At 44.6% G+C, this 461,373-nt stretch carries 396 protein-coding genes, 2 tRNA genes, 1 other RNA gene, 8 pseudogenes, 3 riboswitches and 1 other annotated feature (2 of these 411 running past the window's edge); of the genes and pseudogenes, 267 read left to right on the top strand and 140 right to left on the bottom strand.

Going from position 1 to position 461,373, the window contains the following annotated elements; translation table 11 throughout:
- From NYR53_RS26560 to NYR53_RS26540, 5 genes are all read right to left on the bottom strand, one after another.
- Positions 1–309, bottom strand: partial view of a YheC/YheD family endospore coat-associated protein gene (locus NYR53_RS26560; protein ID WP_261302110.1) — the start only. 810 nt of this gene lie to the left of the window's left edge; 309 of the gene's 1,119 nt are visible here — the first part of the coding sequence; the start codon lies at positions 307–309; its stop codon lies beyond the left edge, outside the window.
- 6 nt (positions 310–315) lie between these two features.
- Positions 316–1,443, bottom strand: coding sequence for a YheC/YheD family endospore coat-associated protein (locus NYR53_RS26555; protein ID WP_261302109.1), 1,128 nt, complete (start codon positions 1,441–1,443; stop codon positions 316–318).
- Positions 1,443–2,807 (bottom strand): YheC/YheD family endospore coat-associated protein, encoded by a 1,365-nt coding sequence (locus NYR53_RS26550; RefSeq protein ID WP_261302108.1) that lies wholly within the window; start codon positions 2,805–2,807, stop codon positions 1,443–1,445. Before NYR53_RS26550 ends, NYR53_RS26555 begins: the two co-directional genes overlap by 1 nt.
- A 97-nt stretch (positions 2,808–2,904) precedes the next feature.
- Positions 2,905–4,032 (bottom strand): YheC/YheD family endospore coat-associated protein, encoded by a 1,128-nt coding sequence (locus NYR53_RS26545; protein WP_261302107.1) that lies wholly within the window; start codon positions 4,030–4,032, stop codon positions 2,905–2,907.
- 9 nt (positions 4,033–4,041) lie between these two features.
- A complete protein-coding gene (locus NYR53_RS26540) occupies positions 4,042–5,418 on the bottom strand; it encodes a YheC/YheD family endospore coat-associated protein (RefSeq protein WP_261302106.1) in 1,377 nt (458 codons plus the stop codon).
- A gap of 172 nt (positions 5,419–5,590) precedes the next feature.
- Between NYR53_RS26540 and NYR53_RS26535 the strand changes: the two genes are divergently transcribed.
- From NYR53_RS26535 to NYR53_RS26515, 5 genes are all read left to right on the top strand, one after another.
- A complete protein-coding gene (locus NYR53_RS26535; RefSeq protein ID WP_261302105.1) occupies positions 5,591–5,926 on the top strand; it encodes a YlbF family regulator in 336 nt (111 codons plus the stop codon).
- A 180-nt stretch (positions 5,927–6,106) separates the two neighbouring features.
- Entirely contained in the window at positions 6,107–7,165 is a 1,059-nt protein-coding gene (locus tag NYR53_RS26530) for an acyltransferase (protein ID WP_261302104.1), read from the top strand.
- Positions 7,166–7,398: 233 nt separating this feature from the next.
- Positions 7,399–8,127 carry an oxygen-insensitive NADPH nitroreductase gene (gene nfsA / locus NYR53_RS26525; RefSeq protein WP_261302103.1) on the top strand — a complete coding sequence of 243 codons (729 nt, stop codon included), beginning with the start codon at positions 7,399–7,401 and terminating at the stop codon, positions 8,125–8,127.
- 93 nt (positions 8,128–8,220) lie between these two features.
- Positions 8,221–8,508 (top strand): hypothetical protein, encoded by a 288-nt coding sequence (locus NYR53_RS26520; protein ID WP_261302102.1) that lies wholly within the window; start codon positions 8,221–8,223, stop codon positions 8,506–8,508.
- Between the two features lie 180 nt (positions 8,509–8,688).
- A complete protein-coding gene (locus NYR53_RS26515; RefSeq protein WP_261302101.1) occupies positions 8,689–10,017 on the top strand; it encodes a DRTGG domain-containing protein in 1,329 nt (442 codons plus the stop codon).
- Here NYR53_RS26515 and NYR53_RS26510 read toward each other — a convergent pair.
- The 3 genes from NYR53_RS26510 to NYR53_RS26500 all read right to left on the bottom strand — a co-directional run bounded on the left by NYR53_RS26510 (position 10,014) and on the right by NYR53_RS26500 (position 11,221).
- A complete protein-coding gene (locus tag NYR53_RS26510) occupies positions 10,014–10,307 on the bottom strand; it encodes a YtpI family protein (protein ID WP_261302100.1) in 294 nt (97 codons plus the stop codon). The two genes, NYR53_RS26515 and NYR53_RS26510, sit on opposite strands and share 4 nt — an antisense overlap.
- A 93-nt stretch (positions 10,308–10,400) precedes the next feature.
- A complete protein-coding gene (locus tag NYR53_RS26505; RefSeq protein ID WP_261302099.1) occupies positions 10,401–10,802 on the bottom strand; it encodes a sporulation membrane protein YtrI in 402 nt (133 codons plus the stop codon).
- Between the two features lie 86 nt (positions 10,803–10,888).
- Complete coding sequence (locus NYR53_RS26500; protein WP_261302098.1) at positions 10,889–11,221, bottom strand: YtrH family sporulation protein; 333 nt, start codon at positions 11,219–11,221, stop codon at positions 10,889–10,891.
- A 124-nt stretch (positions 11,222–11,345) separates the two neighbouring features.
- Between NYR53_RS26500 and NYR53_RS26495 the strand changes: the two genes are divergently transcribed.
- The 8 genes from NYR53_RS26495 (at position 11,346) to NYR53_RS26460 (ending at position 21,143) form a co-directional block, all read left to right on the top strand.
- Positions 11,346–14,975: a DNA polymerase III subunit alpha gene (locus NYR53_RS26495; RefSeq protein ID WP_261302097.1), complete on the top strand. Its 3,630-nt coding sequence runs from the start codon at positions 11,346–11,348 to the stop codon at positions 14,973–14,975.
- A gap of 107 nt (positions 14,976–15,082) precedes the next feature.
- Complete coding sequence (locus NYR53_RS26490; RefSeq protein ID WP_261302096.1) at positions 15,083–15,583, top strand: phosphatidylglycerophosphatase A family protein; 501 nt, start codon at positions 15,083–15,085, stop codon at positions 15,581–15,583.
- Positions 15,584–15,757: 174 nt separating this feature from the next.
- Positions 15,758–15,946: a hypothetical protein gene (locus tag NYR53_RS26485; RefSeq protein ID WP_057307280.1), complete on the top strand. Its 189-nt coding sequence runs from the start codon at positions 15,758–15,760 to the stop codon at positions 15,944–15,946.
- A gap of 67 nt (positions 15,947–16,013) precedes the next feature.
- Entirely contained in the window at positions 16,014–16,880 is an 867-nt protein-coding gene (gene accD, locus NYR53_RS26480; protein WP_261302095.1) for an acetyl-CoA carboxylase, carboxyltransferase subunit beta, read from the top strand.
- The gene (locus tag NYR53_RS26475) at positions 16,870–17,844 is read left to right on the top strand and encodes an acetyl-CoA carboxylase carboxyltransferase subunit alpha (protein WP_261302094.1); all 975 of its coding nucleotides are present in this window, start codon (positions 16,870–16,872) and stop codon (positions 17,842–17,844) included. The genes accD and NYR53_RS26475 overlap by 11 nt, the downstream gene beginning before the upstream one ends.
- A complete protein-coding gene (gene pyk, locus NYR53_RS26470; protein ID WP_171691116.1) occupies positions 17,837–19,591 on the top strand; it encodes a pyruvate kinase in 1,755 nt (584 codons plus the stop codon). The genes NYR53_RS26475 and pyk overlap by 8 nt, the downstream gene beginning before the upstream one ends.
- Positions 19,592–20,268: 677 nt before the next feature.
- On the top strand, positions 20,269–20,733 hold the full coding sequence (locus tag NYR53_RS26465; protein WP_261302093.1) for an acyl-CoA thioesterase: 465 nt from the start codon (positions 20,269–20,271) through the stop codon (positions 20,731–20,733).
- 14 nt (positions 20,734–20,747) lie between these two features.
- On the top strand, positions 20,748–21,143 hold the full coding sequence (locus NYR53_RS26460) for an FxsA family protein (protein ID WP_261302092.1): 396 nt from the start codon (positions 20,748–20,750) through the stop codon (positions 21,141–21,143).
- A gap of 23 nt (positions 21,144–21,166) precedes the next feature.
- Here NYR53_RS26460 and ytvI (NYR53_RS26455) read toward each other — a convergent pair whose 3' ends face one another.
- Entirely contained in the window at positions 21,167–22,303 is a 1,137-nt protein-coding gene (ytvI, locus tag NYR53_RS26455) for a sporulation integral membrane protein YtvI (RefSeq protein WP_261302091.1), read from the bottom strand.
- 194 nt (positions 22,304–22,497) lie between these two features.
- On the opposite strand from ytvI (NYR53_RS26455), the gene NYR53_RS26450 reads away from it, so the two are divergent.
- Positions 22,498–24,630 (top strand): RNA degradosome polyphosphate kinase, encoded by a 2,133-nt coding sequence (locus NYR53_RS26450; RefSeq protein WP_261302090.1) that lies wholly within the window; start codon positions 22,498–22,500, stop codon positions 24,628–24,630.
- On the opposite strand, the gene NYR53_RS26445 is transcribed toward NYR53_RS26450, so the two are convergent.
- Positions 24,596–26,131 (bottom strand): Ppx/GppA family phosphatase, encoded by a 1,536-nt coding sequence (locus tag NYR53_RS26445; RefSeq protein WP_261302089.1) that lies wholly within the window; start codon positions 26,129–26,131, stop codon positions 24,596–24,598. The genes NYR53_RS26450 and NYR53_RS26445 overlap by 35 nt on opposite strands.
- A 300-nt stretch (positions 26,132–26,431) precedes the next feature.
- Here NYR53_RS26445 and citZ point away from each other — a divergent pair, with 300 nt between their 5' ends.
- The 5 genes from citZ (at position 26,432) to NYR53_RS26420 (ending at position 32,616) form a co-directional block, all read left to right on the top strand.
- Positions 26,432–27,544 carry a citrate synthase gene (gene citZ / locus NYR53_RS26440; protein ID WP_056834403.1) on the top strand — a complete coding sequence of 371 codons (1,113 nt, stop codon included), beginning with the start codon at positions 26,432–26,434 and terminating at the stop codon, positions 27,542–27,544.
- A gap of 347 nt (positions 27,545–27,891) precedes the next feature.
- On the top strand, positions 27,892–29,190 hold the full coding sequence (gene icd, locus NYR53_RS26435) for an NADP-dependent isocitrate dehydrogenase (RefSeq protein ID WP_261302088.1): 1,299 nt from the start codon (positions 27,892–27,894) through the stop codon (positions 29,188–29,190).
- Positions 29,191–29,242: 52 nt separating this feature from the next.
- Positions 29,243–30,184 (top strand): malate dehydrogenase, encoded by a 942-nt coding sequence (gene mdh / locus NYR53_RS26430; protein WP_261302087.1) that lies wholly within the window; start codon positions 29,243–29,245, stop codon positions 30,182–30,184.
- A 198-nt stretch (positions 30,185–30,382) separates the two neighbouring features.
- On the top strand, positions 30,383–31,957 hold the full coding sequence (locus NYR53_RS26425) for a DNA-binding protein (protein ID WP_261306528.1): 1,575 nt from the start codon (positions 30,383–30,385) through the stop codon (positions 31,955–31,957).
- Positions 31,958–32,181: 224 nt separating this feature from the next.
- Positions 32,182–32,616 carry a hypothetical protein gene (locus tag NYR53_RS26420; RefSeq protein WP_261302086.1) on the top strand — a complete coding sequence of 145 codons (435 nt, stop codon included), beginning with the start codon at positions 32,182–32,184 and terminating at the stop codon, positions 32,614–32,616.
- Positions 32,617–32,676: 60 nt separating this feature from the next.
- Here NYR53_RS26420 and yfbR read toward each other — a convergent pair whose 3' ends face one another.
- Together yfbR and NYR53_RS26410 are read right to left on the bottom strand one after the other, a co-directional pair.
- Complete coding sequence (gene yfbR / locus NYR53_RS26415; protein WP_261302085.1) at positions 32,677–33,261, bottom strand: 5'-deoxynucleotidase; 585 nt, start codon at positions 33,259–33,261, stop codon at positions 32,677–32,679.
- Between the two features lie 28 nt (positions 33,262–33,289).
- On the bottom strand, positions 33,290–34,426 hold the full coding sequence (locus NYR53_RS26410; RefSeq protein ID WP_261302084.1) for a polysaccharide deacetylase family protein: 1,137 nt from the start codon (positions 34,424–34,426) through the stop codon (positions 33,290–33,292).
- Between the two features lie 116 nt (positions 34,427–34,542).
- Between NYR53_RS26410 and NYR53_RS26405 the strand changes: the two genes are divergently transcribed.
- The 3 genes from NYR53_RS26405 (at position 34,543) to NYR53_RS26395 (ending at position 38,850) form a co-directional block, all read left to right on the top strand.
- Positions 34,543–36,093, top strand: coding sequence for a fumarate hydratase (locus tag NYR53_RS26405; RefSeq protein WP_261302083.1), 1,551 nt, complete (start codon positions 34,543–34,545; stop codon positions 36,091–36,093).
- 147 nt (positions 36,094–36,240) lie between these two features.
- Positions 36,241–38,037, top strand: coding sequence for a two-component system histidine kinase PnpS (pnpS, locus tag NYR53_RS26400; RefSeq protein WP_261302082.1), 1,797 nt, complete (start codon positions 36,241–36,243; stop codon positions 38,035–38,037).
- Between the two features lie 96 nt (positions 38,038–38,133).
- On the top strand, positions 38,134–38,850 hold the full coding sequence (locus NYR53_RS26395; RefSeq protein ID WP_261302081.1) for a response regulator transcription factor: 717 nt from the start codon (positions 38,134–38,136) through the stop codon (positions 38,848–38,850).
- A 34-nt stretch (positions 38,851–38,884) separates the two neighbouring features.
- Here NYR53_RS26395 and NYR53_RS26390 read toward each other — a convergent pair whose 3' ends face one another.
- Positions 38,885–39,985, bottom strand: a complete 1,101-nt coding sequence (locus tag NYR53_RS26390) for a MerR family transcriptional regulator (protein WP_261302080.1) — start codon at positions 39,983–39,985, stop codon at positions 38,885–38,887.
- A 148-nt stretch (positions 39,986–40,133) separates the two neighbouring features.
- Here NYR53_RS26390 and NYR53_RS26385 point away from each other — a divergent pair, with 148 nt between their 5' ends.
- Positions 40,134–41,216, top strand: coding sequence for a Gfo/Idh/MocA family protein (locus NYR53_RS26385; protein ID WP_261302079.1), 1,083 nt, complete (start codon positions 40,134–40,136; stop codon positions 41,214–41,216).
- A gap of 45 nt (positions 41,217–41,261) precedes the next feature.
- Here NYR53_RS26385 and NYR53_RS26380 read toward each other — a convergent pair whose 3' ends face one another.
- On the bottom strand, positions 41,262–42,158 hold the full coding sequence (locus tag NYR53_RS26380) for a helix-turn-helix domain-containing protein (protein ID WP_261302078.1): 897 nt from the start codon (positions 42,156–42,158) through the stop codon (positions 41,262–41,264).
- Between the two features lie 166 nt (positions 42,159–42,324).
- On the opposite strand from NYR53_RS26380, the gene NYR53_RS26375 reads away from it, so the two are divergent.
- On the top strand, positions 42,325–43,173 hold the full coding sequence (locus tag NYR53_RS26375) for a phytanoyl-CoA dioxygenase family protein (protein ID WP_261302077.1): 849 nt from the start codon (positions 42,325–42,327) through the stop codon (positions 43,171–43,173).
- A gap of 58 nt (positions 43,174–43,231) precedes the next feature.
- On the opposite strand, the gene NYR53_RS26370 is transcribed toward NYR53_RS26375, so the two are convergent.
- The 6 genes from NYR53_RS26370 to NYR53_RS26345 all read right to left on the bottom strand — a co-directional run bounded on the left by NYR53_RS26370 (position 43,232) and on the right by NYR53_RS26345 (position 50,574).
- Complete coding sequence (locus tag NYR53_RS26370) at positions 43,232–43,516, bottom strand: hypothetical protein (RefSeq protein WP_261302076.1); 285 nt, start codon at positions 43,514–43,516, stop codon at positions 43,232–43,234.
- 14 nt (positions 43,517–43,530) lie between these two features.
- Positions 43,531–45,009, bottom strand: a complete 1,479-nt coding sequence (locus NYR53_RS26365; RefSeq protein ID WP_261302075.1) for an alpha-N-arabinofuranosidase — start codon at positions 45,007–45,009, stop codon at positions 43,531–43,533.
- An 18-nt stretch (positions 45,010–45,027) separates the two neighbouring features.
- Positions 45,028–46,047, bottom strand: a complete 1,020-nt coding sequence (locus tag NYR53_RS26360) for a GntR family transcriptional regulator (protein WP_261302074.1) — start codon at positions 46,045–46,047, stop codon at positions 45,028–45,030.
- Positions 46,048–46,304: 257 nt separating this feature from the next.
- The gene (locus NYR53_RS26355; RefSeq protein WP_261302073.1) at positions 46,305–47,282 is read right to left on the bottom strand and encodes a sugar ABC transporter substrate-binding protein; all 978 of its coding nucleotides are present in this window, start codon (positions 47,280–47,282) and stop codon (positions 46,305–46,307) included.
- Entirely contained in the window at positions 47,269–48,915 is a 1,647-nt protein-coding gene (locus NYR53_RS26350; protein WP_261302072.1) for a response regulator, read from the bottom strand. Before NYR53_RS26350 ends, NYR53_RS26355 begins: the two co-directional genes overlap by 14 nt.
- A 6-nt stretch (positions 48,916–48,921) precedes the next feature.
- Positions 48,922–50,574, bottom strand: a complete 1,653-nt coding sequence (locus tag NYR53_RS26345) for a cache domain-containing sensor histidine kinase (protein WP_261302071.1) — start codon at positions 50,572–50,574, stop codon at positions 48,922–48,924.
- Positions 50,575–50,979: 405 nt separating this feature from the next.
- Here NYR53_RS26345 and NYR53_RS26340 point away from each other — a divergent pair, with 405 nt between their 5' ends.
- From NYR53_RS26340 to NYR53_RS26280, 13 genes are all read left to right on the top strand, one after another.
- Positions 50,980–52,014, top strand: a complete 1,035-nt coding sequence (locus tag NYR53_RS26340; protein WP_261302070.1) for an ABC transporter substrate-binding protein — start codon at positions 50,980–50,982, stop codon at positions 52,012–52,014.
- A 100-nt stretch (positions 52,015–52,114) separates the two neighbouring features.
- A complete protein-coding gene (locus NYR53_RS26335) occupies positions 52,115–53,623 on the top strand; it encodes a sugar ABC transporter ATP-binding protein (protein WP_261302069.1) in 1,509 nt (502 codons plus the stop codon).
- Positions 53,624–53,628: 5 nt separating this feature from the next.
- Complete coding sequence (locus tag NYR53_RS26330) at positions 53,629–54,654, top strand: ABC transporter permease (RefSeq protein WP_261302068.1); 1,026 nt, start codon at positions 53,629–53,631, stop codon at positions 54,652–54,654.
- A complete protein-coding gene (gene yjfF / locus NYR53_RS26325) occupies positions 54,647–55,609 on the top strand; it encodes a galactofuranose ABC transporter, permease protein YjfF (protein ID WP_261302067.1) in 963 nt (320 codons plus the stop codon). The genes NYR53_RS26330 and yjfF overlap by 8 nt, the downstream gene beginning before the upstream one ends.
- Before the next feature lie 335 nt (positions 55,610–55,944).
- A complete protein-coding gene (locus tag NYR53_RS26320; protein ID WP_261302066.1) occupies positions 55,945–56,922 on the top strand; it encodes an ABC transporter substrate-binding protein in 978 nt (325 codons plus the stop codon).
- Between the two features lie 263 nt (positions 56,923–57,185).
- Positions 57,186–58,145: an ABC transporter permease gene (locus NYR53_RS26315; protein ID WP_261302065.1), complete on the top strand. Its 960-nt coding sequence runs from the start codon at positions 57,186–57,188 to the stop codon at positions 58,143–58,145.
- A 13-nt stretch (positions 58,146–58,158) separates the two neighbouring features.
- The gene (locus NYR53_RS26310; protein WP_261302064.1) at positions 58,159–59,049 is read left to right on the top strand and encodes a carbohydrate ABC transporter permease; all 891 of its coding nucleotides are present in this window, start codon (positions 58,159–58,161) and stop codon (positions 59,047–59,049) included.
- 150 nt (positions 59,050–59,199) lie between these two features.
- Positions 59,200–60,939: a sensor histidine kinase gene (locus NYR53_RS26305; protein WP_261302063.1), complete on the top strand. Its 1,740-nt coding sequence runs from the start codon at positions 59,200–59,202 to the stop codon at positions 60,937–60,939.
- Complete coding sequence (locus NYR53_RS26300; protein WP_261302062.1) at positions 60,914–62,503, top strand: response regulator transcription factor; 1,590 nt, start codon at positions 60,914–60,916, stop codon at positions 62,501–62,503. Before NYR53_RS26305 ends, NYR53_RS26300 begins: the two co-directional genes overlap by 26 nt.
- A gap of 133 nt (positions 62,504–62,636) precedes the next feature.
- Positions 62,637–64,178 carry an ABC transporter substrate-binding protein gene (locus NYR53_RS26295; RefSeq protein WP_261302061.1) on the top strand — a complete coding sequence of 514 codons (1,542 nt, stop codon included), beginning with the start codon at positions 62,637–62,639 and terminating at the stop codon, positions 64,176–64,178.
- Between the two features lie 72 nt (positions 64,179–64,250).
- Entirely contained in the window at positions 64,251–66,767 is a 2,517-nt protein-coding gene (locus NYR53_RS26290; RefSeq protein WP_261302060.1) for a glycoside hydrolase family 3 N-terminal domain-containing protein, read from the top strand.
- A gap of 16 nt (positions 66,768–66,783) precedes the next feature.
- Complete coding sequence (locus NYR53_RS26285) at positions 66,784–69,060, top strand: glycoside hydrolase family 3 C-terminal domain-containing protein (protein ID WP_261302059.1); 2,277 nt, start codon at positions 66,784–66,786, stop codon at positions 69,058–69,060.
- Between the two features lie 388 nt (positions 69,061–69,448).
- Entirely contained in the window at positions 69,449–74,584 is a 5,136-nt protein-coding gene (locus NYR53_RS26280; protein ID WP_261302058.1) for an S-layer homology domain-containing protein, read from the top strand.
- A gap of 159 nt (positions 74,585–74,743) precedes the next feature.
- Here the strand turns inward: NYR53_RS26280 and NYR53_RS26275 are convergent, their stop codons facing one another.
- Positions 74,744–75,586 (bottom strand): AraC family transcriptional regulator, encoded by an 843-nt coding sequence (locus NYR53_RS26275; protein ID WP_261302057.1) that lies wholly within the window; start codon positions 75,584–75,586, stop codon positions 74,744–74,746.
- Positions 75,587–75,753: 167 nt separating this feature from the next.
- On the opposite strand from NYR53_RS26275, the gene NYR53_RS26270 reads away from it, so the two are divergent.
- A complete protein-coding gene (locus NYR53_RS26270; protein WP_261302056.1) occupies positions 75,754–76,527 on the top strand; it encodes a phytanoyl-CoA dioxygenase family protein in 774 nt (257 codons plus the stop codon).
- Positions 76,528–76,571: 44 nt separating this feature from the next.
- On the opposite strand, the gene NYR53_RS26265 is transcribed toward NYR53_RS26270, so the two are convergent.
- Positions 76,572–76,760 (bottom strand): uracil-DNA glycosylase, encoded by a 189-nt coding sequence (locus NYR53_RS26265; protein WP_261302055.1) that lies wholly within the window; start codon positions 76,758–76,760, stop codon positions 76,572–76,574.
- Between the two features lie 154 nt (positions 76,761–76,914).
- Between NYR53_RS26265 and NYR53_RS26260 the strand changes: the two genes are divergently transcribed.
- Both NYR53_RS26260 and NYR53_RS26255 read left to right on the top strand, forming a co-directional pair.
- Positions 76,915–78,489 carry a phytoene desaturase family protein gene (locus tag NYR53_RS26260; RefSeq protein WP_261302054.1) on the top strand — a complete coding sequence of 525 codons (1,575 nt, stop codon included), beginning with the start codon at positions 76,915–76,917 and terminating at the stop codon, positions 78,487–78,489.
- A gap of 95 nt (positions 78,490–78,584) precedes the next feature.
- On the top strand, positions 78,585–79,340 hold the full coding sequence (locus tag NYR53_RS26255; protein WP_261302053.1) for a DUF975 family protein: 756 nt from the start codon (positions 78,585–78,587) through the stop codon (positions 79,338–79,340).
- A 400-nt stretch (positions 79,341–79,740) separates the two neighbouring features.
- Here NYR53_RS26255 and NYR53_RS26250 read toward each other — a convergent pair whose 3' ends face one another.
- Positions 79,741–80,535, bottom strand: a complete 795-nt coding sequence (locus tag NYR53_RS26250) for an HAD family hydrolase (RefSeq protein ID WP_261302052.1) — start codon at positions 80,533–80,535, stop codon at positions 79,741–79,743.
- Positions 80,536–80,633: 98 nt separating this feature from the next.
- On the opposite strand from NYR53_RS26250, the pseudogene NYR53_RS26245 reads away from it, so the two are divergent.
- The 9 genes and pseudogenes from NYR53_RS26245 (at position 80,634) to NYR53_RS26205 (ending at position 88,837) form a co-directional block, all read left to right on the top strand.
- A pseudogene (locus NYR53_RS26245) lies at positions 80,634–81,039 on the top strand (DeoR/GlpR family DNA-binding transcription regulator).
- A gap of 498 nt (positions 81,040–81,537) precedes the next feature.
- Entirely contained in the window at positions 81,538–81,981 is a 444-nt protein-coding gene (locus NYR53_RS26240; RefSeq protein ID WP_261302051.1) for a DUF2798 domain-containing protein, read from the top strand.
- Between the two features lie 522 nt (positions 81,982–82,503).
- A complete protein-coding gene (locus NYR53_RS26235) occupies positions 82,504–83,523 on the top strand; it encodes a hypothetical protein (protein ID WP_261302050.1) in 1,020 nt (339 codons plus the stop codon).
- Positions 83,520–84,335, top strand: coding sequence for a DUF8832 domain-containing protein (locus tag NYR53_RS26230; protein ID WP_261302049.1), 816 nt, complete (start codon positions 83,520–83,522; stop codon positions 84,333–84,335). Before NYR53_RS26235 ends, NYR53_RS26230 begins: the two co-directional genes overlap by 4 nt.
- Before the next feature lie 276 nt (positions 84,336–84,611).
- Positions 84,612–85,277 carry a Crp/Fnr family transcriptional regulator gene (locus NYR53_RS26225; RefSeq protein ID WP_261302048.1) on the top strand — a complete coding sequence of 222 codons (666 nt, stop codon included), beginning with the start codon at positions 84,612–84,614 and terminating at the stop codon, positions 85,275–85,277.
- 26 nt (positions 85,278–85,303) lie between these two features.
- Positions 85,304–86,143, top strand: coding sequence for an ABC transporter ATP-binding protein (locus NYR53_RS26220; RefSeq protein WP_261302047.1), 840 nt, complete (start codon positions 85,304–85,306; stop codon positions 86,141–86,143).
- Positions 86,076–86,831, top strand: coding sequence for an ABC transporter permease (locus tag NYR53_RS26215; protein ID WP_063870883.1), 756 nt, complete (start codon positions 86,076–86,078; stop codon positions 86,829–86,831). Before NYR53_RS26220 ends, NYR53_RS26215 begins: the two co-directional genes overlap by 68 nt.
- Before the next feature lie 35 nt (positions 86,832–86,866).
- Positions 86,867–87,895 carry an ABC transporter substrate-binding protein gene (locus NYR53_RS26210; protein WP_261302046.1) on the top strand — a complete coding sequence of 343 codons (1,029 nt, stop codon included), beginning with the start codon at positions 86,867–86,869 and terminating at the stop codon, positions 87,893–87,895.
- A gap of 24 nt (positions 87,896–87,919) precedes the next feature.
- A complete protein-coding gene (locus NYR53_RS26205; RefSeq protein ID WP_261302045.1) occupies positions 87,920–88,837 on the top strand; it encodes an MBL fold metallo-hydrolase in 918 nt (305 codons plus the stop codon).
- Between the two features lie 133 nt (positions 88,838–88,970).
- On the opposite strand, the gene NYR53_RS26200 is transcribed toward NYR53_RS26205, so the two are convergent.
- A complete protein-coding gene (locus NYR53_RS26200; protein WP_261302044.1) occupies positions 88,971–90,653 on the bottom strand; it encodes a DUF2339 domain-containing protein in 1,683 nt (560 codons plus the stop codon).
- Between the two features lie 174 nt (positions 90,654–90,827).
- On the opposite strand from NYR53_RS26200, the gene NYR53_RS26195 reads away from it, so the two are divergent.
- The 9 genes from NYR53_RS26195 to NYR53_RS26155 all read left to right on the top strand — a co-directional run bounded on the left by NYR53_RS26195 (position 90,828) and on the right by NYR53_RS26155 (position 99,933).
- Entirely contained in the window at positions 90,828–91,928 is a 1,101-nt protein-coding gene (locus tag NYR53_RS26195) for a GerAB/ArcD/ProY family transporter (protein ID WP_261302043.1), read from the top strand.
- A gap of 25 nt (positions 91,929–91,953) precedes the next feature.
- On the top strand, positions 91,954–93,522 hold the full coding sequence (locus NYR53_RS26190) for a spore germination protein (protein WP_261302042.1): 1,569 nt from the start codon (positions 91,954–91,956) through the stop codon (positions 93,520–93,522).
- Positions 93,523–93,540: 18 nt separating this feature from the next.
- A complete protein-coding gene (locus NYR53_RS26185) occupies positions 93,541–94,740 on the top strand; it encodes a Ger(x)C family spore germination protein (protein WP_261302041.1) in 1,200 nt (399 codons plus the stop codon).
- Positions 94,737–94,979 (top strand): hypothetical protein, encoded by a 243-nt coding sequence (locus NYR53_RS26180; protein WP_261302040.1) that lies wholly within the window; start codon positions 94,737–94,739, stop codon positions 94,977–94,979. Before NYR53_RS26185 ends, NYR53_RS26180 begins: the two co-directional genes overlap by 4 nt.
- Positions 94,980–95,014: 35 nt before the next feature.
- Positions 95,015–96,100, top strand: a complete 1,086-nt coding sequence (locus NYR53_RS26175; protein ID WP_261302039.1) for a GerAB/ArcD/ProY family transporter — start codon at positions 95,015–95,017, stop codon at positions 96,098–96,100.
- A gap of 59 nt (positions 96,101–96,159) precedes the next feature.
- A complete protein-coding gene (locus tag NYR53_RS26170) occupies positions 96,160–96,438 on the top strand; it encodes a hypothetical protein (protein ID WP_261302038.1) in 279 nt (92 codons plus the stop codon).
- Positions 96,439–96,613: 175 nt separating this feature from the next.
- Complete coding sequence (locus tag NYR53_RS26165; RefSeq protein WP_261302037.1) at positions 96,614–98,371, top strand: glycoside hydrolase family 2 protein; 1,758 nt, start codon at positions 96,614–96,616, stop codon at positions 98,369–98,371.
- 171 nt (positions 98,372–98,542) lie between these two features.
- On the top strand, positions 98,543–99,097 hold the full coding sequence (locus tag NYR53_RS26160) for a PadR family transcriptional regulator (RefSeq protein ID WP_261302036.1): 555 nt from the start codon (positions 98,543–98,545) through the stop codon (positions 99,095–99,097).
- The gene (locus NYR53_RS26155) at positions 99,094–99,933 is read left to right on the top strand and encodes a CPBP family intramembrane glutamic endopeptidase (RefSeq protein WP_261302035.1); all 840 of its coding nucleotides are present in this window, start codon (positions 99,094–99,096) and stop codon (positions 99,931–99,933) included. The genes NYR53_RS26160 and NYR53_RS26155 overlap by 4 nt, the downstream gene beginning before the upstream one ends.
- Before the next feature lie 60 nt (positions 99,934–99,993).
- Here the strand turns inward: NYR53_RS26155 and NYR53_RS26150 are convergent, their stop codons facing one another.
- The 5 genes from NYR53_RS26150 to NYR53_RS26130 all read right to left on the bottom strand — a co-directional run bounded on the left by NYR53_RS26150 (position 99,994) and on the right by NYR53_RS26130 (position 107,828).
- Positions 99,994–100,869: a carbohydrate ABC transporter permease gene (locus NYR53_RS26150; protein ID WP_261302034.1), complete on the bottom strand. Its 876-nt coding sequence runs from the start codon at positions 100,867–100,869 to the stop codon at positions 99,994–99,996.
- A gap of 16 nt (positions 100,870–100,885) precedes the next feature.
- A complete protein-coding gene (locus NYR53_RS26145) occupies positions 100,886–101,815 on the bottom strand; it encodes an ABC transporter permease (protein WP_261302033.1) in 930 nt (309 codons plus the stop codon).
- 70 nt (positions 101,816–101,885) lie between these two features.
- Positions 101,886–103,538: an extracellular solute-binding protein gene (locus NYR53_RS26140; protein ID WP_261302032.1), complete on the bottom strand. Its 1,653-nt coding sequence runs from the start codon at positions 103,536–103,538 to the stop codon at positions 101,886–101,888.
- Between the two features lie 532 nt (positions 103,539–104,070).
- The gene (locus tag NYR53_RS26135) at positions 104,071–106,440 is read right to left on the bottom strand and encodes a helix-turn-helix domain-containing protein (RefSeq protein WP_261302031.1); all 2,370 of its coding nucleotides are present in this window, start codon (positions 106,438–106,440) and stop codon (positions 104,071–104,073) included.
- Positions 106,441–106,562: 122 nt separating this feature from the next.
- Positions 106,563–107,828: an MFS transporter gene (locus NYR53_RS26130; protein WP_261302030.1), complete on the bottom strand. Its 1,266-nt coding sequence runs from the start codon at positions 107,826–107,828 to the stop codon at positions 106,563–106,565.
- 156 nt (positions 107,829–107,984) lie between these two features.
- Between NYR53_RS26130 and NYR53_RS26125 the strand changes: the two genes are divergently transcribed.
- From NYR53_RS26125 to NYR53_RS26115, 3 genes are all read left to right on the top strand, one after another.
- On the top strand, positions 107,985–108,218 hold the full coding sequence (locus NYR53_RS26125; protein WP_261302029.1) for a cold-inducible protein YdjO-related protein: 234 nt from the start codon (positions 107,985–107,987) through the stop codon (positions 108,216–108,218).
- 130 nt (positions 108,219–108,348) lie between these two features.
- Entirely contained in the window at positions 108,349–108,795 is a 447-nt protein-coding gene (locus NYR53_RS26120) for a DUF2663 family protein (protein ID WP_261302028.1), read from the top strand.
- A gap of 21 nt (positions 108,796–108,816) precedes the next feature.
- A complete protein-coding gene (locus NYR53_RS26115; RefSeq protein WP_261302027.1) occupies positions 108,817–109,506 on the top strand; it encodes a carbohydrate-binding family 9-like protein in 690 nt (229 codons plus the stop codon).
- 156 nt (positions 109,507–109,662) lie between these two features.
- Here NYR53_RS26115 and NYR53_RS26110 read toward each other — a convergent pair whose 3' ends face one another.
- The gene (locus NYR53_RS26110) at positions 109,663–110,862 is read right to left on the bottom strand and encodes an ornithine--oxo-acid transaminase (RefSeq protein ID WP_261302026.1); all 1,200 of its coding nucleotides are present in this window, start codon (positions 110,860–110,862) and stop codon (positions 109,663–109,665) included.
- A gap of 497 nt (positions 110,863–111,359) precedes the next feature.
- Here NYR53_RS26110 and NYR53_RS26105 point away from each other — a divergent pair, with 497 nt between their 5' ends.
- Positions 111,360–112,778, top strand: coding sequence for an aspartate ammonia-lyase (locus NYR53_RS26105; protein ID WP_437180076.1), 1,419 nt, complete (start codon positions 111,360–111,362; stop codon positions 112,776–112,778).
- Between the two features lie 195 nt (positions 112,779–112,973).
- On the opposite strand, the gene NYR53_RS26100 is transcribed toward NYR53_RS26105, so the two are convergent.
- The 3 genes from NYR53_RS26100 to rocF form a co-directional block, all read right to left on the bottom strand.
- Positions 112,974–113,363 (bottom strand): glyoxalase superfamily protein, encoded by a 390-nt coding sequence (locus tag NYR53_RS26100; protein ID WP_261302025.1) that lies wholly within the window; start codon positions 113,361–113,363, stop codon positions 112,974–112,976.
- Positions 113,360–114,067 carry a DUF1361 domain-containing protein gene (locus tag NYR53_RS26095; protein ID WP_261302024.1) on the bottom strand — a complete coding sequence of 236 codons (708 nt, stop codon included), beginning with the start codon at positions 114,065–114,067 and terminating at the stop codon, positions 113,360–113,362. The genes NYR53_RS26100 and NYR53_RS26095 overlap by 4 nt, the downstream gene beginning before the upstream one ends.
- A gap of 280 nt (positions 114,068–114,347) precedes the next feature.
- Positions 114,348–115,265, bottom strand: a complete 918-nt coding sequence (rocF, locus tag NYR53_RS26090) for an arginase (RefSeq protein WP_261302023.1) — start codon at positions 115,263–115,265, stop codon at positions 114,348–114,350.
- 365 nt (positions 115,266–115,630) lie between these two features.
- On the opposite strand from rocF, the gene NYR53_RS26085 reads away from it, so the two are divergent.
- From NYR53_RS26085 to ileS, 6 genes are all read left to right on the top strand, one after another.
- Positions 115,631–116,320, top strand: a complete 690-nt coding sequence (locus NYR53_RS26085; protein WP_261302022.1) for a GntR family transcriptional regulator — start codon at positions 115,631–115,633, stop codon at positions 116,318–116,320.
- A gap of 123 nt (positions 116,321–116,443) precedes the next feature.
- Positions 116,444–117,187: an ABC transporter ATP-binding protein gene (locus tag NYR53_RS26080; protein WP_261302021.1), complete on the top strand. Its 744-nt coding sequence runs from the start codon at positions 116,444–116,446 to the stop codon at positions 117,185–117,187.
- Positions 117,187–118,068 carry an ABC transporter permease gene (locus NYR53_RS26075; RefSeq protein ID WP_261302020.1) on the top strand — a complete coding sequence of 294 codons (882 nt, stop codon included), beginning with the start codon at positions 117,187–117,189 and terminating at the stop codon, positions 118,066–118,068. The genes NYR53_RS26080 and NYR53_RS26075 overlap by 1 nt, the downstream gene beginning before the upstream one ends.
- Positions 118,069–118,116: 48 nt before the next feature.
- Entirely contained in the window at positions 118,117–119,247 is a 1,131-nt protein-coding gene (locus NYR53_RS26070) for an ABC transporter substrate-binding protein (protein ID WP_261302019.1), read from the top strand.
- A 78-nt stretch (positions 119,248–119,325) separates the two neighbouring features.
- Positions 119,326–120,738 carry an allantoinase gene (locus NYR53_RS26065; protein WP_261302018.1) on the top strand — a complete coding sequence of 471 codons (1,413 nt, stop codon included), beginning with the start codon at positions 119,326–119,328 and terminating at the stop codon, positions 120,736–120,738.
- A gap of 19 nt (positions 120,739–120,757) precedes the next feature.
- Positions 120,758–121,016 (top strand) — a binding site (T-box leader).
- A gap of 76 nt (positions 121,017–121,092) precedes the next feature.
- Positions 121,093–124,176, top strand: coding sequence for an isoleucine--tRNA ligase (ileS, locus tag NYR53_RS26060; protein ID WP_261302017.1), 3,084 nt, complete (start codon positions 121,093–121,095; stop codon positions 124,174–124,176).
- A 212-nt stretch (positions 124,177–124,388) separates the two neighbouring features.
- Here ileS and NYR53_RS26055 read toward each other — a convergent pair whose 3' ends face one another.
- Together NYR53_RS26055 and NYR53_RS26050 are read right to left on the bottom strand one after the other, a co-directional pair.
- Complete coding sequence (locus NYR53_RS26055) at positions 124,389–125,621, bottom strand: aminopeptidase (RefSeq protein ID WP_261302016.1); 1,233 nt, start codon at positions 125,619–125,621, stop codon at positions 124,389–124,391.
- Between the two features lie 70 nt (positions 125,622–125,691).
- Positions 125,692–126,465: a helix-turn-helix domain-containing protein gene (locus tag NYR53_RS26050; protein WP_261302015.1), complete on the bottom strand. Its 774-nt coding sequence runs from the start codon at positions 126,463–126,465 to the stop codon at positions 125,692–125,694.
- A gap of 168 nt (positions 126,466–126,633) precedes the next feature.
- On the opposite strand from NYR53_RS26050, the gene NYR53_RS26045 reads away from it, so the two are divergent.
- The 3 genes from NYR53_RS26045 (at position 126,634) to uxaC (ending at position 130,086) form a co-directional block, all read left to right on the top strand.
- Positions 126,634–127,443, top strand: a complete 810-nt coding sequence (locus tag NYR53_RS26045) for a phytanoyl-CoA dioxygenase family protein (RefSeq protein ID WP_261302014.1) — start codon at positions 126,634–126,636, stop codon at positions 127,441–127,443.
- A gap of 115 nt (positions 127,444–127,558) precedes the next feature.
- A complete protein-coding gene (locus NYR53_RS26040) occupies positions 127,559–128,491 on the top strand; it encodes a VanW family protein (RefSeq protein ID WP_261302013.1) in 933 nt (310 codons plus the stop codon).
- Positions 128,492–128,685: 194 nt separating this feature from the next.
- Entirely contained in the window at positions 128,686–130,086 is a 1,401-nt protein-coding gene (gene uxaC, locus NYR53_RS26035; protein WP_261302012.1) for a glucuronate isomerase, read from the top strand.
- 49 nt (positions 130,087–130,135) lie between these two features.
- On the opposite strand, the gene NYR53_RS26030 is transcribed toward uxaC, so the two are convergent.
- Positions 130,136–130,993 (bottom strand): helix-turn-helix transcriptional regulator, encoded by an 858-nt coding sequence (locus NYR53_RS26030; RefSeq protein WP_261302011.1) that lies wholly within the window; start codon positions 130,991–130,993, stop codon positions 130,136–130,138.
- 135 nt (positions 130,994–131,128) lie between these two features.
- Between NYR53_RS26030 and NYR53_RS26025 the strand changes: the two genes are divergently transcribed.
- The 17 genes from NYR53_RS26025 (at position 131,129) to NYR53_RS25945 (ending at position 153,066) form a co-directional block, all read left to right on the top strand.
- A complete protein-coding gene (locus NYR53_RS26025) occupies positions 131,129–132,412 on the top strand; it encodes a Gfo/Idh/MocA family protein (RefSeq protein ID WP_261302010.1) in 1,284 nt (427 codons plus the stop codon).
- Between the two features lie 23 nt (positions 132,413–132,435).
- On the top strand, positions 132,436–133,461 hold the full coding sequence (locus NYR53_RS26020; protein WP_261302009.1) for a dienelactone hydrolase family protein: 1,026 nt from the start codon (positions 132,436–132,438) through the stop codon (positions 133,459–133,461).
- A 557-nt stretch (positions 133,462–134,018) separates the two neighbouring features.
- On the top strand, positions 134,019–134,636 hold the full coding sequence (locus tag NYR53_RS26015; RefSeq protein ID WP_261302008.1) for an SLOG family protein: 618 nt from the start codon (positions 134,019–134,021) through the stop codon (positions 134,634–134,636).
- Between the two features lie 290 nt (positions 134,637–134,926).
- Positions 134,927–136,132 carry an MFS transporter gene (locus NYR53_RS26010; RefSeq protein WP_261302007.1) on the top strand — a complete coding sequence of 402 codons (1,206 nt, stop codon included), beginning with the start codon at positions 134,927–134,929 and terminating at the stop codon, positions 136,130–136,132.
- 892 nt (positions 136,133–137,024) lie between these two features.
- Positions 137,025–139,094, top strand: coding sequence for a bifunctional aldolase/short-chain dehydrogenase (locus tag NYR53_RS26005; RefSeq protein ID WP_261302006.1), 2,070 nt, complete (start codon positions 137,025–137,027; stop codon positions 139,092–139,094).
- A gap of 26 nt (positions 139,095–139,120) precedes the next feature.
- Positions 139,121–140,341, top strand: coding sequence for an L-rhamnose isomerase (gene rhaI, locus NYR53_RS26000; RefSeq protein WP_261302005.1), 1,221 nt, complete (start codon positions 139,121–139,123; stop codon positions 140,339–140,341).
- Positions 140,338–141,837, top strand: a complete 1,500-nt coding sequence (gene rhaB / locus NYR53_RS25995) for a rhamnulokinase (protein WP_437180075.1) — start codon at positions 140,338–140,340, stop codon at positions 141,835–141,837. Before rhaI ends, rhaB begins: the two co-directional genes overlap by 4 nt.
- A gap of 9 nt (positions 141,838–141,846) precedes the next feature.
- Positions 141,847–142,614: a DeoR/GlpR family DNA-binding transcription regulator gene (locus NYR53_RS25990; protein ID WP_261302004.1), complete on the top strand. Its 768-nt coding sequence runs from the start codon at positions 141,847–141,849 to the stop codon at positions 142,612–142,614.
- 112 nt (positions 142,615–142,726) lie between these two features.
- On the top strand, positions 142,727–143,470 hold the full coding sequence (locus tag NYR53_RS25985) for a (Fe-S)-binding protein (RefSeq protein WP_261302003.1): 744 nt from the start codon (positions 142,727–142,729) through the stop codon (positions 143,468–143,470).
- Positions 143,457–144,974: a LutB/LldF family L-lactate oxidation iron-sulfur protein gene (locus NYR53_RS25980; RefSeq protein ID WP_261302002.1), complete on the top strand. Its 1,518-nt coding sequence runs from the start codon at positions 143,457–143,459 to the stop codon at positions 144,972–144,974. The genes NYR53_RS25985 and NYR53_RS25980 overlap by 14 nt, the downstream gene beginning before the upstream one ends.
- The gene (locus tag NYR53_RS25975; RefSeq protein ID WP_261302001.1) at positions 144,967–145,710 is read left to right on the top strand and encodes a LutC/YkgG family protein; all 744 of its coding nucleotides are present in this window, start codon (positions 144,967–144,969) and stop codon (positions 145,708–145,710) included. Before NYR53_RS25980 ends, NYR53_RS25975 begins: the two co-directional genes overlap by 8 nt.
- Before the next feature lie 186 nt (positions 145,711–145,896).
- Positions 145,897–147,330: a PTS mannitol transporter subunit IIBC gene (locus NYR53_RS25970; protein WP_261302000.1), complete on the top strand. Its 1,434-nt coding sequence runs from the start codon at positions 145,897–145,899 to the stop codon at positions 147,328–147,330.
- A 64-nt stretch (positions 147,331–147,394) separates the two neighbouring features.
- A complete protein-coding gene (locus NYR53_RS25965; RefSeq protein ID WP_261301999.1) occupies positions 147,395–149,434 on the top strand; it encodes a BglG family transcription antiterminator in 2,040 nt (679 codons plus the stop codon).
- A 23-nt stretch (positions 149,435–149,457) separates the two neighbouring features.
- Positions 149,458–149,895: a PTS mannitol transporter subunit IIA gene (locus NYR53_RS25960; RefSeq protein WP_056836733.1), complete on the top strand. Its 438-nt coding sequence runs from the start codon at positions 149,458–149,460 to the stop codon at positions 149,893–149,895.
- Positions 149,892–151,049, top strand: a complete 1,158-nt coding sequence (locus NYR53_RS25955) for a mannitol-1-phosphate 5-dehydrogenase (RefSeq protein WP_261301998.1) — start codon at positions 149,892–149,894, stop codon at positions 151,047–151,049. The genes NYR53_RS25960 and NYR53_RS25955 overlap by 4 nt, the downstream gene beginning before the upstream one ends.
- A gap of 29 nt (positions 151,050–151,078) precedes the next feature.
- Complete coding sequence (ptsP, locus tag NYR53_RS25950; RefSeq protein ID WP_261306525.1) at positions 151,079–152,806, top strand: phosphoenolpyruvate--protein phosphotransferase; 1,728 nt, start codon at positions 151,079–151,081, stop codon at positions 152,804–152,806.
- Positions 152,803–153,066, top strand: a complete 264-nt coding sequence (locus tag NYR53_RS25945) for an HPr family phosphocarrier protein (protein ID WP_261301997.1) — start codon at positions 152,803–152,805, stop codon at positions 153,064–153,066. Before ptsP ends, NYR53_RS25945 begins: the two co-directional genes overlap by 4 nt.
- 84 nt (positions 153,067–153,150) lie before the next feature.
- Here NYR53_RS25945 and NYR53_RS25940 read toward each other — a convergent pair whose 3' ends face one another.
- Positions 153,151–154,017: an aldo/keto reductase gene (locus NYR53_RS25940; protein WP_261301996.1), complete on the bottom strand. Its 867-nt coding sequence runs from the start codon at positions 154,015–154,017 to the stop codon at positions 153,151–153,153.
- A gap of 355 nt (positions 154,018–154,372) precedes the next feature.
- On the opposite strand from NYR53_RS25940, the gene motA reads away from it, so the two are divergent.
- The 3 genes from motA to NYR53_RS25925 all read left to right on the top strand — a co-directional run bounded on the left by motA (position 154,373) and on the right by NYR53_RS25925 (position 156,965).
- Positions 154,373–155,167 (top strand): flagellar motor stator protein MotA, encoded by a 795-nt coding sequence (gene motA, locus NYR53_RS25935; RefSeq protein ID WP_261301995.1) that lies wholly within the window; start codon positions 154,373–154,375, stop codon positions 155,165–155,167.
- On the top strand, positions 155,164–155,970 hold the full coding sequence (motB, locus tag NYR53_RS25930; protein WP_261301994.1) for a flagellar motor protein MotB: 807 nt from the start codon (positions 155,164–155,166) through the stop codon (positions 155,968–155,970). The genes motA and motB overlap by 4 nt, the downstream gene beginning before the upstream one ends.
- 146 nt (positions 155,971–156,116) lie before the next feature.
- On the top strand, positions 156,117–156,965 hold the full coding sequence (locus NYR53_RS25925; RefSeq protein WP_261301993.1) for an MBL fold metallo-hydrolase: 849 nt from the start codon (positions 156,117–156,119) through the stop codon (positions 156,963–156,965).
- A gap of 68 nt (positions 156,966–157,033) precedes the next feature.
- On the opposite strand, the gene NYR53_RS25920 is transcribed toward NYR53_RS25925, so the two are convergent.
- A complete protein-coding gene (locus NYR53_RS25920) occupies positions 157,034–158,992 on the bottom strand; it encodes a methyl-accepting chemotaxis protein (protein ID WP_261301992.1) in 1,959 nt (652 codons plus the stop codon).
- Between the two features lie 309 nt (positions 158,993–159,301).
- Between NYR53_RS25920 and NYR53_RS25915 the strand changes: the two genes are divergently transcribed.
- The 5 genes from NYR53_RS25915 (at position 159,302) to phoU (ending at position 163,608) form a co-directional block, all read left to right on the top strand.
- Positions 159,302–160,207, top strand: a complete 906-nt coding sequence (locus NYR53_RS25915; RefSeq protein WP_437180074.1) for a phosphate ABC transporter substrate-binding protein — start codon at positions 159,302–159,304, stop codon at positions 160,205–160,207.
- A 160-nt stretch (positions 160,208–160,367) separates the two neighbouring features.
- Entirely contained in the window at positions 160,368–161,303 is a 936-nt protein-coding gene (gene pstC, locus NYR53_RS25910; protein WP_261301990.1) for a phosphate ABC transporter permease subunit PstC, read from the top strand.
- Positions 161,300–162,157 (top strand): phosphate ABC transporter permease PstA, encoded by an 858-nt coding sequence (gene pstA / locus NYR53_RS25905; RefSeq protein WP_261301989.1) that lies wholly within the window; start codon positions 161,300–161,302, stop codon positions 162,155–162,157. The genes pstC and pstA overlap by 4 nt, the downstream gene beginning before the upstream one ends.
- A complete protein-coding gene (gene pstB, locus NYR53_RS25900) occupies positions 162,158–162,922 on the top strand; it encodes a phosphate ABC transporter ATP-binding protein PstB (protein ID WP_036635822.1) in 765 nt (254 codons plus the stop codon).
- Between the two features lie 26 nt (positions 162,923–162,948).
- The gene (gene phoU, locus NYR53_RS25895) at positions 162,949–163,608 is read left to right on the top strand and encodes a phosphate signaling complex protein PhoU (protein ID WP_261301988.1); all 660 of its coding nucleotides are present in this window, start codon (positions 162,949–162,951) and stop codon (positions 163,606–163,608) included.
- A 176-nt stretch (positions 163,609–163,784) separates the two neighbouring features.
- Here phoU and NYR53_RS25890 read toward each other — a convergent pair whose 3' ends face one another.
- A complete protein-coding gene (locus NYR53_RS25890; RefSeq protein WP_261301987.1) occupies positions 163,785–165,362 on the bottom strand; it encodes a response regulator in 1,578 nt (525 codons plus the stop codon).
- Positions 165,363–165,553: 191 nt separating this feature from the next.
- On the opposite strand from NYR53_RS25890, the gene NYR53_RS25885 reads away from it, so the two are divergent.
- Positions 165,554–167,323 carry a GGDEF domain-containing protein gene (locus NYR53_RS25885; RefSeq protein ID WP_261301986.1) on the top strand — a complete coding sequence of 590 codons (1,770 nt, stop codon included), beginning with the start codon at positions 165,554–165,556 and terminating at the stop codon, positions 167,321–167,323.
- Here the strand turns inward: NYR53_RS25885 and NYR53_RS25880 are convergent.
- Positions 167,309–168,058: an HAD family hydrolase gene (locus NYR53_RS25880; RefSeq protein ID WP_261301985.1), complete on the bottom strand. Its 750-nt coding sequence runs from the start codon at positions 168,056–168,058 to the stop codon at positions 167,309–167,311. The genes NYR53_RS25885 and NYR53_RS25880 overlap by 15 nt on opposite strands.
- A 133-nt stretch (positions 168,059–168,191) precedes the next feature.
- Between NYR53_RS25880 and polA the strand changes: the two genes are divergently transcribed.
- The 5 genes from polA to NYR53_RS25855 all read left to right on the top strand — a co-directional run bounded on the left by polA (position 168,192) and on the right by NYR53_RS25855 (position 173,932).
- Complete coding sequence (gene polA / locus NYR53_RS25875; protein ID WP_261301984.1) at positions 168,192–170,852, top strand: DNA polymerase I; 2,661 nt, start codon at positions 168,192–168,194, stop codon at positions 170,850–170,852.
- 105 nt (positions 170,853–170,957) lie between these two features.
- Positions 170,958–171,818, top strand: a complete 861-nt coding sequence (mutM, locus tag NYR53_RS25870; protein ID WP_261301983.1) for a DNA-formamidopyrimidine glycosylase — start codon at positions 170,958–170,960, stop codon at positions 171,816–171,818.
- Positions 171,819–171,915: 97 nt separating this feature from the next.
- Positions 171,916–172,659, top strand: a complete 744-nt coding sequence (locus NYR53_RS25865; RefSeq protein ID WP_261301982.1) for an MntP/YtaF family protein — start codon at positions 171,916–171,918, stop codon at positions 172,657–172,659.
- Between the two features lie 89 nt (positions 172,660–172,748).
- Complete coding sequence (gene coaE / locus NYR53_RS25860; protein ID WP_261301981.1) at positions 172,749–173,345, top strand: dephospho-CoA kinase; 597 nt, start codon at positions 172,749–172,751, stop codon at positions 173,343–173,345.
- Positions 173,342–173,932, top strand: coding sequence for a lytic transglycosylase domain-containing protein (locus NYR53_RS25855; protein WP_261301980.1), 591 nt, complete (start codon positions 173,342–173,344; stop codon positions 173,930–173,932). Before coaE ends, NYR53_RS25855 begins: the two co-directional genes overlap by 4 nt.
- 84 nt (positions 173,933–174,016) lie before the next feature.
- Here the strand turns inward: NYR53_RS25855 and NYR53_RS25850 are convergent, their stop codons facing one another.
- Positions 174,017–174,241, bottom strand: coding sequence for an alpha/beta-type small acid-soluble spore protein (locus NYR53_RS25850; RefSeq protein ID WP_090817514.1), 225 nt, complete (start codon positions 174,239–174,241; stop codon positions 174,017–174,019).
- Between the two features lie 117 nt (positions 174,242–174,358).
- Between NYR53_RS25850 and nrdR the strand changes: the two genes are divergently transcribed.
- Positions 174,359–174,838, top strand: a complete 480-nt coding sequence (nrdR, locus tag NYR53_RS25845; RefSeq protein WP_056835442.1) for a transcriptional regulator NrdR — start codon at positions 174,359–174,361, stop codon at positions 174,836–174,838.
- A 184-nt stretch (positions 174,839–175,022) separates the two neighbouring features.
- Here the strand turns inward: nrdR and NYR53_RS25840 are convergent, their stop codons facing one another.
- Positions 175,023–175,214 (bottom strand): hypothetical protein, encoded by a 192-nt coding sequence (locus tag NYR53_RS25840; RefSeq protein ID WP_261301979.1) that lies wholly within the window; start codon positions 175,212–175,214, stop codon positions 175,023–175,025.
- A 40-nt stretch (positions 175,215–175,254) separates the two neighbouring features.
- Positions 175,255–175,350, bottom strand: a riboswitch (cyclic di-GMP riboswitch).
- Positions 175,351–175,433: 83 nt separating this feature from the next.
- On the opposite strand from NYR53_RS25840, the gene NYR53_RS25835 reads away from it, so the two are divergent.
- Entirely contained in the window at positions 175,434–175,607 is a 174-nt protein-coding gene (locus NYR53_RS25835) for a hypothetical protein (RefSeq protein ID WP_261301978.1), read from the top strand.
- Between the two features lie 51 nt (positions 175,608–175,658).
- On the opposite strand, the gene htpG is transcribed toward NYR53_RS25835, so the two are convergent.
- Complete coding sequence (htpG, locus tag NYR53_RS25830; protein ID WP_261301977.1) at positions 175,659–177,539, bottom strand: molecular chaperone HtpG; 1,881 nt, start codon at positions 177,537–177,539, stop codon at positions 175,659–175,661.
- A gap of 114 nt (positions 177,540–177,653) precedes the next feature.
- Positions 177,654–178,211, bottom strand: a complete 558-nt coding sequence (locus tag NYR53_RS25825; RefSeq protein ID WP_261301976.1) for a PadR family transcriptional regulator — start codon at positions 178,209–178,211, stop codon at positions 177,654–177,656.
- 205 nt (positions 178,212–178,416) lie between these two features.
- On the opposite strand from NYR53_RS25825, the gene NYR53_RS25820 reads away from it, so the two are divergent.
- Complete coding sequence (locus tag NYR53_RS25820; RefSeq protein ID WP_261301975.1) at positions 178,417–179,577, top strand: YhgE/Pip domain-containing protein; 1,161 nt, start codon at positions 178,417–178,419, stop codon at positions 179,575–179,577.
- Between the two features lie 88 nt (positions 179,578–179,665).
- Here the strand turns inward: NYR53_RS25820 and NYR53_RS25815 are convergent, their stop codons facing one another.
- The 5 genes from NYR53_RS25815 to NYR53_RS25795 all read right to left on the bottom strand — a co-directional run bounded on the left by NYR53_RS25815 (position 179,666) and on the right by NYR53_RS25795 (position 182,964).
- Positions 179,666–180,256: a TetR/AcrR family transcriptional regulator gene (locus tag NYR53_RS25815; protein ID WP_261301974.1), complete on the bottom strand. Its 591-nt coding sequence runs from the start codon at positions 180,254–180,256 to the stop codon at positions 179,666–179,668.
- 45 nt (positions 180,257–180,301) lie between these two features.
- Positions 180,302–181,378 carry an alpha/beta fold hydrolase gene (locus NYR53_RS25810; protein WP_261301973.1) on the bottom strand — a complete coding sequence of 359 codons (1,077 nt, stop codon included), beginning with the start codon at positions 181,376–181,378 and terminating at the stop codon, positions 180,302–180,304.
- Between the two features lie 181 nt (positions 181,379–181,559).
- On the bottom strand, positions 181,560–181,913 hold the full coding sequence (locus NYR53_RS25805) for an MmcQ/YjbR family DNA-binding protein (RefSeq protein ID WP_261301972.1): 354 nt from the start codon (positions 181,911–181,913) through the stop codon (positions 181,560–181,562).
- A 20-nt stretch (positions 181,914–181,933) separates the two neighbouring features.
- Positions 181,934–182,593, bottom strand: a complete 660-nt coding sequence (locus tag NYR53_RS25800; protein WP_261301971.1) for an NAD(P)H-binding protein — start codon at positions 182,591–182,593, stop codon at positions 181,934–181,936.
- A 38-nt stretch (positions 182,594–182,631) separates the two neighbouring features.
- Positions 182,632–182,964: a winged helix-turn-helix transcriptional regulator gene (locus tag NYR53_RS25795; protein WP_261301970.1), complete on the bottom strand. Its 333-nt coding sequence runs from the start codon at positions 182,962–182,964 to the stop codon at positions 182,632–182,634.
- A 139-nt stretch (positions 182,965–183,103) separates the two neighbouring features.
- On the opposite strand from NYR53_RS25795, the gene NYR53_RS25790 reads away from it, so the two are divergent.
- The 7 genes from NYR53_RS25790 (at position 183,104) to NYR53_RS25760 (ending at position 194,005) form a co-directional block, all read left to right on the top strand.
- Positions 183,104–184,273 (top strand): MFS transporter, encoded by a 1,170-nt coding sequence (locus NYR53_RS25790; protein WP_261301969.1) that lies wholly within the window; start codon positions 183,104–183,106, stop codon positions 184,271–184,273.
- A gap of 187 nt (positions 184,274–184,460) precedes the next feature.
- Positions 184,461–186,419, top strand: a complete 1,959-nt coding sequence (locus NYR53_RS25785; RefSeq protein ID WP_261301968.1) for a methyl-accepting chemotaxis protein — start codon at positions 184,461–184,463, stop codon at positions 186,417–186,419.
- A gap of 623 nt (positions 186,420–187,042) precedes the next feature.
- Complete coding sequence (locus NYR53_RS25780) at positions 187,043–188,005, top strand: ABC transporter permease (RefSeq protein ID WP_261301967.1); 963 nt, start codon at positions 187,043–187,045, stop codon at positions 188,003–188,005.
- 15 nt (positions 188,006–188,020) lie between these two features.
- Complete coding sequence (locus NYR53_RS25775; protein WP_261301966.1) at positions 188,021–188,908, top strand: carbohydrate ABC transporter permease; 888 nt, start codon at positions 188,021–188,023, stop codon at positions 188,906–188,908.
- An 81-nt stretch (positions 188,909–188,989) separates the two neighbouring features.
- A complete protein-coding gene (locus tag NYR53_RS25770; protein WP_261301965.1) occupies positions 188,990–190,612 on the top strand; it encodes a type 2 periplasmic-binding domain-containing protein in 1,623 nt (540 codons plus the stop codon).
- Positions 190,613–190,643: 31 nt separating this feature from the next.
- Positions 190,644–192,413 (top strand): sensor histidine kinase, encoded by a 1,770-nt coding sequence (locus tag NYR53_RS25765; protein ID WP_261301964.1) that lies wholly within the window; start codon positions 190,644–190,646, stop codon positions 192,411–192,413.
- Positions 192,407–194,005 (top strand): response regulator transcription factor, encoded by a 1,599-nt coding sequence (locus NYR53_RS25760; RefSeq protein WP_261301963.1) that lies wholly within the window; start codon positions 192,407–192,409, stop codon positions 194,003–194,005. Before NYR53_RS25765 ends, NYR53_RS25760 begins: the two co-directional genes overlap by 7 nt.
- Before the next feature lie 82 nt (positions 194,006–194,087).
- On the opposite strand, the gene NYR53_RS25755 is transcribed toward NYR53_RS25760, so the two are convergent.
- From NYR53_RS25755 to NYR53_RS25745, 3 genes are all read right to left on the bottom strand, one after another.
- On the bottom strand, positions 194,088–195,761 hold the full coding sequence (locus tag NYR53_RS25755; protein ID WP_261301962.1) for a type 2 periplasmic-binding domain-containing protein: 1,674 nt from the start codon (positions 195,759–195,761) through the stop codon (positions 194,088–194,090).
- A 107-nt stretch (positions 195,762–195,868) separates the two neighbouring features.
- Complete coding sequence (locus NYR53_RS25750) at positions 195,869–197,476, bottom strand: response regulator transcription factor (RefSeq protein WP_261301961.1); 1,608 nt, start codon at positions 197,474–197,476, stop codon at positions 195,869–195,871.
- A gap of 1 nt (position 197,477) precedes the next feature.
- Positions 197,478–199,292: a sensor histidine kinase gene (locus tag NYR53_RS25745; RefSeq protein ID WP_261301960.1), complete on the bottom strand. Its 1,815-nt coding sequence runs from the start codon at positions 199,290–199,292 to the stop codon at positions 197,478–197,480.
- Positions 199,293–199,438: 146 nt separating this feature from the next.
- On the opposite strand from NYR53_RS25745, the gene NYR53_RS25740 reads away from it, so the two are divergent.
- Positions 199,439–200,389: an ABC transporter permease gene (locus NYR53_RS25740; RefSeq protein ID WP_437180073.1), complete on the top strand. Its 951-nt coding sequence runs from the start codon at positions 199,439–199,441 to the stop codon at positions 200,387–200,389.
- An 88-nt stretch (positions 200,390–200,477) separates the two neighbouring features.
- Positions 200,478–201,350, top strand: coding sequence for a carbohydrate ABC transporter permease (locus tag NYR53_RS25735; RefSeq protein ID WP_261301959.1), 873 nt, complete (start codon positions 200,478–200,480; stop codon positions 201,348–201,350).
- A gap of 74 nt (positions 201,351–201,424) precedes the next feature.
- Here NYR53_RS25735 and NYR53_RS25730 read toward each other — a convergent pair whose 3' ends face one another.
- Together NYR53_RS25730 and NYR53_RS25725 are read right to left on the bottom strand one after the other, a co-directional pair.
- Complete coding sequence (locus NYR53_RS25730; RefSeq protein ID WP_261301958.1) at positions 201,425–201,838, bottom strand: VOC family protein; 414 nt, start codon at positions 201,836–201,838, stop codon at positions 201,425–201,427.
- A gap of 84 nt (positions 201,839–201,922) precedes the next feature.
- Positions 201,923–203,920: a YhgE/Pip domain-containing protein gene (locus tag NYR53_RS25725; protein ID WP_261301957.1), complete on the bottom strand. Its 1,998-nt coding sequence runs from the start codon at positions 203,918–203,920 to the stop codon at positions 201,923–201,925.
- A 141-nt stretch (positions 203,921–204,061) separates the two neighbouring features.
- Here NYR53_RS25725 and NYR53_RS25720 point away from each other — a divergent pair, with 141 nt between their 5' ends.
- Together NYR53_RS25720 and NYR53_RS25715 are read left to right on the top strand one after the other, a co-directional pair.
- Positions 204,062–204,940 carry a LysR family transcriptional regulator gene (locus NYR53_RS25720; protein WP_261301956.1) on the top strand — a complete coding sequence of 293 codons (879 nt, stop codon included), beginning with the start codon at positions 204,062–204,064 and terminating at the stop codon, positions 204,938–204,940.
- A gap of 164 nt (positions 204,941–205,104) precedes the next feature.
- Entirely contained in the window at positions 205,105–205,242 is a 138-nt protein-coding gene (locus NYR53_RS25715; RefSeq protein ID WP_261301955.1) for a hypothetical protein, read from the top strand.
- Here the strand turns inward: NYR53_RS25715 and NYR53_RS25710 are convergent.
- The 3 genes from NYR53_RS25710 to NYR53_RS25705 form a co-directional block, all read right to left on the bottom strand.
- A complete protein-coding gene (locus NYR53_RS25710) occupies positions 205,232–206,140 on the bottom strand; it encodes a DMT family transporter (RefSeq protein ID WP_261301954.1) in 909 nt (302 codons plus the stop codon). The two genes, NYR53_RS25715 and NYR53_RS25710, sit on opposite strands and share 11 nt — an antisense overlap.
- 502 nt (positions 206,141–206,642) lie before the next feature.
- Complete coding sequence (locus NYR53_RS34545) at positions 206,643–207,122, bottom strand: CBO0543 family protein (protein ID WP_367618582.1); 480 nt, start codon at positions 207,120–207,122, stop codon at positions 206,643–206,645.
- A gap of 973 nt (positions 207,123–208,095) precedes the next feature.
- Positions 208,096–208,168: transfer RNA gene (locus tag NYR53_RS25705), tRNA-Ala, on the bottom strand.
- A 211-nt stretch (positions 208,169–208,379) separates the two neighbouring features.
- On the opposite strand from NYR53_RS25705, the gene NYR53_RS25700 reads away from it, so the two are divergent.
- From NYR53_RS25700 to NYR53_RS25685, 4 genes are all read left to right on the top strand, one after another.
- The gene (locus NYR53_RS25700; protein WP_261301953.1) at positions 208,380–208,667 is read left to right on the top strand and encodes a cytochrome c oxidase VIIc family protein; all 288 of its coding nucleotides are present in this window, start codon (positions 208,380–208,382) and stop codon (positions 208,665–208,667) included.
- A gap of 16 nt (positions 208,668–208,683) precedes the next feature.
- Positions 208,684–209,199: a VanZ family protein gene (locus NYR53_RS25695; protein ID WP_261301952.1), complete on the top strand. Its 516-nt coding sequence runs from the start codon at positions 208,684–208,686 to the stop codon at positions 209,197–209,199.
- A 241-nt stretch (positions 209,200–209,440) separates the two neighbouring features.
- A complete protein-coding gene (locus NYR53_RS25690) occupies positions 209,441–211,267 on the top strand; it encodes an SgrR family transcriptional regulator (RefSeq protein ID WP_261301951.1) in 1,827 nt (608 codons plus the stop codon).
- A 60-nt stretch (positions 211,268–211,327) separates the two neighbouring features.
- Positions 211,328–211,729, top strand: a complete 402-nt coding sequence (locus NYR53_RS25685; protein WP_261301950.1) for a hypothetical protein — start codon at positions 211,328–211,330, stop codon at positions 211,727–211,729.
- Positions 211,730–211,740: 11 nt separating this feature from the next.
- Here NYR53_RS25685 and NYR53_RS25680 read toward each other — a convergent pair whose 3' ends face one another.
- Positions 211,741–212,001: a hypothetical protein gene (locus NYR53_RS25680; protein WP_261301949.1), complete on the bottom strand. Its 261-nt coding sequence runs from the start codon at positions 211,999–212,001 to the stop codon at positions 211,741–211,743.
- A 188-nt stretch (positions 212,002–212,189) separates the two neighbouring features.
- Here NYR53_RS25680 and NYR53_RS25675 point away from each other — a divergent pair, with 188 nt between their 5' ends.
- Positions 212,190–212,855, top strand: a complete 666-nt coding sequence (locus NYR53_RS25675) for a tetratricopeptide repeat protein (protein ID WP_261301948.1) — start codon at positions 212,190–212,192, stop codon at positions 212,853–212,855.
- Between the two features lie 13 nt (positions 212,856–212,868).
- Here the strand turns inward: NYR53_RS25675 and NYR53_RS25670 are convergent, their stop codons facing one another.
- Entirely contained in the window at positions 212,869–213,921 is a 1,053-nt protein-coding gene (locus NYR53_RS25670; protein ID WP_261301947.1) for an acyltransferase, read from the bottom strand.
- Positions 213,922–214,190: 269 nt separating this feature from the next.
- Between NYR53_RS25670 and NYR53_RS25665 the strand changes: the two genes are divergently transcribed.
- Positions 214,191–214,622 (top strand): DUF86 domain-containing protein, encoded by a 432-nt coding sequence (locus tag NYR53_RS25665; RefSeq protein ID WP_261301946.1) that lies wholly within the window; start codon positions 214,191–214,193, stop codon positions 214,620–214,622.
- A gap of 84 nt (positions 214,623–214,706) precedes the next feature.
- Positions 214,707–215,339 (top strand): helix-turn-helix transcriptional regulator, encoded by a 633-nt coding sequence (locus NYR53_RS25660; protein WP_261301945.1) that lies wholly within the window; start codon positions 214,707–214,709, stop codon positions 215,337–215,339.
- A 651-nt stretch (positions 215,340–215,990) separates the two neighbouring features.
- Here the strand turns inward: NYR53_RS25660 and NYR53_RS25655 are convergent.
- Entirely contained in the window at positions 215,991–216,623 is a 633-nt protein-coding gene (locus tag NYR53_RS25655) for a bifunctional 4-hydroxy-2-oxoglutarate aldolase/2-dehydro-3-deoxy-phosphogluconate aldolase (protein ID WP_261301944.1), read from the bottom strand.
- A gap of 175 nt (positions 216,624–216,798) precedes the next feature.
- On the opposite strand from NYR53_RS25655, the gene NYR53_RS25650 reads away from it, so the two are divergent.
- Both NYR53_RS25650 and NYR53_RS25645 read left to right on the top strand, forming a co-directional pair.
- Positions 216,799–217,245 (top strand): DUF948 domain-containing protein, encoded by a 447-nt coding sequence (locus NYR53_RS25650; protein ID WP_261301943.1) that lies wholly within the window; start codon positions 216,799–216,801, stop codon positions 217,243–217,245.
- Positions 217,246–217,259: 14 nt separating this feature from the next.
- Positions 217,260–217,631, top strand: coding sequence for a YtxH domain-containing protein (locus tag NYR53_RS25645; protein WP_261301942.1), 372 nt, complete (start codon positions 217,260–217,262; stop codon positions 217,629–217,631).
- 48 nt (positions 217,632–217,679) lie between these two features.
- Here the strand turns inward: NYR53_RS25645 and NYR53_RS25640 are convergent, their stop codons facing one another.
- Positions 217,680–218,795, bottom strand: a complete 1,116-nt coding sequence (locus tag NYR53_RS25640; RefSeq protein WP_437180072.1) for a phosphodiester glycosidase family protein — start codon at positions 218,793–218,795, stop codon at positions 217,680–217,682.
- Between the two features lie 224 nt (positions 218,796–219,019).
- Positions 219,020–219,679, bottom strand: a complete 660-nt coding sequence (locus NYR53_RS25635) for a helix-turn-helix domain-containing protein (RefSeq protein WP_261301941.1) — start codon at positions 219,677–219,679, stop codon at positions 219,020–219,022.
- Between the two features lie 173 nt (positions 219,680–219,852).
- On the opposite strand from NYR53_RS25635, the gene NYR53_RS25630 reads away from it, so the two are divergent.
- The 7 genes from NYR53_RS25630 to NYR53_RS25600 all read left to right on the top strand — a co-directional run bounded on the left by NYR53_RS25630 (position 219,853) and on the right by NYR53_RS25600 (position 226,921).
- The gene (locus NYR53_RS25630) at positions 219,853–221,889 is read left to right on the top strand and encodes a glycoside hydrolase family 15 protein (protein ID WP_261301940.1); all 2,037 of its coding nucleotides are present in this window, start codon (positions 219,853–219,855) and stop codon (positions 221,887–221,889) included.
- Positions 221,890–221,907: 18 nt separating this feature from the next.
- Positions 221,908–223,071 carry a glucose 1-dehydrogenase gene (locus NYR53_RS25625; protein ID WP_261301939.1) on the top strand — a complete coding sequence of 388 codons (1,164 nt, stop codon included), beginning with the start codon at positions 221,908–221,910 and terminating at the stop codon, positions 223,069–223,071.
- 109 nt (positions 223,072–223,180) lie between these two features.
- On the top strand, positions 223,181–223,600 hold the full coding sequence (locus NYR53_RS25620; RefSeq protein WP_261301938.1) for a disulfide oxidoreductase: 420 nt from the start codon (positions 223,181–223,183) through the stop codon (positions 223,598–223,600).
- 86 nt (positions 223,601–223,686) lie between these two features.
- A complete protein-coding gene (locus NYR53_RS25615; protein WP_261301937.1) occupies positions 223,687–224,667 on the top strand; it encodes a polysaccharide deacetylase family protein in 981 nt (326 codons plus the stop codon).
- 117 nt (positions 224,668–224,784) lie between these two features.
- The gene (gene racE / locus NYR53_RS25610; RefSeq protein WP_290428960.1) at positions 224,785–225,594 is read left to right on the top strand and encodes a glutamate racemase; all 810 of its coding nucleotides are present in this window, start codon (positions 224,785–224,787) and stop codon (positions 225,592–225,594) included.
- 139 nt (positions 225,595–225,733) lie between these two features.
- Positions 225,734–226,609, top strand: coding sequence for a M14 family metallopeptidase (locus tag NYR53_RS25605; RefSeq protein ID WP_261301936.1), 876 nt, complete (start codon positions 225,734–225,736; stop codon positions 226,607–226,609).
- A gap of 102 nt (positions 226,610–226,711) precedes the next feature.
- Positions 226,712–226,921 (top strand): hypothetical protein, encoded by a 210-nt coding sequence (locus tag NYR53_RS25600; protein ID WP_029199363.1) that lies wholly within the window; start codon positions 226,712–226,714, stop codon positions 226,919–226,921.
- A gap of 41 nt (positions 226,922–226,962) precedes the next feature.
- On the opposite strand, the gene NYR53_RS25595 is transcribed toward NYR53_RS25600, so the two are convergent.
- The 4 genes from NYR53_RS25595 to NYR53_RS25580 all read right to left on the bottom strand — a co-directional run bounded on the left by NYR53_RS25595 (position 226,963) and on the right by NYR53_RS25580 (position 231,097).
- Positions 226,963–227,163, bottom strand: coding sequence for a hypothetical protein (locus tag NYR53_RS25595; protein ID WP_047686271.1), 201 nt, complete (start codon positions 227,161–227,163; stop codon positions 226,963–226,965).
- A 299-nt stretch (positions 227,164–227,462) separates the two neighbouring features.
- Positions 227,463–227,642 (bottom strand): hypothetical protein, encoded by a 180-nt coding sequence (locus NYR53_RS25590; protein WP_261301935.1) that lies wholly within the window; start codon positions 227,640–227,642, stop codon positions 227,463–227,465.
- A 126-nt stretch (positions 227,643–227,768) separates the two neighbouring features.
- Complete coding sequence (locus NYR53_RS25585) at positions 227,769–228,620, bottom strand: bifunctional 5,10-methylenetetrahydrofolate dehydrogenase/5,10-methenyltetrahydrofolate cyclohydrolase (RefSeq protein WP_261301934.1); 852 nt, start codon at positions 228,618–228,620, stop codon at positions 227,769–227,771.
- Between the two features lie 62 nt (positions 228,621–228,682).
- Positions 228,683–228,762, bottom strand: a riboswitch (ZMP/ZTP riboswitch).
- 85 nt (positions 228,763–228,847) lie between these two features.
- Positions 228,848–231,097: an FAD-dependent oxidoreductase gene (locus tag NYR53_RS25580; RefSeq protein WP_261301933.1), complete on the bottom strand. Its 2,250-nt coding sequence runs from the start codon at positions 231,095–231,097 to the stop codon at positions 228,848–228,850.
- 123 nt (positions 231,098–231,220) lie between these two features.
- Between NYR53_RS25580 and NYR53_RS25575 the strand changes: the two genes are divergently transcribed.
- Positions 231,221–232,003 carry an AraC family transcriptional regulator gene (locus tag NYR53_RS25575; protein ID WP_261301932.1) on the top strand — a complete coding sequence of 261 codons (783 nt, stop codon included), beginning with the start codon at positions 231,221–231,223 and terminating at the stop codon, positions 232,001–232,003.
- A 58-nt stretch (positions 232,004–232,061) separates the two neighbouring features.
- On the opposite strand, the gene ytvI (NYR53_RS25570) is transcribed toward NYR53_RS25575, so the two are convergent.
- From ytvI (NYR53_RS25570) to NYR53_RS25560, 3 genes are read right to left on the bottom strand one after another with little or no spacing between them, the layout of a single operon-like run.
- Complete coding sequence (ytvI, locus tag NYR53_RS25570) at positions 232,062–233,174, bottom strand: sporulation integral membrane protein YtvI (protein ID WP_261301931.1); 1,113 nt, start codon at positions 233,172–233,174, stop codon at positions 232,062–232,064.
- Positions 233,175–233,193: 19 nt separating this feature from the next.
- Positions 233,194–233,940 carry a type I methionyl aminopeptidase gene (gene map, locus NYR53_RS25565; protein ID WP_261301930.1) on the bottom strand — a complete coding sequence of 249 codons (747 nt, stop codon included), beginning with the start codon at positions 233,938–233,940 and terminating at the stop codon, positions 233,194–233,196.
- A 38-nt stretch (positions 233,941–233,978) separates the two neighbouring features.
- The gene (locus tag NYR53_RS25560; RefSeq protein WP_029199371.1) at positions 233,979–234,338 is read right to left on the bottom strand and encodes a winged helix-turn-helix transcriptional regulator; all 360 of its coding nucleotides are present in this window, start codon (positions 234,336–234,338) and stop codon (positions 233,979–233,981) included.
- 218 nt (positions 234,339–234,556) lie between these two features.
- Between NYR53_RS25560 and NYR53_RS25555 the strand changes: the two genes are divergently transcribed.
- Together NYR53_RS25555 and NYR53_RS25550 are read left to right on the top strand one after the other, a co-directional pair.
- The gene (locus tag NYR53_RS25555; protein ID WP_029199372.1) at positions 234,557–234,859 is read left to right on the top strand and encodes a heme biosynthesis protein HemY; all 303 of its coding nucleotides are present in this window, start codon (positions 234,557–234,559) and stop codon (positions 234,857–234,859) included.
- The gene (locus NYR53_RS25550; protein WP_029199373.1) at positions 234,859–235,080 is read left to right on the top strand and encodes a YuzB family protein; all 222 of its coding nucleotides are present in this window, start codon (positions 234,859–234,861) and stop codon (positions 235,078–235,080) included. The genes NYR53_RS25555 and NYR53_RS25550 overlap by 1 nt, the downstream gene beginning before the upstream one ends.
- A 54-nt stretch (positions 235,081–235,134) precedes the next feature.
- On the opposite strand, the gene NYR53_RS25545 is transcribed toward NYR53_RS25550, so the two are convergent.
- Positions 235,135–235,629, bottom strand: coding sequence for a glutathione peroxidase (locus tag NYR53_RS25545; RefSeq protein ID WP_261301929.1), 495 nt, complete (start codon positions 235,627–235,629; stop codon positions 235,135–235,137).
- Between the two features lie 191 nt (positions 235,630–235,820).
- On the opposite strand from NYR53_RS25545, the gene NYR53_RS25540 reads away from it, so the two are divergent.
- Positions 235,821–237,311, top strand: coding sequence for an esterase-like activity of phytase family protein (locus NYR53_RS25540; RefSeq protein ID WP_261301928.1), 1,491 nt, complete (start codon positions 235,821–235,823; stop codon positions 237,309–237,311).
- Positions 237,312–237,364: 53 nt separating this feature from the next.
- On the opposite strand, the gene NYR53_RS25535 is transcribed toward NYR53_RS25540, so the two are convergent.
- Positions 237,365–238,249, bottom strand: coding sequence for a TIGR01777 family oxidoreductase (locus tag NYR53_RS25535; protein WP_261301927.1), 885 nt, complete (start codon positions 238,247–238,249; stop codon positions 237,365–237,367).
- A 112-nt stretch (positions 238,250–238,361) separates the two neighbouring features.
- On the opposite strand from NYR53_RS25535, the gene NYR53_RS25530 reads away from it, so the two are divergent.
- From NYR53_RS25530 to paiA, 8 genes are all read left to right on the top strand, one after another.
- Positions 238,362–239,372 carry a UCP032817 domain-containing protein gene (locus NYR53_RS25530; RefSeq protein ID WP_261301926.1) on the top strand — a complete coding sequence of 337 codons (1,011 nt, stop codon included), beginning with the start codon at positions 238,362–238,364 and terminating at the stop codon, positions 239,370–239,372.
- Positions 239,373–240,467: 1,095 nt separating this feature from the next.
- Entirely contained in the window at positions 240,468–241,691 is a 1,224-nt protein-coding gene (locus NYR53_RS25525; RefSeq protein WP_261301925.1) for an MDR family MFS transporter, read from the top strand.
- A gap of 109 nt (positions 241,692–241,800) precedes the next feature.
- A riboswitch (cyclic di-GMP riboswitch) is annotated at positions 241,801–241,894 on the top strand.
- Between the two features lie 104 nt (positions 241,895–241,998).
- A complete protein-coding gene (locus tag NYR53_RS25520) occupies positions 241,999–242,304 on the top strand; it encodes a hypothetical protein (protein ID WP_056827641.1) in 306 nt (101 codons plus the stop codon).
- Between the two features lie 136 nt (positions 242,305–242,440).
- Positions 242,441–243,355, top strand: coding sequence for an exopolyphosphatase (locus tag NYR53_RS25515; protein ID WP_261301924.1), 915 nt, complete (start codon positions 242,441–242,443; stop codon positions 243,353–243,355).
- A gap of 76 nt (positions 243,356–243,431) precedes the next feature.
- Positions 243,432–243,827, top strand: coding sequence for an SMU1112c/YaeR family gloxylase I-like metalloprotein (gene gloA2 / locus NYR53_RS25510; protein ID WP_047686242.1), 396 nt, complete (start codon positions 243,432–243,434; stop codon positions 243,825–243,827).
- Positions 243,817–243,945: a hypothetical protein gene (locus tag NYR53_RS25505; RefSeq protein ID WP_261301923.1), complete on the top strand. Its 129-nt coding sequence runs from the start codon at positions 243,817–243,819 to the stop codon at positions 243,943–243,945. The genes gloA2 and NYR53_RS25505 overlap by 11 nt, the downstream gene beginning before the upstream one ends.
- 181 nt (positions 243,946–244,126) lie before the next feature.
- Complete coding sequence (locus NYR53_RS25500; RefSeq protein ID WP_261301922.1) at positions 244,127–244,579, top strand: MarR family winged helix-turn-helix transcriptional regulator; 453 nt, start codon at positions 244,127–244,129, stop codon at positions 244,577–244,579.
- Between the two features lie 24 nt (positions 244,580–244,603).
- Positions 244,604–245,122, top strand: coding sequence for a spermidine/spermine N(1)-acetyltransferase (paiA, locus tag NYR53_RS25495; protein WP_261301921.1), 519 nt, complete (start codon positions 244,604–244,606; stop codon positions 245,120–245,122).
- Between the two features lie 128 nt (positions 245,123–245,250).
- Here the strand turns inward: paiA and NYR53_RS25490 are convergent, their stop codons facing one another.
- Positions 245,251–246,390 carry a THUMP domain-containing class I SAM-dependent RNA methyltransferase gene (locus NYR53_RS25490; RefSeq protein WP_261301920.1) on the bottom strand — a complete coding sequence of 380 codons (1,140 nt, stop codon included), beginning with the start codon at positions 246,388–246,390 and terminating at the stop codon, positions 245,251–245,253.
- Positions 246,391–246,525: 135 nt separating this feature from the next.
- On the opposite strand from NYR53_RS25490, the gene NYR53_RS25485 reads away from it, so the two are divergent.
- On the top strand, positions 246,526–247,161 hold the full coding sequence (locus NYR53_RS25485) for an O-methyltransferase (protein ID WP_261301919.1): 636 nt from the start codon (positions 246,526–246,528) through the stop codon (positions 247,159–247,161).
- Between the two features lie 965 nt (positions 247,162–248,126).
- Here the strand turns inward: NYR53_RS25485 and NYR53_RS25480 are convergent.
- Positions 248,127–248,900: a metallophosphoesterase family protein gene (locus NYR53_RS25480; protein ID WP_261301918.1), complete on the bottom strand. Its 774-nt coding sequence runs from the start codon at positions 248,898–248,900 to the stop codon at positions 248,127–248,129.
- A 154-nt stretch (positions 248,901–249,054) separates the two neighbouring features.
- Here NYR53_RS25480 and NYR53_RS25475 point away from each other — a divergent pair, with 154 nt between their 5' ends.
- The 6 genes from NYR53_RS25475 to NYR53_RS25450 all read left to right on the top strand — a co-directional run bounded on the left by NYR53_RS25475 (position 249,055) and on the right by NYR53_RS25450 (position 255,192).
- Positions 249,055–250,332 carry a CapA family protein gene (locus NYR53_RS25475; RefSeq protein ID WP_261301917.1) on the top strand — a complete coding sequence of 426 codons (1,278 nt, stop codon included), beginning with the start codon at positions 249,055–249,057 and terminating at the stop codon, positions 250,330–250,332.
- 18 nt (positions 250,333–250,350) lie between these two features.
- Positions 250,351–250,977: a fumarylacetoacetate hydrolase family protein gene (locus NYR53_RS25470; RefSeq protein WP_261301916.1), complete on the top strand. Its 627-nt coding sequence runs from the start codon at positions 250,351–250,353 to the stop codon at positions 250,975–250,977.
- A 304-nt stretch (positions 250,978–251,281) separates the two neighbouring features.
- Positions 251,282–251,860 (top strand): TetR/AcrR family transcriptional regulator, encoded by a 579-nt coding sequence (locus tag NYR53_RS25465; protein ID WP_261301915.1) that lies wholly within the window; start codon positions 251,282–251,284, stop codon positions 251,858–251,860.
- A 302-nt stretch (positions 251,861–252,162) separates the two neighbouring features.
- Positions 252,163–252,861, top strand: coding sequence for an SDR family oxidoreductase (locus tag NYR53_RS25460; RefSeq protein WP_261301914.1), 699 nt, complete (start codon positions 252,163–252,165; stop codon positions 252,859–252,861).
- Positions 252,862–252,963: 102 nt separating this feature from the next.
- The gene (locus NYR53_RS25455; RefSeq protein ID WP_261301913.1) at positions 252,964–254,046 is read left to right on the top strand and encodes an alkene reductase; all 1,083 of its coding nucleotides are present in this window, start codon (positions 252,964–252,966) and stop codon (positions 254,044–254,046) included.
- 147 nt (positions 254,047–254,193) lie between these two features.
- Positions 254,194–255,192, top strand: a complete 999-nt coding sequence (locus NYR53_RS25450; RefSeq protein WP_261301912.1) for an NADP-dependent oxidoreductase — start codon at positions 254,194–254,196, stop codon at positions 255,190–255,192.
- A gap of 306 nt (positions 255,193–255,498) precedes the next feature.
- Here the strand turns inward: NYR53_RS25450 and NYR53_RS25445 are convergent, their stop codons facing one another.
- On the bottom strand, positions 255,499–256,686 hold the full coding sequence (locus NYR53_RS25445) for an HD domain-containing phosphohydrolase (RefSeq protein ID WP_261301911.1): 1,188 nt from the start codon (positions 256,684–256,686) through the stop codon (positions 255,499–255,501).
- Between the two features lie 193 nt (positions 256,687–256,879).
- On the opposite strand from NYR53_RS25445, the gene NYR53_RS25440 reads away from it, so the two are divergent.
- Entirely contained in the window at positions 256,880–257,707 is an 828-nt protein-coding gene (locus NYR53_RS25440) for a DUF92 domain-containing protein (protein ID WP_261301910.1), read from the top strand.
- Positions 257,708–257,758: 51 nt separating this feature from the next.
- On the opposite strand, the gene NYR53_RS25435 is transcribed toward NYR53_RS25440, so the two are convergent.
- The 5 genes from NYR53_RS25435 to NYR53_RS25415 all read right to left on the bottom strand — a co-directional run bounded on the left by NYR53_RS25435 (position 257,759) and on the right by NYR53_RS25415 (position 261,831).
- The gene (locus tag NYR53_RS25435) at positions 257,759–258,076 is read right to left on the bottom strand and encodes a LapA family protein (RefSeq protein ID WP_261301909.1); all 318 of its coding nucleotides are present in this window, start codon (positions 258,074–258,076) and stop codon (positions 257,759–257,761) included.
- A gap of 65 nt (positions 258,077–258,141) precedes the next feature.
- Positions 258,142–259,932, bottom strand: a complete 1,791-nt coding sequence (pepF, locus tag NYR53_RS25430) for an oligoendopeptidase F (RefSeq protein WP_261306521.1) — start codon at positions 259,930–259,932, stop codon at positions 258,142–258,144.
- Positions 259,933–260,180: 248 nt separating this feature from the next.
- On the bottom strand, positions 260,181–260,363 hold the full coding sequence (locus NYR53_RS25425) for a hypothetical protein (protein WP_261301908.1): 183 nt from the start codon (positions 260,361–260,363) through the stop codon (positions 260,181–260,183).
- A gap of 88 nt (positions 260,364–260,451) precedes the next feature.
- Entirely contained in the window at positions 260,452–261,291 is an 840-nt protein-coding gene (locus NYR53_RS25420; RefSeq protein WP_261301907.1) for a TerC family protein, read from the bottom strand.
- Positions 261,292–261,564: 273 nt separating this feature from the next.
- Positions 261,565–261,831: a hypothetical protein gene (locus NYR53_RS25415; RefSeq protein ID WP_261301906.1), complete on the bottom strand. Its 267-nt coding sequence runs from the start codon at positions 261,829–261,831 to the stop codon at positions 261,565–261,567.
- A 177-nt stretch (positions 261,832–262,008) separates the two neighbouring features.
- On the opposite strand from NYR53_RS25415, the gene NYR53_RS25410 reads away from it, so the two are divergent.
- Positions 262,009–262,725, top strand: a complete 717-nt coding sequence (locus tag NYR53_RS25410; RefSeq protein WP_261301905.1) for a methyltransferase domain-containing protein — start codon at positions 262,009–262,011, stop codon at positions 262,723–262,725.
- A gap of 127 nt (positions 262,726–262,852) precedes the next feature.
- On the top strand, positions 262,853–263,050 hold the full coding sequence (locus tag NYR53_RS25405) for a cold shock domain-containing protein (protein WP_028556542.1): 198 nt from the start codon (positions 262,853–262,855) through the stop codon (positions 263,048–263,050).
- A 176-nt stretch (positions 263,051–263,226) separates the two neighbouring features.
- On the opposite strand, the pseudogene NYR53_RS25400 reads toward NYR53_RS25405, so the two are convergent.
- The 12 genes and pseudogenes from NYR53_RS25400 to NYR53_RS25345 form a co-directional block, all read right to left on the bottom strand.
- Positions 263,227–264,533: pseudogene (locus NYR53_RS25400) on the bottom strand (GntP family permease).
- A 98-nt stretch (positions 264,534–264,631) separates the two neighbouring features.
- Entirely contained in the window at positions 264,632–265,345 is a 714-nt protein-coding gene (locus NYR53_RS25395) for a GntR family transcriptional regulator (RefSeq protein ID WP_437180199.1), read from the bottom strand.
- 11 nt (positions 265,346–265,356) lie between these two features.
- Positions 265,357–266,373 (bottom strand): sugar kinase, encoded by a 1,017-nt coding sequence (locus NYR53_RS25390; protein WP_261301903.1) that lies wholly within the window; start codon positions 266,371–266,373, stop codon positions 265,357–265,359.
- Positions 266,366–267,121 (bottom strand): 2-dehydro-3-deoxy-phosphogluconate aldolase, encoded by a 756-nt coding sequence (dagF, locus tag NYR53_RS25385; protein WP_261301902.1) that lies wholly within the window; start codon positions 267,119–267,121, stop codon positions 266,366–266,368. Before dagF ends, NYR53_RS25390 begins: the two co-directional genes overlap by 8 nt.
- Before the next feature lies 1 nt (position 267,122).
- Positions 267,123–268,226, bottom strand: coding sequence for a DgaE family pyridoxal phosphate-dependent ammonia lyase (locus NYR53_RS25380; RefSeq protein ID WP_261301901.1), 1,104 nt, complete (start codon positions 268,224–268,226; stop codon positions 267,123–267,125).
- Complete coding sequence (locus NYR53_RS25375) at positions 268,204–269,304, bottom strand: amidohydrolase/deacetylase family metallohydrolase (protein WP_261301900.1); 1,101 nt, start codon at positions 269,302–269,304, stop codon at positions 268,204–268,206. The genes NYR53_RS25380 and NYR53_RS25375 overlap by 23 nt, the downstream gene beginning before the upstream one ends.
- Positions 269,305–269,556: 252 nt before the next feature.
- Complete coding sequence (locus tag NYR53_RS25370; protein ID WP_261301899.1) at positions 269,557–270,204, bottom strand: nitroreductase family protein; 648 nt, start codon at positions 270,202–270,204, stop codon at positions 269,557–269,559.
- A gap of 86 nt (positions 270,205–270,290) precedes the next feature.
- The gene (locus tag NYR53_RS25365) at positions 270,291–271,394 is read right to left on the bottom strand and encodes an efflux RND transporter periplasmic adaptor subunit (RefSeq protein WP_261301898.1); all 1,104 of its coding nucleotides are present in this window, start codon (positions 271,392–271,394) and stop codon (positions 270,291–270,293) included.
- A 13-nt stretch (positions 271,395–271,407) separates the two neighbouring features.
- Entirely contained in the window at positions 271,408–272,757 is a 1,350-nt protein-coding gene (locus NYR53_RS25360; protein WP_261301897.1) for an ABC transporter permease, read from the bottom strand.
- A complete protein-coding gene (locus NYR53_RS25355; RefSeq protein WP_261301896.1) occupies positions 272,754–273,443 on the bottom strand; it encodes an ABC transporter ATP-binding protein in 690 nt (229 codons plus the stop codon). Before NYR53_RS25355 ends, NYR53_RS25360 begins: the two co-directional genes overlap by 4 nt.
- Positions 273,444–273,468: 25 nt before the next feature.
- The gene (locus NYR53_RS25350) at positions 273,469–274,653 is read right to left on the bottom strand and encodes an MFS transporter (RefSeq protein WP_261301895.1); all 1,185 of its coding nucleotides are present in this window, start codon (positions 274,651–274,653) and stop codon (positions 273,469–273,471) included.
- A gap of 22 nt (positions 274,654–274,675) precedes the next feature.
- Complete coding sequence (locus tag NYR53_RS25345) at positions 274,676–276,010, bottom strand: multi antimicrobial extrusion protein MatE (RefSeq protein ID WP_261301894.1); 1,335 nt, start codon at positions 276,008–276,010, stop codon at positions 274,676–274,678.
- 226 nt (positions 276,011–276,236) lie between these two features.
- On the opposite strand from NYR53_RS25345, the gene NYR53_RS25340 reads away from it, so the two are divergent.
- The 5 genes from NYR53_RS25340 to serS all read left to right on the top strand — a co-directional run bounded on the left by NYR53_RS25340 (position 276,237) and on the right by serS (position 280,863).
- Complete coding sequence (locus tag NYR53_RS25340) at positions 276,237–276,551, top strand: hypothetical protein (RefSeq protein ID WP_261301893.1); 315 nt, start codon at positions 276,237–276,239, stop codon at positions 276,549–276,551.
- Between the two features lie 28 nt (positions 276,552–276,579).
- Complete coding sequence (locus NYR53_RS25335) at positions 276,580–277,212, top strand: hypothetical protein (RefSeq protein WP_261301892.1); 633 nt, start codon at positions 276,580–276,582, stop codon at positions 277,210–277,212.
- Between the two features lie 31 nt (positions 277,213–277,243).
- Positions 277,244–278,269 carry a tetraprenyl-beta-curcumene synthase family protein gene (locus tag NYR53_RS25330; RefSeq protein WP_261306520.1) on the top strand — a complete coding sequence of 342 codons (1,026 nt, stop codon included), beginning with the start codon at positions 277,244–277,246 and terminating at the stop codon, positions 278,267–278,269.
- Between the two features lie 34 nt (positions 278,270–278,303).
- Positions 278,304–279,272 (top strand): 6-phosphofructokinase, encoded by a 969-nt coding sequence (gene pfkA / locus NYR53_RS25325; protein ID WP_261301891.1) that lies wholly within the window; start codon positions 278,304–278,306, stop codon positions 279,270–279,272.
- Positions 279,273–279,579: 307 nt separating this feature from the next.
- A complete protein-coding gene (gene serS, locus NYR53_RS25320; protein ID WP_261306519.1) occupies positions 279,580–280,863 on the top strand; it encodes a serine--tRNA ligase in 1,284 nt (427 codons plus the stop codon).
- 56 nt (positions 280,864–280,919) lie between these two features.
- Here serS and NYR53_RS25315 read toward each other — a convergent pair whose 3' ends face one another.
- Both NYR53_RS25315 and NYR53_RS25310 read right to left on the bottom strand, forming a co-directional pair.
- Positions 280,920–281,873: a D-2-hydroxyacid dehydrogenase gene (locus tag NYR53_RS25315; protein ID WP_261301890.1), complete on the bottom strand. Its 954-nt coding sequence runs from the start codon at positions 281,871–281,873 to the stop codon at positions 280,920–280,922.
- 175 nt (positions 281,874–282,048) lie between these two features.
- The gene (locus tag NYR53_RS25310; RefSeq protein WP_261301889.1) at positions 282,049–283,230 is read right to left on the bottom strand and encodes a putative glycoside hydrolase; all 1,182 of its coding nucleotides are present in this window, start codon (positions 283,228–283,230) and stop codon (positions 282,049–282,051) included.
- 105 nt (positions 283,231–283,335) lie between these two features.
- Between NYR53_RS25310 and NYR53_RS25305 the strand changes: the two genes are divergently transcribed.
- Positions 283,336–284,493: an MFS transporter gene (locus NYR53_RS25305; protein ID WP_261301888.1), complete on the top strand. Its 1,158-nt coding sequence runs from the start codon at positions 283,336–283,338 to the stop codon at positions 284,491–284,493.
- 44 nt (positions 284,494–284,537) lie between these two features.
- Here NYR53_RS25305 and NYR53_RS25300 read toward each other — a convergent pair whose 3' ends face one another.
- The 5 genes from NYR53_RS25300 to NYR53_RS25280 all read right to left on the bottom strand — a co-directional run bounded on the left by NYR53_RS25300 (position 284,538) and on the right by NYR53_RS25280 (position 287,513).
- Complete coding sequence (locus NYR53_RS25300; RefSeq protein WP_261301887.1) at positions 284,538–284,774, bottom strand: Sec-independent protein translocase subunit TatA/TatB; 237 nt, start codon at positions 284,772–284,774, stop codon at positions 284,538–284,540.
- Positions 284,775–284,904: 130 nt separating this feature from the next.
- Positions 284,905–285,063 (bottom strand): hypothetical protein, encoded by a 159-nt coding sequence (locus tag NYR53_RS25295; RefSeq protein WP_376773748.1) that lies wholly within the window; start codon positions 285,061–285,063, stop codon positions 284,905–284,907.
- Between the two features lie 166 nt (positions 285,064–285,229).
- Positions 285,230–286,051: a YitT family protein gene (locus tag NYR53_RS25290; protein ID WP_261301886.1), complete on the bottom strand. Its 822-nt coding sequence runs from the start codon at positions 286,049–286,051 to the stop codon at positions 285,230–285,232.
- A gap of 182 nt (positions 286,052–286,233) precedes the next feature.
- Positions 286,234–286,926 (bottom strand): DUF4247 domain-containing protein, encoded by a 693-nt coding sequence (locus tag NYR53_RS25285; protein ID WP_261301885.1) that lies wholly within the window; start codon positions 286,924–286,926, stop codon positions 286,234–286,236.
- A 50-nt stretch (positions 286,927–286,976) separates the two neighbouring features.
- On the bottom strand, positions 286,977–287,513 hold the full coding sequence (locus NYR53_RS25280; RefSeq protein ID WP_261301884.1) for a DUF4178 domain-containing protein: 537 nt from the start codon (positions 287,511–287,513) through the stop codon (positions 286,977–286,979).
- Between the two features lie 280 nt (positions 287,514–287,793).
- On the opposite strand from NYR53_RS25280, the gene cshA reads away from it, so the two are divergent.
- The 3 genes from cshA (at position 287,794) to ssrS (ending at position 290,841) form a co-directional block, all read left to right on the top strand.
- Complete coding sequence (gene cshA / locus NYR53_RS25275; protein WP_290428959.1) at positions 287,794–289,398, top strand: degradosome RNA helicase CshA; 1,605 nt, start codon at positions 287,794–287,796, stop codon at positions 289,396–289,398.
- 365 nt (positions 289,399–289,763) lie between these two features.
- Positions 289,764–290,609: a YesL family protein gene (locus tag NYR53_RS25270; RefSeq protein ID WP_261301883.1), complete on the top strand. Its 846-nt coding sequence runs from the start codon at positions 289,764–289,766 to the stop codon at positions 290,607–290,609.
- Between the two features lie 50 nt (positions 290,610–290,659).
- Positions 290,660–290,841, top strand: a non-coding RNA gene (gene ssrS, locus NYR53_RS25265) — 6S RNA.
- A gap of 58 nt (positions 290,842–290,899) precedes the next feature.
- On the opposite strand, the gene xylB is transcribed toward ssrS, so the two are convergent.
- Both xylB and NYR53_RS25255 read right to left on the bottom strand, forming a co-directional pair.
- Positions 290,900–292,417 carry a xylulokinase gene (gene xylB / locus NYR53_RS25260; RefSeq protein ID WP_437180198.1) on the bottom strand — a complete coding sequence of 506 codons (1,518 nt, stop codon included), beginning with the start codon at positions 292,415–292,417 and terminating at the stop codon, positions 290,900–290,902.
- Positions 292,418–292,559: 142 nt separating this feature from the next.
- Positions 292,560–293,054: a GNAT family N-acetyltransferase gene (locus NYR53_RS25255; protein WP_261301881.1), complete on the bottom strand. Its 495-nt coding sequence runs from the start codon at positions 293,052–293,054 to the stop codon at positions 292,560–292,562.
- 158 nt (positions 293,055–293,212) lie between these two features.
- On the opposite strand from NYR53_RS25255, the gene NYR53_RS25250 reads away from it, so the two are divergent.
- On the top strand, positions 293,213–294,559 hold the full coding sequence (locus tag NYR53_RS25250; RefSeq protein WP_261301880.1) for an Nramp family divalent metal transporter: 1,347 nt from the start codon (positions 293,213–293,215) through the stop codon (positions 294,557–294,559).
- Between the two features lie 150 nt (positions 294,560–294,709).
- Positions 294,710–295,099: a DUF1499 domain-containing protein gene (locus tag NYR53_RS25245; protein ID WP_029193446.1), complete on the top strand. Its 390-nt coding sequence runs from the start codon at positions 294,710–294,712 to the stop codon at positions 295,097–295,099.
- Between the two features lie 49 nt (positions 295,100–295,148).
- Here NYR53_RS25245 and tpx read toward each other — a convergent pair whose 3' ends face one another.
- Complete coding sequence (gene tpx / locus NYR53_RS25240; protein WP_047686140.1) at positions 295,149–295,667, bottom strand: thiol peroxidase; 519 nt, start codon at positions 295,665–295,667, stop codon at positions 295,149–295,151.
- 162 nt (positions 295,668–295,829) lie between these two features.
- On the opposite strand from tpx, the gene gltC reads away from it, so the two are divergent.
- The gene (gltC, locus tag NYR53_RS25235; RefSeq protein ID WP_056827711.1) at positions 295,830–296,714 is read left to right on the top strand and encodes a glutamate biosynthesis transcriptional regulator GltC; all 885 of its coding nucleotides are present in this window, start codon (positions 295,830–295,832) and stop codon (positions 296,712–296,714) included.
- A gap of 54 nt (positions 296,715–296,768) precedes the next feature.
- Here the strand turns inward: gltC and NYR53_RS25230 are convergent, their stop codons facing one another.
- Both NYR53_RS25230 and NYR53_RS25225 read right to left on the bottom strand, forming a co-directional pair.
- On the bottom strand, positions 296,769–297,458 hold the full coding sequence (locus NYR53_RS25230; protein ID WP_261301879.1) for a zinc metallopeptidase: 690 nt from the start codon (positions 297,456–297,458) through the stop codon (positions 296,769–296,771).
- 22 nt (positions 297,459–297,480) lie between these two features.
- Positions 297,481–297,921, bottom strand: a complete 441-nt coding sequence (locus NYR53_RS25225) for a MerR family transcriptional regulator (RefSeq protein ID WP_029193450.1) — start codon at positions 297,919–297,921, stop codon at positions 297,481–297,483.
- 305 nt (positions 297,922–298,226) lie between these two features.
- On the opposite strand from NYR53_RS25225, the gene NYR53_RS25220 reads away from it, so the two are divergent.
- From NYR53_RS25220 to NYR53_RS25210, 3 genes are read left to right on the top strand one after another with little or no spacing between them, the layout of a single operon-like run.
- A complete protein-coding gene (locus tag NYR53_RS25220) occupies positions 298,227–299,612 on the top strand; it encodes an ammonium transporter (protein ID WP_261301878.1) in 1,386 nt (461 codons plus the stop codon).
- 39 nt (positions 299,613–299,651) lie between these two features.
- Complete coding sequence (locus tag NYR53_RS25215; protein ID WP_261301877.1) at positions 299,652–300,734, top strand: DUF294 nucleotidyltransferase-like domain-containing protein; 1,083 nt, start codon at positions 299,652–299,654, stop codon at positions 300,732–300,734.
- 47 nt (positions 300,735–300,781) lie between these two features.
- A complete protein-coding gene (locus NYR53_RS25210; protein ID WP_261301876.1) occupies positions 300,782–301,516 on the top strand; it encodes an exonuclease domain-containing protein in 735 nt (244 codons plus the stop codon).
- Here NYR53_RS25210 and NYR53_RS25205 read toward each other — a convergent pair.
- Positions 301,510–301,938, bottom strand: coding sequence for a M67 family metallopeptidase (locus NYR53_RS25205; RefSeq protein ID WP_261301875.1), 429 nt, complete (start codon positions 301,936–301,938; stop codon positions 301,510–301,512). The genes NYR53_RS25210 and NYR53_RS25205 overlap by 7 nt on opposite strands.
- Before the next feature lie 49 nt (positions 301,939–301,987).
- Positions 301,988–303,286 carry an MFS transporter gene (locus NYR53_RS25200; protein WP_261301874.1) on the bottom strand — a complete coding sequence of 433 codons (1,299 nt, stop codon included), beginning with the start codon at positions 303,284–303,286 and terminating at the stop codon, positions 301,988–301,990.
- A 136-nt stretch (positions 303,287–303,422) separates the two neighbouring features.
- On the opposite strand from NYR53_RS25200, the gene NYR53_RS25195 reads away from it, so the two are divergent.
- A complete protein-coding gene (locus NYR53_RS25195) occupies positions 303,423–303,956 on the top strand; it encodes a TlpA family protein disulfide reductase (RefSeq protein WP_261301873.1) in 534 nt (177 codons plus the stop codon).
- Positions 303,957–304,010: 54 nt separating this feature from the next.
- Here the strand turns inward: NYR53_RS25195 and cimA are convergent, their stop codons facing one another.
- Positions 304,011–305,630: a citramalate synthase gene (cimA, locus tag NYR53_RS25190; RefSeq protein WP_261301872.1), complete on the bottom strand. Its 1,620-nt coding sequence runs from the start codon at positions 305,628–305,630 to the stop codon at positions 304,011–304,013.
- Between the two features lie 214 nt (positions 305,631–305,844).
- Between cimA and NYR53_RS25185 the strand changes: the two genes are divergently transcribed.
- From NYR53_RS25185 to NYR53_RS25155, 7 genes are all read left to right on the top strand, one after another.
- Entirely contained in the window at positions 305,845–307,146 is a 1,302-nt protein-coding gene (locus tag NYR53_RS25185; RefSeq protein WP_261301871.1) for a DNA polymerase IV, read from the top strand.
- Between the two features lie 6 nt (positions 307,147–307,152).
- Entirely contained in the window at positions 307,153–307,650 is a 498-nt protein-coding gene (mobB, locus tag NYR53_RS25180; protein ID WP_261301870.1) for a molybdopterin-guanine dinucleotide biosynthesis protein B, read from the top strand.
- A 74-nt stretch (positions 307,651–307,724) separates the two neighbouring features.
- On the top strand, positions 307,725–307,958 hold the full coding sequence (locus tag NYR53_RS25175) for a ferredoxin (RefSeq protein ID WP_047686106.1): 234 nt from the start codon (positions 307,725–307,727) through the stop codon (positions 307,956–307,958).
- Positions 307,959–308,128: 170 nt separating this feature from the next.
- Entirely contained in the window at positions 308,129–309,976 is a 1,848-nt protein-coding gene (locus tag NYR53_RS25170) for an adenylate/guanylate cyclase domain-containing protein (protein WP_261301869.1), read from the top strand.
- 27 nt (positions 309,977–310,003) lie between these two features.
- Positions 310,004–311,791, top strand: a complete 1,788-nt coding sequence (locus NYR53_RS25165; RefSeq protein ID WP_261301868.1) for a FecR domain-containing protein — start codon at positions 310,004–310,006, stop codon at positions 311,789–311,791.
- 40 nt (positions 311,792–311,831) lie between these two features.
- On the top strand, positions 311,832–313,454 hold the full coding sequence (locus NYR53_RS25160; RefSeq protein WP_261301867.1) for an NHL domain-containing protein: 1,623 nt from the start codon (positions 311,832–311,834) through the stop codon (positions 313,452–313,454).
- Positions 313,455–313,585: 131 nt separating this feature from the next.
- Entirely contained in the window at positions 313,586–315,130 is a 1,545-nt protein-coding gene (locus NYR53_RS25155) for a L,D-transpeptidase family protein (protein ID WP_261301866.1), read from the top strand.
- 145 nt (positions 315,131–315,275) lie between these two features.
- Here NYR53_RS25155 and NYR53_RS25150 read toward each other — a convergent pair whose 3' ends face one another.
- On the bottom strand, positions 315,276–315,410 hold the full coding sequence (locus NYR53_RS25150; protein ID WP_261301865.1) for a hypothetical protein: 135 nt from the start codon (positions 315,408–315,410) through the stop codon (positions 315,276–315,278).
- Positions 315,411–315,780: 370 nt separating this feature from the next.
- Here NYR53_RS25150 and NYR53_RS25145 point away from each other — a divergent pair, with 370 nt between their 5' ends.
- The 11 genes from NYR53_RS25145 (at position 315,781) to NYR53_RS25095 (ending at position 326,641) form a co-directional block, all read left to right on the top strand.
- Complete coding sequence (locus NYR53_RS25145) at positions 315,781–317,136, top strand: ABC transporter substrate-binding protein (RefSeq protein ID WP_261301864.1); 1,356 nt, start codon at positions 315,781–315,783, stop codon at positions 317,134–317,136.
- Positions 317,137–317,222: 86 nt separating this feature from the next.
- Positions 317,223–318,128, top strand: coding sequence for a carbohydrate ABC transporter permease (locus NYR53_RS25140; protein WP_261301863.1), 906 nt, complete (start codon positions 317,223–317,225; stop codon positions 318,126–318,128).
- A gap of 42 nt (positions 318,129–318,170) precedes the next feature.
- Positions 318,171–319,010, top strand: a complete 840-nt coding sequence (locus NYR53_RS25135) for a carbohydrate ABC transporter permease (protein WP_261301862.1) — start codon at positions 318,171–318,173, stop codon at positions 319,008–319,010.
- A 142-nt stretch (positions 319,011–319,152) separates the two neighbouring features.
- Positions 319,153–320,595 (top strand): PTS transporter subunit EIIC, encoded by a 1,443-nt coding sequence (locus NYR53_RS25130; RefSeq protein ID WP_261301861.1) that lies wholly within the window; start codon positions 319,153–319,155, stop codon positions 320,593–320,595.
- A gap of 85 nt (positions 320,596–320,680) precedes the next feature.
- A complete protein-coding gene (locus NYR53_RS25125) occupies positions 320,681–321,514 on the top strand; it encodes a PRD domain-containing protein (RefSeq protein WP_261301860.1) in 834 nt (277 codons plus the stop codon).
- 155 nt (positions 321,515–321,669) lie between these two features.
- The gene (locus NYR53_RS25120; protein ID WP_261301859.1) at positions 321,670–322,770 is read left to right on the top strand and encodes a quinone-dependent dihydroorotate dehydrogenase; all 1,101 of its coding nucleotides are present in this window, start codon (positions 321,670–321,672) and stop codon (positions 322,768–322,770) included.
- 26 nt (positions 322,771–322,796) lie between these two features.
- Entirely contained in the window at positions 322,797–323,594 is a 798-nt protein-coding gene (yjbM, locus tag NYR53_RS25115) for a GTP diphosphokinase (protein WP_261306517.1), read from the top strand.
- A gap of 3 nt (positions 323,595–323,597) precedes the next feature.
- Positions 323,598–324,026, top strand: a complete 429-nt coding sequence (locus NYR53_RS25110; RefSeq protein WP_261301858.1) for a DUF309 domain-containing protein — start codon at positions 323,598–323,600, stop codon at positions 324,024–324,026.
- Positions 324,019–325,014: an ABC transporter ATP-binding protein gene (locus NYR53_RS25105; RefSeq protein ID WP_261301857.1), complete on the top strand. Its 996-nt coding sequence runs from the start codon at positions 324,019–324,021 to the stop codon at positions 325,012–325,014. The genes NYR53_RS25110 and NYR53_RS25105 overlap by 8 nt, the downstream gene beginning before the upstream one ends.
- Before the next feature lie 4 nt (positions 325,015–325,018).
- A complete protein-coding gene (locus NYR53_RS25100) occupies positions 325,019–325,834 on the top strand; it encodes an ABC transporter permease (RefSeq protein ID WP_261301856.1) in 816 nt (271 codons plus the stop codon).
- A gap of 18 nt (positions 325,835–325,852) precedes the next feature.
- On the top strand, positions 325,853–326,641 hold the full coding sequence (locus NYR53_RS25095; protein WP_261301855.1) for an ABC transporter permease: 789 nt from the start codon (positions 325,853–325,855) through the stop codon (positions 326,639–326,641).
- 57 nt (positions 326,642–326,698) lie between these two features.
- Here NYR53_RS25095 and NYR53_RS25090 read toward each other — a convergent pair whose 3' ends face one another.
- Entirely contained in the window at positions 326,699–327,208 is a 510-nt protein-coding gene (locus NYR53_RS25090; RefSeq protein WP_261301854.1) for a thioredoxin family protein, read from the bottom strand.
- A gap of 252 nt (positions 327,209–327,460) precedes the next feature.
- Here NYR53_RS25090 and NYR53_RS25085 point away from each other — a divergent pair, with 252 nt between their 5' ends.
- Together NYR53_RS25085 and NYR53_RS25080 are read left to right on the top strand one after the other, a co-directional pair.
- Positions 327,461–328,963 carry an RsmB/NOP family class I SAM-dependent RNA methyltransferase gene (locus NYR53_RS25085; RefSeq protein ID WP_261301853.1) on the top strand — a complete coding sequence of 501 codons (1,503 nt, stop codon included), beginning with the start codon at positions 327,461–327,463 and terminating at the stop codon, positions 328,961–328,963.
- Between the two features lie 6 nt (positions 328,964–328,969).
- The gene (locus NYR53_RS25080; protein ID WP_261301852.1) at positions 328,970–329,710 is read left to right on the top strand and encodes a pseudouridine synthase; all 741 of its coding nucleotides are present in this window, start codon (positions 328,970–328,972) and stop codon (positions 329,708–329,710) included.
- Positions 329,711–330,081: 371 nt separating this feature from the next.
- On the opposite strand, the gene NYR53_RS25075 is transcribed toward NYR53_RS25080, so the two are convergent.
- Positions 330,082–330,678: a hypothetical protein gene (locus tag NYR53_RS25075; RefSeq protein ID WP_261301851.1), complete on the bottom strand. Its 597-nt coding sequence runs from the start codon at positions 330,676–330,678 to the stop codon at positions 330,082–330,084.
- A 166-nt stretch (positions 330,679–330,844) separates the two neighbouring features.
- Positions 330,845–331,291: a flavodoxin gene (locus NYR53_RS25070; RefSeq protein WP_261301850.1), complete on the bottom strand. Its 447-nt coding sequence runs from the start codon at positions 331,289–331,291 to the stop codon at positions 330,845–330,847.
- A gap of 504 nt (positions 331,292–331,795) precedes the next feature.
- Between NYR53_RS25070 and NYR53_RS25065 the strand changes: the two genes are divergently transcribed.
- The 6 genes from NYR53_RS25065 (at position 331,796) to NYR53_RS25040 (ending at position 345,252) form a co-directional block, all read left to right on the top strand.
- The gene (locus NYR53_RS25065) at positions 331,796–332,839 is read left to right on the top strand and encodes an S-layer homology domain-containing protein (protein WP_261301849.1); all 1,044 of its coding nucleotides are present in this window, start codon (positions 331,796–331,798) and stop codon (positions 332,837–332,839) included.
- A 361-nt stretch (positions 332,840–333,200) separates the two neighbouring features.
- A complete protein-coding gene (locus NYR53_RS25060) occupies positions 333,201–339,815 on the top strand; it encodes a PKD domain-containing protein (RefSeq protein ID WP_261301848.1) in 6,615 nt (2,204 codons plus the stop codon).
- A gap of 115 nt (positions 339,816–339,930) precedes the next feature.
- Positions 339,931–340,728, top strand: coding sequence for a Cof-type HAD-IIB family hydrolase (locus NYR53_RS25055; protein WP_261301847.1), 798 nt, complete (start codon positions 339,931–339,933; stop codon positions 340,726–340,728).
- 116 nt (positions 340,729–340,844) lie between these two features.
- Positions 340,845–342,575 carry a hypothetical protein gene (locus NYR53_RS25050; protein WP_261301846.1) on the top strand — a complete coding sequence of 577 codons (1,731 nt, stop codon included), beginning with the start codon at positions 340,845–340,847 and terminating at the stop codon, positions 342,573–342,575.
- A 7-nt stretch (positions 342,576–342,582) separates the two neighbouring features.
- Entirely contained in the window at positions 342,583–344,016 is a 1,434-nt protein-coding gene (locus NYR53_RS25045) for a glycosyltransferase (protein WP_261301845.1), read from the top strand.
- Positions 344,017–344,172: 156 nt separating this feature from the next.
- Complete coding sequence (locus NYR53_RS25040) at positions 344,173–345,252, top strand: hypothetical protein (protein ID WP_261301844.1); 1,080 nt, start codon at positions 344,173–344,175, stop codon at positions 345,250–345,252.
- A gap of 66 nt (positions 345,253–345,318) precedes the next feature.
- Here the strand turns inward: NYR53_RS25040 and NYR53_RS25035 are convergent, their stop codons facing one another.
- Entirely contained in the window at positions 345,319–345,948 is a 630-nt protein-coding gene (locus tag NYR53_RS25035) for a nitroreductase family protein (protein WP_261301843.1), read from the bottom strand.
- 181 nt (positions 345,949–346,129) lie between these two features.
- Here NYR53_RS25035 and NYR53_RS25030 point away from each other — a divergent pair, with 181 nt between their 5' ends.
- The 6 genes from NYR53_RS25030 to NYR53_RS25005 all read left to right on the top strand — a co-directional run bounded on the left by NYR53_RS25030 (position 346,130) and on the right by NYR53_RS25005 (position 350,525).
- Positions 346,130–346,432, top strand: a complete 303-nt coding sequence (locus NYR53_RS25030) for a hypothetical protein (RefSeq protein ID WP_261301842.1) — start codon at positions 346,130–346,132, stop codon at positions 346,430–346,432.
- Between the two features lie 69 nt (positions 346,433–346,501).
- Entirely contained in the window at positions 346,502–346,975 is a 474-nt protein-coding gene (gene queD, locus NYR53_RS25025) for a 6-carboxytetrahydropterin synthase QueD (protein ID WP_261301841.1), read from the top strand.
- Positions 346,975–347,655: a 7-carboxy-7-deazaguanine synthase QueE gene (locus NYR53_RS25020; protein WP_261301840.1), complete on the top strand. Its 681-nt coding sequence runs from the start codon at positions 346,975–346,977 to the stop codon at positions 347,653–347,655. Before queD ends, NYR53_RS25020 begins: the two co-directional genes overlap by 1 nt.
- A 56-nt stretch (positions 347,656–347,711) precedes the next feature.
- Complete coding sequence (queC, locus tag NYR53_RS25015) at positions 347,712–348,422, top strand: 7-cyano-7-deazaguanine synthase QueC (protein ID WP_261301839.1); 711 nt, start codon at positions 347,712–347,714, stop codon at positions 348,420–348,422.
- A 28-nt stretch (positions 348,423–348,450) separates the two neighbouring features.
- Positions 348,451–349,137 (top strand): response regulator transcription factor, encoded by a 687-nt coding sequence (locus NYR53_RS25010; protein ID WP_290428958.1) that lies wholly within the window; start codon positions 348,451–348,453, stop codon positions 349,135–349,137.
- On the top strand, positions 349,125–350,525 hold the full coding sequence (locus NYR53_RS25005) for a sensor histidine kinase (RefSeq protein WP_261301838.1): 1,401 nt from the start codon (positions 349,125–349,127) through the stop codon (positions 350,523–350,525). The genes NYR53_RS25010 and NYR53_RS25005 overlap by 13 nt, the downstream gene beginning before the upstream one ends.
- 459 nt (positions 350,526–350,984) lie before the next feature.
- Here NYR53_RS25005 and NYR53_RS25000 read toward each other — a convergent pair whose 3' ends face one another.
- Positions 350,985–352,016, bottom strand: coding sequence for a YheC/YheD family endospore coat-associated protein (locus NYR53_RS25000; RefSeq protein WP_261301837.1), 1,032 nt, complete (start codon positions 352,014–352,016; stop codon positions 350,985–350,987).
- 203 nt (positions 352,017–352,219) lie between these two features.
- On the opposite strand from NYR53_RS25000, the gene NYR53_RS24995 reads away from it, so the two are divergent.
- The 4 genes from NYR53_RS24995 (at position 352,220) to NYR53_RS24980 (ending at position 359,190) form a co-directional block, all read left to right on the top strand.
- Positions 352,220–352,804: a collagen-like protein gene (locus NYR53_RS24995; protein ID WP_261301836.1), complete on the top strand. Its 585-nt coding sequence runs from the start codon at positions 352,220–352,222 to the stop codon at positions 352,802–352,804.
- A gap of 221 nt (positions 352,805–353,025) precedes the next feature.
- Positions 353,026–356,130, top strand: a complete 3,105-nt coding sequence (locus tag NYR53_RS24990) for an efflux RND transporter permease subunit (RefSeq protein WP_261301835.1) — start codon at positions 353,026–353,028, stop codon at positions 356,128–356,130.
- Between the two features lie 12 nt (positions 356,131–356,142).
- Complete coding sequence (locus NYR53_RS24985) at positions 356,143–357,441, top strand: efflux RND transporter periplasmic adaptor subunit (protein ID WP_261301834.1); 1,299 nt, start codon at positions 356,143–356,145, stop codon at positions 357,439–357,441.
- 36 nt (positions 357,442–357,477) lie between these two features.
- A complete protein-coding gene (locus NYR53_RS24980) occupies positions 357,478–359,190 on the top strand; it encodes a hypothetical protein (protein WP_261301833.1) in 1,713 nt (570 codons plus the stop codon).
- Positions 359,191–359,294: 104 nt separating this feature from the next.
- Here the strand turns inward: NYR53_RS24980 and NYR53_RS24975 are convergent, their stop codons facing one another.
- Positions 359,295–360,194 carry an AraC family transcriptional regulator gene (locus NYR53_RS24975; RefSeq protein ID WP_261301832.1) on the bottom strand — a complete coding sequence of 300 codons (900 nt, stop codon included), beginning with the start codon at positions 360,192–360,194 and terminating at the stop codon, positions 359,295–359,297.
- Positions 360,195–360,353: 159 nt separating this feature from the next.
- Between NYR53_RS24975 and NYR53_RS24970 the strand changes: the two genes are divergently transcribed.
- Positions 360,354–361,196 (top strand): sugar phosphate isomerase/epimerase family protein, encoded by an 843-nt coding sequence (locus NYR53_RS24970; protein WP_261301831.1) that lies wholly within the window; start codon positions 360,354–360,356, stop codon positions 361,194–361,196.
- Between the two features lie 5 nt (positions 361,197–361,201).
- Positions 361,202–362,221, top strand: coding sequence for a Gfo/Idh/MocA family protein (locus NYR53_RS24965; protein ID WP_261301830.1), 1,020 nt, complete (start codon positions 361,202–361,204; stop codon positions 362,219–362,221).
- Between the two features lie 60 nt (positions 362,222–362,281).
- On the opposite strand, the gene NYR53_RS24960 is transcribed toward NYR53_RS24965, so the two are convergent.
- Complete coding sequence (locus NYR53_RS24960) at positions 362,282–362,404, bottom strand: hypothetical protein (RefSeq protein WP_261301829.1); 123 nt, start codon at positions 362,402–362,404, stop codon at positions 362,282–362,284.
- Positions 362,405–362,565: 161 nt separating this feature from the next.
- Between NYR53_RS24960 and NYR53_RS24955 the strand changes: the two genes are divergently transcribed.
- On the top strand, positions 362,566–363,933 hold the full coding sequence (locus tag NYR53_RS24955) for an MATE family efflux transporter (RefSeq protein ID WP_261301828.1): 1,368 nt from the start codon (positions 362,566–362,568) through the stop codon (positions 363,931–363,933).
- Between the two features lie 182 nt (positions 363,934–364,115).
- Here the strand turns inward: NYR53_RS24955 and NYR53_RS24950 are convergent, their stop codons facing one another.
- The gene (locus NYR53_RS24950; RefSeq protein ID WP_261301827.1) at positions 364,116–364,880 is read right to left on the bottom strand and encodes a MerR family transcriptional regulator; all 765 of its coding nucleotides are present in this window, start codon (positions 364,878–364,880) and stop codon (positions 364,116–364,118) included.
- A gap of 251 nt (positions 364,881–365,131) precedes the next feature.
- Here NYR53_RS24950 and NYR53_RS24945 point away from each other — a divergent pair.
- Positions 365,132–365,476 (top strand): annotated as a pseudogene (locus NYR53_RS24945) (helix-turn-helix domain-containing protein); the annotation flags it as partial.
- A 2-nt stretch (positions 365,477–365,478) separates the two neighbouring features.
- Here the strand turns inward: NYR53_RS24945 and NYR53_RS24940 are convergent.
- Positions 365,479–365,932: pseudogene (locus NYR53_RS24940) on the bottom strand (amino acid permease); the annotation flags it as partial.
- A gap of 165 nt (positions 365,933–366,097) precedes the next feature.
- Here NYR53_RS24940 and NYR53_RS24935 point away from each other — a divergent pair.
- The 5 genes from NYR53_RS24935 (at position 366,098) to NYR53_RS24915 (ending at position 370,050) form a co-directional block, all read left to right on the top strand.
- The gene (locus NYR53_RS24935; RefSeq protein ID WP_261301826.1) at positions 366,098–367,204 is read left to right on the top strand and encodes a threonine aldolase family protein; all 1,107 of its coding nucleotides are present in this window, start codon (positions 366,098–366,100) and stop codon (positions 367,202–367,204) included.
- A 98-nt stretch (positions 367,205–367,302) separates the two neighbouring features.
- Positions 367,303–368,184 (top strand): ATP-dependent DNA ligase, encoded by an 882-nt coding sequence (locus NYR53_RS24930; RefSeq protein WP_261301825.1) that lies wholly within the window; start codon positions 367,303–367,305, stop codon positions 368,182–368,184.
- Between the two features lie 93 nt (positions 368,185–368,277).
- A complete protein-coding gene (locus NYR53_RS24925; RefSeq protein WP_261301824.1) occupies positions 368,278–368,967 on the top strand; it encodes a metal-dependent hydrolase in 690 nt (229 codons plus the stop codon).
- A gap of 28 nt (positions 368,968–368,995) precedes the next feature.
- Positions 368,996–369,304 carry a Dabb family protein gene (locus tag NYR53_RS24920; protein ID WP_261301823.1) on the top strand — a complete coding sequence of 103 codons (309 nt, stop codon included), beginning with the start codon at positions 368,996–368,998 and terminating at the stop codon, positions 369,302–369,304.
- A gap of 23 nt (positions 369,305–369,327) precedes the next feature.
- The gene (locus NYR53_RS24915; protein WP_261301822.1) at positions 369,328–370,050 is read left to right on the top strand and encodes a metallophosphoesterase family protein; all 723 of its coding nucleotides are present in this window, start codon (positions 369,328–369,330) and stop codon (positions 370,048–370,050) included.
- A gap of 7 nt (positions 370,051–370,057) precedes the next feature.
- Here NYR53_RS24915 and NYR53_RS24910 read toward each other — a convergent pair whose 3' ends face one another.
- Positions 370,058–370,417, bottom strand: a complete 360-nt coding sequence (locus NYR53_RS24910; protein WP_261301821.1) for a helix-turn-helix domain-containing protein — start codon at positions 370,415–370,417, stop codon at positions 370,058–370,060.
- A gap of 230 nt (positions 370,418–370,647) precedes the next feature.
- Here NYR53_RS24910 and NYR53_RS24905 point away from each other — a divergent pair, with 230 nt between their 5' ends.
- Positions 370,648–370,863 carry a helix-turn-helix domain-containing protein gene (locus NYR53_RS24905; RefSeq protein ID WP_261301820.1) on the top strand — a complete coding sequence of 72 codons (216 nt, stop codon included), beginning with the start codon at positions 370,648–370,650 and terminating at the stop codon, positions 370,861–370,863.
- 104 nt (positions 370,864–370,967) lie between these two features.
- Here NYR53_RS24905 and NYR53_RS24900 read toward each other — a convergent pair.
- Positions 370,968–375,383: pseudogene (locus NYR53_RS24900) on the bottom strand (DUF6359 domain-containing protein); the annotation flags it as partial.
- Between the two features lie 383 nt (positions 375,384–375,766).
- Here NYR53_RS24900 and NYR53_RS24895 point away from each other — a divergent pair.
- A complete protein-coding gene (locus tag NYR53_RS24895; RefSeq protein ID WP_261301819.1) occupies positions 375,767–376,159 on the top strand; it encodes a hypothetical protein in 393 nt (130 codons plus the stop codon).
- A gap of 343 nt (positions 376,160–376,502) precedes the next feature.
- Positions 376,503–378,428 carry a stalk domain-containing protein gene (locus tag NYR53_RS24890; RefSeq protein ID WP_261301818.1) on the top strand — a complete coding sequence of 642 codons (1,926 nt, stop codon included), beginning with the start codon at positions 376,503–376,505 and terminating at the stop codon, positions 378,426–378,428.
- A gap of 190 nt (positions 378,429–378,618) precedes the next feature.
- On the opposite strand, the gene NYR53_RS24885 is transcribed toward NYR53_RS24890, so the two are convergent.
- The gene (locus tag NYR53_RS24885; RefSeq protein ID WP_261301817.1) at positions 378,619–379,296 is read right to left on the bottom strand and encodes a response regulator transcription factor; all 678 of its coding nucleotides are present in this window, start codon (positions 379,294–379,296) and stop codon (positions 378,619–378,621) included.
- Positions 379,293–381,407, bottom strand: coding sequence for a GAF domain-containing sensor histidine kinase (locus tag NYR53_RS24880; RefSeq protein WP_261301816.1), 2,115 nt, complete (start codon positions 381,405–381,407; stop codon positions 379,293–379,295). Before NYR53_RS24880 ends, NYR53_RS24885 begins: the two co-directional genes overlap by 4 nt.
- Positions 381,408–381,620: 213 nt before the next feature.
- Here NYR53_RS24880 and NYR53_RS24875 point away from each other — a divergent pair, with 213 nt between their 5' ends.
- The 3 genes from NYR53_RS24875 (at position 381,621) to NYR53_RS24865 (ending at position 386,585) form a co-directional block, all read left to right on the top strand.
- Entirely contained in the window at positions 381,621–382,316 is a 696-nt protein-coding gene (locus tag NYR53_RS24875; protein ID WP_261301815.1) for a hypothetical protein, read from the top strand.
- Positions 382,317–382,509: 193 nt separating this feature from the next.
- Positions 382,510–383,973: a putative glycoside hydrolase gene (locus NYR53_RS24870; RefSeq protein ID WP_261301814.1), complete on the top strand. Its 1,464-nt coding sequence runs from the start codon at positions 382,510–382,512 to the stop codon at positions 383,971–383,973.
- A 392-nt stretch (positions 383,974–384,365) separates the two neighbouring features.
- The gene (locus tag NYR53_RS24865) at positions 384,366–386,585 is read left to right on the top strand and encodes an S-layer homology domain-containing protein (protein ID WP_261301813.1); all 2,220 of its coding nucleotides are present in this window, start codon (positions 384,366–384,368) and stop codon (positions 386,583–386,585) included.
- Between the two features lie 538 nt (positions 386,586–387,123).
- On the opposite strand, the gene NYR53_RS24860 is transcribed toward NYR53_RS24865, so the two are convergent.
- Entirely contained in the window at positions 387,124–387,963 is an 840-nt protein-coding gene (locus NYR53_RS24860) for a helix-turn-helix transcriptional regulator (protein WP_261306514.1), read from the bottom strand.
- A gap of 156 nt (positions 387,964–388,119) precedes the next feature.
- Here NYR53_RS24860 and NYR53_RS24855 point away from each other — a divergent pair, with 156 nt between their 5' ends.
- The 4 genes and pseudogenes from NYR53_RS24855 (at position 388,120) to NYR53_RS24840 (ending at position 392,857) form a co-directional block, all read left to right on the top strand.
- Complete coding sequence (locus tag NYR53_RS24855) at positions 388,120–389,496, top strand: MFS transporter (RefSeq protein ID WP_261306513.1); 1,377 nt, start codon at positions 388,120–388,122, stop codon at positions 389,494–389,496.
- 404 nt (positions 389,497–389,900) lie between these two features.
- Positions 389,901–390,368: pseudogene (locus NYR53_RS24850) on the top strand (dienelactone hydrolase family protein); the annotation flags it as partial.
- 54 nt (positions 390,369–390,422) lie between these two features.
- Positions 390,423–390,866 (top strand): annotated as a pseudogene (locus tag NYR53_RS24845) (stalk domain-containing protein); the annotation flags it as partial.
- Positions 390,867–391,354: 488 nt separating this feature from the next.
- Positions 391,355–392,857 carry an alpha/beta hydrolase family protein gene (locus NYR53_RS24840; RefSeq protein ID WP_261301812.1) on the top strand — a complete coding sequence of 501 codons (1,503 nt, stop codon included), beginning with the start codon at positions 391,355–391,357 and terminating at the stop codon, positions 392,855–392,857.
- Positions 392,858–392,993: 136 nt separating this feature from the next.
- On the opposite strand, the gene NYR53_RS24835 is transcribed toward NYR53_RS24840, so the two are convergent.
- Complete coding sequence (locus NYR53_RS24835; RefSeq protein WP_261301811.1) at positions 392,994–393,653, bottom strand: class I SAM-dependent methyltransferase; 660 nt, start codon at positions 393,651–393,653, stop codon at positions 392,994–392,996.
- Between the two features lie 450 nt (positions 393,654–394,103).
- On the opposite strand from NYR53_RS24835, the gene NYR53_RS24830 reads away from it, so the two are divergent.
- From NYR53_RS24830 to NYR53_RS24810, 5 genes are all read left to right on the top strand, one after another.
- A complete protein-coding gene (locus NYR53_RS24830) occupies positions 394,104–396,872 on the top strand; it encodes a peptidase G2 autoproteolytic cleavage domain-containing protein (protein ID WP_261301810.1) in 2,769 nt (922 codons plus the stop codon).
- Positions 396,873–397,137: 265 nt separating this feature from the next.
- Positions 397,138–397,548 carry a hypothetical protein gene (locus NYR53_RS24825; RefSeq protein ID WP_261301809.1) on the top strand — a complete coding sequence of 137 codons (411 nt, stop codon included), beginning with the start codon at positions 397,138–397,140 and terminating at the stop codon, positions 397,546–397,548.
- A 123-nt stretch (positions 397,549–397,671) separates the two neighbouring features.
- On the top strand, positions 397,672–397,929 hold the full coding sequence (locus tag NYR53_RS24820) for a nuclear transport factor 2 family protein (protein ID WP_261301808.1): 258 nt from the start codon (positions 397,672–397,674) through the stop codon (positions 397,927–397,929).
- Between the two features lie 637 nt (positions 397,930–398,566).
- Positions 398,567–400,984 (top strand): RNA polymerase recycling motor HelD, encoded by a 2,418-nt coding sequence (helD, locus tag NYR53_RS24815; RefSeq protein ID WP_261301807.1) that lies wholly within the window; start codon positions 398,567–398,569, stop codon positions 400,982–400,984.
- Positions 400,985–401,083: 99 nt separating this feature from the next.
- Positions 401,084–402,553, top strand: coding sequence for an MDR family MFS transporter (locus tag NYR53_RS24810; RefSeq protein ID WP_261301806.1), 1,470 nt, complete (start codon positions 401,084–401,086; stop codon positions 402,551–402,553).
- 125 nt (positions 402,554–402,678) lie between these two features.
- Here the strand turns inward: NYR53_RS24810 and NYR53_RS24805 are convergent, their stop codons facing one another.
- The 3 genes from NYR53_RS24805 to NYR53_RS24795 all read right to left on the bottom strand — a co-directional run bounded on the left by NYR53_RS24805 (position 402,679) and on the right by NYR53_RS24795 (position 404,680).
- Positions 402,679–402,888 (bottom strand): arylamine N-acetyltransferase, encoded by a 210-nt coding sequence (locus NYR53_RS24805; RefSeq protein WP_261301805.1) that lies wholly within the window; start codon positions 402,886–402,888, stop codon positions 402,679–402,681.
- A gap of 181 nt (positions 402,889–403,069) precedes the next feature.
- The gene (locus NYR53_RS24800; protein ID WP_261301804.1) at positions 403,070–403,702 is read right to left on the bottom strand and encodes a nitroreductase family protein; all 633 of its coding nucleotides are present in this window, start codon (positions 403,700–403,702) and stop codon (positions 403,070–403,072) included.
- 33 nt (positions 403,703–403,735) lie between these two features.
- The gene (locus tag NYR53_RS24795; protein ID WP_437180071.1) at positions 403,736–404,680 is read right to left on the bottom strand and encodes a DMT family transporter; all 945 of its coding nucleotides are present in this window, start codon (positions 404,678–404,680) and stop codon (positions 403,736–403,738) included.
- 184 nt (positions 404,681–404,864) lie between these two features.
- Here NYR53_RS24795 and NYR53_RS24790 point away from each other — a divergent pair, with 184 nt between their 5' ends.
- On the top strand, positions 404,865–406,208 hold the full coding sequence (locus NYR53_RS24790) for an aminotransferase-like domain-containing protein (RefSeq protein WP_261301803.1): 1,344 nt from the start codon (positions 404,865–404,867) through the stop codon (positions 406,206–406,208).
- 251 nt (positions 406,209–406,459) lie between these two features.
- On the opposite strand, the gene NYR53_RS24785 is transcribed toward NYR53_RS24790, so the two are convergent.
- From NYR53_RS24785 to NYR53_RS24775, 3 genes are read right to left on the bottom strand one after another with little or no spacing between them, the layout of a single operon-like run.
- Positions 406,460–406,726, bottom strand: a complete 267-nt coding sequence (locus NYR53_RS24785) for a hypothetical protein (protein ID WP_261301802.1) — start codon at positions 406,724–406,726, stop codon at positions 406,460–406,462.
- Positions 406,710–406,973, bottom strand: coding sequence for a DUF5132 domain-containing protein (locus NYR53_RS24780; protein WP_261301801.1), 264 nt, complete (start codon positions 406,971–406,973; stop codon positions 406,710–406,712). Before NYR53_RS24780 ends, NYR53_RS24785 begins: the two co-directional genes overlap by 17 nt.
- 53 nt (positions 406,974–407,026) lie before the next feature.
- A complete protein-coding gene (locus NYR53_RS24775; RefSeq protein WP_261301800.1) occupies positions 407,027–411,709 on the bottom strand; it encodes a cation-translocating P-type ATPase in 4,683 nt (1,560 codons plus the stop codon).
- Between the two features lie 174 nt (positions 411,710–411,883).
- Between NYR53_RS24775 and NYR53_RS24770 the strand changes: the two genes are divergently transcribed.
- The 4 genes from NYR53_RS24770 to NYR53_RS24755 all read left to right on the top strand — a co-directional run bounded on the left by NYR53_RS24770 (position 411,884) and on the right by NYR53_RS24755 (position 414,430).
- Complete coding sequence (locus NYR53_RS24770; protein WP_261301799.1) at positions 411,884–412,102, top strand: hypothetical protein; 219 nt, start codon at positions 411,884–411,886, stop codon at positions 412,100–412,102.
- Positions 412,103–412,192: 90 nt separating this feature from the next.
- Positions 412,193–412,549 carry a glycine zipper domain-containing protein gene (locus NYR53_RS24765; protein WP_261301798.1) on the top strand — a complete coding sequence of 119 codons (357 nt, stop codon included), beginning with the start codon at positions 412,193–412,195 and terminating at the stop codon, positions 412,547–412,549.
- A 164-nt stretch (positions 412,550–412,713) separates the two neighbouring features.
- Positions 412,714–413,337, top strand: a complete 624-nt coding sequence (gene cdaS, locus NYR53_RS24760; protein WP_261301797.1) for a sporulation-specific diadenylate cyclase CdaS — start codon at positions 412,714–412,716, stop codon at positions 413,335–413,337.
- A gap of 250 nt (positions 413,338–413,587) precedes the next feature.
- Complete coding sequence (locus NYR53_RS24755; RefSeq protein ID WP_261301796.1) at positions 413,588–414,430, top strand: fused MFS/spermidine synthase; 843 nt, start codon at positions 413,588–413,590, stop codon at positions 414,428–414,430.
- Positions 414,431–414,475: 45 nt separating this feature from the next.
- Here NYR53_RS24755 and NYR53_RS24750 read toward each other — a convergent pair whose 3' ends face one another.
- Positions 414,476–415,354, bottom strand: a complete 879-nt coding sequence (locus NYR53_RS24750) for a helix-turn-helix domain-containing protein (RefSeq protein WP_261301795.1) — start codon at positions 415,352–415,354, stop codon at positions 414,476–414,478.
- Between the two features lie 234 nt (positions 415,355–415,588).
- Between NYR53_RS24750 and NYR53_RS24745 the strand changes: the two genes are divergently transcribed.
- From NYR53_RS24745 to NYR53_RS24720, 6 genes are all read left to right on the top strand, one after another.
- Positions 415,589–417,997 (top strand): glycoside hydrolase family 2 TIM barrel-domain containing protein, encoded by a 2,409-nt coding sequence (locus NYR53_RS24745; protein WP_261301794.1) that lies wholly within the window; start codon positions 415,589–415,591, stop codon positions 417,995–417,997.
- Between the two features lie 69 nt (positions 417,998–418,066).
- Positions 418,067–419,176, top strand: a complete 1,110-nt coding sequence (locus NYR53_RS24740; RefSeq protein ID WP_261306511.1) for a glycoside hydrolase family 88 protein — start codon at positions 418,067–418,069, stop codon at positions 419,174–419,176.
- A 113-nt stretch (positions 419,177–419,289) separates the two neighbouring features.
- Positions 419,290–420,408 (top strand): alginate lyase family protein, encoded by a 1,119-nt coding sequence (locus NYR53_RS24735; protein ID WP_261301793.1) that lies wholly within the window; start codon positions 419,290–419,292, stop codon positions 420,406–420,408.
- A 320-nt stretch (positions 420,409–420,728) separates the two neighbouring features.
- The gene (locus NYR53_RS24730; protein ID WP_261301792.1) at positions 420,729–423,017 is read left to right on the top strand and encodes a chondroitinase-B domain-containing protein; all 2,289 of its coding nucleotides are present in this window, start codon (positions 420,729–420,731) and stop codon (positions 423,015–423,017) included.
- 196 nt (positions 423,018–423,213) lie between these two features.
- Positions 423,214–423,465, top strand: coding sequence for a transporter suffix domain-containing protein (locus NYR53_RS24725; RefSeq protein ID WP_261301791.1), 252 nt, complete (start codon positions 423,214–423,216; stop codon positions 423,463–423,465).
- A gap of 91 nt (positions 423,466–423,556) precedes the next feature.
- Positions 423,557–423,844 carry a DUF6509 family protein gene (locus NYR53_RS24720; protein WP_437180197.1) on the top strand — a complete coding sequence of 96 codons (288 nt, stop codon included), beginning with the start codon at positions 423,557–423,559 and terminating at the stop codon, positions 423,842–423,844.
- 177 nt (positions 423,845–424,021) lie between these two features.
- Here NYR53_RS24720 and NYR53_RS24715 read toward each other — a convergent pair whose 3' ends face one another.
- Positions 424,022–424,963 carry an aldo/keto reductase family protein gene (locus tag NYR53_RS24715; protein ID WP_261301790.1) on the bottom strand — a complete coding sequence of 314 codons (942 nt, stop codon included), beginning with the start codon at positions 424,961–424,963 and terminating at the stop codon, positions 424,022–424,024.
- Positions 424,964–425,195: 232 nt separating this feature from the next.
- Between NYR53_RS24715 and NYR53_RS24710 the strand changes: the two genes are divergently transcribed.
- Positions 425,196–425,549 (top strand): DUF1304 domain-containing protein, encoded by a 354-nt coding sequence (locus NYR53_RS24710; protein ID WP_261301789.1) that lies wholly within the window; start codon positions 425,196–425,198, stop codon positions 425,547–425,549.
- Positions 425,550–426,094: 545 nt separating this feature from the next.
- Here the strand turns inward: NYR53_RS24710 and NYR53_RS24705 are convergent.
- Entirely contained in the window at positions 426,095–427,231 is a 1,137-nt protein-coding gene (locus tag NYR53_RS24705; protein ID WP_261301788.1) for a GGDEF domain-containing protein, read from the bottom strand.
- A 172-nt stretch (positions 427,232–427,403) separates the two neighbouring features.
- Between NYR53_RS24705 and NYR53_RS24700 the strand changes: the two genes are divergently transcribed.
- The 5 genes from NYR53_RS24700 to NYR53_RS24680 are packed head-to-tail and all read left to right on the top strand — an operon-like array spanning position 427,404 to position 433,874.
- Positions 427,404–428,573, top strand: coding sequence for a glycosyltransferase family 4 protein (locus tag NYR53_RS24700; RefSeq protein ID WP_261301787.1), 1,170 nt, complete (start codon positions 427,404–427,406; stop codon positions 428,571–428,573).
- Between the two features lie 19 nt (positions 428,574–428,592).
- Entirely contained in the window at positions 428,593–429,861 is a 1,269-nt protein-coding gene (locus tag NYR53_RS24695) for a metallophosphoesterase family protein (RefSeq protein WP_261301786.1), read from the top strand.
- A 5-nt stretch (positions 429,862–429,866) separates the two neighbouring features.
- Positions 429,867–433,094 carry an AAA family ATPase gene (locus NYR53_RS24690; protein ID WP_261301785.1) on the top strand — a complete coding sequence of 1,076 codons (3,228 nt, stop codon included), beginning with the start codon at positions 429,867–429,869 and terminating at the stop codon, positions 433,092–433,094.
- Positions 433,095–433,120: 26 nt separating this feature from the next.
- Positions 433,121–433,399, top strand: coding sequence for a hypothetical protein (locus NYR53_RS24685; RefSeq protein WP_261301784.1), 279 nt, complete (start codon positions 433,121–433,123; stop codon positions 433,397–433,399).
- A gap of 37 nt (positions 433,400–433,436) precedes the next feature.
- Positions 433,437–433,874 carry a hypothetical protein gene (locus tag NYR53_RS24680; protein ID WP_261301783.1) on the top strand — a complete coding sequence of 146 codons (438 nt, stop codon included), beginning with the start codon at positions 433,437–433,439 and terminating at the stop codon, positions 433,872–433,874.
- Here the strand turns inward: NYR53_RS24680 and NYR53_RS24675 are convergent.
- Complete coding sequence (locus NYR53_RS24675; RefSeq protein ID WP_261301782.1) at positions 433,806–434,846, bottom strand: YkvI family membrane protein; 1,041 nt, start codon at positions 434,844–434,846, stop codon at positions 433,806–433,808. The genes NYR53_RS24680 and NYR53_RS24675 overlap by 69 nt on opposite strands.
- 141 nt (positions 434,847–434,987) lie before the next feature.
- Between NYR53_RS24675 and NYR53_RS24670 the strand changes: the two genes are divergently transcribed.
- A complete protein-coding gene (locus NYR53_RS24670) occupies positions 434,988–435,593 on the top strand; it encodes a DedA family protein (RefSeq protein ID WP_261301781.1) in 606 nt (201 codons plus the stop codon).
- A gap of 81 nt (positions 435,594–435,674) precedes the next feature.
- On the opposite strand, the gene NYR53_RS24665 is transcribed toward NYR53_RS24670, so the two are convergent.
- Complete coding sequence (locus tag NYR53_RS24665; protein WP_261301780.1) at positions 435,675–436,397, bottom strand: hypothetical protein; 723 nt, start codon at positions 436,395–436,397, stop codon at positions 435,675–435,677.
- Between the two features lie 263 nt (positions 436,398–436,660).
- Here NYR53_RS24665 and NYR53_RS24660 point away from each other — a divergent pair, with 263 nt between their 5' ends.
- Together NYR53_RS24660 and NYR53_RS24655 are read left to right on the top strand one after the other, a co-directional pair.
- Positions 436,661–437,230 carry a xanthine phosphoribosyltransferase gene (locus NYR53_RS24660; RefSeq protein WP_261301779.1) on the top strand — a complete coding sequence of 190 codons (570 nt, stop codon included), beginning with the start codon at positions 436,661–436,663 and terminating at the stop codon, positions 437,228–437,230.
- 80 nt (positions 437,231–437,310) lie between these two features.
- Positions 437,311–437,637: a hypothetical protein gene (locus NYR53_RS24655; RefSeq protein WP_029193924.1), complete on the top strand. Its 327-nt coding sequence runs from the start codon at positions 437,311–437,313 to the stop codon at positions 437,635–437,637.
- A 99-nt stretch (positions 437,638–437,736) separates the two neighbouring features.
- On the opposite strand, the gene NYR53_RS24650 is transcribed toward NYR53_RS24655, so the two are convergent.
- Positions 437,737–438,054: a hypothetical protein gene (locus NYR53_RS24650; protein WP_261301778.1), complete on the bottom strand. Its 318-nt coding sequence runs from the start codon at positions 438,052–438,054 to the stop codon at positions 437,737–437,739.
- Positions 438,055–438,211: 157 nt separating this feature from the next.
- Here NYR53_RS24650 and NYR53_RS24645 point away from each other — a divergent pair, with 157 nt between their 5' ends.
- Together NYR53_RS24645 and NYR53_RS24640 are read left to right on the top strand one after the other, a co-directional pair.
- Positions 438,212–438,472: a hypothetical protein gene (locus NYR53_RS24645; protein WP_261301777.1), complete on the top strand. Its 261-nt coding sequence runs from the start codon at positions 438,212–438,214 to the stop codon at positions 438,470–438,472.
- A complete protein-coding gene (locus NYR53_RS24640) occupies positions 438,462–439,232 on the top strand; it encodes an adenosylcobinamide amidohydrolase (RefSeq protein ID WP_261301776.1) in 771 nt (256 codons plus the stop codon). The genes NYR53_RS24645 and NYR53_RS24640 overlap by 11 nt, the downstream gene beginning before the upstream one ends.
- Positions 439,233–439,260: 28 nt before the next feature.
- Here NYR53_RS24640 and NYR53_RS24635 read toward each other — a convergent pair whose 3' ends face one another.
- Complete coding sequence (locus tag NYR53_RS24635) at positions 439,261–439,440, bottom strand: hypothetical protein (RefSeq protein WP_261301775.1); 180 nt, start codon at positions 439,438–439,440, stop codon at positions 439,261–439,263.
- Positions 439,441–439,588: 148 nt separating this feature from the next.
- Between NYR53_RS24635 and NYR53_RS24630 the strand changes: the two genes are divergently transcribed.
- Together NYR53_RS24630 and NYR53_RS24625 are read left to right on the top strand one after the other, a co-directional pair.
- Positions 439,589–439,672 (top strand) — tRNA-Leu (locus tag NYR53_RS24630).
- 138 nt (positions 439,673–439,810) lie between these two features.
- A complete protein-coding gene (locus NYR53_RS24625; RefSeq protein ID WP_261301774.1) occupies positions 439,811–440,464 on the top strand; it encodes a Bax inhibitor-1/YccA family protein in 654 nt (217 codons plus the stop codon).
- A gap of 80 nt (positions 440,465–440,544) precedes the next feature.
- Here the strand turns inward: NYR53_RS24625 and NYR53_RS24620 are convergent, their stop codons facing one another.
- The gene (locus NYR53_RS24620; protein WP_261301773.1) at positions 440,545–440,787 is read right to left on the bottom strand and encodes a hypothetical protein; all 243 of its coding nucleotides are present in this window, start codon (positions 440,785–440,787) and stop codon (positions 440,545–440,547) included.
- A 157-nt stretch (positions 440,788–440,944) separates the two neighbouring features.
- Here NYR53_RS24620 and NYR53_RS24615 point away from each other — a divergent pair, with 157 nt between their 5' ends.
- The 3 genes from NYR53_RS24615 (at position 440,945) to NYR53_RS24605 (ending at position 442,278) form a co-directional block, all read left to right on the top strand.
- A complete protein-coding gene (locus tag NYR53_RS24615) occupies positions 440,945–441,226 on the top strand; it encodes a hypothetical protein (RefSeq protein ID WP_261301772.1) in 282 nt (93 codons plus the stop codon).
- Positions 441,227–441,305: 79 nt separating this feature from the next.
- Positions 441,306–441,497: a YqzE family protein gene (locus tag NYR53_RS24610; RefSeq protein ID WP_057306874.1), complete on the top strand. Its 192-nt coding sequence runs from the start codon at positions 441,306–441,308 to the stop codon at positions 441,495–441,497.
- Positions 441,498–441,627: 130 nt separating this feature from the next.
- A complete protein-coding gene (locus tag NYR53_RS24605; protein WP_261301771.1) occupies positions 441,628–442,278 on the top strand; it encodes an SGNH/GDSL hydrolase family protein in 651 nt (216 codons plus the stop codon).
- A gap of 45 nt (positions 442,279–442,323) precedes the next feature.
- Here the strand turns inward: NYR53_RS24605 and NYR53_RS24600 are convergent, their stop codons facing one another.
- The 3 genes from NYR53_RS24600 to NYR53_RS24590 all read right to left on the bottom strand — a co-directional run bounded on the left by NYR53_RS24600 (position 442,324) and on the right by NYR53_RS24590 (position 446,202).
- Positions 442,324–443,274 (bottom strand): hypothetical protein, encoded by a 951-nt coding sequence (locus NYR53_RS24600; protein WP_261301770.1) that lies wholly within the window; start codon positions 443,272–443,274, stop codon positions 442,324–442,326.
- Positions 443,275–443,398: 124 nt separating this feature from the next.
- Positions 443,399–444,415 (bottom strand): YqhG family protein, encoded by a 1,017-nt coding sequence (locus tag NYR53_RS24595; protein WP_261301769.1) that lies wholly within the window; start codon positions 444,413–444,415, stop codon positions 443,399–443,401.
- Positions 444,412–446,202: a DEAD/DEAH box helicase gene (locus NYR53_RS24590; RefSeq protein ID WP_261301768.1), complete on the bottom strand. Its 1,791-nt coding sequence runs from the start codon at positions 446,200–446,202 to the stop codon at positions 444,412–444,414. The genes NYR53_RS24595 and NYR53_RS24590 overlap by 4 nt, the downstream gene beginning before the upstream one ends.
- A 444-nt stretch (positions 446,203–446,646) precedes the next feature.
- Here NYR53_RS24590 and NYR53_RS24585 point away from each other — a divergent pair, with 444 nt between their 5' ends.
- Complete coding sequence (locus NYR53_RS24585; RefSeq protein WP_261301767.1) at positions 446,647–447,486, top strand: lipoate--protein ligase family protein; 840 nt, start codon at positions 446,647–446,649, stop codon at positions 447,484–447,486.
- Between the two features lie 57 nt (positions 447,487–447,543).
- Here NYR53_RS24585 and dat read toward each other — a convergent pair whose 3' ends face one another.
- Positions 447,544–448,374 carry a D-amino-acid transaminase gene (gene dat, locus NYR53_RS24580; RefSeq protein ID WP_261301766.1) on the bottom strand — a complete coding sequence of 277 codons (831 nt, stop codon included), beginning with the start codon at positions 448,372–448,374 and terminating at the stop codon, positions 447,544–447,546.
- 424 nt (positions 448,375–448,798) lie between these two features.
- Between dat and NYR53_RS24575 the strand changes: the two genes are divergently transcribed.
- The 9 genes and pseudogenes from NYR53_RS24575 to NYR53_RS24535 all read left to right on the top strand — a co-directional run.
- A complete protein-coding gene (locus tag NYR53_RS24575) occupies positions 448,799–451,429 on the top strand; it encodes an adenosylcobalamin-dependent ribonucleoside-diphosphate reductase (RefSeq protein WP_261301765.1) in 2,631 nt (876 codons plus the stop codon).
- Between the two features lie 309 nt (positions 451,430–451,738).
- A pseudogene (locus tag NYR53_RS24570) lies at positions 451,739–452,065 on the top strand (transposase); the annotation flags it as partial.
- A 204-nt stretch (positions 452,066–452,269) separates the two neighbouring features.
- A complete protein-coding gene (locus NYR53_RS24565) occupies positions 452,270–452,782 on the top strand; it encodes an SDR family oxidoreductase (protein ID WP_261301764.1) in 513 nt (170 codons plus the stop codon).
- On the top strand, positions 452,751–453,128 hold the full coding sequence (locus tag NYR53_RS24560) for a Rossmann-fold NAD(P)-binding domain-containing protein (RefSeq protein ID WP_261301763.1): 378 nt from the start codon (positions 452,751–452,753) through the stop codon (positions 453,126–453,128). The genes NYR53_RS24565 and NYR53_RS24560 overlap by 32 nt, the downstream gene beginning before the upstream one ends.
- Positions 453,129–453,404: 276 nt before the next feature.
- Positions 453,405–453,989 (top strand): hypothetical protein, encoded by a 585-nt coding sequence (locus NYR53_RS24555; protein WP_261301762.1) that lies wholly within the window; start codon positions 453,405–453,407, stop codon positions 453,987–453,989.
- A gap of 16 nt (positions 453,990–454,005) precedes the next feature.
- On the top strand, positions 454,006–454,251 hold the full coding sequence (locus NYR53_RS24550) for a hypothetical protein (RefSeq protein ID WP_261301761.1): 246 nt from the start codon (positions 454,006–454,008) through the stop codon (positions 454,249–454,251).
- 195 nt (positions 454,252–454,446) lie between these two features.
- Entirely contained in the window at positions 454,447–455,064 is a 618-nt protein-coding gene (locus tag NYR53_RS24545; protein WP_261301760.1) for a TetR/AcrR family transcriptional regulator, read from the top strand.
- 29 nt (positions 455,065–455,093) lie between these two features.
- On the top strand, positions 455,094–457,625 hold the full coding sequence (locus tag NYR53_RS24540) for a PEP/pyruvate-binding domain-containing protein (protein WP_261301759.1): 2,532 nt from the start codon (positions 455,094–455,096) through the stop codon (positions 457,623–457,625).
- Positions 457,626–457,826: 201 nt separating this feature from the next.
- On the top strand, positions 457,827–461,373 hold the beginning of the coding sequence (locus NYR53_RS24535) for an S-layer homology domain-containing protein (RefSeq protein WP_261301758.1). It continues 4,241 nt past the right edge of the window; only the first 3,547 of its 7,788 coding nucleotides appear in the window; its start codon is at positions 457,827–457,829; its stop codon lies off the right edge, out of view.

Genomic DNA, 461,373 nt, shown 5'->3' with positions numbered 1-461,373 from the left:
TAAAAAGGTAAGCTCGGCATGTTGATTCCGAAATGCTTTGAGTATCTGATAATTTGCCGCCGCTTTATACCGGCAACGATCATAAATAACAGGGGGCAAAGAAGTTCGCTTGCGAATCCATTTACCCAGACCCGAATCATACGTCAGCGTACGAACGGCATTGTCTCCTTCGACGTCATCCGGGGTAAATACCTCAACTTGAACACCAAGTTTCTTTCCTTCCCTACTTAGGCGTTGAAAGTAAGAAAGCTCTTCGAGCCGAGATTTACTTAAATAGATAGCGAGTACGCCCAGTCGTTTCGAAGACAAGCATAATCACCTTCTTCTCTCATTATTGATTAGGTATAGGCTGTAACGGATAATACGTTCAAGTGATTTTTGACGAATTTTGGGTTCGTCGAATTTCATTGGTTTAGAATTAGCTTCGAAAAACCAGATGTGTCCTGCGGTATCGACACCAATATCCATAGACATTTCACCAAGTTGATTACCGGATGACTTCTCAATTTGCGCAGCGAGTGTAACAGCGGCTTTACGAACTCGCTTCAAAATATTTGTCGCTTCCGTGGCGCCAAACGCACTCGTAAGCAATTTGCGTGGCTCGTCGATGGATCCGCCGCGAGGCACATGTGTCGTGATGCTAGCTCTACCCGCTACACGAGCTCCAATACCCGATACACTCCAGACACCTTTGGACGTCTTCTGAACTAAAGCGCGTAAATCGTAGGCGCGGTCTTTGTATCTTGTTAAAGCGATACCTTGCTGCACGATATAGTCATGAGTACCCCGGTGTTTATTCCATTCATTCCACAGTTCATCCGTGGAATTATGGTAACTATAAGTCATCTTCTTATCTTCTTGGCGGCTTAGCCTATAATTACGGCGGCCATTTGCAGTCGTTAATCGATCTATGCGCATAATGCCTCTCCCAGCTTTACCTTTTACTGGTTTTAAGTAGAGAACGGCATGTTTACGCAATAGTTGAGTCAGATCATTTGCTGAGTTCAATTGCAACGTATCGGGTATATAAGGTTTGCTTTCTTTGGCACTATTTAACCAACCAAACAAGGTCCATTTATTGAAGAAGGAAGGATTGAATAACTGAACGCTGGTGCTGCGATTGCATGATTGAATGGTTTGCTGGACCTCAGGCTTCATTTCCATCTTGCGATAGGGAATACGATTGTATACGACTTGTGGAGCGGGAACGAGTTCCCTGCTCCATTTTTTTGTTTCTTCATTAAAACGATAACCATATATTTCGGGGCTGGATAAGTTGAAATCCTTCGCAGTCACGATGTATACATCAACACCAAGTCGTTCGCCAGTTTGTATTAAATCCTTGAAATTGTCCAGATTGCCGCGAAAGACACGATTACTATCCTTTACTGTGAGAATGGCAAGAGTAGGCTTTTGTCGTATCTCATGAAGGAAGAAGCCCATTAATTTTCCCTCCTAGAGCGGAAGCGACTCAAAAAGAGGCAGTGCTCATATATATTTTGTAAGGTGGCAGTGTCTCCTTCTTTCAACGAGGGGTGTTTGAAGATGGATCTTCCCGGCTTAGCATTAGCTTCGAACATCCAAATTTTCTCGCTCTGATCAATACCGATATCGAAACCAAGCTCACCAAGCAAATGGTTATAGTTTTTCTCGATGCCCTCGGCAAGCTTTATGGCTGTCTCCTTGGCATTCGTAAGTATCTGTTCTGCACGAGTCCCATAAATTTGACGAAGCACCTGTTCGGGTGTCATCAATTGACCGCCATTGCGGATATGGGTCGTGACGCTGCCTTTCCCAGATTTCTTCGCGCCAATCGCTGCTACGACCCAATTGTTATTACCGTTCTTCGTTAAATGGAAGCGGAAATCAATAGGGCAGCTGTCAATTTCAATGAGACGAATCCCTTGCTGTGCGACATAATTCGTGAGACGGCCACGTCCAGTTCCAAGCATTTGCATTAAACCCTCGAATTTTCCGTAGCGGATGAGAACATTTTCACGGCCCTTGCGGTACCGAACAAAGTAACCTCGCTTAGGATTATACGTTACGCGGAAAATACCGATACCTAGGCTCCCTGCCGTGGGCTTCAAGTAAATGAATTTATGTTTATCAAGCATTTCCTTGATTTGATCAGCAGACGGATTGATTCGGGATTCTGGGACGAAGCGGAAAGCATCATCGCCATCTAACATCTTGTAAACGTCCCATTTATCAAAAAAGCTCCAGTTAAAGAGGGGAACCCCTCTACGTACAAATCGCTCCTTAAAGCCCTCAATACCTGCGGATTTCTCTGCTTTACGGCTGGACAGACGATTATAAACGACATCAGGCAAAGGGAATGTTTTGCGAATCCAGCCACCATCTTCTTTCGGGATAATTCCAGTAACGGTTTCTTGGATCCAGTTCACACTACTTGGGCTAAAAGCAAAAATAAAGGACTTATTAGAGCCTGTATTCATAATTTGGCGAATGAATCCAGTTTTTGTTCCGAATGGAGATGTACCGCTCACGACATTGGTTAAGATACCAATGACTGGGCCGATGCGAAGTTCTTTATTATTGTTATTGGCGACTAATACACTCCCTGTTCGAGGAATGCGTAAAGAGGCCATCAGGGAAAGCGGTATATACATATGCTGACCACTCTTCTTGATCAGACGAATCGGTAGGGTTGAGCTTTTGCTGCCGACCTTTACAGTAATCGATTTATTGCCGGTTAACCGTAAAGCTTTGACGAGTTCACTTGTTAAGTAGACCGATTTATCTGTTCGTTGTACGGCGTGGAGCATACACGTTGTCAAACTCATTAGGTTACCCTCCTAAACTTGTTGCCCTACGGGGCTTTCCGTGTCAAAGCAGGCAGACATAACCTTCTGCCTGCTCGGGCACTTCACAAAAGACAAGCTAGCTCAGCTTTTTGTGAAGTAAAAATTCAGCATAATGAATGGGGTTTGCGATAGATCTTGTGCGTGCTTTTTCGTTATGCGTTCGCGCAAAAATCGATCTTCCCGGCTTCGAATTCACTTCAAGAATCCACACGCGACCATAGGTATCAATCCCAAGATCAATGCCGAGCTCAGCCAGTCGCCCGTGATGAGCTTCCAGGAAAGGGGGGATCCGGCTTGAAAGCATGGCGAGTGTGGCAATAAGCTCATTTGCCTTGGAATCACCAAACTCCTTGGTAAGGAACGAGGACACATCTTCAGCAGTACCTCCGCCATGTAGATTTGATGTGATACTTCCAGGTTTGCCAATACGTACGGCCATGCCGGTACTTTCCCATAACCCACGGCCGTTTTTTTGCACTAGGGAGCGTACATCGTAAGCCGTTCCCTCAGTTGAATGGAGAGTTAGGAATTCTTGTATTAAATAGGGTCGCATACCAATCAGGCTGCGAAGCCAAAACCAGCACGAATCAAAGTTTATGAAATCACGCTCTATGGGTTGATTGTGAGCATCGCGCCCTTTTATATGATAAGAGCTGATACCGCCTGCTGATCTTATCTTGTGAATGTGCAATGCCCCTCTGCCTTGACTGCCGCCCTGTGGTTTGAGAAAGACGTCGCTCCTTGTACGAAACCACTTCCTCAGCTCGGTGCCGTTTGTCAGCAAGCACGTTTCAGGCAAATAGAGGTGCAGCGTGTTATCTTTTTGTAGGATTTGATCCACTTCCCACTTCCCGCTCAAGCCATAACCGAGAAAGCGAATATGGGGCGTCTCACGCAGCTTGCTCACATGGTAACGGTATTGTTGATAGCTCTCTTTGTTGTTAAAGAAACACCGATCATAGATGATCGAGGGAAGAGGAAAGAGCTTCTTCACCCATTCTTGTCTTTCACTTACATAGGTGTACCCCCGCACCAGCTCTTGCTTCCAATCGATTCGATTCGGCGAGAAAACGAACACGTCAAGACCCTTGGTGGCACCATGATAAGTAAGATGCTCATAAAAGTCTGAACTTCCAAAGGGCAGCTCTCGATTCAATTCCGTAACCATTATCCCTAACAAGGGACGATGTGATCTTTGCTGCATGCTTTCACCTCAGAACTTCGCTAAATAACGCGCATATTGCACAATTTGTTTCACAGATGGCCTAATTTTTCGTTCATTGTTAAGCGGAGTATTGTCATCCTTAGATGGTTTGGAGTTCACCTCGAGCAACCAAACCTTTCCTATTTTATCTACAGCAAGATCGATCCCTAGCTCTCCAAAATGATTAGGTATATTCGCTTCAATCCCTTTGGCAATTTCCAGAGAAGCCTTGCGCAAACGTCCTATGACAGAGACACGAAATGCGGATGAAAAAGGTGTCTTTGCCAGTGCTTCGGCTACGGTAGTTAGACTTCCACCTCGTGCCAGATTAGAGACAAAATGCTGCGTTCCTGCAATACGGGCAACAATCGAGGTTATAGCCCATTCACCCTGTGCCCCTCTCTGCACAAGTGCACGGAAATCAACAGGATTGCCGTCGGCAGTGATGAGATCAAGTCCTTGTTGTAACTGATACCGTTGTGTCTTAAGCTTGCCGGATAAAGATTGAAAAACAGCGGTTAACGAGGGGAAGGATTGTTTGCGAACCCCAGCGAGATTCGTGTAATGACAGGTGTAACCTTCTCCCGACTCTTTACGAATGCGAATAATACCTTTACCTAGACTTCCGGTAATCGGCTTGAGGAAGAGGACAGTATGGCGGGCAGCCATGGTTTTTAGCATCTGATAGTTTTTGAAGAGGTAGGATTCAGGTAAATAGCCATGGAGGCTGTTATTTTTGCGCAAGGCTTCGAAAACTTCCGTTTTATCCAAATATTTCTCATTGAAGATGTCAGTGGCAAAGCGTGTTTTGACATCATTCATAAATTGTTGGACATTCGTCTTATTTTCGAATTTGCGCGAGGTGAGTCGGTTATAGATGACATTGGGGATCGGAAACGTTTTTTTGCTCCAGGAACCATTGGAATACGAATACGCAGATAGCGTTTGGGCATTGGCATGCATTTCATCAGGTGGAAAAAAGCACACAATCGCCCCGAAAAGGTTACAGGCGTCCGTCATTTCTTTACAAAAAGCGGTGATAGCACCGAATGGACGATCAGTTGAGCCAGCATAAACCCGGCTAATCATGACGCCAATCAAAGGTCCAATCGACAAGGTGCTTGTGTTTTGCCTATAATGGAGATTGAGTTGGGCCCCATGAAGAAGACCGATTTTGGAAGCGAGAGCAGGGTTTACACGTAAACTGTTCGACGTTGAGGCTGTGACAATTTTGACATCCTGCTTGGCAGAGCCAAATCGCATAGTAATCGTTTGGTTGGACGGAACTTTCCATTTTTTTGCAATGGCTTCACTTAGAACAACGGTCCGATCATCCAAATAGATGCTGGTGCCTTGAATGGATATTCCAACTTTCGTCCGGGTCAATAGCGAACACTCCTTCCAGCATCAAAAATGGCATTGTTTGCTTAAGCAAAGTAAACTACTCCATCATATGAGGACATATTTCCCTTGGTGCCTAGGCATCTGTCTGAAAGTGCCCTTTTATTCGTTGAGAAAGTACATAGGCCGTACAACTGACAAATGAGGAGGAATTAAAATGAATGTGCATGATAAGGCTTACGAATTGGCAAAAGCAATTAAAGAAAGCAGCGAATACAAGGATATGAAGGAGTACCGTTCCATCATTGACGGCGATGCATCCAGTAAAATCTTGTTGGAAGACTTCCGCAATCGTCAAAATGAGCTGCAGCAGAAAATGGCTGGGGGCGACATGCCGCCGCAAGAGGAAATGGAACAGTTGCAGCAACGGTATGAGGAGCTCACCCGCAATCCGCGTATTAATCAATTATTCGACGCGGAGCGCCGATTGTCGATCGTACTTGAAGATGTGCAGCGGATTATTGCTGAGCCGTTAAAAGCAATGTTGGAATAATAAGAGTGTATCCCTCGCAGAAGTCTAGCCGTCTAGAATTCTACTCCTGGGATACACTCTTTTTTTAGCAGACTATCGAAGAAGAGAGATACCTGTTTACAAGGCTTGCTGTTGCGAAATATCTCGAAACTGTCTATAGTAAAAAGGGGATTTATTAAGAAAAGAGGACTTGAAACCGTTATGGCAAAAGCAAAAATCACGGAGCTCGATATCGTTAGAGCCTTCGCCATCCTTGCAGTCGTTCTGATTCATGTTACAGCGGACTGGACAGTGGATCCGGCATTGAAGGGGAGCAGTACAGAGTTAGTTATTTTATTTTTGAACAAAATAAGTTATTTCGCCGTTCCGCTGTTTATTTTTTTGAGTGGCATTGTATTGTTCTACATTTATACGGATAATTGGAGCGGGAAACAGGCTGGCATTTTCTATTGGAAACGTGTCCGCCAAGTGTTAGTTCCTTATATTGTTTGGTCCTTTTTCTACTATATATATAATCCTTGGCTTTGGACGCCGGGGCACCCCATTAAGTTTGATCTACGTGTTTTTCTGGAACAGTTAAAATGGGCAGATTCCGGCTATCACTTGTATTTCATGATTATTATCGTACAGTTCTACTTGCTGTTTCCGCTGCTAGTTTGGGCTGTTCGCAATGCGCCATGGTTTCGCCGAACGCTGGCACTTTGGGGTTTAGCGATTCAAGCAGGCGTTTACATTTACACCCACTGGTTCGGTACGATTAGTCATAAACCAGAGCTTTGCATAACGTACTTCGGGTATTTCCTCGTGGGCGGTGCAATTGGTATGAACTATGGTGCCTTTCGTTCTTGGATGGATCGGAACAAGGGTTGGGTGCTGCCGGCTGCAATCCTCAGTGGTTTGGCCTATGTAATGCTTTACCTACTCAGTCTAAAAGGATATAAGTTTGAAAATACGTGGTTCGAAATCTTATGGCTGCTCTATAGCATTGGCATTGGAGTAAGCTTTATCTGGATCGCGAAATGGCTTCTCCAAAAATCTACCAGAGTGGCACGATTCTTCGTCTCGCTAGGTTCGGTATCATTTGGTGTCTACTTGATGCATCCAGCGTTGTTATCTCTATGGAAATATAAAGTTCATATACCTGGCTCGATTTTGCTTTTTAACGTGTATAATGGCATCGTTTTTGTGTTGATTGTTGCGATACCTTGGGTGCTCACGCTGTTATATAGAAAAGTAAGAAAATGGTTAGCGATAGGATAGAGATGAGGACCCAATTGATTGGGTCTTTTTTTTTGATAACTTTCAGGCACGGTTGGTAAACATTAGGGGTTAAGTGTTTGAAAATTCCCCCCGGGTATCGGATAATTACAGTGACGGATTGTTGGACAGTCTGGATCAACGAAGTCGAGGTTACTCAGCTCGTGACAGTTTGTCGACCATATCGGTGGAGACTTTCTAAATATATTCTACATATAGAAAGAGGTTGTTGAACGATGAACGAAATTATTTCTTTACTGCAAAATCATCGCTCCATTCGTAAGTTTACGAATGAACCAGTTAGTTCTGAACAGCTGGATGCTATTCTGGCAGCCGCTCAAGCGGCATCTTCATCCAGCAATATGCAAGCGTACAGCGTTATCCATGTTACGGATGACGGGCTGAAGAACCAGCTTGCCGCGCTAGCCGGCAATCAAGCTTACGTCAGCGAGTGTCCGCTGTTCCTAGTATGGTGCGCGGATTTGCACCGCTACGCGCAGGCCGTCCACCGTCACGGGGACACTCCGGTTACTGGCAACGCTGAGAATTTCATCGTTGCCACGGTAGATGCTGCATTAGCTGCGCAAAATGCAGCCATCGCCGCCGAGTCGCTCGGACTCGGCGTGGTGTATATTGGCGGGCTGCGCAATAAGCCCGCCGAGGTGTCCCAGCTGCTGGGCTTGCCGCTGCTGGTGTACCCGGTCTTCGGCATGTGCATCGGCATGCCGGATCAAGAGCCGCTGCAGCGCCCGCGGCTCCCGCGAGAAGCCGTATACCATGAGAATCGGTATACGGATAACGAAGGCGCGGTCGACGTGTACGACGAGAGCATCCGCGACTATATGAAGGTTCGTACCGATGGCAAAGTCGATACGACCTGGTCCAAGGAAATGGCCGCCAAAGCGCAGCGGCCGCGAGAACACATGAAATCATTCCTAAGCACCCAGGGATTCGAGATGGAGTAAGCTTTAATCTTTCGCTTTGAACATATAAAAAGAACTTGTCTCATACAATGAAAATAGGATGAGATAGGTTCTTTTTTATCTAAAGCGAAAGGAGTGATCATTTTGAAAGGCTTTAAAAATGTCGTCTATATGAGCTTAGCGCTAGGCATGCTATTTTACTCCATTCCCCAATTAGAGTTTAAAGATGTAGGATCGCTGCCTATGGTGTTTAGCAGTATCTGGGTCGTGATGGCCCTGCTTGTGACTGCCGCTCATTTGCATCAATTACTTGGAGTAGATGAAGAGAAACGCAAAGAGATGAACCGCATCAATCGGATGAAAAAATGGCAGTTGGAGCAGCTGGTTCAAGGCCGCCGGAAACTTCTTCAGTTCCGTAAATAGCGAAGAAGAGAATTCCATTTTGACAACGAACGTATGTTTGTTATAATACAAATAAAGCATCCAATCCAATAGGGTTGGATTTTTTATTTAAGAAAAAGCTGATCTCATTGTTCTTGCGCTTTGGAACGATTATACTAGTAATACAGAGTAGTACAGGAACAAGCGAATGAGGTGTAACAGTTGGATACACAATCCGTGGATACGTTAACGAAACATGAACAAATTTTGCGCTATATTGAAAGCTTGAAGCTTGGCAGCCGGATCTCCGTTCGCAAAATTGCTAAGAACATGGAAGTCAGTGAAGGTACGGCTTACCGAGCAATTAAGGAGGCCGAGAATCAAGGTCTGGTCTCGACCAAAGAGCGAATCGGAACCGTAAGAGTCGAGAAAAAACTGCGGCAGAACATTGATAAGCTCACTTTTGCGGAAGTCGTTAACATGGTCGATGGGCAAGTGCTCGGCGGCTCACGTGGACTCCATAAGACGCTGCACAAGTTCGTTATTGGCGCGATGGAACAGGATGCCATGATGCGTTACATTGAGGCAGGCAGCCTACTTATCGTTGGTAACCGCAACGGTGCCCATATTTGTGCTTTGGAACAAGGTGCAGGCGTACTCATTACGGGGGGATTTAACACCAGTACAGAGGTGAAAGTCCTTGCAGATGAACTGGAGCTACCCATTATTTCGAGCAGCTACGATACATTTACGGTTGCCTCTATGATTAATAGAGCCATATACGATCGGTTGATCAAGAAAAAGATTATGCTTGTGGAGGACATTCTTGCGTCAGGTGCTTCCCTATATGCCCTCAAGGCTAATAGTACACTGAAGGACTGGCAGCGCATGTCAGAGGATACAGGGTACAGCCGTTTTCCTGTCGTAGACGAGTGGAACCGAATTATCGGTGTTGTGACCTCGAAGGATATGGTGGGGGCTAATTCACTGCAAACGGTAGATAAGCTAATGACGCGCAGCCCGCTAACTGTAACGCCCCAAACATCGGTAGCATCAGCGGCCCACATGATGGTGTGGGAAGGCATTGAACTGCTGCCCGTCGTGGATGCAAACCGTAAAATACTCGGCGTGCTTAATCGCAGTGATGTGCTGAAAGCCATGCAGTATATTCAGAAGCAGCCGCAGAATGGTGAAACGTTCGAGGATTTAATCTGGTCCGGACTGGAAGAAGTCAGGGATGAGAAGGGGACACTTCAGTTTCATGGCGTTATCACGCCACAGATGACGAATCATTTGGGGACGGTATCGGAAGGTGTTCTTACAACACTAATGACCCAAGCGGCCTATCGCATCGTGCAGGAGCATAAGAAAGGGGATCTCGTCATGGATAATATGTCGACCTACTTCTTAAAACCGCTGCAAATTGACTCTAAAATAGAAATACGACCCACCATCATTGAGGTGAGCCGTAAGTTTGGCAAAATTGATGTAGAAATCTATCATGCTGGGACTTTGGTTTCCAAAGCGATGCTAACCGCTCAAGTCATTTAACGCAGCATGCGATCGAAATGCCCGTGATTGCGAATGCCGGCGAATAAGTTGAACAGACCTAGCAAGACCAGCACAGTGCCGAAGATGCGGCGAAAGCTGGATTCACTAAAGAAGAAGATCTGGGTGATGGCAATCAGAACGAGCATCAAACCCATGCAAATATTCATGCGTGCCGAGTAGAGACCGCGTTTGGCGGGTTCCTTTTCACGGCGCGCTCGAAAGCTGAAATACACGGATAAGGCAAGCAGCAGGCAAATAAGAGAGAATAAAGTGATTTGAATCGCGAACATGTCGTACATCCGTCCTTTTAAGCAAGTTTACTGTTAACTTTAGCGATTTTAGAAGAAGATTGCAATCACACTCGCTTAAATCTTGCCAAGTCCTCATGTTCGTTTTTCCTGGGCTGTAATCCATACCGTCAATTCAGTCTGAATTAACACGATTGATTTCACTTCAACGATATATTTTTTATCGTGCAGAATGTAGGTCTTTTGGGTGATCAATTTCTCATAGAGAGGCTGAGCATCTTTTACGTAAGTAGCTTTTTGACCGATGACTAGCTTAAGCTCGCTTTTAATATCGCTCTCAATTTCTTTCTGAATATCTTCACTAATGAGTTCCTCCTGATTTTTTGGAACTAAATGTACATTGACGACATTAATTAAGGATTGCTTATTTTTTGTCTTGTTTAAGTTTTCGATATCGGTTCGCAGATCACGATTTTCTTGCAAATATTTATGCATCTCCACATACAGCTGCGTGTAGTTATACTGATGAATGCTCATATAGATTGCGCTCCCAATGATGGCTCCCGAAAGCATCAGTCCTAAGCTCGAAAGCAGACGTTGATATCGGGCAAAAGGAGGGATCCTCAAGGCTGATTGCCCCCTTTGCAAATCATTTGAATGAGTGAAGTGCCCATCTGCGCGCCAATAAAGGCAACAATTATTAGGACGATTTGCTTAATAGCGGGATTCAAATGCCCTATAGCTACATGGCTTTCAATATAGCGTATCGGATCAATCGTGCCGCCAACAGCAGCTACCATGGCCCAGATTTTAATGTTTTCTGCAACGGTCATCATTTTTTCCGTAGGTGATTGAAGCGTGAGCACGGCGGCTATTCCACTTAACATGCTGCCTCCAAATACGACCCCGAATGCAATACAGAAATAAACGATAATATTTGCCCAAAAGACATACATGTCCTAATCGCTTCCTTTCCAGCTAAGTTAAAGAGGACAAACTCTCTATACTTAATGTATGGGAATGCCTATTACCAATATGATAAAATATAAGGAATAAAATGAAAGAAGGGAGGACATGCTGATGAGTTCGTTCGTACACTTGCATGTTCATAGTGAATACAGTTTATTAGACGGTGCGGCACGTATGGAGGAGCTTGTTTCCCGAGCGGCTGATCTTGGCATGACCTCTTTGGCATTGACGGATCACGGTGTCATGTACGGGGCCATTGCCTTCTATAAAGCTTGCAAACAGCGAGGCATTAAGCCAATTATTGGTTGTGAGGTTTATTTCACAGCGGGATCTATTCGCGATAAAGGGACTAGGCAGGAACAGCCGATCTATCATCTCATCCTGCTTGCCAAAAATTTTCAAGGCTATCAAAATTTAATGAAGCTCTGTTCAATCGGACATTTACAGGGCTTTCACTATAAGCCGCGTATCGATTTGGAACATTTAGCCAAGCATTCTGAGGGTCTTATTTGTTTGAGCTCTTGTTTAGGCAGCGAGGTTTCTCAGCATTTGCTTCACAATCGTCACGATGAGGCTAAACAAGCGGCTGAGCGCTATCGTGATATTTTCGGCGATGATTTCTTTCTGGAAATTCAAGATCATGGGATGATTGAGCAGAAAAAAGTGATGGTCTCAATGATCGAGCTGAGCAAAGAAACTGGAATCCCGTTAATTGCGACGAATGATGTGCACTACGTGACAGAACCGGATCATGTGATGCAGGACATTCTCATCTGTATTGGAACAGGCAAGACGGTGGAGGACAACGATCGGCTTAAGATGGGGACGAGTCAGATGTATTTGAAAAGCGAAGAGGAGATGAGACGTTTATTCGTCCATGTCCCCGAAGCGCTTACGAATACGAGCGTTGTAGCTTCACGTTGTGAACTCGAACTTGTGTTCGGCAAATCAATTTTGCCAAGCTTTCGTCCGATTCCAGAGCACCTCACTGCTGGAGAATATTTACGAGAGCTCTGTGTACAGGGGCTTGAGCAGCGTTATTCTGCTAAATCGGAGTGGCATACAACGGATTCACCGCTGAAGAAACAAGCAGAAGAACGTCTAGCTTATGAGCTCAGTGTCATTGAGAAAATGGGTTTTTCCGATTACTTCTTGATCGTATGGGATTTTATTCGTTTTGCGCACGAAAAGAATATCATGACCGGACCGGGCAGGGGATCTTCTGCTGGAAGTCTAGTAGCTTATGTACTGCGAATTACGAATGTGGATCCACTAAAATATAAGCTCTTGTTTGAACGTTTTCTTAACCCAGAGCGGATTACGATGCCGGATATAGATATCGATTTTAGCGATGAACGCCGGGATGAAGTCATTGACTACGTAGTTGCCAAATACGGGCACGAGCATGTCGCGCAAATTATTACCTTCGGAACGATGGCGGCTAAAGCCGCGGTTAGGGACGTAGGACGTGTATTAAATGTGCCCTATGGCGATGTTGACCGCGCTGCCAAGGCGATTCCGAATCAACTAGGTATGACCTTATCGGAAGCACTGCAGGTTAGCTCTGATTTAAAGGGGCTTGTCGCAAGACAGCCAAAGACAGCAGAATTGCTTGACATGGCGATGCGTGTAGAAGGAATGCCGCGACATGCTTCAACGCATGCTGCAGGGGTTGTCATTTCCAGAGAACCGTTAACTCAATATGTCCCTCTCCAGGAAGGCACAGCTCAGACAGCTCTTACTCAGTATACGATGGAGCATTTGGAGGCCATTGGTCTGTTGAAAATGGATTTTCTCGGCTTGCGGACGCTGTCTATTATTGAACGAACGGTTGATTGGATTGCACAGATGGAAAATGTGCACCTCAACTTTGATACGCTGGACATGGATGAGGATGCCGTGACCTACGGTATGCTTAGCAAGGGAGAAACGACGGGCGTCTTCCAACTGGAGTCTTCTGGTGTGCGCAAAGTGTTGAAGGATTTGAAGCCCTCTGTTTTTGAAGATATTATTTCCGTTGTGGCCTTGTACCGTCCAGGTCCGATGGAGTTTATACCTAAGTACATTTATGGGAAGCACGGGCAGGTGGAGGTCATTTATCCGCACCCCACGTTAGAACCTATCCTTCGGGATACGTACGGCATTATCGTCTACCAAGAGCAAATTATGCAAATTGCCTCATTAATGGCAGGTTTCAGCTTAGGTGAAGCAGATTTGTTAAGACGAGCAGTGTCCAAGAAGAAGCGGGAAGTGCTGGATGAAGAACGGGCACATTTCGTTTCGGGCAGCTTGCGTCAAGGTTTTAACGCCGATGAGGCTAATCATGTGTATGATATGATCGTACGCTTTGCTGACTATGGTTTCCCGCGTGCGCATGCAACAGCATATGGCGTCCTGGCCTTCCAAACGGCTTATTTAAAAGCGCACTATCCGATTTATTTTATGGCCTCGATGTTGACGGCTGTCATGGGAAACCATCGAAAGGTAGCCGAATATGTGGATGAATGCCGGCGGGTGAAATTGGCTGTGCTGCCACCAGATGTCAATGGCAGCGGAACGGTGTTTACACCGGACCCAGCAGCCGGGGCGATCCGTTTCGGACTTGCTGCTATCAAAAATGTAGGCACTCAAGCAATTGATGCTATTCTTCATGAGCGGAAAAAATTACAATTTGAAAGCTTGCTTGATTTCTGCCGACGTGTTGATTTGCGCGTATGTAATAAGCGAGTGATTGAATCACTCATTCAAGGAGGAGCCTTCGATACGCTTGGCGGGCATCGCGCTCAATTGATGGCTATTCTCGATGAAACCATCGCCTCCGCTACCAAATGGCGCAAGGAACGGGATGATCTGCAGCTTCACCTCTTCGGCTTCGTTGAAGAACCAAACTGGGAGGTGGAAGTTCCTAACATACCTCCAATGCCGCAGAGCAAACAATTGGAGCTCGAGAAGGAGCTTCTAGGCATGTATATCTCTGGACATCCGCTTGATGCCTATGGTGAGCAGCTGGGTGAGATGGAAGCAGCGATGCTTCATCAGCTAGCCGAGCTGCCAGATAACAGCGAGGTTCTTGTAGCGGGAATGATCCTCTCGAATAAGACGATCGTCACGAAGAAAGGGCAGCCGATGGCGTTCATGGAGCTGGAGGATCGCATCGATAAGGTCGAGGTGGTGCTGTTCCCCGAGACCTGGAAGAATGCGGCTCCGCTCGTGCAGAAGGGCAGGCTCGTCCTTGTCCGGGCGAAGCTGCAGCTTCAGGACGAGGACCCGCCCAAGCTGCTCGCGGAGCAGCTTGTCGCGCTGGACGACCCTGCAGGCGTCCAGCGGCTTCGCCGGCAGCCAGGGGCGCACAGGCGATCAGCTGACGCAGTCAGCGATCGGCCCGCGCGCGCGGCTGCCAACTCAGGCGGCGCACGCAGCGCCGCCGCTGTTACCCAGGCGGCCCCTGCGGCGGGCCGCCAGGAGTCCCGCGCTGCGGCGCAGCCGGCGCGCACGAACGCTGCGGAGCCGAAGGCGCAGCGGGTGTTCGTCAAGATCTCGGCTGACTGTGAGCAGCCGGATAAGCTTTTGCAGCTGAAGGCGCTGCTGAAGCTGCATAAGGGCCAGCTCGCGGTTGCGCTTTTCTACGAAAGCAGCAACAAACTCTTGGCCCTAAGCGACCAATATTTGGTCGATCCTTCGAAGGATTTGTTCCGTATGATTGAGACCATCATGGGTAAAGATTCGGTCAGAGTGAAATAAAGACGGCATCCTCCGCATATGAATAGGAACCCGGCATTTCAGGGGCTTAATACATAGCTGAGAGACTTTGAGCTACACTCAAAGATCCCTATATTAGGAGGAGACTTATGACCGAACAACATATGGTCCAGTTGCTGCAAAGACGTGGTGTAACGGTAGAGCAAATCTCTGAAATTGTGTTCAAGCTGCAAAAGCCTTATAATGATCAACTATCGCAAGAAGATTGTATCGAGAGTGTGCTGGCTGTTCTCGCCAAACGGGAAGTACAGTATACGCTATATACAGGCATTGCTCTTGATGAATTGGCAGAGAAAAAGCTGTTGCCCGAGCCTTTGCAATCGATTCTTGAAGCGGATGAACCCCTGTTCGGTGTTGATGAAACTCTGGCCCTAGGCATTGTTCATGTATATGGGATGATTGGCTTAACTAGCTTTGGCTATTTAGATAAGGAAAAAATGGGTATTATCCGTACATTAAATGATGATAAAAGTTCTGTGCATGTTTTTCTGGATGATTTGATCTGTGGTTTGGCAGCTGCCGCTTCTGCCAGAATCGCTCATCAGAATGAGCATGCGCCTGATTATAGCAGTAAATTACGTCTGGACTAGCTCAAATAGTTCAGACTTCACTTTTTTTCATGAACGTGCTCTGTTGCGGGAAAAAGAGAAATTATGATATCATTATTCCATTGTGTGCGCCTATGCTTATGTAGGATGTTAATTATCATCGTTGCTAACTTGCCCTAATCCATGTAGTTGCACGTCATAGGAGGTTTTTTTTTCATGTGGACGGTGATATACATAGCTCCTACCGCGAAGATTGCAGAGCGGATTAAACAGAGGCTGACGGAAGAAGGATTTCTCGTACAAGTTCGGGGTATCTCTTTATCCAAAAATCAATTCGAAATCGTCGTACCCGCAGGCGAAGTAGAGGAAGTACAGGAAGTGCTCAATTCTATTTTACATAGATAATGAAAAGTAGAAGTAAGTAACGTGGCTTGTCAGAAGTTCAAGATAATAGCCAAGTAGAGGTGGAAATGTGCTAAAGGATTTATTTCAAAAGCGTAAGTATGCAACGATTCCTTCCGAGAAAACAAAACGGGATATTCCCGAAGGTTTAATGAATAAATGCCCGAAATGCGGTACGATCCAAACAAGCAAAGAGCTTGAGAAAAATTTAAAAGTCTGTACAGCTTGTGGCTATCATTATCGTTTAAGCGCGTTAGAACGTCTCCAGATAACACTCGATGAAGGTCAGATTTTGGAATACGACGCAGATATGATCTCTGAGGATCCTTTGGAGTTCCCTGATTACGTAGAGAAATTGGATAAAGCGAAGAGCACAACGAAATTACAAGATGCAATTATGACCGGGGAAGGTACGATTGGCGGCTATCCGGTTATTGTTGCGGCTATGAGTTTTGACTTCATGGGTGGATCACTAGGCTCCGTTGTTGGTGAGAAAATAACAAGAGCGATCGAAGCTGCAACTCATAAGAAAGTGCCAATTATCATTTATTCCACATCAGGTGGAGCTCGTATGCAAGAAAGCATTCTCAGCTTGATGCAAATGGCGAAGACAAGCGCGGCTTTGTCCAAGCTGAACGAGGAAGGCGGATTGTTTATTTCTATTATTACAGATCCGACTTTCGGCGGTGTATCTGCGAGTTTTGCGATGTTAGGCGATATTATTATTGCTGAACCGGCTGCCCCATTTGGATTTACAGGCCGTCGTGTTATTGAACAAACGATTAAGCAGAAGCTGCCGGACAATTTCCAGACATCTGAATTCAATCTCGAGCATGGTCAGCTCGACAAGGTCGTGAGCCGTAAGGATATACGTCCAACGTTAATCAAGCTGTTAGACATGCACGGAGTGAAGGGGGAGGCGACTTATGGCGGGTGAAATGCCGTTTGAACAGCCGCTGGCGGAACTAAAGAAGAAGATTGCGGAACTGCGCACATTTGGCGCGGAGAAGAAAATTGACTTTTCAGAGGAAATTCGCCGTTTGGAAGAAAGATATGTTGAACTTGAGAATGAGCTTTATGCGAATATGTCTTCTGCAGAGAAAATGCAGTTGGCTCGTCATCCGCAAAGGCCAACAACCATTGATTATATTGGAACCATTTTTACGGATTTCATAGAGTTTCATGGAGATCGCCTATATGGGGATGACCTTGCGATTGTAGGTGGATTAGCCAAGCTGAACGGCATTCCGGTTACGGTTGTCGGTCATCAAAAAGGGAAAGACACGAAGGACAATATTGCTCGTAACTTCGGTTGTCCGCATCCGGAAGGGTTCCGTAAAGCGCTGCGAATGATGCGTCAAGCGAACAAGTTCAAACGTCCTATTGTGACATTTATTGATACCAAAGGGGCATTCCCTGGGAATGCTGCAGAAGAGCGCGGCCAAGGAGAAGCGATTGCCAGAAATTTACTGGAAATGGCCTCTTTTCGTGTGCCGATCATCTGTATTGTTATTGGCGAAGGTGGCAGTGGTGGCGCACTAGCGTTAGGTGTAGGTAACAAGGTATTAATGTTGGAGAATGCTATCTATTCGGTTATTAGTCCCGAAGGCGCGGCTTCCATCTTATATAAAGATGCTTCCAAAGCTTTACACGCGGCAGAAGCAATGAAAATTACTGCGGATCATATCTTGGATCTTAAGGTGATCGACGGTATTATTCCAGAACCCAAAGGTGGCGCACACCGGGATTTAGCCGCACAAGCAGAATTGATCAAAACAGCTATCTGGGAACAGCTTCAGCATTTGCTAAGTATGGACGAACAGGAGCTGCTCGAGGACCGCTACCGCAAATTTAGAGAGATCGGCCGGTTCACATTCACTCAGGAGGGAAACCATGCGTAAAACGAAAATTGTCTGTACCATCGGACCTGCAAGCGAATCACAAGAGAATTTGAAAAAGCTTCTAGAAGCGGGAATGAATGTTGCCCGTCTTAACTTCTCCCACGGAGATTTTGAGGAGCACGGCGCACGTATCCGCAACCTTCGCGCTGCATCCGCTGAGACAGGCAAAGTAGCAGCTATTTTGCTTGATACCAAAGGACCGGAAATTCGTACGGGAAAATTGAAAGAAGAACCGATTGAGCTTGTTCAGGACAAGCACATCATTTTGACAACAGAAGAAATCTTGGGCGATGCAGATCGGATCTCAGTTACCTATTCGAATCTGCCGCGTGACGTTGCTGTTGGATCTACGATTCTAATCGATGATGGTCTAATTGGTCTTTCAGTTGTTGATATTCGTGGAACAGAAATCGAATGCCGCATTGTCAATGGTGGAACGATTAAAAGTAAAAAAGGCGTTAACGTGCCAGGTGTGAAAATCAGTCTTCCAGGAATCACGGAGAAGGATGCGAATGATATCGTCTTCGGTATCGAGCAAGGCGTAGATTTCATCGCGGCATCTTTCGTACGTAAAGCAAGTGACGTTATGGAAATTCGTGAATTGTTGGAAAGACACAATGCTTCACACATCCAAATCATTAGTAAAATCGAAAACCAAGAGGGCGTTGACAACTTAGACGAAATCCTTGAAGTATCCGATGGATTGATGGTTGCTCGTGGGGATCTTGGCGTTGAAATTCCAGCTGAAGATGTTCCGGTTGTCCAAAAACAGATGATCAAAAAATGTAACATCGTAGGTAAGCCGGTTATTACGGCGACGATGATGCTCGACTCCATGCAGCGTAACCCGCGCCCAACGCGTGCAGAAGCAAGTGACGTAGCTAATGCGGTGTTCGACGGAACAGATGCTGTGATGTTGTCCGGTGAAACAGCAGCAGGTAAATATCCAGTCGAGTCCGTACAAACGATGGCTCGGATCGCTGAGCGTGCGGAAGCAGCTTTGGAATATAAAGAAATTTTCCTTCGTCAAGCGCAAGCGCAGCAAGTTACTGTAACCGAAGCAATTTCACAAGCGGTAGCAAACTCAGCTTTGGAGTTGGGTGCGAAGGCGATTTTAACAGCTACGGAAAGTGGATATACAGCTAGGATGGTATCCAAATACCGTCCGAAATCACCAATCATCGCAGTTACGCCTAGCGAGCAAGTCATTCGCCGCTTATCCCTCGTTTGGGGTGTTATTCCGGTGATGGGCGTGCAAGCGAAAACGACGGACGAGCTGTTCAACCTTGCGGTAGAGAGCAGCATCAAAACAGGTATCGTGTCTCTTGGAGATATCGTTGTCATTACGGCAGGTGTACCTGTTGGACGCTCCGGAACAACGAACTTGATCAAAGTTCATCACGTGGGTGAGATGATTGCCAAAGGTACGGGGATCGGCATGCAAACAGCAACGGGGATCGTTGTAACGGCTCGTACACCAGAAGAAGCGAATGCGAAAATGGTAGACGGTGCTGTACTTGTAACGGTATCAACGGACAAAGAATATATGCCAGCTGTACAAAGAGCTTCCGCGTTAATTACCGAAGTTGGCGGAATCACGTCCCATGCGGCAGTTGTTGCTTTAAGCCTTGGTATTCCGGTTATTGTAGGCGTTGAGAACGCAGTGGAATTAATCAAAGACGGCACAGAAGTATCGATCTATCCAGAAGTTGGCGTTATCTACTCTGGTCAAGCGAGCGTTCTGTAAGTATAACTAAGAGTGAAGCGAGATTAGTCTCGGCTTCACTCTTTTTTATTTTCTAACTACGGTAGCTTACGCATTAATACCTAACATTCGAACTCTAGTCCGCCTCAAACGGAACGAGAGTACCTTATTTACTGTAAATTCTCATTTTCAGACGATGAACGGAACGTACTGACGCTATTTACTCGAAATGAAGGGGAAAAGACTCAATTTTACTGAAATAGCGTCACGTAGTTCCGCTTCATCCCTTTAATAGGCTGAATTCAGCGAAATAAGGTATCTGGGTTCCCCTAAGCGTCAGGAATATTGCTAATGTACCGAACAAATCATCGCTAAGAGATCAAAAAGAAAGAATGCGGGACCTAGCATCCGCGCTAACCAACTGCATAGACCCCATCTGATAAGACTTGGGTATTCCTTCCAAGCTGAGTACACATTCAAAGCTACGTATCACTCCCCAGCATTCCGAAGCACTTTTCAGCACTCCGAAGCACTTTTCAGCACTCCGCAGCACTTTCCAGCACTCCGCAGCACTTTTCAGCACTCCGCAGCACTTTCCAGCACCCCGAATCACTCCCAGCACCCCGAATCACTCCCCCAGCACTCCCCACATTACCCATCCCTAGTCCTAGCTGTGCTATAATTGTCCTAAGACTTAGTTACTGGAGGCGTACATCATCATGACTCAGGAGCGCTGGCATCAGCATCAGTTTCGTGTGAGATATGAAGAAACGGATCAAATGGGGGTTGTGTACCATGCCAACTATTTGACGTGGTTCGAGATTGGGCGGACTGAATTTATCAGGGAGCTTGGTTACCCATACCGGCGAATTGAGGAGAAGGGACTATTGCTGCCGCTTGTTGAAGCGGAGATTAAGTTCAAGAAGCCTGCTCGTTACGATGATTTGGTATGTGTGAACACGCGAGTGATTGACATGAGCAGCGTTCGGCTCCATTTTGCCTATGAAATCCGTAAAGTTTCGGAGGAAATGACGGCTCTAACCGCAGATTCTGCTGCACAACCTTCTGAGGAATTACTTGTTATGGGACAAACACATCACGTTTGGGTGAATCCTTCTTGGAAGCCGATACGTATAGAAAAGGAAGCGCCAGAATTATGGCAGCTGTTAGCTAAGTATTCTTAAAAGGGGCTGAGTTTATGTTTCGCATTATACTTGCCATACTTATTCTAGTACCTGCTATAGAAATTACGATTCTCATTGCACTGGGGCATTTTATAGGCGGCTGGTCAACATTCGCGCTTATTATAATAAGCGGCTTTTTAGGTGCCTATTTCGCCAAGCGGGAAGGACGCAAAGTGTTGGAATATGCCAAGTTTGAGTGGTCTCAAGGCCAATTGCCTACACAGCATTTGTTAGATGGAATCTGTATTTTCATTGGAGGCATTTTATTAATTTTGCCTGGATTCATCACGGATATTTTCGGATTTCTACTTGTTTTGCCTTACACGAGACCGATCTTCAAAGTGATGCTGCTTGCATTGATTCGAAAGCAAATCGGCAAAGGCGGAATCAATATCATAAAACGTAGATAAAGAACAAAGGCTCGGTCACCCGCTTATGTGGGAGGAACCGAGCCTTTTTGTATGTAAGTTGCTATATCATGAAAGATTTTTGCACGATAGAACGCGGCAACCAGAATGAGAGTCACAGGACCAACAATGAGCCCGAGGAGTCCGAATAGTTTCAATCCAACGAACATGGCGATTAGCGTAGCCAGAGGGTCTAATCCGACTGAGGAGGCGAGCACTTTAGGTTCCATAATCTGTCTGGCAATTACGATGACGCCGTATAGTACGCTTAGGCCAATTCCAAGAAAATAATCTCCTTGCGCAAAGAAAACATACAAAATCCAAGGTACCATGACCGCACCTGTCCCCAAATAAGGCATCAGGTCTGCTAAGCCTGTTAATAAACCGATGGTTATGGCATAGTTGACACGCAATACCAGCAAGCCAATGATAACCACAAGAGCGGTTAGTGAAACAAGAATCAGTTGGGCGCGTATGTAGCCGAACAGTGCTTTTTGCAAATCGTTCCGGATCAATTGAGTGGTTTTCACAATCATGTCGGAGAAGATCCCTTTATACCGTTTGATAAGCTGATACCAATCTTTACTAATGAAAAAGGTGGCCAGCATAACAATGATGGTGATGGTTGCGATATTCGGCAAAGAAGTTAGAAGTCTTTTCAAAGTATCAAATACATAGCCTATGATGAACTTACTAACGTCTGCAATGGAGCCTGCTGTTGAAGATAAATTGTTGTTGACCGTTTCTTGGTATTTCGGGTTATTTTCAAAAAACTGATTTATACGTTCAATCCAATCTTGAAAAGCAATGGAATTAATGAAAACATTGAATTGTTCGACCCACAGGTTAATCTGAATCTGCAAGGTATCCGCAAGTGAACCTAATTCAACGACTATATTCGCAACAAGCAAGGTTATGGCCGTAACCATGGCACCCAGAAATAACAACATGGATAAGGTCACGGCGAGCCAGCGCGGAAATTTCAGCTTAAATTGGAAGAAGTTTACGAGAGGATTTAGCATAAGAGCTAGAATCCAGCCGAAAATAAATGGGTAAATCAGTGGGATTATATAAAAGAAAGCGAGTCCGATTAAAACAATAATTAGTGCCACCCAAATGCCCCTGAAAATCTGGTGAACTAAACGTGGATTCAGGATCCCCATGGTTTTTTCTCTCCTTGTTTCAAGTCATTTCATTGTAACATGATCTTGGATAAATACGGAAATAACATTACCTTTACAAAATCTTCATATATTAAAACAGGGGATTTTGCATTGTCGGTGTAAAGCACGCATAGTACAATGAAGTTATCATTGGCACATATTAGAAAACATAAGAAAACATAAGTGGAGGCTTTATGAGTATTGCGCGCGAACCAGATTTAAAGGAAGTTAAGGAGCTCAAAGAAGTCAAGGAAGTCAAAGAAATTTCAACCAAGTACTTGAACCGGGACTTAAGCTGGATCGAGTTCAATTGGCGTGTTCTGGAGGAAGCTCAAGATGCGAGCACTCCCTTGCTTGAGCGTGTGAAATTTCTATCAATCGTATCCAGTAATCTCGATGAGTTCATGAGTGTTCGTGTCGCAGGACTGAAGGATCAGATCAAAGCTGGTTATACCAAGAAAGACTTCACAGGCTACACGCCTGCCGGCCTTATTAAACGAATTATGAAGCGCACAGCCAAAATGGTCACCGAACAGTACAAAACGTATCGTGAAGTAACGAGACTGCTAACCAAAGAAGGCATTGTATTTACGGAATATGAAGATTTGAATACGACACAGAAAAAAGCCATGGATGCTTATTATCATGATATTATTTTTCCCGTATTAACGCCGATGGCCGTGGATCAAAGTCGTCCATTTCCACTTGTTCATAATCAATCCGTCTATTTAGCCGTCTTGCTTGTGCGGGAAGGGGATGATCCGGATGAAGAGCCTTATTTTGCCATCATTCAAGTTCCGAGCAATTTATCCCGTTATATTTCCGTGCCAACACGGCCAAATAGTAAAAAAACAGAATTTATTCTTCTTGAAGAATTGATCGAGCATCATATAGAATCGCTTTTCAGTGGATACATACCGATTTCCGTACATGGGTTCAGGGTGACTCGGAACGCCGATTTAACGCTCAATGAAGAAGGGGCGGAAGATCTGCTTGAGGAGATCGAGAAGGAGCTTAGACGCAGACGCTGGGGCGCTCCTGTTCGACTTGAAGTACAAGAGGGCATTCATCCATATGCGCTTGCACAACTTCAGGATGAATTCGAGATTGAAGAACAAATTTTTGAAATCGACGGTCCGCTGGACATCACTTATTTCATGAAGCTTGCCGGTACGCTGAGTGGCTATGAAAATCTTCGCTATCCGCGTGTAGCTGCTAAATACCCGATAGAATTTGAGGATACGAACGACTTCTTCGAGGTACTTAAACAAAAGGATGTCTTGGTACATCATCCCTATGAAACGTTCGACGCTGTAACCGACTTCATCATCCATGCCGCCTATGATCCGAAAGTGCTCGCAATCAAAATGACACTGTATAGAGCGAGCGGAAACTCGCCGATTATTCAAGCGTTAGCCAGAGCCGCAGAGTCTGGGAAACAGGTCACAGTAGTTGTTGAGTTGAAAGCTAGATTTGACGAAGAACGCAATATTGCCTGGGCAAGAATGCTTGAAAAGTCAGGCTGTCATGTGGTTTATGGGCTTGTTGGGCTCAAGACGCATGCCAAGATCACACTCGTTGTTAGACAGGAAGAGCAGACGCTCCGCCGATACGTGCATGTGGGAACGGGGAACTATAACGATAGCACAGCCCGCCTTTACACAGACGTAGGGCTATTCACTTCAAACAGTGTAATTGGAGAGGATGCCTCTGCACTTTTCAATGAAATTACTGGCTACTCCGCGCCTCATGATTGGCAATCTTTCGCTGTGGCTCCTACGGATTTGAAGGATAAGCTATTCGAGCTTATTGAACGTGAAGCGGCGCACGCAAGAGCGGGCAGACCAGCCCGAATTATTGCGAAAATGAATTCATTATCCAATCAAGAGATGGTAGATGCCTTGTATGCGGCGTCGCAAGCAGGCGTCAAGATTGAATTGATTATTCGCGGCGTATGCTGCTTGCGTCCTGGGGTCCCTGGGATTAGCGAGAATATTACGGTTCGGAGTATCGTGGATCGTTTCTTAGAGCATTCCCGCATTTATTATTTCGAAAATGGCGGACTCGTTGATGTATATTTATCTTCGGCTGACTGGATGACACGTAATTTGACGCGTCGTATTGAGCTAATGTGTCCGGTTCTTGATCAGGAAATGAAGAAAATGATGATTCAAATACTGAATGTCACTCTGCATGATAATGTCAAAGCAAGAGAACTGATGCCCAATGGCATGTACAGTCGCATAAAAAATGAACTGACCCCTTATCGGAGCCAGTTCGAGGCGATGAAAATTACTTCTTGGAAAAAACTCCGGCTTGAGTCTTAAGCTTCAGTCCCCAGATTTTTTCGAAATCCTTGCTGATAGCTGCGAGTTCCTTTAGCTCCATAATAGGGTTGTGGATACATAACAGCTTGAGAGTTAAGGTCGAATCGGTTTTCGTTGATTGCAGTTCTTGAACAGGCTGTGTCTCACTTTGATCCAAAGCCATTGCTAATTTAAGCAGCGTGCCTAACTTAACAATTAATGCCGCGTCGGATTCCAGCAAAAGGTCCTTGTAAGCAAGGACTTGTTGTTGGGTCCGGCTTTTTGTTTTGTAAGTAGCAATGAAAGAACAAATCACAATTTCTCGATGACTGAGACCGTCGATATGAGCCCCTGTCATCATGTATTGCGTATGTTTGAGGTATTGATAATAATGAACACTCGCTCCAACACGATGCAAGAGGGCAGCTGTATGCAAATATTTTTGGCTTCGATCTTCCGATTCAGGCGGTACCGTAATCGTATGATAAAGCTGCATAGCGAATTTATCTACGTGAGAAACATGCTTTACAGCGGCGTTCGGATGGAGCAACAGCAAATTATGGATACTTGCTTCAAGAACATCTTCCTTAATGGGGTGCTCAGGATCGAACGTTTCATAGAAAAGGCCATCACGAAGTCCTGATCCGCTGATCATGCATACTGATGAACCAGCTGCTTCGAATATGGTGTCCATAATGATCAGTCCTGGAACTATAATATCTGCACGCTCTTTGGAGAGACCATCAATTTTTTTTCGTTTTTCCAATGGCATAGAGGATAACAATAGAAGGAAATCACGCAGCTCCCCAGATTTCAGCGTGTAATTATGGGCAAGCTGAAGCGAGTATTTGTTGCGTTTTTGGCTTATTTTCCCAAGGGTTCGAATCGTTCCGCCTAGACCAATCATAGGCAGATTGGGAGAACCGGCAATCCAAGGATGAGCTAAGATCGCATCTTCTACCATCCGACGAATATCGCCCAATTCCTGCTCGGTCAGATTCCCATTTTTCATAAATTGGCGTGTTGTGTTCACCGCACCGAAAGGGAAGGAAACGCTGTGCAGCAATTTCCGGTTTCGAAACAATGTGACTTCCGTGCTCCCTCCGCCGATATCAATGATCAAGCCGTCCCGAATATCTATGGAATTGATAACGCCTAAGTAACCATAACGAGCTTCCTCGGTACCACTGAGAACTTCAATGTGAAGTCCGCTCTGTTCTTGGAGAATTCGCACAATTTCAGCCGAATTGGCCGCGTTGCGAATGGCTGCCGTTGCAACGGCCCTTATCGTCTGAACCTCATGAACTTTGCATAGCAGAGCGTAGTGAGATAGAATGGGGACAATAGAAATAATGTCTTTGCTATGTAAAATGCCATCGGATCCGATGCGTTCGCTGAGTCGAGCCGAATCCTTATGCTCACTGACCACACGGTATGCCCCGTTGGCATTAATTTCGTAGATAACAAGTCGAATCGAATTGGATCCGATATCAATGATGCCGATACTTGTGCCGCTGCTCATGTATTTGCTCCTTTTCAGAGAAAAATCACTGTTACTTTGCCTACATTGTATCAATATGGGCACGACTCGACAAACTTTTCCTGCAAGGGTGCATAATTCGGTGAAATTAACAAAAACTTGTATCGTGTGTTTGGGAGAGATAGCTCCAAAAGACAGTACGATTTCCGCCAAAAAGATTTCTTATGATAGTGATAATGAAGTTTTATGTCTGCTTTTGTTCACTTATTAAACAAAATACTTTATTATTAAGTTAGGAAAAAAGCAATTTTTTGCTAATAGAGTAGCTAAGGAGAGATTCCCATGTCTGCAACCAAAGGTTTAGAAGGAATTGTAGCCACGACCTCGTCGATCAGCTCCATTGTAGATGGTGTGCTAACGTATCGCGGGATTGATATTGATGACCTCGCAGAAAATGCGACATTTGAAGAAGTTATTTATTTGCTATGGTTCGGTAAATTACCGACGCAAACTGAGCTTGAGAAACTGCAAAGCGACCTGAACGCTTACAGCAAGGTGCCTGATGCGGTTATCAACCAGATTAAAGCATTCCCGAAAGATGTTAATTCCATGGCTGCGCTTCGTACGGCAGTATCGGCTCTTGCTCTGTATGATGAAGAAGCGAACGATTTGAGCCCTGAATCCAATGTGCGTAAAGCGATCAAGCTGCAAGCACAAATTCCAGGCATCATCGCAGCTTTCGCTCGTATCCGTGAAGGTAAAGAACCTTTAGCTTCCCCAGGATATGCTTCTGTTGCTGCTAACTTCTTGTACCAACTAACAGGTAACGAACCGGATAAAATCGCGATTGAAGCTTTGGACAAAGCACTAGTTTTACACGCTGACCATGAGCTAAATGCTTCTACATTCGCTGCACGCGTTACTGTTGCAACTTTGACAGACATCTACTCCGGTATTACTTCAGCGATCGGCACGCTCAAAGGACCTCTTCACGGTGGTGCGAACGAAGCTGTTATGGCGATGCTCGAAGAAATCGGTACAGTTGAGAACGTAGTTCCTTACATCAACGATAAATTAGAGCGTAAAGACAAAATCATGGGCTTTGGACACCGTGTTTACAAAAACGGAGATCCACGTGCGAAGCACTTGCAAAAAATGTCCTACGAGCTTGGTAAATTAACAGGCAATCTGAAATGGTACGAAATGTCCATTAAAGCAGACGAATTGGTTACCAGCCTCAAAGGTTTGAAACCAAACGTTGATTTCTACTCCGCTTCCGTTTATACAACGTTGGAAATCCCACGCGACCTGTTCACGCCGATCTTCGCGATCAGCCGTACATCCGGTTGGGCTGCCCACATCTTGGAGCAGTACGAAAACAACCGTCTGATCCGCCCTCGCGCTGAGTACACGGGTCCAGTTAACCAAAAATACATTCCAATTAGCGCACGCTAATTGTCACTTTAACTCCATGTGCGGGAAGTTCGGTACCCGTCCTCGGCTTACCCCGGGGGAGTACCGCGACTCCCGTCACTTTTTGTGTGTCTACCCTCACTACTACGGTGACGAGTTAAATTTCTTAGGAGGTTTCTCGCAGCAGTTATGTAGCTAAGTGGAGTGCTTGGCAGTGCCTGGAGAAACGTAGTGCCCGCCTTTAGAACCGTGTCCATTCCATAAAATTAATTCAAATTGGACAGGGTGATAACAGCGGTCGGAAGGCATTGCCAAAAGCACGCAACGTAATGCGCCACAGAAACTTTTTCGATAAACTAATCTATATAAATTTTAGGAGGAACTATATCATGCCACAATTCGAATCCTACGAACTACCAAAAGAAGGTCAAAAAATCACAATCGAGAATGGTGTTCTGCAAGTACCTAACAACCCAATCATCCCTTACATCGAAGGTGACGGTACAGGCCCTGATATCTGGGCTGCTTCCGTACGCGTTCTGGATGCTGCAGTTGAGAAAGCATACAAAGGCGAGAAAAAAATCGCTTGGTACGAAGTTTTTGCCGGCGAGAAAGCTTTTAACAAATACAACAACTGGCTGCCTAACGATACATTAACAGCTATGCGCGAATACATCGTGTCCATCAAAGGACCTCTTACAACGCCAATCGGCGGCGGTATTCGTTCGCTGAACGTTGCACTTCGTCAAGAATTAGATCTTTACGTATGTTCCCGTCCAGTTCGTTACTTCAATGGCGTTCCTTCACCGGTTAAACGTCCTGAGCTGGTTGACATGGTTATTTTCCGTGAAAATACAGAAGATATCTATGCTGGTATTGAGTGGGAAGCTGGTTCCGACAAAGTTAAGAAAGTGATTAAATTCCTTCAAGACGAAATGGGCGTTAACAAAATTCGCTTCCCAGAAACTTCAGGAATCGGCGTTAAGCCAGTATCTTCCGAAGGTACGGAGCGTTTGGTCCGCGCTGCTATCGAGTACGCGATCAAACATGGCCGTAAGACACTAACTTTGGTACACAAAGGTAACATCATGAAGTTCACAGAAGGCGCGTTCAAAAACTGGGGTTATGAGCTTGCTGAGCGTGAATATGCGGACAAAACATTTACATGGGCACAATATGATCGTATCAAAGAAGCAGAAGGCGCTGAAGCAGCCAACAAAGCTCAAAAAGACGCTGAAGCAGCTGGCAAAATCATCGTAAAAGATGCAATTGCTGATATCGCTTTGCAACAAGTATTGACACGTCCAACGGATTTCGACGTAATCGCAACATTGAACTTGAACGGTGACTACCTGTCTGATGCACTTGCTGCACAAGTTGGCGGTATCGGTATCGCTCCTGGAGCAAACATCAACTACATTACGGGTCACGCGATCTTCGAAGCTACACATGGTACAGCTCCTAAATATGCTGGTCTTGACGTAGTTAACCCAGGTTCTGTAATCCTATCCGGCGTTATGTTGCTTGAGCACCTTGGATGGTTGGAAGCGGCTCAGCTGATCTACAAAGGCTTGGAAACTTCCATCAACAACAAAACCGTAACTTATGACTTTGCTCGTTTGATGGAAGGCGCGAAAGAAATCAAATGTTCCGAGTTCGCGAACGAAATCATCAAAAACATGGCTTAATTCTTTTGAGAAAATGTTGATCTACTAAAAACTATTAGGAGGTACATCTCAAATGGCAATTCGTCGTAATAAAATTACCGTTGTCGGGGCAGGTTTCACAGGGGCTACAACAGCTCTTATGTTAGCTCAAAAAGAACTTGGTGACGTTGTTCTTCTCGACATCCCACAACTGGAAAACCCTACAAAAGGGAAAGCGCTCGACATGCTCGAAGCAGGTCCGGTTCAAGGTTATGACGCTCAAATCACAGGTACATCGAACTATGCGGATGCTGCTGGTTCCGATATCGTTATCATTACAGCAGGTATCGCTCGTAAACCAGGTATGAGCCGCGACGATTTGGTAAACACGAATGCAGGCATCGTGAAATCCGTCTGTGAGAACGTGAGAGAAGTAGCTCCTGATTCCATCGTTATCATCTTAAGTAACCCTGTTGACGCAATGACTTACGTAGCATACCAAGCCCTTGGGTTCCCAAAAAACCGCGTAATCGGTCAATCCGGTGTGCTTGATACAGCTCGTTATCTGACGTTTATCTCCCAAGAGTTGAACGTATCCGTTGAGGATGTGAAAGGGGTTGTTATCGGCGGACACGGCGATGACATGGTTCCACTTGTTCGTTACACATACGCTGGCGGCGTGCCAATCGAGAAGCTGATCCCAGCTGACCGTATTGAAGCGATCGTTCAACGTACACGTACTGGCGGCGGCGAAATCGTTAACCTACTAGGTAATGGTAGTGCATACTACGCACCAGCGGCTTCCCTTGTGCAAATGACAGAAGCAATCCTTAAAGATAAAAAACGTATCATTCCAACCATCGCTCTGCTTGAAGGCGAATATGGCTATGATAACTTGTTCATGGGCGTTCTAACTGTACTTGGTGCTAACGGTATCGAGAAAATTCTCGACATCGAGCTGACTGAGGAAGAGAAAACAGCTTTGGACAAAACAGCTACCTCTGTACGCAACGTAATCAAAGTTGTAACAGGTTAATAAGTTTTACGAAGAAGGATCAACTACCTATGCGAATAGGTGGTTGGTTCTTTTTTTGTCCATCCTATTGTCGCGATGCACAATTTTTTGTTAATTTTGTAAATTGATTTCAAACTACTATTCCCAGCTAATTGCCTATGCTACGATGTGTATAGGCCAATAGAATTGGTTAAAAAATCCATAGGATGGTGGGATTTGATGTTGAAGGAAAGCTTGCTAAGAACAAGAAAATGGAGAAAACTCTGTTTAACCGCAGCATTATCCGTATCATTGTTAGGCATTGTTCCACAAGCTTTTGCCGAAGGTCCGAATGACCCCGCGCCATCGATAACGCCAACAGCGGCGAATGGCAAAAAGGTGCTGTTTGACAATACGCACGGTCAAACGGCTGGTGCAGCTGATTGGGTGATTGACGGCGGATTCTCTGATTTCGCTAACGCATTAGGAAATGCAGGCTATTATGTAAAAGAATTGCGTAAGAGTACGGCAATTACACTCTCCGATTTATCAGCGTATGATGTGTTCGTTATTGGTGAGGCTAACATTCCATACAAGACATCGGAGCAAAGCGCCATGCTGCAGTATGTGCAAGGCGGCGGTAGTATCTTCTTCATTGGTGATCACTACAATGCAGATCGTAATAAAAATCGTTGGGACGCCTCGGAAGTGTTCAATGGCTTCCGCCGCGGGGCGTGGACGAATCCAGCATCGGGTATGAGTACAGAAGAAGCAGCTTCAGCAGCGATGCAGGGTGTTGCAAGCTCTGATTGGTTGTCGGACAATTTCGGTGTGAAGTTCCGCTATAATGCCTTAGGTGATATTACAGCGAATAATATCGTGAGCCCATCGCAGGCTTTTAACATTACGAGTGGGGTCTCCACGGTCGCTATGCATGCAGGCTCGACTTTAGCGGTCACAGACCCGAACAAAGCTAAAGGTATTGTTTACCTGCCAGCGACGACCACCAAATGGGCTAGTGCTGTGGATCAAGGGGTTTACAATGGCGGAAGTGTAGCAGAAGGTCCTTTTGTCGCAGTTTCCAAAGTGAGTGCAGGCAAAGCCGGATTCATTGGCGATTCCTCACCAGTCGAAGATGCGACGCCAAAGTATAAGAGGGAAGAGACAGGCGGTACGAAAACGACGTACGCGGGATTCCAAGAGCAGAATGATTCTACTCTTTTAGTAAATATGGTGAACTGGTTGGCAACCAAAGAAAGTTATACAAGTTTAACGCAAGTGCCAGGACTTACATTGGATTCAGCAACTGCGCTCTACTCATGGGAACAGCCGGCTAATACAACAGAGCCGCAGGCTGAGCCTTGGGCAGCGCCAGCAGCTGGTTATAAGTGGTGGGATCCTTCCACCTTTAAGGTAGGATCTTACGGATATAGTACTGCTACGAATACGACTGATCCGTTTGCTTTTGTCCATCAAGCGCAATTGCCTAATCAGGCCGTTTTTCAAGTAAAGATTATTCTAAATGGCTTAACTGCAAATTCAACAACAACTGGCTATAATATTGGCATTTATAATGGTTCAGGTACCCAGGTTGCTAAGGTTCAAAATAGTAATGGCACATGGCCTACCAGCTATGGTTACAGCACGAGCTTCTCATTAACAGCTGATGCAAGCGGGCATGCGGAGAAGATTGTGAGTATTCAAATTAATCCTAGCATCTCCGGTTCTGCTAATATGCGATTGAGACAGAACACGACAAACAAATTTACAGAGGCCGTTACGATCGCTAACGTTCCAGCTGAGCCACTGCCTTAAAACATTAAGTTGACAGGCAATCTGTTTGATCAATTGGAAGTAAAAACAACCCTGCGGGCTCATTATTATGATGAGCTCGTGGGGTTGTTTTGCATATAAATGGACACAGTTATGTGTAGAAATAGTGAATTAGCTGGATTCATGGGGATCGCTTTCTTGTCGTGACTGTTCCAGTTCGGTTATACTTAATAAAACCAATACATAAAATTGCGGAGGTTGTCCAAATGTATCCAGTTATGATTTTTTTACATGTCGTTAGTGCATTATTGCTTGGCGCGTATGTCATGTTCCCATTCTTAGTGGGACGAGCTGCAACTTTGTCTGGAGCTGCTCAAGAGAGTTTTGTCGGTGTGATAGCTAAAATCAATCGCATCGGTCAATTTTCACTCATTGTAACCTTCCTTACTGGTGGCGCGATGATCAGTCAAGTTGATCCGAAGCCGTCCGTGTTATGGATGATCTCTTCGATTGTTCTCCTTTTGATTGTAGGAGCAATCACAGGGATGATCGGTGGAAGAATCAAAAAGCTGATTGCAAATAGCAAATCAGGTAAAAGCACAGCTTCTGATGCTGCCAAAGTTAAAACATTCAGCTGGATCGCAGCCATCGCTGTAATCGTAGCTGTACTGATTATGACAAATCCGCAGCTGCTGTCGTAATTGTAGGAACTCGAAAGAGCATGCTCATCATGGATGATGGCATGCTCTTTTTTATCACGTCTATTCATCTAAAGTGATTTCATCCAATGTTTTCTCAAACGATGCACTCATATGCTCGAGGAAATAATCAACTTCAGGCATGTTCATTTTCTGTAAACTTTCCAGAACCTGCTGCTTCGCGACGACGAATTCACGGTTGCCAGTGGAGAGTTCGGTTAAGCATTTGATATATGCTTCGAGCAAGTCGGCGGCTTTCACCCAGCGGTAGAGCTCAGGGTCAGGATCTTGAATTAAGTTGCGGTAGATCCCGCTGATTTCAGGTGGAATCGTTTGAATAAGGCGTTCAACTGCGACATCTTCGATCTCACGGAAGTTCCGCAGTATTTGCTCATTGTTATGTTTCACAGGTTGGGGAATATCCCCCGTTAGTACTTCCGAAGCGTCGTGGAACAATGCAATGGATACCACGCGATCTGTTGGGACGTTGCGTCCATATACTTCATTGGCTATGGTGCATAACATATGGGCAATCGTCGAGACATAGAAGGAATGCTCAGCTACATTTTCTCTACGCATGTTCCACATAAGACTCCAGCGATCAATATATTTAAGCCGATATAAATAAGCGAAAAAGTGATGATTCATCGGGTTAACTCCTCTATGTTCTAATCTGTTATTTGACGCTCGGCGCCACCCTCACAGCCACCTTGCCGGTGGCCGGGGTGTAGACGAGCGGTTGCCCGATCAGCGCGCCAAGATCATCCAGCGCGATCGTGACCAGCCCGTGCTCGCGCAGCACGGGCTGCCGCAGCGCGACGCGCGCGTTCCCGCGCGTCGCCTTAGCCGCATTCACCTGCAGGGTGAATGCCTCTTGCCCCAGGTGGAGGCGAAGCGCTCCGCCTTCCACGACAGCGCTGCCGCCGAGCTGCGCTGCGGCAGCTGCCGCGTCCACGCGCAGCGGGGCGCTGCCCGGCTGCGCCAAGACCCGGCGCTGGATCGAGCGGTGCAGCAGCTCCGGCGAGATGCCGGGGCTGCCCGCGTTGATCCGCGGGATCAACAGGCGATCGGCGCTTCGCGTCGCCATCTCTGGCGAAATCGTGAAGGCGTAGCGGATGCCCGCCTTCGCAATCTGCTCTGTCGCCGCCGGCGACGTGATGCCGAATGGGTACGCCATCGTGTCGAGCGGCGCATCCGTTAAACCTGCGAGCTTGCCGATGCAAGCTTGAGTGTCTTTGTAAATACGCTGATTATAAGCATCATCGTTCTCCGCATCCAATCTTCCTACCAATGCTGCTTCATTACTTGGAAGCTTGTGGTGAAGATTGTTGGTATGGCAGCCAATATCGATGAAGTTCGTGGCTTGCGTCATTTCACTGATTTGCTCCTTCGACATGGAAGGGATGTAGGAACCCAACGGATTCGCTAAGTCATTGGTAATCACGAAGTTCACAGCGGGAATTCGCAAGCTTTTCAAAATCGGATAGGCCGCTGTATAGAAGCTTTGATAGCCATCATCAAACGTAACAAGCACGGCATTGGATGGAACGGTAGCGCCCTCCATGAATTGTTTAAACTCTTCTAAGGAAATGAAATGATAGCCTTTGCTAAGTAGCGATTGAAGCTGATTTTGAAAAAGTGAGCTTGTAATGGTGCTTGAGCTGGTGTCCTTCTCATGAACATGATGATACATAAGAACGGCCACTTGGTCCTGGTAGTAAATATCCCCGGAGCGCTTAGCCTGCAGCGGCGTAAGCAAAAGGGTGAGCCCAATCAGGCTAACTAGAATCGTAATAGCGATTCTTTTGTACATGTCAGCGAATCTCCTTGTTTTCCTCACAAGAACCGTCGAACTCTTCATGGGAGGTATGTTATAATAGTTTGTAATTATTATTATGTGTGTATTTGAGAGAGGAGCCAGACCTAGTCATGCAGCATTTTTATCAAAGCGTCTACGATTTGATTGTCGAAACTTCCACAAACCTTCCCGGTGATGTGCGCCGTGCGGTACAAGCCGCTCAGGAAAATGAGGACAAAGGCACGCGTTCTGCGTTATCTCTATCTCGCATTGCGGATAACATCCATATGGCGGAATGCAATGTATCCCCAATTTGTCAGGATACAGGTATGCCAACGTTTATTATACACTGTCCGGTTGGGGCAAACCAAATTATCATGAAGAAGCAAATCTTAGAAGCGGTTGCTAATGCAACCAAAGCTAGTAAGCTTCGCACAAACTCCGTAGACTCCCTTACAGGTGCCAACAGCGGAGATAATCTTGGGCCTGGTACGCCGGTTGTTCATTTCGAACAATGGGAACGTGACGATATCGAAGTGAAGTTGATTCTAAAAGGCGGCGGCTGTGAGAACAAAAATATTCAATACAGCTTGCCTGCTGATCTTGAAGGTGTAGGTAAAGCGGGACGTGATCTTGATGGCATTCGCAAATGTGTGATGCATGCGGTATACCAAGCGCAAGGTCAAGGATGCAGTGCCGGTTTCATCGGTGTAGGCATTGGAGGCGACCGTACAAGCGGGTACGAGCTAGCTAAGCATCAATTATTCCGTCATGTTGACGATGTGAATCCAAATCCGGAGCTGCGCAAGGTGGAAGAGTACGTCATGGAGCATGCCAATACGCTTGGCATTGGAACAATGGGCTTCGGCGGTCAAGTGACACTGCTTGGCTGTAAAGTTGGCGTAATGAACCGATTGCCAGCAAGCTTCTTCGTTTCCGTTGCTTACAACTGTTGGGCATTCCGTCGTCAAGGCGTGGTCTTGAATGCGGAAACTGGCGAAATCAATGGCTGGTCCTATCCAAGAGGGACTGAGGTTTCTTTCCAAGAGGCTTTCGAAGCTAGCAGCGAAGAAGCTAAGAATACGCCAAAAGAAGAGCGTCGTGAGATCGTATTGACAACGCCAATATCAGAAGAGCAAATCCGCAGTCTCAAAGTCGGTGATGTCGTTGTCATTAACGGAACAATGCACACAGGACGCGATGCGCTGCATAAATATTTGATGGATCATGATGCACCGGTTGATCTGAATGGGGCTGCGATTTATCATTGCGGACCGGTGATGAGTAAGGATGAAGCTGGCGAATGGCACGTTAAAGCGGCGGGACCGACGACGAGCATTCGCGAGGAGCCTTACCAAGGCGATATTATCAAGAAATTCGGGATTCGTGCTGTCATCGGTAAAGGCGGAATGGGACCGAAAACGCTAGCTGCATTGAAAGAGCACGGCGGCGTCTATTTGAACGCTATTGGTGGTGCTGCGCAATACTACGCACAATGCTTCAAAAAGGTTGAAGGCGTTGACTACATGGAATTCGGAATTCCGGAAGCAATGTGGCACCTAGAAACAGAAGGATTCGCTGCTATTGTAACGATGGATTCACACGGTAACAGCCTGCATGCTGATGTAGAGAAGAATTCACTTGAGAAGTTGGCAGCTTTGAAAGAGCCTGTTTTCAAATAATGTTCTAAACGGTGCACTTAACCTTTATCTTTACAAAAAAAATACTGGATTAGGCACGGAGGAAAGGGTTACTATGTAGAGTAGCCCTTTTCTTTTTGTGTTTTACCCATAAAATGGGACAGACTAACCATCGGAGGCTAGTAGCAGATGACCAAATTCCGTGCCAAACTAACTTTTATTTTGATTTTATTGATTGGTTGTTCGATGATGATTGCGGGCATTTTCATGGCTAAGGTGCTTGAGAATTCGCACATAAAGTCTTTACAAGAGAATATGGAACGCGAGCTCCAAGTCATTACGGCAACTGGTGATTGGAACCGAAAAGGTACCGATGCGGAGTTGATATTTTACTATTCTGAACAAGCCAAACACCTTAAAGAAGCAACGAATGAGAGAGTGACGTTTGTTCGAGCGGATGGAAAAGTACTTGGGGACTCCGATCAAAGACCCGAACAGATGGACAATCACTTGAATCGACCTGAGATTGCATCGGCAGCAGCGAATGGAGTCGGCTACATTACGCGTTACAGCGATACGTTGAAGGAAAACATGCTCTATGCCGCTATTCCAGTGAAGAATGAAGCGCAGGAGATAACAGGGTTTTTACGAATTTCCATGAGTTTGGAACAGGTAGGGAAGTCGATCCGCAGCTTATGGTATTTCCTGATTTCTGGATTGATCCTTTTGTTCTTGATTGCAGGTATCGTTAGTTACCGGATTGCGAAAGGGATTACTCACCCCATTGAGAAGATGACGAAAGTAGCTCAGCAAATTACGAATATGAACTACCAATCTCGCGTTCCGGCTTACAATAATGATGAGGTTGGACAGCTGGGGCAGGCGATTAATCGCATGTCCGAAAGTTTGCAGCAGCAAATGGCACGCATTCAGGAAAATGAACGTAGGCTTCAAGGCGTTATGGAAAATATGATGAGCGGAATTATGATGATTGACCGTGAAGAGCGGATTATGCTTTTAAATCCTTCTGCTGAATACATTTTAGGTTTCTCCTCACAGGAGCTGCTAGGGAAGAAATATAATGAAGCCAAGCAGCAATATGAGTTTACAAAGTTGATACAAGAATGCATAGAGACACAAGATCCGATTCGCGATGAAATGGTTTTCTATTATCCGGAAGAGCGAATTCTCGATATTCATTTGAGTCCAATTGCCCATGAAGATGAGGAATGGTCGGGTGTTCTTATCGTTATTCACGATATTACGGCGGTTCGCAGACTTGAGCGGATGCGCAGTGAATTCGTCGCGAATGTATCGCATGAATTAAAGACGCCAATTGCCGCGGTTAAAGGCTTTGCCGAAACGCTGCTGGCTGGTGCACTTAACGATAAAGAAACGGCAGTGTCGTTTTTACAAATCATTTTTGATGAGAGTGAGCGGTTGAATCGGTTGATTGGGGATATTCTGGAGTTATCCAAAATTGAATCGAAGCGGATTCCAATGAATTTTTCGCCGATCTACTTGCCTGAATTCCTAGAGAGATCGTTAAGTGTGTTACGAAAAGAAGCGGAGAAGAAGCATATTGAACTAAGTATGCAGGTCGATGACGATATTTATATCGAGGCCGATGAAGATCGGTTACGACAAATTATCATCAATCTGCTTTCCAATGGTATTGCTTACACCCATGATGGCGGCAAGGTTAAAGTACGTGTAGAGCCGCTTGATATGAATGCTGACGGAGATTATGAACGGCTGCGGTTAATTGTTTCGGATACGGGAATGGGCATCCCTAAGAAGGATTTACCTCGAATTTTCGAGAGATTCTATCGTGTAGACAAAGCGCGCTCCAGAAGCTCAGGCGGAACGGGATTAGGATTATCGATCGTGAAGCATTTAGTTGAGCTGCATAAAGGAACGATTCGGGTCGATAGTGAGGTTGGCGTCGGAACGAGGTTCACGATTGAATTGCCGGTTATACACTAATTTACATGGCGATGATGAAACATTTACATTGTTTTTACAAACTTGTGGTAAAATGAGGTTGTGCAATGTAAATAAACTGTAAACGCGGGGGATCCCATGGCACAAAAAATACTAGTTATTGAAGACGAGCCAACTTTAGCTCGATTGCTATCGTACAACCTATCTCAGGACGGGTACGATACGAAGGTTATCGATCATGGTGGCGATGGGCTTCAAGAGGCGTTGCAGCAGACTTATGACTTAATTATTCTCGATATTATGCTGCCTGGGCTGAATGGGTTCGAGGTACTGGCGAAGCTAAGGCAGAAAGGAAACAGCACACCTGTTATTATTTTAACGGCACGTAATGCCGAGGATGAAGTGGTGCAAGGTCTTAAGCACGGTGCCGATGATTATATAACGAAGCCCTTTGGGGTAGCGGAATTGCTTGCCCGTGTCTCTGCCGTTCTGCGAAGAACGCAATCGGAGGACGTGGCAGCGGACAAACTTAAGAGCAATGAGAAAGTGATTCAGGCGGGTGAATTGTTCATTTATCCGGAGAAATATGAAGTCGTTCTGAATGGGGATTCCATTCCGTTAAGGCCAAAGGAGTTTGAGGTCCTGCTTTATCTCGTGCAGCGCCCAGGCGTTGTCGTAACAAGAGACGATCTTATGAATATTGTTTGGGGCTTCGATTATATTGGCGGCCAGAGAACGGTAGATGTTCATGTGAGCTCGCTTCGTAAGAAGCTGGAAATGAATCAACAGTCGGTACAAATCGATTCAATCCGTGGCGTTGGATATAAGCTTGTAGCGAGTATGGTCAAAAAATAATGAGCCTTGGGTGCTGGTTAACAGCGGCCCAGGCTCATTTTTGTGCGTAAACAACGTAAATGCTGTTCCCCAATGGTTCTGATTTGACTTGGCTTGTATGAGAAAGCAGCCACTCTGTGATATGGGTATGCGTCATGTAGAGATCGACCTGTTCATGCATCATTGGCAGCTTAGTAGCCTTAGACGAGATAAGATTGGCCAGAAATGCATCTGCTTCATTTCGCTCTTGCATCATATAATCGGCTATGCACATGACTCCGCCTGGCTTCAATACCCTCAGCATTTCACCCCAGGCGAGCTCCCTTTGCGCTTCTGTCAGATGATGAAGAGCAAACGAACTGACCACATATTCAAATGTGCCATCCATGAACGGAATGGCTAGTACATTGCCGAGCTTGAGTTCGATGTCAGCATATTTGGCCGCACAAAGCTTGAGCATTTGCTTGGATTGGTCGATTGCGGACATGGTGAGACCGATTTGCTGCAGCTTGCCTGCCAAGTTGCCGGTGCCAGTTCCAACATCAAGGCCCTTAAGGCCATAAGCAGGGGAGATAAGTTGAGCGATTTTGTCTAAAGCTGCCTCATAGCTTGTATATATGGGAGGGCTGCTCATATCGTTGTCGTTCAGCGAGCCGTTTTCTGTGATATCTACAAACGAGGAATCAGTCTGCAGCAGCTCATCAAACTGTAGGGCCTTTCGATCGAAATCCCAATGATCGCGCCAGCTTCCCCTTAGGTCACGCAGCTCCTTGCTTTGCTGGGCTAGCTCGTAAAGCAGTTCAGTCGGCAGTTTGCTGCTTCCTTGAGCAGCTTGGATCATCTGATCCATTGTTCCGATGATTTGTTTCATTTCTGTCCACTGTTGAAACAGCATCGAACGCTGCATCTGCAGGGCGCTAAGCACTTCCTCTTGTTGATTTAAATCGGTTTGGGCTAAGGTTTGACGAATATCTTCCAGTGTCATTCCGACTTCCCGTAGAGAAATAATGGTTTGTAATCTCCATGCATCTTGTTCCGTATAGGTTCGATAGCCATTCTCTTTCTGCTTTGCAGGCGTTAACAGACCTTTCTGCTCATAGAAGCGAATAGCTCTGGCCGTGATGCCAAGTTTGCGGGAAATTTCGTTAATAAGCATGTATGTTCCTCCATCATGGCACAATTGCATACAATTTTCGCCAGATCAGAAATTTTATTTTTGTAGGTTTTTGTTATACTCTTATATAGTACTAGCTATGAGCAATTGTGAGAAGCCTATCGGTTATACATATCTAAGGAGGTTCATTATGTCTAAAACGTATCGTATAGCAATTATTGGTTGTGGCGGTATTGCCAATGGCAAGCACATGCCAAGTTTGAACAAATTAAAGAATGTAGAAATGGTGGCTTTCTGTGACATCGTTTCCGAAAAAGCGCAGGAAGCTGCTGCAAAGTACGGCAAAGAAGAGGCTCGTGTATATGAAGATTACCGCGAGGTTCTGAAAGACAGCACCATTGACATCGTTCATGTCTGTACGCCAAATGATTCGCATGCGGAAATCACGATTGCTGCATTAGAAGCAGGCAAGCACGTTATGTCTGAGAAACCGATGGCCAAAACAGCCGCAGATGCACGCCGTATGGTGGAAGCAGCTAAGCGCACAGGTAAAAAGCTGACAGTTGGTTACAACAATCGCTTCCGTGGCGATAGCCAACATTTGCACCAGTTATGCTCGGAAGGCGAGCTTGGTGAGATTTATTTCGCTAAGGCTCATGCGATTCGTCGCCGCGCGGTACCTACTTGGGGCGTTTTCCTTGATGAAGAGAAGCAAGGCGGAGGCCCGCTGATCGATATCGGTACGCATGCGCTGGATTTAACGATGTGGATGATGAACAACTATGAGCCGAAGGTCGTACTCGGAACTTCTTATCATAAATTATCCCAACGAGAAAATGCAGCTAATGCTTGGGGTCCTTGGGATCCTTCCAAGTTCACAGTTGAGGATTCCGCATTTGGTATGATTACAATGAAAAATGGAGCAACCATTATTCTTGAATCAAGCTGGGCGCTGAATACACTTGAAGTGGATGAAGCGAAATGTACACTTAGCGGAACTGAGGGCGGCGCTGATATGAAAGGCGGGCTTCGCATTAATGGTGAGAAGCACAGCCGTTTATATACGACCGAAGTTGAATTGAATGCTGGCGGCGTTGCTTTCTACGATGGCGAGACAGAAAGTGCGCCGGATTTAGAAATGCGCTTATGGATTCAAGCGATCGAGAATGATACAGATCCGGTTGTAACTCCTGAGCAAGCGTGTGTCGTATCCGAGATCTTAGAAGCTATATATGAATCAGCAAAAACAGGGAAAGCCGTTTATTTCGACTAGTTTCGACTATTTCCTGGGAAATGAAGAATCCCCTTCTTCGATAAGTTATCGGAGGTTGGGGATTTTTTGTGCTAAAATGCTTTTGCTAGCTTTCCGATGTTCACCAGGGGTAGAGCCCGTTCTTTTCTTGAACATTTTGGAGAAATGGTGTAAATCAGCAAAACCACAATAGAGCGCTATAGATTCGAGACTAAGATCTGTGTTTGTAAGCAGTTCCTTAGCGTGATTAACCCGCATGTTGATTAAATACTGGTGAGGTGAGATACCGTATCGCTGTTTGAACATAAAGCTGAATCTGGAAACCGATAAGTTGGCTCGATTCGCCATGTCCTCTAATGATATAGGTTCGCTTAGATGATTGGAAAAGTAAGAAGTGATCCAGTTGAACGAATGTACAGGTGTCTGTGTCGCCTGATAGTAAGTCTCTAGTAGCGTGATGATAATTTCCGTAACGAGATGTTGGGTTTTTAGCTGTATGAGCGGGTCCTGCTGTTGGGCATACTCAATAACCTGAAAAAGTGTTTCTTTCAATTTAGATGGGTTGGAGGGATGGACATGCACCGGCATTTGAATCCCATATAGATCTTTGATTGTTGGCTGCATCAAGTTTATATAGGCTGATAAATCTATCTGGCCGGGCCTAGTAGGGAAGCTGTGTTCACGTTCGGAATTATAGCATAAATCAAAATGAATATAAGGCGTAACAGTAGTAGTCAGCCCTTCGAGTGTTAGCAAGCTTCCCGGTTGTACGAGGCAGAATTGACCCGCTTGAAATATATACTTTTTATGATCTACCCAAAAACAGCAGGTACCCTCTTGAATATAAACGAGTAGGTAATCAAGCAACCTCCGCTCTGGATATGTCCATGGCTTACGAACAGCAAACTCACTTTGTCTGACAAAAGGAACAATCGAATGTTCTTTCAATAATTCGTTGAGCATGCAGAATCCCTTCTAATACCATAATTCTTTCTTATGTCTTATTGTAGTCCTTCTTTGAACATACAATCCAGTTGTTTTTGACAATAATAAAACCTTGTTTGACAAAGACCTTGAACCATTAGCCTCCTATAATAAAGCTATAATTATACAAAGAGGTGAGCAGAAGATGAGCATTCCGGAAACAAATCATAGCAATGAGTTACCCACTATGGAAGACAACTATGAATTATCTGAGCAGCAGAAAGTAAGCTATCAGAAAAAAGGACATATTGCTCTTAAACAGGTAGCAAGCAAGTCAGAAATCGCTTCCTATGAGCCTGTTATTAGTCACTTGGTGAAAGAGTTGAATAAGCATGACAAACCGCTCGAGCAGCGAGATACGTATGGTAAGGCCTTTATCCAAATCTCAAATCTGTGGGAGAAAAGTGAAGCGATAAGGCGATTCGTATTAGCTAGACGGTTTGCCAAAATCGCGGCTGATTTAATGGGGGTGGACGGGGTACGGATTTATCATGATCAAGCTCTATTTAAAGAACCTCACGGAGGTCATACCCCATGGCATCAAGATCAAATCTATTGGCCGCTCGATACAGATAAGACGATTACCATGTGGATGCCGTTAGTTCCTATTTCTCAAGAGGTGGGATCTATGACATTTGCATCAGAGTCCCATCTTATGGGCTATATTAATAAAATTGTTATATCCGACGAATCCCACCGAACGCTTGCCGGATACATTGAGGGCAAAGGCTTCGAAACGATGTCTCACGGCGCCATGGAGGCAGGCGATGCAACATTCCACTCCGGGTGGACGCTGCACAGCGCGCCTGGAAACCCAACGGACACCATGCGTAAAGTGATGACTGTGATTTATTATGCCGACGGAACACGAGTAGCCGAGCCGGATAGTAGAGCGCGTGAGAACGATTTGAAAGCATGGTTTCCTGGTATTCGACCAGGTGATTTGGCGGCAACTGCGTTAAATCCATTGGTTTACCGTCGTGGCGCAAATTAAAAAAAGCTCGCTCCCCCTCATATTTTGAAAAGGGAAGCGAGCTTTGTTGTGTAAAGAGTTACCATCTGCTCCCTTGCGGAGCCGGGCAACGGGCAGCTGTTAGTTTGGCCTTGATGGCCATGAGACAACCGCAAAAGCGGCATGTTGTACCGAATTGATAGTCTTTGCAGCCATCACATATCGCGATCCGCCGATCATACTCTTCTTCCGTAGTCAGCTTAAGATTACGTACTTTGAGTGTTTCGCCGAAAAGCTTGGCGATCTCTTCAGGCGTCACATGTACCGTTGCGGAACAACCTTTGCATGCAGGCATAGCTTCCATATTGTTAATCTGGCTTTCCATATCGGATACGCCCCTTATGAAAGACGAAGCGTGACAACGGATTTGGCAGGAAGTGTAACGATGAGCTGATCATTTTCAAACCTGTAGGCGGTGAAATCCGTTAGTTTTACCGTTTCAGGTTTATCGAAAGTATTATGGGATTGAATGCTGTCTGAGGTTAGAATACGACCCGCGACTGATCCTACCGTACGTCCACGAATGTCACAGTTGACTTCAAGTTGGTCCGAATGGTGCAAATTACATAACGAAATATGTAATTGGTTAGCTGTATCTAAGGAGGCGGATACGCTGAGTTGATCGATTTTTTTACCATCCATCTCATAAGATGGGCTTTCTGCATGAGTGCTAATGAGGCTAGCGCCTTGATGAACCTTGTACATATCAAAGACATGATAAGTAGGTGTAAGAAGCATGTCGGCGCCTTCAGTTAAAATGACGGATTGCAAGACATTTACGACCTGAGCAATGTTGGCCATACGAACACGATCACTATGCTTATGGAAAATGTTCAAATTAATTCCGGCGACGAGCGCATCACGCATCGTATTCTGTTGATATAAGAAGCCGGGATTCGTTCCAGGCTCTACATTGAACCATGTTCCCCACTCATCGACAATGAGGGCAACTCGTTTCTCAGGATCATATTTGGTCATAATGGTATCATGGCGTGTAATGAGTTCGTCCATAAATAAGGTTTTCTCAAGGGTTTGGAACCATTCTAGTTCTGTAAAGTCTGTAGCAGAGCCTTTATCCTTCCAATTCCCAGTAGGAACGGTATAGTAATGAAGACTTAAACCATCCATATGCTTGGCGGCTTCTCTCATCAATACTTCCGTCCAGTTGTAGTCGGCACTGTTTGCACCGCAAGCGATTTTGAAAATACGGTTATCCCCATAATTCCGCACGTAACACGCATATCTGCGATAAAGATCAGCGTAGTATTCTGGACGCATGTCACCGCCGCAGCCCCAGTTTTCATTCCCTACGCCAAAATAGGTAAGCTTCCACGGTTTTTCACGCCCATTTTCCTGACGCCAGTTCGCCATGGGTGACTCACCATCGAAGGTCATGTACTCAACCCATTCGGACATTTCGGCTACGGTACCGCTTCCAACATTTCCGCTTATGTAAGGCTCCGCTTCGATCAGCTCGCACAAACGCAAGAATTCGTGTGTCCCGAAATGGTTGTTTTCCAAGACACCGCCCCAGTGCGTATTAATCATCCGCTTACGTTTCTCAGCTGGACCCACACCATCTTTCCAGTGATATTCATCGGCAAAGCACCCGCCCGGCCAACGCAAAACAGGAATTTGAAGTTTTTTCAAAGCTTCGATCACATCGTTACGCATACCTTCCGTGTTCGGAATCGGGGAATCCAGACCAACCCAGATCCCCTCGTAAATACAGCGTCCCAGATGTTCGGAGAAATGACCATAAATATTACGATCGATCGTGCCTTTCGGTGAATCCGCGTTTATTATGAGCTTTGCCATAGAAGGTACCTACTCCCTTTATTGTTTGATATTGGCAACCGACTCGCGACTAACGTAAGCAGCCGAAAGTACGATTTGTTCCCTAGAATCAGTCTGATTGGAAATGTTCCGATGAATCGCTGAAAGCAGCTCCTCAACTAAATGCTTAGCATCCAAACTAAAAGTCGTAAGTCGTGGAGAAATTTGAGCAGCGAGTGGAATATCATCGCATCCGATAACGGAAACATCCGCTGGGACCTGATAACCATTTTCGCGCAAGCCTTGAATAAATCCAGCAGCCATCCAATCGTTGACGGCAAAAATGGCATCTGTTAGACCGACTGAAAGCAAAGTGTCGGCTGCTCGCCGCCCGCCTTCCCAATTCATTTTCTCGGTAATGACCTGTACGTGGACACCTTGCTGCCCGCAATACTCTAGAAAGCCTTGCTTTCTTAAGCGCGAAGAGTCGTATTTATCAGGTCCTCCAAGTAGTGTGAAAGTACGATGTCCATTGTCGTAAAGCGTTTTGGCGGCTTTGCTGCCGATGCGATAGTCATCAAAGTAAATTTGGATGATATCATCGCGATGCGCGTAACGTTGAATGGAAAATAGCTGGTTGGATGCTGCTTTGAGCTCATCTAATGTCTCGTCATCGATCTGACCAATGATGACAAGTGGACTTGGAATAGAAGACTCAATAGGGTGCTCAGGGTTAACCATCGAGATCTTAATGGCTTGTTTGGCAGCCAAGTTGGTGATCTCAACAAGGAAATTGGTATAGAAGGGGTCATTTCCTTTGATATCCCGAGAGCACAACACATACAACGTGTCTAAGAGGACAGAAGGGACAATATAAGTGCCTTTGCCTCGCAGTTGGACCAACAGGCCTTCATTAACGAGAATTTTCATCGCAGCACGTACGCTGACTCGGCTAGCATCGAAGTTTTCGGCCAGATCACGTTCAGAAGGAATCTTAACGAGTTGATCGGTTTGTAAGGATTGAATCTGATGGCGCAGCTGTTCAAGCAGTTTTTCTTTGACAAGCGGGGATTTTTCCATGCAAGATGAACCACCATTCAATACCAGAATTGAAACTATTTAATACCAATAAGATACCACGTAGTGCGAAGGGAGTCCATCATTATTTTGGTTGGTGTGTGTGGCGTCATAATTATTGAGAAAATTTTCAGAATTGGTGACGTAGGTCCATGTCTTATGGCACGGGCTTTTTTTATAAAGCCGCGTAAACAAAACCCACAGAACAGCCCGATGTCTCAAGAACAGGCTGCTCTATGGGTTTTTAAGCATAGCAGCATCTAATATTCAACGTCCATATTACTTTGTTTTATTTCTTGAAAACCAGTGTCGATCCATGTGGATGAAGGAGCATTTCTTGAAGCTGTGAGTAATTGTTCGATAATTTTATCTCCCCATAAATGTTCATTTTCAGAGATCACGGAGCTGATTTGACCGTTTAATAAAGCTTCTTTGACATCAGGCGTCATACCGAATGTTATCGCGTAACGTTTTAACCCTTGGGATTTCCAAACAAGGATTGCATTTGAACTGGAAACGATGTCCATAGGGACTAGTGCATCAAAATGTGGATGCTCATTGATCATGACTTCCAGGTCGGAAATTGCTTTTTCATTATCACCGTCATGATATCTCATTTCAAGAACTTGTATTTCCGTTTTTTGCTTTAAATATTGGAGTAATCCATCAAGTCGGAGGCTGATCTGAGGAGATTTGGACAAACTCCCTTCGATCATGATCATGCCCCTGCCTTTAAGGTTTCTATCTATAATTTGCCCCATGAGAGTACCTTCTTTAAGCGGATCACTTCCGATAAAGGAGTATCGCTTACTGCCTGGTACATCCGATTCGAAACAAATGACGGGTATACCAGCTTGTGCTGCTTTATTAATGATGGGTGTCAGCGCAACAGGATCGATGGGGTCGATGGCAATTCCATTAACCTTTTGTGCAATCATGGTTTCCATCATTCTCATTTGCTGTTCCAGATTAATTTCATCAGGTGCTTTGACAATTAATTGAATGGAATAAGGTTTGCTAGCTTTTTCTATGGAATCGGTAATCATCTCATAGAAAGGGTGTGTCATCGGATAAATGATACCAAAAATGAGTGGATCGGAATGTTTTGTGTTGGACATAGTTGATTTTGGCGTGCTTGATGTAGAAAAAGATTCCTGTGTGGATGGCGTTGATCCCTTACATCCAGTTAAAATTAGCAGCATAATACAGCCGATCGTCAGCCATTTAATCATCCTCATGAAGAGAATCCCCCTTCAGGATATCAAGTACTTCATCAGCAGTCCCATTTTTTCTAAATTCTTTTGGTGTCATCCTTGTTAATCGTTTGAATAAATTCGAAAAATAATGGGGGTCATTATAGCCAACTAAAAAAGCGATTTCATAAGATTTTGCTGACGTACTTTTAAGCAGATCCATCGCTTTTCGAATACGTATTTGTGTTAAATATTCAATAAAGGTTTGACCTGTTTCCTGACTGAATACTCGGCTCAAGTAGTTTGGACTCAAATTTACATACTCGGCCGCATCTTGTAAAGAGAAGTTATCTTTTTCAAAATTCAATTGTATGTATTCTTTGACTTTTGTAATCATATCGCTATATTTATCGTAGATACGAGAACGCCACGTCCAAAACTGTTCAATTAAATGGATTAAATAAGAACAGGCTTCTTCCCAAGTACGTATATTACCTATCATTTGCTGGAATTGTTGAAGCGACTTTTCAGGCTCAGCAAGGTGGCGATACATGTCTTTATTTGAACGGAAAGCTTCGATGGTCACATCATTTAAAATGTAGAATCCGATTGACGATGAATGCCAATTTATATCGACTAACGCTGCGGCATAATCTGCAACAAATGAACCTAATTTGTTATGTGACCCTATTTTCAAAAAATCCATAAAAGCACCACGATCTAAAAAAAGGGTTGGATCTAAGGTCTCTGTCTTCATCTCGCTAAGCATATTCCGATTTTGACGGGATAACCTTCTCCAATGAACATCTTCCATAGCATCAAGAAAGGATAGATGTACATTTTGAAGACGATCCTGCACACTTCCAATACCAATAGAAATAGGAAACGAATGGGCTTCTTCAGAGATTGCATTTTGCAAATCCTGAAATAGCTGTAATTCGTGCTTTAAATTCTCTAAGGTATCGCCCTTAATAATCCATACGCTTTCAGAGCGGCTGCGCTGAAACATCAACTGTTTATAGTTCTCCTTTAGTTTCATGCATTTGTCCAAAAGTAAGCGCTCATTGCCATGCATAGCATTCATCTCTTCAAGCTTGTTTGCTTCTGTTTCACGTAAATCTAGCACGGTAACTACATAATAATGAGCTATAATGTTCAATTGAATAGAGGCACTGTGATGCATCACTTCTGAAGTGGTCATGAAACCACTGCATAGATCATTCAATAGCTTGTCTTGTGAAATTGTACTATTTTCATGTTCTTTCTCTTTGAGTAGTTGGAGCTGCGTTTTTATTTCTCGTTCTTTGTCAATTTCAGCACTGACTTTATGGAGCACCTTCAGGAGTTCAGTAGGACTAATTGGTTTTAAGCAGTATTCTTGCACGCCAATTTGCAAAGCCATTCTTGCATATTCAAACTCGGCATGGCCACTTAAAATGATAATCTTCATTTCTGGAAACTGTTTGCTCATAATACTGCTTAGCTCAAGGCCGTTCATGAAAGGCATCAAAATGTCCGTGATTAAGATGTCGGGTTGTACTCGCTCTATGATGGGAAGAGCAACCTCGCCATCGGATGCATCTCCACAGTAAATAAACCCTTCCTTTTCCCAATCCACACAATCACGAATGATTTCTCTAATTAATATTTCATCGTCTACAAGTAATATTTTTTTCACTCAAATTCAACCCCAATCACACGGTATTCGAATCGTAACAATGGTTCCTTCACCTTCGATACTGTCTACCTGTACGCCATAAGCTTCTCCGTAATATAAGCGAATTCGTCTATGAACATTGTGCAATCCGAACCCTCCGGATACTTCATTTCCAGTTTCTTTGGGCGTATGAGGTTCCATTAAATCTTTCCGCAGCTGCCCAAGCCGATCTTCAGAAATGCCTTTTCCATTATCTTCTATCACGATAAGGAAATTATCCTCATCTCCAATCCTGGCCGTGATTCGAATCAATCCTTTTCCACGTTTGTTTTTTAGTCCATGATAAAGGGCATTTTCAACAATCGGTTGTAAAGTCATTTTAAGTATAAGTAAAGAATGTAGGCTTGAATCTATGGCAATTTCATAGTCGAGAATATCCCGATAGCGCATCTGCTGAATGGTCAAATAGCTTTGAAGATGTTCGATTTCTTTTTCCAGGGTGATCCAATCTCTTCCTTTACTTAAGCTAATACGAAACAGTTTAGATAAAGCCATGACCATTTGGACAACTTGATCCTTTTTTTCTGATTGCGCCAGCCAAAGAATGGAATCCAACGTATTGTATAAAAAATGCGGGTTAATTTGTGCCTGTAAGGCCCTGAGCTCTGATTTTTTGATTTCTTGCTGTTCTTTAATGCTCTGGTCAAGCAACATGCGAATTTTCCCGATCATAATATTGAAACTGTTTCCCAAATCCGAAATTTCATCCGTACCGGCAAGTACGACTTTAGCTTCAAGAAAGCCAGATGCAGCGAGCTGCATTTTGTTTTTTAATATTCGAACAGGTCGAGTCAGGCGTGTAGAGACGAAGAAATGCAATGTTATAGCAAAAATGATGCTAAGCATAACGCTAATGATGATGAGTTGGCGAATGGAATTGGCTTCCTCAACAATTTCTTGCAGCGGTACTACCCCTACGATATTCCAGCCTGTGGACGTTGATGGGGAAGTTACAATAAATTCTGGTTTACCTTCTGAAGAGTCCACATATTCATTATTTTTGTTTTCGATTATAGAAGAAATGTTTTTATTATGTAACCACTTTGAATAATTGGCTGCTTTGGATGGTAAGAAAATGGCATTACCAATGTTATCTGCGACATAGAAAAATCCGCTTTTTCCAATTGTAACGTTGTCATAAAACCTTTTCACGATACTGTCATCGACATCGATAATAATGAATCCTATTACTTCATGGGTAACCCGCTGTTTAACTGTGGATACGATTGAAATAATATGATGATTTTTATATTGAAAACCGTCCAGAGGATCTAATGAAGAGGGATCATCAGGCGGGATGTTCAAGACAGCCTCAGGATTTTGAATCAGATACTCAAAATGCGGATTACGTAATGCATTTCTATTTAGTTGAAATACTCCCTTCCTTTCGCTAATCCCTCGGCCATATAGATTAATCATGGTAATGTTTAGCACACTATCGTATTGGTAAGTTTCTCTATAGGAAGACATAGTTTGCAAAATTTCTCTTGCATCTAAATTCGAATCCGTTTGTGAAAATAAAAAATGCAGAACATTGGGGTTTTTTTCCAATTCAAGGAGCTTTTTCGTATCTGTAAATACATTGTCAATATCCGTCGCTAATTGCGCAGCAAGCATCATGGTTGCCGATTTGCTGTTATTAAATACCGTATTGTACGATTTATTATAGGAAATGAGGCCAACGACAATTAACGGAAGACAAGTGAGTATAACAAACATGGTTAGAAGTTTGGCTCGAAGGCTAGACGTTATTTTCCGATATATGCCCATATTAGGATAACCTTTCATTGGTTCCAATTTGTCGAATTCTTATTATAAATTATGAATCAATCATTTTGAAAACGCAATCATCGAACAAAAAACTACACTTTTGGAATAGAAAATTTAAGTTTTAAATCGGGTTGATCAAAAAATGAATAATAATTTATAAGAAGTGTCAATGAAACTCCGTATACCCTTTCACGATTCGTACCCTATACTTTAGTTACACCGAAGCAAACAGGTGAAATAAGGGAGGAAAAATAAATGAAAAAGTCTCTAGGGGTAGTATTAGTAGCTTCATTAATGATGATGTTCACAGCAGCTTGTGGTAATTCAGGAGAAAGCAAGACAGCAAGCAGCACATCTGCAGCTGCGACTGTAAGCCCAAGTACAGCAGCGGTGGCTACTGCTAAAGCGGACAAGAAGATCACAATGGGTTTTGCGCAAGTAGGTGCTGAAAGTGGATGGCGTTCAGCTAATACCAAATCAGTTCAAGATTCCGCGAAGGAAGCTGGCATTGAATTGAAATTCTCCGATGCGCAACAAAAACAAGAAAATCAAATCAAAGCTATTCGTACATACATCCAACAAAAAGTAGATATCATCTCATTCTCACCAGTGGTAGAGTCCGGTTGGGACACAGTATTAAAAGAAGCGAAAGATGCTGGCATTCCAGTTATCTTAACGGATAGAGCAGTAGATTCCAAAGATACTTCCCTTTACAGAACGTTCATTGGTTCGGATTTCGTAGAAGAAGGCCGGAGCGCAGGGAAATGGTTAGTTGACAAATATAAGGATACGAAAGAAGCAGTTAATATCGTAGAGCTTCAAGGAACAACAGGTTCTGCTCCTGCGAATGATCGTAAAGCTGGATTTGGCGAAATTATTAAATCAAATCCTAATCTTAAAATCATTGCTTCACAAACAGGTGATTTTACGCGTGCCAAAGGTAAAGAGGTTATGCAAGCATTTTTGAAAGCAAATAAGAACATTAATGTTCTCTATGCACATAACGATGATATGGCACTCGGGGCTATCCAAGCTATTGAAGAAGCAGGACTTAAACCAGGTAAAGATATCATTATTATCTCAGTTGATGGCGTGAAAGACGGCTTTGTTGCGGCAAGCGAAGGGAAAATTAATTTCATCGTCGAGTGTAACCCACTACTTGGTGGACAATTGATGCAAGCTGCTAAAGATGTACTTAGCGGGAAAGAGCTGCCGAAACGAATTGTTACGAAAGAAGGCGTATTTACTTCAGAAGATGCTAAACGTGAATTGCCGAACCGTCAGTACTAAGAGATTGTCTACATCATTGTTATTATAAATAAAAAGGGCAGAGCTGCTCCATCTTGCTAGTATGGAGTGGCTCTTGTTCATATAGGAGAGGAGTGGCTTTATGAAACAGGGTGGTCCGGTATTGCAGATGACCGGAATTCATAAGCAGTTTCCGGGTGTTAAGGCGTTAACTAACGTTAATTTTAGATTGTTTCCAGGAGAAGTTCATGCATTAATGGGTGAAAATGGGGCAGGTAAATCCACACTAATTAAAGTACTTACAGGTGTTCACTCCATCGATCAGGGTGTCGTTGAGATGGATAAAAAGCCAATTAAAATTCTTAGCCCGCTTGATGCGCAAAATGCAGGTATTAGTACGGTATATCAAGAGGTTAACCTTTGTTCGAACTTGTCTGTAGCTGAAAATATCTATATTGGGCGTGAACCACGTCGTTTCGGTCGGATTTTATGGAAAAAAATGAATGAAGATGCTGGACATTTATTGAAAAAGAGAATGAATCTTGAAATTGACGTTACACAGCCATTGCATATGTATTCGGTAGCTGTTCAACAACTTATAGCTATCGCAAGAGCCTTGAGTATTTCAGCAAAAGTGTTAATTCTAGATGAACCAACCTCCAGTTTGGATAGGGGCGAGGTTGTACAACTATTTTCTGTCATGACCAGATTGAAAAATGAAGGACTTGCGATTCTTTTTGTCACTCATTTCTTGGATCAGGTTTATGACATTTCAGATCGAATAACCATACTCCGAAATGGAGAGTTTATTGGGGAATATTTAGCTAAAGATCTTCCTCGTATAGAGCTGGTTTCTAAGATGATCGGTAAAGACCTTGAGCTACTTGAAGAGTTGCCTAAAGGTGATGTAGCGGCTCAAGTGAATAGTGAAGTTTTAATTCAAGCATCTGGTTTAGGGAAAAAAGGCTCTATCGAACCTGTTGATCTCGCTATTCATAAAGGGGAGATTGTAGGCTTGGCCGGATTACTCGGCTCTGGAAGAACCGAATTAGCTAGATTATTCTTCGCAGCGGATAAGGCGGATTCTGGTGAAATCACTAAGGCGGGTTCCCATGAGGTGATTCATTCGCCAAGGCAGGCCATTGATCAAGGGATCGCCTTTTGCTCCGAAAATCGCAAACTGGAAGGTATTATTGATGATTTAACTGTGCGGGAAAATATCATACTAGCGCTTCAAGCGTCTCAGGGCTGGTTCAAAACCATCTCAAGAAAACGTCAAGATGAAATGGCGGATGAATACATTCGAGCATTGAATATTAATCCTCCTAATCCAGAACATCTCATCAAAAATTTAAGCGGCGGGAACCAACAAAAGGTATTGCTTGCTCGTTGGTTGCTCACTGATCCTGATTTATTGATATTAGACGAACCTACAAGGGGAATTGATATCGGAGCTAAAGCTGAGATTCAGAAATTAGTTCTATCCTTAGCTCAAAAAGGGATGTCGGTCCTATTCATATCTTCTGAATTAGAGGAAGTATTACGCGTCAGTCATAAAATTGTTGTACTTCGTGATCGGCACAAGGTGAAGGAAATGGTTGGCGATGAGATTAGCCAGAAGAATGTCATGAAGGCAATTGCGGGAGGTTGATGAACATGGTTAAGCATCATTTGTTTTGGCCACTAACTTTTTTATGTGCACTATTAGTATTTAACTTCATATACGCCCCTGATTTCTTTGCGATAAAAATGCGAGATGGACACCTCTACGGAAGTCTTATTGATATTCTAAACTTTGGATCTCCGTTAATGATTGTATCCATTGGCATGACGCTAGTCATTGCGGCTACGAAAGGCGTCGATCTTTCCGTAGGTTCAGTAGTAGCAATTTCAGGAGCCATCGCATGTCTCATGATTAGCAATGGAGATGGCAGCTTAGTTAATGTCATTATTTCGGTTGGTACCGCATTACTGATTTCGATTGTACTAGGTGTTTGGAATGGATTCTTAGTTGCTAATATTGGGATGCAACCGATTATCGCCACGCTCATCTTAATGGTTTCTGGGCGCGGGGTGTCTCAATTAATAACGAGTGGGCAAATTATTACCATATCCAACCCCCATTTTAAGTACATTGGAGCAGGATCTTTATTGACACTCCCGTTTTCCATATTTATCGTTGCCATCGTATTTCTAATTGCCTACGTATTGACTAGAAAAACAGCACTCGGTTTATTTATTGAATCCGTTGGTTGCAAACCAACTGCAAGTAAGCTTGCTGGTGTTAGATCGAAGACGGTTATGTTTTTCGTCTACATGTTTTGTAGCTTATGTGCGGCAATCGCAGGTCTCATATTAAGTTCTAACGTATCAAGTGCAGACGGAAATAACGCTGGTTTGTGGTATGAATTAGATGCGATTCTAGCTGTAGTCATTGGCGGAACAGCGCTTACAGGAGGACGCTTTTACTTAGCAGGTACATTAGTTGGAGCTTTGATCATTCAAACGCTTACCACGACGATTTATATGATTGGTGTACCGCCAGAGATAACTCTAGTTGTAAAAGCATTCGTAGTTCTAGTTGTATGCTTAATTCAATCGGAATCCTTCCGTAAATCGATTGCCTTCCGTTGGAAAACGCGCCATTATCCTGCTGAGAGGGAGGTCAAGCAACATGTTTAAGAAACAGCATATCCCTATACTAGTAACCATTGGATTATTTGTGCTAATGTTTGCTATTGGTTCCTTCCGATATACAGGATTCTTTTCCTTACAAGTGTTGATGAATTTGCTCATTGATAATGCCTTTTTATTAATAACAGCTGTAGGGATGACATTTGTTATTCTATCTGGAGGAATTGATTTATCGGTCGGTTCTGTCATTGCATTAACCACTATGATCTCTGCAAGTTTAGTCCAAGCGGGTTGGCCGCCTGGCTTGGTGATACCCATGGTTTTGTTAATTGGAGCTTTATTTGGTTGGGGAATGGGAGCGATTATTCATTATTTCAAAATCGAGCCCTTCATTGTAACATTATCAGGGATGTTTCTCGCTAGGGGATTGTGCTACATCATTAGCATTAATACAATTACCATTGATAATGGCTTCTATACGAGCATCGCCCAAACGAAGATAAGCTTGCCTGGAGGTAATTTTGTTTCCATAAGTGTCATCATCGCTTTATTGGTTGTATTTTTAGGCTTTTATATTGCACATTACACGCGTTTTGGAAGAAATACCTATGCATTAGGTGGGAGTGAGCAATCTTCTTTATTAATGGGATTACCTGTTGGACGTACCAAAATGTTGATCTATGCATTTAGTGGATTCTGCTCAGCACTTGCGGGTGTGGTCTTTACGTTCTACATGCTTTCAGGTTATGGCTTGCATGCAATGGGAATGGAGTTGGATGCCATAGCAGCAGTGGTTATCGGTGGCACACTTCTCACAGGAGGCGTAGGTTACATTGTAGGAACTTTCTTTGGTGTCATGATTCAAGGAGTTATCCAAACCATCATTAGCTTCGAAGGGACTTTAAGTTCTTGGTGGACAAAGATTGTCATTGGTATTCTTTTGTTTATGTTTATTATCTTACAACGTTTGCTAAGTCAACGAAGTTGGGCGCAGCGTAGGTAGAGAGTCTAGGGAAGGGCATTAATTGACAATTTTTTGTCGAATAATGCCTTTTTTTGTTCGTTTTAACTCGATGTTTATTTAAACAAACATAATTTTAAAATTATGGTGCGTATACTCTTTCAACTACAAAATAGAAGCTAATGTTTTACAATTGATGGTAAACGGCTTTAAACTTAGTGAAGGTGCTGAAACCCTAATTACAAGCAATCTGGTAAGATGATCTTGAGCAATAACAGGGTATAATTTTTAAGGGGGAACATGAATTTATGCATTCCAGTAGACCGAAAACGACGTTCTTAGCGCTTACGAAATTTATCATGACAATGAGCATTCTATTGCTGTTCTTTGGCTGTGAGCAAGTTCAAGTGAAAAAGACTAATAATAATGTTGAGGAAGAAAGTCATATTAGGTCCATTGCGACTCCCATAAGTAAGGAACCCGTCTTAGGATTTTCACAACTAGGTTCAGAAAGTGAGTGGCGTATTGCCAATACGTCCTCAATTAAAAATTCCGCAAATGAATCAGATGTCAAACTCATATTTCAAAATGCAGAGCAATCGCAAGAAAAGCAAATAGAAGCTATTCGAGAGTTTGCAAAAGAGAAAGTCGATGTTATCGCAATCGCTCCTGTTGTGGAAACGGGTTGGGAGCCTATTTTAAGGGAGGTTAAACAAGCAGGAATTCCAGTAATTATTATTGATCGTTATGTTGACGTCAAAGATTCCTCTCTCTATGTGACGCATATTGGTTCTGATTTTTATGAAGAGGGCCGTAAAGCAGGAAAGTACCTAGTAGATAAATTCCCGAAAACAAGTAAGTCAATAGGCATTGTGGAATTGAAAGGTACCGAAGGATCAACGCCTTCCATTGCTCGCGGGAAGGGATTACGTGATGTAATTGTTACACGTAATGATTTCCAATTTCTTGAGAGCGAGAATGCTGACTTCACTTTTACAAAAGGAAAACAAGTGATGAAGAAGTTTCTGCAAGAAAAAGGCAGAGACATTCGGGTTTTATATTCACATAACGATGATATGACATTAGGGGCATTGGAAGCTATAGAAGAATACGGGTTAATTCCAGGGGAAGATATTGTGGTGATTACGGTAGATGGGACTCGGAAGGCACTCGGGAAGATGAATGAGGGAAAAATCAATTTAGTGGTTGAATGTAATCCGTTATTAGGTCCTAATCTCATTCAAGCTGTGAAGGAAGTCGTGAAAGGGAGCACACTGCCTAAACGAATTGTTACGCCAGAAAATGTTTTTACACAGGTTACGGCAGAGAAGGAGATTGCTTCTCGTAGTTATTAATGTAAAAATGGGATTTCATTCCAATTAATATAAGAGAATTTGAAAAGCAAACACCCCGTAGCTTATTTAATAAGTTACGGGGTATTTTGCGTAACCTGGATTGGAGTAATCTACCCTCACTTGATCAAAAAGAGGGTTGCTTTTTTCTTTTAAAAAAGTCAGCAAAGCGATAACGGAAAAGTCAGCAAACTGTTAGTGGCGATTTTAGTATTGTTTTATGATAAGAGCATAGAGACACAGAAAGAAGGAAAGAGGGGATTCCCATGACAGAGGCAGCAGTCACAATCGATGAACGAATCGAAACGACAAAGAAAAAAAAGAGAGTTTTTAAAAAGTTTATCCCGCTTACACTGATGACGGTTCCCGGATTGCTGTACCTTGTACTCAATAACTACCTCCCGATGTTCGGAATCGTTATTGCTTTTAAGAATATCAATTTTTCCAAAGGGATCTTGGGCAGTGACTGGATCGGCTTCAAAAACTTCGAGTATTTGTTCAATACCTCAGACGCTTACGTAATTACGAGAAATACGATTCTCTATAATGTGGTTTTTATTATTCTGGGGACATTGCTTTCAATTGGAATCGCGATCCTCTTAAATGAAATCAAGAATCGTTTCTTGTCTAGGCTGTACCAGAGTATTATTTTGCTCCCATTTCTCATTTCTATGGTCATCGTCAGCTACTTGGCTTATGCAGGTCTAAGCTTGGAAACCGGATTTCTCAATAAAACGGTACTTCCTTTATTGGGTATGCAGGAGATTAACTGGTATCAGGAATCGAAATATTGGCCGTTCATTCTAACGCTGATCCATCTATGGAAAGGCATTGGATACAGCAGCATTGTTTATTTTGCTGCCATTATTGGCATTGATGAAGAATATTATGAAGCCGCGAGGCTGGATGGAGCCAGCAAATGGCAGCAGATCCGCAATGTTACGATCCCTCTGCTGACGCCTACGATAACGATGTTGATGTTGCTCAGCATCGGAAGAATATTTTATTCCGACTTCGGTCTGTTCTATCAGGTCACGATGAATTCGGGAGCCATTTACTCGACAACCAATGTAATCGATACGTATGTGTACCGTGGATTGTTGGGCTTAGGCGATATTGGCATGTCGGCAGCGGCAGGTCTGTATCAATCGGTAGTCGGATTTATGCTCGTTATTCTATCCAACTATTTAGTTGGTAAATTCAACAAAGATAACGCATTGTTTTAGTGAGGAGACGTCCATGAAAAAAGAAAATACATCGCTGCAATGGTTCGGACATATCGTATTGATCTTACTTTCCTTGGCTTGTGTGGTTCCTTTTATGCTCTTGTTTCTTTCATCTATAACCGATGAAAATGAGATTATTCGATACGGGTATTCCTTTTTTCCAACTGAGTTCAGTTTGCTTGCTTACCATTATATTTTAGCAGAAGGATCAGACATTTTTAGAGCATATGGCATAACCGTACTAGTAACTGTGTTAGGGACGACAGTGAGCCTTGTCATCACGTCTCTACTGGCTTATCCGATTTCTCGCAAAGATTATCCGCTTCGGAATGTGTTAGCTTTTGTTGTATTCTTCACTCTGTTGTTTAATGGGGGACTGGTGCCGTCCTATTTGATTTACTCGCAGATGCTGGATATCAAGAATACGATCTGGGCGCTAATTATTCCGGGACTTTTAATGAATGGCTTCAATGTCATGCTGATGCGGACTTACTTTCAAACCTCGATTCCAATGGCCATTATTGAATCAGCCAATATCGACGGGGCAGGAGAGCTCAAAACGTTCTCATCGATTGTGCTTCCCCTTTCTATACCCATTCTTGCAACGGTGGGACTTTTCCAAACGATTATGTATTGGAATGATTGGATGAACGGAATGATCTATATTACAGACCCGAAATTTTACAGCATTCAAAATTTATTGAACCGTATTTTACAGGATGCCCAGTTTTTGGCGAGTGGTCAATTCGATAACTCTAGCGCAAATACAGCATCGCAGTCACTTCCCACCACTACCGTGAAAATGGCTATTGCGGTAATCGGTGTTATCCCGATTCTGATCGCATACCCGTTCTTTCAAAAATATTTTATTAAAGGAATTACGATCGGAGCCGTGAAAGGGTAGCTCTTGCCCCAAAAATAACATGTACAAGTCCATTTGATCAGCTCGAGCTGTCAATGGGCTTTCTTTCCTTTTAATAATGCTCTAAATAAATGATACAGTATAGATATAAATTAAAGGGGAAGAGGCAGATGCTCCATGAATTCGATACGGATGAAATTAATGTTGGGGGTATCTATTTTAACCGTACCTTTGATAACGATTCTTATTTACTATAGTGTTTATTCCACGAAGGTCGTTCGAAATCAGGTAGCGGATTCCTACAAAAACATGATGATTTTATATATGAGTCAAGTGGATAATACGTTGGAGGATATCGACAAGTATATAAATAATACGGTGGTGGCCGATTCTGATTTTGTGTCCTATCAATTATCAAATTCGGAGTATGATTTTAATTTCAGTAAAATAATGATGTTTAATAAATTATCGAATGATATTGGCATGTATAAATCCGTCAATTCCTTTTTCCTGTATGCGCCGAAGAAAAACGATATGTTACAAGTCAATAGAGTTAGAGGCTCCCTTGAGGAAGAAGAGGCGATCATTAACACCATTAGGCAAACGATTGATTCTAATATAGAACCTAATCGATTTTATACAAAAACCTGGGATGTTCAGAAGATCAATGATTCTTATTATATGATCTATGTATTGAAATCCGGGGATGTTTATTTTGGCGCCTGGATTAATGCGGACAAGCTGATGATTCCGTTCAAAACGATTGATTTTGGTGCTAACGGCGGTGCGTTATTCGCAACTCAAAACGGACTGCCTATGACGAATATAGACCTTATCAACCGGAATCAAGTTCAGCTGAATGCGGGTATGGAAAATTATTATTTATCAGGCAATCATCGTGACTTCTTGGTTGTCGGCGAACCCTCAGCCAAAGGTAATTTCAATCTGGTCGCACTCGTGCCTGACGAGAGGATCCTTGAAAAGCTGCCCTATTTACAAAAAATTGTTGAACTTATCGCCTTGGCATGCCTCATTTCACTGCCTTTAGGATTGTATTTCTTACGAAGAACGATCATGTTACCACTATACCGACTTATATCTGCTATGAAAAGAATTCGGAGCGGTCAACTGGAAGCCCGGATTGACACTTTTCCAACATCCGATGAATTTATCATTGTGAATGAGACATTTAACAATATGATGTCGCAAATCCAGGAACTACGTATTAACGTTTATGAGGAGCAGTTAAGCAAGCAAAATGAAGAGCTTCAGCGTTTGCAATTGCAGATCAACCCTCATTTTTTCATGAATTCATTGAATGTGTTATATAACTTGGCGAAAGTGAAAAATTTTGAATTAATTAAGGGAATGTCCTTATCCTTGATGCAATATTTCAGATACATGTTCAGAAGTAATCTTAGCTTCGTTAAACTGAAAGAGGAGCTTGAACATACACGGAATTATTATCGCATTCAGGAGCTTCGCTTTCCGGGAAGCCTGACTTGCGAAATCCATGCACCGGAATTTTTAATTGATACGTATGTGCCGCCACTTGTCATTCAAACATTTGTTGAAAATACGGTGAAGCATGCGGTTACACTGGATGAACCTATTCATATATCGATAAACGTTGATGTCATTGAGCTGGAAGGTATTCCTTGTATTACCATTGTGATTCAAGATACAGGCAAGGGCTATTCGGAGGAAGTGCTATCTATTCTACAAAGAGGTGAAAGTCTGGTCACAGAACAAGGAGAGCATGTCGGAATATGGAACGTTCAGCGGAGGCTGCGGCTTCTTTATACCCGATCTGTACGAATTTCTTTTTCCAATGGTTCTCCTCGCGGAGCGGTCATTGAAATTACCCTACCTATCCACTCAAAAATAGTAACCGGAGGTGCGGACAATGTACCGTCTATTAATGGTAGATGATGAAATGCATGTAATTGAAGGTATAAAATCAGACTTGGATTTGGCACAAAATGAAATCTCTGAACTTTATACCGCATACAACATGAGGCAGGCCCAAGAAATCTTTGCTAAAAACCGCATCGATATCATGCTTTGTGACATTGAAATGCCGCAAGGCAGCGGCTTGGAGCTGCTTACATGGGTAAGAGAGCATCATCCGGAAACAGAGACGATCTTCTTAACCGCTCATGCGGATTTCAAATATGCGAAGCAGGCTATTCAATTGGGGAGTTTGGAGTTTTTGATCAAGCCGGCGTTTGTTAATGAATTGGAAGAGGCGCTTTCTAAAGCCAAGATGAAGATCTCCAAACATAGCGAGCTTCGTCATGTGAATGAGCTGTGGATGCAAAATCATCCCTTGATTGTAGAACGGTTTTGGATGGATTTGCTTGATCAAACGATTCCTTCTCATGAAACGGTAATCAAAGAAGTTGCAGAAAATCGGAATCTTATTTATTCCGAATCGATGACTTTTTTACCTCTGCTCATCAGTGTTCAACGCTGGCATAAGGATTTAAGTCTGCGCGAAGAGAAGATACTGGAGTATGCGCTTAAAAATTCGTCGCAAGAGATGATTGTTCAGCAAGTGACGGATGGACAGGTGATTCCTATAGACAGAGGGAAAATACTTGTCATTCTTTATTTGAACACGTATAACGAGGGGATTTTGGAAAAATTGGTCCGCAGCTGCGAAGATTACATTGCATCTTGCAATCGATATTTTTACTGTGATTTATGCTGCTATATCGGTACCGACGGTTTCATGCACGATGTTCGGCCCATTGTTCAAGATTTGATGGCGTTAGATAAGAATAATGTCGCTTTTAATAACAAAGTGTTCGCGTTAGCTGGGAAATCTGCCTCATCTGTACAAATCAAATTACCCGATATGACCGTGTGGTCAGCCATGTTAAAAAAGGGAACGAAAGAAAAAGTGATCGCGGTAGTGACGGAATATCTGGAGAATTTGGTACGAGCAGAAGGCTTGGATGCGAATGTACTGAATCAATTTTATGAAGATTTTCTGCAGATGACGTATTTCGTACTTAATCTAAAAGGCATTCAAGCTCATCAATTATTTTGTGATGAACTATCTTTGGTACTGTCCAGAAACGCCACGCGTTCGGTAACTGACCTGTTAACCTGGATTCGGCATACGACCCAGAAAGCGATGGATCAAGCGGAGGCAGTGGAAGAAGCAACTTCGGTTATTGAGAGACTCAAACAGTATATAGCCGTGCATTTGGATCAATCGGAGTTATCCCGTGAAGAACTGGCCGAGCATGTCTATTTGCATCCCGACTACTTGTCCCGTTTTTTTAAGAAAGAGACAGGGGTATCGATCTCTGATTATTTACTGCAAGAAAGAGTGAACCTGGCCAAGGAGCTGTTGTGTAAGAGCGATATGCCAATCGGCAGTATTGCCTTAGCCGTGGGTTACTCGAATTTTTCTCATTTTTCAAAAATGTTTAAAAAGGTCACGAACTTGAATCCAAACGATTATCGTCAGCAGAATGGATTTTAACCATGGTTTACTCATCGGGCAAAAAGTCAGGAAAGCGGTAACAAATAAGTCAGCAAACTGTTAGCGGGCTCTCAATCCTTAGACTATCATTAGAACTAGAAACGCCATTAAACTTCAAAAGAGGGGTTAGAGCATGAGAAAACGGACTAAAATGTTGACGATGTTATTGGCCATGATCATGGTTACAATGCTTTTCCTTACAGCATGCGGAAAGGATACGAGCAATCAAAGTGCCGCTTCCACCAGCGCGACATCTTCTCCGAACGCGGCTTCGTCAGGCAATGTTGACACGAAAACATCAGCTGAGCTTACGATGGCGTTCCCTATTTTCGGCGCGATACCGAAAGATATGAATCTCATCCAGGATGAGGTAAACAAAATCACTAAAGCGAAGATAAACGCGACTGTCAAACTTCTTCCTATCAGCATTGGGAATTGGAATCAGCAAACGAATCTGATGATGAGCAGTAACGATAAGCTCGATGTGATGACAATATTGGGGGGGTATGCTTCCCAAGTGGCCAAAGGGCAATTGAATGCCTTAGACGATCTAATTAAGAAATATGGAAAAGGAATTTCCGAAGTGCTGGAACCCGCGTATCTGAACGCTCCGAAAATTAATGGCAAGATTTATGGCGTTGCCAGCATTCGGGATTTGGCGAGAAGCTACGGATTTGTGATGAGAAAGGACATTGTTGATAAATACAATATCGACATTAGCAAGATCAAAACATTAGACGATGTCGAGCCTCTTCTGAAAATTGTGAAAGAAAAAGAGCCGAATTTGACTCCGATTGCTCCTGGCGGCAACGGCTCAACGTTCTTGCAAGTGTATCAACCGGAGGATTCCTTAGTAGATGGCTTTGGCGTTCTGCCTGGGTACGACAATAATATGAAAGTTGTCAATTTTCAAGAAACGCCGGAATACACTGCACTCATCAAAAAGTTCAGAAGCTGGTACACGGCCGGTTATGTGTTAAAGGATGCGGCAACTAGCCAAACATCAACGTCTGATTTGGTTAAATCCGGTAAATTATTTGGATATATGGCTACGATGAAACCCGGTTTTGAAGCCCAGGAATCCAGATTAACGACGTATTCGATGGTGACGGCCCAGCTGCTCGAACCGATTGCGACGACAGGAACGATTACCGGCATTATGTGGGGAATTCCGCGGAATTCAACGAACCCAGAGCGCGCAATGATGCTGTTAAATCTGCTGTACACAGATAAAGATCTGATTAATTTGCTTGACTGGGGTATTGAAGGTAAGCATTATGTGAAAGTTTCTGACAATATGATCGACTTTCCGCAAGGTGTTGACGCGAAAACCAGCGGTTATTACATGGGGTTAGGATGGATGTTCGGCAACCAATTCCTCTCCTATGTGTTTAAAGGAGATGATCCGGATATTTGGAAAAAGACAGCTGAGTTCAATAAGAATGCCAAGAAATCGAAGGCACTTGGTTTCAACTTTAATGCTGAGCCTGTGAAGACGGAAATTACAGCCGTAACTAACGTAAACAACCAATATCAAAAAGGTGTTGAAACAGGGACGCTTGACCCGGATAAAGCGCTTCCAGATTATATTGCAAAACTCAAATCCGCAGGTATTGATAAAATTGTCGCGGAAAAGCAAAAACAGTTGGATGAATGGGCGAAAACGAGTAAATAAGCTGGATATGACCCCAATCAACTTCGCACTTGTTGGTTGGGGTTTGATATAAACATTCGGGAGGATAACGAAATGATTGGTATATGGAACTGCAAGGTGACAAGGAGTCAATCGCAAACGAAAATTGTTTTTCATGTGGAAGAGAATGATGGCATATCATTATCCGTGAGTATGGAGCCTTTTCCATTGCCTGTTGAAATTGTTGATATTCAAACCGAGGGGAATCGGCTTAAAGCGATAGGGCGTATTACCTATTCGCCAGAACCTATCACGATTGATCTTGAATTTTCAGAGAATGCTTTTACGGGCAGGATAAGACTGCCTTTTGCCTCAGAGGAAACGGCAATTCACGGGGAAAGGGGGAGGGGATCATCGCTTACGGAAGATTTGATCTCCAAAGTTGCGCCTTTCCGTAAGACTGGCGTGACGCTCAGATCGGACGAAGAAATTCGCGAAGAAGTCGAACGTTTCATCAGCCGAATGACCATTCAGGATAAAATCGGACAAATGAGCCAGTGCGGTGCTTCTAACTTCTCTTTCGGCGGCGATGTGGAATCGGCACCTCCAGAGCAATTGGTAGCGGAAGGAATGGCAGGATCCATCCTAGGCGCTTTTGACAGCAACAGGGTGTTCGAACTGCAAAAAATTGCCGTGGAACAATCACCGCACAAGATCCCGCTGTTATTTAACGCGGATATTATTCACGGGCATCAGACCGTATTTCCGGTTCCGCTCGGGTGGTCCTGCAGCTGGGATCTAGATGCGATCAAGAAGGCATGTGCTATTGCAGCCAAGGAAGCGACCGCTTCCGGCATCAACTATAATCACGGCCCGATGGTGGATGTGACCCGGGATGCCCGCTGGGGACGCGTGGTGGAAGGCGCGGGTGAAGATCCTTATTTAGGCTCGCTCATCGCCAAGGCTCAAGTTGAAGGATTTCAAGGCGACAGCTTGTTCAACGAAGAGACGTTGATCGCCTGTTTAAAGCATTTTATCGCATATGGGGCTGCCGAAGGCGGTAGAGATTACAATACGGTTGATATTACTGAAGGTACTTTACGCAACGTATATTTGCCTCCTTTTCAAGCAGGTCTTGAGGCGGGAGCTGGTTCGGTGATGAATTCGTTCAACATTTACCAAGGAGTTCCGGTGGCTGGCAGTTCTTATTTGCTGAAAGATATATTGAGGGATGAGCTGGGCTTTGAAGGGATACTAATTTCCGATTATGGCGCGATCGACGAAATCCGAATTCATGGCTGCGCCAAGGATGAGGCGGCGGCTGCCAAAATGGCAATTGACGCTACGATGGACATTGAGATGGTGACGCGATTGTACTTCGATCAGCTTCCTCGGCTTATCGAAGAAGGGATCGTAAAGGAAGAACAATTGGATGCGGCGGTTCGTCGTATTTTAACCTATAAATACAAAATTGGTATCATGGATGATCCTTACCGCTATATAAGACCGGAAAAAGAAATCGAATATCATTTCCATGCAGATCATTTGGAAGAGAGTCGCAAGCTAGCCCAGAAATCCATTGTGCTATTGAAAAATAACGGTGTGCTTCCGCTCACAGGGAAGAAGAAAATTGCCGTCATCGGACCGTTTGCGGCCAGTAAGGATTTGCTTGGCCCGTGGCAATTCTCGAGGTATGGCAATGATACCGTAACTCTCCTTCAAGGACTTAAGGAGAAAGGAATCGGTTCGGGGAATTTGCTGTACGCTGAAGGGTGCAAGGTAAATAGCAGCATTGATGGCGGTATTGATCAAGCAGTTGCTTTGGCACAGCAAGCTGATGTAGTTATTCTCGCACTGGGCGAGAACAGCGATATGTCCGGGGAAGCGGCATCCCGCGCGGATATTGAGCTTCCGGATGTTCAGCAGCAGCTGGCAGAAGCTATTATGAACCTGGGTAAACCTACGATCCTGGTACTCACCAACGGTAGACCGCTTGTCTTGGATTGGTTTGACCGTCATGTAGATGCTATTGTCGAAACCTGGTTCCTGGGTTCGCAAGCGGGCAACGCCATCGCTGACGTATTGATCGGTGATTACAACCCGTCAGGAAAACTGACAATGAGCTTCCCGTATAAGGTGGGCCAGGTACCACTATATTACAATCATTTCAACACAGGAAGACCTCTCACCGAGGAGAATCAAGCTCAAAAATTCATTTCTAAATATTTAGATACGCCAAATGAGCCCCTATATCCTTTCGGATATGGACTTAGCTATACAACCTTCGCTTACTCAGATATCCAACTGGATAAAGTTCAGTTATCTCGGACTGACAAGCTGAACTTAAGTTTAACAGTGACCAACACTGGAGATCACGCCGGCGAAGAAATCGTTCAGCTGTACATCCAGGATCTGTATGGAAGCACTGTGAGGCCTGTGAAAGAGTTGAAGCGTTTTGAAAAAATTGATTTGAAGCCGGGAGAGAGCCGGGAAGTCCAGTTTGCTATTACGGAAGAGGATTTGAAATTCTACACGTCAAACCGCCGATATGAAGCCGAAGCAGGTGACTTCAAGGTCTACGTTGGTCCGAGTTCTCAAGTAGTGAAGGAAGCTAAATTTGAGCTTATATAGGTGAAGGAGATTAAGAATGAGTAGAAATATAAAACAGTTACTAGCACAAATGACGTTGGAGGAAAAAGCTAGCTTATGTTCGGGGCTGAATTTCTGGCGGACAAAGCCGATAGAACGGCTCGGAATCCCCTCGATCATGATGACCGACGGACCGCATGGTTTGCGGAAACAGCAAGGCGGCAGCGGTGATCATCTTGGAATTGGTGACAGTGTTCCCTCGACCTGCTTCCCGTCGGGTGCCGGTCTTGCCGCATCTTGGGATCGTGATTTGATTGAGAAAGTCGGAATTGCGCTCGGTGAAGAATGTCAGGCCGAGGATGTCGCTATCATTCTAGGCCCAGCGCTGAATATCAAGCGTTCTCCGCTCTGTGGAAGGAATTTTGAATACTTTTCGGAAGATCCGTATCTGTCCGCGGAAATGGCTGCAAGTCACATCCGCGGCGTCCAAAGCCAAGGGATTGGCACATCAGCCAAACATTATGCGGTCAACAACCAGGAGCATCGCCGCATGACCGTTGATGCGGTTGTAGATGAGCGAACCCTTCGGGAAATTTACCTGGCTGGCTTCGAAGGAGCAGTGAAGCAATCTCAACCGTGGACGGTCATGTCTGCGTATAACAAGGTCAATGGCGAGTATGCTTCAGAGCATCCGTATTTACTAAACGATATCCTGCGGGAAGAATGGGGCTTTGAAGGCTTTGTCGTTTCGGATTGGGGAGCGGTAAATGAGCGCGTAGCCAGTCTTGCAGCGGGATTGGAGCTTGAAATGCCTGGCAATGGAGGCTTCGGGGATAACAAAATCGTAGAAGCCGTCAAGAAGGGACAATTGTCGGAAGAGCAATTGGATCTGGCAGTAGAGCGGTATTTGACCGTTATATTCAAGGCGGTTGACAGCAAAAAGGAGAACGCTAGCTTCAATCCAGCGGACCACCATCGTTTGGCCAGGACCGTTGCTGCTGAATGCATGGTGCTTCTGAAAAACGAGGAAGGTATTCTTCCGCTTCGCAAACAAGGAGGTATCGCCGTTATCGGAGAGCTTGCCAAGAAGCCAAGATATCAAGGCGGAGGCAGCTCGCATATCGTTCCGACCAAGCTCGATATTCCTTACGATGAAATGGCGGCAATCGCTTCGGATAAGGCAGAAATCAATTATTCGCAAGGTTATGAGCTGGCGAAGGACGAGTTGGATGACAAGCTGCTTGAGGAAGCGGTTCGAGCAGCGAAGAACGCAGATGTTGCGGTAGTATTCGCTGGCCTGCCGGATCGATACGAGTCAGAAGGCTATGACCGCGAGCATATGCGGCTTCCTGACAATCATAACCGGCTAATCGAAGCCGTTGCAGAAGTCCAACCGAACATTGTTGTAGTACTCAGCAATGGCTCTCCGGTGGAATTACCATGGATCGGAAAAGTGAAAGGCATATTGGAAGGATATCTGGGTGGTCAGGCTTCAGGAGGCGCAATTGCGGATTTATTGTTCGGCGAAGCTAACCCGAGCGGCAAATTGGCGGAAACGTTCCCTATAGAGCTTAGGCACAATCCCTCACACCTTAATTTCCCAGGGGAAGGGGACCAAGTCGAGTACCGTGAAGGGCTGTTCGTCGGTTATCGTCATTACGAAGCACGAGGAGTCAAGCCTCTGTTCGCTTTCGGACACGGGCTTAGCTATACAACGTTCGAATATACGGATATTACCGTGAACAAGAACTCGATTGTTGACAACGAAACGGTGCGGGTAAGTGTAACTGTCAAAAACACGGGTGATCAGACTGGCAAAGAAATCGTTCAGCTGTATGTTCGTGATTCACAGAGCAGCGTCACGCGCCCTGAAAAAGAGCTGAAGGAGTTCCAGAAGCTGAAGCTTGAACCAAGGGAAGAGAAGATGGTTACGTTTGAGTTAGACAAGAGAGCGTTTGCTTACTACAATGTCTCTCTTCGGGATTGGCACGTTGAAACCGGCGAGTTTGAAATTCTTGTTGGCAGTTCCTCAACTCAAATTGCGTTGAAAGCCATTGTTCATGTGACTTCCACCGTGTCAGTTAAGAAAAAGTTTACCCGAAATTCGACGATGGGTGACCTTATGAGCGATCCCGTTGGGGCGCAAATCATGCATGCCATGAGGCCGAATGCCGGGAATCAATTACCTTCCACTGATGATGAACATCAGGCGATGATGAATGCCGTCATGATGGGCATGCCGCTGCGGGCCATGGTTGCTTTTAGCCAGGGAGCTTTTACGGAGGATACGATGGACGGCATTCTTCAGCAGTTGAATGGATCTAATGATTCCTAAACTAAAGAGAGAAGTGTTTAAGTCAATGAAATTGAACAACAAAGTAGTTATTTATTACGGGAGCGGCTTCCGGTGTCGGCAAGGCGATGCGGAGCTGTATGTACCATTTTTTAATTACAAAAAGTTCATAATAAGGGGCTTTTAAATGTCAAATTTAATTATAATTATCAATAGTGTCAGAATTATTAAAAACCGCGAAGGCTTGATGCTACGCGGTTTTTTTCTGTTTTCGGACGATTCTTTCATTATTCTTTTAGTTGGCTTTAGTAAACTTATAAAAGTGATGATTTGAAAATTATTAAACTCTAAGGGCGATTTTTACGGTTCTCGGCAAGGTTTGGCACCAGAAAGTTAATTTTGATTTATTATTGTTGGGAGCGGGATGTAAATGAATCGAAAAGTAAAGCAGACTTATCGTAAATTATTAAGTTTCATACTGGGAACGCTGATTTTTTTGTCAGGCGTACCCTATATGGGCGCGCCAATGGTTGCCCAAGCGGCCGCTGAACAATGGGTCGATGTAGGATCCGCCGGTATTTCGCCGTATTCTGGAACTAATACAATGATGACCATCGATAGCAGTGGCACGCCCTATGTTGTGTATAGGGACGGGGGGAGAGGCGGTAATGCAACCGTCAAGAAATATAACGGAAGCGCTTGGGTGAATGTTGGCTCCGCCGGTTTTGGTGCTGCAGCTAAAATAAGTATAGCCATCGACAGCAGCGACACGCCCTATGTTGTGTTTATGGATACGAGTAACAGTAGTAAAGCAACCGTTATGAAATATAACGGAAGCTCGTGGGTAAATGTAGGCTCCGCCGTTTTTTCGGAAGGTGCTGCAGATTATCCAAGTATAGCCATCGACATCAGCGGTACGCCCTATGTTGTGTATAGGGATGGGGGTAACAGTAATAAAGCAACCGTCATGAAATATAACGGAAGCTCGTGGGAGAATGTAGGCTCCGCCGGTTTTTCGTCAGGTGATGCAAGGTATACAAGTATAGCTATCGACAGCACCGGCACGCCCTATGTTGTGTATCAGGATGTGGCTAATAGCTATAAAGCAACCGTAATGAAATATAACGGAAGCTCGTGGGAGAACGTAGGCTCCGCCGGTTTTTCGAAAGGTTATGCCTATTATACAATGATAGCCATCGACAGCAGCGGCACACGCTATGTTGTGTTTAAGGATGATTTTAACAGCGAAAAAGCATCCGTCATGAAATATAGCGGAAACTCGTGGGTGAATGTAGGCTCCGCCGGTTTTTCGGCAGGTCCTGCAGACCAAACAAGTATAGCCATAGACAGCAGCGGCACGCTCTATGTTGCGTATGCGGATTGGGGTAACAACAAAGGTAAAGCAACCGTCATGAAATTTAACGGAAGCTCGTGGGTAAATGTAGGCTCTGCCGGTTTTTCGGCAGATATTGCAATTTCTACAAGTATAGTCATCGACAGCAGCGGCACGCCATATGTTGCGTATTCGGATTTGGTTAATAGCTATAAAGCAACCGTCAAGAAGCTTACAATGACATACACGTTGACGTATGAAGGCAACATCGCTACTTCCGGCAGCGCGCCGACGGACAGCATCACTTATCAGTCGGGAGATACGGCTGCGGTTCAGGGTAACACGGGAGACTTAGTGAAGACGGGCTACACGTTCGCGGGATGGAATACGAAGGCGGACGGAACCGGAACGGATTACGTAGCAGGTGCCCCGATCAGCATTGGATCAGCCGACGTGACACTGTACGCGAAATGGACAATGAGGAATGCGGCCACGCCAAACATTATCACACAGCCGACAGATCAGACGGTGATTGAAGGAGCCAGCAGCCCGGCCTTGAGCATAGCAGCGACGGTGAGCGATAGCGGAACGCTGAGCTACCAGTGGTACAGCAACACGGCCAGCAGCAATAGCGGCGGCACAATGATCAGCGGTGCAACAAGCGCATTGTACGCAGCGCCGACGACAACGGCGGGAACGACGTACTATTATGTCGTGGTGACGAATACCGACAGCGTCGCAGGGGGAAGCCAAACGGCGACGGCGACAAGCAGCGTAGCCACGGTAACGGTGAACGCTCTGATAAACGCGGCAATGCCGAGCATAGGCACGCAGCCGACAGGAGCAACGGTGAACGAAGGAGGCAGCAGCCCAGCCTTGAGTGTAGCGGCGACGGTGAGTGACAGCGGAACGCTGAGCTACCAGTGGTACAGCAACACGGCAAGCAGCAATAGCGGTGGAGCTGCGATCAGCGGAGCAACGAGCGCATCGTATTCAGCGCCGACGACAACGGCGGGAACGACGTATTATTATGTCGTGGTGACGAACACCAACAGCGGCGCGACGGGCAGCCAAACGGCGACAGCGACAAGCAGTGCGGTGTCGGTAACGGTGAACGCGCTGATCAACGCGGCCATGCCGAGTATCGGCACGCAGCCGATGGGAGCAACGGTGAACGAAGGAGGCAGCAACCCAGCCTTGAGTGTAGCAGCAACGGTGAGCGATGGGGGGACGCTGAGCTACCAGTGGTACAGCAACACGGCCAGCAGTAATAGCGGTGGAGCATTGATCAGCGGCGCAACGAGCGCATCGTATGCAGCGCCGACGACAACGGCGGGAACGACATACTACTATGTCGTGGTGACGAACACGAACAGCGGCGCAACGGGTAGCCAAACGGCGACGGCGACAAGCAGCGTAGCCACGGTAACGGTGAACGCGCTGAGAAACGCGGCCATGCCGAGCATCGGCACGCAGCCGGCGGGAGCAACGGTGAACGAAGGAGGCAGCAGCCCAGCCTTGAGCGTAGCAGCTACGGTGAGCGATGGGGGGACGCTGAGCTACCAGTGGTACAGCAACACGGCGAATAGCACGACTGGCGGCACCGCAATTGGCGGCGCAACGAGCGCATCGTATGCAGCGCCGACGTTAGCGGCAGGAACGACATACTACTATGTCGTGGTGACGAACACGAACAGCGGCGCAACGGGTAGCCAAACGGCGACGGCGACAAGCAGCGTAGCCACGGTAACGGTGAACGCGCTGACGAATGCGGCAATGCCGAGCTTCGGCACACAGCCGACGGGAGCAACGGTGAACGAAGGCGACAGCAGCCCGAGTTTGAGCGTAGCGGCGACGGTGAGTGACAGCGGAACGCTGAGCTACCAGTGGTACAGCAACACGGCCAGCAGCAATAGCGGCGGAGCAGCGATCAGCGGAGCAACGAGCGCATCGTATGCAGCGCCGACGTTAGCGGCGGGAACGACATACTACTATGTCGTGGTGACGAACACGAACAGCGGCGCGACGGGCAGCCAAACGACGACGGCGACAAGCAGCGTAGCCAAGTTGACCGTCACAGCGGCAAACTCTTCAGCACCTCTAGCACCTACGGGGCTTACAGCAATAGCTGGGAATGGGCAAGTTGCGTTAACTTGGAACGGTGTATCTGAAACAGTCACCTACAGTGTCTATAAGGGAACAGCTTCCGGCTCCTATGACTTAACCTCCATAGCGACAGTGAGTGGCGCGACATACAGCTACACGGGGCTGACGAACGGCACGACCTATTACTTCGCGGTAAAGGCGAGCAACGCAAGAGGAAACAGCGGCTACTCCAACGAAGTCATCGCAACACCTCAAGCCGCAATACCGAGCGCATCCAGTAATGCGAATCTGAGCAGCATGGCAGTATCAGGACTAACGTTGAGTCCATCGTTTGATACGAGGACATTTTCCTACACAGCGAGCGTGGCGAATGGTGTAACGTTGGCGACAGTGACGCCAACAATATCGGATAGCAACGCGACAGTGAAGGTGAACCGAACGGCAGTGACGAGCGGACTATCTTCGGGGGCTATCAGCCTAAACGTGGGTATCAATCCGATCACCGTGGTAGTGACAGCTCAAGATGGAAAGACCACGCAGACGTACACTGTGAACGTGATTAGAGCCGCAGTGATAACAGCTAGTTCTACAACACCGATTCAGGTGACGACTGTACCTGTATCCATTACCGTCCCTTCTGGTGTAACGAATGCCAAAATTTCGGCCACATCGGTAACGGTAGGATCGAACAAAGAAGCGACGCTCCCTTTAGTGGAAGTGCAAGCGGCTACCACTCTGGGCAATGTGAGTGTAACGATTCCAGACGGAACGAAAATTATGGCTCCCGCCAATTGGGACGGCACGATCAATCTGCCGCAAGTGTTAAGCAATAGCAGCGTAAGGATCAATAGCGGCGTCGTGAGTGCCGTTATTGAAGTCGGATCGACGGATGTATCGTTAACGTTCGACAAAGCGGTGCGTTTGCTCATCCCGAACCAAGGGGGCAAAAGGGCGGGCTTCGTACGAAACGGCGTGTTTACCGAGATTACAGAGCCGTTATCCGCAGACACCCAAGCAGCGGCAGACAAAATTGCCGAAGGCGGAGACGCCAAAATTACGGTTGGCAGCGACCTTGTCATTTGGACGAAGCACTTTACCAAATTTGCTAGCTACACGAAAGTCGACTCTCCGAGCGAAACCGGATCCAGCGGGGTTTACGGCGGCGGTGCGACCAACTCCGCAACGATTGCGGCTGTCAGCGGGGGGACGACAACGCTGAACGGAGTCACAATCGAAGTTCCGGCCGGATCGATGGCTAGCAACATTCAAGTTACGGTAGATAAAGTGAGCGACGCCTCGATTCTGCCCGTAAACAGCGCCTCGCAATTGGTAAGTGAGGTGTACGAGATCAAGAAAGACAAGGATGGCGACTTTAGCAAGCCGGTCGTTATTACACTACCTTTCGACAAGACGAAGGTGGACTTTGCCAAGTTGACGGCAGGCGTATATTGGCTGAACGAACAAACCCATAAATGGGTGCCACTCGACAGCCAAATAGTCGACGAAGCGAACGTGACGGCATCCGGATCGGTGAGCCATTTTACGAAATTTGCCGTTCTGGTATCGGAAATAGCGAAGACCGTACAGCCGCAAACGAACGAAACGGACTTTGCCGATATCAAGGGGCATTGGTCCGAAGCGAACGTGCGGGAACTGGTGAAGCTCAGCGCGATTAACGGCTATACAGACAAATCGTTTAAGCCGAATGCGAACATCACGAGAGCGGAATTCGTGACCGTCATCGTCAAAGCGTTCCATCTTGGGGCGCAAGATGGCAAAACCTTTGCCGATACGGAAACTCATTGGGCCAAGAGCGCGATTGCGACTGCCGCAGCGGCAGGTATTGTTGCCGGATATAGCGACAACAGTTTTGGGCCGGACGATCTCATTACCCGCGAGCAAATGGCGGCAATCGTTGTTCGTGCCGCCAAGCTGGCTGCGACAGACAAGAGCATCAACTTCCCGGACAGCGCCGATATATCCGACTGGGCACGTTCGGCTCTTGCAACGGCGATAGCCAAAGGCTTGATCAATGGTTATGAAGACGGCACAGTGAAACCGAAAGTGAACACTACCCGCGCCGAAGCGGTCACGGTCATTCTCAGAGCTTTAACAGCGAAACCGTAATAGTTCTGATGCGGGGCTGCTGTCGTTGAGCGCCAAACTGATCGGCGGCAACAAAAATTTCAGATAAACGAATGGAAAAGGGACTATCCGCAGGCATGAATGATTGCCGGAGGATAGTCCCTTTTTTGCTATAAATCAACAGTTGTGCATGAAAATGCATCACAAACGATTCTTCTCCTGCTGTCGGAACTTGCCTGGTGGCAGCTTCTTTTCTTCCATAAAGGTACGAGAAAAATAATGGACAGAAGAAAAGCCGGTCACTTCGGCAATTTCTTTAATGGAAAGCTCGCTTGTCAGAAGCAGGTGGGCTGCTTGGCGTATGCGTTCACTTCGAATGAAGTCTGTAAAAGTCTCATGTATGCCCTCTGAGAACAAGCGTGATAGATGACGTTCGGAGACGTTGAGGTAGCCAGCGATATGTCCAAGTTGAAGAGGCTGGGATAAGTTATCGCGGATATAAAGCTTGGCACGCTGCAGCAGAATATGTGTATTTTTACGGTGAAAATAAGGTTTCGTCATATCTTTTCCGAATAATGCCAGAAAGGAAACTAGCAGCGCGTAGGCAAGCGAGGGAATCGCAGCAGGCGGCAGGCTCCCCTTCCCTTCTTGAATCAAGAGTGACTTCCACAAATGGGCAGTTGGGTGATTGTCGGCTTCATGAATGCAAACCTCGGCATGTTCAGCTAGATCGCTGAAGGCTTCACGCATCGTATCGTCGCTCAGTGTTTCATCTAATTCGAATGCAACATAAACAATAAATAAGCCATTTTTCGTACGAATTTGATGATTAATCCCCGGTCTCGAACAAAAGTGTGTACCTGCTCTGAGTGAATAGACAACACCTTTTTCCGTATACTCACCCTCACCACCCAAGATATAACAAACCTCAAAGAAAGAATGCTTATGGGGCTGATTATCAAACAGGCAAGGGTTAATTCCCCAATATTGAATTTTGAAGCAAGCGGCTGGTCCATGAATGACGTTCAGGACATCATTAAGCATGGAATCAGTTTCTTTACATAGATACATAGGCTTCATCCTTTATATTGAAATGTCCTTATTCTGCAAAAAGGTGTCCGCTGGAGAAAAAGACAAAATGCCATTCGTTTTCCTATAATTATAAATAAGAAAGCGATTAAATATCAACGAGATAAATGGAGGAATGGCCTGTGATCGAACAAAAAGAGGTAGAATTTTATAAAGAAAATGGGTATTTACTCGTTAAGGGAGTTTTCAATCAACAGGAAGTTGAAGAAATGAGACAAGGCGTAGAGGGGATCATTAGCCGTGCTGCACAATCAAAGGCTGATCATAATTCACAATGGCAGGGGGACTTTCTTCCAGCAGCGGAGCTGAAAAAGCTTGTCTTAAAAGGCTTTCATGATGTGCATTATCACGATGCCGCATTTATGCGAGCTGTGATTCATCCGAATATGGCTGCTGTGCTGACGCAGATTATTGGTCCTAACGTGCAGCTGCACCATTCCAAAATGCTCGTTAAACCGCCAGAAAATGGCGCTGCTTTCCCGATGCATCAAGATTACCCTTATTTTCCGCACGAAAAACACACCATGCTAGCTGCAAGTGTGCATCTGGATCATGCCGATGAGGAGAACGGCTGCCTGCGTGTCATCCCAGGATCGCATCGCACCGGCTCCTTGCCGCATGTTGGCTCCCATTATTTGAATCATAAGGAATATCCGATTAAAGAGGGGACGCCTTGCGTGGCTGAAGCGGGCGATGTTCTGTTCTTCAATTACTTGACCATTCACGGATCAGAGTCGAATAAGAGCTCTAGAACAAGAAGGAATGTATTGTTCCAATACCGCGATGCCAGTGATTTTCCGACCGAAAATACGCATTTTGACTGGGGAATGGGCCTGATGGTTAGCGGGAAAAATCCGAATTTCACGAAGGTGAAACCTGATTTTAAAATTATCTAATAGAAGGAAGCCGGAGGCGCCCTAGGGTGGCTCTTTTTTTCTCATTACTTCTGTTTGGAATCTGCTTTCGGTTCAAAATTCATACAGGGCTTGCCTGAAGAAGAAAGTACACGAAGACTGGGCAATTTCTGTGTTTTGAAGCCGTATGCTTTGCAGCCTCTAGGGAAATTGGCATCCCAAGTCATGTAGAAATGTTGGCATTTCATGCAGTTGATACGTTGTAATTCCGTCATATCTGTCCCTCTTATTTTAAGATAAAACTATTATAACCTATTAAAATGACGAATTTAAATAGGATTGGATCTGTCGACAAGAAGAGGCAAACCTCTCACAGCCATTAGGTTAGTATTAACCATGATGGAAGTCATTGTGAGGAGGGAATGGGAGTTGAAAACGTTTGATGTCATCCTAATCGGGAGTGGCCACAATGCATTAATTACGGCTGCCTATTTAACACGCGCTGGGAGGAGCGTACTCGTTCTGGAGAAAAATGATCGTCCAGGCGGTTTCCTGCGTACGGAAGAGCTTACTTTACCGGGCTTTAAGCATGATGTCTATGCTGCGGCACACCCTCTTCTATTGACAGGCCCTGCCTATGCGGATCTTGGTGAAGCTCTTGTGGCTCGCGGATTACGTTACTTAAACACGGACCTGCCAACTGGAGTCTCCATGGAGGATGGGCAAACGGCTGTATTCTCACGATCATTTGAGTCGTTAATTGCAGAGGCAGAACGTCTTGCTCCTGGAGATGGAGCTGCTTTAGCGGCCATGTTCGAGGCATTTAATCCTTATGCAGGGGATGTTTTTGCTCTATTCAATTTGGATCTATCACGCTCCAAAGCCTCAGCTATCATCGAGAAACTTTTACATAATAAGGGAAGTAAAGGATACTCCGAATTTGCGGCATCCATCTTCTCGACCGCGCGTAATACTGTAAGTTCCTTTCAATCACCTGTACTCCGGGCTATGCTGGCGCCGTGGGTATCTCATCTTGGGCGTACGCCTGATGAAGTTGGCAGCGGGATTTGGGTACCTCTCACAGCAATGGCATTAATGGGTGGGGGAATGCCGATTCCCGAAGGTGGAAGTGAAAAACTTGCTCAAGCACTTGCCAAGCTCATTCAGGATCAAGGTGGTATCATTCTCACGGAACAGGAAGCGGAACGAATTGTAGTGAAAAATGGACGTGCAGTTGGTGTGCGGACTTCGAAGGGGGAGGAATTTCGGGCGAAGCAAGCCGTCGTTGCCTCAACAAGTCCAGATCGGCTATACCTCTCACTTTTGGCTGAGGCTGAGATTAGTCCTCCGCTGCGCGAACAAGCGAGGCGGTTCCGCTATGGCAGGGGCTGTGTGCAGATCCATCTCGCTCTGAGTGAACCGCCGCAATGGCCAGATGCTCGATTTGCCAGGATCGGTCAGCCGCATTTAACGGATGGGCTCGATGGATTCACGCAGGCCATAGCACAGGGTATGGCGGATTTGCTTCCAGCCAAGCCGACTTTTACTGTCGATTGTTCCACCAATCTGGATCCATTACGAGCGCCTGAAGGAAAGGCAATCATGCGTATTCAGGTGCTCGAGGTACCTTGCCGTCCTCGCGGCGATGCCGCTGCTCTTATCGATGTTGGGGATGGCAGTTGGACACCGGAGCTAACAGAGCGTTTCACTGAGCGAGTACTTTCGATTGTAGGCAAGCATATCCCTAATATTCCTAGTGCCATTATTGGCCATGCCGTTGTTACGCCAGACACGATTGCCAGATTCAATCCTAATTCTGGTCCAGGTGATCCGTATGGCGGGGCCCATGATTTGGCGCAAAGCTACCTGTTTCGTCCCCTACCAGGGCAGCCGAGTCATCAAACTGAAATTCCGAACGTATATATGTTGGGTGCGGCAACTTGGCCAGGACACGGGATCAATGGAGGCTCGGGGTATATCGTCGCCCAAAAGCTGCTGAAATAAAGAGGAATGGCGGAATGTCCTGGGGCTATTCCGCTTTTCTGGTTTCTGCGGTACGATAGGTGGTGGTAAATATAGTAAGTATAGGGGGAAATAACGTGTATTGGACGCGTAGGGATTTAAAAAACAGAGCCAAAAACGTTCTGCGGACATCGTATTGGAAAGCATTTCTGGTTAGTTTGGTATTGGCTGTAGTTAGTGGCGGGGTATCAAGCTGCTCATTTAATTCGGGTGGAAGTACTTCGATGAGTCTTCCTGGGCTTAGTGGCGGGATGGGCGATGTCTCCGATGGAGCGGGTCTTGCTATTATCCTTATCTTTGCTTTCTTGGCAGTCGTGATTGGACTAGTGGCGTTAGCTTTTAATATCTTCGTTGTGTCTCCGCTAACAGTGAGCGTACAGCAATATTTTAAACAGGCTGCACAAGATGATGTAAACATGAACTATCTCGTTTATTCGTTTACAAAAGGCAATTACTTAGCAATTGTTAAAGGTATGTTTTGGAGCGGCTTACTTAATTTTTTATGGTTTTTGCTGCTCTTTATTCCAGGTATCGTGAAGTCGTATGCATACAGCATGACGCCTTATATTTTAGCGGATAATCCAGGGATTGGGATGAAGAGAGCTGTTGATCTAAGCAATCAAATGACACGCGGGCAAAAGTGGAAAATGTTTGTGTTGGATCTTTCCTTTATAGGTTGGTTTCTTCTAGGAACGATAGCACTGGGAATAGGTGTTTTATTCGTACTGCCTTACTATAACTCAACCAAAGCGGAGCTTTACTTGGTTCTTCGTAGGCAGGCGTTGCATGATGGGTTAAGCAGCAGTGCAGAGTTGAATTTGCCTTATGTTTAGCTTGTGAGGGAAATTGCAAGAAGGAGCCTGTCGAAGAATGATCGATAGGCTCTTTTTTATGTCACAAAAATGTTTTGGGTCCTGGGGTATCGAATGTTCCCCTGTTTATCATCTTTAGCTACAAATTGTAAATAGTGCAACAATTTCTGCCCAGATCCCGCCTTACATTCAAGAAGTATATGCCTGGGACCGAAATCAGGGTTCCAAAGAGCTGCTGAGCGATAATCGTATTCGTAATAAATCCATTGGAGCAAATACAATGGATTTCATGCTATTCGTGAAAACATCATTCCATTGGACATTATGCAATGGTATTCTCCTCCTAGCCTTCTATTGAGGCAGCACGACCTTATTCATTTAACCAAACGTCTGTTTATTTGTTTGCATTCCTTCGTTAGCACTACGCCGGTTTCAAAATACCCAGCAATTCAGGTAATGTAGCGATCTCATAACTTGGGCGATTGTCAATCGGCGCTGTTCGGTTATGATGATTGATCCAAACGTTCCGCATGCCAACGCCTAACGCACCTTTAATATCTGTATCTAAATTATCGCCAACCATGATGGTTTCTTCCACGGTGGTACCAAGGAGACTCAGAGCATGCTCAAAAATAGTCGGATCAGGTTTCCCTTTGCCGAAGGAGCCGGATATAAGAATATGATCAAAGTAAGCTGCTAAGCCAGGAATACTGTCTACTTTTTCTTGCTGCAAGTCAGGAGCGCCGTTCGTCATTAGCAGCAGCTGATAATTGTGATGCAGAGCATTCAAGACCTCGAAAGTAGTCTCATACACCAAGGGACGCTCTCTTCGCTCACGAGCAAATCGCTCGGCAAGCACTTTGCCTAATTGGGGATCATCGATTCCCAATGTACGTAAGCCTTGCATCCACGATTCCTTCTGATAGATGGGGGCGAACTGTTCCAGCTCCAGAAAGGATGGATGCCCTTTCGAATCGAAGCGTCCCCAGAGTGCTTCCAAGTGAGTAACCTCAATCATTTTGGCAAATTCATAACAGGCCATGGTACGAAAAAGGTGTTCAGATGACTCGCGAACTGCAATTTCAAGTGCTGCAGGATCCACATTGACGGACTCGGAAGCTGCGCGGCATGTTTCTTGAAATGCTTCATGTATACTTTGTTCATCCCACAATAACGTATTGTCTAAATCAAAAATAATCGCTTTGATAGGTTTCATTATCCATAATCCTCCCCTATGTCCTATACATAATTTGCTTCATAAATAAAAGGAAGTCAACCGTAATCTTCATTAATGACGGAACAACGACTCTGCATATGATTGATTATTTGCTGAATAAAAAGAACCTTACCGTTCTAACCACTTCAATTCCTGCCTTGTACTTATTGATTGACTATAAAAACAAAGAGTTGTACTCGGGCGACATCTATTTGCTTGGAGGCAAGGTGAATTCCATGCATTCTCGGGTTACCGGTTCACTGGCTGAGAAGATGGTGGAAAACTTTTATGCGGATAAAGCTTTCCTCTCTGTTGACGGTTGAGAAAGGCATAACAGGCTTCGATGAAGAGAAAGGTCAATTGACTAGGCAATTCATTAAAAATGCCAAGCAAAGTATTGTTCTGTCCGATCAATCGAAGTTTGGTCTCGTGCAATTTTATAAAATTGCTGACTTAATAGAGATTGATATTATTATGAGTGACGCCGCTGCGCCAAAAGAATAGGAAGATTATTTAGTCAAAAAAGATGTGACTTGGATCGCAGCTCAATAAAGTTAATAAGAAGAACCTGGCAGTTTGGAGGCCGCTGAAAAAGTAAAGTTTATAGAGAAAAAATTTAGGACGTATAAATATGACTCCCGGAATACGAAACGAGCACTAGAAGCGATTCTAGAGGCTCGTTTTTTTCTGTTTTATTGGTATTAAAAAAGTGGGCTATTTCAATGGCATCGCGGTTTGCCGGGTTCTTTTTTTCAGCATCGGTTTGAAGACCGCGCCATTTGGCGTGTAAATTGTTGCAGTATTTACAACATGGTTCATCGCTGGAGCCTATTTGACTAACCAAGAATATACTCATACATATACATCTTTTCAACATCGAGGAGACCATTTAAAATTAATAACAAAAAACGAAAACTGTCACTTGATTTTTGTTTATTCAGGAGTTATAGTAGGTTCATAATAAAGAAAAAATAAATCTAACTATCAAAGGAGTTTTTTAGAATGAGAATCAATCCTAAATATCGTCAACTTACTTTTGTATCCTTGATGTCATTGATTATGACGTTCATCATGTCTGGAATTATGACTTACGTACTTGAAGGAGGCTATATTCCACATTTTGTTAATGACTGGATGAAAGATTGGGGAGTCGCTTTTGTGATCGCATTCGGACTAAACCTTTTCTTACCTGCCCAAATCCGTAAATTTGCGAATAGATTCAGAAAAGCTCAAATTGTCTATATTTTTGTAATAACGCTCATTATGACATTTATCCTCTCCTTTGCTTTAACGGCTTTTGCCATGAATGGTATCGTTCCATATTTCGTGAGTCATTGGACGGGCGCGTGGCGCATAGCTCTCATCATCGTTTTCGTATTAAACTTCTTTTTACCAAAGTTCGTGGGCAAACTTGTCAGTAAACTAATGGTTCAACAACCTGCATGACAGTAAACAAAATGAAATAGTGAGAAGCAAAAAGCACTTTGGATCAGGAAAATTCCTGGTTCATTGTGCTTTTTTGTATTTGCGCGTCCGACCGAATACAGCGTCCGAGACGATGAAATTCATCGCTAAAGAGTGGGGATCGCGTGGAATCAGCGCCATAGCGATGGAAAACATGATTAAAGTCCGAGATTCAGCACGAAGATCCAACTACGCCACTTGGAAAGAGCAGAAGGTTATAATTTGTAATCAAAAAGAAATATGTTTTTCATCTTGGCTTAATGAAACAAGCTTATAATAAAACTCGACCCCCTTTAAAATATATATACCTTAAGACCCACGGCCCGTTGCTGTGGGTCTCTTTTTGTACCTGGCAGGGCTTCGACTAGCGGGAGAGAGTCCTGAGTGGTGATTCATAATGTGAGAGATCGCTGGGAAAGTAGTTGGTAGTTGTATGTCATATCCTATTATCCTGTCTATATTATATAATACGGGTATAAAGACAAATTTGAGGAGATGGTGAGTTTGTCCATGCAGGTGCCAATGGCACAATCGAAGAAGAATATCGGAAATTTCAAGCATACGATCACCATGTTGATGGGGTTATGGCTTATCGTTGGTTTGTTTATCGACGGATTTGCTCATAACCACGGTGCAGTTGAAACTTTTTTTACGCCTTGGCATGCCATTTTGTATTCGGGATATCTGGCCTGTGCCGTGTGGATTTTTAATTTGACTTATCAGAACAAATCTAGAGCCAGTCACGCATCTTGGGTGCAGGCGATCCCGAGCGGTTACAAGCTTGGTGTGGCAGGTGTGATTATCTTTTTCATAGGCGGTCTTGGTGATATGTACTGGCATACGGTGTTTGGTATTGAGAAAAATATCGCTGCGCTGCTGAGCCCAACCCATTTGATTTTATTGACGGGTGCACTTATGATCCTGACCAGTCCATATCGTGCGATTAGCCACGCTGAAGATGAGGGTTCACCGACGTTCCGCCAATTGCTGCCTGCTTTGACCTCGATTGCATTAACCTTTGCTGTCATGGCCTTCTTTCTCATGTATGCTTGGTCATTTCGTCAAAATCTATGGATGGCAAGGGAAGAAGATGCGGTCGCAAGAGCAGTTGTGGATTTCCTGATTACAACGATGCTGTTAGTCTTACCTGTCATGCTGGTTTTAAGGAGATGGAAGCTCCCATTCGGTACCGTCACTTATTTCTTTGTTTTCCAGGCGGTGCTCATGGCGGTACTTGATGGCTTTTCTAATTACGGATCTATTGTGATTTTACTGATTAGCGGGTTTGCTGCTGATTTGATGCTTAGGTCCATTAAACAGAGGGAAGCAAGCGATTGGCGATATAAGGTTGTTTTCTTTCTTATTCCTGTTTTAATTTGGGGCTTATATTTTGCTGATTTGAGCATTTTTCATACATTGGATTGGGCGCCGGAGCTTTGGGGAGGAACGATGTTCATCTGTGGGCTTTGTTCACTGGGGTTAAGTATTCTCGCGGCTCCAATTGTGCATAGAAAAAACCGATGAAAGCAACCGTAACTGTCCTTATCGGTATGACACTCTTTCTAACTGCTTGCGGTACGCAAAGCGTAAAACATGACATGATGGGGATGCCGATGACGCCAACATCTCCTTCAACACATATCCACGGTCAGGATGCGATTGCTCATTTTTCAGTGGCGTCAAAACAATATTTGCCTAATGAAGATGCATCTGTGACGATTCTCATCCAAAATAAATGGAATAAACCGATTGATCAATTCGACATCATGCATGAAAAGCTGCTGCATTTGATCGTTGTCAGTAAGGATCTTTCCTATTTTGACCATCTTCATCCCGAATACGTAGGTGGAGGTCGCTTTGAAATCAAGACAAAGTTCCCGGCAGGTGGCCATTATCAGCTGATCGCCGATTTTACGCCGCAAGGCATGGGCGAGACGATTCAAACCCACTGGTTAACGATTAACGGGCAGCAAAAGAAAGAAGAAAAGCTTCTACCTGATACGAATCTTACGAAAAGGGTCGGCGATAAAGAAGTAACGCTTTCCTTCGACCATTTGATGGCTGGTATGGATTTAAAAATGAACTTTGCCATTAAAAGCGCTGAAACGAAAGAGCCTGTAACTGATTTGCAGCCTTATCTAGGCAGTCTAGGTCATGTTGTGGCTATAAGTTCAGATGCTAAGGAATTCGTCCATGTGCATCCGAATGATTCAAAAACTTTTGGACCCGATGCAGCTTTCACCATCCACTTCCCCAAAAGTGGTATCTACAAAATCTGGGGTCAATTTCAGCATCGTAATGAAGTGTTCATCGTTCCCTTTATCATAAAAGTATAATTTGTAATCAAAAAGAAATATGTTATTCATCTGGGCTTAATGAAACAAGCTTATAATAAAACTCGACCCCCTTTTAAAATATATATACCTTAAGACCCACGGCCCGTTGCTGTGGGTCTCTTTTTGCGTTTTGACGTGCATAGCCTAAGAATTTTTTGTATTTGTCGGGAATCCGACATTTTATCACGTTGTCATGTGGTAATATATTAATAACACATCGGAATACTCGACATTAAAATGTAGCATCCAAGGAACTTGGCAAAGGGGGTTTCACATTTGGATCAATTGAATGAACTGGCGGATCTTCAGGAAAAGGACCCTACCAAGGAAGTCATGATTGAAGCATTTCGTAAACATGGGGCTATCCATACCTATAGGAAAAATGAGTTTGTTTTTCAAGAGAATGATCAACCAAGTGGGGCTTATTATGTCGACTCGGGATTAATTAAGATTTCCCAATCTTCTGAAGAGGGGCAAGGGATTACCTTATTTCTACGCTATGAGGGGGACATATTCGGGAATGCGGAAATTTTGACGAACATTCCTCGGAAACGTTATGCCAAGTGTTTAGTAGAAAGCCAAATCATTACGCTTGACGGGCGGAAATTTCTTGAATTGTCTAAGGAAAATGCCGAGTTTTCCTATTCTGTTGCCGTTCTCGGAGCTCGCAGACTTCTACAAACACAGAAGATGGTGGAAACGCTCATATCCCGCCCTGTCGCTTGGAGATTAGCCTGGTTCCTCATGCAGTTGGGCAAACCGACGGATGTAAAGCTTGAGGTTCAGGTGCCGCTCAGTCATGAAGAAATCTCTTATGTCATTGGCTGCAGCAGACAAACCGTCACAGAAACACTCAATAAATGGCGCGATAAGGGACTCATCGACTACGCCAAAAAGAAGATCGTTATTTTTCATCCGAACCGATTTTTCACAGACATATGACGGAGATTGGCCTGGAGGGGATTCAAATGATTACGATAAACAATGTGAATAAATCCTTTTCGCAGCGGAAAGGCACTACCTACACGGCGTTGGATCACATTTCGCTCACGATTAAGAAAGGGGAATTCGTCTCTGTGGTTGGCCCTTCAGGCTGTGGGAAATCAACGCTTTTGAATTTGATTGCAGGGTTTGAAAAGGTGAGCAGCGGCACCATTACCGTGGGTGGGCAAAAGGTTACGGCCCCGGGGGCTGATCGAATCGTTGTTTTCCAAGAGCACGGCCTGTTTCCATGGCTTACAGTTCTCGATAATGTCGCTTTTGGTTTGAAGCAAAAGGGGTTATCGAAGAAAGAACGCTATACACTCGCTTTAGAGCAAATTAAAGCCGTTCATTTGAGCAAGTTTGTCGATCGTTATCCTCACGAGCTATCCGGAGGGATGAAACAAAGAGTAGCTATTGCCAGGGCGCTCGTTATGGATCCCGACATCCTGTTGATGGATGAACCTTTTGCGGCCTTGGATGAACAAACGCGATTTATTTTACTGAAGGATTTGGAAGAAATTTGGCTGAAAACAGGTAAAACGATTTTGTTCATTACACATAACATTCGCGAAGCCGTCATTTTGTCAGATCGGGTTATCGTGATGGCGACGCAGCCAGGCAGGGTTAAGAAGGAATTTGCCGTACAAGCAGCGAGACCACATCAAAGCGGCGATCCGCTCATCCATGCCTTGGAAAATAAAATTATGGAAGCTCTGACGGATGAGCTCGAGAAGGTAGTCAGAGAGGAGCTTGGCCATGAATACAGCCTTAAGAAGAACCCTATTTCTAATTCTTCTGCTGATCATATGGGAGTTGGGATTTAGAGTTTTTCAGTGGGGGTGGAAGTTTCCTTCTCCTCTCCAAACTTTTCAAGCTTTCTATGATGGCTTTACGCAGGGGCATCTCCTTAACGCGATTGCAGCTAGTCTTCGTCGCTTACTCATTTCATTCGCTATTTCAATTGGGCTAGGGACGATTTTGGGCTATTTATTTGCACGTTATCGGTATTTTGACGAAACCTTTGGTTTTGTGGTTGTTGCCCTGCAGACGGTTCCGAGCATAGCGTGGCTTCCTTTTGCGATTATTTGGTTTGGGCTTAATGATACTTCCGTCATTTTCATTACAACGATAGGTGCGACTTGGACGATGTCCATGGCGAGCAGGACGGGGATTTTGAACATTTCACCGATTCATCTGAGAGCTGCGCAAATGCTTGGAACAGGCAGCGGTTACCGATTGTTCTTCCAAGTGCAGCTGCCGGCGGCATTTCCCCATTGGATCACGGGGATCCGTGTGGCTTGGGCTTTTGCTTGGCGGGCTCTTGTAGCTGGGGAGCTTATTGCCAAGGGAGTCGGTCTCGGGCAAATGCTGCAGGATGGGCGCGGCCTTGGGGATACGGCATCCATTCTGTGTGTGGTTATCATTATTGCCGTTATTGGCACGATTTCAGATCATTTCTGTTTTAAACAGCTAGAGGATAAAATCGTGCTTCGCTTTCAGCTTAAGAAATAATCGGCGTTTCATCGAACAAATAAGGGGGAATTATTTTGAAAAAATTAGGTTGGGTCATGAGCTTGGTATTAACCGTATCACTGTTATTGTCAGCTTGCGGACAGAGTAAAGAAGCAGCCTCAAGTGCTGCCAGCACGACGGTGAAAATTGGTATTTTGAAAAATGTGACACACGCTCCGGGATTTGTAGCGCTGCAAAATAATTACTTCCAGCAAGGCTTTGGCCAAAATGCCAAGATTGAAGTCACGGCTTTTGACAACGGAGCGGACTTCGCAACGGCAATTGCGACTGATCAGATTGATCTTGGTTATGTAGGTCCTGGACCGGTCATCAATCAATATTTGAAAAGTAAAAATATCAAGGTGATCGCTGGAGCGAATAACGGTGGAGCTGTATTGGTGGCGCGTAAGGATGCCGGCATCCAATCGGTTAAGGATCTCGTTGGTAAAACCGTAGCTGTTGCGGCCAAAGGTGGCACGCCTGATCTATCTCTTCGCCTGCTGCTGAAACAAGAAGGACTCAAAGTATCCACTGATACTTCCGGTGTGCAAATCGTTACACGTGCTCCAGCGGATACCTTGGTTGCGATACGCCAGAAAGAAGTGGACGCTACCTTAATTGCAGAACCTTGGGGGACTCAAATCATTCAAGAAGGTTCAGGAACGATTCTCGTAGATTGGAATAAAATTCCGCCAAAAGACGGGAATTATCCCTTAACGATTCTCGTAGCGAGCGATAAATTTCTCAAAGAGCACCGTGATTTGGCCAAGAAAGCCGTGAAAGCAAACAGGCAAGGTATTGAATTCATTCAGCAAAGTCCAAGCAAGGCCTATGGTCTGATTAGCGATGAATTGAAGCAGTTAACTGGCAAAGGGATGGATCCGGCGCTCATTAAAGCGGCCATCGATCATTTGAAACTGACAGAAGATATCACCTTAGATGATATTAACGAGCAGGCCAAAGCCTCATTTGATGCTGGATATTTAAAAGTGAAAGCGGAAGAACTGGACTTCAGCAAATTTCTCGATGTAACGCTTTTGAATGAAGTGAAAAAAGAAAAATAGTAGATTACTTAGGAGGTCATTCATGTGCACATACAACCGCAGGAAAACCTATTGCCGGATTTTCATGAGCATATCAAAGTAGTGATACTAGGCACAGGTACACCGAGGGCCTTTTATGGGAGAGCCAAAGCAGGTGTCGCCATTCTCGCAGGGGATAAAACCTTTCTATTCGATTGCGGTGGCGCGACCGTTGACCAGCTGATTAAGGCGGGGATCATGCCGCAGCGGATTTCGGATGTCTTTTTCACCCATCATCATAGTGATCATAATTCCGGATTTTTCGATGTATTCATTACGAGCTGGCGTACACATGTGATCGCGGATCGGGTATTTGAGGGGAGAAAAGGTCCCATGAACGTGTACGGGCCAACGACGACGAAAGCGATTATTAGTAAAATGAGAGAGTCTTTCGATTTCGACGTGAATCTTCGGGTGAATTATAATTTCTCAGCCGGGGCAGGGGCGGACATTCAGTATTTTGAAAGCAACGATGGTGTTGTATATGACCAGGGTGGTGTTAAAATTACTGCTTTCGAAGTGGATCATAAACCTGTTTATCCAGCTAATGCTTATAAATTTGAATTTAATGGAAAATCGGTTGTCATTTCGGGGGATACGATCCCTGTTGAAAATATGGTTAAACATAGTCAAGGTGTCGATTTACTTGTGCATGAATCTTACAATAAAACGTGGCTGGATGCGCTTATTGCCAAATTCCCGGAGCAGACGATTGGCTTATCCAATCCTGCGAAGTATCATTCAACTACGCTGGAAGTTGCTGAGATCGCCCGAGCAGCTAAGGTTGCCCATCTGGTGCTCACCCACCATATACCTGCGCCTGCAGCTAATGAAGAGGCCGAGGCTGATTACACGGAAGGCATGCGGGACATCTACTCGGGTCGAATCACTATGGCCAGAGATTTAATGGTATTTGATCTTTGATAGTCATATGGAAAAGCCGCCTCGAGTATTGGCTCAGGGCGGCTTTTTCGATATAAATCATTGATATGTTTTTGGTTTTGGATAAAGAGAAGCTTTTGCAGGATGAATGACCGCGCTTATTTTGGCGTGATATTTATTCCTTCCGCTTATAGAACAATCTAGAAATACCAACGCCAATAGCTCCAAGTCCGATAAACAGAATAGCGCGAACGGCAGTAGATACATCAGGTAAATCGATGAAAATAATTTTGAGTAAGGTAATGAATAAGAAGATGATGCCAACTAGATTTGCTTTAGGCTTTTGGACAATGAGTCCAAACATAATGAGTAGAATGGCGTAAACAACCCAGACTGCTGAAAGTATCAAATGCTGGTAATCGTAAGAGAGCGCTCGTGTCAGTGAATTAGTGAGTTGTGTGAGATAAACAAGTAAGAATATTAACTCCATCCATAATAGGAGGAGACTGATTTCAGTTCGTGCGCGGCCTTCATCCAGCGTTGCACGGAAGAAGGCATATAATCCGCCAATCGTTGCCACGAGTACAAGCCACGCAAAGGATTCGGCGGATAGTAGATCACGTAACGGATGAGTTAGGACGAACAACATCCCAATGAAATAAGTGATAGTCCCGCTAATTTGCTGCAGTTTGCTTTTGAATTTAGCTCCTAAACATAGCGCAATTGCACCCTCTATAAGAACGGCGGAGCCGGCTTGATCTGCGTGCAGCACATAGATGAGCCAAAGGAAAACGCTGAACGTTGCAATGGATAGATGAACGAAAAAGGCTCTCTTTTGACGATACAGCCAGAAAGAAGTACCGCTATAGAGAAGTGACCATATCGCTAGCATCCATTCGTAGAAGATACGATCTTTTGAACCGCCATATAGGCCGTACGTCCACGACGCGAGTAGGCCGAAGCTTAGGAATAAAGCAGTTCGCTGTCCAATCAGGCTGTCTTTGGAACGGAGAACAGATATCGCAAAAAGAAGCAAATGCTGCAAAATAACGACGGTAAGGATCGCAGGTCGACTGCCCAATTCATGAACAAACAGCGTTGAAAAGAGTAAGGGAAGATGTAGAACTCCAAACGCAGTAAAATAAGCGCCGCGAAAGGAATAACGTAATGATAACAGGATCATGAGCATTGAAAATAACCCTTCATAGCCTGCAAATACCCAAATATTCGGTTTGGCGGAGTTGACTAGGAAAGGCACTAGATAACCGGCGATCAGGGTAATGATCATGAGTGTCTGTGAGCGGTGACGGACCGCCGTAAATACGCTTATAGCAATAGAAAAGACGTATAGAATGAACGCAAGTATGGACGGAATTAAGGCGAATAGCATATGCGCTGCGAAAAGAGATAGAATGAGGACCCCGCTGGACCCGCCGAGCAGCACTTGCCCCAGAGCCATTCGTTTGCGCCGAATTTGGACTTCTCCTTGCCAATACATGAAACCAGCGACGACGACACCCATGATGCAGCGAATAGGTTCGGTGATAATCCCCGCATTAACGGCTGCTGTAAAGCCCCATAGGACGCCTAACAGGAAGACGACGATGAAAATCCGCGGCAGCCAGACGCGAGCGATCAAATGCTCCCAATCTCTTGGGGGCGCCGGTTGCTTGATGGGTATTGTCACCTCATGCTGACGAGGCTCCTGCGCAGATTGCGGTTTTTGATCAAATGTTGGTTTCGTCGTATGTACTTGCTGAACTTGTGACTTAGTCGTTCTTTCAAGCAGGGTACTCAGTTGTTCTTCGAGTTCTTTGACCTTCAATTCCAATGCCTCAACGCGTAACTCTAAATTCATAAAAGCCCCCTTTTTTTATTGGGAAAGTCTAGTAAATGTTTCCCGACACCTATTTTGTTAACTATACTTTAAACCTAATCACGATGTGAAACAATTAGATAAGCCATATTTTGTTAATGAATTACGGAAATTTGGGAATAGTATGCATTAAATGGAATCACTAGGTGAGTGAATATGTTGAAAGACGTTAAAATATCCGTGCGCCAATTCGCTGTACTTGTGATGATATACACGATTGGGACTACAATCTTGGTTATTCCATCGGGACTTGCTGCTGATGCTAAACAAGATGCCTGGCTCGCCGCTATTATTGGGGTTGGCTTAAATTTGTTAATCGTATGCCTATACAACAAGGTTGGCGGTTATTTTCCAAACATGACCTTAACTGAATATAATGAAAAACTGTTTGGAAAATGGCTAGGGAAGATACTGTCACTATCCTTTATTTTCTTTTCTTTTGTCGGATCAGCCACAGTCTTGTTTTATATGGGGAATTTTGTGAACACACAAGTCATGCCCGAGACGCCGATTCAATTCGTTAATCTTATATTTGCCATAGTTGTTGCCATGGGAGTGCGTCTTGGACTGGAAACCATAATCCGAGCGGCAGAGATTTTTTTTCCATGGATCATTATGCTATTTATTATTTTGGTCGCTTGTCTTTTACCAGAGATTCAACTTGAAAAGCTGCAGCCTATTTTCTCAGTTGGAAGTAAACCTCTGATCAAAGCAGCTATATCCGTTGTTGGTACATCTGCACTTCCTTTTATCGTGCTGCTCATGGTGTTTCCGGCACATGTCAATCAGTACCAGAAAGCAAAAAAAGCTTTCCTGCTTGCTACCTTAATTGGCGGAGCTGGTTTCGTAATTATTACTTTTTTGTGTATATCGGTATTGGGAACTAAAATGACTGAAAGACATATGTTTCCAAGTTATGCTTTAGCCAAACAGATCAATATTGGTAATTTTTTGGAACGTGTTGAGATTCTTATAGCGGGGATATGGTTTCTAACGGTTTACTTCAAGACAACTTTTTATTTTTATGGTTTCGTTACAGGACTAGCTCAAATTTTGAATATTGAAGATTATCGCCCGCTCGTTTTACCGTTGGGGATGATTTTGGTTGTTTTTTCGCTTATTGTATATCCCAATGTTGCTTATATGGCGGAATTTGATACCAAAATTTATATCCCCTACGCTTTAACCATTGGGTTGCTGTATCCGATCCTCATAGTAGGGGTTGCTGCGATCCGGAAGTTAATGACAAAGAACTAAGATCACTTGAATAGGTGGTGATAACATGAATTTCATCAAAAAAATTCTTCTGAATAACTATACGCTCCCTACTGACACTAGGTCTAATCAGAATGGTTTATCGCTCTCAAAGGAATCACTTGAAGAGTCACTTGAAATTAACTTCGACAAAGTCAAGAAAGCATTTGGAAATAGTAACGATATCGTAACGCAGACCCTACTTCTGAATGGAGCAGATCCGATTCAAATTGGTGTCATTTATATTAACGGACTGATTAGTCCAACCTCCATTCAAACTCTGCTCACCGAAAATTTAAAAGTTGATTCAAGTGAGTTCCCGCTTAATGCTTTAAGAAATGCGATGAGCACACTCGGTCAAGTTAATGAAATTCACAATTTTGAATCCTTGCATCAGTCTATTTTATCGGGGTCAACGGTTATTTTGCTGGATGGCTGTGTACAGGGGTTGGCGGCGAATACGCAAGGCGGGGAGCATCGTTCCGTTGAAGAACCGACCACTCAATCTGTCGTTCGGGGACCCAGGGAAGGGTTTACTGAGCAAATAAGCACCAATGCCGCACTCATCAGACGTAAAATAAAAGACCCCAACCTATGGATGGAATCCATGACAATCGGGCGAGTAAGCAAAACGGAAGTCGCCATCATGTATATGAATGGCATAGTGAACGACAATTTAGTGACGGAAGCAAAAATGCGGCTCGGACGTATCGATATTGATGCAATATTTGAAAGTGGTAGTGTCGAAGAATTGATCCAAGACGAAACATACACCCCTTTCCCTACCTTGTACAATACAGAACGACCTGATGTAATCGCCGCAGGTTTAATGGAAGGGCGAATTGCTATTCTTGTTGATGGCACTCCCTTTGTACTTATGGCACCTGCTTTATTCACTCAATTTTATCAATCGGCTGAAGATTATTACCAACGCGCGGATTTTGCAACACTGCTTCGGTTTCTAAGGTATGCATGTTTTTTCATCTCATTGTTGGCTCCGTCTCTCTATATTGCCATAACCACCTTTCACCAAGAACTGCTGCCCTCCCCTCTTCTGATCAGTTTAGCCGCACAAAGAGAAGGAATCCCTTTCCCAGCTTTTATCGAAGCTGTCGTCATGGAAATAACTTTCGAAATCCTTCGAGAAGCTGGTGTGAGGTTGCCAAAGACTGTTGGACAAGCTGTTTCCATTGTAGGGGCATTAGTCATTGGTCAAGCCGCAGTAGAGGCAGGATTGGTGTCCCCTGCGATGGTTATTATAGTGGCCATAACTGCCATTTCCAATTTTGTTATTCCTTCATTCAATATGGGGATTACAATTCGGATTTTGAGATTTCTTTTAATGCTTATCGCGGCTTCATTTGGCTTGTATGGAGTTACTGTGGGACTTATCGCTATCGTTCTTCATTTGTGTAGTTTAAGGTCCTTTGGAATTCCTTACATGTCTCCAATGGCACCCTTTATCTTAGCTGATCAGAAGGATACAATTTTCCGTTTGCCGCAATGGGCATTACATACAAGGCCACGGCTTATTAGTCAAAAAAACAACATTCGAGAGAACAATGATCCTTCGAATAAGCCTGAAACACGACCCTAGATAAAGGAGTCATCGGTAATGCGAAGATATGTCATGTTATTTGTTGCCTTTTTGTTCATGATTGTATTACTCACGGGATGTTGGAGTCGGCGTGAGCTTAATGATCTCGCCATATCGGTTGGTATGGGTTTTGATAAAAAAGATGATCAAGTGCAGGTGACGATTCAAATTGTTAACCCCGGTGAAGTGGCTTCAAAAAGGGGCGGTACTGGAATAACTACACCCGTAAGCACCTTTAAAGCTACATCACAAACCATTTTTGAAGCTTTAAGAAAAATTGCCACACAAAGTCCAAGAAAGGTGTATTCTTCCCACCTTCGGATTCTTGTGATCAGCGAAGAATTGGCTAGAGAAGGGATTACGCCGATTCTGGATGGTATTTCAAGAAATCATGAAATGCGAACTGATTTCTATATCGTCGTAGCTAGAGGAACAACAGCAGAGAATGTATTAAATATTCTTACGCCAATCGAGAAAATCCCCTCAAATAAATTGTTTACCACGTTAGAGATGTCCGAAAAGGTTTGGGCGCCTACGGTAAAAGTAAGATTAGATTCTTTAATTTCCGATCTGCAAACAGAGGGAAAAGATCCTGTACTAACAGGCATACAAATTAAGGGCGATCCGAATGAAGGTAAGCTAAGGAACAATGTGAGCCAAACAGACCCTAATGCCATTTTACGATATTCGGGTGTGGCCATTTTTAAGAATGACAAACTTGTCGGTTGGCTTAATGAGAAAGAAAGCAAAGGCTACAATTATATTTTAGACCACGTTAAAAGCACGATCGGACATCTCAATTGTCCAGCTGGCGGCATTTTAGCCGTAGAAATAGTGCGATCTAAAACGAAAATGAGAGGAAGAGTGGATAACGGCAACCCGCAAATCATTTTAGATGTTTTTCTTGAGGAGGATGTGGGGGAAGTCCAATGCAAGATCGATCTTATCGATCCTCAAAGCATAGATAAACTGGAGAAAACAGCGCAAAAAGAGGTGGAATCTATTATCGAATCCGCTATTCAAAAAGCAAAAAAATATGATGCGGATATTTTCGGTTTTGGTGAAGCGATTTATCGCGCCGACCCTAAATATTGGAATAAAAACAAAGACAACTGGAAGGAGCAATTCTTAGACTTACCTGTACATGTGAATGCGCAAGTGAAGATCCGTCGTCTAGGGACCGTAAGCGATTCTCTGGTACAAAAAACAAAGGAATGATCAAAATGTGGACTATTGCTGCGATACTTTTGGCCGCTGCAGCTATCGCGATACTGGAGATTCCATCTCTTATGAAGAAAAGGCAGTATAAAGAATTCGTTATTGTTTGTTGTTTATTAATGCTCGGTACATTTCTGAGCATTGCTCAAAGTTTGCATATGAAGCTGCCTAACCCTTTAGATTTCATCACTTTTGTTTTTCAACCTTTTAGCAAGTTCATACTCGCTCTTTTGCAATGAAATTGGATAGAACGAGAGGAGGCACATAGCAACGAATGGAAACTGGCATTATTGGTATCCGACAATTTACTATTCTCGTCACGCTATTTACGGTAGGAAGTTCTATATTAATAAGCCCTGCCAGTCTAACGGCGGAAGCAAAGCAAAATGGATGGATAGCCGCCATTCTGGTCGTTTGTCTTGGTTTACTGACGGTCTATCTATATCATGCATTAGTAAGGCAATTTCCTAACCAAACATTGGTAGAGATGTGCGAGACCATATTCGGAATTTGGATAGGTAAAATAGTTTCCTTACTTTATTTCGGCTACTTCTTCCTCCTTGCTGCGCTTGTATTACGGAACATCGGCGACTTTATAGCAACTCAGGTTCTTCTAGATACACCGCTTCAGTTTATTATCATGATCTTTCTCGCAGTTGTCATTATGGCAAATTGGCTTGGTCTGGAAACTATCGCGCGTGCCGGGGAGATTTTTTTCCCTTGGGTTATGATTTTCTTTTTTGCCATGGTCTTTTTTTTGCTGCCGCAGGCTCGACTCATTCAACTCAAACCTTACCTTGGCGAAGGCTTTATGCCTATTATCAGGGCGAGCTTACCCTTTATCGGAACCCCATTTATGGAACTTATCGTATTATTGATGGTTATTCCTTTTGTAAATTGCGCGAAAGAAGTAAATAAAGCGTTTCTTGTAGGAACGGCAATAGCGGGATTATTATTGATTATCATCTCCCTGATATCGATTCTTGTACTTGGTGCAGGTATGACCTCAAGTCAAATGTATCCAAGCTATAACTTAGCGAAAATGATCAGTATTGGACGATTTCTAGAAAGATTAGAAGTCATTATGGCGGGAATCTGGTTTATCACAATCTTCTTCAAGCTTACGATTTGTTTCTATGCTTCGGCCCACAGTTTCGCTCAAATTATGAGGATGAAAGAAACCCGTCCCCTGCTCCTCCCTTTAGGGATGATTTTGATTGTTTTATCCATTGTTTCATACCCAAACACAAGCTATTTTCTTAATTTTGTTTCTAAAATATGGTTTCTCTATGCCTTCACATTTGGATTTATTATCCCTGTATGTATGATTGGTGCAGCCGTCATTCGAAAGAGAGTATAATTTAAACACAGATAACTATGCTACAATAGTCATAAACAACCATTAGGAGATGACACCACATGACAGAGCAGTTAAACGAGAAAGAGCTATTACAATTCATCGTAGACAAAACGAAGGCTGATCCTAAGCAAATTCAGTTGGTATTGAAGTATGAGAAGGATTTTATTGTTAAGGCAGAAGAAAATACCAAAGGGGAAGTTGATATTGACAGTGATGAGTTGATCGATCATATTCTGGGCAGACCTGATGTGAAATTGACCGAACTGGCGGTAGATACCGTTTTGGAAGCTGAGATGGACTATTTAATGAAAAAGGGATTTGCCGGATACATCGATTAATTATAAGGTAAAAAGGAAATGGACACCTCTGAGAAGAGGTGTTCTTTTATTTAACTTAAAAGTTAATTAAAAGACGTATATTGACAATATTAGTGCCTGGTATGATAATGATTTAAGAGTTATTTATGTTATTTAGTTAACTTTTGAATTAATTATATGGAGGCAATGATGACTGATGACCAACCAACCACGAGCTGAGTACCCTAGACCTCAATTTGTAAGAGACAGCTGGATCAACCTGAATGGCGAATGGGAATTTGAATTTGATGATGATCGTGTGGGCAGTAAAGAGAAGTGGCATTTGGGGAATAGAAAGTTATCCAAAACCATTCAAGTGCCCTTCGCATTTCAAAGTAAATTGAGCGGCATTGGGAGCAATGAATTTCACGATGTTGTCTGGTACCGCCGAGATCTAACTTTACCCGAAGCTTTCCAGAATAAACGGATTCTGCTTCACTTTGGAGCGGTGGATTACGAAGCATCGGTTTGGGTGAATGGGGTGCTGGTTGCTAGGCACGAAGGTGGGCATACCCCTTTCCATGCGGACATCACGGATGCGCTTCAAGCTGGAACGAACAAGCTGGTTGTCAAAGCAGTCGATTATAGCAAAGATGTTACGCTGCCGAGAGGAAAGCAGTACTGGCATACGGATTCCGCAAGTATTTTCTATACAAGAACGACAGGCATTTGGCAAACCGTGTGGATGGAAGCCGTATCTGCCGACGGCTACTTGGACAAAGTGAAAATTACCCCGGATATCGATGAGAAACAAGTGGAATTCCAATTCTTTATTCAGGGTTCTAACTCAAATGCCAAGTTGCAGTTGAAAGTAGAGATTTCATTCAAAGGAGAACTCGTTTCGGAAGATACCTATGGGATGAGAAATAGCTCTGGGGCGAGAAAAATTCGTCTGAATGATTTCAACGATCATGGACTCGGCGCATGGTGGACACCGGAAAATCCGAATTTATATGACGTCACCTTCACGCTGCTGGTTGATAATCAAACTGTAGATGTGGTAACTAGTTATTTCGGCATGCGTAAGGTATCCATTGAAGACGGTAAACTATGCTTGAACAACCGCCCTTATTTTTTGAAAATGGTTCTGGATCAGGGATACTTTCCAGATGGCAATTTGACGCCTCCTAGTGATGAAGCGATCAAGCAAGATGTTGAGTTAACGAAGGCAATGGGCTTTAACGGCGCGCGGAAACATCAAAAGCTGGAGGATCCAAGATTCCTCTACTGGTGTGATAAACTCGGATTGGTCGTCTGGAGTGAGGCGGCTAATGCATACGAATATACGGAGAAGTATGTTAGTCGATTCACGAATGAATGGATAGCTTCTATCGAACGCGATTATAACCATCCTTCCATTATTGCCTGGGTTCCCCTGAATGAGAGTTGGGGAGTGCCTAATATTCAAATCGATAATTTGCAGCAGCAGCACGCTCTAACCATGTATCATTTGACCAAGTCGCTTGATCCGATGCGTCCGGTTGTGTCTAACGATGGGTGGGAGTTAGTGAAAACGGATCTATTCACCATTCATGACTATGAGTGGCGTGAAGATGTGCTGGAAGAGCGCTACAGTTCTAGCGATAAAGCTGTTCATGCGATGCCAGCGAATCGCCGCTTATTTGTTGAGGGCTTCCCTTACGAAGGTCAGCCGATTCTGGTTACCGAATTTGGCGGTATTGCTTACAAGAAAAGCGAATGGGAAGGCTGGGGATATTCCGGGGCGGATAACGACGAGGATTATGAGAAAAAGCTGCGTGCCGTCATACGTCCTCTGCTAAACTCCGGCGTTGTACAGGGTTACTGTTACACGCAGTTAACGGACGTTGAGCAGGAAATTAATGGTTTGCTTACGTATGATCGAAAGCCGAAAATCCCAGTTGAAGTCATAAAAGCTATTAATGATCGTAAGTAATTGACATATATGGATTAATAGATATGGGAATCCTTCGGGGTTCCCTTGTTTGCTGTGAGATGGTGTATGTAGGGAAGCTATATTCATGTTGACAGAAGAAAATAAAGGGAATAATATTTACTTTGGATATGTCTAGTAGACATATCCGCAAGAATGAAATGGGGGTACATCATGCAGGACAAAATTATTCTTGGTTTGCTGCTGGACGGGGATAAGTCGTCCTATGATCTTAAGAAAAGCATGGAGGCAAGCACCGGATTTTTCTATAATTCCAGCCAAGGAAGCATACAGCCAGCCTTAAAGAAACTCGTTCAGAATGGGCATGTTCATTTAACGGAAGTGCGTCAAGGGGGGAGGAATAAGAAGGTTTACTCGATTACAGTAGAAGGAGAAAAGGAATTCCTGCGTTGGGCCGGTGAGCCTATTGCATTAGACAAACCAAGGGATCCGGCACTCGTCAAAATGTTCTTCTTCAACTACGTCGAAGATTCCAGAAAACTAGAGCTCATCGAAACGTACTTGAGTGAGATTGAAACGGTTCGGTCCACTTTGAAGATGTTTCAGCAAATGAATCGGGAACAAATCGGGAAAAACCAAGAGCTGCTCAACAACCCGAAAGTGAGAAGCCGGCTGGATACATTGGAATTCGGAAGTGATTATTATGATTTCTTGAAGGTGTGGTACGAGAAATATGTACAGAAAATAAAAGAGGAGCTGGGACCTTGAAAATAAAGGATAACAAGACGCTCAGGAACGTGATTATTTTCTCGCTTGTTGCGTTAAGCTGCGGCTGGATCGGACGGCTGGTTGATTTGCAGGCAGGAACGGATGAGAATGGCAGTCTGGGACAGTTGATTTGGATCGTTTCTCCCCTCCTGACGATGGTCATTATGCGCAGTTGGATGGGAGATGGGTGGAAAGATTTCGGCATCAACCCCCGAGTCAAAGGAAATGTGTTTCTCTATCTATTCAGCCTGCTATTCTTTCCCTTCATGACAATGTTGATTGTTGGTATCAGTTCAAGCTTAGGGTGGATGGATTTGTCCCCAATGTCTCCTCACTATTTAACGGCAGTCGGTATAGCTCTTATACCCAGCCTCATCAAAAACATGTTTGAGGAATTTGCATGGCGAGGCTATTTGGCTCCAAAGCTTTATACGCTTGGTTATCCTCGTTTTATTGTTCATATTGCCGTGGGGGTTATTTGGGGCGTGTGGCATTTTCCTTATTTATTTCTGTTCGTGGATACCACGGAAAGCATGATCACCTACATCCCTCGGATGATGCTTGGTGTAATCGTCATGGCGGTTCTGTATGGTGAGATTCTGCTGATGACTCGAAGCGTTTGGCCAGCCGTGTTCATGCACGCTACAGGAAATGCCTTCATTGATACGTTGATCCTGAATAAGTTCGTTCTCGTTCATTCGGAATTTAGTTATTTAGCTATGCCAAGTCCGGAAGGAATCATCGCCATTGTCTTTACGGTGCTTGCTGGTGTATGGATGTATCAAAGAAGAAAAAGAAGAATGCTTCGGCAAGGATCTTCTGGATTTCCAGTATAACCGTCTTAGTTAAAACGCAATCGCCGTCACCTCGATTAAGAGGCGAACGGCGATTTGTTTTTACCCTTTGACAGCGCCAATCATGACGCCTTTGACGAAGTACTTTTGCACGAATGGGTACAAGACCAGAATAGGCACCGAAGCTACCATAATGGTCGCATACTTGATCGTTTCCCCTATTTGAAATTGCTCGGCCGCATTAGCGCCAGATGACATGGAATCGGTATTATTCGCAATTAATATTTCTCGCAAAGTGAGCTGAAGCGGGTAGAGGTCACGATCCTTTAAGAAGATAGAGGCATAGAACCACCCATTCCATTTCTCGACGGCATAGTACAGAATCATCACGGCGATGACAGGCATGGAGAGCGGGATGATGATGCGAAAAAGAATCACAAAATGATTGGCGCCGTCCATTTTCGCCGATTCCTCTAAGCTTTCAGGAACAGCCATGAACGCTGTGCGCATGATAATCAAATTAAATGTGTTGATGGTAAAAGGTAAAATGGTCGACCATAAGGAGTCAATTAAACCGACACCTTTTACAACGAGATAGAGCGGTATAAGACCACCTTGGAAAAACATCGTTAATACAACAATGAAAATGAATACTCGATTCCACATGACATTTTTACGAGAAAGAACATAAGCGCCTAAAGAGGTTACGATTAGGTTCGTTATAACACCGAATACGAGGATAAACAACGTGTTTTGGTAGCCTTTTAGAATAGCAGGATTATGAAAAACGCTTTTGTAAGCTTCAATACTGAAGCCCAGTGGCCTAAATAGAAATCCTTTGTGCGTGATTAATTGGCCAGCGTCGCTGATTGAAGCGAAGGTGACATAGAGGAGCGGATACAAGGTAACGACAACAAGTATTAGCAAAAGGACATGAATCAACGTAACGAATACTCTGTCCGAATAACTCGCTTTCAAATCAGCACCTCCTTTATCACCATAAACTGTTTTCACTTATCTTTTTACTTAGTTTGTTAGCTGCAATGAGTAAGGCTAGATTAATTACAGAATTGAATAAACCAACCGCAGAACTGTAACTCCAGCCAAATTCGATAAGCCCTTTGCGATAAACGAAAGAAGAGATAACATCCGCCGTATCGTACGTGCTGGGATTATAGAGCAATATTATTTTCTCGAACCCTACGTTCAATAAATTCCCCATGCGTAGAATGAACATGATTGCTATCGTCGGAAGAATGCCCGGCAAGGTGATATGCCAAATTTGCTTCCACCTGCTCGCGCCATCCATTTTGGCCGCTTCATACTGTTCTTGATCAATACTCATTAGGGCGGCTAAATAAATAATCGATTCCCAACCTATTTTTTGCCAAATTTCAGATAAAATATAGATCGTTCGGAACAATTCAGGCTTCTGCAGCATGGCGGTGTCATTGGCACCAAAATAGGTGAAAAAGGTATTGATCAAACCGCCGTTGTTGGTGAAATCTTTGACCATCCCAGCAATGACGATGAGTGAAATAAAATACGGCATGTAAGTGACTGTTTGAACGAAGCGTTGAAAACGTTTATTGGCAAGCTCGTTAATCATAATCGCCAGAGCGATGGGAGCAGGGAATTCAAAGCATAAGGAGTACAGGGAAATGACTACGGTATTTTTGAGTATTCGCCAGAAATAATAGCTGCTGAAGAAATCTTTGAAGTGCTGGAATCCGACCCACTCACTACCGAGAATACCTTTATTAGGGGTATATTCTTTAAAGGCAATTAGGGCGCCATACATGGGGGCATAATGGAAGACCAAGTAGTAAGCGAGAACGGGAACCATCATCAGATATAAATATTTATTCAGTAGAAAATCGCGCTTGAAGCGTTTTGGGAAGGTGGCTTCCGCTGCATTACGCATGATATCTCTCCTTTCGCCACGGGGGTCTAGAAAAGTGGGGAGAGCTGCTGCCCTCCCCCTGATCTGTCATCTACCTCTTATTATAACGATCTAAGGATGCCTTTTTAATTTCGAGAGCACGGCTAAGCTTAACGGATTTGAATTTTTCCATGTATTTATCAAAGCTATCAACTGGCTCTGTTCCTAAAATAATTTTGAGCGTCATTTCATCAACTAATGTGTTGATGTCAGTCATGATTTTGGCAAGCTCTGTGCTTTCTTCTGGTGTAGCGGTAATTGGTGGTAGTTTGTGTTTATCAACATCTGTTTTTTGCCAAGTGGAAACCGCATCACGTTGTGTCTGCAAAGCAAGATATTGCTCAATATATCGTTTATCCTGTACGAAAGGTCCATTGTAGTTACCGCGGATATAGAGTGAAAGAGCTTGCGCTGGAGCCAATTTATCCGGATTTTTCATGAGCAAATCCGTATATTTGGGGTAGCCGTTCTCTAGTTTATAAGAAGTACCTTCAGTTCCGAAATTGAAGAACATATGACCTTCATCGGAGTAGCCGTAGTCAAGAAGCTTCGCTGCGGTTTCAATATTTTTGGAAGATGCGGTAATGGCCACCATACCTCCGGGCGCATTAGCCGGATCCTTCTGGCCATACATCGCGATGTCGCCTTTTTTGAGAACAGGGTATGGAGCCCCGATGAGAACGCCTTTAGGATCTTTGGCTGTAACTAGCGGTTGCCATTTACCGATGCCTCCACCGGCATTTTGCACGGTCACACCTGTTGCACCAGAGGCCATGTTGGCGTCTAAGGCTTTGCCGTCTGCTGTTGCGAAGTTTTTATCAATCAGACCTTCTTCGTACCATTTGTGGAAGGTAGCTAGGAAATCTTTGTAGCCTTTTTCAGCTGGACCAAACTTAATTGTGCCATTGTCGATGAAGAAATCACGCGTCACACCGAAGGCGCCGGCAAAAGCGCCGTTTCCTAACTCGTTGAAAGGTCTGGGAACACTTACGACGGAGAAGGCAGCTGTAGCGCCCTTTTTCTCCTTAAAGGCTTTGAGTGTTGTGTACCACTCATCGATGGTTTGCGGAACAGGCAGTCCAAGATCATCCAGCCAATCTTTCCGGACGATAGGACCCTGGAATACACGCAGGTAATCATCCCCGCGGATAAAAGGGAAGGAATAATAGCTGCCATTATCGGTTTTTACTTGTTTATCAACTTCCGGATGCTCTTTGAGGTACTTCTTCAAATTTGGAGCAAATTTATCTATCGTATCATTCAATTTAAGAATGTATCCGTCTTTGATCGCTTTTTCGGGACCACCTGGGAATGCTCCTTGCCAATCAAACTCAATCATATCCGGCAGCTCTCCAGAGGCTAACATCACGTTCAGCGCTTGCTGACCTTGATTCGTAGGAGGCGCAAGGAATTTCAAAGGAACGCCGGTCTTTTTCTGCCAATCTTGGAAGAAGGGCACATCGGCATGGGCTGCTTTTACACCAGTTAGGTTACCGGGAAGTTCGCCCCAGTAGGTCAACGTTTTGTCCACTTTGAGCGGATAAGTAACAGCAGCACCGCTCGGAGCCGTGGTGCCCCCAGTGGTTGCTTTGGGACTAGTGCTGTTAACGGCAGTCGGTGTGTTGGATGAGCATGCAACGACTAAGCTCCCCATTAAAGTTGTTGTGACCAGCACAGTAAACATTTTTTTTCTGTTCTCTTTCATAGCTTGACCTCCTAAGAGTTTTTCGCCAGAAAAACTGGCATCGAAAGCGTTACTGAGTTTTTCGCCAGAAAAACTGGCAGAGTAAGCGTTAAAGCTTTTTGGAGAAAATAGGCAGTGTAAGCACTGCCTGCTTAGAAAACTGGTATCGAAGCGATACTGAGTTTCCGTGAAAAATTGTTTAAGAATTTGTGTGCGCTGAGGGACCGTTTGTCTAACCTAACTATATGATAACGCTTCCATTTTAACTATCTGCAAAATATCCAATTGGTTCTCGAATTCTGTTCGTAGACTCAACAAAATGTCCAATTGCTTCATCAAATTAGCCAATATTCACTTGTTGCACGGTATAAAGTCGCTGCAGGATACACGGGATTCATGGGGTTGAGGGACTTTCAAGAGTAAGCAGTCTAGTTTGCATCAAGGCTGATTGCTTCCTTTGTTGCACCTACCAGTTGTGAGGAGGTAGGAGGCATTCTGCTTAAAAATAGGGCAGCCCCGCGGCTCCCCCCATCAATGTGCGTTATCACATCTTTTATCTTTCAATCAGATCTTTGTATTTCCCCGGCGTGATGCCCTCTACCTTTTTGAAAACACGAATAAAAGCATTAATATCATTGAAGCCCACACCGTAAGCCGCATCGCCGACCGATTGTTCTTGCCGCCCAAGCAGCTGCTTGGATTTCTCAATTCTGACTTTATTAATGCGATCGAGCAGCCCTTCTCCCACATAATCTTTGAATAGCTTAGATAGGTAGGTGGCTTTGCGATTAAAGTGGCTGCCTATCATCGTGACATTCAAATTGGCGTCTGTGTAATTATCTTCGATGTAAGCCGTCACTTCATTTACCAATTGCTCCAGCGCTTTCTGACGTGTAAGTGAAATCGTATGCGTCCGTTTGGCGGACGTGTAGGCACAAACTTGCTCGAGCATATCACCCAGCTGGAGCTGCATGTCTTGAACAGTTTTACTGGACAGAAGGCGGTCGAGAAGTTTTGGGTTGCGTATAAAGAAGCTTTCCTGGATATCCCCGGTTTCGCTGATGCTTTTCATCATGGTGGTTACCAGGTTGAGCATGAGGCACTTCGTTAAGGAGACCGAAATCCCAGGATGATCAAAGTTTTTATTCATAATCTCGGTCAGAATCATCTGTGCTTCTTCAAGCTCCCCTAGCTTCACGGCATACATGAATTGCTGCTCAATCTGCGTCGGATAATAATAGCCGGTAGTAGACTCGCCAGTGACATTTGCTTGCAAATCGTCATACGATAAAATTTCTGGTCCACCCATAACAAGCTTAAAGGCCATGGAATCTAGAGCTTCTAAGAAAGCTTGCGGTACGTTAGCGATACGATCATGGATACTGCTTACTGAAATTGTAAGGTTAATGTCGTAGGTGGAAGAGAGGAAAGTTTGCGCTTTGCCTGCGATTCTAAGTAACTCCAGCTTGGAGCTTTTTCCATCTTCCGTAGTTAAATTGACTAAACAGGCGAGACTATCATCAATCTCGGCTGCATAGCCGCGGTGCCGTTCCGATATGAGCTCCTCCACGACATTCATAATAATAAATTGAAGAAGCTTCCATTTATCCCCTTCAGGCGTATGGTTAATTCGTTCAAAGAAGGGTGCACTCTTATCGACAACAAATAGCATGACAGCAAAATCTTGCCGGTCTAACTTCATTTCAAAAGTCGTTAAGGCCTCATCGATAGGAAGCTGGCTGTCCAGTTTTCCTTTTAGCAGCTTTTCGATAAAGTGGGAGCGGACAATGTGCCGCTGCTGCTCCATTTTACTCTTGAAGTTGGCAATTTCGATCAACGTACTGTCCACGGCTTCTTGTAAGAAATGAAATTCATTATATCGTTTGGTGGATTGTAAGGTCTGTTTTTTGGAAAATGCATGAACCAAGCGACGGACAGGATTGTAATTTCTTCTTAGAAACACATAAGTCAGAATACCTCCGCCAAGCAAACTGATCCCCATGCTCATATAAGTCAGGTTACGGATGTGAGCGGCTTTTTTCCAATATACGGTGCTTGGCATCATAGAAACATATTTTAGTTTGGAACCTGGTGACTGAATGTTGAAAACTTCATATTTTTCGCCAGTAGCGTCGGTGTAATAAAAGTTGGACGAGCTCTCTAATTGATTGAAAGGAAAATCAGCAGGAAGCGAATTTGTGGAGTTGGAAGCCAGAATTTGATTTTCATTATTTAGGATGAGTACGTGACCTTTGTTGAAAATTTCCATATTTTGAATAGCGCCAATAATGCGAGATTGATCGACCATAATGACATTGGTAGCCAGTGGTTTATTATGCTCTTCAGGGTATGTGCTGATGTAGGCTACCGTTTTACGCAGGGTGTTATCATCACCAATTCGGTACATGGGAATAAAGCCTTTGAAATTGCTTCGAGTCACGATAGCTTGCCAAGAAGAGAACGAGAAAGCATCGCTCATATGTAAAGTTTCATAGACAAAGTCTTTTGTTCTAACAGTGGTAGGGAGAATAGCGGATTGATCATTATTCAAATAAATATAGAAAGAATCGATCAGCGGGTAGGAGGTTTTGTACATAGAAAGAATACGTGCGATTTGATAAGCATCATATCTATATTCTTTGGGAAATGCTTCATATTTATTCGAATAGAGCAGCTCTTGGACGCTTACATTCCACGTAATCTCGAAGTTCAGCTGTTCCATGGTTTTAAACTGATTGTCCATAATTTCCCGAACTTGTTTTAAAAGAGAATCATTGGCCTGCTGAATTTCTTCCTTCAGTGTTTTACTGGATTCCATATACAATAATAAGCCAATTGCCACGGGTAAAAGTAGAATGACGATATAGGAAATCAACCACGTTAGGACGATACTTTGTCCATTAAAGAAGATTTTATTCCTCATAGCAAATCCATCCCCTCACAATTGATCATCGATAAGGAGCACTAGGATCTCAAAATGAATGCGCTCTCATGTATTGTATTTCCTTTCCATCGTTCAAGTCAACGATAGAAAGAACCAATTTTTTAGGATGATTCATCAACGGGTTTAAACCGATTTTTCCCGAAAAAAAAGTAGAATAAATAGGAGATTACTGTGTAGACTACAGCTGTGATGCAGAAAGCATACGCGTACCCGTAGTAAGAGCCATAGCGGAAAACAAGGCCCGTACTTATTGGTGAAGCAAGGAACCAACCGAGATGAAAAACAGCTTCCCCTGAACTGGACGCTAATCCCCGGAGCGATCGGTTGACGTAGCTCATTTTGATCGAATTATAAAATGGATTAGCGGCGTTCATTAAGGCTTGCCGGAACAAGTACCCACCCGATGATAAGTAAAAGTTAGCAGAAAAAGCGGTTAGGAGGAGAAATGGAATGGAACATAGCTGCAGGTATACGACAGATTTAACTTCTCCGAATCTCTTTACAATCATGGGTCCAATGAGAAAAGCAATCGCTGTTGCGGCTTGACCTAAAGCTACAACGATACCAATGGCGGATTTCGAAGCGTCAAAACGATCTTCAAAATACACATTCAAATAGGGGACAATCATGCCCCCACCCATGGATGATAACAAGCCTAATAAACAAAAAATACCAATAACCTGTAAGGATGGTTTATGTACGCTCCACACTTGCTTCCACTTTAGTGATTCGCTACGGGGTTGTATTTCTTGCTCACTTTTCTCAAAAAAAGCGATAGGTATAAAGCCAAGTGCTGCGATACCGACTCCAATCAATAGGGTAAATCGCAAGCTACGAATTTCGTCTAAACCAATCATGAATTGAAATAAGTCACTAAGAACGCCACCCAGTGCAATACCAACTACATTCGCTAACATGACAAGAGCCATGTTAAAGCTGAACAGGTGAACGCGCTGCTGAGGGGTAGAGTTGTTGGCCATAAAAGGTAGAATAGTTGCGGAAACAACAGCAAGGGCCATACCGCCCAAGAAGGACGAAACGAGCATACCCTCTTTGACTTCAATAAGAGAGCGAGCCGTCAGTGCTACGATGGTAAAAATGAGACCAAATGTAATGACGCGCTTAGGTCCGAAACGATCATTCATTAGACCGGCGGGAATTAGAATAATGGCCGCTGCCAGTGACGCCATGCCAACCATGCTGCCAACCGTCGTTTGGTCATAGCCAAGACTTCTGACATAAAGGTTATAGACGAGCCCAAACATACCTAAACCTAAGTTCCATACAAAATTAAACCAAAAGAAGAGCAAAATATTTCGGCTATAGCCATGAAATTGTGACTTCCATTCACGTAATAAGTTTATCATTAATGATTCCTGCCTTTGTATTCTGTGTCTAAATTGTAACCGCCTCATCCATTCTACCACTGGTAAATAATTTTGAACACGGGAAAGACTTGATATTCGATCTGATCTGTATAATAATAAGTAGTCTAATCTACGAAGCAGGGAGCACATATTGAAATGTCTACACCAACGAGTACCGTGACCGAAGATCACAAGCCAGAAGTCGAACAGATTGAAATTTGGAAATGTAAAGAGACAGATTGTAAAGCATGGGTTCGCAAAGAATTCGTTACGGAAGCTTTACCAACTTGTCCATTATGTAAAAATCCGATGGTGCGCAGCTATAAGCATGTGCCTGTGACAGCTAAAAAAGGAAATAAAAAGTTTTTAGTTGGGAAAAAACGATTCTAGTAAATTTCAAAAGACAAATCATAGACCAAAAGCATCTTCAGCCAAGCTTGAAGAGAGATGCTGATGGTCTTTTTTTTATGGAAAGAATAGCCGTGTCCAAGCATAAGATGGTAGAGAGGGGGAGTGCTTCATGCAATGGCCTGAACTTAATCTAAGTGACGATGCGACCAAGATCCTACACAAACTTCGGGATAGAAAACAAGAATGGGACAAGCTCAAAAATACACAACCTTTATTCGCCATTCTAACAGGTGGTTTGATTCTTTATTTTATTATCTCTTTCTATAGAAAAGTAATAGTAGTTTCAGGCGGCAATGCATTAGCCATCCTCGATTTGCTTATTTCTAATAAGCTTCTATCAGGTTCGCTTCTGGTTTGTATATCATTGTTCCTATTTACACAAAATCGTGTGTCTAGGATTGAAAAAGCGAAGACAAAATACGAGAATTTAAGAATAGAAGTCATCGAGAAGTTTGACGCTTCCTGGTTAAAGGACGTGAAGTCGGAATCTCGGGATCAAATTTCTAGCTTTCTAGATAACGAATATGATATTAATATTGTATATAAGAGTAAGTAGGGAGCGAGGATGACAGATCGGATGAGATATGAATGTCGCTATGTAGAGGCAGAGAACGGAATTGTGAATTGGGAAGAAATAATAGGCAATGATTTAAGGGAAGTTGTCACGGGTGAGATGCCTCGGCTCAAGACTAGCTTTCGCGCATGTTGGACAGCTGATGCTCTGCATATAAGATTCGAATGTGAGGATGATCACGTCGTGGCAACGATGGAGCGGCGAGATGATCCTATTTATTTGGAAGATGTGGTTGAGGTGTTTCTCGATAAAAGCGGTACCGGAGCGGTTTATTACGAGTTCGAAGTGAGTCCACGAAACGTCGTATTCGATGCTTTGATCCATTATAAGGGTGGGAATAAAGAGGTAGATGTTGCATGGGATGCTAAGGGAATGAATACCCATGTCTCGGATAGGGACGATGGGTGGAGGATTTATGAGCTGCGGATTCCTTTTGTTGATTTGGATTGGGAGTCGGGGCAGGGGCGAGAGAGAGAGCAAGAGCAAGTGCAAGAGGATGAGCAAAAGCAAGAGCAGATGCAAAAGCGTGGGGAAGACCGGACACCTCAGCATGGCGCTGAGTGGCGTTGGAATTTATATCGGATTGATGATGACCTAGAAGGGAATAGACATTATTGGGCGTGGTCACCAACAGGTAAAGTTGATTTCCATATGCCGCATCGATTTGGGACGCTTATTTTTGTAAAAGAATAGATAGAGTAGAATAGTCGGGTGCTGTAACGATGTTGTTTATCGCTAAAGTGGTGGAGGCGCGCAGAAGTGGCTTGATAACGATGAAAAACTTCTAAAACAAATTAAAACAAAGCCCTCCAGCTTCAACAAAAGCTAGAGGGCTATTATACTTAAGTGCTAAGCTTCACTCAGCACGTCATTTACTTGCTGCCAAGCCCAATCGAGCTCTTCCTTTGTAATGGTAAGAGGCGGAGCCAAGCGTATTATGTGCTCGTGTGTCTCCTTACACAGTAGACCATTCGCTTTCAGCTCTTCACAGAACGGACGAGCTGAAACCTTAAGGTCAATACCGATGAACAGCCCACGGCCGCGAATCTCCGTAATCTGCGGAGATTGAATTTCCTGAAGCCGCTTCAGGAAATAAGCGCCAAGCTCATCCGAGCGCTCTGCGAGCCGCTCGTTCAGGGTGACCTCCAGCGCCGCGATCGCGACGGCGCAGCCGAGCGGATTACCCCCGAACGTCGAGCCGTGGGAGCCCGGCTCGAAAACATCAAGAACCTCTCGATCACCGGCGACCGCCGAGATCGGGAACACGCCGCCGCCGAGGGCTTTGCCCATGATGTACAGGTTCGGCGTAACGCCTTCCCAGTCGCAGGCGAAGCGGCGACCCGTACGGCCGAATCCCGTCTGGATTTCGTCCGCGACGAACAACACGTTATTCGCCTGACATAGCTCATAACATTCCCGCAGGTAACCGGGCTGCGGAATCACAATGCCAGCCTCGCCTTGAATAGGCTCGAACAGGAAGCCCGCCGTATTCGGCCCGATGGCCTCACGCAGCGCCGCCGCATCCCCGTAGGGTATAATGCGAAACCCTGGCGTAAAAGGCCCGAAACCACGCTTATATTCCGGCGACGATGAGAAGGAAGTGATCGTCACCGTCCGACCGTGGAAATTTCCTTCGCAGACGATAATTTCCGCTTGATCGGCGGGGATTCCTTTCACTTCGTAGCCCCAACGACGAATAGCCTTTACAGCGGTTTCGACCGCTTCAGCCCCGGTATTCATCGGTAAAATCATCGGCTTACCCGTGTAATTCGCTAATTTTTCATAAAACGAACCTAATGTCTCGCTATGGAAAGCTCTAGACGTCAGTGTAACTTTCTCGGCTTGCTCATGAAGCGCTCTCAGAATGTGAGGATGACGATGACCTTGATTTAAGGCGGAGTAAGCGCTAAGCATATCCATGTAGCGGTGGCCTTCCGGATCCTCGACCCATACGCCTTCCGCTCTCGATATCACGATAGGCAGCGGATGATAATTGCGAGCCCCGTATTTTTCCGTTTTTTCAATAATCATCGAACTCGACGTATCCATAAGTATTCCTCCCTGACGTGCAGCTTGTAAGCCAATCTCGCCGGCATTAACTGTATCTTTCTAATTGTCTCACAGAGCGAGCTTGTTTAATCCATTGTATTCGTCAACTCATGGTAAATCCCCTTTGCGTTTGTGCTGCTCCAAGCATATATAAATACATAGCTTTAGACAGTGATACAAGTCTTAACAAAGTAGGTCAGTTCAATCATTATGTGCAAATCCGTGTGAATTGTTGCAAGGATATGAAGACTTGAATTGTCAAAATAGGAAATATTATTAGAAGCGGTCAAATTTGATCGGTGGTCAAAAAAAATATTACAGAACGTGTCAGATATTGCAGGATTCTTGAAAGCAGTCGCGAATTCTTCAGATGAGCGCTTATGTGGCCATGCACAGCGTTCAATTGATCTAGAGGCAGAGAGTTAGAAGAATTTTCGGAACACCTACTTCGCAACGTCGAGCAGTATACTTTGTAGAAAAAAGGAATGGTGTCTACGATGACTCATCGCATTGAAAAAGACTTTATAGGTGAAAAACAAGTTCCATCCCAGGCTTATTACGGCATTCAAACCATGCGTGCATTAGAGAATTTCCCAATTACGGGAGTGAAAATTCACGCAGAGCTCATTACAGCTTTGGCAGAAGTAAAAAGAGCAGCTGCATTAGCGAATATGGAAACACATATGCTGCCCAAAAAAATCGGCGAACAATTAGTCAAAGCAGCCGAAGAAGTGAGACAAGGTCAGTTGCTTGAGGAATTTATTGTTGATTCTATTCAAGGCGGAGCGGGAACCTCCATCAATATGAACATGAACGAAGTGCTTGCTAATCGGACGTTGGAGCTGCTGGGCGAGGAAAAGGGCAATTATTTCCATTGTAATCCGAACAATCATGTCAACATGTCGCAATCCACAAACGACGTTATCCCTACCGCCATCAAAATTGCCGCGTACCGTTTATCTGAGCAATTGATCGAGACTATGACTTCACTCCAAAGTGCTTTTGCCCGTAAAGAAACGGAATTTGATGATGTTATTAAAATGGGGCGTACACATCTCCAAGACGCTGTTCCTATTCGTATGGGCCAAGAATTCGGCGCTTATGCGCGTGTTATCCAGCGTGATATCAATCGTATCCGTCATGCTTCGAAGGGGCTTTTGACCGTTAATATGGGGGCTACTGCTGTAGGAACTGGGCTTAATGCGAAGCCTGAGTATGTGGAACGCGTAATGTTTCATCTAAAAGGGCAGGTGGGAATCCCTATTGAACTAGCCGAACATTTGGTCGACGGCACTCAAAACATGGATGCCTACACGGAGCTATCCGCATCCTTGAAAGTATGCGCCGTTAACCTTTCGAAAATATGCAATGATATCCGATTAATGGCTTCAGGCCCTCGCGTAGGCTTAGGGGAGCTGAAATTACCGCCGAGACAGCCGGGATCTTCCATTATGCCAGGTAAAGTAAACCCCGTTATGCCAGAGGTTGTGAATCAAGTGGCGTTCCAAGTCATTGGCAACGATCATACGATTTGCCTAGCCTGCGAAGCAGGACAATTCGAACTTAACGTCATGGGACCCGTACTTGCGTTCAACCTTCTACAATCGCTGAAAATACTGCGGAACGCGGCTGACGTGTTCGAGCGCTTTGCGATTGAGGGCTTGGAAGCCGACCGCGAGCGCTGTGCTTCTTATGTCGAGCAAAGTTTTGGCATCGTCACAGCTTTGAACCCGCATCTCGGCTACGAAGTCGCCGCGCAATTAGTGAAAGAAGCTGTGCGCACTGGCATGACGCTCAAAGAACTCATCCTAGAGCGCGGGCTGCTTACACCTGAGGAGATTGAAGAAATCCTCAATCCAATTCAGATGACCACGCCGGGCATAGCTGGTGAAAGATTGCTGCAGCCTGCCGACTAGCGCTGGGTGAAGAAGACTTTGTAGACTACGACAGTTGACTATACCCATATAGATCGAACGCCCCCGACTCATCGGTAGATGAGTCGGGGGCGTTTTTTAGGATTTGAAAAGAATCGTCTAGACAATTTCTGCGGGGCTGGATGAAATTAGCTGCACTTTTTATATCAATCTTCCTGTAATACTGCCTGCGACGTCTTAATCCACATGGTCGTTCAACGATTCATAAAAGGTAAGCTTATTCCCGAACGGATCCGTGACACAGACTTCTCTGGTATGCCATGGGCTGGTCTCTATGCCGGGGCGAGAATAGGTATATTTTTTATTTTTCAAATTCGTATGGAATGCTACGATGTCCACGATTTCTATTCGAACAGCTGCACCCGGGCTGCAATCCCCATAATGCTCAGAAAGATGCAATTTACATTCGACTAAACGGACCTCCATGTAAAGCGGCATATCACTTTCAAATCGATGCTCCCACTCTAACGAAAAACCCAAGTAATCTAGGTAGAATTCCTTTGCCTTCATCTCGTCGAACATTCTAAAAATGGGCGTGACACCTTTAACGGTTGTTATTGCAATCATCTCCTTGATTTTTGGTCTGAGTAAGGACTTGAATGTCTTGAGCCGTTTATGCTATTTACGAGTACATAAAAGGTTACGTACACCGTCATGATAACAAATCCGACTAATAAGCAGAAGACAAAGGCTTCTTGATGCAGAGTTTCTCGCAAGATTTCCAAAATTCCGCTATTCAGCAAAGCGTCCCAACTGTTTAAGCGATATTCTCTTCCTAAAAGTATGCCGTACCCGCATAGTAACGCAGTTAATGTGATGATCAGCCATGAAACAAAGGGATTGAAACGCTCTTTCCATATCTTTTGAATCATGTACATGGAGCTGCATCCTAGCAATAGACCGTTCCATGCAAATAAGAAGATGACGAAAAAATCATACCAGTATGTAAAGGAGAGCGTTCCTTTTTGTACATAAGAGTCCTTCAAAATCGTTAAATGAATGAGATCCGTTATGACATACGGAGAGTTAGGCAGGAATAACAACCAAGCTAATCCGACGAAGATTAATATGATTTTTTTCAAGATCATAGATCTACGAGTGTGTATAAAATGAGCTAATACAGCAAGGATGTACGGAATCCAAGCGAGGAATAAGTTCCAAACTAGAAATTCAAAGTAGGTTTGGTTTTTGAACAAAAAGTAGATCCCTACTGTGGAAAGTGAGAGCAAAATCAGAAAGAGATGCAAGTACCAGTGATTTAAGGTTTTCATTGTAGGCTCCGCACTTGGTCTATGTATTTGGCAGTGAGTGATGCCGCCCCACCCAAGATGATGTCTTTATCTTACATTTATTTCCTGCCTGTAACAAGCAAATAACCCGTTATCCTCGCAGCTAAGCGGAGAGTAACGGGTTTTGTTCACACTAAGAATTTTGGGTTTGGGGGAGCAAAGCTTACCTTTTTTTAGTCGTGCTTGCAGATTGAGCGCGCTTTCCGCGCTTACTTCTTTCGACATGGCACGCCGCACCAAATCATCTAGCAATGGTTTCTACCTATAGAATCTGCTTGCCAAACAAAGAGCTAATTAAGCCGACGGCTAAGTGGGATGTTTTGTTATTGTCGTCGAGAAGAGGATTCACCTCAACGAATTCGGCTGAGGTTACAATGCCTGCTTCATGCAGCATTTCTACGGCCAGATGAGCTTCGCGGTAATGAAGTCCACCTTTTACAATCGTGCCTGTTCCAGGTGCTTCAATCGGATCCAGAGAATCGACGTCAAAACTAACATGTACGCCGTCTGTTTTGCTGCTTATATAGTCAATAGCATCTTGCATAATGGAAGCCATCCCTTTGCGATCAATGTCATACATGGTATAGCATTTGATCCCCAAAGAGCGAATAAGTTTCTTCTCGCCTTCATCGAGAGAACGTGCTGCAATAAGGACGATATTCTCCGCTTTTACTTTGTCATGATTGCCCATAATGCTGGTTAATAAGGGATGCCCCATTCCTAGACTGACGGCTAACGACATCCCATGAATATTACCGGATGGGCTTGTATCGGCTGAATTTAAGTCGGAATGTGCATCGATCCAGATGACGCCTAAGTTCTGATAATGGCTGGATAACCCGGCTAATGTCCCGATAGCTATGCTATGATCACCGCCAATGACGAGAGGAAAGCGCCCTTGCTCCACAACCTGAGAGACTTGCTTAGCAAGAAGTGTATTTACTAGGGTAACCTCCGCCAAATACTTGAGGTTAGTTTGATCAACTTCAGCTGCTAAGGGAGTCGCTGTGTCGTCAGGCAGACGGATATCAGCAACATGATCGATCGTGATATCCATTTGCTGCAGACCTCGAATTAATCCTGCTTGTAAAATAGCTTTCGGTCCTTTGCTCGCTCCGCGTCGACCTGCTCCAAGATCAAATGGCACAGTAATCGCTGCAACTGTCGGTTTGGTTCTCATTCGATCAGCTCCTCTTGTTCGGGCTTCAGATAAATCTTCGCTCGTAATTAGATTATCATAACCTTACTTATAATTGGAGATTTTTCATTTAGTTCCTGTGGCATTTGCTCCCGTAATCAACAGCTTAACTCATTTACCATCAAAATCAAAATGATGTCATTAAACATAACATGTTATAAAGAAATAATGAAAAAAGCGAGTGGGGATCGTTATTGTTTATCGTTTAAAACAAAGAATACGTGATATATTGGTTGTTATTCTAAAAGATGGGGCTTTTAGTGTTATGTATATTGACATGAAATCCTATTTTCATTACGATCAGGGTGAAGTAAACAATTCATCAGGGGATTGGAGAACAGGTCCTTATGCTGCAAGCCAATGAATTAGACATGTATACCGCGATTAAGGATGCCATTATCGAACAAAAGCTTCGTCCCAACATGCAGTTAGTGGAAGAAGTGCTGGCAGAGTCTTTTGGAGTAAGCCGCACACCTGTACGCAATGTACTGCGCCGACTCGCAAGTGAGAAGTTGGTAACCGTCATTCCTTACAAAGGAACTTTTGTTGCTTGCCCATCTACACATGAGGCTAAAGAAGTGTTCGAAATGCGCAGAGTGATTGAAGCGGCGGCGATCCGCAAAGTGTGCGGTACGTTGACAGATGCTCATTTTCAGCAATTGCAAATTATGCTGGATGATGAGCATGAAGCGCATAAGCAGGGTGATTTGCTGGGAGCTCTACGAATTACGGGTGATTTCCATCTCCGCATTGCTGAATTAGCGAGCAATTATTACTACTATCGATATTTGGAAGAGTTGATTGCTCTAACTTACGTGATTATCGCCTTTTATGGGATGAAGAAAAATAGGTATTGCCTTGATCATGAGCAAATTTTAGCGGCCATTAAGCAAGGAGATGCGGATTTAGCTGAACGTTTGATGGTTGAACATTTGAGTGAGATTGAAGCTTCTTTGGATTTCGAAGAGCATGGTGCGAAGCCGCACTCACTTACTGATATATTCAAGTCCAGAAGTTATGCAGCTGTCAAAAGATAAGTGCGTGGTGCCCATTTTTTTTACAGTGGGTTGTATACAATTTTGTGTGTGATGTGGGGCATTAATTGCATACAACAGGTGAAAGCTTCGAACAAAGTTGAGAGCTATGGAAGGGGCGAGAGAATGAAATTAACGGCAAAGCAAGTGGGGAAGAGCTTTGGAGATCGCGTCGTGCTTAAACAAGTTGATTTGACGGTGTATGCTCATGAATTTATTTGCATCTTAGGGCATAGCGGCTGTGGAAAATCAACACTTTTGAATATGGTGGCCGGATATTTGCTCCCTGATGAAGGTGAAATAAAGGTCGATGGTGAGATGATTAAAGGCCCATCCAAATCAAGGGGAATGGTCTTTCAGGATCATGCTTTGTTCCCTTGGTACAATGTTCTCGAAAATATTTCTTTTGGGCCTGAAGTTCAAGGTGCGTCCAAGGCAAAAGCCAAAGAAATCGGCAAGGAATTCCTGAGTCTGGTTGGACTTGAGGCTTATGCGAATCATTATCCAGCCGAATTGTCTGGCGGTATGAAACAGCGAGTAGGAATTGCTAGAGCACTTGCAAGTTCGCCGGACATTTTGTTGATGGATGAACCCTTCGGCGCTCTCGATATTTTGACCAGGGACATGATGCGCAGAGAACTTAGGCGCATATGTGCAAAGCTAAGACCGACGATTCTATTTGTCACGCACAGTATTAGCGAAGCGGTCTATTTAGCTGATCGGGTCGTTGTGATGAAGGACGGCGAAATTGCAGAGACATTTTCCATCCAAATTGAGCATCCCCGCACGTTTGAATCTCCTGGATTTAGTGAAGCGATGCGCAGCATCGAGCGGATTCTGATGGAAGACGAAACAGAGGAGGCAGTCTGATGAGTAAAACATCGGTAACGGTCATTGCTGACAATGATTTGCTTCCAATAGAGACTAAGCATGTCGAGCAGCCGAAGAAGCGCAAAAATATCAAAGAAAGTTTGATCCAGAGATGGAACATCATGCCGTTCGTTACCTTCTTCGTCCTTTGGGAAGTATTTTCTCAACTAAATGAGAGATTTGCATGGTTTAATCCGATATTCCTGCCTCCGCCATCCCTGATCGTATCGGATGCCTGGCTGCTGGCAAAGACGGGGATTGTGTTAGAAAGTTTAGTTTCCAGTTCTATTCGTATAGCTTTGGGATTCGTCATTGGCTGCCTATTCGCTATTTTGTTCGGGGTGTTAATGAGTAAATTCCGGACGTTTGAACGATGGATGTCGCCAATCCTCAATCTCGTAAGCCCGATTCCAGCCTTAGCTTTGCTTCCGCTATTCATCATCTGGTTCGGTATCGGAGAGTTTCCCAAAGTTCTACTCATCGCTTGGACAACATTCGTTCCTGTGCTTGTTTATACGGTTGACGGTTTTAAGTCAGTGCCATCTACACTCATTCGATCGGCCCTTAGTTTAGGTGCTTCAGAGCGACAAATCTTCACTCGGGTTATGATTCCATCGGCAATTCCGAATTTTATTGTAGGTGCGCGGGTCAGTCTGGGTCTGTCTTTCTCGGCATTAATTGTCTCAGAAATGATGGGTGCGAAGTCAGGGCTTGGTTATATCATTGTAGATGCCAGAAATTATTTCAAAATTTCTAACATGTTTGTCGCCATTATTTTAATTGGCTTGTCATACAGTTTGTTTTCAGGATTAATGAAAATTGCGGAAAGGAGGGTCTTGGCGTGGCGTAAGGGAGGCATGAGAGATGCTGTTGAGAAATAGAAGCAAATGAGAACCCAAAAAAAAGAGAAGAAAAGTGGAGGGAAACACATGAAAAACAAAAGAATATGGGCTCAATCATTCTTGGTATTCGTAACGGCAGCTATGGTAGTAACAGCATGTAGTTCTAAACCAACGACGACAAGTACAACAACTCCAGCAGCAACAGCTATTGCAGCAACAGCAACACCTGCAGCTTCAACTGCAGCTACCGCTACCGCTGCGACTGCGGCGGTTCCAGAAGTGAAAGATATTACATTAGTCGGCGTACGCGATGCACAGATTTCCTCTCAACAAATTATTGCAGATAAGCTTGGCTATTTCAAAGAAACAGGACTGAATGTAACCAGTCAACTGATTGAAAGCGGACCGGATATCGGACCGATGGTTGCCGGTGGCAGCGCGCCACTCTCCATTCAAACGAATTTTATGGATATTATTTTAAAATCATCGAATGTTCCTGTGAAAATTGTTACACCTCTAGCACAAATTGCAGGTACGCAAGCTGTCGTCGGTTCCAAGAAATTAGAACTGAAGACATCCAAGGACCTAGAAGGCAAGACAATTGGGATCCCTAACGGAGCAGACGTGAAGATAGCAATAGATAATATGGGTAAAGAGCTTGGTGTAGATGTAAGCAAAATAAAATACGTCAATATAGCGCCGAGCGATGCTGTTGTTGCTTTGCAAAAAGGTGATATCGATGCCCTTGCTTGCTGGGAACCGTTCATTACCAAAGCGATCCAAGGTGGAGGCAAATTCCTGTTTAGCGGAACGAAGAGTGAGCTGCCTGATAAAAAAGGCGACGTGAAATGGATGAGCGTTCATACAACGATGCAGGTTTCTGACGATTTTATTAAGAAAAATCCGAATACGATTAAAGCCGTGCTTGCGGGTCTTAAAAAGGCGACAGATTATATTAATAAAAACCGCGATGAAGCGATCAAGATTCTTGCTCCTGAGCTTCACTTAAGCGTTGAAGAGCTTACGCAAATTATGAGCCGCAATGTGTACTCGATGGAAGTAGATGATACTTACGTGAATGGCAGCAACGGTACGGCAGTAGGTGAATATCTAAAAGCTGTTGGTAATATTAAAACCGTTCCGAAACCAGATACTTACCATGATTTGAGCCTGTTGAAAGCTGTTGATTCTACACTTGTTAAAGTTGAATTTAAATAAGTAAGTTCATTGTCAGGGCCGAGACAGCATGCTTGTTTCGGTCCTGAAGATGATGTGAGTAAAACCGAGGTGAACAGGGTGAGCGAAAGATTAGATGTGATCATTCGAAACGGCTCCGTTGTTTTGCGAGATGAAGTCCGTTTATTGGATATAGGTATAAAGAATGGCAAGATTTCGCATTTGGATGAGCGCTTAACGCTGGAAGCAGAGCAAGTTGTGGATGCTTCTGGCATGGTCATCATGGCTGGCATGGTTGATGCCCATGTCCATTTGAATGAACCGGGACTGGGGGACTGGGAAGGATTCGCCACGGGTTCTGCTGCATTAGCCGCAGGAGGTTGTACCACTTACATCGATATGCCGCTTAACGGCATTCCGCCAACAGTTACCGTCTCCGCGATGGAGATGAAGCAGGAGGCGGCCCGTGAGCAATCATTGGTCGATTACGCCATATGGGGTGGACTGGTGCCAGGGCATCTGGATGATTTGGCGCCCATGTGCGAAGCTGGTGTTATTGGCTTCAAAGCCTTCATGTCTTCGCCGGGTGACCCGGGCGAAGAGGCATTTCGTGAGGTGGATGACCTCACCTTGTGGGAAGGGATGAAGCGCATTGCGCGAATGAACCGAGTGCTGGCGCTTCATGCAGAAAGCGAGTCACTTGTTTCACGCTTAGGGCAGGCGAAGCAAGCAGAAGGCAAAGTCACAGCGCAAGACTATACGTCCACACGCCCGATTCTTGCTGAGCTCGAAGCGGTGAATCGAGCGCTGTTTTATGCAGAGCAGACAGGGTGTCCGCTGCATTTCGTTCATATCAGCAGCGAGGCAGCTGTAATGATCATAGTGGAGGCGAAGAAGCGCGGCGTTAATGTGACGCTGGAGACTTGTCCGCACTATTTACTCCTTACGGAAGATGATTTAGAACGGATAGGGCCTACGGCCAAATGTGCGCCTCCACTGCGTAGTGAAGAGGAGAAGGAGCGGTTGTGGGAAGCTTTGCGCCAGGGTTATATTGATATGATTTCATCGGATCATTCCCCTTGTCCAAGCTCGATGAAGGAATCCCGCAATTACTTTGAAGCATGGGGCGGTATATCGGGAGCGCAAAGTTCACTAGAACTTATGATTGATGAAGGACATTTGAAGCGGGGGATCGGGCTCAGTCAGTTAAGTCGTATGCTGTCCTATACGCCGGCTGAGCGATTCGGTCTTCTTCCGGACAAAGGAGAGATTCGTCTAGGTGCTGATGCAGATCTTGTTATGATTTCTCTGAATACCCCCTATGTGCTGCGAACCGAGCACTTATTGTATCGCCACAAGCATAGTCCATATGTAGGGAAGGAATTGGGGTGCAAAGTGCTGGCTACCTGGAGCAGAGGAAATCTTGTCTATGAAGAAGCGAAAGCGATCAGTCCTGTGAAGGCTGGCCAATGGTGTCGTTACAAAACAAAAGTAAACTTGACATTCAACGAAGTTGATGTAAAAATAAATTAACTGAGGATTATAATTAACTTTAAATTCACTGACGAGAACGAGTACGCTATTTCCCTTGATTTCCAGAGAGTTGGCCTAGAGCTGAAAGCCAATATTCAAGACTTAGCCGAAAATCCCCTCCGAGAAGGAAAGCTGAAGGAAGATTAGTAAGCTGACCCGGGATCCCGCCGTTACAAGGGCCGCGTATGGTAGTACGTAGATCAAGAGCTATAATGATCATATTCTTATGATCGTTACGGAACTAGGGTGGTATCGCGAGATGTAATCTCGTCCCTTACGGGACGGGATTTTTTTGTTTTTCTTTAACATCGTTTCCCGACTAGCCTATCATTTTATTAAAGGAGTGTGTGACACATGAGAAAAATTGATGTGAAAGAAAAAGCGAGAACCCGCGAACTTCGCGTTCTTGAACAATGGAAATTGAATGATACATTCCGGAAGTCGATCGAAAACCGTAAAGGCAAAGCGAACTTCGTCTTTTACGAAGGGCCGCCGACGGCAAACGGATCACCTCATATCGGACACGTGCTTGGTCGTGTTGTGAAAGATTTCATCTGCCGCTATAAAACAATGTCAGGTTACCAAGTCATCCGCAAAGCGGGTTGGGACACGCATGGCTTGCCGGTCGAGCTTGGCGTGCAGAAGCAGCTGGGTATCTCGGGGAAACAAGAGATTGAAAAATACGGAGTCGCCGAATTTGTTGAGAAATGCAAAAGCAGCGTATTTGAATATGAAAAGCAGTGGCGTGAACTAACGGAAGCCATTGCCTACTGGACGGATATGGATAACCCCTATGTTACTTTGGATAACGGCTATATCGAGAGTGTTTGGCATATTTTATCCAATATCCATAACAAAGGACTATTGTATAAGGGGCACCGTGTAAGCCCTTATTGTCCGGACTGCCAAACAACGCTCAGTTCTCATGAAGTGGCGCAAGGCTATGAAGACGTGAAGGATTTAAGTGCTACAGTGAAATTCAGGAGTAAAAACGGAAGTGAAATCTTTCTGGCTTGGACGACGACCCCATGGACTCTACCTGCGAATGTAGCGTTGGCGATAAATAAAGATTTGGATTACGTCAAAGTGAAACATAAAGGCGAAGTGTATATCGTCGCGAAAAATCTTGCGGAAAAAGTCTTCAAAGAAGACTACGACATATTATCTGTGCATAAAGGATTGGAATTCGTCGGCACGGCCTACGAGCCCCCATTCGGCTATATTAGTCCAACTAAAGGACATATCGTCGTAGACGCTGACTATGTTATGGATACGAGTGGTACAGGTATCGTCCATATTGCTCCGGCGCATGGTGAAGATGATTATCGAACAGCACGCGGACATAACCTTGATTTTGTGAATGTAGTGAACTTGGCAGGACGTTACAATGATCAGATCACGGACTTCGCAGGACGCTTCGTCAAAGATTGTGACGTCGATATCGTGAAAAACTTGTCTGAACGCAGCCTGCTATTTTCCAAAGAGCGTTATGAGCATAGTTACCCTTTTTGCTGGCGCTGTAAATCCCCGCTGCTCTATTATGCGATGGAGAGCTGGTTTATCAAAACGACTGCAATTAAAGAGCAATTGATCGAAAACAACAGTAAAATCGACTGGTATCCTTCCCACATCCGCGAAGGGCGCTTCGGTAAGTTCCTTGAAGAGCTTGTTGATTGGAACATCAGCCGTAATCGTTATTGGGGTACCCCGCTTAACGTTTGGTTATGTGGAGATTGCGGAGGCGAATATGCGCCGGAAAGCCACCAAGATTTGCGGGAAAAATCAGTAACGCCAATTGACGAAAGCTTGGAGCTGCATAAGCCCTACATCGATGAAGTGAAACTGCGCTGCTCATGTGGTGGCATCATGGAAAGAACTCCTGAAGTAATCGACGTCTGGTTCGATAGCGGTTCTATGCCTTTTGCGCAGTATCATCATCCATTCGGAGACGAGACGTCGTTGTTTAATGAGCAGTACCCAGCGGATATGATCTGCGAAGGGATTGACCAAACAAGGGGCTGGTTCTTCAGTCTACTTGCGGTTTCAACGTTGTATAACGGCAAATCGCCTTACAAAGCTGTTCTTTCTACCGGGCATGTATTGGACGAGAATGGACAAAAAATGTCTAAAAGCAAAGGTAACGGCATTGATCCATGGGAAATCATCGATGAATTTGGTACGGATGCGTTTCGATGGGCCCTGCTGTCAGACAGCGCACCTTGGAACAGCAAACGTTTCTCTAAGCAAATTGTTGCCGAAGCGAAATCCAAATTGGTCGATACGATTAATAATACACATGCTTTTTATGCGTTATATGCAACGATTGACCACTATAAGCACGAAGATCATCCGCCTCAAGAGCACGCAAACGAATTGGATCGTTGGATATTATCAAGACTTAACAGTACGCTCCAAAATGTATGTAAAGGCTTGGAAATTAATGATTTCTTAAACCCAGCGAAGCAAATCGAAATGTTTGTCGACGAACTGAGCAACTGGTACATCCGTCGCTCTCGCGACCGCTTCTGGGGTAGTGAAATGACTGTTGATAAAGTGTCGGCGTACCAAACACTGCGTGAAGTGTTATTGACGCTCTCGCGGATGATAGCGCCATATGCGCCACTCATTGCCGAGGACATATACGGTAACCTCGGCGGCGAAGGCAGCGTTCATCTGGCTGATTATCCAAGTGTGATCCATTCAGCAATCGATATTATGCTCGAGAGTGACATGGAAACTGCTCGTCAGATCGTTGAATTGGCTCGAAATATTCGGAACGATACAGGTATCAAGACCCGCCAGCCTCTCTCGGAGTTAATAGTTTCGCTCGATAAAGATTTCGACCTAAGCCGTTTTGAGGAAATCATTAAAGATGAAATAAACATCAAAGAAATCCGCGTAGAACAAAGCGACAGCGGTTTTGTTGACTTCAACGTGAAGCTGAATCTTAAGGTAGCCGGGAAGAAGTATGGCAAATACGTTGGTCCCCTGCAAAATCACTTGAAGCAATTGTCTGCTTCAGAAACCAAACAAGCGGTTGATAACGGTTTTCTTGTAGTAATGATCGACGGAGAGGAATTCCATATTACTCTTGATGAGCTGCTTGTGGAAAAACAGGCCAAAGAAGGGTTTGCTTCGGCTTCCGGTAACCAGATCACAGTAACCTTAAACACATCGATAACTGCAGAATTGGAGCAGGAAGGTTTTGTGCGGGAAATCATACGTGCCATTCAGGATTACCGTAAAAAGTTGGAGCTGCCGATTGATAAACGAGTTCATCTTGTTCTCGATGTCAATCTGGCGCTCAAAGAAGCGTTGGAACGGTTTAATTACGTTCTGCAAGAGAACGTACTGCTTTCAAGTGTGAGATATGCCAAAGAAGAAAATATGGAATCAATCTTAATCGGGGAGAACAATTTCCGCCTGCTTATAGAGTAACTGAAAAAGGGGTAGTACCTTGAGACATGGTTATCATGACTCCTGGTACTACCCTTTTTAACATACAAGAAAGAATAAGTATTGGATTGTAGCGAACTTTTACGAGATGGAGTGACTGTGCACTTTCGCAGTATTGCGCATCCATCTCTCCCCGTGCACAAAAAAGGGTTTAACTAAAGACCAAAGGCCGAGTCTGAGGTTGTATTCAATTTCTAGAATGCCCAATTTCCCTTGCGGAAAATGGGTTCAATCGTGCCGTCGGCATGCTCGCCGTCAATATCCATTTCGGCAGAGCCGATCATGAAGTCAACGTGAATCAGACTGCTGTTAAGGCCTGCGTTCTCTTGCTCCTCCTTGGACATCGAAGTTCCGCCCTCTATACATGTGGGGAAGGCTCTGCCGAGTGCCAAGTGATTTGAGGCGTTCTCATCATACAAGGTATTAAAGAAGATCAAGTTGGAGTTGGAAATTGGTGATACGTGCGGCACAAGTGCGATTTCGCCAAGATAATGAGCTCCTTCATCCATTTCGATCATGGATTTCAGAGACTCGAAGCCTTGTTCAGCGGTGTAGTTAACAATTCGTCCGTTATCGAAAGTGATGGTAAAATTGTTGATCAAATTACCTTGATAACTGAGCGGTTTCGTGCTGCGTACTGTACCTTGAGTACCCATTCGATGTGGGGAAATAAAGACTTCCTCTGTCGGGATATTCGGGTTGAAATCGAAGCCTCCCGTCGCGTTGGTGGCGGAACCACCTCGCCAAATGTGATTCGCTGGCAGCTCGACGGTTAGTTCAGTGCCTGGGGCACGGTAATGGATCTTACGGAATTGCTTCTCGTTAAGCTGTTCTCTTTTGCTCCGAAGCGTCGCGTTGTGCTCGAGCCAATTCTGGATTGGATTTTCTTGATCTACGCGTGTCGCTTTGAAAATGGCGTCCCATAGGGCGCTGATCGCGGCTTCCTCTTCCAGATGAGGAAACACTTTCTTCGCCCAAGCAGAGGAAGGTGCCACGATGATCGACCATGTCATCTGATAGGAGGACATGCTTTCTCTCCATTTCACTAATTTCGCACCTGCGGCTTTGGAATTTGCGGAAATGCGAGATGGATCGATATCTTTCAGCAATTCGGGATCATCGGCATCAATAAATAGATAGGCACCGTTATGATCAGCTAGCTCTTCGAGCGCCTGCGCTCTCCATGATGGATATTCGTGAAACGCTTCATCAGGCGCGTAGGTATATTTGATTTGCGTGCAGATTTCATCCTGCCATTCAATATGTACGTGTTTGGCCCCTGCTTGATAAGCTTTACGGGCAATGAGTCGAACGAATTCGGGATGATGAATAGGTGCGTTAATCCAAAGTGTTTGGCCGGATTGAATGTTCACAGCGACGCGGACGGTTAGCTCCGCATATTTATCAAGATTACTTTCAAAAGTCATAGGAAACCTCCTCTTTATTCTTGATCTTGCTAGCAGTTTATCCTTCTAAGAGTCAACTGTCAAATAAATTTTACCGTCGTTCTTTCATGAATGTACTTGGGTTCATGCCATACCATTTGCGGAATTGATTAGTGAAGTGATTATAGTTTTGAAAGCCCACATCATAACAAACCTCTGAGGCGCTCCGTCCAGTATGTTCTAGCATGAGCACGGCTTGTTGGATCCTCATCCGATTAAGCGTATCGATAATGGAATACCCTGTGCTGGCTTTGAAAAGATGGGAGAGTCTCGAAGGGGAGAGCCCGACAGTCTGAGCCAAATCCTCAACCCGAATAGGCTGACGCATCTGTTGGGACAGCAGGTGGAGAACCTCCTCGATTCGCGCGTCAACTTTTTTGTTTGTTTTCTGAGCCGTGATAAGGAGGATTTCCCGTAAAGAGCTGCAGCATAGATCGAACCAATAGTCACCGCGCTCTCGGGAATCCTCCAATATGCGTGTGAAAGCTCGATGGATGCGTTCACGAATGGAGTCACTTTCGATAGTTAGGATAAGCAGCTCTTCATCCGGCAGCAGATTGGTTTCTGTGAAGATTGAAGGGAAATGTACCCAGGCGAAATGCCAAACATGATCTTTTTTCGTGCCGTAATGCTGCGGAGTTTCTGGCTTCAGGAGGGTGAGATCACCCGGTTTGCAGTTTCGTACATTGCCTGAATTGTTAAAGTAGCCTTCACCTTCAAGTGTGAAAGTAAGGAGCCAGTCGTTTCTTCCTTCTGGCCGCTTGGTTACATAGGTATCTTGCATTAGAAATTGTCCGGCCAAGAAGGATCTATCATCGAATTTCATGATCGTATGGTCCCTTTCATCTTCTGCAGAAATTTACTACAAGTATATCAGGAAATAGCAGGATTGTATGAGTAATTAGCATCATTCTTACTTCATTGTCTATGGAGGTTTCGATATGATGATGTCATAAGGGAATACAAACTCAACTTACTCATGGAGGGGACCGACATGTCACGGACAATGTTTAAGCTTTCAAATGAACAAAAACAGCATTTTGAATCGGAAGGTTATTTAATCGTAAAAGGATTGTTTTCTGAACAAAATTTGGCTGAAATCGATGTTACTTTTGAGGAGATTAGCCACCATACGGTACCAGGCTTATTTGAACCGGATTTACAAGCGGATGGATCTGATCCGTTAAAAAGATATCCGCGAGTCATGCATCCGCACCGCTTCAATGAGACGGCAAAGAAATATATGCTGCACCAGCCAGTTATGGAAGTGTTAGCAGATTTGTATGATGAAGAGGCGCTTGCCGCGCAAAGTATGTTCTATTACAAGCCGCCGGGTTCCCGCGGGCAAGCGCTTCACCAAGATAACTTCTATTTGCAGGTCGAACCGGGTAATTGCATAGCAGCGTGGACAGCCATTGATGCTGCAGATGATGAGAACGGCGGCTTACTTGTTGTGCCCAAAACGAATACACTCGAAATTGCTTGTCCGGACATCGCAGATGCCAAAGAATCATTTACGACTCATTACGTGAAGCCGCCAAAAGAAGAAAAAGCCATCCCAGTCATCATGCAGCGAGGCGACGTTCTCTTTTTTAACGGGAATCTCATCCATGGCTCTTATCGAAACAAAACGAAGGACCGATTCCGTCGGGCGTTCATTTGTCATTATGCGAACCAATCGGCAACCCATATCAGCGATCATTATCGCCCTTTGTATCGGCAGAATGGAGAGACTGTTGATTTAGAGGCTAACCCTAATGGAGGGCCGTGTGGCGAAGAATTCCAAACGGTTTATCCTCACTAATCTTTCATCTAGCCATAAGGGATCGGTCTGACATCCATTGATGTAGGCTGGTCCTTTTTTACATAGTATGGAATCATTTCAATTGTTTACACTAGAGGAGGGGGTGATAGCGTTCATGAGTTATAGTTGGATAATGGGCTTGCTGCTTCTTGCCCAGCCAAATGAAGTGCCATTTCGAATAACGAATGACAATATGGGTCATAGCATTGCCAATGTGCAGCGGGAATCGTACACAATCAATCTTCTTGATGTACCGATCATTGATGATGAACGATTAAAGCGGCTTGCAGACGTGATCGATAAGAATATGTATCGCAAACCGATTAATGCAACTATTAATGATGAGGGAAGTATCGTGAAGGAGATTGCAGGGTCAAGGCTGAATCGACAAGCTTTTGTTGAGCAATTCTATGAGAATTATTATCGAGAAGGTCCGATGAAATTTGAAGTACCGCAGTTATCTGTATATCCCAAAGTAGACAGCGAGCTGCTAGCGAATATACGTGTGCGTCCCATAGGTTATTATGAGACCTATTTTAACTCGAACAATAAATATCGGTTTACGAACATCAAGCTTGCCGCCCAAGCGATTAATAATTATGTCGTTCAACCGAATGAAACGTTCTCCTTCAACCGTGTTGTTGGCGTTCGGACGCGTGGAAAGGGGTATATGCCAGCAAAAATTATTGTAAGGGGAGAATTCTCTGAAGGGATTGGCGGAGGTATTTGTCAAATTTCTTCTACTTTGTTTAACGCGGTGGATCGTGCTGGTCTCAAAATCGTAGAAAGATATTCGCACAGCCGATCTGTCCCCTATGTTCCGCCAGGTAGGGATGCTACGGTGAATTGGGGAGGTCCTGACTTCACCTTTAAGAACAACTACAATCAACCTATCTTGATAAGGGCTCAGGCTTTACCTGGCCGGGTCTTCGTTAGTATTTCGTCTTCTGATGTCATTAATTATAAGCCGCGGCATGTTCCGAGTGCATCTGATGTTCTGCCGGAGGAAATACAAGCGGGAACCAATGTAGGTCAGCCTGTGCCGTAAATGATAAGCTCCGTTCCAACGTCATTGTTGGTGTATGGGGCTTTTTGTTTGCTTAGGACTGAATTATGGCGGAGATGAGGTCAATATATGCATATTTTACAAAATGAAAGCAAAAAATCACAAGATTTTCGGGTCACCTTTCGCTAGAATAGATGGCAGATCAATTCAGCTTGAGAAGGGTGGAATTTAGCTTTATGAAAACATTTTTAGATGAGAATTTTATGCTTACGAACGATACCGCGGTTCATCTATTCCACGAATTTGCCAAAGATCTGCCGATTATTGATTATCACTGCCATCTAAGTCCTAAGGAAATTTATGAAAATAAACAATTCAATAACATTACGGAAGCTTGGCTGTACGGCGACCATTATAAGTGGAGAATGATGCGTGCCAACGGTGTGGAGGAAGAGAAAGTTACTGGTGAAGCTAGTGATTATGATCGCTTCTTGGCTTGGGCTGGAACGGTACCTATGGCTGTTGGTAACCCGCTGTACCACTGGTCTCATATGGAGCTTCGTACCTATTTCGGTGTTTATGACATTATTAACGAGCAGAATGCGCCTGCCATCTGGGAAAAAGTGAACGCAAAGCTGGCAGAGGGCGGTTCTCGCGCCAGAGATCTCATTACGAATTCCAAAGTAACCGTCATTTGCACAACGGACGATCCGGTGGATTCGCTAGAATATCACATCAAAATTAAAGAGATCAAAGATTTTAATACACAAGTCCTGCCTTCATACCGTCCTGACAAAGCGCTTGAAATCAATCGCGCCACCTTCCTTCCATGGATCGGTCAATTGGAACAATCCGCTGGTATTACGATCAGTTCCTACGATGACCTGCTGGCTGGATTAGAGAGTAGAGCGCAGTTTTTTGATTCAGTTGGATGTAAGGTGTCTGACCATGCCCTGGATTATGTGCCTTACGCTGCAGCAACCAAAGAAGAAGTGGATCAGATTTTTAAAAAGGCTCTTGCTGGCAGCGCGGTTAGTTTGGAAGAAGAGAAGAAATATAAAGCGTTCACGCTGCTGTTCTTAGGAGGCGTGTACAAGAAGCTGGATTGGGCGATGCAGTACCATATCAATGCTTCCCGCAACAATAACGGACGAGCTTTCGCGAAGCTGGGCCCAGACACCGGATTCGACTCGATTAATGATAGCCCGGTAGCAAGCGCCTTAACGGGTTTGTTATCCTCTCTTGCTGTTGCGGATTCGCTGCCTCGAACGATTCTATACTCCTTGAATGCACGAGATAATGAAATTCTCGCTTCCCTGATGGGCAGCTTCCAAGGTGATGGAATTCCTGGCAAAATTCAATTAGGATCCGCTTGGTGGTTCAATGATACCAAAGATGGTATGGTTTCGCAGATGAAATCGCTGGCGAATTTTGGATTGCTTGGCCGATTCGTAGGTATGTTAACCGATTCCAGAAGCTTCTTGTCCTACACAAGACATGACTACTTCCGCAGAATCCTCTGCAATATGATAGGCGAATGGGTTGAAGCAGGAGAATTCCCGGACGACCAACCGCTGCTGAAACAGCTGGTTCAAGGGATTTCCTATCATAATGCTAAGCAATATTTCGGTTTTTAAAATAGAAACCTTCGTGCGGGTTGTTGCCTGCTCGAAGGTTTTTTTTCATTTACAAACTATGGCGCATCAGTTTGCGGCATTCCAGCGGCGTTTGTGTGGTCACTTGTTTGAACACGCGGCCGAAGTGAGCGACGCTATCGAAGCCGGATTGCTCGGCGATGTGGATGACTTTCAACTTCGTTTCCCTCAGCAGCCGCTGTGCCTCGCGGATTCGAACGTTGTTCAAGTATTCGATGAACGAAAATCCGGTCGTTTCTTTGAAAGAACGGCAGAAGTAGCTTGGACTGATATTGAAGCTTTCGGAGATCGAAGCTAACGTCAAACGGTTTCTATACTGCTCGTTGATATAAGCGACGATTTCGAATATTTTGGGATTCTGAGCTTGCGGGTGTTCCTGGGTCGAGCTTAACTTATCAGTGAGACGCGAGCAGAAGATGAGCAGCTGCGTGAGCAGGGCTTTGCTGTTCAGCTGCCAGCCGCCTAGAGCCTGCTTCTGTTCGCGCAATAAGCTGAATAGAAGGTTCTCAACAAAAGTGCGATTCGTACCTGTTAGGGAAAAAATATGCTGTTTCTGCCCAAAAGGAACAAGTAAATGTGTCGATGCCTCCTCATCAATCGAGCGAATCCAACTATCATCAAAGCTAAGTAGAATGCGCTCGTGATGGTGGACATCCGCATTTCGTGTTTTATGAAGTTCGTTTTTATTGATAAAGACGAGGTCACCCTCTTGAATCAAATAGGAACGGTCCTGTATAAAATAGTAGCGTTTCCCGCTGAGTAAATAATAAATTTCATAGTGATCATGAAAATGATTTACTGTCATAGAGTAGGGGCGATCTCTGCGCAATCTTTCAATTTCGTAGAGTAGCAAAGTGGACACCTCTTCGTTCGGTCTTTTATTGCTCATTATATAGCAAGATATGCAAGGAATAAAAGTGATTAAGTAAGATTTGATTAGAAACGCAACAAATATTGTATTAACCTTGAGATAGGACATTCGAACATGAAGACATATCCTTATACGTGAGAGGGGTTCACTTTTATGAAGAAGCGTTATGCACTAGTTGGTACCGGAGGAAGAGCGGAATTTTTCTATGGCGCCATTGTAAAGGATTTTCAAGAAACGTCAGAGCTGGTTGCGATTTGCGATGTAAATCAAACGAGAATGAATTTTACGAATGGCTTACTCGTCAATAAATATGAATATAACGCTGTCCCTACATATAAAGCGGATCAGTTTGAAGAAATGATTCGCAGAGAAAAGCCTGATTATGTCATTGTCACCTCTGTTGATCGTACACATCATACATACATCATTAAAGCGATGGAGCTTGGTTGCGATGTCATTTCAGAAAAGCCGATGACTGTAGATGAAGAGAAGTGTCAAGAAATTCTCGATACCATTAAACGCACAGGGAAACAGCTTCGCGTGACATTCAATTACCGTTACGCTCCGCATAATACGAAAATTCGTGAATTAATCATGGACGGTGCGATAGGTGATGTTCATTCTGTCCATTTCGAGTGGCTGCTGAATACCGAGCATGGGGCGGACTATTTCCGCAGATGGCATCGCGATAAACGCAATGGCGGAGGCTTACTTGTGCATAAATCAACGCATCATTTTGATCTCGTGAACTTCTGGTTGGGGACGCGTCCGGAGACGGTTTTTGCGATGGGTGGCTTGATGTTCTATGGCAGGGAAAATGCCGAGAAGCGCGGTGTGACTAACTTTTATCAACGTGCGACAGGGAATGAAAATGCGAAGGATGATCCATTTGCGCTTCATTTAGATAAAAATGAACACCTTAAAGGTCTGTATTTGGATGCGGAGCATGAGGATGGGTATCAACGCGATCAAAGTGTTTTTGGTGATGGAATTAGTATTGAAGATACAATGGGCGTTATGGTTCGCTATAAAAACAAAGCCATTCTCACCTACTCGCTTAATGCTTATATGCCTTGGGAAGGCTTCAGTGTGCAAATCAATGGCAGCAAGGGTCGTATTGAAATGAAAGTTGTTGAGAAATCGTACGTAAATTCGGGTGGTCTTAAAGAGGATGAAGGTGCATTGAAGGAAAAGACGATCAGGGTATTTCCGATGTTCGCGGCTCCTTATAAAGTAGAAATTGAAGAAGGTGTTGGCGGTCACGGCGGCGGTGATCCTATACTTTTGAAAGATATTTTTGATAAGCCATCCGATGATCGCTTTGAGAGAGCTGCTTCTCACGTTGACGGGGCGATGTCAATTCTGACTGGTATCGCTGGCAATATTTCTTTGCGTACGGGACAACCGGTTGCGGTGGATAAGCTTGTTGCATTTTAAAAGGTCGCCGGAGGTGGGATTACTTGTGGAATCCAGATTCAATCATGGAAAATCTCTATCATTCCTACGAGAAAAAACGTCTGCAGCAGAAACAATCTGAGAATGCCGAACAGACCCAGGAAAGGTTAAAGCGGAGCCTGATCAAATCTTTAAATATGGCATTGGTAGAACAAGATGATCTTCGTCCTGTTCTCCTAGAGCGCATAGAGCTCGAAGATCATGTTCGAGAGCGTATCGAATTCGGTACGGTCTGGGGGTTTCGAGTTCCGGCTTTTGTGTTGATACCTAAAAGGGAGACTCAACGAACAGCAGCGGTGCTGGCGCTGCACGGACATGGTTACGGTAGTCGGCAAATTGTTGGTCTCCATCCAGATGGAACTGAACATACAGGCAAGCCGGATATTCATGGCAACTATGCTCTGGAATTAGTGAGACGCGGCTTCATCGTGGTCGTGCCTGAGATCATCGGATTCGGAGATCGAAGACTGGCTGCGGATCAGAAGGATGGGCGAGTCGGGAATTCCTCCTGTCAAACGCTTGCCTCACATCTGCATTTATATGGCATCTCGCTGGCGGGATTGCGTGTGCAAGAGGCTCGGCGGACGATCGATTATGTGTTGTCGCGAGAGGAGGTGGATCCAGCAAGAGTGGGATGTTTCGGTTTCTCGGGTGGGGGACTTATCGCTGCATATACCGCGGCAATCGATGAACGAGTCAAAGCAACGGTACTCTGCGCCTTTGTAAATACGTTCAAAGGAAGCATTATGCATGTTCACCACTGCATCGACAATTATTTGCCGGGTGTTTTGGATTATTCGGAGCTCCCTGAATTACTTGGTTTACTTGCTCCTCGCCCACTGTTTGTTGAATCTGGCCAGCAGGACCCCATTTTTCCAGTAGAAACAGCGGAGGTGGCGATTCAGTATTTACGGCAGGTGTACGCTGAAGCGGATGCGGGTGAAAAATTGGGGGTTCATCTTTTTGAAGGTGTTCATGAAGTGAATGGGAGCCGGTCCTACCCTTGGTTGGTTGAGGCTTTAGAATCTTGATGGTATAGAAGAAGAAGAGCCGCGGCTCTTCTTCTTCTCCCTAATCGAACCACACGTTTATTAAACATTTTCGTGGTAATTCAAATATTTCGCATAAAACTTAAGCTTGTAAAAAAGAAAACCTCATCAAAAGATGGGGTTTTTGATATTAAATATATGGTCTTGGCTTTGTATCCAACAGAATTATGACTAATAAATCGAAAAGTACAAGTGGTAAGATAAATGGGATAAACGAGACTTGAGCCTTATTCTTGTTACGAGTTGTTTTTAAATAAACTCTATTCTTATCTACCTTTACTATTTTACCCTGGTAGGTTCCTTGAGTCGTTTTTATCATGACTTTACGTCCAACATAATTTTTACAAACCCGATATTTATTTGAAGTGTTCAACTAATTTCCTCCTCTCAAGTTGTGGTAATCTATTATATGCTTTTCCGATTATATGAGTGTGTGCTAGATCAATTGATTTGGAATTGAATTTTATACCCCTCATCTTTCTATCGAGGCATAACTATGCTAACCTGTTAGGTAGAGTTAACAAGGTGGTGTACCTCTTTTGAAACGAGTCTTAATAACGGGTTATAAAGCATCAGAGCTTGGCATTTTTTCATTAAAGCACCCAGGCATTCCGATTATCAAAAAAGCGATCAAAAAAAGACTCATCGCACTTTTGGATGAAGGTTTAGAATGGGTCGTTGTGAGTGGACAATGGGGAGTCGAATTGTGGGCGGCTGAGGCTGTGCTTGAACTTCGAGGAGGCGCCTACCCAGAACTGAAATTAGCTGTCGTCACCCCTTTTCTTGAGCAAGAAGAAAAATGGAGCGATGATAAGAAAAATAGCTATAATAGCGTCATGGAACGCGCGAATTACGTGAACAGCGTGACAAAAACCAAATATGAAGGACCTTGGCAGTTTAAAGAACGAGACAAGTTTCTGCTGCGTAATTCTGACGGCATCATTCTTGTTTATGATGAAGATACAGAGGGGTCACCCAAGTTTATGAAACAGCAGGCTGCACAGATTGCTGCGAATCATGCCTACCCGATTATCACGATTAATGCCTATGATTTGCAAAATATCACCGAAGATGAACAGGGTGATCAGATGGGAGATCTGGCTGGAGACTTCGACTTCGCGGACGGCGGTAATCATGCGGACTTTGAAGAAATATAAAGGAATATTCTTAGTAATATTCTCCATGATGGACGTTCCGTCATTTTTTGGAAGCAGCCGGTTTGCCCCAAAAGTGAGCTAGCAGAAAGAGGTTGGATGTTTGTACATGATGATGTACGAGCAACTAACCTCTCTTTCTTGCAGGCATGGAAGATTTGTAAGAGTTATAATGAAATACTCTGCTCACACAATCTTTAACAATATGATAAAATATACATATTAAATACGGTTGCCGGGAGATCTTCGTATATCTATGGTCGTTCAGTCATCAAGCATCAGGGGGTTAACACATGGCATTTTCCTGGAAACGTAATCTTATCACATTATGGATCGGTGTATTTTTCTGCGGCATGGCGTATACGATTTCTGTTCCTTTCTTACCCATCTTTCTGCACACGGAGCTCGGCATTGATAAAGGACTGGAAGCATGGTCAGGCATTACGTTTGGTATTACCTTTTTGGCTAGCGCTTTAATCGCACCTTATTGGGGCTCTTTGGCGGACAAGTATGGCCGTAAACCGATGTTGATTCGCTCAGGCTTCAGCCTAAGCGTTCTTTATTTTGCGACCTTTTTTGTCCATGATCCTTACTTATTTCTGGTCGTTCGGATTCTTCAGGGATTGCTTGCCGGTTTTGTTCCTGCTTCCATTGCCTTAGTAGCCACGAACACGCCTGAAAAAGAAGTTGGTTATGCGCTTGGGGTGATGTCAACGGCAGGCGCCGCAGGTAGTGTCATCGGTCCACTGGTAGGCGGTTTCGTCAGTCACTGGGTGGGTAACCGAGAATCGTTCTTAGTCTCAGGGTGTGTCGTCTTAGTCGCAGCCTTTATTGGGCTGTTTGGGGCGAAGGAAACGAACTTTAATCGCTCGGCTGCGCGCTCAGGCGTTATAGATGATTTGAAGTCGGCTGCTCATAATCGCCCTTTCATGATGATACTAGGAGTCACCATGTTGGTAGCAACTTCGGTTATGATTGTCGAGCCGCTGCTTACCATCTATGTGCTGCAAATGGGCGGCAGCCAAAGCTCAGCTTCGCTCAGTTCAGGCATTATTTTCTCTGCGGTGGGCATTGCAACCGTCATTGCAGCACCGAGATGGGGGAAACTCGGACAGAAAATCACCTACTCCAAAACACTGTTCATCGGCCTAATTGGCGGAGGAATAGGGAATCTGCTTCAGTTGGGCACTCATCACCTATTGGCCTTTGGCATTCTGAGGTTTAGCTATGGGTTGTTCTTTGCTGCCGTCTACCCGGCGTTAAATGCGCTCATCGTGAAATTTACGGATTCCAGCTTTAGAGGCCGAGCGTTTAGTTTAAATCAATCCGCTACACAGCTTGGAACTATGAGTGGTCCGATTATCGGAGGCTTTTTGGGTGGCTGGATCGGGATTCCGCTCGTTTTTGCCATCAATGGCTTAGCGCTTATCTGTGTGGCCATTTTCTTTAAATATCGCGGTCCCAAAGTGGCGGCCGTCCCATCATCTTCATCAGAGTAAGGTCAGACTAAATATACCTGCTATTCCTTATGGTTTCATCCCCTGCAAGTAGAGATGTCTAAGTTCATGAACCTAGACATTTCTGTTTGCAGGGGATTTTTTTGATTTTCTTGCCAGAAGAGAACCCCGAAGGGTTCGCCCGCGCGAACGGAGCGAGGGATTCGGGGTCCCCGCAAAGTAATCGGATTATACATCGAAAGATATGCTTCACTTTGTGGGGGAGAGCTAGGAGCACAGTGTCTAAATCTACCGCTAAGTTCGTCTGTGTGAGTCATCTTCATGGATACATGCATCCGTTAATCAAAGGTAGGCTTTCACAGAGGGAGGGAACGTAAAGGCGTTATTTAGGTGAGATATGCGCTAATTCAAGCAAACGAGGAACGTAGTGACGTTATTTCGTTGTTTTTAGCTGCGGATAGCCCAAATTTCATCGAATAACGCCATCTCGTTCCGCCAATTCAATTTTTTAGCTCATTTTAATCAATTTAGAGGCTTGTCGTTCCGTTAAGAACAACTCTGCACCAAAAGGACCTCCTTTTTATTGGAGGAAGTCCTTATGGATACGTGTAACCAAATTTAGGTAGATGCCCTTTAAGGTTTATATACCCCTTTCGGGACAGCTCCTTTTTGTTTTTGTTTTAATGTTAGTTTTAAAGTCCGTTATGCTTTGTTTTTACTTATAAACAAAAATAAAAATAAGTATTCAAAAATAAACAAAGATGTGTTACGATGAATCCATCAAGAACAAACACACATGGGATGTAAGCAGAGACTTTGAGCTATAGCGCTCAAAGATCCCAAAGCGGAGAGACTTTGAGCTACAGCACTCAAAGATCCCAAAGCGGAGAGACTTTGAGCTACGCTCAAAGATCCCTATATTAGGAGGATACGTATGGTTGCGAATTTGTGGGAAGCGGAAAAAGCGAAGGCAGTATCGAAAGGCGTAGAGGAACTGGTGTACCGTTCCAATTTATTAGGGACAGATCGTGCAGTTGCCAACTGGGGCGGCGGTAACACATCGTACAAAACCATTGAGAAGGATTTCCGCGGTCGTGATGTAGAAGTGATGTGGGTAAAGGGCAGCGGTTCTGACCTTGCTACCATGAAAGCAAAGAATTTCACAGGTCTTCGCATGGAAGACATTCGTCCGTTGTTCGAGCGAGATGAAATGTCCGACGAAGAAATGGTTGCTTACCTTGTGAATTGTATGATCGACAGTAAACATCCGCGTGCTTCCATTGAGACGCTTTTACATGCATTTTTGCCTTTCAAAAACGTTGACCACACGCATCCTGATGCGATTATCGGTCTCTGCTGCGCACACAACGGACGTGAGTTGGCCAAAGAAATTTACGGCGACCGTTTCGTATGGGTACCTTATGTACGTCCTGGTTTTACACTTTCCAAAATGATCGCGGAAGGCGTTCGAAACAATCCAAAGGCTGAGCTCGTGCTGATGGAGAAGCATGGTCTGGTTACTTGGGGTGAAACGTCGGAAGAGAGCTACCTCAAAACTTTGGCTATCATTCAAGAAGCAGAAAGCTTCATTGAAGCACGTGTGAACGAGAGCAGCCTTTATGGCGGAGCGAAGTACGAGTCTCTTTCCGAATCCGAGCAAAAAGATATTTTGGCACAAGTCCTACCAATCGTTCGCGGAGCAGTGGGCAACGAAAAGAAAATGATCCTCACTACGGACAGCGCGGATGATGTTCTGAAGTTCGTTAACAGTAAAGATGCTGCTGTGTTATCCCAAGTTGGAGCGGCTTGCCCGGATCACTTGGTTCATACGAAAATGAAGCCTCTTTACATCGATTGGAATCCCAACTCCCGTGATGTGGCTTCCTTAATTGAAGCTTTAAACGCTGGAATCGCGGCTTACAAAGAAGAGTACAAGGCTTATTTTGACCGTAACAAAAATGAAGGCGACGTCATGAACGAAGCAGCACCTCGCGTTATCCTGATCCCAGGTATCGGGATGATCAACACAGGCAAAAGCTGGTCCAATGCGCAAGTAAGCGGAGCTCTCTATCACCGTGCGATTGCCGTAATGAGAGGCGCAACAGCTCTCGGAACGTTCGTTTCCTTAAGCGAAAATGAATCCTTTAATGTCGAGTACTGGCCTCTTGAACTTTATAAATTAACTTTGGCTCCGGCTGAAGCGGAGTTTTCTCGTAAAATAGCTTTCATCACAGGCGGAGCAGGTGGAATCGGAAGCGTAACGGCTCGTCAATTTTTAAAAGAAGGCGCGCACGTCGTTCTAGCTGATCTGAATCTCGAAGGCGCGCAAAAATTAGCAGCCGAACTGAACGAGCAGTATGGCGAAAGCAGAGCCATTGCCGTTAAAATGGATGTAACGAAAGAAGAGGAAGTGGAAGCCGCTTACCGCGAATCGATTCTCTGCTACGGCGGTATCGATATTATCGTGAATAACGCGGGTCTTGCGACTTCCAGTCCTTTTGACGAAACATCACTCAAAGAGTGGAACCTGAACATGAACGTGCTCAGCACGGGTTACTTCCTCGTAGCTAGAGAAGCTTTTAAAATTATGAAAAAACAAAGCATCGGCGGCAGCATGGTATTCGTCGGCTCCAAAAACTCGGTATTCGCAGGTAAAAATGCCTCCGCATACTCGACAGCCAAAGCGGCTGAAATTCACTTGGCACGCTGTATCGCCGCTGAGGGCGGGGAGTTCGGCATCCGTGTGAACTCGGTATTGCCTGATGCGATTCTTCAAGGCTCCGCGATTTGGAATTCCGGCTGGCGCAACGAACGGGCTGCAGCTTACGGTATTGAACCAGATCAGTTGGAAGAGCACTACCGCAAAAGAACGACGCTGCTCGTAAACATTTTCCCGAAAGACGTTGCGGAAGCTATCGTATACTTCGCTTCTTCCAAAGCAGACAAAACGACTGGTTGTATGATCACAGTTGACGGTGGCGTTCCGGCTGCCTTCACACGTTAATTCACCTAATAGGAGGATTTAATCCGATGAGCGATAAAGCATATGCCTTGTTCGAAGAGCTGCAAGCAAATAGAGGCATTGACCTAGCAGCTGTTAAAGCTAAGCTAAAAGCCCTTAAAGTAGAAACACCTTCATGGGGCTACGGGGATTCAGGAACTCGCTTCAAAGTTTATAAGCAAAACGGTGTTCCGCGTAATCCCTTCGAGAAATTCGAAGACGCTGCGCAGGTCCATAAACTGACGGGTGTTTGCCCGTCGGTTGCCATCCATATCCCATGGGACAAAGTGGACGATTACGCAAAGCTTAAGCAGCACGCAACTGATCTCGGTGTTTCTATCGGGGCTGTAAACCCGAACCTTTTTCAAGAGGATGATTACATCTTTGGTAGTGTGACGAATTCTAATGAAGCTATTCGCCGTAAAGCGACGGATCATTTGTTGGAGTGTGTGGACATTGCTAAAACAGTAGGTTCTGATGTGCTGAGCCTATGGTTCGCTGACGGTTCCAATTACCCTGGGCAAGTCGATATTCGAGCTCGTAAAACATGGATGTATGAAGCGCTTAAAGAAATGTACGGAGCCATGACGTCAAGCATGCGTATGCTGATTGAATATAAGTTCTATGAGCCTGCGTTTTATCACACGGATTTAGCGGACTGGGGAATGGCATTCAATCTGGCGAACAAATTGGGTCCTCAAGCTGAAGTGCTAGTAGATACAGGTCACCACCCGCAAGGTACGAACATTGAGCATATCGTGACTTACTTGTTGGATGAAAATAAACTAGGCGGCTTCCACTTCAACTCCCGCAAATATGGGGATGATGATCTGATCGTTGGTTCGGTCAATCCATATGAATTGTTCCTGATTTTCTACCAAATCATTGATGCAGCGAACGATAAAAATCCACAAATCCGTCAGGCAGCTGACAATATTGCCTATATGATCGATCAAAGCCACAATATTGAGCGTAAAATTCCAGCGATGCTGCGATCCGTGCTTAATGTTCAAACACAGTATGCGAAAGCTTTGCTGATCAACCTCGATGAAGTTAGAGACGCTCAAGTGCGTCAAGACGTTCTAGGCGCAGAAGATGCTGTGCGTAAGGCATTCGAATTCGACGTTACCCCGCTTCTGCAAGCTGTTCGTGAAGAGATCGGTGTACCTGTTGATCCAATGAAAGCTTACCTGGAAAGCGGCTACGACGAAAGCATTAATGTTCGTGGCAAAGGAGGTGCCAGCTGGTGAGTAAGCCCTCCTGCGTACTGGCCTTTGATTTGGGAGCAAGCAGCGGCAGAGCGATCGTCGGACGACTTGATTCCGAAGCGGGCATCGTTACGATCGAGGAAATTCACCGCTTCTCGAATGATCCGGTGAAGGTGGGCAACCACCTTCATTGGGACATTTTGAGATTGTTTCATGAATTAAAACAAGGTATTTTACAGATGAAGCATCTGGGTTATACGGATATCGAGAGCTTAGCCATAGATTCATGGGCGGTTGATTTCGGGCTGCTTGCAGCAAATGGTGAGCTTCTCGGTAATCCTTATCACTATCGGGACCATCAAACGGACCATGTCATGGATAAGGTCATTGATCTTGTTGGTCGTGAAAAGCTGTATGCCAAAACAGGTCTTCAGTTCCTTCAATTTAATTCGATTTTTCAACTATATGCGTTAAAAGAAAGAAATCCAGAGCTTCTGCAGTGTGCAGATACGTTCTTGATGATTCCTGACTTGCTCCGATATTTCTTAACAGGAGAAAGACACAGCGAGTACACCAATTCCACAACGACACAGCTATTTAATGCAACAACTCAGACGTGGGACACGGAGCTTATAGATCAGCTTGGTCTTCCTGGTAAGCTATTACTGAAACCGGTTTCGTCAGGGACTAGAGTTGGCGCGTTAACCAAAGAGATTTGTGATGAACTTGATGTTCCTTCAATTCCTGTCATTGCCGTTGGCGAGCATGATACAGCATCTGCTGTTGTCGCGGTTCCCGCTTTAGAAGAAGATTTCGCTTTCTTAAGCTGCGGTACTTGGTCACTGCTCGGAACGGAGACGTTGGCGCCGGTGCTTAGTGAACAGGCATTAGCTTGGAATTTCACCAATGAAGGCGGCGTTTATGGTACGAACCGTTTGCTCAAGAACATCATGGGACTATGGTTAATTCAGGAATGCAAGCGTACATGGGATAAAGAAGGCAAGAATATCAGCTTTGCTGAGTTAGTCAAGCTTGCCGAGCAGGTGAAGCCTTTCCAATCCTTCATCGATCCGGATGATGACATGTTCTTAAATCCTGAGCATATGCCGAAGCAAATTCAGCAATACTGCCGGGAAACGGAACAGGTTGTACCGCAAACGGAAGGCGAAATTGTTCGTTGTATGTTGGAAAGCTTGGCTTTGAAGTATCGGTTTGTTTTAGAAAGAACAGAACTGCTATCGGGGAAGAAGTATCAAGGTCTTCACATCGTTGGTGGCGGCATTCAGAACGAGCTGCTTTGTCAATTCACGTCAAATGCTATACAGCGCGAGGTTTGGGCCGGTCCTGTTGAGGGTAGTGCCTTAGGTAACCTTGTAGTACAATGGATATCACTAGGGTATATCGCGAATTTGCGCGAAGCCAGAAAGCTGATTCGGAATTCGTTCCCGGTCAAAACGTACGTCCCTCAGGATGGAGCGGGTTGGCAGGCAGCGTATGCAGCATTTTGTAAGGTGGCGTCCCGATCGACGGTGAAATGAGGGAATACGATGCTGGTAGCGGAAAGATGGCAAAGAATCGTTCAGTTGGTGAATGAAAGAGGAAGTATTCGCGTAACGGAGCTCAGCGAGCTGTGCCAAGTAACAGAAGAAACGATACGACGTGATTTGGATCGGCTAGAAAGCGAAGGAAAGCTGATGCGCAGCCATGGCGGCGCTGTAAGTGTGAAGGAAGCGCAGTCGGAAGTCCCTTTCATGGAAAGGGAAACGGCGCAGTCGGATTTTAAGAACAGCATCGCGAAGGAAGCGGTATCGCATATTAGGGAGCATGATCGGATCATTTTAGATGCAAGTACAACAGCTTGGTATATGGCCAAAATAATTCCTGATATGCCGCTGACGATCATCACGAACTCGATGAAGGTTGCGCTTGAGGTGAGCGGTAAGGAGAAAATTCAGGTCATATCTACAGGTGGACTCCTTTCGCCAAAATCGTTGTCCTATGTAGGACCACTAGCGGAAAGATCCTTGGATATGTATCACGTTCATAAGCTGTTCTTGTCATGCAAAGGGGTTCATATCCAGCGTGGAATTAGCGAATCCAACGAGCTGCAAGCGCTCATTAAACGCAAAATGATCAGTATTGCTGATGAAACGTACTTGCTTGCTGACCATAGTAAATTCGGCATGCAATCTTTAACGCAAGTAGCCGGCTGGCCTGAGATCAAGCACTTGATTACAGACGGGCAAACCAACAAGGATGATGTGGAGCAGATTCGCGAAAAGGGTGTGCACGTCCTCCAATTAGATAAAGGTTAAAAAAGATGTTCCTCCCATCACCAGTATGTTCTCTCTCGTACTGAGGATGGTTTTTTGTATAACCAAACGCCTCTGAGGAGGGAACGATTAAGGAAGGGAGTTAGCTGCAATCATGAAAGTATCCTTATTCATTACGTGCTTGAGCGACCTTGTTTATCCCAAGGTTGGTGAGTCTATGGTTCAATTACTTGCCAAATATGGCGTCAAGCTAGACTTCCCTGCAACTCAGACATGCTGCGGTCAACCTGCCTTCAATAGCGGCTATTGGGAAGAGGCGCGAGGATCCGCGTTGACACTGCTTCAAGCGTTTGAAGACAGTGATTTTGTCATATCACCTTCGGGTTCATGCACAAGCATGATTCATCATTATTATCCGAAGCTTTTTGAAAATGACCCTATTAATCTAGCAAGAGCTAACCGATTAGTAGAAAAAACATATGAATTCACGCAGTTCCTCGTGCAAGTATTAGGTGTGACTGATTTGGGGGCCGTGTTCCCGCACAAAGTGACCTATCATCCGTCCTGCCACGGCAGTCGACTATTAGGCGTCAAAGAGGAACCCATGCAGCTGATGAAAAATATCCGAGATTTGGAGCTTGTGCCTCTTCCTCATGCGGAGGATTGCTGTGGATTTGGCGGGACTTTTGCGGTGAAAATGTGTGATATCTCAGGTGCTATGGTATCTGAGAAATCGGATCACGTGCTGGAAACGGAAGCAGAGGTGCTAGTGGGACTAGATATGGGATGTTTAATGAATATTGCAGGCAATTTATCCTACCGTGGAAAACCCGTGAAGGTCATGCATCTAGCGGAATTACTATTCGAGGGAGTGAAGCTGGCGCATGAGCGATCATAAACCTGGTGGGACCGTCAAGGAAAGATCCAAAGTCGCGCTGAACAATGACTTTCTTCGCAATGCGGTTAAGTTCACGACCGAACGTCTGAAGAATGGGAAGCTGGCAGCGACTGAAGAGCATGGGAACTGGGAAGAGTGGCGGGAGCGAGGCAGGCAAATTAGGCTGCATACGATTGCACACTTGGACTACTATCTTGGCAAATTTGTTGAAAATGCGAGAGCGCAGGGTGTACATGTGCATTTCGCAGCAGATGCTGCAGATGCTGTTCGTTTGACGATGCAAATCGCCGAGCATAAGAAGGCTAAAAGTGTCGTTAAGTCCAAGTCAATGGTTTCCGAAGAATTGCATATCAACCATGCGCTTGAGCAAATCGGTGTCGAGGCGATTGAAACGGACCTTGGCGAATATATTATTCAGCTGGCAGGCGAAACGCCTTCACATATTATAATTCCGGCGATTCACAAAAATCGCTATCAGATCGCCGATCTGCTTTCTGAGGATGCAGGCGAGAAGCTTGAGCCGGACACGGGTATATTGGCTGGCTATGTAAGAAGGAAGCTGCGCGAGAAGTTCCTTGAAGCCGACATTGGGATGACGGGCTGTAATTTTGCTATTGCGGAGACAGGGTCTATCGTTCTTTTCGAAAATGAAGGCAATGCTCGGATGGTTAGTACCATCCCTAAGACACAAATCACGTTTATGGGCATGGAGCGAATCATTCCTACGTTAGACGATCTCGAAGTCATGGCAACCTTGCTGCCGCGATCGGCTACTGGACAGAAACTCACGGTGTATATGTCTGTGATTTCTGGACCGCAGCGGGAGCAGGACGGCGATGGACCGGAAGAAATGCACGTCATTATCCTAGATAATGGACGTTCCTTGCAGCTTGGAGATCCTGAGTTCCAGGAATTGCTGAATTGTATTCGCTGCGGGGCATGCCTGAATGCATGTCCGGTTTACCGTCACATCGGCGGCCACGCTTATGGCGGTGTATATAGTGGTCCGATCGGCGCTGTGCTTACGCCGGCACTTAACAAAAACGTCGACCAATGGGACGACATCGCGAGTGCATCAAGTCTTTGCGGTGCCTGTTATGAGGCATGCCCGGTGAAGATACCGCTGCACGATATGCTGATTTATCTCCGTCAACGCAAAGTAGAACGGGGGGGGGCGGATTTTGTTGAGAAAGCCGGCATGAAAGGCTTTAATTTCTTGATGTCCGACGCGAAGCGGGTTAAAGCGTTGATCAAAATCGGTCGCATTGGTCAGAAATTGTTAGTTCGTGATGGTCATATTAAAGCGAAGATAGGTCCGTTAAAAGGTTGGAATTCGTATCGGTATGCGCCTAGTTTGGCGAAGAAGACATTCCGTGAATCCTGGAAGGACATAGAGCAGGGTTTAGAAGGAACATTCCCTGAACTTGATTCCGTGATGAAAGCCCGCATGGAGAAGCTTGTGGCTGACCGCAAAGACGGTGGAGGAGGACATCACCATGGCTAAATCAGATGCAGCATTTCTCCAGAAGCTTCACCAAGAAGCCCTGAAGGATCAGGAGGCCTTCTTTTCTAATATTTCTAATCGGCTAGGCAGAGCTAAGCCATTGCAAACAGCTCCTTCGCATAGCACGAAGGGAGCTCCTGAATTCTGGGAGCAGGTGGATCTCCCGCTCGAACAGCGTATTCAGTTGTTCATGACGAACTGGCAGAAGGCTGGGGGCCATACGAAGCGTTTGAGGAGTATGAATGAAGCTGAGGACTTCATTGCAAACTTCATCGTAGAAACACAAGCAAAGCACTTGATCATTCAGGATCAACCTGAGCTAGAGTCTATTCGAGCTTCGCTTGCTGACACGGAAACGGAGATCACGGTGTGGAACGCAGAAGGTGCTGATCCTGCTACCAAAGATGAGCTTGTCGCGAAAGCGGCAGGAGCGGACATCGGCATCGTGGCGGTCCAGCACGCTGTCGCGTACACAGGTTCACTCGTAGTCACATCCGATGCGACTAGAGGCAGAAGTGTCAGTTTGCTGCCAACCACTTTCATTGCTATCATCCCAGTGGATCGTCTAAGGACGAAATTGGGCGAAGTATTGCGCCCATTCGATGAACTTGCTGCCAAAGATAGACCGGTAGGCATTCATTTCATTTCGGGTCCGAGCCGATCGGCCGACATCGAGAATGATTTGACCATTGGTGTCCATGGACCCGGCATCGTTTATGCACTTATCATTGAGTAACCAAAGAGCTGTGAGGGAATGATTTCTCTTGCGGCTCTTTTTTATTTAATAAGTGAGCCCCTACAACTCTCGGCTTAAAATGTTGTCAACATTATTCATGACGAAAAGGGATTTTGATTTGATTGAATATGTAAGCGCTTTTGCAATACGATAAGAACATGAAACAGACAAAGGGAGGTTATCCTAATGAGTGCAATTCCTGCACAACAGAAAGCATCTTCCGGAGAATTCCGGGTGAAAGTACAAAGTTTCGGCCGTTTTTTGAGCGGTATGGTGATGCCTAACATTGGCGCATTCATCGCTTGGGGATTAATTACGGCTTTATTTATTCCGACTGGCTGGATTCCAAATGAATATTTGGCTAAGCTCGTCGGCCCCATGATTACTTATCTACTCCCTATTCTAATTGGTTATACGGGAGGTACGATGATACACGGAACACGCGGAGGCGTCATCGGCGCTGTAACCACGATGGGAGTTGTCGTCGGAACGGATATCCCCATGTTTCTTGGGGCGATGATCGTAGGTCCGTTCGCCGCGTGGGTGCTCAAGAAGTTCGATAAATCGATTGAAGGGAAAGTAAAATCCGGCTTCGAAATGCTCGTCAACAATTTCTCTTCAGGCATCATCGGCGCCATACTTGCGGTTCTTGCTTACACGGTAGTTGGCCCTGCGGTTCAGGTCGTGAGTAAAGCTCTTGCTTCCGGAGTTCAAGCACTTGTGAATGCAGGCCTGCTCCCACTAGCGAACGTTCTGATTGAGCCTGGTAAAATATTGTTCTTAAACAATGCGATTAATCACGGGGTGCTAAGCCCGATTGCTTTGGATCAAGCTTCCAAAACAGGCAAGTCGATCTTGTTCATGCTGGAGTCCAATCCGGGTCCGGGACTTGGTATCCTGCTCGCGTATTGGATGGTGGGACGCGGCGCAGCGAAACTTTCCGCTCCTGGTTCGGCTATTATTCACTTCTTTGGCGGTATTCATGAAATTTACTTCCCGTACATTCTCATGAATCCGCGTCTGATCCTGGCTGTAATCGCAGGTGGCGTAACAGGTACGTTCACGTTCTCCCTGTTCAATGCAGGTTTAGTTGCTCCACCGTCACCGGGAAGCATTTTCGCTTACATTGCTATGGCTCCTAAAGGCGGTATGCTGCCGATTTTCACTGGGGTTATCACATCTACGATTGTTTCTTTTGCAGTCGGTGCCTTATTGTTGAAAACGACGAAGCAAAGCGAGAATGAAGAAGATTTGGAACAGGCTACAGCGAAAATGAAAGAAATGAAACAAGCGCCTGCTGCTGCGGCAGCTGAAAAAGTCAGCGCCTCAACGTTGACACCTGCTTCCGAAGTCCATAAAATTGTGTTCTCCTGTGATGCAGGCATGGGTTCAAGCGCGATGGGAGCTTCTATTCTAAGAAAGAAAATGAAAGAAGCTGATATCGATGTCATCGTGGTCAACACAGCCATTAGTGAGATTCCACCTGATGCGGATATCGTTATCACCCATAAATCATTAACCGACCGAGCCCGTAATAAGGCTCCGGAAGCTGAACATATTTCCATCGAAAATTTCATGAAAAGCCCAGAATACGATGATCTTGTCAAACGATTAAGCTAAACCACCTTTCTAACGCTGGCTATTTGCCGGCGTTATCTCCATTTTGTTCGTGAGGAGAAATATCATGAGCCTGTCTAACAGGAATCGTCAAATCCTAGAGCTGTTAATGAATCGAACGGATGATATTACAGCAGGCGAAATCGCTGCCGAAATCAATGTAAGCACAAGAACGGTTCATAGGGAGCTGTCCGAGTTGGAGACGATTTTGGCAGCTTATGGATTAGCTTTGCAAAAAAAATCGGGGAAAGGGATCCAACTGCAAGCAAAACCAGAAAAACTTGAGGCTTTCCGACGCATGTTATACGGGATGATGGACATTGAGTTTTCTGCCGAGGATCGCAAAATCATGATTCTGTGCACCTTGCTGCAAGAAGATGAGCCTGTCAAACTGTTCACTTTGTCGCATGATTTGGGTGTAACAGTTCCAACCATCACACACGATCTCGATGAGCTGGAAAGCTGGGTACAGAAGTCTGACCTAATCCTAGTACGTAAAAGAGGGTATGGGGTTGGTTTGAGCGGTTCCGAGGCGAATAAACGCAGGATGATTGCACAGCTTGCCAAAAACGGTCTTGATGAAGCTGATTTATTTGGGAAAAATGTGAATTCGCATTCGCCAGTTACACAAAGGTTGTTGGAGCTCATTGGGAAAGAAAACTTTACGAAGGTGGAAGCCGCACTTTGGCTTGCTGAAGATGAAGGTTTAAGTGAACTATCCGAACAGGATTACACCAATCTGCTCATTCATATTTCAATAACTATCGCCAGAATTCAGCAGGGTAGACAGATCGAACTGCACCCTGAACCGTACTCGCTTCGCCCCAATAAGCTGCTTACCCATACGATTGAGCAGCTATCTAAGGTCATTCCAATTGTATTAACAACACCAGAAATTTTCTATATTGCCGAATTACTGGAGCCCAAGTCACTCAAACATCCGAATCAGCTGCTTCCTATGGAAGAGCTAAGCTATATGGAAATCGTATGGAAGCTCATTCGGAACATGGAGAGCAGTATCGCGGTCCGTTTCAGCGATGATCGTTCATTACGAGAGGGGCTGCTTAGCCATTTGGAGTCCGCTTTGAAGCGGCTGCAAGCAGGAGCAACTATTCGCAATCCGCTTTTATCGCAAATCAAGAAAGATTATGAGGCTCTATTTGATGCTATACGGAGAGCTGTAGATAAAACGATAACTGAAATTGCCGTGCCCGATGAAGAAATTGGCTTTCTGGTCATGCATTTCGGAGCTTCAATCGAGAGACAAAAGCAATTTAGGCGTAACGTCAAAGCGATTCTCGTATGTACAAGTGGGATAGGGACTTCCAAAATGTTAGCCGTAAGACTGACGAAAGAACTACCGCAAATTGATATTATCGGCCATGCTTCTTGGTTTGAAGCAGCGCGCATCCCCAAAAGGGAATACGATTTGATTATATCTACGGTAGACTTGCCTTTGGAGGAAGATCAGTACTTGAAGCTAAGTCCGTTGTTAACGAAGGAAGAGGCCGAGCGACTTAGGCTGTTTATTCAAAATGTAACGCTGCAAAAAGAAGCTGGAGAACGAGGTGAAGCGCCTCAAGATGCTGATTCAACGGACAGATTGCATCGTATTCAACACTATGTAAACGAAATCGTAAGCATCATCGATCCATTCACGGTGTATAACATCGAGCAAAGCTTTCACAGTCTGAGAGAAACTCTCGAGGTCATTTGTGGATATGTGAGACACTCGGGTGTGATCGATGATGTGGAGCCAATTGTCAAGTTGCTTTTAGAAAGAGAGCGATTAAGCAGTCAAGTTATCCCAGACACGGGCTTGGCCCTCTTTCACATTCGAAGCGAGCAGGTTAGGAAGCCATCATTCACCTTGTTTCGACTAAAGGAAGATCTGCTGTTAGACCAAGGTATGGGGTCAGATGTAAAGCAGCTGCTGCTCATGCTTGGTCCGAAGGAACTTTCCAAAGAAAGCCTGGAAGTGCTTAGTGAGATAAGTTCTTTTTTATTGATTCCTGAAATGATTGAGCTGTTGAAATCGGGGACTCAGTCTGAAATCAAGCACTTTTTATCCCAGGAACTCGCTGCCTTTTTAGAAAATAAAAAATAAATTGGATAAAGGGAGAGACAATCATGACGATCTTATCAACGAATAAAATTAAATTAAACGCGAAGCCAAAGGATAAATTCGAGGCTATTCGGATGGCAGGCCAACTGTTAGTAGAAGCAGGTCATGTGTCAGCGGCTTACATCGATAAAATGCTGGAACGAGAACAAACATTATCCACGTATATGGGAAATGGTCTGGCCATCCCGCACGGTACGCAGGATTCCAAATCACTGATTTTATCGACTGGATTATCGATTGTGCAAATTCCAGAGGGTGTGGATTTCGGCGAAGGCGAGAAAGCTAACTTAGTCATTGGTATTGCTGCCGCGGGTAATGATCATCTGGATATCTTAACGAATGTCGCGATGATTTGTTCCGAAGATGAGAACATGGAGCTGATCATGAAGGCGGCAACGCCGGAAGAAATGGTGAAAATTTTCGAAAGCGGGATGGAGTCATGAGGGCTGTCCATTTTGGTGCAGGGAATATCGGCAGGGGGTTCATTGGTTTGATTTTGTCCCAAGCCGGTTATGAAGTGATCTTCTCCGATGTGAATGATAGCTTAGTTGAGTTATTACAGGAGAGGAAGTCCTATACAGTACGCCTGGCTAATGAGGATCAAGATACATTCACCGTGTCAAATGTTTCAGCAATTAATGGAAAGAACTTGGAAGATGTAGCTAGAGCTGTTGCTGAGGCCGATCTGGTTACAACAGCCGTAGGCGTGAACATATTAAAACATATCGCCGCTGGCATCGCCAAAGGGATTGAAATGCGGATCGAACGCGGCGCGGCGCCGCTGCACATCATTGCATGTGAGAATGCAATTGGTGGAAGTACGCAGCTCAAAGAACACGTATACGCTCATCTTAATGAAGATCTGCGCGAAAAAGTTAGCGCATGCATCGCATTTCCTGATGCAGCTGTTGATCGGATTGTTCCCATCCAACATAATGAAGACCCGCTGCAAGTCACGGTCGAGCCTTTCTACGAATGGGTCGTTGACGAGTCCCAAATGATGGAGGGCTTCGACGCTATCCAAGGTATTCATTATGTGAAACATTTGGAGCCGTACATTGAGCGCAAGCTGTTTACTGTGAATACAGGGCACTGCAGTGCTGCTTATCTTGGATATTTACATGGCTTCACGACGATTCAAGATGCGATGGCGAACTCGCAAGTTGCCTCGCTTGTGCGTCATGTGATGCATGAGACCGGCGCCCTGCTTATCAAAAAGCACGGCTTTGATCTTGCTCAACATGAGCAGTATATCGATAAAATATTGAACAGATTCATCGACCCCCATTTGATTGACGAGGTTACTCGGGTAGGAAGATCGCCGATTCGCAAATTATCCAGCAATGATCGTCTTGTTCGGCCTGCTCTACAAGCATACGAGCTTGGGATGAAACCAACCTATTTGGCTATGGCAATGGCCGCTGCCTTCTTATTTAAGGATCAGGAAGATCCTGAAGCCGCCGAGATTCAAGCTGATTTACGAAAGCTCGGAGTTGACCAAACGATTACGAAGTATACGACCATTGGCGAAGATCACCTGATCCATGAGATGATTAGAACGCAATATGAACAATTACAACAATCCGATCGATCTTGAGAAAGGGGAGTTCCCATATGGCTAAAATGATGACAAAACGACTAACCGGCATTGCTGCTTCCCCCGGCATTGCGATAGCGAAAGCTTTTCGGCCTACCAACGATCATTACGAACCTGCCCGTGAGAATGTGGCAGACGTTCTTATAGAGGTAGAACGTTTCCGCAAAGCAGTCGAGGAAGCGAAACAAGAGTTAGAGGAAATTAAAGATTTGACCGAACAGCGCATGGGTGCTTCAAAAGCGGAAATTTTCGAAGCACATCTCATGCTTCTGGAAGATCCGGATTATATCGATGCCATTATAGAGGGCATTGAAAACGAAGGCATGAATGCTGAATTTAAGCTGCATGAAGTTGCGAGCAGCTTCATAGAAATGCTTAGCTCCATGGATAACGAGCTGCTCAGGGAACGCGCTAGTGATGTGCGCGACGTTACCGGCCGGATCATGAGCCGACTTCGCGGTGTCACCTATGCGGCGATTGCGGCCATCAACGAGCCGTGTATTTTGATAGCGGAAGATTTGACGCCGTCCGATACCGCACAGTTAAATCTCGATTATGTGCTTGGCTTTGTCACGGAAATCGGCAGCCGTACTTCTCATTCGGCGATCATGGCTCGCTCACTTGAGGTGCCAGCTATCGTTGGAGCAGGAGCAGCGGCAGCGGAAATCAAGTCAGGCACAATGATGATTATGGATGCCGTAGATGGCGTCGTACTCATCACGCCGAGCGATGAAGAGATGGAGACCTACAAAGCCCGTAAAGAAGCGTATGATCAGCGAAGAATCGAACTGCGTAAACTGTTGGATCAACCTACGATTTCCGCAGACGGGCGCCGCGTAGAATTGGCTGCCAATATCGGCAGTGTGGAAGATTTACAGAAGGTGTTAGCTAACGGGGCGGAAGGCATTGGTTTATTTCGGACGGAATTTCTTTATATGGGACGCAGCGCTCTGCCTAGTGAAGAAGAGCAGTTCCTGGTCTATAAGCATGTGTTGGAACGAATGAACAATAAGCCTGTCGTCATACGCACGCTCGATATAGGTGGGGATAAAGAACTCCCATACATGAAGCTCCCTGTTGAGAGCAATCCATTCCTTGGCTTGCGCGCGGTGCGTTTGTGTCTGAGCAAGCAGGATCTGTTTCGTACACAGCTAAGGGCGCTTCTGAGAGCAAGCAGCTATGGACAATTGAAAATTATGTTCCCGATGATTGCCGTTGTGGATGAACTGCTGGCGGCCAAACAATTGCTGCAAGAAGAAAAAGAGAAGCTAGTTCAAGAAGGCATTGTCGTATCCGAAACCATAGAGGTCGGGATTATGATTGAGGTGCCGGCTGCGGCACTAGCAGCGGATTTCTTGGCGAAAGAGGCCGATTTCTTCAGTATTGGAACGAATGATCTTATCCAATACACAATGGCGGCTGATCGGATGAATGAAACCGTTTCTTACTTGTACCAACCTTGCCATCCAGCCATCTTACGATTAATTCAAATGGTTATTCAGGCAGCTGCCAAAGAAGGGAAATGGGTTGGCATGTGCGGAGAAATGGCTGGTGACGAAACGGCCATACCCATTCTACTCGGCTTGGGACTCCATGAATTCAGCATGAGTGCCAGTTCGATTTTGCCGGCAAGAGCCTTAATTAAACAAACTTCACATAAGGAGTGGGTAGGCTACACGGAGGAGATTTTATCCATGAGCAGTCAATCCCTCATTAAACAATTCGTAGAACAGAAAACAAGGAGTGACTTGAAATGATATCCCAAACCTTTACTGTCCTAAATCCATCCGGCTTTCATGCCCGTCCGACGAAAGTATTCGTTCAGAAGGTTGGTACGTTTCCTTGCAAAGTGAATGTGATCAAAGGCGATAAGAAGGTCAACGGCAAAAGCTCGCTTAGTATGCTCACACTTGGCATTCAACAAAATGACGAAGTAACTTTGGAAGTGGACGGCGAGCAAGAGGAGAAAGCGATGCTAGAGCTAGGGGCGCTGCTGACACACATCTTCGAAGAATAAGCGAGCGGCAAACCTATTCCATCAATTGTAAAAGCCAGCAAGTAAGTGCCCATTCTCAAGGCACTAACTTGCTGGCTTATTTAATTAGTTACGAACGTACCATTCGCCCGACACCCAGTCGGTTGTTTTCCAACGCAGCACATCGGGAGTAGCAAGATGGGCAATTTCTTTGAGGAACTCGAGCTGCTCCAGCTCTGTCATCGGTTTGAAGCTCTTAGCAATGGCCAGATTTTGTTCCAGCTGCTCCATGGATTCCATGCCGACAATCGCCGTAGATATCGGCAGAGAGAAGGTATATTGGAGTGCTTTCTCGTACCAAGGAGCCAGTTTACCAAGCGCCATGACCTTCATACCTATGACAGCGACACCTTTCTCGTTGGCTCTAGGCAAAAACTCGTGAGCGAAGCTATAGATGAGATGATCCGCTGCGGATAATGCAACAAGTGCGCTGTCGAAAGTGAATCGTTCAATCGCTTCCAATTGAACTTTCGGATTCGTGTGACCGCTGATCGAGATATGCTTAATGATTCCTTGTTCTTTGGCCTCAAGAAGCGCTTCTAGCGCTCCGCCTTTGGCGAAACACTGATCAAGCTCCTCCATGGTCATGATATTATGTAATCGCCATTCTTCAACGTGATCCGTTTGCAGACGCTTCAGACTTGCTTCCAACAGCTTTAGGGAACCATCTCTTGTTCGATCATGCGTTTTGGTAGCAATCCATACCTCATTCCTACGTCCATCACGTGCTAATGCTTTGCCAAGTCGTTCCTCGGATTGTCCGTCCGAATAACTTGGTGCTGTATCGAAATAAGTGATCCCTTCGTCAATTGCACGATTCACAATTTGAATCGCTTCTTCTTCGGTACAATTGTGCTCGTCAACAATGCGCTGAGCACCGAAACTCAGGACGGGAAATTGCTGCCCGGTCGAACCAAACGAACGTTTCTCCACATAACTCACTCCTCGTATGTATAATGGCTAATTTCATTCTTTCCTATCGTTACCAAAAAGGATACCAGGTCATACCAAATTTATTAATGAAAGATGTTTTCTTCACACTGATATCGGTTCAAGCAGGAATTCGTTCTCCTCAAGTATAAATTAAGTAAGAGAAGGACGCTAGCATTCGTCAAATTGCTTGCTTAATTCACAAAATAAACATGACTTTAGTCCTAGTTATCGACAAAAAACGATTGTATAATAATAACGAAACTTATTATATGTACATATATCATTTTATTTGTTGAATTATCGAAGGGTCAATGACAACTATGAAATTTAGACCATAAGGAGAGGTGCCTTGAATATGGAGAAGTCATCACTAATCGGAATTGTTTTAGCTTTTATATCCATTGGTGTGGGTATGGTTTTGAAAGGGGCAAGCCTGTTAGCACTGCTGAATCCCGCAGCTGCCTTAATTATTTTCGGGGGTACAGCATCGGCCTTATTTATCGCTTTTTCAATGGCAGAAATGAAGAAGATTCCGACCTTAATGAAAATTATTTTCACCGAACAGAAACTAATGCCAAAAAAAGAACTGATCGAGACATTCATCGATTGGGTATCCATCACACGCCGTGAAGGCTTACTTTCTTTGGAAAAGCAGGCAGAAGAGCTGTCTGATCCTTTTATGAAAAGCGGCATGCGCCTCATTATTGATGGAAACGATGCAGATTTTGTCCGTGATGTATTGCTTGAAGATATTGCGGAAATGGAAGCAAGACATAAGAAATATGCAAGTATTTTTACACAAGCTGGTACATATGCCCCGACACTTGGCGTACTTGGCGCCGTTGTTGGACTTATCGCTGCTCTTGGTAATTTGAGTGAAGTAGAAAAATTAGGTCATCTGATTTCAGCGGCATTCGTTGCAACGATGTTTGGAATTTTCCTTGGTTATGTTATTTTTCACCCATTCGCAAATAAGCTGAAGCAGAAGTCTAAGAAAGAAGTTGAAATTAAGCTTATGATCGTAGAAGGGCTTCTCTCCATTCAATCCGGTGTATCTGCCAATTCCGTGAAGCAAAAAATGATGATCTTCGTTGCCAACAATGAACGTGCGTCTTATGACGAAGAATCGAAGGAGGCCGCTCCACAGTGAGTAAAAAGAAGAAGCATGAGGATCATGAAGAACATATTGATGAAACCTGGCTCATTCCCTATGCGGATTTGCTTACCTTGCTTCTAGCCCTCTTTATTATCCTGTTTGCTTCTAGTCAGGTGGATTCCAAGAAATACGACTCGATTATGCGGTCTTTGAACAATGCCTTCACGGGGGGAGAAGCCCCCTTCAAGATGTCGAATTTGATTCCGATCGATGATGCGGCGAATTCTACGAAAAACAATAATAAGAACCAGAATCCACCGCCGAAGGAAGAGAGTAAAACAGAAAGTCAGCTGGCTGCCAAGCTGCAGAAGGAAGAGAAGGATCTCAAAGAGTTAAAGCAAAGCATGGATGCTTTCATTAAAGAAAACAACATGAGTGAGCAGCTGACCACGAAGCTGGATAACGAGAAGCTGACCATTACGATTAGTGACCGTGCGCTGTTTGATTCAGGGTCGGCTACAATTAAACAAGAATCCCAAAAGCTGGCTGTTTCCATGTCTAATTTACTGAGCAGTTATCCAGGATATGAGGTGGAAGTAGCAGGTCATACGGATAATATCCCGATTCGCCGAGCGGACTTTGAAACGAACTGGGATCTAAGCGCCAAGCGTGCGGTCAATTTTATGAAAATCCTTCTGAATAACAGTAAAATTGAGCCTGCTTCCTACTCGTCGGTCGGATTCGGTGAATACCGTCCGATTGCAGAAAACGATACAACAGAAGGCAGAGCGAAGAACCGCCGTGTTGAAGTAAGTATTTTACGTAACATTAAAGCGACGGATGCGATTGCGAAATAAGACTTATCATAAAGAAGGGCTAGAGTCGCAGACTCTTGCCCTTTTTTCATGGGAATAAGAAATTTATCTGTTTGGGGTTACGGAGTAATTTAACAGTGAGATGGGGATAGTAATGTGGAATTTGTAAGTGATGAGGAGAGGTTTACATGGAGCATACAGACCTTACATATGAGCATACGTATATCCCGCTAACTACATTATCCAGTGGTGAAGGCAAGGAAATAGCTATTGATGTATATGGTTACTGCATTCAAATCGTGAATGTTTGTTTCATTGGCAACCCAACAAGCAGGGATAAAGAATGGGTTTTAGTTGACGCTGGTATGCCGCAATCGGCAGATGAGATCATTCGAGTCGCTGAGGAGCGTTTTGGAGCACATAGGAAGCCTACGGCAATTATTTTGACACATGGACATTTCGACCATGTCGGGGGTATAGAGAGTCTTTTGGAATATTGGGATGTTCCAGTATATGCGCATGAGTTGGAAATCCCTTATTTAACGGGAAAGTCCAATTATCCAAAAGGGGATTCTACAGTAGATGGTGGACTTGTAAGCGAGCTATCGCCCCTGTTTCCAAACCACGGTATTGATATAGGTAATCATGTACATCCTTTACCAGCTAATGGTATCATTCCTGGACTGTCGGGATGGCAATGGATTCATACGCCTGGACACACCCCAGGACACATTTCACTGTTTCGAGCCAAAGATGGTTCATTAATAGCTGGAGATGCCTTCGTTACTGTTAAACAAGAGTCACTTTATAAGTTATTCACGCAAGAACAAGAAATAAGCGGACCACCAAAGTATTTCACGACAGATTGGCAAGCTGCCGGGGATTCGGTTAGAAAGCTTCGAGATTTGCATCCCTCTTTAGCGATAACGGGTCATGGTAAACCGATGAGCGGTGAAGAACTAAGTCGCGAACTAGGCCGTCTGGCGGAGGATTTTGAAGCGTTAGCGGTTCCTAAGGAAGGTCGGTTTGTGCATTAGAAATTTAAAAAGGGGCTGTCCCACAAGTAGATTTTAACTTCTTGTGAGACAGCCCCTATGCATTGCTATTATTTACCTACGAGAGCAGGTTCTTTATTTTCTTTCCTAGATTCAACTTTCTTCAGGTCATCGACTGTTGTTTCCATAGATGGGCCATCTTGTTCCTTTTCAAACAAATCCATTTCAGTTTGAGAAGGAACCTCATGACTTTCATGAGTATCTTCAAAAACCTCGATGTGCCCTTCATTCCTGACAAGCGTTGGCTCCGAATGAAGATCAAAATGCTCCTGATGATTCTTCGTATCAGACTCACTAATCTGGAATTTGCTTATCTCAGCAAATAACTGCTGAGCAAGTTCAAGGATATCATCCGACTCTTCGGCAATTCGGCGGATGGAGGCATCTTGCTGAATCGAAGTCGAGCTTACTTCCTCGACCCCAGCAGCTGTTTCTTGGGCGATGGCTGCTACGAACTGAACGGAATTTACTAATCTGTCGTTCTTGGATTGCACATGTTCAATTTTCACATGGATTTGTTCAATTTGCCCGATAATTCCTCTCATCGATTGTTCGATGCCCTCGAAAGAACCGAGCGTATCTGCTACACGATGGTTTTGTGTTACTGCAGATTCGAGAGCTTCGATCAGCGAGCTCTGTAATTCTTTGATTTGCTTCTGAAGTGCTTGAATGATACCACCGATTGTCTTGGAGGAATCACTTGTCTGCTGAGAAAGCTGACGAACTTCATCCGCAATGACAGAGAAGCCGCGGCCGTGTGCGCCGGCTCTGGCTGCTTCAATCGCAGCGTTCAAGGCAAGCACGTTCGTCTGGGTAGAAATTTCCGTGATCGAGTGAATAATCGCGCCAATTTGCTTGGAACTATCGGACAAGGTCATCATGGCAGCATCGACCTTCTGCAGGACAGCTTGCGACTGATCTGACGATGTTTTCAGCGCCCTTACGGATGCAGTCCCTTGTAATGTGCCAGAAGCAGCCTCTTCACTGGTACGTTTCATTTCATATGTATAAGCGGTAATGTCACGAATTTCTGCTTCCAGCTCTGCAATGATCATCGAGCTTTGTTCCGTTTTCATGGCTTGTTCGTCAGCGCCAGTTGATATCTCTGTAATTGCCTTCAAGATGTCTGTGTTGGCTGATGCTGTTAGCTGAGAAAAGCGGTGAAACTCATGGGAGTGCTCTGATAATGAAGAAGCAATCTGCAGGGTAGCATTCAGCATCTGGCGAACTTGAATGATCATATGGTCGAAGCTGTTACTTAGCTTACCTAACTCATCATTGGAGTTAGAATTAATCGTATGGGACAAGTCTCCTGCGGCAATAAGAGATACGGCATTTTGTAAAATTTTAATTGGACGTGTGAAGGAACTTATGATTAGAAAAGCAATAATAATGGTTACAATAACGACGATAGCAAAAGCAATCAACATTACCCTGCTGCTTTCATTAAGTGCTTTCGTTGATTGGGCTATTGCTTGTTCGGCAGAATCAGCATAAGTAACGTAGAATTTATCAACAAGTTCAAATATCTTATCCTTCAATTCCTGAGACTCGTTGTATAGGTAGAGGAGGTTAATTTGCAGATCCGTCGGTTTCAAGTTAGGATCTTGGACCATCTTGGCCGCAGAGTCGAAGTTATTTATGTAATCAACGGATAATTGAATTAATTGACTTCGCCACTTCTTTTGATCAGCTGTGGAAGCCGTATCACCAATCTTTTGAATGAAATCATTGTATGGTTTTCGTTTTGCATTGTATTTTTCGATGAATTCCGGTTTCTTGGAAATCTCTAGCCCTGATGCAATGATGTTCATTTCCTGAACCATATTTTTAAGCTCCAGCGCTAGCACCTTTAGTTCGATTTTATCGTTCTGATCCGTCATATGCTTCTTAATTTGATTAACTTGATTCAGATTAAACAAAGCAACGGAAAGGAAAATGAGAAGTACACCGCTGAAACTAGCAATTAATTTTAATCGCATGGTCATATTAATTTTGATCTTCTTCATAAGTCATTCCTCCTATATATTACTAGACAACATTCGACTGTTTTCGCGTTGATACCTATTAATATAGGATACTTCTATTAACTAAAGCATCTAACTATGTTAAAGATATGTAAATTTATCCATACTTTTATCGAATGAAAGAAGAAATAAAAGTTTTACATTACGTTTACGTTTCATGGGTGTGGATTTTACAATCGGTTGTTACGATAGGTAAGTAAGTTAGTTCGACGGACAATCAAATGGGAATCGACACTAACATAACAAGCAACATACAAATCAAAGGAGGACATGCTAACTATGTTTAAGTTCATGTCGAAAAAAGGAATTACATTTACACTTTCCGCGGTATTAATGATGGGGTCATTGGTTGGTTGCGGCGCTAAAACAGATACTAAAAATGCTGCTTCTGCAACACCTGCTGCTAGTGCAGCTGCTACAGTTAAGCCAAGCGATGCTCCAAAAACAGAATTAAGCGGTACGATTACAGCTTCCGGCTCAAGTGCGCTTCTTCCATTAGTTAAACAAGCAGCTACTGAGTTTATGGAGAAAAATCCAAAAGTAACGATCAACGTTACTGCAGGCGGATCAGGCACAGGAATTAAAAACGTAGCAGACGGTACTTCAGACATCGGTAACTCCGACGTTGAGCCAGCTGCTGAATATAAAGATAAAGGTCTTGTTGACCATCAAGTAGCGATTGCTCCATTCGCATTGATCGTAAACAAAGATGTAAAAGTAGATAACCTTACAAAAGCACAAGCTGCTGACATTTACATGGGTAAAGTAACGAACTGGAAAGAAGTTGGCGGCAATGACGCGAAAATAGTTCTTGTCCACCGTCCAGATAGCTCAGGTTCCCGGAAACTTGTTCAACAAATCATTCTTGATAACAAAGAATTCACAAAAGACGGTATTACACAAGAAAACAGCGGTGCAATGAAAACAGCTGTTGCTGGTCAGTCCAGCTCCATTGGTTATGTAGATACACCTTACATTGATGACACTGTTAAAGCGTTGAAAATTGATGGTGTAGCGTTCTCCGAAGATAACATCAAAAACGGAACTTACAAATTGTTTGGTGTTGAGCATATGTACACAAAAGGTGAAGCGAAAGATCCTGCTAAAGCATTCATCGCTTACATCTCAAGCAAAGAATTCCAAGGTAAACAAGTTCGTGACTTGAAATTCTTACCCGCTGATTTGCTTAAAAAGTAAGAAATAGAACAAACTAAGAGCGCGAGCATCCTATGCCGCGCTCTTTTTTTAGTTACATAAACGAAACTTTTACATTCCCTTAACAATTCATTGACGATCCAATTACAATCATGCTCTATCATAAGAGTAATGTGTATTTAAGAGAAAGGGGAATTACCCATTGAATTCCGTAGCAGACAAACTTACGAACGCGAAATCAGACGAAAGTCGTCCACTCGTCACGAAATGGACCCAAGGACAACATAGACAAGATAACATCATGAGGTGGGTGTTTGTTGGAAGTGCCGCCCTAGTGTCTGCCATCATTTTTTCTATCATTGTTTTCGTGGGAATGCAAGGGATTAAGACGTTTCAAGGAGTCAATCCTTTTGAATTTTTCTTCTCTACAGATTGGACGCCAGGTCAAAATAAATTCGGAGCTTTTCCTTTTTTATACAGCACGCTGCTCATGACATTGGTTTCGGTTGTGTTTTCAGTGCCGCTTGCTTTGTCAGGGGCATTATTCATGGCTAAAATTGCACCGAAATGGATGCGTGAAATCATGCGGCCTGCAACAGATCTGTTCGTAGGTATACCTTCGGTAGTTTATGGTCTAATCGGTATGACAGTTATCGTCCCTGCGCTTGGTAAAATCACAGGCGGGGTTGGATACGGTATTTTACCAGCTTCCATCATTCTAGCCATCATGATCTTACCAACCATTCTTTCCATATCAGAAGATGCTATCCGCGCATTGCCTAGTCGTCTGGAAGAAGCATCACTCGCATTAGGTGCAACACGTTGGCAAACGATGTGGCGTGTGCTTTTGCCTGCTGCTAGACCCGGTATCCTGACCGCAATCATCCTTGGCATGGGACGTGCAATCGGTGAAACCATGGCTGTATTCATGGTTATTGGTAATTCTCCGCAAATGCCGAAATCACTCCTTGACTCAACCACGGTTTTAACGACCGCGATTGTGAAGGATATGGGGAATACGAATTACGGAAGCACTTGGAATAATGCGCTCTATTTGATGGCGCTACTTTTACTCGTGATCTCCTTGTCCTTAATTCTTATTATCCGTATCGTAGCCAAAAGGAGTGAACTGAAATGAAAAGCAAAACGACTGATCGTTTGGCCACGGTGTATTTTTGGGCATCGGGCATTGTTATTATATTGATTTTGGCTTGGTTTCTATTCCGTATATTAGGTGATGGACTTCCACATTTATCTTGGAATTTCATCTTCGGGAAGTCGGAAGAGATCAAAGCCGGCGGCGGTGTAGGACCGCAATTGTTCAACTCTTTCTATGTCCTAATTCTATCCTTGGTGATATCCATTCCAATCGGTTTATTCTCGGGGATATATTTGGCGATATACGCACAAAAAAATTGGTTCACTGATCTCGTTCGTATCTCGGTTGAAGCTCTGGCTTCTGTTCCTTCTATCGTATTTGGATTGTTCGGTTTCTTATTATTTGCCAATTTGCTAGGTCTGAAGTTCTCCATTATTGGTGGGGCCGCGACGGTTGCCCTGCTTAATTTACCTGTTATGGTAAGGGTCACAGAGGTGGCAATCCGTACGGTTCCTGAATCTTATTGGGAGGCAAGCCTTGCTCTTGGTTCCACCAGATGGCAGGCTATTCGCAAAGTACTCATCCCTGCGTCGCTGCCAAGCTTAATTACTGGGATTACGTTGATTGCAGGACGCGCGTTAGGCGAATCTGCCATTCTCATTTACACGGCCGGCTTATCGGTTTCTCGCTTCTTCCCGGATTTCAATCCACTGAAGATGGGGGAGACGCTATCCGTTCATCTCTGGTATGTTGGCGCTGAAGCGTTAGTTCCAGATGCAAAGGAAATTGCTAAAGGAAGCGCCGCGCTGCTTCTGATCGTCGTACTCATCTTTAACCTACTTGTCAGTATACCTAGCCGAATTTTACAAAAAAGACTTTCCGGGGGGAAATAAATCGTGGCGACCAAGCATAAGATTAAAGCGGACAAATTAAATTTATTTTACGGAGATAACCATGCTCTCCACGATATTGAATTAGCTATTGAAACGGGAACAATCGCCGCTTTGATCGGTCCTTCAGGTTGTGGGAAATCCACTTTCCTGCGTACCTTGAACCGTATGAATGATCTCATTGATAGTGTACGAATTACTGGAAATGTAGCCGTAGATGGTCACAATATCTATGATTCTGATTCCGATGTTGTTTCACTGCGTAAGCGTGTAGGGATGGTATTTCAACGTCCAAATCCATTTCCAATGAGCATTTATGACAACATTGCCTACGGACCACGCATCCATGGAACGAAGAAGAAAGCGGTCCTAGACGAAATCGTAGAGCGCAGTCTTGTACAGGCGGCTTTGTGGGATGAAGTCAAGGATCGTTTGCATAAATCTGCGTTAGGCCTGTCCGGTGGACAGCAGCAGCGTTTATGTATCGCCCGCTTATTAGCAGTAGAGCCGGACGTACTTCTTATGGATGAGCCTACATCCGCGCTAGATCCAATCTCAACGCTCAAAGTTGAAGAGTTGACTCAAACATTGAAAGAGAAATACACCATCATCATCGTTACGCACAACATGCAGCAGGCGGCAAGGATTTCGGATATGACCTCCTTCTTCCTAAATGGATACTTAGTTGAAACGGACAAGACAGATAAAATTTTCACTAATCCTAATGATCAACGTACGGAAGATTATATTACGGGAAGATTCGGTTAACCAACAACTGAGGGGAGAGACACGAAATGGATGCAAGACCTGGGTTTCATCAATCATTGTCAATTTTACAAAAAGAATTGCAGAATATGGGTGAAAGCGTTAAGGATTTAATTCTCAAATCGGTGGAGTCTTTGGCCAAGTTGGATGAGAATACGGCACGGCAAGTCATTAAGAATGATGATCATATTGATGATTATTTAACGACAATCGATGAGCTTTGTCTTCGATTAATTGCTTTGCAACAACCAATGGCAAGTGATCTGCGAATCATTGGTACCGCACTTAAGATTGCAACAGACTTGGAACGAATTGCTGATCATGCCGTAGATATCGCGAAGATTACGATCCGTTTCGCGGGGGAAGAGCTTGTTAAGCCGCTCGAAGTCATTCCTGAAATGGCCGATATTGCCATTGAGATGCTGCATGAGAGCCTTGTCTCTTATACAGAACGTGATGTTCATAGGGCCGCAGCGCTTGCCGAGAAAGATGACCGCGTGGATAAGCTGTACAGCTCGGTGATGCAGGAATTAATGGGAATGATGGGATCGGATTTCAATCGTAACCGTCAATTGACCCATTTATTGTTTGTTGCCCATTTCTTAGAGCGTGTAGCTGATCATACAACGAACATCGGTGAAGGCGTTATTTATATGGTCACAGGGAAACGTAAAGATTTGAATGTGTAAGTAAATGAAATATGGAAGGGACGCTCCTAAGTCAATTATGACTTGTGAGCGTCCCTTTTTGGGTTTTGGCTAAGCGAAGATTACCTTGTTTATTAGTATTAGCTGCGTATCGTTGGGAGCCCATTGCATCAACTTGTGCAACTCGATTATCCAAGGATAGCGTAAGCCGGTTTCACCTATGTTCTTAAGGCTGTAATAGGAAAGCGAATGAGGAAGGTTGTTCCTTTCCTACTTGACTGAACTTCAATCGAAGCCTGGTGCCTGGCAGCGATGCTGTAGCAGATAGCTAGACCGAGTCCTGTCCCTTCATCTTTGGTCGTGAAGAAAGGTCTTCCTAGCTTCTCTAGGTGTTCTTCATTAATGCCTGTCCCTTCATCAGCGATAAGCAGGACGACGTGTTCTGCTTCTAGGTAGGTTTCAATTCTCAGCTTACCGCCGAGGCTCATCGCTTCCAAACCATTCATACACATGTTCAATATGAGTTGACGCATTTCTTTATCGTCGAGTTGAATGACAGGACAGTCCTTGAATTGGAAATGAACATGCTTGCCGGACATAACGGCTTCTGCTTGGATGAGGGGGATGAGCGTTTCGATAATACGGTTGATATTTTCAGGCTGTTGATGGGACTGCTTATTTTTGGCCAGGGATAAATATTCGGTAATAATTTCATTCGCTCTATCCAACTCTTCGAGCATGATGGGAATGTATTCTTTCTGCATATGACGATCGTTCTCGCGAAATAATTGGAGGAAGCCGCGAATGGTCGTCATCGGGTTGCGAATCTCATGGGCAATGCCGGCGGCCATTTCCCCAACTAGATTGAGTTGAGCTAGACGCGCCATTTCAGATTCAAATCGCAAGCTTTCCGTGATATCGACGGCAACTTCGAGCAAACAGCTTTCATTTTCGATATCAATGATTTCCGTTGAAAGCAGAGCAGTTCGAATTTCCTTGGACTTCGTTTCGTACTTGACCTTGCAATTATGGATGACATCACTAAAGTTCCTTGAATCTCCCACTTCAGCTCGTAAGAGATCTAGTGTTGTTCCAATGATTTCATCGCCGTATCCTGTATATTGTTTCCAGCTTTCATTAATTTCGAGATAGGTGAGGTCTGGTAGACGGCGGATGGCCATCAAAGAAGGGGATAGCATGAACATTTTCTTGAAATGTTCTTGTGATTTTATCAGCTTTTCATGGGCATCCACTAATTCGGAGGTTCGCTCTTCCACCCATTGTTCCAAAAGAAAATTTTGCTGCTTTAATTTCTCTTCCGCTTCAGCCAACTTGCGATTCGTCTCTTCGAGATCTAGCGTTCGCTTATGCAGCAGTTCACTTTGAATTTTGATCTTTTGATGATTGAGGTGCATGTTAACGAAGCCATCGACTTTCATGCGCAACATTTTAGGATGAATAGGTTTGAATAAATAATCAATAGAGCCCACATGATAGCCCTTCAACACATGCTCGATAGAGGTGCTGAGAGCCGTTAGGAAGATGATGGGAATATCCTGACAAGCTTTCCGCTGCTTGATCAGTTCGGCCGTCTCGAAGCCGCTAAGTCCAGGCATTTGCACATCCATTAAGATTACAGCGATGTGATCAGCGGGTTCTTTTAATAAATATCTCAGAACTTCCTCGCCTGATTGCAAAGAAATAACGTCATAGTTGGAAGAGGCCAGAATGCTATTCAGAGCCAGCAAGTTCTCGTAGCGGTCATCTACCGCCAAGATTTTTACTTGTTGTTCCATTTCAAATCCTTTCCGTGCATGTACAAGCTTGTACGCACCTAACAATCCATCCCTCTCTTTTTCGGGAAAAAGATTGAATTCCCTCTTTTTTTTTTGAAGTCTTTACATACATTTTACATTTGGATAATAAAGCCAATCATTTGGTTTGATAGACTAGTGTAATAAGTATATTCAGGTAAGGGATGATGGACATGAATGCTCAGTCAGAAATGCTGGAACAATTCTATAAGATGATAGATAAAGAGTACATTTATTCCGTTTATCAACCTATTATCTCGCTGCAGGATGGACAGGTAATGGGGTATGAAGCGTTAACGCGAGGTCCCAAAGATAGTCCCTTTCATTCACCTTTGACCATGTTTCAATTCGCAGAGCAGCAAGGCGAGCTCTATATGCTGGAGCAGCTTGCTCGTGAGAAAGCGATTAAAGGATCCATTTTGGAGCATCCGCAGCAATTGCTTTTTATTAATATTTCATCCCAAGTGCTGTACGATCCAGGGTTTGTTCCCGGTAAAACGCTTGAGATTTTACAGAGATACGGACTCCGCCCAAGCAATGTCGTATTTGAAATTACGGAAAGAAGCTCGATTGAGGATTTCTCCTTAGCCCAAAAGATTCTGGAGCATTACCGTAAACAAGGCTATCGAATTGCCATAGATGATGCGGGGGCTGGATATTCCTCTCTTCAAGCGATTGCGGAACTTCAACCGGATTTTATTAAAATAGATCGTTCCCTCATAGAAAATATACATAAAAACAAAGTCAAAGAGTATATTCTTGAAACGTTCGTTACTTTTGCCCATAAAATGAACATTTCCCTCATTGCCGAAGGCATTGAACATGCGGATGAACTAACCAAATTAACACGGCTCGGCGTGCATTATGCCCAAGGTTATTTGCTAGGAAAGCCCAATGAATCTCCCGCGATTGTGCAGGACATCCATAAAATGTTGATATGGCAGCATCGCAAAGTACAAGGAAGCAGTATGACTTGGAGCATTGGCGACCTGAAAACGCCTGTGAAGGTGTTTGAGAAGAAAAAACTGATTTCGGAAGTAGCGGATTTCTTCAAAAAAAATCAAGAGGCAGTGGGTGCTGTTATCGTGGATGCAGAAGTGCCGGTTGGCCTCATGATGAGAGATCGCTTATTTCAACAATTAACTGGGCAATACGCCTTCTCCTTGTTCTGGAATCGAACCATTGACAGCATTATGGATGAATCACCGCTAATCGTGGACGAGTTCATGCCTGTTGAGGAAGTATCACAGATGGCTACCTCACGCGCAATAAACCACTTATATGACCTAGTTATCGTTACAAGCAATGGGAAGATGGCAGGCGTAGCATCGATCAGAACGATTCTTGAGAGTATAACGAATGTACGAATGGAGTCTGCGCGTGTGGCCAATCCATTAACAGGACTGCCAGGGAATTTGCAAATCAATCGCGAGTTGAACAAGAGGATTAGTGAGAACAAACCGTTTCATGTGGTTTATGCGGATCTCGATTACTTCAAATGGTTCAATGATCGGTTTGGATTTCAAAAAGGGGATCAACTGATTCAATATACAGCGGATGTTATGCAGCAATCCATTGCGGTTTGTGGGACACCGCATGATTTTGTCGGGCATGTGGGAGGCGATGATTTTATCGCGATATCTGCCACGTTATCTCCAAAACAACTGTGTCAGGAAATCATTCGCCGCTTCGAACAGGGTGTGCAGATGTTCTATGATGATGAGGAGTTTGAATATGTATGGGATCGGAGCGGCAACAAGATCAAGAGCGAGGGAGTTACGCTTTCGCTCTCTTTAGTCGTCTGTGTCTGCGAATCTCCCATTTCACTTGAACACATTTCCCAAACAGCCGCCTTGCTCAAAAAGAAAGCAAAAGCGCATCAAGGAAGTATTTATTATTTCGAAAAAATTGGCTCAAATGGACTTGAATTAGAAAGTGTATAACAATTGTTTAAAAGAACGGATAATAATGACCTTCTGTTTGCCGATTCGGCGCTCGGATATTTTTTTGATATTCCCCGGATGTATCCAGATCGCATCCATGCCGCTTGACGCGGCCCCCACCACATCATTGCGCCACGAATTTCCAACCATTACACTTTGGTTTGAAGCCGTGCTCATCGTCTTTAGGGCTCTTTCAAAGATCGCGGGGTGCGGCTTTCGCGGTCCATCCTTCTCTGAACTAAATAAACGATCTTGATCGATCCATCTGGTGAGTTTCATTTTCTCCAAATTGCTTTGCAACCTTTTCCGATTTCCGTTACTGATGATAGCCAGTTTATAGTTTTGTGATAATGCCTCAAGTGTGTCTTCAACGCCGGGAAAGAGGGCAACGAAGTTATCTTCCTGTTCTTCTACCTGTTCGAAAAAAGACCGTGTAAAAGCAGGGCTGACGTTCACCGGCATAGGCTGAAGAGCCTTACGTAAACAAATGTGGCGCAGCTCATCAGGGGATATGGGACTCCTTATCGGTGCCTTTCGGTGACGGCTCCACTCCAGCTTATAGCTTTGCAGGGCTTCTTGGGATGTAAAAAGCATTTCGCCCGGATCCCATCTCGCTGTAAAGTCGTTCATGACTTCAAGGAATGCCGAATCAAAGCATTGTCTGCGATCCAGAATCGTATTATTCATATCAAAAAATATAACCTTTTTGCGAATTGGTGAGAAAAAAGGGCTCATATGGAGAACCTCCTTCTGAAGACCGGCCCATTGAATAATGGTTTCCATACATGTTTATGTGCGGAACCGTTTTTTTATTTTAATTTCGTATGCTATGATGAAGGAAGTATGTCAAAAATCGGGGTGCGAACTTATGGATAAGCTAATTATTATTGATGGTAACTCTATCGCGAATCGAGCTTTTTATGCTTTACCTTTGCTCAGTAATTCCAGTGGTTTACACACGAATGCAGTCTATGGATTTACAACGATGCTGCTGAAGTTGATAGAAGAAGAAAAGCCTACGCATTTTCTCGTTGCATTCGACGCCGGGAAAATTACGTTTAGACACAAAGAATATACGGAATATAAAGGCGGACGTGCCAAAACGCCGTCTGAGCTCTCCGAGCAGTTTCCACTGATCAAAGAGTTGCTTAAAGCTTTCAAGATTCCACAGTTTGAGCTGACAGGCTATGAGGCTGACGATATTATTGGAACCTTAACCAAGGCTGCCGATGAAAGAGGCGAGAAGGTGCTTCTCGTTTCGGGAGATAAGGATATGCTGCAGCTGGCTTCCGAGCATGTGACCGTTGCGATCACTCGGAAAGGAATTAGTGAAGTTGATCTTTATAACCCTGCTGAAATAAAAGAAAAATACGGCCTCACGCCTGCGCAAATTATCGACCTCAAAGGGTTGATGGGCGATACGTCGGATAATATCCCAGGTATTCCGGGTGTTGGGGAAAAAACGGCACTCAAGATGCTGCATGAATTTGGAACCGTTGAAGAAGTGCTTGCTAATGCATCAAGCCTCAAAGGCAAAATGAAGGAAAAAGTCGAGGAGCATGCACAAAGTGCCATCATGAGTAAAGAACTCGCGACCATTTTCCGTGAGGTGCCGATGGAAACGGAGTGGGATGTCTTCCGTTATGATGGTTTTGATGGACAAGCTTTATCCAGTATGTTCCGCAAGCTGGAATTCAAATCCCTCTTAGAGAAGATGGATTTCGGTCCAAGCAGCATAGCGGAGGAACAAGTTGTCGAGAGTTTGAATGCGGTTGTTGTAACGAAAGACAACATGGATGAGCTGATTGGCAAATTAGGCGATAACGCAGCGATCCATGTTGAGGCTGTAGGGGAAAATCCGCACCAAGCGGTGGTGGTTGGTGTAGTCTGGTTTACGTTTGATGGGGAAACGAATACATCTTACTTCGTGCCTTTAGAGCTTCTGAAGAGTGAAGCGGGCGAGCCGCTGCGTACTTGGCTAGGCGATGATTCCAAGAAGAAGCAGCTCTTCGACCAGCACCGTGCCCAGCTGGTACTGGCTTGGCAAGATGTCCACCTCAAAGGAGTGGACTTCGATGCTCTGCTGGCCGCTTACTTACTCGACCCGACAGAGTCGAATCTTAGCTTGAGCGGCCTGACGGGCAAGTACGGCTTGCCGGGCGTTAAGACGGACGAGGAAGTGTTCGGCAAGGGAGCGAAGTTCCGCTTGCCTGAGCTTGCTGCGCTTAGTGACCACTTGGGTCGAAAAGCGATGGCCATTGCGCGCATCGTGCCGGTGCTGCGCGAAGAGCTGGAGAAGAGCGAGATGCATAGCCTCTTCTACGAGCTAGAGCTGCCTCTCGCGGGCGTGCTCGCGGAGATGGAGCTGCGCGGCATCGCACTGGATGCCGAGGGCCTCAAAGCGTTCGGCGTGGAGCTTGCAAGCAAGCTGGATGCGATCATGACCCGAATCTATACGCTCGCCGGCGTAGAGTTCAACATCAACTCGCCGAAACAGCTTGGCGAGATCTTGTTCGAGAAGCTGGGGCTGCCAGCTTGGAAGAAGACCAAAACCGGCTACTCGACGGATGCCGAGGTGCTTGAGCGCCTTGCTCCCTACCATGAAGTCGTAGGGGAGATTCTGAACTACCGCTCGCTCGCGAAGCTGCAATCGACGTACGTCGAGGGGCTGCTCAAAGAGGTGCGGCCAGAGACCGGTAAGGTGCACACCTATTACCGGCAGACGATTGCCGCCACGGGCCGGCTCAGCAGCCAGTTCCCGAACCTCCAGAATATTCCTATTCGTCTGGAGGAGGGGCGTAAGATCCGCAAGGTATTCGTTCCATCCGAGCCAGGATGGTACATGCTTGCTGCGGATTACTCACAGATCGAGCTGCGCGTGCTTGCGCACATCTCGCAGGATGACAATCTGAAGGAAGCGTTCCTTCAGAATATGGACATCCACACGAAGACGGCCATGGACGTCTTCGGGGTGGAAGAGAGCGCTGTCGACGCGAACATGCGCCGTCAGGCCAAAGCCGTCAACTTCGGGATCGTTTACGGCATCAGCGACTACGGCTTGTCCCAGAACTTAGACATTACCCGCAGGGATGCAGCTCAGTTCATTGAACAATACTTTGCTGTATTCCAAGGGGTTCGCAAATATATGGATGAGATCGTGAAGGATGCTCGCAGGGACGGTTATGTCACGACCTTGCTGCAGCGCCGCCGTTATCTTCCCGAGATCACAGCATCGAACTTTAATCTTCGTTCCTTTGCAGAACGAACAGCCATGAATACGCCGATTCAAGGTACGGCTGCCGATATCATTAAACTGGCCATGGTTCAGATGGCCGACCGTTTGAAACAAGATGGACTCAAAAGCCGCATGCTGCTTCAAGTACACGATGAGCTTGTCTTTGAAGTCCCAGAAGAGGAGCTGGAGACCATGCGCCGCGTAGTACCGGAAGTCATGGCCTCAGCCCTTAAGCTGGATGTCCCGCTGAGCGCGGATGTTGACTTCGGCCTTACTTGGTATGACGCTAAGTAATAGCACGCCGAATCGGTGAGCCGATCGGATTTTACCGCTGAGCGAGCCAATCTGGCACCTCAGCCTCTCAATCACAATTAACAACACAAAAAGAGGTGAACATCCGTGCCTGAACTACCCGAAGTCGAAACGGTCAGACGAACGCTGAACAATTTAATCACCGGTAAAACGATTGAGCATGTTCAGGTCAGACTGCCTCGCATTATCCAAAAGCCGGACGATATTCATATGTTTGAGGTTATGCTGCAAGGTCAGACCGTTGAGACCATAGAACGCAGAGGGAAATTTCTGCGCTTCATACTTACCGATTACGTCATGGTTTCGCATCTGCGTATGGAAGGACGGTACGGCCTGTATGACGGTGAAGATCCGTTGGAGCCGCACACCCATGTGTTGTTCCGTTTCACCGATGGCAGCGAGCTCCGCTATAAGGATGTTAGACAATTTGGAACGATGCATCTGTTCCCCAAGGGCGAAGAGCTCACGCAGCCTCCTCTGCATAAGCTCGGACTTGAGCCGTTAGATGAAGACTTCACCTTCGAGGCTTTTCGAGACCGGATCGCTCATCGTTCGACGAAGATTAAACCACTGCTGCTCAATCAAGAATATATCGTGGGAATCGGGAATATTTATGTAGACGAGTCCCTTTTCTTGGCTGGCATCCATCCCGAACGCGAAGCCTCTTCACTGAGCAAGACGGAGCTCGAACTCCTTCACTCCGCCATCATTCGTACGCTTCGTGAATCGGTTGAAGTGGGAGGATCCTCGATTAAATCGTACGTGAATGGACAAGGCGAAATTGGCTTGTTCCAGCATCAACTGAACATTTATGGCCGACAGTCTCAACCGTGTAAAACATGCGGGAGCGAGATTTATAAGACCGTTGTTGGCGGCAGAGGTACGCATATTTGCCCAACCTGTCAACCGCTAAAGAAGACGAGAACCCGAAAGAAGTTAGAGAAATAGGCACGTGAAGCCTGCCCTTCCCATATGATATGGAGTACTTAGCCTAGATTAACGGCTTATAAGCTAGTTTCTAGGTAAAACTCTTAGGAGGGGTATTATGCTTCCTGTAGTTTCACTACTTATTCTTGCTTTCGCAGTTTCTTTGGACGGCTTCGGCGTCGGAGTGATGTATGGCTTACGTAAAATACGAATTCCGTTCCTATCTATTGCGATTATATCGCTTTGGTCAGGTATCATTATCTACAGCTCGATGCAGATCGGTGTTCTGATGTCTTCCTTCATGTCTCCCTTGGTAGCTAAGCGTATCGGTGCTCTTGTCTTGATCGGGATTGGTATCTGGGCATTAGTACAAACGAGACAACAAAAGTCGCAAGAGAAACAGGAACGAGAGGGAGTCTTATCTGTAGATCAAGCATCAATAAGCAGTGTTCAACCTTCATCAGAGGGGAAGCACACTGGTTCTGGAGAGATTCTAACGTTTGATACTTTGCAGCGAACGAAGGAAATATTGAATATTGAGCTGAAACGCTTCGGACTGGTTATTCAAATTTTGCGCACACCATCCATAGCAGACGTTGACAAATCGGGTAATATTTCAGCTTCAGAGGCTACCTTGCTTGGTTTGGCGTTATCTTTAGATGCGTTCGGTGCAGGCATTGGAGCCGCATTAATTGGATTCGTTCCACTGTTAACGGCTTCTGTCATTTCGATATCAAGTGGTTCATTTATTGCAATTGGTTTGCGGTTTGGTTTACGGTATTCGGAGATGAATTGGATGAAGAAACTGTCTGTACTTCCGGGATGTGTACTCATCATCATGGGACTTTTGAAAATGTTATAGCATTTCTCTTTACTAGGAAGTCATTCATTTCGTAAATCCTTGGGATATGAGAAAGTTTTCCGAGTGGAAAACGATTAGGAGAGATACCCATGAATATCGGGTTAACAGGAGGAATCGCTTGCGGCAAAAGTACGGTTAGCACCATGCTGGTTAGCCGCGGCGCCCTATTAGTAGATGCGGATATGATAGCCCGCGATGTCGTTGAGCCCGGCAGCCCTGTTCTTGAACAGGTTGCTGCACATTTTGGACAAGCCGTTCTTCAGCCAGACGGCTCACTGCATCGCAAGAAGCTTGGCGAGATCATTTTTGGGAATACCGAGGCGCGCAAGCAGCTGGAAAGTATTCTACATCCGCCAATTCGTGCACAAATACGCGAACAGATGGAAGCCTATGAAAGGCAGTTCCCGGACAAGCTTGTTGTGGTCGATGTCCCTTTATTAATCGAATCTAATTTATCCTTCATGTTTCATGAGGTTATGGTTGTTTATGTGCCGCGTTCTATCCAGTTGGAGCGGCTTATGCAAAGAGATGGACTGACGGAAAGTGCGGCGAATAATCGCATTGAAGCTCAAATGTCCATTGAGGAGAAACGTAAATACGCGGATGTTGTCATTGACAACAGCGGTACTTGGGAAGAAACTTTCGCTGAAGTGGAGCGGTTTTGGCTAGAGAAGGGGCTTTCATGACCTTTTTACGAAAAAAAAGAGTTTTTGCCTTGCTTCTTGTCTTTTTTGTTCTGGTTCTCTTTATGAATAGCGATTTTATCGGAAGAAAGCTGTACCCGATCTACTTTGAGCAGGAAATTAGGCAGAGCGCGGCGAAACACAATATAGATCCATTTTTAATTGCTGCGATTATTAAAGTTGAGACGAATTACAAATATCATTTGGAGTCAAGAAAAGGCGCACTTGGCCTGATGCAGCTTATGCCTGACACAGCAGACTGGATTGTAGAATCTACGAATTTAGGTCCTCATGTGCAGGAAGATTTATTAAAAGTGGACGTAAATATTAATCTTGGTTCTTGGTATTTAAGCTGGCTAAAAAAGCATTATAATGGTAATTTAATTTATGCGATTGCGGCTTATAATGCAGGTCAAGGGAATGTGAATAAATGGAAGCAAAATGACATCTGGGATGGTTCGGAAGCGCATATTAATCAAATACCATTCGGAGAAACACGTCATTATGTGCAGCGAGTGCTCTATTATTACGAGAAATACACGAAGCTATACTCGGAGCAATGGGGGAAGAAGACTACCTTCTCTTCATAAACAAAGAAGCATTGGACTAGCTCCTTGTGGGGGCTTAGAGTCCAATACTTCCTGTTTTGCAGATTCATTAGCTAATCTTCAAGATTACTTGAATTGACCAGCCAAGGATTGTTCTGCGATTTGTACCAGTCGACGAGTGATGTTACCACCAATAGAACCAGCATCACGAGTAGCCATATTGCCCATATATCCATCTTGAGGGATGGCGATACCTAGCTCTTGAGCTACTTCGTATTTCAACTGATCCAACGCTGCGTTAGCTTGAGGAACGACTAATGTATTGCTGCTGCGGGATTGTCCTGCGCCCATGTCTGTTCACCTCCTTGTCGTTTGGTAATAGTATTGTGTGCATATCTCCTAAGTTCATGACATGTAACATATGGTAATAGATCAAAGAAGAGAAAGAAGAGAAAGGAGAGATAGCGAATGAAGTGTCCGTTCTGTGACTATTCCGGTACGAAAGTTCTTGATTCACGTTCAGCCAATGAAAACAAATCGATTCGTCGTCGTCGAGAATGTGAGAAGTGCGCAAGAAGATTCACCACATTTGAGATGGTGGAAGAAACGCCTTTAATCGTGATTAAGAAAGATGGAAGTAGGGAAGAATTTAGTCGAGAGAAAGTATTAAGAGGCTTGATTCGAGCTTGTGAGAAGCGCCCGGTATCGATGGAGAGGCTTGAGATGATGGTATCTGAAGTGGAAATGCAGCTTCGCACCACGGCTCACGCTGAAGTGGATAGTTTAAGCATTGGAGAAATCGTCATGGAACAGCTGTACCCCGTCGATGAAGTGGCGTACATTCGCTTTGCCTCCGTATACCGACAGTTTAAGGACATAAATATGTTCTTGAAGGAGCTTACGCAAATATTGGGAAAGCATGACACCGGACTGCTCCGGGATAAATAAAGCCAAAATGAATAAATTAATCTCTAAATATGACAAAAACTAAGAAAAAGACAGCGGGATTCCCGTTGTCTTTTCTTAGTTTTTCCCGTGAAATCAGCAATCATGCGATTAAAATTTATTTGAAAAAAATAAATCTTTAGACATCAACCGACTGTATTTTTGTATGCTTTCGTGCATAATTCCTTTATTGAGTCCGTTTGTCCAGTTCACTTCTGAGAAAATGAATAAACCGAATAGCTTCATCCTGCGTTAAAACGTTGTTATCAAACTTAAAGGAGAACATATCCAAAAGATCACTTTCTGGAAGATGCAAGTTATCAATTAATTGCTGTACATCTAAACTCATTCTACCATCCACCGTAATTTTTCCCATCATCTTTGTTCCCTCCTAGTCTTTCTACATACAATCGGACGGAGGCGGTAGCTGGCTGACATTTTGGACATTCAAGAATGCCATTTTAGTCCCTGTAGCTTTGCGTCACCACTTTTCAGTGGTTTTGCCTTTATCGTACCGATTTATGTTTGTAAGAAAACTATATCATATTTACGGATTGAGTTTCCATTAATTACATTATTCGAAGGATGGTTGAAGCATATGTCCGTCAAGTCCAATCAAATTCCAAGCATTTCTTATGAATTAGATATCGTAAAAGTGGCTAGCTCTCTGGGAATTGATCAAGATCGGTTATTGGCTTATGTGTATGCAAACTCGGACTCGAAGAAACAATATGAGGTAAAGGAAACCTTTCCCGACTATAAGAGTGGTTGATCGTATAAAAAAAGCACTACAACAGTGTCATCGTTGTAGTGCTTTGATATATTAAACCATGATTTTGCAAATATCGTTCGTGAATTCAACTGGATCTTGAAGAGGCAAACCTTCGATTAAGAGCGCTTGATTGTACAGCAGGGCTGTATAAAGATTCAGCTTCTCTTTATCTTTGTCATATGCGTCTTTTAAGGATGCGAACACTTCGTGATTGATGTTGATTTCCAGTACCTTCTCAGCCTTCACGTTAGGATTATTCGGCATCGCATTTAAGATTTTTTCCATTTCGATCGTCACATCGCCGTCTGTCGATAAGCACACAGGGTGTTTTTTGAGACGCTTGGATGCTTTTACGTTTGAAACTTTGCCTGACAACAGATTTTTCATATAATCGAAAAGCTCTTTGTTGTCATTTTTGTCAGCATCGGTTTCTGATTGGTTGTCATCAACTTCAATACCAAGATCGCCGCTTGAAACGGATTTAAACTCTTTTTCTTTGTAGGTCATGATCATTTTGATCGCGAATTCATCGATATCATCGGTGAAATACAAAATCTCATAGCCTTTATCAGTGACAAGCTCTGTTTGTGGTAGCTTATCGATTCTTTCCATCGATTCACCGGAAGCGTAGTAAATGTACTTCTGATCTTCCGGCATTCTTGCTACGTACTCGTCGAGCGTAACCAGCTTTTTCTCCTTGGAGGAATGGAACATCAATAGATCCTGCAAGACGTCCTTATGGCTTCCGTAATCGCTGTAGACACCGAATTTGAGCTGACGGCCGAAGGATTTGTAGAATTGCTCATATTTCTCCCTTTCGTCCTTCAGCAGGCTTTGCAGCTGGCCTTTGATTTTGCTCGAAATGTTCTTGGCAATCAGCTTCAATTGACGGTCATGCTGCAGCATTTCTCTGGAAATGTTGAGCGACAGGCTTTCGGAATCAACCATTCCTTTAACGAAGCTGAAATAGTCAGGAAGTAAGTCTGCACATTTGTTCATGATCAATACGCCATTGGCGTAGAGCTCCAAGCCCTTTTCGTACTCTTTGGAATAATAGTCAAAAGGGATATTTTCCGGGATAAAGAGGATTGCTTGATAGACGACAGCGCCATCTGCGCTGACGTGAATATGTTTAAGCGGCTTATCGAAGCCGTAATGTTTCTCGTGATAGAATTTCTCGTAATCTTCCGGAGTCAGTTCACTTTTGTTTTTTCTCCAGATTGGAACCATGCTGTTGACATGCTGCTCTTCTTGGTAATCCTCGAAGTCGCTTTCGCTGCCTTCTTTCAGCCTTTTTCCGGTAATATCCATTTTAATAGGGTAACGGATGAAATCGGAATACTTTTTGATGATCGCTTTTAAACGATACTCGTCTAAATACTCATCGAAATTCTCATCTTCCGTATTATCCTTAATTTTCAGGATAATCTCCGTGCCCACTTCGTCTTTCTCCGCCGTTTCAATCGTGTAGCCATCAGCACCAGTGGACTCCCACTTGTAAGCTACATCGCTGCCTAGCGCTCTACTAATAACCGTAACGACATCTGCAACCATAAAAGCTGAATAGAAGCCAACGCCGAACTGGCCGATGATATTGTGACCGTCCTTTGCTTCATTTTCTTTTTTGAAGGCCAAAGATCCGCTCTTCGCAATGATCCCCAGGTTATTCTCCAAATCTTCCTTTGTCATCCCAATACCTGTATCACGAAGTGTGAGTGTGCGATTCGTTTTATCGGCAATCACTTTGATGAAATAACTATCTTTGTCAAAAACCAACGTGTCATCGGTCAAAGCTTTGTAGTAAATTTTGTCGATAGCATCACTGGCATTGGAGATAAGCTCTCTTAGAAATATCTCTCTTTGCGTATAAATCGAATTGATCATCATTTCCAATAAGCGTTTGGATTCGGCTTGAAACTGTTTCTTTTCCAATGGGAGATCTCCTTTCAAATATGTAGAAATTAGTCAGAGATGGTTATTAGCACTCTCAATTGCTGAGTGCCATTCCTTACTTTTATAACATTCATTAATTTTATTGTCAATATTTCATTCACTATGAATTTTTTGCAGCTTTTCTATGAGCTTATCGCACCAATCCATATACATACGTTCATATTCAATGCCGAATTCCACCACCGAGATGCTCGAATCAAGAGGTTGATCGCCCTTGGAATGACCAAGTAATTGCGTAAGCTCCGCAACCTTGTCCAGATAGGCGGTTAAACGCTCTTGGTGCTGCTTCTTTTTCTCCTCAATTCGTATGATCATCTTCTCTGGCTCAATCAACCATGAATTATAAGCTTTCAAAAGAAAGTCATCACGAACATTTTCAACTTCCTCCGGATTTAGCGTCCATTGAATTAACGCCTCACGACCAACCTCTGTTATCTCATACAATTTCCTGGCAGGGCGATAGCTAAGCTGCTCTACAGTTTGCAGGGCCACCAAGCCTTCGGCCTCCATTTTTGACAGTTCAGGATATACTTGATTGCTGCCTACTTTCCAAAAAGGTCCGATTCGACTGTTCATCTGCTGCTTGATATCATAACCGCTAAGAGGCTCGCGAGCCAATAAGGTAAGGAGGGCATAGCGAATTGAGCTCATGTGGACGACAACTCCTCGTATAATGAATTGTTTTTATGTAATAGGTTCATTTTAATCTATAACTTTATGATTAACAACTTTTTTACATAGGTTAAATTTAACTTATATTTTTGTTGACTCATTAAATTTTATAGGTTAATATTGACCTATGTTAATAGTAACCAATCAAATGGAATGGGGAAACGAAATGAAGAACTCTTTATTCATGTATTTAAAAAAGCCACAAACCATTGTGGCCGTAGTCGTGGCCTTGATGGCTCAACTTATTTTTTGTGTTGTTTGGATGACAGCCTATGATGGCGTACAGGATCGGGTTTCTCATCTGAAAATTGCTATCGTCAATGAAGATGGCGAGTTCGGTAAAAGCATCGAAAACCAATTACAAAGTAATTTGCTTTTTGAAATCATATCCTCGACAAAAGAGCAGGCGATGGTTGATCTGCTTGGGCGTGATGTTCATTTAGTTTTGACGATCCCGACTAACTTTGGCCAATCATTAACAACACCCGGTAAGCAAGCGGAGCTATCCTATCTCATTAACGAATCTAATCCACAGTTAACTAAAAGCGTTATGCAAACCCTAGTTACCAAAGTTACCTATGAATTGAATCACAAGGCTTCTCTTCAAGGAACACAGATCGCCTTACAACAATTAAAATTACCTGCTCAGGAGGCGTCAGAAACTGCACAAAATCTTTTGAATAAAGTAAAGTCAAATGAACAACTTTTGAATCCCGTCCGCGGCATGCATAATCAAATGGTACCTATGATGTTGGTGTTAGCCTCTTATGTGGGTGCGATGTTAATGGCTATGAATCTCCATCAGGCAACCGAATCGATAGGAACAGTTATTTCTAAATGGCGACATGTTGCCATCCGTTCATTGATTACAGTATTTGCTGCATTCCTTATCTCGATTGTTGGTTCTTCTGTGATCGCTTTGCTTGGCGGCCAAATGGGAAGTGGCTTCGGTACCTTCTGGTTGTTTCATTGTTTAACTCTTTTGGCATTCATGTTTTTCGCCCAGACGTTCCTTACGTTATTGGGGATGGCAGGCATGTTTGTAAATATGGCTATGCTATCTTTACAGCTAGTCACTTCCGGAACCATTGTACCGAAACAAATGTTAAGCGATTTTTATCAATCTTTGGGCCAATTTCTCCCGGCAACCTATGCGGTTGAAGGAATCATGAATGTACAATTTGGCGGAATTCAAACGGGGAAAGATGTATGGATTCTTTTTGCAACCATTTTAAGCAGTATCTTGCTAACGGTTTTGGTTACCATGTTTAAGAAGCAAGAGAAACAGGTTAACGGCATTGAGACAAAAAAACAGTTAGACTTTCTCCCAACTAACGCTCATTAAGTGAAACCAAAAAGATTGCCAACCACCTGGTCATGAAAGACCGGATAGGGGCAATCTTTTTTTTATTTACGATATCGTTTCTTTTGAGTTATTTCGTAATAATCCGCATGAGAATATCCACGCTTGGGAACCCATATTCTTCATATTCTTGTTCTTGCATAATCAGACTATTGATGATGTTAAAATACCACGATAATAGCTCCCTGGGATCACCTGCGGAGAATTCTCCGGCTTGCTGTCCTTTGATAAATAGTGGGACTAGCAAATCAATTAGAACTTTCGGTGAGTGTTTTTCAAGGGCTTGTTTGACCTCTTCGGGTACATCCTCATTTTTTCGTGCCTGTTGAATAAGCATGAAGGCATGTTTATTGTCTTCATCCAGCATTCCTTGAGTTAACGCTTTAAGTTGTTCCACGGGAGTGCCAGGTATTTGAGCAATGTAAGCAATTTCCTTTCCTGCTTCTTCCATGAGTTCTTGAACGAGTGCAATGAATAGTGAATCTTTGGAGCTATAATAACGGTAGAAGAGGCCTTGACTGATACCAGCTTCTGCCGCGATCATGCTCATTTTAGTTCCTGCAATTCCATGGCGGGCAAATACCGTTAGTGCGGCTTTCTTAATCTGTTCTCTGCGATCATCACGAATCTGAGTCAATTGTTGTTCATTTAATGGGGACAAGGGTCGTCAATCTCCGATCTGTATAATGACATTTCTATAAACTTATTATATAGGCTTCACAAGATGAAGTGAAATATCAACCTTCTTGCTTGCCGAGTCTACAAGCGGACTTATCCTCATTCTTAGTTCATCTAGAAATTGATCTGTCCGAGCAAAAGCAGCGAGATGGCCGGCATTTTGGATAAGAACCATTTCTTTGTGAGGAGCTCTAATATCATTGAAATAGGCTTGGGCTAATGCGGTTGGTGTTATGAAATCAGTATCACCTTGGAAGATGAAAAATGGTATGTCAAATTCCAACCCGAGATTGCGGATGTCAAAGGTCATGAGTTCATCAAAAAGAAGGTCCAAGGAGAAGTTCATGCCTTTGAAAATGTCTATAATGTCACGAATGGTGTGGCCCGGCGACGACAAAATAGCAGGCAGCATGATGTCCATTATCATATTAGGAACCGTTGTGGTAGATTTAATGATCCACTGGTTCCTTTCATCGAAGTCCTTGCGGCTCCACTTCAAAGGATCGGGTCCAATTCTCTCGATAGCCTGCATGCCCTTTTTGTTCCCAGCAGCGCGAAGTCCTTCTAGCGTCATCTGGTAAGATAGATGATCCGGATCTGGGCCAACGTTCTGATCAGTTCCGACATAAGCATGGAAGAGGTCTGGTCGGCGCTTAGCCATCATGACACCTATAATGCTTCCCATAGAGCTGCCAACAAGAATCATTTTTTCCTGATTGAGATGCTTACATAGGAATTCGGCAACCTCGAGTCCATCACTTGCCAGTTTTTCAAAAGTAATATCTCCGCTCCCATTCACACCATTCCTGCGGAACGTCTTACCTGCACCGCGCTGGTCCCATTGGACGATGGTAAAGTGCTTCTCCCATGAACGCAGCAATGGAGAGAAGACGGTATAAGTTGATGCGGGACCGCCGTGTATGAAGAACAGGATGGGCTTGCTGCGATCTTCACCGCGAATGGTGATCCATTGATCAATGCCGCCAATCGGAATGAATCGTTCCAGGGCGATGCCATTTGGAGTATGGTAGTTTAGCTTCTTAGCATTTTTACGCTGATTTAGCTTTCGTAGGAGCAGATCCCAAACTAAATGTTTTTTATTCATTCGTGCACCTCTATTCTTATTTATGAATGAATAATTCATTCATTAAAATTTCTTATCTGTAGCTTAAATCATTTTCAATCATCAGTCAATAGGCTATTTATCTAGCCCTTACTTGTGGAAACAACAAAAAACGCTTGGCTACCCAAGCGATAATAGGCTGTGTATATAAGTTAGTCTTGTTTTAGCTTTTACCTTTTGATGTTTCATTAAAAGCTTTAACGACTTTCTTCGGAGCTACAAGGCTCCAGGCCAGAATAAGCATAGTACGACATTCCTCGTGATTGACACGATCCATTCGAATAATCATGAATGCTAAGTTTTGGAAGTTGTCTGGCAGCTGATAAACATCGGGATCCATCGTGGTGTAAGCTAATCGATCCTCTTTGGTCGTTTTAATCACGAGTGACACACCGTCAGGTTGGATGACCGCATAAATTTTGTTGCGTACACGAAAGGAAGGTTTTTCCCAATGGTCATGTTCTTCCGTTTCCGGTAATGACAGCGCGATGCTTCTTATTTCATCAGCAGTAACCATGAGCATCTCCTCTCAATTTCTCAAATGAGATTGATATCTCGGCCCTCAATGATTGATTTTGGATACCCATGTTTGGCAATTTTGATCATTGCGCGTCCGAGCTTCTCTGAAGTTGTAATCGAATTCGGGAACCATTTTTCTAACAAAGGGTAGAGAGGTTTCGTTATGGTGTAAATGCTCTGGTACAGTTTAGTCTTGGATTTGACGCCGTGCAATGGAAGAATACCTCCTGGACGGAACATGTAAGCCGCCTTAAAAGGCAGTTTAAGCAAATCATTCTCCGTTTTTCCCTTCACCCGCGCCCACATACTGCGCCCCTTTTCCGTACTATCTGTTCCCATTCCTGTTACATAGAAGAATGACATGTTAGGGTTCAATTTCACTAATGTCTCCGCAACATGCATGGTCATATCATAGGTTATTGCCCGATAGCGGTCTTCGGTCATTCCCGCGGAAGAGACACCAAGGCAGAAAAAACAAGCGTCGAAGCCCGACAGCATATGCTCAATGTCTGATAGATCCAGAAGATTAGTTTGAACCTGTTCGTGTAATTTGGGATGATTCTGACCGGTGGTGTTTCTACCTACTGTTAGTACGCTTTGAACTTGAGGATCGAGAAGGCATTCGCGCAGCACGCTCTGTCCGACCATGCCCGTAGCTCCGAAAAGAAGGACGTTCAACCTATCACACCTTTCTCATCAATTGTATCGAATTTGCGTTAATGGTTATTGCTTCCCCATCTCTTGGCCCATTTATCCATTTCTTTGAGAGCGGTCTGAAAATCAATTCCTTTTTCCGTCAATGAATATTCTACCATGATGGGTACAGTTGGAGTTACTTCACGTAGAACAATCCCGTTCTGCTCTAAATGCCTCAGCACATCCGTTAAGGATTGTGTCTTGACGATCACTAAATCTCGATGAAGCTGTTTAAATCGTTTCGGGCCTTTAGATAGCTCCGCGATCACTAGGAATGCCCATTTGGCACCAAGTATTGTCAATACGGAACAGATGTTAGAGAAGTCATGTACTTCTTTTTGTAGAGGTTCCATATGGCTTCACCTTCTTACTTATAGTTAGTTAGTCAAAATACTTGGATAATGTCCAAATACTTTGCCTTCTTACATGATTATCGTAACTTTATTATACTTCAATAAAACGATCACGGAATAGCAGAAAGGAATGAATCGAATGAATCGACTGTCTATCTACATCCTTGCCCTAGGGGTATTTCTAACGGCGACCTCCGAGTTGGTTGTTGCCGGAATTCTTAAAGTCATTGCTGAAGACTTAAACATTTCTATCGCTGTTGCGGGGCAGCTAATCACAGCCTATTCTCTTGCGTTTGCGATTGGAACTCCCATTGTGGTGTCACTTACTTCCCGGATGGGGCGCAGGAAAGTGCTGCTTGGTTCAATGTTTGTATTTATCTTGGGCTGCTTGGCTTCTTTTGGGAGTTCAGAGATTTCGGTCCTAATGGTTTCTCGTATTATTCTTGGGGTAAGCGCAGGCGTTTATCTTGTCGTAGTGTTTGGTGCGGTTGCCAAATTAGTGCCTGCGGAGAAACTAGGAAGTGCGATTGGCACGATCGTACTTGGGTTTAGCAGCGCTATGATCTTAGGGGTTCCGATAGGAATTGCCATTACGAACTGGTGGAGTTGGCAAGCCATTTTCATTATTTTAGGCTTATTCAGTCTGTTAATTACATTTGTAATCTTCCGCCTTCTTCCAGAGATTGAGGGGGACGCTCCGGTTCCATTCAGGCAGCAATTTAAAGTGTTGGGAAGTCTCGTCATCGTTAGCGGCTTGTTTCTCACCTTTTTTAGGGAGTCGGGTAATTCGATTTTATTTACGTATCTGACGCCATTTTTACAAGACGTCCTACATTTGAAAGCTTCCAACATAAGTATCGTTATGCTTGCTTTCGGTATTTTCGGAGCCGTCGGTTCTCGTTTAGGTGGTTATGGCGTTGATCGATGGGGAGCGGCTCGCGTCATTACGCAGAGTATTATTGTTCATGCAGCAGCTCTTGCTCTACTGCCTATTATGTCCGGATCATTAATCATGAGTTTAGTGTTAATCGCCCTTATGGTATTCTCTATGTTCGTGACCGGCCCAGCTATCCAAACGTATTTTATTCAACAAGCGACGCAGTCATCCAATCTCGTTCTCAGTTTGAACACATCCATCATTCATTTGGGATTAGCGGTAGGAGCTGGAGCGGGGGGAGTGATGGCGAACGCTACTTCGACTGTCTACTATCATCCATGGATGGCAAGCATCGTAATTGTGCTCGGGTTAGCGGCTGCCTTAGTCAGTTTTTCTACGGGAAAGAAGGTACACAGTTATAGTCCCCAATGATCCGTACCCTTCAAACGTGAGCTTACAAATTATGAACTGCTTGTTAAGATACCTAACGGGAATCTAATAGTAATTAAACATTTCAACCAGAAGACATTTAACATGTTCCAGATATGATTGAATTCATGCATCTATTTTAGGCAACAAGAGGAGAATTCAATTGAAACTAACCGCGAGATCATTCCGCATGTCATTGCAAAGCAAACTGATTATTTCATTCGCCGCTATTTTGTTCATTCCTTGTTTAACGCTAGGTTGGTTTTCCTATGAGACCTCCAAAAATAAAGCAGAACAACAAATTATGGGGGAAACGACCCAAAATGTTAAATCATTAAATAAGCTGATCGATGAATACATCAAACCGATCCAAAAGGATGTCACTTTTTTGGCTGATAGTTTGCCGAATAAGCTGAGCAGTACTAGTAGTGCGGAACCGACAGTCAAAAGTTTAATCGCCAAGTTTCAAGCCGTTCACCCCGAATTGGAATCAACGTATGTTGGGACATCGGATGGGGTTATGATCCTAAACCCGGAGGGGACACTACCGGAAGGTTTTGATCCTAGAAAAAGACCCTGGTACGAAAATGCGCTGAAGAACAAAGGCCAAACGATCATTACAGATCCATACGTCAATGCGACAAATGGAGAAATTGTTATTACACTTGCAAGAATGACGGCGGATGGCTCCAAAGTCATTGGGGTCGATTTGAATATGACCGAATTTGCAAAAGAAGTGCTGAAGGTTAAAATCGGAGAAAACGGATTTATGTCCATTGTCGACAAGTCAAAAACATATCTCGTACACCCTACTATGAAAGCAGGGACTCCAGTACCGGTTGATATCTCCCAACCCATGTTTGCAGCGGATGAGTCCACTTTCGTGTTCCAACAAAATGGGGAAGCGATGAGATCGATATTCGTAACAAACAGCTTAACAGGCTGGAAGTTAACGGGGACCATTTCTCTTCAGGAAATTATGAAAGAAGCTTCGGGGATTTTGAGAAATACCTTGTATATCGTCCTGATCGCTATGATTATCGGTGCTGTATTGATTTATTTCATAATTCGTTCGATCATCATTCCTGTAAAAAGCTTAATTACGGTTTCGCAACAAGTTAGCGAAGGCAATCTGTGCGTGCGAGTAAAAGAGACGATGGCCAAAGATGAAATTTCAGAGCTTGGGCGTACTTTTAACAAGATGATTGATTCGTTGAAGTTAGTATTAATGGAGGTAAGCGAGAAATCGAGCATGTTAGCAGCTTCGTCAGAGCAGCTTACGGCAAGCTCGGAGCAAACTTCGAATGCCACCCACTTCATCGCCGAAAATATTCAGCAAATGGCAGAAGGTGCAGAGAAGCAGGTTGGAACCGTCAAGCAAGGGGCGCGAATCGTGGATGAAATGTCCAAAGATGTCTTAGAAATTGCTTCAAGCGCTCAAGCGGTTTCGGATAAAGCAACGCAAGCCACTCATATATCCAAAGAAGGCAATGTGACCATCCAAACGGCAGTAGCTCAAATGAACTCCATAAAAGGAACTGTCGAAAGCTTGTCTCATGTCATTCAAAATCTAATGAAACAATCGAATCAAATTGAAGGGATTGTATCTCTGATAAGTGAAATATCGTCTCAAACGAACCTGTTATCTTTGAATGCATCGATTGAAGCAGCTCGAGCAGGAGAACATGGCCGAGGATTCCAGGTCGTTGCCAAAGAGGTGAAGAAATTATCGGAGCAGACAGCTAAGTCATCTCATCAAATCATCGATATGATTCAGATTATTCAAACCGAGTCGCAGCAAGCCGTTAAATCCATGGATGAGACATACACAGAAGTGACGGGAGGCATTGATATCATGAATAGGGCTGGAGAGTTATTTCGCCAGATTCAGCATTCCGTCGTAGAATTAGAAGCACAAATTCAATCCGTTTCGGCGTCTTCGCAGCAGCTTTCAAGCGGTGCAGAGCAAACGATTATGGCTATGGATACCATTTTCAATGTTGTGGAGAAAAGCGCATCGGCTACTCAGAATGTTTCCGCAGCGGCACAAGAGCAATTAGCATCGATGGAAGAAATCGCAGCGTCATCAGAGTCATTATCTAAGATGGCTATTGAACTTCAAGAGATAAATGAAAAGTTTAGAACCTAGAATTGAACAAAGACAACCTTTAAGGGGTTGTCCTTTTTTGTATGTTTGGGGTGTTGGGGTAAGCGATGATTACACCCTGTCTATGATTTTTAGCAACATATTGTAAAAAGTGCAACAATTTCTGCCTAAATCCCGCTTATCTCCCAAGATGTTGTATAACGTACAACAAAAATTATAAGGCCATTTTGCAACAATTGGGGTCTAAAATGTTGTACGTACTGCAACTTCAACGAACAAAATGGCCATTTGGCATATGAATTGTTGCAGTATATACAACATTGGTAATAGCTGTAACCTACTTGCCTTAAAACCGTTATGATGAGGCACACGGAATGAATCACGAAGATCACCGGAGTGCTCATATCTGTTTCGTGTTTAAATCCGAATAATTCTTTTGGCTGCAGCCTCGGTTTATTTGCGAATCACGTCCTGCATGATGGGCGGCTCATTATTACGGCCAAACTTAAAACAAAAGTGCGCAGTTCTTTAATTTTTGGACATTTTATTGAAATGTGGTGCTATTTTCGGTTCGGATTCACTCCTATACTATTTTATAGAGAGAGTTTGTAAGCGCTTCACTTATGGGGATAAGAATACCGGAGCACTGGAGAAGGGGGAATTATATGCAAGCCAGCAAGTTGACCATAACGGGACAAACTATCGTACCGCCTAAAGGCGTAAAGCGCGGTTTTTGGCGGACGATCGCAAAGTATCGCTGGCTTTATATACTTACAGCGCCGGGGCTGCTCTATTATCTAGTGTTTCATTATGCGCCGATGGTAGGCTTGGTTATTGCTTTCAAGGACTACAATCTGATGAAAGGCTTTTGGGCCAGCGACTGGATAGGACTGGACAACTTTCGTAAAATTTTTAACTCGCCAGAATTCCCTCTGCTGCTCAAAAACACAGTATTGCTAAGTACTTACCGGATATTATTCAATATGTTCCCCGACGTTATCCTCGCACTGCTGTTGAATGAGGTTCGGGTCAACTGGTTCAAACGGATCGTTCAGACCATTACGTATGGTCCGCACTTCTTATCGTGGATTATCGTCTACGGCCTTGTGTTCTCATTCTTCGCGCCGGGATCAGGTCTGGTGACGACACTGTTTCGTGATATGAGCTGGGGCAATATCGACATCATGACGAATTCCGATACGTTTCGGCCGATGCTGCTGATAACGGACATCTGGAAAAATACGGGCTTCGGGGCGATCATTTATTTGGCAGCCTTATCATCGATCAATCCAGAGCTGTACGAGGCGGCTGTTATGGACGGGGCTGGCAGAGGGCAACAAATGTGGCATGTTACCCTGCCCGGTATACGCGATGTGTTCATGCTGATGATCATTTTGCGAATCGGACATATTTTGGATGCGGGCTTCGATCAGGTGTACATTTTTCTAAATGCAAGGGTGTATGACGTTGGCGACATTCTCGATACCTGGATATTCCGGCGAGGGATTGAGCAGCTGGACTTCAGCGTCCCAACCGCAATGGGCGTATTTAAGTCAGTGATCGGGCTCATCCTGGTGCTCGGCGCAAACAAGCTCGCCAAACGATTCGGAGGATCGGGCATATGGTGACAGGAGGATGCTGACATGTCGATTGTATTAAAAAAGAAAACACCCGACAAGATATTCGATGTCGTTTTGTACGCAGGGCTAGGCTTGTTCTGTTTAGCGACCCTCTTTCCGCTTTACTATGTTTTCATCGTATCCGTTACACCCTATACCGAGGTGCTGCGCAGTGGTGGATTCGTACTATTCCCCAGTGTCTTCACACTTGATGCGTTCCGGACTGTGCTGGGCAGCAATGTTGTGCCAAATGCACTGCAGGTGACCCTATTTATTACCGTAGCCGGAACCATGCTCAATTTGATAGCCACGACGGCGCTTGCTTACCCATTGTCCAAAAAGTTTTTGCCGGGCAGGAACGCCATGCTGCTTGCTATCATCTTTACGATGTTGTTCTCGGGTGGACTTATCCCCGTCTATATGATCGTCAAAGCGCTCGGAATGATGAATACCTTGTGGGCGCTAGTCATTCCCGGCATGATTTCGTCCTTCAATCTGCTGATCATGAAGACGTATTTCGAAGGACTGCCGCACGAGGTAGAGGAGGCGGCGAAGGTGGACGGCGCCGGCGATTTGGCAACGCTGCTGCGCATTGTACTGCCGCTCTCGCTGCCGATTCTCGCGACACTCACGCTTTTTTTCGCAGTCGGACATTGGAATACCTATTTCGCCGGCATCATGTATTTGCATGAGCGCGAGCTGTATCCGCTACAAGTCGTACTGCGCAACATGATTATGACGCCAAGCGTCAGCCAAGAGCTGTCGGTGCCGCAATCGGATTTGCAATCACTCCCTCCAGAGACAGTCAAAATGGCGGTCGTCGTCATTGCAATCGTACCTGTACTTGTCCTTTATCCGTTTCTGCAAAAATATTTTATGAAAGGCATGCTGATTGGTTCAATCAAAGGATGACGTGTCATTCTTCATAGGCTTGCCGACTTGAGCAGCATACGAAGGAAATACATAAAAAAGCATTAGGAGGTCTATATGCGTATGAAAAAGACAGCGACAATAACGGCATTTCTATTAGCAACGGCACTTATCGCAGCAGCATGCAGCAGTAAATCAGACGTAGGGACGAATTCCTCTCCTTCCGTTTCAGTAAAAGCTGGAGAGTCGCCTGCGGCCCCGGCGAAGAAAGAAAAGCTGGCGCTCACTTGGTTTGTCAATGCGGCAAACAGTTCGCAATTGCCGGCAGCAGACAAAGATTTCGTTAAAAAAGCAATCGCAGAAAAATTCAACGTCGATTTGAAACTTTTGTATATGGCGTCGGGGCCTGACTATCTCAGTAAAATCAATACAATGATCGCTTCCGGCGACATCCCGGATCTGTTTTATATGGACGGACTGGAGTCAGTCAAGTACATCAAGGACGGCATCGCAAGAGATATGACCAATCTCGTCACCCCTGCAGCGATGCCGAACTACTTTAAATATTGGATTACGCCAACCGATCTCGCACAGTACCAGGTGCAAAACGTTTTCAAACGTGCTCCGGTTCCGTATACGAAGAAGGTGTATCGCTCGTATTACGTCCGTAAGGATTGGCTTGATAAGCTGGGCTTGAAGATGCCTGAAACATACGATGAAATGGTTACCGTCATGAAAGCTTTCACTGAAAAAGATCCGGATGGCAATGGCAAGAACGACACCTTCGGCTTTTCGACAAGCGGTAACGGCACATCACTGCCTTTCGATTTCCCGGAATTCATTAAGAACGGCCTCGTAGGTGATTTCGTGATCGAGAACGATCAGTTTGTTGATGTCCGTACCGATATCCGGATGCAAAAAGTGCTGGAGGATGTCCGTAAACTGCTAGCCATGAATGTGGTCGACCCTGACTGGTTGCTAAATAAAAGCGGGCAGCACATCGAGAAAGCGACGCAGGGCAAAGTCGGCATCGTACTGTCTGCGGGGGGCAACGACGCCTATGACAATAATGCAAACGGCTTGCAGGTGAAGACGAAGGCGGTAACCGGCGTGGCGAACGTCGATTGGCAGCCGTTCCATATCGGAGCCAAGACCGGAACATGGGTCGAGCTGCTCCCGGGCAACCCATTCCTGATCAGCTCCAAAACGTCAGAAGAGAAGGCGAAGCGATCGATCGAGATTTTGGATTGGCTGGCAAGCGAGGAGGGGTACTTGCTAACTCAATATGGGTTAGAAGGCGTTCACTACAAGCGCAATGGAAAGCAAATCGAGCGGATCGAGGATGCTTACAGAAGAGATGTTCTTGATAACGGAAATTTCCTCAATATCTATAATTGGTTTGCTAATTTTGTACAGGGTCAGACGGATAAGTTTGGCCTTGAGATTATCGACAAAAACATCACGGCAAGGGATAAAGAGATTTCCGAGAAGCTGAAGTCCTACAAGCTGCTGCCTTCGGTCGGAACCAGCCTGACGATCAAAGAAGGTATGGATTTGGCGACACTCCGTAAAAAAATGAGCGAGTATCACATCCAGATTTTATTCAAGGAAAAAGATGCTTCCAATTGGCCGCAATACCGGGCTGAGCTGATGAACAAATACGGCGGCAAAAACATCTTCGGTTATTACGCCGAGCAAGTGACGCAGGCATCCGGTAAATCGATCAAATTTATGAGCGATAACTGAGACACTGTTTGATCCAAAGGAGACATTGGCAATGTGGCTATTGCGCAGGTTAAGGAACCGAAGGTACACGGGGATTAGCACAAAGCTGTTCGTTCTTGTCTTTCTGTCAGTAGTTGGGCTGTTTTTGGTGATCGGGTTGTTCGGCTATCAACGGCTGTTCAATCCGATCAAACAAAACAACGAGGCCGTGCTTCAGGATTCGGTCGTGCAGGTCGAGAATTATTTGAAAACATTTATGAACAATATTCAAGGCTTGCTGCTGCTTTTGTCCAATCCAATCATTAACGACAGTCTGGGGAAAGAGGATATCGCAAGACTGCTGGAAACCATGATGACCCAGCACTCAGAGGAATTCGATGCTATTTTTTTGATTGAGGGAGAGGCGATTTCAAGCTGCTCTCCTTTTTCGTATCAATTTTTCGTCCCAGAAAAACAGGTTGCTGATATTGTGCGTCAAATGTCCGGTGATAGCGGTGTATGGTGGAGTCCACCTTATCAATCGGGGGGAAGGCAGTCGCTATCGGTCGCCAAACGGATCGATGCGAAGCGGATTATCGTGTTCGATTTGAATTTGTCTTCACTGACGGGTCCTTCGGTTGTACAGAACAAGGAAAAGGCTGTGTTCCTGTTTACCGAGCATGGTCAGCCTATCGCCTTTAATATGCCGTTAACATCACGGGCCGGAATGATGGAGTATGAGTCTATCGTCGGTCACCTGCAGTCTCTTACCTCTGCCAATCAAAGGTACTACGATAGGGTTCACACGGAGACCGCTGCATATAAGGTGCTAAGGAGCGATCAGAACCGCTGGAACTGGGTTGTCTTCTCCATCGTAAAGGAATCGGAAGCCTATCCGTTGCTCGCCTTACTGGAGCAGCAGATAGTGGTGGTGCTTCTAGTGGCGGTTATACTAGCGGCTTTCCTGTCTATGTGGATTGCTAGGTATATCCAAGTACCCGTTGGCGCAATAACTAAGCAAATGAAGGTGGGAGCACGCGGAGCGCTTGATGCAAGGGTATCGCTCAAGCGTAGCGATGAGTTCGCCTTTATTACCGATGCATTTAATCGAATGATGGAAAGCATTCAGACGTTGTTCGACGATCTGCGCTTGGTAGAGGAGAAGAAGCGGCAGCTCGAGTTGAAAGCTCTGCAATCGCAAATTCACCCACATTTCCTTCATAATACGCTAAGCGCGATCTATTGTTTGGATCAGGCGGGACGTGCGGCGGAGATGGCAGGGATGCTGCGCGCCCTGACTGGCTTGCTGCAGTATTCGACGGACAAAACGGGAGACATCGTAACGGTGGAGGAGGAATTGCGGCAGCTGGAGCAATACGATGTACTCATGAAGCTGCGGTACGGGGACGTCTTCCGACTCGATCTCGTTGTACGCGACGAGTCGCTCGTTGCCCCAATACCCAAGCTCACGTTGATTACACTCGTCGAGAATAGTATTTTTTACGGACTCGGAACGGGCGAAACGAATCATATTATCGTGGCAGGTATGGCGTCCGCTGAAGGGGAAACATGGCTTGAAGTGTCGGATACGGGCCCTGGCATCGAACCTTCTAAGCTAAAATCTCTTCTCGCCGGCGTTCCTTCATTGGGGCGACATAAAGGTCTGAACAATTTAGGCTTGCGCAACATTCACGAGCGAATCCGGCTTCATTTCGGCGAGTCTTACGGTCTAAGCTTTCCTGAGGAGTCAGAGGAGGGTTTGCTAATTTGCGTTAGACTACCTGAGCCGGATGGCCCTGAAGCTTGGCGGGTAAAGGTTGAAGGGGGGAGAGAAGCATGCTGAAGCTGTTGTTAGTGGACGACGAGCAGTGGGTAAGGGAGCATTATTCACAGTGGATCGACTGGGCTTCTGCTGGTTTCACGCTGATCGGACCAGCCTCTAGTGCGAAAGAAGCGATCCGCATCATGGAGCAGGAAATTCCCCACCTCCTGCTAACTGACATCATGATGCCTGATATGGACGGACTGGAGCTAGCCGAGTATGTGCGGGAGAGATACCCGCAGGTTCATATCATGATTTTGACAACGTATGGGGAATTTGATTTCGCCAAGCGCGCCATATCGATTGGCGTGTCAGGTTACATGATCAAGCAGGTGCAGGAGGCTGATCAGCTACTGACAGCTTGTCGTAAGGTCGCCGAAGAAATCTACCGTGACATGGACGTGGCGCACCGGCTGCAGCTTCAAGGGCTTCAGCAGCGGCAAAGCGACTGGCAAGAAAGACGACAATGGCTGGAGCGGATGTTATCTGCTCCGGCTTCCTTGGGTGCACACCCACTGCCGCCGGGACTTGATACAATCGAAAGGCAGTCGGGCATCGTCGCTTTACTGTCCATCGGTTGGAGCGGGCGGGAGTTATTTGGAACCGCGAGTCAGCAGGGCGAGCAGGCAATACGTCTGCAGTCTGAGGCAGGACAAGTTATTGAGCGACGGTACAGAGATAGCGTGAGTGTTGGCAAGTTCGTCGCTGTCACTGTGCCTTGGAGAAACGACAAGCTGTTTGTGTTTATGCGTGTGCCGAATATCCATAGCGCTGCCGCTAGACTTAGCTTTCTTCGTGTGGAAGCAGGGGCTGTTCTGGATGATGTACGTACTGTAACTGGCGTTCGGGGGCATGCACATGCCCATCTTAGACAGATGGGCGAAGTGAATTGGGCGGAGTTGGTCCGCGCGGGAGCGGATGCTCTAGACGCTTTCTTTTATCATCCGACACCGATGATTTCCGACGCGACGCCTGAGCGGTTCGCGGTGATTCCCCCTTCGCAGTATCGGGAGTGGGCTGCAGCGGTTCGAAAAGCACTGCAGCAGCGTTCAACCATCTCGTTCCGCGAGGCGATCACGCCACTGCTGCAAGAGGGAGTTCCACCCTTGCGTCCTGCGGAGCTGATCCATGTCTCGCACAAGCTGCTCGATCCGGCTTTATCGGAAATTCCAGCTTCCGTTACGGAGCGAATGACCGATCTTGCATCGGTTGAGACTTGGGAGGAGTTTGGCTGCTGGTGGGATCAAACGGTTAACGAGCTGGATCGGGCATTCGGGGAGCATGAGAGGCTGACTTACCGCAAGGAAGTTCAAAGCATGTGCCGCTTTATTCACGAAAAATATGCAGAGGATATTCAAATTTCCGATCTTGCGGAGCGCGTGCAGCTTCATCCTTCTTATGCGGGGCAATTGTTCAAGCAAGAGACGGGTGAGCATTTTACCGATTATTTAAGCCGATACCGAATGAAGAAGGCCGAAGAATTGCTGACGCAGACGACGATGAAAATATATGAGGTAGCAGAGGCTGTCGGCGTAGACAATTATCGTTATTTTTGCAAGCTGTTCAAAGCTTATACCGGGTTTACGCCGACAGAATATAAAAAAAACCAATAGTTTAGGAGACCGCCACTCAAATAGGACGTAAAAAAAACGGGCTTTCGCCCGTTTTGAAATTGTAGTTTTCTTACTACAGTATTTATTTTTTGGTTACAGACGTGAACCACTCGTTAACTTCCTTCGTCACCTGATCACCGCCATTAGTCTTCCAACTAGCGACGAATTCGTCAAACGCATTTACCTGCAATTTGCCATAGATGATTTTGTTGAATGTTTCCATTTCAGACTGACGCAGAAGGTTCCATTTCGAAATCATGGTCGGTGTCGCAGCACCTGTAAAATAGTTTTGCTTGCGAATGTCCATTTGTGACATGACGATTTTCGCGGCATACCAGTTTTCAGGTTTGCGGAAATCCGCGATCTGCTTCTCATAAGGAGTTTCCGGCTTTTTGCCGTCTGCAAGCTTAACCAAGGTCTTCATATACAGGTCTGGAATCCGCGCTGGTCCAGCTATGAAATGGAACTCATTGGAGAAGTCCTTAATTTTTTCTTTATCACTAGTTGGTTTTCCATCCACGATATCCCAGTCGTAGCCTTGGGCAAAGCCATATTCGAATTTGCTGCCGGTTGGCGGGTTAGCCAAGTTGTCAAGCATGTAGTTGTAATATATGAAAAATGCTTCCGGATGTTTTGCGTCTTTATTAATCATGAAGGAGCTGTTCACGCCGGAATTTTGCCATTTGGTTCCTGCCAGTCCGTCTGGACCTGCGGGAACCGGATAGGCTTTATATTTCGAATTTTTTACGTTCTTGACCAAATCTGGAGCAGGCCAGTCAGGAACCCAGTTTGCTCCAGGCAATACGCCTGCATTTCCTTTTGTCCAGATCTCAGCAGATTTACCTTCGTCCCATAAAGCTGCATCAGGATGAATATAGCCTTTGTTCATCCATTCTTGAAGTTTCGCTAGCGCTTTTTTGGCCCCTGGGTTGACGGAACCATATTCAAGCTTACCATTTGCGTCTTTGTTCCATTGTTCCTCAACAGAGCCGTATGCCCCGAATAACCAATCGAGGCCGCCCATCCATGTGTTCGTATTGTTTTTCAAGGAAATCGCGAGCGGATAGACGTCCTTAGCAGCAAGCCCGTCCGGATTCTGATTCTTGAATTTGTCCATCACGTTCTCTAAATCTGCGATCGTTTTGGGAGCCGTAAGATTCAGCTTTTCCATCCAATCTTCCCGAAGCCATAACATTGTATCGTCATTGTCGGTATATTCAAGAATTGGCAGGTTATACTTCTTGCCATTCCTTATGAAAGGATACCATAGTTCTGGGTGTTGAATGGTATGGTCTTTCCAAGTTTTGTTGGCGTACTTTTCAAACAGCTCGTCAATGGCAATAAACTGGCCGGAATCGATCAGTTGGTTCGTCAATACGGGGTCAGTCGGTACGAAGACGAAATCAGGAAGTTTCTCTCCGGAAGCAATAGCTAGCTGAAGCTTTTGCTTATATTGATCCCCGCCGGCAGGGTACCAAGTATCTTTGTGCTTGATACCAAACTGCTCCAGCATCCAACGGTCGTGGACATTGTTCTCTTTAGTGTCGCCTTTAACGTACTTCTTTGGCATCAATACGGTACTGATCTCAATTGGCGGATCGTATTTGCCTTTCTTGAATGCAGCATCGGACGCAGTGGTTCCATTCGATGCGGTATTGACTGGCTGCGCGTTGTCTGCGGGCTTTGTGCTGCAAGCCGAGACCACGATGAGTGAAGTCGCCACGAGCAGCAGCCATGATTTTTTGAATGTACTCATTTTTGTTTTCCCCCTACGGTGTAAGATTACTACATGCTAACTCTACCAACTTATTGGGGAAGGTATCTATATGATTATTTTAGTTTCCGTAAGACTTTGTTAGGCAATTAAATGCCGTCTCTAAATTCTTGTGGTGTTACACCGAACTGGCGTTTAAACACTTTGATAAAGTAAGCCGGATCCAAATAACCGACTTCCATGCTGATTTGATACACCTTTTTGTCGGTTGTCTTTAGCAAATGACAAGCGCGCTCCATTCGGAGAGAGGACATATAATCACTTATTCCTTCACCGGTTTCAATCTTATAAATTTTGGATAAATGTGTCGGGTGCAAATTTACGTGGTCTGCAAGAGCGCGCAGCGAAACATCAAGATGAAGGTTTTTCTCCGCAAAATCCTGAACTTTTTTCACATACGTGGATCGTATATCTTTGATTTCATTCGATGCATTCTCTTTTAGCTTGCCAAGCACACCCAGAGACCACTTTCTAAGTTTGCTAATGGAAGAGAAGGCCTCTCCGCTCTGCAAGGATTCAATCTCTGGTCCTATTAAGTTGGCCAATGAGTAGCCGTTCCGATGCGCAATATGCGTGAAGGAAGAAGCGATTGAAAATCCAGCTTCCATACAGTGCTCCCAGGATTCGGACCATCTCTCATCAAGTTCAGCGAACACGGTCCCTAGTTTATCTTCCGCCGCATCCCAACGCCCGACCTCGAGCAGGTTTATCAATGTCGGAGGCATATGGATAGCGTCCAAGGTTCCCTTCGAAACGTTTTGCTCATAATCACCAACGCTCATGACGAACTCCCGTTCATCCCCTACGATTTGCCGGAAATAGCCCGAGGCCTGCCTATAATGGTCTGATAACTGGTTCGGAAATTGGAACCACTCCGTAATCACGATGGACAGAGATCCTTTCAAGAACTGTTTCACTTTATACTGAAGCTGCATGGCAAGCTTTTCTAAAATCGTTTCTTTCCCAACGTCAGAATGATCTTCCTTGAGCTGAAGCAGGAAGGCAAGATACCCATGCTCTTCCTTAACTCCCCAGACCTCTGTAAATTCTCCGATAATCTCTTCGGCCATATTGATGATGGCATATTCCATCAACTGCTGCCCATTGTTTTTATATTGCCCGAACTCTTCCTCCATTCGGACGAGCAGGAGGGCACAGTCCCCATAACGGAACGGTAATCCGTAATTCTCCAGCTTCCGACTCCATTCGTCGGAGGACATGCGATGACCTCGAAAGGCATCAAGAAGCAATTGGCCACGAAGAAGCGGTAAGTTTTCCCGAAGGGTGTATTGGGTGCGTTCATAGGAGCTAATGCTTTCCCATTCCGTATTCAATTGATCGATCGCAGCCTTGACTGCGTCAAACAATTCGTTGTCGGTCGGCGGTTTAAGCAGATAATCCACCGCCTGGTGCCGAACGGCCTCTTTCGTAAACTCAAAGTCGGAATGACCGGATAAAATAATGCATTTTATTTTTTTATCAAACATGCGAATTTGCTCGATCAGCTCTATGCCGGTCATTTCGGGCATGAGCACATCGGATATGACAATATCGATAGGGTGCGTCTCGAGGATTTGAAGCGCCTCATGCGCAGAATAAGCTTTATGAACCTGTTCGATGCCGAGCGTATGCCAAGGTTTGTGCATGGATAGGTTGTCTACCCAATGAGCTTCATCGTCTACTATGATCATTTGCATGTTACGTGTCTCCTTGTATGAAGGGATGATGGCGATGTTCCTCTCCAGAGGTTATTTCCCAAATAATCTCTGTTCGAAATCCTCCTAGAAGCGATTTCGTGAAATAGAGATAAGAATTATCACCAAATTGGTGAATGATCCGCTGGTTGGTATTCCAAAGTCCGCAGCCCATTTTCTCTTGTAAGGGCTCCCGCATTTTATGATTTAACGCTTTTTGCTGATCCTCCGTCAACCCAGGACCGTCGTCATCGATATAAATCCTGCAATAGCCGTTTGACATCTCGCCGCTGATTCGAATTTCACCCGATGAATACGATTTCCCAACTCCATGGATGACTGCATTTTCCACAATCGGCTGCAGCAGCAAGCGCGGAACTTGTAGGTTTAGCAGTTCTTCGGGTATATCGATATGATAATCAATTCTGCCGTTACGCAGCTTCTGAATGTCGAGATAGTTGACGATCAGTCGAATTTCTTCGTCCAGACTAGCCGTTTCCCGCTCCATTCGGGTCGTGTAACGGTAGTATGCGCTCAGATTATACGCCATGGATACGACAGCTTCTTCGTTCTTCATCTGGGCCATGTTAACAATGTAGCCTAGGCAGTTATAAAGAAAATGCGGATTAATTTGAGCCTGCAATTGCTTCAAAGTCGCATCCCTGGCCCGTAGTTTCTCATTGAGCACGTTTTCAATTAAACCTTGAATTTGCTGAGACATATCATTAAATCGGTGAAACAGAAAAGAAAACTCATTGTGCGCAGCGGTGATGATCCTTACCGAGAAATCCCCACGCTGCACGCTCTGTAATCCGCGAATCAGTTTTCTAATCGGACGCTGAACGTTCCGGTAAAGCAGCACGGAGGAAGAAATACCGACCACAAAAAGTAGGACCATCGATAAATAAAATAGATTGCGGCTGAACGAAATTGGTCCCAAGATTTGATCCAGTGGAACAATGTCAACTAGATGCCAGTCCAATTGAGGAGACTTCACGCTACTTACCAAATAATTTTTATTTTCTAATCTCACGACATTCTGCATGGTATCTTCCAAAGATTGCCCATCCAAATAGTGGATGAGGTCACTTAATAGCTGTGTGGACGCGCTGCGATTCAGGATTGGAGCCTCTCCCTTGTGGTAAAAGAAAGGATCTCCTTGACCGCCTGCCTTATAAGTGTCCAGCATATTTTGAATATTTTCATGACCAAAGCTGGCTTCAACCACCAAATTACTTCCACTGAGCGTATCCTGTTGGCCGAAAGAATCCGTATAGAACCAGTAAAAGGCCTTCGGTTCACCTTGAGGCAGGCTTTCGCCATCCCCATAAGTCCATTTTCCGGTCATATTCCTTTTCAAATAATTCTCATCATACTCGGACGTTTTGATGGCATTAGTAATGGCTTCTTTGTTCTGTTGGGAATACACCGTGTATTTAACTGGCCATATGTTCATAATGCCGGACTGCAGCACCATCTTCTCCTGAACCACATATCTAGTCTGCATCCGATCATAGCGATCTTCCCAGATGTTTAATCCATTGAATTTCTGAACATTCGGATCTTTCGAAAAGGTCATGACAAAGTCCATCATCTGATTGATCCTCGAGTCAATTTGGCTGGATAGAAAAGAGAGCTGTTTGATATTAGATACCTGCAGCTCCTTGCCTATAACATCGAATGCGATTCGATTGGAATATGTAAATACGATAATGATCGGGATGAACAAAATGATAATAAGACCGTTCATTTTGGCAAACAGACTAAATCTGGAACCGACCCTTCTTTTGACAAACTCAAGACTTCTTTGCAGCTCCATAACCGATCCCCCCAGAAGATATCCCTAACAAAACCCTATCCATCCTAACATTGTCTTATAGTTTAAGGTTAGCGTTTGTTGATACTATATATATCAGGGTTTCTCAAAATACACAAATGAGTTTTTATGGAACGGGGTAGAGAGCTATGGACGCAAAGACGGTACATCAAGTGACCCACAAGGCCACCGAAAGCGTGAAAAGGAAAAGCAGCTACAAACAACCATGGATGCTTCATCTCATGGTGCTGCCTGCTATCCTATTGGTTTTCATTTTTTCTTATCTTCCAATGTCGGGGATCGTTATGGCGTTTCAGGATTATAAATCAGGTTTGGGAATAACCGGCTCCCCGTGGGTTGGCTTGAAGCATTTTCGTTATATGTTTGAGAATGATTATTTTTTGAAAATTACGTGGAATACCCTGTTCTTTGCTTGTACCAAAATCGTGTTGAACTTAATCATTCCATTTATTTTCGCCTTGTTATTGAATGAAGTAAGGAACATGGGACTCAAAAGGTCCATCCAAACACTTGTCTACTTTCCCCACTTTCTATCATGGGTCACACTCGCAGGAATTCTGATTGATATGCTCGCTCAGACTGGGCTTGTCAACCAGTTCCTTTCCAATGTGTTCGGCATTAAGCCAATTTTCTTTCTAGGCGACGGTAGTTGGTTCCGATTTACCATTATTTTCAGTGATGTCTGGAAAGAATTTGGGTTCAATACAATTTTCTTCCTAGCAGCGCTTACGGCCATTAATCCAGCGCTGTACGAAGCAGCAGAAGTTGACGGAGCTAGCCGCTTCAAGCAAGCGATGCATATTACCATACCATCACTTATACCGATTGCAATCGTAGTTGCAACTTTGGCTCTGGGCAATGTACTGAATGCGAACTTCGACCAAGTGTTTAACTTGTACAGTCCTTTGATCTATCAGCAGGGGGATATTATCGATACGTTTGTGTACCGGGAAGGTCTTCTTAGTGGACAATTCAGCTTCGCTACGGCAGTTGGTCTATTTAAATCATTTATCAGCTTAATTTTAATCATCATATCCTATCGTCTTGCTTATAGATTCGCTGGATATCGAATTTTCTAAGTGAATGCTTAAGAAGCCAGTTTTCTACGAAAACTCAGTAACGCTTACGAGGCCAGTTTTCTAGCGAAAACTCTAAGGAGGACAACATATGTACCACAAAACGTTATCATATCGCATATTTTCTGTGTTTAACAATGTGTTATTGATCATAATCTCTATTCTTTGCCTACTGCCGTTGTACCACTTACTGATGGTGTCTTTTAGCTCAAATGCCCCTGCCAACGCCGGGATGGTTACGTTTTGGCCGATCGGTTTTACACTTGAAGCCTACGAAAAAACGTTTAACAATGCCCAGTTTCTTACATCACTTGGGGTATCCATCAAACGGACTATCCTTGGAACGGCGCTTGGGATGTTCGTTAACGCAATTGCAGCTTACGCACTCTCCAAAGATGTCCGTGTCTTTCGCGCTCGCACTGGCTATCTCTGGTATTTAGTCATAACCATGCTGTTCAACGGGGGCCTGATTCCAAACTATATCCTTATTTATAAGCTCGGTTTGATGAACACGATGATGGCGCTTATCCTGCCAGGAATGGTAACAGTCTATAACCTCATTCTACTTCTTAATTTCTTCCGCAACGTTCCTAAAGATCTTGAGGAAGCTGCCTTTATTGACGGAGCCGGTCATTTCCGAACCTTCTTCATGATTTACTTGCCGATCTCATTACCGGCCATAGCGACAATTGCATTGTTCACGATGGTTGGACATTGGAACGCTTATTTTGACGGCTTAATCTACATGAAAGATGCTGAGCATCTTCCGCTTGCAAGTTTCATGCAAACCATCATAGTTCAAGCGGATATGTCGAAGATTGATCTGTCTGCAGTTGCCAATCAATCGCAACGAACGATTCGCGCATCACAGATATTTATCGGCGCGCTGCCTGTATTGATGGTCTACGTTTTCCTGCAACGTTTCTTTGTAAAAGGGATCTCTATCGGTGCCGTCAAGGAATGACTTGTTGGTTTAGGATGTAAAAAGAAGAACACTGTAACCTACATGGCTACAGTGTTCTTCATATACTTACGTTCTTACTCCTTCGGCATCTTACTCATATCCATGTATAACACATTCCACCGATGGCCATCCAAATCAGTAAATCCGGCGCCGTACATCCAGCCCTGGTCATGGGGTTCACCATAGATTGTGCCGCCTGCCTTAACCGCTTTCTCTAACATTTCATCTACTTCTTCTTTGCTCTCGGCATCAAAGGAAAGCAATACTTCGGTGCCTAGCTTGGTATCTGCAATCTCATTTTTCGTAAAACTTTTGAAGCTGGACTCCGGAAAAAGCATCACGATAACATTGCTATTTCCGATTAGTAAGCCAGCGGCATCATGGCTATTTTGATGTCGCGGATGAAACGAAAATCCAAGCGCGGTGAAAAACTCTTTTGATTTCTTGAGGTCTTTTACCGGCAGATTGAGCCAAAATTCTTTTGTCATCATCATTTCTCCTTATTATTCGTAGTGGCTTTTACTGAGTACTTATGGTTAATTTTAGCATAAAAAATGATGTAACATCTGTAATTAATGGGCCGCGTTACCCAGCTTACCATGTTGGATCATCGTTGCTGCCAAACCCATCAATGCTGCGATGAACAAGTACCCAAGCATAATCAAGGCATAATGCCCGATTTGTTTGTTGCCACCCAGCGTAATGACATGTTGAAGCCCGTGGAGAGCATACGTCATCGGCAAGCATTGACCGATCGCTTTCATAACTGGCGAGCTCAGTTCCGTTGGAAACGTTCCGCCGCATGTGGCAAGCTGCAGAATTAACAAGGTCACCGCTGCGAATTTACCGACCAGACCAAATACGTTTACGAGCATGAGAATAATCGTCAGGAACGTAAAGGATACTAACAAGGTAAATAAAACGAACAGCGGAATACTGGTAACCTGCAATTTGAACCCAAGAAGAACGATTGTATCCACAATAGCCGTTTGGATTAAACCGATTGTATAGAATAGGCCAAGTTTATTGGTAAAGTGCGTGCTTCCAGCAATATCAGGTTCCTGCCGACGACCAAGAGGAAGGATATTGGCCGCCATGATGCCACCGACGAAGAAGGCTAGGCAAAGGAAATACGGAGCAATGCCGCTGCCGTAATTAGGTACGTTCGTCAACTTCGATTCGACAAGTTGAACAGGTTCGGCAAACATCGATGACCTGGCATCATCCGTATGAATTCCTGATGTTTTCAGTGCGGCATCATTTAGTTTGCTCGATAGTTCTCCGGAACCGTCTGTCAACTGAATGAGTCCGTTCATCAGTTCATTTGCACCTGTATCTAGCCGTTGACCGCCGTTCGCGAGTGTATGAACTCCTCCGGCAAATTGTTCAAAACCGTTGCCCCATTTCACAAAGCCCATCTGAAGCTTCGCTGCGCCATCGGATAATTGAGTAACTCCGTCAGCAGCCAGCTTCAGCTTGTTGCCGAAGGTTTGAATACCTTCATTCGTTTGGACTTGTCCATCACTTAACTTTTGGGAGCTATCCGCAAGCTTGGACAAAGCTGCGGACATTCGTTCTAAGTTTGATGTCAATCCTTCGGATGTTTTCACTAGGCTTTGTAGCTTGTCATCATTAGCAGCATCAGGATGTGCGCTGACATAGTCAGTCAATGCCATGTTCAGACTTTTAGCGTCCTGTGCAGCTTGAGCTTGTCCCTGAGCGGCTTGTTTGCTGCCGTCCGACCACTCTTTCAAGCCTTGAGAGACCTGAGACGAGCCTAATTCGATCGACTGATGGCTATCAGCAAGCCGTTTCATATGATCAGCCATAGTGGCAGTTCCTTCAGCAATGCTCTGGACTCCATGCTGCAGCTGTTGTTCGGTTTCAGTTAGTTGGCTGCTGTGCTCTTGTAACTGCAAGGCACCTCCGGATATTTGGCGAATGCCATCCGTCAGCTGGGAGAACCCATCTTTGGCCTGGGATGTGCCTTGATTTAAGGATTTTGCGCCGTTGCCAGCGTCGCTAATACCTTTTGCCAGCTCCTGCATATTAGAGAATACGCCGTCAGCATAAGATTTGGTTATGCTCGCGTCGATTTTTGCCTTCATCTCCTTGACGGCCGAAGAGCCGACTTGGGAAGCAACGTAGTTGGTTCCGGCATTCGTTCTATAAATCAACTGTGCCGGCTTCGGATGTTCATCCATGAGTGTCCCGACTTCTTTGGAGAAATTTTCAGGCACCATGATCGTCATATAATATCGTCCGTCTTTTAAGCCGTCTTCGGCTTCAACTGAGGTAACGAAATGAAAGTCTAGCTCTTTGTTTTTTTGAAGCTCGGCAACAAAATCGTCACCCGCGTGGATGGGCTTGTTGTCGAGCATAGATCCTTGGTCCATATTCACAATAGCGACAGGTAATTCAGTCAGTCTGCCATAGGGATTCCAGTACCCAGCTAAAAATAATCCGGCATAGATTAGGGGAACCAGAACCAAAAAGCCGAGTGCAATTCGTCCGTGCTTATGCTGAAGCAGAGCTTTCCAATCCCTTAGGATGAGTTGAATACTCTTCATAATCCTATCTTCACTTCCTTATAAGTTGGTTTTTATTGAACTCACATCCTTTATTGTAGCTACTCCAAATGATAAAGTATAATACATAATTGATTATAAAATAATAGCTTTAAGGCTATTAGTGTGAGGGAATGATACGCATTGGAGTTTATACAGCTACACTATTTTCAAACCGTTGCCCGCTTAGAGCACATGACAAAAGCGGCGGAAGAACTTCAAATCGCCCAACCTTCCTTAAGCAAGACGATTGCTCGTCTGGAAAAAGATTTGGGCGTGCCTTTATTTGACCGCAAAGGCCGTCAAATCCGCTTGAATCCGTTCGGCCAAGCTTTTCTTGCTAGGGTCGAACGTGCATTCATGGAATTGAACGAGGGGAGAAGGGAACTCCATGATTTAGCAGGGCTGCATGAAGGAACGGTCACGTTGGCCGTGACGATTCCCCGAATATTGCCGGAACTGCTTGGAGCTTTTCTAACGCAATATCCAAATGTAAGGCTTAGGCAGTTTATTGAATCGACTTCCTCCATGAGGCGCCTGCTGGAAAACGGGGAAATCGACTTGTGCATTTCTTCAATTCCGATCGAAGGATCCGACATCGAATGGAAACCGCTCATGACGGAGGAAATCTTCCTGTTAGTCCCGCCTGAACATCGGTTAGCGGGGCGCGATGCGATCTCTCTTTCTGAAGTAAAGGATGAGCCATTTATTAGTATGAACGAGGGGTACGGCTTTCGGAACCTGACGGATGCATTTTGCCGGGAGGCTGGCTTCACGCCTAATATTGCTTTCGAAGGGGATGAACCGAATATTATCGGCAGCTTGGTACGCAAAGGGTTGGGCGTTGCCTTCGTGCCTGCCTTGTCCCTACCGGATGCATCTATTCCTTCACCTATACGGCTTCGGATCACGAATCCTGCCTGTCACCGAACAATCGGAATGGCTTGGTCAAAAAGTCGTTATCTTTCACAAGCTGCTGAGCGGTTTCAGCAGTTTATCGTGGACTATTTCGCTAAGCTATGATCTTAGTCATTCATGGATTGCGGACAGACCTATTTTTACGCGCCTTGCTTTGACCGCTTGAGCTCAGATAAGCATTGCGACCGGCACCCAAACCTACAAAGAGTAAAAGCAAAGAAAGCTGCCACCATGATCAACAGTGGAATGGACCAGACATTTGTTAAATCATGCAGGTAGCCGAACAAAATCGGTCCAATAGCGGCCAGAAGAAACCCAATGGACTGAGCCATCCCAGACAATTCGGCAGCTTGATTAGCATTTTGCGTGCGAAGTCCAAAGAAAGCAAGCGCCAAGCTAATGCTTGATCCTACAGCGATACCAATACATATAATGGATATCCAGGTCAGAGCGACATTGCCAGACAGCAATCCGATATACCCGAATAGATGAAAAAGAACTGTAGCGATGACAATACTTCAACAATGTCCCGCTAAGAACCGAGATCAGAGGGACGAGAAATGTGTAAGAGGCTACCTTACTGGCATCCCCGGCATTAACAAGCATAAAATAGACAACCCAAGAAGCTGCTATTCCTAAAATGATCCCGAAAATAAGTCCGAAGAGATAGGGAGCGTTCCACGTAATGTCTGACCATTTCTCTTTACTGGACCCTAACGCTGTTAGGATAATTCCACCAATTATACATTGAAAAGCCACAAGCCAGATGGAATCAACGCGGGGGCTCACTTTTTTAACATAAACCGTACCTATCGACCAAGCCAGTGAAGTTAGGAGTGCCAGAATAATACCTAGGATTGCGATATGGCCTGATAATCCTCCTGCGCTAACCGCCGCCACACCAAGAAACCCAATAATTAATCCCATTATTTTGATTGCGTTCATCGCTTCTCCCAACCAAACCCATGCAAAAATTCCTACAAGCACAGGCTGAAGATAAACGATAACTGAGAATAATCCTGAAGGCATGTACAATAGGCCGACTGTTTGCAAGGCATAAAATAGAATGAAGTTGAAGATAGAAGAAAGCACATAGATCTGCCAATTTTCTCTCCAACGAATTTGTTTCCACTTAGGGACATATAGGCTAGCCAATAGAAAACCACCTACAAGTGTGCGCATCCCTGCGAACAATAGCGGTGGTGTGTAAGCCAAAGCAATTTTGTAAATGGGCCAAGAAATCCCCCATACAACAACTAAAAATGTAATAAGACCAATTGTTTTAGAGCGTGATAGTTCTTTCATGATGTCTAGTATTCTCCTTTTTTGATTTGAAACTCTGAATATTATCATACGTAATCAAATTACTTATATTGGAAGTTGTGCATAAATGTGAGATGTGAACAAACAAAAAAATCCGCAACCTTAGAGGGTACGGATTGTTGGATTGTCGGATTGGATGGTAATAGCTCGTAACTAGGATCCAATTTAACCAGTGGTTAAACCGTTTTCAAATTATTTCGCTTTTAACTATGTACGGAATAAGATCACAAGATATATCAGCTTTGAGATCAAGGATACACTGCAAAGCTTGCTCCTCATCAATACCTAGAATTCTGGTAAAGTAAAATAGCATGTGATCATAGATCGAGCTAAAATTCTCTAATTCGTTGGGGTTATCGGACAAATAGGTTTGATGTTTCATAACAAGATTCTCGGTGACAGGATTCAAAATGATATACCTCCAACTGGTTATAAAATCAATCTATCACAATTGGTTAGAGGTTGAATAGGAATTTTTTTATATTTATGGTTGTCCATATATTTTCTTTATTTTTTTGAAAAACCACAGATAGTAACCATATGAAAGTAACAGAGTGAAGGTTATGGTTATGAAACTCCAATACCAGGCCCAATTTAAATATTTAATCAGTTGAGTATACTTTTCAAGATTGACTTCAATTATAGTAATTACCGCTGGAAAACTTAGGATGTAAATGAATTGAACAAACCATGATCTGTCTTTAGGGAAATGAACATTAAAAATGGCACTTACGGCAGGGAAGACGAAAAATTCAAAAGTAAAACTAGATTTGTAAACCATTTTTAGAAATCCAACCGGGTATTCGATTAATCCTTTTTGGATAACCCAAGCACCAAATAACCAACTGGGAATTTGCATGAATAAAAAACTTACCTGTGCTTTGATCGAATTTTTCCGTTTAATGAATATCAGCAGAAGAACAGCCGTAACGATCCAAACGGAGTAAAGAATGACCCTATCCATAATTATCAGTCCCGTTATTTTAATACTTGAATTATCGTCAAAAGTGAAGAATTTTAATCTTTTATTGAGAAGTATGCGATATTTCGCTATTAGATAAAGAAGTAGAACAGAGCCGCACGACAAATTCGCCCGACTCTGTTAGAAATTTATTTATTAGTTTGTTCTTCTCTGTGCCCACCTTGTTGGCCGGTCATACCATGATAAGGCATTGGATAGTGATGTGGATAGTGATGTGGATGATGCGGATATGGAATAGGATAAATGATCACTGGATGATGATGCATATGTGGATGATAGTAGTGATGATGAGGGTGATATGGGTGATATGGATGGTGTGGATGATGCGGATGGTGCGGATGATGCGGATGATGCGGATGATGCGGATGATGCGGATGATGCGGATTAACATAATGACCTTGGTTGTAACTCATTGAGTAATCTCCTCCAGATCTTTGATACACCAACCTATGTAATAATGTAATAACTGGATGCTTGACTATATCGAATTGGGCTTTTTGAACGATTTCAAAGAAACGATTTGTCCGATTATATCAAGATTGACCAGAGGGCCAATCGAATTTGTCAGAAATGTCTTCTAAAAGAGGGGGAGATTCAGACGCCGTGCTTCTGCACTTGAAGATTAGCTTTGAAGCTTAATCATCCGTTCCGTCCGCGCAGGCGAACCCTAAGGGGTTCTCACCCCCAACTCCATAATAAAAAAAGGTGATACCCGAAGGTACCACCTTTATTATTATGGAGCCTAGGGGGATGTATGAATCTTGATTTAAATGGCTGACGAAGAAGACTCGACGAAGACGAATTTAGCGGTAGATTCAGACGCCGTGCTCCTGCACTTGAAGATTAGCTTTGAAGCTTAATCATCCGTTCCGTCCGCTCGGGCGAACCTTTCGGGGTTCTCTCCCCAAGGCTCCAAAATAAAACGGACACCCAAGTGGATGTCCGTTTATTTCTATGGAGCCTAGGGGGATCGAACCCCTGACCTCATCGCTGCCAGCGATGCGCTCTCCCAGCTGAGCTAAGGCCCCGAAAGTGTCGCTCAATGAATGTCGACTTATCGTATTATACATGAAATATTCAGCTCAAGCAAGCCATACGTCGGAGAATTTTCCTATAGCATTTCTTCCATGCCTAGCCATTTGACGTTTCTGTTGCAAACGGCGGCAAACGTTGTTTTCAGCCGCTTATTCATGCTAACCTATTAGAATAAACTAGTTGATTGTGTAGGAGTGACGGAGAGTGTCGAATGCGGTGTTGTATTGGGTTTTCTTAGGTGCAGCTTTTGTAATTCCGTTTGTCATTGGTGTGTGGTTAATGCGGAAAACGAATCGATTAGGATTCTCTTTCTGGATAACAACAGCTTTGAATATAGTAATGACGTTGGCAGCTGCGTTTTGGTGGAAATCGGTGACAGTTGATCCGTTCCGCATGATGTTTGGGATGGCCTTTTATGGGGTATCTGCAGTAAATTTGATGGTTATTGAATTTTTTGCTTTATTCAGCATTCGTAAAAAATTGAATTCTTAAGGGGAAGGAACTAGTTATGTCTAGAACATCTTCAAAATTTTATTACTATTTCTTCTTGACTGCTGCCGTCCTATGGATGGCGTTTATTTTTTTAAAGTCGGCAGAATCGTATCAACAACAGAGCTTGAGGCCATTGTTGGAATCCAAGCTTGCAGGTGTTCAACTGATGAATATATTCCCTCAATGGGAGTTCTCCTATGACCACCAAATGATCTCGTGGCAAGATCCTATCGGTGCCATCGAGTTTTTCATAAGAAAAGCAGGGCATGTTAGCGAGTACGCTATCCTTGCCCTGCTTTGGTCCTTAGCTCTGCTCTCTAAGCTTGTAAAAGTCTTCATAGCGCTGCTCACCTCCTCCATCATTTCGTTACTTTATGCGGCTTCCGATGAATGGCATCAAACTTTTGTAAAGGATCGAACGGGTCATGGGATTGATGTTGCGGTCGATGCCATGGGTATACTTCTGGCTATTCTCCTCGTTCTAGTTGTTCTTTGGGTGAGAACTAGGATTAAACGAAGAAGAATAAGTTAGTTAGAAGCATGTAGACTTTTCTTTTTTTAATCGATTTCCATTTCCAATGCTCGCGAGCTTCGTTTTCCAAATGTTGCTGTTGCCATTGCATCAGCTTCTCGGATACGTATAGATCTGTAGGTTGCATACGGTTCACCTTCCTTTCTTTTCTTGTTAGGTCTAGTTTACATCTAGAATAAGGGGAACAAAAAGAGTATAATTCTCTTTAACGATTTCCCCTTTTATGGAAAGGATGTTGAGAATGCAGCTTTTGACCCATTTCTTGGAGCTTCGAGCTAGTTTTGAACATGGGGTAGAACATGAACCGCAACCTATAACGTTAGATGAATTGGCAGATAGATTGTATTGTACAACGCGAAATGTCAAGATTTTGCTTAAAAAAATGATGGAGCAAGGCTGGGTATCCTGGAAGCCTGGGAGAGGAAGAGGTAATGTCTCCGAACTAACGTTTCTTGTTTCCTCGGAAGATATGATTTCAAAGCAGGCGATGGAGCTGGCGGGCCGTGGCGATTATAAAGGGACGATTGAACTGATTCACCAATTGGGTAAGGGAGAGGGGCTGCAGGACTCTTTCATCGATTGGTTGTTCAGTTTTTTTGGTTATCGTGCAGTCGAACTTGAGGAGCGTTATAAGGACACACTGCGGTTTCCGGTCTATAAATGGTTGGTGACTTTGGATCCGGCGCACTCTTTTTATGCATTCGACGGTCATCTCATTAATCAAATCTTTGACACCCTGATTGTGTACAATCCGCAAACAACGATCTTTGAGCCCCATTTGGCGCATTATTGGGAAGTTAGCGAGGATGGCTTGCATTACACGTTCTATTTGCGAAAAGGCGTGCTGTTTCATCATGGCAGAGAGATGACGGCGCATGATGTTTTTTACACATTTTCGAGATTGAAGGAGCTTGGCCTTTCGGCATGTCAAGGTTGGATGAGCGAAAGTATTGAGAATATGACGGTACTAAATCGAAATGCGATTGCTATCGAGTTGATGCAGCCGAATGTGCTCTTTTTGCAGCAGTTATCGCATTCCTCGATGGCTATCCTGCCAGAGGATATTTGTCGGGATAACGAGGGAATCTTCGGACGTATGCCCATTGGGACAGGACCATTCAGGCTTGAACGAAATGATGATTATATCTGTAAACTTCGAGCTTTCGATGGTTATTTTGGAGTTAGGCCACATCTGGATCAAGTGGAAATTTGGCTTTTGCCGCAGGATTTATCGGAGGTTGGTCCTAGTTGGGATATGGTGCAAGTGCTTTGCGACCATACGAATTCCCGTAAACCTGTTGGTGCTGTCGGTAAAGATACGGAATGGCACCAGATTGAGCAGTCGATTCTCGGCTGCAGCCTGCTTACTTTTAATCAGAATAAAAAAGGACCACAGCAGGATACTCGATTCCGCAAAGCAATTGACCTGATTATGGATCGTGATCGAATGATTGAGGAGCTTGGAGGCTTCAGAGAAGCACCTGCCAGCAGTTTTTTACCGACGTTGGATCGCAAAGGGGCTGCCTCCGGTTATCGTACTGATTTCGCCACGGCTAAGCGCCTTCTTGATGAAATGGGGTATAACGGTGAGCCCCTTCACATGTACATTTATAGTAACAACAACGAAGATGCGTTGTGGATCTGTAAGCAGTGCGCAATAGCGGGAATCAGGATTGAACTAACGCCCCGGAGTAAGTCTGATATGATGAGGCTGGATACGATCCAGGAAGCGGATCTCATTTTTTATCACATTTGTATGGAAAGTGAATATGATCTTCATATTATTCAGACGCTTAAGCAAAGCAACAGCTATGTCCGTGCCCATTTAGACCATGAACGAATAGCTTGGGTTGATACAGAAATTGACAAAATTCTAGGAAATCCAAATCGAGAAGCGCGCATTTGCAGGTTAAATGAGTTGATTGAAGTGCTGCAGGAGGAGAAATCGTTTCTCTTTGTGCTTCATCGTTCTCAGCAAACCACGTATCATGATTCGATTAAGGGAGTAAGTATTAACGATTTGGGTTGGGTGGATTTTCGAAAAATATGGTTCACTCCAAGCGTTTGATAAATCCTATAAAACTGGAAATACTCTTCTTTATGATAGGTAACATTAGGAGGGTAGGACATGAGGAAAATAAAACAGGCGAAAATTGTTCGCTTCACGGAACGTAATGATGTTCGGTGCGCCGATGTTGAGGTAAAAGCTGAAGGGATACAAGGGATTTTACTAGCTGAATTCGCTGCCATGAAAGATAACGATTTTGACATGAGACATGTGTATCGCAAAGACGCATCGAATGAAATCGACTGGTATGATAACAATTTACATGAGGCGCTTAAAGATGTTTCTGGGGAATTGTTCAATAACAACGGGCTTGATAAGGAGTGGGGCGAGCGCGAGGCGTTCATAGAAGAGATCCTGTCGTTTGGTTCGATTCGTAAAGAGCTGGAAGAGCATTTTCGTCGCACGCACACAGCTTCGCTTTTTCATGTAGACGATGTGGAGGATCAGACCTTTTTACATTAAAAAAACGACCGTTAAGGTCGTCTAGTATATGGTTCGTAGCGGCTTTCCATAGCGTGCCAGCGTGCGTTAGCCACGAAGAAACCAATGAAGACGAAGACGAGAAGACGAATCGGCAGCCAAACCCATCTGAGCTCATGAAAACTAAGATATTCGATGACACTAAACAATAACGTGAGTCCGATGCCCCAAGGGAGCAGGCCGAACAGAATTAAATACTTGGATCTTCCCAGTTGTTTTCTTTTGTTCCAAATTTCTTTACGTGGATCGCTCATGGATAAACTCCCTTTTTCTTTTCATTATAGCACTGCTTCAAAAAAATCTCGAATGAGTGATCCATCTTTCAAATAAATAAGAAATAGTGGGAAGCACTTGGCTGAAGGCTGGGTGCTTTTTCTTTGAATAGGGATGACCAAACTAGGAAGATTATGGTAGGATAAGGAAGTTGAAAGGAGGGTTTATCGTGCTTACCAAATTACTTGCATTTGGTTTATTATGGCGTCTCGTTGGCAATCCGTTTCTTGCTCTTCTTATTTTATTAGTCATTCTGTATGTGCTGGACAGAAGATTTGTCGGGTTAACACCAAACATTTTCAAGCCATTTCAGTTAAGCCGCAGAGCAACTAGATTGCGAAGTGACTTGCACGCTAATCCGCATAATACGTCAGCTAAATTGGAGTTGGCCAGGATTCTAATCGATCGCAAAAAGTTCAGAGAAGCGCTTCCCTACTTGGAACAAACTCTGCCTATTATGGAAGAATCCGCAGACGTCCACTATGAAATTGGTCTTTGCCACCTTAAACTTGGGAATCTCATCAAAGGGGAAAGCTTTATGCTCAAAGCGGTAGAGTTAAACCCGCGAGTCAAATTTGGTGAAGCTTATTTACGACTTGGTGAAGCGTTGGCTCCATCTTCCCCAGAGAGAGCGGCGCAATTCATCGAGCAATTCCGAGACCTGCATTCTTCGTCGGTTGAAGCTTACTACCGCCTTGGCCAGTTATATCAACAGCTCGGCCGCGCAGAAGACGCCAAGTACGCTTATCGCGAAGCGCTGGATATTCACCGCGGCTTGCCGCGTTACAGCCGCAGACAGCAGCGGCGGTGGGCGCTATTAGCCCGCTTTAAATGAAAAAAGGTTCCGCTCAATTGGCGGAACCTTTTCTTTGTGCGCTCGCATACAGCCGCACGAGCAGCCAAGAGCCAAACAGTCCGATGAGAACCGACGCGACTGTGTGTAGATCGTACAGCCAGAGCTGCTCCTGCACTGGCGCGATGCGATCCCAGAGCGTTAATAGCGCGGGATGCACGAGGTAGATGCCGAATGAAGCACCGCCTAAGGCAGATAACGCGACGCCGATCGGTGAGCCGCTCCCGAGCAGCTTACGACCCCACTGGATGAAGCATAGCGGGATTGCCATACAATAGAGGAGGAGTGATAGCTCGAACCATGTATTTTCGATAGAAGCGAGTCCGTATTCGTGGAGCAATAGCATCCCCACAAATGCGAAACCTGCTAAGAGCATAATACTCCAAATCCCAGCTTTAAAGCGGTTAGACCAAGCAGCAATCGCCGCATAATGAATGCCCATGAAAGCGCCGAAAGCAAATAGGGCAGAATAGCTTAGAAACAGCGAGGCGTATTCGGGAAGAGGATACACCCAATGATGAAAGCAATAGGCTGCTGTTTGAATCCCAATACCTATCGGAATAAGTCCTTTACGAAACCAATGAGACCGTCTAGCGGCCGTCATTATCAGAGGGAATAGGAGATAGAACTGAACAATAATGACTATATAATAGAGATGATAACTAGCATTTCCCGACATGAGCAGTTTGATAACGTGTATAACGTCAAAACCAAGTCTGCCATGAAATACGAATTGATTGAATAGGTAATAGAAAAGTGACCAAAGAACATAGGGAATTAGAATTTTTCGCAACCGTTTTGTCCAGAAAACCCGCGACATTCCCGACTCCCAGCGGTCGTAGTACGTATAGAATAAGACAACACCACTGATCCAAATAAACAATGGAACGGTGAACAAACTGGCCTTGTTGAGGATGAAAAATACAGCATGAGATACAGTTCCTATCGGTAGCTGAGTCGCGCTTGAAGTACCATGAATGACGAGGACTGCGATGATCGCAATAGCGCGCACGATATCGATTTCGATAAGCTTGGGCCTTGATAACATGTCTATGACTCTCCTTTTTCACTTTTTTTACTCTATCATGAAAGAAATGAGAGAACAATACGGTTTCCAAGAGAATCTTGCTGGCTTGACGCTCCCCCGCACCCACGATAAACTGAGAGTAGTATGAACCAAGTGAGAGTCAAGAGGGTGAATGAACGTGAGTTATGAATACGTCATGCAGGCTGTATTGTTAGTATTTCTGGTTATTATTACTTTTTTTGCAATGATGATTTGGACGAAATGGCGAAAAAGAGGACGGAGATAGCACCATGTATTTTATTAATCATGAACAGATCGATCAAAGAATTCAGTTTCTGGCTGCTTTAGCTGATGCAAGCAAGAATTTAGAAGAGCAGTGGGCGAAAGGCACCAATGATCTTGTATGGCAGCTTGCGCAGGAACGTGTTCTACACTTAGCAATCGAAACAGTGACAGATGTTGGAAGCTTGCTGATCGATGCTTTTATACTAAGAGATGCCAGCAGCTATGAGGATATCGTGGAAATTGTGCATGGAGAAGGCGCCTATTCAGAAGCATTGAAAGAAACGCTGCTTGAGCTCGTGAAGCTTAGAAAGCCTCTTGTCCAGGACTATGTGGATTGGAACCGTCAAGAATTGAACCCGTTAATTCCGAAACTTCCAGCTGCTTTTGAAGAATTTGCAGGGAGTGTTCGAGCATTTATTAAGAGTGAATTGGAATAACATACATAGTTGTTTCTTAATTTACTTATTGTTAACAATGCTGTAAAATGAGACGTAAATGACAGTTCCGAGGTAGGTGAGAGCGTGAATCATACACTTGAGACATCCACGCGTAAAGTGATTCTTTCTATGCTCAAAACTCAGGGACCGCTAAGTGTCCATGATATTTCCAAACAGCTCGGAATTACGGAAATGGCTGTCAGGCGTCATATCCATTCCATGGAGAAAGATGATCTGCTCGAAACGAAGCTTGTTCGGCAAGCCATGGGAAGACCGACTAACGTTTACACATTAGCTCCGCAAGCGGATGAATTGTTTCCCAAGAAATACATGCAATTGACGCTCGATTTGCTTGATGAGCTAGTAGAAGGCGAAGGTCAAGAGAAGATCGAACGTCTTTTTGAAGGCAGGCAAGCTAAGCTTGAATCGCGGTATCAACCGCGCATGAGTGAGAAAAACTTGGAAGAGCGGGTGGCTGAGCTAGCGCTTATTCAGAACGAGAATGGATACATGGTGGATTGGTCACAGCTTGGAGAGGACGCGTATATGTTTAGTGAACATAACTGTCCGATTACGCAGGTGGCGAATACATTTACGCAAGCGTGTCAGTGCGAGTTAGCCTTGTTTCGGAATTTGCTTGACGCGAACGTGGAGCGAACGGAGTGTTTAGCGAAGGGTGCCAGCAAGTGTGTCTATATCATTAGTCAAAATAAATAACCATCAACCTCACACACGGAGGAAGATGGTTTTTTTGTTGTCTAGGAACTTAATCTGCATGGACGCGCGGGACAGTTCAGACTCTGTAGGCGAGCTTCGGCTCGCAATGCTCTTGCTGAAAGCGCGGTTTTCGCGCTTATTTGTTCAAAGAATTTATACGTTTTTGGTTAAGCAGAAGCTTAACCAAAAACGTATAAATAAATATGTGTTTTGGGTTGGCGCGAACTTTAACAAGAAGGAGTAACTATAGTTATGGTAAACCTGCAATTGTGCAGGCTTTTTTCTTTTGAATAGCTCCCATTCATAAATACCTCCTGCAATTGTGCAGGCTTTTTGCAGTCTTTTTTTATATCAAGATGGAAAATCAAAAATTCCTGCATTTTAGCAGGCTTTTCCTAATTTTAAGCGATTTCAGCAAAAATATCTGCACTTTTGCAGTAATTGTGGCCTTTGAATGATAGTTCCTCGTACGATCCCCGCTTATTCAGAACGGACGCTAAGGTTGGTCTTGCTGGGAAGTCGATTTTCGGCTTCTCAGGCACTACCGAAGAGCTTCAGCTAGCAGAGTTCTCGCTGAAAGCGCGGTTTTCGCGCTTATATGTTCGGGCGCTCCTGAATAAGCGCGTTTTCCGCGCTTATATGTTCTTTGTCCTACTGCGAAGCAGCAAGAAGACTGGCAGCTTTATCTGTCACCCACTCGAAGCGGCCTGCTGCGATTTCTTTGAGATTAATTAAGGAACCACCGATGCCTAGTCCGTAACAACCAATGTTTAGGAATTGTTTGATATTCTCCTCCGTAACCCCGCCGACAGCTATCAATGGAATTTGGTCTAGAGGACCCATCAATTCTTTTATATAAGTGAGACCTAAGCTTGCACTCGGAAATACTTTCACAGCCGTAGCGCCTGCCTTCCATGCTTTAACGATTTCGGTTGGTGTCATTGCGCCTGGGAAAATCGGAATCCCCTCCGTACTAGCCCACCGGATCACTTCCTCATCCATATTCGGAGTTACCAAGAATGAAGCACCGGCCTGGACGGCTTTCTTAGCATCTTCTAGATCTAGTACAGTACCAGCGCCAATAAACATGTGCTGACCCGATTTATCCTGCAGCTCGCTAATCATACGTAGAGCCCCAGGTGTATTGAGGGTGACCTCCATGACGGTAATGCCACCTTTAAGAAGTGCGTCAGCTAAAGAAAGAATGTGAGCTTCTTGCACACCTCGAACGATAGCAATGATACGGGTGCGTTCGATTTCTTTAAGTCCTTGCTCTCTGTTCATCTTAATCCTCCAAGTGTTCTAGTTTGATTTGTTTTCATTATGACAGGTCTCAGAAATTTTTCCAGCTTTTTTGTGTCAAAACAAGCTGCGCCTACCTATACTGTAGTAAATCATAGGCATTCGTCTAGAAGCCGTCATCCACCCGCATAGCTTTTAGGTCCAGGAGGTGCCCGTCATGACATGGATAGAGATAAGTGTCGTCAGTTCAGCAGTAGCTTTTATCGTGCTCATCGGCTTTGCCATTCGCATGTTGATTGCCATGGTGCAGATATTAGGCAAATTGGGCGATACGGCTGCACAAGCTAAGATGACCTTAGCGGAGACAGCCGTGCAAGCGGAGCATTTGATGACGAAGGTAGGGCTGCTCACGGAAGAGGTGCATATGCAGATACTTGCCTTAGAGCCGAGTATTCAATCTGTGGAGAAGGCAGGAGCTGCTATAGGGGATGCCGCTTCTGCACTTCGCAACGCCTCACGTGTGATGAATGAATCGATTCATGGTGCGGAAAAGGTTGTACATACCCACCAGAAGCGAATCCAAGACGCCATGGAGTGGGCAACGACGGGATTTGAGCTGTGGCAAAGATGGCGGGCCTACCAGCATGCCAAATCAGACAATTAAGGAGTGGATTTCTTATGTCCAATGAAAAAAAAGGTAAAGATCTTCTCATCGGTGCGATTGTTGGAGGCATACTCGGAGCAGCAACGGCGCTTCTGTTTGCACCGAAATCAGGTCGTGAATTGAGAAGTGACATTGCGGAGCAAGCCCAAGCGGTTAGCGACAAAACGGTGCAAATTGCAACCAACGTAAGTCAAAAAACACAAGAAGTTGCGAAAACCGTGAGTACAACAACATCGGAATTATATGGAAAAGCAAAAGACACAGCCGTAAACGTCGTAGATTCTGTTCGTTCCTGGAAAGAGTCCAAAAGTGACGAAGAACTGGACTCTCCAGAAGAAGAAGTTAGCGAGGCTGCGGAAGATTTGGTCATTCTAGGAAATCGTTAAAACAAAAAAAGCAGGAAGCTCTGAGAATAGAGCTTTCTGCTTTTTCCTTTACCACTTGGAAGGATCAATTTTACGAATATCAAGACCTTCCCAAACGTTCTTAATGTTCGCCGTTTCAGGATGATCGAAGAGAAGCCACGCTGTAGGGAGGTAACGTTCCCCGTATTCACTTGATGGCTTGTTGATGATCTCATTCTTATGAACAAGTACCGTTGAGGCACCGCCGTCTAGATTCGCAGCTGTTACAGCGCCATGTTCTAGGAATATCTGCTGTACATCATACAGCGTCGCTCCGATGCTATGCTTCTGTCTGCCATCGATGATGGCGAATAGAATGGAGCCGTCTTTGGTCTGCGCCATACTGGTCCGCGGAGCAATTCCCCAGCCATCGGCTTGGCTCTTGATTTGCCCAACGCCATTCACGATGAACCTAGGGCTGAACGATACAGCTTCCTGTACGCCCATGTCCACAAGCTCGGAAACCTTATATTTGCCTGCAATCATGCGGCCTTCTTTATCGATACCAACGACTTGCACAGTGCCGTTCATGCCTTTGTCATTATAAAAGATTTTGCCTCCGGAGATGACAATGCCTTCAGGTTGGAAGCCGTTTCCTTCCCAATTGGGATCGATGAATCCTCCGCCATTAACGCCGAGAATCGCTCCGGTTCTTTTGACCATAGAGGAAACCTTCTCCCCTTTACCTGCTTTCTCAGGTACGGCGATCCGAAGCTTTTTCGGATCTGAAATCGTGACGAGCTGTCCTTTGAAATTTGTCCCCGAAATTGGCTCTATGGTGACCAAATCTTTCTTGGCAACAACTGGGGTAAGGGGGGAGTTATGGTCAATTTCGACGAATCCTTTATCTTTCTCATCACCCATTTTGTCGAACTTCTCCCAATATGCTTCCACGCGCTTCTGTAGCTCTGTAGATCCTATTAAATATTTGGCCCACTCCCGGTGTTGGGTTGTAATCAAGGTGTCAGCCATCATTAATCTTACATTCGAACCAGAGGAAGTAAGGAAAAACCAACATAAGGACATCACAGAAAGTAAGGTAAACCCAACTACTCCATACACGATAAAGCTCATTCCCGCAGACCTCTTGCGTTTAACTCTCGTTAGACGAGTAGACTGCTGGGAGGTGGTTTGTTGTACAGCCATGTTTTCTTTACCTATCCTCTCTGCCATATATTCAATCTAACTATCCTTATAAATAAACGAAAGAAAAGGAGCAAAAGTTTCATAATGACTGAACTTTTCTCCTTTTTTTGTAAGTTGATATGAAATTATGAGTTTCGGTTTGGAGCGAACTTTAACCTCTTTTCAAACCATTTTAGCAAAAATACCTGCACTTGAGGCAGAGACTGAGGTTTTTCTCAATATTCCTAAATAGGCCGCTTTAAAGTCTGAAAACGTGTATCCGCAACGGAATTACGGTCGTATTGAAACTCCAATCCCATTCCTGTGTTATTCGCTACGCTGCGGATGATTAACTCATGGTATTTCTTCTGACGAATCGCTGCGATAACGACAAATTTGCTGACTCCTAGAGGATCGAAGTAGAGTTTTCCTTCTTTTTCGATGTATTTCTGTACATGATTTAGGTTGACGAATAAGTCAGTATCCATCTTCTTAAATCCTTGCTCTTCGAGCTTATCTAGAAAATGACTGAAATCCAGTAATGAAATCACACTTCGGCTAACTTTGCCAATTCGTGTATGATACGTAATTTCCTTCGTGCTGACTTCGATAAACAGTGTATCCGACATAGGGACTAGCTCCTGCTCGTTGACTGCCTGTACGTCCTCTTTCTCGAGATAACCGGCTTTCTCCATAAGTTCCGTATATGAAAAGTTGTAGGCATCCGACAGCTTTTTCAGCGTGACAGGAGAGGGTTTGATTTTCTCATTGGTCGAACGATTCCGCTCTAGTTCAAGGTCTCTGATGTAGGCATGTGACAGTCCGCTTTTATGAGCCGCTTCACGCAAAGACATCTTCCCCCGCAAGCTTTCCAAAAATTTACCGAATCCTTCAAATTGTTTCATAGTAACGTATCCCTCCATATGTGATTAATTGTAAATGAATTCGAATGAAATGAACATCTTTAAGGCGCGAATTGGTGCCAATTACCTGAATATCCAGTCAAGAACCGCCGCGTGCATATTTAAGCACTCAAATTGGTAAATTAGTAGCAATATCTTGGAAAGAGGCTGATGGCATGGCAAGAGATTTACCCATAGGAAACGGGAATGTACTCATTAATTTCGACGCTGCTTATAATATTCGTGACATGTATTACCCTTTAGTAGGTCAAGAGAATCAATCTAGTGATCATCTTTCACATTTTGGCATTTGGTGTCCGGAAGGATTTTTCTGGATTGACGATCCAGAGGTTTCAAAAAAGCTCAATTATTTGGAAGATTCGCTTGTTACTAACGCGGAATGCGCTCATGAAAGGTTAGGTCTCAGCTTCGTTATTCGTGATGGGGTTGATGTACAGCAGAATGTGTTTTTGCGCAAGGTGAAGGTGGAAAACCGTTTTGATGTGGAAAGAGAAATTAAACTGTATTTTCATCTGGATCTCCAAATCTATGGAAATGGCGTCGGAGATACGATTTATTTTGATCCGGAGTTGAATTCACTCTTATTTTATAAGGGTCATCGTTATATGTCACTATCTTGCTTGTCTCCAGACACAGCGAAAGCAATGCCTAGCGGTTATGCAACAGGACAAAAAGGGATTCACGGTTTGGAAGGAACATGGCGTGATGCTGAAGATGGTCATCTAGGGGGAAATGCCATCGCGCAGGGATCCGTTGATGGTGTAATTGAATTGACGATGAAGGTGCCGCCACAAAGCGCGAAAGAAGCTTGGTTCTGGGTCTGTTTTGGGCGTACGAAGCAGGAGGTAGAGCGTTTAGAGCGATTACTTCGCACAGCAACTCCGCAAGCCTTATTACAAAGAACCCACGATCATTGGGTGAAATGGGTGAATCAAGATGCCCACCAGCTATCGCTGCTGAAGCCTGATTTGGAATCATTTTATAAGCGATGCTTGTTGATTACCCGAACAAATGTCGACAATCGAGGAGCTATCATTGCGGCGAATGATTCGGATATTTTGAAATTTGCCAAGGATACTTACTCGTATATGTGGCCGCGTGATGGCGCTTTGGTGTCACATGCGTTAGACCGGGCAGGGTATTATGAATTATCCAGGAAATTTTTTGATTTCTGTAAGAAAGTGCTAACGCCTGAAGGCTATCTCATGCACAAATATAACCCGGACAGTTCAGTAGGCTCGAGCTGGCATCCTTGGGTGGATAGTCGGGGGAATAAGCAGCTTGCGATTCAAGAGGATGAGACAGCTCTCGTATTGTATACGCTGTGGCATCACCATAAGCTGGCTGGAACGATCGAGAACTCACGCGAGGATTATGAGAAGTTTGTGAAACCCGCAGCGGACTTTCTCGTTCGTTATCGGGATGCATCCGGACTTCCTTTGCCTTCTTATGATCTCTGGGAAGAGCGTTATGGTGTACTAGCTTTCACGGTGTCATCGGTATATGCCGGTCTTATAGCAGCAGCTCGTTTTGCCGAATATCATCAGGATAAAGTACGCTCCATTTACTACGCGGATATCGCAGGTCAAGTGAAGAAAGCTGCCGAACAGCATCTGTATGCGCCAGATCAGAATCGCTTTTTGCGGGCTTTATATTGGAATTATGACCAAAATACGTATGTGCCGGACTACACGCTTGATATGAGTATGTATGCGCTATTTGACTTCGGCTTGTTTGAGCTTGAAGATCCGAGGATTGTGGCAACAATGAAGATTCTGAAAGAGAAATTATGGGTACAAACAGATATCGGCGGTATCGCCCGCTATGAGAACGACTATTATCATCAAGTCACCAATGATGTCGCTAAAGTACCGGGCAATCCTTGGTTTATATGTACCCTTTGGTACGCAGAATGGCTGGTGGCGTCTGCCAAAACCGTTCAGGACTTGTTGGAAGCGGAGAAATTGATGCGTTGGGCTATTCTACATGCTGCGCCTTCAGGAACGATGGCTGAGCAAGTGCATCCTTTCACAGGAGAACCTATGTCCGTTTCACCATTAACATGGTCACATGCTTCTTTTATTAAGGTAACGCAAGAATATTTGTCGAAATTAAAGCTATTAACCTCGAAGGGAACGAAGCAAGCGGTTGATGCGAGTGAGGACAAAGTACTGGAGCCCGTCGTTCATTAGTTGGAAGGAGAGGAAGTCATGAAGGCAATTCGCGTCAAGCAGCTTCGACAGGGGAATCCGACTATTCAGCTTGAAAATGTGAAGGACCCCGTAATTACAGGGCCTCAAGAAGTCATTGTAAAAGTGCTAGCGGTTGGTCTCGACGGCACGGACAAGGAAATTCTGCAGGAGAAATACGGCGTTCCTCCCGAAGATGAAGACGATTTGACCACAGGACATGAGTCACTAGGGGTTGTGACTGAGGTTGGGGCGGATAGTGGATTCCAACCTGGTGATCTCGTAACCGCCATTGTAAGACGGCCTTGCAGAAATCAAAGCTGCGTCAATTGCCGCAATGGTCATTCGGATTTTTGTCAGACCGGTGAGTTTGTCGAACGGGGCATTAAAGGGGCTCACGGCTTCCTCTCCGAGTATTACAAAGAGGAAGGTCGCTATTTGGTTCAGGTGCCGAAGGAACTGCTGAAGCATGGGGTGCTAGTCGAGCCGCAGAGCATCGTTGAGAAGGTTTGGGACCAAGTGCTGCGGGTCCAGCAGCGCTTGATCTGGGAGCCGAGAACTGCGCTTATACTCGGGTCTGGACCGCTTGGTTTGCTCGCTGCAATGACATGCCGCCTGCTGGGGCTGGAAGCCTATGTCTGGTCCAAATCTCCGCAGGACAGTTTACAAGCGCAGCTTGTGAAGGACAGCGGAGGTGTGTTTAAGGAGGCTGTCGCTGACGGCGGCAGCGCGGCGACGATGACGGCTTATGCCGAGGGTCTCGGCAAGCCGATAGATCTGATTCTCGAATGCACGGGCTACAGCCCGCTTGCCTTCGAGGCCATGTCTGTTCTAGCGCCAAACGGAGTCTTGGCGCTGCTGGGTGTTACACCAGCGGATCGTAAGCTGGAGATTTCGTCCGACATGCTCAACCAGAGCATGGTGCTGGAGAATAAGTGCGTGATCGGCTCGGTCAATGCTTCGCGCAAAGATTTCGAGACCGCCATTTACCGCTTACAGCAAATGGAGAAGCAGTTTCCGGGCTGGCTCGACCGCTTGGTTACGAATCGGATGACTTTGGAAGACGTGCCAAAGCTGGATTTTAACAGCATACCGATCAAAGCCGTTGTGGATATTGTTCCCGTGGAACAGTGGGATGATCTCGTGAAACAAACGAATGAAGTGGTGTATAGCTTCTCCGTTTAACGGAAGTGACCAAGTAGGCATGTTGATGCCTGCTTGGTCATTTTTCGTTCTTGTTAGACTTCCTTTGGCAATTTTTTTATAATAAGGAGGAAGGGGAGGACGAGTATTGATGTCAAACAAATGGTTACGAGATAATGGCATGCACCTATCATGGCTTCTAGCCTTAATTGCCACGTTGGGAAGCCTGTATTTCTCAGAGATTATGAACTTTATTCCTTGTAAATTATGTTGGTACCAACGCATTCTTATGTACCCATTAGTTATTCTATTAGGGATTGCAGCCGTGCGCAGAGACTACAAATTAACCATCTATGTGCTGCCGCTGACGATCTGGGGAGCTTGTATTTCCGTCTACCATGTACTGCTGCAATCAGGTGTGTTTCACGAATCAGCAACAGGCTGCGGCCCTATTCCATGCGATGTTGATTACTTGAATTGGCTAGGCTTCATCACGATTCCTATGCTTGCCGGAACAGCTTTTATCCTCATCACGATTCTTCAATTTATGACGTATCGAGCTACGAAATAAACAACTTTTACCTGAAATAGGCAGGGAATTTGTCTAGCGCTGTCGAAATGAATACATGAGTATTCATTCCAAAACGAGGTGCTACAATGACGTCAATTTCCAAAAGTGCTGCACTACTGATCGTTCTAAGCGCATCATTGATTGGTTGTGCAGACAAAAGCCTGCTCTCCCCAGACTTGAGTCAAGCCCAAAAAGCTGAGCCACAAGCAACAGCAAGTCCAGCGGCGACTCCAACTCCTAAATCAACAGTTAAACCCATACCTACTCCTCAATCCACACCTGCTTCCAGTGCGACACCGAAGCCAACATCGGCTCCAGAGCCTACCGCAACTCCAAAGCCTGCAGTAGTAGGCAACTTTTCCAAAACCAAGTCAGTGACTGGCGATCACGTTCCTTATTCCTGGTACTACATGAAAAAGAAAACAGGGCAAGTTCCTGATTTTCCAAAAGAAACAAAATCCTTCACAGCGGACCAGAAAGCGGTTTGGGTTGGAACCGGTAAAAAGGTTTATTTAACGATCGATGCTGGAGGTCCCTTGATCGAAGTCGATCTCATGCTAAAATCTCTGAAAGAAAACGATGTGAAAGCGAATTTCTTTATTTCGGGCAATAACATTAAGAAAAATCCGGAGTATTTAAAAAAGGTTGTCGCTGATGGTCATTTCGTTGCCAATCATACGATGACACACAACGATTTTAATGACATGACCGATGATCAGATTCGCAAAGAAATTACAGATTTCGAAGCTTTATATAAAAAACTCACAGGGAAAGAAGTCGAGAAATATTTCCGCTTTCCTTTTGGGCATTACAATCTGCATAATTTGAACTTAGTATCCAGTATGGGATATACCTCTGTGTTCTGGTCTACAGCTATGAAGGATTGGGAACCGAGAGCCAACGGGGCGGAAGATCCATACAATGATATTATGAATAATTTGCATGATGGCAATGTGATATTGATGCATCAGGGATCTTTAGAAAATATGCAGGCGCTGTCTCGTATCTGTAAAGAGATCAAGAAGAAAGGCTATGAATTCGGAATTGTGAGTGAACTGCATTCCTAAATAGTGCCTGTCTGACCAGAAATCTGATACGTTCACCTAGGTACCTTTCAGCTTGGACGCTCATATCCTATCCATGTGGTTACGTATTTCATTAACCGGCAAAGGATGCGGATAGGTGTGCAGCAAGCGATAGCCGTACTGGACTCCGGAGTCGGAGGATTAACTGTAGTAAAAGAACTCATGAGACAGCTTCCGCAGGAAAAAGTGATTTATTTCGGAGATACGGCTCGAAGTCCGTATGGTCCCCGATCTGCTGGAGAGGTAAGAACTTTCACTCGGCAAATCGTCGAGTACTTAATTCAATTTAATCCTAAAATGATCGTTATCGCTTGTAATACAGCAACAGCAGTGGCCATTGAAGATATTCGTGAACGGGTATCCATTCCTGTGATAGGCGTTATTTTGCCTGGAGCGAGAGCCGCGATTAAAACTACGCGAAGCGGTGTTATCGGAGTTATCGGTACGGAAGGAACGATTCGCAGCAATGCCTATGAATATGCGTTAAGGTTAATTTCCCCGAACATTCAAGTGTATAGCGAAGCTTGCCCGCTGTTAGCACCGTTTGTAGAGAAAGGGCTTTTTGGTGCGGATAGTGCTAACGCGATTGTCGAGCAATCGCTCAGACAGCTAGTCGGTAAGCCGATAGATTGTTTAATCCTAGGCTGCACCCATTACCCCTTCCTAGTGGAAGCCATTTCTCGCGTCATGGGACCGGATGTGACCTTGATTTCATCGGCAGACGAGACGGCAAGAGAGATCAGCACGATCCTTTATCACCGTGACATACTGGCATCATCGGGGCAGCTGCCAATCCATCATTTTTTTTGCAGCGGTGAGCCCGAATTATTTAAGAAAATTGCACAGAATTGGCTGAGAGAGCAGATTTCTATAACGCCAGTCGTTTGGCAGGTGCATAATATTTTATAAGTAATGCGAATAGACCCTGATGGGGTCTATTTTTTTATAAGAAACTAAGCTGCAAAGCGTGCCTGAATCCGCATGATTCGAAGCCTGCGGGCATAATCATAGCCATACGAACTAAGTAAATGGGCTGTGAGGTGGTCGTGTGTTAGGATACGGGTATTGGACACTTTGTGAAGAACTGAATCGGCTCTGCAAGATATATCCTTTTCTTCATGTTGAAGAGATAGGCGTAAGTGTGTTGGGGAAAAGCATCCCAGCTCTGCGAATCGGTCAAGGTGCGAAAGAGATTCATTTCAACGCAGCGCTGCATGCGAATGAATGGATTACAACACCGTTATTAATGCAATTCACGGAAGATCTTGCTTGCTCTTATGCAAGAGGGACGGCCTGGCATGGCAGCAACATTAGACGTCTCCTATCGGAGTATTCACTTTGGGTGGTACCGATGGTGAATCCAGATGGTGTGGAACTTGTTCTGTCTGGAGTTACCGAGGAACATCCCTTCCAAGATCAGCTGTTAGATTGGAATGGAGGATCGCTGGATTTCAGAAATTGGAAGTCCAATATTCGTGGTGTTGATCTCAATGACCAATTCCCAGCACACTGGGAAGAAGAGGCATTACGTAGAGAGAAGACAGGGCCTAGTGAGCGCGATTACGGTGGAGAGGCACCGTTAACGGAGCCTGAGGCAGCAGCATTAGCTCAATTTACAGAATGCCATGATTTTGAGCTTGTCGTAGCGCTGCATACCCAAGGTAGGGAGATTTATTGGAATTATCGCGACTATGAGCCGCCGGAATCTGAGGCACTTGCTGAGCGGCTTGCCATAGCGAGCAACTATGAGGCGGTTAAACTAACGGATAGTGACGCGGGTTACAAAGACTGGTTCATCCAACAATTTCGTAGACCCGGTTTTACTGTTGAAGTAGGATTTGGGGTAAATCCCCTGCCTGTGGAATCCTTCGCATCCCTCTATGAGGAATTGGTTCCGATCCTATTAACAGCAATGGAATTTTAAAATTTGCCATAGACAAGTACAACGAACTTGAACATGCTTCCCAAGAACCGTTCCGCCCAGACTTCATATACTGAAGGAAGGAAACTGTTGGGAGGCGTGGATATGGCACCACCTAAAGGGAAAGGCAAGGCATCCAAGAAGAAAGAACTTTCATCCAGAGTACAATACACGATGAGGCTTGTGGAGTCGTCCACATGTGCGGTTTGTAAGACACCGTGCACAAGAGGACTTCGGTATTTGGCCATGATGTCGGAGCCAGGAGCCGTCGGTAAAGGCGTTCCGTGTATTTTGACAAGAAGAAAAGTCAACTAATGCAAAAGTCCACGCCCTGTTATCTAAGGCGTGGACTTTCTTCATTGCGGGATATGTTCGCTTGGAATGGAACACTTATTTTCTATAAACCGAATTTGATTCTCAAGTCGATTCCGATGCTCTTCTTGTTCTTTGTCGGAAGAGGCTGCTTGCCCTTGGAATTGTTCAAGTTCTTGTTTTAAACTATGCAGGTCAGAGCCCGCATTCGCACAGTCATAATTGCTTTCTAACTGATCGAGCATATATCGGCCTCCTGAAGTGGAATATCGTTATTTCTTGCCTTTCTTGTTGCTTTTTTGATCTGTTGTACGTGTCGTAGTATTTTGTCTGGCGTGCCCTTGCTGCTTATGATCTTCTGACATTTGGTTGTTCACTCCTTAAAATGTAGGATTTTGGGCGGTGCGAGATTATTATAAGCATTCGGCTGAATTTGATACGATAAAAATGAGATACCCGAAATAATTCTTTTTGAACATAGAAAAAAGCCCCGCGAGCGATTAGAAATCGTTCGTCAGGGCTATGTGCGATGAAAGAGTATGGATTAATGGTTAGGTGGTAGCAATTTATCTTCTAAGGATTGTTTTACCTTCTTGATTGCATCTGTCTCTAATTTGTGGTTTTGGTTAAATTTAGTGCCTGTCAATGCAAGCGCTTCCTTAACAGTCATTTCTACACGAATTAATTCTTCACCTTGCGGGATTTGAACGGAATTGTTGGGCATTTGTATCACTCCTATGTCAACTTTTTGAAGTGGAAACCTTGATTTGACGCACTTTTAATATAACACACCATGTTAGGTTAAGCAAGGGTTATTAAGACCTATTTTAGAAAAAAGAATGTCGGAACCTTAGGTTAACATTTTGCTTTTTTCGGCAGCAATGACAGTGTGTTTGAGCAGCATCGCAATGGTCACCGGGCCAATTCCGGCTGGTACAGGTGTAATAGCGCTAGCTTTAATGTGACAAGCCTTATAATCAACATCGCCAACATTCCCAGCATTGTACCCGGCATCCATTACGATTGCGCCTTCCTTAATCCATGCTCCTTGAATAAATGCAGGTTTACCAACTGCTGCAACGACAATATCAGCCAATCCGATGATGAGGGGGAGATTCTTCGTTTTCGAATGGCAAATGGTGACGGTTGCGTTTCGATTCAGCAGCATAAGCGATACGGGTTTACCTAGAATAGGACTCCGGCCAACGATTACCGCGTGCTTGCCTTCAATTGGAATCTGATAATAATCGAGAATGGATAGAATGGCGGCTGGCGTACAGGATGGAAAGCTGGCCATTCCAAAAGCATTTTGAGCAAAGCCCTGCATGGTTACACCATCCACATCTTTTTCGATCTGAATGGCTTCAAACGCGGCTCTTTCATCAATATGATGTGGAACCGGATGCTGCAATAAAATACCATGGACCTGAGGATCCGCGTTTAATTGTTGGATTACAGCAATTAGCTCCTCTGTTGTAGTTGCTTTATTGAGGTGGATTCGTCTGGAATCAATGCCTAGCCGCTTGCATGCGCTGCTTTTCATACGTACATAGGTTTCGGAAGAAGGGTCATCGCCAACAAGTATCGTAGCTAAACATGGTAAGATTCCTTTTGCAGTCAGGTGCTTGATTCTTTCGACTAATGTTTCTTTCATGCTTTTCGCGACGCGTGTACCATCCAAAATTAATGTTTCAGCATTCATTTTACCCTCAACCCTTCATTTGTTTGTAAAAACACAAAGAGGTAAGGGGGATGAATCCCCCTTACCTCTGCCCAGGCGTACGGCTGTAACATCAATGTGCTTCCTCATGGGTATCCATGCTTCGCCAGTCACACATCAACTTTTAATTGATCTAATCATAATGGCAGGTTATGGAATATGCAACTCTTAAAATGTTTACGGGTGTTTTTGTTTGTCTTGAATAACCATCAACCATAACAACGGATTTCTACAATCTCTGCCCGTTCCGTCCCGTTCGCGGCTTCAACTACCACCCGAAGTCGATCAGTCGTCACAGCTTTCGGCAACAGATGAACATGATTGCGCGTATGATTATCGAGCCCTTCAGCCACTGTGGTCCAGTCACCGCTGATGAAGGCTTGAAGTTTATAGTCTTTGACCAGTTCAGGAATGATCTCGAATTCCGTCCGATGATGATGCAAATTAATTAAATCTTCGTTCACATCATCATTGAAAGTGAGATGTACGCTGCGAATCCGCACTGTCTCTGGCCAACTGACTTCAAGCCATTCAGACTGAGAGACCTCAAGGCCAGCCGACGACCATAGGTGAGGGCCTCCGTAAGGACGCTTATACCCATCGGCAGCTTTATCGGCTGCGAATGCGGAAGTGGGCGAGAGCAGACGGAAGCAGATTGGCTTCCGAATGAAGGCATGCGCGCTCCAATCAATGACCGGCTGATGATGATGCATATCACCGAAATCTACGGCATTTGCTGATGCAGCATCATGCTTGAAGGAAAGCACGCCCGTTTGTGGTTTGGCGGATAGATGGACGGAAAGCGCAGGGTTGCTTCTGAGAATGACAAAAGCGTTCTGAGCGGCTTCAGGATGCCAAGAAAGTGCAGCATTTACCCATTGCTGAGTACCCTTAGCGACTGCTATTTGAATGGACGTCACCTGTGTATGGGGGACGTAGTTCTGCGGCTTCCCAGTGCTCCAGAGCTCGACTGTAAGCTCCGTAGCTTCCGAAGCATCCAGCAGCAGCTCAATGCCGTCAATGAACGGATCTGCCGGCACGAGAAGCGCCACATGCGCGCTGAGCGGCAGCACCGACGCAGATTGCTCAAGCGCAAGTCGCGTCAAGGTGCTGGACGCTGTCATTTCAGCGCGGAGCACGAGGTCTGCTGCATCCGCGTTCTTCAGACCGAGGACGGCTGCATCCTGTCGAAGCAGCGTCTGCTGAAGCTCGCTCAAGTGGCTGCTGTGCAGCTCACGGGGGGAGATGCCCTTTGCCGCGCAGAGCGCTGCTCCTGTGCCCGCGGCTTCGCCTATGACGGCACATGTCGCCATGACGCGCGTCGTGCCAAAGGCCACGTGGGACGCGCTGATGTTGCGTCCCGCCATCAGCATATTCGTCACGTTGACGGAGTAGAGAGAACGGAACGGGATATGGTAACTGCCGTCCATATGCATATGTTTAGATCCTTTGGCTGTGGCATACATCCCCTGCGGTGGATGTAAATCGATGGACCAGCCGCCGAACGCGACACGGTCTTCAAACAGCTCCTGTGCGATGATATCGTTCTGATTCAGTACGTAGTCTCCAACAAAACGACGATATTCCCTTTTCCCCGGAATGGAGCCGATCCATTCGAGCGTCAGGTTTTCACTCTCGAATTTACCGGAATTTTTGATATAATCCCAAATGCCGTAGATGACGGAGGACAGCTCATCGCGGATTCGCTCATTTTCATGAACAACATCATGCTCACCGCCCCATTCAATCCACCAATAAGCGCATCCATTATCGCCGCTGCGAATGACTCGCTTCATGGGAATGGAGGTTTGTGTGATGTCTTTCGCGAAGCTTGGTGCGATATATTTGACCGGTCGGCCTGCGTCTTTTGTATAGAACAACAGGGTGCTTCCAAGTGTAATATCGTCCGCGACGAGTGGTGCCCATTCCTCATTAAACTCCTCTTGTGCTTCACGCCCAATGCGATATTTCGCACCTGCGAGGAAACCGACTAACCCGTCACCTGTGCAATCGAGGTAAACACGACTATCGAATCGAATACGCCGTTCAGATCCCATCATCCAGCCTGTGACAGAACGAATCGTTCGACTGGTCTCGTCACCTTCCGCGTGGACCTCATGGACATCCGTGTTCAAGAACAATGTGATATTCTTCTCCGTTTTGACTTTTTCAAGTACGATTAAGTCCCAAATATAAGGATTTCCGTCGATATTACGGTACTGGTTCTCTACAAATAGTTCACCCATGATACCGGTTTCTCTCGCATTTCGATGAACACCGTGGGAGGTAGCGCCGCATACCCAGACGCGAACTTCACTGCTGGCATTTCCGCCAAGGACAGGACGATTTTGGACGAGAGAGACTGTTTGGCCTAACCGTGCTGCAGCGATTGCCGCACAAACACCTGCTAATCCGCCGCCGACCACGGTTATGTCTGATTGAACGATTTCATGCTTCATAACTTAGCACCTCACTGATTTGTAGGATATCTTTAATTTCATTGTAGAATATCCTATTTCCATTGAACATGCAGATAGTTACAATAGACATATACTTTATTTCAATATAGAAGGGGTGAGGTTGTGGCTTTACATGATGTAACTATTAAGCTCATCTCCCATGTCTATTGGCACCGAAAAGTGGCGTTTATGTTAGATGAAGACGAGTATCCATGTTGGACGATATTTGCCGTAGAAGACGGCAGATTCCTCTATCGAGTTGGGGAGCAGAAAGGCGAAGCGGGGTTCGGAGACATTGTCATCTGTCCACCTAATACCGTGTTTCAGAGGAAAACACTCGAACCACTGTCCTTTCACTTCCTGCAGTTTGTATGGTTATCTGAACCATATGTTGGTGATGAAGCCGTTTGGATAGGGAAATTGACGATTAACGATAAAGAACGTTTATCTTCTAATTATCGTTATTTGAGACAGCTTCCCGGCTGGGACGAAGAGAGCACGCTGCACAAACAGCACATGGTGAATGATTTATTACGTTTGGTCAAAATGGAGCGAGATCACAAAGAAGACCCATCCATAGAAGTGGATTTGTTAATGGAGAAGGCCCGGAGGTACATGACGGAATATGCTTATGATAGCTTATCCCTTTTGGATTTGGCCGTATCTCTGGGACTCACCCCCGTACAATTCACCCGTAAGTTTCGCAAGGCGTACGGACTAACACCTTCGGAGTTTTTGAATGAAATGCGTCTCACTAGAGCTCGGCATTTGTTGGAGGGATCAACACTTACCTTGGATGCGATTGCCGAGAAATGCGGATTCGAAAACGGCTTTTATTTGAGCCGCGTTTTTACCCGAAAAATGGGCATGGCTCCATCGATATACCGAAACAGGCATCGTGTTTAAAAAAGGCCCCAACTTTTCCTTAGGAAAAGCTGGAGCCTTTTTTCGTTGTTGCGGGACATTAAGGTCCGCTATAAGGTAATTTACCTTGAACATACTCATCTTCGGGCTTACGAATCCAACGTTGCAGGTAGCCTTGCGTATACAGAGCTTTGATTAGAATGATCAGTACAGGCGAAAGGATGACCCCAGCAAATCCAAAGAGGGAAAGGGATACAATCATGAAAGCTAAGGTTGTAAAGGCCGATACTCCGAGTGATTCTCCAGTAATCTTTGGCTCCATAATTTGTCTGACGAGGATGACGACCAGGAGTATGGCACTGAGCCAGATCGCTAGAGTCGTTTGTCCAACAATAAACAGGTAGATGATCCATGGAATGAACAAAGTGGATACGCCAAGCAGCGGCAGCACATCGAATATAGCTGACAACAACGAGATAGAGAAAGCATTATTAACGCCGAGCAGAAGCAAGGCGAAGAATACGACAACGAACGTCAAAGAGATTAGTTTGGCTTGCGCTTTTATGTAGGAGACAATCCCTTTCACGACATTTTCTTTGAGAAAAAAGAAGACGGATTTGAAGGTTTTTGGTGTTTTTTCACCTGCAAGGCGTTTCCAAGAATCAATTTCAATGCTAAGGAAGTAGGCTAAGATGATCCCGACGATGAAGTTAAACATGAAGGTTGAGAACGATGTCAACGAGGCTACCAAACCAGATAAGAAAGCAATGATAAACTTGGAGGCATTGCCGGCGAATTGCCCAGCATAATCTTTGGCTTTCGCAATAACGTCAGGTGGCAGCGTTTGAAATCGGTCATTCAATTCGCTAATTTTATGTATGATTTGATCGTTGAAAACCGCTTGGTATTCATCCACCTTATCGACAAGACTCATGATCTGACTGGTAAAAATGACTGCGGCACCGGTCAGTGCGCCAAGGATAATAAGGACAAATACTAAGGTCGAAATCGCCGAAGCGATTGACTTACGTATCCCTTTGCGATGCAAAAACCTAGCAAAAGGCTCGATCATCATGAAAATGATCAGAGCCAGAAAGATAGGGGTAGCGATGCGATACAGGTAACTAAATAACAGCATGAATAAATAGACGGTTAGTACAATGAGAGCGATGTCAAAAGCTGTTCTCCAATATTTTTTGTAAAAAGAAAGCATGCATGTTCCTCCAGGATCATTATTGTTCGGTTAAAATAATCGGTCCTTGGCTAGTAATCGCAATGGTGTGTTCGTACTGAGCGGAAAGACTGCCGTCATAAGTTCTTGCTGTCCATCCGTCTTGATCAACTTTGGAATGGTATTTACCGACATTTAGCATCGGTTCAATTGTGAAGACCATGCCTTCTTTAATCCGCGGCCCTTTGCCAGCTGGCCCATAATGAGGCACTTGCGGCTCTTCATGCATCTCGGAGCCAATCCCGTGTCCGATAAAATCTCTTACAACGGAAAAACCATGAGATTCGGCATACACCTGAATGGCATGCGACACATCGCCGATACGGTTGCCGGGAATGGCTTGCTCAATTCCTTTGTAAAGAGATTCTTTCGTTACTTGCAGCAACTTCTCGGCAACCGGAGAAATGTTACCCACAGCATAGGACCACGCGGAGTCAGCCAACCAACCATCTATACGAACAACCATGTCGATGGTTACAATATCGCCGTCATTCAGGGGCTCCTTCTTAGGAAAACCGTGACAGATCACGTCGTTGACGGAAGCACAAGTAGCATATGGATAACCGTGATACCCTTTTTGCTCAGGAGTGGCTCCGTGTTTAGCCAGAAAGCCCTCTACGAATTGGTCGATTTCCCAGGAGGTAATACCAGGTCGGATCATTTTGGCAATTTCTTTATGGCAATCAGCCAGGATACGGCCTGCTCGGCCCATTTTTTCTATTTGTTCTTTTGATTTGATTGTAATCATCAAGCTCCACTCCTCTGGTGATAGTCCCTAATTAGTCATTATGTCCACTTTGCTGACCATAACTTCATTTCTTTTATTATTTGATGCAAATCCTGGCCCTTCGGTGTCAAGGTATACTCGACCGTAACAGGAACCGTAGGGTAAGCCATTCGTTCCAAAACCCCATGTTCCTCGAGGTGACGAAGGATATCCGTTAATGATTTAGGGCTTACTCCAGTTATCTGGCGCTGCAGCTCGCCGAAACGCTTCGTTCCGCAAAATAATTCGCGAAGCACGAGAAAAGCCCATTTTCCACCAATAACTTCAAGTGTTCTTTCCACTGAGCATTCGATTTCTTTGGGTACTTTAGGAACATAGTTGCTGAGTGGAGCGACTTTTTCATTCTCTAGGGTTGACATAAGATCGCTTCCTTTCAATTTGGATGTAATATAGACTAACTTTTATGTAAGTTAGTTTCTTCCGTGTAATTAGTGTTCTTTGTGCTTACTACTATGTATTCTAAAGTTCGTTAAGTGAATTAGCAATAGGAAGGCATGACCTTGGACAAAGGTTGATTTCGTGCCTTAGATTCTTTACAATAAGAAATAAAAAATTAAGTTTCAGGAGATGTGTACATATGAACGTCAAAATTTCACGCAATGCAGCTAAAGTACTTCAGTTGGAGCTTGATAAAGAAGAAAACAAAGGATTATTGGTTCGCGTACAAGTGACTCATTCACACGGTGACCATGCTCACTATGGTTTGGGTCTTGACGATAAATCAGAAAATGACGTCCTTGTAAGCACGGATAAAGGTATTGACGTTATTCTTGATAAAAATGAACCTTTGCTGGATGGCATCCGTATTGATTACTTCTACACACCAGAAGAAGGCTTCATGATTACGAACCCAAGCAAGGGGAATCACGGAGATCACTAATGCGCAATGATATTCGCATTTGTGATAAATGCAAACACATGAAGGTGAAGACGGCCCTTTCTAAAATAAGTGTCATTGCCCCCGATGCTGAAGTCAAAGTTGCCTGCAAATCATATTGCGGTCCTTGTTCCCGATTTGCATTTATTTTTATTAATGGACGCTATGTGACAGCACCAACAGAAGACGAAGTGATTGAAAAGGTCAAAAAGTATGTAAAATAAAGAAAAAGCATCCGCCCGCTTTGGGATTGGATGCTTTTCTTCATTTCAATAGGATTAAGCATGAACAGCTGATTTCTCTAACAGCTTGCGAATTTGGCTGTCTATTTTGCTTGGTGAAGTAGTAGGGGAGAAGCGTTTAATCACATTGCCTTGCTGATCAACTAGAAACTTTGTGAAATTCCATTTGATGCTTGAACCAAGTAGTCCTGATGCCTGTTTTTTCAAGTATTGGTAAAGCGGATGGGCGTCTGCGCCGTTCACATTGATTTTGGAGAACAAAGGAAAGTTAACACCGAAATTAATTTGGCAAGTTTGCTCGACTTGAGCGTCGTCGCCGGGCTCCTGATCCTTAAACTGATTGCATGGAAATCCTAACACGCTAAAACCTTGTTCTTTATATGTGTCATGGAGCTCTTGAAGTCCTTTGAATTGAGGAGCAAATCCGCACTGTGTTGCGGTATTTACAATAAGCAGCACTTGACCTTGATAATCGGCAAGAGACTTTTCTTCACCGCGGATCGTGCGAGCTGTAAATTGATGAACGTTCAAAAGGGTCACCCTCTTCATTTTATTTTACACAATTTAATTGTATACAAATTCAATGAGTTTGAAAAGCTATTTTTTTGCCACATACGGGGGTTCCTTATTTTTACAATTTTTTCATATCCCTCTGACACTCCGCGAATATATAAACATTATGCTTATCAAAGTGAAAGTTTATTAGATGATGGAGGGTTACTATGAAAAGATTACTCAGAAGAAAACGACTGCTTATTGTACTTGCGGCCATTTGTGCCGTTTCTACAACAACTGTCGTATCCGCAGGACAAGCTACTTTGGAGGCTATCGCTGTGAAGTTTCAGCTAACCTCTGGTGGGAAAACGCTTACGCTTGATAAAGATCCCGTTGTCATTAACGGAAGCACATATGTTCCTCTTCGCACCATTGGTGAAGCGCTTGGCAAACAGATCGAATGGAATGAATGGAATCAATCCATCTCGCTCAAAGATATTCCTAAAGTGACTGGTAAATATGAGTGGAAAAATGCTCCCGTGCTTGATAAAGGTATTCAAGAAGGCGGTTTCTCCGGTCTTGTCCACTTGCCTAAAGATGCGGCAGATACGTTCTATACGTTAGCGGATCGTGGACCCAACGGTGAAGTAGGTAAAGATAAACTACGCACATTCCCGATCGACAACTATAATCCTCGTATTTATAAATTCAAAATTACGAACGGAAACATTGAAGTCTTGGAAACCATCAAACTATCGCTTCCGGATGGCAAATTAGATAAAGTAAGCAATAGCAAATACATAACAGGATTGCCGAACTTGGTTGGAATCGATGAAGTGCCGTACGATGAGAAAGGTGTTACGAAGCTTGCGTATGATCCGGACGGTCTTGATTTGGAAGGTATCGCGTATAGTCCTGCTGATGATACATTTTGGCTTTCAGATGAGTACCGCCCATCTATTCTTCAAGTGAAACGTGATGGCACGATACTAGGACGTTACGTCCCTAAAGGCGCTAAAGACAAGCTCGTTCAAGCTGGTGCCCAAACGCCAATTTTTGATACACTGCCTGAAGTATACAATACGCGTATTTCCAACCGTGGATTTGAAGGGGTGTCGATTTCCCCAGACGGCAAATTTTTGTACACGTCCATTCAAAGTCCAATGGCAAATCCGGACAAGAAAACAGGGGAGTCTTCCAGAAATCTGCGTATCCTCAAAATGGATCTAGCAACGAAACAAATCGTGGGCGAGTATGTTTATGTGGCTGAACAAGCTGGCATGTTCGTCAAAGTGAACCAAAAAGATATCGTGATCAGTGATCTCTCCGCACTATCCAGTGATGTGCTGCTAGTTGATGAGCGTGATAAGAATGCGGGTGCTGATGCACAGCTGAAACGAATTTACAAATCTGATTTCTCTAAAGCTACGAATATTTTAGGAACAGATACAAGCAAAAACCTGGAAAGCCTATCCATTCAGCAGCTTAAAGACCAAGGCATTCAACCAGTGAGCAAAGAATTAATTGTGGATATTGCTAAACTAGGATACCCGTATGAGAAGATTGAAGGCTTGACGGTTGTTGACAAAAATACAATTGCGATTGTAAACGACAATGACTTCGGTATTAGCTATGATGATAAAGGCGTATTAACATTAACAAACGCACCTACGCAATTACAACTTATTCAAGTTTCAGACGATTTATCCACGAAATAAAAGTAAACGAAAACCCAGCTCATCGAGGCACTCGGTGGTCTGGGTTTTATTATTTAAACAATATCAGCGAGGGCTTTATCTACGAAAGAATACTTAAACGTAAAGCCATGCTCTAATAAAACGCGAGGGAGCACCTTTTGACCTTCCAAAAGTAGGGTAGATAACTCACCGAACATCACTTTTAAAATAAACGCGGGAAGCGGGAATAGATTAGGTCTTCGCATCGCATTCGCTAATACCCGTCCAAACTCTTTATTCGTGACCGGATTCGGCGCTGTTGCATTAACAGGACCTATAATCGTTTCGTTCTGAATGCAGAATTCGATAAGCCTCACCATATCAACGATGTGAATCCAAGAGAGCCATTGCTTGCCGCTGCCAATCGGACCGCCAACACCAAGTTTATAAGGCAAGGCCATTTTTGGGAATGCACCTTCCTTGCCGTCTAGAACAAGCCCCACGCGGACTTTTACAATACGTGTTCCCTTTATCTGATCAGCCGCGACTTCCCACTGCTCGACTACACGCGATAAGAAATCGACAGGGCGGTGCGGACTTCGTTCGTCAAAGGATTCGGTTTCTGAGGTACCGTAAACGGACATACCTGAGGCATTGACGACGACTTTCGGTTTCACTTCCATGCGTTCAACAAGCTGAGCCACTTGCTCAGCCGCCTTTAGTCTGGACTCAACGATTCGTTCTTTGGCTGCAGCTGTCCAGCGCTGATTAATCGACTCGCCGGCCAAATTCACAATAGCATCCAGTCCTGTGAATGCACTCGAATCCATCTGTAGTTGATCCCAAGTGACGGTGCGTACATGCTCTACAACCGCTTTGGGTGAACGTGAAATATTGATGACTTCATGACCTTGCTGCAGCAAATGAAATATCAATCGTTTGCCAATAAATCCGCTGCCACCGGTTACGGCTATTTTCATCCTTCAGCACCTCCTTTCTATTTATTATAGGGCCTATATACAATGTTTTCCAATCGGTGTTATTCTTCTCCTTACATTACTGTGTTATATTGGAAATAGGGAGGGATGCCAAATGTTTCGTTTTTTATTTCGAAAATCACCCAAACCGTCTAAGAAAAGCCGTGTAGGGAAATCCAAACCGAGCTTTCGAGCTTCAGATTTACCCCAAGGACTTGGTTTGCTAAAAGGTGTTCCATTAGATCGAATCGTTGCTAAGCTGAATAGTGCACTTCCACTCGATTATGTAGAAAGACTTCAATATCGCGTAAAAGCTGGGAATCCTTCCATGTCCGATGACGAGTTTGCCTGTAAATGGTTCGAATTAAAACGATTTTTCCTGATGAATCTCATTTTAAAAAGAACCCCGATGTTTAGCAGCGAAATCGATGAGATTTGGCATGAGATGCTGATGTTTACGAGAGAATATCAGCGGTTCGGGGATCAATTCGCAGGTGGCGCTATTCATCATTCACCTGAACGCGAGCCGAAGCAAATGCCAGGTGAACGTGCCTGGTTTGATTGGGTCTATGCGCATTTGTTCGAGTTCGCTCCAACCAGTTCGCGGTGCTGGAACGGATTTTTCCGCAATCCGTTGGATGAGGAGCGAACAGATTTGCTTCGCAAAGCGAATGAAGATGAAATCGCCGAGCAATGGTTCGATATGGAGCAGGCGAAGCGATATCCAGAAATTGCAGAGACGATCCGCATCCTCATTAAGCAGGCGATTCATGAAGCTAGACATTCAGCGAATAGCCGTAGGTTTGAGGACACAGGCTGGAAGGATTCACTAACAAACCCGAACAACTTGGTGTACATGGCAGGTGCCATGATGTTCTTCTCCATTCAGGATAGTGATAACTTTACAAGCGGGATGAACGCTCAGTGGCCTATGAATGAAAATAACCATAATAACAAGCACAGCAACTGTTCTTCATCGGGTTGTGGAGGCTCTGGTGGTAGCGGCGATAGTTCTGGAGATCAAGGCGGCGGCAGCAGCTGCAGCAGCGGCAGCAGTTGCAGCTCAGGCTCTTCATGCTCGTCAGGATCGAGCTGCGGGTCTAGTTGCGGCGGTGGCGGCAGCTAGGTTAAGCCGTGGAACAGTAAGAACATAGAGAACAGAGAGAACACAGAGAATACAAAGAACAGAGAGAACAGAGAGAACAGAGAGAACAGAGAGAACAGAGAGAACAGAGAGAACAGAGAGAACAGAGAGAACAGAGAGAACACAATGAACACAGAGAACACAAAGAACAGTAGACACGCTCGTTTGCACTCTTCGTCGGAGAGTGCTTTTTGTTTGAGTATGGGAGGAAGCCGAGCCTACTCTTAAAATTAGCTTCACATATGAAAGTGCAGCATTACTGACTCCCAGCTCGACGGAACGTAGATACCTTATTTTGCTCGAAACCGCGTATTTCATGGTTTCGCGGAATGAGGAGCCGCTATTTCACGCGTCAGAGGTGTAAAAATCGCAAAAACACTAAAATAGCGTCCCCTCGTTCCGCATAAGGGCCCATATCGACATAATAACGGAAAATAGCGGCTCCTCGTTCCCCTTGAGTCTCGGATCAGCAGCTTAGTACCGAAATTTTGAAATTACTTCTACTGTAACCACCGATAACGGAGCATGTCACATGCCCAATACAGGCAATCGGGGATCTATCCTCCTATAAAGTAGAATCCAGCTGCTATATCTGCCAACCCAACGCTTGCCATCTTTTAGAGTAACTAGTACCCCCAGCTTCAACGAATGGTGATATCACTTACGCCGGAACCCCCATCTTAACAAAGTAGATAATCTCGCCTTCCACAGCCTTGTAATTTGATGCAAAAAGTGCAGGTAATTTCTGCTCAAACTAGCTGTTGCTAGGCAGAAGCTGCAAAAACTACATCTAAATCTACCACTTCAGGCTAAAAAGCCGGATTCGCTTTAAATTTGATGTACAAAATGCATGATAACTCTCCCAATAAGCCGCTTTTAACAAATTTAGATGTACATTTTGCATCCATGCTTGTCGAGAACCAACCTGAACCCCGCCATCCTGACACGATCCCGCGCGCCACATTCGAAATTTAGAACAAATTGAAGACACATATCGTCATTTTTCGTGTATAATTGGAATTCGGTGTCGATTTCTTTGACCCACGGTAAATTAAGCGGCGATAGGAGTCCTTTTAAATGAATCGGTTACGTGGTTTTCTAAGTTCTTATCATCCTATTGTACATACGTTAATTCTTGGAACCGTTATGGCTCGGGCAGCATCCTCCATGAGTTTGCCTTTTCTCGCGATTTATTTAGCTAGACATACGTCGATGAGCGCGGTGATGATCGGAATTGTCATCGGAATGGGTTCTTTGGCTGGAACCGTAGGCGGCTTTATTGGGGGCACCTTATCGGACCGATTCGGTAGGCGCATTATTATGCTGGCTGCGCTTTTTGGCTGGGCATTCGTGTTCTTAGGCTTCGGCATAGTTAAATTACCAATCCTTTTTATGCTGCTAAATATGCTGAACGGCTTGTGCCGGTCATTTTATGAGCCTGTATCTCAGGCGTTGATGGCCGATCTCACAGAACCTGCGAAGAGACTTAAGGTGTTTTCGATGCGGTATATGGCTATCAATGTAGGAGTTGCTGTCGGACCACTTTTGGGTGCCTTTTTCGCTACGATGAACGGTGCGCTGCCTTTTCTTATTACAGGAACCATTTATTTTATTTATGCGGTCACCCTTTATGCACTGCTCATCGTTTTTGGCATCAAGAAAATCGAGGGTGAGAAGAAATCTTCAGTTACCTTTGTTTCTGCTTTGCGAGTGATTCGCAGTGATGTTACTTTTCGATTGTATATCCTTGGCGGTATTATTGGAGCTATCGGCTACTCACAGGTGATGGTGACACTTTCGCAATATTTGGAGCATAGTTTTGTGGATGGTGTGAAAATGTTTGCGATCTTAATGAGTGTGAACGCGATTGTGGTTATCGCCATGCAGATTCCACTTACTCGTTGGGCTGAGAAGTACACGCCACTTGCTGCAATAATAGTTGGTAACCTAATGTTTGCGTTAGGGGATGTTGGCTTTGCATTTTCCCACTCGCTGGTATGGCTTATTATTTCGATGGGTATTTTCACCTTTGGCGAGATTTTAAATTATCCTGCTGCTAATATGTTGATTGACAAATTAGCTCCCGAGCATATGCGTGGCACGTATTTTGGTGCTCAAACACTAACGAACATAGGCCACTTTATTGGACCTTGGGTTGGTGGGTTCTTGTTAGTGTCTTATGGTGGAAATACGTTGTATGTTCTTATGGCCGTTCTTACGATTACCGGGTCCTTTTTTTATTGGAGAGGCTCTATTCGTCAAATAATGTTAAAAAATACGTCGAAAAAAGAATTTTTTTGAAAAATATTGCAAAATTAGTTCTTAGGAACTATTCGATTTCAAAACGAGTTCCCGTATCCTTGAGAGAGTAGATATTTATTACTTAGCTCTTCAGATAGTTAGAAAGACATCTCGACAAAGGCAAAGCTGGCGAAAGCCAGTGACGCAAAGCTAAAGGGGCTTCCTTGTCCTAAAACCGGACTCGCAGCCAGCCAGCCGCCGAACGATTGGGTATCAACATCAGAACCCCTCCGATCGGTTCACTATGGTGGGGTTTTTCTCTCTGTCATAACAAATTTATGTAAAAATAAAAGGAGGATCCAGCAGCATGCAATCTGAAGGAATACTACAAGAAGAACAAAAAGTGACTTCGTTATGTGGTAACCATGTTGCCCGTTTGGTACCTTCCACGGATGGACCGAAGCTCATGATTAATCGGGAAGAGTACGCGTTAAATGAAGCTTGTTGGGATGTTGAAATGTTTCATGGGAGAAACAACAGCATCTTGATTTTTTACTGGAAAGGCGAAGTTAAACTTTCGGTTAAAATGCCGCCGATGTCGCAAATTGAAGCATTTTTGACAAGGCTCTATCAATGCTTATCATCCAAATTAAGAACGGTACAGCCTATCTAGGCGTATCGTTTTTTTTATTACCAGCTGTAAGGGTTATGTAAAGACAAAATCATTGTCACAAATTGACACTAGCTGATATAATGAATCTCATAGGTTTTAGTAGTGCTTAGGAACTATTATTAGGGGGATACATAGCATGAGATTAATCACACGTTCGGATTTTGATGGTTTAGTATGCGCGATGCTTTTCAAAAAGTTAAACATGGTAGATGAGATGAAATTTGTCCATCCCAAAGATATGCAGGACGGTTTGATTGAGGTTTCAGAAAACGATATTTTGGCCAATGTCCCTTATGTAGCGGGTTGTGGCTTGTGGTTCGATCATCATTCCAGTGAACTTGAGCGGATGGGGGAGAAGGTTGAATTCAAAGGAGAAACCCGTATCGCGCCAAGTGCGGCACGTGTTGTTTATGATTACTATGGAGGGCGAGAGACCTTCGGAGATATCGACGATATTATGCGCGGGGTGGATAAAGCGGATTCGGCGCAGTTCAGCAAAGAAGATATTTTGAATCCGAGCGGATGGGATTTATTATCTTTTATCATGGATGCTCGAACGGGTTTAGGGCGTTATCGCGATTATCGGATCAGTAACTATCAATTGATGGAAGATCTCGTGGAGCACTGTGCAACAATGTCCGTTCATGAGATTATGGAATTGCCAGATGTGAAAGAGCGCGTGGCGCGGTATTTCGAATTAGATGCCTTATATCGTGATATGCTTCAAACCTATACGCGGACGGAAGGCAATGTTATTATTACCGACCTTCGTGATGTGGAAACCATCTATCCAGGGAACCGTTTCATGGTGTATGCCCTGTATCCAGAGCAAAATATCTCGATTTGGGTCATCGATGGCCGAAATAAACAAAACTGCGTCTTTGCTTGTGGACACAGCATTGTGAATCGCACATCGAAAACGAATATTGGTAACTTGATGCTTCAAAATGGTGGAGGCGGTCATCATGCAGCAGGTACTTGCCAAGTTGACTATGTGAACGCTGAGGAAGTTTTGAAGAAAATTGTTGAAACGATGCGAACAGACGGATAAAATGAATGAAACGGACCGCAGGATGGGGAGTTCCCGGAATGCGGTTTTTCACGAAATGGGGACAGGAGGGAATGGAGTGGAGTTAGCACAAATTCATCATGTGGCAATCATTAGCTCAAATTATGAGCGATCGAAACACTTCTATGTCGATTTACTTGGATTAACGGTCATACACGAAACATATCGTGCAGAACGTGACTCCTATAAGTTGGATTTGCGCATCGGGAAGACCGAACAGCAGATCGAGTTATTTTCATTTCCGAACCCTCCGCTGCGAGTTAACCAGCCTGAGGCAAGGGGCCTTAGGCATTTGGCTTTTGTTGTGCCGAATATGGAACAAAGCGTTAAAGAACTTGAGAGCAAGGGGATTGCGGTAGAACCGGTGCGGATTGATCCTATTACCGGTGACCAATATACTTTTTTTGCAGATCCGGATGGGCTGCCCTTGGAGTTGGTGGAACATGCCAAATGATCGTCAAGAAAGGACTGAACAGGAGCCGAAGCTGCGGTTTGCCAAAGGCTGCTTATGGAGTATTCTTGTGTCCATTCCCCTATGGGCATTATTGATTTGGTTTTTGTTTATAAAATAAAATCCCTCACTAGCTTGATCTGACCGCTGCATACATGCAGCTAGGTCGGATGAGCCGTTGAGGGATTTTTATTTACTTGTCCGTTGAAAAAGTCTGCGGGATTTTTGTTGTAAATGCAATAAAAATGAAGTACTATTTTCTTACGACATTTTAAAAATACATGATTAGCGGAGTTGCAAATATGAAGGAAATTCTACGTGAGGTTGGAATGATTGCAAGGTCTTTGGATTCGATAAGTAATATAGAATTTAAAAAATATGACCTTACAAAAGGACAGTACTTGTACCTCGTGCGAATATGTGAAAATCCAGGAATTATTCAAGAAAAGTTAGCTGAAATGATCAAGGTAGATCGAACAACAGCAGCTCGGGCTATAAAGAAACTTGAGATTAATGGATTTATTGAAAAGAATGATGATCCATATAACCAAAAAATTAAAAAACTATTTCCTACAGAGAAAGGGAAGAATGTTTACCCTTTAATAAAAAGGGAAAACGATTATTCCAATAGGGTCGCACTATCTGGGTTCTCCGAAAGTGAAGTAGAAACCATGTTTAACTTGCTGCAAAGAGTCAGAAAAAATGTAGAAAAAGACTGGGAGTTTGTAAAAAAAGGAAACAAGAGAAATTATTGATTTATGAAAAGGTGGACAAATAAAATGACAATACTTATAAAAAAGTGCATGTTTGAAGATTTAGGCTTACTTCAAGAAATTAGTGTTGAAACATTTAATGAGACATTTCAGAATCAAAATTCACCTGAAAATATGAAAGCCTATTTGGAAAGAGCATTTAACTTAAATCAATTAGAAAAAGAATTGTCAAACATCTCTTCGGAATTCTATTTTATTTATTCAAATGAGGAAATTGCCGGGTATTTAAAGGTAAACACCAATGATGCTCAATCTGAAATAATGGGCAATGATTCACTTGAAATCGAGCGGATTTATATAAGGAAAAAACATCATAAACAGGGGTTTGGTAAATATCTAATAAATAAAGCGATAGAAATAGCGTTAGAACGGAATAAAGAGAAGGTTTGGCTAGGGGTTTGGGAAAAAAATGAGAGCGCAATTACCTTTTATAAAAAAATGGAGTTTGTTCAAACAGGAACTCACTCTTTCTATATGGGTGATGAAGAACAAATAGATTTTATAATGACCAAATCACTCATATAACATTTCTCTGAAATGATATTTCTAACGGACAACGTTCAATTAAAGACAGCGGCAGCTAAGACTTTTATTTTCAAGTCTTAGTTCGCCGCTGTTTCATTTGAAGAAAGTTTCGGTATGCTGTTTGTGTCTTACCTACGCGGTGGTAAAGGTCCAAGATACTGGAACAGGTTACACTCGATCCGTCCGTTAAATAGCTTACGCTTCTTATCCGCGCGGCGGTTCATATAATGCTCGAGCTGTGTGCTCGGGCTTAATATGAACAGGCTCCATGACGGCATAGGAGCAGTGAGTGCACCGAGCTGGCGCAGCGCCACCTCGACATCTTGCGCTTCACCAAGCCGCTCTCCATAGGGAGGGTTGGTGATCAAGCAGCCGTAGTCGCCGCGCGGGCGGGCTTTGGCGACTGGTTCCACAAGCAGCTTGAACTGTTTCGTCAAGCCGGCGGCCTTCGCGGCAGCCTCTGCCACTTCGATGGCAGAGGGATCGATGTCACTGCCGATGATGTTCAGCGGAACATCATCTTTAACGGCGTCGAAGGCCTCGTCGCGAGCCTTGTCCCACAACTTGCGTGGGATATTGCCCCACGCCTCGCTAGGGAAGCTGCGCCGCAGTCCTGGCGCGATGTTCCATCCGATCATAGCTGCCTCGATCGGGATCGTCCCAGACCCGCAGAACGGGTCGTAGAGCGGTCTGTCGACCTTCCAGCGGCTGAGGAGGATCATCGCAGCCGCCATGGTCTCCTTGAGCGGCGCTTCGGTCACGAGCTTACGGTAGCCGCGCTTATGCAGGCTGGCGCCGGTCGTGTCGATCGTCAGCGTTGCGATATCGTTCAGGAGCGCGACTTCGATTACGTAGCGTGCCCCGTTCTCGGGGAACCACTCCGTTCCGTAGCGAAGCTTCAGCTTCTCTACGACCGCTTTCTTCACGATTCCTTGGCAAGCGGGAACGCTAGATAATTGTGACTTATGGGAACGCCCTTCCACAGGGAATTCGGCATCGTTCGGAATCCAGTCTGGCCAAGCAAGCGCCTTGGTGCCTTCGAAAAGCTCATCGAAAGTAAGGGCCTTGAATTGGCCCATGAGTACCAAGATGCGATCGGCGGTTCTGAGCCAAAGATTGGCTCGGCAGATGGCCAACTCGTCGCCAAGAAAACGGACACGCCCATTCTCGACGGTGACTTCATTGTAGCCAAGATCACGGATTTCGCGTGCAACGATGGCCTCAAGTCCCATTGGGCAAGTTGCGATTAATTCAATTTGTTGTGGCATGTTTAGATTCCTTCCATCCGGGTTGTGCATCGCTCATAAAACTCATACAATTAACAAGTATAGGACAAATAGGTTACACTTACAAACGAAACACGCAAAGTGAATGCACTGATGCTTTTCTAAGGAGGAAAAAACATGGAAACCATAACAGCCGAGAGCTATATGGAGGGTTTATACGAAGAAGATACAGTTCTAGAACGAGTGAAGGAAGTCATACGCACCCAGAATATGCCCGAAATTTCGATTGCACCTGGATACGGCAGATTGCTTACTATGCTGGTGACGATGATTGGCGCAACGAAGGTGTTGGAAATAGGCGCTTTAGGCGGTTATAGCGGTATTTGTTTGGCGAGAGGCTTGAAAGAAGGCGGCAAGCTTATTTCGCTGGAGTTAAAACAAGAATTTGCTGATGTAGCCAAGCAAAATCTGACCGAAGCGGGCCTTGGCGAGCTCGTTGAGTACCGGATTGGCGAAGCGCTCATTCACCTGAATGAGCTTCTTGAGCAGGGAGAGCGATTTGATTTCTTTTTTATCGATGCGGACAAGGTAAATTATCCGAATTATTTGGAGCTCGCAATTAAGCTGGCGAACCCTGGGGCCATTATTGCAGGGGATAACACCCTGATGCGAGGAAAAGTCGTCGATGCGAACCAAACCAAAGCCGCGGTCCAAGCGATGCGTACTTTCAACCAGCTGGTCGCCACCGATCCGCGCTTGGAAAGCACCATCCTGCCGGCCTATGATGGCTTGGCTTTAGCACGAGTGAAGTAGTACTGAGACAGTCGATTTATTCATTAGCCCCCCCTCAGAAAAATGGTAGGCATAAAATCGATTTTTGAGATTTTCAGCAGCTTCGTGAGGGTAGAAAGGCTATAGTGGTTAACAATGTTGTAAAATCTACAACAATTCATGCGCCCAAGGGCCATTTTTTAACTTGAAGTTGCAGTTTGTACAACATTTTCAGCCCATTTGGTGCGAAATGGCCTAAATAGGATCAAATTGTTGTACATATTACAACAACGAAGGGAAAAGGCGAGATTTAGGCAGCAATTGTTGCACATTTTACAACATCATTCAACCGCGAATATGGATTCATTCATCTGGAATCTCAAAGAGAGCATATTTGACGTTGGATCCCGATTCAAGACACCTCCATGTAGAACAGGATTGAAGATAGAATCGGCGCTGTCGTACGGCAAACAGAGTCACCTACAAAGTTGAAAAAGCTTGTTTCTCATTAGATTGGATGCACGGCGTGCAATCTCTAGAAACCCCTCTTTGTACGCAAAAACGCTCTAAGCTAGCAATAGCTTAGAGCGTTTTTCGTTGACAAAGAATTTATATGTTTGTGTTTAGGGGTAGCGAAGCTTACCACTTATATAACATATGTTTCTCGTTTGGAGTAAGCGAAGCTTCCCTCTTATTTAAGATGCTTTTTGATCGGATATATGGAAGTCAGACTCGCTTAATTTGCCAGGAGTAATTGGTTTTATTTGCGTCAACGGAGGCACGGGTTGTGATGTGGTACTAGGGTGAGTGACTTCTTGCTTCCTGAAAGATATAGCACTGATGCCGTTCCAATAGATAAATAATAACTCTGCACATACGACGATCAAAACAATTTTACGCCAGTTCAGGCTCATGGATGGCATCCTCACTTTCAATGATACGCCTATATTATCATATTATGGAAAGAATTACCACGATTAATTTTTCCAGCTCTTTTATCTAATCCTTCATTTATGAACCAGACCTGTAGTAATCTCTAGCTCATACCTAAGACTTTCCGGCATTTGCGCGGTGTAAGCCAAGCGAACAGCATAGTCAATATCATAAGGAACACGCACGAATTGAATCGCAAAGCCAGCTTGCATATTACCTTCGGTTTCCCCCTCCAAGACGCAGTAGCAAGCTTGAGGAATGCCATCATACGGCGTTCCTACACTTCCCACATTGAAGAGCATCAGACCGCTGCTCGCTTGCTTCACAGAGCGTTTCTCCGATGGGTTTTTGATCGTTATGAGATAGGGGATATGAATGTCTCCATAGCCGACAATATCAGGTTGTTTCCCATCTGTCGGCACACCTGTCATCTGAGTATTTTGAAACATAGCGAGACGTTCTTCCTTGGATGCTTTACGTTTCACTCTATGATAAACACTTTGCGCAGAAGCGTGGAACAATCGGAACAATTTACCGCTTACATTCAAATCAACGGAGAAATTCAGCTGTTTCAGATAAGCAAGCCTAACCTCGCCAAGCTGATGCTGATGCCACAATCCGGCAGGATTCTCCTGCGGAAGGGTAATCCCCAAATCCCAGTTTCCTTGAACAACGGATTCACATACCTCCTTGATACGGTCAACGACAGCAGCGGAATCAGGCCCTTTACCCACAAGGTCGCCTAAACAAATAATGCGTGTAATTCCTCGGCGTTGAATATCTAAAAGCACAGCTTCCAGTGCGGGTAAATTACCATGAATATCCGATATGATTGCGATTTTCTCCAACGTTTTCGTTCCCTTTCTCTAATAAACTCGAATGTGCTTAGCTATGCTTCTGTTATACCACAAGGCTTATGAATCTGGAAATGAGAGTCTCTTACTATTACCCAACGAGGGAATCTTCTGCTATAATTTGTAGGGGGAAAGGGGAATGTTTTGATTGGAATCCAGACAAGATCGTCACCGTAAACCGAAAAAAGAACGCTCTACGAACAAGAAGACCCCGCTCAAAGTAATTGGGGGACTCACGCTTGCCGCAGCGGCTTGTTTTGCTATTGGCATTGGCGCTTCCTATTGGACATCGAAAAGTAATTCAGCGGAAGAGCAAGATTCAGCATCATCACCAGTGGTTAGTGTTTCGCCTATTCCAACCAAACCAACGAATACAGCGGGATCAGCTAGTGCGGAGCCAAGTACAAAGCCTAGCCCAGAGTCTACGGCAAAAGCCGTTATCCCGACACCTGCTCCTACCGCATCGAGTGAGCCAACGAGAAGTGGCGGGCAAGTAAAGTTAACTTTTGTGGGTGATGTATTGATGGCCTCCAAAGTGGAAGATATTCTAAAAGAAAAAGGCTATGATTACCCTTATACGAATGTTAAAGATTTTCTGAGCAAGCCCGATTTTACAATTGCTAATTTAGAAACACCCATAACGACTAGAGGTACTGTTCAAAAAAAGGATTACGTCTATCGTTCTTCACCGATGGCCTTGCCTGCCCTGAAAGCTTCCGGAATTGATCTTGTTAATCTAGCGAATAACCACGTGATGGATTATGGTACAGAGGGCTTGCTGGATACGATGGATGCCCTTGATCAAGAAGGCGTTAAGCGAGTTGGAGCGGGCAAAGATTTGGAAGAAGCCTACCGACCGGTCATCGTGGAAAAAGATGGTGTGAAGATTGCTTTCTTCGGCTTCAGCCGTGTCGTTCCAGAGGCTTCATGGAAGGCGGGTCCTGGCCATGCCGGCGTAGCCGAAACCTATAGTTACAAACTGCCAGTTGAAGCCATTCAGAAAGCAAAAGAAAGCGCGGATCTTGTCGTTGTCGTTACCCATTGGGGAGTGGAAAGAAGCGATAATCCGGATAAGAATCAGAAAGACTTGGCTCATCGTTACATCGATGCCGGCGCTGATCTCATCGTAGGCGGTCATCCCCATGTCTTACAAGGCTTCGAGCAATATAAAGGCAAATGGATTGCCTATAGTCTAGGTAATTTCATTTTTACAACGAATGATACTCCGAAGACTTGGGAGACAGTTATTTTAGAGGCCGCATGTTCCAAAGATAAACAATGCGATATCCACCTTGTGCCTATATTGACCAAAGCAGCACTGCCGACTCCGATGAATACGGAAGATGGCGAAAAACTCTTTCAGCGGTTGAGTAAAATCTCGATAGGCGCTCAAGTGGACGCGCAAGGAAATGTTAGCAAGAAATAAGATGAGGAGCAATCAAACATGACAGAAGCTGTTCGCAATATTTACTGTGTAGGTCGCAACTACCGGGCACATGCCGCTGAACTGGGGAATGATGTTCCTGACCAACCCATGATTTTCACCAAGCCGACACATGCACTTGCCCCAATGAACGGGGGAGAGTTGACGCTCCCAGGTAATCAAGGTGAGATTCACTATGAAGCCGAGCTTGTTCTACATATCGCTAAGCCTTATACAAAAGGCATCCAAGTGGATGAGATTGTCGACAAGTATGCACTCGGCATTGATTTCACACTTCGGGATGTTCAGAACGTCATTAAGAAGAAGGGTCAGCCCTGGCTGCCTGCTAAAGGCTTTCTGAATTCGGCGCCAATCAGTACGTTCCGACCATTCAAAGGAGCTTCGAAGCTATCAGAAACGAACTTTCAGCTTCGCCAGAATGGACAGGTTGTTCAGAACGGAAACATCAGCAATATGATCTTCGATCTACAGACCATCATTGATTACATTGCAAAGCATTATGGTTTAGGTGCTGGCGATATTATCTATACGGGTACTCCTGAAGGGGTAGGTCCTGTGCATCATGGTGATCGCTTGGAGCTGTTATGGGGCGAAGAAGTATTCGGAGCTGTTACGATTAACATTTAACAGATCAAAGGGCAGTCTCTTAAGGTCATTTATGACCTGAGAGATCTGCCCTTTATTTTATAAGATAAGATTTATATGTTTTGGGTGACCGAGAGGTTAACCTTTAATACAGGTGAGATAAGGCCAGATATCCGCGCCGTGTGCAAATAGTCTTAGACTGACGTTGTGGCCATTAAACTCCATCGAAATAATTTAGTTTCCTCACTCAGCCTCATGAATTCGCAGGATTATTACTAAAATGCGTTTATTTTCTTTACCGATCGTTCTCAATATGTTATATTGACGATGGGAGGAGGAAAATAGAATGGCAAGAAGCAAAGAATTCGAAGAGAACGTAGTATTAGATAAGGCGATGAAGCTCTTTTGGGAACAAGGTTATGAGAAGACATCCTTGACTGATCTGGTCGAGCATATGGGAATCCATCGCAGAAGTTTGTATGACACATTTGGCGACAAACATACGCTGTTTCTGAAAGCTATGGATCGATTTCGCGATAAAGTCAATGCTGAGCTTGCGGGAGAAGTTAAACGCTCCAAGACTGCAGCGGAGGCTCTTCAGTTTATTTTTAGTTTCATAATAGATGGTGTAGAGGACTCGCCTTCAGGCTGTTTAATGGTGAATTCGGCGGTGGAATTGGCAATGCGCGATACAGATGTGGATTCTAAGTCCACTGAATCGTTCACACTATCAGAGCAGCTACTCAAGGATATTATTCTGTGGGGGAAGCGGAATGGAGAATTCACCTCAGATTACGATGCCGACGAAATGGCGGAACATCTGCATACTGTATGCGTTGGGTTAAGGGTAATGACAAGAACCTCCATTCTCAAAGAAAAACTACACCGTATAGCCAATGTATCCATCAAGCTTTTAGAAAAATAATTCTTTTATCCTTAGAATGATCGTTCATATATGAGTAAGTCTGAGCTGTAGTGAAGCTTACTCCTAAGAAGATATCAGTGCTTATGCATATTTTAGAATGATCGTTCTCGTATAATATGTCTTGCCTTGCTTAAAGTTCTCTCCATGAATGGTTCATTCTTATGTTTTTTAGAATGATCATTCCCGTATGGCGAGACTTTTCCGAAACTTGCCTATGCTTAAAACTTCTCCTTAAGGAAATCATTACTTGCGTAGTTTTGAATTATTGTACCAGAATCAAATAATAAAAGGAGCAATTAATAATGAAAATTTCTGAACAAGTCGCATTTGTCACCGGGGCGAACCGAGGTTTTGGCCGCCATTTAGCTCTTGAACTTCTATCCAGAGGGGCTAAGGTTTATGCTGGTGCAAGAAATCCGAAGTCCATTGACATTCCCGGTGTAATACCTGTAAAGCTTGATATTACCAACCCTCAAGAGGTAGCTGCAGCCGCTATGGTCGCTAAGGATGTTACGCTTTTGATCAACAATGCAGGATCGTCTACAGGCGCTTCTTTGCTTGACGGTGATCTCGATAAAATACATTTCGAGTTTAATACGCATTTCTTTGGCACACTTTCCATGGTTCGTACTTTCGCACCGATTCTAGCAAATAACGGGGGAGGATCGATTCTGAATATTCTTTCTGCATTATCTTGGTTTAGTTCGGGAGCTGTAGGCGCTTATACGGCTGCAAAGGCGGCAGAGTGGGCATTGACGAACGACCTACGTTTAAATCTGTATCCTCAAAATGTGAGAGTAGCTGGATTACATGTGGGCTTTATGGAGACAGATATGACATCGAGCTTAGAAGCTCCCAAATCCAACCCTGCGGATATCGCAAAAATTGCTATTGATGGCATAGAATCCGACAGCTTTGAAATTGTTGCAGATGACGTGAGCCGAAAGATCCAAAGTGCTTTTGCCGGTGGTGTTCCTGCGATATACCCACATCTCTCCTAATACAAATTACTAATACAGTGATTTATCCAAGATTTCAATCAAATACGTAACAGCACGTACGTATAAAACTAGTATCATTATTTTGAAGAGGAGTGTACGAAATTGGATAAATTGTGGAGCAAAACGAAAATTGGAAATTTGGAATTACCTCATCGTTTAGCGATGGCACCAATGACACGTAGTAGAGCGCAAGAAGATGGTACACCGGGAGAACTAAGTTCCCTTTATTATGCTCAAAGAGCATCTATGGGATTAATTATTAGTGAAGGTACACAACCCTCTGACGATGGTCAAGGTTACTTATGGTCACCTGGTATCTATACTGAAAATCATATTCAAGGGTGGAAACAGGTTACGGACGCGGTGCATGAAGCAGGTGGATTTATGTTTATCCAATTAATGCATGTCGGTCGTATGTCGCACCCCGACAATACACCACATCATCGTCAAGCAGTTGCACCATCTGCGATTGCACCTGGTCTAGAAATGTTTACTGCTAAAGGGATGCAGGAAATACCTGTTCCACGTGAATTAAGTAAAGAAGATATTCAAACGACAATTGCAGACTTCCGAAAAGCAGCAGCGGCAGCTATTGAAGCAGGGGCTGACGGCGTTGAGATCCATGGAGCAAATGGTTATCTAATTAATCAATTTATCGGAGTAAATTCGAATAAACGATCGGATAAATACGGTGGATCTATAGAGAATCGTGCTCGCTTTGCTATTAAAGTAACGAAAGCAATCGTTGAAGAAATTGGAGCAGAAAGAACAGGATTCCGTATTTCGCCAGGAACACCTCTTGGTGGGATTAATGAAGGAGAACAAGGTCCTGAAGTTTATATCCATCTTGTAAAAGAACTAGCTCAATTTAATTTAGCTTACCTTCATGTTATGCATGTAGGAAATGAAACTCTGCTCCATGAAATTCGTTCAATTTGGCCAAATCCATTATTAGTCAATCGAGCTGGGCGAGCTCTAGAAGATATTAGTTTAGATATTGATAATGGCGTTGCTGATATGGTGCCAGTCGGTGTATGGTCATTAGCTAATCCGGATTTAGTTGAACGTCTCAAAGAAGGGTTTCCTTTGAATGAAGGAGACGGTACAACATTCTTTGGTGGTAACGGAAGCGTGGGTTATACGGATTATCCTACGATGAAAGAATTAATATCTCAAGAGCGGTGAGAATAACTTATATGGCAAATAAATGGCGTACAACTGAAAATTGTACGCCATAACTTTTTATCTGCGAGTAATCGACATTGTGGGTAACAACAGCCTTCTTAAATTAAAGCGTGGATACATAACACTGTAAAGGAAGAGGACCATAAAATGAGAGCTGCTCAAATGCAGAAATATTCAAAAGAGCTTCAATTGGAAATGAATAATGTGAAGATACCAGAAATCAATAGCCATGAGGTGCTCATTAAAGTAAAAGCTGCAGGTGTAAATCCATTAGATCTTCTTATTTTAAATGGCAGTATTCGCATGATTGCTGATTATGATTTCCCATTAACTTTAGGAAATGAACTCTCTGGTGTTATTGAGGCAGTTGGAGAAGATGTTGTTGATTTCCAGGTTGGTGACCACGTTTATACGAGGTTGCCGATCAATAAAATTGGAGCTTTTGCTGAATATGCGGCCGTCAACGAAGAGGCTATATCCAAAATGCCTAAAAATCTATCCTTTATTGAAGCGGCTGCTGTACCCCTCACTGCTTTAACGGCTTATCAAGCATTGAATGACGTACTCAATGCTCAGCTTAATGCAAAGCTATTTATTCCTGGCGGAACCGGCGGATTTGGTGCTATGGCAATCCCTATTGCCAAATCAATGGGGTTATATGTTATTACAAGTGGCAGTGAAAGAGGTCGATCACGTACACTGTCAATTGGGGCTGATAAATTTATAAATTATAAGGAGGAAAACTATGCTGACATTCTATCTAATATAGATTACGTTATCGACACCTTGGGTACAAAAGAGATAAAAAAGGAACTTAACGTTTTAAAACCTCAAGGCAAATTAGTATCATTGAAGGCCTTACCAAATTATCGCTTTGCTGTTGATAATAATTTTCCATCGTGGAAAAAACTATTGTTTGGTTTAGTGGGTGCTCGTTTAGACATTTTAGCAGCTAGACATAAAAATGAATATCACTTTTTATTTGTGCGCGCCAATGGCAGACAATTACAAGAAATCACTAATCTTGTTGAAAATGAAAATATTACACCTTCAATTGATTCAATTTATAATTTTGATGACATTAATAAGGCATTACTAAAAGTTTCTACAGGCCACTCCCAAGGCAAAGTTATTGTAACCTTTTAAGGGGCTGCCCCATAAGTGGATTTTATAGAGACAGCCCTCCTTCATTTTAGGAACTCAAAAACTAAGTAAAGCAGCGATGGCTATTGGAGATTGGTTGCTTTTTTGTTCCGATTAGTTCAAAGACAACAGCGGCAGTCTAAGACTTTATTTTTCAAGTCTTGGTCCGCCGCTGTATGATTTTTTCTCCAATCTAAAACTTTATTTTCACTGGACACTTGTAACGATATTTTACTCGTTACAGATGTCCAAGTTGGGGGCAGTTAATCGAAGGATCTGGCTAATGGCCAGGGTTTTCTTATTCCTTGATTAAACTTCTGTTGGATCCTCTAAAGCAGCATCGGAATATTCATCACGAACTCGAAGGATGGCCGGCAATTGTTGGAAAAATGCATCAACCACTTTGGGGTCAAAATGCTCGCCTTGCTCCTCTTTAAACAAATTCAAAATCCGATCGAGCTCCCAAGCTTTTTTGTAAACACGCTCACTGCCGAGTGCATCGAATACGTCAGCAATCGCTGTAATTCGGCCATAGATGTGAATCTCCTCGCCCTTGATTCCACGTGGGTATCCGCGCCCGTTCCATTTCTCGTGATGCTCGTAAGCGACAACAGCTGCCGTCTTCAGAATGTGGCGATTGGAGTTCTTGAGCAAATTATAGCCAATACGTGTATGGTTCTGCATCAATTTGAATTCGTCATCCGTTAATTTCCCAGGTTTGTTTAAGACACTATCCGGGATAGCCACCTTACCGATATCATGCATAGGCGAAGCCATTTTCAACAATTCGGCTTCTTCTTGGCTCATACCTAATCCTAAGGCTAGGAGATAAGAATATTCCGCTACACGTTTCACGTGATTTCCTGTCTCTTTGGACCTGCTCTCACCAATTTCCCCCATTCGGAAAATAATTTCTTTCTGCGTTTCCTCGATCTCGTTCGTAAGCAAAGCAGATTCCAACGACTTACCCGCGTAGGAGGAAGCTAACGTTAAATATTCCATATCTTTATCTGAAAATTGTTCGCCTGCCGTCAGCTTATTAATGGCTTGGTAAGCTCCCATAATTTCACCTTGGCTGTTTTTGAAGGGAATAACCATGAGCGCTTTGGTACGGTAACCCGTTTGTTGGTCTGTTCGAAGAGCTCCATTCAGGAGATACGACTTATACTCTTCATTCGTATAGGCATCATGAATAAAAACAGCTTTATCATTCGTTACAGCGTAGCCGACAAGGCCGGCCGTACTAGGTATGCGAATTTCGTCGAGACCATGAGCTACTTTAGACCATAACTCATTTTTGTTCGAATCAAGCAACCAAACTGTACAACGATCAGAGACGATCATTTCTCTTCCCATATCGGCCATGAGCATAAGTACATGGTCTAGGGTTCGTTCGTTCGCAATTTTGGCAGCATAGTCAAAGATGACACGCAGCATTTCCTGAGGATCCAGGTCTCTTTTTAACGGGGTCGTTATATCGAATTGATCGTTCTCCATGTCAGCCTCCTAACATTCACCGAATTTAGTTTATCATAAATTTCATAGAAATTGGTTACATCAAGTCGAGTTAACCGAAATTTTAGATGAATTTGTCGATAGTTATGGAAAGGATTGTAAAAGTGATGCTTCGAATAGGAGTATGATACAATAAGAGTGGGTTTTGAACGGTTTCTAAAGGGCATGGAAGAGAATGGGAGTGCTGCTTGTGGAGTGGGTTTGGGGTTTAGCGGGAAGCTTAATTATCGCAGGTGCGGCCTATTGGAAGAGATCACTTTCTTTATCGGGCTTGGCAGCTGCTGTGCTGCTCGGTACGTCGATGTTTGCACTAGGAAGCTTAGCTTGGTTTGGGACACTTATCGCCTTCTTCGTATCTTCTACCTTATTGTCAAAACTCAAGCATCAACGTAAATCCGCAGCAGAAAGCGGTTATGCCAAAGGTGGAAGACGCGATGCCGGACAAGTTGCTGCAAATGGCGGTCTTGGGTTATTGCTATGTATAGGGAATGCAGTTTGGCCCAACCCAGCTTGGTGGATTGTATTCATTGGAGTTATGGCAACGGTCAATGCGGATACGTGGGCTACGGAAATAGGCGGAATGAGTAGATCTACACCGCGTTCAATCATTAACGGCAAGCGAGTTTCTGCTGGCACATCGGGTGGTGTAACGGGATTAGGACTGCTGGCTTCCTTGCTGGGAGGAGCATTCATTGGTTTGGTTAGTGGATGGTTCAGTCGAATAGGCGAGTCCGGATATGAGGTAGGGACACTTGCAGCACTAATCATACTGGGTGCATTATCAGGTTTGATTGGTTCTTTGGCTGATTCTTGGCTTGGGGCGACGTTTCAAGTCATGTATCGGTGTAACGTTTGCGGGAAAACCATTGAGAAACAGTTTCATTGCGACCAGAAAGCCACACAGATTCGCGGTATGAGTTGGATGACAAATGATGGGGTCAATGCCGTATCCTCGCTAGTCGGAGGCATGATTTGCTTAGTATTAAGAGTTTGGATATTTTAAAATACTGCAAGAGCAACCCTGCTGCGATATGTGCGGCAGGGTTGCTTTTGCTTAATGAACCGTTGAACCACTGGGTTCCGTTTGTTCTTTATCATGCGCCGGTTGCGGGGGTGCTGGGGGAAACAAGGCATCCTGAAGCTGCTTTTCCAACTGACGCACTTTGCGCTGCAGCTTGTACTGACGTACCATTCCGAAGAGACCAACAATCAGCCCGCCTAACAAGGTTGATGTTAAAATGACAAGGATCAAGGGTGTGGATGTCTGAGCAAACAAGAAATTTACTTGAACCGGTTCGACATTAATGACGGCAAAAACAGCCGTTATGAGGGCGAATACTAAAGCAGATATGAGAATCCATTGCATCTTCATCCATCATTCATCCTTTCACCCGAGAAAAGGTTGAAGGCGCACGCCCTCAACCTTTATCAGAACAATTACTTCGTTAACTCTTCCATTTGATCAAGCAGGGAGCTGAAGACACTCATCGCTTGCTTGATTGGTTCCGGAGTGGACATGTCTACTCCGGCTTTTTTCAAGATGTTCAGTGAGTAGTCGCTGCCGCCGCTTTTTAAGAAGCCCAAGTAACGGTCTACAGCAGGCTGGCCTTCATCGAGAATTTGTTTCGCGAAGCTGGTTGCAGCCGAGAAGCCAGTTGCATATTTGTACACATAGAAGCTGTTGTAGAAGTGAGGAATACGAGCCCATTCCATCTCGATATCCTGATCCACGACCATGGCATTCCCGTGGTACAGCTTATTCAAGCCATAGTAGATTTCGCTGAATTCCTGTGGTGTCAGAGAATCTCCATTTTCCGATCTCTCATGTGTAATCATTTCGAATTCTGCAAACATCGTTTGACGGAATACCGTTGTTCTGAACTGATCCGCGTAGTAAGTAAGCAAGTAAAGCTTTTCTTTCGGATCCGTTACACGTTTCAATAGATAGTCCATGAGCAGTGCCTCATTAAGCGTAGAAGCGACTTCCGCAAGGAAAATCGTATACTGCGCATAGCGGTACTCTTGGTTCTCATCAGACAAATACGAATGAATAGCGTGACCCATTTCGTGTGTCAATGTGAACATGCTGTTCAAGTTGTCCTTATGATTCAGAAGAACGTATGGATGTGTGCCATAGGCACCCCAGCTGTAAGCACCATTCCGCTTATTTTTGTTCTCATACACATCGATCCAGTGGTTATCAAAGCCGTCTTGAAGAATTTTTAAGTAGTTTTCGCCCAGTGGTGCTAAGCTTTTCTTAATTTCTTCTTTGGCTTGCTGATAGGTGATGTCCATCTTGAACTCTTCAACCAGCGGGGCAAATAGGTCGTACATATGTAATTCATCCACTTTAAGCAGTTTCTTGCGGAGCTTCAGATAACGCTGCAGCTGCGGTAAAGAATCGTGAATCGTGGAAATTAAGTTCGTATACACTTCTTTCTTAATATTGTCTCCAAACAGGGTGGATTCAAGAACGGAAGGGTACTTACGAGCTTTGGCATAAAAGATATTTTTATTAATATTCGCGCTAAGCGTTGCGCCAATTGTATTCTTATTGTTGCGATAAGTTTCGTAGACAGCATGGAAGGCGTTTTTTCGAACTTCGGCGTTGCGGCTTTCAAGGAATTGAATGTAGCTTCCATGAGTAAGTTCGACTTCTTCGCCTTTTTCGTTCTTAATTTTCGGGAATTTCAAATCGGCATTGTTCAGCATACCGAAGATGGTGCTTGGCGCTCCGGCCATGTTACCCGCTTGAGCAAGCAGGGCTTCTTGATCCTTGGAAAGCGTATGCGGCTTCTGGCGAATCATTTCTTCTAGAGTGTCCTTATAGAAAGATAAAGAAGGATCGTTCACCAGCTGCTGAAGCTTTTCATCCGATAAACTGAGAATTTCTGGTGAAATAAAGGAGAGCGCTTCTCCTACTTCGACACTAATTTTTTTTGCTTTATCCGATAAGGCCTGGTAGGTTGGTTCTGCTGTATCTTCATGGTGCTTCATGTTGGCATAAACATACAGTCTTTCTGTTTTCACAGAGACTTCATCTTCCAACTGGAAACACTGCTTTACCGTAGCGGAGTCGCTGAGTTTTCCTTGGAAGGCGCTGATTTTGCCAAGCGAGTTTTTCACATGCTGAAATTCCTGTTCCCAAGCTTTCTGATCGGGGAATATATCCTCCAGATTCCATCGGTGCTCGGCCGGTACTTGCTTGCGATCCAATATTTGAGTCATCGGAGCCCTCCTGTCCTTGTTTTGAGATTGGGGTAATCGGTTATCATTGGCATGTAATTCTGCTGCTGGGATTGAGCTTAGAAGAAGTCCCATAGCCGCAGTCACATAGATCCAGCGCATTACGGTCACGCTCCCGGCATATTCCCACATGGGATGATCTCGCAATAATCCCATAACATGGTTTTCACCTAGTATGACCGTTAACCCATTCATTTATGATTATATGAAAAAGCTGGAAGGAAGTAAATTTACTTTCCGGTTCCAAAGAAGCTAAATAAGATTAGTACAAACGATAACGAGACCATGACAATCGCCAGTAAGGCTAGGTACCGTTTCATTTGTGCCGGGAGGCTGTCTTTTTTCATAATCAAAATGATGGCTAGGCAGAAGGATACGAGTACAAATGTGATAATAGATCCGGAATCGGTCATTGTTGAATCATCCTTATCCCTATAGAGTATGACACTTGCTAACTAACGCATGATAGTAACTTTCGCTGTGCAAATGAAAACTCCTTTTTCAGCCGGCATGCTGCATCGTTTCATCGGGATTTTCATCATCATCCTCCGACTTGACCAAGATGAACTTGCCGCGAGAATCCATTTTGACAGTAAAGCGATCTTCAGCTGCAATCTGTGCTTCCTCGCTTAATTCCTTAGGAAGTGTAAGCTGACCGCTGTCTCCAACCTCGACCTGGTAGCCAATCATTTTCGACCATTTGCCTGCTCCAAGTATAACTACGATGAGTAAACCAATGAACAACCATTTGCCAAGCGGATTTGAGTTGAAAAATGGGGCAAGGAACTTCTCGCCAGTAATCATTTTTCCAGCTGTTAATACAAGAACACCTGCACCGATATATATAATCGAAGGATACTTCTCAATCCATTTGATGAACAGTGTACTGCCCCACACAACGATAGGCACACTTACCAAGAGCCCGATAATGACAAGTATGAAGTTGCCGTGAGCAGCACCGGCTACAGCGATGACATTATCGAGACCCATCACGGCATCGGCCACAATAATCGTTCGAATGGCAGACCAGATGCTGTCTTTGGCTTTAATGTCTCCGTGATTTTTCTTTTCACTTAGCAGTTTATACGAGATCCAGAGGAGAAGAATACCGCCGGCCAGTAGAAGACCAGGAATTTTCAGAAGAGTAACGACAGCGATTGTTGCTAGAGCACGGATGACGATGGCGCCTAACGTACCCAAGAGGATGACTTGTTTTTGTGTTTCTTTTTTTAAATTGCGAGCAGCCATGCCGATAACGATCGCGTTATCTCCTGCAAGTACCAAATCAATGAGAATAATGCTGAGCAGTGAGACGAAGAAACCTGTTGATAACCAATCCATGAGCGAACACTCCCTTTAGCGTATTTTTGAAAAAAATAGAGCCTAGCACCGATGACCGGTGAAGGCTCTAATTCATCAAAAAAGACCTTCACCAATAAACATGGCAAAGGTCTTGCTAACAACGTTGTCGTTGCCAATAAAGCCGGGACCTGATGAGGATCCGAATTGACGACTTTACTGTATCAGCTACTCCCCTTTGGAGTGATACGTATGAACTTATAAATTAATTATAAGAAGGGGGGATGTGAAAGTCAAGGCATTTGGGCCAGAGAATTATACTTCTTTGAATGCATCCATAATGGCTTGCCATTCTTCATCTGTGCCTTCGAATTTGTCTTTGGCAAACCGCTCGTTAGCCCAGTGTAACATAGCTGGTCGACCAATGAAGGTATGGCACTCTTCGCCCCATTGATCAGATATTTCGGTCAGAACGATTTTACTGCCTTGTACCTCGACATTCAGCATGTTCCATTTATCTTTTTTGTAAATAACATGTTTCTTGAAAGGTTGATTTGACACTTGTTTTCCTCGTTTCTGCATTGAGCTCAAAGATATAAGCAATCGTACCACAAAAAGTGGCGATTTCCAAACAAGCATCAGTCAATTTCTTGTTGCCTCCCATCAGGGTCCCATGATAAAATTCTCCTAATCCTTTCCATAGGGAATGGGCTATGAGGCAGTTAGGCAAGACCAGAGTCGAGCAGAGGAGAGATGAGCATGGAACAAAAGCGTGTTTATGAACAGGTTGGGGTTGCGATGACCTCAAGATCGTACGCAGAGTATGAGAAAATGTTTATGTTGCAGACGGAAAAATTAATCGGTATGCGCGTCTTGGATGTTGCCGGCGGTGCATCTTCGTTCACGGCAGAAGCGCGGCAGCTAGGTATATTCTCAGAAGCGGCTGACCCTTTGTATGAGAAATCGGCTGAGGATATTGCGGAGCATGGATTGCAAGAGATCGAAATTGTTGCAGCCAAGATGGAAAAGTTAGTAGATGTGTATGATTGGACGTATTATGGATCTGTTGACAACCACAAAACTGGACGCGTCAAGAGCCTCAAGCAGTTTGTAAATGATTTCTCGAGTAAAGAAGCAGCTGTCAGATATCATGCTGCATGTCTTCCTTCACTCCCATTTGCTGAAGCGAGCTTTGATCTCGTTTTATGCAGTCATTTTCTCTTCCTGTATGAAGAACAATTCGACTATGCTTTTCATCAAGCAGCTGTTCGAGAACTGCTTCGTGTCTGTAAACCTGGTGGCGAAGTGCGTATTTACCCGCTTTTAAATTTCCGTACGGTTGAATATAGTAGGCTGTCTGAATTAATAAATGAGTTTACGAATGAAGGATATTTGATCGAAAAAAGGGATGCATGCTTACCATTCTTGCCAAATTCTCATGAATATTTATGCATAATTAAACAGCCCTCTGCATAGTGGAAAACGTTGGTACATCAACAAATATTAGCTTATACACACTGTTTTTTTCGTTGATTTATCCCCTTGATAATGGTATAATTTCCTTATTCGTCATAGATGGCGATATTTTTAGGAGGTTGTTCATTTGAAGGGTACAGTTAAATGGTTTAACGCAGAAAAAGGCTACGGTTTCATTTCTGTTGATGGAGGCGACGATGTATTCGTTCACTTCTCCGCAATTCAGGGCGAAGGATTCAAAACATTAGAAGAAGGCCAATCCGTTGAGTTTGATATTACTCAAGGCAACCGTGGTCCTCAAGCAGCTAACGTCACCAAATTATAAGAAACTGGGACTTCCCACTTATAAATAGAGTGTCATAGCACAAACAACAAAAGGCAGTGCCCGTATCCACTCGGGGCTGTCTTTTTTGCGCTTTGACCATCGCACTATTGAAAAAGCCTGTACACTTCTCAAAAAGAGATGTACAGGCTTATTTGATTTTAACGAGCGGTCCAATATTATACGAAAATATCGACGATAAGCACGGTTCCAAAGGCGATAAACGAGAGCAGTGTCTCGAGTACCGTCCACGTTTTAAACGTTTCTTTGACCGTTAACCCGAGATATTCTTTGACCATCCAGAAACCGGCGTCATTGACGTGGGAGAGCATGAGCGATCCTGCGCCTGTGGCGATAACGAGCAGCTCCAAATTCACGCCTGACATATGCTCAACAATCGGCGAAACAATACCAGCCGCTGTCGTTAATGCGACTGTTGCTGAGCCTGTCGCGACGCGGATTAATCCAGCAACCATGAAAGCTAGAACGATAGGAGAGAGGGAGATATTCTCAGCCATCTGAGCAATGGATGTACCGACGCCGCTCGCGATAAGAATCTGTTTAAACCCGCCGCCAGCACCGATAATCAAAATAATCGAACCTACAGGTAACAGACATTCATGGGATAGCTTGCTGATATAATTTTTATTCATTCCTTGACGGATGCCTAAGAAGTAGAAGGCCGCAAAACAAGAGATCAAAAGCGCAATCACTGAATTCCCAATGAAGACTAGGAATTTCATAAATCCGACTGGCAGTGATAGATAAGGTGCAATAACCGACAAGACCATCAATAAAACAGGTAATAAGATGATAAAGAACGAGATGCCGGCACCTGCAGTTTCTCTGGCTCTGTGCTTGCGCTGAGCAGTTCGGGCTCATTCTCGGGAACCACACGTTTATGCACCCATTTAGCAAACAAAGGACCTGCAATAATCGCCGCGGGGATCGCAATGATGAGAGAGTAGATAAGAACTTTACCGATATCAGCTTTATAGATACCAATGGCTGTCATAGCACCGGGATGCGGCGGCACGAGACCATGAACGATGGATAATCCGGCTATAACAGGCAGACCGATTAACAATATATTTTGTTTCGTTGATTTGTGAATGGAAATGACCAAAGGCAGCAGCATGACAATCCCTACGTCAAAGAATACAGGAATCCCAATAATAAAACCGGAGAGCAGCATGGCCCAAGGCAATCTTTTCTCACCAAAAACCTTGATGAAGAAATTGGCTACTTGTGTGCCAGCACCTGAATCTGGCATCATTTTACCTAAAATCGTACCTAACGCCAATATGCCAACTAAATGGCCTAAAACGTTCCCAACTCCCGTTTCATAGGCACTAACGATTTTATCCATGGATAACCCAGCCATAATCGCTAAGAACAAACTGGCAACGGTTAAGCTAATGAACGCATGCCATTTCCACCAAGCTACTCCTAAAATAACAATCACAATCGCCAACAATGTAACCATCAATAGATACATATTCATCTGTAATCCCTCTTCTCCATGGTGTAGTAAGCGTTATCAATCTGTAGACGAGAAAAGGAACTGCGTTTTCTCCGAGTTTTTTAACTGTCGTAATTGACCACATAGTTGTGCATGACCGTGCTGTAATAACCTTTACTGAATTCGATCAGATCGCCTCGTTCATCATACGAATAACGCAACCTCTTCAATAGAGGGGTTCCTTCTTTGACATGCAAGCTTTCTTCCACATGAGAAGGAGCAGTGGCAGCAGCAAACTCATCTCGATACTTTTCTAAAGTAATTCCGTGCTCCTCAAGCAATTCATACAAGGATTGATCATTCAAATCCGAGAGTTCGATATTTGACATTTGTATGGATAGATAGTGGGAGTAGTGAATATAGGGTGTGTCATTCAAGTGATAAAGACGCTCGATGAACAAGCAGCGCTCCCCAAATAATTGATAAGCTTCTGTGCCTACCTCATTCGTTACAAATTCGGCTCGTAACAATTGTTTGTGAATTTGATGGCCTTCTTCAACAAGCACTTCTGTGAAACGCTTCCATTTGGAAAGCTTGGACGTAGATGCATTTCGTATTACTTTGGTCCCTTTGCCGCTGCTCTTTTCCAAATATCCTTCTTGTGCAAGCTCTTTGATGGCATTGCGTATGGTGATCTTGCTGACATCGAATTCCTGCTCTAGCTGTGGCTCGGATGGTATATTCGTTCCTAAGGGATACACACCATGTAAGATGCGATCCTTGAGGATATTCATGATTTGCAAATATAAGGGTCTTTTGTTGCGGGATAAATTCACCAATTCAATCACTACCTTTCTACATCGCCTACAGCTTCTGTCATCGCACGAAGAATATCGCCTTCTGATGACATGGGAGTATCGCCTACAATGGTATGTGCAAGCATGCCGGCGGCCGCTGCAAATCCGACTGTTTTCTCAGGTGAAAATCCTTGGATTTCTCCGTGTACGATACCGCTCGCGAAGGCATCTCCTGCACCAATTCTATCATAGATAGAAAACGTGAGCCGTTTAGAAAAGGTGAAGCTTTGGTCCTTATAGATAAATCCGCGCAAGGAGTGTGTGTTGTCACTGTTAATGTTACGGTGTGTACCTGCAATGACAGAAATCTGATATTTTTGCGCAACGGCTGGAATCAGTTCGATCAGTTGTTCTTGACTTTCGATCTGATCGGTGGGCATGCCAAGGGTAAACATCGCGTCTTTTTCGTTCATCATGACAATGTCAGCCAGCTGCAGCATTTCTTCATAATGCGGCTTAGCCTTTGCATAACCGTCTTCTCCCCAATGACCGGGACGATAGTTACAATCGAAAACAACGGTGCCGCCATTCGCTTTGACCGCTCTCGCCAAATCTTTCATGTGCCGTCGCACATGATCATTCATGGCTAAGGTAATGCCGCAGAAATGGACGATCTCGATATTTTTAGCAATTTCAGCAAAATCATAAGTACTTTCAGGTGCAGTGTTAAAGCTGCTTTCCTGACGGTTGGAGTACGTTACGCGGCTGGGCCGCGCACCAAATCCATTTTCTAAAAAATACATGCCCAAGTAGTTACCGCCTCGAACAAGGAACGATTGTGAGATACCTAATTTTCGCAAATACGATTCCGCAGCATCTCCCACAGGATTCGCCGGCAATCTGGATATGAGGTACCCGGTATGTCCTAAGCGAGCAAGCGCTGAGCTTACATTCACACCTGTACCGGAGAAAGAATAATTCAAATTGCTTGCTTGGGATAAGAGTTCATACCCTGGCACCTGCAAGCGCATCATGACCTCTCCAAAAGCAGCAATTCTTTTAGCCATGATGATCAACCAGTTTCTTCATGATCTCCAGTAATTCGCGGACATCTTGGGCTCTCGTCTTTCCTGTAGCTTTGTCGATGATCGATGAATACACGTGAGGGATGACTTGTGGAACTTTAGCTTCCAGTGCGATACGCAGGATCGTTTCGAAATTATCCATGTCGATGCCGCCAGTTGGTTCCAAGGCAAAACCTTCTTCTCCGCATGCTTGCGCAACAGCGCGCAATTCGTCTTCACAGCTTAAGCCATTCATCGGGAAATATTTCAAGGCATTGCCGCCCATATCGCGGACAAGCGCGATAGCCGTTTTGACAGGTACAATCGCATGCTCGGATTGTGCAGCGCTCACTGGACCTGTTGAGATATTGACATAGCCAACGCGGCCAGTAGGGGATACCAAGCTGTTAATCCAGCTATCTTGGTCGCCAAGATTAGCGCGTGTTGCACCAACGGCAGGGAAAACCTGGTTAATATGGCTGCCAGGATAGTGTTTCGCAATGGCTGCGACAACAGCAGCTTGACGATTATCGCCAGCGCCAAGTCCGATTGAGACAGCTTCGTCAATGGCTTTACCGTATTCTTTCATAGCAGCTACAGCTAACTCGACTGTTGGGTAGTCTTTGGAAAGAACGCCGACAAGTACGTAACCTTCCGCTGCTTCAAATATCTCTTTGGCATTTTCTATACTATTTGCCAGTACATTCAATGCCGCGCGACCTTTATAAAAACGTTTTGCAATGTTGGACATATTAGTTGCCTCCTACTAATTTACGTATTTGAGCAGCGATAACTTCAATATCATCGCCTTGAAGCGGACGTGGATCGATATCGAAATAGCCCTGTCTCACGCCATAATCGCGAGTGTAGATAGCAATCTCACCGCTTTGCAGTCCTGTTACAACTTCCTTGGCTGTAGTGCCTGCTTGCTCAGGATCAATTTGAATGCGTGCGCGGAAAATCGCACGACCGGCTTCATCCTGTACAATGGTCACTTTTAAACCATTGATTTCACTTAGAGGCATTAACACTTGCAAAGCTGCTTTTTCTTGTTCGCTTTTATCTTCTTTGACGCCATATTCATCAAGCGCTTGAAGTAAGCCGAAAGTGGTTTCTTTGCCAACCTTCATACTTCGTCCAATTCCATGCAGTTGAACTTTTACCCACTCAATATAGCAACGCTTCCCGCCAATAATCCCTGACGTTGGACCTTCAATGGCTTTTGAACCGCTGTAGATGGCCAGATCTGAGTATTTTACGTACTTTTGAATATCTTCTTCTGCAGCTGCATCAACGATAAGCGGAACACCATTACGCTGTGCAATCTCCCATGCTTCTTCAACAGAAATCATATTTTTTTGGACGGCATGATGGGATTTCACGTAAAGAATAGCGGCTGTATGTTCCGTAATCGCACCTTCGATATGCTCGGCTTTACCTTCATTGGCGTAGCCAACTTCAACGAGCTTACCGCCTCCCAAATAGATCATTGTTTCAACGGGGGCACCGTATTGAACATTGTGACCTTTGAGCATGATGATTTCACTTTTAGCAATTGGCTCTTGATGCAGACGCTCACTCCTGCGGCGATCTCCTTCAGTCACAACAGCCGCGACAGAGAGTGCGATGCCGCTTGAGGCCGAATTGACGACAACCGCAGCTTCGGAACCTAGAATTTTGGCGATATAGTCGCCTGCTTTATCAACGAGGTCCGCAATCTCAACGTAATTTTGCCCGCCATGCTTCATGGCTTCCATGACCGTATCTGTTGGAGCAGATACACCTAGAATGCTCATTCGTCCACTTGCATTGATGACGCGTTTTAGACCATATTTAGCATTTAATGAGAGAGCCATTCACAACCACTCCTTTGGCTTGTATGATTTGATCTGCTTTACGCATGTCACCTTCAGAATCGACAAGAGTAGTCGGTTCATTTTGAATAGTAAACAGGGTTAGATTGGCAACGTCACCTATTTGAATTCGACCAAGTTCTGGCTTATTAAGCCAATTTGCTGCATGTGTGGTGACAGCTGCGATGACCTCTTCAAGCGGGTAGCCTAAGTAAAGAAATTTTGAGAGTACATGGGACATACTAAATACCGGGCCATTCAATCGGTTTCCGCGGTAGATGTCTGTGCTGATGGTATCTAAACCGATATGATGTTCTTTTGCTGCCTCCGCGACCTTAAAAGAAAAGCTTGCCGTGCCATGCCCAACATCCAAATGAACGCCTCTTTCAATAGCTTCCATAAACGTCTTTAACGGTTCACCATCTTCGTCAAAAAGATTATTGGCTTTCCCATTCAGATAATGGGTAATGATATCTTTTTTCTCTAAAAGTGAAAGGATATCCTCGATACTCGGCGGTCCAGAACCGATGTGAACCATTAAGGGGAGAGAGGTTTCATGAGAAAGTGCGCGCGCAGCGAGCAAAGGTTCAATGCCGCAGTCACGAACAACGCTTTTGCTTATTCTTGCCTTCAATCCAACAATGATATCTTTGTATTGATTTACGGCCTGCACAGCCTTTTCCTTATCGATCCAGGCCATGTTGGATAATTCATCGACTCTTTTCAAACCAATCCGTGAAATGTTCAAAAAGGCAAACAAGTTCGTTTGGGCTCGTTCCCTACTTGCTACTAAGTCTGCAATTCGGTCAGCGCCGCAACTTCCAGCGTCTACAATCGTAGTTACACCTTGTTTGATTCCGATCTCATCGATTTCATCGCCGTAGGGATCAAAATCAGGAAAGGCATGGGTGTGTAGATCAATCCAGCCACTTGAGACATAAACACCAGAATAATCAAAAATCTGGTTTCCATGTCCACGGCCAGCAGCGGTCAACTCAACGATCTTCCCGTCTTCAATTACAATATCGAGACATTCACCATTCAAGTGCTTTACATTTTGCAAAACGAATCTCTCTTGCATGCTTGTCACCTTTTTCTGCAACTCAATTTATTAACGCTTACATTTAAGATTGCCTAGAAATCTCCTCACATGCATAGGGGTGAATTGTGTTTATCATGTAAAGAATATAACGTTATAATGTTACAATAGCACAGAAGATTATCGAAGTAAATATAACGTTATAATGTTTTGAGAATTGAATTTTGCTATGAAGTAAAAGTGATAAAACAAAAGGAGCTGTCCGCGAATGCGGCAGCTCCTTATTCCATCCTATTAGTCAATAATTTGAAGAATATCATCGATTTCTTTGCGTGCGAGTTTGCCTGGGCGATCCTTCGGATAACCGAGGGCAATGACCATATTAATCTGACATTCTTCTGGAATGTCCAGATAAGCTCGAATCTGATCTTGGGCTAGCAGCACGGGACCCGTCATCGGGCAGGTTGCCAAGCCTCTAGCGTGGGCGGCGAGCATCAGGTTCTGTGAGGCTAAGCAGGAGCTCTTAATGCCTTCTTCGGCCCATACGGTGTCTTCGACGAGTTGAATTGGATCAAAAATGCGATCACGGAACTTCGATTCGTAAGGTGTCGCTAAGCAAATGATAAGAACCGGAGCATCGGAGAATGCTGTAGCATAGGGGCCGAATGACTTCACCAACAAGCGGGCTTCACGCGAAAGACCCTTTTCCTCGGCAGCTGCCGCACGGAGATGGAGTTGGTCCCAGGTCAATTGTTCGATATGTTTGATTTTCTCAGTATTTCTTATCGCAATAAACTTCCAGGTTTGGGAATTCGTATCGCTGGGTGCATATCTGGCGCAGTCGATAATTTCACGAATATCTTGGGTGGCAACTTCTTGCTCTGTAAAATTTCGAACACTGCGGCGCTCTAGTACAATCGTCTTAAAATCTTCATAATTCATAAAAAACAACTACCTGCCTTTGCTGCTTGAATTGTGCATATATTGTTACTTGGTACTAAATCTTTATCGTTATTATAAAGCAGTTGCTATTGCAGCACAACCGTGTCGCCTTCATTCAAACCTTTTATCACTTCAGTTTTCTCAGGGGTTTCCAACCCAATCTCTATTTCACGTCGTTCTACGCCTTGAGGAGTCTGCAGCATCACGTAATAGACTTCTTTCTCATGCAGCACGGCTAACGTAGGTACGACAATGGTTTGTGGCTTTTTATCTGTTTCTATCGTTCCTGAGAGGCTGAGGCCGGCGATTAGCTGCTCATTTGGTTCTAATGAAATCGTAACCTCGAATTGAGCTGAACTTGTGCCTTGGTCCGTGCCAGTTTTGGCAAACTTGGATACTTTTTCAACCTTACCTTGAAGCTTTTTCTGTTTCAGTGCATCTACTTTTACTTGTACGAGCATATCTGGCTTAATTCGAAATACATCAAATTCACCAACCGTACAAACCAACTGTAATCTCGTCAAATCTACAATTTTACCGATACGTACGCTTTCCTCGACAGACTTAGGAATTTTGGAGGAGTCTTCGAATAAAAAGATGCCATTCTCAGGCGAAATGAAGGAAGCTTGTTCGACTTTCTCTTGTTTCTTAGCCAATTGCAATTGAATGGATTGATCATTGACCGCATTCAGCTGCTCTTGAATTTTACGTCCTTCTGACGCGGCAAAGCGCTGGCGGGCATCATCTTCCCCAACAGCGCCTGCAGCTCCACTACCCGTATCCCCGCCAGGCCCAGCAGCTTTGAAATTGGCTAGATCAGCTTCCAACTTTTGTTTCTTCAAGTTAGATTGCAGGGCAGCAATTTCACTTCTTAGCGGTGTTGCATCTAGCTCAAACAACGGTTGTCCCTTTTTTACTTGAGCCCCGTCAGTGATGTGCCAAGCTTTAATTTCACCGCTGAAGGGTGCGTAGACGCGCGTCTCCTTCTCATAAGAAGATTTCCCTTTTACTTCAATGCTGTTAACCAAATCTTCTTTTGTAACTTTGAATTGTAGGGCATTGAATGCAGCAGCAGCATCAGCATTTTTTGTATTCTTTTGATTAGGATGGCTTGATATGTATAGAAAGCTGCTAATGCCGCAGACAATGACTGCTGTTAGAATTAGCATCCATGTTTTCTTTTTCCTCATGCTAAACAATCTCCTATTCTCGCTTAATTGCTGTTAGTGCATCGGTTCGAGAAGCTTTAACTGCCGGGTATAAACCCGAAAGAACGCCCGTCATAATCGCAAAAAACATACCGACTGGAAGAATCCATAAGCTTATAAATAAGATTTCCACGGGATCCCCTCTATTGGAACCAAATTGGATAATGATCAAATTTATTCCCCAAATGACCCAATAAGAGAGCAAAATACCTACAAAGCCACCCAACATGCCAAGAAGCGAAGATTCTACGATAAACATATTGCGGATTTGCTTCAAATTCGCACCAAGTACTTTCATGATTCCAATCTGTCGCCTGCGTTGATGAGTGGACATGGTCATCGCGACCACGATGGAAATGGAAGCTACGAAGAGAACAAAAAGGCCAACACCGGTGAGCAGCAATCTAACAATGGCGAACTCGCCTTTCATGCGATCTTCTTGATACAAATTAGTCTGCGTGGCGAGTTGAAGTTTTTTAATCATTTCATCTACTTGTTTCACATTCATACTACTATCTACTTTAACTCTAACTTCTGAATACTGAACATGTCTATTTGTTGAGGATTTATTTTGGGCTTGTAGAATTTTGAGACCTGTTTCCGGAGATACATAAGCGGTTTTGTTCCCTTGCAGCATGGATTCTGGCAATCCATCGGGCTTCTTAAGTACGCCAATGACGCGAACTGTCACCTCATTTGGTTGGATGGTGTTCGTCCCAGATGGGTTCCCTGGCTGCTCCTGGTTATTATTCGACTTCAACGATATTTGCTTTTGATAGAGGGGGTAAGGAATAGCACCCATCTGACGGTAAGTTTCGGCTTGTTCATTGCTAGGATTTTGCTGCATGAGTTTATTACGTACTTCCTGCGTCTTTATATCCAATACACCGAGCGTAGCTCCATAACCCAGAACGATATTATTGATCTGGTCACTCGCCCCGCCTTGTTGGAACTTAGCGTCGAAGTCCTCTAAAGTACTCAACTCCGTTGCCTTGAGGTCAAGGTAGCTTTCTTTACCGTCATCGACAGTGAAGCTGAATTGTCCTAAATTTTGAAAACTAGCTACCGATTTAACATGAGGAAAAGTACGAATGAGATCGAGCTTACTTGTCGTAACTTTAGAAGGACTGCTAGGATCGCTGTTTTGGTCTACGATGGTGATTTCATCAGTTTTGAGATAGAAGCTCATTTGCTTCTGGCTGTAGTGTTGAATCGACTCGCCAAAGCCAAGAGCAACCATAATGGATGCCGAGCCAATGGCAATTCCGACGGTACAAAGCGCTGTCACAACCTTGCGTCGCTGCAGTTGGTCCCAGCCAAGACGCAGGTAATCCTTAAGTTTCATCCGGCTTCCCCTTCCTGCCCGTTTCCTTCCAGCAAATAACCATCGCGAAGCTGCAAAATGCGCCGCGTTCTGCGAGCAACTTCATGCTCATGGGTAACAATAACGAACGTAATGCCATTCCGGTTCAAGTCAATGAGTAGGTCAATGATCTCTGTCTCCGTCTTCGTATCCAGATTACCTGTAGGTTCGTCGGCAAAGACGATAGCTGGATTCGTAATCAAGGAACGGGCAATGCTGACACGTTGTTGTTGTCCTCCAGATAACTGCGACGGAAACATATCAGATTTATCCCCGATACCGACTTGCTGTAAAAGAGCCATTGCTCTTTGTTTACGTTCTTGACTTGCAACACTTTGGAATACAAGTGGAAGTTCTACATTCTCGCGAACGGTTAAATGTGGTATTAATTCATAAGATTGGAAGATGAATCCGATATGAGTCCGCCGAAACTCCGCCAAACGGTTTTCGCTCATTTTCTCTATGGCCTGTCCAGCGATTAAAATACTGCCACGGGTGGGTTTCATTAGGCCTGCCATTAAATTTAGCAGTGTCGATTTCCCGGAGCCTGAACTGCCGAGCAGAGCAACCATTTCTCCTTGCTCTACTCGGAAATTCAGCTCATGAAGAACGGGGGTTTCTTCTTGGCCTGTGCGGAAGCTGTGAGATAACCGTTCAATGGCTAACACGTGATCAACCCTTTCAATTTAAAACTTATCGACCACTTGGCATGCTTTCACCGTCATCGTTTTGAAAAATATGAGTGCCCAGAAAACCAATAGCCGCGACGATCGATAAGCAGGCTGCAATGATATAGACTGTGCTTCCACCAGCTAAATCAAAAATCCAACCGCCTAACGTGCCGCTAATTAGTCCTGCAATACTTGACCATGCAACAGCGAAGATGGCTTGCCCAGAAGAGCGATATTCATCAGGAATGATTTGGCTAATATAGCGATTAGCCGTGAATAAGAAGATACCAAATGTTAAACTGTGCAACAATTGAACACCTATTACCCAAGTAGGATCTTGAATTGAACCCATAATGAAGAAACGCACGGCATATATGATTCCTGCAAAGGCAAGCAGAGGTAATTCTTTGAACCTATGTCCATGCTTGCTCAGAAAGAAAAACACCGGAATTTCACTAAGAGCCGAGGTCATCCAAGCATAGCCAATCAAAGAATCAGATGCCCCAAGCTGGCGCATGTACAAGGCGAGGAATCCATCGTTGAAACGATGTGAAACGGACATAATAATAATTAACAATAAGAACCAGATGAACTTCTTGGAACGAATGATATTGAGCATGCCTCCGAATGCCATCTTCTTGCCACCTTGGCGGGCATCTTTCAGCAAAAAGACAATGACTAACGTGCAGCTAATCGTAAGCAGGCATAGTATTGGCGTGAGCCCTGTTCCATAGTGTCTAAGAATTAACCCGAAACCTCCGGCAGATACGGCGAAACCGATGGACCCCCAGACGCGGAAGGAGGCGTAGCTCTTACCGCTATCTCGAATACTTAACATTAACTGGCTGTCATTCAATGAGTTTACGGGCTGCTGGAAAAAGAAAAACATCGCTAAGCATATGTACAGCAGGGAGAACCAACCAGCGGTAAATACCAAGATGGCAGTGATAAGCTGCCCGATAATCAGAATGATCATGATTTTCTTAACCGTTTGGAAGCGATCACTAAGGAATCCCCACAGTAAGTTGGTCGCTATCCCAATCAGGGGTCCAATCGCATACAGTAAACCGATTTGAAGCTTGGAATATCCTTTGTAATCAAAGTAAAGCGGGAAAAAAGTAACGACAATCCCCATCGTCATAAAAAAGGAAAACGTAAACAGCTTGAGCAGATGGTCTTGTGGCTTTATAGGTATAGACGTTTTCATCAGCAGTTATCACTCGATTTCTTTACAAATTTTCTGTAGAAAAATTCGTTTGTCCGTTTTCGGACGTTCGTTTGAGTACAAAGAGTACGACTAGAAGCTCAGCCAGCATACCAACAGATTGTGCGAGAGCACCGATCAAGCCATTCCAACCAGGTACATTGGAAATCGCGATGAATAAGGTTAACACGGTAACGATAGCATTCGCTGTTTGAGAGAAAACCATGATTTTCGTTTGGCCTCTCAGCATAATAATACCGTTCATGTAATCAAGCCAAGGGAATACAATCGTCATAATCATAAATACACGCATGGCAAGCAAGCTTGCATGCATCAGTTCGGAATTAACACCCATGACATGTGTCATAAACCAAGGTCCGAGAGCTGTATAGGCAAGAATAGCGATGAGTGCTCCTGGAATAAAGCTAAGAACGATGACGAAACGGACGACAGTTCTTGCATCTTTGCGATAGAAATTTAAAACAATTTGATGAATGTAAGAAAAGAAGCTCAAAACCAATTGAGTTAAAGAACCAGCAATCGCATAAGAGGAGATGGCTAAATGAATATGCGTTGTTTTTCCAAGTATGGCATTTATAGAGGGGCCAATGATGACAGCAATGATCGAAGAATATAGAAGTGGCTTATAGAAGCTGAAAATTTGTTGTTTGGTTTCAATCAGATGCTCAGGTGCCTTCTCTGGAATGGCGGTTCGAAGTAAATTAGTTCCTTCCCATATAGCAACCATAGCTTCAATCATCATTCCCACTAAGAAAATAATGGCGCCAACACGGCCGCTAGAAACATTATTTGTAGTAATAAAATATAACGATAACAAATACATAGCGATGATTCGCACACCCATACCAATCGTTAACCATTTGGTTCGCATATTAAAAATAATGATACCGTGAAATAAGCACCGCAGTCCTGAGAAAATGCTTACGTACATTAAGATGCGATATACACTAAGTGTAGTGTCTAATAGCTCACGTTCAACTCCAAAAAAATAAAGAAATACCCACTCACCAACAGGCGTATAACATAAAATGAGACCGATTAGGATGATACACGCGAATACATACGTACTTACTGCTGCCATGGCTCGAAATGAGATGCGGTCTCTTACAAGAGCGGAGCAAGCTTGTCGCAGCAAAACTACGGGTCTTTCGGTTAGGCCAAGTAAACTTAAAGGTAGCGCATAGCTGGCAATGACCACTTCCGGATTATCGGCCCTGGCCAAGGTGCTGTTGATAATAACATGCGAGAGGGTAACTAGTGTTGCTGAAAGGCCTAGGGGGAGGAAGAAGGAGATGAGCTGTTTCCAAGTGATGTTTTCTTTTATTGTCTTAGCGTTCATCCAAATCGCACTCCTTAGAGTTTTGCTTTAGCAAAACTAACTTCGTAAAATTGACTTTCACTAAAAATTCCCTTTTAAAAACGTTATTTAAGTATACCAGAAAATGAAATCAGGTTGACATACAATTTTAACTGGAAACCCAAGGTTTGAAGTGATACATTTAAAGGTAGAATGTTTCTTGAACAAGACGCAGCCGGTTTTTACTGCAAGGAGGTTTAACAGAAGAATGAGCTGCTATTTCCAGTATGATGAAAGACTTGGAATTGAGATTCCCGTGTTAGAAGTAGAGTGGGAGGCTTATCCGCCCAGTGTGCGAGTTGATATTTTATTACATTGGGAACAAATTCGCGGTGCAATACCTGACCGTATAATGAAGCTAGAGACGACGATTATTTACAAACAAAATCAGCTGGACAAGGAAGACGACTTTCCCACATCATGCCGTTTGAATTCCGAAATTGCGGACTTAGCTTCTATCATAAATGATCTTCATCTTTGGTTCCGGGCGAATCAGGAATTGGAATCGAAAACCCACCAATAATGGTTGTCAATGAAGGGAGAATGACTGCATGCATAGCAATAAGGATGGGGATAACTGGCTAGAAGTTATTGCAAAGCCGCTCTTGGAGCATCTGCCTGCTTTATATCCGATTGAAGAATGGGATGGAAGCATGGATGCACGCATTGAAGCGCTTGTCCCAGCTATGATAACCCAAGGCACTTCGGGGCAAGAGTCTTATGGTTTGGCGATTAAAGCGGGTCTTTTTTTACTGAATGAGAGTTTAGATAAATCCCATGATATTGCCCAGGAAATCACGAATGCAACAGGCAGCTACTGGCATGCACTCATGCATCGGATGGAGGGAGACTACAGCAATGCGAAATATTGGTTCAATGATGTCGGTCATCATCCTATTTTCTCTAACTTACTACAATATGTGAGTGAATATTTGACAGTAAAAGACTTAGCGGATTTGGACAATGAAGCCCTTCGTCAGAAGCTTGAAGTGCTTATTACTTCTCCGGAATGGATTCCTTGTGTATTCATCGATATCGTAGAATTACAAGTATCCCTGGTTCAAAATCCTATTGTTGATCAATGGTTGCGGCATATTCAACGATATGAAATGCAGTTATTGTTGCAGTATTGCTATGAACAAAGTTGTGGAGGAAGTCTGCTTGAAGCAATTGGACAAAAGTAGTACAAAGGTTCCACAAGGCCCAATACGATTAATGGTCAGGGTGTACCGATATATTTTACCGGATGTGAGCGATCAGCTTTCCATATGGAAAGCAAAGGCTGAGAATATCCCAGATAGCGAGCTGCGTACTCAAGCACTGGCCAGCATCGCAACGAAACAATTTCATTGTCAAGGTGGCGCTGTTTATGCGGCTGCTAATTTGTCGATGCGTCATGTACTCATCCCGCTTATTGTTGCGTTTCAAACGATTAGCGATTATTTAGATAATCTCTGTGATCGCAGCACATCCTTGGACCCCCTGGATTTTCGTCAATTGCACCTATCCATGTTGGATGCTGTTGATCCTTCTAAGCCTTTGAACGATTACTATGCATACAGACAAGAAAAAGAGGACGGAAACTATTTAACAGAACTCGTCCAAAAGTGTCAGTCTTGTATTAGTCAGCTTCCGTCATATACACAAGTAGCCGATCAGGTGCGAGATTTCGTGGCCTTATACTGTGATTTACAAGTGTACAAGCATATTCGCAAGGATATGCGGGAGCCTGAACTTCATCAGTGGTGGGATCAACATCATCATAGGTACAGCCAAATTTCTTGGAATGAATTTGCTGCAGCCACAGGCTCAACGTTAGGCATGTTTATGCTTTTTCTTGCAGCTTGTGATCCTCATTTGAGTGAAAAACAGGTCGATTCGATACGGGAAGCCTATTTCCCCTATGTGTGTGGACTGCATATTCTACTTGATTATTTAATCGATCAGGAAGAAGATATCTTGGGTGGAGACCTGAACTTTTGCAGTTATTATGAATCTATGGAAGCAACCGTTGAGAGAATTGCCTTTATCGTGCAAGAGGCTCGCAGTAAAATTTTGTTCTTGGAACATCCGCGATTTCATCGTATGATAATCGAAGGTTTGCTTGCGCTCTATTTGTCAGATCCCAAGGTCAACGGCCAACACCAAGTGAAGAAAATATCGAAGCGTCTTATGAAAAATAGTCCATTAACCCGGTTATTTTTCTGGCTAAATAGCATGTATATCCGTACGTCATCTTGAATGACATTCAGAAGAATTTGAAGGAGGAAATGAAATGTCAGCAGTAAAATCAATTGCCGTTCTAACAAGTGGCGGAGACTCTCAGGGAATGAACGCGGCCGTCCGTGCGGTTGTAAGAAGCGCATTATTCCATGGTCTCGAAGTCTATGCCGTACAACGTGGTTACCATGGTCTAATTAACGATGATATTCGCCAAATGGATTTGCGCAGCGTTGGAGATATCATTCAACGTGGGGGAACCATTCTGCAAACGGCTCGTTGTAAAGAGTTTTTAACGCTAGAAGGCCAACAAATTGCAGCGGAAAACTTACGTAAGCGCGGCATCGATGGACTAGTCGTAATTGGTGGAGATGGATCTTATCAAGGTGCTAATAAGTTAAGCAAGTTGGGCATCAAAACGATGGGTCTGCCTGGTACAATTGACAATGACATCCCATTCACAGACTTTACGATCGGTTTTGATACAGCAGTAAGCATTGTTGTAGATGCGATCAACAAGCTTCGTGATACGATGACGTCGCATGAACGTTCATCCGTCGTAGAAGTCATGGGACGTCACTGCGGTGAGATTGCTCTTTACGCTGGACTCGCTAGTGGGGCGGAAACGATTATCGTTCCTGAAGTTGAGGTCGACATTAATGAAGTGGCTAACCGTATGAAGGATAACTTCGCCCATGGCAAACGTCACAGTATTATTCTCGTCGCTGAAGGTGCGGGAACTGGGGACGGTATTGCTAAGCAAATTACAGAGGTTGTCGGTATTGAGCCTCGTGTAACAGTTCTTGGCCATATTCAACGCGGCGGAGCTCCTACGCATAATGACCGAATCCTGGCAAGCCGTCTCGGTGATTTCGCTGTACGTAAGCTCATGGAAGGCGATTCTTCCAAAGCATGCGGTGTGATCAAAGGGGAATTAGTAGCTACCGATATTGATTTAGTTGTCAATACGAAGCGTCCTTTTAATACAGAACTTTATGAATTGGCAAGTCGTTTATCCCAGTAGGTCTACATTGGAACAAATGCTATTGACCTGTATCATATCTTCGTTTATAATTTCGAACAAATACAAAGCGACATTAGGTCTGTGAAGAGCATCCAACTCGGAGACGTTCATGATCGGTAAGGCGCAGGATACTTCGCTTTACTCTAAATAAACCGGCACCGCCCGTTATCGCGGAACCAAGCGGATGATGACATATTGAATGTCATCATCAAGTTGGGTGGCACCGCGAGCAGAACGCTCCTCGTCCCAATCGGACAGGGGCGTTCTTTGTCTTTTTCCCATAATAGAAAAGGAAGCGGTGAGCGGTATGTTGGATATCAAATGGATTCGAATGCATCAGGATCAAGTGAAGGAAGCGGCTCATAATAAAGGTGTAGAATGTCCCCTGGATGAGCTGCTTGAGGTAGATGAGAAGAAAAGGCTGCTGCATCAACAAGTGGATCAGCTGCGTACGGAACGCAATCGAGCATCAGCTCAGATTGCGCAGTGTATGGCTGGTCAGAAAAAGGGAGAAGCCGAGGCTTTGAAAGATCAGGTCCGCGGCTGGAACCGAACATTAACGGAGTACGAAGCGGGGCTTGCGGAACTGGAGGAGCGGTTCAATGAGCTAATGTTAACTGTACCGAATCTGGTTTCACCTGAAACTCCAATCGGGGTTACCGATGCAGATAATGTTGTACGAAAACTAGTGGGTCAGCCAACCTCGTTTGAATTTGTGCCTCGTGATCATATGCAAATCGGTGAGGAGTTGGATTTATTCGATTTCCCCCGCGGAGTGAAGGTGGCTGGAAGCCGGAATTACTACCTCAAGGGGATGGGGCTATACTTACACAGAGCTGTTCAACAGCTTGCTCTTGATCTGCTTTCAGACCGAGGGTTCACGGTAATGGATGTCCCTCTGATGGTGCGGGAAGAGACGCTGCAGAATGCGGGCTTCTTCCCCGCTGGGAAGGACCAGACCTATGAATTGCAGGATGAACATAAATGGTTAGTCGGCACATCGGAAGGTCCATTGGTTTCATATTATGCGGATGAAATGATAGATTTATCGAAGGGGCCGATACAACTGGCAGCGGTATCAAATTGTTTCCGTAAAGAAGCCGGTTCGGCGGGTAGAGATGTACGAGGATTATATCGTGTGCATCAATTTGCCAAAGTAGAGCAGGTAATTCTTTGTGAGAATGATCCTATCATTGCTGAACAAATGTTGGATCAAATTACACAGAATGCCGAAGATATTCTAGATTTACTTGAACTTCCTTATCGTGTTGTTGCTGTATGTACGGGAGATATGGGTGCCAAAAACTACAAGCAGTATGACATTGAGACATGGATGCCAAGCCGGAATAGCTATGGCGAAACGCACTCGTCGTCAAGCCTTCTTGACTTTCAGGCTCGCCGCAGCGGATTACGTTATAGGGATAAGAACGGTGAGCTGCGTTATTGCTATACCCTTAATAATACGGCTGTAGCCACACCTAGAATTCTAATTCCATTACTTGAGAATCATCAGCAAGCAGATGGTTCAATATATCTGCCAGCAGCTCTGAGACCTTATATGAGAGGGCTTGCTGCCATCCCGAATAAATAAAATAACGCCCCCCATCCCTAGGAGTTCAACTTTGGGATGGGGGGCGTTATCATATGTTAATAACCTTCTGTTAAATCAACGACATTCATCATCTCGGTGCCATCTAGAATAGCTCTCATATTATGGTAGAAAATGGTGGAAACTCGCTCCGTGTAGTGAGCGGAAGATCCAGCGATATGCGGAGTTAGGATAACATTATCCATGTTCCATAGGGGAGAAGTTGCAGGTAAAGGCTCCTGCTCAAAAACATCGAGTGCAGCACCTGCCAGTTTGCCTTCTTGCAGCGCATGGATCAAATCCTCTTCCTCAATGACATCACCACGAGCCAAATTGATTAAGAAAGCACTTGGTTTCATTAAGCGAAGATGTTCTTTGGTCAAGAAGCCTCGCGTTTTAGCTGTGCTAGGTAGTAGAAGGACGACGAAATCACTTTGTGAAAGCAAAGTCGTCAAACCTTCTTCTCCGCTGACCGTCGAATCGAAAGCAGGATGAGGCGAACCGGAACGATTCAAACCAATGACAGTCATATCAAAGGCCTTAGCTTTGCGAGCAACTGCTTCACCGATTGCACCAGCACCAATAATGCCAATCGTTTTACCGTAAAGCTCATCAAAACTGACTTTATTGTCCCATATTTTACTTTGCTGACGCTCATGGAGAAGATTCGCTTTACGAACCCACTGCAGCATGAGACTTAGCGTAAATTCACTCATCTGGATCGTATGTACCCCACGGGCATTGGTTAGTATGACATTTCGTTCTGCCAATTCTTGCAGCGGGAGTTTATCAACGCCGGCAGATATGGTTTGCATCCATTTCAGCTTGGTCGCTTGCTTGAGGGTGTCCGGATTCAGGCGGCCAGCCGTGATAATGACATCTGCATCTGCAATGTGTTCTCCAGCTTCACTTGAAGATTTAAACCAATGAAATTGGCAGCGTTCCTTCAAGTCTTGCGGCATCTGCTTTTGCATGGAAGTCAAATCCATCCCAGTTATGGCGACAATATTCATTGCATTTCAACTCCTTTAATGTCAGTGAGAAAATGTAAGTCCAATCCTATAAGTTTCTTTGATTGTACATAACTCTAGTCATTCTGGTAACATAAATCCTGATTACATGATAAATCAAACCGAAAACGAAAGTAAACACCCCGAGAGCTCTTAATGCCCTCAGGGTGTCTCTATGTTAGTATTTCACATCAGGTGTGTAGTTGTTATTGGCGTTCCAAAGGAGGAACTCATTCACGCCGTTTTCCTTCAATGCACGTATTTGTTCTTCCACTTCATGCTTACCGTACTTGATATAACCAGGCACCCAAGAAGCAGTGAAATCTTGAATCCAAGGTCGAACAATCGGCTTCCAACCTTTCTTATCAATGGCTTCCAGCTTCTTGGTTGTGTCCTTAGATGCTCCATCGATAGTGACAAAAGGTGCTGCATCCGGTACTTTGGAGCCAAACCAGCCTGTGCTGTAATGACTTGGATAAATCATGGGAGCGATGACATCGACATTTTGAGAGATTTTCTCGAAATCTTGACCAATGCCTTCGGCTGCCGGAACAGAGGCCGCATAACCAAAAATATCAACAGATACACGAACACCAAGCGGCTGCAATTGTTCTTTGGCATATTTGACGAAGGAAGCAACTGCATCAATACGTGAACGTTCATCCTTGGTATACTTGAGAATGTCAGCTCTTTTCTCGAAACCTTCCGGGAATCGGACGTAGTCGAATTGAATTTCTTTAAATCCAGCTTTTACGGCTTCTTTAGCAACGGCGATATTGTAATCCCATACTTCTTTGTTATACGGATTTACGAAGCTGTCCGGCGGGTTTTTACCGTTGCCCCACAGTGTTCCATCTGGATTGACGAAAGACCATTCTGGTTTCTTCTTGGCAAGAACCGTGTCCTTGAATACAACGATACGGCCAATTGGATAAATATGATGTTCGCTCAAGGTACTCATTAAACCAGGCATATTACCTATTATTTTCTGTGTCGTGCCCATCGCCTCAAGCTCTGCGTTCCCTGTTTGCCAAGTGATGTAACCCCAATCATCCTTAACATCGATAACCATTGAGTTAAGTTCCGTGTCGTCCAGCAGCTTTACAAGTGTGTTTAGGCGTGAACCTCCAGCGCTATGGGCTGTTGCGTAAATACCTTTAACAACAGGTGCATCCTTCTGTGGGTCCTGTTTGTTAACTGGAGCGAGTGGATCCATCTCTTGGGACGGATTGGGTTGAACAATTGCAACAGCATTCTTCGCATTCAGAGAAGCTTGTACAAGCTGTTCAAAAGTAGCATCCGGGTTAGCGGCCGTTACATTGCCCCAGATTAGGGCAAGTGAAGCAAGTAATATTTCCATGATGTATAAGTCCTCTCCAATCTTTGTTTCTAGCTTTTATTATAAAGCAAGCGGGAAACTACGCACAGAGGAAATTTGTAGAGGTTTGTAGAAAGAGGGTTATCATTGTTGAAACTTGATAAACAGATTATTTCATTATCTGGCGTTAATTTTTTTTACTATGCATCTAGTGCCATTTTATTGCCCTATTTACCTTTATATTTGCAAAGTAAGGGCTATTCAGCTAGCGAGATTGGACTCTTAATGATGATAGGTCCCTTCATCTCCATATTCGCACAGCCGTTCTGGGGTTATGTCAGCGACCGATTCAACTCCGTGAGGAATATCGTATTTTTACTTTGGAGTCTTTCCTTACTAGGAAGTTTAGGCTTGTTTTTAACAAAAGGCTTCGGGCTTACACTTGGATTTATTTTAATGCTTTATTTCTTCTTGCTGCCATCCATTCCACTCATCGACAATTTGGTTGTCAAATCAACGGCGCAGCGTGGGATGTCGTATGGATCCGTCCGATTATGGGGTTCTATCGGATTCTCGGGTGTTGCTCTAATTTCAGGTCTCTTACTCGAAGAATTAGGTGGGGTAGCGAACATACCTTATTTTTATTGGGCGTTATGGATCTTCCCATTTCTACTGCTTGCTTTTATCAAAGACGAGAAAGGCAGCGGACAGCGAATAACATTAAGTACGATTGGTACTATTTTCAAAAATAAAAACTTCTTATGGTTTATGGTCATGGTTCTGATGATATCCATTCCACATCGAATGAACGATGCACTATTAGGATTATATCTGAATAAATTAGGTGCTACGGACTCTATGGTCAGCTGGGCATGGGCCATTGCGGCCTGTACGGAAATTCCGGTATTTGCCTATATCAATCGGTACATACATCGATATCATGAACTGACCATCTTAGGCCTCGTTTCGGTCTTATATACGATACGTTGGATACTCTACACGTTCTTCAGCGATCCATGGGTGCTTATTGGTTTGCAGACGACACATATGGTCACCTTTGCTGTTCTGTGGATCGTTGCTGTACAGTATGTCGTACGCCTTCTTCCGGAGCAATTTGGCTCAACGGGGCAGTCCATTCTTGCGATGGTGTTCATGGGGCTTGCAGGCATTATCGGAGGTTCAGTCGGCGGTTGGTTGAGTGAGCAGTGGGGGGGCGCAAGCATGTATGTGTTTGCATCCGTCATGTCGGCCATAGCAGCAGGTATGTTCTTCGCTACTCAAGTCGTAATGCGTAGAAGAAGCTAGACGTAAAAAAACACCCGGTAGCAAATTTAGCCGGGTGTTTGGACTTATTTCTGAACTTGTCCTGATTCGGTTTTCGTGACTTCTGCAGGATTAATCTCTTTACGAACCGGTGCAGGCTGATCATCAGTAGTTATATTGCCGCCATTTCCATTCGTTGCATCTTTAAATTCACGAAACATTTTGCCAAAACCTCTGCCAAGTTCAGGCAGTTTATTAGGCCCAAACAAAAGAAGGGCAACAATTGCGATTAAGATGATGTGCCAAGGAGATAATGCTCCCATTCCAGACACCTCCATTAGTTTATCTTAGTTCTAGTATACCATGATCTTATCATAACCTATATACCCTAATTATTACAAACTCAATAACATTCATTGAATAAAGCGATAGGTAACCAGAAAAAGACGCCCCTTAATGATAAAGGGCGTCTTTATGATGTTCCGTAATGCTGAACTGAATAATTTCCATGACATCTTCTGCTTCGAGCGCCTCAATGCCAAACCGGAGGACGATCTCGGAGTCCAGCTCATAGCTGGTTAAGAAGGGGTACAACTCGGGTGTTAATTTCATTACAATCCTGGATAATTTGACTGTCTCCACAAGCATCACCCTTCCAATCAAAAGATTAGAATAAGAACTACGCCTGAACCACTCACGATGAAAACCAGAACTATATGAAATTATTATCATTATAACACAATTCAACTTGGAATAAAGAGGCGGATTGCACGATTACTCACTTAAGCTTGCGGAATTCCCCGACGACACCAACGGTTTCAACGATATTCACGAATGCTTTCGGGTCTATCTTCTTAATAATTCGCTTTAATTCTACGAGTTCATAGCGTGTAGTGACGGTCATTAACATATCATGCTGCTGTTTCGTATAAGCGCCTTCTGTCTTAACTAAAGTAACACCTCTAGGCAGTTGAAGCAGCTCGTTAATCAACTCATCCTTTTGCTTCGTTACAATGAAGGCGGTCACCTTGACGTGGCGAATATGTATGGTATCGACGACTTTCCCGCTAATATAGATGGCCAGCATCGAGTAGAGAGCAAGGTCCCAATTTTGCTTGAAATAGCCAAGTGCAACAATAACAACGCCGTTCATTGATGAAAGAATGGTGCCAAGAGGGAAATCAAATTTTCGCGTCAAAATCAAACCGACGATATCAAAGCCTCCACTTGAGCCGCCTATTCTTAAGGTGATACCGCTTCCTATACCAATGAGTACGCCTCCAAAGACTGCACCAAGAATGGGCTCCTGCGCGACATAGCTTGTTGGTATAACTTGCATCAACCATACCGTTAATATGACCGACGCTACACTGATCATAATAAATCTGCGTCCAATTGAAACCAATCCCCAAATCATCAATGGCAGGTTAAACAATAAATACAAGAAACCAATGTTAAAATTCGTAAAATAACCAATAATCATGGCAAATCCAGAAACCCCGCCGCTAAGCAGTTGGTGAGGAATGAGGAACATGTTGAAGCCAACCGCGACAAGCAGTGCGCCAACTAGAATTATGAATGCATCTAGCGCCTTTTTCAAAAAAAATCACCTCTAAAATAGTATGCAGCATAAAGCAAGTATAATTCATTCTTCTAAAACTTCAATCATAATTTACCTTAGTTCAATTAAGTGGATTTTAATGAAAAATAAGTTAATTCTTTATTAAAATGAAAAAAAGCTGTATCCAATTCATGGACATCAGCTTTATAGAGAATAAATAATCAGCGTCTTTTGAAAGAGCCTGTCTTTTTAGAAGTGCTTGGCTTACTGGTTGAAGGTTTCGTTACCTTATTTGTAGTGGAACCGTCGTTTTTACGTGTTGTGGAGCTGCTTCCTGAATTTGGCGTGCCTGTACCTGTCTTGAAACTGCCCGTTCGATCTGACGTTGTTGGTTGCTTATCCTTCGATACATCCGTTGTTGGTGTAGTCGCCTTACCGCTACCTGCATTATAAGTCGGTGTCCGAGTGTAGCCTCTATAGTCGTCGTAAGGCCGTTTATTATTAAACCATCCCCCACCAAATAAGGATTGAAGCAGGGTGGCTGTCAAATAACCTTGCAGGAAAGAGGAGTCGTAATGTGATTTGGCATATTCAATACTATCGATCTGAACAAGTGAGTTTTTACTTTCACTGGGATCCTTTTGGACGTTAATAACCTTATCATTATAAACAAGGAACATTTGATCGTCAGATTCCTTGCTCTTTTCCTTCGGTGACTCTTTGGCTGCTATTTCTGCTGCTACAGCTGGAACGCTTTTGTTTTCGACTAAATAAACCTTGGAGAGATTGCTCCCTTTGCCGTCAACGCTGACTAACGGATACTGATCTTTGATATAACGTCCGGCATCAGCGCCACACGCGGTAAGAAGGGCGATGATCAATAAGAAAGAAACCCATGAAGTCCATCTTTTCACTTTTCAGTAATCCCTCCTTTCCAAACATTACTAATGATAACATAGGTTGTCTAGGGCGTCGATTTCAAAAATTTGATCTGATTGCCCGGCGTGCGCTCTCCTTCAAGAGCAATAAACTTGCCGTCCTGCCATTGGAGGAAGAAGAATCTACGGTCCGGACCAAAATATCTCCAAAAGAGACAATCGTCTCCGCTGCGGAAGTCGGTGTTTCCTTCCGTCCGAGTGACATCATTGCGATGAAATTCCAAGTCGAAGGTAACATCTTCGTCAAGCTCCAAACGAGTAGGGACATCATTCGGATCATCGAGTGCACCTTCGACAAAGCTGCAAAGGAAACAGTCGTAGGTTCGCCCTTTTTCCACAATCAAACACTGAATATTTTTGCCGCTTTGTAAATAATAAGCGTAACGATGTGGAGCAAACCCGCGGTCAAAATAAATGACCTTGCCGGAAACAACATACTCTTCTAAATCTACATTAACAATATCCCCAACTCGGGCATCTTCAAGTGGATTACCTATAGGTGTTGTTGTTGGTTCTTGTTTTTGACTGCGCAGGATGCTGCTAACTCGTTTAAATATGGACATTGAAAACTCTCCTCTATTCCGTTTATTGTTCTACCTTGTAATACGTTTAGCTTATGCGTTAGGTTTCGTTCTCATTATGTAAGACGCTACTGGAAATGTGTGTATGACTTGTGCTATAATATTTTAGATGTTCTTAAGGGCGGCCAGTTGGATCATGGAAGATGTTAAATCAAAAGTGTATTCCACCAATAAAACTATAGACACGGATAGGAAGTCGTACTTAAGGGTAAAAAAGATACAAGGCATTAGCCTGCCCTGTACAAAAGGAGATTGAATATATTTGAAAACATTTCAGGAGTTTGGTTTAGAGCCGGCGATTTTACGCGCTGTTACGGAGATGGGTTTTGAAGAATCCACACCAATCCAAGAAAAAACGATTCCATTGGCCATGGAAGGCCGGGATTTGATTGGTCAAGCACAAACAGGAACTGGTAAAACAGCTGCTTTCGGTATTCCGCTTATTCACAAAATCAATACAAAAGAAGAGCGCATTTCTGCTCTTATCATGTGTCCTACACGGGAACTTGCCATTCAGGTTGCGGAAGAGATTGAGAAACTCGGTCGTTTCAAAGGCATTCGTTCCTTACCCATCTATGGTGGACAGGATATCGTTAAACAAATTCGTGCTTTGAAGAAAAAACCGCAAATCATTATCGGTACACCGGGACGTCTACTTGACCACATTAACCGTAAAACAATCAAATTAGACGATGTACAAACAGTGGTTCTGGATGAAGCAGATGAAATGCTTGACATGGGCTTCATGGATGATATCCAATCCATTTTGAAATTGGTTCCAGAAGAGCGTCACACGATGTTGTTCTCTGCAACAATGCCAACGAATATTCAGAAATTGGCACAACAGTTTCTTCGTAACCCTGAGCATGTATCGGTTATCCCGAAACAAGTTAGTGCACCTTTGATTGACCAAGCTTATATCGAATTGCACGAAAAACAAAAATTCGAAGCGCTTAGCCGTTTGATCGACATGGAAGCTCCAGATCTTGCCATCATCTTCGGCCGTACTAAACGTCGGGTTGATGAATTGGCAGAAGCTCTTCAAAAAAGAGGCTATGCAGCTGAAGGTCTTCATGGTGACTTGTCCCAAAATCAACGTGATAACGTAATGAGAAAATTCCGTGACGGCAGCATTGATGTACTAGTAGCGACAGACGTTGCTGCGCGTGGTCTAGATGTATCCGGCGTTACTCATGTCATTAACTTTGACCTTCCGCAAGATCCAGAAAGCTATGTTCACCGTATCGGTCGTACAGGCCGCGCTGGTAAAGAAGGCACAGCATGGACCTTCGTAACACCTAGAGAGATCGATCACCTGCACTTTATTGAGAAAGTTACTCGTCACAAAATTAACAAAAAACCATTACCTAGCTTGGCTGAAGCCATTGAAGGTAAACAAAAAATGACAGCTGAGCGTATCCTTGATGTGCTTCAAAATGATACACAAGCAGAATTCAAAGGCTTAGCTATTCAAATGTTAGAACAATATGATTCCGTAAATCTCCTTGCAGCCGCTATGAAGCTTTTGACAGGGGACAAAAAGGAAGCGAATATTGAGTTAACACCTGAAGATCCAATTCGTGCAAGAAAGAAAAAATTCGATGTTCGCAGCTCAGGTAGACGAGTTGGCGGCGGTTATGGTTCAGGATCAGGAGATCGTCGTCAAGGTGGCGGATACAGCTCCGGTGCTGGTTCCAGCAGCTCGAACTCCCGTTACCCGCGTAAAGATAGCAGAGATTATGGTTCAAACAGAGAAGGTGGAAGCAGTTCATCTTCCAGAAACCGTGAGTACGGAAGCAACAACTCCGGGAACCGCGATCGTTCCAGAGCTCCTCGTAAGAGCGAAGATACACTAGTGAATAAATAAGGGTTAAACCCCAAAAAAGAAAGGCGGAGATCCAGAAGGATCTTCGCCTTTTTAGCATGGGTATATGATTTAGATTACAAAAGAGCTAGTGATGATAACGAGCAGGATGAAGAGAACCAAAATGGCACCTGCGGATGTTCCAACTGGATGAGACATTGTATCAACCTCCTGGTTAATGATTTGGGGGTAATGCTTATTGACAATACTATACTATGTAAAAGAACCTAGAACGACTAGACGTCTACCTATATGTTCAAAAATAGGCTATAATTAAACCAATGAAAAAGTAAGACAACTTATGATGAATGCGTTTTAACAATCAACGTAGAAAGTTTCCCGAAGGAAACGCTAAGGAGGAAGCAGTTTTGGAGTTTAGAGGAGTTATGGGAGGACTGTACAGAATATCGGAGTGGATTATGCGTTTGTCGGTTATTAATCTGCTTTGGATGCTATGTTCGATTCCGGTTTTCTTTTTTGCTTTTATGGGCTTGGTGAGTCCATCCGTTGATGCATTGAAGGCATCGCTACCCATTATCGCCATTTTGGCACCGTTTACTTTATTTCCTGCAACTTCCGCGATGTTTGCTGTAGCTCGGAAATGGGTTACAGGTGAAGAAGATGTACCACTCTTGAAAACTTTTTTTCGTGGATATAAAGAAAACTACGTACAGAGCATGGTTGGTGGCATTTTCTTCGTTATCATTTTCGTTATCATTGAGGTGAACTACTTCTTTTATTTGAAGCAGGGGAGTTCACTGAAGCTATTGGCTGTATTGTTTATCGCTTTCACGGTCATTATCATCATTTCGTTGTTCAATTTCTTCTCGATTATGGTTCATTTGCATATGAAGGTTTTACAAATTTTGAAGAATGCTGTATTGATTACGATTGGTAATCCAATCAATTCGATTGTTTTGCTGCTTTGTAACGGAGCTATCCTTTACATTTGTTTGACCAAATTTAATTTCTTCCTTGTCGTTTTCTTTATGGGAAGTATTATGGCGACATTCTCTTTCTGGCAGTTTAACCGCAGCTTCACCAAACTCCAAACGAAGCAGCAGGAGTTAGAAGAGAAGGAACAACAGAGGCTGGCTGAAGCGCAAGAAGAGGAAGCGCAAAATGAAGCAGAAGCTATAACTGACGGTGAAGAAGAAAGTAAGTCCGAAGTTAGCTTGCATAAAAAAGATGAGAATGAAAAGACTAGAGACTAAACCTACCAGTTGATAATCAACCGGTACGGCACTATAATAAGAAATACAAAAGAATCCTGCGATGTACGTAACGGTTTTAAGTTGTTTTAAACCAATGACTGTTTCTAGGGAGACCTACATTGAAGTGCGGCTGACATGCCCTCGAAAGGGGACCTCAAATACGCTTCTGCGGACACCCACCTGCGAGAGCGGGTTTGAAGCACAAAAACCGGACGGCATAGGCGGGTTTTTTTGTATTAAAAAGAGGTTGAGCAGGTAGATTCCTGTTCAACCTCTTTTTAATTTTATTATTAATGACCAGCCAAATGACTTAGTTGGTGGAATGTGTGCTGAAGAGTTCCATAAAGACCACGATATATTTGATAGTAGGCGTCATACTGTTTCTGATTATCAGCATTTGGTTCTACACGATCGGTGACTTTAATCCATTTCTCACAGAGAGTAGTTATATCCTCTTGCAGTACGCCTGAAGCGGCCATAATAGCAGCGCCATACGCAGGGCCGTCTGTGGAATTAACAGTGACCACAGGGATACCGAAGATGTCGGCAATCATTTGACGCCAGAACGGACTTCTGGCACCTCCGCCATTCACACGAAGTTCGGTGACTTCAATGCCGGAATCGCGGATTAACTCCAGCGAGTCGCGGAGCCCGAAGGTAATGCCTTCGAGAACGGCACGGGTGAGATGGGCTTTCCCGTGACGTAGGTTGAGACCGATGAAGGCGCCTCGAGCCTTCGGATCGGGGTGCGGCGTCCGCTCCCCGGATAAGTAAGGCAGGAACAGCAAGCCTTCGCTTCCGAGGGGTGCTGTGGCTGCTGCTGACGTCAGGATTTCATAGACGTCTTTGCCTTCCTGCTGCGCACGCTCAAGCTCCTCGTGCGCGAAGTGGTTGCGCCACCACTGGAATGAGCCGCCGGCGGCCAGCATGACCCCCATGCGGTGCCACTTGCCCGGCACACCGTGACAGAAGGAATGAAGCCGATAAGCTTCATCTACTTGGTAGGTGTCGTCGTGAACGAAGACGACACCGGACGTGCCGAGCGCCACAGACGCGATGCCTTGGCGTACGACGCCAACACCGACGGCGCCGCAAGCTTGGTCGCCGCCGCCAGCGACGACCGGCGTGCCTGCGGCTAGGCCGGTTAGACTGGCCGCTTCCGGCAGCAGGTGTCCGGCAACGTCGCCGGACTCATAAAGCGGCGGCAGCCATTCCATAGGAATGTTCAGCCGCTCAGTGACGGTCTGCGACCAGCTGCGGTGGGCGACGTCCAGCAGCAGGGTGCCGCTTGCGTCGGCCATGTCCATGCCGAACGCTCCCGTCAGGCGCAGCCTGACGTAGTCCTTCGGCAGCAGCAGATGCCGAACGCGTGCGTAATGCTCCGGCTCGTGCTGCCGGAGCCAAATGACCTTGGGCGCGGTGAAGCCGGTCAGCGCCCGGTTGCCCGTTAGTCGTCCGAGTTCGGCTTCGCCGACGGTCGACTCGATGTAAGCGCACTGCTCCGCGGTGCGCTGGTCACACCAAAGCAGCGCAGGTCGGATGACCTGCTGCGCCTCGTCAAGGAATACCGACCCGTGCATCTGGCCGGAGAAGCCTATGCCAGCGACGGCTTCGCCAGTGACGCTTGTTTTCTCTAAAAGAGCGCGGATACCCTTGATTGTAGCGTTCCACCAATCCTCTGGATGCTGCTCCGCCCATCCCGGATGAGGCTGCTGAAGCGGATATTCAACGCTATGGCTGCCAATCACCTGACCAGAGTCATCCACAAGGATGCATTTGACCGCAGAAGTTCCTAAATCGATGCCCATGAAATACGACACGAAGATTCCCCCATTGTTAAGTAGTTGTCGTTGAGTAGTTCCCCATATTCTTTGTTTGTTTAATAAATATACAAAGATTAATATTTAATATATTCGCACGAAATAACGGAAATCCTGCTTACGGCGATATTTATTTCCATATTAAATTCATTTCATGCCACTGGATGCCGGCGTGCTGAGAATTTGATGGAGCTGCATAAACAAATCCATTTTTTTCGTAAAATGAAATTAAATGCTCTTCACACATCAAAACAATGCCCTTCAAGCCATCCTTTCTGGCTATTTCGATGATTCGTTGCAGAAGTTCAGTGGCGACACCGCGTCGTTGGTAGGACGGATGCACGGCTATGGTCAAAATACAAAGATATTGTCCATTCTCAGCGGGATGCGTCAATTGTTTGATACTATCATCAGCTAATTCCTTATTATGGATCTTTACGCTATTGGTTACGCCAATAATTTGATGGTTTGGCTCGTTTTCTGCCACAAGAAAATAAGTTCCAAACAGATGCTTTCTCATGTGAAAAGCTTCTATTGTAGCAGCTGCCTCTTTTGAAAAAACAGCAATCTCAATTTCATAAGCCATTTTAACATCATTATCGCTTTCGACGGGCCGAATCAGCATCCTTAACTACCTCCTTGTTAAAACTTTCCTAAGGGAAAAATTTTTTTGTATGCACATGATTGTTTACCTATAGCATAAGATAGGGGCATATAGTATAATTATGAATAAAGTTTCCTTCGAACAACATTATTGGTCTTGCGAAAGATGGAGGTAATCATATGGGTATAGCATATAAAAAACAAGAACAAGAGTCCAATGCATGGAAAGGCAGATCACCAATGCCTAGTCTGCCTGAAGTCCATCAGAGTATGCGCGTACCGAAGAAAGCGGGCTTTTTCCGTAAACTGCTTGCTTTTGTAGGTCCGGGTTATCTCGTAGCTGTTGGGTATATGGATCCGGGAAATTGGGCGACTGATTTAGCAGGCGGATCCAAATTCGGATATACATTGCTTTCTGTTATTTTAATATCAAATTTGATGGCGATTCTGCTGCAAGCTTTGGCTGGCCGCCTAGGGATTGTTACAGGTCGAGACTTAGCGCAAGCTTGTCGGGATCATTATAGTAAACCAGTTTCATTCGGACTATGGGTGTTGTGTGAGTTAGCTATTGCAGCATGTGACTTGGCTGAAGTTATTGGCGCTGCGATTGCCTTACAGCTATTGTTCGGTATGCCGCTTATTTATGGAGTCATTCTTACATCGTTAGATGTTCTATTGGTTCTTATGCTGCAAAAAAAGGGTTTTCGTTATATTGAAGCCATGGTTATTAGTCTCATCGCTCTAATTACTTTTTGCTTCGTGATGGAGCTTATTTTCTCAAGACCCGATTTTGCTGCTGTTGCTGTTGGTTTTATTCCTAAAGCAGAAATTGTAACGAATCCAGCTATGTTATATATTGCCCTTGGTATTCTTGGAGCAACGGTCATGCCTCACAATTTATATTTGCATTCTTCTATCGTACAAACGCGTAAAATCGAGCCGACAGTAGAAGGTAAACGTGAAGCAATTAAATTCGCCACGATAGATTCGACTGTAGCTTTAATGTTGGCCTTGTTCGTCAATGCCGCGATACTCATTCTTTCGGCAGCGGCCTTTCATTCAGCAGGTAAGGAAGTAGCGGAAATACAAGATGCATACCACCTTTTGGGGCCTATGCTGGGCACAGGTATCGCGAGCATTCTATTTGCAGTTGCGCTGCTAGCTTCAGGGCAAAATTCTACACTTACAGGTACATTGGCTGGTCAGATCGTGATGGAGGGCTTTCTTAATATTAGACTCTCTCCTTGGCTGCGCCGATTAATAACACGAATGATCGCTATCGTTCCCGCTGTCATTGTTATTGGTATATATGGAGAGAGCGGCGCTACAGATTTACTCATTCTCAGCCAGGTTATTTTATCCTTGCAACTTTCCTTTGCAGTTATTCCGCTTGTTACATTCACTTCGGACCGAAAGAAGATGGGGGAACTTGTAACGCCAAGGTGGATGATTGCACTAAGTTGGTTTGTGGCTATTTTGATTGCAGGCTTGAATGCATACTTACTTTACGCCACTTTTTTTGGGTAATCAAATAGGGCATGCAAATGGAAAATCGGAGGAGCAGTCCTCCGATTTTTATTTCCCCTCTTTTTCTTAAGCCTAAACAATGGTAAGATAGAGAACAGTGTAGAAATGGCAAGTGGTCTATATGTACTTCATTGAAGGGGGAAAAGGCTTTTGCTTAAGAGAACTTTAATCGGATTACTTCGCAGTCATGAAACGACCGGAGATAAAGCCAAAGATCCTTTGCTTAAAACAAGATATTATAAGCTTCCTAAAGAACAAGTATGGGAAGAAGTTACTGCCGTTCTGAAAAAAACGCCGGGCTATAAACTTCTCCACGAAGTTCAAAACGTAGGTGAAATTCTCGCGGAACGTAAAACAATGACTGGACGAACACAGGATGTTACGTTAACGCTATTTGGGATTAATCCAGTGAAAACCGCGGTAGACATTTATTCAGCATCTCGAGGCTCTATGGGGGATTTGGGTTCCAATTATCGAACTATTATAGATATATATAAGCAATTAGACAGAAAGCTTGCTCCATATAAGATTGAAGGATAACAAAAACAGCAGGGAAGCTAGGCCTCCTTGCTGTTTTATTTTGTGCGTATTAAACTAATTTTTTGACAGCTTCTACAGCTGATTCATAATTAGGGTGAGCCGTCATTTCGCCAAGGTACTCAACGTATTGAACAGTATCATTCGCATCGACGACAAAAATGGAACGCATATCAAGTTGAAGTTCTTTGATCAAAACGCCATACGCTTCGCCGAAGGATTTTGTTTTGTAATCGGACAAAGTAATCACTTTGTCAATACCTGCCGCGCCACACCAGCGGGATTGTGCAAAAGGAAGATCAACACTGATGGTCAGAACAGCAACATTGTCGCCTAGACCTGCTGCTTCTTCATTGAAGCGGCGAGTTTGTGCGTCACAAACGCCTGTATCCAAAGATGGAACAACGCTGATCAGCTTTACTTTACCTGCATAATCTGCGAGGGAAACTTGCGTCATCAAATCTTTGTTAACTGTGAAGTTAGGTGCTTTGTCACCCACTTTAATTTCAGGTCCTACCAAAGTAATCGGATTGCCTTTAATCGTAGCAACGCCAGTACGTTCTTGTGCCATATGAACTGTTTCCTCCTTTATTTTCCATGCCAAATAACAACCTATTTATTATAAGCTTTTTGAACTTAGGTTGTCCAATCGTTGCTGTAAGGCTATAATTTAAAAATGTTTAAGATTTTGTAAGCTCGTAATTATGGAAGAAAAGTCGGGGGATTTATCCAAGTGGAATTAAGACAATTGCAGTACTTTGTTAAAGTAGCAAGAAAGCAGCATGTGACCCAAGCAGCGGAAGAAATGCATGTTGCGCAGTCGGCTGTTAGCCGGCAGATTCATCTTTTGGAGGAAGAGCTGGGCATTAATTTGTTTGTGCAAAAAGGCCGTAATCTTCACCTTACCTCAGTAGGTCATTTATTCTTAAGCCGGGTCGAGGGGATATTGACGGACCTGGAACGAGCTGTTGGCGAAATACATGAATTTCTTGACCCGGAAGCTGGGGAGATTCGTATTGGGTTTCCACATAGTCTGGTCATCAATTTGCTCCCTGCTGTCATTGCAGCCTTTAAAAAAGATCACCCTAATGTTAAATTTAGGCTTCGTCAAGGGACGTATACGTCGTTAATCCGAGATGTCTCTAAGGGAGAAATAGATCTGGCTTTCATTTCGCCATTTCCTGAAACACATGAACATGTTTCAGGTGAAATTTTGTTGACCGAAGAGTTGTATGCGATTATTCCCTCCAACCATATTCTTGCTGATTACACATCCATACGACTGGAGCAGTTAAAGAATGAGCCATTCGTTATGTTTAGTGAAGAATATACGCTGCGTACGATTGTGATGGAGGCTTGCTTGAAAGCGGGCTTCGTTCCGAAGATTGAGTTCGAAGGGGAAGAAACAGATACCATTCGTGGGCTAGTAGCCGCGGGTATGGGGGTCAGCTTGCTTCCTTCCATGGCTTTAATGGAAAACGGCCAAATGCAGCCGGTCAAAATTCGTGTGACTGATCCTGTTGTCACTAGAACTGTTGGTTTAATTTGCCGAAAAAGTGAAAAGCTGCCCTTGGTGGCTGAGGTTTTCAGGCGGTTTCTATGTGATTATTTTCAATGAAAAAAAGCTCATCTTAGGTGTATGAATGACACCTTACAAGATGAGCTTTTTTGTTTAATCGTCACTATTACGGCCATTGAATATCATGATATATTTCAGAAGTTCAAGAACGGAGATTAATGCGGCAGCAACATACGTAAGTGCGGCTGCATTTAATACCTTGGCTACTCCGCGTTCTTCTTCATTAGAGATGAAGCCTTCAGCGATCATTAAATCTCGGGCTCTTGAGCTGGCGTTAAATTCGACAGGCAGTGTTACTAATTGAAAAGCAACAGCAGCTGCGAAGAAGATAATGCCTAGTCCAAGTAACCATGGGATCTGCTGGAACAAGAAACCGGCTAATATGAGCAAGGGAGCTACACCGGAAGCGAAATTAACAACCGGGAACATGTGGTGCCTTGCAACAAGCATAGGATAGTGTACTTGGTGTTGAATGGCATGGCCTACCTCGTGACAGGCGACAGCGACAGCTGATATGGAGCTTTGGTAGTAAACTGGTTCAGATAGACGTACAACTCTGGCTATCGGATCATAGTGATCTGAAAGAGTTCCGGGTACCGCTTCAACAGGGACATCATATAGTCCGTTGGCATCAAGCATGCGTCTTGCTGCCTGAGCACCTGTCATTCCTGAATAAATGGGAACCTCTGACCATTTGTTGAATGTTCCCCGAACTCGAAACGAGGCCCACAACGAAAGTCCGAATGCAATAATAATGAGAAAATCCATGGGATGAAAAAACATTTGACATTCCTCCGTATTTTTGTTACGAGAACGGATTTTTACCTAGAAGAACAATGAGCGCTTCAATACAGGCCGCTGTTGGCTGAGTAAGTATACGGGAAAGCTTCTTCATTTGATTTGGTTTCAACTGTTGGATGATGGGTCCCAACTCTTTAGCTTCTTTCATTAACTGTTCTAAATGAAGTTGGATTGATGTCAGCTTATCTCTCACTGTATCATCTGGGGACACTTTACTCCATTGTTGTAAATTCGCTTTGATTTCCTCTAAGGTATATTTCTCGTTCTTCATAGATTCAATACGTTTAAGTCGAGTCAAAGTTTCATCGCTATAAAGGCGGTAATTGGTATCTGATCTTTTCTCTGGTTCTATCAAGTTCAACTTGGTGTAGTAATCAATGGTTCGAGAACTGACATCGGCAAGTTTGGCTAGTTCTCCGATTTTATAAAGCTTCTCTTTCCCCATAATAAATTCACCTCTACTCCAATGTTATGAATGAGTTCTTCTATATATTAATGATAACTGATTACAAACCGTACAGTCAAACGTAATACTTTTCAAAGCTGACATTGACTTTAGGATAGGAATTGTAACATTTTACTCGATCTATGAGCGAAAACACGAATTATGCCTGTTCGATGTCAGGTTATTTTTCGTTTTTTTCAATTTATTAAAGAAAATCCTATTGTCAAACCCATTTAACCTGTATATAATGACATTAAGAGTTTCATTATATGTTACTTAATATAACATTAAAAGGAAGTGGTCGTATGGTTAAGAAGTTGTTGTTAGCTTTCGGCGTTATGGCATTATTGTTCCCTACTCTTGCATTTGCTGCAGATGAAGCGACAGTACCCCAACTTCAAAGTGCAATCGATGCAGTTTGGGTGATGTTAGCAGCTATTTTGGTCATCTTCATGCAAGCTGGTTTTGCTTTATTAGAAGCGGGGTCTACTCGAATGAAAAATGCCGGTCACGTAGCCGGTAAAACAATTTTAACTTTTGGCTTATGCGCCATCGCTTTCTGGGCTGTAGGTTTCGGTTTTGCCTTCGGTGACGGAAATGCTTTCTTCGGAACGACGGGCTTCTTCGTTACAGGTTTAGAAGATCAAGCGGCAGCGGCATTTGGATCCCTTTCTTTCTCAGATGTACCTATTGGTATTAAATTCTTGTTCCAATTAGCTTTCGCAGGAGTATCCTTAGCGATTGCGTGGGGTGGATTTGCAGAAAGAGCAAAACTTCCAGTTTACTTCATCTTCGGCATTTTGTTTACAGTCGTGATTTATCCAATCGTTGCTCACTGGGTATGGGGCGGCGGCTGGTTGAGCAAGCTTGGTATGCAAGATTTCGCGGGATCAACGGTTGTTCACTTACAAGGTGCAACAGCAGCCCTTGTAGCTACTATCTTGTTAAAACCACGTATTGGCAAATATAATAAAGATAAAACGCCAAACTTGATTCCAGGTCACAACCAAGTATTGTCCGTCCTCGGTGTTATCATTCTTTGGATCGGTTGGTTCGGTTTCAACCCAGGTAGTACACTAAGTGCGATGGGTGATGGGTTCTTTGGTTATATCGCTCTGACAACGAACATGGCTGCTGCGGCAGGCGGGGTTGCGGCTCTCATTATTTCTTGGATGTACTTCGGTAAAGCCGATATTCCTAGCATGTTGAACGGTGTTCTTGCAGCGCTAGTTGCGATTACTGCAGCTTGTGCCTTCGTAGATACTTGGGCAGCTATCGTTATCGGTGCGGTTGCCGGTATTGTTACCTTCTTCACAGCACAATGGTTCGAAAGAGCTGGCATCGACGATCCGATCTATGCTTTCTCTGTTCATGGTATCGCAGGTATTTGGGGGACTCTTTCCACTGGTTTGTTCGCTACACCTGAGCTTTCGGCTAAGGTTGCAGTTGGTGGTCCGGGATTATTCTACGGTGGTGGCTTACATCAGTTAGGTATTCAAGCGCTTGGCGTATTCGGAGCTCTTGCATTCGTACTTGTACTTTCCTTCATTATCTTAGGTATACTGAAAGCTACAATTGGTCTTCGTGTTACAGAAGAAGAAGAAATTATCGGTCTGGATTTGTCTGAACATGGTTCATACGGATATCCGGAACAAATGAAAAAAGCAGCTCAAAACGGCGTGTCCGTTTAATACCACATACACTTTCTACTAGAGCAAAGGGGATGCAACATGAATCATCTCTCAATGGAACAGATCCTGGAACGCATCTATCAATCGGAACAGTTCGATGAGATGCGAATAACCAGAGATCAGGTGCATGAGATGTTTCGGGAGCATCTCCTTTTCTCTCATTCACTTGAAATTGGGCGGAAAATAAATCAAATTCACGATGCCTTTATTCATAGGACGATAGAACTGGCTGAACATATGTTGGAGGATGAAGGGTTCGGAAAACCGCCCGTTCCTTATGCATTTATATTGCTCGGCAGTGGAGGAAGACGTGAACAAACGCTTTGGAGTGATCAAGATAACGGACTTATTTATGAAGAAAGTGAAGATCACACAGATGAAGAATTAGATGACTATTTTATCAAACTTGTAGAATGTATCCTTCGCGGGTTGGATATTTTAGGCTATCCACCATGTGAAGGTAATGTGATCTCGAGCAACAAGCAGTGGCGAAAGCCGATATCCTTGTATATTGAGATGATGACAGCATGGTTTATGGAGCCGGATTGGGAAAATGTTCGCTATTTGCTCATCCTTGCTGATATGCGCTGTATCTTCGGTTCAAAAGCTCTCGTAGATCGGCTCAAAGGTGAGTTTTATGCTTATGTTCAGGAGCATCCGAGTATCTTAAAGTATTTGTTGTCCAACACACTCCATCACAGAATAACACTGGGCGTATTCGGACATTTGATCACGGAGAGATATGGGGAGGATGCAGGCGGGTTTGACATTAAGTATGGCGCCTATATTCCTATTGTAAATGGGATTCGACTTCTTGCTATCCAAGCAGGGATCATGCATTCATCTACGTTGGAGAGAATTAGACTGCTGCAGGAAACCTCTTTCATCCCTAAGCAATTAGCAGTTGAATGGCAGGCAGCTTTTGGAGTTGCGCTTAAGCTTAGAGATTTGACACCTTATCAGCTTGATAATGAGATGTATACAACGAGAGGGAAACTAAACGCAGATCAACTATCCAAAGAGATAAAGCAAGAATTAAAACATTGCTTACGTACAGGGATCGAATTACAAAAGTACGTTAGAAAATCAATCGATTCACACATAGAGACAGAAAAAGGTTAGAAATAACAGGATTTATGTTTCATTGGGTAGGGAGAGGTGAATTCGAGATGAAAGATATGCGTCCGGCTGGGCGAATGTGGCATTTGTACAAAATGGGTGGTCTTACACCAGCGCTTACGTCCATGTTTGATGCGCAGAGTGCTCAGCAGATGGCTTTTATTCGATCTATGTTGAAGGAGCAAAGGAAAGATTCTTTGTTTGAGATACCGCTTCACTCGATGGAAATCGTCGTATTTGATTTGGAGACGACGGGCTTCTCTCCGTATAACGGCGATGAAATTATTTCGTTCGGAGGCGTCTCTGTCATTGGCGGTGAAGTGCAAAGTAATCATACATTCTATAGTATGGTAAATCCAAAGCGTAAGATCCCAGATGAGATTGTTGAGCTAACCGGCATTACGAACGAAATGGCAGCTGACGCACCTGAATTAATAGGAGTGTTAAGCGACTTCTTGGAGTTTGTTGGGCAGAGAATACTGGTTGCTCATGCAACCGGGCACGATAAAAATTTCTTGAATTCAGCCCTATGGCGCACGTCCAAAGTGAGCTTATCACATCGTGTTCTCGATACCATGATGATCGCCAAATGGTTGATGCCAAAGCGGAAAAATTTGAGTTTGGACTCCCTGCTTCATGCTTATGATATACCGGTAACGAATCGTCACCATGCGCTTGAGGATTCCCTTATGACTGCGCAGCTATGGTCTAGATTCATGGAGGAAATAAAATCAAGAAATGTAGATACCTTAGGGGATTTGTACGCCTTATTAAGCCATCACTGACCGATAACAAACGCAAGTTTGTGATAAGTGGTCTGGGGGGCTTTTTTTATTTGGTAAAGCTGTAGTTCGGGGTGCTGTGGTTGTTGTGTAGATAAGATCCAGTAGGTAGGAATAGAATGCCAAAGGGTTTGTAGATCCTGTTCCGAAGGAACTGGAGGAGCCGTCGGGTGCGAATGGAAAAGGCCGATCACCGGGTTATTGTTGTCCATAAGATATGGCAGCATCTCTATGGGGTTTATTTCAAAACGATTCCATGGCGTGCTTGCGATATTACGAAAAGGAATGAAGGTACTCGCATGCAGTTCTTCATTCTTGTTATGAGCTTGTCCGCCAAGAATGAAGCCGCATGCTTCTTCGGGGAGTTGCTTAAAGCTATGGGAGATAAGATCGTTATATAGCTCTGCATTTATATATACGTTCAACGCTATCACCTCTCCTAATAACGGTTCATGTTAGAATGAGGTTAGTATATCATGCTTTTTTATTCATTTCCCCTTTAGGCTTAATAAAGAAGAACACGAGTGCAAGCATAAGAAGCGCCATGGAAGATACGGTAATGAATATAGTTTTGTGCGAAATGTTCATGAGCCATCCGAAAAGTGGTGGTCCAAAGGCCACGCCAATGAAACGGAGACTGTTGTACAAAGAAGTTATCATACCGCGCTGCTCACGCTCTACAGAGCCAGTAATCAGTGTATTTAAACAAGGCAGCAGGAGGCCTGTGCCAATACCGCTGAGCGTAAGTAAGCCGATGAATAGGTAGAGATTGGCATTTAGAAAGATGGCTAAAGCTAACGAAACGGTCATTAGAATAAGGCCGATGTTCATTAACCAGCGCATGAGTGTGCCGTTTTGTTTGATTAAGGCGCCGGTCGTGTAAGAAGTGATGACCATACCGAGCAAGGGGATAGCAAGAATAAGTCCTTTGCGTATACCTTCAATGCTGTAAGGTGCTTCTTCTAGTATTTGTGATAAGTAAAAGAGGACACCAAACAATATAAAAAGCGTAACGGAGCCAGCGAAAAACGCAGGGATGAGCCAGTGGCCTTTTTCTCTAAGAATCGTGCCAATTTGTTTCAAATATTGCTTAAGAGGCTCAGCTTCCTTGTCTTTGGGTGGTTCTTTAATCAAAAAGATAACAGCGAGCAGCGCTAAGACACAGAAGATAGGAAAGGCGAAAAACGGGGCAAACCAACTGATTAAGGCTATTAATGAACCTAAAATAGGACTTACAACTTTGCCTGTACCGTTAGATGCCTCGATGAGTCCAAGCGCTTTACTTGCTTCCCCGCCCTTGTATAAATCACCAACAAGTGCCATTGCAATAGGGGCTGTACCTGCGGCGCCAAGTCCTTGTATCGCTCGTGCAGCTATCAACAGGGGATAGGTATTCCAAACGGCTGCAAAGCCTGCTAGAACGCCAGCAGAACCGTATATGATCAAGGAAGGAATGATGACAGCTTTACGTGTGAAACGGTCTGACAAATAACCTGACACAGGAATGATGAGTCCGGCTGTAATTGAAAATAGGGTGATGACGAGTGAACTTTGAAAACGGGATATACCCATTTTTTCCTGCATATCAGGCAAAATAGGGACTAGCATGGAATTACCTAGAACGAGAACTAAAGGGATTGTTGCAATGGCGACATATTCCCAGATGTGACCTTTCTTGGAATTGTTTTTGGAATTGTTTTTAGATTTCTTTTCAGGGCTCTCTTCAAATATGTTTTTGGAAAATTTTTTGCCCGAGGCTGCTTTTGTAGTCATGATAATGGGAGTCCTTTCAGAACAGGTTGTATGTTTACTTTTCCCATTTAAGTTGAAAGCATACTTTGGATCATTCTCAATGTTGGAATTTACGAGGAATTGGAGATAATATAGACAGAGTGGAGGTGGAAATGCTTTGAAGAAAAATATGTTTGTGATCGCCTTGGTTGTTATATTAGCTGGATTTGCTGTTTATCAAAATGCCCAGCGCCAGAATAAAGAGACGCTTATGCCTACGGAACAAGCGCCAAAAGTGAATTTCTTGGCTCCTTCGTTTACGTTAAAAGGGCTTGATGGGAAAGAATACACGGTAGGTGGACCGCGTGAGAAGCCTTTGTTCGTTAATTTCTGGGCTTCATGGTGTGGTCCGTGCGAGGAAGAAGCACCGGATTTGGTAAATGTGTATAACAAATATCAAGGGCAGTTTGATCTCTATGCGGTCAATGTGACACCTGGTGATAAAATGGAGAACATAACGAAATTTGTGGAAACCTACAAATACCCATTTCCGGTGTTGTTAGACAAGCAAGGAACGAACGCGGATACCTATCGGGTAGTTGCCATTCCAACCAGTTTCTTAATCGATAAAAATGGGGTCATTCGTGAAGTCGTTCATGTACTCTCTCCTAGAGATTTGGATAAGAAAATTGCAAGTCTCATTAAAGAGTAAAAAGCTGCAAGAGAGCGCCGATGGTTGGCGTATCTTTGCAGCTTTTCTTATTTATTAATGGTTTACTAAACCTAGGCGCTCTTGTTGATCTTTGTTTGCTGGTTCTACGCGTTTTCTTCCGATTAATGCATAGCGCAAACTATCTACGAGTGCATACCAACTGGCTTCAATAATGTTACTGGACACACCAAGCGTGTTCCATGTTGTGTTGAAATCAGTCGATTCCATTAGAACGCGAACCTTACCGGCAGTTGCGCCTTTAATGTCAAGGACACGTACCTTATAGTCGGAGAGATGTACGTTCTTAATGTCAGGGTAATATTGGATCAGTGCTTTACGTAAGGCGTTATCAAGTGCATTTACGGGACCATTGCCTTCTGCCGCGGTGTAGATCGTTTCCCCATGAACCTTCACTTTAACAATGGCTTCAGAAACAACCGATTGATTTGCGGACTTCTCAACGAGCATTTTGAATGATTCTAATGTGAAAATCTCTTCTAGACCTTCGAAAGCTTCGCGCAGCAATAGCTCAAGTGTGGCATCGGCACCTTCGAATTGATAGCCTTGATGCTCGAGATCTTTAATTTTTTCGATGACTTCTTTGGTTTTTTGATGTTCTCTATTGAAGTCAAGGTTCAGTTCTTGGGCTTTCACAAGCACATTGCTTTGCCCTGCAAGTTCTGAAACAAGAACACGCTGTTTATTGCCGACAAGTTCTGGCTTCGTATGCTCATACGTACTAGCATCCTTGAGAATGGCTGAAACGTGAATACCGCCTTTGTGCGCAAATGCTGCATTCCCGACATAAGGCTGATTAATAGGCATATGCATGTTGGCGATCTCGCTAATGTATCTCGAAACAGGCGTTAACGATTTCAGCTGCTCCTCGGAAATAACCGAATAGCCAAGCTTCAACTGAAGGTTAGGGATAATGGAGCTGAGGTTAGCGTTACCGCAGCGTTCACCATAGCCGTTGATGGTTCCTTGAACTTGTCCTGCTCCTGCTTGTACAGCAGCAAGGCTGTTTGCCACGCCTAATTCACAATCATTATGAGCGTGAATGCCAACAGGGGTGGTGACAGTTTGTTTAACAGTAGTGACAATGGCAGTTATTTCTCCAGGTAAGGAGCCGCCGTTTGTGTCACAAAGGACAATCCAATCAGCTCCGGCATCCTGTGCTTTTTTGATTGTTTGCAAGGCGTATTCGGGATTATTCTTATAACCATCGAAGAAATGCTCGGCATCATAGATGACTTCAAGACCGCAGGTTTTTAAATAAAGAACGGAGTCATAGATCATGGCAAGATTTTCTTCAAGTGTAGTTTGAATGGCCGTAGTTACATGGAAGTCCCAAGATTTACCGAAGATGGTTGCTACCTGAGCGCCTGATTCCACGAGTCTGTTCAGATTAATATCATCCGCAGCTATGGAATCTTTACGACGTGTGCTTCCGAATGCTGTAATCTTCGCATTGGTGAACTTCATTTCGCGAGCGCGTTCAAAGAATTCAATATCCTTGCTGTTGCTGCCCGGCCATCCGCCTTCAATATAGTGAACCCCAAGCTCATCGAGCTTGCGGGCAATTTTAATTTTATCCTCGACGGATAAGCTGATGCCTTCTCCTTGCGTACCGTCCCGTAATGTGGTGTCGAAGATTTTGACTGATGTTGGCATAGGTTCCTCCTTCAAAAGCTAGCAAAGTGACTTCGGTGCTTGATGTGTAGGTGCTTGTGCTTGCTTTAAAGCGCTAATGTATAATTTACGATTATACCATAATAGTATGGGTAAAGACATCATAACGTAAAAATACGTTTGCTTGAAAGAATAATTTTTTGTATGCTGAAAATGGCTCTAATAGTTGGTTGTTTATCAATGGGAGGGAATATAAATGGTGACAACTCAGCATCATTATCCCAAGCAAGGTAGAGTCATTTTGCATATAGATATGAATGCCTTCTATTGTTCTGTTCATGAGGCTGTTGAGCCTGAATTATATAAAGGAAAGCCTCTGGCTGTTGCTGGTAGTGTTGAGCTTCGTAAAGGGATTATTGTTACTTCATCTTATGCTGCGCGCGCTGTAGGGATCAAGACAGGCATGCAAGTTAGGCAGGCGATGAAATTATGCCCGGATTTGATACTGATAAGGCCTGATTTCGATCTATATCGCAGCTTCTCAAGACGTTTTATGCAGATTGCTTATAGTTATTCACCTATGGTGGAATCCATGTCAATCGACGAGTGCTTCGTTGATATTACAGGGTCCAAGCAATTTGGAACCCCACTCGAGATCGCGAATAACATTCAGCAAAAGATTATGAAGGAACTGAAGCTGCCTTGTTCAATTGGCGTTGCACCGAATAAGCTGCTTGCCAAGATGGGCTCTGATATGAAGAAGCCGAACGGGATATCTGTACTTCGTCTACGGGATGTACCTACTGTATTGTGGGACAAACCGTGCAATTATTTATATGGGATTGGCAAAAAGACGGCGGATAAGCTGACGAGGCTTGGCATCCATACGCTTGGCCAACTAGCAGTAGGGGACGAGTTGCTGCTAAGTAAACACTTTGGTATCTTAGGAGCACATCTGAAGCGTTCGGCTAATGGGATTGATCATTCTCTGGTAAACCCTGAACAGGAACAGAGCAAGTCAATTGGGCATACGACGACGCTGCCGAAGGATTTTACCGATACCAAAGAAATTCACCGCGTTTTTTTAAATCTGGCGGATCAAGTAGCAAGAAGGCTTCGAAAGCAGGAGTTGATGGCCTCTACGATCCAAATCACGATTCGTGATCCGGAGATGAGGACGATTACGCGATCCGTAACCTTGCCTACGCCAACCGAGCATATGGACGACATATTTCGAACCTCGTGCGAGTTATATGATACCCAATGGGAGGAAGGCAATCCTGTTCGGCTGCTTGGGATTACGCTGCAGAATCTAACGGTGAAGGAAGAAACGTTCGTTCAGTTAGATTTATTCGATTATGAAAAGCAGCCTAAACGAGAAAATTTGAACCGCATTATGGACGGAATACGTGATAAATTTGGGGAAAATGCGATTCTAACGGCAGGAATGATGGGCGATAATCCTTCAACCATGATTAGAAATCATAAAACAAGAGGGACGTCCCTGCAAATGGACCATTTGAGGAACAATCCCCTTCACAAAGAAGAGGAGAAGTGACGATAGATGGCTCATTGTATTGGCTTTGCCGGTTATTCGAACAGCGGAAAAACGACGTTAGTAGCTAAACTAATCGTAGAGATGAAGCAGCGCGGCCATCGGATTGCAGTAATGAAACATGATGCGCATGGACATTATAAAGAAGCAGCGGGGGCGGACTCCACGACTTTTGTAGAGTCGGGTGCAGAAGCAGTTGTAACCCTATCTCCAGATGGGATTCATAAGTTCGAGAGGAAGCGGAATCCAAGCCTAGAAGAACAGGTAAGTGCTTATGCGCATTTAGACTATGTTTTTATCGAAGGCTTCAAGAAGGAAAAGCATCCAAAGATTGCTGTTTTCCGTACGATAGAGCAAAGTGAAATTATTCAGGTTCTTGAGCCTAGGCCGATTGCTTTTGCAACAGATATGGACGATTTTAACTTTGATTTGACAGTTCCTTCCTTTGAATTGAACAATATCCCTGGAATAGCTGACTTTATTGAACAATACTTTGAGACTAATTAATTTTAAGGTTTGAACTTTGTCCGTATTTATATTATATTTTACATTGAGGATAATTTGAGGAGGAGTTAGAAATTATGGCAAAGTATACATTTGTTGATAAAGATACTTGCATCGCTTGCGGCGCATGCGGAGCTACAGCTCCAGACATCTATGATTACGATGATGAAGGTTTGGCTGAAGTAATTTTTGATGGAGATGGCAACAAAGGGGTAACTGAAATCCCAGAAGATCTTTTTGATGATCTACAGGATGCACAAGATGGCTGCCCAACGGATTCCATTAAAGTAGCGGATACACCTTTTAGCTAAAAAGTTTAAAACATAATTCTGTGAAGTGATTCGCAGAATGTCGAAAGAGCTCAGTTCCTGTAAAGGAATTGGGCTCTTTTTTTGATACAAATTGTATTTACTTGTAACTATTTATTGCCATTTTCTACGTGCCATCTTACAATGAAGCTAGTAAACATTGGGAGGATCTTATGGGTAAGAAGAAATGGATTCAAACTTTAGTAGTAGGACTTGTGTTGATGTTATTTTCGACATATTTCTACACGGTTAACTCTAGCGGCTTGTTTTATTTTGTTGAAGGTCCCCTCCAAGATGTTTTGCGAAAAGCTAAATCTGTTGATGAACGTCAGCCGGATGATCGCATCAAAATTGTGAAGATTGATGAGAAGTCACTTAAAGCTATCGGAAAGTTTCCATGGGATCGAACTACCTACGCGCAATTGATAGAGAAGCTAGAGCAGTCAGGCGCAGCGGCAATTGGTATAGACGTTGTGTTAGCTGAACCTTCGAAAAACCCCGCGGACGATAAAGCATTGGCTGACGTTTTGGCCAAGTATCATAATGTCATTATGCCCGTCCAAATCAACTATCCCTCCAAACAAGAGCAAGCAGGCGAACTTGTGCCTGAGAAAATCGACTACCCCACTCCAACATTAACAACCAGTAGACAGCAAATGGCACATATTAATGTGTTTGTCGATAAGGATGGTAAGGCTCGGAAGCTGCCAGTTGGGCTGCCGGATGAGAATGGAGCATACATACCTGCGTTCAGTGTTGCGCTAGCGAACCTAGTTCTGGATGATAAGGACAAAGTGAAGCGAGATGAAGCGACTGGACAATGGAAGCGCGGCAATATCGTAATGCCAACGAACGAAAGAAATCAAGTTACGACAGAATTCTTCACGCTGCCTAGGCAGAAAGTAGATGCAACAACAGGCTATGAATCACTCTCTTTCATTGATGTTTTGAATAGTAAAAATCCTTTACCTTTGCAAGGCAGCGTTGTTCTGGTAGGACCGTTCGTAACGGCCATGCAGGATGAATATCCAACACCGATCAGCTCTGTTAAGATGTTTGGGATCGAAATACATGCGAATATGATTCAAACACTATTAGAAAGCAAATTTTATAAAGATACAAGAAAGCCTTTTGGTATAGGTATTATCTTACTAATTTCTTTGCTGGCTATTTTCTTATTTCATAGATATAAAGGCAAAACAGCCCTATTTATTTTTATAGGAATGTTCGTGATCTATGGTGGCGTGTGGTTGACCTTCTACATTGCTGGATCAACTTTTGCCCCACTTGTGTATCCGCAATTTGCTCTAGTTATGATCTATATTTGGTCACTGGTGAGCCATTACTTGGAAGAGCGGAAGGAGCGCAACCGCGTAACCGGTATCTTCGGAAGGTTCGTTTCCAAAACGGTAGTAGACGAGCTGCTGCAGTCAGGTGAAGATGTTAAGCTTGGCGGAAGCCGTAAAGATATTTCTCTTATTTTCGTAGATATTCGTGGGTTTACCCCCATGTCGGAGCGACTAGAGCCAGAGCAAGTGATTCAAGTATTGAATGAGTATCTGGATGTATGCACGAAAGCTATTTTCAAGTTTAACGGGACGCTAGACAAGTTTATTGGTGATGGTGTCATGGCGATGTTCGGTGCTCCGATTGAATATGACAATCACCCGGAGATGGCCGTGCGAGCAGCGATTGAGATGAAGTCGCAGGCTACTATTCTTGAGCAGAGACTGATTGAAAAGTATGGAATCGGAGTGAAGTTCGGTCTGGGTATTAACAGTGGACCTGCGGTTGTTGGAAACATTGGTTCCGAAGATCTAAGGCTTGATTATACGGCTATCGGAGATACGGTTAACTTGTCAGCTCGGTTAGAAGCGAACGCGAAACCAGGTCAAATTCTAATCAGCGAACAGACCTATGAGAGGGTCAAAGACCTTTTTGAGATAGAATCCATCGGTGAAATTAAAGTAAAAGGAAAAGAAAAGCCCGTGGCCGTATATGAGGTTATCGGGAATCTCTAATAAATGAATGCTGGGGAGGAATTCAGTGTGGGAGTAACTAAGAAATCATTCGTGTCCTTATTTTTAAGTTTTTGTTTAGTGTTTAGTTTGGTCTCAGCGCTGCTTGTAAAACCTGTTGACGCAAAAACCGTTCGGGTAGCTGTCATTGCGGCATTAACCGGTGATGTAACAATCAAGAAAGGCGGAGGCTCCAAATCGTACGATGCCTATGAAAGTATGAGTTTAAATCAAGGCGATACGGTTTACACAGGAGCTAGCTCATCTGTCAAGCTTAATTTGAGCAATGGGGATGCAGACGTCACATTAGGCGAAAATGCTGAGGTTAACGTGTCAGACCTAAATACCTCAGATGGAAATAAGAAATCCAAGCTTAAAGTATGGGCCGGTTCCTTATGGGTGAAGGTGAAGTCTTTAGCTGGATCAGATGATGAATTTGAAGTTGAGACGCCAACAGCTGTTATGGGTGTTCGTGGAACGCAGTTCTTCGTTACCGTAGATCCGAAAACAGGTGCAATTAAAATGGCGGTTGGGGCAGGGAAAGTCTCCGCAACAACAGTGACAAATGAAGCTGACTCCACTCAAACGTCTTCTATTACATACTTGTATCCGACTCAACAAATTTCTTTGGATTCTAGGGATGAAACGGATGATATGTCCCTTAAAGTAGATTTCCTTGATTTAAATGATTTTATTAAGAATGCATCGCCTGAAATCATTAAAGAGATTATCCTGAACAAAGCTGAAATTGATAAAGAAAATGAAGAGTTTATTGCTAAGAAAAAGAAAGAAATCGAAGATGGTAAACTCGTAGATGATAAGACTTCTTTATCAGTGAAGAATCAAGCTGAATTAGATAAAGTGAAACAAAACTTAGATAACTTGATTGGAAATATTGCCAAGCAGGCTCTCGCGGAAAATAAGGTTGATAAAGAGTCTTTGAATAAAATCATTGAACAAGCAAATGCAAAAATCGATAAACAAGAAAAGAAATTAGATTTAAACAATGTTAAAGATTTTGATAAAACTGCGGGTGTCGATGCAGAAAAAGAAAAGATAAAGAAAGAGAAACTTCAAAATCTTATAGATGATAAGCTCAAAAAGGAACTTGAAGAAGCGAAGAAGCAAGAAGAGCTCAAAAATAAGCTGGCTGCTGCGCTTAAAGTTAAGGAAGAAAAAGAGAAAAAGATTTATGAAGAGAAGAAAGCAGCAGAAGAGAAGGCTAAAGCAGAGGCTGAGGCGAGATTGAAAGAACAGGATGGGACGAAAACTCCAGCTCCAAATCCTGGAGAAAATCCGGGGAATTCAGGTGGGGCAGATCCCGTACTAACACCAAGTATTAGCCTTGCGCCTGGCTCTGTTAATAGTTTTGGTGAATTCAATTTAAATATTAATCTGAGTGACTTTGTCGGCAACAATACAATCTATGGTGTAGAATTGCACTTATCCTATGGTTCCAATATTTATCTTAATGTTAATGGGGACCACCCATGGGTAAGTAATTCGGATATTTTTAGCCAAAGCAATAGTGCAGATCATATTAAAGAATATTCGAATGGTTTACAGAAAGAGCTTGTGTATGCAGTGACAAATTTTGGCCCAAATTCAAATAACGTTGAAGTGAAAAATGGAGCTAAAAAGTTAGTAACAATTCCGTTTTATGGTCATTCGGTTGGGACAACTGAAGTTTCGGCCATATCCCCTGCAACATATACAATAAAAGTCGAAAAAATCGTCATTGTTCATAAAAATGGTGTAGACGTTCAGAAAGTAGAAATTCCTGTGAAACCTGAGACAACTGTCACTTTGCTCCAATGATTAAATATTAATTATTTTAAGACACCAAAAGGAGAAACCAATGAGACCCTTAAAACATATATTTGTTTCATCCCTAGTGGCCGCATCCTTAGTGGGAGGCTCATCCGCATGGGCGGCAGGATTGTCGTCGGATGCCCTGCTATCCAGCAATGGACAGATCCTATCGGACGTCTCAACCTTTGCTGGAATCGGCGATTTTGAAGATAAGAACGGGGATGCGCTAAGTGCGGCATTCCGTGCTCCAGGCAGCGTTGTTCAACTTTCGGATGGCAGTATTCTTGTTGCTGATACACGGAATCATCTCATTCGTAAAATTTCAGGTGGAAAAGTAACCACTTTCGCAGGCCCGGAAGTTGTCGTGACGAAGAATAATCAAGGCTTTCCTACGGGAGGGCTTGTTGATGGGAAATCGTCAGAAGCTTTCTTCAATGAGCCGACAGGATTAGCTGTTGATGCTAAAGGGAATGTGTATGTAGCTGATTCGGCAAATAATGCAATTCGCAAAGTGGATACGAATGGGCAAGTTTCCACGTTGGCTGGAAATGGCGTTCCTGGCAGTAAGGATGGAAAAGGTGCCGAGGCAAGCTTTAATCACCCAAGTGATGTTACGGCAGCTGCAGATGGAACTCTGTATGTAGCGGATTCGCTCAATCATGTTATCCGTAAAATAGCCGTTGACGGCAGTGTTTCTACTTTGAATGCGCCTGCGACTCGAGCTATTCAAATCCGTCCAGGTGAAGCTTCATTCGCTGGTGAATTTCAAGATGGCAGCTTAGCTACAGCGAAGTTCAATGAACCTGCTGGATTGGTTTTAGATAGCAAAGGCAATTTGTTTGTAAGTGACACGGGCAACCAACGTATTCGTTATATTGACCTCCAAGCAGGGACTGTGACTACGGTGGCTGGAACGACGCCCGAATTAAGCAATCATGCCATCTATGATAAAAATGAGTTATATGCAGGTGGAGACTTTGCAGATGGAGATGCGCTTAAAGCGAAGTTTGACTTCCCTAAAGGACTTGCAGTAACTTCTGAGGGTGGAGTTTTAATTTCTGATAGTCTGAATCATGTGATTCGTTATTTGCTGAATGGAAAGGTTTCAACAATTGCTGGGACAGTCCAAACTGGTGAAGCGGATGGCGTGGAACAAGCAGCTGAGTTCTACAATCCGAGCGATGTTCTTGTAACAGCTCAAGGTAATATTGTGGTAGCAGACTCTTCTAATAACAAAATTCGTAGAATAACTCCTTACCACTTGCCGGGAAGTCTAGCAAACGATAACCAAGTTAAAGTGGTAAATGGTGATAAAGTGATTTCATTCGATGCATTGCCTGAGATTATGGGTGGACGTACAATGGTTCCAGTTCGTGCAATAGGTGAAGCATTTGGCTATGAAGTCAAATATGTCGAGTTAGCTGGGAAATCAGTCGTTCAGCTTATCAAAGGTGATGTTACGGTTGAGCTAACGATTGGTGAAACCAACGTTGTGCTTAAGCAAGCGGGACAAGATGACGTCAAACAAGTGACGGATGCTTCTCCTTATGTGAAACAAGACCGTACGTATGTGCCGGTGCGTTTCTTCGCAGAGCAAATTGGCTTGGATGTACAGTGGGATGCGGCACACCAAACAGCCATTTTACGCACGAAATCATTTGTGAAATAAGGAATACGCAAGACGAGCTTGGCAGGGGGAAACCTTTGTCCAGGCTCTTTTTTTTCATGACTTCATCTCTAGGTAATATTTGCCGATAAATGAAAGAGAGTTACAAAGTAGTCGATAGGAGGTTTTCTAGATTGAAGGACAAGAATCGCATTGATCAAGTGGAACGATTTTTCCAACATAATCCGATCGAAGATCCTCTATATCTCAAAAAATATGTGAAAGAACATCCTGATCATAAAATGGCTTGGTACTTATTGGGCAGAGAATACGCAGCGCAAGGAAAAGAGGGCAAAGCAGCGTATTGTTTCGCGCAGTCTGGGGAAATCTATGAGGCTTTCGAACGTCAGAAAATAACGATAGAAGGACCTTTACCTACTTCGCCTGCTTCGGCCTTACATAAAGGCACTACCGAGGGAGCTGTTAAAAGTAAGTCCAGCAGTAAAGGGAAATGGATGCCGTTAATGGTCATTCTACTCCTGCTAGCTGTTCCTGCAGCAATGGATTTAGCAGCGAAGGAGGATATGGGCGCCATACCTCATGAAACTGCTGGTGCAGGTCCAGTGGCAGCGAATGCACCTGCATCTACAACACCTAAACAGGAAGGGCATTCTGGATTGAAACTCTATTTCTCTAATGGAGATTGGGGCAAGAAGCTTCAGCAAGTAATGTCATCCTCAGGATCTGGAGCTGGGGAATCTGTCATCATGGAAGCTCCCCGGAGTGCAGATGGTAAATGGAACGAGTGGAACAGGTCGGTTAAGCCTTTGATCAGCGTGGAAAGTGGGGGCGGGGGTTTAGCGGCATTAAAGTATTACCAGTCTCAGACTTGTTCCTGTCAGGCCGCAGATAGCTCTGCGCTTGTTCCCGTCATAGATAATTGGATGCATGAACGTGAGCAAGCTATTGTCTTACAAAGCGCAATCCAGGCCTACCAAAAAAAGACGGGAACGCTGCCAGAGAAACCTGAACAGCTTACGAAACCTTACCCAGATAATCTCTTGCCAGGACTCTCTCCTGAAATGCAGGAGGCCTTCCCTCAAGCTGTGAGTAAGGTTAATGAAAGCGCAAAAGTGGGGAAAGCACAGGATCCGGTACAAACGGCGGAAAAAAATGAGCAGCCGGCGCTCAAAGATCAGGCCACGCCATCTAGTTCGCAACCGAAAGCTTCCGCAGCCCCACTGCTAGAACCGCTTAGGATTGTTATAGATACCGATAAGCATCGCTTGGCTCTCGTTAGTGGTGATTTCATCATCCGAAGCTATCCCGTTGGCTTAGGAGGAGAGAAGACGCCGCAGGGGGAGTTCGTCATTAGTGAAAAGGTGCGCAATCCGAATGGCAAATCGAATGGAGAGTTTGGCAGCCGTGGAATGACCTTGTCGGATACACTTTATGCGATTCATGGTACGAATAAGCCTTCCAGTATCGGGAAAGATGAATCGCATGGCTGCGTTCGTATGCAGCAAGCGGACATTGAAGAGCTCTATAACATGGTAACTCATGAAACGAAAGTGACGATTGGTAAAGGGGTATTACCTCCCTCATCAAATTCGGATGCTAGTAATAGCGGCGGAAGCCCAGGACTTGGAGCCGGGGGAGGGAAGCCAGATCAATCCTTTGGCCTTCCATTGCAGACCAATGACAGCAATCCTAGTAAGAAATATAAATGGCTTGATTAACACAGTGGAACATGTCAAAAACCGTCTGAATGTGCTTCAGACGGTTTTTTGTCGTTGCCCTGGCGTTCCCAAGGTTTACCCTTGACAACGATCTAGAAAGCGATTACAATTCAAAATGTGATGAATTCAATCACTTCTTTCCTAATCATTTGTTCAAAATGATCAGTAATGTCATAGTAATGATGACAACAAGCATTATGGATCCTGTCCAAATGATCGCTTTCTTATTGACTTCTTCTTTGGCTCTACGACTGGACATCATCGGTTTACGTTTGGACATAGGAATCACCTTTTCCTTGGGGATTAAAGAATATGGTTCTATCATAGCATAAGTAGGGTCGATCATAGAATATGCATGTAAAAATGATTTTTAAAATCAAGTATTGACGACCATGTCATTTTATTGTAAGATTTAGTCACACGAAACACCTATAATAATTAAATATGTCAGTTTTAATAACATGTTACCGTAAGGGCATTAGTTATTGAAGAATGTAAGATTTCTTCTATAACTATGCCCTTTTTATTTTTGTCAAAATGATAAAACCTGAAGGGAGTTGGTAGCGCAAACGACAAGGAAAGTTAAATTTAGGAAAACGCTACTTCATAAATAACCATCAGACTTATTAAAAAAGGGAGAAGATGAACACATGAATATGAAAAAATGGTCAACAATGGGCTTGGCTGCCTCCATGGTACTTGTAGCAGCAGGCTGTGGTAAATCTACACCAGTGGAAACAACAAAACCAGCTGCATCGGCGGCGCCAACGACAGCTGCTACTGCCGCTCCAACAGCTGCTGGTCCTAAGAAATTAACCGGTGATTTTGAAATCCAGTACTTTGTTGGCGGTTATGGCGACAAATGGTGGAAAAAAGTTATTGCTGATTTCCAAGCAGCAAACCCTGATCTGAAAATTAAAGAAAGTGCGGGACCAAAAATCAACGAACAGATGAAACCCCGTTGGATCGCTGGTAACCCACCTGATTTCGTATACATTGACGGACCTGAGTTGTTCGATCGCCAAATGGTTACAGACGGACAGCTGGAAGATTTGACGGATTGGATCAAAGATGCTAAAAACGTTGACGGCGAGAAAATCATTGATTTGCTTGCTCAAAAACCACAAGAGTTTGATGGCAAAATCTACAATGTTCCTTTCGTAATGAGCTCATGGGGTATTTTCTACGATAAAGCCCTGTTCAAAGACAAAGGTTGGGCAGAGCCAAAAGACTTCGAAGAATTCTTAGCGGTAAGTGAGAAAATTAAAGGTGCTGGCATTAATCCTTTCATCCACACGGGTAAATATCCTTACTACATCAACGGTGGTGTTTTACTTCCAGCTATCGTATCTGCGAACAATAATGACTACAAATTACTGCAAGACATGTCTACAAATAATCTAGAAGCTTGGAAAAACCCTGCTATTATTAAAGGTCTTAATAAAATTGTTCAGCTTCGTGACAAAGGTTACATCGATAAAGCATCCGTACAAATTAACCACACGGATTCCCAATCCTTGTTCCTGCAGCACAAAGATGCATTCATCCCGAACGGTCTATGGCTGCCAAACGAAATGGCCAAAGACGTACCAGCTTCCTTCGATTTCGGATTCATTCCATCCATCACACAAGATAAAGGTGGAAAAGTTGTAGCGAATACTTCGACTTCTACGTTTGCAGTTGCGAAAAAAGCGAAAAACAAAGATGCAGCAAAAGCGTTTATGCAATTCGTCTTCTCTAAAACACAAGCTTCCCAATGGGCTGAGTTGAGCGGCGCTCCTTCCAACGTAAAAGGTGACATCTCCTCCTCCAAAGCACCTAACTTCGTTAAAGATGCAGCGAAATTCTTGTCTTCTCCTGATACAGTTGTAGTGCCGACCGTTTCCTTCGCGGCAGACGTTGACAAAGCGATGCAGGATGCAACAGTGGCATTGACGATTGGTACAATTACGCCTGAAGAGTGGGTCAAACGTGTAACTGATGTCGTAGCGAAACAAAAGAAGTAGGAACTGAATGAAGCAGTGCGGAGAACTAGGAAGGCATTAGCCTTAGGCGTTCTCCGCCATTTTAATGATAGGACGGTGAGGATAGAATGAAGACCAAGTCGAAAATGTGGAAACGGAATTTGTTCATCGCTTCATTCATCATTCCGACTTTTCTTTTCTTCTGTGTGTTTACGATATACCCTGTTATACAGGCTTTGCAGAAGTCATTCTATGATTGGTCTGGAATGTCAGAGAATAGCACGTTTATTGGGTTTGATAATTTCGTGGAATTATTTAAGGATCCCATTGTACTTAGAGCCATCGGGAATGATTATTTTTTAGTCGTAGGTAAAGTCATTGGCATTATGATTCTGGCGACGTTCTTCGCTGTTGCACTAACACGATTCAAACTGAGAGGCTCAGGCTTCTTCCGCGCCATATTCTTTATCCCGAATGTTATCTCAGTTGTTGTTATTGGTGTGCTCTGGAACTTCATCTATAATCCGCAAATTGGATTCCTGAATGCGTTCTTGTCTTTATTCACAGGAAATAAAGTCGATATTACTTGGTTAGGATTTCCACAGCATACGATCTGGATGCTATTACCCCCAACGATTTGGGCTGGTATCGGCTTCTATATGATCTTGATGATTGCTGCAATCGTGAATATTCCTGCTTCCTACTATGAAGCAGCTAATATAGACGGAGCTGGTCAATGGTCGCAATTCCGTCACATTACTATGCCGCTCATCTGGGAGCAAATTAAGGTTTCTATTGTTAACATTGTCATTACGACACTCAATGGATCATTCGTCATTGTTCAATTAATGACAAATGGCGGACAGCCTGATAATACGACCCAAGTTATGGGATCATATCTGTATCGGATGGCTTTTCAACAATATCATTTCGGTTATGGAGCAGCCATCGGTGTCATGATTTTAGTCGTTTCACTGATTACTACCCTTGTCCTGCAGCGCATCATGCGCCAAGAAACCATCGAAATGCATTAAGGTCATCCTAGAAAATGATACTGAAGGAGGGGGAACCAACGTATGATCATCAAAAGCCCGTTAGCCAAAATGTCTGTCGGGATCATTCTTCTTATTTGGAGCGTAGCCGTCCTGTATCCTTTGATTTGGACACTGCTTGATGCGCTCAAAAATAATGAACAATTTTTCTTAAATGCCCCGTGGGCACTGCCTAAATTTCCGCTGCTTTGGTCAAACTTCTCCTATGTTTGGAGCAAATATAATTTTAGCACCTATTTCATGAACTCCATTATTGTCACGGTTGGAAGTACTCTTTTGGGTATGATCCTTGCAGCAATGACAGCCTATATCCTGGCTAGGTATGATTTTAAGGGGAACAAAATCCTCTTAACGATCTACATCTCGTCCATGATGATACCGTTCGCGTTAGCACTCATTCCATTGTTCTTCTTATTAAATGATTTGCACTTAATCAATACATGGTTAGGATTAATTTTGGTCTATGCGGCACTCAACCTCCCTTTTGGAATTTTCTTACTTGTAGGGTTCTATAAATCCCTGCCCAAAGAAATTGAAGAAGCGGCGATTATTGACGGGACCTCCCATTACGGTACGTTCTTCCGTGTTATGCTGCCTTTGTCTCAACCGGGTCTCATTACGGTGATGATTACGAACATGCTAAATAACTGGAACGAGTACTTCCTAGGGGTTGTCTTGACCAATGAACCAACCAAGTACACGCTTCCAATCGGCCTAGCTGTTATGCAAGCAGAAATGCAGTATAGAGTTGAGTGGGGACCGTTATTCGCAGGCCTGCTTATAACGACACTTCCAACGTTGATTGTGTATATGATCTTTCAGCGTCAAATCGCAAGTGGCATTACTGCAGGTGCTGTGAAATAACTGTATAATGGGTTGCATAGAAAAAACACCTTATCCTAGAGGATTTTATCCTTTCGGGAGGGTGTTCTTTCTACTATAATTGGGATAGGCAAGAGCAAACAAGAAACGGCCAAACTTGTAGGCTTTTATAGGGGAACATGACATGAGAGCTATGTATATATTGCAGAAAATAGGACGTTCTTTGATGATTCCAATTGCGGTGCTGCCGGCGGCATCCATTCTTCTTCGTATTGGAAAAATGACGTTTAGCGATCCATTTCTTATGCAGGTGGCTCAGATTTTTGAGTTAGGCGGAAGTGCGATTTTTGATAATTTGCCATTCATCTTTGCTATTGGTATAGCTATTGGACTTACGTCCGGAGACGGGATAGCGGCACTTGCTGCAGCGGTTGGCTATTTAGTGTTCGACAATGTCTTGAAGCATTTTCAAGTAGGGACCGACTCCGCGGAACGACTGGATATGGGGGTTCTAGGCGGCATGCTCGTTGGCATACTATCTGCCACGTTCTTTAACAGGTTCCAACATACACGTCTGCCCAAGGCGCTCGGATTTTTCGGAGGAAAGCGATTCGTTCCGTTAATTACATCTTTGGTCATGGTTTTCCTAGGGGTGTTGATGGGTTTCATCTGGCCTCCAGTTCAGAAGGGCATAAGTGTAATCGGGTTATGGATTGTTGATAATGGGAACATTGGCGTATTTATCTATGGAATAATGAACAGGCTTCTAATTCCAACGGGTTTGCATCATATTATTAATAATATAGCCTGGTTTCAAATCGGAGACTACACCACACCAACGGGTAAAATGCTGCATGGCGATATCTCTCGATTTTTTGCTGGAGATCCAGAAGCGGGACTATTCATGACAGGTTTTTATCCCGTGATCATGTTTGGGCTTCCTGCAGCAGCCTTAGCTTTAAGTAGAAGTTCGTCTACTAACCGTCAGTTTGTTGTTCCTGTGATGCTTAGTGCAGCATTAACCAGCTTCCTTACAGGCATAACAGAGCCAATAGAGTTTGCTTTTATGTTCGTTGCGCCAGGTTTGTATCTGATACATGCCGTTTTAACTGGCTTTTCCATGGTGATTATGAATATGCTTCAGGTGAAAATGGGATTTGGATTCTCAGCCGGATTTATTGATTTCGTTCTTAGCTGGCATCAATCTACGAATCCTTATTGGATTATCCTTGTTGGATTAGGATATTTCTTCCTTTATTATGTTGTATTTCGGACCTATCTGCATTTCTTTCCATTCAAAGTGCCCGCTCAGGACGAAGCAGCTCAGATTGAAACAGGAGATGCTATCGAGGCTATCGAAGAAAAGAAAGAAGACCGTCCAACCAGCATTCTAAGGCATATTGGCGGTGTTTCTAACATTATTTCGATCGATGCTTGCATTACACGACTCCGACTCTTGGTGAATGAAGAGAATCTGATCATGGACAGCGAGCTTAAAGAGCTTGGCGCTATTGGGGTAATCAGACTGGGTAAAGGGAACGTGCACGTCGTTTTTGGTACAGAATCGGAGCAAATTAGAGAAAGTATTAAACCCTTGCTTCAAAAAGAGAAATCAGGACAAGCCTAAATTTACCCCACAAAGTGACGTATGCCTTTGAAGTCTATTCCGATTACTTTGCGGGGACCCCGAAACAAAGATTAGGAGGTGTCTTATGATTGAACGGACGATCATTCATGTACTGTCACACAATGTGGTGATGGCACATTTGACATCAGGGAAAAATTCCATTGCTTTCGGTAAAGGAATTGGATTCAAAAAAACGCCAGGAATGCTCATTAGCGAAGGCGAAATTACACAAGAATTTCTTCTGCATACATCCGAAGTTCTTAAAAACTACGAACAAATTCTGAATGCGGTTGATTTGAAAATTATCGGGATTACGGAGGAAGTCATCGCTTATGCGCAAAGCATGCTGGAAGGCGATTTCTCCGAAACGATTCACGCCTCGCTGGTTGATCACATTAACTTTGCTGTTGAGCGACAAAAACGCGGCATTTTCATCACAAATCCATTCGCTTATGAAATTGGGTATATGTATCCGGAGGAATACAAAGTAGCCAAGAAGTCCGTAGATTTCCTTAATACTCATTTGGATGTGAAATTGCCGGAAGATGAAGTTGCCTTCTTAGCCATGCATTTCAATGGTGCACGTAAAAAAGAGCAAGCTTCTGATTCCTTAGCGGTAGTCAGAGTAGTGTCACAGACGATCGAATCCGCCAAAGAATTAGGTTTTAATTTCGATGATTCGTTCTCAACGCTGCGGTTCATTAGTCACTTAAAAGGTGTGATTGAACGGGTCAAACAAAAAAAGACGCTCCAGAACTCGCTGCTTGAAAAGATTAAAGAGGAGTATGGAGACACATATGTAAAGGCGAAGGTGTTATCTCTGATGCTGAGTGATTCTCTTCAATTAGAAGTGCCTGACGATGAAACGGGTTACTTGACGATGCATCTGGAAAGACTGCTGCAACGTACAGAAGCATAGGTTGATAAATAGTTAATCTGGATTCCCTTGCAACCTTCATGGAGCGGGGATTTTTTGTTTGAAATAGAGGTGAAATGCTATTCAGTGGATTGCATATTTGCACGTTGTCAGCTAAACTGACTGTTAGAGTCATTAGAGAACGGAGTGCATAGGACATGCTGTATAAGAAGTTAGGAAAACCAATCTTGTTCCGAATGGATCCGGAGAAGGCACATCATCTTACGATTGACGGGCTAAGTGCAGTAGTGAGCTTTCCAGGTGGGAAACAACTGCTCAAATCCATGTATGGAGTGCCCAATTCACCACTCTTGGCCCAACAATTATGGGGAATACAATTCGCAAATCCAATAGGTTTGGCAGCTGGTTTAGATAAAAATGCTAAGGCTGTTAAGGGATTCTCACAACTAGGCTTTGGTTTCATGGAAGTAGGCACAATTACACCAAAGCCGCAACCGGGCAACGAGCTGCCGCGGCTATTTCGTCTTCCGGAAGACAAAGCGCTTATCAACCGAATGGGCTTTAATAATGTAGGTACAGAAGTGATGGCCAAAAACTTGATGAAGACAGGTAAACGGGACATCCCTGTAGCTATTAACATAGGTAAAAATAAGACGACACCGAATGAACAGGCTGAAGAGGATTATCGAGCTTGTATTCGGGAGTTATATACATATGGTGATTTCTTTGTAGTGAATATTAGCTCACCAAATACACCGGATTTGCGTAATTTACAGCATGGGAGTGATTTGAAGCGATTACTAGATGCAGTTACAACAGAAATGCAGCTTCAACAGAAGAAGAATGGTCATTCGGGTAAACCTGTTTTGGTTAAAATTGCGCCGGATCTCACGGATGAAGAGCTTGAATTAACCGTGCAGACGATTAAGATTCACAGTGGTATCTCTGGGATTATCGCAACGAACACAACGCTCAGCAGACAAGGGCTGGTACACCCAAACCGTGAGCAAGCAGGCGGACTAAGCGGGAAGCCTCTAACACAGCGAACAACAGAAGTCATTAGACGTGTCTATCAATTGACGGAAGGCAAGCTGCCGATCATTGGGTCAGGTGGAATATTTACTGCGCAAGATGCTTATGACAAAATAAGGGCAGGAGCAAGTTTAGTTGAAGTGTATACGGGCTTTATTTATGAAGGACCCGGCATGCTTGCTAGCTTGAATAAAGGCCTACAAGATTTGCTGAGAAGAGATGGTTATACACATATTTCCGAGGCAATCGGCGCAGATCATCATTGACTTCATTCAGAATGGAGGATAAAAGAATGGATGGACGAGATTGGAAGAAATTTCTTCTGCCTTATGAACAAGCGGTAGAGGAGCTTAAAGTAAAATTCAAGACACTGCGTGGCGAACTCAAGAGTAGAGAAGAGTATGCACCTATTGAATTCGTAACGGGACGTGTCAAAAAGATATCAAGTGTGCTGGAGAAAGCGAAGCGCTTGAGTGTCCCGATGGATCAATTAGAGTCGGGGATCGAGGATATCGCTGGGATTCGGATTATGTGTCAGTTTGTAGAAGACATTGATCGTTTGGCCGAGCTGATTCGAAGCAGACAGGATATGAATGTAGTCTATGAAAAAGATTATATTACTAATAAAAAACCTAGCGGCTATCGCAGCTTTCATATTATTATTGAATATCCCGTTCAAACCGCTCTAGGTATGAAACGAATATTAGCTGAGGTGCAGATTCGGACACTCGCCATGAATTTCTGGGCGACGATCGAGCATTCTTTGAATTATAAATATAAAGAACAATTGCCAGCTGAGGTTAGAGCCCGCCTTAGTAAAGCAGCCGAGGCTGCTTATCTGTTGGATCAGGAAATGTCCAGTATTCGTGGCGAGATTGTTGCGTCTCAGAAGATGTTTGAGGATAACTCGAATTTGGTAAATATCGTACTCAATAACATTCAGGAACTTTATTTCTATCATCGAGTTCGGGAAGCCGCTCAATTTCAACTTAGGTTTAACGAGATATGGGAGACGGAAGAAGGTTTGAGTGATCTGTCATCCGATATTGAGGCCGCGATCGCCAGAGCGAAAAAAGGAGACAATACCTGATCTATGAGTACCTACGATCGATTATATGTAGCTTACTTATACTATTTCAATGATCAACGAGATTATTTCGAATGTCATGAAGTGATGGAGGAGCTTTGGCTGGAGGAAGGCCGAAGCCCGTTATACCAAGGTCTACTGCAGGTTGCAGTGGGCCTTTATCATCATGCCAATGGAAACGTAAGCGGTTCCATCAAGCTCTTTAGCGCCGGACTGGACAAGTTAGCACCATACCCTGCACATACGCTTGGCATTGATTTGGAAAGATTGATCCGAGATAGTGGGGAGTACTTAACGAAGCTGCTGCAAATCGAGAATGAACCGTTTACCCCGTATGATTTGGACATTCATATTTTAGATGATGAATTGAGTGAGCTTCTTGCGGAAGTGAAACTGCATCCACCCCAGCATGCAGAGGAGGATAGCCATGATTGAGGTTCGTCAGCTTAGCAAATTTTATCAAGTACATGAGCGAGAGCCTGGCTTCATGGCTTCTTTGAAAAGCCTGTTTCACCGCAAGTTCCGCACCGTCAAAGCGGTAGATGATGTTTCCTTTTCCATACCCGAAGGTGAAATTGTGGCTTTTCTGGGTCCGAATGGGGCTGGCAAGACGACTACGATGAAGGTTTTAACCGGACTGCTGCATCCTTCAGCTGGTGAAGTGAGTGTTGGCGGTTTTGTTCCTTTTCAGCAAAAGAAAGAATTTAAGAAGCAGATTTCGCTCGTCATGGGACAGAAAAGTCAGCTCATCTGGGACATTCCTGCAGCGGAAACGTTTCTCGTTAATAAAGTCATTTATGAGATACCTGATCGGGAGTATGAAGAAACCTTAGGAGACTTGGTGCAGCTGCTCCAGTTGGAAGAAGTCATCCGCAAGCCGGTTAGACAGCTTTCGCTGGGGGAGCGGATGAAGTGTGAACTGGCAGCGGCGCTGCTGCATCGCCCGCGCATTGTATTTCTCGATGAGCCGACGATTGGCCTGGATGTGAATATGCAGGAAGTGATGCGCCGATTCATACAGGATTACAGCCGTAAATATAAGGCGACCATCTTACTGACAAGTCACTATATGGCGGATGTTACGGCGTTATGTGAGCGAGTGCTGGTGATTGGAAAAGGTCGTCTCCTATATGATGGTGCAATTTCCCAACTAGTTGATAAGTATGCGCCTAATAAGCGTGTTCGTCTGCAATTGGCTGAGCGGGTAAGGGAGTCAGAGCTAATCGCTGTAACCCAAGGGTTAGGGACGTTATTTCATTATGAGTTTCCTAATGTGGAATTAGACGTGCCGAGAGAGCAAGTTTCTGAACTTTCAGCCCGATTATTAACCCATTTGACGGTATTGGATTTGACCATTGAAGATCCTTCCATGGAATCGGTGATCGCACAAGCGTTTGAAGCGGGTACCGAAGGGGGAAGTTAGGAGCATGAAGGCGTTAGCTTTATTTTGGCAAAAATATCGGATACTGCTTCGAGTTGAATGGGCAGTTATGTTTGCCTATCGAAGTGAATCGCTCATTTGGATGATAGGAGCATTCATTCAACCTTTGGTCAGTATGGCTGTTTGGCTTTCGATAAGCGATAACAATTCCATTGGAGGATATACCGCACATGATTATATGGTGTATTTTCTGGGAGTACTTCTTGTAGATCGATTAACGAGTACATGGGATGTGTGGGAGCTGGATGCCAGTATTCAGGACGGGTCGCTCTCCACCAAGATCGTACGTCCCTTCCATCCGGTTCATTGGAGTATCTCTCAAAACCTCGTATATAAGCTGTTTTTTGCTGTTCTGCTAATCCCCGCATGGGCGATAGCTGCTGCGTTTGTACCTATGCTCAGGTTGACTATTTCCCTGGAAATAATTATACTTTCGTTCTTCGCTATTGTGCTTTCCTCTGCAGTCCGCTTTCTAATCGGTTTCGAGTTTGGTTTGATGGCTTTTTGGACGAACAGGGCAACTGCGATCTATAGTTTATATGAGGGTATTCATTTGTTTCTTGCTGGTCGGTTAGCCCCGCTGAGTATGTTTCCTTCTTGGGTTGAAAAAATGGCAGCCTGGCTGCCTTTCTATGGAACCGTCGGGTTTCCAGTTGAGCTGCTAACAGGCAAGCTTGAGCTAGGATCGTCCGCTATATTTCACAATTTTGCGATACAGCTTATTTGGCTTATTGTCCTTCTTGTAACGTTTCGGTTCATGTGGAGGCAAGGGATGAAGAAGTATGGCGCTGTGGGCGGATGAGGGAGGAACGATGAGACAGTGATCAAATACATACGACTATTTAGGGAGTTTATGCGGGCATGCCTAGTCGAAGAGTTCGAGTATAGAGCTAATTTTGCCGCAAATCTCCTATCCACTTTTTTTTGGCTATTCATGGCAATCTTGACCGTTCAATTATACTTTTATCGTACACAGGAAATTGGCGGCTGGGGTTTCTATGAGGTGTTAGTGCTTCTAGGTATTTTTAACGCGGTACACGGTTTTATTGAATTTATCCTGCAGCCGAATATGTCTCGACTTGTCAGTCATATCCGTAAAGGGACATTGGATTTCATCCTGACGAAACCGGTTGACAGCCAATTTTACATTAGCTTTAGACATCTAGTTTTCTGGCGAGTATCCGATATTATGTTAGGTTTCGGCTTGACGGCTTTCGCACTTTGGGAGTTGGACGCAATTCCTAGTATTGCGGGGATTGTACGCTTTGTCATTGTTTTCCTTGCATCATTGGTAGTTGTCTATTCGCTTTGGATGGGCATGATGATGTTCTCGTTCTGGGCTGTTAAAGTAGATAACTTGTCTTATTTATTTAGTTCGTTTTTTGAAACGGCACGGTTTCCAGTTTCGGTTTATAAAGGATTATTACGATTCACCTTAACTTATATATTTCCGATTGCTTTTATAACAACATTCCCAGCTGCTGCGCTCATTGGTCGAATTAGCGGATGGCAAGTTGTTTGGAGTGTTGGGATTGCAGTGGTTTGTTTCGGATTGACGAGGGCATTATGGAAGATTGCTTTGCGCCATTATACTAGTGCGAGTAGTTGAGTTTCGGAGGTGAATAACAAAAAGCAGCGGAATCTCCGCTGCTTTTGTCATAAGATGTTAACCTTTATATTTTTGGAAAAAGGCTTTGAATGTCTCAGGCGTGTTACCGCCAGTTGAACCGGATTCCGGAACACCGCCAACAATGCGTTCGACTTCTACACCATTTTTGTAGTAGACGAGTGTAGGTGTGGATTCGATTTTATATTTCTGCCAGCCATCTTTGAATTCTTCCAAGTTGAACTGTTTGACATCAATACCTAGCTCTTTTTCCATAGGAACAAGAACTGGTGTTGTTATTTTACAATGTGGACAGGTCGAAGCGTAATAATATTGAAAAAATGTTTCTTTGTTCTTCAGTCTTTGATCCAAATCCTTCGGTAGAATGAGATTTTGGTAGTTTGGATCATTTAATTGCTTCACTGTTTCCGGATTTAATTTGGATGCGGCAACGCCATAGGGATTGCCAGCATTAGCTTTGTCCGAAGTTTTGGTAGACTGCTGATTAACGAAATATAATCCTCCAAATAATACAATAACAATGCCTAGATAAATAAGCAGCTTCTTCATGCATGCATGCACCTCTTTATAATGTGTACTTTCTACTATCTTCTTTAAAAAGTATAGCATATCCTGTTGATATTTTGAAAATAATTGGCTGTTTGGTGACAAGTCAGCTATAATACCGATAGGTTATTGGATGAAAGTGAAATGAAGGCTGATCATGAAGACAAGAGATTGAAAAGATAAAATATCAAAGATAAAAGATAAAATACCAAAGATAAAAGATAAAAGATAAAAGATGAAAGAGAAGATGTCTGAATGACGAAGCAGCTGCCTGCCCTTTTTAGAGAAAAGATGATGGATTTGTTGGGTGAAAATGAATTTGAGCAATTTCTGGAATCATATGACCAACCGAGAACGTTTGGTTTAAGAGTGAATTCAGTGAAGGTGGATAAGGCTGATTTTTTGGCGAAAAGTCCGTTTGTGCTGAGCGCGGTGCCTTGGGCTTCCGATGGCTTTTATTATGAAGAAGGTGAACGTCCTGGGAAACATCCGTATTATCATGCAGGGCTTTACTATATTCAAGAGCCAAGTGCGATGGCACCAGTTGAATTGCTGCAAGTGAGCCCAGGAGAGCGTGTTCTCGATTTATGTGCCGCACCTGGCGGGAAATCAACGCAAATAGCTGCTAAGCTTCAAGGCGAGGGAGTGCTCGTTGTTAACGACATTCATTCCGATCGTGTGAAGGCTTTAGTGAAAAACCTTGAGCTTTTGGGTGTGAGAAACGCTATCGTTTTGAATGAGAAGCCAGAGCGGATGTTAAAGGTCTTCCAAGGTTATTTTGATAAAATATTAATAGATGCGCCTTGTTCGGGTGAAGGGATGTTCCGTAAAGAAGAAGAGATGATGCAGCAATGGGAGCGTCATTCTGTTCAGGAATTCGCTAGTATGCAGAGAGAACTGCTTGGTCAGGCTGCCCAAATGCTAGCGCCCGGTGGAATGATTGTCTACTCGACCTGTACGTTTTCACCTGAGGAGAATGAAGCGCAGATCGCGGAGTTTTTGGACAAGCATCCGGCGTTTGATGTGGTTCCGGTAGAGGGTTTTGGCTCTGGACGGCCGGATTGGCTGCGTGCGCCTTGGTGTGAGGAGGAGTTTTCGGACCGCGCTAAGGAGGCTGTGGCTGGGACGGCAAGGCTTTGGCCGCATCGTTTGCGGGGCGAGGGGCACTTTGTTGCTGTTTTGCGGCGGGATGGGGCTGCCGTCGTAGAGGCTGTTGATTCCGACGTTGTGTCGGAATCGGTAGTGGGGAAGCGCAGCGGCCGTGAGGCGCTGCGGAAAGGGCGCGCGGAGACGTCGACTCGCGCGGCAGTGAGCTTGGAGCCGCTGGAGGCGTTCTCGGGCGAGCTGCTGCGCAGCGAGCCCTTCGCCGCCGCGCGGCTCGTATGTTACGGCGAGCACGCGTATGCGTCGCCGGCCGGTTTGCCCGAGCTGCACGGACTGAAAGTCGTGCGGCCGGGCTGGTACATCGGCGCGCTGCACCGCGGCCGATTCGAACCGTCCCATGCGCTAGCCATGGGACTGCGCATGCGCGAAGCCAAGCGAGCGCTGAGCTTGGCTTCGAGCGACGAGCGAGCCCTTCGGTACCTGAAGGGCGAGACGCTCGAAGTCGCGGAGAGCGAGATTATCCGCGACCCGGAAGAGACCAAGGCGGCCAAAGGCTACTGCCTGGTCTGCATTGAAGACCATCCCGTCGGCTGGGGCAAATGGCACGACGGGATGCTGAAGAACGAATACCCGCCCGGCTGGAGGTGGACCTAAGCGGTCATGAAACAAACACAAAGGCTCGATAAAATACTCGCCCATGTGGGCATCGGCACACGCTCTGAACTCAAACGCCTTGCCAAAGAAGGCGCGATTTACGTCAACGGTGTGAAAGTCAAAGACAGCGGTATGCAGGTGAACCCCGATACAGATATCATCACTGTAAACGGTGAGCCTGTATTATACCGGGAGTTCGTTTACCTCATGATGAATAAACCGCAGGGGGTCGTATCTGCCACAGAAGACAATCGCGATCGCACGGTTGTGGATCTTTTGGATAAAGTATATGCGCCATTTGAGGTTTTCCCTGTTGGTCGCCTGGACAAGGATACAGAAGGCTTCCTATTGCTAACGAACGATGGGAAATTGGCCCATAATCTTCTTTCTCCACGCAAACATGTACCCAAAACCTACTTTGCAAAAGTGGAGTGGGAAGTAAACGAATCGGACCGTGAAGCCTTCTCCCAAGGTGTTACTTTGGACGACGGTTATGAAACACTTCCGGGTATTTTGAGAATATTGAAGACTGGCAATGAGTCTGAAAATGAGCCCTCGGAAATCGAGCTAACGATCATGGAGGGCAAATTCCATCAAGTGAAACGGATGTTTCAAGCCGTCGGCAAAAAAGTCGTATACCTGAAACGAATTTCGATGGGTCCACTTGCTTTAGATCCAAGTTTAGCATTGGGTCAAGTGAGAGAGTTGAGTAAAGATGAACTTCTTGCTTTGCAGAGTGCTAATTAAGTTAATTACAAATAACACGCACAGCCGAGGATTGTTATGAAACGGATTGTGCGTGTTTTATTTAAGGCAAGTTGTACATCGTACAACAATTTCCTTGATTTCTTCTGGGAGAGCGAAAGATGTTGTATGTGGTACAACAATTTATGCTTTTTTTAGGTGATTGAACGGATTTTGGCCAAAATTGTTGTATTTATTGCAACATCGGAGTGAAAAATGCTGATTAACATGCAAAATGTTGTACAAACTGCAACAACACGGATGATTAAGCGGATGTTTAAAACATAAATGTCGTAGGCATAACTTGCCTTGTTTCAACTTTTAAAACACGTCTATCCAAGAAAGGCTTAAGCCAATTATTTTAATGAATCTTGCTAACGTTCTTCCCATTTCTTTAAAATGGATGCAACAATCTCCTGTTTGGTCTCCTCAGCAAGTCCGTTCCTTAGCTCAGTGATGAATTCAATAAAGAGCAACGACAAAAGTTCATTCAGGTCCATTTCCAATGGCATCTCATACTTACAATCCCAATCATCGAAAAATACGGCTATTCGGTTGACTTCTCTTGGATGGATGTCTACATTAAGGGTCAAATAATCTCTTGCACCGCTCATACTAGACACGTTAGACAAACTCCACTGAAACTTCGCCACTCTATTTATATCTCGCAGATTGTTACTTACTACGTAGGCATTCATGTTTAAAAAATGACTGTAGGTTTCTCTCAAATCCAACAGGTAATCGTACAAATCTTTATCTTGGCGTACGTGATCAAGAAAATTATCAAATAATAGTTTGACGAGGAACGTTATATTCATACCATTCAGTTCTTCATTTGTTGTGTATTGGATATCTTCAATAAAAACTTCTGCTCGGTTAAAAAAATCGCGAGGTGCACGGACTTTAACGGTTTTATAAAATTCGGGCGTTTCCTTGTTAAAAAAACTAGTCCAAGATTTTAAAGTTAGCATACAAGCGGTCCTCCTTTTCTTCTCTATTACTACTTATTCTAAATCTAGCACACATATGACAAACGTTATGGCAAAAAGAGCCCTCGATCTGCCCATTTCAATTGAGAAACAAGCAGGATCACAGGCCCTATATAATTAAAATTAGTAGTTGTATGTATTCAATGGACTACACGCTCAACGATTGCGCGAACTGTTTGCCGAATTGTCGGCATAAGGCTTTGTCATCCTTTGAAGGAGACAATTCAATCTTTAAACCTTCCAGAGTTACTTCCGCTCCCAATTCTTTTAGCTTCGTTACTAATGTATCAACGGCAGCCCCATATTCGGAATAGGAAGAATCACAAGATCCGAACACTGCCGCCTTTTTCCCATCTAACTGAATGTCATCCATCTCATCGTAAAAGTCGAGGAAGTCGTCTGCTAAATCTCCGTCTCCCCATGTGTAACTGCCAAGTATGATACCGTCATATAGGGTAATTTCCTCAGCGTTCGTGTCGATCACATTCTTCACAACAGGCTCAATGCCTGCTTCTTTCAATCCTTCAGCAATCGCATCAGCCATCTCTTCCGTATTACCTGTCATGCTTGCAAACACGATAATGATTCTACTCATCCTTATTCCCCCTAATTGTTATGATTTTATATTCAGGCTTACGAAGATCTCTGGTTTGTAAATCATATAATATCGATAGTTCTTGTACATTTATGTAGTTCGTATGCTCTTGAGTATATGCCCACTCCTGATCTCGGTGACTTTCCGTTTTTTTAACCATTTCAAACAAAAGTCCCACTTTAAACACACTCCTAACTGATCGAAATTATATTGATAATGATTTTCATTTTCACACAATGATTTAAATGATAACGATTCTCAATTGTATTGTCAATGCATTTGGGACAATTTTCAAAAAAACTTTAAGTACATCTTAAAATTAGAGATTTACAAAACTACTAGTTTATGGTATTTTCAAACAAGAAGAATATGGAATGCGAGCGGAAGAACCGCCCATGTGTCGCTGTGTGCTAGGCGATTGCTGGGCGGTTTTTTATATTTTGCGATACTTCCAATAAGGATAAGTTACGTTTAATGAGTGACCAATAGAAAGAGGGGATTTTTATGAAAAAAAAGTATTCAATTATTTTATGTTCGGTATTATGCGCAGCTTCCATTGGGTATGATGCGATTAACTCCTCAGCACAAAGCCCTATCAAGTTCATGGACACATCTCAGCATTGGGCGGAACAGTCTATTCAAACAGCAGTGGAAAAGAAATACGTCGATGGCTATGAAGATGGTAGTTTTAAACCGGATTTACCGATTAGCCGTGCAGAGTTTATCAAAATGTTAGCTTCTGCGGCAGGTGAAAAAGTAGAAAAGGTTGAGGGGAATGATTGGTTCGTTCCTTATGTTAACAGGCTGAAGGAGTTAAGTGTTATCCCTGTGGAATTTCCGGAAAGATATAATGAGCCACTACAACGTTTTGAAATGGCTATGTTAAGCGCTCGGAGTGTGGATAAAACTCTGAAGGGGTCAATGCTTGATGCAGTGAAGCTAGGGCTGATTCATGGAGTTAGCACGACTGATTTAGCGCCTTATGGGACAAGTACTCGTGCACAGGCGATCACGATTATTGAGCGTATTTTGTCTGCGAAACGTGGGGAGAAATTAGTAGTTGATAAATATGCTGCCAGTGCTGCTGAGATTGCTGAGACTGGTAGTAATGTGGGTACAATGCTTGGTTTGAAGCCAAAGGAGATTGGAACCACTTGGAAATATTCTGAGGGCGTTGCGGTTAAGTTGAATAAACTTATCGTTGCCGACCCTGCTGATCCGGATGATCCATATATGAAGCTTATTGACATGCGAACTTGGGGTAAGTCCACAAGCAAAACAGACAACAAAGTTATTTTGGCAAACTTCACTGTGGTAGCCTCTGAAGCTGGTGTTGGCGCACCTGACATGTTGCCAACACAAGTTTTGACGCAATTAGGCACTTCTGATGAGCTTCTTCTTACTGAGCAAGCCTTAACTGGGTGGATGGAATTTAATAAACCACAGACCCATGAGGGTTTTGTTGCTTACGCCCTGCCTAATAGAATTGCTAATCTTGGAATTGTATTTGATATTCTATACAATAAAACAATTTTAGCATCTAAATAGGAGCGTGGTCATATTGCGCAAGTTTATTAATAAGGCATTGCTCTTCTTAATTTTAATGGAATTATTAATACCATTTTTAGATCCGGGAGGCACATCTCAGGCTGCGTCTTCAATTACTTTGTATTACAATTTTGAACAAGGAACTTATAACACATCATCTATTGCTGCCCAGTATTCTTCCTCCGCAACTAAAACATTCACTAAGGATGTCAGTTCACTTGTGGGTGGGACAATCACTGGGGTAACTTTGCATAATCAAGGTGGTTCTGGTGGTAGTGCCTCATTTACAGCAACCACTATAACTTTGAACAGTTTAGCTGGTGGGAACACCACAGTTTATGGCAAGTCTGCGACAAAGCCAATGCACCAAATATATCGTCAACCATCCGGTAAAATATGGGAACACAAGGGATCAAAGACTATTCCGGTTGAGTTCGATGGTGCTAGTGGAACCCCTTCTCCTTATCCAGGAAATATCCCATTGTGGGGACGACAAAGATACACTTTAGTTGACAATTTTAATTATAGTGACTCTGGCACTTTTGGACCTGACTTACGTTACTCCTATCAGTCACCTCTATATCACGCTAACGGTGCTAGTGGCGATAAAGTAGCTGATTACGCTAAAGATATAGAAGGCTATGCTGTTACCACAGCATATGAAGTGCCTCGTGCCACTGGTTGGTTTTTTAATCAATCTTCTGCCGACCCTGGAGATATGGGAGCCGATATCACCGATCCGGATAAATTAGATCAAAGTAGTATATCAATAATTGGGGCTGAAAAGCCGAGTGATGATTATGGTGCGATACCATTAGCTTATGGTAAAGGTGACACTCCAGGAACGGGTATGATCCGTACTATGATGTTATTGGACGGATCGGTTCCCCCTGATCAAATTAAAGATAAACCTGACTCTGACGGATCTGGTGGGATGCTTCGTAACTATACAATGTTCGCTATCGGCCTTTGGAAAGGCATCACCTACAAATACCAAATGTCCATAGACGTTTCTTACACCGCCCCAGTTAAAGCAGATCTATCTTACATCTCAATCGACGTCGGAGCCTGTGTACCACAAAGTACAAGCGTAAATATTACAATTAAATTTAAAAATATCGGTGTAGCAATTCCAAGTGGTGATTCCTTCAGTGTGACTCTAGCTGCGGATGGCACGGTGTTCAAGACTTTCATCTATTCCTCAGGATTAGGTGCAGGTCAGACGATAACCGAATCGGTGCCATATACATTCAGTAGCATGAAGAGCATCACCATGAATCTAGATTCGAATGATGATATTCCCGAGGCAAGTGCCAGCAATAACGTGCTGAGTCAATTCATTACGCCAGTCCCAAGTTGTACGCCAAGTGGAGGGGATTTTGATGGAACTACCAAAGCTGACAAACCTTCGATCTCTTGGAAAGAGAGTGATTTGATTCAAGCAGACTGGACGATTCCACCGGGTTGTACGCCAGTGCGCGGTAGATTCATCTTGTCCCAAACAACGGGCGGTTATGTGCAATATGGCTGGAGTACATTAACCAGTACGGCAACAAGTGACATGTCGATTTTTGCTTATGGGATGATGGGATTCATCGGTTATCCGGGTAATATGGAAAGTGGGACCGTTCTTATCGAGTATAAACTTGAAGATAGTTGCGGGGGGACTTCATACTTCGGATCAGGGACTTTTGTAATCGGTCCAAAACCTCCGAATCGACCACCTCAATTTGAGATCGGATGGTTTGCTGATGCTGATTATTACAGCAGGACTCCTTTGCTCGATACCATTGTAGGAGACCGACTGAATGTGAGGTTGCTTCCCGAGGTTGCGCCTAACCACTATGACCCTGATGATGACTATGTTACTTTTGAGTGGAAGTTTGCTGATAGTACTAGTAACTGGATTAAAAGTTTCCCATCTCTAGGTTATCTAAAAGGAGAGGAAAAGTTAACTTGGTTAACCGCTCCAAATTCCGTTGGCGATCATAAGATTACAGCTAGAATGTGTGATGATAAGGGAGCTTGTACGCAGAAGGATGCAACAATAACAGTCATGCGCCCGGAGCCAATTCCCTGTATTAATGTGCCAAACCGCGTCGTACAAAACCGTCCTCTTCCAGCTAACGCAATTAATGGAGCATGCAGCAAACCAGCTAAAAACAGAACGATAACGGAGTATTTCTGGACGAATAATCTCCCCGTTTATCCGAATGTTGGTATCGAGACTGTTACCTTAGAAGTAAAGGACAATTACGGAGTACGCAGCTTGCCAGAAAACATAGCAATTAAAAACATAAACGTTGTCGAGGATAAGCCTCCAGTAGCCGTCATCAACCTGCCTATTTTTGCTGTTAGAGGAAATGTTCAATTCAGGGATTTATCTTACAGTCCTGATGGGGATGTAATCGTAGAAACGTCAATTACCTATGTGTATGATAGCAATGACGATGGAATTTTTAACGATCATATGCCATTAAATATACCGATATCCGTTGGTGGACCGGCAATTCTTACAGCTCCTAAGGTAGGTAAGTATAAATTAACGGTAAAAACAAAGGAGGATTGGGGTTTAACGAATACCAGAAGCTATGTTGTTGATATCAAAAATGATTCCCCCGAAGTTTCATTCTCTGTCACAAGCGCAAATCCAGAACCCCCTTTATTTCATACAACCTCGGAAAATGAAATGCTAATGGCATATGGAGATCATTGGCAAGGCTCTTCTTTAACTAATCCTAATTTGAATAAAGTGAGAGATATTGGATTTACATACAACACTGCTACCAATGGTTTAACATCTCATTATGGTAAACAGCCCTTCAATGGACCTGCAACAGGATTAACGATTACTCCTGAACAGTACCAAAAAACAACCTATAACGCTTGGCATACCTTCCCCGTTCCTCAGTTATTTAACACACAATTTTTGGGTAATAGATACGGAGTTGGTTCTGTTGGTTCCATTCCATTTTTTGATGGGACGAACATCAGGATAGATGGAGGTTTGGGAAATACTTATGATTATGTTCAACAGAAGTATGTTCCTAATAAGCCCACACCGGATAATCCAGGAAAGTTTCTAGCCTATGATGCTAAAGGTGGCGCCTATTCGTTAGATTACCAAGCCTACAATTATAACGATAATGATTATATTGAAAAATGGACTATTTATCGTAAAACAGCTGACGGTACAGTATCTTGGAGTCGTTCTGGTCAATACAATTATGATGGATGTTCTGGCGACTGTTCATCTAGTGAAAGTGGCGTAAGATCACCTCATGGTAACTTAAAATTAAACAATGATGGAACTAAGGTATCACTTGGAGGTACCTATTCCTATGGATGTTGGTGTGTAGTAACTACTTGGCTTGACGTTGAGACTGGGTTAGAAGTAGCTGCGAATACTGTAATTCCTGCACCTACACTTACGGGTATTTATGAAGACTCAGAAGTTTATCTGTATCGAGAACAACCAATGAATCTAACTACGGATACATATAGTTCTGGAAGTTCGGGTTCTAGTAGTAACCAAGCTGGCACCGTCAGTGAATACTTTGTTTCTTATAACAAACAAACAGGTGTTACGAAGAAGATAGAAATATTCAAAGATATTTACTTCAATAATCGTTCAAGGACTACAGATGGCAGTGTAATTCGAGGGGACGGTTCAGATAGCAATAGTTCAACTTTAATTGATGTGAATTATTCTGTTTCGGCTGACGGATATGTCTATATCGTTGACGGTATGAACAAAATCGTAGTTGCTGATAAGTATGCAAACCAACTAGCTTCATATACGACCAAAGGAACTAGACCAACTAATACTTTCTCTCACGAACAAACGCTTCAAGAGAGGTTTAGATATACGGTAACTTCGGCAGGATTAAGTGCAGATGGAGAATTTCAAGTCGTTCTTCAAGAAGAGCACTATAAGTTGAGAAGATGGAATTTCCAATGGACGTCTTGTGGTTCTTGTAGTGTAGGCAGCTATGTTTCTCATTATGATGAAGATGATAGTCAATCAGAACGTAAATTCTACTACTATAAGATAAATGGTGGAACGACTAGTCCTTCTAGCTATGCTATAGCAGAAATTGGTCAAACCATGAAGAAGGATACGAGTATTGCAGACGCAGATTACGTGTTCGATTTCTTACAATCTAGTGTGAATACGAATGCGAATGCTCCTTCGGGTTTAATCTTTAGAGCAACGAATAACAATACGATGTATCGATTAGAGTTTACAACTAACAAAATAAGCTTATCGAAGCTTGTTGGTGGTGTGCGTACCGAATTACGGTCAACGCCAGTCTGGTTGTCTACGACGTCTTTTAACAACATAAAGGTTAGTGTCAGAGGTGGAAAAATAAAGGTGCGGATGGGTACAGTTCCTATTATGGAAGTAACCGAACTTGCCTTAACAGAAGGTACGTATGGATTTTTCATAGGCGGATATGGTTCTCACTTCCGTAACTTCTATGTCAAAGTGCCGATTGTAGATAACAATAAAATTAGTGATACCGGCATTGCGGGGGAAGAACTGACGTACTCTACGGAGTTTGTGGATCCTGAAAGTGATGATCATTTGATTAGTATGGATAAATGGAAGTACGAGCATACGAACTCTACGAAGTTTTTGGATTCGGGAGATGGTAGAAGTGGACTTTCGGCTTATCATAATCAGACAGTCATGGGTGATCCGATAAAAACGTTAGACAAAGTAGGGGTCTATAAATTAACCTTCATTGGTGCAGATGATCCTACGCCAGTTGGCTTTAAATATCCAAATCCAGCCTTCGCCGAGTACTTATCTGAATCTGACCCGTACGCAAGAAATGTTTTGATCCATCGTAGACCTATAGGGGTTTTGAATGTAAGTCAAGATCCATATTATAACGTATCTTATGATGATCAAAGCTATGATCCAGATCGTTGGTTAAACAACTGGACCTACTCTACGGAACCAACTGGGATTGATTACTCCGCTACTCGCGGAATCGTTGATCGAAGATATGAGTACATTAAGCCAGATGGTACTACGGTTAGCGGTAAATTAACGAGAGTGAAAGAAATGGGGGCTTACACATTTAGGGTGGCTGTTAAAGACGAATACGGAGCATGGTCGGATTGGGCTGAAGCTATTTTGTGGCTAGACGCACCACCTGCGAATCATGCGCCATTCGTTGATATTACGAGCCATACGAGTACGGATATGAATAATCCGTCTGGATCAGCAGGGAATAATCCTTTATTTACTTGGAATGCGGTAGATTACGATGCTGATAGCCGAATTGTTCGCTCGGAAATTGATGTGCAACAATACTACTATAATTATTATAATAATCCGCAATGGCAATGGTTTAGCATGAATAACCCAAATATTGTAAAAGTCTCTAACGTACTCAGTGATGGTCATACAGTTTCATTAAGCTATAACTATCCAATGACTGTGTACTCCAATCTAACTTACAAGGTTAGAATTAGGGTACAGGATGAACAAGGAGATTGGTCGGGATGGTCGGAAAGGTATTTTGCATTAGGATTCCCTCCCACGGCTACATTGACGTTCCCTAATGGAACCCAAGCCAATCCTACCCCTATTTCTGACGGAGTTTTGAAACCATCTTGGAATCAGAATGATCCAGATGTCCCTACGGAGTATCGTAGTTTCCAATACCGTATTCTAAATGCTAATGGTACTCAAGTTCAGTATAACCAATATGGGTACGTATACGATGCTCAAAGATATGGTAGCTTTGCGCACTCTTGTAGCTATGATAGTGACAATAACTCTTGGAACAACTGTGATTACTATACTATCGCTACTACTTGGAATACTCATCCTACAGAGTGGTTTGGTCTTTCGTTAATTCAAGGTCAAAATGGCCCTTTCCAAGTTCAAGTTAGAGTGCATGATGGAAGATACTGGTCGGCGTGGTCTAATTCCGGTTGGTTCACTATGAATAGGCCTCCAGTAGCCAACATGACGATTCCAAGCGGGACGCAAGCTGCGCCTACCATTTTCTCCGAGCTGCGCCCTACCTTTGAGTGGAACCAAACCGATCCAGATCCGGGTACAACCTTCACGTATTTCCAAATGCAAATAACCAACGAGGCTAACGATGTACTGTTGCTGGATTCAGGGCAGTTCTACCAAGGAACTGTTTCTAACGTGGGGAGTTGGATGGTCAATCAGGAGCTTCCAGCCGGTCAAAAACTCCGCGTCAGAGTTAGAGTATTTGATGGGGTTACTTGGTCAGATTATTCCGCTCAAACTTGGTTTTATATCAATCGAGCACCTGTAGCCGAATTTGACTGGACACCAAAGCCGGTTTGGGAGGGGGATGTAGTGACAAGCATGAATACATCTTTTGACCCAGATGGTGATGTTCTAACCTATGCGTGGAAATTAGAGCAGCCTGACGGGGTTACTTCCACTTTTTCTACTAAAGATATCTCTCATCGATTCCTTAAGCCTGGTATGTATAAGGTGTCGTTAACAGTATCCGATGGACGTCTTTCTAACACCGTAGTTAAAATGATTTCGGCGATGCCGTTGACGATTCGTTCGGATGTCACTTATACAGACAACTGGCTGATTTTGCATGAAAAGAGCGGTCACCAGACGGTTTCGGCACCTAAGGAATTCTACTCTGGGGAAATTTTCATCGTTTCTAGCAAGAGTTCACCTGCTCCTGTAGACGAAGTGACAGCTTGGATCGATACGACAGGGTTAGATGGGCATGCACTATATGTATCTGAACGTTTAGTTGCAGCAGGAGGGGATGCGACCTCTTTTAGCGGAGAACTGTTTGATGCGAAATTCCAGTCATTTGCGGAGGGCTTGCCTCAAGGACTGCAAACCATTCATTTTCAAATTCGTTACCACAACGGTATTGTGAAAACGGAGGACATTCCAGTCCAAATTATTGGCAATGTCAATAAATCAGTAGGCGTTCATAGGGTTCAATAATTGGAGGCAGTTATCTTCGGATAGCTGTCTTTTTTATGTAAATTCGATGAATACAATGTCTTCCTATGGTACAATAGTCGATAAAAAAAGCGAAGTACAAGGGAGAGAGAAAACCTTGAGATATCGATTAATTGCACTGGATGTAGACGGAACTCTTTTAAATGATGAGCATGAATTATCAGAGCGCACGATTGAAACAATTCAGGAGGTCCATGATCAAGGGTGTCACATTGTACTATGTACCGGAAGAGCTCCGGCCAGCACGCTGCCTATTCTTGAGCAGCTCGGGCTTGAGGGAACGATGATTACGCACAATGGCGCGGCGACAGTTCACGCGGATGAACGGGGTCAGACATTAGTGAATGAGTTTGCTTTTACGATTCCTGAAATTGAGCCTATGTTGGATTATGTGCGGAGAGAAGGCATTCATTTCGATGTTTGTACCTCTTTTAATATGTATATCGAACGGATCAGTGAGTACGAAAAAAAGATGTATCAAAAATTTCTGATCAACCCTAAACTCGTGACGGATATATCAGAGCTTGGGCTGCCGATCGTGAAATTTACACTTTTTAGCCAAACTGAGTTGGATCGAGTTCAAAAGGAATGGGAAGAACAGAAGCTATACGGTCATTTGCGGATGATTCGCAGTGGCGACCTCTTTATTGATGTGATGGGTGCAGAAGCCAATAAGGGCAACGCCTTGAAAGCTTTGGCTGCTTCATTAGAGATTGACCCTAGTGAAATCATGGCTATCGGCAACTACTATAATGATCTGGAAATGATGGCATTTGCCGGACTAGGCATTGCTGTGGAGAATTCACCAGAGGGTGTGAAAGAAGCAGCGGATGCGGTAACTTCCTCTAATAATGACGAGGGTGTACGTGAGGCGATCTTGAAATACTGTTTATAATATAAAAAATTGATAAAATCCTCGATTTTTGAGGATTTTTGTCGTTTTAGGGGGTTCTTCCATATTATGACGTATGGTAGAATAAGAGAAAGAAAATTGATGACGGTGGTGTAGAGATGAGGAAAGAGAAGAAAGCTTTTAGTAAAAAGGAGAAAATAGTAGGGGCAATTGCTAGTACGGCGATGATGGCTGTGCCTTTTATGGTGGCTCCTGCTCAGCAGGGGTATGCAAACAATGAAACACCTTATGTAACTCCTTCAGCAACTCCAGTGGATAAGATTCATACGATTGTCCTTCCGGTAGGTGGAAAGAAGTATATTGATTTGCATAATTTGTATAGTGCTTATGAATTTGAAGTTATTAGTAGTAACCCAAATATAGCATCTGGAAACAACAGTTTATTGAATTATGGAATTTTGGAGATTAACGCAAATTCTATTGGGAGCAGTTCCACCACAGGTTATGCTACTTTTACTGTAACAGTAATACCATATGAATCAGAAACTTCTTATACGGATACATTTAATGTAGTTATCGTTCCAAATAGTGGAACTGGAACAGGAAATTTTGCTAATTTTAATATTAAAAATGTTGTAAATGTCCTCGAAGAATTCCCAACGAATTTTACGGATAAAAGTAGTATACACGAACTAATGAGTCATATAGATTTGGCTTCAACGACTATAAAGAAAGAAGATCCATTTAATCAATTGGGCAATTTGCCTCCTGTTTCCAAGAACAATCCCAATGCATTTGAGACAATACTTGGAATGGAAGCGAATGTTAATGCCTACGATGAAAATTTATCTTCATTTAACATTAATAATTACTATGAAGATCCCGACTACAATCCAGACGTATATTCAGAACTAGGCGTTATATTTACTACTTCTGGAAATGAATACATTCAAGTAAATAATACCCCGAATGGACAAACTCTTACTCCTCTTAAACCAATATATACTCCAATCAATCTTCCTGTTGTCGTATATGACGGAAATGGTGGTGTTGTTTCGACTAGCATACCAATTATTGTTAAACCTTCTGAAGTATTCGAGTTGGATGAACATGCATCAATTACATTAGACTTACATAACTATTTTAGTAATTTGGATGCAGATTCTTATTTTGATTATGATATTTTAGATTCGTATGAAGAAGATAATGTAGGAAACCCGCCGGAAATTGATGGTACACAAGTAACACTAACTGCTCGCTATGGTGTATATAAATTTAAGTCTATGAAAGCAGACACTGAGCAGGAATCGAAGTATTTCATTGTAAAAAATAATTATGATGATCTTTATACCAATCATTTGTCTAAGAGCTATTTATACGAAAACAGTACTTTAGAAATTGATTTAGACCAGATGTTCCCGCAAAGTGAAACGTCAACTGTTCAATATTCTGTCTATCATGAGAATCCTTCGGTAACTTCTATTACATACGGCTTTTCAAATGGACATACATTGTATTTTTCTGCAAATGAATACGCAGCTGATAATGTTGAGATAGAAGAAGCACAAGCACCGAATTATTTTACAGTTATTGCTAAGGATGATTCACGTCATCTCACATATGTGGACAGAGTAAATATTGCACCAAGAAGTTTCTATGGAACAATTTATGCTGATAAATTATTTGATTGGGACAGTGAAGGTCCAGATGTTGTTGTAAACTCAACTACACCAGGTTTTGATTTTGTACTCAATGATTCTAATTATCAATATGGAAGTGGGGTTTATGTCCAACTTAGTGGAAATAATTCTGGATCTTCTAGTACAACTATCATTTTAAAACTTAGTAACGGCTCGATTGTTTATAAACTACCATATAATAATAACTAGGTGACCAATGGAACAAGCTAGCGTGCTGCTCATCGAGCATTTAAAACAACATAAATACAAAGAGGCGGAGTTTGCAGCGAAAGATTTGATTCGTACCAATCCCCTAGAGGCGCAGAATTGGGTGTTTCTAGGGGAGGCTTTGATGCATCAAGGCTATGGAGACGCAGCAAATAAGGTATTTCAGCGGGCTTGGTTGCTTGATCCTGAGGCGACGTGGGTCGTACCGGTATTGGATGCCCTCAAATCAATCCCAGTTGGTGATGAAAGAGTGGATATCGAGGGCCTTCTTCATGTGAGGAAGGTAACGATAACTGCGGGAATCATAACCTACAATATGGAGAGCACAATTGAACGATGCTTAGACTCGCTCCAGGGGGCTGTCGATCATATAGTACTCATTGACTGTTCCACGGACAGGACAGTAGAGCGGGCTTCCCAGTATCCAAATGTGACAATCGTTCCATATGTATGGATGGATGATTTTGCTGCCGCACGGAACGAGGGTCTGCTGCACATGCATACTGATTGGGTATTTTGGATTGATGCTGATGAGTACTTAGTGAAGGAAGATTTGGAGGCGGTTCGGGAAGCCGCGGGTGTCTATCATGACACACCATTACCTGCAATCTTATGCCTCTGGCAAATTAACTTGATTCAAAACCATGTGAAGCATAACTTTGCACAAGCTCGTCTGTTCCCTCTTCACCACGGACTTCGTTATTGGGGTCGTGTTCACGAGCAGGTGGGTACAGAATCAGGCGTTTATAATAAAGAAACACTTCGACATAAGGTCAAAGTAAGAGTGTTTCACGATGGATATGAGCCCACTGTCATGGAGAGTAAACAGAAAATTGAACGCAATTTGAAATTACTCCGGCTTATGATCGAAGAAGAGCCCGATAACCCTGCATGGTGGTTTTATTTGGGCCGCGAGTTACTTGGAGAGGGCAAAGTGGATGAAGCTGTTGAGGTGCTTGTGGAAGCTGAAGACAGAGCAGTTCCTCATCCGTTCTTTGGAAGACTGCTCGATGTGTATAAATACCTCATGGATATTTATTATCGTGGACAAAATTGGGAGCAAACATCAGTTTATTGTTTTAAGGCTTTAGCATATCAATCAGATTTCCCTGATGCTCATTACATGCTCGCTCAAGTTAGAATGAAACAGGCGGATCAACTGTATAGAGAAGCAGAATCAGGCTTCAAACAAGCGAGAGAGGCATTCCATACGTATCGGAGTATTGTCTCACCGGATCATGAAATTGGTGAATGGAAAGTTGATGTAGCACTTGCAGAGATAGCACAACGGGCGGGAAAATCCTCCGTCGCTAGATCCATTTATACCAACACTTTACAACATTTTCCACAAATGGCCAACTTACTTGGTAAACGACTTGCAACCATCGAAGCCGAACGCCAACGCTTAAATAAATCACAATAGTTAACAAAAGGGCGGCCCCACTGTCATGTACCTTGACGCTGGGAGCCGTTCTTTTCATTTCAGTGTACAACGGTTATCCTGAATACTCATATTTTGGACGATGTTGGGACAATCTACAGAAGAATCATAAGATCTGTAGAGGAGGCGAGGAAAGTCGTGGCCGATATTATGCTTAGACCCGACCTGAAAACGGCAGGCGGAGAAATCTGCGATATTGTGTACAATGGGGAGTTTGTCGGTACGTTAACGCTTGTCTACAGGGAATCGGATCGACTTAAAGGCTCGATTCATCTGGAGCAGCAGTCCATTACGATCGTGGACAAACAGAAGGTGTATGACTTTGTTCAGTCTTACATTCAGAATGTCATTGATGCACTGTCCATTGAGGAGTGCGAGGTTTTAGTTAGTTACAGTGAATATGATTTCGTTATCGCGACAGACCATGCCTTACAACCTACCATGATCGAAGAGGACTCGCATTCGTACACCCGGCACGAACATGACGATGAGGTTGATTATGAGTGGGTGAGGGACGAAACCCGATTCGATGACATCGACTCAGAGAATGCTCTTGATAAAATGGATATGATCCAGGAACGCAAGAATCAACAGGGCTATGAGCTTGTTATTGTAGGTGAAAGTAGAAACCGTGTGGATTATCATGTATATGATAAAGACTCGGAGCTCATTGCTGAGATTACTCTTCATATGTATGGTACGGATGTGATTGGAGATATAACGTGGAGATTCGATCCTTTTGATGAGGAAATGGATAGGGTATCAGAGCTTATTGTTGAAGATTTCAATGAGGATGAAACGGATTCGTTTATTTTCAACATGATCTATAATGGGGAAACCGTAGATACGATAGAATTAACGCACATTGATTTATTAGATTTGGTTGATGACATGGAAGAGGAAACGATGCTTCCTACTCCAGAGGATTACACGATTAATTTGGCCAGAGATGATGGCGATACGCTCACGTATGAAATTTATCAGCAATCCCATGGTGGTTTGCCTATTGGTACGGCAACGGTGGATATTAGTTCTCGCCAGCTAACAGGATTCATTGATTTCCGCGAGCCAGGAGATTCGGATGATCGAGAATTAATTGCGACTTTATTGCTTGAAGAGTTGGATAAAGAAAAAGAGTATGAAACGTTTAATGTATCCATGCTGTATAGAAATAAGTTAATCGATGAAATTTGGTTCGAAACGGATCAGTATCACTGAGCTAGCACCAAATGAAAAAAAGGCATGAACTCCCATAATAGATGGAAGTCATGCCTTTTCGTTTAATTAAAATGAGTTGGAAACGATGATTTGATCCAGAGGAAGGCGTCCTGAAGGTCTTGCTGGAGTTGCTGCCAAACCTACGCTAATCAACATTACAGGTACATAACGTGCTGGAACGTTGAAAGCTTCAACGAATTTAGCAGCATCATAACCACCCATAGGACAAGTGTCATAGCCCATTGCTTTTGCAGCAATCATAAGCTGCATAGCTGCTAAGGATCCGTTACGAATAGCTTCGTCACGAGCAACTTGTGGGTATTGATATGCGCCTTCGATTTGACCAGCAAGTGTGTCATACAATTCTTTTGGCATGTGGCCAGCTTCAACTGCTGGACCAAAAACGCGTTCTGTGTTTTTGTTAGCTTCGAGATCGCCTAGAATAGCGATAACAACGGAGCTTTCAACGATTTGCTTTTGTCCATATGCGATAGGAAGCAATTTCTCTTTTTGAGCTTGATCATCAATAACGAGAAGCTTCCAGTGTTGAAGGTTCCATGAAGATGGTGCTTGAGATGTTGACTTCAACAACTGATCTAGATCGGCTTTCGGCATTTTGTGCCCAACTTGATATTGCTTGACGGAATGACGGTCTTCTAAAACTTTCAAAACTTCGGATTTAACTTCTGTACTCATTAGTTTTCCCTCCAAGGTTATAAATTCTTTTTAGTGTGTTTCGGATGCTTAAAAGCATTCAGTGTTATCAGTTGAAAAGAATTCCAATCGGTAAATCAATTGACAATAACTTACTGTAATCATAAATGTTATAGTTTAAGTTGTCAAGAGAGTCTTTCGCGATGTCGGAAAATGTTGGATAATGGAAGCAAGAAAGGGGATGTTCCTCTTGAAAATGACGCAAGAAGAGCTGAGTCACCTTATTTTTCTCTCAGAAGTCGTCTTAACCGGCAAGAAGAAGAGCCTTATGGATGAGACGCTGCAATGCTTGCTTTATATTGTAAAATCAGTTGAAGAGGTTGAGCTTCCCGATACTGTGGTTGATCAAATTGAAAGTCTTACAGCTCTTATTGAGTCGGATTTACGTAATGAGAATGAACGGATTCAGGAGATTCGCGGACATTTGGACTGGTCTCAAAAGGGAAGACGAAAACAGCAAGATTGATTGTGAAGAACGGTCTCTTCGTGATAGAATGTAGAGTACTGTTTTTTTCATAATTAAGAGGTGATAGATATGAGCTATGATATCCCCAGAGATGTTCAGATGTTGGGGCGTGACATCCAAGAGAACCAATTAAAATATCATCACAAATCCGTTTTGATTTCCAAAGAATTTACGTTTGACAGTGCACATCATTTGCATTGTTATGAGGGAAAATGTAAAAATCTGCACGGACATACCTATAAACTGCAAGTTATTATGCGCGGAAAAGTGGATAGCCGGGGGATCGCTATAGATTTTGGTGATATTAAACGTATTGCAAAAGAACGTGTCGTTGACCGATTGGACCATAAATATTTGAATGACGTACTGCCAGCTATGAATACAACCGCTGAAAATATGATCGTCTGGATGTATGAGGAAATTCATCAAGCTTTGCTTGAGGAACAACTTTATCCAGCGATTATGCTGGAAGAGCTCCGGCTGTGGGAAACGCCGACCAGCTATGCGGCCATCACACGCTCGATGATGGAGGAGGATGTGTAATGCGAGATATCCGCATTCCGATGGTCGAGATCTTCGAGACGGTTGAAGGCGAAGGGACCCGTGCCGGGTTCCCGACGGTCTTCGTCCGTCTTTTTGGTTGCAACCTGCGCTGTACCTGGTGTGACACCAAGTACAGCTACCCGCCCGCGGAAGCGGAGAACGTCATGACCATTGCTGAAATTATCAGCAAGGTAGAGACGTACCGCTCCCGGCATATTTGCCTTACCGGCGGCGAGCCGCTCCTATACGGCGAGAAGTCGCTCGCGTTAATCGACGCGCTCGCGGAGCTGGAGCAGGTCGATGACCTGCATATCGAGACGAACGGCGCGATTGATCTCGCCCTGTTCGTAGAGCGTGTCGCATCGCCGAAGGTGCGATACATCATGGACTTTAAGCTGCCCGACTCTGGTGAGATGGGGCAGATGATCATGAGCAATCTCGCCCTGCTGCGCGAGCAGGACGAGTTGAAGTTCGTCATCGGCAGCGAGCACGACTTCCGCACCGCGGTGGAAGTGCTTGAGCAGCACCCGACGAAGGCGCTGCCGATGTTCAGCCCGGTCTGGGAGACGATGCCGCCGCGCAAGCTCGTCGAGCTTATGCTTGACGCAGGGTTGTCCAAGGTGAAGCTGAACATGCAGCTGCATAAGATCATTTGGGATCCAGCGATGCGTGGCGTTTAAAGGCGCGTATCTACGGATTTATCTATTTTTCACAAGAATGAAAAAGAGGTGTCTATATGAGCGTAAACAATGAAAATAAGAAAAGAGCTGTCATTATTCTAAGTGGCGGATTAGATAGTACGACGTGTATGGGACTTGCCAAAGAAGCGGGATACGAGTTATATCCGATTTCTTTTGACTATGGTCAGCGTCACAAAATTGAAATTGAGAATGCCAAGCAAGTCGCTGAGCATTATGGTGTCCGTGCTCGTCACAAGATCATCAAGCTGGATTTCTTACGCGATTTCGGAGGCAGCGCTCTAACAGACGATAGCATCGATGTTCCGAATGTTGTGGGTGGTTTGACTGAAGGAGCCGAGGAAATTCCAGTTACTTATGTACCGGGTCGCAATCTGCTTTTCCTTTCCATTGCTACCTCTTATGCAGAAGTAACGGGATCAGAAGCCATTTATATTGGAGTAAATGCACTCGATTACAGTGGATATCCGGATTGCCGTCCGGAATTCATTCATAAAGTGGAAGAAGTGATTGCCCTTGCGACCAAGGTCGGTGTTGAAGGAAAAGGGATCACGATCGAAACCCCACTCATTGACTGGACTAAGGCACGAATTATACAAGAAGGCTTGAAAATCGGCGTTCCTTTCGAGCTTACGACGTCTTGTTACAATGGAAAAGCTGAAGCTTGCGGCGTTTGTGACAGCTGCCGTTTGCGTTTGAAGGGTTTTGAAGAAGCGGGTTCAACAGATCCAATCCCATACCTAGCTTAAGTTTCCCGCAAGAAAGGCGGAGCGTTTCGTGACCAGAATCATGGTGGTGGATGATGACGCAGATATCAGAGAGCTGATTCGCGTTTATTTGGCCGGAGAAGGCTTAACAGTCATGCAGGCTAGCAATGGACAAGAAGCGCTCAGTATGCTTGAAACAACACCGGCGGATTTAGTCGTATTGGATGTCATGATGCCTTTGATGGACGGTTGGGAACTTTGTCGCGAATTAAGGGCGCAATATGCAGATCTGCCCCTCCTTATGGTGACAGCCAAAAGCGAATCCGTTCACAAGGTGAAAGGTTTTCAGCTTGGTACGGACGACTATCTTGTGAAGCCTTTTGACCCCGTGGAGTTGGTGATGCGTGTAAAAGCTTTGCTTAAACGTTATAAAATCAACGCCTCACAGACAATCGCACTCGGTAATGTGATGATTGATCGTACCGCATTTGAAGTCCGATTGCAGGATCAACGATTGGCGCTTCCTTTAAAAGAGTTCGAGCTCCTCTATAAGCTTGCCAGTTATCCAGCACAAATCTTCACCCGGACTCAGCTCATTGAGCAGATCTGGGGGATCGATTATGAGGGCGATGACCGAACGGTTGATGTGCATATAAAACGTTTGCGTGAGCGGTTCGAACCACTGACGGAGGAGTTTCGTATTACGACGATACGCGGACTTGGGTACAGGCTCGAGGTGAATGCATGTTTAAGATAAAGTCGCTCTATCTGCGCGTTGTGCTGACATTTCTGGCCATAGTTGTAGTTAGTGTATCAGTCGCCTTTCCACTGGCAACGGTCTTTTTCAGAAATCTGATTACAACGGAATTTCAAGCAGAAATGCTCGCGATAGGCCGGCAACTAGTCACGTTGAGTGAAGACATTCAGCCGAAGAATCTTGATTCTTTTGTGGCAGGAAGCAACCGATTAAATAATAACTACGTCTTGACTTTATTTTACGAAAATGGTGAGCCAGCGACGGCAATCTCTATAGATAAAAAAGGGAATCCTCTTATTGAAGCATCGGAAGTGGCTTATGTTCTGCAGGGCAGCATTTATAAAAGCCTAGACTATGGGATGCCCAAAGATCCATTCAATCGGATTAAGGTTGGACTTCCTCTTCAAGTTGATGGTAAAACTTTTGCCCTATTCATTCATCCGAATTTCTCCGATGTGGCCCGTCGCCAAGTGCAAACAGCTGTCATTACCGTACTCCTGATCGTACTTATTGTTGGTAGTTTACTCATTCTTATCGCTTCACGCTATCTGGTAAATCCATTAAAGAAGCTGACGCTTGCTACGGAACGATTAGCTAGAGGGAATTTCAATGTTCATGTGTCTGTGAAGCAAAAGGATGAACTGGGGCAGCTAGCTCAAAGCTTTAACCATATGGCGGGTGAACTGAAACAGTTGGAACAGATGAGGCAAGACTTTGTCTCGAATGTTTCCCATGAGATTCAGTCCCCGCTTACGTCGATTCGCGGGTTTTCCAAAGCTTTACGAGGTTCAGAAATTGATGAGGCAGAGCGCGGACGCTACTTGGAAATCATTGAACGTGAGAGTGAGCGATTATCTCGCCTCAGTGAAAATTTATTGAAGCTGGCCTCTTTGGAATCGGAGCATCATCCGTTTCACCCAGCCACATACGATTTGGATGAGCAACTTCGCAGAATTGTTGTGTTCTATGAACCGCAGTGGTCCCGCAAGCAATTGGTGCTTGACTTGGATCTTCCTCGAGTGAAAATTAGTGCGGATGCAGACCAGCTAAGTCAAGTATGGATGAATCTCCTAGGTAATGCTATCAAGTTCACACCCTCACATGGGACGATACATATTCAGTTGGAACCTCTCAATGACCGGGTTCGTATACGAATTCAAGACAGTGGGATGGGAATAGTAGCTTCTGACCAAGAACGGGTATTTGAACGATTTTATAAAGTAGATGCATCTAGACAGCGGGAAACCGACGGAAGTGGATTGGGACTTGCGATTGTAAGGAAAATTGTTGAAAATCACCACGGGACGATTGAATTGCAGAGCGAGATTGGGAAAGGTACGTTAGTTATTGTAACGATTCCGATTCAGATATATCCCCCTAAAAAGTAAGAGGACAGCATGCGTATATGCTGTCCTTTTTTAACTTTAGAATTTATATGTTTTGGGTTTTGGTTGAAGGTAAAAGTTAACCCTTATTTATAAGAATTTAGCCGGGAAGCAAAGAAGGAAAAAAGCAAAAAGAAGAAGTCAATGTTTCCGCAAGCAACTACCCTCTGTCAGCGGATGAACAACCTGCATTTTATACATGATAAAGCATTCAATAAGTAGAATGATCGGGGATGACCTGCAAAAGATACATCTAAATCGAACATTTTATTCGCTATTGGCGCTTTTCGAGCAAATGAGATGCAGGTTTTACAGGTGAGCGCCTTGAAAACGGTAAATCCTTTAAAATAAGATGTACTTTTTGCAGGTCGAGGCAGATCGAGGCTGATCGGCAGATAGTGAAGTTTATTGGTTTGATTTGTTCGGACTGAATAAGCGCGTCATCCGCGCTTATTTTTTATTTCATTTATTACGTAGATAGCGAGCATATTCTAGCGGGCGTTTATATACGCTATCACGCTTGTCTAACTCATCATACAGGTCTTTTTGTGGTTTTCCATTCACTTCTATGATCCAAAGAAGTCCGGCGCTGTCCAACGCAAGATCAACGCTTAGTTCACCTAAATGATAGTTTGTGCCCATCTCTATGATTTCCGCGGCTCTTAAACTAATATTGTAAACCGATTGAATAATAGCCTTAACTTTATCGGGAGGATACAATTGTTCAAGTGCTTTTTCGGATAAACAAACCTTTTCACACATGCTTGTGTTAAAACATCCTTTATGAGCTAATCGACTAACAACGTTCGTTGCAGACCATTGACCCCGCTTATTCTTTTGTGCAAGTACTCGAATATCGAAAACTTGTTCATTCAGTGGTTGAATATCGATCCCTTTTTGAATGATGTAAGGAGTGGAACGTACTAGCTTATCGATACTCTCTTGGAATTGTAGAGAATCTCCTGCTACGATTTTAGGTGTAAAATGATGCTCACCGATGTGAATCTCCTGTGAATCTTTCACCTCCACACGATACACACTGTTTCCTTTATTTCCGTAACAAGGTTTAATGTATAGAACCTTATGAGTATCTAGTAAACGCAAAACATTCTCCTTATCGTAAAGAATTGTTTCCGGTAAATATTGTGCGAGCCATTGGCTTAAATGAATGTGAATCTCATGTTTATTAAATTGGTTGATATGATTGAAGCATTTATTACTGCCGAGTTTGGCAACTAAGCGTTCGATAATCTGATGATTGATTTGGTAACAACGGTTGTACACAACTTCGGGGAAAGAAAACTTTCTCAGCACCCATTTTCGGTTTATACGATGAAGGCCGGTAATCCTATTTCGTTTCCAGTCAATATCAGAAGGAGTAAAACAGAATAATTTCATGGAGGTCGTATTGCAATTCAGATATTTTTGCAAGGCATACTTTCTTTCAGAGTGGTTAGCAACCATGATACCGACTAAACCTCTTCCTTTGTCCATCTTTTACCTCCTTATTACTGTAAAGAAAGTCGTATACAGAATATGTTGGAAAATTGGAAATGCATGGACAAGAATACAATTGAACAGAAAATGTGTATTTGCTGTGTTTTAGAAAAATAATTAGCCTTTGGGGTAAATTAGCCCAGCCAAAATGCTGTTGGGTGAATAACTTGATTTTGAAATCAAATAAGGAGTGATTGTATATGGGTAGAATACCGGGTCCTCCAGGACCTCCAGGACCGCAAGGACCGCAAGGACCACAAGGACCACAAGGACCACAAGGACCACAAGGGCCGCAAGGACCACAAGGACCACAAGGACCGCAAGGTCCAGCTGGTGGGATTTCTTCATTTGCTTTCCTTTGCAGCACAGTGGAACAAAACATTGCTGCTGCATCAGTCCCCGGTGGGCAAGGCGGAGCCGTCTCTTTCAATGATTCTCTTATCAACGGTACGGCCATTTCATTCACAGCTCCGCAAACGATCAACATCCTTGAGACTGGCACTTATAATATAAGTTGGGAAGTGTTCCCAACACAAGGTAATAATGCGTTTGGCTTGTTTTTTGATCCAGCTGGTCCTACTCCAGCTAACTTGGTACCTTGCAGCAATTATGGCACAAACGCAGGAAACCAACCTTACCAAGGTCAGGTCGTTGCTCAATTAACGGCAGGAGGTACATTGACTCTGAATCGGATTGATAATACGGGGAATTTGGTATTGCAAAACGCTATTGGTGGAGGCACACCTGTAGTAAGCGCATCTATTGTAATTGAAAAGTTAGCATAATTGCCGATTCTGATAGGTTATTGTTTCTGTGTTAATTAGGATAATAAGTAAACGTCTTCATTATTATAGTTAGGTCACCAATTGATGCCCGTGCTTTCCGCGGCCATATTGGTGACCTTCTTTTTTTATTTGTTCATATTGGGTTCATATTGAACCTGTATGGTTAGCGTATAAACATTTGATGAGATTAAGTTTATGCTTGTCATGAAGGGAGTACAGGAATGAATCGATTAACACAGTTTTCCATGATGAATGTCTCGGCATTATTCATTATCATGATCATGCTTTTTGTAGGCGGATTTTATTCATCCACGCAGCTTAAAGTAGAGAACATGCCAAACGTTTCTTTTCCAGTAGTTGCTGTAACAACTACCTATACAGGAGCGCCCAAGGATGTCATGGATGAAATTACGGCTCCTATTGAAGAAAAGCTAGCGAACATTGAAGATCTGGATTCGATGACTTCAACTTCGAGTGATAATTTCTCTATGATTATCATTATGTTCAAACAAAATGTAGATATTGATAAGAAAAAGCAGGCTGTTCAAGACATGCTGGCTGAAGTTTCTCTTCCAGCAACGGCAGGTGCGCCAAAAGCCTCCACATTCGGTGCGGCATCTTTCCCTTCAAATTACTTAGTCGCTTATGCGAAGGACGGGGTAAGCCAGACAGAGCTCGACAAGTCTTTTAAAGATAAAATCAAGCCTGGTCTTGAAGGAATTAAAGGGATTGACCATATGGACGTTATTGGTGCCAGAAGCACATCACTCGATATTGAGCTGGATGCTGCTGCGCTTGATGTATATGGATTGTCACCGGCTTTAGTGAGCAATGCGATTAATTCCGCCGCGACGAAGAGCCCGATCGGCAGTGTAGAAATTAGCGGCAACAATAAGATGACTCGTGTTACAGGTAATTTATCAAGCTTGTACGATTTGCAACAGGTCGAAATCACTACCCCTAAAGGAGATATCGTAACACTAGCTCAAGTCTCCAAGGTAAAGGCGATAACGGAATCTGACTTCAATGGTAGATTGGATGGCAAGCCGGCTATTGGTATGATTTTGTACAAAGCTGGCAGTGCGAATGCGGTTGATTTCTCAGGATCCATTGAAAAGCTGATTCATGAGTGGGAAACCACACTACCTAACATTACTTTTAAAAATACTTATGATAGTGCAGATCAAATTAAAGAGTCCATTACAGGACTTGTGCGTGAAGGTATTGTAGGGGCAGTTCTAGCTTCCTTGATGATTCTCATTTTCCTACGGAACATTCGGATGACACTCATTGTTCTCGTCTCGATTCCACTTTCCATTTTGATCACATTGTTATTAATGTCGCAGTTAAATTTAACGCTTAATACAATGACACTCGGTGGTATTTTTATCGCAGTAGGTCGTGTAGTCGATGATTCCATTGTTGTTATCGAGAACATATATGCTTCATTGGAAAAAGCGCAGGAACGTAAAGAATCCGTTATCGCCTTAGCGACAAAGCAAGTTTCGATGGCTATTACATCCTCAACTCTGGCAACTGTAGGGGTTTTTGCTCCGCTTGCTTTGGTAACGGGGGTTGTTGGAGGGTTCTTTAGACCTTTTGCCTTAACTATTGCTTGCGCACTTCTATCTTCCTTAATTGTAGCTTTAACGGTTATTCCGATGCTTGCCAAATTACTCGTTCTTCGCAGTAAGCCGGGTAAAGGTCACCATGATGAATCAAAGCCAACCAAATTAACAACATTCTACGAAAAAGTGTTGACCTGGAGTTTGAAAAATCGGATCAAAACATTGTTAATTTCAGGACTTATGCTTGTAGTCACAATTGCGGCAACGGTACCTTTCCTATCGGTTTCGTTCTTGCCTAGCTCGAAGCCTGCGAAAACAATGTACTTCCAGATCAAAATGCCGTATGCGACTTCTTTTGAAGCTACAGATTCGAAAACGAAAGAGATTGAAACCGTCTTGCTAGATACGAAAGATTCTAATGGCGAGCCCGTTTTCAAATTCGTTGAAGCATTAGTCGGTTATGCAGGCAAAGATGACGAACGGACGCCTTATGCTTCACAGATTTTTGTCCAAGTGAATGATAAGGTTGATCCGAATAAAGTGAAAGACCAAATGAAAGCTTTTATTCTCTCTGAACTGCCGAGCGGATCCGAAGTACAGCCTAAATCCATGGAAGGTGATTTCGGTGTTTCATCGACTGATTTTGCCTATACGTTGCAAGGGGAGGATCAGCTTCAATTAGAGAAAGCGGCCAAATTGGTTAAAGAGAAGCTAAATACATTTACGGAGCTTAGTGAAATTGGGGATAACCTGAGTGATGCTAAAACAGAAGTAGAAATTGCTGTGGATCAGAAAAAAGCGAGAGCATATGGATTAAGCTCATCGACTGTACGTGATACCGCACGTGCCTGGATTCAAAAGCAAAAATTAGGAGATATGAAATTCGATAATATCGTTTATACAACAACGGTATCGTTAGATAAATCGGACAAAGATACACTGGAAAAGCTAGGTAATATCCCATTGACCGGATCGAATGGTTCAAAGGTATTACTGAAGGAAGTAGCTAAGGTCAGTGAAACGAAAGGCGCTGCTTCGCTTGCACGTGAGGAACAGCAGCAGCTTGTGAAAGTGACTGCAAAGATCAATGCAGCTGATAAAACGGGTGTGAGTGCCAAAATCAGCGCGGCAATGAAAGATATCGAATTGCCTGAAGGCGTGACACCAAAAATAAGTGGTGTTTCGGATGACGTGAATGAAAGCTTCATGCAGTTGTTCGTCGCGATGGCTGCTGCGATATTCGTGGTTTACTTGATTATGGTTTTGGCCTTTGGTAACGCAAGTGCACCTTTCGCCATCCTGTTCTCTCTACCGCTCGCTGTTATTGGGGGTCTTCTCGGACTTGTCATAGCAAGAGAGCCGTTAACAGTAACCTCAATGATTGGTTTCCTCATGCTTATTGGGATCGTAGTGACGAATGCGATTGTATTAATCGATCGTGCACAACAGCTGCGCGAAGAGGGATACACGGTGCGTCACGCTCTAATTGAAGCGGGTAAAGTAAGACTTCGTCCTATTATTATGACCGCCGGAGCTACCATTATGGCATTGGTACCTCTTGCGCTCGGTATTTCTGGTGAAGGCGGATTAATCGGTAAAGGGTTGGGTGTCGTCGTTATCGGTGGTTTGATTACCTCTACGCTATTGACACTAGTTGTCGTACCGATTGTGTACGAATTGATTGAAAGTATAAAGAACCGGATAGGTCGTATGTTCAATCGTAAAAAAGTAAACGAAAAAACGATGTTAGAGGTATAAGGAGGCACATAGATGATTAACGACAGTTCGCGGAAACGAAAATTTAAATCCCGTTCGATGGGGGTGATCGTGTTATTGACCGCAGCGGCGGTCTTGGCGTCAGCCTGTTCCGCTCCAGGCGCAAAAGGGGCAGCAACGGTACAGTTAGCACCAAGGGCGATTAAAACGGATGTCATAAAGAAGCAGAAAATTAGCAATCCGATCGAACAGGTTGCTGATGTAGCGGCAGGAACAACGCTTGATGTTGTAGCGAAAGCCAATGGGGAAGTAACGGAAGTATTGAAAAAACGTGGCGAGTATGTTGAGAAGGGTGAAGTTCTCTTCGTTATTGATAATAAAGATGCCTTATCTGCCAAAAGGAAAAGTGAGCTTTCTGTAAGAAGTGCCCAAGAATCCTTGCAGCAAGCAAAGGATAATAAAGTTAATAACCGCAAAGATCTGGCGGACAATGTAACTAGATCGCAAACGGCATTCCAGAATGCTGAGCAAGAATACAACAAAGTTCGTAATGAATACGACGCAGGTATTGCCGTTCAGCATCAGGTGGATCAATCCAAACAAGCTCTGGATAACGCCAAGATGAATCTAGATGCTGCACAGAGCAAGCTTTCAGCTTTTGATAACTCGGATTCTATCTCTTCTATTCAAACCCAGGCTGAATCCGCAAGCCTATCACTTGAAGATGCGACTCGCGCTTTAGAAAATTATCAAGTTAAAGCACCAGGTAACGGAGTTCTAACGGATTTCAACGTCGTGGTTGGGCAAACAGTAGCTGCTGCTGCAGGGAAAGTTGGGCAAGTTCAGCAGATTGATCCTATTAAAATCAAAACCGAGCTTACGGAAACGAATTTCCTACTTGTTAAAGGAAAGCAAGAACTCATTTACTATAATCCGGATTCGCCTGATAAAAAAGGAACAGCTAAAATTAGCTACTTGGCACCTATTATGAGTGCTGCAACAAAAACGTACACGTTAGAGCTGGAAGTTCCCAATAGTGATCATCTGCTGCAGCCTGGTAATCGATTCATGGTACAGCTTACGACTGAAACGGAAGAACAAGTGGTTGCTATTCCTACATTAAGCATCATACGTGAAGAGTCCGATACGTTCGTCTTTATTCAGCAAGGTGACCAATATCAGAAACGGAAAGTGAAGTTGGGACGCATTAACGGGGAAAATCAAGAAGTGATTGAAGGGGTCAAAGACGGTGAGAAATTGGTTACTGCCGGACAGAACACTTTGAAAGACGGACAAAAAGTAGATAGTGCTAGCACTGTGCCGCAGCCGACAACAACACCAGCAGCCAAATAGACATCAGCGAAACTTCACAATAAGGAGAGTACTTAGATGAAAAACAAACCATGGAAATCTAGTCTGACAGCTATCATGCTTGGAGCAATGATCGTTCAAGGAGGCACGGCCGCATGGGCGGCTGACCTCGCGGCACCTGTTGCCTCTGCACCAACGGTCAATTACGGATTGACACCTGATATCCGTGCCGCGATTAAAAGTGCATCCGTGACGCCAACGGCGTCAGGTTCACAACTAGCGGTTACTGTCCGCTTATATAACGGCGGTGCCGTGCAAAACCGAGTTCCCGAACACGAGCTTCGTGTTCAAACCGCTAATGGCGTTTCATATACATTGAAACCAAGTGCGAGTAATAAAGAAGCTTTGCAGCCCAAAGAAATCGGCGAGCTCGTATACATGACATCCATTGATAGCAAGGAAATTGGTCAAATTGAGCAGTTATCCTTCGTCAATGTGGATATCTATTCCTATCCAAAGGTTGAAACTACACTGCTAGCTATGCCTACTAAATCCGTATGGTATGGCGGTATGGGAAGTACAGCTTTGCAGAGCCTCGAAAATGCAGCATGGGGTCAGGCATTCACCATTCCTGGGGTTAATTCAGGACTGACGTATTCGACAGTAGAAGTTTCTATGCAAAATACGGCCTCAGGCCGCGCAGCTGTCGTGACGGTTTTGGCTAGTAATCCTGGAGCGGGGCGAGAAACGGTTCCTGCCTTCCGAATGGACGCACAGTCCGATCAGAAAAGCTATGAAGGCAAACGTTCCGAAGTAGACCCGGTAACCTTGGAGGCAGGTGAAAAGAAATACATTCATTTCGCAATTCCAGTGGAAAATGGTGTGACACTGTCTAATCTTCTCGTTTTATCGACGGATACGTTTGTGCCCAAAGGTGGAGGTCAAGCCAGTACGCTAGCAACAGGCAAACTAGCTATCGCATGGCCGAAAGAGCAAGGGAATTCGGCTGCAGCGCCTTACACGATAGGTCAACCGATCTCATTTGATGCTTTGACCAAAGTGGTTGATAAGTCGACAGAAGTGTCGCTCATGGAGCTTCATCTGCATGAGAATCCAGGCGAAGGCTACCAAACTGCGGTAGCTAAGTTCAAATTAACGAATACAAGTACGACGCCAACAGCAACGCCTGCTTTCCTATCGGAATTAGTGAATGCGCAGGGTGTTACTTATCAAGGATCTCGTCAGACGAATGTAGCGACGATGTTAAACCCTGGTTTAAGCTACGTGGTAAGCTACTCCTACATTGTGCCGCAAACCGAAGAGAGCACCAACTTCTCATTAAAGCTGCTCGATTCCGTGGCTGCTGCACCTTTTACAACGACGATTGCCGCTCTGCAAACGGATGTACAGAAGGAAGGAACGGATGCTAACATTTCCTTATATCCATTTGACCTGACATTCAATGATGTAACAGTGAGCACACAAACGACGGCTCAATTGGCGTATACGTATAAGTTCCGACTTGATCTGGACATTAAACAGAAAGAAAATGTCGTGGTTGACAACAACTTCTCGAAATTGAAATTTGAAATTGTTGATAATGCCGGACGTATTGTCGGTTCTAAGGATGCTTCTTTCACAGGTGTAAATAAACTAATCAGCGGGAAACAAATGCTGGATGCCACGAATATTACAACCGATCAATTCAGCTATCCATTCACTGTCAATGTCTATGAAACCATCGAAACGCCTAATGGAACGGCTAAGCGCTTGTTGAAAGTAATCAAATAAGAGCCAGTTGAACGAATGAAAAAAGAGAAGGCAAGATGATCTTGCTTTCTCTTTTTTATGTTTTCTTTCGATTGTAAGGGAAAGTTTCACCCATCTTTTCAAAGCTAAAGACGAGCTTTAACGGACTTTGCATAGTCGGATGGCGGCATGCCAACGGTTTTCTTGAAATCTCTTGAAAAATAGTGAATGCTGGCGTATCCCAACATAGCTGCAATCTCTGTGAAGTTATAACGGCCATCCCTAATATAGGTTTTGGCTTGTTCAATTTTGAGGGACTTGAAAGCTTCCAAGACGCCTGTTTGCATCTGGGATTGGAAAAGTTCCTTCAATCGACTTTTGCCCAAGTGAAACGTTTGGCATAAATGGTCTTGCGTGAAGGATTGAGAAAGATTGGCTTTCAAATAGTCCATTATTTGCTGAACAATTCGTTGTTCGGCTTTTTCTTTTTGAAGGGACGATTGTTTGTATTTCATCGAATCTGGCGTAGAAGCTTGCTCTTGATTCCGAATGAGTGTGATTAACAAAACCTCTAAATAGGATTTGATCATTTGTTCGCTGGCAAAAGGGGCATGCGGATTTCTTTCCAAATGATGAACGGTTGGTTTATCAAATGGGGGCAGGAACGCCTGAAACCCTTCTTGGATAATCAGGGATAGGATATTTCTTTCCCGGTCTCCTAAAGACAGAATCTTTTTCTCGAAAATAGCCATGGCTGGTGACGTGCATTCGAAGCAGATGACGATAAGGTTTGGCGGTGTATGTTCGTGTTTCACGCTAACCGTATGGAATTCCTCGGGTTTGTGAAAGATCATATTTCCTTGATGAAGGGTATGAATGTGATCATCGGCTCGAACTTCAACTTCCCCTTTGTCCACGTAAAGAATCTCCCAGAAGTCATGCTGTTCTCCGTCAAATACAAATCCCTTTGCATACTCGAAATAATGAAAAGAAAAGAGGGTTTGAATGGTAAGTGATTCCTGTAGTTGTATACTTGGGAAATCCATGCTGCTCGTCCTCTCTCAGGGTGGTTCTTGATCCAGACTCATTTTTAATCTCATTTTACCATATCCATTTTTGTAAAAGTGCAAATAAATCGGCTTTTTGGATAAATCTTATCGAACGTGGCTCTTTTATAATAGAGGGAAGAGACGGAGGAGATAACAATGAAAAAAGGGATCAATATTTGGTCATTTCCAGACTCCATGAAGGTAGAACAATGTATAGCTGTTGCCAAGAAAGCCGGATTCGACGGCATTGAGTTGGCTTTAAACGAGACTGGCGAATTAAGCTTGGAAAGTAAAGAAAGCGGAATCAAAGAATACCGTAAGATTGCAGAAGATCAGGGCATTGCGCTTTCGAGCTTAGCCAGTGGATTATACTGGACATATTCTTTAACAAGTGGACATGCACAAACGCGTCAGAAAGCGAAAGATATCGTCAAGAAACAATTGGAGAACGCTGCTATTCTAGGTGTTGATACGATATTGGTTGTGCCAGGTGCTGTTGGTGTTGATTTCATTCCGGATTCTGAAGTGGTTCCATATGATCAAGCCTATGACTTCGCCTTGGAAGCGTTTAATGAGCTTTCCGATGTTGCCCAATCATTGAAGGTTTCCATTGGTATAGAAAACGTATGGAACAAATTTCTGCTATCCCCGCTTGAAATGAGAGACTTTATTGATAAAATCAATTCGCCATATGTGGGCGCTTACTTTGATGTTGGGAATGTTTTATTTGCCGGTTATCCGGAGCATTGGATTTCCATTTTAAATAAACGTATCAAAAAAGTGCATTTCAAAGATTATCGCCGCGCCGCAGGAGGCCTGCATGGTTTTGTTGATCTTCTAGCCGGTGATGTGAATTATCCAGAAGTTATGAAAGCCCTTCAAGCCATCGGGTACGACGATTATGTCATTGCCGAAATGATTCCAGGTTATACGCATCATGGCGAACAGATTATTTACAATACATCGGGTGCTATGGATGCCATCTTAGGGAGGAAGTAATCAACATGCTAAGAATCGGATTAATTGGGTTAGGTTTTATGGGCAGGACTCATCTGGAGAATTACGTTCGTCTGGAGTCAGAAGGAGTTCCCATTCAAGTTGTGGCTTTGTGCGATATTGACAATGAAAAGCTTGAAGGCCGCGCGGCTGCAGGCAACATCGATACGGGTTCATCCGGAATTGACTTCGGTCGCTACAATAAATATACAAGTGTGACGGAAATGCTCGAGAAGGAACAGCTTGACTACGTGGATATTGCACTACCTACGTATCTACACAGAGACATAGCGGTTCAATGTTTGAATCATGGTCTTCATGTTATGTGTGAAAAACCGATGGCGCTGAATGCTGCGGAATGTAAAGATATGATTCAAGCAGCCGAAGCGAATGGAAAGCAGTTGATGATCGGTCAATGTTTGAGATTCTGGCCGGCTTATGTATACCTGAAGCAGGTCGTTGAAGAGAAAACATATGGGCAAGCACTTGGCGGTTACTTCTACCGCGGGGGAGCAACTCCGACTTGGGGACCATGGCTTACACAGAAGGAGAAAAGCGGCGGAGCACTCTTAGATATGCACGTTCATGATATTGATATGGTTCATTGGTTGTTCGGTAAGCCTGAATCCGTATCCTGTTTGGCACGAAATGTCGTTCCCGGCAGCGGATATGATGTGGTTTCTGCCAACTATCTGTATGAAGATGGCAAAGTCATCAATGCTCAAGCAGATTGGACGCTTGAAGGAGACTATGGCTTCGATATGCAGTTCCGAGTTAATTTTGAAAAAGGCAATGTTGTTTTCAAAGGTGATTCCTTACAAGTAAATGTAAATGAAGGAAAAGGATTCAGTCCTGAACTTTCCTCGGAAATGGGCTACTATAACGAACTTAAATATTTTATTGAGACATTACTTTCAGGTGAGAGTATTACCACAGCGACTCCATCCAGTACGATGGGAAGCATTGAAATTGCTGAGGCTGAAATCGAATCTGCGGACAACCGCGGTGCGTGGGTTAAGATGAAATAGCTTGCAGTTTATGAAAAACCTTGGAAATCGGAGCCGATTCCCAAGGTTTTTTTCTAGCTTTTAGTTGCCGGCATGTTTATTTGCATCATCAATACCGTTATTGCTACTATTATTGTTTTTGTTGTCTTCACTTGCTTTTTGACCTTTTTGTTGATTGGATTGATTTTTTTGTTTGTTCGACATTAGCCCACTTCCTTAGATATATTTAAAACCTTCATTATTGTGAGCAGTCTCAGGCATATTATTCAGGTGTAGTTAATGGACAATAATAGCATTTGACTGCAATCGCTTACGTATCCTACACTGAAATCATTTGAAATGAGAAAGTGTAGGGATTGAAAGACATGGAATCAATAGCATCTTGGAAAAAGCTTGGTCTATTCGCGGTCACATGGCCGATATTCGTTGATTCCGTCCTGCGGATGATGCTGGGAACGGCTGATGTATTTATGCTCAGTCTGATCTCAGATCAAGTGACAGGAGCAGTCGGCTTAGCGAACGAAATCATCGTTTTCTGCATTCTAATGTTTGGCTTCGTCGGGATTGGAACAAGTGTAGCAGTCGCACAAAATCTTGGTGCTGGCAGGGCGAAAGAAGCTAGCCGCATTTCAGCTCTCGCGATTACGATAAATTTGATCTTTGGAATTTTGATTAGCATTTTGTTGGTTACCTTTGGTGAATCACTGATGCGGTTAATGAATTTGGCGCCGGAGCAGGTAGAGATCGCTAAAAAGTATTTAAATATCATTGGCGCTTTTATATGGATTGAGGCGTTGTCCTATGCGATCTCATCTGTACTTCGTTCCAATGGTCAGACTAGAGACGTTATGTTTGTTACGTTGGGTGTGAATCTGATCCATGTAGCCGGTAACAGCCTTCTTATCTTTGGAAACCTTGGTTTTCCCGAGTGGGGAGTAACTGGGGCTGCTGTATCCACGGTGGTAAGCCGTCTTATTGGCCTTATCGTTCTGATTGTCATCTTGTATCGCCGTATTCCGGTACCGATTCGTTTGAAGCATTATGTCACCTTCGATAGCCGTATTGTGAAGCAAATCATGAGCATTGGCATTCCGTCAGCTGGCGAGCATCTGTCATGGCAGTCTCAGCATATGATGATCGTCAGTTTTATAAATATTATTGGTCAAGCGGCTTTGAGTACGCATATCTACATGATGAATATAACCAACTATTTCATGGCGCTAGCTATGGCAATAGGAATGGGGACGGAAATCATTGTCGGTCATATGGTGGGTGCTGGGGCTTTCAAGGCAGCCTATCATAAGTTAATTCGAAGCTTGCGAATTAGTCTTCTTGTGACCTTTGTGGTTGTGGGAATTGCTTCTATTTTCCGCAAGGATCTGATGGGACTATTCACCGACAATCCGGAAATTATTGCGATGGGTTCTAGTATTTTAATACTCTCCGTTCTCTTAGAGCCTGGCCGGACCTTCAATCTCGTTGTTATTAACTCCCTTCGTGCTGCTGGAGATGCGAGATTTCCCGTATTCATGGGGATTCTATCCATGTGGGGGATCGCAGTGCCGCTTGCATATTGGTTTGGCATTGTGATGAAAATGGGACTGCTTGGTGTGTGGGTCGCATTTGCGGTAGATGAGTGGGTGAGAGGGCTGCTCATGTATCTACGGTGGAAGAGCCGAGTATGGCAAAGTAAGGCCCTTGTGAAGCCAACTGTAGGAACAATCGCTAAGTAAGCATGCGTCCAAAATGTAAAGAAGCACAGGCCCTTTGAGGGCTCTGTGCTTCTTTAGTTGGAGTGACATGGCACAGGTCGCTGCTGGTGACTGGTGCAATACTAGTATATTCAGTTTCTTGTAAAAGAACTGGATGTTTAACAGAGATAATAGAAATAGTGCTAGTGTCCCATGCAATAGAATTACTTCTTCACACCAGTGTAGATATGAATGGCATCTCTTAGAAACTCAGCCGTACCGGGCTGCTTTTCATCATAGTAAGCCTTAAACCTTTCGTCATCCACATACATTTGGGCTAAACCAGCATGCGCTTCTTTACTGTATTCATTCCAGTGATAGCTTAACCACGTCTTATGCAAGCCCGCGGCTGCTTGAGCCAGATCGCTGGCAGGGTCCCCGGTTTTGAAAGCTTCCGCCAATGCAGCCATGACTTCATTCGCCAATCGAGTTACTTCGTCATGCTGCTCTTGTGTCATATTTTTTATTTTTTGGTTGGACTTATCTACGGTATCATCGCCATACTTCTCGCGTATTTCTTTCCCGTACTTTTCCTCGTTATCATCAATCATCTTTTGTTTGAAGCCCTCAAATTTCTCAGTATCTGTCATGGTCATTCTCCCTTCCGTAAAAGCAATTGTTTTTTCAACATTTGCAATCAGTACATCTAATTGTTTTCTTTTGTCGAGGAGTTGTTGATGGTGTTCTTTCAGGGCAGTGGCTCCATGGAAGGAAGGGGCTGTGACAATTTCTTTTATACTGTCCAGACTGACTCCTAGTTCTCTGTAGAACAGGATTTGCTGTAATCTATCCACTTCTGCTGGACCATAGATTCGATATCCTGACGAATTGATTCTTGCCGGCTTAAGAAGTTCAATCTCATCATAATATCGAAGCGTCCTGGTACTGACCCCAGCCAATTTACCCAGATGCTGCACGGTGTATTCCATCTGTTCACCTCCTGACAACATAACTGTACAGCTTTACGTAGCGTGAATGTCAAATGCTTTTTTGAAATTTGATGAACAGTATTCACAAACTCGTGACTTCAGTCGTGAGTTAGAAAACTTCGGATAGGGCGTGGCTTTGTCACGTCAACTATCCGACAGATGTTTAGGAAACGGGAACAAACAATCCATTTTAGCGAACATATGTTCTATAATGGATGTATATTCCAACACGAGAGGAGGCCGTTTTCACCATGCTGCATCACAAAGCTTACAAATTCCGCATTTTCCCAACGCCAGAACAAACAACACTCATTAACAAGACGATTGGATGCAGTCGCTTTGTGTTTAATCGTTTTCTAGCCCTATGGAACGACACATACAAAGAGACAGGTAAAGGTTTAAGTTATGGAGCATGCTCTTCTGAACTCACCAAACTAAAACAAGAAATAGACTGGTTGAACGAACCGGACAAATTTTCTCTGCAAAATGCACTGAGGAATTTGAGTGATGCGTACCATCGCTTTTTCAAAAAACAAAACGATGCGCCTAAGTTTAAGAGCAAGAAGAATCCTGTACAGTCTTACCAAACCAACTATATGCTCTGAGCGCTCGAATGTTTTCGTCCCGAGCAGGATAACACCCAGTCCAATGAAAGCGTAAACTGTTGCAAAAATCCACATAGGTATCGCTGGAAACCAGAATCGGGTAAAGAGAGACAAAGCTGTTAATTGACTCCCCATAATTAAAAGTTCTGAGCTCCAATAGACCCATCCGCTGCTAAAGCCTGCCCAACGTCCAAATGCTCTTTTGGCATATGCCCTAAAAGATCCTTGCTGCGGATCCGCCTGCGTCATTCGAGCCAAAACATCAAAGACCAAATAAGTGCCTAATGCTGCGAGAATGAACATGAAGATGACGGATCCGCCGCCCATTTTGATACCAATCCCCGAGCCTAAGTAGTAACCAGTACCAATGGTGCAGGCAACTCCAAGCAACGACAGCTGCCACCACTTCATAGTTCCTGATGTATTACTCTTTGCTTTTGTGGACATATAGCCTCCTAATGCCGTTCGTCTAGAAATAACAGCTTTTAGTTTAGCTTGACCATTGGTAAAATATACTTAGAGATTAGCCCATCTGAGCTGCTAGGTTAGTTTGATTATAAGTCACGGCCGTTGTTCCACCAAGTGAAATAATGACAATGGAGGTTTATACAAATGAGCAAGCATAATTCCTTACTAGAAGCGTTTAATCAAAGTATTTATCCAGTAGGTGGCCATAGTAAAAGAAACATTCAGATTTTGAAAGAGGTATTGAACGATATCGATGGGAATCTGGACAGTGATACTTATGGTTCGGGAAAACTTATCGACAATTTTCAAGAAGAAATGGCGACGTTCTTGGGTAAAGAAACTGCTGTCTTTTTCCCTAGCGGAACCATGGCTCAGCAAATTGCCTTAAGAATCTGGTGTGACAGGAAGGGCATTAAGAAAGTAGCTTATCATCCTTTGAGTCATCTGGAAATTCATGAAGAAGACGGGTTAAAAGAATTACACCACATTGAAACTATTTTGCTTGGGGATAAGGACAGACTAATCCGACTGGAAGATGTTCTCCAAATGCAAGACGATATAGCTTGTTTATTAATAGAATTACCACAACGTGAAATTGGCGGGCAGTTGCCGGACTACGAGGAGCTTGTTGCCATATGTTCGTATTGCCGTGAAAAAGGGATTAGACTGCATCTGGACGGAGCCAGACTGTACGAGATTCTACCTTATTATCAAAAGACAGCTGAAGAAATTTGTGAGCTTTTTGATAGTGTGTATATCTCTTTTTACAAAGGAATTGGCGGGATCGCAGGAGCTATCCTAGCAGGGGACGAAGCTTTTACAAAAGAGTCCAAAGTATGGAAAAGACGACATGGAGGCGATTTAATCAGCCTTTATCCGTATATCCTAAGTGCCAGCCATTATTTCAAACAGAGATTGCCTAAAATGAATCAGTATTATGAAGAAGCCAAAGTGCTTGCTGGCCACTATAATCAATGCCATGGTGTTGCGACAAAACCGTTAGAACCTGTGACTAACATGTTTCATGTACATGTTGATCTGCCGAAAGAAAAGTTTGAACCTATATTAGTAGCCATGTATGAGGATTCGGGTATTGGCTTAACCCACTATATAAGAGAGAGCAGCGAGACAACTTGTTGTTATGAAGTAACTATCGGTGATCGCTTTGCGAATATACCTAAAGATGAGCTTAAGAAAGCATTCCAGTTATTGGATGCGAAAATGAGAGAGGCAACCGGTGTGAGCGGCTGACAGATAACCCGCCTCTTGAGAGCTGTTTAGATCGGATACGATAGTGCCACACTGGTGTAATGGGGTGGTTAGACGTGCTATTTGAGCCAATAAAGCCAATGATTGTCAGTATCGGTAAAGAAGCATTTGATGACGAGAATTATTTATTTGAACCCAAATGGGACGGATGGCGAATCCTTATACACAAGCAGGGCAATCGCATTGAAGCTTTTACACGAAACGGTATGTTGATTTCCAGCAAATTTCCCGAATTAAAGGAAGCAGCAGCGGCAATCAAGGCTCATACAGCGATTTTTGACTGTGAGGGAATTGTTTTACGTGATGGCAGACCGGTCTTTGATGATTTTTCTTATCGGGGTCGGTTGAGTATTTCCGCAAAGATTAATCGCGCTGTAAACACTCATCCTGTTACTTTTGTTGTTTTCGATGTCCTTTACACAAATAGGGATCACTTGGATGAATCGTTGATGCAGCGAAAACAGCGGCTAGGCGACATCATCGATGCTACATCTGTTATCATGCCTACTATGTTCATAGATGGACAAGGTAAGGCGCTATTTGAGTTAATGAAAGAACGGAATATGGAAGGCATTGTAGCGAAGCGGAAAGATTCCAAATATCAACTGGATACCAAGAGTAACGACTGGCTGAAAGTGAAATATTTTAAATCGATTGATGTAGTTATTTTGGGGTATAGATCAAATCCGTTTGGCTTAGTAATCGGCTTGAATTTCAGAACGGTGAAGAATAAGGCGGTTGGTGTGGTTGAGTTTGGCTTTCAATCCGAAGATAAGCAAATGTTCTTACTGTTAGCTAAGCAATTGAACACGTTCGTGGAAGAGAAAACGCAGTGGATTGAACCACGCTTGTGCTGCAGGATTGACTATTTGGAGCGAACCGACACGCATCAATTAAGGACTACGGTGTTTCGTGGTTTTTTGCCGGATAAGAAGCCTGAGGAATGTAAATGGGAATCGTAAAAGAAGCTAATGGTAAATAAAGTATGCTAAAATAGGCTCAGGCCTAATCAAAAACAATGAATTGAAATCAGCTAATGACAAAGGAGCGATTTTATGAACATTATTTTTCATGGACAAAGCTGTGTTGAGATTCGATTAAAGGAGCATACGCTCATCATTGATCCCTTCTTGAACCATAACCCTCTAGCCACTGCAAAACCGGAAGATATTAAGGCTGATTACATACTCGTCACACATGGTCATGCCGATCATTTAGGTGATTCAATAGAGATTGCAAAGCGGAACGAAGCCACGATTATTGCACCCAATGATTTGGGAAGGTACTTGTCTTTCCAAGGGGCAAAAACCCACGGAATGGGGATTGGCGGGGAATATCAGTTTCCTTTTGGTAAAGTGAAAATGACGCTGGCGCTGCATGATTCTTCCTATAACCCGCCTGGAACCAAAGAAAATATGTATACAGGGATGGCTAGTGGTTTCCTCCTTACCGTAGAGGGGAAAACGATATACCATGCAGGCGATACGGGCCTTTTTGGAGATATGCAATTGCTTGGCAAATTAAATGCGATCGATCTTGCCTTTCTTCCAATTGGTGACAACTATACCATGGGCCCCCGCGACGCTGTTATCGCTGCACAATTTTTACAAGCAAAAATGGTTGTTCCGATGCACTACAACACATTTCCTCTCATTAAGCAGGATCCGACGGCTTTTGTAGAGAGTTTGGCTGCTGAGGGAATAAAAGGTGTTGTCGTAGAACCTGGTCAAAGTCTATCATTCTAATTTAATTCTAAAGGAGGCTTTTTTAGCCATGATGTTTGAACACTTAGTTTCGTTCAAATTTAAAGAGAATTTAGCTCAACAGAAGGAAAAGGAATTGCTTGAAACCTTATGGTCTCTTAAAAATAAGATTCCTGGGATCGTTGATTTATCAGCAGGCGTAAATGTGACAGAAGAAACAGAAAATGTGCAAGGATACACGATAGGACTTCGTGTGACTTTTGAAGATCAAGAATCTCTGCGTCAATACGGACCACATCCTGCGCATCAGCAATTCGTGCAATCCTTAGAGGGAATCCTTGAGAATGTCATTGTGATCGACTATCCAATCATGAAGTGAGCGATAAACAGGGGGAAAACCGGGTGAAACTAGCCTTTATTTCGGATATACATGGGAATGCAATCGCTCTGGAAGCCGTTCTGGAGGATATAAGGAAGAACCAGATTGACCGCGTATATGTGCTGGGGGATCTTTGCTACCGTGGACCGGATCCCAAACGATCTCTTGCATTGGTCCAATCTTTACAGACGCAGGTCATTAAAGGAAACGCAGATGAATGGGTTGTGCGCGGCGTAAATCAAGGAGAAGTCCCGGAGCAGGTCATCGAAATGATGAGGGCGGAACGGGAGTGGACGGTTGCGCAATTGGACGAGCAGGATGTCGAATACTTATCAAGTCTGCCGACTGAATTGAAGCTTGAGATAGAAGGTATCACGATTCATGCATTCCATGCGACGCCAGATAGCCTGTTCGAAGTTGTTCTTCCTGGCGCTGGTGATGAGGTGCTGAAGTCTAAGCTTATGTCCGCTTCGGATGCTGACATCTTCATTTATGCTCATATCCACAGGCCATTCATCCGTTATATGGAAGGTAAAATACTGATGAATATCGGAAGTGTAGGTCTACCTTTTGACGGTATGCCGAAAGCAGCTTATGCCATTGTAGAAATCGAAAATGGACAAATCCGAACATCGATTGAACGTGTTGCATTTCGGATTGAAGACGTGGTCAAGCAATATGAAGAAGTCCAGTACCCGAACGCAGAAATGATGACAAGAATTGTTCGAAACGGCCTTGTAAAATAAGAACGAATCATTGACCGTCGATTTTCGTTTGACGTTCTTTCCAAAATAAGACAGTCAGCATACGCTCGACCCATTCTTTATCTTCTGTCGTAAGTACAAAACCATCAAACATGAGTTCATTCTCACGGAGAAAACGCCGCAAATTAACGGGATTGCTTTGAAATTGCTGTTCAGTCGGGGATGACTCCAGATATCCTGCGATATCCATTAGTTCGGAATAGGAAGTGTTAAGCCCTTCGGACAGCTTCATTAATACTTCCGGTGAAGGTATGCCGCGGTTACCGTTCTCTAGTTGGGAAATATAAGCGGCTGAGACTCCTGAACGGTCGGCAAGCTCACGAATGGTGAAACCTTTTAATTTGCGCATATCTTTTAATTTATCGTAGAAATACATAGACTCTCACTCACCCTCACTAACAAAAGTAAACATTAGTAAACGATATAATCGTATCAGTTTACTAAAGTAATTACAATCGGAGCAATGAATAAAATTGATCCACAGTAGGTTACTTATGTAAACAAAAATGGTTGCATAAGTAAAATTTAATGGTATAATGTTACAAGGGGAACAAAATGAGAACGGGGGTCTATGGCAGAATGAATATTAAGATCTTGGCGAGGACCGATGTTTTTATTAAAGCGAGAGTCATTAAAGGTTACTCGCAGCGAGAGTTGGCGAAGCACTCGGGTTTAAGTCATGCTTATATCAGTCTGCTTGAACGATCGATTAAATCAGTGGGTCCATCTACGGCAAAGAAATTGAGTGATTTGCTAGAAAAGGATTTGGAAGAATTGTTTCTGATTGAGATGTAGTTGGGTTAGAATGATTTGGCATTGAAGATGTAGGGGAGATGTACAGTAATACCAAAAAAGGCAGTCCTCATCTTGAGGACTGCCTTTTTGTTGATGCTCATTTTTTATTTTTTGATAGGAACGACCACTTGAGTTGACGAGGTTGTTGTATTTCCAGCTAGATCGGTGGCTGTGTACGTGATCGTATAAATTCGTCCGCTGCCTTTACCGGAACGCTCCGCGCGGAGGCTAAACGATGTATCGTTTGTTCCGATCGCCGCGTCTTGAATGTCGTTCTCCGTATTGCCATCGCCTAGTCCGTTTTCAGGCTCATTCGATGTGATCGAGGTCAGCACGACGGAAGCGACACCGGTGCCGGTTCCGTCCGTCTCCACGCCGACGTTTATTTGCACCATTTTGTGATTATTCTCCTGCAGTACCGGTTTATCGACTGAGAGCTTGAGCAACGGCGCGATTTTGTCGATATTGCTGACAGTTGCCGTTACGCTGCCTTTGTTACCGGCTGCGTCCGTGAATTCGAATGTGAAGCTGCCGTTATCGCTGAACGTGTGGGTCAGCGGACCGCTTACCGCTTCGCTCGGCGTAATCGTCGCTATTACATCTTGGTTTGTAGGAGCAGTCGTGCTGTATGCGACGGTTGCCGTCGGTGCCACCTTGTCGATGTTCGCGACTGTTGCTGTTATTGTACCTTTGTTACCTGCCGCATCGATGAATTCGAACGTGAAACTGCCATTATCTGCGAAGGTATAGCTTGTCGAACCGCTGTTGTTCGTGATCGTCACTGGTTCGCTTGGTGTGATCGTAGCGGTCACATCTTGGTTCGTCAGAGCAGTTGTGCTGTATGCTACTGTTGCTGTCGGGGCAATTACGTCTGCGAGCTCTACAGCGCTGATTGCAAGCGGTTTGAGCTGGTAAATTCCTTTAAAGATTGATGAAATGCCTGTCATGTGCACCAGGCTTCCTTCTGGGAATTTAGCCTTAAATTCAGTGAAACTAATCCCTGTGCGGACATCTGCACGAACGTGTGTGGAGCCCGATCCGTTCACGACGTCAAATTCAAAGGAACCTGCAGGCGATGCTGTTTTATAGCTTTGAATGGTGACGTTTTCCAGCTTTACAAGTCGACCTTGATTGTCATCATTTATTGCCGGTTGGACGATGGCTCCCGGCAGACCAACTGTTCCTATTTTTTCGAGAACAACAGGGTCGGTTAATTCCAATTCTGTGTTATATACCGTCTTTTTCGCGCTAATGGAGATCTTATCACCGGCATGATAACCTGCTGCGTTTTGGAACACGTAAATTCCGGCTGTCTCATCCTGTAGGTAGAAGCCTTGACCGCCGAATGCTCCCGGCTCCGAAGTGATGACGCCTTCTACCGTTACCAAATTGTTGTCTGCCTTCAGGCGAGCATCCGCAATTGAGATTTTGTCCGGAACCGGCGGATGATCTTTAGGCAATGGTTCGGCAGGTACGTTGGCGATCGACACGGTTTCTGTCATTTGATTATTGCCGTTTACCTTCAATCGCAAGCTGGCTTGACCTGCGGTTGCCGGGTTGATTTGAACCGTTAAGTCTTTATAGGCATGGCCAGTAGCGTCGGCAGTAGCGGAGAAGCCCGCGCTATATCCAAAGTTGGTAGGCCATGTGCCGTCTGCATTCTGGAATTTGGCTACCTGGGTTCCTCCTGATAGATACAAACCGACTGTCAGGTTCGAAACGGTTTGCCCTGGCAAGAGCTTATCTACCGTTACGCGAATTTGGAACTGCTCGGCGTTCGGCAGTGTGCTCTGATGAACAAATGTATACTGCGCTTGAACTGGCGCTTGCTGAGTGGATCCATAGGATCCCGCTCTAAAAGTAGAAGGGTCGTACCACTTATATCCGGCATCTGGAGCGGCCCATGGTTCCGGCTTCGGCTCTGTAGATTGCGCCGGATTCTCGAAAGCGAGCAATTGAGTCGGTTGATCCAATTGAAGCCCCGCTACTTGAGCCAGGCTGGTGTAGCTTTCATGATTTGCCAACCATTCGACGGTATGAACCAAGAACGCGGCATCGTTGGCTTCGCCCTTGAAGCCGTCATAGGTCGTCTTCTTCGATCCGTTATCTTCGCGCAAATATTTAGGAGTGGCATCTTCAACCGGAGAGGAGTCGCCGATAAAGGCCGCTTTCCCTGCACCAAGCTTGGATACGGCTGCGAACGGGCCTTCCGCACGGCCACCTCCGCTATAAATCCCGCTGTCTACGGCATTAGCCCAAGCAGGAACGCTGGTTGGAACGTAAACAAGTCCCTTTGCTTTAGTCGGATCTAGAATCGCAAGAGTGGATCCCGCATGCATCGCAACCGAGTTTACTCCTGCGGTAATTCCAAACGATTGGTCCGGCGTTACAACATCCGTCAGGTTATCTACGTCGCCAAGCGCATTATAACGGAAACGAACGCCGAAGTTTTGGGCTAACCAGTCCGAGCTTTGTACGCCTTGCATCGCTGCGGACGCCGCTTCTTCCGCGGACATTCCTTTGGCAGGGTTGTCCCATGCGCCACGGCGGTAACCATTCATAACCTCCGAAGCATCCCAACGGTTTTTATTGCGGTCTGCATTGTAATGGTCGGCAATGAAGTATATGCTGCCGCCATCTTTGACGTATTGAAGCATTGCATCTTGTTCGGATTTCTTATAAGGAATGTTTGCTTCTCCGATAATGAAGACGTCGTAATTTTTCAAGTTATCGTAGGTTACGGCTTGTTCACCGAATGTATAAGGGATCGAGCGTTCAAGCGCATCTACGGTAAAACCTGCCGCTCTCAATCCGTCAGCGAAATCGGAGAATCCGCCTTCAATGACCCAGTCGGCTGCGCCGGCTGTTTGACCGTGCGTGTTGTCAAACAGTACTTTTTTGCCCGTTCCATCCGGAAGAGGAGGAACCGGAATTTGCGCTGCTTTGGAATATCCGTTGGCAATCGCATCGGCTTCCGTGTTAAAGAAAATACGTTTCTCTACCGGAACGGAGGCCCACTCTTCTTTGTCCACATAGATTTTCGTATCGGAGTTTCCGACCGGGCGAGTCAAGCCTTCTCCGGAGAAACGTGCACGGAATACGAATGGAAGCTCTTGCAACGGATTAGCCGGATTCCAAATCCCTAATTCTTGGTCCTTTGCCGCTTTCACAGCTGCTTGATACATATTGTACTCATCTGCAGTACCGACCGGCCAGATGAAGTAAGTTACAGCGTAACCTTTATTCACCATTTCAAGGTTCGTATTCAAGCTATCGGACTTGCGTACAACTTGAGCCAATAAGCGGCCATAGTGATCCGTCGCTTCTTCTCCAACCTTTAAGACGACTTTATCGCCCGGCAGAAGTAGGGTTTCCATATAGTGCTTGGCCGCTAAACCAAGATCCAATTGGTTCTGGTCAGCTGGAGTTTTTACCCCGCCGTTTAGATTGATGTATCCATCAGATTCTGGAGTATCGATATTTAAGAAACGGACATTTGTAGCGCCCAGTACAGGACTTTGCAAGGCGATTGTATCTCCATCTACAACCCTTGCGACAGTTGCTTCATAGTCGCCAGGTTGAGTCGGATACAAGGGCGGTTGGTTGGCGGCAAGAACAAAGTCCGCTGCTTTACGAGGAATTACTTGATAGGTAGTATACTGTCCCAATATACCTGTAACCTCATACCACTTATCTTGTTGAACAGCAGCCATATCAAGGGAGCCGTCAATGATACGCACAGTAGTACCGTTAAATTGTTGATCGACGACTTGAATGTTATATCCGCCGCCGGCAGGGGTTGCCGGAACAATCTTGAAATAACCGCTTATATGCACAAGTTGGCCTTCATACTGCTCTGCTTTTGCCGTGTCTTGAAGATCGGCTAAGGACACCTGAACAGGCGCAGGGATAGCTTGATTGTGAGCGGTCACAGTAATGGAGGTAGGGCTAATCTCCGTTAAATCTTTATATGAGGTAATCGTTCCTGTTAATTGAATTTGGTCGCCCTCTTTTAAATCCGGGAAACCGACCGTGGAGGAGTTGAAGATGTTGATTCCTCCGGTGTTATCCTGCACAAATGTAGAGAGCTTTCCTCCGCCGATGGCAGAGTTGTCTGCTGTAACGACACCTGCAATGGTAACGGTGCCGGCGGCTTTTTTCGCATCAGCAATGGAAATGACGCCGGTTGGCGGAGGCGTAGTGTCATCAATAAAGGTAAGAGCAGTAGGCGTTTTTAACCCGGGGAATGTGTTGTAAGCGGATAACGTCCCTGTGACTTTTACTTTTTTTCCGATAATACTGGGGTTGGTTTGAAGTCCGAACTGGGCACGATATGCTGTTGTAAGCTGGACGTCCAATAATTTGGTTTTGTCCCGTTCACTTGAGGTATCTGCAATTAGGAAGTTGAAATCATTGCCGAACGGAGATTGAAAGTTCGCCGACAATGAACCGGTGGCATGTCCGACAATGTACCCTTCCACTGTTCCAGTCCCGCTGTTATTGGCAATAGCCTCGGCAACAGTCATGGAACCATCAGCATTAGCAGCCGATGCCGTACTAGGTAGAACACTGAATAAATTCGATAGTACCATAATCGCAGCCAGTACTATCCATGAGAATTTCTTGAGAAAGTTTGTTCTCATTTGTTGACTTTCCTCCTATTTATAAATTTAAGATTACTAATCTAGTATAATTAACCACTATTTTTTTACAATAATGATCATGTTAAGATTGTATAAATGTTTCGTTAGATTGTAATTAAAGCTATTTAAGTAGGATGCTTCCGTATAAAGATATTCTTGTCCTTAATTAATGTGGGCAGATTAACGTAACATTCGAAATAATTTTATCGTCCTAATGTATAGGATATTACCCCATCATTGAAACTGAAGGAGGGGAGTGCATGAGAATCGTTATGTTTATTCTTTTGTTAACGTGTTTTATTACAGCAGGGTGCACGAAAAATGAAATATTAATGACTTCAGAACAGACTAAAACAATTGGAAATCCAACTGCACAAGAAGTTTTAAGAATGGATCCGAATGCAAATGTTTTTATGTGTAAAGACACCATATACAAAGCAGGAATTCCTTGGGTAGACGAGTTAAAATTAACGAAAGACATACAAGTAACTGAAATTACTCAACAAAGTAATAATGGTAAAGCTTTTAAAAACGGAACAGCTAATAAACTTGTAGTCGGAACAAAGATCTTTCGTGTCAAAGAGCGAAATGACATACTAATAGCTGAAACAGAAAGAGAAGACATTAGATTGTATCAATTAGTTGAAGGATAAAAAACGACATCCAGTTAAAACGAGTTTTATCCTTTTATCATTTATGAGAAACAAATACCGAGAGTGGAAAGCTAAGGGTTAGCTTTCGTTCAAAGAACAAGGAGCAGTTTGCCGAGCGGCATCTGCTCCCTGTTTTTTTGATCGGAACTTGTTGGTTACCAAGTCGGTATGGAAGTTTCCCAACCGAAATTCCCGGTTTTCGGGAATCGCCTCCTCTGTCGAAAGGGAAGTTTGGGGAGTTATAATAAATCCATCAAGTCAAAGAACGCACCTAGAAACACTTGACAACTAGTTAGTGGTAAATTCGTTCCATATCTGTAGAATTGGGAGAAGGAGAATGAACATGATGGTTACGTATAAAAAACAAAGAATTTGGAAATCAGCTGTTTCCCTTGTGCTGGCGGGCTGCTTGTCGTATGGCGGAGTCGCCGGCGCTTTCGGAGAAACCTCGCCTGCTGGAGTTACAATCAAGGAGTTTAGTCTGCTCGATACTGCGTCTGATGTTGTCGGAGCAGCTGACTTCAAGCCGGAGGGCAATAAGGATGGCCACTTCAAGCTGGTGCTGAACTTAGCACAAAAAACGCTCATTAATGCGGTTGTGCTCCGCTCTACGGATGATTACGGCAAGGATAATTCTCAAGGGATGTGGAGAACGAACCGCGCTACGACCGGCTGGTTGCTCGGCATCGTACAGGACAAATCGATTACAGCTGCAGACGGCGCTATAACTCATGAAAGCGAAATTATTAACCCAGGTTTTCGAAAAGATGTGAAGGAGCCGGTCGGCGAGTTCCAAGGGCAGCTTACGTTCGACTTGTACGCTAGTGACAACGGCACGATTAAGGAAACGCAGTCTTACGTGCTGGAAATCGAGACACCGCAAGGTGCGATAGTTTCCAAACCGATTAAATACAAGAAGCCAATGATTTCGGAAGGGACGTCTGCTCCTTCTACGACGCCAGTGCCGTTACCGAGTCCGACACCCTCGCAGGCACCTAATCCGAACCCGACGCCGTCGCCTAACCCAACACCGACCCCGAGCCCGGCTCCTGTCCCTTCTCCTGCGGATGGATCGAAGGATATTGCGATCCATGTACTTTTCAAAGGGGCAGAGCTTCATTTTGACGATGCACAGCCGATCGTGAAAGACGGTCGTACGCTTGTCCCATTCCGCAAACTGTTTGAAACCTTAGGGTTTACGGTGAAATGGGTGGAGGAGGGTGCTGTCCGGAAAGCGATCGGAACGAAGAACGGCCTCTCAATCGAATTGACGATCAATAATACGAATGCAGTCGTAAACGGAAAAACTGTCAGCCTGGACGTACCTGCCCAGATCATTGACGGCAGTACGATGGTACCATTGCGCTTCGTTTCGGAGAGCAGCGGTTACGATGTTGCTTTCTCCAGCAGCGGCAATGTGTGGACGATTCAGATTGAGGACCCCGCCCCAGGCACGAATCCGACACCAACACCAACACCAACACCAACACCAACACCAACACCAACACCAACACCAACACCAACACCAACACCAACACCAACACCAACACCAACACCAACACCAACACCAACACCGGCGCCCGTACCATCTGCAGGAGAGGTTGAACCCTACGTCGTTAAAGGGTATTTACTGAATTCTCAGGGCAATCCAATTCCGGGAATCACGATAAATGCGGATAACCTATTGCTTTATGATAGCAATATGCAAAGTGTTACCGATGAGAATGGATACTATCGAATTGAATTGGCTCACGTTCCCGCAACATGGAGTATGTCCTCGTCTTTCTCCCGTGAGTACAATGGTAAGGAACTTAGTTTCTTTTTAAGGTCTGACGTCGATAAACCGTTCGCCGGGAGCACAGGGGCTATTCGTAATTTTACCTTGAAGGATGTTGTAGGGCATATTGAAATCAATCCCGATTTTTGGTCGTTTGACGATAGTTTGCCAGAATTCCAAATGAGCGACCTTGAAGTTACACTCACACCTGTCGGAGCGTTATTTGACGGCAGCACCGGCCAAATCATTACGAAACGCGCAGATGTACTCGAGACAGGCGGTCACGGGTTGGATAAAATACCGCTCGGGCGGTACAAGATAGCTGCCAGATGGATGCCGGAGGGGCACGAACCTATGACTATGCTTTTACGCATCAAAGGCACGGGTAAATTTGTCCAGTCTGTCGAATTCGATTTTCATAATCCATTGGGCACACGTTCGATCTTTCTAAATGAGTTTGAAGCCAAGCTCAGTAGTACGGCCGGAAATTAGCCCCAGAACAAGCGCAGTCTCTCCTATTTGGAGAGACTGCCTTTTTTCGTAGGGATATGATGAACGATTTTGAGCCCGGTAAGGTTTACCTATAAAGACGAGATTGACTACGAGATGGAATCAGTTTCATAAGCTATTTTGATGTTTAAATCGCAGGCCAAACAAAATCAACTCATTGAAAAAATTACCTTTAGTCCGTTTGGTTTCTTATGTTATTTGACTCTAGCCTATGCTTCGACTCTCTTGCCAGACGCATAGCCTCTTTCCGATCGGCAACCTGCAGCTTGTTTAATATGTTAGTTACATAATTAGCTACCGTTTTACCGCTTAATTCGAGCTTCTGTGCGATTTGGGCGTTCGTAGAGCCGCCTTCCATGAGATAAAGCACTTCGCGCTCACGGCCAGACAGTTCAGGAAATAATTCTTCCTGAGCAGCCGGGCGCGCCATGGAGAAATATTCGATCATGCGGGAGGCTATGCCGCTGCTGAAAATGGCTTCTCCGCTGCCAACAGCACGTATCGCGCGAAGAAGCTCATCCTTCTCAGCATCCTTAAGAACGTAACCTTTAGCCCCGGCACGCATAGCTGTAAATACGGAGGTATCGTCTTGAAACATCGTAAGGATAAGGATCTGTATGCTCGGGTTTGCGCTAACGATGCGCCGGGTCGCTTCAATGCCGTTCAAGCCTGGCATGCGAATATCCATGAGCATGACATCGGGCTTCAGCTCTTCGGCAAGCAGAACGGCTTCTTCACCGGATGCGGCCTCACCCACGACTTCCAAATCAGGTATTGTACTGAACAGTGTACCTACACCATGTCTGAAGAGCGGGTGATCGTCAACAATTACAAGTCGTAATGATTTCATGTTCTAACCTCCGTCTCGGCATTCACAGGCAAAAGTGCAACAAGACACGTTCCTCCTTGTGATGCATTCTCGATTTTGCAGCTGCCCCCCAGCTCTTCTGCACGCTCCCGCATGGATTGCAGCCCAATTCCGCTAACTCGATCACGGCGAACAGTAGCTCCTAATCCAATGCCATTATCTCGCACCTCCAGCTTCAGCATGCTGGTCTGCTCATTCAACATTAGGCTGACCTGACAAGTGCTTGCCTTTGAATGGCGAACGACATTGACGATCGCTTCGGTAACAATGCGATACGCAGCCACCTCCACAGCCGCCGGAAGTGCCGGAAGCGCATCAGGTACATCGAGATGAAAAGTCAAATCGGGTATACTGCCCCATTGATGTGCACGCTGGATCGGCGAGGAGACATCACTTATTCTTTCTTTGACAGCGCCAATGAGCCCCAACTCATCCAATGCAGGAGGCCTCAGGTCATGCACCATGCCGCGTATTTCGGCAACGGTACTGCGTATCGTCGTTCTGAGCTCCGTTAGAATCGTTTTGGTCGCTTTCATATCCGTAACCAGCAGTTCTTCTGCTGCGGCAGCGGTTAGAGCGAGTGATGCTAATCTCGGTGCAAGATCATCGTGCAAGTTACTTCTTAACCGCCTTCGCTCTTCTTCCCTAGCCAAAACCAGCCGTTCCCTGGATTCCTGCAAGTCTGCAGCGAGCAGTTTAAGTTCGAGTGACACCTTAACACTCTTAATTACAGCACCCGCCTGACGAATAAGGGGCTCCAGGAAGCTTCGATCCGAAGGAGTGAAGGTTTCTCCACTCCCGCGTGGCGACAGATACAATGTTCCCAGCACTTCTCCCTGATGAACGATGTTATGTTCCACGTACTCCGGCTGCGGCCTGCCATCCTGAATGGTCATCCATACTTCACCGTGCTGCCTAAAGACAAGGTAACCGTACGGAAGTCTCAACGCTTCCCGAATCGTTCGAACGACAACCGCCAGAACCTCTTCCGGCGGCATGGGCTCCTCCAGCTTCTTCCCGAGCTTCGTCAGAACGGCGAATGGGTCGTCCTTTTCCCCGTACATCAGGCGGTTAATCCATCGTTGCAGTTTCTCTTTCACAGGGGTAAATATGACGGCCACAATACCCGTAGCAACGAGAGATACGAATAAATGATGCTGTGTGTTCAATAGTTTACCGATATACCAAACACTGATCACATAGATCCCGACTACACATGCTGATAAAATCCCATAAAGCAGGGTCCGGTTCATTAAAGGATCAATATCCCATAGCCGATGCCGCAATATGGCCATGATCAATGTAACTGCAATGATCATCATAGATAAATGAATGCCTATCTCCATGCCGTACATCAAAAATGGATTGTTATTCAATTCCGCTTCCCAAATGATGAACATAATCGTTAATCCGATTAACCCCGACAAGGCAAGTGAAAGACCGTAGACGACCCATTTGGTTTGTTGTCGTTCCAGCGGTCCCATCTCCTTCCTATAGCGGTACCACTGTATACCTATGAGAGAACAAGCCCATACGAATAACCAAGCAAAGCCAAGAACCGGTGAAACATGCTGCAAGTCAAACGCCGTTCCGGGAGCAATGAACCCGGGAATGCGGAGGACGCTTAAGGCGATCGCCAAAACTAATGACCATTTCGGCAAAAATCGTCCGACTGGAAATAAAAAAAAGAAGAATATTAAAGCGGAAAATCCAATGGATTCAAGAATCCGAATAAAAAACTGAAAATAAGGATTCATGACCGAAATAGCAAACGTAAAGGGAGTAAAGGTGCAGCCTAGCGTGAATAGCATTAGAGTACCTAGCAAACCGAGCATTTCATTCGACTTTCTGTAGAAAATGATTGCCCCTGCGATCATATAAACCATGCCAAACACGAGGTAAATCACTTCGTAGCCGAGGGCGAATTGTTCTGGACTTACCCGGTTAGCGGCGAACCATTCTGGTGCAGGCGGTGGGATATAGAAAGCCTCACACCCTTGCAGCGCGCAATGGTTTTTAACTTCATTGTAGAATACTGGAATACTGGCAACAAATAATGCCAGCGTTAACAAGCACAGAACGAACACAGCCATTCGCAGGAGCTTCATTTTACCTATCACAATCCTTATATGCGTTTTCTTACTATGAAAATTATAGCAGTCGAGACTAATCAGCGTAAATGCTTTTACATCACCACAAATGAATTTCCCGATCAAGTTCCCAACCTTTGGGAATCGCCTCCTCATGACTTGGGAAAGACTCAGATAGTAAGCTATGGATATAAACGGCTCTAAGGAGGATATAAAATGAACATTTCAATTCCAAAAGGTTTTTTGCGTTTCTCAGGGTGGGCATTATTCATCGGCGGTATCATGGGGGTAATTGGGCAAGTAATGCATGCAGGTGATGTACCGGAGACGGTTTCGGCCATTCCGTCTTTCTTGAAGCAAGCAGTTAATCTTCATGTCTTACTGGCTTTCTCTTCCACGTTTTTGCTTCTGGGTCTTCCGGGATTTTTCTTGCGACAATCCAAGGGGTTAAGAAAATGGGGGTGGGTCGGTCTGCCGCTGCTCTTTATCGGTATGATGTTTGAGATTTTCCATGGTCCGGTTCAAATTATCGCCTACCCGATTCTGTTCGGTTCAATTCAAGATGAAGCTGCCCTGAAGGTAGTCTCCGATCAAATCAATAACATGAGCATTGACAAATTTCCGCTACAACTGTTAGTTCTGATTCCAATCATTCCTTGCATTTTCATCGGCTTGCTGTTAACAGGCATTGCCACGCTCAAAGCACGCGTGTTGCCTAGAGGACTGGGCTTATCTGCGATCACAGTACTGGTGATTCTCGTTGTAGGTAAATTCATTCCTTTACACATCTTCGAGTATTCCTTCTCTCTTATCCACGTCGTTTTCACTTATTTCGGAGCGACTCTCGCTTTTGAATCCTACGCATCTATTTCTACGTCGGCATCTTCCTCGTTTAAAGATCAACAAGCTTAAGCCTTCCGTTAGAGTAAGAAAAACCGTTAGGGAATCCTGACGGTTCTTTTAGGTTCAACGTACATGAATTAATCAAGGAGTTTTATGATAAATATGAGATTAAATAAGAAGCTAAACAATCGAGCATAGTTACCTTCCCTCATGAATACTTCAATTACAAAGGCTGAATTGCCGTTGTGAGGGGGAGAACGTTATGAGGAAAAATGGGCTTACCGGGATTTTGCTCGCTCTAGTGCTTGCATTGTCCGCTTGTTCGTCATCGGATGTTGCTGTCGAGACGCCGCATCCATCGGAGCAGCCGTCTCTGGTCGTGCCGGAGGTCACGCCGACTACCACGCCAGTGCCTACACCAGCGCCCTTGGAGTCGCCGCCGGTGGATTCGAGCACGCCTGCGCCTAGTCAAGCGCATACATTTGATCCTCCTGTGCATTTCGAGTATCCAGATGCGGTGCGCGGTATTTATGTAACCGGCTGGTCAGCCGGCGGTGCTCGCATGCCGAAGCTGCTGTCGCTTGTGGACAGCACCGATCTCAACGCGATGGTCATCGACATCAAGGATGATGATGGCTATATTACGTTCAAACCAGACGGGAAGCTTGCCGAATTCGGCCAGCCTTACATCCATGATCCTGGGGCGCTCATGAAAATGTTGGAGGAGCATCACATTTATCCCATTGCGCGCATCGTATCCTTTAAAGATACGGTTTTGGCGAAAAAGCGCCCGGATCTTTCGTATGTGGATGGCAGCAGCATTTGGCGCAACGGGAACGGCGACGGGTTTATTAACCCGTTTCTGAAAGAAACGTGGGAACACAATGTTGATGTCGCCAAAGTTGCGGCGGAGCTTGGATTCAAAGAGATTCAGTTTGACTATGTCCGCTTCCCGGAAGGCTTCGAAAGCCGCGACAAATCGTTGATATATTCGATGGGCGACTATAAGGATAAAAAGCCGTTAAAATTCGAGGAAGAGGAAAAAAAGTATGCCGAAGCTTCAAAGAAATATGAAGCGGATTTAGCTGCTTTGGAGAGCACGCTGACTGACGCGACGAATACGTACAATGCTGATAAGACGGATGCGAACAAGAAAGGGCTGGATGATGCGCAGAAGAGCGTAGTTGATCTGAAAAAAGGGGCGCCAAAAGCACCGGATGTCAGTGAGAAATCAAGGCTAACTCAGCTTCGCGTAGATGCGGTCAGCGACTTTGTCGCTTACGCAAGAGAGCAGCTCAAACCATACGGTGTCAAAGTGTCCGTTGATATTTTCGGCTATTCAGCGACGCTGCCAGAAGCGCCAGGGATTGGGCAGAATTTTAACCGCATATCAAGCTCGGTTGATGTCATCTCCTCTATGATTTATCCGAGTCACTGGTCGGACGGCTATTTTGGCATTCCTAAACCGGATAAAGAACCTTATCGCCTTGTCGCCGAATATATGAAGGCAGAGAAAAAGAAGTTTGCCGAGATGCAGAAGCCGCCTCTTTCGCGGCCTTGGATTCAAGATTTCACAGCAAGCTGGCTTGGCGCTGGCAATTACATCAAGTACGGCCAGGCTGAAGTGGATGCGCAAATTAAAGCTTTGAGCGACGTGGGCGTTCGCGAATACCTGATCTGGAATGCGAATAATTCGTATTCAGAGGGCGTTACATATATCCCGTAACTTTCATTTGTAACTCCCGTGAATTGAGGGACGGGCAGGATAGTTGAAGATTATTCGCGGCGAACCGTATCATAAGTGAGCACATAGTTAAAATTTTCAGAAGCATCGAAGAACAATTGAATGTTCTTGATGCTTCTTTTTTTTCATCAAGTTTCGGTGAACCGTTTAAGTATGAAAGGTGCTTGACGATGGCAGACCGAATTTGGAAAACGGTAAACGTTGAAGGAATAATATGTTCAACTCTATGAATCTTCGACATTATTCCACATTTTTTTATCTTTATCTGTATCAATTTGGGCTTGGAGGATTTATAATCCTATTGATGGGTAGGTCTATTGATCTAGTTTTATCTGCCTTAACAGAACAAATATAATCGACTAAGGAAGTGAATTATGAAAAGTTTTACAAATAGGTTTGGTTGGTTAGCGGTTTTAGCTTTTGTTTTTATGCTGTTGAGTGGGTGTGTGGCTCCGACCGGCGGATACCCGAATCCAATGAGTTTCAACATTTCTCCGTCTCTAAGTGTGAATGAACAAGTCTATATTCGTTATTCTGATAGAACGCCGCCTTCATTTTCTAGTGTTGGGCCGGGAACGGAGAACCTATCCCTCATACCGGATGCTAACAAAACTATGGTCGGCTTCTATGTTAGTGACGGAAATACAAGTTGGGTGCCTAAGTATAACTATGGTCTCCTTGCTCCTAACAGTGTATCATTCAGTAATCTAAGTGAGACAAAACCATTAGAGCCTGCTTCTTATGCAGTTATGCAAGGGAAGCCTGCCATAAATACCGAGCACAAGGGCTTTGTTAATGTAACATTTGCGGTATACGGCTCCACCGGGAATCTCCTTGAAACCGGACGAACGGAAGTATTTGCCCATTCCAATTCGGATGAAATGTTCTTTAATACGGATCCTTCAGACGTTAATCAAAGTATACCTTTTGGTCCTGGCTACACACGGATAGATACAGTAACTGAAGGGTTTTCCAGTTATACAGAGCACGGTCTTGTAACTTTCCTCATTAAATCCGATACGACCGATATTTCTTCAATTCCGCTGCAATTATTTTCGGGTTCCAATTTTATATACGATTACGCCTCAGCGCAAGCAGTCGCAGCTGATAAAGATGACCTCGAAATCGGCTATGCTCCCGGAAACACTGCCAACAATGTAACTAATAATCTAACATTGCCGACAACGGGACTGAGCGGTACGTCCATTACATGGACAAGCAGCAATCCATCTGTTATCTCAACTACGGGAGCCGTAAATCGTCCAAGCAGCAGTGACGCGAATGTAACTGTGACCGCAAGGGTTTACAAAACCGGATCATTCGAAAATAAACCGTTTAACCTTACTGTTAAGCAAGCGGATTCCGCACCTACAGGCGGCGGCCCATCGTCGTCAACGCCAACGACAACAATCAAAATTGATGGCGCTGATGTCGATACGAAAGTTACACGCGAAACATCTGCAGATGGCCAATCGGTTACAAAAGTATCCGTCGATGCCGACAAATTAACGAACGCTTTTGGTCAAAAAGACTTGATTACATTAGGAATAAGCAACTCTGATCCAATCGTTAAGGTAGATATCCCGACGAAAGCCCTATTAAATATCGCAAGCAGCAATCCAAACGCTGTTGCACAAATAAAAGTGGATGGAGCCAGCTACAGTCTCCCTGTAAGTGTCATCAAGAATTTACCGAAGGATGCAACCGTCACGGTGACGATTACTAAATTATCGAGCAAATCCAACGATGATGTAAAAGCCACAGCTCAAAAGCAAGGATCCACTCAGCTTGTCACAAGCGCAGTTGACTTTACAGTAACTTACGGAGTTCAAGAAGTAACGGATTTCAAAGGAGAATACGTAGCTCGTACGTTGTCGTTAACAACTTCTGCAGATTTCAATAAGTCTACTGCGGTGTGGGTAGATGAGAACGGCAAGATGCACTTCATCCCATCGATCTTCACAACGAATGGCGACTCGACAGAAGTAACGATTCATTCGCCGCATAACAGTGTGTACACTGCGATTCAATCAAACAAAACCTTTACGGACCTGCAAGGCCACTGGGCAAAGGCAGACGTAGAGCTGCTTGCCAACAAGCTCGTAGTTGATGGTGTCACTGCGAGTACTTTTGCACCGGACAGCCAAATCACACGCGCTGAGTTTTCCTCGTTGCTCGTCCGTGCACTTGGTCTTGTGGAAGAAAAGGGAACACCCTCTTTTACTGATGTAAAAGCAACGGATTGGTTCGCAAATGCCGTAGGAACCGCGCAAAAAGCAGGGTTCATCACAGGTTTTGAAGATGGAACGTTCAAGCCGAATGCCAACATTACCCGCGAGCAAATGGTCGTGATGATTCAAAGAGCGCTCAAGTTTGTCGGCAAGGATGCGCAAGCAAATACGAATGTACTCAATAAATTCAACGATCAAACTACGATCGCCGGTTGGGCAAGAGATGCAGCTGCGCGAGCACTGGCAGCTAACATTATTCAAGGCACGTCGGATACGACCTTTGCGGCTAAAGAAAATGCCACTCGCGCGCAAAGCGCTTCGATGCTAAAACGGATGATGCAGTATCTGCAGTTCATCAATTAATAAAAACAGAGAATCCTCTTCGGTCGGCGTGACCGGAGGGGATTTTTTCGGAACATCGCTTTTTCAAGGAGGGGTACCACAGTGCAAGCTTTACGAAATTGGGAGTATTAGAGCATGACAACATCGTTCACGGATTTGTACGAAGAATCGGCAATCAAAGGAAGCTTTTTCACACCTTTATGAAATCGTCACATCCAGTGAAAATATTTTGCTTGCTTACCGTACGATGAAATCCAAAACAGCACTCATATCGGAGTATGCATCGACCGAATCTCGCGGAAGAAAATGCTCCTTGGAAGGCGAGCGGTCGAAGGTGCGAATTTTTTCTAACGAATTCTGTAAAAAAACACGATTACCACCGCGATGCACTTAAAATTCTAATTTATTATGGAACATAACAATAACGGAGCCACGCGGGTTTGCGGGCTCCGTTTTCCATTTAATTTTGGAATATCACATCTAGCTTTTATACGTATCTTTATGAGGGTAATCAACCATATGCCCGACCATTTTGATCGAGCTGATTCTTTTTTTACAATTACTCTAATAGAAGCTTGTTCAGCTTGGAGATCGTATCGTCATCGTTTGACGGTATATTGATCGTGACCGTAAGGTGGGGAGCATCCGATACAAGGAATGAAATTTGATCGAATACGAGCAGTCCGACCGTTGGATGATAATTGATTTTCTTTCCTTCAGGACCGTTCAGAACATCGTGCTCTGGCCACCATGTCCTGAATTCCTCGCTTGCTTGATTCAATTCATCGATAAGCTCCATCCACCAAGGATCACCCGCAAATTTCCCGTAGTTAGCGCGAAACTGAGCTAACCGGTGTCGCGCATGTGTTTCCCATGTTTCCTGAAGCAACTGCCGGACATACGGTGATGTGAACGTCCGCCAGACGGAATTTCGTTCGCGCGTCGACATCACCTCATAATTCCCGTAAATTATGCTTGTAACCTTGTTCCATGCAACAATATTCAGGCGCTGATCAGTAACGATGGCCGGACTTGTCCCCTGCAGATCAAGGAAGCTCTGCAACTTCGGGCTAATGACACTTTCGGCCGGTATCAGATCGGGAGGCAGTTGCTGGAGGGCCAGCAGAAATAAATGTTTTCGCTCATTTGGATCAAGTTGGAGAGCCCGCACAATATTCTCCAGCACTTGAGTGGATACCTGAATGTTTCGCGCTTGCTCAAGCCACGTATACCAGTCCACGCTGATGCCGGAGAGCAACGCTACTTCCCCGCGCCGAAGTCCTGGCGTTCGCCGCCGACCTCTATTAGGCAAGCCGGCCTGTTCGGGTGAAATACGGGCACGCCGCGTCTGCAAAAACTGAGCCAGCTCATGTAATCGTACATTGGCTGATTGTTCCATTGTTTCACACCTGCCCCCTTGTCGGATTCTCATCATAGGAGAAAAACTCCTAGGATAAACCATCATCTCGTTCTAGTATATAATTTATTTTACACTAATGAAGGAAATAGTGAGTAATTCAATCTTGTAATGAAAGGAGAATTAATTTTGGAAAAAGTGATGCAAATACAGTCCAAAAGTACCAGTAAGCGGGTAAATGCGCTACTTCTTCTTGGACTTTCTCTAGGATACTTTATGGTACTCTTGGATATGACAGTGGTAAGTGTCGCATTACCTGCTATTCGCGCCGATTTTGGGGGAGGGATAGCTGGTCTTCAATGGGTGGTCAACGCCTACACGATCGTTTTCGCCGGCTTGCTGCTGTCGATGGGGGCGATTGCCGACAAGCTGGGGGCTAAACGAGTCTATATCGGCGGTCTGGCGCTATTTCTCGCCGCATCAGCCATTTCAGCAGTTGTTCCGTCTCTTGGTGCACTTATCAGCTTGCGCGCTATACTCGGTGTGGGAGGTGCAGCCCTGTTGCCAGCTTCGCTCACCCTCTTTGCCCATACTTTCCCTGAGCCGGCTCAACGTGCTCGGGCTCTTGGCATATGGGCAGCGGTTACGGGAATAGCGATGGCCGCAGGACCTGTCATCGGTGGACTATTGGTCGACTCACTTGGTTGGCGCAGCATTTTTCTTCTCAATGTGCCGCTTGCTGTCATTAGTTTGATCCTGACTTCGCAGTTCGTCAACGAAACAAACCGTAATCCGCAGCAAAGCTTTGACTTAGCAGGCCAAGTCTCGGCCATAGCCGCCATTGTCGTATTGTCCTTCGCTCTCATGGAGGGGGAGTCATACGGATGGAACTCCGCGATTATTTTGGGGGCATTTAGTCTGGCACTGCTGTGCGCCATCGTATTCTTGATGGTGGAAGCGAAAGGCAAGACACCGCTGCTACCGCTGCAGCTATTCAGAAATTCCACCGTATCGGTGGGAATGATTACCGGGATGGCAATTAATATCGGCATGTCGGGAATTTTGTTCATACTGCCATTATTCTTCCAACAGTTACGCGGATTATCGGCCCATATGGCAGGACTCGCGCTCCTTCCGATGATGATTCCAATGGCCTTCAATCCGATTTTTACCGGTCGAATCGTGGGGCGAATCGGAGCAAGAATACCGATGACGATTGGGTTTAGCCTTGGGGCTCTGGGTACACTGCTGCAAATATGGGTGGATGTGAATACGAGTTATGCTCTTACTCTGATTGGTTTGCTCCTGATCGGTTTCGGAGTGTCCTTTACGATTCCATCGTTGATGACAGCCGTTATCTCATCTGTCCCTAAAGAACAGACCGGTGCTGCTTCAGGAGCGCTTAATTCAAGCAGACAGCTTGGCGCGACGCTTGGCGTTGCCATCCTCGGCTCGATTCTAAGTGGCAGCGAATCTTTTATAGCCGGAATGCATATGTCGTTAGTTGTTACAACCGCTATCTTGTTCGGTGGCAGCTTACTCTCGTTCGCATTTATTGGCCGCACAAAAGGATAAAAAAAGGCTTCTAGGTGGGAGCTAATAATTGATTTTCCTGGCAGCTTTCCCTGATTATGAGTTGATGTTCAAGCGCAACTCGGCTGGGTTTACTGTCAAAATCATTGATCTTCGCACTAATAAGCTCCATCGCTTGTTTTCTTTCACTCGTTCCCTTCAGCTAAACTGGCAGAATAGTTTGAAAACATATTAAATAAAGGATAACTTCTTTTACATACAGAAATAAAAAATACTGATGGTTTGACTGGTTTTAATTAGATTTTGCGTCTATATAGTGTAAGGGATGTTGAGGTGAGTTATGGAAGACAAATAGGTGGTTAAATCTGCGAACCAGGGCGAAACGACGAGACTAAGCTAACGGACCGTATAATGATGCAAAACGGAAAAAGATTGGAGGAAACAAAGTGTTTAGCATACAAAAAGATTCTGATACTGCAATTATCGTTGTTCACGAAATTTATGGAATCAATCAACATATGAAATTTATTTGTCAATCATTATCTGAATATGACTTTGATGTCTTTTGTCCTAATTTGTTAGATAAAGAAATGCCTTTTGATTATTCTCAAGAAGAAGATGCTTACTCCAATCTTATGAAGAACATAGGGTTTACAAATGCTTTAATTACAATTAAAAATTCAATAATGGATATTAAGGATGAATATAAAAAAATATTTGTTGTTGGATTCAGCGTAGGAGCAACCGTTGCTTGGCTGTGTAGTGAAGAACAACTTGTTGATGGGATAATTGGATATTATGGTTCTCGTATCAGAAATTTTATGGATATATCACCTCAATGCCCTACATTGTTGTTCTTTCCGCAAGAAGAAACATCATTTAATGTTGATGAGTTAATTTCGACTTTAGATAACGGAGCTCGAGGGGGGAGGGATTAATATTCAAAAAGCAACTTTTTAGGATTTGAAGTCGATTGGAATCCTAAGGACCAGACTACGAGAATTATTGATCGAAATACGAGAACCTTTGGTTTATCTTTTTTAGTTGATGCAAATCAGATCCCACTCTTTTACATGCCACAAAAAGATGCTGATCCATTTATTACTATAGCGATACTAGATGATACTCCGATTTTGATAAACGATGAGGTTTATATCCCACTAAGGTCTTTTTGTGAAATTTTTGCAGGAGATATTCAATGGAACGAAGATGAACGAAAAGTGATTGTAAATGTAAATACAAATGACTTTTCAAAAATATGGAAAGCACTCGAATCCCATGAGACCAAAGAGGGAAATCAATCAAAATCTACCGAAATGACACAAAGGTCTATTCCAGGCATGGTTCCTTTGGACATTAAGCAGAAATTAGAAGAGACTTTCAGTCTTAATTTCAGTCAGGCCAAATTTTAGAATGGAGGAGAGAGATATCCATCGGAGTTTTTAATTAGTGGATCGTCTTTTCCTACTGAGACCGTTTTCGTTGGATATTTATGCTAACGGAAGTTCAATAAAACAGCGGTAGTCTAGGACATTATTTACTCGTCCATGGCTGCCGTTGTTTCTGTTTTTTGGTTCAGTCTAATGCTTGATTTTTCCAATTACTATTGAACACTCTTAGCGAAATGACCGTTCGTATAGTCATACTCATTAAAGAGCCCTACGCTGCCATAAGGAATGATAAGTGGTCGGTCGCTCAACCGAGGGACGGGCAGTTTACATGGACAAGAAAAGGGGGCTGCAAGATCAGTCTCAGGAATGGTACCACTTCATGGTTACGTGCTAAGTAAGCGTCTTACAAAATTGTAAGGTAGATGTAAGGCAAATCGATAGCTTAGGCCAGCCTGGCAGGATAAGATTGGAACAAACGAAAATAGAAATTTTTAAAAAGGAGAATCGAGATGAGGCTGTTTGAACAGTTGCTTTTTTTGTCAAACATCGGCTTGTTTGCATTAACAGTCCTATTAAAAAAAGGACGGCGTAGAATTCCAGTATTCGTTGCAAGCGGGATCGCCACACTTTTACTGGTCATTCATTGGACGGTGGAAGGATACAGAGTTCAGCTATTTTTCCCATATTGCATAACGATCATTTTTTTAGCCATTTCAGGTTATAGCAGTTTTAAAAAAAACGGCCAAAAAAAAATCCCACGATTCATGTTGGGTTCAGCTTATACCGCTATAGTGATAATGCTGGTCGTAACAGCGGGTCTCATGTTTGCTTTTCCTGTATTTAAACTACCTGAACCGACAGGCGAATTTAAGGTAGGAACGCAAACTTTTCATTTCGTGGATACAAATAGGGAAGAGATTTTCGACGAAGCTAGAGATGGTAAAAGAGAATTGATGGTTCAGGTATGGTATCCGGCTCAAGCTCGCACCGGCAAGTACGCTCCCTTTATTCCCGATACCCAGATTTTACGTTATATGGCCGGTAACTATGGCCTTCCCGGGTTTACTTTTGGGCACCTGAGGTACATATCCAGTCATACTTATTCGGGGGCCGAAGTCTCTTCGGCACAGACTTCCTACCCGCTGATCCTTGCGAATCCCGGCTTCGGCTCTTCCAGGTTCCTCCACACGTCGCAAGCCGAAAATCTCGCGAGTCACGGATATATCGTGGCAGTGATCGACCACACCTACAATACATTTGCAACCGAGTTTCCGGACGGTCGAATCACGACCAGCACAACCAACGACTTATTCTCACCCGACCATGATTACCGCACGGAAAGGGAAAATCGCGACAAGTTGGGAAAAGTTTTAACCGACGATGTAGCGTTTGCGCTCGACCAATTCGAGCTCATCCAATCGGGGCAGATTCCAAGTCATCTAAAAGGGAAGATGGATCTCAGCCATGTCGGGGTGTTCGGTCATTCCATCGGCGGAGCGACGGCCTATGACGCTTCATACGATCCGCGAATCGCGGTTGGAATTGACTTAGATGGAGGGCTTTATCGACTGCATGAGAGAGAGGGTCTGCTGAAGCCGTTTTTGTTCATGAACTCGGAAAGCGAATTCGAAAGATTAAAAATGGTGAAGGATAACCGTGTCTACACGGATGCAGAGCTTAACCGTATGGGCAACACAAGAGAGTGGATGGATCAAGTAAAGGAAGACAAAAAGGTAGAGCTTGAACGGATGCGCGAAACGGTTGCCGCAGGGGGACAATTCCTCTATATCGACAATACGGAGCATTTGAATTTTACCGACGTACAGTCCATTTCTCCGATTTTCAAAATGCTGGGTGTTACAGGAAAGATTGCGCCCGAAAGAGCGAACTCCGTTATCAATGCCTATATGCTGGATTTCTTCGATAAGTATCTAAAAAATCAAGGCGGAATCTTAATGAAAGGACCGGATAGCCGCTTTCCGGAGGTGAAGTTCGTAACCTCGCTATTATAATTATGGAACAGGCTACCTAGCAATTCGACGAAATCTCGAAGCATCAGGTAGAATACCACCCACTCTGAGATTTTAGTGAAAAAGTTTACCTTTGCAGTTGTATAGCTTTGTTCATGTTTTTATAAAAAGGAACCTTCTATTTATAAAGATAGACAAATAAACTAATACCCTCTTTTTTGATATTGTAGTTCTTAAAAGGAGTTTCTTTTAAAAGTGACTCAACATCTTTTTTTGTGTAAGCACCTTGTTTTAGGAAAGTTTTAAATGCAAATTTCACAAAATGCTTGTCAAATCCTTTCATTCCTGTCTGTCTAATCTCATTGTTAATATCTTCAGATGTTGCCTCATAATTCATATCGATGATTAGGGATGTTCCCCCTTCTATTAGCACTCGATGCATTTCACACAAAGCCTTTACCGGATCCTTAAAGTTCTTAAATGCAGCACTGCAAATAATAAAATCAAAAAAATTATCTTCACATGGTAGGTTAGATGCGTTACCTTCCTTAAAATTAACCGAAACATTTGCTTCTTTTGCATTATATTTTTCAATTTTCACAAAGTCCGGGCTTATCTCGACTCCAGTAACGTTAAACCCTTTCTTGGCGAGTTCAATCGACAAATAACCCGGCCCAGGTGCAACTTCCAAAATATTTGCACTTTTGCTGACTAAAGATGCAACTTCATTCGCATATTCTTGCATTTGAGTCATTCGACTTTTGCGAGAATTCTTATCATACCACTTTGCAGTTAAGCCATAAATACCGACATCCTTGTTTTTACGTATGTTTTTCATCAAAAATATCTCCTTTTAAAATTAGATCGATTCTTTCAGCATCTTTTCGATTTCATTATATGTGATCAATCAGCGCGTCTGAACCATCTGGCGGATGAAATGAAGCTCCGTCTTCAGACGGAGTCGTCAATAGGTAACAAAGGTAGGGATCAGATAGTTCAATAAAACAGCGATAGTCTAGGACACTATTTAACTTGTCCATGGCTACCGCTGTTTCTGTTTTTTGGCTCTGTAAATTACTTATTTTACGGAGTATAACCGCTATGTAATTCGAAGAACCGAATGGGAGACAATGTTAAGAAGGGAAACTAACGGTAGATCCTATGAACATGTTTATGTATGCATAATATGAATTTTTGTTGAAAAAGCATAGACAAGAATACAAGAGAAATGAATAACTGCCAATATATTAATTATATTAAAATACTTCTTTAAAAAGGAGAGGAAGAAATGGCTAATGAGTGTAATCAAAACGCTACAGGATTATGTTCAACTGCAGAAGGACAAAACACAACGGCTAGCGGTAACTTCTCCCATGCAGAGGGATTAAACACAACAACTAGCGGAATTGCCTCTCATGCAGAAGGCTTTCAAACTAATGCAACATTTGATACTGCACATACAGAAGGGAATAAGACTACTGCCAGTGGAAGTGCATCACATGCAGAGGGATTCCAAACGTTCGCGAGTACTGATACAGCACACGCTGAGGGGAATTCAACGACAGCCAGTGGATCTGCATCTCACGCAGAGGGATTCCAAACGCTCGCGAGTTTTGATACAGCACACGCGGAAGGTAATACAACGACAGCCAGTGGATCCGCATCTCACGCAGAGGGATTCCAAACGCTCGCGAGTTCTAATACAGCACACGCGGAAGGGACTTTAACGACAGCTAGTGGAATTGCTGCTCATGCCGAAGGAGAAGGAACAACGGCTAGCGGAAGGGCTTCTCATGCTGAAGGTGGAGCAGTAGATCAAGTAGGCAATTCAGCTCCAACGTTGGCGAGTGGGAATAGTGCTCACGCGGAAGGAGTTGGAACAACTGCAAGCGGATTTGCGTCTCATGCGGAAGGCGGAACACCAGATATTACTTCATTTCCAGCTCCACGGGCACTAGGAGATTTTTCTCATGCTGAAGGAATTGCTACAACTACAACAGTCAGCGGACTAGGATCTCATGCTGAAGGAGGGGAGACAACCGCTAGTGGATCAGTTTCCCACGCGGAAGGAGCAAGAACAACAGCAAGTGGCGATGTTTCCCACGCAGAAGGGTTAAATACAATTGCCAGTGGAGACAATTCTCATGCCGAAGGAGATAGCACAACAGCAAGTGGAGTTTCTTCACATGCAGAAGGTGCAAATACAAACTCAAGTGGTCAGTCTTCCCATGCGGAAGGATCAAGTACAATTGCCAGTGGAGATAATTCCCATGCCGAAGGAAATAGTACACAAGCCCGAGGAGTAAATTCCCACACGGAAGGTCAAAACACATCTACAGGACCCTTGGCAATTTCTGCTCATGCGGAAGGGTTTATTACAATGGCCAATGGATTTTCATCACATGCCGAAGGTGTATCTTCAGTAGCAAGCGGAAGCATTTCTCATGCAGAAGGAGATACCACAACAGCAAGTGGATCAATTTCCCATGCAGAAGGACAAGGTACAATTGCAAGTGGAGATAGATCCCATGCCGAAGGTGGCAGTACAACGGCAAGTGGGTCTAACTCACATGCAGAAGGTAGCTCCACAACAGCAAATGGATTTGCTTCACATGCTGAAGGTGCAAATACAAACTCAAGTGGTCAATCTTCCCATGCGGAAGGAGATACAACAACAGCAAGTGGATTTGCTTCACATGCGGAAGGAAGAAATACAACAGCAAGTGGAAATAATTCTCATGCGGAAGGATCAATTGCAATTGCCAGTGGAGATAATTCACATGCCGAAGGAAATAGTACACAAGCCCAAGGAGTAAATTCCCACACGGAAGGTCAAAGCACGTCTACAGGACCATTGGCAACTTCTGCTCATGCGGAAGGGTTTAATACAATAGCTAATGGATTTTCATCCCATGCCGAAGGTGTATCTTCAGTAGCAAGCGGAAGTACTTCTCATGCAGAAGGAGATACCACAACAGCAAGTGGAACTAATTCACATGCCGAAGGATCAAATACAACAGCAAGTAGCGATAATTCCCATGCCGAAGGAAATAATACAATGACAACTGGATTTGCGGCCCATTCCGAAGGTAATGGTACAACTGCAAGTGGAACTTCTTCCCACGCAGAAGGAACCAATACAACTGCAAGTGGAACTTCTTCTCACGCAGAAGGAACCGGAACAACCGCAAGTGGATTTGCTTCTCATGTCGAAGGAACAGGTACAACGGCAAGTAGCGATTCTTCCCACGCCGAAGGTAGCGGTACAAGGGCAACTGGATTTGCGGCCCATGCCGAAGGATCAGGTACAATTGCTAGCGGGGATTTATCTCATACTGAAGGATTGAGTACAACAGCCAATGGTTTCGAAGGAGCCCATATTATGGGTAGAAATGGAGCTGTTAATGCTACAGATGGGGATCCAACTTATTCATGGAATGTAGCTTTTGGAGCAGTAGCCTATGACGCCACAGGTTTAGTTGGAAAACTTTTGAATAACGGCAATATGTTTGTGGACGGAGCATATTTAACTCCAGCAGGTGATTATGCAGAAATGTTTGAAACAGCCGATGGAAACTCGATTGATGTTGGCTATTTCGTTACTGTGTCAACAGAAGATAAAATCCGAAAGGCCGCTTCAAATGATCTATTTATTTTGGGAATAACAAGTGCAACACCAGGTCTGCTAGGAAATAGCGGATGCTTACGTTGGCAAGGAAAATATCTGACTGATGAATGGGGACGAAAAAAATATCATGAGGTTACCATTCCAGCTCCAAAAGACCAAGAAGGAAATGTAATCATTCCAGAAAGAAAAATAATGCAGCCTATACCCAACCCAGAATGGAACCCTCATGAAGAATATACCTCTCGTGTAAATCGTCAAGAATGGGTAGCCGTCGGATTAATTGGTCAAGTACTGGTTCGAGATGATGGGACTTGTGAAACCCATGGATATTGTTGGTCGAATGATGATGGAATTGCAACAAAATCGGAGAAAGGATATTTTGTATTAAAACGTACAGGTCCTAATCAAATCCTGATTCTGGTTCGTTAGGGAATGAACATAGTGTATTTATTTTAATACAAAGAAATTATTATTAATCAAAGTAAAAGAATGTGAGTTTGATTTAGGTACTTCGGTTCTTCCGTATTGCACTAATGGAGAACTATAGTGACATAATAGAAATGAAGTAGGCTGCCGGTGAAACAATCGGTAGCCTCAGTTTTGTCCCCTCGGTGAGATTTAAATTTCTCGCGCGGTACTATAAAAAAATATGACTGTGAATTTTTTTAAATGTAACCTACACTAAAGCCTATTAATGATTGATTATAAGGAGACAGGTGATGGTATGTTTGTAATTATTGTTATTATCCTGAGTATATTTACTATAGTAGTTGCTGGAATTACTAATACTATATCAATGAGCCAAAACAAAGTAGTTATCGTGTCCGTTGAAATCATTGTTTCGATTGGACTTCCAATCTTACTATTTAACCTCTATGAACAATGGTTTCCGGACTACTATAGTCATGGATTTTTAGCAGGTATGGGTGCGCTAGTAGCTGCAGCAGGGATGTTAATTGCAAATTTGGTACTTCTAAGTCCCATGCTAAATCTTTTATGTAAAAAATATGCTGAGAACTCTCACAGAAACATGTTATTTCTAATTATCCCATTTATTATATTTTCTGCTTTCGGGCAATTTTGCATTATGTTTTTGCTGGATTAAGAGAGATATGCGACTACATACATATAATCATCATGCCTCAAACTGGGCAGCCTGTTTGAGTTACCTTACGGCCCTGCAGGTTTTCCAACGATCAAGGAAGGGAAAGCCGATCTCTTCGACTACATGCAGAACTTTCCGAAGCATTTCGAAGTCCAGTTCACGGACCTGGAATTTCACCTGACCATCGATCCGGAATTGGTGATTGCAGAATTCAAGTCGGTTGGGAAGCACCGGGAAACGGGTAACCCGTACAATCAGATCTATATCAGTGTGGTTCAAACGAAGGACGGTCTCATCACACAATATCGCGATTTCTGGAATCCGTTGGTTGCGATCGAATCCGTCGGCAGCGTGAATGATGCTGTCCGTTTCTCGGAGTAATAGTTCCTTAGTATCGATCAGTCAAGGAGATCCTGCTCCCTTGACTGATCGAGCTTGATTGTATGGCCGCCGATCATGCGTTAACCGGATGGTTACAAAAACAATTTCCGTAAAAGAACTTTATTTTCCTGAATCATTATGAGGGGCGAAAGCCTCTCTTCTTTTTTTACAGATTAAGAATATTTGTTGATGAGAGAATAAAGTTCTTTATTTAGCCGCTCTTGCCATACCGAGAGATTCTCCTATGTTTCAACGGGTTCAAGTGTTTTCATTCTTTTGCCATATCAAATTAAGTTAAGGGTGCCCCTGAAGAAGTTCGAGCACGCGTCTCCGCCTACAACATAACCTGTTAAATTCAGAGCCAGTGGACAAAAAAAGATGACCCCTGATGAATTCGATGAATTCAAGGGTCATCTTTTGGCAGCTGAACTCAACGTTCAGCTCAGTCTGAGCTAACAAACAAAAAAATAAATTGAACAAAAAATAACGCTATGATATAATCGGTAGCGTTGCTGACAAATTAAATTAAAGAGTGTATCCATTATTGTTCCTACTTTAATTGTACATCTGGAACTTTGATTTGTCAATGCTCTTTTTTATCCCCAAAAAACGGAAGAAGGAGTGTGTTCAGGGAGAGATGGATACGAAGGATTGGCGGCAGGAACAGGAGCGGCTGGAACGGGTCAGGAACAAGCTTCAGGCGAGGATCGCCGAACTGGAGCCGGAGGTTGCCGGGCTGCGCGATCAGGCTACGGACATCCGCAAGCGGTTTTGGGAAGAAGTTACGATCAACACAAGCACGTACGAAGATTTCGAAGAGACCTTCTATACGATTAACCAGCAGTCCGCGGTATTGGCCGAACGGGAGCGCGGCCACAAGCTGTTGACGCAGCAATGGAAAAGCATGAACCGTCTGCTCCCGTCTCCTTATTTCGGACGCATCGACTTTCAGGAGGATGGTCTGGACCTCAGCGAGCAGATCTATATTGGTGTATCTTCCTTCGTCGACGAAGACGGATTGAGCTTTCTGATCTATGACTGGCGTACGCCAATCGCTAGCCTGTACTACGACTACTCCCCCGGCCTGGCGTCTTATGTCACGCCGGCTGGACGAATCGAAGGGACGATGGAGCTCAAACGGCAGTTTCAGATTCAAAATGGGCAAATCCGCAACATGTTTGACGCGAGCGAAACGATCGGAGACGAATTGCTGCAGCAAGTGCTCGGCAAAGGTGCGGACTCGCAAATGAAGAGTATCGTGGCAACCATCCAGAAGGAACAAAACGCCATCATCCGTAATGACAAAAGCCGGATGCTTATCGTACAAGGGGCGGCCGGCAGCGGTAAAACTTCCGCGGCATTGCAGCGGGTGGCGTACTTGCTGTACAAACACCGCCAGACGATCAGGGCTGATCAGATCGTTCTTTTCTCACCGAATCCGATGTTTACCAGCTATATTTCCACCGTCCTTCCGGAGCTCGGTGAAGAGAATATGCAGCAGACGACTTTTCAAGAATATCTCGACTATTGGCTAGGTTCCTCGTTACGGCCGGAGGATCCCTTTGATCAGATCGAATATGTACTGACCGCACTAGGAGCGCCGGGGTATGAGGCTCGTCTTCGGGGGATCGAGTATAAGACTTCCGAGGCTTTCCTGCAAGCCTTGCAAAACTATGGAGTGTGGTTGGGTCAGGGAGGCATGCGATTTGGCGGCATTCGGTTTCGGGATCGCGATTTGATTACCGCGGAGCGAATGAGAGCGAAATTTTACGGTTATGACCGTTCCCTGCCACTCTTCAATCGTGTCGTTCTCTTGCAGGAATGGCTGCTGAATGAACTGGCTTCGCTGGAACGCATGGAACTGGAAGCGCCTTGGGTAGAGGAAGAGTTGAATTATCTCGACACCGAGCAGTACGAGGAAGTTTTCGGAATGCTGCATAAAGATAGGGAAGTATTCGACGTTGCGGAACAATACGCCGTAATTCGCGAGAAAATTAACAAGAAGCGCCGGGAAGATGAGGGCGACTTTGACTTCGCCCAAAGGGAGGAAGATTTGCTCCGCCGAAGGATCGTGAAAGAAAGCTTTAAACCGCTAAGGAAAAGTGTGAAGAAACTCTCGTTTGTAGATGTTAAAGGTATATATGGTCAATTGTTTGAGGGCGAAGCCGCTTATCGGGAGAAAACGAATGGGGCCGTCATCCCCCCGCTGTGGTCTGAAATATGCAGGCAAACTAAGGAAACGCTGCTCCGAAACGAGTTGTTTCACGAGGATGCGACTCCGTATTTGTATGTAAAAGAACTGATCGAAGGCGTCCGGACGAACACGGAAATCCGGTATGTCTTCGTTGATGAGGGTCAGGATTATTCGCCGTTTCAATATGAATATCTCAAAAAGCTGTTTCCCCGTGCCCGGATGACGGTGCTCGGCGATTTCGGGCAAGCAATCTTCATGCAAGCTACAAGTTTGGACGCACCCGATTCGCCGCTGGTCCGCCTTTTCGGCGAAGCCGAAACAAGCCTTGTCCTCTTGGTACGCAGTTATCGTTCAACCAGGGAGATTGTTGAATTTACGAAATCTATGCTTCCTGGCGGAGAAGAAATTGCACCGTTTGAGAGGGAAGGCCAAAAGCCCCTGCTGACGAGAATGGACGGCGGGGAGAAGCGTGATGCGCAAATTCTGGCAGACATCGCGGCGCTCATGGCCGAGGGCTTCGATTCTATCGCCGTCATTACGAAGACCGCAGCCGAAAGCCGGGAGGCCCATGAATCGTTACGGATTCATGGAGGCGAAGCCCTTCAGCTTATTACGAAGGAGACGCTAAACTTTGAAAAAGGAGTGATGGTCATTCCCGTGTATCTCGCCAAGGGTGTCGAGTTCGATGCAGTCTTGGTCTATGATGCTTCGTCCGAAGCTTACGGCCGGGACAACGAAATCAAGCTTCTTTATACGGCGTGTACGCGGGCCATGCATCGGCTTCATCTTTACACGACGGGCGATTGGTCGCCGTTCGTGCAGGCGTTGCCTGCGAATTTATACGAGAAAGCGCCATATTGACGGATCGGGGGATTTGTTCCTCGACCATTATTTTCATCCATACACAGCTCGATGAGCAGAAAGCAGGGACTTATGTCAGCTCCTACACAAACAAAACAGATGGTAGCCGGCGGAGACGACTTCTCGCTGAAAGCCATTCTTCCGCCGCTTATGGCGATTATTGTCGGCATGATCATGGTTATTCTGGACAGCACTGTCGTCAATAATGCCATTCCGAAACTCGTTGATTACTTCAACACCGATCTGAAGACGATCCAATGGACCGTCACTGGCTATACGCTGGCCTTATCTGCCGTTATCCCGCTTGCAGGCTGGATGACCGATAAATTCGGCTCCAAGCAAATTTTCATGATTACGATCGCTCTGTTCACGATCGGCTCCGTGTTGTGCGGCATCGCGCAAACTCCGGAACAGCTAATCATTTACCGCATCATTCAAGGCTTAGGCGGCGGCATGGTGTCCCCGATCGGGATGGCCATGGTGTTCAAGCTCGCGCCTCCAGAGCGCCGCGGATCTATCATGGGCGTACTCGGCATCCCCATGCTGATGGCACCGGCGTTCGGTCCGGTGCTATCCGGCTGGCTGGTCGATTCTGTCAGCTGGCACTGGATTTTCATCATCAATCTGCCGATCGGCATTATCGCCTTCATTCTTGGGTATAAATATTTGCCGAAATCAGACCGTCATACGGCGCCGCATCTGGACGTCATCGGCATGTGCCTCGCGCCGATCGCCTTCTCCATGCTGGCGTACGGCGTAAGCGAAGGCGGCACCAGTTGGTCCAGTGCTTCGACAATCACGGGCTTGACTGTCGGCGGCGTTGCGCTCATCCTCTTCATCTTCGTGGAACTGTCACAGAAGCAGCCGCTGCTGGAGCTGAAAGTATTTAAATCGTCCGACTTTACACGCAGCATCATCTTGACGTGGATCGTACAGCTCGCGCTGTTCGGCGCAATGCTGATCGTGCCGCTGTACCTGCAAAGTGTCATGCACTACACCGCGCTTGAAACGGGCTGGATCCTGATGCCGCAGGCGCTATGCGCGGGAATCGGCATGCCGATCAGCGGCCGGCTGTTCGACAAGATCGGCGCGCGTCCGCTCGCCTTCGCCGGTCTTGCCGTCGTATCTATTTCCCTGTTCATCTTGTCCGGCATATCGGTGGATACCTCGCTGTGGGTTATCATCTTGTGTATCTGCATCATGGGTCTCGGCATGGGCTTCTCCATGATGCCGCTCAACACGCATGTCCTGAACTCTGCGCCTCGCCGTCTGGTGAGCCGCGTTACACCGCTAACAACAGCAGCTCAGCAAGTCGTCGTCTCGTTCGCGGTCGCGGGCTTGACGGGTTATCTGACATCGCAAATCACTTCCCACGCCGCAAGCGAGGGAGCGAACGCGAATCCGCTGAACGCCGTCGTTGCGGGTTACGGCGACACGTTCTTCCTGTCCGCGTGCATCGCGACAGCGGGTGTCGCACTGACGCTCCTTCTGCGTAAACCGAAGATGCAGGAAGAAGACGGAACCGCCGGAGGGGACAATCCGGACCCGGCGATGATGTTGAGTCACTAATCGCGAATCGGATCGGATTCGCTCGTAAGCAAATAGCCTTGGCCGATAGTCGGCCAAGGTTATTTTTGCTGATCATGTTAGTCTGTAAATAACGAGAAAGTGTGTGGCAATGGAATTGGTAGGAGTTACATCCCAAAATACGGATTCAATAACAATTTAAATCTCACGCTGTCGATGTCCTCTTTCGTCATTATCCCATGATCCCATTGTGTAAAAGAATGATCAGTTAATGTTATATTTCCGCCTTTTGTCATTTTTGTAATTAACCGATGCTTATTAAATCGAGATTCCGGATGTTCTGCGATAATCTTTTGTATATCTTTGCATTCCGCCATATCGCTTATTGGATTTTGGGAATCGAAGGCAACGTTCTGTGTTCAATTATACTAAAATTTTCGAAAGGGATGGTTGTTGCTGTTTTTTCGAGAATGAAATGCAAGCTTTCAATCGTCAAGTTTATGTTTGCCGAAAGACCGATTCGTTTACGAAATAATGCATTCAGGGATGCTGCCATGCTCAGAAATGATTCCAGACAATCGTCTGTTCCACTGGGAGGCGAGAGCTCGGACGTGCAGGTTGGGCTGCTTTGCCAATCGCGACCAGCATGACCGGAACATACCGGGACGGGACGTCGAACGCTTCGACGAATTGTTCGGCATCGTATCCGCCCATCGGACCTGAATCAAGTCCTTTCGCCTTGGCGGCGAGCATAAGCTGCATCGCGGCTAAGGATGCATTGCGAATGGCTTCATCGCGTGGAGCAGTGGGCACATTGTTGTATTGGTATTCAATTTGGTCGAAAATGCTCAGCTTGACCTTCTCAGGCAATAGGCCAGCTGCTACATCCGGGCCATAGATGGCTTCGGCGTTCAGATTGGCTTGAAGGTCTCCAAGTATGGCGACCACGACTGCTGCCTCGACGACTTGCTTCTGGCCGTAAGCGATAGGCAGCAGCTTCTCTTTGGCCGCTTGGTCGATAATGGCGAGAAACTTCCAATGTTGAAGGTTCCAGGCTGAAGGTGCGCTTATCGCAATCTCCAGAAGTTCCTTAATCTCTTGTTCGCTCATATTGTGTGAAGCGTCATAATGTTTGACGGAATGACGTTCCTTGACGATGGTCAAAAAATCGGTTTGGTTAATGGATGACATATTAAATTCACTCCTATTTTTATAATAAAAGATTCACGCTTCTACTTGACCTGCTTGAACATTTACGGCTTTATTCCTTTTCGCTCCAAAACGATTTGTTCCCATAACTCCCGTTATGATCAACAGCGAACCGATGATGGAATATATCGTGATTTGTTCCCCGAGAAATAGTGCGCCGGCCGCGATGGAGACGATAGTCGACAGATTGGAGAATACACTTGTTTTTGAAGCTTCCAATTTTGACAAGCTATAGTTGGAAAGGAGCGCTGTTATGAGTGAGGAAAACACGCCAAGGTAAAAGATTGACAAGAGGAAAGTACCGTTGGTGAGCGGTTTAACTAAGAGATCTATCGTTCCGGCGGTTAAATGATTAGAAACTGAACCAATAAGAAAAGTGATGAAGCCGATTCCGAGCATCAAGTAGGTGATTTCCATTGGGTTGAACGTCCTTAGTAAGGACTTAGCTAAAACACTGTATCCCGCTAAAGCCAGGCAGGATAAGAACAATAGGGATAGGCCTGTCAGGTTCGACAAATCGAGACGGCTTCCCTTCATAATAAAGATGAACATGACGCCGAACACCGAGAGGAAGATCGATAGCTTCTGCATAACGGTTGTGGTTTCCTTCAAAAATACAAAGGCAAGTAGTATCGTCAAGACCGGTGTAATGGCGAATACAATACCTCCTTCGGAAGAGGTGGCGCTCTGCAGCCCAAATGCTTGAAGTGTAAAAAATCCAATCGGGTACATCGTTGCGAGCAGTAACACTTTAGCCAACGGTTTACCACGGTAAGTAAGCTTGATCCAGCCGAACGCAACAGGAATCGACATGATGATGAACGAAGCTGCAAAGCGATTCATTAGCGTATCGAGGGGGTTAGCGTATTCGAGTGCTACTTTGGTAAATAAGAAAGAAAGTCCGACGATCACTGCGTTCAGTACCGCAGCAAGATAAGCAAGTTTCATTTGGTTTTTCATGATGGTTTCCTCCTTCTACGACCTGGATCCTATTCAATGAATGTCATATCCGTTGTATATAAATGTAAGACGAAATGTACATCCGAACAATGCACGATTTCGATAAGTGTATCGATACAGTTAGGTCGTGTATAATGGTGAGAAAAAATTGGATCAATTCTTCCTATCCGAAAAGAGGCGCAGCGTGAAAAAATATATGTCTATTCTTTCTGAAATGGAGCAGAAAATCTTAGATGGTCATTACCATTCAGGCCAAAAGCTGCCTTCTGTCCGCGCTGCTATGAAGATGTACGACTGCAGCCTAAGTACGATCACACGCGTCTATGCAGAACTGGAGAAGCGCCACGCGGTCTATTCGATCCCGCAAAGCGGCTTTTACGTCGTTGAAAATTTAGCGGATAGGCGTAACAGAACGATTGACGAAAAGATCGATTTTGCCTCGGCGTCTCCGGATCTGCACTTGTTTCCGTATTTGGATTTCCAACACTGCTTGAACAAAGCGATTGATACTTATAAATACCAATTATTCACATACGGTGAACCGCAAGGAATGATTCAACTGCGCCAGACGCTTGTCTCTCATTTGGCCGACAGTCAAGTATTTGCAAAAGCGGAGTCGATTGTCGTCACTTCGGGCGCACAGAAGGCATTGGAAATTTTGACAAAAATGCCGTTTCCGAACGGAAACACGATCATCTTGGTCGAGCAGCCGAGTTATGATTATTATTTGCGTTATCTTGAGGCGGAGCGTATCCCGGTTTGCGGAATTGCCCGTACGTCGAAAGGTATTGATTTGCGGGAATTGGAGATGAAGTTCAAAAACGGCGGAATTAAATTTTTTTATACGATGTCGAGATGCCATAATCCGCTTGGAACCTCGTATCGTGTGGAGGAGAGGAGGGCGATCGCCAATTTGGCCAGCAAATATAATGTGTTCGTCGTGGAAGACGATTATATGGCCGACTTAGGCGAAGCAAAGGGGTTTGATTCCATCTATGCATACAACAGAACTTCACACATTGTTTATTTGAAAAGCTTTTCGAAAATCATTTTCCCGGGCTTGCGCTTGGGAGCGGCTGTTTTGCCGGAACGGTTGCTCGAGACATTTCGTTCGTACATTAGTTACGGTGACACCTCGCTTTTGTCCCAGGCTGCACTCGAGGTGTACATCAACAACGGCATGTACACACGGCATAAACATAATATAAAAAGCCAATACGAAGCTCGGATTCGTTTCTTGAATGAAGCCGTACAGAGGCATGATGATACTGGCTTGATAGAAGTATCGGACGTTAGCTCGGGGATTTATATGCAGTTTAAGCTGCCGCAAACAGTCAATCTAGAGCAGTTAATAAAGCGTCTTACAGCAAGGGATGTCAGTGTTGTGTCTGGAAAAGGATTTTATTTATCGGATTTTCTAGAAAGGGAGAAGTTTTTGCGGATCAGCATATCAAAAACAGATTCGGATCAAATCGACAAGGGGGTTAAAGCAATCGTCGAGGAAGTAAAGCGGGAAAGCAGGCTGTAGCTTAACAGACCTCTCGGACTCCAAAGGATTGGTAATTAATTAACCGTATATCTAGGAACAGCCTCGAGAAAAATATCTTAAAATGACTAACATTTAAGAAGGAGGCTATTCTTATCAAGAATCCATTGTACATGTGGCTTGGTAAAAAACTTGGAGTCATCACAGTTAAGAATAAACGCAATTAGCAATGGAACCAAGCAAAGAAACGCCTCTATTCGCAGCTTTGTGCATAAGAGACGTTCTTTTTGTTATTAACGAATGCGAGGAAAGGTAATAAACCCAAGTAGATTGATCCGTGATTTCTTACCCTTATCTCGAACCTGGCCTATAAATTCACCAAGAAATTTCTCCCATTTCAGGCCTACTTCTTTTTTTGCGCCATCGTTCTCAAGGACACTTCGTACACTTTGGTTTAACGCAGCTTCCAGATGAGATAAGGCTTCTCGCAAATGAAAATCTATACTTTGTTCCATGTTGCCAGTATTCACCTCATTTATCATGTCATTTCTCTTCGTCATTAAGCGATGCGATTTCTTTATCAAGCTGCTTTTTCATTCTTTCAAACTGAGCTTCTGCTACAATATCTTCCACTTCTTCCCGAGCCATTTGAAGTAGGGATCTGGCCTGATGTAACAAGCCGCCACTACCCTGCATGCCGGCTGCGGCGAGAGGCCGCAAGGTAGATTTAGCAATGGGGAGTAAGGCGGAGGCAGCTACAGCCAGGGCGGAACCGATAATAATTTTGTCTATGTTCTTTTGAATCATGTGTATCCACCCTCGAAGTTTATTTGGTTATTCTTGAATTCATAGTGCTTCGGTTATGAAACCGCAGCACTCGCATATTCGCCCATGGATGGCAAAGTTTTATTGTCTTGAATTCTCTTAATGAGGGAAAGCAGCGGTTTTGATAAAATCGATACAGATCCGGCTACCCCGATAATGGGAATCCAATGTTGGAAAGAGAGGGGGGCGGTATGGAAAAATCCGGCTAAAGGCGGTATATACAAGGCAGCAAGTAAAGTCAGCCAAGAGATGCCAAGTGCACCAATTAAAAACCGGTCCTTCGTCCAATCGCGAACCGTTTCCTCCGAACCTTCTTGACGCCACGAAAAGGTTTGGATCAATTGTCCCGCAACAAGCGTCGCGAATGCCATGCTTTGCGCAACCGGAATAGGTGCCCCAGCAGCAATACTTGCCGCAAATAAGCCAATTGAACCTAATCCAAGAAGGAGTCCTCTGGTGATCACTTTTTGATACAATGCCTTATCAACGATATCATTTCGTTTCGTCTGTTTGGTCTTATTTCCTGGATTTACAGCCAAAATCATCGCGGGCAAAGCATCCGTCAGCAAATTCATCAGCAATATTTGAATGGGGACTAAAGGAATCGGCAGTCCGACCATGACAGCAGCGCTAGTTACGATAATCTCTGCTAAATTACCGGTCAATAAACATCCAAGTGCTTTACGGATATTGCCTATGATCGTTCGGCCTTCTTTAACACCATCAACTATTGTTCCAAAATGATCTCCGGTTAAGACCATATCCGCCGTTTCTTTGGTAACTTCCGTTCCTGTTCGTCCCATTGCAATCCCAACGTTGGCTTGTTTGATAGCAGGGGTATCATTAACGCCGTCGCCCGTCATGGCAACAATATGTCCATGCTTTTGAAAAGCAGTAACGATTCGAAGTTTATGTTCCGGTGTAACCCTCGCAAAAATAGTGATTTGGTCGATAATCCGATCCAGTTCATCATCCGATAAACGTTCAAGCTCATACCCACTAATAACATTCTGAGAACCATTATAGATGCCAAGCTGCTTCGCGATGGCAATGGCGGTAATCGGATGATCACCTGTGATCATAACGGGCTTCACGCCTAACTCCAGAGCCTCTTGGATATTGTGTGCAACGTCGTTTTTCGGAGGGTCCATCATCCCTGCCATACCTACATAAATCATTTCCTTCTCGTCCATTCCCTCCTCATTCGTATGTTCATCCATGGGACGATAAGCGAAGGCAAGTACGCGCAAGGCATCTGAAGAAAGTTTCTCATTCTGTTGTAAAATAAGCTGTTTTTGCTCTTCCGATAGTGGGAAAATTTCACCATTCTTTTGATATCGGTTGCAATGGCGAACGATGGTTTCAACGGCTCCTTTTGAAAACAGGAAACATTCCTGCTCAGTCATCGTGTCTTTACAGATAACACTCATTTTGGCCGTGCCCGAGTCAAACGGTATTTCAAGTCCGCGATGCCAATGGGACATATTCTTTTCCCATAATCCGGTTTTGGCGGCCAGCGTGAGAAGTGCTCCTTCGGTTGGATCTCCTTTGGTTATCCATCTTCCTTCCTCTTGTTCGAGTTTGCTGTTATTACACAGCACACAGATTTGGAGAAGTCGCTTCAAATCAGGATTATGGTGATGATCCTGCATATCCGATTGGACAGCAGCAGCGGAAGTGGCTGCCACTTCGGGCATGACCTCTTCGAACTGACCTGTCGGATCATACCCGTCACCTGTGATTGTCCATGCCCGATCAACCGTCGAAAGGGCTTTAACGGTCATCTCATTTTTAGTTAAAGTGCCTGTCTTATCGGTGCAAATGATCGTTGTTCTACCTAATGTTTCCAAGGAAGAAAGCTTTCTAATCAACGCGTTTTTCTTAGCCATTCGGAAAATTCCCGCACTTAAAGCAATAGTAATCGTAACAGGAAGTCCTTCGGGAATAGCAGAAGCAGCCAGCGTGATGGAAGTCGTAATCATTTGCGTAATCGGTATACCGCGCAGCAGTCCGGTTATGAAGACAAGTCCGCCAGCCACAAGAGCGCCTTTGACAAATTTTTTGCTTATAGACGTTACCTTTTCCTGCAAGGGAGTAACTTCTTTGTCATGATTCTTCATAAGGGACATTAAATGGCCCATCTCGGTTTGCATGCCGGTATGTACAACGACACCGATCCCTTTACCCGCGCATACATCCGTCCCCATGAAAAGCATATTTCTCCGATCGGACAGAGGACAATCTTCCCTCAAAGCAGATTCGTTTTTTTCAATGGGTAACGATTCCCCCGTTAGGGCGGCTTCGTTGACACGCAAACTCCTTGAGCTAATCAAACGTATATCGGCTGGGACACGATCCCCAGCTTCAAAGCTAACGATATCGCCAGGTATCAATTCAGCTGCAGACATTTCTGTCTGCTTGCCGTCTCTTATTGTTCGGCAGACCGGCGGTTGAAATTGATTCAGCGTCTCGACGACCTTCTCCGCTTTTCGCTCCTGAATCGTCCCAATGGCAGCATTAGCGAGAAGGATAGATCCCATGGCAATGCCATCGAATACGCCGCCAGTAAATAGAGCTAGAACTGAGGTGCCGAGCAGAATGAGAGTTGTAAATTCCTTGAATTGTCCCAAATAGGAGACGAGCCAAGGGGTTGGTTGTTTGCTTTCAAGCTGGTTCGAACCATAACGATTTCGGAGCGAAACAACTTGCTCAGTCGTCAGACCCTGCTTTGGATCGACATGGAAATCTCGGGTGATTTGTTCACTTGAAAGGGCATGCCAAATAGGAGGAGCCTCCAAAGCAGCAGCTATTTCTGGTTGGTACGTATTTGATGATAAGGCTGGGAATGATTCGCTTATTTTTTTCGATCTGGACATAAATACAAGAGATAAAGCATCTGCAGCTAAATTGACGATAGGGGCGCTCATCATTCCGAACGTCGCTAATGCGCTGCCTAATATATTCCACTTTTTCGAAACAGAAGCATGTTGGTTTACGGTTTGATCAATGATCTCGGCGTACGTAGCACTTTCCTGAATACGTTTCAACTCATTAACGGAAATTGAGGCTAAGCCTGCTTCTTTGAAAAAAGCATTGATCGAATTTTCCTCTGTACTTGAGACAAATAATACTTCCTCGCCTTGCTGCTGCATGGCGGCGATTTTTTCAATGATTTCACCATGCTCTAGTCCTAACCAATTTACTTCCATGCCGAACCGGGAAAGCAATTCATCACTGATTTGCAAACTGTTATGTAATAACTGGATGCGCCAACCTTTTTCTAAAAAAGATGCCGCTGTAAGCCCTTGTTCATTGATGGCGGTTTCTTGATGTCTGACAATTAGACCTAAACATTCATTGTTCTTGATTCCTTGCTTTCCTACGAACAGGACACTGCTGCCCTTCTTCACCAGTCTTTTTGCTTTTAACTCAAATGCGGAGCAATCAATGCCATGCTCCTCAAAATACTTGAAACTGCCGAGCAAAATGCGGGAATCATTTATTTTTCCTTTCATTCCTTGTTCATCTTCTTCGACATGAAATGCGGTGCGAATCGTACGACACGATTGTTTGGCCTTGTTCCATATCTCATCTTTCCAAGGATGGTTGCTTTTGGCCATCAATGACGCTGCATAACAAACAATTTTATCTGCGTCTGATTCATTCACTGTCAGACACTCTATTTCTTCAATTTCCGGAGGGTCAAATAGGAGAGATGAGTCTTCAATTAACATGGTTTTCGTACGTGCAAGTTGAGACAATGATCCTTTTGCCGGAAGGACATAATTTCTTTCATCAGAAACAAGACCAGCTTGATTCCAAGCACATGCAGCGGGTAAAGTCATGGGCCGCGGATTTGCTGCCAGAAGAACAGCGATTGCACGCAGCGGATTTCGGGTTACCGCCCATGTTACTCCGGCGGCGATCATTCCCAATTTGCTGGCCCTTTCACTGTACACTTGAATATCGGGCGACAAGGAAACATCTTGTTTCGATTGTAAGACAGACTGACTTCTCTTCCAGTTAACGAATTGTAACAGACTTAAACCAGCTAACACGACTAAGTTTTCGCGTATAAGTGCGAGAGCTAACGCACTTGTTCCTAAAATAAGATCGGAATTTATTTGTTTCTTGTCTGAGAAGTTCTGAACGCCACGCTTTAAGAACGGGTAACCCGTTATGACGGAAACGAGAGCCGATAGATAGAAAGGAGCCGGACTTCTTGCCAATGCCGAGCGTCCCATAAACAATTGCTTCGCTCCCAGAATAGCCAGCCCGCCCATAGACAAAGCCAGAGGGAGGGGGATTTTCCCTGCGATTGGATTCGTACTTGGGATTTGCAATTGAGGAAGAACTCTGATGTCTTCAGGTAGTTCAAGGTCAACATCTTGTGCTGCTGCAACTTCCTGCTTTACTTCTTCCTTCATAGAAACGACGTTGTCAAGGGCGTGCCCTGGGGTATTCTGAAGGCAAACCTGTTCTTCCGTAGTTCGGATAATCCCGAAAATATCTTGTTGTGAAATCCGCTTTTCATCGTAAAGAAGAAGCAATCTGCCTGTTAGAATACATGGCTCTGCTTTGTAAATTCCTTTACATGTCGAGAAGCTTTTGATAAGTAGATCGGCAGTAAGCTTGCTTCCCTTCAGGCCGCAGATTTCCATGCGTAATCTCCCCGGCAAAACGTGGAGAAATCTGTTCTTGCTTTGCAATGAATACATCCCTTTACTCTCCTTACCCCATGATGAATTGACTTGGATATTGATTTGGGTATTATTCACAGTCCATAATTCAAATATTCATTTGTTAACTTCCTGAAACTTAGGAACTTATTTCGTATAAAAAATTTCATTTTATGGAATTATTTAAATAAATTTTTGTTGGAGGGTTAACCTATGAAAAGTAAATCTCTATTCGGAATTATCCTAGGAGCAGCGGCACTCGTACTTGCTGTATCTCCAGAAGGTAGAAAAGCCGTACGCAAATTTGCGGTTAAAGGTACGGGAGCGTGGCTCGAGATGAAGGACCAAATCAAAGAAGCGGCTTCCCCGTTTCCATCTGAGCAGATGGAAAGTATGAGGGTAACAGAAGATCCGATCCCGAAAGAAATATGAGGGTAATGTTGGAAGTGTCTGATTTAATGAATTTTCAAAGGAATGGGGCATACTTTCATATGTGAAAAATAAAAAAGAAGGAGAGATCACATGTTACAAGGTGGCTCATTATGGGCAGGTCTTATTTCCGGAGGAATATCTGAATTACAAGATGTGAGGGATTTAACAAAGGGACAAATGGATAAAAAAGAATTTGCCGTGAAAACAACGGGAAATGTAACAGGGGCATTCGGCATCATGGCCGGTATTGAGTATGGAGCGATGCTTGGAACTACGGTTCTTCCTGGTGTTGGGACCGTCGTTGGATCCGTTATCGGTGGTATATTGGGTAACAGTCTAGGACAAAGGCTCGGCACACAAGCCGGAAATGCAATCGTTCACAATCCTTTATTGAATAATCTGACCAAAACGGCAACGCAAACGGTCAATAATGTGACAGCATCTTAATAGTCGCAAGGTTTTAATTTGAATTGGAAAATGAACATGCCCCAAAACTCGCTATTTTTCAATAGAGCGAGTTTTTTCTTCATTATTTGACATAGTAAATGATAAGAATACCGTGGTTGATCAACTTATTCGTGAATATAAAATCAAGTTCTGAGGTGTGCCGAGTGCAGCAAGAAAATTGCGATATATCCCCGATGAAAGAACAGTTGAAGCAACAATTGCGCCACATTTCTGCTGAAATAGAGTGCAGCTTGGATACCTTAGATAATGATGAAAACAACTGTCTTTTAAGTCGATTTGACGACATTCGCGAAGCCTTCAAACAAGTCGAATCCATAGCTGCTTCCTTCTATTTGCAATGTTATTTATCCTCATTCACAACCCATTATTTAGACTTGTCCATTTGCATTCAGCATCTGTCGGAACGAAGGCATGGTGCTTTGATCGTGATCCAGAGGAACGATCTGCTGGATATGTTTATGCACTCTGGCATTAGGTTGGAAGCAACATTGACGTACTCGTTAGTGGAAGCCATCTTTTATCCTGGCAACCCGCTGCATGATGGAGCCCTTTTAATTCAATCCGATCGAATCGTTTCGGCTGCGAATGTGCTGCCAGTATCTAATATTACGGTTGAAAAGAAGATGGGGACACGACACCGTGCCGCGATAGGTTTGACAGAGCGAACCGATGCTCTTGTGCTTGTCGTTTCAGAAGAAACCGGCAATGCTTCTTTTGCCTATAAGGGAATCCTGCACCCCATTCATTCTTTGGACCCAATGATTTAGCCGATCATAAAGCGATAGATTCAATTCTCTTTCCCTTGTCTGCATGCAGCCCACACTTTCCCGAAAAATATGGCATATCATAATTTTAATTTGTGTGGGAAACTCAAGGGAACTGAAAAGATGATGTGAGGTGAAATCATTGCAAAAAATGACAAAGACTCCAAGTAAGATTAAAAAGGTAATAGCTAGAAAACCAAAGCTTAATCAAATGCGGGGGGATATATGGGATCAATACACACTAAAGCATTTAATGCAAAGGAAACCTAAAATCATATATAAAGGTAAAAGTCGGTTTCAAAATATTGTCTTGCTCGAAGCGAAAGATGTAAGGATGTATCTAGATAAGCAGCTGCAATTCAGTTCATTGGATGAACGTTTTTATCATGAGGCACTTGTTCACCCGGCAATGACGATGTCAACTGGACGACGGCATGTATTGATATTAGGCGGAGGCGATGGATTCGCAGTAAGAGAAGTGCTTAAATACAAGGATGTAAAAACGGTTGATTTGGTGGAGTTGGATCCCAAAATTATCAAAATAGCCAAAAGAAAACCCATATCTACATTAAATCATCGATCATTATTTGATAAGCGCGTGAAGATTCATCAAATGGATGCTAAATTGTTTTTCCCTACTTCTAAATCCTATCAGGTGATTATCGTTGATTTTCCCGATCCATCAGACAAAGTGATTAGTAAGCTGTACACGAAAGAATTCTTTCAACGCGTAGTTAAATCGCTTGCGCCAGGTGGTATGATTGTCATCCAATCCAATTCGACAGAAGATATGCCGCGTGTCTATTGGAGCATTCATCATACATTGAGAAGCATAGGCATGAAGACGAAAAGCTACTTTGTTTATGTCCCTTCCTTCGGAGATTGGGGCTTCCAGATCGCTTCGTTTAAAAACTTTGTCCCCGGTAGAAAGAAAGTGCCTGTCCCCAACCAAACACTCCCCAAAAACATAGCAACATTGTTCAAATTGCCATCAGAAGTGCTTGAATCAAAAAAGGATGCCTTACCAAATAGCTTGAAAAATCTGAGGTTATTTAAATATTATCATGCGGATCAAAAAGAGTCCGTAGGACGCTAAGAAAAGATTGAGGGCTATGGAATAGTCCTCTTTGGTCTTTTCATATTAGGGTTGGCCTGACGTCCTTTTAAACTGACAGGGGGTCAATCCTACGTGTTTCTTGAACATTTGGCAAAAATAAGAGAAGTTTCCCAGCCCGACAGCCAGCCCGATTCCCTGGATAGAGATGTCGCTTGTTTTAAGCAATAAGCAGGCTTGACGAATGCGTCTAGCAGTCAAATATTCGGTTATGCTGCTGCCTACAATTTGCTTAAATACCGCGGATATGTGATTTGGTGATAAATGAATAGCCTGTGCGAGTTGATTGAGTTCAAATGGCTCCATGTAATGGATTTCGATCCATCCCATGACCTTCTCAGCAATGGATGATGACTTTACTTTGGCATTACGTTCGGAGTTTAGGGGATAACCGGTTCTTGGATAGGAAGTTTTCAGATGATGCATCAAGTTGGTTAAGAAGAATAATTGCTCTTCGAGCAATTGTTCCGGTTTGGCATGCTCAATTGCATGCTGGTGTGCTTGGAGTATGTTATGAAGAGCCTCCGTATCTAGTCCACTTATCATTTGAATCGATAGGGGGTCTCTCCAAAGCTTCTGGAAAAATTCACGTGTGGAAGGGAACGCCGCCAAACAGCCATCAAGCACATCGGGTTCGAATACGAAAAATGATCGGATGTACGCTTGATGGGCTGCTTCGTTCATACGTATCCGATGAAGCTGAAAAGGTCTGAAGTAAAAGAGCACACCTGGAGCCAGATCGAAAATTTGTTGTTCCACAATGACTGTACCGGTGCCTTCGTGGACGATGAGGATTTCCATACCTTGATGTGCGTGATAGATTTCCGCGAATGCATTCGTCCGATTTCGATAAAATTGAAGATGTGCCGGATGTTGATTCAGGTTCAAGTAATTCATTACCTTCATACTCAGAATGACTCCCATCTTCTCTAATCTGTTAAATCATAATACAACAACATTTTATCATAAGAGCACTACACTCTGTTCGATTGATTTTTGCTATACTGAGGGCAAGAATTTCGGTGGGAGTGATAGACATTGCTTGGTCAAAGGTTGAATCAGAATTGGGAGCATTACTGTGGGAGTCTAGGAGGCGTATGGGAGGTATGGCGGGGCGATAAGCTCCAAAATCACTATAACGTGCCATGGAAGCAAGTAGAGCTTCCGCACTCTTACAATGCTTTGGATACGATGGACCCGGACAGTAAGTACTATCAAGGGCAGGGCTGGTATCGCACGAAACTGGAAGTGAACAACCCGTATCCGAATGGGCGAACGCTCTTGCACTTCGAAGGAACTGGTCAGCGTTCTAATGTATTTGTTTATACCGAGCAGGTAGGAGAACACCTTGGTGGGTATGATGAATTCACGGTAGATATTACGGAAGCCGCCGAACGAGCGCGGGAAATTGAACGCTATGGGGGGAAAGTTCCCGTAGCCGTCATGTGCGATAACAGCCGTGAGCTGGAGACGATTCCGTCAGATGCCAGCGATTTCCACTTATATGGCGGTGTGTATCGCTATCTGAATTTAGTTTATGTGCCAGCGGTGTCGCTGGAGAAAGTACATATCGAGACGGACATACAAGATTTGCAAAAGTCGATGGTTTCCGGCCCTAATTCGCTAACTTCCTGTACAGTGAAAGTTCGTGCTGCGTTATATAATCCAAGGGGCTTGAACGAAAACCTGCAATTGACGATCCAACTAACAGACCCATCGGGTCATGTGATAGCGGTTTCAAATGTGAACGCAATGCCGTGGGATGGGGATAAGGAGCTAACGGTATTCGAGCTTGATACACCTCAGCTCTGGTCGACGGATCAACCTGTCTTGTATGGTTGTAAGGTGACACTTTCGAGTGTCCATGGAGAGACAACGCTTTACGAGAGATTCGGGGTTCGTTTCTTTGAGTTTATGAAGCAAGGGCCGTTCAAGCTTAATGGTGAACGCTTATTGCTTCGCGGAACTCATCGTCATGAGGATCATGCCGGTGTTGGGCCTGCGATGACAGAAGAGATGATTCGGGAAGAAATGCAATTGATTAAGAGCATGGGCGCTAACTTTATTCGGCTCGGGCATTACCAGCAATCGAGAATTGTATTGAATCTTTGCGATGAGCTCGGCCTGTTGGTTTGGGAGGAAATCCCTTGGTGCCGTGGAGGGTTAGGGGGCGAAGCTTACCGTCAGCAATGTCGCGATATGCTAAGCGCGATGATCTCTCAGCATTACAATCATCCGTCCGTGATTCTATGGGGGCTTGGCAATGAAAATGATTGGGAATGCGATTTTGATTATTTTGACCAAGAAGAAATCCGCAGCTTTATGCAAGAGCTTCATGACCTGTCACACCAGTTGGATACGGGGCGTCTGACCGCGATACGGCGATGTGAGTTTTGCAAAGATATTATTGATGTCTACTCGCCTTCGATTTGGGCAGGGTGGTATCGAGGGATATACACAGATTACGAGAAAAGCTGCAGGATGGCCTTCGAACAAGTAGACTCCTTTTTCCATATGGAATGGGGAGCAGATAATTTGCCAACTCGGCATGTGGAGAAAACGTATACAGGTTTCGAGTTTATCCCTAACGGAGATGGAGCTACAGAGGAGCGAGACGGGGATTATTTACTGACTGGAGGCGAAACGCGAGTTTCTCGAGACGGGGATTGGTCAGAGACGTACTTCTGTGAAATGATCGATTGGTATTTAAAATGCCAAGAGGAAATGGAGTGGCTGACAGGTGCGGCACAATGGTCCTTCAAGGATTTCGCCACGCCAGTCCGTCCGGACTCACCGATTCCGTATCTGAATATGAAGGGAATCGTGGAACGTGATTTGACGAAGAAAGAAGCCTTTTATGTCTTCCAATCCTACTGGTCCAAGGAACCCATGGTGCGTATCTACGGTCACACGATGCCAGTCCGATGGGGTGCTGAAGAGGAGCAGAAGCTCCTAAAGGTTTACTCCAATTGCTCTAAGGCAGAGCTTTTCCTTAACGGGGTTAGTTTAGGCGTGAAACAGCGAGATTCCAAAGACTTTCCATGTGCGGGTCTACGTTGGAGCACGGCTTTCCATCCTGGCCTGAACCATGTGCAGGTTATCGCTGAGAAGGAAGGTATCATCGTGAAAGATGAGCTGATCTTCAATTACCAGACAGAGACATGGGGGGACCCGGCGGAGCTTCAGCTTACGTCAGTGAAACAGGATGATGGTCGGATCTATGTGGAAGCGCGTATGTTTGACGAGAAGGGTGTTTTTTGTCCAGATGCTTCTCATTTCATTCGATTTGGTCTTAGCGGCGATGGCAAGCTGCTTGATGGTCTTGGCACGATCCATGGTTCGAAGCTTGTACAGCTGGCAACTGGACGTGCGGGGATTTATATCGATCCGTTAGGAGGAAGTGCAGCTGCTATCGGTGAGACTGCGTTCATATCTGCGGGGGGACCAGCCATGGCTGCGGTCAAAGCAGGCAAGGTAACTCATCTACCGACTACGGTCGTTAGCGCGAAGTGTGAAGGATTGGCTACTGCTTTTATCACCTTACAATAAACCAAAGGAGCGAATCGAATGGAGAACAAGACAACGATTCAAGCTGACAAGTGGAAGAACGCGGCAAGTATGAAGGAAGCACTGCCTCACGTATGGGAGGCGCTGCAGGTTAAAGTAGATAGAATGATCGAGCAGCTCGGGGATAAATCTCCGCACGTCGCTAAGGAAAACGGTATCTATGATGATATGCGGCACGATTGGTGGACATCCGGTTTTTGGCCTGGCATCCTGTGGATTATGCACGAAATGACCGGTAAGGAGCATTACAAGAAGGCAGCTTGGGGCTGGGATGAGAAGTTTGAAAAGAAGATGATCGAGGCTAACAACTATCATCATGATGTCGGCTTTCAATTCCTGCCGACGGCGGTTATCAAATACAAGCTAACAGGTGATCAGGATGGTAAGCGCCGGGGGCTGTTTGCGGCAAACTTTTTAACTGGACGCTTCAATCTGGCTGGTCAATTTCTGAGAGCATGGAATCAAGAAAAAATCGGTTGGTCTATCGTAGATTCGTCTATGAACTTGTCCATATTATTTTGGGCTGCACAAGAGTCTGCTGATCCGCGGTTTGAGCATGTAGGGAAGGCACATGCGGATACGGTGGTGGAACATTTCATCCGAGAAGACGGATCTGTGAATCACATTCTTAGCTTTGACCCTAGGTCGGGTGAACTCATCGAATCTCTTGGCGGGCAGGGGGCAGGACCTCACTCTTCCTGGAGCCGTGGGCAAGCCTGGGCGCTGCATGGTATGGCGAACACTTACCGTTATACAGGGGATACCAAATATCTCCATGCGGCTAGACGCGTAGCACACTATTTCCTTGCTTGTTTACCTGAGGATTATGTAGCGCATTGGGATTTCCGCGCAGACGAATCATTGGAGGGTCTTCCGCGCGACACGTCTGCGGCAACCTGCGCTGCGTCTGGTTTGCTTGAGCTGGCTGATGCACTTCCAGCCGTTGAGGGCGCACTTTATCGACGGGCAGCGGAACGGATCCTGCTTTCCTTGACCCAGAACTATGCGACATGGGATCAACCGGAACACGAGGCGATCCTGCTTGGCGGAACTGGCAACTTCCCCGCCGGACAGAACATTGATGTTTCCTTGATCTACGGAGACTATTATTACGTTGAAGCCATTGCGAAGCTGCTAGGCTGGAAAAATCGTATTTTCTAGCATCACTGGTCTGTGACCCACTAATTCCATTATGGAATTAGTGGGTCACAGACCAAATTCTTTTACATAGAAGATCTTGGAAAGTAAGTATTTTGCAGGGGAGGAGCTTGAAGATGATAATCTTAAAATTACGCAAGGAACAATGGAAAGATTACTTTGATATGGACAAAATTCTTCATGATGCGGAGGAATCGCTTCACGCCCCGATGATACATCTAACAGATCATATTGCTCCTGAAAGTCCTGGGGGCTTGCACGATTATTATTCGAATGGCGATTACTGGTGGCCGAATCCAGATACGGAAAACGGACTGCCGTATATTCGCCGAGATGGTGAAAGTAATCCTGGCAATTTCGATCATCACCGGAAAATGCTGCGGTTAATGAGGTCGCATGTGGTCAGGTTGACTTCGGCCTATCGGATCACGGAGGATGAACGGTATGTGGCCAAAGCGGTTCAGCTTTTGAAGGGGTTTTTCTTGGATGAACAGACCCGAATGAATCCGCATCTGCTGTATGCCCAAGCGATTCCTGGCGTATGTGAGGGAAGGGGAATCGGGATTATCGATACGCTTCATTTGATCGACGTAACGGTTGCCTTTGAAGTTTTACAAAGGTCTTCGCGTGTGGACGAAGCTATAAGTAGGGGCCTCGTTGATTGGTTCTCCAGTTACTCGAATTGGATAAGCACTCACCCTCAAGGTATTGAAGAAAGGGATGCGTCCAATAATCATGGGATCTGCTGGTTCGTGCAAGCAGCTGCCTTTGGACGGATGACCGGAAATCAAGAGATGCTTGCATATTGCCGGGAACAATTCAAGACCCGTCTGCTGGTTGAGCAAATGGATCAGAACGGCAGTTTACCTAGGGAATTGGCGCGAACTAAGCCTTACGCTTATTCCATCTTCGCATTGGATAATCTGGTCACTCTCTGCCACATCCTCTCGACTCCGAGTGATAACCTATGGGATTTTCAATTACCCGATGGAAGGGGAGTCCGGAAGGGAATCGATTTTTTGACGCCATATTTGTTAAATAAAGCTGCATGGCCTTACAGGCATGATGTGGAGTGCTTTGAAGACTGGCCTGTCGGGATATCGTTTCTATTATTCGCGGGGCTTGCTTACAAATCTGATGATTTGCTGAAGCTGTGGCACGAGCTGGATAAAAGCCCTGCGAGTTTGGAGGTGCGCCGAAATATGGCCATCCGACAACCGTTGCTTTGGTTGTGAAAATGTGAAGGCAAGGTCGTGGAGGGATGTCCTGGTAACTCAGGACACTCCCTTTTTTCCTGCTCCCGTGCTGCATGAATCAAAGGACCTGGCCAACGGCCAGGTTTTTCTTGTTTTACATCCATATTTGAATATCCAAATGAAATAATGAGGGTCTGTAGTTTCGATTTTAAAGATGAATTTACGATTATGAAGATTTATTATCTCTATGATTTATATAGAATTGAGGGTGAGTGCGCACTCGACGACGATGAAAGGAGTTCAAGGGTTAGAAGGTTGGTTGTTCGTTAATGAAACCAAGATTAGAGGAGGATGTTTTGATGGGAAAAGGAAAAAAAGCAGGCATTATGATGTTATTGGTTAGTTTGTTTCTTGCCATGATCCCTTTTTCAGGTTATGCGGCTGACGTTAAATTGGCGGTCGCGACATCTGGCGTGACTGCGAGTGCGGACGATGGGAATGTCCCTGCCAATACGGTGGATGGAAGCTTAACGACCCGCTGGTCTGCTAGCGGAGACGGGCAATGGATTAAGTTCGATTTGGGCTCTGTTAAAAAAGTATCTTTCATTAAAATCGCTTTTCTAAGTGGGGATACGCGAACATCGAATTTTGATATACAAACATCTACGGATAATGTTAATTTTACGACGGTTCAGGCTAACGTTACGAGTAGCTTGAATACAAGCTTGCAAACTTTTGATTTTCCGGATGTAGACCCCGCCCGCTATGTGCGGATTGTAGGTCATGGCAACTCCGTGAACGCATGGAATAGCTACACCGAAGTGGAAATTTACGGAGACACTTCTGCAAGCGCTTCCGTGGACTCGAAATTCTCCGTCCCAGGGTCATCCGTGACCGCTAGTGCGGATGATGGGAATGTGCCTGCGAATACAGTAGATGGAAACTTAACCACACGCTGGTCTGCTAACGGCAATGGGCAATGGATCAAGTACGATTTGGGCTCAAATGTAAAAGTCGCTTTCATTAAGATTGCATTTTTAAGCGGGGATACAAGAACTTCCAGTTTCGATATGCAAACCTCCACGGATAATGTGAATTTTACAACAGTTCAGACTAACGTGACGAGCAGTTTGAATACAAGCTTACAGACTTTTGACTTCCCTGATGTAACGCCAGTCCGTTATGTTCGAATTGTTGGGCATGGCAACTCCCTCAACACATGGAACAGTTACACGGAGGTAGAAATCTATGGTGTTGTTCCTGTTACTCCTGGTATTCCTGTTTCCACATCCGCAGAGCTAACAACGGCCTTGAGCAATGCAAGCGCGGGTACTACGATCGTTCTCGCTAATGGGACCTACTCACAAACAGGCCCCTTCGTTTTGAGCAACAAAAACGGCACATCGAGCAGCCCCATTACGATCAAGGCGGCTAATCCAGGGCTAGCCATTATTTCTGGCGGAGCGTCTCTCCAAATTCAAAACTCGTCCAATGTTGTTATCGAGGGGCTTAAATTTACAAACTTAGGAAATACAGCCCTTCTCCTAGATGGATCCAATAACATTCGAGTTACTCGAAATCAATTCGCACTGCAAGCAACCGGAGGAACCCTCATCTGGCTTCAGGTTAGTGGAGTCAATAGTCATCATAATCGAATCGACCATAATGACTTCGGTAACAAGAGCGACACGGATCCATTAATTGCCTATCAAGGCGATGGTAACGGAAACATCTCTCAGTATGACGTCATCGAGTATAATTACTTTCATGATGTGGGTCCGTGGGTGGCTAATGGCAAAGAAACGATTCGCCTTGGATTATCGGGAATTTCCTTGTCCAATGGGTTTAATACCATCCAGTACAATTTATTTGAGAACTGCGATGGCGAACCCGAGATCGTTTCTGTAAAAAGCAGTAATAACACGGTTCGCTACAATACTTTCAAGACCTCCAAAGGTGGGCTCACCTCCAGACATGGTCATAACAACTCCTTTTACGGAAACTTCTTCCTTGGCGATGGAGTAGAAACGGAAGAAGCGGGAATCCGTATTTATGGAAACGACCATAAGATATACAACAATTACATGGAGAATCTTACGGCTAACGCCATTATTCTTGACAATGGTAATTATGATGGAGGTACGAGCGGGTATCCTTCCAATCCAACGCCTGATGATTTGAGAGCACAGTGGAAAATTTACCGAGCGCAAGTCGTCAACAATACGATTGTTAATAGCACAACAGGAATTATTGTTGGTTCCAGTAAAACGTATGCACCTCAGGACAGCAGAGTGGCTAATAATATCGTGAGAAACTCCACGGGTACTTTATATGATGAAGTTGTGACTACCAACACCGTATTCGAAGGGAATATGGGGTTCGGCAGTACAGTAAGCAACAATAGCTCAAGGACGGCCGCCCAAATTTGGGGAATCAATCCGTTGCTTACAACTGTTAACGGGTTGCAAAAATTGTCCGCTACCAGTCCGGCGATCAACGCCGCATTGGGAACCTACACCTTTGTGACAGAAGATATGGATGGGGAAACACGCTCCACGACTGATATTGGAGCCGATGAACGGTCTTCGAGCACACCCTTTGTGAAACACCCATTGGTGGTAACAGAGGTAGGACCGAATGCGCCTTAAGTAGGCGAATAGATGGCTTTCGGATATGGCTAGAAATGAAGATCGCAACAGCTTAGGCTGTGCGGTCTTTTTTTTCAATCTATACCTTTTTCGAATTCGAGATCGGATGCTTCATTTATTAATCTTAAAAACTTGATAATGTTGGAAAAGGCAAGTAGAGTTGAAGGGTAGAAGTTGAAAGTAGGGAGAGTTTGATTTGAAAAAACTGGGTATTGCGCTGCTGATCGTCTCTGCGGCTGCTCTTTTGTCGGCATTTACGATTCCATTCTTCATTCATACCGGAAGTGAGATGGCTGGTTGGATCGCTGGTCTACTTATCGTTAGCGAGATTGCCTTCTGGACAGGCGGCATCATTCTGGGTAAAGAAGTGGCAAGAAAATATAGACGGTACTTAAATCCTAAAAACTGGTCGCGAAAACAGAAGAAGTCGAGTCACGATGGAGAATAAAAAAATAGATACGTCTGCAAAGTTTAGTTTTTTTCATATTTTCAGGTATACTATAACCTGCAGATGAAGAAGGGGTGGTTGAGTGTTTACAATGACAAGCTATACCGTGGAATTGGTGAAAGATCCATTTGGGATTTTGACGGGGCAGCGATATGAATTTCTCATTGATATTGAAGTTGAGGAAGATGACGAATTATACTCGGAAAGCGGATTATATATCAGAGCGATCTATAGCGTGGAAGAGGAAAAGTCTGGCATTATGAAATACGAGCTTTACGAGAAAACGACGCAGCTCTATTTGGATTTTGATCTAGAGGATGATGAAGTTGCGGCAGTAGAAGCGTTTTGCAAAGAGCATTTCCATGAAGGAAATGAATAAGTAAGTGAACAGCCATTCGAGATGCGTGCATCCTGGATGGCTTTTTTTCATCCTATTGAATCTAGTATAATCGCGATGTATTATCCTTTTTCGGACTGTCTAGTCAAGAAAATAATGAATAAAAGAAAAACCCCTTACGTAGTAAAGGGTTTTCATCAAGCTAACTAGGGGTACTCCTCATCCTTGAAGGATGTCTTCTACCTTTTGTAACACATCTTCCGTCAAGCGGATGCCGCTAGCTGCGCAGTTTTCAACGACTTGTTCAGGCCGGCTAGCGCCAACAAGGGCACTTGCTACATTGTTTTGTCTGAGAATCCAAGCAATGGCCAGTTGAGAGACCTTAATGCCCAGCTCATCGGCGATTCCGGATAGTTGTGCGACTTTATTCAAAGAATCTTCGTTTAATTGCTTATCGCTCCAATTCTTGCTGCTTGCGCGGCTATCGGCAGCGATTGGTTGTCCTGCACGATATTTGCCTGTAAGAAGCCCCTGTGCAAGCGGTGAGAAGACAACCTGACCGAATCCCTTAGACTCGCCTAGTGGGATAATCTCTTTTTCGATGTAACGATTGAAGAGGTTGTAGATCGGTTGATTGACAATGAGCTTATCTAACAGAAGCTTGTCTGCAATGGCATAAGCATCGACAATCTGAGCTGGCGTCCATTCGCTGACACCGATGTAGAGAACCTTGCCTTGTGTAACTAAATCGTCCAATGCACGCAAAGTTTCTTCTAACGGAGTTTCGGGGTCGTAGCGATGACAATAGTAAATATCAATGTAATCCGCATTCAGTCGACGTAGACTGGCTTCGGCCTGTTCTTTAATATGCTTGCGGGATAAACCGCGATCATTAGGACCATCACCCATCGTATTAAACACTTTTGTAGCTAGGACATAAGATTCCCGTGGGTAGGAGGAGAGTGCTTTACCCATCACTTTTTCTGCTTCGCCGCGTTCATATACGTTTGCTGTATCAAAGAAATTAACACCCAAATCATAAGCTTGTTCAATCGAACGAACGGCAGGGTCTTCCCCGACATAACCACCATATGTGAGCCAACTGCCAAGACTGATTTCACTGACTTTGAGACCGCTGTTACCGAGTTTGCGATATTGCATGATTGTTAACCTCCTAGTACAATATGGGATCATTACTAACTATTTATATTATAGAGACATTCCCCGGGAAATGTAAGAACTGACATATAGGTGATTAAGTTACCTTGAGGTGCGACGCTTACTTCAAGGTAAGTATATCTTGATCGGAAAATGAAGGGGGGATGAAGACAATCTGCTCTGTAGCCAAGAGACAACTTTTCAAGTAAAATGACGTTGAAAGGAGGGGGTATTCATGTTAGCTTCCTTATTTGTTGGCATCGTAGCCATAGAGCATATTTACATCTTAATATTGGAAATGTTTTTATGGACGACACCTCGCGGTTTGAAAGCCTTCGGCATGACGAAGGAACAAGCCCAGGAAACCAAATCTCTTGCTGCTAATCAAGGTTTATACAATGGATTTCTTGCGGCTGGTCTTGTCTGGGGCCTCGTTCATCCAGATGCATCCATAGGTCGTTCCATTGAGATTTTCTTCTTAATCTGTGTCATCATTGCTGCCTTGTATGGCGGGGCAACAGCGAAAAAGTCGATTTTACTGGTACAAGGTTTACCTGCGGTCATTGCTCTTCTTTTTGTCCTTTTGTAAGATAACAACACGACATAAGTAAGCAGTTATTCAAAGACTTACATACAATCGCAATAAATAAGGGAAGTCCCTATAGTTACTTGGGTCTTCCCTTATTTAACAGATAGTATAAGTTTATGGTGGCAGCGAACTTTAACGAGAAGGTGACTATGGTTGTGGTAAGCCTGCAATTGTACATGCTTTTTCCTTAGAATCACTCCTAATCCTAAATCCCTGCAATCGTGCAGGCTTTTTGTGGTTTTTTTAAATCTTAGGATGGAAAAGCTAAAAATTCCCGCACAATAGCAGGCTTTTCCTCTATTCAAACGATTTTAGCAAAAATACCTGCACTTTCGCAGTAAAAGTGGGACGTTGAGTAATTTTTCTCCTCGTACCACGAATTTAACAGCTCATGGAACCGCACATGGAACCCCACATGGAACCCCACATGGAACCCCACATGGAACCCCACATGGAACCCCACATGGAACCCTACATTCTTCCCTTTGCTCAAAAAAAATGGGTTTACACCAAGGACCTGTGACAGAGCCTGAGGTTTTTTCTAGTTAGGCATACTTGACTACCTTATTTTTGCCGCTCGTTTTTGCTCGATACATGGCTTCATCTGCCTGTTTGATAAGCTCTTCGGCGCTTAGGCCATTCTTATACTTGCTGTAGCCGATGCTTGCGGTAACAATCGTTTCCTTCTCAATTCGACTGCGAACGCGTTCCGCAAACGCATCCATTTTGACACTAGGATCTGTTACCATGACGACCATCTCTTCTCCACCATATCGGCCGGCAATGCCGCATTCTTCGGCTTCTTCTTTCATAATCAGCGCAACTTGCTTGAGCACATCGTCCCCCATCTGATGACCTTGGGTATCATTTAGCTTCTTGAAATTATCAATGTCGCTAAACAGTATGTACACGGGCAAATGACGCCCAACATATTGGGAAACGCGATTATAGAAAAATTTGCGATTATATAGACGTGTAAGCCCGTCCGTTATGGATGAATTGTAAATGGCCTGCATAAGCTCTACGACACGTTCAAATAGCAGCATAAACAATAAAAAATAATAAATAATCGGTAAGACATTGGCTGCGATGGATAACAAAGGTTGAGCGTTTCCATACATATAGGCATTTACAAGGTGAACGGATTGAATGAAAAAGTAAACCGTCAATGCCATTTGATATTTGACCTGTTGGCCGATGTACGGTGGGATCATGTAGAAACAGAGAAAGATTAGCACAAAAACATAGAGCTCGAGACCAATATCCTGAAGCAATCTAACCTGCTCATGCGTACCGCTATACATATTCGGCACACTGAAATGAAGGATAGAAACGACAAAACCCATAATCATTAAGCCATAGAAGAATATGTACTGTTTACGATTCGTGCGATTGTATAATTGATAGATCCCCATATTAATAAGGATGAAGGATATTATTTTAAGCATTAGCAGCATGTAGGCGGTTAAACTTGTATCAATAGCGCTGAGTGATAAATATAATTGTAATAGGTAATGAATGCCTACTATAACTAGTGAAATGGTCATCGACATGTAGCCTTTTTTGCGACGGTCTAGAAATAATCGAAGTGAGATTACGAACATAAGGGCAACAATGACAACGATAATGGCATTCGATAATAATGAAGCTAAATCACCGAAAAGCAGATCTGCAACGTTCATACTTTCCTCCAAAATCCCCTGTTTTTCGACATGTAGTGACTCTATTATAAAGGAAAATGCGGGAGAGGGATAGAATCGATTGTAAAGGCTCGGAGGTGTTCTCTTTTCTATTCGGCGCACACAAGTTACAATAAGAAGGTAAGCTCAAGGATTTGGGAGAGGGGCTCATGCAATGAACATCTTGCAAGCATTGTTTTTCCCCCCGGAACAGCCGGGTGGGGTGTCATCCATGGTTCCCTATATTTTGGACCGATTTAATAAAAAAGGCTGGGAAATGGAATTATTTTCGCTACCTAAGCGGATTCGGGGCAAGGGGTCTGAGGAAGTGGAGTTCGTCACTTTTGATTGGCGGAAATATGCCGGAAACCCGATCGTTGATAAATACATTCAGACGTACAAGGATTATGTTTGGTGGACGAAGCTGAGAATTTCCAAAAAGTATGATATCATCCATGCCCATCATCCCATTGCGGCACTTGCCATGAAGCAGATTTATCCGGAAACACCTGTTATCTTGACCATTCACTCTAGTTTTGAGAGAGAGCTTATTTTGAATGGACGCATTCAGGAGAATGGCGTGGAGCATCAATTTCTAACTCAAATTTACGGGGAGCTTGAAGCACGAGTCGATCAGATCATCACGGTCTCTAACTCGTTCAAGCAATATATGGCGGAATATGTGCAGGATAGTGAACGGATTGGCGTGATTCCAAATGGTTTCGATGAAAAGCGTTTTCGTCCGATTTCACATGAAAATCCAGTTACTCAGTTCATAACCGTTTGCCGTCTAGTGCCTGCCAAAGGGCTCGATACGCTGCTGATTGCTTGCGGAGAGCTGAAAAAACGCGGTCATCCCTTCGTTTTACATATTATAGGCGATGGACCAAGCCGAGAAGAGCTGGAGAAGCTCGCGATTCAGCATAATATTTATGAAGATACGATTTTTTATGGCTATATGCTGCATCCAGAAGAGTTTATGCCTTTCTTTGATGTATTTGTTCTGCCATCGCGCGCGGAGGCATTCGGGTCCGTATTTGCGGAAGCAGCGTTGTGCTGGTTAGCACTGATTGGAACCGATGTCGGCGGTATTGCGGAGCAAATCGAACATGGACATAACGGCTTGCTTGTGCCGGTCGGCGATGCGATGGCGCTTAGCCATGCTTTGGAAAAAGTCGTCATTGACCCAACCTTCCGCTACAATTTAGCGCGAACAGCCTGGGAGAAGGCGAAGAAAACCTATTCATTGAACCGAGTGCTTCGGCAGCTGAAAAGTGTGTATGAAAGCTATCAAATTATCGATCATGCGGATAAGGACAAGAGTGAGAATGAACCAAAAAGCTGAATAGGAAGGCGTTAGAGCTATGAAACGACTGCGGTTTATGCATGCCGCCGATCTGCATCTGGACAGTCCGTTCAAAGGCATGTCGGTGCTGCCTGAACGGGTTCGTGAGCGAATACGGGAATCGACGTTTGAAGCGCTCAAGGAACTCGTGGCTTTAGCGATACAAGAGCAAGTAGATTTTGTACTCGTTAGTGGGGATGTATATGATGTGTCCGATCGTTCCTTGCGCGCTCAAATTCGCTTCCAGAAAGCATTGGAGCAATTAGCTGAGCAGGGAATTCCTACTTACATTATTCATGGTAATCATGACCCGGAGGATGGACGTGCCGCGAAACTGGATTGGCCGGCAGCCGTCCATTTTTTTGCGTGCGATCAAGTGGAGACGATGAACGTGGAAAAGCCGAATCGCGGCATCATAGCCCAGATTCATGGCATTTCGTATCGAAGTTCGGCGGTAACGGATAATTTAGCGCTCAAATTTAGAGCGGGCCAAGTAAACGTCTGTCAGATCGGCCTTTTGCATACGAATGTCGATGGTGATCCCGGTCATGACAATTATGCCCCTTGCAGCAAGCAGGATTTGCTTGAAGCGGGTATGAACTACTGGGCGTTAGGCCATGTACATACGAGGAATGTGCTTCATCAGCAGCCGGCGATTGTTTACCCTGGGAACTTGCAAGGCCGAAGTATTCGGGAAACAGGACCACGCGGATGTTACATCGTCGAAATGTCTGAAGATGGACGAGCTGAGCTCACCTTTCATGCGTTGGACCAGGTTCGTTGGTTCCAAGAGCGGCTGTCTGTGGCAGACATACAGACCGAGCAGGAACTGAAAGACCGGCTCGGGGAGAAGCTCGAGCGGATTCGGGTAGAGGCGGACGGCAGAGATGCCGTCGTTCGTCTGGTTCTGGAAGGGCGCAGCGTCGTGCATGGCTTGCTGCGCAAGGGGCGGGCGCTGCAGGAGCTGACCGCCGAGCTGCGTGAGGACGAAGATGAGCGGAGCCGCTTCGTCTGGGTAGAATCGATCGAGGACCGAACGGCAAGTGAGCTCGACCTCGAGGCCTTACAGCAGGAGAAGAGCTTCCTAGGCGACCTCCTGCGGTATTCGGCTGCGCTGCAAGGCGACGACGAAGCGCTTGCTTTGTTTGCAAGCGAGGCGCTGGCCGCGCTTCAGAGCTTGCCGCAAGCAGCCGGTGATCCGGCTGCGGCAGAGCCTGAACGGCTGCGCGAGTGGCTGCGCGCCGCACAAGAATTAGCCGCGGACCTTTTGTCCGCGGATGGGGGGTGACATGGATGAGAATCGTATCCATGCAGGTTCAAGGCTTCGGCAGCCTGCGCGATCGGCAGCTTGATACGGACAGCCCGCTGGTGCTGTTTTATGGCGCCAACGAAGCGGGCAAGAGCACGCTCATGGGCTTCGTCCGAGCGGTATTGTTCGGCTTCCCGACTCGTCAGAGTCGGTTGGAACGATACGAGCCGCTGGGCGGCGGCGCCTATGGAGGCGCGCTAACCCTGCTTGATAAGCAGGGTCAGCTCATTCGCGTCGAGCGCTTTGATGCGCCCGCCGCAGGCGGCAGACGAGCCTCTGCGGGGCTCGTCAAGGTCACCCTTGGGTGTGGCACCGTCGGGGGCGAAGACCTGCTGAACACGCTGCTGGGCGGCCTATCGGCCGACCTCTTTCGCAGCTTGTTCGCTTTTGGTTTAACCGAGCTGCAGGAGCTGCGCACCCTGCAGACGGATGAGCTCAGCGGCTATCTGTATAGCGCTGGGCTTGGTGTTAGCGGCTCGGCCATCATGGAGGCCGAGCGCAAGCTGACGGCGCAAGCTGACGGCCTGTACAGACCCCGCGGGCGCAATCAGGAGATGAACCGTCTCCTGAAGGAGCTTGAGGGTCTGGAGCAGTCGCTGCGCCGCAGCCGGGACCCCGCAGCCGACTATGATCGGCTGCGAGCGGAGCGCCGCCTAGCTGCGGAGCGCATTGCTGCCCTGGAGGGGCAGCAGGAGTCGCTGCGCGCGGAGCTGCACAGGCTTGGCCTGGCCGGCAAGGCGCGCAGCGGATGGATCCGCTTACGTCAGATCGGCCAGGAGCTTGCGGCGCTGCCTGCGTTGGCGGGCTTCCCCGAGCATGCCTCGGCGAGGCTTGACGCGCTTGAGGCAGAGCTGGAGCGCATCCATGCGGAGCGCGCTCGGCTCTTGCTGCGTCAGATGAGCCTGACGAGCCAGCTGCGCGCCATCGAGCTTGTGCCAGATCTGCTAGAACATCAGATCGAGTTGAATCATTGGCTGGAACAAGCAGCCACGTATGAAGAGAATAAATGCAGCGTAGATCAATTGCGCGTAGAGCAGGAGCACCAACGCGCGCAGGTAGACAGGCTGCTTAAACAAATAGATGTTCACTGGGAGGAGACAGAGTTAGCCTCTTTCTCGGTAACGATTTCACTGCGTGAACAGGTACGAGCTTACAAAGAAAGGTTTCATAAGTGCAAGGAGAGTGAGCTGCGTGTCAGAACAGAGCTGGAGAGTCTGCAGCAGCAGGTCAAGCGCGTCCAAGACACGGTAAAGAGCTTGGAATCTGATTTACATAAAAGTGGTGTAAGAACGGATGGTTCAGCCTTTCCCGGATTGGGAGGAGCAGACCCATCTTCCACTTTGCACCAAATAGCTAGAGATTATGCCAGGTGGCAGCTGCTTGTGAGAGAGCTTGCCCATCAAAAAGAACGCGCTGCTGTGGCAAATCAGTTCCAGCTTAGTCTGGAAGAAGCAGCGAAAGCAGGCAAAACAGCCTCACGGAGACTTCGTCAACGCTTCATAGTGATAGCCGGCCTATTGGCTATCTTGACGCCATTATTGCTATTATGGCAGAGCAGTTGGGTAGCGGCTATCTGTGCCTTTCTTTTATTTGCTGGTACTGGACTCTATATGCTAGTTTCCGATCGTAGTACGAAAGAGAATCGTTCTTCCCGTGCGATGACTTCTTCCCCAATAATCAGGGATGAGAGTGTGAGCGAAGAACTTCGCTTGCTGGAGCGCCGCCTGCAAGAACAAATCCAGCCCTTTGCCAAGCAGCAAATGGGTTTTGTTGAAGCTGCGGCAGCATCTACCATCGATTCTCTGAAGCCTGCTTCCATGCCTCTTGAGATGCTCCAGCCTCAACTGGATGCTTGGATGCGTGAAGCTGAGCAAAAAAAGCAGCAACGCAGCGAGCTGCTCCGTAAACTAGAGAAGCTGCAGGATACGAAAGAGATGCTGCAATCTCTTCAGCAGCAAGAAGTTCAGCGAAATGGCTATTTCGAGCAGCTTGCACTGGAGTCAGATCAGCTCCAGTCAGATTGGAGTCATTGGCTGCAATCGCTAGGACTAAGTACACGGTTGTCCGCAGATGCCTTGTTAGAAACTATCCAGACGATTGAGCAGGGACAGGAAAATCTTCGTCAACTGCATAAGCTGGAGTCCAAGCTTGAGACATTATTAGTTAGCATTCACCGTTTTGAAGAAACAGTCAGCGAGCTCCTTCAGCTTTCACCGGCTGTACGTCAAGAACCCGTATTCGCGCTCAAACGCTGGAAAGAACAGGAGAAAGAACAAGTAAAGCTGCTTGCGGAGAAGAAGCATGGCGAGCAGCTTTATTCAGAAACCGAGCAAGAGCTGCAGCTTCTGCAGACCAACGAGCAGCGTACACAAGCTCGGTTGGAACAACTTTTGCATGAAGCCTCGGCAAGAGACGGTGAAGAACTGCGTATTCATCAGAGGGAGCAGGAAGAACGCAGGAAACTGACGGAAGAACAAGCTTTGCTGGAATCCTCGCTCGAAACGTTACTTAGCCGCTCCTTACTTGCAAGTTACACCGAGCTTTTGGAAACCCATGGAGAAGAGGATATTGCGCTTCAAATGGCATCGATTCAAGGCCAATTAACCGATACGGCTCAGGAAACGAATGAACTTCGGGAAGTAGTTGGCAAGCTAGCGGGGCAAATTGAGAAGTTGGAGCAAGGGGCGGAACATGCGGATCATCTTCTTCAAGCTGAAGCTTATCGAGCGACCATTCGGCAGCAAGTAGATCAATACGCAGTAGCTTCCTTCGCTTCACTGCTGATGAAGAAAGCCCGCGATGTATATGAGCATGAACGGCAGCCTGGCGTGCTTCTGCGAGCATCGGATTACTTTGCGAAGATGACGAACGGTGCCTTCACCCATGTCAAAGCGCCATTCGGGGAGCAGCGTTTAGTAGCAATACGAGCGAATGGAGAGTCGCTTGATACGAGTCAGCTTAGTCGGGGAACGGCAGAGCAGCTCTACTTATCCATGCGCTTTGCCCTCGCCGAGGAGTACGCTGGCAAGGCGATTTTACCGCTGGTGATGGACGATATTCTCGTTAATTTCGATGAGGAACGGATGGAGAGATGTTTGCGTGTTCTTGCAGACTTAAGCAGCAGGCATCAAGTTCTGCTCTTTACCTGTCACAGCCACGTGCGGGAAGCGGCAGCGAGAGTTATTCCCGGAAATCGCTTAATTCGCTTGTAGAAGCGTTAGCAATGGAGGTATTGAAAGTGGAATCAGGAAACGATAAGAAGAAAGAGCATCGGGAAATTACTTATCAGGTCGGATGGAAGAAGGGGAAGATCGAATGGAATGAAGGGGCATCGGAAGCACTAGCCGTCAAATCATCCATGGAAGATGAGAGTCATGTTGGAGAAAAGCGTCTACAGCTGTTTTGGCTTCCGGCCATGAGTCTCCCAAGTTGGTTGCTTCTTCCCATCCTTTATTCACTTCCCGTCTTCTGTTTCCTACTAACGCTTATTCTCATTTATGGCTTGCGTCATGGCTAGCAGCAATAAGGATTGAATAAAGGGGGGGGGCAGCTTTATGAACTTGCTATTGGCCATTATTGGTGGCCTGCTGGGCCTTTTTGTTACCGGGGTTGCCATATATACAGCTTGGATGGTTCATCAACTTTGGAAGCAGCAGGCGGCAGCACCCAAACCAGCAGGTCAGGTTGAAATTGCTGTTAAATACTTTTCCAAATGGACGGTCTTTGATTACGCGGTCATCTTATTATTTATAATCGGTCTTTTACTATTGTTAGCCGAGCTATTTGCTGTTTGGCGAGACCAAACGGTCATTGCCAATTTCCATTTCTCCTACCTGCTCACAGGAATCATTATTTGTACTATGGGCATGCTTCTGTTGTTTGTACGATTGGTTGTCGTTCTTGGTTTTATTCAGTCAGGAGCCCTACATCGCACGCTTACGGTTACGCCAGATCATCAGAATGAGCCAGACCACGCTGATAAAGCCAAATAAGGGATACAAAGCGGAAAGTAATATTTTGAAACCGATTTGACTGATCAGATAGCTGAGAATAAGGATACTAACCAGGATAACCTTAGGGTTTAGTTTCATGCGCTGCTGAAGCTGCTGGGACAAGCCGTAGGCGTCAGCAATAAAGGTTGTGAAAATTTCGCCGTATATAACGAGCAAATAAGCAACTTGCGGTACGGTCCCTAGTCGGGTAATAATATTTCCCATTGGGATCTCGAATTGTGCGATACCTGGCATTTGCGCGGATAGTGCGTAATGTGCAGATAACAGAAGCAGACCAATGCCTGCACCGCCAAGCAGTCCGCCCCAGTATAGAACGGATCGATCGCGAACAGATGCTCCCATTGGAACGAGCACGGCTTGGGCCATCGCTAAGTTAAAGGCGGTATAGAGGAAAGGTGCGAACCATATTTGTTCTAATGGTTCATCGCTTGTTATGCGCAGCCAGTTTCCTGAAGCCGGCGAATGCCACGTATAGACGACGATGACCAGGCTGAAGAGCAGCATGATGGGAACAACGATTGAGTTCACTGTCATAATAGCGCCAATTCCGCGGGACAATACGAAATAGGCGAGCACTAATGTTACGAAGAGTCCAGTTTGGTAAGAGAGGTGCAGCTGTTCCTCAAATACCGTTCCGCCCCCGGCGAGCATGACGGTTGTAATCCCAAAAAGGACGAGCATCATAAACAAGCTTATGGCATTACCGATTCTTTGGCCAAAAATAGCCCGATTCAAATCCTCATAAGATGCGGCCTTCAGATCATGAGCCATCAACATGAGTTTAATGCCAATCCAGATGAAAAGGATGCTGGATAAAGCAATCGTTAATGTGGCTAGCCATCCGTAACGTGTGAAAAACTGCAGGATCTCCTGTCCAGAAGCGAACCCTGCTCCAACAACCGTTCCAATGTAGGTAAAGGCAACACGGACGATCTGTGAACCTGTTCGCATAGATTGCCCCGCTTTCTTTCGTTTGATATAGTACAAGGTATGTTCGTGATCCCATGTGCATGACTGGAACTTGGGGCAAGCTGTCGTTTCTGTTAAAATGGGAATGAATAAGTAGAAGTACAACGCGGGAGTGAGTCGCTTGTGAAGGAATTTCTATATGATTTCATAAGTCATTATGGATATATTGCTTTATACCTTTTGCTATCTGCCGGAATCGTTGGGGTACCCGTACCAGATGAAACTCTCATGGCTTTCGTGGGTTCGTTAACGGCACTGGGAGGTCCATTTGATTTTGGAACAACGTTAATTGTGATTTACGCAGGCACGATGACAGGGATGGTTGTCAGTTATTTAATCGGTCATCGCGTGGGTAAACCTTTTCTCTATCGGTATGGCAAATGGTTCAAACTAACGCCAAACCGAATTGAACGGGCCGAGGGTTGGTTTAAGAAGTATGGGCTCTGGACTGTTTTCTTTGGGTATTTCGTGCCGGGGGTTCGTCATTTCACCTGTTATTTGTCAGGTGTAAGCGGGGTTAAGTTCTATAAGTATTTGTTCTTTGCAGGTACAGGTGCGCTGCTGTGGTGTACAACCTTTTTAACATTAGGGCATTTTATTGGCAGTAACTTGGAAGGTTTATTTCAATTAATACATAAATATATGGGAATAAGCTTATTGAGTATAGCGGTTATAGCCATTGTAGGAACGGCTATTTACCTCCGATTCCGGAAGCGGAGAGCGATTTGATTCCCATACACATGAAATAAGACCATGAGTGTCATCCTATAAGAGGAGCATTCATGGTCTTATTTCGTATTCTTTGCAAAATTAATGGTTTGCGAAAAGCTTAATCGATTGGATGGTGCTCTCCGTCGGATCAATATCAAGCTTAAGCAGTGTTCCTTGCGACTTGTAGGAGAGTACATAGGTTGAGTTGGTGTCTGGTTTGCCTAGAATCGCAATAGCGTCTTGGACTTTCTGGCCGAGGCGTAATCCGCGAAGTCCAGGATCTATCTCCGTAGAATGGACGTCAACGAACTCAAGAACATCCTTCTTATTGAAGCCTACGGAGAAATCCGTGAAGTCATAAACTTGAATCGCGTCTTCATCTGCATCCATCACGAATTGTTTCTTCGCCTTCCCAAAACGTTCAAGCACAACGTCCTTACTCGTTCCGAGCTTCAAGCCCATCAATGTTGGTTTCTCCTGTTGATACGCATCCTCTGCTTTAATCTTCGGCTTGGCCGTTGGCTTCGCACTCGCAGATAATTGCGGGATGTCGGTTAAATCCGTTTTGGATGTGCCTGCGACTTGTGCCTCGTGTTTCGCCATGTCTTCCGGCGTTGCTGAAGGTGCTGGTGTCGCTGTTGCTACTACGATCGCTGGAGGTGTGCTATCTGCATTCGAGCTATTTTGTACGTGGTTAGTTGGATCTATAGTAGGCTGTCCGGAAGGAGCAGATGACTCTTGGCATCCAGCTAACAGGAATGTAGCAAATGCGACTGGCACAAAGCCAAGCATGATGGGTCTAAGCAGGTTGTTCATCGTCATCTATCCTTTCTGCCGAATAATTGGAGTGAAAAATGCAACATTACTAATCATACTGCTTTCTGGTTCTATTTCAATGCATCAAGTTACCTAAATGTGAGCAATTGTAGACAAATTTTAAAATGCTGAACCTTATATACATATAGACACCTTAAACAGAGTAAAAGTTTCACTTCCAAAGAGGGATATTCACAAATTGGGACTTGAAACCTACTTCATCAATATGGTAACTTACTCATAATAGACAGGTTTAGGGGGCTAGAATCATGGAATTGTTAAAACAGCGGATCCTAGAGGTCGGTGTAGTCGTATCGGATCAAGTACTGAAGCTGGATGCCATACTTAATCATCAGGTGGATCCTGTGCTCATCATGGAGATGGGGAAAGAATTTGCAAGATTATTTAGAGAAACGAAGCCTGACAAGGTGCTTACCGTAGAATCGTCCGGTATTCCGATTGCCTATACGACAGCTTTGCATCTTGAGGTTCCTATGGTATTTGCACGCCGGAAGAAGACGTTGACTATGGATCAAGATACGTATAGTGAGCGTGTGCCTTCCTTTACCAAAGGGATTGTTACGGACATTATGGTATCCTCTCATTTGCTTCACAAAGGCGAGCGAGTTCTGTTGATCGATGATTTTATTGCTAATGGAGACGCTGCACGCGGATTAATTCGTATCATCGAAAAAGCCGAAGCGGAGCTTGTTGGTGTAGGTATTGCGGTAGAAAAATCCTTCCAAGCTGGTGGAAACTCAATTCGAGAGCGTGGCATTCGTGTGGAATCGTTAGCTCGTATTTCCTCACTGGCGAATGGCCAAATCACTTTTAACTGATTTTACAATTTGTTCATGACTTCCCTCAAACCGATTTATCCTTTATAATGATTACATGGTATGAGAGGAGGCTGACATCTATGGGTATCGAAAATGGTTCCATTGAATATTTTATGACAAAGCTTGGGGAAGCCAAAACACATTTTGAACGTGCGCTTGATTGTAAGCATACAGAGTTTGATGACCTGTATCCGTATATGATCGAACACCCTCAATTTTTCTGGTACAAACGATATGTAGCATGGTCCGAGTTGTTAACAATCGTAAAGCTTTGCACAGAACTGACAATCGAATGGGAACAACATTTCTCCGCCGCACAAGTGGAATATATTCAGAAGCGCGTAATGTCTAGCAAAGTCCTTGATTTCTGGTTCGAGACGAATGATTCGAAGGAACATGTTAGTTAATTTATGCCCATATAAGGAAGAGGCCAGTGGATCCGCAGAGGATTCATTGGCCTTTTTCTATGATTAATACTGGTGGTGGTTTCTAGGTTTAGGCTCAACCTAGACGCCATTCTCCAGTACGTTCATGCTTTCAATATGCCTTTTCGTTTGTTCAGAACCGAGCTTATGAAGAGTTCGATACACTTCAGTTAAATAATAATCATACTCCTGATTGACTTCATTGGAGTAATAAACTTTCCAAGGAAGCCAAGAAGTTGCGTAGCTGCCTTGTGAGGAGTTATCGGTTTCCTCGAAAAGCTCTTGAAGCTTATCAATTTCTTCTTGTGTTGCCGAGATCTCGAACTCAAAGTTAAGTGCTCCTTTATCTTCGAGAACTTCCCCCGTGCCAACGTTGATGTAGTACGTTTTTTTATCCACTATAGAACCTCCCATGGAGTAAGTTTGCTTTTTGGTCGTTAGTTTTGTTTCGTCATTAGTTAAGTTAACCTCCGTAAAGCGGTTTTATGTAAAGTTTGATCTAAATGCGAATTGGTGTATGCTAAAGAAGTACATATGACATGTTGGAGGTAAGATAATGATATCTGAAGATCAGCTTGATCAATATAGAGTTGAGAGCACATTACTGCGTGTTATTCGGGACGTCAGTCCAACGAATGATGTGCGTGGAATTGTAGTCGCTTGGGATGATGAGAGTGTGTTAATTCGCAAGAAAAACCGCAAAGTCGTTAAGCTTGCACGTAATTATATCTATCAACCTTACGAGAACGAAAGACCTCCTGAATTCATGCTTCCGCAGGATCCCATCGAACCAGATGGCGTTTCTGATGACGAATAAGGATGTAGGGATAGGATCAATGGAGGTTCCGATCTCTGGTATTCGCATGGACTTGATAAGTTCACATCAAGGAACGTACTTGCGGATTTGCAGCGAACATCCGTTGCGAACGCTGAATTCTTCACCGTGGGGCGGTGGATTCAGCACGCATAAGGTGATTATGAATCGGCAAGTGGACAAGCTGTATAATGAGGCTGATCCGCTTCGTGAAATGGACGATTTCATCCATCGTGAGGGTTTGAATCCTCAAGAAACAGCGGGTATGCTGACCGCGGCGAAAGTAAAAGACGTTGGCTACTACGGCCTTACTTGGGAGGCGGGCGAAGACGGAGATACCAACGAATTCGGTCAGAAACTTGCGATGAAGCCAGAACAGGAGCCCCTTCAGGTGTGTTCATGGGTTACGGTGGGGCTGGGGAATAAAGCAAGAGCAGGGGCTGAACTCCCTGTTACTTCCCTTTACCCTGGAACAATTAACACGATTGTCGTTATCAACGGTTGCTTAACCGATGCGGCCATGGTTAATGCTGTCATTACGGCAACGGAGGCTAAAGCTGCGGCTCTTCAAGCATTAGGCATTCTTGTTGAGGGTCAGTCAGCGACTGGAACGACAACCGATGCCGTACTTATTGCTGCAACGTGCCGCGGGAAGACCTACAATTACGCGGGTACAGCCACCGCGCTTGGTTACTTGATCGGAAGAACGGTATACGAAGCGATCATGCATTCCGGTCAATTGTATGAACAAACGCCCTACTAATCCGAATGGATAAGCAGGGCGTGTTTTTTTAAGTTCTACGAAAAACTCCGTAAGCAGCTGCGGTTGCAATCGCGCCTAGTCCAGCTTCATCCTCATCTTCACTTTTGTAGTTAGGATCATGCACAATGGCTTGAGCTTCACCTTCTGTGAGATCCCTTTGATTACCCGTATATTTCGGTTCCAAGGCGTTGATTTCTTCCTCATTCATAGTCATTCCTCCTTTGCGAATAGGGTTAGGAGTGAAGAGATGAATTATTCATGAATTGTAAAAAGTACCGTTGACTAGCTCTCATTTCCCGTGTTATATTAAATTTTGTCGCCGCTATTATGACTTTGTTCATAGTGCAGACCTATTCGCGATCATGGCGGAATTGGCAGACGCGCACGGTTCAGGTCCGTGTGGGCTTACCCCCGTGGAGGTTCGAGTCCTCTTGATCGCATACCAAACAGCAACCCTTTCAGATACGTCTGAGGGGGTTGTTTTGTTTTGAATTCATTGGGGCATGTAGCAGCTTTCATGAAAACTAGGTATAATACATAGTATAGATTGTACATCACTACAAAGGGGTTGATGTTTCATGGATAGAACGATCACGGCTACGAATTCTGGCAGTTTTGCTCATGTGCTTCAAACGTTTGCAATTTCCCTGCTGGTTTCCTTCCTGGGGACATTGATCGGTGCCATTGTCGTTCCGCCATCGATGATTATGCTTTTCGTCATTGCAGAGGTGGTTATGCTGGTGGCAGCAGTCATCATTCGGATACGCGGCAAACATATCGGATACGGCTTTCTTTATGCATTTACTGCGATTTCAGGGGTTACGCTGTACCCAGTCATCATGGCGTATGGCGGTAAACTTGGGGCCAATGTTGTATCCGGCGCATTCTTCGCGACTGCAGCCATTTTCGGCGGACTTGCCTTCTATGCTCATCGTTCGCAGCGTGATTTCAGCTTTCTAGGCGGATTCTTGTTTGCAGGAACGATTGGGCTCGTGCTCATGAGTGTGGTTGGTATGTTCGTTAACTTTGGTTCTGCGATGAACCTAGTATGGTCGATGATCGGTATCTTGATATTCAGTGGTTGGGTTCTCTATGATGTGGCTCAATACCGTAACGGTGTATCCGCAGAAGAGGTTCCACTCGCGGCATTAAATATTTATCTTGATTTCATTAATCTCTTTTTGTATATCTTAAAGTTCCTTGCCTCAATTGTTGGATTAAACAGGGATTAAGGTAACCGTCAGAGACACCAAAAAGCACTTTCGTCTCTCACCTTAGGGTGGGAATCGAAGGTGCTTTTTTGCTTGAAAAGCTATCTTAGGAGATCGAGCTTAGGCTTGACCTGATCTTGTTCGGAATGAAAATAGGAGATATCTCCACGGAAGCTTCGATTAATTTCGAGCAGGGTATGCAGGATTTGGATGAGTTCAGCATGGTTCAATTGAACGATGGCTTTTTCCTCCTGCTCGGTTCTGCTCAATTTGACCTCAAATAGAAGATTGGATTCGTCCATTTGAATCTCTAGCTGCTCCGTTAGCAGCATCTGTTTCCACATCCAAGCTAACACCTCTCTCTCTCTACTTTCTCTAGTGTATGCTTGGATACCGTGAATAGACGTGTAACTGATCCATGGATTTTAAAGAAACAAGCACGATTTGCTTTCTCTGTTCATACAATTTAATGATCCTATAAGGGGAGAGAGGAGATGACCTATGGCGGCTTGCAGCACATGGACGTATAGAGGGATTTCGTCTTCGGTATTCAAAGCCTTACAACAAGTCGGCAGAAAGCAGGGCATTACGATTCCTAATTCAGCACAAGGCAAGTTCATGATTACGGTGGTTGGCATGAATGTCGGATTTCAATATGCGTGGGATACAAGCGCTCAAACCTTGTTATTGCAGTGTGATAATAAACCGATGCTGCTCGGTTGCAGCACGATTAAATCTTTTGCAGACAAAATCATTGCAGAGAGTGGCGGTAAACTCGGTTAATCCCCTACATCCACCTGTCTTTTGCCAGTTTAAGCTCCTGTCTCTATGGTTAAAATAGGGATAGAAGGCAGGTGGACATATGGCAAAAAGCGATGATCTCGTTAAGTACATAACGCAGCAAGTCGTCACGTATATAGAAACACCAAAAGAAGTTCGTCAGCAGGTTAAAGCCATGAGCAAGGAACAGCGGGAAAGCTGGCAAACGCGCTGGTTCGGCATGCTGCCGCTGGCCACGCGGATGCTGATTGATCAAGCAAAACCGAAAAAGTAAAATGACAAAACCTCTTCACCTAAATCGGGAGATTTACTTAAACCTGATGATGGGTGCGAGAGGTTTTTTTGTTTACATATCGAATATAGTCAGGACGAACGTACTACCATAAATTGGGGGAAGAAGTATAATGAAACTTGAGAAAAACAATAAGCTTGTCATGATTGGTGATTCCGTTACGGATTGCGAACGAGCAAGACCGATTGGTGAAGGATTATTCGGAGCTTTAGGTAAAGGCTATGTCTCTATCGTAGACGGGTTGATTAATGCAACGTATCCAGAGCTTCAAATTCGGACTGTTAATGTGGGTACCAGCGGCAATACGGTACTTAATCTCCAAGACAGATGGCAAACGGATGTCATCGATTTGAAGCCCGATTGGTTATCTATCATGATCGGTATTAACGACGTATGGAGGCATTTTGACGTACCGCATCAAAAGGAAAGGCAAGTGGGCATTGAGACTTATGAAAAGACGTTAAGAGAGCTTGTCGAACAGACACGTCCTCTTGTCAAAGGGCTCGTATTGATGACACCCTTTTACATAGAGCCGAACCCGCAGGATGCCATGCGTTCCAAAATGGATCAATACGGGGCAGTCGTGAAACAGATAGCTGAAGAAACGGGTTCCCTTTTCGTGGATACGCAAGCTGCTTTCGAACCTGTTCTTCAAGCTTACTACCCAGCATACATCGCTTGGGATCGTGTGCATCCGAACAACGTAGGACATACCCTTTTAGCTAAAGCTTTTCTGAAAGCTATTGATTTTACTTGGAAATAATGCGCAAAGCCTTAGACCTCCGGATTCAGCGGTCTAAGGCTTTTTTTACGGAAAAATATGTCCTAACTTTAAAGCATTCTCCAGCAGCACGTAACGGGGGCCAACATGGTCTAGAGTCAGGTATGTATCCCCATCTACCCATTGTTGATAACCAAGAACGGCGAGCGGCAGCGTGACTTGACCATCATAGAGCTCGGTGACATAGGTTAGCTTAGTTTGAGCGTTTAAAGCCTTTTGAAGTTCACTCAGTTTGGCTACTTGAAGCGGCTTGCCTTGGACCCATGGTAGTCGATCGTAAGGATCAAAGGCGGGAAATAACGCCGTTTGGGCTTTGCTTGACAGATTGGTTGCTATTGGCTGGTCTTCTTTAATCCTCGGGGCAGGATCCTCTTTGAGCGGAAGCAGCTCTCCGGATTTGGCATCCAAATAGTACGTTTGATCTTGCAAACTTATTTTCCAAACAGCGGTTAGCTGGTCCATGTAAAGTCGGTCTAAAATAATCGTTTCATTTTGAACAAAATCGGAATAAGAAGTAGGAGTTGGAATGAGTTCCTGCTGTACCAAAGAACGATACAGCGTGGTCAAGCTGAATAGCGGATTGTTGCCCGTTCCGTATTCGGTTAATCGGAAGGACCCTTTGTCCGTGGCATGTACGATCATGTAGCCAACATCCTGTCCATGATCGGTGAGGATAATCACCCAACCATGTGTGCCTGGCCCGAGTGGATAACTGTTCCAAACGGCTGTCTGCCAGCTTTCAAACCCCGCTTCCCGAGCGAGAGTTGTTCGCCAAGTGTTGATCGTAGCGGTCAAAGTGGATTCGCTCCGCAATTCTGGTGATGGCTTCGTCATTGTGTTACTAGCTATCGTTTCCCTTGCCGTCTGCGTATAGCTTGTCCGTTCAACGGAGTCGCCTGCAGAGGTTTGGAGCGGTATGAATAATAAACTACCTACACTAATGAAACAGGCTGCCGTCCATGTTGTCCACAGCTTCATCCTCGTTCACCTACCTATCGTTAACCTCTAGTGGTATGAACCTATTAATCTATTGTAATTCTTATGCTTTAAAAAGATTGTTAGAACCTGTAGTGTTAATTTTGCGATGTTTTAGCGACTGACGTCAGTTCCTGGGTGCTCGCCCGGCGTTTAAATGAAACAAACCGCAATTGATGACAGATACGACAATACGTGGTTTGTGCTGCCAGTCAATTTCTTGCAGGCGGTTGCGGCATTGGGTTTCGATTTCGTCTCTTTTGTCTGGGTCAGCGCTCAGCAAGAGACCGTTGTAATAAGCTTCCACACGATCGATTTCGCTCCGGTGCTGCTCGTTAGCTTCATCGGCCCAAGAATGATCATACCTGCTAACTTTACGTTCGAGCATCATCTCAAGGGCATTAATCGCTTTCGGAAGTGAAATCGTGTCAGGTAAAATGTGACTATTCGCAGGCAGCTTCGGAGAGAGGCTCTTGGTAAGCATATGTTTATGAAAATGTTCCCGAATTTCACCGCTATTCAGTTGGATAGCGAGAGAGTGAATCTCGCTTCGTTTGCGGTCGCAAACAAGCTCTACCTTGTAATTCACGCAGAACCAGGTGTCATAGACAAGCGCAGCTTGAAAGGTAGCACTCATCGGGAAGGGTTCCTCGAACAAATGAACGAATCGTCCGCGTTCACGGACAATCGTGAACATTTGTTCCAGACGCCTACTGCCGAAGGTCACTTCGTCCTGCGGAAGCCGCTGGGAGATGACAGTCGTAGGTACGAAGCCGAAATAGCGGCCAAGAATGCTGTCTGAATTTCCATCGGGTGGCTGGGAAGCTTGGCTCTGGCTCTGACCGTGGCCCTGACCTTGGCTTGGCGCCCCCACATTTGGTGGGCTTTTGACAGCTGCTGCGGTGGACTTCGCTTTCGTCTCCAGCTTCATTTGTTCAGGATCGAAGATGAACTTATAGGTCATCGTTTCGGCAGCAGCCCCTGTTCGTTCTACGAAGCTCCAATAGTAAGGGCGTCCTGTCATCTCTCTATCTGCCTCAGGAGAGAGCTTTACAGTGACGTAAGCCGGTGATTTCTCTAGAATCGTGCAGTTATAAGCTTCTAGAAAGCGCATGACGAATGTATGAATGTTGCGTTTATTCATGGCCTTACCTCGATGTTTTGCGTACCGCCAACAGCATCAAGAATACCTTGGAAGGCTGCCCCGTATACGGGATTTTGTTCTATTTCCGATTTGACCTCGATAAACGAATGACCTAGCTCATCGATCTTTCTGCGAATGTCTTCACTGGAGCCTGCCTCCATGACCATGCGGAACAAGGATGTTTCGAGTGAGCCTTTTTTCTCGATTTTCTCGAGGATGGTATCGAGTTGACCGATAACGAGCTCAAACATATTGATTTTCTCGTGCAGCAAAGAAAGAATATGCTCTTCAATCGTGTTTCGAGTGGAAAGGTTATAGATGTTGACATCCTGCGTTTGTCCAAGTCGATGCACACGGCCAATTCGCTGTTCAACACGCATAGGGTTCCAAGGCAAATCGAAATTAATCATGTTATGGCAAAATTGTAGATTAATCCCCTCGCCGCCAGCCTCTGTTGCGACAAGGACTTGTACCCGATTACGGAATAAATCCATCATCCAATCTTTTTTACCGCGATTCATACCGCCTCGATAGGGGACAGCTGTTATTTTATGCTCCTTCAAATAATTGAGTAGATACTCTTGGGAAGCGCGATATTCAGTGAAAATGATGACTTTATCATTAATTTCTTGTACGAGCTTCATCGTGGTCTCGGCTTTGGTGTTCGCTTTGATACTGCGAATCAGCTCAACAAGCTCCCATATTTTGGCGCGCTGCGGCGAGTCCTCGGCAGTTTTCTTAAACAAATTGACGAGCGTGATGAAGACGGCGTCCCGAGAACTGCAGACTTCGCGCTGCAGCGTGATAAGGGAGAGCATACTGCTGAGATCACCGGAGCTCTCTTGGTACCTGGTTCGAACGAAATTCGTTACACCCTCGTAGAGTGCCTGTTCATCATTTGAGAGCGTAAGCGGAATATTCTTAACCATCCTTTTGGTATAATGAACGCCGCCGTCGCCGCGACGATTGCGAATCATAACTTTGGATAGCTCCTGTTGAAGCTGACCTTCGTTTTTCGGTATCCTTTTACCAACCACATAATTGGTTTTGAAGCTGCTGTGAACCCCAAGTTGACCTGGTTTGAGCAGGGTGATGAGATTGAATAGCTCTTTCAGGTCATTCTGAACCGGCGTGGCGGTGAGCAATAGGCAGTACTTTTTACGCAGCTCGTTTACGAAGGTGTAATTGGTCGTTTTCTTATTTTTGAGCTTGTGGGCCTCGTCCACGATCAACATGTCATATTCAAGACCCATGACAATTTCGCGATGCGGATCACGTTTGGCGGTGTCCATAGAGGCCACAATGACGTCGCTTTGCTTCCACATATAGGCTTTTTTATGAGCGACAGCTGGAATGCCGAATTTGCTATTCAATTCCCGGACCCATTGCAGCACAAGAGAAGCGGGTACGAGGATAAGCGTTTTTCTGACCAAGCCGCGGATCATGTATTCTTTTAAAATCAAACCAGCCTCAATCGTTTTCCCAAGCCCAACTTCATCGGCCAAAATAGCCCGACCCCGCATCTCGTTAAGCACACGTTTCGCCGTATCAATCTGATGCGCCATAGGTTCAAGCTGCCCTAGATGGACTAGGCACTGCATCTCGTCAAACGTCGAAATAAGCCCCGATTCCTCCGATTCGTAGGCTAGCTGGTACAGCGTCCAGTCGTCCCATGGACCACCTCCGCGCACACGATTATCCAGCTCAGTAAACCAGTCCCTCTCAAAGTGCATATCAAGCTGATTATGAATGGGGCGAATGTTCTCTTGCTGTTCATGTTGACGCATTGATGTGCCCTCCTTAAAGTTTTCGTAAGAAAACTATCTTCGTAAGCGTGAGCTGAGTTTTCGTTTGAAAACTAACTTCGTAAGCTTAAGCTAAGTTTTGCGCGGCAAAACTGTCTTGCTGGTGTTGGGAGTCATATCCGATATATGGCTCAGAGCTCACCCGCAATTCGTCGAATACGTGTTAGTATGTCCAGAAGAGGCGCTTTCATAACTTTTCCATGGAAGTTGTCGTGAACAGTATCGAAGTTAAAAGTCCACCAAGCGGCGCGAAACCGGAATCGATGTAAAAAGTGTATCAAATTCAGTCTGTAGCAGCGTATTTGGAAGCATTGCTGCACATTTGCATCGCCTCTCCACCGATACTAACATCGTAAGTTTGTACGATTTTATGATATGATATAGGTTGTCTTCAGATAGCAATGTGGGAAAGGGTGACAGAAAGAGATGACGACATGGCGATTCATACATACAGGAGATCGTTCTCCTGCTGAAAATATGGCATTAGATGAAGCAATACTGACCGCACACAGCGAGGGAATCGTTCCTCCAACAGTGCGTTTCTACGGATGGAATCCAGCAACGCTGTCGATTGGCTATTTCCAAAAGGCATCGGAAGTCGATCAGGAAGCGGTAGCAAATGAGGGAATTGGCTTCGTACGGCGCCCGACCGGCGGGAGAGCTGTTTTACACGATAAGGAGCTGACGTATAGCATTATTGTTGCTGAGGACTATCCGGGCATTCCGCGCAATGTGACGGAAGCCTATCGCGTGCTGAGCGAGGGGCTTTTGCAAGGATTTCGGGCGCTAGGGCTGGGCGCAGAAATGGTGCAGCTTGCGAGTGATGAGGAGAAAGAGAAGTACGCATCCGCCGGATCAGCGGCCTGCTTCGATTCCCCCTCCTGGTATGAGCTGGTTGTTGAGGGACGCAAAGTCGCCGGCAGTGCGCAGGTTAGGCAAAAAAATGTCGTACTCCAGCACGGCTCCATCCTGCTCGACATGGATACGGATCAGCTATTTCGGATGCTGCGTTTCTCCAACGAGAAGGTTGCGGATCGGATGAAGACGAGCTTTTTGAAGAAAGCTGTTGCGATTAACGAGCTGCTTCGAGCGCAAGGGAAAGAGGCGGTAACGCTCAAACAAGTGGAGGAAGCATTCCGCCGTGAGATCGCAATGGGGCTTGGTGTGGAGCTTGTTGAGGAGACATTGACACCTTATGAAATTGAACTTTCTGAGCAACTTGTACGTGAGAAATATGGCACGGATGAGTGGAATTTGCGTCGTTAAAAGCACGAAAATGCAAAAAAGCACGGACCTTTCTAAGAAAGGATCGTGCTTTTTTGTCTACTGGGCAAAAGTGCGTTCAAACTCACTTTGCAGAGTACGTGTAATCGGACCTGGTGCGCCGGTTCCAATTGCCTTACCATCGATCTGTAAAATTGGAGTAATTTCCACGGTAGTTCCAGTGATAAAAGCTTCATCAGCCGACAAAAGCTGCTCCGTCGTAAAAGGTTCTTCTTTAACTGTGATATTCTGTGAAAGAGCTAACCTCAAAACGACAGCCCGAGTGATACCATGAAGGATCAAATGGTTAGCAGGGTGTGTGTAGAGTACGCCATCCTTGATCATCATCAAGTTAGAGGCACTGCATTCTGTGACGGTGCCACTGCGATGCAGCACAACTTCTTGCACCCCGTGATCAAGCGCTGCTTGTTTGGCCATAACATTGGGGAGAAGATTAAGTGTTTTGAGATCACATCTCAGCCAGCGGATATCCTCTAATGTGATTGCGTTAATGCCATTATGTATCGTAGCAAGGGGTCTGTGCACCTCTGTGCAGTAGGCCATCAGAACGGGCTCGGATTGAGCAGGGAAAGGATGTGCCCGGGGAGCTTCGCCTCTGGTAATTTGCATATAAACAGTGCCTTCATTGAGACCATTCTTTTCAATAAGCTGTGTGAGAATATGACCCATTTGTTCAATCGAAAAAGGTAGTTCTATCCGCACTTCACTTGCGGTTCTTTGGAGTCTCTGCATATGAGGAGCTTGCTCATAAATTTTCCCGTTATATACACGGAATACTTCGTATATCCCATCTCCAAAGTAGTAGCCACGATCATCAGGTGAAAGAAGAATGTCCTTCTTGTTGACGAATTCATTTTTAAAGAAATACATATCCAACATCTCCTCAAGCGTTTTCTTATGAATGTAGTATTGGAACCTTATCCCATATTTTCACAAAAGTATTTATCGAACAAATGTTCTAAAAAGAAATAAAATGTGTTATCCTATTTATAGGTTAGCAGAGGAATTAACGAACGTCAAAACGAGCTGTAAAGGGCATCTCATCTTGCTTGGTTGAATGATTAAATTTAGTTGTTCAGACCGCGAAAAAGAGAGAATTAGTAAGTAAGGATTAGCTAATATGATGAAGGGTTGTCTTAATAACGAAATTTGGTTCTTTAGCTATTAGAAGATCAATATATAGTGAGGTATAATGAATTTCGCACACCATATATTGTAATTTTACATAAACTTCATAAAGTAACTTTAATTTTAGTTGTAGCTGAGTATGTAGCTTATTGGGAGGGAATTATGGATGGGGATTGTACAGTCTAATAAGAAGCTGGATGGATTAAGCGAGAAAATATTTTTGGATCGTTATGCACTCAAAAATGCGGATACGAGTTTGGCCAAGGTGGGCGATACGGTTCTCGTTTTGACGAAGGATGACCCTAAATTCCCAGCCAAAGAAGTTGGCGAAATTATCAGTCGTAATGGCAATATCGTTAAAGTAAAGACAAGAAGTGGCGAGACTGTTGAATCTGCAGTGGAAAAGCTCACTTTAAATATTGAGAAGACACCGGAAGAAATGTGGAACCGCTTGGCAGGTGCAATGGCATCCGTCGAAGCAACCCCTGAGAAACGTAAAGAATGGACAGATAAATTCAGATATATTCTTGATGATTGGAAGCTTGTACCAGGCGGACGTATTGCTGCTGGTGCCGATGCAAGTGATGAACTGACCTTATTTAACTGCTATGTGATCCCGTCTCCACACGATAGCCGAGGCGGAATTATGAGCACACTCTCGGAAATGACGGAAATTATGTCACGCGGCGGTGGAGTTGGTATCAATCTCTCTTCCCTTCGTCCACGTCGATCAGTTGTGAAAGGTGTTAATGGATCATCCAGCGGTGCTGTTTCTTGGGGTGGTTTGTTCAGCTATACAACAGGCTTAATTGAACAAGGCGGCAGCCGTCGCGGAGCGCTTATGCTCATGATTAACGACTGGCACCCAGATCTTGAGGATTTCATTACAGTGAAATCAACGATGGGTCAAATTACGAACGCAAATTTATCTGTTTGTGTAAGCAATGGATTTATGAAAGCCGTTAAGGAAGATCTCGAGTGGGAGCTTGTTTTCCCGGATACGACGGACCCTGATTACAACGATAAATGGGATGGCAACTTAGATGCTTGGAAAAAACTGGGTAAATCCGTCAAGCCTTATCGCACGGTAAGAGCACGTGATGTTTGGCATACGATCATTGAGTCCGCTTGGAAATCGGCTGAGCCTGGTGTTGTATTCCTGGAATACTACAACCAAATGTCCAACAGTTGGTACTTTAATCCGATTATTTGTACGAATCCATGCGGGGAGCAGGGGCTTCCGGCTTGGGGCGTTTGCAACTTATCTGCTATTAATCTATCTAAGTTTTATGACGCGGAGAATCATGATGTGGATTGGGCAGATTTGGCCAAAGTCGTTCGTTATTCGACTCGCTTTCTTGATAATGTTATCGATAAGACACCTTATCATTTTGAAGAAAATCGTACGAATCAACAAGGCGAGCGCCGCGTAGGATTAGGTACTATGGGCCTTGCTGAACTGATGATTAAATTGAAAATTCGATATGGAAGTCCGGAATCGCTTGTATTTTTGGACAAAATCTATGGCTTTATGGCAAGAGAAGCTTATCTGGCTTCGGCTGAAATTGCCGGTGAAAAAGGGTCTTTCAAAGAGTTTATTGAAGATAAGTTCCTCGAGAGCGGCTTTATGAAAAACATGACGAAAGTATTCCCAGAAGTTGGCGAAGCGATTAAGCAAAATGGTATGCGCAATGTAACAGTAATTACCCAAGCTCCAACTGGAAGTACGGGGACCATGGTGGGTACATCGACGGGAATTGAGCCTTACTTTGCATTTGAATATTATCGTCAAAGCCGCCTTGGTTTTGATAAACAATATGTGCCAATCGCACAGGAGTGGAAAGATGCGAATCCGGGTCAAGATCTGCCGGACTACTTCGTAACCTCCATGACCTTGACTGCGGAAGATCATATCCGAGCGCAAGCTGCGATTCAAACATGGGTAGACAGCTCGATCTCCAAAACAGCCAATTGTCCTGCAGACTTCACCGTGGAAGAAACGAAACGCTTGTATGAGTTGGCTTTCGATCTAGGTTGTAAGGGCGTGACCATCTACCGTGATGGCAGCCGTGATGTGCAAGTATTGAGTACAAGCGCGGACAAAAAGGAAGAGAAGAAAGCAGAAGCAGCTCCAGTGGCTGTTGCCGCGGAAGCCGTGAAAGAAGAAGAGAGCTTTACAAATCTATCAGGTAAACTAGCTGTAGATGTGGATGCGAAGACGGAGCAAGTATTCGATAAACAATACAAGCGTCGTCCACAAATTCTACGCGGTGCAACGTATAAAGTGAATACACCGTTCGGGATGGCGTATATCACGATTAATGATATGAACGGTACGCCGAGTGAAATCTTCCTCAACGTAGGAAAAGCGGGATCCGACGTGTTCGCAATGTCCGAAGCACTCGGCCGCGTGTGCTCCTTGTTCCTGCGTTATGGCGATCACGGGGATAAAGTGAAGCTGCTCGTGAAGCACTTGAAAGGCATTGGCGGTTCCGGCGCCATTGGCTTCGGCAACAACCGCGTCGAGTCCATCGCAGACGCGGTTGCCAAAGCGCTCGAGCAGCACGACGAAGTGATGAACGAGCAAGACGACGCGCGGAACTACGTGACCGCGACGAGTGAAGTGCTGGATGCGCCAGCATCAGCACCGGTTCTGGAAGTTGGGCACACAGGTCATGGCGGCAGCGCGGCTAGCGCTGCGCCGAAGGACCTGTGCCCGTCGTGTGGATCCGCTTCGCTGGTGAACAGCGAAGGGTGCAAGAATTGCATCAACTGCGGGTACAGCAGGTGTTCTTAGGATTGAACCAGGGCGGGAGCCCTGGTTTTTGTTATTTTTCATAAATAACTATAAATGTTTCAAATATTTTTGTAGGTTTTGTTTCAAATCTTGAATTATGCATGGAAATGTATAAAAATACACAGTTGATAAACAAACCTAGACCCATATTGGTCTAGGTTTGTTTTTTAACTTCATTTCATTGGTGAGTTTACCAAAGGACTATTTTGGTAATCAATAAACAAAATTAAAGTAAAAAAATTTAATAATGTGGATGGAAGTTTTTTTTTTTTTTTAAAACAGAGCGGAGAAAGCCGCTCTTTAGTTTTTTACTTCAACGTTGAGAAGTGTAAAACATGTCCATTAAGCGAAGGTTGTTACAAACCTGGATCCAAAAGCAAAACATACTCGATCCGGATAGTGACGGAACACTTCAAGGAACAGATTGAATTCGAACTTAGTGATACGTTCAAGAAAAGGATAAAGCGTAGACCCATTATTGAACACAAGAATGCTGAAATGAAAAGATTCCACGGTATGGACGTAGCCAGATACCGGGGTCTATTTCGCATGCGAATACAGGCATATCTCACCGCATTCGTCGTGAATGTGAAGCGAATGGTCAAGTTAAAAGAAGAAAAGCAGCCCGCCATCTAACGAGGAACGGACTGCTTTTTTTCATTAAACCCAAGGCACCCTCCATTTCGAAGATCCACTGTATTCAAAAGTAGGGCTTTGCAGTGGTCTCCTCCTGGAAGTGCTTTTTTATATTTTGTTTTAGGAAGCAACGTTTAATGAACGCTTTATCCGTATAGTTGAGATTGTCAGATGACCCCATAAAATTTGAAGGAGAGAACTCAATTGTATAATCATTATGATCTTTATGGACCCGTGCACAAGGGGCTATGTTATTCGTTGAGTGGTATTTGTTATCAAGCAGGCTCGGTAGTCATTATGAATGACCAAAATTTGAAATCGTTTATTAAAGAATGGAGACAAATCGTTGTCATCTTGGAAAGATTCATTCTTGCATTCCTTTATCAAGCGGATGCCATTTTTCTGGCAAATGCTCTATCTCCAACGGAAACCGCTCAAGGTCTCGCGGCGGTGGAGGCGGCCAAAAGAGCCGACGTTAAGAAAATCGTGTATTTATCGGTGCCGATGCCGGAAGATTCCAAGCATATGCCCCATTTCAAAAGCAAGATTCCGGTTGAAGAGGCCATTCGTCAGTCCGGGGCATCATTTACCATTCTTCGTCCTAACAACTTCTTTCAGAACGATTACTGGTACCGGGAGGCGATTCTCCATCACCGGATATCCGCAGTCGATCGGTTCTTTCAGGTTGAATCGCGTAGACGTAAGGGATATAGCTGATGCTGCTGGTAATGCGATCCTTCGGGATGGTTATGAAGGGAAAGAGTACCCGATTTACGGTCCGGACTCTCTGACGGGAAATGCGACAGCAGACATCTACAGCCACATCATTGGGGAAGAAATCCGTTATGGGGGAGACAATTTGGACGCATGGTTCGAGCAATCGCGAAACATTCTGCCGGATTGGATGGCGAAAGACTTTAGAATTATGTATCAATATTTCCAAGAGCGGGGAATCCTTGCGACTGAACGGGATATCGAGCTACAACACGAAATCTTACAACGGGACCCACGTTCCTTTGAAGCTTTCGTGATTGAAACGGCAGCTCATTGGAAGCATAGCTGATAAATATAACCGGTTTATATATCTTTCGATTGATGGCCGATGAAAAACAAATTGTTAAGATGATTCATGAGTTCGGAGTTTTTCAAAAGGGGGATGTTTTATGTTGAAAAAGCTTGTGATTTGTCTGTTAGTAGCTGCCACTTTACTTGGTTCCGGTCTTTACGTTTCCACCGACCACGTCATGGCCAGACATGTTAATGAGTACGAAGGACAGCATTGATTGTCATGTTTTAAGGAGGAAAAGCTCGGTAAATCTGAAGCGAGGCTGGATCAAGTATGGAGATGAAGGTTGGAAAACACAGTATCATCGAGATGCACGAGCTCGTTTTTCATAAAGAAAATGATGCCGAGGTGGTCATTGGCCGCACGGAAACCAGAACGTTCACCGTACTGCCTGCAATCGGTCACGAAACCATTGAATACTTACAGCGAGGATTAACAATCGGAGAAACGGAACACATCTTGGTTCAAAAATACGCTGAGCCTTTCGACGTTTCCGCTATTGTCGAAGAGCTAATAGAAGATCATAAACTCGAGTACCGCTTGGATGGCAATATCGTAAACAGCCGCGTGCAGATCAAATTCGCCATACTTTTATCCGCTGCAGGCATCGCATTTTTTCATCCCGCATACATCCCGAGATATAAAGACTTCCTGCTCACTCCTTCTACGCCATTAAACATCCTATATTCCCTTGCAGCAGCCTGGTTTTTTCTCTTTCTTCATGAATTTGCACACTTGATATCCGCTCGTTCTTTTTGGAGTCAATTGCAGTATCGGACTCGGCCACAGGTTGATATTTCCTGTCGCCGAAACAGATATGTCCGGCATTGTCGTTGTTCCGCGAAATCAAAGATATAGCACCTTTATAGCCGGAATGTGCTGGGATATTGTTTTTTTATCGGCAGGCGTATGGCTCGAGTGGCTTCATGACCTGCAATTGATCGTTATGAATGAGAATGCCCTGCAGACGATCCGTTTGATCAACTGCCATTTAACTGCGCTTATCCTGTTCCAGTTTCTATTTTTTATGAAAACCGATTTATATTATGTGTTCACGAATGTTTTCCGCTGCCCGAATCTACTTGAGCATACTTTTTTAGTGGGGAATCCTTGCGACTGAACGGGATATCGAGCTTCAACGCGAAATCTTACAACGGGACCCGCGTTCCTTTGAAGCTTTCGTGATTGAAACGATAGCTCATTGGAATGTTACGAATTGGAAAAATCTTGTTGACAAAGACATTGTGCATTGATAATATAAACTCATAATTCAATGAATAGATTATACATTCAATTTATGAGGTGTTCAACTAAGATGGATGAATCGAATAAGCGGAAAACCTATACCAGTGAATTAAGAAACAGACAGAAAGAACAAACTCGCGATCTTATCATGGAATCCGTAACTTCGATCATTGCCGAAGGGAGGATTCACAATTTTAGCGTTCAGGACGTAGCTGATCGCGCAGGTATTTCCTACGGATCCATGTACCGGCATTTCTCGACCCGAGAAGCACTACTTGAATCGTTATTTGCATGGTCGGATGAGAAACTTTTGAGTCAGGTTCAGATCATACCGAAGACACTGGATGAGATTCCGGAGACAACACAAAAAAAAATGGTTGCCCTTGAAGATTATCCGGAGCATGCTATTGCTACTGTTCGGACTTTGACGGCGATGAATATCATCCCCGAATCGGTTCTAGCTAAGGATGAAAAATTTCATAAGATTATAACAGGCGAATTGCCGTCCCTGGACACGGATTTTGCCCGTCAAGCAGCATCAGTTATCCGATATTTATCCAGCTCAGTGTTCTGGATGCACCTTACTACGAGGTTCGGGTTCGGCCCGGATGAGTACTCGTCCGCTGTAACCTGGGCTCTCGAAACGTTAATCAAAGATTTGAAGGCGAGAAATGAGGAACAATCGTAAATCGTTCAAATGAAAGAAGGATGTAGTGTATGAAAGCTACTGAAATAATACCTTATGTAATCGACATGACCCATTCGATTGCAACGGATGCCGAGCTTGTCGGAAAAAAAACAGCAAATCTTGCTGTTTTGAGAACAGCCGGTTTTCCCGTCCCTGAAGGGTTTGCGATCACAACCGCAGCCTTTGACTCTTTTATGGCGAATATGGAGAATCCGGCCGGCATGCCAAGAGAGGAGTGGCTGAGGCGACCCATTCCTGATGATGTGAGAGCGCTCATTATTCAATCGCTTAAGGATTGGGGGGATATTCCGTTAGCCGTTCGATCCTCTGGGGTCGCAGAAGATTTGAAGGGCGCTTCTTTTGCAGGTCAGTACGAAACCGTGCTAAATGTACGTGGAGTTGAAGCGGTTATGGATGCTATTCGAAAATGTTGGGCATCCGCTTACAGCTCTCATATCAAGCAGTATCAACGTTCGCAACAAATCGCGGAAGCCCGAATGGCTGTTCTCATTCAACCTATGATTGCGGCTGATTGCGCAGGGGTAGCTTTTACGGCTAATCCCGTAACCGGGAACCCCGACGAAACGACGGTTAGCGCTGTACGCGGTCTTGGCGAGAAGCTCGTTTCCGGTGAAGTAACTCCGGATGAATGGGTGGTCCGAGACGGCGAAGCGCGATGCATTCATGCACCGGAAAGGGCGGTCACCTCGAAAGAGGTGCACGCAGTCGCATGGCTCTCCCGTCAAGTGGAACAGCACTTCGGTTGCCCGCAAGACATTGAATGGGCGATCTGCAACGGCAAGTTGTTTTTGCTTCAAGCTCGCCCGATTACTGCACTAGGCGGTGCCGGGAAAGTCAGCGAGAGTCCGGTTCATATTGATGTTCCTCATGGTTTTTGGGAACGGGAAGCCTCTCACCATCCGCAGCCTCTTTACCCCATCACGAGTTCTTTCTATCCCTCGTTCCTCAACCAAGCGTTTCAATCTTCCTTTAACGAAATCTGCCTGCTCCTTGAAACGATAGAAGCAAAAGAAATCGGCGGATATATTTATCAACGAGTCGTGCCGCTGGGTGGTAAAGACCGTAAATCACCACCAAAATGGATGATGTCTGCACTTATTAAGACGGTACCGTCACTACGCAAACGTATCCGGATATGTCAAGATTTTATTGAAAAAGAGCGGCATACGGCCATCATTGAGCAATGGTATACCGACTGGAAGCCCGAATACAGCCAGCGATTCCACAGTTTTCGCGATGTCGAGTTAAAGCGATTATCCGATACGGAGTTGACGCAGCACCTGAAGAACATTACTGATTTCATGGAGCAAAGCCTTCGGGTCCACATGATGCTAAATGGCTCAATTAACTTGGCGTTGGCGGAGTTTGCCTTCGCTTGCCGGGATTGGCTGGGCTGGGCTGAAGGGATGTCGATGGAATTGTTAAGCGGACTGTCCGAAACTTCCAGCGAACCGTCCCGGTTACTTGCACAGCTGGCTAATCGGCTCAAAGAAAACCCGGAACTCGTACGATTACTTGAACGAATCGACGGGCAAACGATTCATCTTATGCGTGAAGTTGATTCGGATTGGGTGCAAGCTTTCGATGATTATCTGAAACAATACGGATATCGGGCGATCCGCTATGAAGTATGCGATCCGATTTTATTGGAGATGCCGGAGCTGACCTTAAGTCTTTTGAAGGACCAACTTACCCGAAATTATGATCCAGCAGCACAAGCTGCGGAGCTGTTGCGGAAAAGGACTTCCTGCAGATTAGAAGCACACAAGCGCTTAGCGGACCAACCGGAGCGGTTAAAGGTATTCGAGCGTTTAATCCAAAAGGCAGAGCGGGCTTACCCGATCCGGGAAGAACACGGATTTTACGATACGAGCACTCCGCTAGCATTTTTGCGACTGGCACTTTTGGAAAGCGGTGCGAGATTGGCAAGACGCGGACAAATCGACGAAGCGGGTGACATTTTCTACCTGGAGTTTCCTGAGGTTGTGTCGGAATCGGCAGTAACGGGAAAGGCAAATTTTCAAGATGCCGTTAGGCGTAGGAAACAACAGCGAAGGCAAGTACTCGCCAACCCTGGCCCGGCCAGCTATGGGAAGGTGCCGCCTCCGCCTCCGCCAATGGACATTCTGCCCGAGAAGGTGCGATTTGCGCATGAAGCGGTTATGTGGCAGCTCGAAGCGGTATTTGCAGCCCAAGCCAGCGGGCAAAAACAAACTGGAAGCAACGGACTTAAAGGAATCCCGGCATCGGAAGGTACGTATACGGGCCCCGTTCGCGTCATTCGGAACGAAACTGAATTCTATAAAATCAAGGCGGGGGACGTCTTGGTGTGCCCGATCACCTCTCCGGTATGGTCTGTACTGTTTCCAAGTGTAGGTGCACTGATAACGGATACGGGCGGCATTTTATCCCACTCCGCCATTATCGCCCGCGAATATCGGATTCCATCGGTGGTTGCTACGGGGAATGCTACACAGCTGTTGCGCGACGGACAGTTGGTGACCGTTAACGGAGCTACAGGAGAAATATCTTTTTGTTAATTTGCTTGAATTCCGAGAGCGTCTGCCTGTCTAACCAAGATTGAATTTGAGCTAGACGCTCTACAGAGAACAAGAATACCTTGTCCGCAATGTGGCGGGAGGGGTTTATATTTATAAAATGATACAACTTGTATCATCTATCGCGAAAATATAGTATAAATAATACGAAGTGTATATTTATGTATGTACAGGAGGATAGATATGAATTCCTTATTTAAACGAAAATGGTCATTATTACTCATTGTTTTTCTCATGCTGCAGTCAATAATTCCGACTTGGGCTGCAGGAGCGCAGTATGCAGCGAATAATCAGCTTTCTAAGCGGGAGACTTTGCCGGATTGGGCTGAACATGAAATCAATACTTTGCGTTCGGAGAATATTATTCAAGGCTATGAAGACGGCAAGTTTTACCCGGATCGCCTCATATCGCGTGCTGAGTTCATTGCTATCTTGAATAGATCGTTCGGTACGCTATCGGCCGACGAGACTAAGGAAAATTCGGATGCTTTTTCCGATTTGGATGGCGAATGGTCTGCCGATGAGGTCAAGAAAGCAGCGCTTAAAGGCTGGGCGCAAGGGTTTCCGGACGGAACGTTCCGCCCGAATCAATCCGTTAACCGTCAGGATGCGGCGGTGATGTTGAATCGGATCATAAAGTTAAGCCCGGTCAAAGAACCCTCCTTTAAGGACCGGGGGACGATTCCAACATGGGCGGCTTCCGACATTGCAGCTATATCCGAAGCTGCCATACTGGAAGGGTATCCTGACAGTACCTTCCGAGGCGAGAAGTTTTTGACACGGGCCGAAGTGGCAGTCGTCTTGTTCAGAGCGCTGGAGTATATGCGGAAGAAATTCGAAGTACGGCCGCTCACGATCGAAACGTTATCGGTTACCGGGAAGCCGCTCGCCGATGCCTATGTGTTTGTCCGGGAGAAGGGAAAACGGTCATTACTCAAATGGGGGAAATCTGGCGCGAACGGAAAGCTCGTACTCAGCTTACCCTACGGTATGTATGAGATTACACTGCAGAAGGAAGGCTATGCCGCTCATCAAGCGATCAAATTCGAAAAAGCAAAAACCGAGTTTAGCTTGAAGGCCGAAACCGCCGCCGCTTTTACGGGAAAAGTGCTGGTAAAAGAGGGCAAACCCGCAGACGGAGCGATCCTGTCGTTTACGACGAATCCAACCTTTATTACGGTTACCGGAGCTGACGGAGCGTTCAAGGTAAGCGTGCTTCCTGAACGGAACTATCGTATGTATTTGACGGAGGATGACTATCTTAGGGGTTTGACGAAGCCTATAGGCATGGGTCAAGATTTGCTAGCCCTGTTATCTGATAATATGAAGAGCCTGCGATTGCTTGATGAGGAGAAGCCGGATGCGGATTTCTGCAAGTGCGGCAATCACGAGCTGCTTCGTGTACTGAAAGCTCCTAAAGCGGGGGAATCGCTCGATATTGGTACTGTCAATCTTTCGGACCTGAATACGCCGCCGGGTGGCGGTGATCATTCGCCTCCGGCAATCCCGACGGGACTACAAGCAACGGCCAGAATCGGAAGCGCAGCATTGCAGTGGTCGGCAGTTAGTGACGCCGACCTAAGCGGATACAACGTTTACGTGTCGGCAAACGGTGGAACGACGTGGAACCCGGCAGTAAATGCCGGCAACGTGACGCAGTACACCGTAACGGGCTTAACTGCCGGCGTTACGTACAGCTTCGCCGTATCGGCGGTGGACGCCAGCGGCAACGAATCGGCGAAGTCCGCGAAGGTGGATGCGACGCCAACCCAAGCGCCTGACCAAACGCCGCCGTCCGTTCCTGCGGGATTGCAGGCAACGGCCGGAATCAACAGCGCTGCGCTGCAGTGGTCTGCCGTTAGCGCCGCCGATCTGAGCGGGTACAACGTTTACGTGTCGGCGGATGGCGGAACAACGTGGAACCCGGCAGTGAGCGTCGGCAACGTGACGCAGTATACGGCAACGGGCTTAACCGCCGGCGTTACGTACAGCTTTGCCGTATCGGCGGTGGACGCCAGCGGCAACGAATCGGCGAAGTCCGCGACAGCGCAGGCTACGCCGCAATCACCACCGTCAGACCAGCTCCCGCCCGATCCAAGCACGGTAGCTACTCAGCTTCCTACAACGGGAGCGACAACCTTTGCAGACCAAACATCATTCCTGTTCACCGGCCCGACTCCGATTCAAACCGGCGTGGCTCCAGATACGATCAAGCCGGAACGAACGGCCGTGCTGCGCGGGAAAGTATTGGACGACGCGGGTCAGCCTTTGCCCGGAGCTAAAGTAACGATATTGGATCATCCCGAGCTTGGCCAAACGCTCAGCCGGGCGGACGGTATGTTCGATATCGCGGTAAATGGCGGCAGCAGACTTACCGTCAATTATGAGAAAAACGGCTACATGTCCATTCAACGTCAAGTCGAAGCGCCATGGCAAGATTATGCGGCTATCCCTGATGTCGTATTGAAGGCATTTGACAACAAAGTAACGCTGGTTAACCTAAATGATGCGACAGAGATGCAAGTGGCTCGCGGAAATATGACTACAGATGCTGACGGATCAAGAACGGCAACACTGCTTGTTCCTGCCGGTGCTAAAGCGACGATGAAACTCGCCGACGGTTCTACCGCTGAATTGAACGAAATGCATTTCCGCGCAACAGAGTATACGGTCGGCGATAACGGCCCTAAGGCGATGCCCGGAGAACTGCCCCAATTCGTAGGCTACACGTATGCCATCGAGCTTTCTGCAGATGAAGCGGTGGCAGCGGGGGCTGCGACAGTTAGCTTTGACAAGACCCTATATTATTACGTGGATAACTTCTTGCAATTTCCGGTTGGAGGTGCCGTGCCTGTCGGCTACTATGATCGCGAGACCTCAAGTTGGGTACCGTCGGCAAACGGGAGAATCATTGAAATCGTGGCGACGGACGGGGGCATAGCCGCAATCGACAGCGATGGCGATGGCATAGCCGATGACGATACGAAGCTGAATGAGCTTGGCTTTACCCAAGAAGAACAAATGAAATTGGCTGGTCTTTATACAGCTGGGAAAACATTATGGCGCGTTCCGATCCAGCATTTTACGCCATACGACTGCAATTGGTACTACAAGGCGCCGGATGATGCGATACGACCTGACGACAATGACCCGAACCCGGATAATCCGGATATTAACGATCCCTGTAAAAAGAAAGGCTCGATCATCGGCTGTGAAGAACAATCGCTGGGGGAAAGCATTCCGTTGACCGGAACCTCGCTAAGCTTGAACTATTACAGCAGAAACACGCCTGGCTATAAGGAGAAGTCGTCATTACACATTCCGGTGAGCGGTGATTCCATACCTGATTCACTCACAGGAATCGGGTTGAAAATCGAAATCGCGGGTAGAACGATTAACAAAAGCTTTCCGGCGGAACCCAACCAGGAGTTTATGTTCCAATGGGATGGGCGCGATGCCTACGGAAGAGTTCTTACAGGAAGCCACCCTTATAAGATTACTTTTGATTACTATTATCCGGTAGCTTACGTGGAACCGGTCTCCTCCTATTACAGCGCATTCGGCCGGTTGCCCAACTTTGACGAGGAGCTTAGGCCGCGGGAAAATGCAGGTTTTTCCTACCAGAACAGCTATAAGGGAGTGTTGGAAAGCCCGGAGAACCCATACGGGGAAAACGGAATAGCCGGGTGGAGTATCAACACCCATAACATCCTGGACGAGGCGAATCTTT

The organism is Paenibacillus andongensis (genome assembly GCF_025369935.1).
In the GTDB taxonomy this organism is placed as follows: Bacteria; Bacillota; Bacilli; order Paenibacillales; family NBRC-103111; genus Paenibacillus_E; species Paenibacillus_E andongensis.
This window is presented reverse-complemented; position numbering and strand designations above follow the sequence as displayed.

Excerpts from the sequence above, each read along its gene's own strand:
- NYR53_RS26555 (WP_261302109.1), bottom strand. The coding sequence starts at position 1,443 with ATGGGCTTCTTCCTTCATGAGATACGACAAAAGCCTACTCTTGCCATT.
- NYR53_RS26550 (WP_261302108.1), bottom strand. The coding sequence starts at position 2,807 with ATGAGTTTGACAACGTGTATGCTCCACGCCGTACAACGAACAGATAAA.
- NYR53_RS26545 (WP_261302107.1), bottom strand. The coding sequence starts at position 4,032 with ATGCAGCAAAGATCACATCGTCCCTTGTTAGGGATAATGGTTACGGAA.
- NYR53_RS26535 (WP_261302105.1), top strand. The coding sequence starts at position 5,591 with ATGAATGTGCATGATAAGGCTTACGAATTGGCAAAAGCAATTAAAGAA.
- NYR53_RS26530 (WP_261302104.1), top strand. The coding sequence starts at position 6,107 with ATGGCAAAAGCAAAAATCACGGAGCTCGATATCGTTAGAGCCTTCGCC.
- nfsA (WP_261302103.1), top strand. The coding sequence starts at position 7,399 with ATGAACGAAATTATTTCTTTACTGCAAAATCATCGCTCCATTCGTAAG.
- NYR53_RS26510 (WP_261302100.1), bottom strand. The coding sequence starts at position 10,307 with ATGTTCGCGATTCAAATCACTTTATTCTCTCTTATTTGCCTGCTGCTT.
- NYR53_RS26505 (WP_261302099.1), bottom strand. The coding sequence starts at position 10,802 with ATGAGCATTCATCAGTATAACTACACGCAGCTGTATGTGGAGATGCAT.
- NYR53_RS26500 (WP_261302098.1), bottom strand. The coding sequence starts at position 11,221 with ATGTATGTCTTTTGGGCAAATATTATCGTTTATTTCTGTATTGCATTC.
- NYR53_RS26495 (WP_261302097.1), top strand. The coding sequence starts at position 11,346 with ATGAGTTCGTTCGTACACTTGCATGTTCATAGTGAATACAGTTTATTA.
- NYR53_RS26490 (WP_261302096.1), top strand. The coding sequence starts at position 15,083 with ATGACCGAACAACATATGGTCCAGTTGCTGCAAAGACGTGGTGTAACG.
- NYR53_RS26485 (WP_057307280.1), top strand. The coding sequence starts at position 15,758 with ATGTGGACGGTGATATACATAGCTCCTACCGCGAAGATTGCAGAGCGG.
- NYR53_RS26475 (WP_261302094.1), top strand. The coding sequence starts at position 16,870 with ATGGCGGGTGAAATGCCGTTTGAACAGCCGCTGGCGGAACTAAAGAAG.
- pyk (WP_171691116.1), top strand. The coding sequence starts at position 17,837 with ATGCGTAAAACGAAAATTGTCTGTACCATCGGACCTGCAAGCGAATCA.
- NYR53_RS26465 (WP_261302093.1), top strand. The coding sequence starts at position 20,269 with ATGACTCAGGAGCGCTGGCATCAGCATCAGTTTCGTGTGAGATATGAA.
- NYR53_RS26460 (WP_261302092.1), top strand. The coding sequence starts at position 20,748 with ATGTTTCGCATTATACTTGCCATACTTATTCTAGTACCTGCTATAGAA.
- ytvI (WP_261302091.1), bottom strand. The coding sequence starts at position 22,303 with ATGGGGATCCTGAATCCACGTTTAGTTCACCAGATTTTCAGGGGCATT.
- NYR53_RS26450 (WP_261302090.1), top strand. The coding sequence starts at position 22,498 with ATGAGTATTGCGCGCGAACCAGATTTAAAGGAAGTTAAGGAGCTCAAA.
- NYR53_RS26445 (WP_261302089.1), bottom strand. The coding sequence starts at position 26,131 with ATGAGCAGCGGCACAAGTATCGGCATCATTGATATCGGATCCAATTCG.
- citZ (WP_056834403.1), top strand. The coding sequence starts at position 26,432 with ATGTCTGCAACCAAAGGTTTAGAAGGAATTGTAGCCACGACCTCGTCG.
- icd (WP_261302088.1), top strand. The coding sequence starts at position 27,892 with ATGCCACAATTCGAATCCTACGAACTACCAAAAGAAGGTCAAAAAATC.
- mdh (WP_261302087.1), top strand. The coding sequence starts at position 29,243 with ATGGCAATTCGTCGTAATAAAATTACCGTTGTCGGGGCAGGTTTCACA.
- NYR53_RS26425 (WP_261306528.1), top strand. The coding sequence starts at position 30,383 with ATGTTGAAGGAAAGCTTGCTAAGAACAAGAAAATGGAGAAAACTCTGT.
- NYR53_RS26420 (WP_261302086.1), top strand. The coding sequence starts at position 32,182 with ATGTATCCAGTTATGATTTTTTTACATGTCGTTAGTGCATTATTGCTT.
- yfbR (WP_261302085.1), bottom strand. The coding sequence starts at position 33,261 with ATGAATCATCACTTTTTCGCTTATTTATATCGGCTTAAATATATTGAT.
- NYR53_RS26410 (WP_261302084.1), bottom strand. The coding sequence starts at position 34,426 with ATGTACAAAAGAATCGCTATTACGATTCTAGTTAGCCTGATTGGGCTC.
- NYR53_RS26405 (WP_261302083.1), top strand. The coding sequence starts at position 34,543 with ATGCAGCATTTTTATCAAAGCGTCTACGATTTGATTGTCGAAACTTCC.
- pnpS (WP_261302082.1), top strand. The coding sequence starts at position 36,241 with ATGACCAAATTCCGTGCCAAACTAACTTTTATTTTGATTTTATTGATT.
- NYR53_RS26395 (WP_261302081.1), top strand. The coding sequence starts at position 38,134 with ATGGCACAAAAAATACTAGTTATTGAAGACGAGCCAACTTTAGCTCGA.
- NYR53_RS26390 (WP_261302080.1), bottom strand. The coding sequence starts at position 39,985 with ATGCTTATTAACGAAATTTCCCGCAAACTTGGCATCACGGCCAGAGCT.
- NYR53_RS26385 (WP_261302079.1), top strand. The coding sequence starts at position 40,134 with ATGTCTAAAACGTATCGTATAGCAATTATTGGTTGTGGCGGTATTGCC.
- NYR53_RS26380 (WP_261302078.1), bottom strand. The coding sequence starts at position 42,158 with ATGCTCAACGAATTATTGAAAGAACATTCGATTGTTCCTTTTGTCAGA.
- NYR53_RS26375 (WP_261302077.1), top strand. The coding sequence starts at position 42,325 with ATGAGCATTCCGGAAACAAATCATAGCAATGAGTTACCCACTATGGAA.
- NYR53_RS26370 (WP_261302076.1), bottom strand. The coding sequence starts at position 43,516 with ATGGAAAGCCAGATTAACAATATGGAAGCTATGCCTGCATGCAAAGGT.
- NYR53_RS26365 (WP_261302075.1), bottom strand. The coding sequence starts at position 45,009 with ATGGCAAAGCTCATAATAAACGCGGATTCACCGAAAGGCACGATCGAT.
- NYR53_RS26360 (WP_261302074.1), bottom strand. The coding sequence starts at position 46,047 with ATGGAAAAATCCCCGCTTGTCAAAGAAAAACTGCTTGAACAGCTGCGC.
- NYR53_RS26355 (WP_261302073.1), bottom strand. The coding sequence starts at position 47,282 with ATGAGGATGATTAAATGGCTGACGATCGGCTGTATTATGCTGCTAATT.
- NYR53_RS26345 (WP_261302071.1), bottom strand. The coding sequence starts at position 50,574 with ATGATGCTTGCTGCGCAATTAGCGACGGATATTGACAATGTATTTACA.
- NYR53_RS26340 (WP_261302070.1), top strand. The coding sequence starts at position 50,980 with ATGAAAAAGTCTCTAGGGGTAGTATTAGTAGCTTCATTAATGATGATG.
- NYR53_RS26335 (WP_261302069.1), top strand. The coding sequence starts at position 52,115 with ATGAAACAGGGTGGTCCGGTATTGCAGATGACCGGAATTCATAAGCAG.
- NYR53_RS26330 (WP_261302068.1), top strand. The coding sequence starts at position 53,629 with ATGGTTAAGCATCATTTGTTTTGGCCACTAACTTTTTTATGTGCACTA.
- yjfF (WP_261302067.1), top strand. The coding sequence starts at position 54,647 with ATGTTTAAGAAACAGCATATCCCTATACTAGTAACCATTGGATTATTT.
- NYR53_RS26315 (WP_261302065.1), top strand. The coding sequence starts at position 57,186 with ATGACAGAGGCAGCAGTCACAATCGATGAACGAATCGAAACGACAAAG.
- NYR53_RS26310 (WP_261302064.1), top strand. The coding sequence starts at position 58,159 with ATGAAAAAAGAAAATACATCGCTGCAATGGTTCGGACATATCGTATTG.
- NYR53_RS26305 (WP_261302063.1), top strand. The coding sequence starts at position 59,200 with ATGAAATTAATGTTGGGGGTATCTATTTTAACCGTACCTTTGATAACG.
- NYR53_RS26300 (WP_261302062.1), top strand. The coding sequence starts at position 60,914 with ATGTACCGTCTATTAATGGTAGATGATGAAATGCATGTAATTGAAGGT.
- NYR53_RS26295 (WP_261302061.1), top strand. The coding sequence starts at position 62,637 with ATGAGAAAACGGACTAAAATGTTGACGATGTTATTGGCCATGATCATG.
- NYR53_RS26290 (WP_261302060.1), top strand. The coding sequence starts at position 64,251 with ATGATTGGTATATGGAACTGCAAGGTGACAAGGAGTCAATCGCAAACG.
- NYR53_RS26285 (WP_261302059.1), top strand. The coding sequence starts at position 66,784 with ATGAGTAGAAATATAAAACAGTTACTAGCACAAATGACGTTGGAGGAA.
- NYR53_RS26280 (WP_261302058.1), top strand. The coding sequence starts at position 69,449 with ATGAATCGAAAAGTAAAGCAGACTTATCGTAAATTATTAAGTTTCATA.
- NYR53_RS26275 (WP_261302057.1), bottom strand. The coding sequence starts at position 75,586 with ATGCTTAATGATGTCCTGAACGTCATTCATGGACCAGCCGCTTGCTTC.
- NYR53_RS26265 (WP_261302055.1), bottom strand. The coding sequence starts at position 76,760 with ATGACGGAATTACAACGTATCAACTGCATGAAATGCCAACATTTCTAC.
- NYR53_RS26250 (WP_261302052.1), bottom strand. The coding sequence starts at position 80,535 with ATGAAACCTATCAAAGCGATTATTTTTGATTTAGACAATACGTTATTG.
- NYR53_RS26240 (WP_261302051.1), top strand. The coding sequence starts at position 81,538 with ATGAGAATCAATCCTAAATATCGTCAACTTACTTTTGTATCCTTGATG.
- NYR53_RS26230 (WP_261302049.1), top strand. The coding sequence starts at position 83,520 with ATGAAAGCAACCGTAACTGTCCTTATCGGTATGACACTCTTTCTAACT.
- NYR53_RS26220 (WP_261302047.1), top strand. The coding sequence starts at position 85,304 with ATGATTACGATAAACAATGTGAATAAATCCTTTTCGCAGCGGAAAGGC.
- NYR53_RS26215 (WP_063870883.1), top strand. The coding sequence starts at position 86,076 with ATGAATACAGCCTTAAGAAGAACCCTATTTCTAATTCTTCTGCTGATC.
- NYR53_RS26200 (WP_261302044.1), bottom strand. The coding sequence starts at position 90,653 with ATGAATTTAGAGTTACGCGTTGAGGCATTGGAATTGAAGGTCAAAGAA.
- NYR53_RS26195 (WP_261302043.1), top strand. The coding sequence starts at position 90,828 with ATGTTGAAAGACGTTAAAATATCCGTGCGCCAATTCGCTGTACTTGTG.
- NYR53_RS26190 (WP_261302042.1), top strand. The coding sequence starts at position 91,954 with ATGAATTTCATCAAAAAAATTCTTCTGAATAACTATACGCTCCCTACT.
- NYR53_RS26185 (WP_261302041.1), top strand. The coding sequence starts at position 93,541 with ATGCGAAGATATGTCATGTTATTTGTTGCCTTTTTGTTCATGATTGTA.
- NYR53_RS26180 (WP_261302040.1), top strand. The coding sequence starts at position 94,737 with ATGATCAAAATGTGGACTATTGCTGCGATACTTTTGGCCGCTGCAGCT.
- NYR53_RS26175 (WP_261302039.1), top strand. The coding sequence starts at position 95,015 with ATGGAAACTGGCATTATTGGTATCCGACAATTTACTATTCTCGTCACG.
- NYR53_RS26170 (WP_261302038.1), top strand. The coding sequence starts at position 96,160 with ATGACAGAGCAGTTAAACGAGAAAGAGCTATTACAATTCATCGTAGAC.
- NYR53_RS26165 (WP_261302037.1), top strand. The coding sequence starts at position 96,614 with ATGACCAACCAACCACGAGCTGAGTACCCTAGACCTCAATTTGTAAGA.
- NYR53_RS26160 (WP_261302036.1), top strand. The coding sequence starts at position 98,543 with ATGCAGGACAAAATTATTCTTGGTTTGCTGCTGGACGGGGATAAGTCG.
- NYR53_RS26145 (WP_261302033.1), bottom strand. The coding sequence starts at position 101,815 with ATGCGTAATGCAGCGGAAGCCACCTTCCCAAAACGCTTCAAGCGCGAT.
- NYR53_RS26140 (WP_261302032.1), bottom strand. The coding sequence starts at position 103,538 with ATGAAAGAGAACAGAAAAAAAATGTTTACTGTGCTGGTCACAACAACT.
- NYR53_RS26135 (WP_261302031.1), bottom strand. The coding sequence starts at position 106,440 with ATGAGGAATAAAATCTTCTTTAATGGACAAAGTATCGTCCTAACGTGG.
- NYR53_RS26130 (WP_261302030.1), bottom strand. The coding sequence starts at position 107,828 with ATGATAAACTTATTACGTGAATGGAAGTCACAATTTCATGGCTATAGC.
- NYR53_RS26125 (WP_261302029.1), top strand. The coding sequence starts at position 107,985 with ATGTCTACACCAACGAGTACCGTGACCGAAGATCACAAGCCAGAAGTC.
- NYR53_RS26120 (WP_261302028.1), top strand. The coding sequence starts at position 108,349 with ATGCAATGGCCTGAACTTAATCTAAGTGACGATGCGACCAAGATCCTA.
- NYR53_RS26115 (WP_261302027.1), top strand. The coding sequence starts at position 108,817 with ATGAGATATGAATGTCGCTATGTAGAGGCAGAGAACGGAATTGTGAAT.
- NYR53_RS26110 (WP_261302026.1), bottom strand. The coding sequence starts at position 110,862 with ATGGATACGTCGAGTTCGATGATTATTGAAAAAACGGAAAAATACGGG.
- NYR53_RS26105 (WP_437180076.1), top strand. The coding sequence starts at position 111,360 with ATGACTCATCGCATTGAAAAAGACTTTATAGGTGAAAAACAAGTTCCA.
- NYR53_RS26100 (WP_261302025.1), bottom strand. The coding sequence starts at position 113,363 with ATGATTGCAATAACAACCGTTAAAGGTGTCACGCCCATTTTTAGAATG.
- NYR53_RS26095 (WP_261302024.1), bottom strand. The coding sequence starts at position 114,067 with ATGAAAACCTTAAATCACTGGTACTTGCATCTCTTTCTGATTTTGCTC.
- rocF (WP_261302023.1), bottom strand. The coding sequence starts at position 115,265 with ATGAGAACCAAACCGACAGTTGCAGCGATTACTGTGCCATTTGATCTT.
- NYR53_RS26085 (WP_261302022.1), top strand. The coding sequence starts at position 115,631 with ATGCTGCAAGCCAATGAATTAGACATGTATACCGCGATTAAGGATGCC.
- NYR53_RS26080 (WP_261302021.1), top strand. The coding sequence starts at position 116,444 with ATGAAATTAACGGCAAAGCAAGTGGGGAAGAGCTTTGGAGATCGCGTC.
- NYR53_RS26075 (WP_261302020.1), top strand. The coding sequence starts at position 117,187 with ATGAGTAAAACATCGGTAACGGTCATTGCTGACAATGATTTGCTTCCA.
- NYR53_RS26070 (WP_261302019.1), top strand. The coding sequence starts at position 118,117 with ATGAAAAACAAAAGAATATGGGCTCAATCATTCTTGGTATTCGTAACG.
- ileS (WP_261302017.1), top strand. The coding sequence starts at position 121,093 with ATGAGAAAAATTGATGTGAAAGAAAAAGCGAGAACCCGCGAACTTCGC.
- NYR53_RS26055 (WP_261302016.1), bottom strand. The coding sequence starts at position 125,621 with ATGACTTTTGAAAGTAATCTTGATAAATATGCGGAGCTAACCGTCCGC.
- NYR53_RS26050 (WP_261302015.1), bottom strand. The coding sequence starts at position 126,465 with ATGAAATTCGATGATAGATCCTTCTTGGCCGGACAATTTCTAATGCAA.
- NYR53_RS26045 (WP_261302014.1), top strand. The coding sequence starts at position 126,634 with ATGTCACGGACAATGTTTAAGCTTTCAAATGAACAAAAACAGCATTTT.
- NYR53_RS26040 (WP_261302013.1), top strand. The coding sequence starts at position 127,559 with ATGAGTTATAGTTGGATAATGGGCTTGCTGCTTCTTGCCCAGCCAAAT.
- uxaC (WP_261302012.1), top strand. The coding sequence starts at position 128,686 with ATGAAAACATTTTTAGATGAGAATTTTATGCTTACGAACGATACCGCG.
- NYR53_RS26030 (WP_261302011.1), bottom strand. The coding sequence starts at position 130,993 with ATGAGCAATAAAAGACCGAACGAAGAGGTGTCCACTTTGCTACTCTAC.
- NYR53_RS26025 (WP_261302010.1), top strand. The coding sequence starts at position 131,129 with ATGAAGAAGCGTTATGCACTAGTTGGTACCGGAGGAAGAGCGGAATTT.
- NYR53_RS26010 (WP_261302007.1), top strand. The coding sequence starts at position 134,927 with ATGGCATTTTCCTGGAAACGTAATCTTATCACATTATGGATCGGTGTA.
- NYR53_RS26005 (WP_261302006.1), top strand. The coding sequence starts at position 137,025 with ATGGTTGCGAATTTGTGGGAAGCGGAAAAAGCGAAGGCAGTATCGAAA.
- rhaI (WP_261302005.1), top strand. The coding sequence starts at position 139,121 with ATGAGCGATAAAGCATATGCCTTGTTCGAAGAGCTGCAAGCAAATAGA.
- NYR53_RS25990 (WP_261302004.1), top strand. The coding sequence starts at position 141,847 with ATGCTGGTAGCGGAAAGATGGCAAAGAATCGTTCAGTTGGTGAATGAA.
- NYR53_RS25985 (WP_261302003.1), top strand. The coding sequence starts at position 142,727 with ATGAAAGTATCCTTATTCATTACGTGCTTGAGCGACCTTGTTTATCCC.
- NYR53_RS25980 (WP_261302002.1), top strand. The coding sequence starts at position 143,457 with ATGAGCGATCATAAACCTGGTGGGACCGTCAAGGAAAGATCCAAAGTC.
- NYR53_RS25975 (WP_261302001.1), top strand. The coding sequence starts at position 144,967 with ATGGCTAAATCAGATGCAGCATTTCTCCAGAAGCTTCACCAAGAAGCC.
- NYR53_RS25970 (WP_261302000.1), top strand. The coding sequence starts at position 145,897 with ATGAGTGCAATTCCTGCACAACAGAAAGCATCTTCCGGAGAATTCCGG.
- NYR53_RS25965 (WP_261301999.1), top strand. The coding sequence starts at position 147,395 with ATGAGCCTGTCTAACAGGAATCGTCAAATCCTAGAGCTGTTAATGAAT.
- NYR53_RS25960 (WP_056836733.1), top strand. The coding sequence starts at position 149,458 with ATGACGATCTTATCAACGAATAAAATTAAATTAAACGCGAAGCCAAAG.
- NYR53_RS25955 (WP_261301998.1), top strand. The coding sequence starts at position 149,892 with ATGAGGGCTGTCCATTTTGGTGCAGGGAATATCGGCAGGGGGTTCATT.
- ptsP (WP_261306525.1), top strand. The coding sequence starts at position 151,079 with ATGACAAAACGACTAACCGGCATTGCTGCTTCCCCCGGCATTGCGATA.
- NYR53_RS25945 (WP_261301997.1), top strand. The coding sequence starts at position 152,803 with ATGATATCCCAAACCTTTACTGTCCTAAATCCATCCGGCTTTCATGCC.
- motA (WP_261301995.1), top strand. The coding sequence starts at position 154,373 with ATGGAGAAGTCATCACTAATCGGAATTGTTTTAGCTTTTATATCCATT.
- NYR53_RS25925 (WP_261301993.1), top strand. The coding sequence starts at position 156,117 with ATGGAGCATACAGACCTTACATATGAGCATACGTATATCCCGCTAACT.
- NYR53_RS25920 (WP_261301992.1), bottom strand. The coding sequence starts at position 158,992 with ATGAAGAAGATCAAAATTAATATGACCATGCGATTAAAATTAATTGCT.
- NYR53_RS25915 (WP_437180074.1), top strand. The coding sequence starts at position 159,302 with ATGTCGAAAAAAGGAATTACATTTACACTTTCCGCGGTATTAATGATG.
- pstA (WP_261301989.1), top strand. The coding sequence starts at position 161,300 with ATGAAAAGCAAAACGACTGATCGTTTGGCCACGGTGTATTTTTGGGCA.
- phoU (WP_261301988.1), top strand. The coding sequence starts at position 162,949 with ATGGATGCAAGACCTGGGTTTCATCAATCATTGTCAATTTTACAAAAA.
- NYR53_RS25890 (WP_261301987.1), bottom strand. The coding sequence starts at position 165,362 with ATGGAACAACAAGTAAAAATCTTGGCGGTAGATGACCGCTACGAGAAC.
- NYR53_RS25885 (WP_261301986.1), top strand. The coding sequence starts at position 165,554 with ATGAATGCTCAGTCAGAAATGCTGGAACAATTCTATAAGATGATAGAT.
- NYR53_RS25880 (WP_261301985.1), bottom strand. The coding sequence starts at position 168,058 with ATGAGCCCTTTTTTCTCACCAATTCGCAAAAAGGTTATATTTTTTGAT.
- polA (WP_261301984.1), top strand. The coding sequence starts at position 168,192 with ATGGATAAGCTAATTATTATTGATGGTAACTCTATCGCGAATCGAGCT.
- NYR53_RS25865 (WP_261301982.1), top strand. The coding sequence starts at position 171,916 with ATGCTTCCTGTAGTTTCACTACTTATTCTTGCTTTCGCAGTTTCTTTG.
- coaE (WP_261301981.1), top strand. The coding sequence starts at position 172,749 with ATGAATATCGGGTTAACAGGAGGAATCGCTTGCGGCAAAAGTACGGTT.
- NYR53_RS25855 (WP_261301980.1), top strand. The coding sequence starts at position 173,342 with ATGACCTTTTTACGAAAAAAAAGAGTTTTTGCCTTGCTTCTTGTCTTT.
- NYR53_RS25850 (WP_090817514.1), bottom strand. The coding sequence starts at position 174,241 with ATGGGCGCAGGACAATCCCGCAGCAGCAATACATTAGTCGTTCCTCAA.
- nrdR (WP_056835442.1), top strand. The coding sequence starts at position 174,359 with ATGAAGTGTCCGTTCTGTGACTATTCCGGTACGAAAGTTCTTGATTCA.
- NYR53_RS25840 (WP_261301979.1), bottom strand. The coding sequence starts at position 175,214 with ATGATGGGAAAAATTACGGTGGATGGTAGAATGAGTTTAGATGTACAG.
- NYR53_RS25835 (WP_261301978.1), top strand. The coding sequence starts at position 175,434 with ATGTCCGTCAAGTCCAATCAAATTCCAAGCATTTCTTATGAATTAGAT.
- NYR53_RS25825 (WP_261301976.1), bottom strand. The coding sequence starts at position 178,211 with ATGAGCTCAATTCGCTATGCCCTCCTTACCTTATTGGCTCGCGAGCCT.
- NYR53_RS25820 (WP_261301975.1), top strand. The coding sequence starts at position 178,417 with ATGTATTTAAAAAAGCCACAAACCATTGTGGCCGTAGTCGTGGCCTTG.
- NYR53_RS25810 (WP_261301973.1), bottom strand. The coding sequence starts at position 181,378 with ATGAATAAAAAACATTTAGTTTGGGATCTGCTCCTACGAAAGCTAAAT.
- NYR53_RS25805 (WP_261301972.1), bottom strand. The coding sequence starts at position 181,913 with ATGGTTACTGCTGATGAAATAAGAAGCATCGCGCTGTCATTACCGGAA.
- NYR53_RS25795 (WP_261301970.1), bottom strand. The coding sequence starts at position 182,964 with ATGGAACCTCTACAAAAAGAAGTACATGACTTCTCTAACATCTGTTCC.
- NYR53_RS25790 (WP_261301969.1), top strand. The coding sequence starts at position 183,104 with ATGAATCGACTGTCTATCTACATCCTTGCCCTAGGGGTATTTCTAACG.
- NYR53_RS25785 (WP_261301968.1), top strand. The coding sequence starts at position 184,461 with ATGTCATTGCAAAGCAAACTGATTATTTCATTCGCCGCTATTTTGTTC.
- NYR53_RS25780 (WP_261301967.1), top strand. The coding sequence starts at position 187,043 with ATGCAAGCCAGCAAGTTGACCATAACGGGACAAACTATCGTACCGCCT.
- NYR53_RS25775 (WP_261301966.1), top strand. The coding sequence starts at position 188,021 with ATGTCGATTGTATTAAAAAAGAAAACACCCGACAAGATATTCGATGTC.
- NYR53_RS25770 (WP_261301965.1), top strand. The coding sequence starts at position 188,990 with ATGAAAAAGACAGCGACAATAACGGCATTTCTATTAGCAACGGCACTT.
- NYR53_RS25765 (WP_261301964.1), top strand. The coding sequence starts at position 190,644 with ATGTGGCTATTGCGCAGGTTAAGGAACCGAAGGTACACGGGGATTAGC.
- NYR53_RS25760 (WP_261301963.1), top strand. The coding sequence starts at position 192,407 with ATGCTGAAGCTGTTGTTAGTGGACGACGAGCAGTGGGTAAGGGAGCAT.
- NYR53_RS25755 (WP_261301962.1), bottom strand. The coding sequence starts at position 195,761 with ATGAGTACATTCAAAAAATCATGGCTGCTGCTCGTGGCGACTTCACTC.
- NYR53_RS25750 (WP_261301961.1), bottom strand. The coding sequence starts at position 197,476 with ATGCAAATGATCATAGTAGACGATGAAGCTCATTGGGTAGACAACCTA.
- NYR53_RS25745 (WP_261301960.1), bottom strand. The coding sequence starts at position 199,292 with ATGGAGCTGCAAAGAAGTCTTGAGTTTGTCAAAAGAAGGGTCGGTTCC.
- NYR53_RS25740 (WP_437180073.1), top strand. The coding sequence starts at position 199,439 with ATGGACGCAAAGACGGTACATCAAGTGACCCACAAGGCCACCGAAAGC.
- NYR53_RS25735 (WP_261301959.1), top strand. The coding sequence starts at position 200,478 with ATGTACCACAAAACGTTATCATATCGCATATTTTCTGTGTTTAACAAT.
- NYR53_RS25730 (WP_261301958.1), bottom strand. The coding sequence starts at position 201,838 with ATGACAAAAGAATTTTGGCTCAATCTGCCGGTAAAAGACCTCAAGAAA.
- NYR53_RS25725 (WP_261301957.1), bottom strand. The coding sequence starts at position 203,920 with ATGAAGAGTATTCAACTCATCCTAAGGGATTGGAAAGCTCTGCTTCAG.
- NYR53_RS25715 (WP_261301955.1), top strand. The coding sequence starts at position 205,105 with ATGCAGGTAGCCGAACAAAATCGGTCCAATAGCGGCCAGAAGAAACCC.
- NYR53_RS25710 (WP_261301954.1), bottom strand. The coding sequence starts at position 206,140 with ATGAAAGAACTATCACGCTCTAAAACAATTGGTCTTATTACATTTTTA.
- NYR53_RS34545 (WP_367618582.1), bottom strand. The coding sequence starts at position 207,122 with ATGGATAGGGTCATTCTTTACTCCGTTTGGATCGTTACGGCTGTTCTT.
- NYR53_RS25695 (WP_261301952.1), top strand. The coding sequence starts at position 208,684 with ATGTCTAGAACATCTTCAAAATTTTATTACTATTTCTTCTTGACTGCT.
- NYR53_RS25690 (WP_261301951.1), top strand. The coding sequence starts at position 209,441 with ATGCAGCTTTTGACCCATTTCTTGGAGCTTCGAGCTAGTTTTGAACAT.
- NYR53_RS25685 (WP_261301950.1), top strand. The coding sequence starts at position 211,328 with ATGAGGAAAATAAAACAGGCGAAAATTGTTCGCTTCACGGAACGTAAT.
- NYR53_RS25680 (WP_261301949.1), bottom strand. The coding sequence starts at position 212,001 with ATGAGCGATCCACGTAAAGAAATTTGGAACAAAAGAAAACAACTGGGA.
- NYR53_RS25670 (WP_261301947.1), bottom strand. The coding sequence starts at position 213,921 with ATGTTATCAAGGCCCAAGCTTATCGAAATCGATATCGTGCGCGCTATT.
- NYR53_RS25665 (WP_261301946.1), top strand. The coding sequence starts at position 214,191 with ATGTATTTTATTAATCATGAACAGATCGATCAAAGAATTCAGTTTCTG.
- NYR53_RS25655 (WP_261301944.1), bottom strand. The coding sequence starts at position 216,623 with ATGAACAGAGAGCAAGGACTTAAAGAAATCGAACGCACCCGTATCATT.
- NYR53_RS25650 (WP_261301943.1), top strand. The coding sequence starts at position 216,799 with ATGACATGGATAGAGATAAGTGTCGTCAGTTCAGCAGTAGCTTTTATC.
- NYR53_RS25645 (WP_261301942.1), top strand. The coding sequence starts at position 217,260 with ATGTCCAATGAAAAAAAAGGTAAAGATCTTCTCATCGGTGCGATTGTT.
- NYR53_RS25640 (WP_437180072.1), bottom strand. The coding sequence starts at position 218,795 with ATGGCTGTACAACAAACCACCTCCCAGCAGTCTACTCGTCTAACGAGA.
- NYR53_RS25635 (WP_261301941.1), bottom strand. The coding sequence starts at position 219,679 with ATGAAACAATTTGAAGGATTCGGTAAATTTTTGGAAAGCTTGCGGGGG.
- NYR53_RS25630 (WP_261301940.1), top strand. The coding sequence starts at position 219,853 with ATGGCAAGAGATTTACCCATAGGAAACGGGAATGTACTCATTAATTTC.
- NYR53_RS25625 (WP_261301939.1), top strand. The coding sequence starts at position 221,908 with ATGAAGGCAATTCGCGTCAAGCAGCTTCGACAGGGGAATCCGACTATT.
- NYR53_RS25620 (WP_261301938.1), top strand. The coding sequence starts at position 223,181 with ATGTCAAACAAATGGTTACGAGATAATGGCATGCACCTATCATGGCTT.
- NYR53_RS25615 (WP_261301937.1), top strand. The coding sequence starts at position 223,687 with ATGACGTCAATTTCCAAAAGTGCTGCACTACTGATCGTTCTAAGCGCA.
- NYR53_RS25600 (WP_029199363.1), top strand. The coding sequence starts at position 226,712 with ATGGCACCACCTAAAGGGAAAGGCAAGGCATCCAAGAAGAAAGAACTT.
- NYR53_RS25595 (WP_047686271.1), bottom strand. The coding sequence starts at position 227,163 with ATGCTCGATCAGTTAGAAAGCAATTATGACTGTGCGAATGCGGGCTCT.
- NYR53_RS25590 (WP_261301935.1), bottom strand. The coding sequence starts at position 227,642 with ATGCCCAACAATTCCGTTCAAATCCCGCAAGGTGAAGAATTAATTCGT.
- NYR53_RS25585 (WP_261301934.1), bottom strand. The coding sequence starts at position 228,620 with ATGAATGCTGAAACATTAATTTTGGATGGTACACGCGTCGCGAAAAGC.
- NYR53_RS25580 (WP_261301933.1), bottom strand. The coding sequence starts at position 231,097 with ATGAAGCATGAAATCGTTCAATCAGACATAACCGTGGTCGGCGGCGGA.
- ytvI (WP_261301931.1), bottom strand. The coding sequence starts at position 233,174 with ATGCTTTCTTTTTACAAAAAATATTGGAGAACAGCTTTTGACATCGCT.
- map (WP_261301930.1), bottom strand. The coding sequence starts at position 233,940 with ATGATTACAATCAAATCAAAAGAACAAATAGAAAAAATGGGCCGAGCA.
- NYR53_RS25560 (WP_029199371.1), bottom strand. The coding sequence starts at position 234,338 with ATGTCAACCCTAGAGAATGAAAAAGTCGCTCCACTCAGCAACTATGTT.
- NYR53_RS25555 (WP_029199372.1), top strand. The coding sequence starts at position 234,557 with ATGAACGTCAAAATTTCACGCAATGCAGCTAAAGTACTTCAGTTGGAG.
- NYR53_RS25550 (WP_029199373.1), top strand. The coding sequence starts at position 234,859 with ATGCGCAATGATATTCGCATTTGTGATAAATGCAAACACATGAAGGTG.
- NYR53_RS25540 (WP_261301928.1), top strand. The coding sequence starts at position 235,821 with ATGAAAAGATTACTCAGAAGAAAACGACTGCTTATTGTACTTGCGGCC.
- NYR53_RS25535 (WP_261301927.1), bottom strand. The coding sequence starts at position 238,249 with ATGAAAATAGCCGTAACCGGTGGCAGCGGATTTATTGGCAAACGATTG.
- NYR53_RS25530 (WP_261301926.1), top strand. The coding sequence starts at position 238,362 with ATGTTTCGTTTTTTATTTCGAAAATCACCCAAACCGTCTAAGAAAAGC.
- NYR53_RS25525 (WP_261301925.1), top strand. The coding sequence starts at position 240,468 with ATGAATCGGTTACGTGGTTTTCTAAGTTCTTATCATCCTATTGTACAT.
- NYR53_RS25520 (WP_056827641.1), top strand. The coding sequence starts at position 241,999 with ATGCAATCTGAAGGAATACTACAAGAAGAACAAAAAGTGACTTCGTTA.
- NYR53_RS25515 (WP_261301924.1), top strand. The coding sequence starts at position 242,441 with ATGAGATTAATCACACGTTCGGATTTTGATGGTTTAGTATGCGCGATG.
- NYR53_RS25505 (WP_261301923.1), top strand. The coding sequence starts at position 243,817 with ATGCCAAATGATCGTCAAGAAAGGACTGAACAGGAGCCGAAGCTGCGG.
- NYR53_RS25500 (WP_261301922.1), top strand. The coding sequence starts at position 244,127 with ATGAAGGAAATTCTACGTGAGGTTGGAATGATTGCAAGGTCTTTGGAT.
- paiA (WP_261301921.1), top strand. The coding sequence starts at position 244,604 with ATGACAATACTTATAAAAAAGTGCATGTTTGAAGATTTAGGCTTACTT.
- NYR53_RS25490 (WP_261301920.1), bottom strand. The coding sequence starts at position 246,390 with ATGCCACAACAAATTGAATTAATCGCAACTTGCCCAATGGGACTTGAG.
- NYR53_RS25485 (WP_261301919.1), top strand. The coding sequence starts at position 246,526 with ATGGAAACCATAACAGCCGAGAGCTATATGGAGGGTTTATACGAAGAA.
- NYR53_RS25470 (WP_261301916.1), top strand. The coding sequence starts at position 250,351 with ATGACAGAAGCTGTTCGCAATATTTACTGTGTAGGTCGCAACTACCGG.
- NYR53_RS25465 (WP_261301915.1), top strand. The coding sequence starts at position 251,282 with ATGGCAAGAAGCAAAGAATTCGAAGAGAACGTAGTATTAGATAAGGCG.
- NYR53_RS25460 (WP_261301914.1), top strand. The coding sequence starts at position 252,163 with ATGAAAATTTCTGAACAAGTCGCATTTGTCACCGGGGCGAACCGAGGT.
- NYR53_RS25450 (WP_261301912.1), top strand. The coding sequence starts at position 254,194 with ATGAGAGCTGCTCAAATGCAGAAATATTCAAAAGAGCTTCAATTGGAA.
- NYR53_RS25445 (WP_261301911.1), bottom strand. The coding sequence starts at position 256,686 with ATGGAGAACGATCAATTCGATATAACGACCCCGTTAAAAAGAGACCTG.
- NYR53_RS25440 (WP_261301910.1), top strand. The coding sequence starts at position 256,880 with ATGGGAGTGCTGCTTGTGGAGTGGGTTTGGGGTTTAGCGGGAAGCTTA.
- NYR53_RS25435 (WP_261301909.1), bottom strand. The coding sequence starts at position 258,076 with ATGAAGATGCAATGGATTCTCATATCTGCTTTAGTATTCGCCCTCATA.
- pepF (WP_261306521.1), bottom strand. The coding sequence starts at position 259,932 with ATGACTCAAATATTGGATCGCAAGCAAGTACCGGCCGAGCACCGATGG.
- NYR53_RS25425 (WP_261301908.1), bottom strand. The coding sequence starts at position 260,363 with ATGACCGATTCCGGATCTATTATCACATTTGTACTCGTATCCTTCTGC.
- NYR53_RS25420 (WP_261301907.1), bottom strand. The coding sequence starts at position 261,291 with ATGGATTGGTTATCAACAGGTTTCTTCGTCTCACTGCTCAGCATTATT.
- NYR53_RS25415 (WP_261301906.1), bottom strand. The coding sequence starts at position 261,831 with ATGCAGAAACGAGGAAAACAAGTGTCAAATCAACCTTTCAAGAAACAT.
- NYR53_RS25410 (WP_261301905.1), top strand. The coding sequence starts at position 262,009 with ATGGAACAAAAGCGTGTTTATGAACAGGTTGGGGTTGCGATGACCTCA.
- NYR53_RS25390 (WP_261301903.1), bottom strand. The coding sequence starts at position 266,373 with ATGGCTAAAAGAATTGCTGCTTTTGGAGAGGTCATGATGCGCTTGCAG.
- dagF (WP_261301902.1), bottom strand. The coding sequence starts at position 267,121 with ATGTCCAACATTGCAAAACGTTTTTATAAAGGTCGCGCGGCATTGAAT.
- NYR53_RS25380 (WP_261301901.1), bottom strand. The coding sequence starts at position 268,226 with ATGGCTCTCTCATTAAATGCTAAATATGGTCTAAAACGCGTCATCAAT.
- NYR53_RS25375 (WP_261301900.1), bottom strand. The coding sequence starts at position 269,304 with ATGCAAGAGAGATTCGTTTTGCAAAATGTAAAGCACTTGAATGGTGAA.
- NYR53_RS25370 (WP_261301899.1), bottom strand. The coding sequence starts at position 270,204 with ATGAATTATGAAGATTTTAAGACGATTGTACTAGAGCGCCGCAGTGTT.
- NYR53_RS25365 (WP_261301898.1), bottom strand. The coding sequence starts at position 271,394 with ATGAGGAAAAAGAAAACATGGATGCTAATTCTAACAGCAGTCATTGTC.
- NYR53_RS25360 (WP_261301897.1), bottom strand. The coding sequence starts at position 272,757 with ATGAAACTTAAGGATTACCTGCGTCTTGGCTGGGACCAACTGCAGCGA.
- NYR53_RS25350 (WP_261301895.1), bottom strand. The coding sequence starts at position 274,653 with ATGAAAACGTCTATACCTATAAAGCCACAAGACCATCTGCTCAAGCTG.
- NYR53_RS25345 (WP_261301894.1), bottom strand. The coding sequence starts at position 276,010 with ATGAACGCTAAGACAATAAAAGAAAACATCACTTGGAAACAGCTCATC.
- NYR53_RS25340 (WP_261301893.1), top strand. The coding sequence starts at position 276,237 with ATGAGCTGCTATTTCCAGTATGATGAAAGACTTGGAATTGAGATTCCC.
- NYR53_RS25335 (WP_261301892.1), top strand. The coding sequence starts at position 276,580 with ATGCATAGCAATAAGGATGGGGATAACTGGCTAGAAGTTATTGCAAAG.
- NYR53_RS25330 (WP_261306520.1), top strand. The coding sequence starts at position 277,244 with ATGGTCAGGGTGTACCGATATATTTTACCGGATGTGAGCGATCAGCTT.
- pfkA (WP_261301891.1), top strand. The coding sequence starts at position 278,304 with ATGTCAGCAGTAAAATCAATTGCCGTTCTAACAAGTGGCGGAGACTCT.
- serS (WP_261306519.1), top strand. The coding sequence starts at position 279,580 with ATGTTGGATATCAAATGGATTCGAATGCATCAGGATCAAGTGAAGGAA.
- NYR53_RS25315 (WP_261301890.1), bottom strand. The coding sequence starts at position 281,873 with ATGAATATTGTCGCCATAACTGGGATGGATTTGACTTCCATGCAAAAG.
- NYR53_RS25310 (WP_261301889.1), bottom strand. The coding sequence starts at position 283,230 with ATGGAAATATTACTTGCTTCACTTGCCCTAATCTGGGGCAATGTAACG.
- NYR53_RS25300 (WP_261301887.1), bottom strand. The coding sequence starts at position 284,774 with ATGGGAGCATTATCTCCTTGGCACATCATCTTAATCGCAATTGTTGCC.
- NYR53_RS25295 (WP_376773748.1), bottom strand. The coding sequence starts at position 285,063 with ATGAAATTAACACCCGAGTTGTACCCCTTCTTAACCAGCTATGAGCTG.
- NYR53_RS25280 (WP_261301884.1), bottom strand. The coding sequence starts at position 287,513 with ATGTCCATATTTAAACGAGTTAGCAGCATCCTGCGCAGTCAAAAACAA.
- xylB (WP_437180198.1), bottom strand. The coding sequence starts at position 292,417 with ATGGGCATCGATTTAGGAACTTCTGCGGTCAAATGCATCCTTGTGGAT.
- NYR53_RS25255 (WP_261301881.1), bottom strand. The coding sequence starts at position 293,054 with ATGCTGATTCGGCCCGTCGAAAGCGATAATGATGTTAAAATGGCTTAT.
- NYR53_RS25250 (WP_261301880.1), top strand. The coding sequence starts at position 293,213 with ATGGGTATAGCATATAAAAAACAAGAACAAGAGTCCAATGCATGGAAA.
- tpx (WP_047686140.1), bottom strand. The coding sequence starts at position 295,667 with ATGGCACAAGAACGTACTGGCGTTGCTACGATTAAAGGCAATCCGATT.
- NYR53_RS25230 (WP_261301879.1), bottom strand. The coding sequence starts at position 297,458 with ATGTTTTTTCATCCCATGGATTTTCTCATTATTATTGCATTCGGACTT.
- NYR53_RS25225 (WP_029193450.1), bottom strand. The coding sequence starts at position 297,921 with ATGGGGAAAGAGAAGCTTTATAAAATCGGAGAACTAGCCAAACTTGCC.
- NYR53_RS25220 (WP_261301878.1), top strand. The coding sequence starts at position 298,227 with ATGGTTAAGAAGTTGTTGTTAGCTTTCGGCGTTATGGCATTATTGTTC.
- NYR53_RS25215 (WP_261301877.1), top strand. The coding sequence starts at position 299,652 with ATGAATCATCTCTCAATGGAACAGATCCTGGAACGCATCTATCAATCG.
- NYR53_RS25210 (WP_261301876.1), top strand. The coding sequence starts at position 300,782 with ATGAAAGATATGCGTCCGGCTGGGCGAATGTGGCATTTGTACAAAATG.
- NYR53_RS25200 (WP_261301874.1), bottom strand. The coding sequence starts at position 303,286 with ATGACTACAAAAGCAGCCTCGGGCAAAAAATTTTCCAAAAACATATTT.
- cimA (WP_261301872.1), bottom strand. The coding sequence starts at position 305,630 with ATGCCAACATCAGTCAAAATCTTCGACACCACATTACGGGACGGTACG.
- NYR53_RS25185 (WP_261301871.1), top strand. The coding sequence starts at position 305,845 with ATGGTGACAACTCAGCATCATTATCCCAAGCAAGGTAGAGTCATTTTG.
- mobB (WP_261301870.1), top strand. The coding sequence starts at position 307,153 with ATGGCTCATTGTATTGGCTTTGCCGGTTATTCGAACAGCGGAAAAACG.
- NYR53_RS25175 (WP_047686106.1), top strand. The coding sequence starts at position 307,725 with ATGGCAAAGTATACATTTGTTGATAAAGATACTTGCATCGCTTGCGGC.
- NYR53_RS25170 (WP_261301869.1), top strand. The coding sequence starts at position 308,129 with ATGGGTAAGAAGAAATGGATTCAAACTTTAGTAGTAGGACTTGTGTTG.
- NYR53_RS25160 (WP_261301867.1), top strand. The coding sequence starts at position 311,832 with ATGAGACCCTTAAAACATATATTTGTTTCATCCCTAGTGGCCGCATCC.
- NYR53_RS25150 (WP_261301865.1), bottom strand. The coding sequence starts at position 315,410 with ATGTCCAAACGTAAACCGATGATGTCCAGTCGTAGAGCCAAAGAAGAA.
- NYR53_RS25145 (WP_261301864.1), top strand. The coding sequence starts at position 315,781 with ATGAATATGAAAAAATGGTCAACAATGGGCTTGGCTGCCTCCATGGTA.
- NYR53_RS25140 (WP_261301863.1), top strand. The coding sequence starts at position 317,223 with ATGAAGACCAAGTCGAAAATGTGGAAACGGAATTTGTTCATCGCTTCA.
- NYR53_RS25135 (WP_261301862.1), top strand. The coding sequence starts at position 318,171 with ATGATCATCAAAAGCCCGTTAGCCAAAATGTCTGTCGGGATCATTCTT.
- NYR53_RS25130 (WP_261301861.1), top strand. The coding sequence starts at position 319,153 with ATGAGAGCTATGTATATATTGCAGAAAATAGGACGTTCTTTGATGATT.
- NYR53_RS25125 (WP_261301860.1), top strand. The coding sequence starts at position 320,681 with ATGATTGAACGGACGATCATTCATGTACTGTCACACAATGTGGTGATG.
- NYR53_RS25120 (WP_261301859.1), top strand. The coding sequence starts at position 321,670 with ATGCTGTATAAGAAGTTAGGAAAACCAATCTTGTTCCGAATGGATCCG.
- yjbM (WP_261306517.1), top strand. The coding sequence starts at position 322,797 with ATGGATGGACGAGATTGGAAGAAATTTCTTCTGCCTTATGAACAAGCG.
- NYR53_RS25110 (WP_261301858.1), top strand. The coding sequence starts at position 323,598 with ATGAGTACCTACGATCGATTATATGTAGCTTACTTATACTATTTCAAT.
- NYR53_RS25105 (WP_261301857.1), top strand. The coding sequence starts at position 324,019 with ATGATTGAGGTTCGTCAGCTTAGCAAATTTTATCAAGTACATGAGCGA.
- NYR53_RS25100 (WP_261301856.1), top strand. The coding sequence starts at position 325,019 with ATGAAGGCGTTAGCTTTATTTTGGCAAAAATATCGGATACTGCTTCGA.
- NYR53_RS25090 (WP_261301854.1), bottom strand. The coding sequence starts at position 327,208 with ATGAAGAAGCTGCTTATTTATCTAGGCATTGTTATTGTATTATTTGGA.
- NYR53_RS25085 (WP_261301853.1), top strand. The coding sequence starts at position 327,461 with ATGACGAAGCAGCTGCCTGCCCTTTTTAGAGAAAAGATGATGGATTTG.
- NYR53_RS25080 (WP_261301852.1), top strand. The coding sequence starts at position 328,970 with ATGAAACAAACACAAAGGCTCGATAAAATACTCGCCCATGTGGGCATC.
- NYR53_RS25075 (WP_261301851.1), bottom strand. The coding sequence starts at position 330,678 with ATGCTAACTTTAAAATCTTGGACTAGTTTTTTTAACAAGGAAACGCCC.
- NYR53_RS25070 (WP_261301850.1), bottom strand. The coding sequence starts at position 331,291 with ATGAGTAGAATCATTATCGTGTTTGCAAGCATGACAGGTAATACGGAA.
- NYR53_RS25065 (WP_261301849.1), top strand. The coding sequence starts at position 331,796 with ATGAAAAAAAAGTATTCAATTATTTTATGTTCGGTATTATGCGCAGCT.
- NYR53_RS25060 (WP_261301848.1), top strand. The coding sequence starts at position 333,201 with ATGCACCAAATATATCGTCAACCATCCGGTAAAATATGGGAACACAAG.
- NYR53_RS25050 (WP_261301846.1), top strand. The coding sequence starts at position 340,845 with ATGAGGAAAGAGAAGAAAGCTTTTAGTAAAAAGGAGAAAATAGTAGGG.
- NYR53_RS25045 (WP_261301845.1), top strand. The coding sequence starts at position 342,583 with ATGGAACAAGCTAGCGTGCTGCTCATCGAGCATTTAAAACAACATAAA.
- NYR53_RS25035 (WP_261301843.1), bottom strand. The coding sequence starts at position 345,948 with ATGAGTACAGAAGTTAAATCCGAAGTTTTGAAAGTTTTAGAAGACCGT.
- NYR53_RS25030 (WP_261301842.1), top strand. The coding sequence starts at position 346,130 with ATGGAAGCAAGAAAGGGGATGTTCCTCTTGAAAATGACGCAAGAAGAG.
- queD (WP_261301841.1), top strand. The coding sequence starts at position 346,502 with ATGAGCTATGATATCCCCAGAGATGTTCAGATGTTGGGGCGTGACATC.
- NYR53_RS25020 (WP_261301840.1), top strand. The coding sequence starts at position 346,975 with ATGCGAGATATCCGCATTCCGATGGTCGAGATCTTCGAGACGGTTGAA.
- queC (WP_261301839.1), top strand. The coding sequence starts at position 347,712 with ATGAGCGTAAACAATGAAAATAAGAAAAGAGCTGTCATTATTCTAAGT.
- NYR53_RS25005 (WP_261301838.1), top strand. The coding sequence starts at position 349,125 with ATGTTTAAGATAAAGTCGCTCTATCTGCGCGTTGTGCTGACATTTCTG.
- NYR53_RS25000 (WP_261301837.1), bottom strand. The coding sequence starts at position 352,016 with ATGGACAAAGGAAGAGGTTTAGTCGGTATCATGGTTGCTAACCACTCT.
- NYR53_RS24995 (WP_261301836.1), top strand. The coding sequence starts at position 352,220 with ATGGGTAGAATACCGGGTCCTCCAGGACCTCCAGGACCGCAAGGACCG.
- NYR53_RS24990 (WP_261301835.1), top strand. The coding sequence starts at position 353,026 with ATGAATCGATTAACACAGTTTTCCATGATGAATGTCTCGGCATTATTC.
- NYR53_RS24985 (WP_261301834.1), top strand. The coding sequence starts at position 356,143 with ATGATTAACGACAGTTCGCGGAAACGAAAATTTAAATCCCGTTCGATG.
- NYR53_RS24980 (WP_261301833.1), top strand. The coding sequence starts at position 357,478 with ATGAAAAACAAACCATGGAAATCTAGTCTGACAGCTATCATGCTTGGA.
- NYR53_RS24975 (WP_261301832.1), bottom strand. The coding sequence starts at position 360,194 with ATGGATTTCCCAAGTATACAACTACAGGAATCACTTACCATTCAAACC.
- NYR53_RS24970 (WP_261301831.1), top strand. The coding sequence starts at position 360,354 with ATGAAAAAAGGGATCAATATTTGGTCATTTCCAGACTCCATGAAGGTA.
- NYR53_RS24965 (WP_261301830.1), top strand. The coding sequence starts at position 361,202 with ATGCTAAGAATCGGATTAATTGGGTTAGGTTTTATGGGCAGGACTCAT.
- NYR53_RS24960 (WP_261301829.1), bottom strand. The coding sequence starts at position 362,404 with ATGTCGAACAAACAAAAAAATCAATCCAATCAACAAAAAGGTCAAAAA.
- NYR53_RS24955 (WP_261301828.1), top strand. The coding sequence starts at position 362,566 with ATGGAATCAATAGCATCTTGGAAAAAGCTTGGTCTATTCGCGGTCACA.
- NYR53_RS24950 (WP_261301827.1), bottom strand. The coding sequence starts at position 364,880 with ATGGAATACACCGTGCAGCATCTGGGTAAATTGGCTGGGGTCAGTACC.
- NYR53_RS24935 (WP_261301826.1), top strand. The coding sequence starts at position 366,098 with ATGAGCAAGCATAATTCCTTACTAGAAGCGTTTAATCAAAGTATTTAT.
- NYR53_RS24930 (WP_261301825.1), top strand. The coding sequence starts at position 367,303 with ATGATTGTCAGTATCGGTAAAGAAGCATTTGATGACGAGAATTATTTA.
- NYR53_RS24925 (WP_261301824.1), top strand. The coding sequence starts at position 368,278 with ATGAACATTATTTTTCATGGACAAAGCTGTGTTGAGATTCGATTAAAG.
- NYR53_RS24920 (WP_261301823.1), top strand. The coding sequence starts at position 368,996 with ATGATGTTTGAACACTTAGTTTCGTTCAAATTTAAAGAGAATTTAGCT.
- NYR53_RS24910 (WP_261301821.1), bottom strand. The coding sequence starts at position 370,417 with ATGCGCAAATTAAAAGGTTTCACCATTCGTGAGCTTGCCGACCGTTCA.
- NYR53_RS24905 (WP_261301820.1), top strand. The coding sequence starts at position 370,648 with ATGAATATTAAGATCTTGGCGAGGACCGATGTTTTTATTAAAGCGAGA.
- NYR53_RS24895 (WP_261301819.1), top strand. The coding sequence starts at position 375,767 with ATGAGAATCGTTATGTTTATTCTTTTGTTAACGTGTTTTATTACAGCA.
- NYR53_RS24890 (WP_261301818.1), top strand. The coding sequence starts at position 376,503 with ATGATGGTTACGTATAAAAAACAAAGAATTTGGAAATCAGCTGTTTCC.
- NYR53_RS24885 (WP_261301817.1), bottom strand. The coding sequence starts at position 379,296 with ATGAAATCATTACGACTTGTAATTGTTGACGATCACCCGCTCTTCAGA.
- NYR53_RS24880 (WP_261301816.1), bottom strand. The coding sequence starts at position 381,407 with ATGGCTGTGTTCGTTCTGTGCTTGTTAACGCTGGCATTATTTGTTGCC.
- NYR53_RS24875 (WP_261301815.1), top strand. The coding sequence starts at position 381,621 with ATGAACATTTCAATTCCAAAAGGTTTTTTGCGTTTCTCAGGGTGGGCA.
- NYR53_RS24870 (WP_261301814.1), top strand. The coding sequence starts at position 382,510 with ATGAGGAAAAATGGGCTTACCGGGATTTTGCTCGCTCTAGTGCTTGCA.
- NYR53_RS24865 (WP_261301813.1), top strand. The coding sequence starts at position 384,366 with ATGAAAAGTTTTACAAATAGGTTTGGTTGGTTAGCGGTTTTAGCTTTT.
- NYR53_RS24860 (WP_261306514.1), bottom strand. The coding sequence starts at position 387,963 with ATGGAACAATCAGCCAATGTACGATTACATGAGCTGGCTCAGTTTTTG.
- NYR53_RS24840 (WP_261301812.1), top strand. The coding sequence starts at position 391,355 with ATGAGGCTGTTTGAACAGTTGCTTTTTTTGTCAAACATCGGCTTGTTT.
- NYR53_RS24835 (WP_261301811.1), bottom strand. The coding sequence starts at position 393,653 with ATGAAAAACATACGTAAAAACAAGGATGTCGGTATTTATGGCTTAACT.
- NYR53_RS24830 (WP_261301810.1), top strand. The coding sequence starts at position 394,104 with ATGGCTAATGAGTGTAATCAAAACGCTACAGGATTATGTTCAACTGCA.
- NYR53_RS24825 (WP_261301809.1), top strand. The coding sequence starts at position 397,138 with ATGATTGATTATAAGGAGACAGGTGATGGTATGTTTGTAATTATTGTT.
- NYR53_RS24820 (WP_261301808.1), top strand. The coding sequence starts at position 397,672 with ATGCAGAACTTTCCGAAGCATTTCGAAGTCCAGTTCACGGACCTGGAA.
- helD (WP_261301807.1), top strand. The coding sequence starts at position 398,567 with ATGGATACGAAGGATTGGCGGCAGGAACAGGAGCGGCTGGAACGGGTC.
- NYR53_RS24810 (WP_261301806.1), top strand. The coding sequence starts at position 401,084 with ATGGTAGCCGGCGGAGACGACTTCTCGCTGAAAGCCATTCTTCCGCCG.
- NYR53_RS24805 (WP_261301805.1), bottom strand. The coding sequence starts at position 402,888 with ATGGCGGAATGCAAAGATATACAAAAGATTATCGCAGAACATCCGGAA.
- NYR53_RS24800 (WP_261301804.1), bottom strand. The coding sequence starts at position 403,702 with ATGTCATCCATTAACCAAACCGATTTTTTGACCATCGTCAAGGAACGT.
- NYR53_RS24795 (WP_437180071.1), bottom strand. The coding sequence starts at position 404,680 with ATGAAAAACCAAATGAAACTTGCTTATCTTGCTGCGGTACTGAACGCA.
- NYR53_RS24785 (WP_261301802.1), bottom strand. The coding sequence starts at position 406,726 with ATGACGAAGAGAAATGACATGATAAATGAGGTGAATACTGGCAACATG.
- NYR53_RS24780 (WP_261301801.1), bottom strand. The coding sequence starts at position 406,973 with ATGATTCAAAAGAACATAGACAAAATTATTATCGGTTCCGCCCTGGCT.
- NYR53_RS24775 (WP_261301800.1), bottom strand. The coding sequence starts at position 411,709 with ATGTATTCATTGCAAAGCAAGAACAGATTTCTCCACGTTTTGCCGGGG.
- NYR53_RS24770 (WP_261301799.1), top strand. The coding sequence starts at position 411,884 with ATGAAAAGTAAATCTCTATTCGGAATTATCCTAGGAGCAGCGGCACTC.
- NYR53_RS24765 (WP_261301798.1), top strand. The coding sequence starts at position 412,193 with ATGTTACAAGGTGGCTCATTATGGGCAGGTCTTATTTCCGGAGGAATA.
- NYR53_RS24755 (WP_261301796.1), top strand. The coding sequence starts at position 413,588 with ATGCAAAGGAAACCTAAAATCATATATAAAGGTAAAAGTCGGTTTCAA.
- NYR53_RS24750 (WP_261301795.1), bottom strand. The coding sequence starts at position 415,354 with ATGAAGGTAATGAATTACTTGAACCTGAATCAACATCCGGCACATCTT.
- NYR53_RS24740 (WP_261306511.1), top strand. The coding sequence starts at position 418,067 with ATGAAGGAAGCACTGCCTCACGTATGGGAGGCGCTGCAGGTTAAAGTA.
- NYR53_RS24735 (WP_261301793.1), top strand. The coding sequence starts at position 419,290 with ATGATAATCTTAAAATTACGCAAGGAACAATGGAAAGATTACTTTGAT.
- NYR53_RS24730 (WP_261301792.1), top strand. The coding sequence starts at position 420,729 with ATGGGAAAAGGAAAAAAAGCAGGCATTATGATGTTATTGGTTAGTTTG.
- NYR53_RS24720 (WP_437180197.1), top strand. The coding sequence starts at position 423,557 with ATGACAAGCTATACCGTGGAATTGGTGAAAGATCCATTTGGGATTTTG.
- NYR53_RS24715 (WP_261301790.1), bottom strand. The coding sequence starts at position 424,963 with ATGCAATATCGCAAACTCGGTAACAGCGGTCTCAAAGTCAGTGAAATC.
- NYR53_RS24710 (WP_261301789.1), top strand. The coding sequence starts at position 425,196 with ATGTTAGCTTCCTTATTTGTTGGCATCGTAGCCATAGAGCATATTTAC.
- NYR53_RS24705 (WP_261301788.1), bottom strand. The coding sequence starts at position 427,231 with ATGAACGTTGCAGATCTGCTTTTCGGTGATTTAGCTTCATTATTATCG.
- NYR53_RS24700 (WP_261301787.1), top strand. The coding sequence starts at position 427,404 with ATGAACATCTTGCAAGCATTGTTTTTCCCCCCGGAACAGCCGGGTGGG.
- NYR53_RS24695 (WP_261301786.1), top strand. The coding sequence starts at position 428,593 with ATGAAACGACTGCGGTTTATGCATGCCGCCGATCTGCATCTGGACAGT.
- NYR53_RS24690 (WP_261301785.1), top strand. The coding sequence starts at position 429,867 with ATGAGAATCGTATCCATGCAGGTTCAAGGCTTCGGCAGCCTGCGCGAT.
- NYR53_RS24680 (WP_261301783.1), top strand. The coding sequence starts at position 433,437 with ATGAACTTGCTATTGGCCATTATTGGTGGCCTGCTGGGCCTTTTTGTT.
- NYR53_RS24675 (WP_261301782.1), bottom strand. The coding sequence starts at position 434,846 with ATGCGAACAGGTTCACAGATCGTCCGTGTTGCCTTTACCTACATTGGA.
- NYR53_RS24665 (WP_261301780.1), bottom strand. The coding sequence starts at position 436,397 with ATGACGATGAACAACCTGCTTAGACCCATCATGCTTGGCTTTGTGCCA.
- NYR53_RS24660 (WP_261301779.1), top strand. The coding sequence starts at position 436,661 with ATGGAATTGTTAAAACAGCGGATCCTAGAGGTCGGTGTAGTCGTATCG.
- NYR53_RS24655 (WP_029193924.1), top strand. The coding sequence starts at position 437,311 with ATGGGTATCGAAAATGGTTCCATTGAATATTTTATGACAAAGCTTGGG.
- NYR53_RS24645 (WP_261301777.1), top strand. The coding sequence starts at position 438,212 with ATGATATCTGAAGATCAGCTTGATCAATATAGAGTTGAGAGCACATTA.
- NYR53_RS24640 (WP_261301776.1), top strand. The coding sequence starts at position 438,462 with ATGACGAATAAGGATGTAGGGATAGGATCAATGGAGGTTCCGATCTCT.
- NYR53_RS24635 (WP_261301775.1), bottom strand. The coding sequence starts at position 439,440 with ATGAATGAGGAAGAAATCAACGCCTTGGAACCGAAATATACGGGTAAT.
- NYR53_RS24625 (WP_261301774.1), top strand. The coding sequence starts at position 439,811 with ATGGATAGAACGATCACGGCTACGAATTCTGGCAGTTTTGCTCATGTG.
- NYR53_RS24620 (WP_261301773.1), bottom strand. The coding sequence starts at position 440,787 with ATGTGGAAACAGATGCTGCTAACGGAGCAGCTAGAGATTCAAATGGAC.
- NYR53_RS24615 (WP_261301772.1), top strand. The coding sequence starts at position 440,945 with ATGGCGGCTTGCAGCACATGGACGTATAGAGGGATTTCGTCTTCGGTA.
- NYR53_RS24610 (WP_057306874.1), top strand. The coding sequence starts at position 441,306 with ATGGCAAAAAGCGATGATCTCGTTAAGTACATAACGCAGCAAGTCGTC.
- NYR53_RS24605 (WP_261301771.1), top strand. The coding sequence starts at position 441,628 with ATGAAACTTGAGAAAAACAATAAGCTTGTCATGATTGGTGATTCCGTT.
- NYR53_RS24600 (WP_261301770.1), bottom strand. The coding sequence starts at position 443,274 with ATGAAGCTGTGGACAACATGGACGGCAGCCTGTTTCATTAGTGTAGGT.
- NYR53_RS24595 (WP_261301769.1), bottom strand. The coding sequence starts at position 444,415 with ATGAATAAACGCAACATTCATACATTCGTCATGCGCTTTCTAGAAGCT.
- NYR53_RS24590 (WP_261301768.1), bottom strand. The coding sequence starts at position 446,202 with ATGCGTCAACATGAACAGCAAGAGAACATTCGCCCCATTCATAATCAG.
- NYR53_RS24585 (WP_261301767.1), top strand. The coding sequence starts at position 446,647 with ATGACGACATGGCGATTCATACATACAGGAGATCGTTCTCCTGCTGAA.
- dat (WP_261301766.1), bottom strand. The coding sequence starts at position 448,374 with ATGTATTTCTTTAAAAATGAATTCGTCAACAAGAAGGACATTCTTCTT.
- NYR53_RS24575 (WP_261301765.1), top strand. The coding sequence starts at position 448,799 with ATGGGGATTGTACAGTCTAATAAGAAGCTGGATGGATTAAGCGAGAAA.
- NYR53_RS24555 (WP_261301762.1), top strand. The coding sequence starts at position 453,405 with ATGGAGATGAAGGTTGGAAAACACAGTATCATCGAGATGCACGAGCTC.
- NYR53_RS24550 (WP_261301761.1), top strand. The coding sequence starts at position 454,006 with ATGTGCTGGGATATTGTTTTTTTATCGGCAGGCGTATGGCTCGAGTGG.
- NYR53_RS24545 (WP_261301760.1), top strand. The coding sequence starts at position 454,447 with ATGGATGAATCGAATAAGCGGAAAACCTATACCAGTGAATTAAGAAAC.
- NYR53_RS24540 (WP_261301759.1), top strand. The coding sequence starts at position 455,094 with ATGAAAGCTACTGAAATAATACCTTATGTAATCGACATGACCCATTCG.